Origin of the sequence: Maricaulis sp. MIT060901 (genome assembly GCF_047123815.1) — a bacterium.
GTDB lineage: Bacteria > Pseudomonadota > Alphaproteobacteria > Caulobacterales > Maricaulaceae > Maricaulis.
Window position 1 is genome coordinate 171,457 of record NZ_CP138920.1, and the last position, 450,891, is coordinate 622,347.

Here is a 450,891-nt window from a genome sequence, read left to right on the forward strand (position 1 = left end):
CGCCATGGCAGCGCGCTCCGGCCTCAAACTGGCCGGCCAGGAAACGCCACCGCGCCCGAAAAATCTCGGTGAGGGAGAAGTCTGATGTCGACCCTCATTGAAATCCTGCCATTTCTGATGTTCGCAGCGGCTTTCGCCGCCCTGCTGCGCGGTTATCCGGTCGCCTTCACCCTGGCCGGTGTCGCCCTGCTTTTTGCCCTCATTGGCATGGCGCTGGACGTGTTCGACCCGATCCACTTCCGCGCTTTCCCGCAGCGTATCTACGGCAATCTGATGGAGATGGACCGCCAGATCCTGGTTGCGGTGCCGCTTTTTGTCTTCATGGGCGTGATGCTGGAGAAATCCAAGGTCGCCGAGGAATTGCTCGAGGCCATGGGCGCGCTTTTCGGTACCATGCGCGGCGGCCTGGGGATTTCCGTCGTGGTGGTTGGCGCCCTGCTGGCCGCCTCGACCGGTATTGTTGGCGCCACGGTCGTGACCATGGGCCTTTTGTCCCTGCCGACCATGCTCAAGCGCGGTTATTCACCGGAACTCGCAGCCGGTTCGATCGCCGCATCCGGCACACTCGGACAGATCATTCCGCCCTCCATCGTGCTGGTTCTTCTGGGTGACCAGATCTCCAACGCCTACCAGGAAGCCCAGCGCGCCCAGGGCATTTTCTCACCGGATATTGTCTCGGTCGGAGACCTGTTTGCCGGCGCCCTCATCCCGGGCCTGCTGCTGGTGGGCTTCTATATCGGCTATCAGGTCTTTATTGCCATCACGCGACCGAACAGCGCCCCGGCCGCTCCGGCGGCGGAAGGCGGTACGGACTGGGGCAAGATCCTGCACGCGCTGCTGCCACCCCTGGGCCTGATCTTTGCCGTGCTTGGCTCCATTCTCGCCGGTCTGGCAACGCCCACCGAAGCGGCCGGTATCGGCGCGGTCGGCGCGACGTTCCTGGCTGGCGCACGCAATGCCGGTTCTGACAATAATCCGCGTCTGGGACAGCTGGTCTCTTTTGTAGGGTTGGCTGCCCTCGTGGGACTTTTCCTGCTCGTGGTCTTCGCCAATCTGGGTCAGGACCGCCGTCTCTTCGTGGCCGATCTCGGGGCCATGGGCAGCCTGTTCGCCTGGGGCCTTGTCGGTCTGACCGTGCTGGGTGCCGCACTCTCGCTCTGGCGTCTGAAAAAGTCCGGCGTGCTCGACGAGGTGATGAGTTCCACCGCCAATATCTCGGCCATGGTCTTTGTCATCCTGATCGGGGCCTCGCTCTTCTCGCTGATCTTCCGCGAGCTGGGCGGCGATGAAGTGGTGCAGCACGCGCTTGAAGCCGTTCCCGGCGGCAAGTGGGGCGCGCTGGCCATCGTCATGCTGGTCATGTTCCTCTTGGGCTTCTTCCTCGACTTTATCGAGATCACTTTCGTGGTCGTGCCGATCGTGGCGCCGATCCTGTTGATGATGGGCATTGATCCGGTCTGGCTGGGCGTGCTGATGGCCATGAACCTGCAGACCAGCTTCCTGACGCCGCCCTTCGGGTTTGCGCTTTTCTATCTCAGGGGCGTTGCACCACCGGAAGTCACCACCGCTGCCATCTATCGCGGCGCCATCCCCTTCGTGATCATCCAGCTGATCGGCATCCTTGCCGTCGCCCTGGTCCCGTGGCTGGCGACCGGTCTGCCGGAATGGCTGTATGGCTAGGAGCTTCCGCTGATGACCCCGCAACGCAAACTCGAGCTTGAACGGGGATTTGTTGCCGTGCTCGCCATCGTGATCTCGGCGATCTTCTTCTGGATGATCCGGGATTACCTGGCGGCGCTTTTCCTGGCCGCAGTGCTGACCATCTTCCTGCAGAAACCGCAGGACTGGCTCGCCGACAAGCTGGGCGGGCGCCAGGGCATTTCCGCCGGTCTTCTGGTCACCGGCTCCGTGCTCGCCTTTGTCATCCCGACCGCGATCATCATGGGTGTCGTTGCGGAGCAGGCCATCGAGGTCACCGGCCTCGTTACCCCATGGGTGCAGGAACAAGTGGCTGCGATCCGAGAGGAAGGCCTGGACGGTTTGCCGGAATGGCTGCCCTTCCGCGAAGAACTGATCCGCTATCAGGCCACCGTGGCTGCTCAGCTGGGCAGTCTGGCGGGAACCGTGGGCAATATCCTCGTCTCCAGCTTGCGCGCCGGCACCGGCGGAGTGCTAATCGCGACGCTGAATTTCTTCATCCTGATCTATGCCCTGTTCTTCTTCCTGCTGACCGGCCGCGAGACCGGGCGCAAGGCCATCACGCTTATCCCGATGACCAAGGCGGATCGCGATCTGCTGGCCGAACGCGCGCTCTCCACCATTAGGGCCACGGTCAAGGGCTCCTTCCTGATTGCGCTGGTCCAGGGCGGCCTGACCGGACTGGGCCTGTTTGTCGCCGGCGTGCCGGGGGCGATTTTCTGGGGGGCCATTGCCGCCCTGCTCTCCATCATCCCGATGGTCGGTCCGCCGCTGATCTGGGTGCCCTCGGCGATCTGGCTGTTTGCCACGGGCAATGTTGTGCCGGCGATAGGCCTCTCGATCTGGGGCGGGGTCGTGGTCTCGACCTCGGATAACATCCTGCGCCCTATCCTGGTGGGCAAGGATGCCAAGATGTCGGACCTGATGGTGTTGTTATCCACACTTGGCGGTCTCACCCTTTTCGGCGCTGTGGGGATAATCCTGGGCCCGGTCATCGCCGCCCTCTTCTCCTCCGTCTGGTTCATCTTCCGCGAGGCCTTTGAGGGCCTGCTCGAGGAAGACGACGAGGAGGACGAGGCATTTGAAGCCGAGCTTGCCGAAGCGTCTGATCCGCCCGACGAACCCACACTTGGCCTCTAGGTCTCAGACCTGTAACTCATTTCCGGCCAGCACGCTGTCGAACGCTTCTTTCGGCAACAGGCGAAAACTGGTGTCCGTCATCTCGCTTTCCAGTATCCGGTCACAGCGAAATGTCCGCGGCGCATCACGCAGGCCATCCATCGCGATGACATACCAGACAGGGTATTTGAGCAGCAGGTAATGCGGTTCGATCTCGCGTTTCGAGACGGCCCCGTCCTCACGCCGATAACGGATCGCGAGACGCTGCTGGTCGATAAATCCCTGGTGCACATGCCGCACAACCGTCTCCGGCGGTGAGGAGAAGCCGGACTGCACCTGGGTCGACGCGGTCACACCAATCAGGATGCGCGATTTCAGTCGCTCGATCCGGTGACGCTTCTCCGGCGAAAAGGATGCGATCAGCTGGCGTTTCACCGTGCCGAGATTGGCCAGGAAAAGCGGTGAGTTCATCCTCTCGGCGACCTCGATACTGATCAGCAGGTCCACCGCTTCGTGATAGGCCAGGTTCAGGCGCCCGACTCCCCAGTTCCGATCCAGGCGCACGCCGCCGCCGCGGCCTCTGTCTGCATCGATAGGCAGGCCCTGTTCGCGCATCAAATCCAGGTCACGCGCAATCGTCCGCTCGCTGACACCGTGCTGCGCGGCAAGTTCCTTCACCGTGCACAGGTATTCCTGTTTCAGCTGGGCGGTCAGCAATTCCAGACGGCGCAGTCGCTTGCTCACAGACAGGCTCCAACAAACAAATATGCCATTTTATGTCACATATTAGCCTAGGACACCAGAAGCGCTCACCGACGCGCTGGAAACGACAGGAAACCTCCCATGGACATGAATTATTTTGTTGTCGGCACCAATGATCTGGACGCGGCAAAAACCTTCTATGACGCGATGTTTGACAGCGGGACGCCGCCGCTGGTTATGACAACCGATCGCATGGTCTACTGGCAGCACAAAAGCTTTGCCTTCGCCATCGCCATTCCCTTCGACAAACAACCGGCCACCAACGGCAATGGCACAATGGTGGGCCTGAAACTGGGTTCTGCGGACGAGGTGCGCCGCCTTCACAAACTGGCCCAGGAACTGGGAGGGCGCTGCGACGGTGAACCCGGACCGCGAGGCCCGTTTTTCTCGGCCTATGTGCGGGATCTGGATAACAACAAGATTTGCCTGTTCGAATAGATCACAGAACCTTTCTTCCCCTTTTCAAGGGGAAGTGGGCCGGTGCGAAACAACGGGTCGAAGGGGTTTTGGGCCGCGAACGGGCGATACCGACCGCGCTCACGCCCCCTCCGACGGATTCGCCGCCACCTCTCCCCAAGCGGGGAGGAAAACCGTTATTTCAACAATAACTTGCACTTATCGATTTACACGCGCACTATGGATCATCCGTTCCGTATTGGAGGATGGATGTCCCAGGAAAAACCGTACAACACCCCGCCTCGCGCCTATCGCGACGAGGTGTTCATCAATTCGCCCGATGCCCGCCCGTTGCGCATCCTGGCGGAGTATCTCGAACCCAAACAGCGTTTCGCCAAACACGATATCCAGGACACGATCCTGTTTTTCGGGTCTGCGCGTTTTGTGGCCGAGGATGAGGCGCAGACTGCCCTCGAGTCGGCGAAACAATCCGGCGAGGGTCTGGAAGACGCCGAACGCAAGCTGCGCCAGTCGAAATACTATGAAGCTACGCGCGAGCTCGCGCACAAGCTGACCAGCTGGTCCAACAGCCTGGAAGACAAGAGCGGACGCCGTTTTGTCGTGTGTACGGGGGCTGGCCCCGGCATCATGGAAGCTGCCAACCGCGGTGCATCCGAGGCCCGTGGCGAGACCATCGGCCTGGGCATCTCCCTGCCCTTCGAGGAAGGCAATAATCCCTGGGTCAGTGCGCAGCTGAACTTCGAATTCCACTATTTCTTCACGCGGAAATTCTGGTTCCTCTATCCGGCCAAGGCGCTGGTATTGATGCCCGGCGGGTTCGGCACGATGGACGAGCTGTTTGAAACGCTCACCCTGTTACAGACCAAGAAAATGAGCAAACGCCTTCCGGTCGTGCTTTTTGGCACAGAATACTGGGACAAGGTGTTCAACCTGGATGCCATGGTCGAGTTCGGCACCATCAATGCCGAGGACAAGGATCTGCTTTATCGTACGGATGATGTCGACGAGGCGTTCAAATACATCACCGAACAACTCACTGAATGGGCTCTGCCACGCCCGGGCAGTCAGCTTTAACGCTGTGGCACGCTCGGATAGGGTCGCTTACCACCGGCGTGCTCCACCAGCATCTCGATGCGTTTCTCGATCGGTGGGTGCGTGGCAAACACGCCCATGAAACCGGCCTTCGGGTTTTCAATAAAGAGCTCCCTCACCTCGCTTGGCGCTTTTTCGATCTCGGCCTGGCCGGAGATTTTCTGAAGCGCCGAGATCATGGCGTCCGGGTTCTTCGTCAGCTCCACCGCCCCGGCATCAGCCATGTATTCCCGTCTTCGTGACAGGGAAAAGCGGATCAGGACGGCCAGCACCCAGGCCAGGGCGATCATGGCAAAGGCCGCCAGGATCAGCACGCCGCCACCGCGTCGCCCTCCGCGCATCCCACCGTGAAGCAATCCGCGAAACGCGATCTCCGCCGCAAACGAGATGATGCCGACAAAGATGATGGCGATGACCATCATGCGCACATCAGCGTGGCGGATATGGCTGAGCTCATGCGCCAGCACGGCCTCCAGCTCGGCCCGGTCGAGCCCGTTCATCAGGCCGCGGGTTACGGTGACGGTATACTGGTCTTCACGGATGCCGGACGCATAGGCATTCATCGCCTCGGTCTCGATAATCGCCAAACGCGGCATGCTCATCCCGCGTGAAACGCACAGGTTTTCCAGCAGATTATAGAGTTCCTTTTCCTCTTCGCGCCGGACAGTTCGCGCGCCTGTCGAGGCGTCGATCATGCTTTGGTGGAAGAACCAGGCGATGATGAACCAGATGCCGGCAATGCCAAGGGAAACAAGCCCGATCACCGGCAACTGCTCAAAGGCACCGGCCATCGCCGCGCCGGTTACATCACCCTTGACCGCATCATAGCCATCACCGGCGATGCCCATCCACACCAGTGTGATGGCAAAGCCGATCAGGACAAGCAGCACCGGGAATCCGGCCAGCAGGATCAACGAGCGCAGGTTATTGTTCCAGATATGTGTGCGAAGTCCGGCTGCCCCGAACACCATCGCACCTCGCCCCCTAGAACTTCACATTCGGGGCGCCGCGCTCGGCTTCGCCCACCTCGAAATAGTCTTTGGCGGAAAACCCGAACATGTTGGCGATCAGCACAGCCGGGAATTGCTCCACGGCGGTATTGAATTCCTGGACCGCATTGTTGAAGAACCGGCGCGCTGCGGCGATCTTGTTTTCAAGATCCGCCAGCTCGTTTTGCAGCGACAGAAAATTCTCGTTCGCCTTGAGATCCGGATAGCTTTCCGAAAGCGCGAAAAGCTGACGCAATGCACCGGAGAGCAGGTTTTCCGCCTCGGCCAGGTCCTTCAGAGAAGAGGCATCGATCGCCGTTTGACGCGCCTTGATGACGCCTTCCAGCGTACCTTTTTCGTGTTCGGCATACCCCTTCACCGTCTCGACGAGATTGGGCACCAGGTCGTGACGCTGTTTCAGCTGGACATCAATATCGCCCCAGGCCTGATTGCAGGTCTGTTTGAGAGCCACCAGCCGGTTGTAGATCATCACCAGGATGAGCGGGATGCCGACAAAAACGACCAGAAGGATGATCCAGGATTCCATTTAAAAACGCTCCAGTTAGGGGGACTTGATCCCTTTTATTCCGATTTCGCCTGCGAGGCGAGGAATTCCGATCCACGCGGGGCAAAACGCAGCGACCGCGGGAAACCGCGCGGTGCCATCTTGCCAGCCTGGGCACGCTTGGCCGTCCACAGCTCCCAGTCATCGAGGTTGAAACGACGCCCGGCGCCATCCAGCCAGCTCAATCCATCCTCGGCATTGAAGATAGTCGCATCTGCCAGTTCCGCGCCCTTGCCACCCAACAGGCGCACACCTTTGCCGCGAGACATCATCGGAATTTCATCGGCCTGGAAGACCAGGAGTTTCTTGTTCTCACCGACCAGGGCGCAGCGATCACCCATTGCCGGGATGCACAGGAGCGCCTCGTCACCATCAACCAGATTGAGGATCTGTTTGCCGCCCTTCTTGGCCGCCATACAGTCCTTCTCGGCGATGCGGAAACCGGTCCCGGCGCCTGAGGCGACCAGCAGCACCCGTTCCGGATCATACTTGAACAGACCAATCGGCGCGGCGTCCTCGGGCAGATCGACATGCAGGCGCACCGGCTCGCCATGACCACGACCGCCCGGCAGTTTGGACGCATCGAGCGTGTAGAACTTACCGTCCGTCGCGAACATCAAAAGCTTGTCGGTCGTCTCGCATTTCACTGCAAAGGCGGATTTGTCGCCCTCCTTGAACTTGAGACCGGTAACATCGGAGGAATGGCCTTTCAGCGCCCTCACCCAGCCCTTTTCCGACAAGACGGCGGTAATCGGTTCGCGCACCACGAAGGCCTCGATGGAGGCGGCATCCGCCACAGCCGGCGCTTCGCCGAAATGCGTACGACGGGCACCCAGCTCGGTCTCCGGCCCGTAATACGCCTCGACCTCGGCGATCTCGCCATCGACCTTTTCCCATTGCAGGGTTTCCGAGCCGATGAGGTCTTTCAGGGACTTGCGCTCTCCGCGAAGTTTCTTGTCCTCCTCGCGGATTTCCAGCTCTTCCAGCTTGCGCAGGGCCCGCAGGCGCATGTTCAGGATCGCTTCGGTCTGACGCTCGGTCAGCTTGAAGGTCTCCATCAATGTCTCTTTGGGCTTGTCCTCGAAGCGGATGATGCGGATGACCTCATCCAGATCCGCGTAGACAATCAGATAGCCCGCCAGGACTTCCAGGCGGTCTTCCACCTTGGCCAGGCGTGTGCGCGCTCGGCGCACAACGACTTCGCGGCGGTGATCCACCCAGATGCGCAGCGTTTCCTTTAGCGGCATGACCCGCGGCGTTCCGGTCGGATCCAGGACGTTGAGGTTCAGCGAGATCCGGTTTTCCAGATCCGTCAGCTTGAACAGGCTCTCCATCATCATGTCCGGATCAACCAGCTTGGATTTCGGCTCGATGACAAGGCGAATATCCTCGGTGGACTCGTCAAGAATGTCGTCCACCAGCGGCAGTTTCTTGGCGTCCATGAGCTGCGCGATACGTTCGACCAGCTTGGACTTCTGCACCAGGTACGGGATCTCGGTGACAATCACGCGCCACATGCCGCGACCGAGATCCTCCTTCTCCCACTTGGCCCGTGTGCGGAAACCGCCGCGGCCGGTTTCATAGGCCTCGCGGATGCTCTCCGGGCTTTCGACACAGATACCGCCGGTCGGGAAATCAGGTCCCTTGACGTGAGTCAGCAACGTATCGGTGGTGACCTCCGGATCAGCGATCAAGGCACGGGCCGCCCCACAGATCTCGGCGGCATTGTGCGGAGGGATGGACGTTGCCATGCCCACTGCAATCCCGGTGGACCCATTGGCCAGCAAGTTCGGAAAAGCGCCCGGCAGCACGATCGGCTCGCTCTCGGAACCATCATACGTGTCCTCGAAATCGACCGTGCCGTTCTCGATATCCTGCAGCAGAAGTTCAGCCGCCTTGGTCAGGCGCGCTTCGGTGTAACGCATGGCGGCTGCATTATCGCCGTCGATATTGCCGAAATTGCCCTGCCCCTCGACCAGCGGGTAGCGCGCCGCGAAGTCCTGGCTGAGACGCACCAGTGCGTCATAGACCGACTGATCACCGTGGGGGTGGTATTTACCGATCACGTCACCGACGACACGGGCCGATTTCTTGAAGGCTGCATCCGGGTTCAGCTTGAGCTCGCGCATGGCGTAAAGCAGGCGGCGGTGAACCGGTTTCAGACCATCTCGCGCATCGGGAAGCGCCCGCTGGGTGATCGTCGACAGCGCATAGGCCAGATAGCGTTTCGAGAGCGCTTCATCGAACGCTTCCTCGATAATATGACCACCTTGGGGATCGAAATTCTCGCCCATGACCTGCACCTTTTTGATTCGCACCGGTCAGTATAGGTGATTTGCCTGTCCACACAGGCCTGGAGCGCAGGATTTGCCGGGGAAAACCCGGCTACAACCGCGCCACCCGTTCCAGCTCGTTGACCAAACGCTCGCGGGCATCCGGCAATTGTTTATCGACCGGCCACAGAACACGGCGTTCGAGGAAATATCCGGTCAGGTCCAGTCCCTTGGCGATATCACCCTCACCGATCTGGCCCGTGCCACGCATAAAGGCCGGGAGCTCCAGCAGTTTGGCGACATAGGGCGCAGCTTCCTCCGCACAGACCGCACGGCCGGTGCGCGGGCTGATATGGGTGAGTTCTTCGGTTTCGCCTGTCACCGCGCATTTTTCCCAGTCCAGGCCATACCCCAGATCGGACAGCAGCCCCGCCTCCCAGCGCACATAGAGCGCCGGCCAGATATCGATATCCTCCAGCGCGGACAGGAAGACGCGGAAACCATGATAAACCGCTTCATGGGTCTCGCGTTCCGGCAAGGCAAGGATGGCCATGGCACAGGCGGAGTTGAGCGCCGCCAGCGAGGTCCGGTCATCCATGACGATACCCGCGCCCAGCTCGTCCGGCTCGATCTGGAACTGGCCGAGATGTTCAGCAAGCCGCGCGCGCCAGTGCAGGCGCACCTGATTACCCGGTTGAAGAACCGGCCGCAGTGTGCGCGATCGCGCGCCCTTCACCAGGCCGGCATGCCGCCCGTGCTCCAGTGTCAGCGCCTCGATGATGGCGCTGGTTTCACCGTGCGGGCGCACGGAGAGAATGATGCCTGAATCAGTCCAGTCCATGGCGATGTTCTAGGTGAGTCTCGTCACCGAGGCGAACGGCCTAGACGTCGAAGTCCAGTCCAACATCAGAATAGTGCCCGCGGCGGTTCATCCATTTCGGATCTACCTTCACATTGAGGAAGAGATGCACCTTGCAGCCCAGTACTTCCTCCAGCTCCTTGCGGGAGGCCTCGCCGATGGTTTTGAGCGCAGATCCGCCCTTGCCGATAACGATCGGCTTCTGGCTGTCGCGCTCGATGATGATGGACTGCTCCACCCGGATCGAGCCATCGCGCAGGCGTTTCCACACTTCAGTGTCGACCATGGAAGCGTAGGGCAATTCCTCGTGCAGGCGCAGATAGACTTTCTCGCGCGTGATCTCCGCCGCCAGGATGCGTGACGGCAAGTCCGCGACCTGATCTTCCGGATAATGCCAGACTCCTTCCGGCATCAGGCCGGACAGATGGGTTTTCAGCGTATCAACGCCATATCCCCGTTTGGCCGAGACCATGAAGACATCACTGTAACAACCTGTCTCGAAAAGGTTTTGCGAGATTGCGAGCAGGCGATCGCGTTCCAACAGGTCGATCTTGTTGAGCGCCAGGATCGCCTTGCCGCCCGTGCGTTTGAGCCCTTCGGTGACGCGCTCATCGTCCTCGATCATCTTGCTGTCACCCGACTTGCTCTCGCCGCGCGCCATGCGGTCGCGCGCGCTGGCATCAACGACGTGGATCACCGCGTCCGCATCGGCAACGCCGGCCCACGCCGCATTGACCATGGCCTTGTCCAGGCGGCGCTTGGGCGCGAACACGCCGGGTGTATCCACCAGCACGATCTGGCTGGGACCATCAATCGCCACACCGCGCACGGCAAAGCGCGTGGTCTGGACCTTGTGCGTCACAATGGTGACCTTCTCACCGACCAGTGCGTTTACCAGCGTCGACTTGCCGGCATTGGGGGAACCGATAACGGCGACAAAACCGCAGCGGAGTGGAGTATCAGCGGACATGCACGCCCTCCCGGGCCAATAGATTGGTTGCGGCTTCACGCTCAGCCGCCTGTTTTGACTTGCCTTCGCCGGTTTCCGGATCAAGCGGCGCGACCATGACCTCAACCGTGAAAATCGGTCGGTGGTCCGGGCCGGAGCGTTCTCTCAGATCATAACGCGGCTGGGTATAACCCTTCTTGGCCGCCCATTCCTGCAGCGCAGACTTGGCGTCCTTGGGCTTGTGTTTGAGATCCTCGATCTTGGATCCCCAGTGCTGGTCGTAAAAGGCCTGTACCGCCGGGCGACCGCCATCGAGATAAATCGCCGCGATCAGCGACTCGCAGGCATCGCCGAGGATCGAGGTCTTGTCGCGCCCCCCGCCCTTTTCTTCCGAGCGACCGATTTTCAGCGCAGATCCGATATCCACCTCACGGGCGACATCGGCGCAGGTTTCCTTGCGCACCAGCGAGTTGAGACGCGGCGCCAGCGCGCCTTCGTCAGCCCCCTCAAAGGCATTGAACAGGGCTTCCGCCGTCATCAGTCCCAGAACACGATCGCCAAGGAATTCCAGGCGTTCGTAATTGCGGTGGGTCTTGCGGCCTTCGCCGAAGCTGGAATGAGTCAGCGCGCGCTCCAGCAACTCCCGGCTCTGGAAGCTGTAGCCAATGCGCTTTTCAAGATCCGCGATCGGGTCAGACATCGGGCGCATTCTCCGGCACGGCTTCCAGCACCACAAAGGCCTGGGCCCAGGGGTGGTCATCCGTGATGGTGATATGGATGCGGTGCTTCATACCTGCTGGCGTCAGCGCTTGAGCTCGTTCCAGCGCCCGCCCCTTCAGCTCCAGTGTCGGCTTGCCCGACGGCAGGTTCACCACACCGATTTCCTTCCAGGACACACCACGCGCAATGCCCGTGCCCAGCGCCTTGGCGCCCGCCTCCTTGGCTGCGAAACGCTTGGCATAACTCTCCGCCCGGCGACGCCGCCGTTCGGACTTGGCCTGTTCAATCTCGGTAAAACAGCGCTGCACAAACCGGTCCCCAAACCGGTCCAGCGATCCCTGTATGCGCTCGATATTGCACAGATCAGAGCCGAGACCGATGATCACGTGTCCACCGCGCTTTCCTTGCGTGCCTCGACCATCAGGCCGCGCATAGTGGTGACCGCTTCGCGCAGGCCGCGGAAGATGGCTTCACCGATCAGGAAGTGACCGATATTGAGCTCGATGATCTCCGGAATAGCCGCGACCGGTTTGACAGTGTCATAGGTCAGACCGTGACCGGCATGGACTTCCAGCCCTCGCTTGTGAGCCTCTACAGCACCGGCCCGGATCAGTTCCAGGTGACGTTTGACCTCGGCCTCATCGCCCGCCAGCGCCGCCTCGCAATAGGCCCCGGTGTGCAGTTCAACAACGGCAGCTCCCATGGCTTCGGCGACGGCAATCTGGACCGGGTCGGGTTCGATGAACAGCGAGACGCGAATACCGGAATCGGCCAGCTGACGCACATAGGGCGCGATGTGATTATGGCCCGCAGCCACATCCAGCCCGCCTTCAGTCGTGCGCTCCTCGCGCTTTTCCGGCACCAGGCAGACCGCGTGCGGCTTGTGCCGCAGGGCGATCTCGAGCATTTCCTCGGTCGTCGCCATTTCAAGGTTCAGCGGCAGCTCGATCTCGGCCATCAGCCGGTCGATATCCCCATCCGTGATGTGACGACGGTCCTCGCGCAGGTGTGCGGTAATGCCGTCGGCACCACTTTCGGCCGCCTGGCGCGCTGCACGAACCGGGTCCGGGTGCGCACCTCCGCGGGCATTGCGGATGGTTGCCACGTGATCGATATTGACGCCCAGGCGTAAGGTCATTTCAGGCCACGGCTCCCGGGTTTGATGGCCGGAATGGCTTCCAGCTCCGGCGGCAGATTGTCCGGCTCGTAAGCGGGTACTTTATACTGGGTCAGTGAAATCAGCGGCACGCCGACATCGGCTTCACCGGCAGAACGATCAACCAGGCAGCCTTCGGCAATGACCGTGGCGCCCGTGGCGTTGATCGCCTCGATGCATTCGCGGGAACTCAGACCCGTGGAGACGATATCCTCGACCACCAGGACCTTGTCATCACTGGAAAGTTCAAAGCCGCGACGCAGGGTGAACTCGCCGCCCTCGCGCTCCACGTACAGCGCCTTGAGGCCCATATGGCGTGCGGTCTCATACCCTGGGATCAGGCCGCCCACTGCGGGAGAGACGATCACGGTCGGCTGTTCGGTGAGCTCGGCCTTGAGCTTTTCCGCCAGCGCCTTGCACAGACGTTCGGTGCGCTCCGGTTCGGCAAAGACCTTGGCCTTTTGCAGGAAAACCGGGCTGCGCAGGCCCGATGACAGGATGAAATGACCTTCCAGCAGCGCGCCCGCCTCGCGGAACTCGTGCAATACTTCCTCGCGTGTCATTCCTCGTCCCACTCCTCTGTTTCGCCGCGCATGCGTTCAGCCGACACGACAATCTCGTTCATTTTCAGGGCAGCCAGCAGATTGGCCAGGTGCCGGGCGTCATACACCTCGACATCAAACAGCATCTCAAAGAAATCTGGTGCGCGGTGCAGCGTACGCACATTGGCGATATTGCCGCGGTTCTCGCCCACGGTCTGGGCCACCCGCGCCAGCGCGCCCGGCTCATTGTGAAGCACCGCCTGGATACGCGCCATGGAGACGGCGTTTTCTTCCGCCTCCGCGGTCCAGGCCAGGTCCAGCCACTCATCCATCTTGTCTTCGTCGTAACGCGCCAGCGTCTCGCAATCGATGGTGTGGATCTCGACCCCGCGCTCCGGCCTGAGCAGTCCGATGATACGATCTCCCGGCAGCGGCGAGCAGCATTCGCCGAAATGCAGCGTCACGCCCGGTGTCAGGCCCCGCCCGCGCACATAGAGCCGCGCCTTGTCATCATCGATCAGCTCGCGATCGGTGACATCCTCGCGCTCGTCCAGGCGTCCCGGGAAAGCGGCATTGAGCAAGTCCGCCGAGGTAATGCGACCGCGGCCCAGCGTCTCGTAGAGCTCCTCCACATCCTTCAGCTCCAGCCGTGCAATGGCGTCCTGGAGGTCCCGCTCGATCAGCGTACGGCCCTCGCGGCGGAAGGCGTGATCGGCCATGATCCGGCCAATGCGCGAAAACTCGTCGCGCTCGGACTCGCGGATGAGGCGGCGGATGGCGGCGCGCGCCTTGCCGGTAATCGCCAGATTTTCCCAGCCGGCCGGGGGCTGACGCACCCCGCCCTTGACGATCGAGACCACGTCCCCATTGCGCAATTGCGTGCGCAGCGGACGTTCCCGGCCATTGATCTTGGCAGCAACGGTCGTGTGTCCCAGCTCGGTGTGGACCGCATAGGCAAAGTCCAGCGGCGTCGCACCGGTTGGCAGCGAGATGAGATCGCCCTTGGGCGTGAAGCAATAGACCTGGTCGGCAAACATCTCGAGCTTGGCATGCTCGAGAAACTCGTCCGGATCGCCGCCCTGGTTGAGGATTTCCACGAAGGGACGCAGGCGTTCCAGAGGGTCGCCACCGGCCGCCTGGGCCGCGTCCAGATCATACTTGTAGGTCTCGTTCTTGTAGCGCCAGTGTGCGGCGACACCGCTCTCGGCCACCGACTCCATTTCCTCGGTGCGGATCTGCAGCTCAATGCGTACGCTGTTCGGACCGATCACCGTGGTGTGCAGGGAGCGATAATTATTCGGCTTGGGCACCGAGATGAAATCGCGGAAGCGTTCCGGCACACAGCGCCAAGTCTGGTGAATCACGCCCATCGCCCGGTAACAGTCATCGGGATGCGGCACGATCAGCCGGAAGGCATAAATGTCGGCGATCTCGTCAAAGGTCAGCCCCTTGCGGTCCAGCTTGCGCCAGATCGAATAGGCCCGTTTCTGACGCCCGAAAATCCGCGCATCAATGCCGTAACTCATTAACAGCTCAGTGATCGCCTGGGAGACCGCAGCCACTTCCTCGGTATGCTGGTCGCGCACCAGTTTGAGACGCCGGGTGATGGATTCATACGCCGCCGGATTGACGTGTTTGAAGGCCAGGTCTTCCAGCTCGACACAGACGCGATTGATACCGATCCGGCGCGCCAGCGGAGCGTAGATTTCCAGCGTCTCCAGCGCGATACGCTCACGCTTTTCCGCCCGCCCGATGGCGTCCAGCGTCTTCATGTTGTGCAGGCGGTCGCACAGCTTGACGATCAGAACGCGCACATCGTCGGAGATCGCGACGACCAGTTTTTGCAGGTTCTCCGCCTGTTTGGTGCGTTTGGAGCGCAGCTCCATCTGGCCCAGCTTGGTAACGCCGGCGACCAGGTTGGCCACTTCCTCGCCGAACAGCTCGATCAGCTGTTCATGTGTGGCTGGCGTATCCTCGACCGTGTCGTGCAGCAGGCCCGTGCACACGGTTGCTACATCCATGCGCAGATCGGCAAGGATCATCGCCACTGCGGCGACATGAGCAAAATAGGGTTCGCCGGACTGGCGTCGCTGTGGCCGGTGCGCCTCTTCCGCAAAGTCATACGCTTTACGCACGTAGTCGCCGTCGACCTGCGGAAAATAGTTCCGGATACGGTCAACCAGCTCGTCCGCGCTGGGAATGGCGGGCGGCGGCGATGCCAGTTCGTTTGACGTCGCGCCCGAACTCAACGGAGCTTAAAGGCGGCCGTCAGGCGCGCCGTCCCGGTCAGCCTGGAGGGCTTTGAGCATTTCCGTCTCGTCCAGCTCGATGGCCGGCGCCGGCAGAGCTTCCATTTCAGCAGCCGGGGTCGGCGCTTCCGTGGTCTCTTCGTCGTCTTCCAACGGCAGGACGCGCTGCAGGCCGGTGACCAGGCTGTCTTTCAGCATGTCCATATCCAGCGTTTCGTCAGCGATTTCACGCAGGGCAACGACAGGGTTCTTGTCATTGTCGCGATCAATAGTCAGGGCGGAACCTGCGGAAATATTGCGAGCGCGATGCGCCGCCATCAGGACCAGACGGAAACGGTTCGGGATTTTTTCGATGCAGTCTTCGACAGTAACGCGAGCCATGCGCGCGATCTCCTTAAGCCAACGCTGAAGCTTGGAACCGCGTTACCTATCCCTGACGGCCTGCAATAGCAAGAGCGTGCGGACACGAATTCATCAGAGATTACAGCGCGACTTCCAGCCTGGATGTCGCAGCTACATCGCCCGCATCAAGTGCAGCAACCAGATCGTTAATATGACGCCCCCTGACGGGATCAATCCAGTCCGGCGCGATTTCAGCCAGTGGCAACAGGACGAAGGCGCGCTCATGCGCTCGCGGGTGCGGCAGGTCCAGTCGTTCATCCGAGCGTTCCAGGCCGCGAAAATCGATGATGTCCAGATCCACCGTACGCGAGGCCCAGCGCTTTTCACGCACGCGCCCGAAGACATTTTCGATGCCTTGCATGATGTTGAGCAGGCGCTCCGGAGACAGGTCCGTATCCAGCTCGATAACGCTGTTGGTATAGGCAGGGTCGATGGGATCCGGCCAGGCGGGGCTCGTCCAGAAAGACGATCGCGCGACAACCGGTCCAGCGAGCTTGTGCAGTTCGTTTGCGGCGGCCTCAAGCGTCTGCGCAGGCGTGGATCCCTCGCGGGCTAGATTGGCGCCCAGCCCGATATATACTCCGTTCGATTTCATATTTCGCTTTTCTATTTCAGCCATTTCCCAACCAGGCATTTTCCAGATGACATTCTACCCCGATGAACGCATCGGCCTTTTCATCGACGGCGCCAATCTGCACTCCACGACACGCGCCCTCAAATTCGATATCGATTTCAGCCGGCTCCGCAGCCATTTCGAGAAACAGGGCCGTCTGATCCGGGCGAATTACTACACCGCCCTCATCGATCAGGATGACTACAACCCTTTGCAGCCCCTCGTCGACTGGCTGGACTATAATGGCTACAGCCTCGTCACCAAGCCGGCCAAGGAATTCACCGACGACCAGGGCCGCAAGCGCATCAAGGGTGACATGGATATCGAGATCGCCATCGACATACTCGAGGCGGCTGACTATCTTGATCACATCATCCTGTTTACCGGCGACGGGGATTTCTGCCGGGCTGTGAAAGCGGCACAGGCACGAGGCGTTCGGGTAACGGTCGTCTCTTCGCTGAAAACCCGTCCGCCCATGATCGCGGACGAATTACGGCGCACCGCTGACACTTTCATCGAATTGCTCGATCTTGATCCCATGATCACCCGTGAGGCCTGAGCCATGACCAAACTCGCCGAAGCTCCGCTCGATTGCGATCTCTGCCCTCGCCTGGTCGAGTTCCGAGAGAAAAACGCCGAACTCTATCCGGACTGGTTCAATGCGCCGGTTCCTTCCTTTGGCGGCGAGGATGCACGTTTTCTCGTGGTTGGCCTGGCGCCAGGTCTGCGCGGCGCCAATCGCACAGGCCGCCCCTTCACCGGAGACTGGGCGGGCGATCTTCTTTACAAGACGGCCGGAAAGTTTGGTTTCACGACCGGAGAATACGCTTCACACGCCGATGACGGCCTGGCGCTGGTCGATGCGATGATCACCAATGCCGTGCGCTGCGTGCCGCCGGAAAACAAGCCGGTCGGCGCGGAAGCCAATGCCTGCCGCCCCTTCCTGACCCAGAGGTTTGCGCAATTACCCAACCTCAAAGCCGTGCTGGTGCTGGGCAAGATCGCCCATGACAACACGCTTCGGGCGCTGGGTCACAAGGTCTCCTCGGTGAAATTCGAACATGCCGGATCCGCCGACATTGCAGGGCCAAACGGAACGCTGCGCCTGTTCTCCAGCTATCACTGTTCGCGATACAATACGAACACAGGTCGGCTGACCGAGGAGATGTTCGACGCGGTTTTCAAACAGGTCCGCGATTATCTCGACGCCCTGCCCGCCGACTGATCGATCAGCGCGTCAAAAACCTTCGCCGCCGCCTCGAACTTGTCGCGACAACCTGGATTGCAAAAACCGACGACCCGGCCGCGATAGCGGGTCGGGCTGTCATCGCTGACCGGTTTGCCCGACCAGGGGCAGGTTGTGTTGATAACCTCCTTGATTTCACTGGCAGACATCATTTTCTCCACACCTTAACCAACAATATCGCTAGATATCGCGGGTTGTTTTTGGCACAAACGCCAACATGCCCACGTTTTCTGCCACACACACCTCTGAGCTCCGCCAGGAGCCTCGTCGCATCGCCTTTATCACCTATGACGGTGTGAAGATGCTCGACATTACGGGGCCCTTGCAGGTGTTTGCAGATGCCAATGAGATCCTGGGTTTTGAAGCCTACACGACGACGCTGGCTTCGCTTTATGGCGGCCCCGTGGAAACCGACACCGGTGTGGCCCTGAATACACGTCGTCTGGCTGGCGTCGGCCTGGACGATGCCGGCACGCTGATCGCCTGCGGCGGCAAGGGCGTGCATGATTCCTGTCGTGACAACCGTCTGGTCGGCGCCATCCGCCTGGCAGCCCAGAAATGCGGACGTGTGGGCGCGACCTGTACCGGCGCTTTCCTGCTGGGCGCATCGGATCTTCTGGATGGTCGCCGCAGCGTCACTCACTGGAAGGATTGTGATCGGCTAGCCGAGGCCTATCCGCAGACCCAGGTCGACCCGGATCCGATTTTCATCGAGGACCGCGGCGTGTGGACTTCGGCCGGCGTCACGGCCGGTATCGATCTGGCCCTGGCCATGATCGAGCGGGATCATTCCCGCGACGTCGCCATGGAACTGGCGCGTCATCTGCTGGTCTATGTCAAACGCCCGGGAGGCCAGTCCCAGTTTTCCGAGGCACTGCAGCAACAGACCCGCACAGCCAGCGGCCGTTTCGGCGCCCTGCACCTTTGGATGAAGGATAATCTGGTCGCAGATCTGCGCGTTGAGGAACTGGCCAAGCGTGTCGGCATGAGCCCGCGCAATTTTGCCCGCATCTATGCCGATGACACCGGCCAGACACCGGCCCGCGCCGTGGAAATGATGCGGATCGAAGCGGCCCGCATCGCCCTGGAAGATCCCGAGCTGACGGTGAAACAGGTCTCTGTCCAGTGTGGCTTTGGCAGCGATGAACGCATGCGCCGCAGCTTCATCCGCCAGCTGGGCGTCTCACCACAGGCTTACCGGAACTCGTTTGCACTGAGTCAGTAGGCGCCCCTACCCCAAATTCTTCATCAGGCGGGCTTTCTGCTTGTTCCAGTCGCGATCCTTGATGGTCTGGCGCTTGTCGACGGTTTTCTTGCCGCGGGCGAGGCCGATAAGGATCTTGGCCATGCCGCGATCATTGAAGAAGAGGCGCTGCGCAATGATGGTGCGGCCTTCCTTGGCCACAGCGCCCTGCAGCTTGGCGATCTCCCGGCGTTTCAGCAGGAGTTTGCGGTGACGCCGCGGATCGTGATTGAACCGGTTGGCCGGGCCATAGGTCGGGATATCGGAATTGATCAGCCAGATCTCGTCATTTTCCGGACTTACATAGCTCTCGGCGATGTTTGCACGACCTTCGCGCAGGGACTTCACTTCCGAGCCTGTCAGAACCAGGCCGGCTTCGAATGTCTCTTCAATCTCGTAGTCGAAATTGGCACGGCGATTGATCGCTACCGCGCCGTCCTGTCGTTTGCTCATGCTTGATCCAGCAAGCCGGCAATCACCAGCGCCTCACGGACGGCGGCGTTGGAGGCTTCATTGGGTTCGGTCAGCGGCAGGCGCAGCTCGGAATTCATCACACCCAGAACGGACATGGCGTATTTTGTCGGGCCCGGGCTGGACGAGGTGAACAGCGCGTAGTGAAGCGGCAAGAGCTTGTCATTGATCTCGCGCGCCGTGCCCCAGTCACCCTTCAGGGTCGCGTCCTGGAACTGCGCGCACAGGGCTGGAGCGACGTTCGAAGTCACAGAAATCGCGCCTACACCGCCCGTGGCATTGAAACCCAGCGCCGTCGGATCATCACCGGAGAGCTGCACAAAATCATGGCCGATCAACCGGCGGTGGGCAGAAACCCGGCCCATATCGCCCGTGGCATCCTTGATACCGACGACTTGACCCAGCTCCGCGATGCGCGCGACGGTGTCTGCATCAATGTCGACTACCGTCCTGCCTGGAACATTATAAACAATGATCGGCAGGTCGACGGCGTCATTGATCGCCTTGAAGTGCTGATAGAGCCCCTCGGCATTGGGCTTGTTGTAATACGGCGCCACGACCAGCCCTGCATCAGCACCCAACTCCTTGGCGCGCTTTTGATTCTGGATGGCAACGGCAGTCGAGTTGGAACCGGTGCCGGCGATCACGGGAATGTGTCCGCCCGCCGTTTCGATTACAATTTCGACAACCCGCATGTGTTCCTCAAAGGTCAGCGTGGCGGATTCACCGGTGGTTCCGCATGGCACAAGGCCATGCGTTCCGGCTGCAATTTGACGTTCCGTCAACGCAACTACTTGATCTTCATCGACGGCACCGTTCTTGAATGGTGTGACCAGCGCGGTGATGGAGCCCTTGAACATGTCTCAATCTCGACTTCTGTTTGGTAAGCGGCGGACCATATCGACGCTTGAGCACTTGGCCAAGCGTTCTCGAACAGGCTGGACAGTCGGCGCGATTTGCGGTGAAGTTCGTTTACCCCAAAACCCAGGAAGCGTATTGCGAAACATGATCGCTCGTTGTGTACCCGCGCTGCTCGCATTTGCGGTGATCGCGCCCGTAGAGGCCCAGATCCCGACCCCGCGCATGCGACCGGAACCCGTGAATTTCTCCCAGCATCTTTCAGACGCCGATTTTGGCCTGTTCAGGCAAGGTCTTGATGCCGCCGAAGACGACGACTGGTCGCTCGTGCGTGATGTGCGCGACCAGCTCACCGATCCGGCCAGCCGTAATATCATGTTGTGGCTGATCGCGCTCAATGATCCACGCGCCACTTTCCTCGAACTGGACCTCGCGCTCGGCGAACTGCAGGACTGGCCACGCGACAGCTTCATCCGCACCGAAGCCGAATCCAAGATTTCAGCTTCAGGCCTGTCTGCGCCCTTCATCGTCAGCTGGTTTGAGGACAATGCCCCGATCTCCGGCCGCGGCCGTGTGGCCTTTGCCGAGGCGCTGATCGAAATGAGCCGTGTTGATGAGGGCGAGAGCCTGCTGCGCGAGACCTGGCGCGGTGGTCGCCTGCCGCTGCCGGAACAGCGCCGCGTCTATCAGACCCATCGCGACCGTTTCACCGAGGACGACCACCTTGCCCGTGTCGACTATCTGATCTGGTCAGGGCAGCGTACCGCCGCCCGTCGCGTCGTGCCTCTGCTGCAGGGTGGTGAGCGTAATGTGGCGGAAGCCCGCCTTCGCCTAGCCGGTCGCCAGAGTGGTGTGGACCGGGCCGTACAGCGCGTCCCCACCAGCATGATGAATGATCCAGGCCTGGTCTTTGAACGCGCCCGCTGGCGCCGCCGGTCCGGTCTGCGCGACAGTGTCCTGCCCCTGTTGCTGCAATTGCCGGACGAACACACCGACACCAATGCACTGGACCTGATGTGGACCGAGCGCAAGCTGATGATCCTGACGCTCATCCGCGACGAGGACTATCAGACCGCCTACGAATTGGCCCGTGCCCACGGCATGGAACGCGGTGCCGATTTTGCCGATGCGGAATTCCTCGCGGGCTGGCTGGCCCTGGTGCACCTGGACGACGCACAGGCCGCAATGGCGCACTTCACCACGCTGCGCAACAATGTCTCCACCACCGTGTCGGTCTCCCGCGCCGCCTACTGGATGGCCCGCGCTGCAGACGCACTCGGAGATCCAAACCTCGCGGCCCAGTATTATGCCGAGGCTGGTACACACTCGACCGCCTACTACGGTCAGCTGGCAATCGCCCAGATCTCCGGCGATGAAGCGGTGCTGGCGTTCGAAGCCGATCCGGAACCGTCCGATGAGACACGTGTACGGTTCGAAAATCGCTCCATGATCCAGGCGATGCGTCGCCTTGGCGAACAGGGTGAGGATTATTACTACCGGCTGTTCAGCTATCGCGCTGATGATCTGCTGACCGATCCTGAAGAAGCTGTTTTGTTGGCGGCTTTGGCGAATGAGTATCTTTATGTCCGCCAGTCGGTGCGCGCTGCCAAAGCCGCCCGTCAGCGCGGGATTGTGCTACCGCAGAGCGCCTATCCAACCATTGATCTGCCAAGCGAAACTTCGGGCGACCAGCCCAATCCGGAAGTCGTGCACTCCGTCATCCGCCAGGAAACCGAGTTCTCGCAACACGCTGTCAGTGGCGCCGGTGCCCGCGGCATGATGCAGATGATGCCCGCCACGGCCCGCCAGACTGCCCGCTCAATCGGCGAAGGATATCGCCGCAACTGGCTGACCGATGATCTGGAATACAATCTGACCCTGGGCATGCACCACCTCAACGAGGTACTCGAGGATTATGACGGTTCCTATGTCATGGCCCTCGCCGCCTACAATGCTGGCGGACATCGTGTGCGCCGCTGGGTTGAGGATTATGGCGACCCACGTGATCCCGATGTCGATCCGATCGACTGGGTGGAAAGCATTCCCTTCTCCGAAACCCGCAATTATGTGATGCGCGTGATCGAGAACATGCAGGTCTACCGGACCCGTCTTGCTGATGACACGGCCACGCCGCTGATGATCGAGCACGATCTGAGAGCCGGCACACCTGAGTAACAAGAAAGCCCCCGGACTTCCGGGGGCTTTTTCGTTATGCCATCAATCCGTACCGGTCAGCCGGACTTCTTCCATCGTTTCCATGTCCAGCCGGATAAGGTCATACCCATTACCCTCATTGCGGCCGAACACCATGAAACGTCCGTCCGGCGAAATAGCCGGCGAGCTGTCGATATTCACGCGCACGCCCCGCGAGACCGTTTCGCCTCCGGCCAGGTCGCGCCGGTGCAGGATATAGTTGGGCCCGTCCTGGACACCCCAGTAGAGCTGCTGCCCATCCGGGGAAAGTGTCGCTGAAACATCATCGCCGGCACCATGGGTCAGCCGGTGTACCGATTGCTCGGACACATCATACATCATCACATCGAGACTGCCGCCCTCGCCATTATCGCGGGTGAACAGGAAACGTGTCTCCGACACCCAGCGCGACCACATCCCGCCCTCAATGATCAGGCGCGTTGAACCGCTTGCCGGGTCGTAGGCCAGGATGTCGGACTGGAACTCCTCTGGTCGCGGTTTTGGGCGTAGACGATTTCACCGCTGTCAGAGATTGCGCCGCCCAGATTGAACACGCTGGTATCGCTGAGCAATTCCACATCACCGCCCGTACGGCCGACGTGATAGACCGACCAGCGCCGGTCCCGGGTGGAGATAAAGACGATGTCCTGGCTGCCATGCCCGACACCGGGCCAGCGATCCATGTAACGACTGTCGGTGATCTGCCGCAGGATGTTTCCATCCAGGTCCATTTCATAGATACCGCCACGCTCGCCATCGTGACGATGGAACAGCAGCGTGCCTTCCGGCGTGAAAACCGCACCGTTTTCCAGCTCCGCCTGGCTCTCTTGCGTCGTGAACACGAACACTCCGGCAAGTGCAAGCACACCGGCTGCCGCGCCCAGCAATCGGGATTTGAGGGTCATATTTGGTCCTTCTCGTCAAACTCTGCGCGAGAAGTAACCGGGCCGTGGCCCGGCGACACCGGACGCCGGGACGAACAGCCTGTTTTCAAGGATGAGTACGGCTTGAGGCGCTAAACCCGTTCCAGGGCCCGGGCAAACATCGCCGGGTCGACATTCCCACCGGAGAGGACCGCACAGGCTGTGCGCCCCTTTACATCAGCCTTGCCGGAAAGAATCGAGGCGAGTGCCACGGCACCGCCCGGTTCGACCACGACCTTGAGATGACGCCAGGCAAAGGCCATTGCGTCGAGCACTTCTTCATCCGTCACAGCGTAGCCGCCGGACAGCTGTCGCTTGTTCAACGACCACGTCAGCTTGCCATGGGTCGGGGTTATGACTGCGTCGCAGATGGATCCGGTAAGCTTCTTGTTGACGACATGCTCACCCGTCTCGAAAGTCAGCTTCATATCGTCGAAATCAACGGGTTCCGCGGCCCAGACCTCGGTCTCGGAATTCATTGACTTGGCAGCCAGGCCAACACCCGCAATCAAGCCACCGCCTCCGGCACAACACACGATCTTGTCGATCTCCTGACCGAAACCACGCGCCTGGGACATCAATTCACGGCCAAGCGTGCCCTGGCCAGCGATGATGTACTTGTTCTCGAAAGGCGGAACGAGCGTCCGGCCCTCATCATCGGCAATCCGGGCGGCGATCTCCTCCCGGATTTCGGTGGCACGATCGTAAAACACCACGCTGCCACCCCAGAAATGCACACCCTCGACTTTTGCTTTGGGCGCGTCGTTGGGCATGATGATGGTCGCATTGGAGCCCATCAGACGGGCTGCAGCGGAAACCCCCTGGGCATGATTTCCGGAGGAATATGCCACCACGCCCCGCTTGAGTTCCGCCTCACCCAGGCGAGAGATACGGTTATAGGCGCCGCGGAATTTGAAACTTCCGGTGCGCTGGAGGCATTCAGGCTTTACGAAAACCCGACCGCCCACACGTTCATCCAGGACATCGCTGCGCAATAAGGGCGTTTCAACCGCCACGCCTTTTACACGGTCCGCTGCATCCTCGATATCGGCAAACGCGGGAACATCATTCTGATCAAAAGCCATACTGCACTCCACTCGAATCTGCCCCGGCGCACTGGCAGAAATGCTTAAGCAATATATTCTCCTTGCGCAAAGGGATTGCGCCGCGGGCGCGGAAGGCCTTTGATACAGAAAAGAGTAAAACGTCCAACCGGTTGTTCGAAGGGGAGATTGAGAACGATGCGCGCACACATGATGGATTGTCCGCTGATGATTTCGGACATTCTTGTCCACGCCGCCAAATGCCATGGCGATACCGAAATTGTTACGCGTCTGCCGGAAAGCGGCGAAACCCACCGCCAAGGTTATGCTGCCACCCATGAAAGAACCAAACAGCTGGCCAATGCGCTGCTGACTGATCTGGGCATCCAGGACGGTGATGTCGTCTCGACGATCGCCTGGAACTCCCATCGCCATTTCGAGCTCTATTACGCCATCTCCGGCGTCGGCGCCGTAGTGCACACGGTCAATCCGCGCCTCGACCCGAAACAGCTTATCTGGATGCTGGCGCACGCTGAATCCAAGGCCGTCTTCTTCGACATCCAGTTCGCCCCGCTGATCGACGGCATTGCCGCGCATTGCCCGGGCGTGAAGAACTGGATCTTGATGACCGACAGCGCTCACAAGGGTGCGGTCAAGACAGAATGCCTGACCTATGAAGAACTGATCGGCGCCCATTCCAGTGACTACACCTGGCCGGTCTTCGACGAGAACAAGGCCGCTGGCCTGTGTTACACCTCGGGCACGACGGGTGACCCCAAGGGAGCACTCTACTCCCACCGTTCGAACGTCCTCCACGCGCTGACTACCTCGGCGGCAGACGTGATCGGTGTCGGTGCACGTGGCACGCTGTTGCCGGTCGTACCGATGTTCCACGTCAATGCCTGGGGCATTCCCTACGCCGCGCCAATGAACGGTGCCAAGCTGGTTATGCCGGGTCCGCTGCTGGACGGGCCAAACCTGCACAAGATGATCGAGGAAGAAAAAGTCAATTACGTCGCCGGCGTACCCACGGTCTGGCTCGGACTTCTCAACCATCTCGAGCAGAACAATTTGCGTATCGACGGTGTCGAGCGCGTACTCATCGGCGGCTCTGCCCTGCCCGAAGCCCTGCTGCGGGCCTATGAGGACAAGTATGGCGTCACCATGCAGCAAGGCTGGGGCATGACCGAGATGAGCCCGCTGGGCACGGTCAACGCCGCGCTTCCCAAGCATGACGGCCTGAGCCGCGAGGAAGAGATCAAGATCAAGCTGAAACAGGGGCGGCTCGTCTTTGGTGTCGGCATGCGTATTGTTGACGATGAAGGCAAGGAACTGCCTTGGGACGGCCAGTCCTCCGGTCACGTCCAGGTCCGTGGTCCATGGATCGTTTCGTCCTATTTCAAGGGTGCGGGCGCCGAGGCCTTTACCGATGATGGCTGGTTCAAAACCGGTGATGTGGCACATCTCGATGGCGATGGTTTCATGACCATCACCGACCGCTCCAAGGACGTTATCAAGACCGGGGGCGAATGGATCTCCTCCATTGACCTGGAAAACGCCGCCATGGGCCATCCGGACGTGGAGATGGCGGCCGCCGTCGGCATGCCGCACCCTAAATGGCAGGAACGCCCCTTGCTGGTCGTCCAGGCCAAGGAAGGCGCTCCCAGGGACGCGGACAGCATCATCGAGTATCTGCGCGGAGAAGTTCCGAAATGGTGGTTGCCCGATGCGGTCGAGTTTATCGACGCTATGCCGATCGGCGCGACCGGCAAGATGCTCAAGACCAAGCTGCGCGAGATTTACGCGGATTACGACTTTCCGACAGTAGATGCGTAACACGTGCTGATATCAAACGAGAAAGCCCCGGTCGGACCGGGGCTTTTTTGTAGGTGTCAGCTGTCGGTCAACCAGGCCAGGGCGGCCTCTTCACTCGAAAAGGCCCGGATGTCGAACCCCACCGCCTTGAGAACCCGGGTAACTCCCATCCAGGCATCATCGGGCTGATCAACATCGCGCAGCATGGCAATGCGCTCGAGCACGCCAACAACATCCGCGCCAAACTCCGCAAGGTCCACCAATTGGTTCTCTGAGAAAGAACCATTGGCATGACGCGCCTCGACCAGGACACGCAACACCCCGCAAGTTTGCGCAAGATGAGCGACTTCCCTCATCCGGTTCTTAATGTCCTCGATCTCGCTGACATAGGATTCCACGACATGGATATAGTCGCCACGTAAAACCGAGAAGCCTTCTACGCTGACTGAGGGTTCCGACATTCCGGATATCCATTCGAATCTGTTCGTGCAAATTCTAGCAAAATCTCGGTCGAGCGCGGAATAATCTGATCCGGCGGAATTTGGGGGGACAAACGCATGCACGTTCCCCTATCCGTCCCCCTTGCGAGCGCCGGGGTCGACTCGTATCTTCATATCGTAATTCGATAAGACCTGAACGGGTCGCTCAGAGGAAGAAATGGAAATCTATTACATGGGAGCTGAAGCTGCGATTGTTGGACTGATCCTCGGATTTTTGCCGACGCTTATCGCCCTGCTGCGCGGACACGACAATACGTTCGCCATCTTCCTGACCAATCTGCTTCTGGGCTGGACCGGCATCGGTTGGATCATTGCCCTGATCTGGTCTTTCACAGCCATCCGCAGACGCGTGCGGACATAGTCGACGATCTTACCCCTCCCCAAGTCGACACATAAAAACAAGAATACGCGTCTCCTTCCCCAAGAGAAACGCCCGGGTATCCTCACACCCGGGCGTTTTGCTGTTATCCTGCCACTTAAGACCGGAGGACAGGATGAGCACCGGCACCAAACCAAGCCCGCTGGACAGCATGATCGCCAACATGCCGGAGAAGACCGGCAAGAGCCTGGAGGAATGGGTCGGGCTGCTTGGGCCTGTCGGGACACGCAAACATGGCGAGTTGATGAAAGTGCTCAAAGGCGATCACGGGCTCAGCCATGGTTATGCCAATCTGGTCGCGCACACGGCCCGTGACAGCATGCCCTCGAACGACAAGCCGGACGATCCGGTCGCAACGCAATATGCCGGCAAGGAAGCACTGAAACCGGTCTACGACGCGCTCATTGCTGCCGTCAGCGCCTTTGGCGGCGATGTCGAGATCGCGCCCAAGAAAGCCTATGTCAGCCTGCGCCGGGCCAAACAGTTCGCCCTGATCCAGCCCACGACCAAGTCCCGCGTGGATGTCGGTATCAAGCTCAAGGATGTCGAGCCTGGCGACCGGCTGGAAGCCTCGGGCAGTTTCAATTCCATGGTGACACATCGCGTTCGCACGGCGAATGTGCATGACATCGACGACGAGCTGAAAGCCTGGCTGAAGACAGCCTATGACTCGGCGGGCTAGCTTTAGGACGCCTTGCGGTTGTGCGTATCCGGCGTGCCCTGAGCATCCGATTTTGCATGAGCGACACCTTCCAGCGTCCCGCGTAATTCCTCGACATTGATCGGCTTTCCAAGCGCGCCATCCATACCGCACTCCAGGTATTGCGCGACCTGTTCGCGCATCAGATTGGCCGTGAGCGCATGGATCGGAACCGGTTTCGCATCCGAATTGCTTTCCAGTTGCCTGATAGCCCGTGTCGCCTCGAGGCCGCTCATTTCCGGCATCATCACATCCATCAGGATTACATCGAAGGATTCCTCGCGGAACATCTCAACAGCTTCGCGACCATTCTCGGCAAAGGCTGGCTCCACTCCCATGGGTTTGAGCAAGGCGCCCAGCACAATGCGGTTGGTCGCATTGTCCTCGGCCGCCAGAACGCGAAGCGAGGCGAGAGAGACCTGCTGCCCACTCTCCGACGTATCATCGCCGGCCAGCGCAGGGGCCTCGGTAGCTTGGAGAGCCAGTTCGACCCGGAAAACAGAACCGCGGCCATTCTCGCTTCGAACCGAGATCTCCCCCCCCATTTTCTCGACGAGGTTTTTGCAGATTGCCAATCCCAGCCCGGTACCGCCGAACTTGCGGGCCGTGGTAACCTCGCCTTGCTGAAAAGGTTTGAACAGGCGGGCCTGAACCTCCTCCGACATGCCGATCCCGCTGTCCTCGACCTCGAAAACCAATGGTGTCATGCCATCATCGCGCACTTCACCAAACTCGACTCGTAATTCGACACCGCCGAACTGAGTAAATTTGATCGCGTTGAAAACCAGGTTAGACAGGATTTGGCGCAGGCGAGTTTCGTCACCCATGAACCAGCCCCGGGCCGGAGATGAGACATAGTGGAGGCCTTTTTCAACGGCTTTCACGTGAAAAAGACCGGATGCTCCCTTTATCAGCGCGGCCAGATCAAAGGCGCGATTCTCCAGCTCGAGCTCACCCGCCTCGACCTTGGAGTAGTCGAGAACGTCGTTGAGAATGGTTAGCAAACCTTGTCCACTGTCGATAACGATGCTCAGCGCTTCGCGCTGTTCCGGTGCCAGTTCCGTGCCCGCAAGGAAATCGGCCATGCCCAGCACGCCATTGAGCGGCGTACGGATTTCATGGCTGACAGTGGCCAAAAACTGGGTCTTTGCCTCGTTGGCCGCTTCGGCCTGCCGAGATTTGGCCTTGAGCTCTTTCGAGATGCGCTGGGCATCCTCGAGCAATTGCTGATGTATCACACTGATCAGATGAGTATCCAGGGTGCTGTCTGTCGGTGCAAAGTCACTAAAGACAAGCATCTGTCCGCCGACCTTGCCATCAGCAGTGGGGATATGCCCTACGAGCAGGTGCAGGAGGCCATCCTGGACCTTGACCAGCCCGCGCAGACGTAGATCCGAATTGAAAAGCGATTTCAGTATGATGGACTGCTTGCAGCCAATCAGTTCGGCCACATCGTGTATGCGCGGCCGTTCGAACTTGAAAGCATCCAGAAACTTTCTCCCGACCAAACCCTCTCCGAGATGGCGCACAAGCGACGGCCCCGCAGCCTCGATCAGCCCTTCAGGTGTTACAGCCAAGCGAGCTGGATACAACTCATCTAACAGCTCCTTGTTCAATTCAAGCGCCATGATCCACCTCAGGCTACCTTGGCGGCTCGTCGATCAACTGTGAATGCAACATGATCTTCTCGGACGTCAAAACTGACGTCGCCCTCATCGTCAAAGCGTTCTAGAAGGCCTTCAAGAAGGCCCTTCACGAACATTTCCAGCCCGCTGCGCGAAGAGCGATATTCAACTTCCAGCCGCTGCGCATCGCTATGCACCACGATGAAAGACGGCATGTCCGCGTCCGGCATGGTCGACTTGATACTGGTATGCATGCGATCAAGATTGTTGAGCAGGCTTTCCAAGTCGTTGCCGGCCATCTCCATGACCGATCGGTAACTGGTAGAGGCTGCGAACTCGATCCAGTACCTGCCAAACGCGGCCAGCAGGTCCCCGATCGGCATCCCGGTGACGCCCTGTATGGCACCGATCAGGGCAAAGGTCACATCATCGGTGTAGGTCTGAGCACTGATGAAATGCTCTTCATCCAGACCAGATTTCTCAAGAATTACCGACCATGTCTCTGCATCCGCGACCGTGTGAACCATTTCGCGCGCGGCCTGGTGGATCATCCCATACATCTACACCCCCCTCATTGGATGACAAAAGGTTTCACGAAGATACAAACTAGCTGTTAACGGCGTCAGATCCAGCTTGAGATGTCGTCGAGCGATTTCTTGATCAGGGCGTGCTCTGGCACGGTCGCATCAGCAGTCGGATATCCGGCGACGATCAGCATGTAGGCCTTTTCGTCACCGGGGCGTTCGCAGACCTCGTTGAGAAAGCGCATCGGATTGGGCGTATGCGTCAGCGTCACTAGACCCGCCTGGTGCAGGGCTGCCAGCATGAAACCACACGCGATGCCGACACTCTCGTTGATGTAGTAGTTCTTGCGCTTTTCCTCGACCGTCACGCCACCGCGTTTCTGGGCAAAGATGGCAATGATCACCGGCGCATGTTCCAGGAAGGGTTTGTCCGCATCGGTTCCCAGCGGCGTCAGGGCGTCCAGCCATTCATCGCCGGCCTTGCCGGCATAAAAGGCCCGCTCCTCCTCCTCGGCGGCTTCGCGCAAAGCCTTGCGCTTGCCAGGATCCTCGATGACGGAGAAATGCCAGGGCTGGTGGTTGGCGCCCGACGGCGCAGACCCCGCCGCCTTGATGGCTTCCTCGACAATACGGCGATCAACCGGCCGCTCGTCAAAATCACGCACCGTGCGGCGACGCTTGAGGTCTTCGGTAAACGTCGTCACCCGGGAGAGCATCTCCTCGGCCGGGTATTCAACATAGTTTTCAAGCGGAACGCGTTTTTCAGAACTCATATCAGCCCCAGTCCAGCACGACCTTACCGGACTTGCCGGAACGCATGGCGTCGAACCCCTTCTGGAACTCGTCGGCGGCATAGTGGTGGGTGATGATGCGGGATACATCCAGACCGCTCTCCAGCATGGCGATCATCTTGTACCAGGTCTCGAACATCTCTCGGCCATAGATGCCTTCAAGACGAATGGCCTTGAGCACCAGCTTGCCGAAATCAACCGGGATCGGCTTGGAGGGCAGGCCGAGCATGGCGATCTTGCCGCCCATGATCATCTTGTCGAGCATGGTGTCGAAAGCCTGTGGCGCGCCGGACATTTCCAGGCCGACATCGAAACCCTCGGTCATTTTCAGCTCGTGCATGACATCGCTAAGATCTTCCTTGGAGACGTCCACGGTGCGGATATTCGGGGCGACCTGGCCAGCCAGGTGCAGGCGATGGGTATTGATGTCTGTCAGCACGACATGACGCGCGCCGACATGGCGTGCAATTGCGGCCGCCATGATACCGATCGGACCGGCACCAGTGATCAGCACATCCTCGCCGATCAGATCAAACTTCAGCGCGGTGTGAACGGCATTGCCCAGCGGATCGAGAATGGACCCAAGCTCGTCCGTTACCGCGTCCGGCAGTGGCACGACATTGAAGGCCGGCAGGCAGAGATATTCAGCAAAAGCGCCCGGCGCGTTGACGCCGATACCTCGGGTTTCCGGGTCCAGATGGAAACGCCCTGCCCGCACGGCACGCGACGCATCGCCCACGACATGCCCTTCGCCCGAGACACGCTGGCCGATTTTGACTCGGGTGACATTGCCGCCGATATCGACGATCTCACCGGCATATTCATGACCGACGACCATGGGAGTGGGAACGTTTTTCGCCGCCCAGTCATCCCAGTTATAGATGTGGATGTCGGTTCCGCAGATCGCCGTCTTGCGGATCTTGATCAGGACATCATCCGGGCCGATCTGCGGCTCGGGAACATCCTCCATCCACATACCTTCTTCAGGCTTCGCCTTCACCAGCGCTTTCATCATCGCCCTCCGCGGATTCGTCTTTGGCGCGAAGATACATCACCGCAGCGACAGGGAAAGTCAGCATGAAGGGCACAAGCAGTTGATTGGCCCAGTTGAACACAGCCGGATCCGCTCCGCTGGACCAGCTCGCTGCGACGCCAAAGGCCGCCAGGATCGGAAACGCCGCCAGCAGCTTGCGTCCGGCCAGCGCCATGATCGCCCCGAAGACTGCTGCGTAAAGGGCGATCGCGCCCCATTTGATCCAGGTTAGCAATCCCAGGTCCGCCAACGCCTCGCCAACCACATGTTCGCGATGTTGCTGCCCGGCAGAATAGACATCATCTGGATTAACATGCGGGCCGGACCCCATGCTTTGCGAATCCAGCGTCAGGCACAACTCCTGCCCGGCGGGTGCTCCCGCCAATTGTTCGCACACGACAGGCTCCATACCCGCCAGAACCCGATTTGCGGCGTCGTTTTCGGCCCAGTCCGCTCCGATCGTGAACGCGGCCAGGCCAAGTCCCAACCACGCTGCCCGTGATCCTCGTACACCCAGCGCAAGGAAAAACGCCATTGCCATGCCGCCATAGGCCAGCGGGAACCAGGTATCGATCGCCTGCAGCCGCATCAGATGCTGGCGCAGGGCCGCGCCTTCAGCGCCGGTTATGAAATGGAGGTCGTTGAGAGACGTCGCAAAATACAACGCGAAGATCGGCCGCTGGAAGCCATTGAGGTCCGTATCCGGCTGAAGCGGGCCGGGCTGCCCCATGAGCCCCGCAAATCCCAGCGTCACTACGGCCAGGATGATGGTCAGGTAAAATGCCTTGCGCGCCACGGTTTTCCTCCCCCTGCAAAATCAGCTGAAGGCTTCCACAGAGGTGACAATCTGGCAAGCGCGCCGCGAGGATAGACGTCAACTTATCCCTACCCTGCCAGACGCAAGCATAATGCGCTGACTGATCCTTGCTCGCGGTGCACAGCGGACAGGTTCAGGGTGGCGCTGACGGGGTAGATCAAACCTGTCTTAATTGGCTTCACCGGGTTGCGTACGGTCCGTCGGGACACCCGCATTCCCCACCAATGCATATCATCACACCGTCCTTGCGGACCGTCGCAATGCCCACACACCCTGCCTCAACAAAAAGAGCGGCTCCGATCGGAACCGCTCCCACAGACGTGCGTGGCCGGATCTACTGGGCGACGTGTCGCGTCGCTTCCAGGATCGGCAGGCCCGCCTCGGTCGGGATATAGATCACATCCTGGCCGTTCTCGCCCAGCGACTGGATCCACAGATAACGCAGATAGCCTTCCGGACCGCCAAGCCCCTCGGCTACGATGGCGTTGGCTTCCGCCACACCATGTGCGCGGGCAATCTCGGCCTGGGCATTGAGCTCCTCGGCTTCCAGCCGGGCCTGGGCCTCGAGCACGGCAATGCGGCGGTTCTGTTCGGCGCGAACCAGCTCGGCCCGGCCGGCCAGTTCCTGCTGCCAGACGCCGTATTGCGGCAATCCCCACAGCGCACCGCCCAGCAAGGCAATGCCCGTCACTCCCAAAGTCACTATCGAACCGATTTTCATACAGCTCTCCTGTCAACGCGAAGGAGATTACCTTCGCAATGACAACAGCTTAACCTGACATCGAACACGAAAAAGAGGGATTGGATACGCCCCAATCCGGGGTATCCAATCCCTCCGTCACGAGCACCCAGTGGGTTACTGGCCTAGCCCTCGTTGTGGGACACAGGCGGGAAGATGCGGGCGAGCGGGCCTTCGCTCGGGAATGGTGCCAGCAGGATGGACCGGACCGGGTTCCAGGCCGCCCCCAGGACGACGACAATGCCGCCCAGGACCAGCATGGTCACGGCGATCGTGGCGCCCTCACCCATTCCGGATTCATTGACGATGACGCTGATCGAGACGCCGGCCGTCAGCAGTCCGGAGACGATCAGGGCACGGCGATTGATCAGCAGCGAGATGATGGCGAAGATACCGATCACCGTCAGCGCCGTCGCAGCGACCGTTGTCGAGGAGACATTGTCCTCGCTCATCGCCGAGAAGATGAAGATCTGCTGCGGGTTCATGACTTCAACCATGTCCAGCGAGAAACCGGCCTGGGTCACGGTGAGAACCGCAAACAGCATGGCCGGAGCCGCAAAGAAGTGCAGCCAGAAAGCCGTACCGGACAGACGCGTCCGACGCTGCGGATCGCGGGCATCAAACAGGATGCCGGCGACCAGCAGGGTCGTCGCAGCCAGCAGCAAGAGGCCCGGCAGGTAGAGAATGGCGTAGTACGGTAAGACCGCGACAATCACCATCGCCGCCGTGAAAACCAGTCCTGCGCCAACCAGGCCACCGGTAAACGGCAGGCGGAAGGCCAGGTAATAGGCCACCATCGGCAAGAGGCCGATCATGGCGTAGACAATCGGGGCAAAACGCACGACCGGGTTGAGGTTTTCAATGACGGCGCTGACCGCGGCAAAGCTGAACTGGTCACCACTGATCTGGAACTCCCCGCCCTCCTGCATCAGCTGGGCAATGCCCACGCCATTGATCAGGTAGTCGGTATAAAGCCAGCCGAGCACACCACTGGTCGTGATGCCGAATGTCGCGGCCAGGACGATGCCGGGCAGGATGCGGCGCTGACGTCCGACCAGCAGCGCGGACAAGAGCCAGGCGACCAGGGCGACGCCCGCAAACAGGCCAAGGCGCGCATAGACCAGGTTCTGGCCCTCGCCGAAATCATAGGTGTCGAGCACCTGGGCAATGCCCATATTCATGCCGACGAGCAAAATCACGACACCGATGGTCGTGAATATGTCGTGGAAATTATTGAGGAATGGCAGCATTTCGTCCTGTGGACGGGCATTGCTGGTGGTTGTCGTGCTCATTATCGCTTCTCCCCCCTGTTGATCGGGATAACCCTGTGATGCCCCCCGGCATGGATTTGGATGCAAAAACATCCGGCACGCGAGTTTACCGGGCGAAATCTAGCGGGAGTCCGGGGTTTGGGCAGCGGGAACGATAAGGGCAGTGTCCCGTGTCTAGGCGAGCGCCAGGCGTTTGACGGTCAGCTCGCCGATAGCAAGCGAGGATGTGAGGCCGGGGCTTTCAATGCCGAACATCGCGACCAGTCCGGGAAGGCCATGCTGGTCCGTGCCCTCGATGCGGAAGTCGCACTGGGACTGGTCCGGGCCGTGGATCTTGGGGCGAATGCCCGCATAATCCGGCACCAGTGCATCGTCCGGCAGGTCCGGCCAGAAGCGGCGAATAGTGTCGTAGAACGAGGCTGCGCGCGCAGGATCAACCTCGTAATCCAGGGTATCGACATAATCCAGATCGGGCCCGAAACGGGCCTGCCCACCCAGGTCGCGACGGTAGTGCGTGCCCAGCGCTCCGGGTATCGGCAACGGGTAAATCAGCCGCTCGAACGGGGCCTTGCCCGCCAAGGAAAAATAGACGCCTTTTCCAAGATGGCGTTGGGGAATTTTTTCGGCGGGATAGGTATCGACACGTGCCGCCGCAGCCTGCGCACCCAGCCCGGCCGCCAGGACGAGATAGCGCGTGGTCAATTCAGTGGCCGCCTCTCCCGCAGTGCGAACAACAAATCCTCCACCATCAAGGGGCGTTGCCCCGGCAAAGGGCGTGTTGAGGGCGATCGCACCGCCATGAAGCGTAATCTCGCCGCCCAGCATCAGCATCAGGGCATGGCTGTCGACGAGACCACTGGAGGGCGAGAGGATAGCGGCGGTTGCTTTGAGGTGGGGCTCGAGGGACCGCGCCTCGTCCCCGCTCAGGCGCTGCAGGTCATCGACGCCATTGGCCAGCCCTTGAGCCAGGATGGCATCCAGCCGCGGCTCTTCCTCCGTCGTCGTGGCGACGACCAGCTTGCCACAGCGGCTGTAGGGTACCTGGTGCTTGTCACAGAACGCATAGAGCATCTGTTTGCCGGCAACACACAGCTTCGCCTTCAGCGATCTGGCTGGATAGTAGATACCGGCATGGATGACTTCGGAATTCCGGGACGACACGCCCTGCCCGATCCCGGCTTCCTGCTCGATGATGATGGTTTCCAGGCCGCGGCGGGAAGTTGCATACCCGGTTGCCAGGCCCGCGATACCGGCGCCGATGATGACAACGTCAGTATCGAAGCTCATGACCGCAAATCCTTCTAGATCACACCCAGATCCTTGCCCACTTTGGTAAAGGCTGCAACTGCACGGTCGATCATCTCCGGGGTGTGAGCAGCAGACATCTGCGTGCGGATACGCGCCTGGCCCTTGGGCACAACCGGATAGAAGAAGCCGATCACATAGACGCCCTCCTCCATCAGCTTGCTCGCCATCTGCTGGGACAGGGCGGCATCGCCCAGCATCACCGGAATGATCGGGTGTTCGCCCGGCAGCAGGTCAAAACCGGCGGCGCTCATGCCGGCACGGAAACGCTTGGCATTGTCGAACAGGCGAGCACGCAGATCATCACCCTCATTGACCATGTCCAGCGCCTTGAGCGATGCGCCGACAATGGACGGGGCCAGCGAGTTGGAGAAGAGATAAGGCCGCGAACGCTGGCGCAGCATGTCGATGACTTCCTTGCGCCCGGCCGTGAAACCACCCATCGCGCCACCCAGCGCCTTGCCCAGCGTGCCGGTGACGATATCGATCTTGCCAAACACACCGCAATGTTCCGGCGTGCCGCGGCCTTTCGCGCCCATGAAACCGTGGGCGTGACAATCATCGACCATGGTCAGCGCGTCGTACTTTTCTGCCAGCGCGACGATCTCGGGAAGCTTGGCGATATAGCCATCCATCGAGAACACACCATCGGTGACGATCAGGATGTGACGGCAGCCGTCGGCACGCGCCTGTTTGAGCTGGTCTTCCAGCGCATTCATGTCGGAATTGGCATAACGATAGCGCTTGGCCTTGCACAGGCGCACACCGTCAATGATGGACGCATGGTTCAGCGCGTCGGAAATGATCGCGTCTTCCGGTCCCAGCAGCGGTTCGAACACGCCGCCATTGGCGTCGAAAGCCGCGGCATAGAGGATCGCATCCTCGCAGCCGGTGAACTCAGCGATCTCGGCTTCGAGCTGTTTGTGAATGTCCTGGGTGCCACAGATAAAACGCACTGACGCCACGCCGAAACCATGTGTATCCAGCGTCGCCTTGGCCGCTTCGATCAGTTCCGGGCGATTGGCGAGGCCCAGATAGTTGTTGGCGCAAAAATTGATGACATGGCTGTCTTCGCCATCCTGGTTCACATCAATCTCGGAGAACTGTTCCGAGGTAATGATGCGCTCGCGCTTGTAGAGACCATCGGCCTCGATCTGCTTGAGTTCACCGCTGAGGAAATCATAAAAGCCAGACGACATTGCGCGCTCCAAATCAGATGCTTGCCGCCTATCTAATTCGACGCGCGAGGATTGTCATCCCGCTTGACTTTACCGGGCAGTCAGGCCGCTATCTCACCTCGTCGCCTCGCTTCCGGACCGCCCATGCTCAAACCCTTTCGTGCTGTCGTCTTCGATATGGACGGCACCCTCCTGGACACGGAAAATCTCTACCTCATCGCCATGAGACAGGCGGCAAGCGAGTTCGGCCACGAAATGACCGATGCCCTGCACCGCTCCCAGGTCGGTGTGCCCAACGCCCAGTGCCGCGATATCATGCTGGACGCGCTGGGCACGGACTTCCCCTTCGACGCCTACAACACCCGAATGCACACCATTCTCGACGCACACATGACCGATGCTGTGCCGGTCAAACCCGGTGTCTACGAGATGATGGATGCGCTGGACGCGCGCGGCATCGCCGCAGCCGTGGCCACCTCGACCAGCCGCCCGGCCGCGCCTGAGCGTCTGGAGCGCGTTGGCTTGCTGGACCGGCTGCAAACCCTGGTGACCCGCTGTGATGTCAGCGAAGGCAAACCGCATCCCGAACCGTTTCTGTTGGCCGCCAGCCAGCTCGGTGTGCATCCGCGCGATTGCCTCGCCCTGGAAGACAGTTTCACCGGCGTCCGCGCCGCCCACGCTTCGGGCATGCAAACCGTGATGATCCCGGACCTGATTGAGCCGGTCGCCGAGATTGCGGCGCTGTGCCAGGCGGTGATGGCAGATCTGCACGCGGTGAGAGAGGCAGCGTTTGGCGCTGAGTGATCCTCCCCACCGGGGAGGTGGCTGCGCCGTAGCCTTGGCGAAGGCGGATACGGAGGGGCCGGAGGACGAAGTCCGAAGGTCAGCTCGCTATGGCTCGCCCCCTTCGCCTCCACTGCGTTGCGGCACTTCCCCGGAGGGCAAGAGTAGAGGCCTTGAATGTCCTGCCAGCCAGTCCGCCGTATGGGGTTCCGCGCGTCAAGGGCCCGCAGGGCCGCGCGCGGTTTCACCCTTGACGCGCGGAACCCCATACGGCCCGATCTCGGCATGAGATTTAAGGATGGTTGGGGGAACGCCCCGCTTATCCGCTCACCTTGTCATCCCGGACCACAGCGTTCCGAGGGACAAGCTGCGCCAAAAATCAGTTACGAAATACTATTAAAACTCACCAACACTTTTGAATTGCATGCGCACCCGCTGTCCGAACGGGAAGAGTTTCCCTGCACCGATTTGCACCTCCACTCCTTCCGGAACCACTTCGAAATTCAGATCTCCAAGATCCAGCCCTCCGTCAGGCTCCGCGCTCATTTCGGCGGTAAGTGCCAAAACGAACCGTTCAACTGACGTGAAAACAATCTCGGTCTCCGAATACTGAACGTCTTCATTCGGCTTGCGACAATCTACGAGCAAAAGACAACGGTGGGGTTCGAAGCGTACTCCTAAAACAACGCTATCTTCCCACAAATATTCCGAACGATAGTCGGCGATGTCCTGCTCAAGCATCCGCCCCCTCCACGCTCGGCAGATCCAGCCCCTGCTCGCGCGCACAATCCTTCGCGATCTCATAGCCTGCATCGGCATGGCGCATTACACCTGTGCCCGGATCATTCCACAGCACACGGCCAACACGCTCCGCCGCCTCGTCGGTGCCGTCGGCCATGACGACCTGGCCGGAGTGGATGGAATAGCCCATGCCGACGCCGCCGCCATGGTGCAGCGAAACCCAGGTCGCGCCGGAGGCTGTATTGAGCAGGGCGTTGAGTAGAGGCCAGTCGGCGACGGCGTCGGAGCCGTCCATCATGGATTCGGTTTCACGGTTGGGACTGGCCACGGAGCCACTGTCCAGGTGATCGCGGCCGATGACGACGGGCGCTGACAGTTCACCGTTCTTGACCATCTCGTTGAAGGCCAGGCCCAGCTTGTGGCGCTCGCCCAGACCAACCCAGCAAATACGCGCCGGCAGGCCCTGGAAATGGATACGCTCCTTGGCCATGTCGAGCCAGCGGTGCAGGTGCGGATTGTCCGGGATCAGCTCCTTCACCTTGGCGTCGGTCTTGTAGATATCCTCCGGGTCACCGGACAGCGCGGCCCAGCGGAAGGGACCAATGCCCCGGCAGAAGAGCGGGCGGATATAGGCGGGTACAAAGCCCGGGAAATCAAACGCGTCCTCGACGCCCTCATCCTGGGCCATCTGGCGAATATTGTTTCCGTAATCGAGCGTCGGGATGCCCTGTTTCCAGAAATCGAGCATGGCACGCACATGGAGCGCCATGGATTTCTTGGCAGCAACCGATACCGCGTCGGGATCACTTTCGCGCTTGGCTTCCCATTCCGCCAGCGTCCAGCCCAGCGGCAGATAGCCATTGACCGGGTCATGGGCCGAGGTCTGGTCGGTGACCATGTCCGGGCGCTCGCCGCGCTTGACCAGTTCCGGGAACACCTCAGCTGCATTGCCCAGCAGACCGACCGAGATCGCCTCACCCTTGGCACAGGCGTCCTTGATCATGGCCAGAGCCTCGTCGAGATCACTGGCCTGCTTGTCCAGATATCCTGTGCGCAGACGCATCTCGATCCGGCTCGGCTGGCATTCCACGGCCAGCATGCACGCGCCCGCCATCGTCGCCGCGAGCGGCTGCGCCCCGCCCATGCCGCCGAGGCCACCGGTCAGGATCCACTTGCCGGTCAGATCGCCATTGTAATGCTGACGCCCGGCCTCCACGAAGGTCTCGTAGGTTCCCTGCACAATGCCTTGAGAGCCGATATAGATCCACGATCCCGCCGTCATCTGGCCGTACATCATCAGGCCTTTCTGATCGAGCTCGCGGAAATGCTCCCAGGTCGCCCAGTTCGGCACCAGGTTGGAATTGGCCAGCAGTACGCGCGGCGCATCCTTGTGGGTGCGGAACACGCCGACCGGCTTGCCGGACTGGACCAGCAGGGTCTCGTCTTCCTTGAGGCGCTTCAGCGTGGAGACGATGCGATCGAAACTCTCCCAGTCGCGCGCGGCACGGCCGATACCGCCGTAGACAACCAGCTCTTCCGGCTTTTCCGCGACATCCGGGTCGAGATTGTTCATCAGCATGCGCAACGGCGCTTCCGCAGCCCAGTTGAGGGCGTCCAGCTCAGGGCCGGTCTTGGCGCGAATGACACGGGCATTGTCGATACGGGTATGGCTCATGACTTGTCTCCGGCATGAAGGCGGGCCGCCGCGTCAAGCGCGGCCTTGATGATGGATTTCAGGACGGGGCACAGGCGCTCGGCCTTGTCCGCGTCGAATGTGTAGGGCGCGCCCTCGGCCATGTAGGCGATCTGGGCGATCTCCATTTGCAGGGCATGCACATTGTGTTTTGGCTGGCCATAATGGCGGGTGATCCAGCCGCCCTTGAAACGACCATTGGATATCGTCTCGTAGGCGCCGGCTTCCGCCATGGCGGCCTCGGCGGCGGCCTGGATGTCCGGCGCGCAGGACTGGCCTGTATTTGTCCCCAGATTGAGATCCGGCAACCGCCCGTCAAACAGGCGCGGCACCACGCTGGCGATGGAATGGGCATCCCACAGAACGGCATAACCATGCACCGCGCGAACATGATCAATGAGATCGAACAGGACTTCGTGATATGGCGCATGGAAATCCTGGCGCCGCTGCTCAATCTCGGCATCCTCCGGTGCCTGCCCCTCAAGATAGAGCGGCTCGCCATCAAAGAATTCGGTGGGCACAAGGCCGGTCGTGACCTGTCCCGGATAAAGCGACTGACCCGATGGATCACGATTGAGGTCCACAACATACCGCGAATAGTTCGCGCGGATCACCGAGGCGTTCAGGTCATCCAGAAAATCGTAGAGCTCCGGGATATGCCAGTCAGTATCAGGGAGCGCCCTCGCCCGCTCCGTCAGGCGCGCTTCTAGGCCCGGCGAAACGGCCAGACCCGAATGCGGCATCGAGACCACGAGCGGTCCCGTTCCAACGCTGAGCTGGTAGACATCCATTATGCCACGCCCGGCAGATCCAGATCCGCCACCAGCTCGCCCGAGGCGATCAGCGCAGAGGACGCATTGATATCATTGGCGAAATAGCGGTCATCACTATAGGCCGGTACATCCTGGCGAAGGCGGGATTTGGCGGTCTCCAGCTTGGCCGATGATTTCAGCGGTGCGTGGAAATCCGCGCCCTGCGCGCCGCACAACAGCTCCACCGCCACCACATCACGCAGGTTCTGCGTCATCTGCAGCAGGCGATAGGCACCGTGCGTCGCCATGGAGACATGGTCTTCCTGGTTGGCACTGGTCGGGATCGAGTCGACGGAGGCCGGATAGGCTTTCTGCTTGTTTTCGCTGACCAGGGCTGCCGCCGTGACATGCGCGATCATGAAACCGGAATTGATGCCCGGATTGGGCGTCAGGAAAGCCGGCAGGCCGGAGACCGCCGGGTCTGTCAGCAGCGCCACGCGACGTTCGGAGATAGAGCCGATTTCACACACCGCCATGGCGATCTGGTCGGCGGCGAACGCCACCGGTTCGGCGTGGAAATTGCCGCCGGAAATCGCGTCGCCCTCTTTTGAGAAGACGAGCGGATTGTCCGTGACGGCATTAGCTTCGGTCTGAAGGGTTTCACCGGCCTGGCGAAGAATACCCAGCACCGCCCCCATGACCTGGGGCTGGCAGCGCAGGCAGTACGGATCCTGGATTTTCTCACAGCCGGTATGGCTGTCGAGGATCTGCGACCCCTCGAGCAGGCCGCGCAAGGCCGCAGCCGCATCGATCTGGCCCTGATGACCGCGCAGCGCATGGATACGCTCATCGAACGGTGCGATCGAGCCCTTGGCCGCGTCGACCGAGAGAGCACCGGACAGCAGCGTGTTCCGGTAGGCGTTCTCGGCTTCAAACAGACCTGCCAGCGCCAGTGCCGTTGAACACTGCGTGCCGTTGAGCAAGGCCAGGCCCTCTTTTGGTCCCAGCTGAACCGGTTCGAGACCGGCCTTGGCCAATGCCTCGGCAGCAGGCAATCGTTCGCCCTTGCAGAAAGCCTCACCGGAACCAATCAGCGCGGCGGACATATGGGCCAGCGGCGCAAGGTCGCCGGATGCACCAACCGAACCGCGCGCCGGAACAACCGGCAGGACATCCGCCTTCAGCATGGCTTCCAGCGCCTTGACCGTCGACCAGCGAATGCCCGAAGCACCACGCGACAGGCTGGAAATCTTCAGACTCATCAACAGGCGTGTGACATCGCGGCCCAGCGGTTCGCCTACTCCGGCGGCGTGGGAGAGGACGAGGCGTTCCTGCAGGACGGCCAGCTCATCATCGGCGATACGCGTCTGGGCGAGTTTGCCGAAACCGGTATTGAGACCATAGACCGCGCGACCGGAGGCGATAAGGTCTTCCACCGTCTTCGCCGACGCATCGACACCCTGTTTGGCAAAATCCGACAGCGCGACACCGCCACCGCGATAGATCTCGCGCCAGTCTGCCAGCGCCATCTGGCCCGGTTGGATAAGAACCGCCATTACACCCACTCTCCTTCAAGGATGCGACCATGCAGCGGTCGCCGTCCGATCCATTGCACCAGCTCTGCCGGGCGTTCGATGTCCCATACAGCCAGATCCGCGATCTTGCCGGTTTCAATGGTGCCCAGCTTGTCCTGCAGCCCCAGGGCCCGGGCCGCTTCCCGCGTCATGCCGGCCACAGCCTCCTCGACCGTGAAGCCGAACAGCGTGCAGGCCATGTTGGCCGCCGTCAGCAGCGAGACCATGGGCGAAGAGCCCGGATTGCTGTCGGTGGACACCGCCATGGGAATGCCCAGCTCGCGCATGCGCGCCACCGGCGGTTTCTGTGTCTCACTGATCGAGTAGAAAGCGCCGGGCAGGATAACGGCAACGGTTCCGGCGTTCGCCATCGCCTGCAGCCCCTCCTCGCTCGTGTATTCAACGTGATCAGCCGAGAGGCCGCCGAACTCTGCCACAAGGCGTGCGCCGCCTGTGTCGGACAGCTGGTCCGCATGAAGTTTGACCGGCAGGCCTGCGGCCTTGGCTGCGATGAACAGCCGACGGGTTTCCTCCGGCGAAAAGGCAATGCCCTCGCAATAAGCATCCACCGCATCGGCCAGCCCCTCCTGGGCGGCCTGGCGCACCAGCGGAATACAGACCTCGTCGATATAGGCGCCAGACCGACCCTGGTATTCCCGGGGGATTGAATGCGCGGCCAGAAGCGTCGGCGAAACCCGCATGCCCGAAGCGATCCCCGCCCCACGCGCAGCCTTCAGCATGGTCAGCTCGCTGTCGATGGTCAGGCCATAGCCCGACTTGATCTCGACCGTGCCGACGCCCTCCTCGGCCAGCGCTTCCAGACGGCGCAGGGCCGCGGCAGCGAGCTGGGCGGAATTCGCCTGGCGGGTGGCTTCCACTGTTTTCGCGATGCCGCCTCCGGATTTGGCGATCTCGGCATAACTCTCACCGGCGAGGCGGCGCTCGTATTCATCCGATCGATCACCCGCAAACACCAGGTGGGTGTGGCAATCAATCAGCGCCGGTGTGACCCAGCGCCCTTCCAGAGAGTGTGCGTTTTCAAACGCCGTGGGCGCATCACGTCGCTCGCCCACCCAGGAGATCGTATTGCCGGAGATAGCGATGGCACCGTCCTCGATAACGCCATAGGGCGTATCACCGGGAACCATGCTAGCGATGCGGGCGTCTGTAATGAGTGTATCGATGCGCATACGGTTTCAGCGTGTTGGGGGTTCGCAAATCTTTATTTGTCTATACAATTAATCAAGGCTCGAGATTCTTGTCCAGAGGCAGAACTGAAACATGACCGGATTCTTCTTCAACGAAGCCCTGCTTCCTGGCGGCTGGGCGCGCAATGTGCGTGTGACCATGGACAAAAGCGGCCGTATCGAACGTTGCGAGATCGACACCTCCGCCCACGCAGGCGATATCCGGCACACCAACGCCCTGCCCGGCATGGCCAATCTGCACAGCCATGCCTTCCAGCGCGGCATGGCCGGACTTGCGGAACGGCGCGGCACGTCCGATGACAGTTTCTGGACCTGGCGCGAGGTAATGTACGCCTTTAACGACCACCTCACCCCGGATGATGTCGAGGCGATCGCGGCGCTGGTTTATTGCGAGATGCTGGAGAGCGGGTTCACCAGCGTGGGCGAGTTTCACTATCTGCACCATGACCGCGATGGATCACCCTTTGCCGATCTAGCGGAAATGGCCGGCCGGATCTGTGCGGCGGCCGAAACAACGGGCATCGCGCTGACCCTGTTGCCGGTGTTTTACCGCTGGGCCGGGTTTGGCGATCAGCCCGCCCATGAGGGCCAGCGTCGCTTCTTCAATGATCCGGATCGTTACGCCCGTCTGAGCGATGCCAGCCTTGCCCACACCAGCAAGCTTCGCCATGGACGCCTGGGCGTCGCGCCACACAGCCTGCGCGCCGCCAATCTTGAGGATTTGCCCTGGCTGGCGGGCTTGCGTCCGGATGATCCGGTCCACATCCATATTGCCGAACAGCTCAGGGAAGTCGCTGAGTGCGAGGCCGCTCACGGCAAACGTCCTGTCCAGTTGCTGGCCGAGAGCGTGGAACTCGATCCGCGCTGGTGTCTTGTCCACGCCACGCATATCGACGCCGCTGAAACCCGCGACCTTGCCCGCTCCGGCGCGATTGCAGGCCTGTGCCCGCTGACCGAGGCCAATCTGGGCGACGGTGTTTTCCCTGCACCGGATTATCGCGCTCAGGCGGGACAATGGGGCATTGGCTCGGACAGTCATATCCGCATCGATCTGGCGGAAGAGTTGCGCCTTTTGGAATGCGGTCAACGCCTGACCTTGCGTCAGCGCAATGTGCTGGCCGAACCGGACCAGCATGTCGGCCGCGCGCTCTACCAGTCCTGCGCCACCGGCGGCGCCCAGGCGCTGGGCCAGCCCACCGGCCGGATCGAAATCGGCGCGCGTGCAGATTTTGTCGTGCTGGACAGCAAGGCACCGGTGCTTACCGGGCGGTCATCTGACACGCTGCTGGACAGCTGGCTGTTCAGCGGGGATGGACGTCAGGTCGAGACAGTCTATGTCGGTGGGGAGCGTGTTGTTGAAGCCGGGTCTTGCCTGGCTAGGGACATGATTTCCGGGCGTTATTGCGACCGCCTGACCCAGCTGATGCAGAGGATTAATGCGTGAACCGGCAGGACTGGCAGAGTGAAATCGGCCTGGATGGCGCAGGACCGGTCTATGAACAGATCAAGCGTGCGCTGACTGAACGGATCCGCTCTGGCGGCTGGCAGACCGGCGATCGCATTCCCGGCGAGGAAGAGCTTGCCGAACATTTCAATTCCGCCCGCATGACGGTCCACCGCGCCCTGCGGGAATTGACCGATACCGGTCTTCTCATCCGCAAGCGCCGCGCCGGCACTTTCGTGGCACCGCCGCCGGCGCCCGCTGCGATGCTGGAAATCGTGGACATGTCCAAACTCATCCCGGCGCGGGGCCAGGACTATGCCTTCGAGATGATCGACAGTGCCGTCGTCGAAGCGAGTGAGGAATTGCGGCAGCGTTTCGATCTGCCTGACGGCGGGATGCTGCGACGGCTGATCTGTCTGCACCGCGCAGACGCTATCCCGCTGGAGCTGGAAGAACGCTGGATCAATCTCGCCGTGCTGCCCGACGCCCGGGACGCAGATTTCAGCCAGACCCCGCCAGGCGCCTGGCTGTTGCAACAAGCCCCGTGGACCCAGGCCGAGCACACTATTTCGGCCCGCAATGCCAGCGCCGCAACCGCCGATCGTCTCGATATCGATGCCGGAGATGCTTGCCTCGTGCTGGAACGCCGCACTTTCCTGGATCAGCAGGTGGTCACCTTCGCCCGCCTGACCCACCCGGGCAGCCGGCACGCCCTGACCGAACGTTTTACACCGGGCTGAGTTTCGCCCGGCCCTTCGGGCCGCACCCTATCCGCCCGCTTCGCGGCCACCTTTCCCATCAAGGGAAAGGAAGATTAGTGCCTACCTTCTCGTCTTCCGTGGGGATGACCGAGCCCGGGACAAGCCGGGTGATGACGATAGAGAAGACCGGGAGGTGAAACGCCCCACCCCGTCAAATTCTCCCGCATGCCTTCAGTCTCTGTTAGGGCAATCTCAAGGCCGCGCTCGCACTTACATTACCGCGAATTGCTCGCACTTACATTACCGCGAATTAAAGATGAGTCCCGGTTAGCGCCCTCCCCAGCTAACGTCGACTCATCTAGGAGCGCCCCCATTATGCGCACACTGATTATCTATACCGCCGTTGCAGGCGCTCTGTTTCTGGTTCCGGGCAATCAGGACGGTCATGCACTGACCGCTACCGAGACCCGTACCGACTACCAGGTCGCATGTGTGGACACCTTGCCGGAGCTGGCTGAGACGGCTGCCCCGGAAGGTGAAACCGAGATCCTTTACTGCAGCTAGGCTGGCCTATTTGTTCTGGGCCCGGATGGCGTGGCGCTTGCGCAGCACCGCAACGACATCATCCAGGCTGAGATCACGGGATTCCAGCAGCACCATCAGGTGGAAAATCAGATCCGCCGCCTCTCCTGCCAGTTCCGACTTGCCTTCGGATACGGCAGCCATGGCGACCTCGACGCCTTCCTCACCCACTTTCTGAGCCGGTTTCTTGGGCGCCTTGGCCAGCAAAGCCCCGACATAGCTGTCCTTGGGCTTTTCCTTGCGGCGTTTCTTGATGATCGCACGCAAATGCGCCAGGAAGCCCAGACCCGGTGCCGGGTCATCACCGAAACAGGTCACCGTACCCGTGTGACAAGCCGGTCCCTTGGGTTTGACCTCGACCAGCAGCGCGTCACCATCACAATCCGGGGCCATCTGGACCAGTTTGAACGTGTTTCCGGAGGTCTCGCCCTTTTTCCAGATACGTTGTTTGGTACGGCTGTAAAAATGCACCTTGCTGGTTTCCAGGGTCAGTTCGACCGCCTCTGCGTTCATGTAACCCAGCATGAGAACCTGGCGCGTGGCCACGTCCTGGATGATCGCCGGGATCAGGCCATCGACCTTTTCCCAGTTGAGATTTTCAGCGTTGATCATGGCCGAATGCCCAATCCTTCATCAATCAAATAGGACTTCAGATTTCCTATATTAATCAGCCCCTTGTGAAAGACGCTGGCAGCCAGCGCGCCATCCACATTGGCCTGATTGAATACAGTTTTGAAGTGTTCTTTTCGGCCAGCCCCACCCGATGCAATCAGCGGTGTGGAACACAGCGCCCGCGCCTCGGCCAGCTGGTCGATATCATAACCATCGCGCACACCATCCTGGTCCATGCAGTTGAGCACGATTTCGCCGGCGCCCCGGTCGACCACTTCGGTGATCCAGTCGAGCGTTTTGCGATTGGCCTCCTGCGTCTTGTCAGGGTCGCCGGTGAACTGATGCACACGCCAGGCGCCGTCAATCTCACGACTGTCGATACCCACCACCACGCATTGCGAGCCGAACTCCGCGGCCAACTTGTCGACCAGGGACGGGTTCTGGAGCGCAGGCGTGTTGATCGAGATCTTGTCCGCGCCTGCAAACAGGCGTGCCCGCGCATCATCGACAGACTTGATACCGCCAGCGACGCAAAACGGAATGTCGATCACACGTGCAACCGCACTGACCCAGGCCGGCTCGACCGTCTCGCCACGCGTCGAAGCCGCAATGTCATAAAAGACCAGCTCGTCGGCCCCCTCTTGCGCATAACGCCGGGCCAGCTCGACGATATCCCCGACGATCTCGTGATTGCGGAATTTCACGCCCTTGACGACCTGGCCGTCCTTGACGTCGAGACAGGGAATTATACGGCGCGCAAGCACGACAGGGCCTCCTCGACGCTGAACCGGCCCTCATAGATCGCCCGGCCGGTAATCGCTCCGGCTGCACCCGCATCCCGCGCCGCTTCCAGATCGGACAGCGAGGACACGCCACCGGAGGCCTGCCAACTCACGTTTGGATATGTGCGCGCGAGGTATTGATAGAGCTCGATATTGGGTCCGGAAAGATCACCATCCCGCCCGATATCGGTCACCAGGGCGTGCTGCAGATCTGCGCCATCATAGGCCTTGATCACATCATCAAGGGTCACGGTGAGGACATCCGTCCAGCCCTTGATGGCCGGGCGATAGGCACCCCCGACATATTGCACGTCAAAGGCCAGCGTCAGGCGGTCCGATCCGAAACGGTCCAGCCAGGGCAAAACCTGTTCCGGCGCCGAAATGGCGAGCGATCCGATCACCACCCGCGAGACGCCCGCTTCAAAAAAGGCCTCGATATCCTCGCTGCCCCGCACCCCGCCACCGGACTGCACCTTGAGGCCGGTCGCCGCGATATCGCGGATCACAGACGTCTGGCGACGGGCGCCGTCTCGAGCCCCGGCCAGGTCCACGACATGGATCCATTCCGCGCCCTCGGCCTTGAGCTGTTTGGCGACCTCGACAGGATCAGTTGCGTATTCAGTGACCGCGTCGAACTTGCCGTGCATCAGGCGCACCACACGGTCTTCCAGTAGATCAATGGCAGGATAGAGGATCATCGGACCAGCTCCGCAAAATTCGTGAGAATGCGCGCGCCCGCCTCGCCCGACCGTTCCGGGTGAAACTGGCAGCCATAGACATGGCGCGATTTGACGATGGCGGTGATATCCGCGCCATACTCGGCTCGCGCCAGGGTGAAGGTGGAAGTCGGCACATAAAACCCGTGCACAAAATACATGTAGGCGCCATTCTCGACACCTGAGAGCAGGACGTTTTCCGGCTCGACAATGTCCAGCGAATTCCAGCCCATATGCGGCCAGACCAGGCCTTCGCTCGATGGCAGGCGCTCGACATGACCGGGGATAAGCCCCAGACAGGCAACATCGCTCTCGCTGGAGTATTCAAACAATAATTGCATCCCCAGACAGATGCCCAGCAAGGGACGTTCGTCGCGTCGCAAGGCAGCCGCCCAGCCAGAGGCTTCCAGCTGGTTCATCGCAGGCGCTGCGGCGCCTACGCCAGGCAGGATCAAACGACCACAGGCACCGGCCTGTCCCGGCGTCACCGCGACACGATAGTCGATCCCGGCCCGTTCGAGCGCGAACCGCACCGAGGCCAGATTGGCGCAACCGGTATCAATCAGCCCCACCGTCATGCCAGGTGCTCCTTGGTCGAAGGCAGGCGGTCTCCCTCGACACGCACAGCCTGGCGCAAGGCACGACCAAAGGCCTTGAAACAGCCTTCGATCATGTGGTGGGCATTATCTCCCTCGACCTTCACATGCACGGCCGCCTTGAGACTTTCGGCGATGGAGCGAAACGCGTGCGCGGTCATCTCGACTGGGAATTCGCCGACACGATCGCCCAGGATCTCACCCTCGAATTTGGCATAGGGGCGCCCAGAAAGGTCAATCCAGACCCCTGCCCGCGTTTCATCCATCGGCAGCTCAAACCCGAAACGGGCTATGCCGCGCTTGTCGCCCAGGGCTTCCGCCAACGCCTCACCAAAGGTCAGGCAGACATCTTCGATTGTGTGATGCGCGTCGATCTCCAGATCGCCTTCCACATCAATGGATAGCGAAATACCGGCATGACGTGCGATCTGGTCCAGCATGTGATCGAAATAACCGACACCGGTGTCGATGCGATTTGGGCCGTCGCGATCGAGATTGATCGACAGGGCAATATCCGTCTCCGCAGTCTTGCGGCGACGCGCAGCGGCACGCGGCCCCCTCTGCCCGGTCGCGGTCTCTTCCGAGGCCGTTTCGCGGCGCTTGGCCATCGCGATGCGGTGGGCGTCGAGGCCTTCGAGTGCGGCCAGGCGTTCCACGGTCGGTGCCAGATTACGAGCGCCTGCCTTGCTGGCGCGCAGGATCGTCGTGGTCTTCTGGAATGCTTCCACGGTTACGCCGCCATAGGCGCGCGCGGATCCACCGGTTGGCAGTGTGTGGTTGGGGCCCGCAGCATAGTCACCTGCTGCTTCCGGTGCCCAGCGCCCCACAAAGATTGATCCGGCGTGGCGAACCTTGTCGGCCAGTGTCTCAGGATTGGCTGTCTGGATAATCAGGTGTTCGGCCGCATAGAGATTGGCGGCCTCGGCCATATCACCCTCATCGGGGCAGACCAGGCAGAGTGAGTTCTCCAGCGCAGCTCGTGCAATGTCAGCACGGGGCAGTGTGTCGAGTTGTGTTTCCACTTCCGCCATCACGGCCCGGGCCGTCGCCTCGGCATCTGCCAGCAGCACGACCTGGGCATTGGCATCGTGTTCAGCCTGGCTGAGCAGATCACTGGCCACAAAACCTGCATCCGCCGAGGTGTCCGCAGCCACCATCACCTCGCTGGGCCCGGCTGGCAGGTCCACAGCGGGACCGCCGGGCAAAGCAGTGACATAGGCCTTGGCCGCAGCCACATAGGCATTGCCTGGCCCAAAGATCTTGTCCGCCCGCGGGATATCGGCAACGCCGAACGCCAAGGCAGCAATGGCTTGGGCGCCTCCGACGGCATAGACCTCGTCTATGCCGATCAGTTTCGCAGCCGCGAGCAGAGCAGCATTGACGCCGTCACTGCCGTTTGGCGGCGCGACGACGGCGATGCGTGGCACGCCGGCCAGCTGGGCCGGAATGGCGAGCATGATCAGGCTGGACACCAGGGGTGCACTGCCGGCGGGCACATAGAGCGCCGCAACGTCGACCGGCGTCGCGCGACGCGAGGCTTTCACGCCCGACCAGGTCTCGACTTCATAGGCGGAATAGCCCTGTTTCACATGGAAACGACGCACGGCATCAGCGGCTGCCTTGATCGCTTCCTGGTCCGCCGGATCCATGGCCTCCAGCGCTGCGTCAAAAGCCGCCTCAGGCACGCGGAACTGTTCAGGCGCATGCCCGTCCAGTCGCGCTGCATAGGCGCGCAGCGCGGGCTCGCCCTGCGCGCGGATGGCATCAACAATATCGCGCGCGGCTCCGGCTGCCGCACCGGTTTCTTCCGGTCGGGCGAGAGCGGCAACGCGCTGATCCTGATCAAGGTCTGCCCAGTTGAGAGTTTTCATCTCGCGCCCCTAGGCCAGCATTTTTTCGATCGGAAGCACGAGGATGGCGCGCGCGCCTTCCGCTTCCAGGGCTTCCAGCGTCTCCCAGAAAACGCGCTCGCGACAAACCGCGTGCAGTGCGACGACATCGTCCCGGCCTGCGATCTGGGCGACGGTCGGCGCGTCAGACCCCGGCAACAGGGCCTTGATCGCATCGAGACGGTCCGTCGGCGCATTGAGCATGATGTATTTGGTCTGGGCGGAAGCGATCACGCCCTGGGCGCGCCGCATCAGGATGCTGGCAATCCTGTCGGCCTCATCAGACCGGGCTTCCTTGCGGCGCACGAGCACCGCTTCACTGACAAGCACGGTCTCAAAGGCTGCAAGGCCATTGGCTTCCAGGGTCGCACCGGAAGACACGAGGTCACAGATCGCATCAGCGATATTGAGACGCGGCGCGACTTCGACAGAACCGTGCATTTCCACGATCTCCGCCTTCACACCATTGCGCTCGAGATATTCCGCCGTGATCGCCGGATAAGATGTCGCGATCGCCTTGCCATCCAGATCGGCGACTGTGGTAATCCCGCCGTCCTTGGGCGCGGCCAGTTTCAGTGTGCATTTGGAAAAGCCCAGGCGCAGCGCGATCTCAAGCTCCTTGCCGCGACGGCTTCCCAGCTGCTCCTCGCGAAACACGTTCTCGCCGACAATGCCGTAATCACACGCTCCTGATGCCACGAAATTCGGGATGTCATCATCCCGCACGAGCATCAGATCAACCGGCATGTTCTCCGCGCTCTGATGCAACTTGTCGCGACCATAGGCAAAACGAAGTCCGCAATTCTTCAGCAGATCCATTCCACCTTCGGCGAGGCGGCCCTTGGACTGTACGGCAATACGCAAACGGGTCACGATTTCGATCCTTTCAAGCGATCCAGCACAAGCCGGTATCCCTGATGATTTTCCTGGCTCAAAAAGCGCGAAACACGGGTCACTGTTGTTGTGCTCGCACCGGTGATTTCACTGATCTCGCGATAGGAATTCCCGCCCTCATCCAGCAGGCCGGCTACACGCCAGCGCTCGGTAAGGGTTTTCATTTCGCCCGGCGTAAGCAGGTCGGTCAGGAAACGTTCCATCTCCGCTTGCGACTTCACGCTCAACAGCGCCTGGCTAAGAGGTTTGAGATCGGTCATGTCCGCCTCGTCATTGATCAGTGGACGTCGATATAGCGTGTTAGCGCGCTAACACAATAGCGCGTCACAGCTGACTAACACAAGGCCTAACCGACTTCATTTACTCGGGGGCATAGATTATATACAGCTTTCTGAAGCTACAGATTTTTGCAGGTTGCTATGGAATATGCCGAGATGAAACCGATCGCCGACGACGTCGCCGATCTGATGAAGACCCTGGCTCACCCGTCCCGCTTGCTGGCGCTGTGCGCGATGATGGAGAAAGAGTGCTCCGTCGGAGAGCTGGCGGACAATCTCGGCATGCGGGCCCAGGCCATGTCGCAGCAGCTCGCAATCCTGAGGAACAAGGGCCTGGTCACAACCCGGCGCGATGGGCAGACGATCTATTATGCACTGGCCAGCGAGGGCATCCGCTCGGTGATGGATGCCCTCTATACCGCCTATTGCGAGCCCGCTAGGAACTAGGCAGGTCGAAATCCCAGCGCCAGGAAAAAACGCGCGGCCGGGCAGAATCCGGTAAAGGCCGCTTGCAACAGCATGAAGCTGACCGCACCGCCGAGCAAAAGCCAGATGGGCCCAAAGGCCAGCGACAGCCCCATTGAAACGAGAACCATCAGCGATCCCAACGCCATCACGGATTGCGGCACGCTCATGCCCTTTTTCTCTTCCAGATCGGACCGGGTTTCCTTGCCTTCCGCAATCCATTTGAGGATCCCGCCCTCAAGATGCCCGGCCACCTCTACGCCCGCCTCCTGGCACATACGCAGGGCCCGGCCGGAACGGCCACCAGACTTGCAATGCAGGACCGTCTTCTTCTTACCCGAATGCGGCAGGGTTCGCGGATTGAAGTCTGACAGCGGGCACAGCATGGCTCCCGGTATCCGTTCTGCGTGAAACTCTTGTGGCTCGCGCACGTCCACGAGAATGATTTCGCCGGCTGCAAGCGCCATCGCAACCGCTCCTACACTCCAATTCACAGTCTTTTCCATCAGGTCACTCCCTAAATCGCCGATTCTTCGATACCCATTGGGCAAGTTCGTGCAGCAATATGTACGTATTTGCATAATTATGCAAGTGCGATATAGTGCAATCAACGATTCAGAATGCCTGCCAGGAGTTTGGCCATGTCAGCAAAACCGGAAATCAAAGCCTTCTTCGATCCGGACACCTATACGATCAGCTATGTAGTGTTGGATCCGGCGACACAGGCAGCTGCGATCATTGATTCCGTTCTAAATTACGACCCGGCGTCCGGTCGCACCCAGACCCGCTCTGCCGACGAGATCATCCGTTTTGTCGAAGACAATTCCCTGACCGTCGAGTGGATCCTGGAAACTCATGTCCACGCGGATCACCTCTCCGCGGCGCCCTATCTTCACGAGCGTCTGGGCGGAACGATCGGGATTGGCGAACACGTCAAGCACGTCCAGGGCGTTTTCGGCGACCTTTTCAATGCAGAAACCAGCTTCCAGCGCGATGGTTCGCAGTTCGGCAAGCTGTTCACGGATGGCGAGACCTTCAAGATCGGCTCAATCGAGGCCGAGGCCATCTGGACACCGGGTCACACGCCCGCCTGCATGGTTTATCACGTTGGTGATGCCGCGTTTGTTGGCGATACGCTGTTCATGCCCGATTTCGGAACGGCCCGTTGCGACTTCCCAGGCGGCGATGCTCACACGCTGTGGCAGTCGATCCAGAAAATCTTTGCCCTGCCCGACGAGACCCGACTGTTCATGTGCCATGACTACAAGGCGCCTGGCCGCGACTTCTATGCCTGGGAAACCACGGTCGGTGACGAAAAAGCGAAGAACATCCACGTCAAGCAAGGCACGGACGAACAGGCCTTCATCAAAATGCGCACTGAGCGCGATGCCAAACTGTCCATGCCGACGCTGATCCTGCCGTCTGTCCAGGTCAATATGTGCGCCGGCCACCTGCCCGAAGCCGAGGACAACGGCACGCGCTACCTCAAGATTCCCCTGAACGCGGTGTAGCCCATGGGAGCGCTGGAGAGGGTTTTCCCGGGCCTTCGCTGGTTCAAGGAGTATGACAGCAAGACCTTTGCCGATGATGCACTCGCCAGTGTCATCACAGCGATCCTGCTGATCCCGCAAAGCCTGGCCTATGCGCTTCTGGCAGGCCTGCCGCCTCAGGCAGGTCTCTATGCGTCGACGACGCCGCTGATCGCCTATGCCCTCTTCGGCTCAAGCCGTGTGCTGGCAGTCGGACCGGTCGCCGTAGTGTCACTCATGACCGCCGCTGCTATCGGCAATCTCGGCCTGACCGACCCGGCCGAGCAGATGGCTGCCGCCGGTGCTCTGGCCCTGCTCTCCGCGGCCTTTCTCATTCTTTTTGGCGTGCTCAAGCTGGGCGGAGTTGCGAACTTCCTGTCCAAACCGGTTATCGGCGCCTTCATCACCGCCTCGACCATCCTCATCATCGCCAGCCAGCTGCGCCACATTCTGGGGGTCGATGCCGAGGGCGCAACCCTGCCGGAATTCGCGGTCTCGATGTTTGAAAACGCCTCGACGGTCAACATGGTTGCTGTCGGCATGGGGGTTGGAAGCCTGCTCTTCCTCATTCTCGCACGCACCATGTTCAAACGCATCTTCATGCGCATGGGCCTGGGCGAGACGCTGGCTGATGCAATCATGCGCGCCGCGCCCGCCATCCTGGTGATCGCTGCCACTCTGACCGCTGCGAGCTTTGCGCTTAGCGAACGCACCGGCCTGTCGATCGTCGGGGAATTGCCGACCGGAATGCCGCCTTTCGCTCTGCCGCTGGTTGATCTGCAGACCTGGCGCGCACTGATCGGGCCCGCAGCCCTGATATCGCTGATCGGGTTTGTTGAAAGTGTCTCGGTGGGGCAGTCACTAGCTGCGCGGCGCCGCGAGAGCGTCAATCCGGACCGCGAGCTCTTCGGTCTGGGCGCTGCCAATGTCGCGGCCTCCCTGACCGGCGGTTATCCAGTCACCGGCGGGTTTGCACGCTCCGTGGTCAATGAACAGGCCGGCGCCCAAACGCCTCTGGCCGGTGTCATGACGGCCGTCATCATCATGATTGTCGCTGTGTTTTTCACCCCGCTCTTCCACCACCTGCCCAAGGCGACATTGGCGGCGACCATTCTGGTTGCTATCTGGAAACTGGCGGATTTCAAAGGCGCCTGGGAAGCGTGGAAATATTCGCAATCAGACGGGTCGGCGGCCTTTCTGACCCTTTTCGGCGTTCTTTTCCTGGGGGTAGAGATCGGACTGACACTGGGTGTTGTCGTCTCGGTCGGACTTGTCCTGCAGCGAACCATGCGGCCACACTGGACCCGGTTGGGCCAGGTTCCAGGCACGCATCATTTTCGCAATCCGCACCGGCACAATGTAATCATGTCACCGCACGTCTATGCCCTGCGGATCGATAGCGCGCTTTATTTTGCCAATGCCCGTTTTCTGGAGGACCTGGTTGCGGAGGTCACAGTTGACCATCCCGACATCACTGATGTTGTCCTTGTCTTCCCCGCAGTGAACTTCGTTGATGCCAGCGCCCTGGGCAGCCTGCGCACGATCAACAGTCGCCTGGACGATGCCAAGGTCACGCTGCACCTGTCCGAGGTGAAGGGGCCGGTCAGCGATAAGCTCGGTGAAGAGGGCTTCTTCGAGCAGCTGACGGGTGAGGTCTTCCTGTCGCAATACGCGGCCATGCGAACGCTGGACGAAAAGACCACGCTGCGCGCAGAAGGCGTCTCTGGCGAGTGATCACGAATTTTCGGGATTGGTCCCATTTCAGCCAGACCGAATTACGTCTAAGATTCGCGTCTGGGCCGCGCCATTGGAGCGGCCTTGTCTTGCCCTTCCGCGGTATTTTCAGCGAGCACAGCGAATATCATGACGCATCACGATCCGAACGAGATTTTTCCGATTCCTGCCGGTTTCGCCGAACAGGCACATATGAATGCCGAAGACTATGCGAGGGCCTATCGCCGCTCACTTGAAGAGCCGGAAGCCTTCTGGCGGGAAACAGCCAAACGGATCGACTGGATAAAGCCTTTCACCCAGATCGACGATGTGTCCTGGGACAAAGACGACCTGCATATTCGCTGGTTTGCCGATGGCACGCTGAACGCCTCGGCCAATTGCATCGATCGGCACCTCCCCGCGAAGAAGGACGAAACAGCGATCATCTGGGAAGGCGATGATCCCGAGGTTGATTGCACAATTACCTATGGCGAGCTGTATGAGCATGTCTGCCGCTTCGCCAACGGCCTCAAATCCATCGGGGTAAAAAAGGGCGATCGTGTCACGCTCTACATGCCGATGATCCCGGAAGCGGCGTTTGCGATGCTGGCATGCGCGCGCATCGGCGCTGTGCATTCAGTCGTTTTTGGCGGCTTTTCGCCGGACGCGCTGGCCGGCCGCATCACCGATTGCGAAAGCGAGTATGTGATCACGGCGGATGAAGGCATTCGCGGCGCCAAGCCGATCCCGCTGAAAGCCAATGTCGACAAGGCGGTAGAGATCGCCGGCGGCGTTCAGAAGGTTGTCGTCGTCAAGCGCACGGGCGCCGATGTCGGCTGGGTTGAGGGACGTGATGTCGCCTATGAAAGCCTGGTCACCGCACAGGCTGCTGACTGTCCTCCGGAAGAGATGAACGCGGAAGATCCGCTCTTCATTCTCTACACCTCAGGCTCTACGGGAAAACCCAAGGGCGTCATGCACACCACAGGCGGTTACATGGTCTGGGCGTCAATGACGCACGAGCTCGTCTTCGACTACAAGCCGGGCGAGGTCTACTGGTGCACCGCTGATGTCGGCTGGGTGACAGGGCACAGCTATATCGTCTACGGCCCCCTGGCCAATGGTGCCATCACACTGATGTTCGAGGGCGTTCCCAATTATCCGGGACCGGACCGTTTCTGGCAGGTCGTCGACAAACACCAGGTCAATATTTTCTACACTGCTCCCACGGCCATCCGCGCTCTGATGCGCGAGGGTGATGAGCCAGTGAAGAAACACTCGCGGGCCTCGTTGCGCCTGCTGGGCTCGGTCGGCGAACCGATAAATCCGGAAGCCTGGACCTGGTATCACCGCGTCGTGGGTGACAGCCGCTGCCCCATCGTCGACACCTGGTGGCAGACAGAGACGGGCGGCGTCATGATTACACCTCTTGCGGGCGCCATGGACCTGAAACCGGGGTCGGCGACCAAGCCTATGCCGGGGGTGACGCCGGCTCTCATGGACGGTGATGGCAAGCTTATCGAGGATGACGGTGCAATCCAGGGCAGCCTGGTCCTCACCCGATCATGGCCAGGCCAGATGCGTACTGTCTATGGAGATCACCAGCGTTTCATCGACACCTATTTCTCGACCTATCCTGGCTATTATTTCGCCGGTGATGGTGCCCGGCGCGATGCGGACGGGTACTGGTGGATCACGGGGCGCGTGGATGACGTGCTCAATGTTTCCGGCCATCGCCTGGGCACCGCTGAGATCGAAAGCGCGCTGGTCGCTCATGACGATGTCGCCGAAGCAGCGGTGGTTGGCTATCCGCATGAGATCAAGGGCCAGGGCATTTATTGTTTCGTCACACTCAACCAGGGCCGCGACCCAGCTGATGAAGACGTCGCCGCGCTGAAAAAATGGGTGCGACAGGAGATTGGTCCAGTTGCAACGCCAGACCTGATCCAGTTCGCCCCTGGCCTGCCCAAGACCCGGTCCGGCAAGATCATGCGGCGCATCCTGCGCAAGATTGCAGAGAACGAGTTCTCCAATCTCGGTGACACATCAACGCTGGCGGACCCGGGCGTCGTCGTCGACCTGGTTGAAAACCGCCTCAACCGCTGATCAGGCACACTTAGCCCTCGAAACGGCGGCGAGAACCGGCTATAGATTTTGCCATCCAGACGGGATGGAGTTGTCTCTTGCGTATTCGTGTTCTTGCCGCCGCTTCCTGTGCCCTTGCCGTGTCTGCCTGTGCGACCACAGCCACGTCTCCGGCTTGCCGCGCTCCGGCGCCGCATGAAATGCAGGCCTTCATGGCCGTCATCAGCCACAATTCCGGTCTCCTGGCCCAGCAATTGGCACCTGGCGCCGTCGCTGACGCATTCGCAGCAAGCGACCCGCAACTCACCAGCCATATCTGGGGGTCCCAGGGCGTGACACGTGGCAGTGTTGTCGGCGTGCTCTCCCGCCCACCCCTGTGTGTGATTGATGACCCTCGCAGCCAGGCCAGCGACGCCGAACGCCAGATCCTGGTCTATCCGCAAAACGAGTACCAAAGCCTGCGTCCGGCCGAAGGTACGCCGCTGGAACTGGCCCCGGCCTTTCCGTACGGCGTTGAACGTGCGGATTATATCACCTGCCGTTTCAGCCAGACCGCCAGCGGATGGAAACTCGCGGATGCCTGTGGTTTCCGCGGCTACACCCCCGTTGTCACGGGATAAGCTCACACCTCGTCCACCTCAGGGTGCAAGCCTGATCGCTTGCCAACCGGTTTGTGCGATTGCGCTGAATAATCTCATTCGAATCGAATGGGAGCTGCTAAACACTTGCTTGTATTAGTGATTTAGCAGTAGTGCGTATGTCCGATTCATCCGGCTCCCCCCAGCCCAAAAACGTCGTTCGCGAATCCCTGTCCGGTGAACTCAACCGAACGCTTCTGGTCGCGCGTATCGACGCCCTCGTTGACCGTCTGGGTCAAGGCGATTGTTTCCTGATTGACCTGTGTGCGTGTGATTTCGCCCTGTCGCCAGGCGAATTCATGGCCGTCATCGACACCTGGTTTGAACGTCTGGGCACAACCGCCCCGACGGCGCTGGTCTTTCATCCGGAAAACCATCGCGACCAGGCCATGCTGTTCGAGACCAAGGGTTTCCTGCTCGGCTCGCGCCTCAAGACTTTCACACGCGAAAAAGAAGCAGCATCCTGGCTCGCAGAACGCTGCTCCCTCTCCTCCCCGGGATAACTCCGGGTTTAGTCTTCGAACTCGGTCAATTGCATCGGCTTTTTCAGATCCGCAGTCAGCAGGTCATAAGCCGGCAGGGTCAGGAACTCGGCGAAATCCTCGTCCAGAACCAGCGTGCTGAGGATGTCGGCAGCCTGATCGATCCGCGTCAGCAATTCGTCCATGCCGGAGACTTCTGACTTGATGGCCTCCCGAATGCGCAGGATCTCTGCCTCCAACACCCCGGCCGTGATCGTGCGGCCTTGCGCCGTGGTGCAGGCGTATTTGCGCCATTGCCACAGCTGGGCACGGGCGATCTCTGCGGTCGCGGCATCCTCCATGAGATTGCGGATTGGAACTGCACCGCGGCCACCCAGCCAGGCTGCAACATAGCGGATGGCCACGTCGACATTTTCCTCGACCCCGGCGTCGGTGATCTGCCCTTCCGGCGCCTCCAACAGGGCCTTGGTCGTCACCGGCAGCGCAAACTCATCCTCGAAATCGAGCTGGTTGGGACCTTTCATGCGTGCGTCGAAGACTTCCCGGGCGATCGGAACCAGGTCCGGATGCGCCACCCAGGTGCCGTCATGACCATTGCTCACCTCACGCTGCTTGTCCTGGCGAACTTTCTCACGCGCGGCCTCGTTGGCATCCTCGTCATTCTTCACCGGAATGAAGGCCGACATGCCACCCATGGCGTGGGCGCCGCGCCGGTGGCAGACCTCGATCACACGCTTGGAATAGGCTTCCATGAAGGGCACCGACATAGTCACCGCCCCGCGATCCGGCAGAATACATTCCGGGTTGTTACGCAGGCGCTTGATATAGCTGAAAATATAGTCCCAGCGACCGCAATTCAGCCCGACCACATGCTCCTTGAGTTCATAGAGGATCTCGTCCAGCTCGAATGTCGCCGGAATAGTCTCAATCAGGACCGTCGCGCGGATCGTCCCGCGTTCCAGGCCCAGCTCATCCTCGGCGTGCTGGAAGACCAGGCTCCACAGGCGCGCCTCGTAACGGCTCTCCAGCTTGGGCAGGTAGAAATACGGCCCGGTTCCACGTTTCTTGAGGGCTTCATGGTTGTGGAAGAGATAGAGGCCGAAATCGAAGAGAGATCCGGACAGGGCCTGACCATTGACCAGCACATGACGCTCATCGAGGTGCCAACCGCGCGGTCGCACGATCAAGACAGCCGCGTCGTCATTGATGCTGTATTGTTTTCCGGATCTCTCATCCGTGAAATCAATCTCGCGACGGTTCGCATCGCGCAGATTGATTTGTCCCTCAATCAGATTGGTCCACAACGGCGCCGTGGCGTCTTCGAAATCGGCCATGAAACACTTGGCGCCGGAATTGAGGGCGTTGGCGACCATCTTGCGGTCGACCGGACCGGTGATCTCGACCCGCCGGTCAAGCAGGTCCGCCGGTGCCGGCCGCACCTTCCACTCGCTGGCACGAATATCAGCCGTTTCATGCGGGAAGAGCAGCATGGCGCCCTGGTCCAGTTCAGCCTGGCGTTCCTTGCGATAACGCAGCAGTGACTGGCGACGTTTTTCAAACCGGCGGTGCAGCCCCGCCAGAAAACTCAGTGCCTCATGGGTCAGGATATCTCGATAGCCCGGCTCCAGATGTCCAAGAATTTCCACGCCTGTTGGTGAGATATGGGTCATGTCGAGTTCTCCTGCTGTGGGGCCAGGCGCCGGGGGACAAGGAAGAGCGAGAGCCCCCCGGCCGGACCTGCGGCCCGTGTCCTGGTTATTCTGCTGCGAACTGGGCGGTTTCCGTGGACGCGCTCATCGCGGTCGTCGAGGACTTGCCGCCGGAAATAGCCAGCGAGACCTTGTCGAAATAGCCGGTACCAACTTCGCGCTGGTGGCGCGTCGCGGTGTAGCCATCGACCTCGGAAGCGAACTCGGCCTGTTGCAGTTCCGAATAGGCGCCCATGCCACGGTCCTTGTACCCGCGGGCAAGCTCGAACATACCGTGATTGAGGCTGTGGAAACCCGCCAGGGTCACGAACTGGAATTTGTAGCCCATCGCGCCCAGCTCACGCTGGTAGGTTTCGATAGTGGCCTTGTCCAGATTGGCTTCCCAGTTGAAGGACGGCGAGCAATTGTACGCCATCATCTTGCCCGGATATTCCTTCTGGATCGCCTCGGCAAAGCGGCGCGCTTCGTCCAGGTTAGGCTTGGAAGTTTCCCACCACAACAGGTCAGCGACCTTGGCATAGGCCAGTCCGCGCTTGATGCAGTGCTCGACACCCATGCCTTCTTTCAGGCGGAAGAAGCCTTCCGGCGTGCGCCCAGCGTCGAAATCAATGAATTCATGATCACGCTCGTCGATGTCGGAATTGATCAGGGTTGCGCTTTCGGCGTCGGTACGAGCAACCGTAATCGTGGGAACGGCCATCACATCAGCAGCCAGGCGTGCAGCGGCCAGATTGCGCTCGTGCTGGCTGGTCGGGATGAGAACCTTGCCACCCAGATGACCACATTTCTTCTCGGCTGCCACCTGGTCTTCGAAGTGAACGCCTGCAGCGCCCGCCTCGATGAAGGCTTTCATAATCTCGAAACAGTTCAGCTGGCCGCCAAAACCGGCTTCGGCATCGGCAACGATCGGTGCGAACCAGTCCCGAGAGGCCTGGCCGTTCTCCGAGACCTCGATCTGGTCCGCACGCTGGAGTGCACGGTTGATCTTCTTGGCCAGTTCCGGGGCAGAATTCGCCGGGTAGAGCGACTGGTCCGGATACATTGTGCCAGCAGTATTGGCATCAGCCGCAACCTGCCAGCCGGAGAGATAGATGGCTTTCAGCCCGGCGCGAACCTGCTGCATGGCCTGATTGCCGGACAGAGCACCAAGCGCATTGACGAAATCTTCCGTCTTCAGCAATTCCCACAACTTGTTGGCGCCACGTTCGGCGAGGGTCTGCTGGATCACGACGGAGCCGCGCAGCTTGAAAACATCTTCCGGCGTGTAGGGACGCTCGATACCGTCAAAACGGTCATCGGCAGCGTTCGGGACGAGGTCTTTGAAAGTTGTCATTGGTCTTCCCCGTAATTGACAAATATCCTGCCCCCGAAACTGTCAAACAGATTATACCCTGTCGATATGTCCTTTCTTAGAAAGCGGATACAGTGTAATGTCTTTGACATTGTATATATGTCGTTTTGTAAATTTATTGACAGAGGCCGGTGAGATGGACGAGCAGAAACCGCTGGAAAAACTCTTCGCCGGGGCCCGCCTCAGACGGTTGCGTCGGGAGCGCGGACTGAGCCAGGCCGATGCGGCGCAGGCGCTGGGCGTTTCCGCCAGCTATCTCAACTTACTTGAACGCAATCAGCGTCCCGTCACGGCGCGCGTCCTTCTGGCTCTTGCTGACAGTTTTGATGTCGATGTTCGCGCCTTTGCCAATGAGGCCGATCATCAGCTGCTCGCAGATCTCAAGGAAGCCGCTTCGGACCCGGTCCTGTCCGGACTGGCGCTGGACCGGATGGAACTCAACGAGCTGGCAGACAGCCACCCCCGCGCAGCCGAGGCGCTGGCCAAGCTCTTCCACGCCTATCGCGAAACAACCGCGGCAACTGAGGACCTCGCCTCGCGCATGTCCGGCCCGGCCGGCAGTGCCGGCGGTCCGGGCGTAGTCCTGGAGGCCGTGCGCGACGCCCTGGATGCGCGCCAGAACCACTTCCCGGAACTGGAGGATGCTGCCGCCCAGGTGATTGAGCGCGCAGGACTGCGCTCACGTGACAAGGCTGCCGACCTCTCCCGCTTCCTGCAGGCACAGCACGGCTTTACCGTCCGCGTTCTGGAAGAGGACCTTATGGCGGGCGCGCGCCGCCGCCTCGACTTTCATGGCCGTCGCCTGCTGCTTTCCGAAGCGCTCGATCCGTCTTCGCGGACCTTTCACATCGCTGCGGTCACGGCATCTCTGGAATTCGGCGAGTTATTGGAAAAACTGGCCGAGACAGCGATGGGAGAGAACGCCGAAGCCCGCCGCCTGCTGAGGGTCGGCCTGGGCAATTACCTGGCCGGTGCGATCCTGGCGCCCTATTCCCAATTCCTGAAGCTGGCCGAGGAAAGCCGCTACGACCTGGTGCGCCTGCAACGCCGTTTCGAGCTGAGCTTTGAACAGGTCTGCCATCGCCTGACGACATTGCAACGCAATGGCGAGCGAGGCCTGCCCTTCTTCATGATACGCGTTGACCAGGCCGGTAATGTCTCCAAACGTTTTGGCGGCGGAATCATGCCTTTTGTGCGCTCCGGAGGTGGGTGTCCGAAATGGAATCTCTACGAGGCGCTGCATTCGCCTGGCCAGGTCCTGGCGCAGTCCTTCGAGCTTACGGACGGCCGGCGCCACCTGTCCCTGGCCCGTGGCCAGTTTTCATCCTCGCCACACAGGCAAAGCCCGGTCGTTCACGCCATCGCCCTGGGCTGTGACTGGCAATATGCCGAGAATATTGTGCATGCAGATGCCATTCGCGAACTTGCCCCGGCGCCGATAGGCATCGCTTGCCGTCTGTGTGAGCGCGAGGGCTGCGCACAGCGCGCCTTTCCGCCGCTTAACCGCAAGCTGGAAATGAACCCGCATACGCTTGGCGCCTCGCCCTATGGATTTGGATCGGAGTAAAACCGACTAACGCTTTGGTAAATCGAATACCGTATGGTTGCCATTGAAGACTTATTGTCCGGGGGGGGGCACCATGCGGATCGGGCCACGCGCCATAATACCGACAGTGCTAGCTATCGCTGTTTTCTCGACGGTCAGCATCGCCGTGCTGACCGGTCAGGTGACCAATAGCGTTCGCAGCTCGGTCGAGGACAATCTCGCCACACCGATCGAACGCCTGGAATTGCTGTCGCGCATTCGGGACGATCTGGGGTATGGCGGCGCGATCCATGAGTTCAAGAATTTCGTCCTGCGCGGCGATTTCGAACGCCTGCCAATCATCCGTGAAGAATACGCCGACGCCCTTCTGGCGATCGAAGAATTCCGACAGCTGTCTGAAAACGCGACCGAAGATCTTGCGCTCGACAATCTCGCCGCGACCCTTCGCCACTACCAGCGCAATCTCGAGCTCGCTGCGAGCCTGCATCAACAGGGCCTGCTGCCGACCGAGATCGATCGGCGGGTCCGCATCAATGACAGCGCCGCGATCGAAGCGGTGCACCAACTGGAGACCAGCGTCCGAGACAGCATGCTTCGGGCCGATGACCGCACCCAGGCGGCGGTCAATAACCTCTCCCGCGGCGGTTTGATTATCGGGCTCCTGGCGATATTCAATCTCGCGACACTCGCCCTGGTCATCGTCTTGTCCAATCGCCAGGCCAAGGCGCTTGAGCGCGCATCGGAAGCCAAAACACGTTTTCTGGCCAATATGAGCCATGAGCTGCGCACGCCGATGACCGGCGTGATCGGCCTCGTGAACATGCTTCGCAGCACCCGCCTGGACAAGGAACAGAGTAAGCTGGTCGACACGCTGGACTGTTCCGGCTCGTCGATGATCCAGATCATCAATGACATTCTGGACGTCACCAAGATCGAGAGCGGCAAGCTGGAGATTGACCCTGCCCCTACCAGCCTGGCCAAACTCTGCCGCAAAGTCGAGGCGCTTTACAGCTCTGCTGCCCTGGCCAAGGGACTGGAACTGAATGTCGAAATCGATCCGGACCTGACCGGCAATTTCTGGGTCGACGAGATGCGGCTTAACCAGGTCATCGGCAATCTCGTTTCCAACGCTATCAAGTTCACGGCCAGCGGTCATGTCAAACTGGTTGCCAGTCTCGCCAATGATGAACTGCACTTTGCCGTCCAAGATACCGGCATCGGCATCGACGAGGATGCCCAGGCCCGCATTTTCGATCGCTTTTCGCAGGCAGATACGTCAACAACACGCAAATTCGGTGGCACCGGTCTGGGGCTGACGATTTCGCGCGAAATCGCTGAACTGATGCGGGGCCGGCTGACCGTGACGTCCCAGCTGGGAACGGGGACCGAATTCGCCCTTCACATCCCTGCCCGCTCGGCGCCCTCACAGGGCGAAACGAAGGATGAGCCGCAGGAAATCAATATCAGCTCTCGCCTGCGGGTACTGGTCGTTGATGATGTCGCCACAAATCGCTTGGTGCTCGCGAGCATGCTGGCCAAACATGACTGTTCGATCACCGAGCACGATAATGGCGCAAACGCCCTGGACGCCGTACAGACCGAACCCTTCGACCTCGTCCTGTCAGACATACACATGCCGGAACTGGACGGCATCGAACTGGTCGCCGCCATCCGCAGATGGGAAACCAACGAGGGCCGTGCGCGCATGCCGGTCTATGCCATCACTGCCGATGCGTTTCGCGAGCAGCATGATGCCTATCTCGCTGCCGGAATGGATGGCGTGATTTCCAAACCCTTCAAGGCCGAGGAAATCGAAGCCACCCTCGCCCGCGTCAGCGAGCGTCTGGATCAGCCCGCTGCAACCAGGAAAGCCAGCGCGGCATGAACAAAAAGGGCGCCGGTGGGCGCCCTTGAAATCGTTCGAGACTATTCTGTTCTGATTGTTCTTATTCGGCCTGACCGGCGACCGCATGCACATAGGCCATGCGCACATCCTGGTGATTGACCTTGTCCAGGTCCTTGGCGATTTCCTCGTCCTGCTTGGCCAGCAGATCGAGATCCTGGTCGGCATAGTGCATGACGCCCATATCGGTGTACGCTTTCTGGATCTTGTCGCCCCACAGGCCGATATCCTTGACCACCGGAACGATGCGCTGGAACAGGAGCGTGCGGAAGAGCTTGTTCATTTCCGAGTTTTCCGCCCACTCGATACATTCCGCGACAGGCAAGTCGAGGGTCTCGTAGACCTCGCGAGCCTGGAAACGATCGCGCATGTGATAACAGGCCTCAACGAGGAATTCCTCGCGTTCGTCACGCTCTTTCTGGGTCAACTCGGGATAATAATCGCGTAGCGTCAGACGGCCGAAGGCGACGTGTCGCGCCTCGTCTTCCATGACATAGGCATTGACCATCTTGGCGAGCGGGTTCTGGGCCAGATCCCGGATCGTGCCGAACGCTGCCAGAGCCAGGCCTTCGATGACAACCTGCATGGCCAGATAGGTGAAATCCCAGCGGCTGTCGCGCAGGGCATCATCCACCAGCGAGGCCAGGGGCTGGGTCATCGGGTAGGCCACACCGAACTTTTGCATCAAACCCTTGTAGGCTTCCACGTGACGAGCCTCGTCCATGACTTGGGTCGAGGCATAGAATTTGGCGTCGAGATCCGGAACCTGCTGGACGATTTTCGAGGCGCAGATCAGCGCGGCCTGCTCGCCCTGCATGAATTGTGAGATATTCCACGACTGGGCGTGGCGACGGAATTGAATGCGGTCTTTTTCCGACATCTTTTCCCAGATCGGTGAGCCCTTCAGGGCAATACCTTCATCGGGCAATTGCATCGGGTTTTCTTCATCCAGGTCCAGGCTCCAGTCGATGCGGTTGACCGCATCCCACTGCATGTCCTTGCCCTTCTGGTAGAGGTGCATGAGCGTCGTGCGCCCGTCGTCGTATTCGAAGTCGAAAGTTGCGTCGAATTGCTGCGGGACCGACCAATGCTTGTCGATATCCGGCATCGGATAGAGTTCTCTAAGAGAGCCCATGGCACGTTTCCTCCCCAGGAGCGACCAGACCAAGATCATTAGTGAACATTGTTCACAAAGCTAAGGTGTGTCAATTCACCACCAAAAGCAAGGCCCGTTCCTCGATTTTTTGAACGACGTTATCGAGGCGTGAGCCGGGCACCATCAGTCACGGAATCGCTAGCATACAACACCACCGCCTCACCCTGGCTCAAAGCGCTCAGTATTTCAGCGTATTGGTCGTTGAGATGACCGAGCTCGACCTGACGCAGGCGCGCACGCCCTTACTCCGCCGGACCGCCCTGGCGACGGCGCGCTTCCCATCGCTCCAGGATTTCCCTGGAGGTCGACCGCGAACCGTCCGGAGACCAGCCCGGAGGCGCTAGAAGGAACATCATCGCATCACGCCAATTGCCTGCCTTGCGCATGTCGTCCGCAATGGCCAGCCATTCATGAAAGGCGATACGCAGCGGGTTGTAGGTGCCCAGATTCTTGACGACACCATAGCGGATATCCTCATCATCAAGTTCGGGTTGGAAAGTACCGAACATCTTGTCCCAGATGATGAAAATACCCGCATAATTGCGGTCGAGATAACGTGGATTGATGCCGTGGTGAACACGATGGTGGGACGGTGTATTCATCACCGCCTCGAACCAGTCCGGGCATTTCTTGATCGCCTCGGTATGGATCCAGAACTGATAGACCAGATTGATACCGCCCACGATGCCGACCATCACCGGGTGAAAGCCGATGAGCACCATGACAGATCCGAGCCATAACCATTTCAGCGTGAACAGCCCGGTCCAGGGCTGACGCAGGGCAGTCGTCAGATTGTAGTGCTGCGACGAGTGATGAATCACATGCTCGGCCCAGAACCAGCGCACGGTATGCGCCCAGCGATGGGACCAGTAATAGAAGAAATCATCCAGCACCAGCGCGATCGGCCACACCCACCAGGCAAAGGGAATATCGAGCAGGCGGAAATCATAGACAAAGATCAGCCAGGCTCCGATGAGCCCCCCATAGAGGATGGATGACACTGTGCTGCCCAACCCCATCAACAGGCTGGCTGCGCTGTCCCGGGACTCGAAACGCGCGCCTCCGGTACGCTTGGCAAAGATCATCTCGGCGACGATCAGGAGAACAAAAAAGGGAATGGCCCAGTCGATCGGCTTGAAGCTCGCGGCAAAAGCGGGAACGTCCATCATCTAGCCTTGCATGCTGTTGAGACGGTCCGCCCAGTGGCGTGCCGTCGAGGTGTCGGAAATGGCGAGCTCCACCGGAGCGAAGGTGAAATCATTGAGCTCAAGATGGATGTCGCGGCCCTCGCCCATCTTGGCAGCGCGGACCGATCCCGGATCGAGATAGCGGATGACGACATCACTGCCCGCGACCACAAGCAGGCCGATACGGCCGGAGCCTTTTTCCTCGACAAGCGCTGTCCTGTTGTCATCCGCGAGAATGCCTGGCCCGGCCATGAACCCGATCTGGTCCGTATCGAGCCGGCGAGTCGCATCGTCCAGGCTGGAAATTGTGGCCGCCTCGAACAGGCCAAGCTGGCGGTTGACCAGGACCATGGCGGCGATACCCAGCAGCGATCCGAGGAAGATGAGCAATTCGAGCATTCCCGTCTCCATAAAGGAATATCGGGTCAAGCTAACCAGCCTGCGCTGCAAAGCAAAGCCCTTATTTGAACACTGTTCACTCTTTCAGGCTTCAAAGTGGCTTGAGACAGCCGATCACCGCAAACAAAAGCGGCGCCGGGTTTCCCCGGCGCCGCCTCAATCCTGTCAACAAGCGTGAGCCTGTTGGTTCGCCTTCCTTAGAAGCGCGAACGCAGGGTCAGGCCGTAAGTACGCGGCTGGTTCGGATAAGCCGAGAAGGATCCGGACTGCAGCGTGGTCGGGAAGCCAGACGTGTAATACTCGTCCTCATTGAGGTTACGAGCCCACAGCAGCGCTTCCAGGCCATTGTTGAAGTTCACACCAACAGAAGCATTGATGGTGCTGACCTGACGCGTGATGTTTTCCGGCAGGTTGTCCAGCAGACGAACCTCGGATTCATACTGCCAATCGGCGCGGAACATCAGCTCACCGAAGGACACGTCACGAGCATACTGGACACCGAAGGAGCCAGCGAACGACGGGATACCAGCGACATCGCTACCGCTGAGATCACCGGTGCCGTCCTGAACGCCATCAGCCAGATCTTCCGGGCTGCCGGAAACAACCGGAGCGCCCTGGAAGTCATCATACTGCGCATCCATCCAGATACCGGACAGGTTGATGGTCAGACCATCAAATGCCGGCGGGTAGAGAACGCTGTCGAATTCCAGACCGGTAGCGGACTGCTCACCGGCGTTGATGACGGCGAAGCCGGCACCCTGGAAGACAGACGACTGGAAGTCAGTGACGGTCTGGTCGAAATAGGCAACGTCAAGAGAACCGAAGTCGAAACGGGTCTTGAAACCAATCTCGAAAGTCTCGGTAACTTCCGGACGGGCGAAACGCTGGTTACCAGCGACGCCGAGCGCTTCAGCCGTGGTGACCACGGTCGGAGCACCAAGAGCGTTGTCGGAAGCCAGTTCACCCGATGCACGCAGAGCAGCAATGTCCGCAGATGCCGGACGGGTATCCGGCGTCAGGTTCCAGGACGAGGCCTTAAAGCCACGAGAGAACGAAGCGTAGACATTGGTGCGGTCGGTCGCATCGAATGCGAGACGAACCGTATACGGCCAATCTGAGTCAGACGTACGTCCGTCCTCGACAGAGTTCGGGAACGGGGTCAGCGCGCCCAGCGGCTGCAGACCGGCCGCGAACAGGCCGAGAAGCGGGTTGGTAATCGGAGCACCGCTGCCTGGGAAGGCCGTGGATGCGCCCGTTGCCAGAGCCTGGAGCTGTGCGAAGACAGCCGGGTTGGCCAGGGCAAATGCACCAATCTGAAGCGGATCGGTCGGGTCCGTGCCTGTGAACAGCGGGTTCGCGCCAATGAGACCAGCCAGGATGAGCGGCTCACCGATAGCGACCAGGTTCAGGTCAGAGAACGGGTTGGTGCGAGTGACGTTGAGGAAGTCAACTTCCTTGTCAGACTGGAAGTAAGCCAGACCACCGGTCAGGACCAAACGGTCGGTGAGGTTGAAATCAACTTGACCAAAAATCTGGAATTGCTCGTCGCTCTGCTCTGCGGTGAAAGCAGTACCGTTACCGGATGCGAAGAATGTTCCCGGCGCGAAGCCCGAAGCGACTTCAATACCGGTGATCGCGCTGGTGGACGGATCCGGTACGAATACACCCGGAGCGACCTGTATAACACCCGACGCGGTCAGGATATCGACGTAGTCGCGGGTATCCGCGCCGTATTGACGGGAGTCTTCAACCGTCATGTCTTCCGTGGAGAAGTAGGCACCCAGCAGGAAGAAGCCACGATCACCCAATTCGCCGGTCAGGCGGAATTCCTGGCTGAACGTATCGACGTCAAGGCCACGAACGTTGGAGCTAAGCAGCTCGAGCGTCGTGAAATCGCCTTCATAGTCGATATAGTCTTCATAACCACGGAACGAGGTAATTGAGCTCAGCGTCATCGTGTCGCCGAAGCTCCAGTCCGCCTGGGCGGAGATACCGGAGTTCTCGATCGTGTTCTGGTTTTCGAAATCCGTCGCGATCTCGTAGGTGAAGCCGGAGCCGGACGTCTGACCGCCCAGAAGATCGCGAATCACACCACCGGCGGCGCCATCAACGACGCGGTCGGTACCACAGCAGTTTTCGTCGATTTCATCGTAATCAGCGATCAGGCGGAGGCTGAACTCATCGTTCGGCACCCACAGCAGCTGGCCACGCAGCGCCCAGCGATCACGGTTGTTGAAATCGCCACCCGTGCCGGTGTTCGTGAAGTAACCGTCACGCTGGTTCATGCTCCCGCTTAAAGAGAACGCAACCGTGTCCGAGATCGGACCCGTAACGGAACCGCGGGTGATGATGGAATTGTAGTTGCCGAGCGTGATTTCGGCCTGACCGCCGAAATCGAACTGCGGCTCTTCGGTGATGATGCTGACAACACCAGCAGTCGCATTCTTGCCGAACAGGGTCGACTGCGGGCCACGCAGGACCTCGACACGCTCGATACCCATGAGGTCAGACAGCGCCGTACCGGCACGACTGCGGAAGACACCATCGATATAGACAGCAACCGACGGCTCGATACCCGGGTTGTTCGCGCCATTACCCTGGCCACGAATGATGAAAGTCGCGTTGGAGCTGCGCTCGAGCTGACTTACGCGCAGAGACGGAACGACCGATTGCAGGTCGATGGCGTCAACGATTTGCGCATTCTCAAGGGTCTCAGCCTGAACGACGGAAACCGCGATCGGAACCTCTTGCAGAGTCTGCTCACGTTTCTGCGACGTGACTGTAATCGTCTCTACCTGTGCAAGGGCGCCAGTAGTGCCTACAAGGCCACAAAGAATAGCGGTCGTGCCCAAAGCGGCCGCTTTCGAGAACATTTTCATTGGAATTTTCTCCCCTCAGTAACGCGGTTTCTAGCCAACCATTTCCGCGTGAACTATCTGACATATGAACATCATAGGACGACGCTGTCAGCTCGTTTTTGCGCTTGGAGCAAAAAAGATGCCTTGATGATGCACACTTGCCGCACTCCGCCTGGAGAGCGGCAGATTTTGAGCCAAGTCTTTTCTCTGCGAAGAACTCTGTTAGGCTGCGTAGTGAACAGCGTTCATTTAGACGCGCCTGGGGAGAAAAATGAAAAATATAATCATTGGCTTAGGAGCCATTGCGGGCATCGCAGCAGTGTCTGCTGGCGGTTGGTATTACAGGCCCTGGTCGGACTATTCTCCGGCGGAAATCCAGGCCGCAACAAGCGTCGACCGACTGGCACACACTTTTCGCAATATGGGCGATATTTTCCCGTACAGGACAATCGAAACGGGAAACAATCCCGTCGAAACGCCCCGAAATGTATCAAATGAGAGCGTTTCATTCCGGTTCAATGGACAGGACAAGCTGATCGATGAGTGGCTGGCCGAATCCGACAGTACCGGCCTGATGGTGCTGCGCGACGGAGTTGTCGTCCATGAACAGTATTTGCTCGGCTCTACAGCCGAGACACACCACACGTCCTGGTCGGTCGGAAAAAGCTATGTCGCGACCCTGATCGCCATGGCGATGCACCAGGGCCTGATCGACAATCTCGACCAGACTGCCGACGAATTCGCCCTGCAATATGCCGGCACTCCGTTTGGCGCGACCTCCCTGCGTCATCTGCTGATGATGTCTGCCGGTGTCGATTTCAACGAGGACTACAACGCGGAAGGCTCCGACATCCGCCGCCTTTTCCTGGGCGCCAATATTTATGGCCAGAACATCGACACGCTGGTCGGCGAAGTTGAGCGCAATCGCGCGCCTGGCGAAGACCTGCACTATGTCAGCGCCAATACCCAGGTGCTCTCGGCTGTCGTTCGCGCGGTTTACGACCAGCCCCTTGCCCAGGCCGTACAGGAACAGATCTGGGGCCCGATCGGCATGACCCGCCCAGCTTACTGGAACCAGAATGTGCCCGGTGATCGCGGCATGGCGATTGGCTATTGCTGCCTCAACTCCTCGCTGGAAGACTATGCCCGCTTCGGCCAGTTCTACCTGCAGGGCGGTAATTGGGAGGGCAACCAGCTAGTGCCGGAAGACTGGGTCGTCAGCGCCACGCGCCCGAATGCAGACTTCCAGGAACCCGGCCCGAACGGTGTCTACGCCCATCGCGGCTACGGCCTGCATTTCTGGGTGCCGGAAGGTTATGACGGCGAGTACTTCATGGCGGGTGTCTACGGCCAATATGTCTGGGTTGATGAACGCCGCGGCATTGTCATCGCCCGCACCGCTGCAGACCCGACCTGGACCTCGCGCACCGAGGAATCCCTGATCGCCATGCGCGCCCTGGCCGCACACTATGGTGGCCCGGTGGAAACTGGCGTGGAAGCCATGGAGGCCGGAGATGAGTGAGACTGAATACGATTATATCATCTGCGGCGCCGGTTCGGCGGGCTGTACGGTTGCGGAACGCCTTTCGCGCGACCCGGACGTCAGCGTCTGTGTCCTAGAGGCCGGCGGTTCTGACGACAGCCCAATAATCAAGACACCCATGCTGCTCCAGTTTGCGGTCACGGGTGAGGAGTTCAACTGGGGCTACTGGACCGAACCGCAAAAACATCTCTACGACCGCAAGCTTCACTGGCCTCGCGGCAAGACGCTCGGCGGGTCATCCTCGATCAACGCGATGCACTACATGCGTGGTGCGAAAGAGAATTTCGACGAGTGGGAACAGACTTATGGAGCGGAAGGCTGGGGCTGGAACAATGCCCTGCCCGCCTTCAAGGAAGTCCAGGACCAGCAGCGCGGCGCTTCTGACCTGCACGGCGCAGGCGGCCCGCTGTCTGTGGAAGACATCACCCCGCTTAACCCGCTGACCGAGGCCTTCTTCAAGGCCGGCGACCAGCTGCAATACAAGCGCAATAGCGATTTCAACGGACCAGACCAGGAAGGTTTCGGCCCCTACCAGGTCACCCAGCGCGACGGCAAGCGCTGCAGCGCTGCGGACGCTTTCTTGCGCCCGGCCCTGGATCGCGCCAACTGTTCGGTCTCCATCAAGACCATGGTCCGCCGGATCATCATCGAGAATGGCCGGGCCACCGGTGTCGAGGTCGAGATTGATGGCACGCGCACCGAGCTGAAGGCACGCAAGGAGGTCATCCTGTCCGGTGGTGCCATCAACTCCCCGCAAACGCTCCTGCTGTCTGGCATCGGTCCGGCGGATGAGTTGCGGGAGGCCGGCGTTTCCGTCGAACATGACCTGCCCGGGGTCGGCAAGAACCTGCAGGACCACCTCGATGTCACCGCGCAGATCTGGACAAAGTCGTCGATCTCGATCGGCAATTCCCTTCGCTCCATCCCCCAACATATCTACATGATGGGTCGCATGATGCTGATGGGCGACGGTCCGGCCTATGTGAATCCGGTCCAGGGCGGAGCCTTCATCAAATCGGCCTATGCGGAGGATATTCCGGACCTGCAGCTCGTCTTTATCCCGGCGATTTCCAATCCGCACGGAATCGAGAAGGCCTGGGGCCATGGTGTGACCCTGCACGTCTGCCAGCTCTATCCGCGCAGCCGCGGCGACATTCGGCTGAAATCCACAGATCCCAACGACCACCCGCTCATCCAGCCGAATTATCTGGAAGACGAATTCGATGCCGATGTGCTGACGGATGGTCTCGCCAAGGTTCGGGAAATCCTGCGTGCACCAGCCTTTGATTTCGATCGCAAGGAAGAACGATATCCCGGCGCCGATGTCACGACCCGGGCGGAATTGATGGATGATGTTCGAAAACGTGCCGAGACGCTCTATCATCCTACCTCGACCTGCGCGATGGGCTCGGGCGACCTCTCGGTCGTCGACAGCCGTTGCCGCGTCAAGGGAATTGACGGCCTGCGTGTGATTGATGCCTCGGTCATGCCGCGCCTGGTGGGCGGCAATACCAACGCGCCTACAATCATGATCGCGACCCGTGCTGCGGCAATGATCGCGGAAGACCACGACTGAGGAGACCGCCATGAGTGACGCAGAATCCAAACAGATCGAGCGGATGAAATCCAGTCTGGCCGATCAGAAATCGGCTTTCCGGGCGGACCGGCAGCGCTCCCTCGCCGAGCGCAAGGCGGATCTGGCCAAGATCGCCAAACTGTGCCGCGACAACGTCGATGCCATTTGCGAGGCCATCAACAAGGACTTCTCTTGCCGGGCGCGCGAAGAGAGTATTTTCGGCGAGATCGTCTTCGTCATTAATGACGCGGAACACACGGCGAAACACCTGAAAACATGGATGAAACCCAAACGCGTCTCGGTTCCCATGAACCTGATGCCTGGCAAGGCGTATATTCGCCGGGACCCCGTCGGTGTGGCCGGCATTGTCGCGCCGTGGAATTATCCCTTCCAGCTCGCCATGGCGCCGCTCGTTGCGGCGCTCGGTGCGGGCTGTCGGGCGATGATCAAACCGTCCGAATACACGCCGGCAACAGCCGAGCTGATGAAATCCCTCATCGGTCAGTATTTCGACGAGGACCAGGTCGCTGTCATTACCGGCGGTCCTGCGGTGGGCCAGGCCTTCACCCAGCTGAAGTTCGACCATCTTTTCTATACCGGTTCGACTCAGGTCGGACGCCTGGTCGCCAAGGCAGCGGCGGAAAACCTGGTCCCGGTCACGCTGGAGCTGGGCGGCAAGTCCCCGGCGATCGTCACCGCGAATTACCCATTCGAATCTGCAGCAAAATCAATTGGCTGGGGAAAGCTTTTCAACTCCGGTCAGACCTGTGTCGCGCCGGATTACGTGCTCGCCCCCAAGGGGCGCGAGAAAGAGATCGCCAAAGCAATCATCGAGGTTGCCCAGGCCCAGTTCGAGGATGCCGGCAATGACGGTTCCTACTCGGCCATCGTCTCGGACCGGCACTACGCTCGCCTCAACACCATGATCGAGGAAGCCCGGGCCGCGGGCGCCGCTATCCTCCAGCCGGAACACGATGCAGAGGCCGCCAAGGCCGCGCGCAAGATCCCGCCGACGGTTGTGCTCAACCTGCCGGCCGACTCGAAACTGCTCGAGGAAGAGATCTTCGGTCCGATCCTGCCCGTGCTCGGCTATGAGGATCTGGACACAGCCACCGATTACATCAGTGATCGCGACCATCCGCTGGCGCTCTATGTCTACACAACGGACAAGGCCGAGGCTGAGCGCGTGCTTGACCGGACACTGTCCGGCGGTGTCGGCGTGAACATCAACCTGCTGCACCTATCCATCCCGGATCTGCCTTTCGGTGGTATCGGCGCGTCTGGCCAAGGGGCCTATCATGGCGAGACCGGGTTCGAAGTGTTCAGCCACAACCGTTCGGTCTTCCACACCGGCAAGTGGCACCCCTCACGCATGCTCGCCCCGCCCTATGGCAAGCTGATCGAGGGCCTGGCCAAAAAACAGCTGAAATAGGCTCGGCCACCAGAACAAGTGAAAGCCGCCGGTCCCGTCCGGCGGCTTTTCTTTTGGCTTTTGCGCAAAGCCCGCTAATGCTCGTCCAGAACTTCAAGAGACAAGGACAAGACCATGAGTGGACCCCTTTCCGGCCGACGCGCCCTGATCACCGGATCCAGCCATGGCGTTGGCCGCTCGGCCGCCTTCCTGTTTGCCGAACAGGGCGCCGAGGTCATCCTCCACGGCAATCAGAACATGGCCGACGCCGATGCGGCTGTTCGCGAAATCGGGCCGCGGGCCCTAGGGGCCGTCCAGGCCGACCTGATGATGCCCGGCGCAGCCCGTGACCTCTATGATGCTGCGCTGCACATGGCCGGAGGACGTATCGATATTGTCGTCAACAATGCCGGCATTCACTGGGACACGCCGCTGGACAGTTCCGACGAGACCTGGGAAGCCAACTGGGCCGGCATCCTGCAGGTCAATCTGATGGCCGTCGCCGATATCTGCCGCGCGGCCATTCCGGAGATGAAGGAAAGCGGCGGTGGCGAGATCATCAACATCGCCAGCCGGGCCGGATATCGCGGCGAGGACAAGGACCACATGGCCTATGCCGCCTCCAAGGGCGCGGTCCTGTCGCTGACCAAGACGATTGCACGGCAATGGGGCCAGTTCGGAATTCACGCCTATGCGCTCGCGCCGGGCTGGATCAACACCCGCATGGCACCGCAAAATGCTGCAGGAATTGCTGCAGCAAGTTCGGAAATCCCCATCGGTCGCATGGCCGAGCCGGAGGAAATTGCCGCCATGTGCGCTTTCCTCGGCTCGGGAGCCTGCGCCAGCGCCACAGGCTCCTGCATCGACATCAATGGTGCGAGCTACGTGCGCTGATCACTCTTCCCGGGTCAACAAGGCCTGCGCCAGCCCCGGCACATGCTGCGCGCCCTGCGGGATCGTCAGCGTGCTGCCATCCAGGGCATCGCCAAAGGGCTCGGTCCGGCCGCCGAGACAGGCGGCAAAGAAATTCTCGGTGATCGCCATGGCCGCGCGGTTATTGGCCACGATGCGATTGCCATGCCCCTCGCCCTCAAACAGCAGATAGGTGACCGGCTGGCCATTGCCGACCATGGCCGAGACAATCTGTTCGGACTCGGCCCGCGGCACGCGACTGTCCTCGGCCCCCTGACCGATCAGCAACGGAGCGGATATCCGGTGCGCCTCATAGAGCGGGGAATGGGCCCGGCTGAGGGCCTGCCCCTCTTGCGTCGTCGGATCGGCCACGCGGCGGCGGTACTCCGCCAGGAAGGCTGTCCAGTATTCCGGCAGGGAATCGTAGAGGGTCGTCAGGTCCGTACTCGCGGCCCCCGCCGCCCCGCAAGCGAATTCGTCCGGTGTGTTCGACAGTGTTCTAAGGACCATATAACCCCCAAAGGATGCGCCCCAGATACCGATCCGGTCCTGTTAGGCGATGCCAGCCTCGACAGCCCAGCGGGAGGCGTCGATGACGTCGTTCTGGATGACGCCGCCCCATTCCCGATCACCCGCATTGAGCCAGGCCTTGCCGTAACCGGTCGAGCCCCGGAAGTTCGGTGACAGCACCGCATATCCCCGATCGGCCAGCGATCGCTGCCACGGATCGAAGGCCTCATGCGACTGGTCCCAGGGGCCACCATGCGGCATGACGATCATCGGAACCGGCGTGTCAGGCCTGCCATCGCCATCCCTGTCGGAACCATGCGGCAGAGTCAGCCAGGCGATCATTTCCTGTCCGTCCCGGGTGGTGATGCGTTCGGCCTGTTTGGCGGTGAACTCATATCCGGCAAGATCCGGATAGATATCTATCAGATGGCTGATCTCGCCGGACGCGCGAACCACACGGATATAGGCGGACGGCGCCGAGCCTGTGACGTAGAGTGTGAACGCCTCTCCATCCGCGCTCCAGGCCTCGAAATCAACCCGGCCGTCCAGCTCGCCAAGACGTTCAAACAGCGCCTCGTCAGAGGCCTCGACCGCTTCCCAGACCTTGCCAGCGTAATCATGCGCATAGGCCAGCGGGTGACCGGTGTGCGGATCGGTGATGACTTCGACGATGTCAGCCCGATCATTACTTGTAAGGGCGCGGCTCGCGCCTGTCTCAAGGTTCATGGCCACCAGCGCGCTGGTATTGCGGCCGGTCGTATCTAGCAGATAGATCTCGTCGGCTTCTGCAGACACGGACAGAAGCTCGAACCCGCGGGTGTCTTCGTAGGCAATCTCGGCCAGCGCGCGCGGTTCGGCCTCCAGCGCATCCAGACGGAAATCCCCGGTGTCGGGATACACGCGAACACCGATGCGCGGCACGAGGTCCGTACCAACCAGGAAGTTCGCATACCCCGCCTCGTTCAACAGAATACGCGACCGCTCTCCGGTGAGAATATTCACCTTGAAAAGATCCGAGTGCGCTGGGTCGCGCTCGTTGGACGAGATCACGACATGATCGCGATCCTGCACCGACGCCGCCAGAACGCTGGCCCGTTCGCCTTCACCCGGCGTCAGATCGACCAGACCTCCGCTGCGCGGAAACCCGCCAGCGCTCATCGCCTGAGTTGTCACCGATGATCAGGATCACATCGGGATTGGCGCTCCAGATGAATTGCGGAACCGAGGCACCAGCAGGCGTGACCGGGCGAGCGCCCCTGTTACCGTCGCGGGAAGCCATCCAGATGGCCGGTACGCCCTGATGTTCAGCCGACCAGGCGTAACGCCTTCCATCGGCCGACAACGCCGCATCGTAACGCGTATTGTCCGAAAAGAGCGCCGCCCTCGGGATGAGCTCATCCTGGGCTTGGACATCGGAATCAAGGCCACAAGCCACCAGTCCGGTCGCGAGAAGCACCGGAATAATTCCGCCTCGATTAAGGGGCATTTGTCTCTCCTAGGGATCGCGACCGAAGATCATACGGTTGGCAATCAACCGCAGGTCTGCGCGTAGCTGTTCAAGGTCCAGCGCCGTGCGCTCAGCCGGCTTATCCGGCGCCACAACGATCTGGTCCTTGCTGATTGAAATCACGTATTCCACCGCACGGCGGATCCGACCTGCTCTGGAGCCGCGCTCATCGTCCGGGCAAGCCGCCAGCAGATAGTCGACGACACGCTGTTTGTGATCGCGAACCTCGGCCAGGACCTCGTGGGTCGGAGCTCCACCCGTCAGCCAGTGACGGATAATGAAACTGCGCAAGACACCCGCATTCCGGGAGTGCAAATCGACAAAGGCGTCCACAAACGCGCCGATCCGCTCGGACAGCCCTGTTTCGCCCTGCGCGTCGAGCTTCTCTACCAACATTTTATCCCGCCGCGCCTGGTATCGGGCGTGCACGGCGTCCATCAGCTGTTCGCGATTGGCAAAGCGGCCGTAAAGCCCGCCGACCGACACGCCCGCAGCCTCGGCAATGCCAGGCATGGACAACTCGCCGTACGGGTCAGCGTTCAGCAAACGCTCCAAAGCGTCGAGAATGCTCTCCTGGGTCCGCAGACTGCGCGCCTGCCTCGGTGTCATGATCATATCCATGCCAGCAAAATGCCGAATTCGAATTCGGATTCGAATTAGAAATGCGTCAGATTGCTAGCGGGCTTGAACGAACGTCGCTGATGGGTCGCGTCAGTCTTCGTCGTCAAGCTTGTCCGCTTCACGGTCCATTCGACCGGACTGGAACTCGCCGAACACCACGACCAGGACAAGAACCATGCTGGCAACGGATTTTGCGGTCGTGTCCGTTTCAATGCCAAACACCTCAACCAGGCGAAAGCCGAGGGCCGAGGCCAGGACGGCTCCTGCTCCCACCATGGCTGCCCGGGTCCGGATCAACGACCGCTCGCGCGCCGCAGCAGATTGCGAGTTGCGACGAGCGACCCGGAAGATCACTGCCCCGGCAAGCGGCAGGAAGACCAGCGACAAAACTGCCCTGCTCCAGCTGGCGGGTTCAAGCACCAACAGGGTCACAGACAGCAGCGCGACGCCCAGAGCGACCAGCAGAACGATGGGGGAAAAGAGCCTCATGATTATTCCGCTGCCACAACAGCTGGTTGCCCGGCCCGATAGAGGCGCCCAGGCTTGGCGCCGGTGAGCCGCCCCTCCTCCATGACGACATCACCGGCGACAATCGTCGCCGTGTAACCGCGCGCGCCCTGCAACAGGCGCTGACCACCGGCCGGCAGGTCCTGTTCCATGTGCGGCGGTTCCATCTGCAGGCGGTCAAGGTCGATGATATTGATGTCCGCCTTGAGACCTTCCCGGAGATAGCCACGGTCGGACATGCCCAGGTAATCGGCCTGCGCCCCGGTCAGCATGCGGATCACGGTTGGAAGATCGAGCTTGCGCCCTCGCGAGCGGTCCCGCGTCCAGTGTGTGATCATATAGGTCGGCATGGAAGCATCGCAGACCGTGCCCACATGCGCGCCGCCATCAGACAGGCCGTAGAGCGCCTGCGGGTGCTCCATCATCTTGAGCACATTGTCGTAATTGAGCTCAGTATAGTTATAGAGCGGCAGGTAGATCAGCTCCTTGCCATCCCGTTCCAGCAGGGTGTCGTAGATGATCTCCATCAACGGCTTGCCTTCGGCACGCGCCCGCGCGGCCAACGAATTCTCCGCTGGCTGCTCGTAATCCGGAGGGTTGCCGATCTGGAAGAACTTCTCGGCCACCATCTCGATATGCTCCATGAGAAGGTCAGCGAGCGGCGGGATGGACGAGCCGGGGCCGGAGAGCTTGTCGGTCTTCTCAGAGAGGACTTTCGCCTTGAACGCCGAGTCTTTCATTTTCGCCACGCGTTCGGCCAGGGGCAAATCCGCAATGCTCTTGTAGGTCGGATAACCCATGAAGGGATGGAAAGTGCAGTTGAAGCCGAGGAAAACGCCGATCGCACGCGGCGCGACCTGCATGCGCGCATCCACACCCTCGTCCTTGAGCTTTTCCGACCGGCTGATCAGTTTGAGCCATTGATCCGGCGCGAAATCACGCTGCATGAGAGAAAAGGAAAACGGTCGCCCGGAAGCCTTGGCGTAATCGGCGACGATGGACCATTCCTCATCAAAATCCGCCTCACCACGTTCGAGATTGAAATCGGAAACCGCCTGTACGACACCAAAATCCAGCCCTTCGAAGGCCCGGGCTATCCCGGTGAGTTCATCACGCGTGGCTTCCGAGGACGGCGTCCAGTCACCATCGGCGGTCTTGTGGACGTCAGAACGGCCCGTAGCAAACCCGATAGCGCCTGCCTGCAGCGCTTCCCGGGTCAAACGGCGCATTTCCTCGATGTCCTCACCCGTCGCATGTTCGGAAAAGACAGCGCGGTCGCCCATCACATAAACCCGCAGCGGGTCGTGCGGCATCATGGCGGCGATATCGATCGTGCGCGGCATCTTGTCGAGCGCATCGAGATAGTCCGGGAAACTCTCCCAATCCCAGGTCAGCCCCTCATGCAGCGCCGTGCCGGGGATGTCCTCGACACCTTCCATCAGCTTGATCAGCTTGTCGTGGTCGGCCTCGCGCACAGGGGCAAATCCAACACCGCAATTGCCCATCACCGCCGTAGTCACACCGTGGTCGATAGAGGGCCGAAGCTCCTCATCCCAGCTCGCCTGACCGTCATAATGCGTGTGGATATCGACAAAGCCCGGTGTAACGATCTTGCCGGCAGCGTCGATCTCCCGCGTCGCTTGGCCACTCACATCACCGATCTGGACAATCCTGCCGTCCTTGATGGCGATGTCAGCTTCACAGGGCTCGGTGCCAGTGCCGTCGAACAGCTTGCCGCCGCGAATAACCAGATCGAACATGAATGCCTCCCGTCAAATTCACGATATCCGCGTGTTCTTGGTCAGCTGGTCGTAACCGCGGAAAAGCCCGACCAGCACAAATCCTGCCGTAATGTGCCACACGCCCCAAAGCGCGGTTACGGCAACGGCACCGCCTACACCACCAAATTGCGACAACAGGAGCAAGAGCCCCAGCCCGGCATTCTGTATCCCAACCTCGAAGGTCAGCGAACGCACCTTGGGCCCCGCCAGCCTCATCGCCACAGCGGCGAGAGCCCCGGCAGCAAAGGCGACTGCATTATGCGTCATGACCAGCGGAATGAGATTGTGGTCCGGTGAAAACAGGACATCGCGATTGGTATAGCCACCGACCAGGATCAGCCCGACCAGGATGGAAAAGGCAACCGGCGTCAGATAGCGCTTCATCACTGCCGCCAAATCCGTTTTCCAGTGCGCCAGCGACATGCCGCACACCAGTGGCAGGGCAAGCAGGCCCGCGGTCTGCACCAGGAAGATCGTCGGGTCGACATCAAGCGTATCGACCAGGGCGGAGGTGGGGCCGTATTGATTCGCCCAGAACAGGATTGAGACCGGGGTAACCAGCGCGGCAGAGACGCTGGAAATGGCGGTCAGGGAGACTGAATAGGCGGTATCACCGCGCGAAAAGAGTGTCAGCGCGTTGGAAACATTTCCGCCCGGACAACTGGCGACGACGATCATGCCGAGCGCGACGCCGGGCGCCGGGTTGAGCATCATGATCAGCCCGAGCGTCAGGAGCGGCAAGCCAAGGACCTGGGCCGCCACGCCGCCGGCAACCGCCCCGGGCTCTTTCTTCAAGTCGATGAAATCCTGAAACTTTAGACCGAGCGCCACGGTGAACATCATCACCATGAGGCTGACGGACATGATCAGCTGGAATGTGGGGCTCAGCTCAACCGTGAGCGTGTCTACCCCTAAGCCATCAAGCAAGTCCTCTCCCCCGGAAACCAACCGTAAACTTTGTCGATATTTTTATCGTTTCTCTCACCGTCACATCTGGTATCGGCATAAGATCATTTTTGGGTCGCATTAATTTCACAACCCTGTATCTTTACTGCACGTGACGGACCAACCTGCAAGCTGTTTGTCACCTCACTTTCGTGCGGGGAAGGGAGTGCTCGGGTAGGCTGCTTTTAGGAGCGGCTTGATTCGAACTTTTTGGAGGAGCGGCGTATCAACGCCTTAGTCTTTGGGGACTATTGGTATGGGACGGAAACGTTTCGATGAAATGCCTTGCGCTATCGCGCAAACACTCAATCAAGTCGGCGATTGGTGGACACTGTTGATCGTAAGAGACGCTATGAAAGGTGCCCGTCGTTTCAGTGATTTCCACGAAAGTACCGGCATTGCGAAGAACATTCTCACGGACCGGCTCAACAAGCTGGTCGAAAACGGGATCATGACCCGCGAGGAAGTCGGCGTTCGTGGCCAGCGTCAGGAATACGTCCTGACCGACCGTGGTGAAGCGCTGTTCCCGATCCTGATCGCCATGCAGCAGTGGGGCGACCGCTGGATCTACGGAAATGAATCCCTGCCCTGCGTTCTTTATGACAAGCGCAACGGCCAGGAACTTTCCCCGGTCGCAGTTGCCAATGAGAGCGGCGACGAAGTGACCCATCACTTCCTCGGCATGCGCGACTGCGGACAGGATGAGATGCTGGAAACCGACTAGTCCGGTCTCACATCAACTCCAAACAAGGCCGGGCGAGTTTCGCACCGGCCTTTTCTTTCGCCTGAGAGGCGACACCGGACCCTCCATATATTGTTTCACGCGAGTAAGCTCGCTAACATAAACGCGGCGCACACGCAGCGTGGATGCCTATCCGTTCGGGCTGCGGCAATTTGAAATCCATCTTTCAACTCGCCATGCGACAAAGGGGAGACCACACATGATTTTGACAACACTCGCGATGAGCACAGCCCTGCTGCAGGCAGATGCCAGCGCCCTGCTCGAAAATGCCCTGCAGGTTTCCAGCTCCCAGGGCAGCTATGTCACCTATTTCAACCCGGACGGCACCTATACGACCAATGTCGGCATTTCAGGCACCTGGGAGATCCGGGGCGCTGAAATCTGCGTGGTCCGTTCGACCGGCGAAAGCGGCTGCGCGCCGCTACAGGACGGTGTCAGCCTCGGCGACAGCTGGGAAGGCACCAATGCCGCGACCGGCGAGACCGTGACCTATACGATCGTGGCCCGCGACAGCTAGCCTTCGCGTCAGGAACAAACTAAAGCCACCGGTTTCTGCCGGTGGCTTTTTCTGTGGGCGCAGCTTGCGTTCCAAGGTTGCTTTCCTGAGCCGAGCCGGATCGCGTGCTTCAATGACCGTGGTGCAGCCCCTGATATCTCAAGATAGGCCGTCACCACGCCTGGTCGGCGGCGGCTGCCGCCGCCGCCCGATCCCGCATTATTCGCCGAAGGAGCCGGCCGGCCCCGGGAAGACAACGGGCGTTTCCGAACCATCATGCGCCACGGCTGACACACCGAAATAATAGTTGTCGATCACAACATTCTCGAGCGTGAACTCGTCGGTCCGCCCGACAAAACGGCTGTGTGTCCATTGCGGCGCATCTGTCAGACGCCAGTGCACGCGGTAACCTGCGAGGTTCTCGGCGGCGCGGCCGTCTGCCAGGGTCCATCGGATATGGGTGGACGGTTGAACCGCCCCCGCGATCTCGACATTCGCCGGGATGGGCGGGGCGCCCGCAATCTGCGCCATTACAGCGACATTGAGCGAGGTCAGCTTGGCAGCGAAATCGAAATCCACCCCGTCGATCGTATCACCGTAAACGCGACCATCCTCGGTCCGCAAATCCTGGTGCTGGCGATCATAATGCTCATTCGTTTCCATGATACGCACGCCCGGCATGCCCGCCTCGTTGAACGGGCGGTGATGGCCACCGCGGCGGAAACGATCGAGGCGATAGACCATCATCACATCCAGATTGGGAATGTACTGATCCGCTGTCCGGTCAACCATGCGTGCGAGATTGCGCGATGGGCTGTCCACCTCACCGCCGGTGAAGCGGCGCAGACGCGCTTCTTCCGGTGTTTCAGTGGCGCGCGTTCCTTCAGAAAAGACGCGGGCCGTGGTGTTATTGGTGACGCCATTGATACCGGTGATATTGCCGATCATGTCATTGTTCAGCACGGCCTTGATGCGCCAGCCATTATCCAGCGCGTGACTGGCGACAATGCCGCCGCCAAAGAGGCCCTGCTCCTCGCCAGACAGCCCGGCATAGGCGATCGTACCGGCGAACTGGTGCTGTGAAAGTACCCGCGCAGCCTCGATGACGCCGGCCATGCCAGAAGCATTGTCATTGGCGCCCGGACTGTTCGATGTGCCGTCCAGCGGATCGGTGACACGACTGTCGATATCACCGGACATCACCACCATGCGATCCGGATCCAACGAACCGCGCTGGATGGCGATCACATTGACGATCTCGGTCGGCTCGGGAATACGCGGCTGGCCAAAGGTCGTGCCGGACACATACATGACCTCCAGACACCCGCCACAATCCGCAGAAATCCGCTCGAACTCGTCGAAGATCCAGCGGCGGGCCGCACCGATCCCGCGCGTGTCGCTCTCGGTTTCTGACAGGGTGTGACGCGTGCCAAACTCCGCCAGTGTCCGGATATCGGCTTCAATCCGGTCAGCTGAGACCGCGGCCACATAATCATGCACGGCCAGCACTTCCGATGGCGGTGCGTGCTGCGCTGACACCGGCGATGCCAGCAATGCCAGGCCGGACAATAGACTGATGGACTTGATCATTTCTTGCTCCCCAAACTCTTCCCATCAGGATAGTGCGGCAAGAGCCTGTGGCAACTCACGAAGGCGCAAACAAAAAATCGCCGCCCCTGTCGAGGAGCGGCGATTGAATTCATCATTGAACACTCAGTCCAGCTCAGGGCTTCAGAACGACCTTGCCAATCGCGCGACGCTCGGAAAGCTCGGAAAATGCGGCGAGGAACTCATCGAGGGAATACTGCGCGGCGACATGGGGCTTGATCTGACCCTTTTCAAAGAAATCAAACAGCTCCGACATGTTCTGATAGTGCCCCTTTGGGTCACGCATCGCCCACGCCCCCCAGAAGACACCGACCGCGGACGCGCCCTTGAGGAGCGGCAAATTCAGCGGGAGCTTCGGGATTGGACCCGAGGCAAATCCGATCACCAGATGACGGCCCTCCCAGCCAATCGCGCGGAAGGCCGCTTCGGCCAGCTCTCCGCCGACCGGGTCGTAGATCACGTCCACACCTTGCCCGCCGGTCAGCTCCTTGGCCCGCGCCTTCAGGTCTTCGGTGGTGTAATTGATGCCTTCATCGGCGCCGTGCTCGCGGGCGACAGCCAGCTTCTCGTCGGTCGAAGCCGCCGCGATGACCTTCGCACCCATCGCCTTGGCCAGTTCAACCGTCGCCAGGCCGACACCACCAGCCGCGCCCAGCACAAGCACGGTCTCGCCCGGCTGAAGTTTCGCGCGCTGTTTCAAGGCGTAATAAGACGTCGCGTAAACCACCGTCAGGCCGGCCGCCTCTTCGAACGACATGCTGTCCGGGATTTTGACAAAGGTTCCGGCTGGCGAGGCCACCTTGGACGCAAAGGCGCCGGTCAGGCCGTTGAAACAGACCCGGTCGCCGACGGCAAAACCGTCAAGCCCGTCGCCCAGCTCGGAGATCACGCCCGCGCCCTCACCGCCCGGCACGAAGGGCAGTGGCGGTTTGAACTGGTAATCTCCGCGGACGCACAGCAGGTCGGGAAAGTTCAGACCGGCCGCCTTGACGTCAATCAGGGCGTGGTTTTCCGGTACCGCCGGATCGTCAATCTCTTCAACCTTCAGATTAGATTCCGGTCCGAATTCACGGCAGTAAAGCGCTTTCATGTCCGCCCCCCCTATACGACTTCGAACAGGCCGGCAGCACCCATGCCGCCACCGACGCACATGGTCACCACGACGTATTTCACGCCCCGGCGCTTGCCTTCGATCAGCGCGTGGCCGACCAGGCGTGCGCCCGACATGCCATAGGGGTGGCCCACGGAAATCGCGCCGCCGTTTACATTGAGGTTTTCATTGGGAATGCCCAGCGTGTCGCGACAATGCAGAACCTGCACGGCAAACGCCTCATTGAGCTCCCACAGGCCGATATCATCCATCGTCAGGCCATTGGCCTTGAGCAGTTTCGGAACGGCATGAATAGGGCCGATACCCATCTCGTCCGGGTCCAGACCGGCAGCGGCCATGCCGCGATAGATGCCAAGCGGTTCCAGCCCGCGGCGCTCGGCTTCCCGCGCCTCCATCAAGACGGACGCGGATGCGCCGTCTGAAAGCTGGGACGCATTGCCGGCCGTGATGAAACGGCCTTCCTTGATCACCTGGCCATCCTTGAACACCGGGTTGAGACCGGCGAGGTTTTCAGCCGATGTTCCCGGGCGATTGCCTTCATCCTTCTCCAGCGTCACCTCGACATCGGAAACTTCCTTGGTCTCCTTGTTGAAGAATTTCATGACGGACGGCAGCGGGACAATCTCGTCGTCGAACTTGCCAGCCTGCTGTGCCGCATGCGTACGATCCTGCGACTGGGCCGCGTATTCGTCCTGCGCCTCGCGGGAAACGCCATAGCGGTCCGCCACGATCTCTGCGGTTTCCAGCATGGACATGTAGAGGGCCGGCTGATGTTCCAGCGTCCACTCGTCCGCGGCGCGGAAATTGTTCATCTTGTCGTTCTGGACCAGGGAGATGCTCTCCAGCCCGCCGCCGACCGTAACGGTCATGCCATCGGAGATGATCTGCTTGGCCGCCGTCGCGATCGCCATCATGCCGGACGCGCATTGCCGATCCATCGACATGCCGGAAACAGAGGTTGGCAGGCCCGCACGGATGGCACAGTTGCGCCCCGGATTGCGGCCGGTCGAGCCCTGCTGCATCGCACAGCCCATAATCACATCATCAATCTCGGCCGGATCCACGCCGGCACGTTCGACCGCATGTTTGATGGCATGTCCGCCCAGGGCCGGACCGGAGGTGTCGTTGAATGCGCCCCGATAGGCCTTACCGATCGGTGTCCGCGCCGTTGATACAATCACTGCCTCACGCATAGCTCTCTCCTCTAACCCTTGCTTCTGTAATTGACGATTTGCTGTGTGGTCGCCATCAGGCGCCCATCCCGGCTCCACATCCGGGCGTGTTGATCAAAAAATCCGCTGCCGCCGCGTGCACCTGTCGCCTCGACCAACATGTAGTCGGTGCCGACCGCGGCATAATCCTCAGCGGTGGCGTGCAGATAGACCGTCATCGAGACCGTCGCGATCATGTCAGGCTTGTTGGTGATGTAGAACAGGCGCGGCGTCGGCGTATCGGCCAGTGCAACCAGGCTGACGGCATCCAGCGGGCGGTCCGGGTCCAGCCGCACCCAAGCGGTCGAGCGCGTGTCCTTGCTGCCCTGGAATGGCGGATTGCCGGCTCCGCGCATTTCCACCGTCTTGGTCCATTCCATAGGAAGGGGGAAACGGTCACAGTCTTCCGGCGGCGGCGCGTCCGGGCGCTCACCCTCCTGCCAGCTCACGGTTTCACGCGGTTTAGCCAGAATGCCCATCGCCTTGTTGGCGGGTGTCTCGGCCCCATCTGCGGTCAGTGTGGCCGTCCAGAACTGGGTATTGCGCCCGGCCCGATCACATCGGGCGTCCAGTGTTATCGGCCCCTCATTGATACCCAACAGGAAGTCCGTCGTCAGCGAGACGAGTTGCAGGTCCGGCGTCCCCGCCTCGATAATGCTCTTGGCCAAAATCGCCGCAGACCAGCCCCCATAGGGGCCGATCATGTTGCGAAACCCGGGATGCGCCGCGCCAGAGAAGGTGGCTGCCCCCTCTTCTTGCGTGCGCGCCTCTAGCTGGGTGGCCTCGTCAAAGAGATGCATGAGTCAGCCTAGCTTTACGCCCAGCGCCGCCGCAGCCTTGCCCAGGAATTTGATGCCCTGTTCGCCGCCCCGCTGGAATTCCTTCTGGGCGCTGGTATCGAGGATGGCGTCGAAATTTGCCGCAATGTCTTCCGGCGTCTGGCGCTCTGGCGGCAGGTAGATGCCATCGGTCTCGTAAATTTTAGAGGCGGCATATCCACCTGCCCCCGCTGCGAGCACAACTCGGGACGGCGCATCTTCACTCACCAGATAACCAAGCCCGGCCGAAACGGCTTCCGGTGTGAGCATTTCCAGCGCTTGCTGCGGCATCAGGTTTTCTGTCATTCGCGTCGCCGCGACCGGCGCCAGTGCATTGACCCGGATATTGTATTTCGCCCCTTCCAGATGCAGCACGTTCATGAAGCCGACCAACCCCATCTTGGCCGCACCGTAATTGGACTGACCGAAATTGCCGTAAATGCCTGAAGAAGACGATGTCATGGCGATGCGGCCATAACCGGCCTCGCGCATCAGCTCCCAGACCGCCTTGGTGCACACCATCGAGCCCATCAGGTGAACGTCAACGACAGCCTGAAAATCCTCGACGCTCATCTTGGCAAAACTTTTGTCACGCAGAATGCCGGCATTGTTGACCAGAATGTCGACCTTGCCCCATTCGCGCACCGTCTGCTGGACCATGTCCTCGACTTCATCCGCCCGGGTGACATTGGCGCGGTGGGACAGAGCCTCGCCGCCGGCATCGCGGATTTCCTGGGCGACATCCTCTGCTGCGGAACCGGAACCTGTACCGTCTACGGACCCGCCCAGATCATTGACCATGACCCTGGCACCGCGAGAAGCGAGCAGTTTGGCGTGAGAACGGCCCAGGCCGTGGCCTGCTCCGGTGATGATGGCAACACGGCCATCAAATCGAATATCGTTCATGGGGAGGAACTTTCTGTATTCAGGAGACGATCTGAAGGGTCAGCCACTGGGCGATCAGCGCCGGCTTATCCTGGCCTTCGATTTCTACGGTCACGCCGTAGGTCAGCATCCACTGGCCCGGCTGCCGCTCAACCGCATTATCCAGAACGAAGCGGCCGCGCACCTTGCTGCCCGAACGGACGGGTTGAAGGAAACGGACTTTCTCGAAGCCGTAATTGATGCCCATGGCGATGCCTTCGAGCGAGAAGCCCAGATCCATGGCCATCGGCGACAAGAGAGACAGCGACAGGAATCCGTGCGCAATGGTGCCACCAAAGGGCGTTTCCGCCTTGGCGCGCTCGGGGTCGATATGGATGAATTGCGGATCTTCAGTGACATCGGCAAACACATCGATGCGCTGTTGGTCAACTTCGATCCAGCGGGAGACGCCAATCTCCTTGCCGATCATGCCTTTGACGTCACTCGGTGAAACCGTGGTCATTCTGCTGATACTCCTTCCGGCAACAACATCTTGCGAAGGCCCGGCTTGTCGACCTTGCCAGTACCGCCACGCGGTAGCGGAGCGTCAAGACGCCAGTATTTCTCTGGTCGCTTGAAGGCCGCCAGATGGGGTTCGATAAAGGCCGTGATCTCTTCATCTGAGAGCTCCGCACCCTCACGCAGCAGGATCGCGGCCCCGACGCACTCGCCCAGGCGCTCGTCCGGAATTCCGATAACACCGGCCTCGATGATATCCGGATGCGCCACCAGGGCTCCTTCGACCTCCAGGCAGCTGACGTTTTCGCCACCGCGCAGGATCATGTCCTTGATGCGGTCAACGATGAAAAGGAAACCCTCTTCGTCTATCACGCCCACATCGCCGGTCCGGAACCAGCCGTCCTCGGTCAGGACATCCGCCGTCGCTTCAGGCTGGTTAAGGTAGCCGCGGAACAGGATCGGTCCCTTGATCCACACCTCACCGGGCTCATTGGGATCAGCGGTCGAGCCGTCCTCGCGCACGGTCTTGATGTCGATCACCGCAGGAACCGCGCGACCGCAACTGCCGGGACGGCCCTGATAGTCATTGGTACCGTTATAGGCACCGATCGCATTGGTTTCGGTCAGGCCATAACCCGTCGACGACCAGGCATGCGGGAATTGCTCATTGAGTTTGTCCACATGGGCAGTCGGGCGCTTTGCGCCGCCAACACCCATATCCATGAGGCTTTCCAGCTCGCGGCCCTGGCGCGCGGCCTCCAACGTGATCTCGTGCGACATGGTCGGAACACCGACCACATTAGTGATCTTTTCCTCGTCAATGAGGTCCACGGCATCCTCGGGATCCCATTTGCGCATCAGCACCATTTTGCGGCCGGAGATAAAGGACATCATCATGACGGCATGGGATCCCGTGCAGTGGAAAAACGGCACTGCTACGAGCACCGCCGGGTTGTCGCCGAAGAAATCCTCATCGCCGTTGACGGCCTTCAGCGCCGCACCGATCAGCCCGTAGGACATAAGCGCATTCACCGCACCGCGGTGCGTCAGGACAGCGCCCTTGGGTGATCCGGTCGAGCCGGACGTGTAGAAAATCGCAAAATCACTGTCGGTATCGATCGTCAGTTCCGGCGGCGGCTTGCCCGCACCGTCCTCTATAAGCGCTTCAAGGTGATCCGCGACACCCTCGACCTCGCCGCGCCCGGCGATGATGGTCAGACCCAGTCTGTCCACATGGGGCTGAATGCGCTCGGCCTGGCGGAAACCGGCGATGACCAGCTTGGCGCCTGAGTCCTCAAGTCCAAACCCCATCTCCTCTGACGTCCACCAGCCATTCATCGGCACGACCACACCGCCCGCGGCAAGGATGCCGAAAAAGGCTGCAATCCATTCCGGTGAATTGCGCATCGCCAGGGCCACACGTGTTCCCGGCGTTACCCCGTGACGCGAAATGAGGCCGTTAGCGATGGCGACCGCCTTGCCGATCAGCTCGCCATAGGTCCAGCGCTGGTCCTCGAAGACCACCGCTTCGCGCTCGGCATGTTCCAGGGCAGCAACCAGCAGGAAACGCAGATCAGCCGGGGCATCGACATAGGCGCGCTGCTTGACGCCGCGGATATCGACCTCGCCCAGCTTGAACATCGGCTCGTTCTGCAGAATGTGCATCACGACCGGCTCGAGTTCGGCCCGGGTGGGAGCGGGTTTGCGTTCGGCCATCTAGCCCTCCAGAGCCTCGTTGACGTAGCGTTTGAGTTCCTTGCGCCCGATGACCATGCGGTGTACGGCGTCCGGGCCGTCTGCGAAGCGAAGCGTGCGCAGAGCCATCCACATGCCGGCCAGCGGCGTGTCCTGGGACACACCGGTCCCGCCGTGCATCTGCATGGCCTCGTCGACCGTCTCCAGTGCGACACGCGGCGCAATGACCTTGATCTGGGAAATCCATGGTGCAGCGGCGCGCGGATCACCCTGGTCCATCATCCAGGCAGCCTTCAGACAGAGCAGGCGGGCCTGTTCGATCGCCATGCGGCGTTCTGCAATGATGTCGACATTGGCGCCCAGCTTGGCCAGCGGCTTGCCGAACGCTTCGCGGGTGACAGAGCGGCGACAGAGCATCTCCAGCGCCCGCTCGGACTGGCCGATGGCACGCATGCAGTGGTGGATGCGGCCCGGCCCGAGACGACCCTGGGAAATCTCGAAACCCTTGCCCCGCCCCAGGATGATGGCGTCCTTGGGGATGCGCACATTGGTGAAACGGATATGCATGTGGCCGTGCGGCGCGTCATCCTGGCCAAACACCATCATGGGACGCAGGATCTCGATACCAGGCGTTGATGCGTCGACGAGGAATTGCGAGTGCTGGCCGTGCCGCGGCGCGTCATCGCCCTCGGTCTTCGCCATCAGGACATAGACGGCACAGCGCGGATCGCCGGCGCCGGACGCCCAGTATTTCTCGCCGTTGAGCACCCATTCCTCGCCATCGAGCACCGCTGAAAACGAGATGTTGGTTGCGTCCGAGGAGGCCACATCCGGTTCGGTCATCAGATAGGCCGAACGGATCTTGCCCTCGAGCAGACCATCCAGCCATTTCGCCTTCTGCTCTGCCGTACAATAGCGCTCGATCACTTCCATATTGCCGGTGTCCGGCGCGGCGCAGTTGAAGATTTCAGGAGCCAGGAAAGACCAGCCCATCTCCTCCGCCAGATAAGCGTATTCAACGGTGGACAGGCCATAACCACGGTCACTGTCGGTCAGCCAGAAATTCCACAGGCCGCGCTCGCGCGCCTTGGCCTTGAGGTTTTCACGGATCTCGTTCTGACGGTCGGTAAACTGGAAGCGGTCACCGCCCGGGGCCTTGCCGACCTCGTGATGGTATTCCTCTTCGAGTGGCATGATTTCGTCGCGCACCATGGCACGGACCTGATCGATCAGCGGTTTGACGCGCTCGGAAACTCCAAGATCCATCTCTCTCCCCTTTGTCTCTCGCTTTTTGTGTTGATTACAGCCTAGACGGGTCTGCCGCGTGAGCCCACCATCATACGGCGAAATTTGCGCATGCCCCCCAGCCAGCGATCGCGCTGGGTCGCTCGCAGGGCTTCATATTCGGCGACCTGCGGGTGCGGCAGGGCCAGGAAGCGCTTATCCTCGATAGCCTTGAGCGTCTCAGCAGCGACATCCTCCGGCTCGACTATGCCGTCGGCGCCGGCAATTCCGCCATCCTCGCTGCCCCCCAGCATGTCCGTGCGGACGGCCTGGGGGCAAACGCAGACGACTTGCAGACCTTCATCGCCATGCGCGATTGACAGGCTCTCTGCAAACGAGACCGCCGCGTGTTTGGTTGCCGTATAGGAGGAGGCACCGATCTGGCCCAGCAGGCCCGCTGCGGAGGCCACGAGGATAAAGACACCCGCGCCCTTCTCCTTCATGCCCGGCCAGACCTGGCGGGCACCGTGAACAGCGCCCATCACATTAACCTCGAAACTGTCGCGCCAAGCCTGGTCAGACGCACCGGCCGCATCCCAACTGGGTTCGTCCGTGCGCAGGATACCCGCATTGGACACGTAGACATCGATGGTGCCGAGCGCGGCTTCAGTCTGTTTGACGAATTCCGCGATCTGCATCTCGTGGGTGACGTCGACGCGCATGCCAAAGCCGTCATAGGCCTTGGCCGCCTCTTCGGCACCCTGGAGATCGGCGATGGCGATTTTTGCTCCCGCTTTGTGGAAGGCATCGGCCATGGCACGACCGATCCCCCTTGCTCCACCTGTGACCGCAACAACCTTGCCGGAATAGTCCATTCGGGCCTCCCTCGCCTGAGCGATCTAGTAGTTCCGCATCCTCGCGAACTTGTCGGTGTGATAATTGGCATCGCCGAACAGGGCTTCAGCCACGCGAACACGCTTGATGAAGAAGCCGATATCGTACTCATCCGTCATGCCGATACCGCCATGCATCTGGATGGATTCCTGGGCGGCGAGCTGGGCAACCTGGCCCATTTTCGACTTGGCTGCAGAGACCATCATCGCTGCGTGATCCGGCGCCATGTCCAGCGTCTGAAGTGTTTTCAGAACGATCGACTTGCCCAGTTCGATTTCCGAATAGAGGTGCGCCGCCCGATGCTGTAGACCTTGATAGGTGCCGATAATCTGGCCGAACTGCTTGCGCTCCTTCAGATATTCCACCGTCTGGTACAGACATTCCTGGGCTGAGCCGGACATCTCCGCGGACAAACCCGCGCGGCCGGCATCGAGAATGCTCTCCAGCGGCTTGTAGCCGCCATCAACTTCGCCCAGCAGCGCGTCAGCATCCAGCTCAACACCATCCATCTCGATACGCGCGGAATTACGACTGTCGACCATGGATGTGCGCTCGATCTTCAGACCGGCCGCGTCCTGCGGCACCAGGAACAGCGACACGCCCTCTTCCTCTGCATCTCCGCCAGCGGTACGCGCAGAGACAATCAGCATGTCCGCGATATGACCTTCCGCCACGAAGCTCTTGGCACCCGTCAGTTTGAAACCATTGCCGGACCGTTCCGCCTTGGTCGTTACATTGACCGGATTGTGTTTGCGGCCCTCGTCAACAGCGACGGCGGTGATGGCCTCTCCCGCAGCGATACGCGGCAACCATTCGCCTTTCTGGGCGTCAGAACCGAAACGAGACAGCGCCGTCGCGCCCATTATAGCCGTCGAGAGATAAGGAGACGCCGTCAGCGTGCGCCCCATTTCCTCTGCGATCACACCGGCAGCGACATGGCCCATGGCAACGCCGCCATGTTCCTCGGGCACCAGCACGCTGGTCCAGCCCATCTCCGCCATCGCCTTCCATGTCGAGCGATCGAAACCGTCTGCACTTTCCTCATCGCGCAACCTGCGCAGCTGGCTCACCGGAGCGCTATCAGCCAGGAATCCCTTGGCCGCATCTTTCAGCATGCCGGCTTCTTCGCTTAGGACCATTGCCATGATCAAATCCTCCCAGAGCGCGGCTTAAGCCGTCGGCAAGTTCAAGATGCGTTTTGAAATAATGTTGAGCTGGACCTCGGAGGTGCCGCCCTCGATGGAGTTCGCCTTGGTCCTCAGCCAATGGCTCGCCACATCACGCTCGGCGCCCCACGCCAGGCCGTCGCTGCCGGAACTGTCCATCATCAGTTCGAAACGGCGCTTGTTGAGCTCCGTTCCGTAGTATTTGAGCATGGAGGAATTGGCGCCCACGCCCTGGCCGGACTTGGCCTCGTCGGTCACACGTTCCATCGTTGCGAGGAAAGCGAGACCATCGATCTCGGCGCGCGCCACATCGGTACGCAGGATAGGGTCTGCCAGCATGCCGCGATCATCCAGGCCGATCTGCTGTGCTGCGATATCGCCCATCGGACGCATGCCACCGGAGCCCTGCCCCATGCCACCGATCATCTCGCGCTCATGCGTGAGCAGGTATTTGGCAATGGTCCAGCCCTTGTTCTTCTCGCCAACAAGATTGTGTTTCTCGCAGCGCGCATCATCAAAGAAGGTCTCACAGAAAGGCGATTTGCCGGAGATCAGCTTGATCGGCTTGGTGGTCACGCCAGCCTGACTCATATCAATCAGGACGAAGCTGATGCCTTCGTGTTTCTTGGCGTCGAAATCCGTGCGCACCAGCACAAAGATCCAGTCGCTTTCATCCGCATAGGACGTCCAGATCTTCTGGCCATTGACCAGGTAGTGATCGCCCTGGTCCTCGCACTTGGTCATCAGCGAGGCGAGATCGGAACCGGCATTGGGTTCGGAATAGCCCTGGGCCCAGCGGATCTCGCCACGGGCGATCTTGGGCAGATGCTCCAATTTCTGCTCTTCGTTGCCGAATTTGAGCAAGGCCGGCCCAAGCATCCAGATACCGAAAGAGTTGAGCGGTGAGCGCGCCTTTATGGCCTTCATTTCGGCCTTGAGGGTCTTCGCCTCTTCCTTTGACAGGCCAGCACCACCGTATTCGACCGGCCATTCGGGCACGGTCCAGCCTTTTTCGGCCATGCGCTGAAGCCAGACCCTCTGGGCTTCGCTCTTGAACTCCCAGCGTTTTCCGCCCCAGCAGATATCGCCTTCCGAGCCTAGCGGCTGGCGCATTTCCTCAGGACAATTGGCTTCCAGCCACGCACGGGTTTCCGCGCGGAAGGTTTCCAGGTCAGACATGTCTCTCCCCTTATCGGCCGTGATCGGCACAGTGACGTTTACGCACACGTCAACTCGTTACGTGGAGCTCTCCCGGCTCCAACTGGCGTCCCGTAAACCGGGATCAGTTGAATTGAGGCGCGATTTCGAGGTTTTTGGCAAGCCCCAGACGTCGAAGAACCAGCAAAAATGTGCCGTTGTAATCTACGACGCGGTTCCAGAAGCCTTTTTTGGGCAGGTGCAGGGCGCTGCGCGGGTGTTCGTGGTGATGGTCATGCAGGGCTTCACCACCGGTCAGCAGTGCTAGCAGATAATCCACCCAGAGCGGCGTCTTGAGGTGGCCATAGACGTTCACTCCCAGCACGGTCGCATGGAACTGGATGGCACGACCAATGATCACACAGGCGTGCAGCAGAGCGGTCAGGATCAGCGAACCTCCGGACAGGGCAACAATGGCGTAGATCACGCCAGGCACCAGGAAATGCATGACCAGCGACAGGGTGATGTGAAAACGGTCACCGAACAGAACGACCTTGTTTTCCTTCAGCCACATCGGCATCGGACGCTCAAGGTCCTTCTCGTCACGGAACAGGATCCAGCCGACCCAGGCCCAGGTCTTGCTCTCGAACGGATTGTGTGGATCGCCCGGCTTGTCGGCAAAACGGTGATGCTGGGAGTGATAATTCACCCAGTCACGCAAGGAACCCTGCATGGCCAGGATGCAGTTGAACATGACAACGACCTGGGCCGGCCATTTGATTTCCCCTGCCCGGTGCTGCCAGATCCGGTGCAGCGGCCCGATCCCCATATTGCACAGGAATATGGTGAAAGCCGTTACACCAATAGCGACAGGCGCATACCACCAGTGCAGGGTCAGCCCCTCGAGAGCAAGGCCCAAAACGACCATGGTGATCAGCAGCGCCAGACCCAGCGCCGGGTAGATAAAGGCCGAGAAAGCGCTCGCCCAGTTAAGCGTCTGCCACGATTTGACGATTGCCTCGGAGCGGGCAACCACGCGAGAGGATGTATTCATTGGACGGAACTTTCTGACTTTGAATCGACCGGTCGTGTTTTCTGACTGGAAGATTTGACCCGCTTTGAGCTCGCGTCAATGAGCATGTTGAGCAGAGCGCATTTTGAAACGGAAAAGCTTACCGCCCTCTGCGGCCTGAGCGCCCTGTCCAAACAAAACTGGCGCCCAAATCTGCGCATCGAGCAATTTTTCAGAGAAAAAATCACGATTTATCGTTTCTCGGGATGGACCATCAAAACGCATTACGGTTTCGTAACCATACACTTTTGATTTGATTCACGGCTGGGGAGGCGTTGATGAGAAGTGGAATGATCGCGTTTGGAGCGATGGTTGTCGCCGTTGGCGGCGTCGCCATGTGTCCGTCCAATGTGCGCGCCGAACTGGCAGAGCGCACAAATGTTCCAGAGCACTACGTGCTCGAGGCCGAGCGCCAGATCGAAGTATTTGTCGCGTGGCTTCGTGCGGATGGCGAAAAACCGTCCGATGTCGATGAAATGACCGAACGCGCGCTCGGCTAGTTTTCAGCAGAACCGGGCATCAAGTCATCGAGACGAGTCTGGATCATGGCACGCGCCGGATCATTCTCGTCCATCGATGCGATCAGTTCCCGCCACAAGGTAATTGCCGCATCGCGCTCGCCAGCCTGTAATACAGCCTCGGCAATGAAAAAGCGTGACCGGACATCCGTCGGATCGAGCTCGAGCGCACGCTGGAACGCCTCGCGCGCCGACGGCGTGAAATTACCACCTTCACCGAACAAATAGGCTTCGCCGAGTGAGGCGAACAACGGCGCCGAGTCCGGCACGAGGCTGATCGCGTTATTAAACGCTATTGCCGCCTCGCCATATCGTCCCATCGCCATGTAAGCCTGCCCCAGACCGGCCCAGCCGGCAGGGTTCTCTGGATTTGCGATGAGGTCTGCAGCCAGAGCATCCACTTCATTCAGGAAGGTCTGTTGTTCGGCCGTCAGCTGGGGCTGCGGCGGCACCTCCCGCCCGATCAGTTGTGGGCTGCCGATCGCCATATAGATCCCGACAGCGCCGGCAACGGTCAGCGTACAGAACGCGATGGCCGCCCGGCGCAGCGCGTCGTTCGGGCTCCCCTCTGCCTCGACCTGCTCGCTCGCGCGCAAGAGCCGGCGCTTGATTTCGGTCTCGGCTCGACGCGCTTCTTCTTCAACAATAAGGCCGAGTTCGCGATCACGCTGGAGCTCTGCCAGTTGACCATTGAAGACGCCCAGGCCATCAGAAAAGCGCACTTCGCGGGTGGTGATAAAGGGCACGACAAGCGCCAGTGCGACACCACTGGCCAAGAGGGCGATGAACAACCAGATCATTCCAACCCCTCCTCTTTCATCAAGGCATCGGCCTTGGCTTGGTCCGTCTTTGAGAGGGTTTCACCAGGCTTGTCCTGAGCGCGTACATAGCGGAAGGCCAGAAGCACGCCACCGATGACAAAGATGAAGGGCATGCCCCACAGCAAAAGCGTGTTGGCCTGAAGCGGCGGACGCATCAGGACATAATCGCCATAACGTTCCTGCATATAACCGAGGACCGCGCGATCATCATCGCCGGCGAGGAGGCGCTCGCGAACAACTAGGCGCATGTCGACGGCCAGAGGCGCATCGGAGGAGCCTATGGACTGGCTTTGACAGACGACGCATCGCAGCTGGTCGTAAAGCGACATGGCGCGTTGTTCGAGTGCAGGGTCATCCATGATCTCGTCTGGCCCCGGCGCCGCAGCGACCAGTAAAAATGATGATATGGCAATCAGAAGCGGTTTCATGAGCGTTTAAGTGCCTCCACCATGGGCAGGAGTGTCTCCTGCCAGACCTCTTCCGTGATCACACCAACATGGCGATAGCGCACACGCCCCTCGCGGTCGATGACAAAGGTCTCCGGTGCGCCGGTCACGCCAAAATCAATAGCCGTGCGTCCGGACTGGTCATCGCCAATGCGCACAAACGGATTGCCGTGACGCTCAAGCCAGGCCGCCCCGGCCCCCGGCTCATCCTTCCAGTCAATTGCGTAGATCGGCACCTCGCCCGACCGCGCGATCTGCATCAGCATCGGATGTTCGATCAGACAAGGGGGACACCAGGATCCGAAAAAGTTGAGCAGCACGACCTCGCCTTCCAGGTCTGCATGGCTCAGCCCCTGGTCGAAGCCCCGGATAGGCTCGAGCTCGAAGACGGGAACGGGTTCATCGATCAGCTGAGACGGGATCGCGCTGGGATCCTGGCGAAGCCCCATCCAGAAATAGACAGCCATGCCCGCAAAGGCGATCAGCGGGATGAAGGCAAAGAAACGGTTCATGTGGCCTGGCCTTTCGATGACTTGCACGCGGACAGGCTGCGTCGACCGCGGTCGAGAATGGCCAGCAACCCGCCCAGGGACAGGATGACAGAACCGATCCACAACCAGACGGCCAGCGGATAAAGATAGACATGGACCGGCCAGCCACGCCCCTCAACCGGATCACCGATGGTGACATAGACATCGCCGGCAAGGTTGGCGTCGATACCACTCTCGGTCGTGTACATGCCTCGCACCGGATAGAAACGCCGCGAAGCGATGATCTCGTGCTCGCTGCCACCGGCGCGCGTCACGTCGAAACGCCCAACGGCAGCATTGAAATTATCCTCGTCCAGGCGGACCACATCCACCAGGGTGATTGTGTGGCCACCCAGGGTGATTGCCTGTCCCGGTTCAAGGAAAGCGCGCGTTTCCTGTTTCCAGACCGAAACACCGGTGATGGCGATAATCAGCACCGCCAGTCCCAGATGCGAGACCAGCATGCCCCAGATGCCCAGCGGCAGACTGGCGGCGCGGCGCATGCTGGCCGCGAAATCCGTCTCGAACAGCTTTGTGCGTGACCGCAGGTCGGACAGCACTCCTGCCCCGACCCAGATACCCAGCCCCACGCCAAGTGCACTTGTCACAGGCTGAGCATTGGCCATCCAGGCCGCGATGACACCAGCTGTCAGGGCGGCAATGACCGCGGGCGAAAGCGTCTTGAGCAATTGTCCCAGCTTCGCTCGCTTCCACGCCATCAGCCCGCTGATCGGAACCGCCAGGAAGAGCAGCCCCATGAGCGGGTTGAAGGTCGCGTTGTAGAACGGCGCACCAATCGTCAGCGTCTCGTCGCTCACCGTCGTGATGAAGAGCGGATAGAAAGTGCCGTAGAACACCAGGCCGATCGCGGCGGCGAAGAAGATATTGTTGACCAGCAGGCTGCTTTCGCGACTGACCATGGCAAATGTACCGGTCGGGCGGAGTGTATTCGCGCGGAAGCCGAACAGGGTCAGCGCGCCGCCGATCAGGCCGAGCAGGATCGCCAGAATGAAGACGCCGCGCTCCGGATCCACGGCAAAGGCGTGCACCGATGTCAACACACCGGAGCGGACCAGGAAGGTCCCAGCCAGACTCAGCGAGAATGTGAACAGCGCCAGCAATATGGTCCAGGCTTTCAGCGTGTCGCGCTTCTCCATCACCCGCAGGGAGTGGATGAAGGCGGTGCCCGCCAGCCACGGCAGGAGCGAGGCGTTCTCGACCGGGTCCCAGGCCCACCAACCGCCCCAGCCCAGCTCGTAATAGGCCCAGCTCGCGCCCAGCGCGATACCGATGGTGAGGAAGGTCCAGGCCGTCAGCGCCCAGGGCCGCACGATCCGCGCCCAGCGCGCATCCGCGCGCCCCTCAATCAAGGCTGCGACGGCAAAGGCAAAGGTGATCGAGAAGCCGACATAACCCGCGTACAGCATGGGCGGATGGGAGGCGAGCCCGGGGTCCTGGAGCAAGGGGTTCAGATCCCGACCATCAACCGGCGATGGCCAGAGGCGTGCGAACGGGTTTGACGTGAAGAGCAAAAAGGCCGCAAACAGCGCTGTGATCGCGCTTTGTACGGCGAAGGTGAGTGTGATCAGGCGCGGGGCCACAGCCTTGCTGGCCCAGGCCAGGGCCGCAGTATAACCCGTGAGCATAACCACCCAGAGCAACATCGAGCCCTCGTGATTACCCCAGACGCCGGTGATCTTGTAGATGAACGGCTTGTCCGTGTGCGAATTCTCGGCCACCACCAGCGCGCTGAAGTCCGACACCGCAAACAACCAGGTAAGCGCTGCGAAAGCGCCGAGCGTCAGGACAAACTGCACAATGGCGCCCATGCGAGCGAAACCAAAGACTGCCGGGTCCTTGAAGTACAGGCCCGCAGCGGAGAGTCCCGCCTGAAGTACAGCGACACACAGGACGAGGATAAGGAGGAACTGGCCGAGCTCTGCAATCATACGCCGGACTTGTTACGATCCGGCGCCAAGGTCAAGCGGTCGGCTTGTCGCACATGCGCGCTAGGCAGCGCTTTGCATCATCGCCTTGAGGAAATCGCGGGTCTGGTCACGCAGGGCATCCGCCTGTTCTGTCAGCTCGCCGGAGACGTTCACAACTTCGCAAGCATGATCCCGCGTCGAGCTGACAGCCTGTAGAACTTCGGCATTGGCACTAGAAACCTGACGCGCATTCTCGGCCGTATGACCGGTGGTACGAGTGATTTCCTGCGTCGCAGCCGATTGTTCCTCAACCGCCGCACTAATGGAGATCGAAGCGGCTTCCACAGCGTCGATGGAAGTGGTCACGTTCTGGATGCTGTCGACAGCACTGGCGACCACATCCGGCATGGAATTGATCTGCGCATTGATGTCGGTCGTTGCGCGCGCCGTCTGTTCGGCCAGCTGTTTAACCTCGGTGGCGACAACAGCGAACCCCTTGCCGGCCTCACCGGCCCGTGCCGCCTCGATCGTAGCGTTAAGGGCAAGCAGATTGGTCTGTTCAGCGATGTCATCGATGAGCCGTGTCACTTCACCGATGCGCGAGGCAGTGTCAGAAAGATCCTGGATGGTGGTCGAAGCGACTTTGGCGGTCTCCGCCGCGTCTCCGCCTATCCGGGCCGCTTCAGCAGACTTGTGCGAAATCTCACGAATGGCGGCGGTAAGTTGCTCGGAGGCATCAGCCACATTCTGCGCCGTCGCCGACACCTCCTGCGCGGCGGAAGCCACCAGCGAGGAGCGATCCATTGATTCGGAGGACTGGCTTTCCAACCCGTTGGCGGCTGTTCCCAGCACGCCAGCTGATTGAGACAAAACCGTTGCGATCGAACCGATGGAATTCTCGAACGCATCGGCCTTGGCCTTGTGCTCGCTCTCGCGAACAGCCTTCTCCCGCTCGGCGATGTTGGAGACCACCAGATCGATATCAAGCATGACAACATCGACAACCTCCTGCTCGCCGACAGCAGGCGCGCAGGCAACAATGATGAAAAGTGCCGGGATCAGAAGGCCCTGCATCAATTGCTTCAGCCTTTGTTCCATGGCGTACCCCTCATGCAACCAGCCCCTAGTCGGGACCACCGGTTTGATTGAGCAAACACCGAACTGACCTGAGGTGCAAACCCGGGGTGAAAAATGGTCATTTGTTGGGGCGTATGACGTGTATAGTAGGCTCACACCGTGAAAACTGCGCCCCGCAACATGCGGGTTAGCGCAAACCGCACACAAGACTTGTTTTCGAAACCCAAGACTCCGATACCTGTCGGCAAAATGCGATCGGCCGCATTTGGGAAAAGGACGAAGTAGACGCCATGAACGAGATGAGCCCGCTCAAAGCCAAGGACGCACCGGATCTGTCATCCTTTGACTGGGAAGACCCGTTTTTCCTTGATGATCAGCTGACAGAAGACGAGCGCATGGTCCGTGATGCGGCCCGTGCCTATGCACAGGACAAGCTGCAACCGCGTGTGATCGACGCCTATCGCGACGAGGTAACAGATCCCGCGATTTTCACCGAAATGGGCGAGCTCGGCCTGCTGGGCTGCACTGTACCGGAAGAATATGGCGGTGCCGGGCTGGGTTATGTGGCGTACGGTCTGGTCGCTCGCGAAGTCGAGCGCGTGGACAGTGGCTATCGCTCCATGATGTCCGTGCAGTCCTCCCTGGTCATGTATCCGATCTATGCCTACGGCACCGAGGAACAGCGCAAGAAATACTTGCCGAAACTCGCCAGCGGCGAATGGATCGGCTGTTTCGGCCTGACCGAACCGGATGCCGGCTCCGACCCGGCCGGCATGAAAACACGCGCGGTCAAGACCGAGGGCGGTTATCGCCTGACCGGTTCGAAAATGTGGATCTCCAATTCTCCGATCGCTGACGTCTTTGTCGTCTGGGCCAAGTCCGAGGCGCATGACGGAAAGATCCGCGGCTTTATCCTCGACAAGGGCATGAAAGGCCTGTCCGCACCGAAAATTGGCGGCAAGCTCTCGCTGCGTGCCTCTATCACCGGTGAAATCGTCATGGACAATGTCGAAGTCGGTGAAGACGCGCTGCTGCCGAATGTCTCCGGTCTCAAGGGCCCGTTCGGCTGTCTCAACCGCGCGCGCTACGGCATTTCCTGGGGCGCCATGGGCGCCGCGGAATTCTGCTGGCATGCGGCACGCCAGTACGGCCTGGACCGCCACCAATTCGGCAAGCCGCTGGCACAGACACAATTGTTCCAGAAGAAGCTGGCTGACATGCAAACCGAGATCACGCTGGGCCTGCAAGGCTCGCTGCGCGTGGGTCGCCTGATGGACGAGGCCAAGGCTGCGCCGGAGATGATCTCCATCATGAAGCGCAACAATTGCGGCAAGGCCCTCGACATCGCTCGCATGTCCCGCGACATGCACGGCGGCAACGGCATCTCCGAGGAATTCCAGATCATGCGCCACATGGTCAATCTGGAGACGGTCAATACCTATGAAGGCGCGCATGACGTACACGCCCTCATCCTCGGCCGCGCCCAGACCGGCCTGCAGGCCTTTTTCTAGGGCCCGCAAAATCTTTGAAGAAAGGCGCTCCCCGGGGCGCCTTTTTTGTTGGTTGCTGCAGAAGATGCTGATTAAGCCGCAGCTTGTACTTGAAGCCGCAGGCCGAGCCATTTAAACCCGGAGGTGGACAGGTGGCCGAGTGGCTGAAGGCGCTCCCTGCTAAGGGAGTAGGCGGTGTCCCCGTCTCGTGGGTTCGAATCCCATCCTGTCCGCCACTTTTTTTCGTGAAATTAGACGTGTTTCTGCCGCGGAAACGCATTGTGACGGCACGATAAGCGGTCAGTTTACCGCATCGCAACATCGTTTTCCGCCCTCCCGTCAGACCTGTCTCAGCTGAGCATTTTCGATTTTGCGGCGCAGCAAAACGAAGTGAACTCTTGACGAAGCACGTAAATATTAAAACTTCCGGGGAGGGTGTAGAGCGGACACAAATGTTCACTCAAACACTGTTGGCGTAACAAAATTCGCCTTCGGGTAATGTGTACTCTCGGGTTCTCGGAATTTTTCCGGGACAGGTTTTCGCAACTACGATCTGTACATACCGGGTTTTCGCAACTACGATCTGTACATACCGGGTTTTCGCAACCACGGTTTGGACATACCGGGAAAGCAAAAAAGGAGAACAGATCATGCTGGATCCTTCCGATTATGTAGGTGTTTCTTTCTGGATTATTTCAGCGGCAATGTTGGCCGCTACCTATTTCTTCTATGTCGAGCGCGATCGAGCGGTGGGCAAGTGGAAAACTTCGCTCACTGTCGCAGCCATGGTCACGGGCATCGCCGCTTTGCACTACTTCTACATGCGCGGCGTGTGGGCGGAAACAGGCGAGAGCCCGACAGTGTTCCGCTATGTCGATTGGCTCCTCACCGTCCCTCTGCAGATCGTTGAGTTCTATTTGATCCTCGCTGCGATCGCGGTCGTCAGGTCGACCTTGTTCTGGAAACTCTTAGTCGCCTCGGTGGTGATGCTGATTGGTGGCTATCTCGGTGAAACCGGCGCCATGAACGTGTGGGCGGGCTTTATCATCGGCATGCTGGGATGGGTCTACATCATCTATGAAATCTTCGTAGGGGAAGCCAGCCAGATCAATGCATCCAGTGGCACTGCGGCCAGCAAGAAAGCGTTCGGGGCACTGCGTCTGATCGTGACCGTCGGGTGGTCAATCTATCCCATCGGGTTCGTGGTCGGCTATGTTGGCGCAGGTGACGCCGGCACACTCAACCTTGTTTACAACCTCGCCGACTTTGTGAACAAGATAGCCTTTGGTGTCGTCATCTGGGCTGCGGCAACGAGCGACGAACACAAAGCCTGATTGTTGCGCTTTCAAAACCGCCGGGGCCTTCCCCGGCGGTTTTTTTTCTCTGGACCCAACAACCGTTCAACGATCCAGTCGGATAGCGGCGCGAAGTGGACGAAATTGCGGTCTCCATCCAGAGTGTGCGACGTCCCAATCCGACATCAATACAGCGTCGACTTCATTGTGGTTCGCGACGGATATTGATCCGCCCCTGCAGCCGCACAACTCCGCGCGCAGGCCCGACCCAGGCTAGACGCGCGCATCAATTGCGGTTCAACCTGCACCGAAAACCATTTTGGAAATTGACAATGCGCCTGAGGATCAACGCCCGCCCCAGCTTTGCCATGCCCGGTCTTGTCACCAGCCTGCTCATCCTCGCCAGTACACTCCTTGACGCTCCCGCGACGGCCAGCATGACCACCATTCAGGAAACGCCGCCGGAGACGTCCGCCATGACCCGCAGAGTGCCCGCCCAGACCGACCTCGAGGCGATCGCCTTGCCTGGCGCCGTGGATATCACACGGTCGACCGAAATATGGTCGGACTTCGGTGAAGAGCGCTGGATTCGAAATGTCAATCGGCCGACACTCCTGCCGATGCGACCCGCCCCGGATCTTGACAATGGCATCAGCCTGCTCGTGATACCCGGCGGTGGCTTCCAGTTCGTCTCCATCGACAATGAAGGCTATCGCATTGCGGAAAATCTGGTCGCGCGCGGCTATACGGTTTTCATCCTCAAATACCGCACCATGACGACGCCGGAAGACGAAGCCGCCTTCTCGGACCATATGCGCGCCCTGTTTTCGGGTCAGCTGCCGTTCGAGAGCTTCGATCGAACCTCCGGGGAGACGGTCGCGATATCCGATGCAGTGGCAGCCTGGCAGCTGATGCACGACCACGCGGACGAATGGAGGCTGGATCCTGAACGGACCGGCATCGTTGGCTTCTCGGCAGGCGCCATAACGGCGCTCGGGCTGGCGCGGCAGGCAACAGACCCGGCTCCGGCTTTCCTGGGTTACCTCTACGGGCCGATGACGGACATGGCGCTGCCCGAAACATTACCGCCCCTCTTCAGCGCCTTGGCCGCGGACGACACGCTTTTTGCCGGACAGGGCTTTCAGCTCGTAGAGGACTGGCAGGAACGTGGCGGTGAAGTCGAGTTTCACTATTACGCGGCCGGAGGCCATGGTTTTGGCAGCTATCAGCGCGGCACTCCGGCAGACGGGTGGCTTGACCAGTTTGATAGCTGGCTGCGCACGCGCTGAACGCCAGCGGCTGCGGGGAATCTCGCCTATTCGGCCGCGACAGCCTTGACCGCTACCTGGCTCGGACGCGCCTTGCCCAGCCCGTAAAGCGCCACTTCCAGGCTTGATACGCCATGCACCAGCGTATTGGGCGCGATGCTTTGCTTGCCGGTCCAGGCAATGTCAGGGAAGCGCTCCAGGATTTTCCGGAAAGCGGTCTGCAATTGCATGAGCGCAATCTTCTGGCCGAGGCATTTGTGGGGGCCATGGCCGAAGGCGACATGCCGGTCAAAATTCTCACGGTCGAGGTCGAACATATCCGGATTGGCAAACGTATCCGGATCGCGATTGGCCGCCGGGTACCAGAGGATGACCTTTTCATCCTTGGCGATGCGCTGTCCGTTCAGCTCGGTGTCCTCAAGGGCCGTCCGGCGCATGTGCTGAACCGGCGAGATCATGCGGATCGCCTCGTGGGACATGCGCGGGATAAGATCCGGCTCGGCCAGAACCCGGGCACGTTGTTCCGGGAATTGCGTCAGCAGGCGGATGGTGCCGGAGAGCGAGTTCCGTGTCGTGTCATTGCCAGCAAAGATGATCAGCAACCAGGACCCGTCCAGGTATTCCTGCGGCAAGGGCTTGCCGGCCATGCGGGTATTGGCGATCGCGGTCATCAGGTCCTGGCGCGGGTTTTCCCGGCGGTCGGCCATGACGCGCTCGCCATAGTCAAACATCTGGTTGACATAGTGGAAGAATTTGAGCGGGAACCAGGGGCGGCGCGTCAACAGCGGCCAGGGGCTGACGAAATACTGGTTGGCCAGCTCGAGATAATGCATCCACTTGATGATCTTGGGACGGTCCACCTCGTCCACGCCGAGCATTTCGCACAGAGTGAACAGGGGCAGTTCCTGCGAGAACAGGCTGACAAAGTCGACCACGGGGCCCTGTCGCTCCATGTCATCGAGCAGCTGGTCCACTTTCGCCTCGACCCGCTGGGACAGCTCAGCGACGAAACGGGGAATGAAATAGTCCTTCTGCTGGATCCGCATTTCCATGTGGTGCGGCTGGTCCAGATTGATGATCGAGTTGAAGGCGGCGGGAATGAGTTTTTTCGGCTTCCACTCGCGGCGCGGCATGACAAACATGTTGATGCTGCCGCGCTCGGAGGAGAACACATCAGAGGCCAGCTCCACGGTCTTGATGTCTTCGTAACGGGTTACCGACCAGAAGCCCGCGCGCTTGGCGTCGGCCTTTGACCACATGACCGGCGCGGTCTCGCGCATCTGCCTGAAAAATTCGTGCGGATGTCCGGACGTCCAGGCATTTGGATCCCACAACTCGAATCCGGACAGGCTGGGATAGACCGCTTCATGGGTGGGAGCGAGTTGGGCCCGGTCTTCCAGGATGACATCACTGACCAGCTGCATGGCCGCCTCCGACTAGTTAATGAACGCCGTTCACTTAACCAAGGTGGAGCCGTTGGCCCGGTCTGACAAGTGCCAATTCGCGGTGGACCGCAAATTTATTGAGCGGGGCTCGCGTCCGAACTGATCAGGATGAGCTCGGTCTGTCGTCCATCGAGAAAACGCACGGACTAGCCATCGAAGAAGGCGTCTTCCTCGGTCCGAAAGTCGACGATCTGGCCGTCCCATTCAGGCACCTCGCCAAATGTCGTCAGCTCGATCGACCAGGCGGTGTCCGCATACAGGGGATATTCGCTGCGCGGATCACCGTTCTGGTTGTCCCAGAACCCAATGGCCGTGCCTGCACCATGGCCATGCAGCCCGATCGGGTGGCTGTAGATCGAAGGATTGATTCCCTCCGCGATGGCCTGGGCACGGGCCCGGGCCAGGATCTCGTTGCCGGTCAGGCCGACCTGCATGTGCTCGCGCAGTATGTCCTGAACGCGATTAGACGCCGCCAGGCCGTCGACCAGCCCCTGGGGTGCGGCTGTCTCCCCCTCCCGAAGCACATAAGCTAGGTGCTGGGTGTCGGTGTTGAGCCGGAGATAGGTAATGCCAAAGTCGGTCCACAGCAGATCGCCTGGCTGGATTACGGTATCGCCGTACAGCATGCCGTCCTGACCAGCGCGCTGGATGCCGACCGACGGGTGGAACCAGGGCTGGATTCCCAGGCGTGACAACTCCTCGCGATACCACCAGACCACATCATCGGCGGTGGTCACGCCCGGCTCGATGACCGCCGTGGAAAAGGCCCGCGACATGATCCAGTGCGCGGTGCGGACGATGTCCGGATAAATCGCCATCTCGCGCGGTGTTCGGGTCTCCAGCCACCGGACGGCCAGGGTTTCACCGGAGGTGATGCGGTCGTGGAAACGCTCCGGCAGGGCGGCCATCATCAGCCGGTACTGGCTCAGCGTCATGCCATCGCCAAAGGCGGACAGGTCAGAGTAATTGATGGCGATGCTGGCCGGGTCGCGCGCGGCGATAATATCTGCGACCGCCCGCCATTGATCCGGCTGCTCCGCCGGGTCCCAGGATGGCTCGAACAGGCCCGCCAGCCCATAACGTGACACGGTCAGGCGCTCGATCGGCTGTCCCTCACCCGGATCAAAGAAGATCAGGATTGTGCGCCGGCGCGCGGCCATGCTGCGGGCGTCCAGCATGCTCTCGATGACCGGTTCTTCGAAATACTCCCGCGCCATCAACAACCACATCGAGACATTATTCTCGCGCATGATTTGCGGAATCACCAGATCAAGCCGCTCGGCGATTATCCCGTCAATCAACGGCACCTGTTCGCGCAAGGGCAGGATTTCGGGCGCTTCAGGGAGACCCGCCTCAACCTCCTCGAACTGTGCCGCGGACGTCGCCGCCAGAGTTGCAAACAGGGACAAGGCCGTCCCGACAAACACGGCGAGCCAGGCGCCTGAGCGGATCATGAACATGCCATTTGCTTAACGCAGCTTGCAGACGGAGTCGATGAACTGGGAAAACGTTGCCTGCCTATTTTTTTGGTTCAGCTCCTTGCTCGCCTGCTTCTGGTGGCCATGATAACCGTGCGCTCTGCCCCATCGAGCTTGATACCGGACACGAGGCCCTGCGATGACAAAACCCACTGGAGCGACCGCTTCGCCAGCCATAAACGCGGCCGGCAAGGCGAAGACCTCGAAGAACGCGAAACGGATTGTCGTATTCGCCGATGAATTCAACGCCCCGTCTCTGGACCGTGAAACCTGGAATGTCTGCGGGCCCGGCTTCTGGGTGAACGACGAACTGCAAGCCTATATCGACGATCCTGAAACCATCCGGATCCTGCCAGATGGCACAATCGAGGGCGCCACGGGCGGCGTGCTCGAATTGCGCGCCTTGTACCGCCCGGACGGTTTCGTGACACCCGCCGGCCGGACCGCCCATTTCGTCTCCGGTCGGATCAATTCACAGGACAAGTTCGAGATCACCCATGGCCGCGTAGAGGCCCGGATGCGACTGCCGGATCTTGAAGGCGTCTGGCCCGCCTTCTGGATGCTCGGCAATGGCGAATGGCCGGAGACCGGCGAGATCGACATCATGGAATATGTGGGAGAGCCGGACTGGGTCGGTGTGGCGCTGCATGGCCCGGGATACTCCGGCGATACCCCGATCGTGAACAAGTATTTTTTCCCAGCCGGTGAAGACGTGACCTCCTGGCATGTCTACGCCGTTGAATGGACAAGCAATTCAGTCGAGTTTCTCGTGGATGACCGCCTTGTCTACCGCGCCACAAGAACGATGGTCGAAGCGTATGGCGAATGGCGGTTCGATACCCCCAAACACCTGATCCTCAACCTCGCGATCGGCGGCGTCTATCCGGCCAAGACAAACGGCATTAAGAGCCCGCTTTACGGTTTGCCGCAATCATCCGCCGATCATATCGCCGAACATGGCACGGCAATACAGATCGACTGGGTACGGGTGACGCAAGCAGATGAGACGGTCAAATAGCCAACTCGCGCCTGTCTGCTCAACAACCATTCAGGGCGAGCGGCATGGATACGCTCCGTTTGCTCCCTCAATACTCGTACGGCTCCGTGCCATCGAGTTCCAGCGTGTAGGCGGTGCTGCCGAGGCTGGAATGGGTCTGGTCTGATGTCAGAAGGCCGGTCACCCAGATGGGTTCCCACAGGCGTTCCATGCGGACCGGGGTGTCGGAGAGCACATAGACGATCTGGTTGGGCGGTGGCGGGGGCATGTGCACGCAGGCGCCAACATAGGGAACCAGCAGGAATTCGGTGATATTGCCAGCGATCTGGGCGTCCAGCGGAAGGATGAAACCGGGCAGACGCACCGTCTCCCCGATCAGCTCCTCGACCACGTTGAACGTGCCGATCTGGGTACTGGGTGCACCGAAATGGTCGACGCTCGTATTGGCCTGGGAGAGCGCATAAAGGCGCGCGATCTCTTCCATCTCGCCTTGCGGAAGCAGGTCGTCCCAGTTGATGATACGCGGTCCACGGACACTGCTCTCCGTGTCCTGGCCTCGTGCGTCCTCGGCCCCTTCGTTCTGAGCCAGGGCCGGAGTGTGGGCAAGCGGTGTCAGCGCAAGTGCGCCAGCAAAAAACGACGAGACGGGACAGGGACATTTCCGGGGCCTTTCCTTGCGGTCGGACTAGCGCCCCACACGCACGGAAGGACGCGAGGGACTGAGTTCGAAACCCTGCTGCACGCTCGGCGACAGGACAACCAGCTCAACTTCCTCCAGACCGGCAAAACGGTCAAACAGACCTTGCAGATCCACGCTCATCCGGTCATCACGTTCGCATGAGCCTGTGACAGTGATGTGCAGGCTGCCGTGGCCGTGATCGCTCTCCTGCTCGATCTCAGCGGTTTCAAGCGTGCAATTGGCGCGCCCCAGATCAATCCAGTTCGATGCAGCTGCCAGGGCGGAATTCACCTCGGCGATATGGGCGCGTTCCGCATCATTGCGGGGCTCGCGTTCAAATCCGTAGACATTGTCCATCGGCGTCTCGAACTCGATGAAGAGGCCGCCCTCGCCGTCCAGGGCAAGCGCGAGTTCCGCGTGACCATGCACATGGGCATGCCCCTGCGAGAGAGCGATGAGGCTGGCGGCGCCGACAATAAAACCAATCATTCTGAAATCCTGTTGTTCAAGACCCTTGAAGCACGTCGAAATGTTATCATATAACACCTCCACCACAAGCCTGCGGGCCAGCTATACCTAACTCGGGAGTCCCTCATGCGCTCAAGCGATGCAGCCGGTATCGGCCTTTCTGCCCTCTGCCTCGTTCACTGCCTCGGCCTCCCGGTACTTATCGCTATTAGTCCCGCGCTCGTATGGATGGAAGATGAACGCGTGCACATCCTGCTAGCGATTAGTGCCTTTGCGGTCACCGTCATCGCGGCCAGCGGCTGGCCGGGTGTGACGCGCAAACCGCTGATGTACCTCGCGGCGCTAAGCGGGTTGGCCCTGTTGTTTGCCGGCGCCCTGGTCGAAATGAGCGAAGTGCAGGAGCGTGTCATCACAACGATCGGCGCAGTCTTCCTGGCCTCCGCGCATCTCAATTCCTGGATGCGCACACGTGCGCGCCATGCCGAGCACTAGGGCCTTGCGACCTAGCGTTTGAAAATCTTGCGGAAACTGTTGAACCAGTCGAGCCGGGCCTGAAGCCAGAGCCGGTGCAAGTCACTCGTGCCGACGCCCGGAGCGGGCGGTATCGGTGTGGGAATTCTTTCCGAGATCGAGGCAAAAAGCGTTTCCCGGTCCGCATCCTCCAGCATGCCGACGAACTGCATTCGCGTGCGCAGCGGGTCGTATCCCATATCGATCGCACGATCGACATCCATCAACCAGGACCGCATCAGATCCCGGCCATGATCCGTAAGCGAGAATTCCCGGCGGGGGCGCTTGGTCTCGCTGACATCCTTTGAAGACAGAATGCCCCGGCCTTCCAGGCGTTTGACCAACGGATAAACCGCCCCTGCACTACCCGACCAGAAGGAGGAAGGAGAGCCCCGGAAGACTTCCTTGATCTCGTAGGCGGTCAACGGGCCGTCACGATGAAGCAGCGCCAGCACCATGCCTTCCATTTCGGTCGGCTGGTCGGATGAGCTGGAAGCGGGCATCAGACCTCGTAGGGCTCGTGATTGATGAGCTGGAGTGTATAGGCCGCATTGCCCAGCTCGTTCATGTGACGATCGGCCAACAACACGCCCGTTACCCAGACCGGGTCCCACATGCGCTCGACCACGATCGGCTCGTCCAGGGTGACATAGACAATCTGGTTGGGCGGCGGCGGCGGGGTGTGAACACAGGCGCCAAAATATGGAACCAACAGAAACTCGCTGATCTCGCCACCTTCCTGGAAGTCCAGCGGCAGGATAAAGCCCGGCATGCGGATGGTCTCGCCGATCAGCTCATTCTCGACATTGAACGTGCCGATCTGCGTCATCTGCCCACCGAAATGGTCGATACCGGAATCAAGCCCCGTGCGTTCGAACAATTCCTGGATCAGCTCCATCTCGCCTTCCGGCAGAAGATCGTCCCAGTTGATGGTCAAAACACCTTCGGGCGCGTCAGGCACCGGATAGCGTTCCGTCGTCTGTGCTTCGGCGACAGCGGTCTCGGCGACTTCCGTCTCGGCCGTCTCGGTTTCGCCGCTACAGGCCGCAAGGCCAATTCCCAGACCGGCAATCAGGATCCAGTTCCGCATTGTCTTCCTCACAACTTCACCGTCAGGCCATCGGCCAGGGCATTCTTCAAGGCACGCCGCGCAGGCAAGATGCCCATCATTGCGCCGGATGTGATGACCACCACACCGGTCAGCATGTCCGTCAGGCTCAGGCCTCCGGAAGCCAAAATAAGACCGTAACGGGATTGGACCACCCCTGCTATCAGAACAAACAGGAGATTGATCAGCACGATCCCGGCGATCGCTCCGGCAGCAGCGATTGCCGTTGCCTCGCTGACCAGCAACACAAAGACGTGTCCGGGTCGGGCGCCCACAGCGCGCAGGATCGCCATCTCGCGGCGGCGTTCATTCAGGCTGGCAGACAGGCTGGTCGCGATGGAAATCAGGCCAACCAGGATCACGAAGGCCGAGATTGCTCCGAACGCCGCTTCGCCTGCACCGACAACTTCCCACAATTGCATCAGGGCCACTCCGGGAATGATGGCGCTCAGCGCTTCGTCCGGATAGGTATTGACCTGGCGCTGAAGGCGCAGCACCAGCGTGGGCTGTTCCATGCCGATAAAAACCGCGGTGATCTGTTCCGGTTCGTAGGCATGTTCCTCGTCATGCCCGTCTTCCTCGACGACATCATCGTGGATGCGCTCGATAGCTTCGAGGGTGACGTGGACACTGCGGTCCACCGGCGTGCCGGTCGGCCTCAGAATGCCTGTCACAAGCATTGGATGTTCGTCATGGTCGGCAAAACTCACCTCGCCTATACCGTGGGAGAGCGAGATTTCCGTACCAATCTCGTAGCCCAGATCGCTGGCAACCTGGGCACCGATGACGACTCCCTTCTCATTCGCTCCAAAAGCCTCGCCGGCCCGGAATGCCAGCGGCAGGTCGCGGCCATAACGATAGCGCTCGAAATAGTCGTTGTTTGTACCCACGACCCGATAGCCGCGATGACTGTCCCCCAGCGAGATGGGCACCGCCCATTCCACTCCAGGGGCTCCGGCGATACGCTCGTAGCTCTCCCAGCTCATGGCGCCCGTTGGATCACCGATGCGGAAGACGGAGTAGAGCAGAAGATTGATCGAGCCGGAGCGCGCGCCAACGATCAGGTCGGTTCCTGAAATTGTCGTCGAGAAACTGGTGCGCGCGCCCGTTCGGATCTTGTCGACCGCCAGGAAGAGCGTGACGCTCATGGCGATGGCCAGCACAGTCAGGCCGACCGTGAAAAGGCGATTTCCGAGGCTTTTCAGGGCGAGATTGAAAATGGCGCCATTCATGCCGACACCCTCCCGGCCGTATTGATTTCCGACAGGTCGACACGACGGTCGAAGAACGCGCCCAGCGCCTGGTCATGACTGACGAAAAGCAGGGCAGAATTGGCCGCCTCGCACTCCTTCTGGAGCAGCTGGATGAAATTGTCGCGGCTGTCGGCATCCAGCGCCGAGGTTGGTTCGTCCGCGATGATCAGACCCGGCGAGCCGATCAGGGCTCGCGCAGCCGCTACACGTTGTTGCTGTCCAACACTGAGCTCGGTCGACGGGCGCGAGACCACATCCCCGTCCAGCCCCAGCGCCATCAAGAGCCGCCGGCCTTCATCGCCAAGCGAACCATTGGCCATGGCAAGCTTGCGGCGTTGCGGAGAGAAACGACAAGGCAGGAGAACGTTTTCGAGCGGGGTCAGATATGGCACCAGATTGAACAGCTGGAAGATCACACCGAGATTGTCCGCCCGGAAGGCATCGCGGCGCGCCGGGCTGAGGGCGCCCATGTCCTGGTCAAGGATGCAGATATCGCCCGCGCTGGCGGGCGCTATTCCTGCAATCACCGACAGCAGCGAACTCTTGCCGCTGCCGCTCGGCCCGACAAGAAAGAGCCGCTCGCCGGCCGCGAGCTCAAAACGCTCCACGCGCAACAGGGTCTGTCGCGGCTTCCAGCCGAATTCGAGCTGGTCAATCTCGATAGCAAACGCTCTGGTCAAGCAAACCTCCCCAGGATGGTTGTTACACTATAACGACCATCCTCTCCTTCAACTCTCAAAGCTGTAACCTGTGTGTGAGCCGGCTTCAGCTTGCGTTCAGCTCAGGTTTCAATTGATAGGCCTTACGCGCATTGCTAGCGTTCAGCAGATCCAGGGGGGAGCCAGCATGAAGTCTTGCGTGAACCGGTATGGAAGCAGTCTGGCAGCCCTGCTGTTGTTGGCACCAGCGCTGTCGGCACAGGACGAGCCCGCCGAGCCCATCGCCACCGCGGACGATCAGCCCGCCGCCGAAGAAGAGCGGGTTCTGGAAAGCCGTGATGATCTTACGCCCCAGGAGTTGGCGATTATCGAGGCCTTCGAAGCGGTGGGCCCACTTGATATGCCCTACCTCCTGCCCTGTAATGGCGGCACACACGGACAGCCGCTAAACGCGATCTTCACACGTGAAGACGAGACTCGGATCGAGATCCTCGACCCTTGCGGCCTCCGCTTCACCGACCTCAGCGGCCTCTGGGACAATTTCGGACGCCAGTCCATCGTTACCCATGACCAGCGCACCGGTGATTTCGCCATCCGCATGATGCACATCACCAATGAGGACGACTGGTACAGCACCTGGGGCTATCAGTTCGGGGATTACCACTACCGCGGCCGTATCGGTCTGGACGCCGACGCCATCGATATCAGTGCCATCAGCCGCTTCCCGGTGAGAACGCGCCAAAACTGTCCCGAACAGTTCGAACGGTCCGTGCCGTCCAACCGGATTTATCTGGGATATTCAATGGATGGCCGTCCGCAGCTGATTTCGATCCGCACCCGTTATTCGCTGGAATCTGATTGTTCGATCACTTTCCTGGAAACCGTCGACGATTACTTCATCAAGCTTGAGTTCGAGGGAGATCGCTGATGTCGGAGATCCTGCAACGTCCCGCGGTTCGTTACGGCCTGATCGGCGCCGGTGCGACCCTGGCCCTGATCGTGCTCTTCCTGCTGACGCGTTCTGAACCGGACCAGCGCCCCGACCTGCTGGAACTCGTCCGCGCAGCAGAGGCGGAGTACAGCTATCCCGGGCTTAGTGTCGAAGAGACGGTCGCCACTCTGGGCGACGCGGAAAACCTGATCGCCTTTGTTCGTGCTGACGTCATGCTGGCAGATTATTCCGGACACATGCTGAGCGCAGGTGATGTCCTCATCCAGCGCGGGGCCAACGCGGCCGACAAGGCCGTGCTTCTCTCTGACCTCCTGACCGCTGCCGGCTTCGAGACCCGGCTCAGACGTGCGGACTGGCCTTCAGCCGTTCCGGTTTACGGAACACCCCGTTCCGATCGCCGCGAAAGCCTCAGCGCCATCTATGCCTATCTCGAACTCGACGAGGAAGCGGAACGCGCAATCAATGCACGCGAAGAAGTCGATCGCATGGCAGCAATCCGCGAGGAAGTTGAAGCCGCAACCAGCCTTCTCGCAAACTACTGGTCGGCCGCGAGCACGCCGCCCGACACGCTGAGCTCTCAGGACTGGGTCTGGGTGGAGTATCGCCAGACGGGAGACTGGCAGGTCGCAGACCCTGTCTTTCCGTCCCTGTCTCGCCCCGCTGATGCAGCCGCGTATCGAGCGACAATCCCCGCGCCAATCCGTGTCCGTCTTGATCTGGTCGATACAGGCGGCGCCCGCTCTTCCGTCCTGGATGCCGAGATCGCGTCAGGCCAGGAGGGTGTGCTGCGCTTCGTGCCCAGCAGTGGCCTGTCGCGTTTCCTCGATGCCGCGCCGGGCGAGGTTTCAGCTGATGCCTGGATACCGGTTCTAAGCGCAGGTAGCGAACCTCTGGCCGGCAGTGCCTTCACCACCGACGGTTTTGCCCTGCCCTCGAATGCCGGTGCGGCACTCGAGACGGAAAGCCAGCCCTTCGCGGCTCCGGAGATCAGCTCGGCCGAACTGGTGGATGTCGATGTTTCCCAATACCCCCGCGTGACCGTCTCCGTGCGTACGGATGCCGCGGCGGATGCGCGCTGGCAGGCTGCTCATCTGTCCCTCGGGGTCAACGACGACGCCATTGCGCCGCAAATCCTCCGCCGACCGACCAGCCTGCGCCCCTTCGCGCTGGTAACCGATGTCTCACCGTCCATGATCGAGGATGGCAATATCTACAAGGCTGGGCTATTGGGCCGGGCGCTGATCGAGCGGATGGGCACGGACCGGAGTTTCTCGGCGACCTCTTTTGCCGGTGATGTCTTCACCCCACGACGCATGACCAATGTGATCCGCATTCCCAACGCCGTGCAGGACTTCAACCAGACCCTGGACATTCGCGGCGGTGGCGGTGCCATGGTCGAGGCCATCTCCAGTGCAGCGGGCACGTTCTGGCAACAGGGCGATATATTTGTGATGACCGATGGGCGTGATGAGAGCCTGGATAGTCGAGAGGCCTTGCTCGCGGCAGTCAATCGTTTCCCGGGTCGCGTCATCGGTATCGTCCCAGCCGACCAGATCCGCGTCTGGCAGGGAATTTTCGACCAGATCATCGAACTGCCGACAGAAGCCGATATCGAGGTGACGGCTGATGCACTCTACCGCATGCTTGGCACACCGCTGGAGGTGAGCTTCATCGCTCCCGCTGCTGAAGCCGGAGAAAACCAGACGCTGGGCCTCGCCTTTCCGGACAGCGAGATCACGCTTGCGGGTGAGTACATCATCCCCGAGACCTTCGATGCGTCATCTGCCCGCCTGGAAATCAGCCTCTTTCGCGACGACGAACAGATCGGGGATACGCGCCAGCTGCTGCAGCTGGGTCAGGCCCAGACGGGTAGCGCGCTTATGGGCGTGCATTCGCTCTGGGTCAGTCCCGGACGCTACGCTCCCGAAGCGCCGCTTAGACGCTATTTCCACGAAACCCGTCTTGACCTGGAGGCTTCACTGGAACCGGGCAACCAGCCCAGCGAACCGATGACAGGGCCGTCTCACATGACCATGTCGACAGCCGCCAGCATCACCGGACGCCTGGACCGCCTGTTCGAACAGCGTGTCGCGCGGGACGAACCGCTGGCAATCCTGCGGGGGTCTACTCCAGAGGTCACTGAGGATGGCAGCGCCTATCTCGTCCTGGGGCTTGATATCATCTCTGACGGCAATGCCCGTTTCGCCGATGGCAGCCTAGACCCACAGCTGGGTCTCGCACTGGCCGCGATTGAAGGCGCAGCACTCGAAGCGTCCAGCGTCAATGTGGCTCTGCTCTCCGAGAGTGATCCGGTCGAAATTACACCGCGCACGCCGATCCCGGAGGACTGGCCTCGCCCTGCCCAGATCGCCGCGGGAGATACAAATGCCCTCTTCCTAGCCAGCGCAGACGGCCAACAAAGCTGGATCATCGACAACAGCGGACATCTCACCGCGCGGATCTTCCCCTCTGGCGCAAAGGGCGCCCGCGCCCGTCGCGCCATCGCAGAGTTCTCCGAACTTCGCTCCAACCTGCAATACATGGCCACAGTGGCCAGCGGCATCGGCTCGCCCTCCGGGGTCAGCGGTGCCCAGCTCGGGGCGATTGCCGGCATTCTGGATATCAATTTGCGCATGTGGTGTTACGCCACAGTGATGCTCGGCTTTATGAATGACGAACTGGCAACCGGAGAGCGCGAATACAACTGGGAACGCCAGGCCAGTGAAGGCTGCGAGATCGACCCCACCAACCTGCAGGGTGAATATATCGGAGCAGCCTTCGCGGGATATGTCACCGGCAGTGCAGGTGATCGCTATACCGACGCTGTCAAAAATGCAGCTGGCGGCAGCCTGCCGTGGATCGTGGAAGCCGGCGTCAATTCAGGCGCTGGCGGCCTGATCAACCTGACGGGTGTTGGCGGTGGCATACATTCCGGGATCCGTGAAATCTATTCGCGCTAGGCTTGCAAGCCGATCTAACGCCCCTGTGAACGCGGCCTTGCTAATCTTTCACTTGGCGTGCACCCGCATAAACGCATTATAAGCCCGCTCACTTTTCGTGTTCGGGGATATGTCTACATGAAACACACTACCAGCGTGCGGAACTGGGTCCGCGCAGCGTGCCTGATGCTTCCAATCAGTCTTTGTGCACCGGCCTTTGCTCAGAGCGATGCTGCCGAGGACGCCTATTGGGCGCATGAACGCAGCGATTTGCGCGCCGATGAGAATGTCCGCTTTGGACGCCTTGAAAACGGGATGGGCTTCGCCATCCTGCGCAATGAAACCCCGCCGGGGACAGCCAGCGTGCGGATGGCGATCAATGTTGGCGCCCTGAGCGAAACCGACCCGCAACAGGGCCTGGCGCATTTCATCGAGCACATGGCGTTCAACGGAACCACGAATGTGCCCGAGGGCGAGATGGTACACCTGCTCGAACGCTATGGCCTGGCCTTTGGTGCAGACACCAATGCCAGCACCAGTGAAACGTTCGTCAATTACCGGCTCGACATGCCCAATGTCGACGCCGAGACGCTTGATGCCGTGATGTTCCTGATGCGTGAAACCGCTTCGGAAATCCTCATGCAGACCGGCGCGATTGATCGTGAGCGTGGCGTTATCATGGGCGAGATGCGTTCGCGCGATACGCCGCTGATGCAATTCTGGACTGAACAGGCCCATTTCCACTATCCCGGTTCGGTCATGGCCGAGCGCAATGTGATCGGCACACCGGAAACCATCCAGAACGTGCCGCGTTCGGAATTCGTGGATTATTACACGCGATACTACACGCCGGAACGCGCCATCCTGGTGGTCGTCGGTGACGTTGATCCGGAAGATATCGAAAACCGCATCCGCAACGGTTTCCCGCTGGATATCGATGGCATCGATGTCGACCAGGTTGAGGGTTTTTCCACCTGGGAACGCACCGACATCCCGACACCGCTGCCCAGCTATGACAGCGATCGTGATTATTCGCAGCCGGACTTCGAGTATTTCCACCACCCCGAGGCCCTGACGCTGATCACGGTTGATGCCATCTCCGAACAGGAAGCCGCACCCGACAGCCGCAATGCTCGCATCCAGAGCATGCTGCGAAACCTGGGCAGTTCTATCCTGAGCCGTCGTTTCCAGGTACTGGTCAATTCCGGCAATGCGCCAATTTCCCAGGCCAGTGTCTTCTCCAGCGAGCCCTACGACGCCTATCGCCGCGGTACTGTCTTCGCCGTGGGAACTCCAGCGGGCTGGCGCGATGCCGTCGGCCTTCTGGAAAACGAGATCCGCCGCGCGGTTGAACACGGCTTCACGCAGGCAGAGCTGGACGAGCAGCTTGCCAACATGCGCACGAATATGCGCGAGGCCGCTGAAGAGGCTGGCACTCGGGAGAGCGCCAACCTGTCTGACGGCATCTGGTTCAGCTGGCTCGCCGATAATGTCTTCACCCATCCATCTGACAGCTATGCCCTCTTCCAGATGCTCGAGTCGGCAATCACGGTTGAGGCGGTCGAGGCTGCCTTCCGCGAATACTGGACCAGCGGTGCACCGCTGGTCATGGTCGGCTCGCGAGAGGAAATCGCTGACGGTGAAGACGAGGTCCGTCGCGTCTGGGACGCCGCGTCGCAGATTGCTGTCGAGGCACCTGAAGAGGTGGAAACCGCCGAGTGGGCCTATACCGACTTCGGAACTCCGGGTCGCATCGTCGCCCAATCCCATGATGCCGAGCTGGATGTGCACCAGTACACGTTCGACAATGGAGTCCGTCTGAACGTCAAACAGACCGAATTCGCCGACAATGAAGTGCGGGTTCGTATTGATTTCGGCGCTGGCAATCTTGGCGAACAACCGGCTCCGGCCTCGGGCGCCATGGCCTTCTCCGCGTTGAGCGGCGGCGGTCTAGAAGCGCACACGCCGGACGAGATCACGCGTATCTTCGCCGGTCGTTCCGTGTCACAGGGCGGCTTCACCTCCAATAGCGCATTCGCTTTCAATGGCGCGACCACGCCCACCGATTTCGAAGCGCAAATGGAGCTGTATGCCGCATATTTCACGGCACCGGGCTGGCGTTCCCAGGGCCTGGACCAGTTCAAGGCGATCTCCGGCGAGATCCGCCGCCTGCAAATGGCCCAGACATTTGGTGCCTTCAACACGGTGATCTCTCGCATGCTGCGCGATGGCGATCAGCGTTTCGGCTTCCCGACCGAGGACGAGGTGGAGAATTTCACCGTTGATCACGCGCGTGCCTTCCTGGAACCGGCCCTGCAGGACGGTCCGGTGGAGGTCACGATCGTCGGAGACATAGACCCGGCCGAAGCCGTACGGGTCGCCGCCCGCACGCTGGGTGCGCTGCCGCAACGACGTCAAAATGCGCGCATCGTCGAGGGGGCCGACCAGCTGACCTTCCCGGCGCCGACACCGGAAGCGGAGATCGTTCGTTTTGCCGGTCAGGAATACCAGGGCATGGCCAATGTCTTCTGGCCGACAAATGATGGTCGCGACACGCATTATCTGCGCACGCTCCACCTTCTGCGTTCTATCCTGCGCCTGCGCGCCACGGACCTCTTCCGTGAACAGGAGGCGGCGACCTATTCTGCTGCCGTGAACCACAGCGCGGGAACGACGTACGAAGACTACGGCTATCTCTGGCTTGGCCTTGATGTCACTGCCGACCAGGTCACGCGCATGTTCGCCATCGCTGACCAGCTCGCCGCCGACATGGCGTCCGGCAACATCACCGAGGACGAGCTCCTGCGGGCCCGCACGCCGATCATCGAAGGCCTCGATGAACAGCGTCGGGACAATCAGTACTGGCTTGGCGGACTGGCGCGTAGTCAGCGTGATCCGGAACGCATGGACCGGCTGCGCGATGTGGCCGGCCAGTTCGAGGCCGTCACCCTGGATGAAATCCGGGCGCTGGCCACCGAGGTGTTCGATCCTGACGCCGCTGTACGCTATGCGCTGTACTCGCAGGATGCCGATCTGGACAATCTCCGCTCAGGCCCCGAGGACGAATAATCCTCACCTGAGTGACGACTGACCATGACAGGGCCGCAGCTCCAGCTGCGGCCCTGATTTGTTTCGACCTGCGGCCATTTGGCCTGCGCCGACGGCTTCAGTCTTGCCCGGCCGGGGTTTATAGGACGGGCGAAAGGTGAACTCCCATGTCCTCATACCTCGTAGCCGCGCTCTACCATTTTGCCCCCCTGGCCGCCGATGCCGACACCCAGTCGAAGATCAAGGCAGTTTGCGAGGAAAACGGGATTTGCGGCACGCTGCTTCTGGCCAGCGAGGGTATCAACGGCACCATCGCCGGAACGCCGGAGGGCATCGCCAATGTGCTTGCCTATCTCCGCGCCATCCCGGGCTTTGCCGCGCTGGAACACAAGGAAAGCCAGGCCAGTGAACAGCCCTTCCTGCGCCTCAAGGTTCGCCTGAAAAAAGAAATAGTGACGATGGGTATTCCGGGCGTTGATCCGAATGCGTTGGTCGGGACCTATGTCGATCCGGAAGACTGGAATGACCTCATCAGCGCGGACGACGTCGTCACAATCGACACCCGTAACGACTATGAAATCCGCATCGGTCAGTTCAAGGGCGCAATCAATCCCGAGACCGTCACATTCCGTGAGTTTCCGGATTGGTTCCGCAAGTTCAAACAGGGCCGACCGAATGCGCGTGTGGCCATGTACTGTACCGGCGGCATTCGCTGCGAGAAATCAACCTCCTTCGTCAAACAGGAAGGCATTGACGAGGTCTATCACCTCAAGGGCGGCATCCTGAAATACCTGGAAGTCGTGCCGGAAAAGGAAAGCCTGTGGGAAGGCGAGTGTTTTGTCTTTGACCGACGTGTCGCCGTCAAACACGGGCTGGAAGAAGGCAGCTATACGCTGTGCCATGCCTGTCGCGAACCTCTGGGCCCGGAAGACCTGAAATCTGAGTATTTCGTCCCGGGCACCTCCTGCCCCTATTGCCATGACAAACGCTCGGCAGCGGACCAGGCACGCTATGCGGAGCGTGAACGCCAGGAGCAGCTCGCCGCCGATCGCGGTGAAACCCATCTTGGCAGCGTCGGTGGCAATGCCCGGGACTGACGTGCGATGACACTGCCCATTCTCTATTCCTTCCGGCGCTGTCCGTATGCCATGCGGGCCCGGCTGGCCCTGGATGTGGCCGGGATCGAGCTGGAACACCGCGAGATCCTGCTCAAGGACAAACCGCCTGAAATGCTGGAGGCATCCCCGAAAGGCACTGTACCTGTCCTTGTCCTTCCGGATGGCCATGTCGTCGATGAAAGCCTGGATGTGATGCTGTGGGCACTGGGTCAAAACGATCCCGAGAACTGGTTAGACGAGCTCGATACGGCACGTCCGCTGATCGAAGCCAATGACGGCCCGTTCAAACACGCGCTGGACCGCTACAAATATCCAAACCGCTACGAGAATGTGGATCCGGCCGAACAGCGCGAGATCGGTGTGAGCATCCTGCTCGAACTGGAGCACCGCCTGGCAAAACAGGAACAGCTTTGCGGAGACATACCGGGCATCGCGGATGCCGCGATCTGTCCCTTTGTGCGCCAGTATGCCCATACAGACCGGGACTGGTTTGCCACCACTCCGCTCCCACATGTGCGCCGGTGGCTCGACGGGCATCTGGAGAGCGAACTTTTCGCCCGCATCATGCGCAAACACGAGGTTTGGCGCGTGTCTTCCTGACGCAGAATTGCATGCCGGGTTTGCATGAATTTTCGAGGACTTTCGAAACAAGTTGAGCGTCGGCCCACCAAGCCATTGATATCAAATAAACAATGCCTAACAACGAACATCGGGTTATGTCATATAACTGATGCAATCATCCCACACTCACACCTTAACTGTGACCGGTATCAAGTATTGCGTTGTCACCGACCTGTAATATCCGTTATCGGAGCGCCGTCGATGACAGGATCCACATCTTGGGGATCGGTTCCTGTCTAACGCTATCGGTTGATCGGGATGACCCTCAAAATGAAAACCACGAAACTCGCGCAGAAATCTCTGCTGTGGGCAGGCGCCAGCGTTGCCGCGCTGACCCTTGCTGCCACGCCGTCCTTCGCCCAGGACAATGGCGCTGCCACGCTGGATGTAATCACCGTGACGACGAACCGTCGCGAAGAGAATATCCAGGACGTTGCAAACTCCGTTACCGCTCAGTCCGGCGAGGATCTGGCCCCTTACACCGAGGGTGGTGCCGACATCTTGACGCTGGCAGCTCGCATTCCGTCTGTATATGCGGAAAGCTCTAACGGCCGTGTCGCTCCGCGCTTCTACATCCGCGGCCTCGGCAATACGGACTTCGACCTGGCAGCTTCGCAGCCGGTTTCCATCATCATGGACGACATCGTCCAGGAAAACGTGATCCTCAAGAGCTTCCCGCTCTTTGACGTCCAGCAGGTTGAAATCGCACGCGGCCCGCAGGGCACGCTGTTCGGTCGCAACACCACGGCGGGTACCATCAAGTTCGACAGTGTTCGTCCGTCCCAGGAAACCGATGGTTTCATGAGCCTCACCCTGGGTTCGCTCGGTACGGTCAATCTGGAAAGCGCCATTGGCGGCGCGCTGATCGAGGACGTGCTGTCTGCACGTATCTCGCTTCTCTCCCAGAACCGTGATGACTGGATCGATAACGCCTTCACCGGTGAGAATGACGCCATGGGCGGCCACAATGAGTGGGCCGGCCGTGCACAGCTTCTCTACACGCCGAATGACAGTTTCGACGCCCTGTTCAACGTTCACGCACGTTCCCTGACGGGTACGGCTGCGATCTTCCGCGCCAATATCCTGACGCCGGGCTCGAACGATCTGAACGCCAATTTTGATCGTGGTGAAGTCTACTACGACAGCACGTTCAACAACCCTCAGAATTATGATTCCTGGGGTACCAGCGCGAACATGAACTTCTACCTCGATGGGGGCATGACCTTCACCTCCATCACCGGCTACGAAAACGCTGAAGGCCGCAGCCTCGGCGATATCGATGGCGGCAACCTGGTCAACGGCCCGGGTTTCATCCCCTTCCCGTCCGAGACGCAGGATGGTCTGGACGATCTGGACCAGTTCACCCAGGAATTCCGCCTGGCGTCTTCTGACGAGCTGGACACGACCTGGCAGATCGGCGCCTATTATTTCGACGGCGCTTTCGACATCACCACGCTCGGCCCGAATGGCGGCTTCCCGCCGCCGACCACCGTACGTCACGAGAACGAGCTGTGGGCTGTCTTCGGCCAGGTCTCTCACCAGGTTAATGAGCGCCTGAACCTGTCCGGTGGCGTTCGCTACACCAGCGACGAGAAGTCCTTGGAAGTCATCCAGGCCGTATGGCCGGCCGGCGGTCCTTACAGCGTCTCTGATGAAGAGGTGAGCTGGGACCTGTCTGCATATTATGACTACAGCGACGAAACGGCCTTCTTTGCCCGTGTGGCTCGCGGCTTCCGCGGCCCGTCAATCCAGGGCCGTGACGTTGCCTTCTTCGGTACGCCGTCGATCGCAGACAGCGAAACGTCCATCTCCTACGAGGCCGGCATCAAGTCCGAGCCGATGGGTGGCCGTGCGCGTATCAATGCGACCGCGTTCTACTACACCGTTTCCGACCTGCAGCTGTCTGCTGTCGGTGGCGGCGGCAACCTCGTCCAGCTGGTCAATGCTGACGAAGGTGTTGGCTATGGATTCGAAGTCGACAGTGAATTCCTGGTCAGCGAAAACCTGCTGATCACGGCCGGCTTCTCATGGAACGAGACCGAGCTGCAGGACGACACCCTGGAAGTTGGCGTCTGTGCCCAGTGTACGGTCACCGACCCGGACGCGGACAATGACGGCTTCGCCGAAGTTGACGGCAACCCGTTCCCGCAGGCTCCGGACTACATCGTCAGCCTGACGGCTCGCTATTCCATCCCGGCTGATAATGGCGGTGAATGGTTCGTCTACACCGACTGGTTCTACCAGGGTCGCACCAACCTCTTCCTCTACGAATCCGAGGAGTTCTACTCCGAGGGCAATTTCGAGGGTGGCCTGCGCGTCGGCTATGCCGGCAGCCTACCGAATGGTCGTGCGTTTGAAGCTGCTGTCTTCAGCCGCAACATCACCGGCGAGGAAAACCTCGTTGGCGGCATCGACTTCAACAACAACACCGGTTTCGTGAATGAGCCGAGTGTCTGGGGTGTGTCCTTCCGCGCGGACTTCAACTAGTCCACCCGACAGACCTGAAAAAAGAACCCCGGAGCGCTTGCTCCGGGGTTTTTCTTTGACCTACCGGGACAGCGGGGAATACCCCTCGCCCTCCAGCGCCAGATCAAGTGTGCGCCATTCCTCTGCCGCAAACAGGACCGCCTGATCGTCATAATGCGCCGACATGCGGTCCAGCGTAGCAGAGCCGTACTGATGGATGGCCCGCGAACGCAGCTCGCCATCAGGCATCCACTCGATGAAATTGATGTAGGTATCACCCGCGACCGCGCGCAACTGCCCGTTCTCATCAAGATTGGCAGATCCACCGTATATGGCTCGGAGTATGTCCGGGCCGCCGCCCAGGGGCAGATTCACGTCGCCGCGGATCATTCGATTGACTTCACCCCAGCTTGGATCAAGCCGTCCGTAGTGGGACATCAATTCGTCCGCCGCTTCTCGCAGGGCATCCGCCGGGGCCATGTCCCAGGGGTCTTCGTGGTGACGGTTGTGAATGGTCCGAACGGCCGTCAGTACACCCAGAGCCGCTGCCCGGCTGTCGATCTCGGTCGACATATCCCAGCTGGCCAACACAGCCTGAGCTGAAAGCAGATCGTCATCGCCGGTGAAATCCATGGCCAGGATCTCGCGCACAAGCCGCCCGACCGCGGAAGTCTCCGAGTAGACCTTGTCGAACTTGATGTCCTCCAGACGCGCCGCTGTCAGTGCGCGCTCATTGCGCATCAGCGTGAGGCCACGATGCGCACGGTTGGTCATGCGCGGCTCGATCCCGAAGGTCGGCGAAAACGCCGCCGCATCCAGATTGTCGTTCACGGCGGTTGCATCAAACGGAGTCTGGTTTGCTGACAACAACCATCCCGAAGCGGGGTTGTGATAGAGCGGCAAGGCCGAGAGCGGGTGATAGTCCTGCCAGATTAATTCCGACCGGTCGCCCGGCAGGTAATCGCGCCAGTTCCAGCCCTCTTCACGCACCGGCATGGCCGCGTTGTAGACATAGGCAATCTCGCCGGTGCGATCAGCATAGACCGTATTGAGCGAGGAGATCGCATTCATCTCCATCGCCTCATACCAGGCGTCCCAGTTCTCGGCCCGGTTCATGCGATACCATTGCTCAACCTGGCGGATCTCATCCATGCCCGAATAGCGGATGGCATAGTCGCCGTGTTCAGTGCGGATGACCGGGCCGTGCTCGGACCACCACATGTCACGCTCAACGGTCCAGCGGATTGAACCCCAGATGCGCACATTGAGGCGCGCCGTGCCATGTTCCAGCTCGCGCCATTCCCCATCCAGCAGGTAACGATCACCCTCGGTTTCGAGCACATAGACATCCGCCAGGTCCGGCAGGTTCACCGTATGCGCCCAGCCCAGATCGGCGCTGTGCCCATGCAGGATCAACGGCGCGCCGGGAAATGTCCCGCCAACCATGTCCCAGCCCTCGCCCGAACGCACGCGCGCCTCATACCAGGCAACCGGCCCCTCGAAAGGCTGGTGGGAATTGATGACCAGGCGTGTTGCACCGTCCGCGGAAAATTCCGGCGCGATGGCAAAGGCGTTGGAACCGAATGGCAATCGCGCCTCGTCCAGCCACTGGAAAGCGCTTTGCGTCGATCGCATGGAAATCGCGCGCTGGCGTTCCTCGGCAAACAGCTCCGTCAGCGTATCATCCAGCCCGTACATGAAGGGCGTGCGCAGGACAAAGCCAGCGACCACGTCTTCCGGTGTAACCGGCAGGACATCATTCCAGACGCGGGTGGGATGCTGCGCAGCATAAAGGTTCAGACCTGCAGCATAACCTTCGAGCAAGCCTTTGACGTTGCTGGAGATATCCTGCTCATAGCGCGCCGCGACGAGCTCACGGATCCGCAGCAATTGAACGACATAATCCGTCGGAGCCGCGTCTGCACCCTGATAACGCGCCAGCTCACCACGTGCAGCAACCAGCGTCGTCTGGATTGTCGCCCAGTCGTCCTCGGCGTGGGCATAAGCGAGGCCAAAGGCTGCGGCCGCATCAGTGTCGCCCGTAATGTGCGGAACTCCATATTCATCACGAAGGACTTCCGCCGAAGCAAAGGGCTCGGCCGCGGCTACGGCTTCCTGCCGCGACATTCCCGGACCGGAGCCCAGGGTGAAGCTGGCCAGCAGCGCGAAAACCGCGATCAGAATGGCAAGTGAAATGAAGACCGACCGATTGATATTGAACACACGTCCCTCCCCGGCATGTGATTGTGCCGCAGAGCATAAGCCGGTCCGCGCCAGAAAAAAGGGGCGCTGAACCAGCGCCCCTCAAATTCCGGATTATCAAACCCCTATTCCCAGTAATAGGCGTCGCGGGCCTCGTCGCCGGTGATGACCTCGTTGAGCGTCGTAGCATCATAGAGCCGGCCATTGAGCATCACATAGGCGATGTCGTCAGTGTTGGAGATATCGTCCAGCGGGTTGGAACGCATGATGACGAAATCCGCCAGCTTGCCTTCCTCAACCGTACCGATGTCATCGATAAAGCCGAGATGGACAGCCGGAGCCACGGTCGCCGTGCGCAGCACCTCGACCGGCGTCATGCCACCGCGGGAAAACGACCACATCTCCCAGTGGGCAGCGAGACCCTGCTGCTGGCCGTGGGCACCGATGGAGACCAGAACACCGCGCTGGGCCAGCTCCCGCGAGGTCGCGGCCGCATTGGCGTCAGCGAAGTTATCTTCCGGAGCCGTCGTGCGACGAATGGACCCCGGACGCAGGATATGCGGCGGCACGTGTTCCGACAGGATCGGGTGTTCCCACACATTCATCGCCTGGCGCCAGTACGGGTCACCAGCCAGACCGCCATAGGTCACCGCCAGGGTCGGCGTCAGCGCAACCTGGGTGCCGGCATACATCTCGATGACATCATCATAGATCGCAGAGACCGGCAGGTTGTGCTCGATCGAGGTATTGCCGTCGGCCACCATGGACATGTCCATGTGATAGTTCGAACCACCTTCCGAGACGACGATCATGTCAGCCAGCATGGACGCATAGGTCACCTGCTGACGCTGGTCACGGCGCGGCTGGTTGTAGTTCTTGATGCCGTGGGCACCCTGGGCGTCCAGTCGGAAAACATGCTCCTGGGCGTCTTCACGATCATTGATCTCGGCATGGAAACCCGGAGCCCGGGCGCCATAGACGATCTCGCCGGTCGAATAGGTCCGCGGCTGCAGCTGGATTCCGGCACGCTGATATTCACTTGCCGGGAAAATGGTACTGGCCGAGCTGGACGGATCGAAAATTGTCGTCACACCCAGCGCAAGATGCGCCATGGTCGACCAGTTCTGCTGCGGGATAATGCCGTCAGAAGCCTGCGGGCCATGCGCGTGGGCATCGATGAAGCCCGGCGTGATGGTGTGGCCGGTAACATCAGCCACGGTCGCGCCTGCAGGAACATCGACACTGTCACGCGGACCAACGGCAACGATACGGTTGCCGTCGATCAGGATGACACCATCCTCGATCACACCGCCATCATCTTCGGCCATGGTAATGATGCGTGCGCCCACGAGGGCGGTCATGCCTTCCGGAACAGCCGTCTCGACCGTCATGGAGAGCGACACACCCTCACCCGGCTGGCGTACTTCATAGCCCTCGCCATCCTCGGCATTCGGGTTCGGGCGGATCTCGGCGATCGTGGCCGAGAACAGCTCGGCGCCCATCGTCCAGTTGATCTGATTGCCATTATCCGACCAGTTGATATCGGTCGCGCCATTCGAGGACAGTTCGACAACCGGCAGTGAACCGGAGGATTTGGACACCGAGATATTCTGCGGCCCGACCGGCATCGGCATGACAAAGGCGTCGTAGTTTTCGCGGAAGGCCAGGTGACGACCATCTGGAGCGACGTGGAATTCGCCTGTCATCCCGCCATTGGCGTGGACGCGCTCGTCATAGCCATTGAGATCAACGGAGTAGAGCTCCAGCGACGGCGTCCGGCGGGTCATGAAGACCCGGTCATTCGCGGCACCGAAATGGGGGGTGGAACCGCTGTCGGCAATCTCCCGCATGTCGCCACCAGACGCGGAAACCGCGAAAATACCCGTGGTTTCGGACCAGGCGCGCGAGGTCAGGAATCCACCGCCATCCTTTTCAAAGACAACCGTCTCGCCATCTGGCGAGAACCGCGGGCGACGATAGGTGCCCGGCTCATTGGTCAGCGTACGCTCGCTGCGGCCATTGGCGGCCACGGTGCGCACGGAACCCAGGTCCTGGTCATCCCAGGTCACAAATACCAGGCGGCGGCCATCACGGCTCCAGGACGGGAACAGCTCACGGCGATCAGACCGGTCACGGGTCAGCCGACGCGGCTCACCGCCATCGGTATCCATGATGTAGAGCTTGCCGAGGCTTTCGAACACGACCTGCTCGCCATTGGGCGAGACGGACGTGAAGCGCGGCATCTGCGTCTGGAAACTCTCGGGAGCCACTTCGACCGACGGGCGCGGCGGATCAATGATCTCGCGCGTGTCATTGATGGCGAACGGGATATTGGTGACCTCACCCGTATTCACGTCCACCCGGTGGATGCCACCGCCAGCCCAGAACACAACCGAGCCGCTGTCCGGCGTCCAGTCCATGTTCGGATACATGCCCATCACGCCCCAGGTCTCCTGGTTGTCGCGATCGAGATTGTCGTGCAGCTGGCGGACCTCGCCGGAGCGAAGATCCTTCATGTAGAGGCCGGTCTGCATGCCGTCACGGCGTACAAAGGCGATATACCGTCCATCCGGGGACGGCGACGGGCGCACGGCACCACCGACACCGTCTACGACCGTATCAACCTCACCGGTCTCCAGGTCGTAACGGCGGATATTGAACAGATCACCGTTGGAATCATCGGCATAGGTGAAGGTACTGCCGGAGCCGACAGCGCGCGTGAAATACACATAACGGCCATCCGGCGAGAATATCGGCTCGCCCTGTTCCTTCTGGAAGGCCTCGCTCGGACGCTCGACAAGCTGGACACCGTTGCCGCCCAGCACATGGTACATCCAGATTTCTCCCGTACCTGCGGAACGCGAGGTCGTGAAGTGTTTGCGGGCGGCAATATACCGGCCGTCGGGCGACCAGGTCGGGTTATTCAGCAGACGAAAACTCTCGCTGGTGATCTGGCGACGATTTTCACCGTCCGCATCCATCACCCAGATATTGTCACCACCACCGGCATCGGAGGTAAAGGCAATCTGCGAACCATCAGGAGAGAAACGCGGCTGGATCTCCCAGGCGAGGCCCGAGGCAATATTGGTTGCCGCACCGCCCGTCATCGGGACCGTGTAAATGTCACCCAAAAGGTCAAACACGATGGTCTGGCCATCCGGAGAGACATCCAGGCTCATCCAGGTGCCTTCAGTGACATTGATCGGGATTTCGCGTGTTTCCATCGGCGGATTGGTGACATCCCAACCCGTTTCTTCCTCGTCCTGGAAAGCGAAAGCAGGCGCACCCGCCAGCATCGTGGTGGCGGTCAGGGCCGCAATAAGGCGTTTCATCTTGTTCCCCTCAACAGATTTGTTGCGCACAAACTAGTGCGCTCTGCGAGGTTCGCAAAACTAACGGATCTGTAAGATTAGTCGCAGTCGCGTCAATGAGCGCCGCCCATACGGCCCAGCTTCACACCATAATCCACTGCCAGCCGGTAATCCGGGTCATCATCACTGTCGACCATGAGCTGGCCGGCCTTGGACAGGAGGCGGTGACAATCGCGGCTGAGATGCCGTAATTCCAGGCGTTTTCCGGCTGCATCATATTTCAGCGCCAGATCCTCGATGGCCTGCAGGGCGGATTGATCGACCACGCGGCTGTCGGCAAAGTCGACGATGATGTGTTCAGGATCGCCCTTGATGTCGAAAATCTCCATGAAAGACGTGGCGGAACCAAAGAAAAGCGGACCGTCGATCTGGTAGATCTTCTCTCCTGTATCGCCTTGCGACTCACGCGCATGGATGTGCGACGCCGCCTTCCAGGCATAAACCAGAGCGGAAACGATCACACCCACGACCACCGCAATCGCCAGGTCGGCATACACAGTCACGCCCGTCACCAGAATGATGACAAAAGCATCGGACCGCGGAATGCGGCGCATGATGCGCAGGCTTTGCCAGGCAAAGGTTCCGATGACGACCATGAACATGACGCCCACCAATGCGGCCAGCGGGATTTGCTCGATCAGCGAGGACGCAAACAGGATGAAGACCAACAGGAAGAGCGCAGCTGCAACTCCCGCGATACGGAGGCGACCACCGGATTTCACATTGATCATTGACTGGCCGATCATCGCGCAACCGCCCATGCCACCAAAGAAACCGGTGATGATGTTGGCAGCGCCCTGAGCCAAACACTCCTGCGACGCACCGCCCTTGCGGCCGGTGATCTCGCCCACGAGGTTCAGGGTCAGCAAGCTCTCGATCAGACCAATCGCCGCCAGGATGACCGCATAGGGGAAGATAATTTCAAGAGTCTCGAAGTTCAGGGGCACGCTCGGAATATGAAAAGCCGGCAGTTCACCCTGGATCGAGGCCAGGTCACCAACCGTGGGAACATTCAGACCAAACGCGATGACGATGCCTGCAGTGACAACAATCCCCATCAGCGGCGCCGGGATCAGCTTGGTGAGTTTTGGTGTACCCCAGATAACCAGCATGGTCAGACCTGTCAGGCCTAGCATCAGCATTAGTTCGGGCATCGGAAGCCACTCGCCACCCAGGGCGCCATGACCACCACCGCCATGATCGGAACCGGGAACCTGGAAAAGCTTGAGCTGGGCCAGGCCAATGACGATCGCCAGCCCGTTCACAAATCCCAGCATGACCGGATGGGGCACCATGCGAATGAACTTGCCCAGCCGGAAAATGCCCGCACCGACCTGCAAAATGCCCATCAGGACCACAGTCGCAAACAGGTATTCAACGCCATGCGTAGCCACTAGGTGGACCATGACGACGGCCAGCGCGCCTGTAGCGCCAGAGATCATGCCTCTGCGACCACCGAACAAAGCTGTGACAAGGCCCACGATGAAGGCTGCATACAGACCAACCAGCGGCTCCACACCGGCTACAAAGGCAAAGGCCACGGCTTCCGGCACTAGGGCCAGGGCAACCGTCAGGCCCGCCAGGACCTCGATGCGCAGCTGACCCACGGTCAGTTCCGGCAGTTCACCGCGATTGCGTACGGATGCGGACAGGCGTTCAGCGAACGCAGCGAGCGTGTTTCGGATCATGGTTTCAGCCGGTTCTTGTCTGGATTGGTCCCGCACCTACGCCTTCACGCCGCTTTAGTCCAGCCATTGTGCAGCGCAGCAGCCATGCAAACACGCCGTCGCGACACGCAAACACAATTTTAACCATGCCTTTCAACGAAATCTTCGGGCTGAGGAGCCATGTTGGCGAAAAATCGCGAGGATTTTGTGGTGGACTACTCAGCGAATTCCAACCGGACGCCCTCGGGCCCGGCCAATGATACCGGTGAAGACATCGTACGTGCCCAGCACGATGCGGCAAAGATCGCGCGCTCGCAGATCCGTGCGCAGGCGCGCGCTCCGCGGCACCGCGTCAATCGCAAGGCGTTGGGCCGCACCCTGCAATCCATCGACATTTTCGCCGGAGCCCTGCTTGCCGTTGTCGGCGTCATCGCGATCAGTGGCGGCCAGCCCGGTGCGGTTCCTGCCGGCGAACTCTTCCCGATTGTCGGATTCGCCGCCCTCCTGCCGCTGATGTTGTCGACACTGGGCCTTTACCGCATCGAACCGCGCCATGCGATAATCTGGCGTGTCACACGCGCCATAATCGCCACCGCCTCGGTCGGCGCCACCATGCTGATCGCGGGTTTCGGGACGGCGCCTGACAGTATTGGCATTCTCGCGATTTATTGCGTCGTCGCTGTCTCTGCGATGACCCTGCTGCACATGGTCTATGCCGGCTTTATCGGACATTGGGCCAAGGCCGGTCGTCTGGCGCGCAACATCATCCTGGTGGGCGCGACGCCGAATGCGCGCAAGCTGATCATGGCCAACCAGGGCTCGGGCACCATCAATGTGGTGGGCTATTTCGATGACCGCAAATCACGTGCGCCGACCCAGCTGGCCGGCACGCCGTATCTGGGCACCACGGACGACCTGTTCAACTGGTCTGTACTTCCAGATGTCGACCGCGTCGTCCTGACTGTCACACCCAAGGCCGAAGAGCGGGTCAAGCACCTGCTGGAGAAGCTGCGCGCGCTGCCCCAGCAAGTCATCCTGCTGCTCGACATCAATGGATTCAATCCGGAGACGACCAGCCTGGACGACATCGTCGGTGTGCACACCGCGCGCATGTCCGGCGAAGAGGAAAATCTCGGCCGGGTTTTCGCCAAGCGAGTGCAGGATATTGTCTTTGCCAGCCTGATGACCGTAGCCGCCCTGCCCGTCATGGCCCTCATTGCTCTGCTGGTGAAACTCGACAGTCGTGGCCCCGCGCTCTTCGTGCAGAAACGCGAAGGGTTCAATGGCCGTCCGATCAATGTCTACAAGTTCCGCACCATGCGCCACGACCCGAATGCACAATCGAAAAAGCTGCGCCAGGTCGAACTGAATGATCCGCGCGTGACCCGCCTGGGCGGTTTCCTGCGCAAGACCAGCCTGGACGAGCTGCCACAACTGTTCAACGTACTGGCAGGCTCCATGTCCCTCGTCGGCCCGCGCCCACACGCCTATGGCATGCGCACGGGTGGTACAGCTACCGCCAACCTGGTCGCCGAGTATGCACACCGCCACCGCGTGAAGCCGGGCATTACCGGCTGGGCGCAGATCAATGGATCCCGTGGACCGCTGCACACGCCGGAAGCCGCACGGGAGCGCATCAAGTGGGACGTCGATTACATCGCGCGGTCCGGTTTCTGGTTCGACCTGTGGATCATGATCAAGACTGTACCGGCCCTTCTCGGCGACAGGATCAATATCCGCTAGCGGCGCAGGCCGGCATCCGGACGCAGACGATTATAGCGCCAGCTCCGGCGAAGGCTTCGGAACAGGGCGTCATCAGCACCGCCGGCCTGGACGGTGAAGCGGTTTTCCCGGCGTTCATAGATTTCCCAGCCGCTGGTCCAGCGAAATACCGCCCAGCCGGCACCTGCCCGCTCCAGGTCACGCACCCGCTCGGTCAGATAGCGGTCGCCGCCCGGTGCCCAGCGATGCAATCCAAACTCTCCCATGCACCAGCGCGGATGGGATGGTGGTTCAAAACGCCCCTCTCCGGGTTCGTAAGGCCGCCCATCTCCCATGGCCTGGTGGGTAAAATCGCGAGGCGCGTAATCGTGCACACACAGGACGGCTGGATCGTCGGCTGACAGGTCCAGATTGGCCTCGAAAGCCGAATTCGCATAACCGTCCGGACTAATCAGGACAGGGGTGTCCGGGTCTGTGTCGCGGACCGCGATGGACAGCCGGCGCGCGAGTTGCGACCAGTCTGCCGGCGTGCGGGCAACCTGTCTTCGCAACTCCGCAGCGTCCCATATCTCCAGATCATGGCCGTTCGGGCCCACAGCGACCTGGTTCGCGTTGGGTTCGACCATCAACAGATAACCGGCCACATTCTCCACATTACGGAAATGGCGCGCAGTCTCCCGCCACATCGCCTCCCAGGCATCATGATAGGCGAAATCGGTCCAGACCCGCTCATTGATCATGTCAGTAGGAAACCAGCTTCCTGCGTCATCCCGGTGGAAGGTAAATGCACTGCGGCCCGGCCCTGTCCTGAAGCCGATAATGACATACAGCCCCCATCGCCTGGCGCGAGTGACAAGGTCATCCAGATTGGCCAGCGCGTCGGGATCGAGTTCGAACGGTTCGTTCTCGGTGAAAATGCCGGGATGGGAGAGCACGAGAAGATTGCCACCCGCCGCGGATAACTGCTGGAGGGCGGCATTGCTGACCGGCGTCCCGAACGGACCCGGACCCAGGAATTCCGGTCCGTCAATCTCCGGATAGACCCGGCGCTGGGTGATCACGGCTCCACGCAGATGCGGTCCGGTGGCGTTGTTCCACAACCCATGTTTGGAAAAAGCCTTCGCCCGGCCCGTTCCGGGGCGCAGGACCGGCAGCAGGCTAGCCGCCAGAACATGTCGTCGATTCAATTCCATAGCGCCTTGAAAACATGATCCGCTTAACAGCAAATGTAGTCGCATTCGCGCCCGGATGAAATTCGTTCCATCCTGACACCCACAATACCTCTCGCGCGGCATTGTTTTTGCAACTTCCCTCCTGAGGCGAGTGGAGCGTGCCATGCTTGGACGACATCTTCTGGGATACATGCCGGTACAGGTAGCCCAGGCCATTGTGGGGTTTGGATCGGTCGCGGTCTTCACCCGACTGATGGATGCCGAGGCCTATGGTGTCTACGCTCTCACACTCGCCACTCTGACACTGACCCATATTGCGACATTTACCTGGCTGGAAGCCGCAGTAGCGCGTTTCCATGCACGCGCGGACGCCCGCAAGCGCCTGCGTGACCACCTGGCAACCGCCTATGGCATCTACATCCTTCTGGCCGTGGGCGGTGGTGCACTGATTTTCGGGGCTATCCATCTTGCACCGCTGGACAATTCGCTGAAGGCCGTCTTCAGCTTCGCCGCCGTCTCGATGATCACGAGAGCCGCTCTGCAAATCGGTCTGGAAACCCATCGGGCGGGCGGCGGTGTCGCGCGATATTCCGCGCTGGAGGCGAGCTATCTGATGCTGGGCTTCATGATCGGTGTCGGACTGCTGGCACTGACGGACCTGGGTCCGGCCAGTATCTTCATCGGCACCGCCGTTGCCGCACTGGTGGCCCTGGTCTTTGACCTGCCGGTCATGTTGCGCCGGGCCCGCGGTGGGCGCGCCCAGCCTGCACGCGCGAAGACCTATGCACGTTATGGCTCTGCCGTCTCGCTCTCGCTCGTGTTCGAGCAATTGCTTTCCGTTGGCGATCGTTTTCTGCTGGCTGCCTTCCTCGGTTCGGGGGCCGTGGGCATGTACGCTGCTGGTTATGGTCTTGCAGACCGCCTGCTCGATATCATCTTCATCTGGTTCGGAGCAGCCGTCTGGCCAATGACGTTGAAGGCCTTTGAGACCCAGGGTGCGGACGTCGCCCGCAAACTCGCCGGTCAGGCCGCCAGCCTGATGGCGCTGATCAGCTTTCCTGCCGCCGCTGGCCTGGCCCTTGTCGCCGAGCCGCTGACAACGCTCATTGTCGGCGAAAGCCTCCGGTCGCAAGCCGCCGTGATCCTGCCGTGGATCGCATTGTCCGGATTGCTCAACGGCATGATGACCTATTATTTCCACGAGGCTTTCACGATCCGCCGTCGCAGCGGCTTCATGGCGGCATTGATGGCCGGTGCAGCCGCGCTGAACCTTGGTCTCAACCTCCTCTTCATCCCGGCCTTCGGCATTGTTGGCGCCGCCTATGCGACCGTTCTCGCCTATCTGATCTCGCTGGTCATCTGCGCCATTGTCGGGCGCAAGCTCTTCCCTCTGCCCCTGCCCTGGGGCGACTGGGTGAAGGCAGCGACGGCGACCATGGTCATGGCCTCCGGCGTCTTCATCGTGCCGGATTTTGAGACTGCCTGGATTGCCCTCATCAGCAAGGCCCTGGCCGGGGCCGTCGTCTACGCAGCCGCCGCCTACGCCTTCAACATCGCCGACTGTCGCATCTGGCTGTCTGACATCAACAAACTCAATCTGCGCACCGAGACCCAATCATGAGCAAGACGGTTTCCTATACCGAACTGGCCAACGCCGCTTCCGAACACGACCAGAAGGTCCGGTTGAGCATCGCGATCCCGTTCTACAATGATGATCCGGGTGACCTCGTGCGCGCGCTCAATCCGCTGATCGGTGCGGACAAGTCGATCGAGATCCTGTTGTTTGATGATTGCAGCTCGCAGACCCATCTCAACGCACTGACCGGCCGGACAATCCGTGCCCTCACCGCACCTGCGCGCCTGATCAGTGCGCGGGAAAATGTCGGCCGCGCCCATGGTCGCAATATCCTGGCACGCGAAGCACGGGGCGAGTGGATCCTCTATCTCGATGCCGACATGGCCCCCACCGATGATGCTTTCCTGGCAACCTATCTGGAAGCCATGGAAACAAGCGGGCTGGACGCGATTTTCGGCGGTTACATAACCCGGACCCAGCACGCAGACCAGAACCTCGCCCTACACGCCGCGCTGGCCAGCGCCAGTGATCACTGTGACGCCGCCGCCCGCGAAAAAGTCGGCGCGACCGCCTTCTGCTCATCCAATCTCCTGGCCCGTCGTGAACTGATGCTGGATGTGCCCTTCGACACCGGATTTGTCGGCTGGGGCTGGGAAGATGTGGACTGGGCTGTCGCCGCCTCCCGCCAGCACAAGCTAGGACATATCGACAATCCTGCGCAGCATGACGGCCTGCAACCGGTCGAGGTCCTGCTCGACAAGTTCCGCGCAGGCGCAACAAACTATGCCCGCATGCTGGAGAAACACCCGGACCTGAGAAACCTGCCGGGAGCCAAGGCCGCGCGGGCGATCCGACGTGTGCCGTTCAGCCGCTCACTGCGTCCGGTCTGGGCCAATCTGGCTCGCAATCACCAAGCGCCCATGCGGCTGCGCACACTCGGTCTTAAACTGTGGCGTGCGAGTTGGACGGCGGAGGTCATCTGATGAACTCACCCTATGTTCCCGGCGGCTGGCAGTCGCGTTTCACGCGACAGATCTCGCGCTTTCTGGCGCGCGATGAAATCGAGCTCGATCTCGATCACGCCATCGTCTCTGTCAGCTTTGATGATTTCCCGAAATCCGCCGTGACGGCGGGCGCTGAGGCGCTGGAAGCTCGCGGCTGGACCGGGACGTATTACGCCTCTGCCGGCTATGTCGGGCAGACAACGCATCACGGCGAGATGTTTGATGCCGACGACCTGCACCGGCTGGAATCCGCCGGGCATGAGATCGCCTGTCACACCTGGGAACATCTGGACTGCGCCAAGTCGAGCCCGGAAGAGGTCATCACCAGCCTGGAGCACAATGAACGCGCCCTGCGCGAACTGGGGCTAAAACAACCGCTGAGCTCCTTTGCCTATCCCTATGGCGAGACTGCACCGGGCATCAAGACGGCACTGGCCTCGCGTTTCCAGACCCTGCGTGGTGTACGCCCGGGTGTCATGCGTGGCCGCGCGGATCGCAATCTTCTTCCCGCTGTCGGCATTGATGGTGGCGAAGCCGGTATCCAGCGTGCGGTGGACGCCGCTGAAGCCCTCGCCCAGCACCCTGGCTGGCTGGTGTTCTACGCCCATGATGTCCAGGCCAATCCGACCGAATGGGGTTGTACGCCGGAGGATTTCGAACGCGTCCTGGACGCGATCGATCGCAGCGGCGCCCAGGTCCTCAACGTTCGGGACGCCTATGCAGCAATCACGAGGAGCGCGGCATGAGCACGGCGATCATTATCCCGACCTTTCGACGCCCGGACGGCTTGATGGCCGCACTGGAAAGCGCTCTCGCCCAGTCACGCCCGGCAGACGAGATCATTGTCGTCGACAACTCGCCGGAAGGCGGAGCCCGCGAGGCTATCGAGGCACTCGGCGCCGCGACTGTCCGTTATGTGCACGAGGCCGAGCCGGGTGTCGCCAATGCCCGCAACACGGCACTGGCGGCTACGGATTGCCGGTACATTGCGTTTCTGGACGATGATGAAATCGCACAGCCCAACTGGCTGGAGGCGCTCAAGGTCACTGCGGAACGACTGGACGCGCAGGTCGTGTTCGGCCCCCTTCAGGCCCAGGCACCCAGAGCCAGCGGCCTCCGCCTGCACCTGCTCAACCGGCTGTACTCCCGCGAAGGCGCTGCGAGCGATGAACTTCTCGGCAAACCCTTTGGCTGCGGCAATTCCCTTGTGGACCGGGCGGCCTTCGACCTTCCCCAGACGCCCTTTCCGCGTCATCTCAACGAGACCGGGGGCGAAGACGACATGTTTTTTGCCATGCTCGAACAACAAGGCGCGCGTTTCGCCTGGTCTGCAGGCGCGGGCGCGATCGAATGCGTGGATCCCTCGCGGGCCAACTGGCGCTACCTGCTTTCGCGCAGCTTTTCATTCGGACAGGGGCCGAGCCAGCATTGTGCGAACAAGGCCCGGCCGGATTGGGCTGGCGTCGCGAAATGGATGCTTGTCGGGCTGGCGCAGTTCGCCATCTTTGCGCCACTCGCCGTAGTGACCAGCCTGTTCAGCCCGCGCCTGTCTGCCGGCTTTATCGACAAATCCGCCCAGGCCGCGGGCAAAATCTTCTGGCAGGACCGGTTTGCGCCGCGCTTTTACGGCAGCTCCGCCCTGGGCTAGCGGGCCCGCCGGTCTGCCAGCTTGGCGGCCACAAAGACGAACAGCGTCCAGCTCAGCGCGTTCTGCTGCAGGAAATTGCTCTCGGAAATACTCACGAGGCCCAGCATCGCGATCCACGGCAGGGCGAAATAGACTTCCTGCCCGTGAAACAGGCGTGACAGGCCCCGTCCCAGCGCGCGGAAATACACCATCGCCAACAGGACCACGCCTGGCAGACCGATCGCTAGGGCGGTTTCCAGCCAGCCATTATGCGCCGTGGGCACGTCCCAGGCTGTTTCCTGGTGAACCCAGAACACCGGCCCGCTCTCGGCCACCCAGTAGGCGCGATAGCCATACCCCGTCCATGGTGCGGCGCGGATCTGGTCGACCAGCACGACCCAGATATCTGTCCGGCCCGTCAGAGTGGCATCCCGGCCGAGCAGTTCCAGCGCCTCGATCGGTGCGATCAGGAGCGCCATGCCGGCCAGTACCGCACCAGTCAGTGACAAACACAGCGTCATGGCCGCAAATCCGAACCCCTGGCGGCACAGGCCAATACCGGCAATCCCGCCCACGCCCAGTAGCCAGGCCAGCAACGCTGTCTTGGATGTCGAGAGCAGGACGAGCGCCGTGCACAAGACGGCCATGAACCGCCACAACCAGCGACGTTCCGGATTGATCTGGGCAGCGGCAAATCCGCTGACCGAGCCCCAGGCCATCATGGCGCCCAGCGAGTTTTTCTCCCACCAGATACCCTTCCAGGCCCCGACATGCACGGCGTGATCGACGCCGATAGAGGGAACCGCCAGGGCAAATATGACGCTGAGTATCGCCAGGATGAAAAAGCTCGTCGCGATGATCAGAATGGCGTCACGCCAGCTCCAGCGCGCCGCGAACCAGAAGCCGAAGAGGCTGGTCATGATCAGGGCGAAGGAACGCCTGAGCGTCACGTCCGGTGCCAGCGACCAGAGCACAGAGACCATGGTCAGCATGACCAGCCCGACCAGGAGGGGGCTGGATGCGATGACGCGGAAGGTCGCGCCCGGGCGTGCGGCAATCATCACCAGCGTCACGGCATAAAACGGCAGCCACATCAGGCGCAGGAGGGCAGAGCCTTCCGGATCGGCGGAATCGGCAAAAACCGGCCCGATCAACCCCTGAGAGAACATGAAGATGAACAGGATGCACAGACCGGCTTCCGCCGCGCGGGCAAAGCCGATCGCGGGAGCATCAGTGAAACGCTGGAGAAAGGGTGGATGTTCGATCGCAACCCGGCTCATGCAGCGCTCCGATAGGCTCCTGCCCGGTTGACGACGACACCGGCGACAACGCCGCCCGCCGCCTCGATGGCGTCACGGCGGGCGTGCAGGCCATCAAAATTGTCCGCACGCGCATCCACGACAAGGATGACCCCGTCCATGTCTGCGACCAGGTTCATGGGCGCGCGGGACTGGCCCGGTGCGTCGATAACAGCAAGATCGATGGACTGGCGCACAGCGGACCAATAATCCGGCGCTCCCCGCAGGGCCGCCTGCAGTCGGGTCCCGTCACGGCGTTCCACCTTGGACACGACCAGCTTGTCGACCGAGGATGGCCGCCCCACCAGTCGCGCATTGCCATCCAGCACCCAGGGGGTCTCACGGCCCAGCGAAAGGTCGAACACGTCCGCTCTGACCCGGCAGGCTTCGGCTTGCGCATTCGCCTTGAAGTCCAGGTCAAACAGCCAGACGCCGCGCGTGGATCGCACGGCGCTAAGGCGCGAAATTTCTCGGGCCACAGTCGAGGCCCCGGCCCCGCGGCTGGTTCCCATGACCATCAATACACGCCCCAGACCGGAAGGCCGGCTGATGGGCTCAAGCTGATCAATCAGCGCACTCATGTCGGACGACAGGTTCACGACCGCTACTCACCTGGAGAATCGTTTCAGATTCCAATCTGCCTCTGGCGTGGTTAACGCGGCGCTTACGCGGAGCGGTCCGGGATGCGCGCGAGCACCGGCAATCCCACCAGCGCCTCACCGAGCGGGTCCGGGCGTGCTGGGGCCCCGACCGGCTGTACGGGCTGAGGCTCGCGGTAGCGCGGCGCCGCGGCCTGGTTCACCGCCTGCGTCGGCGCGTGTCGCTGGGCGGGACGCCGGGCTGCGATATAGGCCCGCCAATATCCCTTGATCAGGCCGAGGAAGACCGCCACGCCGGCGGCAAAGACAAAGGCGGCCATCAGGGCGAGCTTCTTCATGGACGAGCCACGCAGTGGCGGTGTCGCACGATCAAATACCCGCACCGCATCAGCAGCACCCGGGCCGAGCGAACGGCGAGCGGCGGCAACAGCTTCCTGCGCGGCAAAACCAGCAGCGGTTTCCTCGGCAGCGGTGACGTCCTGAGCAAGGCGTGTGTATTCCGGTTCCAGGCCGCGCAGGCGGCTGACATCGCCCTGGGCTTCGCCCAGCTGGCGCTCAAAGACAGCAACCCGATTGGCTTCCTGGTTGGCATTGGCGCGGCGGGTAGCCAGTTCAGTTTCCAGCGCCTGGCGCACCGGGTTCACGCCCGTTCGACGCTGGCCCAGACCTTCCGCACCACCGGCATCCAACAGACTTTGAATGGCAGAGATCTCGCGTTCAATGGCTACAACCGGCGGCGCGCCGGGCTGGTAACGCGACAGCAATTGCTCGCGCTCGACACGGCGGTCCAGCAACAGGGTGGACGCGCCGTTTTCAACATAAAGCTCGATATTGGCCGGGATATTGTTGAGGCGGTTTTCCAGTGCCTGCGCCCCTGCCCGCGCCGCATCCCGATCCGCAGACGCCGTGCGCACCCGGTCCTGCAGGGTGGTGACGCTGGTTTCAGCCGCGCTCTTGTCAGAGACAAAATTGGCCAGCGAATGGGTGGACAGGAAAGCGTCGAGCGCGCTCTGCGCCTCGGCCACAGCCTGGTCGGCCTGTTGGCGGCGTTCGGTGACGGTCTCGATACCGGCCTCGACCAGGATTTCCTGGCGGTAGGCCAGATAGGAATCCACGACCGCGTTGAGGATCAGCGCCGCCTGGTCCGCATTGCCGGCCTCGTAACTGGCGACCAGCGCAGAGGAATACGGCTCGCGTGAAATCGTCAGGCTGGAACCGAGCGCACGAAGTGCCGCACCATCGGCATTGCCGGAGACCGGTTCGCCCAGAATGGTTTCAGGGCCCAGAGCCGCCAGGGTCTGGCGCCGCACAGCACCGGAACCGAGCAATTCGCTTTCCGACTGCATGATCTGGTCGAGCATGAAAGCTCCGCCCGCACCGGCGGCCGCCGGGGTCGGATCATTTTCCAGCAGGACGAGGAGCCGCGACTGCGCTTCGAAACTCGGCTTGATCAGGGTCAGCGAGGCGGCCACACCAATGGCGAAAAGCACTGCAAAAACAACGACAATGAAGCCACGCTCGGACCAGGCGAGTGCAATGATATCGAACAGGTCGAGGCCGTCACTGCGGGCACTGCCACGCAATGGCTCATCCCCGCCGCGAGGGGCGTTGGAATAAGGGTCTCGACTCATATGCTTATAAAGCGTCTCAGCCGCTTAATTTTTTCTTATCCAAAACAGGTGGAAATGGACGCAAGTTCAGTGGATCCGAGGATATTCTATGCGTGCCTCTCGTTTCGGCCTCGCAATTGCCGTTTCAATCGGCCTGGCAGCCTGCGCCAGCTCGGGTTCACTCGCCCCCCAAACGGACCCGGCCTGGTCAGGCCGCCAGTTCGCGAGCTGGCAGGAGACCGATCCCGCCTATCGCTTTTTCCCCGGTGACAGCATTGACGTGGTTGTGCATTCCGCATCCGAGCTGAACCGCACCGTTGCCATCGGGCCGGACGGGCGTGTGCCCCTGCCCCTGATCGGCAATGTCATGGTGGCCAATCGCACCGATTTCGAGATCGCCAATGTGATCGCCGACGCCTATGCGCAAAACGTGCTGGTCAATCCGATCGTGGAAGTGCGCCGCGCGGCCCTCGGCCCGCAAAACATCATTGTCGGCGGAGAGGTCAACACCCCCGGCCTGGTCGAGATGACCGGCCCGGTCGGCGCGCTTGAAGCCGTCATGCGGGCCGGCGGTTTCCGCAACACGGCCGCGCGCGGCGATGTCGTCGTCCTGCGCCGCCAGCCCGGCGGCGCGCTGATGATGCGCACCGTCAATCTCCACGACGCCCTGGACGGCCGACCGGGCGCTGACCGCGTCCAGCTGCGCCGCCACGACATCATTTTCGTGCCCCGCTCCACCGTGGCCGAAATCAATGTTTTTGTTGAACAATATGTGTCGGGAATTTTGCCGCTCGACCAGGCGTTTTCCTACGCGATTGCGGACGCGATTACGAATAATTGATGGGTTTAGTTTGGGCTTTTGGATAGCCGGGTGATAGTCCCGTTACCTAACACTCTATTCCGGTCTCCCAAGGCCAAGCGTGTGGGCTATCCACGTCGATATCGATACTAGATAGAATGGCGCTTAATCTAAGATCTACATCGACTTGATTTGCCGCAGAGCTCGTACCAAGGCTGACTCCTGGGTATTGCGCGGACGAGCTTTTCCGTTTCGACCAATTGAGTTCAGCGAACCTGATCAAGTCAACACGTTCTGATTGGGGTTTGGTCCCATCTAGTATTGCGAAGTAGGTGTTATACGACCGAGCAACTTCGCTACCCTCTGCGAGCAAACCCCTCAGCCGGTCCGGCTCATCGCAGATCCGACCTTCACCAAGCAGTCTGCAAATCAATACGCTATCAACAAAATCCCAATGAATGGGTGTCTCGGTGCGAAGCAGTTCTGTGGGAATGCTCGCATATTCCTTCGCTGCGATAAGCAAAAAGTGCGATTCATTCACCACCTCGCCCTGCGGTTTTCTTCCCCCGGGAAGGTCAGACAAGTTCAGGCCAATGCGTTGCGCCTCAGTTATCGCCTCAAGCGCGTCCTGATAACCGCCGTTCACTCTCCAGTTGGCGACTAACAGCTGGAGCCAGGCCGCCAGCTCGTCCTCCAACATCAAAATCTGCTGAGAAACATCGCCACGACCACGCGCGGCAGCCTGCGCAGCGCGAGCGAGTGAAATTTCATTGGGCAGCCGTTCAAGTCGGCGATTTCGAAGTTCATCCGGACTGATAGGCTTTACGTGCGATTTCGCTTTCGACCGTTTTGTTCCCCAGTTGAACATTCCATTCCCAACGAAATTTTGCCCAAAAACAAGGGACACACCAACTAGCGCATGCCCCGACAGCTACCCTCTTTCCCAGAGCTACTCTTCGACCTGATACCCGAAAGCACAGAACATAAGAAAATCAAGGAGGAAAATTGCACTCGCCAATCCAAACCCAATGACGACCAAAATCCAAACCTGAAGCAAAAGAGGAAAAACCGTCAGTGAGAGGATCGAAACACCGCACATAGACACCCAGTTTGAAAGGAAACTGCGCCGCTTCTTAACGACCAATTGGTCGCCAACCTGGTGCTTGCCAGGCGAAGCGACATACAACGCGATCAAATCACTGGTTCTCATCTGAATAGATCCTGTAGTGCACACCTGGAAAAAACAGGGACACCATCAAGTCCCCGTCCAGCTGCAATGACGCGGCGAACTTCAAGCAGCCACAGAACACCAGAGCACACCTCTCAGCCCCAAGCCACTAGCTACAGCTGTATATCAATTTCTCACAATTTCCAGATCCGTCTCTCCACCAAACGGCACATCCCTCGCCACCCTGGGCGCGGAACGGAGACTTTGCGGGCTCTGGTGACCCGTCAGGCAAGGCTGTCTGCTCGCGCGGACGAGAGACAAGAGCCTCTCCGCGGCATGACACCTGATCGCGACTTAAGCTGGTCACACACAGGTCGAAGAGACCTGCGCACACAGCTATCGCGGCATATTCCTGGTATTTTTCAGTGTCCGGGCCCGGCAGGCCTCCCCGACCTGCCGGATATTCGGACAGAGTGGTGTGATCCGCCCTAGTGGCGGGTCGAGAGCCACTCGCGCGCAGCCTTCTGCGCATTGGCGATGTCCATATTGGTCATCTGATCTGAAATTTCCTGGCGATAGTATTTCGCCGGCTCGGAACCCATCAGTGCGGCCAGATTGAACCACTTGTGAGCTTCGATGTAATCGATCTCGCCACCTTGTCCCGTGGAATACAGAATTCCCAGCTTGCAGAGATCTTCGCCCGTCGGATCCGTGGAAACGGCTTCGTGGGCCTGTGCGGTTTCAACATCAGTGAACGCCATTGCGTCTTCCCCTGTACTACTCGGCAAACACGGCCCTTTTGGGTCCTCTGTTTGCGCCACCATCCTGTCCGAATGCCCTTCGAACGAGTTGGACTTTGAGCAAAGAGAATTGCATTAAGGTTAAGAGGACAAAGAAATATTCCGCCTTAAACCTTTAAATCCGTTAGCTTTTCTTTCCCAAGAATAAACGACTGAGATACGCATCCACCAGGCGCACCCGCCCGGCATTGCGCACCAGGGGCTCTGTAGAAAGGCGCACGAAGGTCAGCAGGAGGATGATCAATCCGGCCAGCAGGGACAGGGCCAGACCACGCAAATCCGCCTGGTCCGCCTCGCCTCTTTCCTCCACCACATCGAGCACGGAATACATCTCCTGGCCGAGGCGCGACTGCATGGCCAGAACGGCCGGTCCGACCGCATCGAGCAGAACCGACAAACGCCCGATATCTTCAATTTGATAGATACCGCTTACCATGCGTGTGGTGACCCGCGCGGTGTGATCGAGCCGGATATCGGCCAGTTCCGCCAGCGCACTGCCCAGGGCAGCCAGATCGGAGCGCTGTCCGGTATGGATGCGATTGATGCGGTCTTCTTCGCGGCGCGGGGCGGCAAAGGCCAGGTCCGGCCGGAAACCGGCATCTCTCAGGCTGGCGACCAGCGCCGCCTGGGGCAGATGCGTTTCGAACAGCGCGCGCAATTCCTGCTCCAGGCTGACCGGCAAACGTCCGGCGACATAACCCGCGCGCAGGATGGACGCCCCTGCCCGCGCAGCGCCGGTATCGCGCCCCAGATCCACCATGCCCGCTTCCAGGGCGGAAAGTGACAACAGGAACGGGTCAAACTGACCACGCGGAATGATGCTGGCCGTACACGGTTCGGCAAAGGCCTCCTGCGCCATGGGGGCCAGACACAGCTGGATCACCAGATGGCGCACACCGGAATAGAGGCGTGTATCGCTGCGATAATGGGTCACCAGTCCGGACAGGGTCGACAGCTCGAGCTGGCCCTGCTGGCTGGCACGGAAAAAATCATCGATCGGCGCGGCCGAGATTTCCCAGACCAGGCGCGAGCGTTCGTATCGGTCCAGGATATTGGCCGGGGCAAAGATGACCGCGGCCGGTTCCAGCCCGCGAATCTCGGCCTGCTGTAATTGTGCGTCGATGACGCCATCGAGGCGGCGCTCGCGCTCCTGCGGCGGCAAGGCCCGCAATTCCGCGTCCAGCTCGGCCGGGTCGCGGCCGGCGGCCAGCAGGCGCAGCGCCAGGGCTTCCTCGCCCAGCCAGTACGGACCCGCCTGGGCCCAGCCGGCAAACCGGTCCAGGTCCGGACGCCGACGGATATCGCCATTGATGGCGTCGGCCAGCTCCTCCACCCAGACGTCATAGGCATCATCACCGGGCGCACGGGAGGCGGCAAAGGCCGCCTCGATCCGCGCTCTGAGATCTGCCGGTGCTGATGCGACCACTCTCAGCCCGCCCATATCGTCCAGAATGCGCGCAGCAAACCAGACTGAGGCCCCGATTGCAGCCAGCAGCAGCGCCGTCTGGAAGCCCTTGAACAGGAGTCTCCAGATCAGCCACATCACCATGCCAAAGGGCGACGCTTCCCAGAAGCGCCCGCGGTCATTGACGTATTCCTCGATACGAGCGAGCCGGCGTGATTCCGCCTCGGTCAGCCCGGCGCGACGGAAGGTCTCCGCGCGGCCGGAGCGATCCTCGCCCTTTGCGCTATTGTCGCTGGTGGCGTCCGACGCCATTCAAAACCCCCATTTCCCCCTGGGGCGGAGATTTGAATACTCGCGCGGACGATGCAAGCGCGTTAGCCCCACAGGCGAAGTTTTATCCCCGGCTGTGACACACACGCCCGCCAACTGTGCCTGCGACGTTACAGCGCTTGGCAGTTCGCCGCGAAAGACCTAAGCAGGGCACACACAAAAAGACGAGACCTGATCCATGACCGCTACCGACAGCCTGACCCGCTTTCCGCCCGTATCCATGTCCCTGCAGAAAACCGATCCGGAAGCCTTCGCGAAGGAGCTGGGCAAGAGTTTTCGGGAATACGGGTTTGCCGCCATTTCGGACCATGGCCTGGACCAGGACCTGATCGATCGCGCCTATGAGGTTGCCGCGAAATTCTTTGCCCTGCCCGAAGAGACCAAGATGAAGTATTTCATCGAGAACGGCGGCGGCGCGCGCGGTTACACGCCCTTTGGCAAGGAAATCGCCAAGGATGCGCAGCATGTCGACCTCAAGGAGTTCTGGCATGTCGGTCGCGACCTGCCCGCCGGTCACCCCTATGAAAAAGACATGGCGCCGAATGTGATGCCCGAAGAGATCGCGGAATGGGAAGAGGTCATCCACAAGCTCTATTCCGCCTTTGACGCGCTGGGCGGTGATGTCCTGCGCGCCATCGCCACAGATCTGGGCCTGGAAGAGGATTTCTTTGCCGACACGGTTCGCGACGGCAATTCGGTCATGCGCCTGCTGCACTACCCGCCGGTCCAGGGCGATACGGGTGGATCCATCCGCGCCGAGGCCCATGGCGATATCAATACCATCACCCTGCTGCTGGGCGCCGACGAGCCGGGCCTGCAGGTGATGACACGCGAAGGCGAGTGGGTCGACATGAACCCGCCGGCCGGCTGTCTGGCCGTAAATATGGGCGACATGCTGTCCCGCTCGACCAATGGCATCCTGCCCTCGACCCAGCACCGCGTGATCAATCCCAAGGGCGCGCGCACCGAGCACTCGCGTTATTCCATGCCCTTCTTCCTGCACTATCGCCCGGACTATCTCATCGAGACCCTGCCCGGCTGCGAGCGCGAAGGCGTTGAACCAGCCGAGCCGATCACGGCGCACGAATTCCTGTTCCAGCGCCTGAAAGAAATCGGTTTGATGTAGGTCGGGGGCGCTTGGATGCGCCTTCCCTCGCCCATCACGCGTAAAGTTGCCTGATCATCACCCCAACACTTCCGTCATCACCCGGCTTGTCCGGGTGACCTCAGCTCGCCTGTCGACAGGATAGTCGAGGTCCCCCGGATGTCCGCTACGCGGCCACCATGGGATGACGGGGATTGGGAAGGGGCGAAGTTCCGAAACCGGCCGTATAGCGAGGCGATAGGGTGCGGCCTAAAGGCCCCAACGAAAAAAAAGGCACGTGCCCCATGCACGTGCCTCCTTGAGTGGGCATTTCTGAAATACCGGCAGCGGGATTGGTTCACCCCCCCGTCTGCACGCGAAACTATCTCTGGGTTGTATTACTCGTTCGCTAACACGGACGTTACAACACCCTCATGAATAACGATATTCAGGAATGGCGCTCATACGATTTTGACGAATGTGCGCTGTTTCTCTCTCACGACGGCAGCAAGTTCTTGAGCAAGGACACCACCGGAACAGCCAGCACCGTGAACACGCCGCCGGACACACTCCCGGCCGTGATCACAAGAGCACTCTGCCAGATCGGCAAAACTGCATCCGGTTGAGCCGCCAGGATCGCCAGAAGCATGAAGGCGGTCGCCAGTCCTGCGGTGATCATGCCGGAGATGGCAATGCGCAAGCCTGACACACCATTGAAGGCCGCTACACCGATGCCCGCGAAAAACACGATCCCGAAAAAGGTATAAGCGCCCGAATAGACCCGCGCGAACAGCGCCGCTTCCTCACCGCCCCAATACCCTGCGCCAGCAGCCAGAAGCCCCGCCAATGGCAGGATGATCAGCCATTGGCGGACAGACGCTCCCGGACGCTGCATATCAGAGCCCCAGCTTGTCCTTGAGGATCTGGTTCACCGCTTGCGGATTGGCCTTGCCCTGCATGGCTTTCATCACCTGGCCGACAAACCAGCCCATGGCTTTCGGCTTCTCCTTGACGGAGGCCGCCTGGTCCGGATTGTCCGCGATGAGCTGGTCGATGACCGCTTCGATGGCGCCGGTATCAGTGACCTGTTTCAGGCCGCGATCCTCGACGATCTGCGCCGGGTCACCGCCTTCAGACCACAGGATCTCGAACACGTCCTTGGCGATCTTGCCGGAGATCGTGCCGTCCTTAATCAGGGCCACCAGACCGCCGAGCTGTTTGGCAGAGACCGGGCTGTCATTGATGCCCATGCCTTCCTTGTTCAGGCGCCCGAAAAGCTCGTTATTGACCCAGTTGGACGCCAGCTTCGCATCGCGGCCCTCGGCCACTGTCTCGAAATAATCGGCGCGGTCCTTGTCGGCGGCCAGCACGCTGGCATCATATTCCGACAGGCCCAGCTCGGACTTGAAACGCTCGCGCTTCTGGTCCGGCAATTCCGGCAGGTTCGCGCGGATCTGGTCGACCCAGTCCTGCTGGAGTTCCAGCGGCAGGAGGTCGGGATCCGGGAAATAGCGATAGTCATGCGCTTCTTCCTTGGAACGCATGGACCGCGTCACACCGGTATTGGCGTCGAACAGGCGTGTTTCCTGGTCGATCGTGCCGCCCTCCTCGATGATATCGATCTGGCGCTTGGCCTCGTATTCAATCGCCTGGCGGATAAAGCGCAGGGAGTTGACGTTCTTGATCTCGCAGCGCGTGCCGAGATGAGAGAAATCACCGGTTTCGCGGAATTTCTCGTACTGGCCGGGCTTGCACACCGAGACATTGACGTCGGCGCGCAGCTGGCCCTTCTCCATGTCGCCGCCACACGTGCCGAGATAACGCACGATGGTGCGCATCTTGGAAACATAGGCGGACGCTTCCTCGGGCGAGCGAATATGCGGACGGGAGACGATCTCCATCAGCGCCACGCCGGACCGGTTGAGATCTACATAGGTGTGGCTCGGGTCCAGGTCGTGGATCGACTTGCCGGCGTCCTGCTCCAGGTGCAGACGCTCAATGCCGACCTTGAAGCGCGAGCCGTCATCACGCTCACACTCGATCTCGCCCTCACCCACGATCGGATACTGGAACTGGGAGATCTGGTAGCCCTGCGGCAGATCCGGGTAGAAATAATTCTTGCGGTCAAAACGGGACCAGAGATTGATCTCGGCATTGAGACCGAGGCCCGTGCGCACAGCCTGTTCAACCACATGCTGGTTGATCACCGGCAGCATGCCCGGCATGGCCGCATCGACCAGGGAGACCTGGGTATTGGGTGCCGCGCCAAAGGCCGTCGCCGCACCGGAGAAGAGCTTGGCATTGGAGACGACCTGGGCGTGGATCTCCAGCCCCATAACGATCTCCCAGTCACCGGTTGCGCCAGCAATGGTATAGGTATTGCTCATCTCTCGTCTTCCTCGTCGTCATCCCATGTGGGACGTTCATCTTCGGGGACAGCCTGCGCGGCCGTCAGAATTCGTCCGGCTGCCGTTACGGTCAGGCCGAAAAGTACAAAACCGGCACCCGGCACCATCAGCACGATGGTCCAGATCACCTTGGGTTCCAGCACCACGATGTCGCGATAGACCAGCGCCCCGGCGAGCAGCAAGAGTGCCCCGACCAGAAAGCTGGGTCGCGCCAGTTTGAGCGCGCTTGGAGGGTTTGGGGTCGGGTTTTGGGTCGGGTTTTTCTGGTCCATCAGCCCACCTTCTCCACGACGGCGCCCTGCGGCGGTTCCTTGTGATAGATCTCGATGGCCTCGAAGCTCACGCGGTCACCATCGCGGGTCCATTTGGCGCGCATGACTTCCTTCTTCCAGTCGAGCCGGAAGAATTGCCGCGCGATATTGATCAGCGCCTCGCGTTGAGGCTGGATATCGAGCACCTTGGCCAGGGCGAGAAGATTGTCCGAGGCGAACACGCCGCCCAGGCTCCAGTCCTGCCCGGCCTTGCCCTGGACCACCAAGGCTTCGTCACCCACCGGCACCCAGAAGACACCATCCTCGTCCAGCTTGCCCTGGCGGCGGAACGGCGTGCCCGCGCCACTGACAAAACCCAGGGATTGCAGGTGAAACAGGGATTTCAACTGCCCCAGATCGCTTTCATCGACCGGAATGAAATCACTGGAGATGATCAGCGAGGCGTATTTGTTGATCAGCCCCAGCTCGCGCTGCCCCAGCTTGGAGAGGGTCGCCAGCAGGCTCGTCGAGATCGCACCCGGATGAAGGATTTCCTGTGCCAGGCAAGCCGCCCAGACACGGCGCATCACCGGATCGACCGTACGTTCGGCCCGCGCGGCAAAGGTCAGCAACCAGCCTTCCTCGACCTGTCCTTCAGAGGCGTCGCGGGCATCCGCGCCGGTCAGCAGCTGGTCAGCGGCCATGGCCGCAATGATCTCGCGATTGGACTGGGTCAGCACCGCTTCAGACAGCATGCGCGACGATGCCCGTCCCAGCACGGCCTGGTCGGCCTCGACGACCTTGAGCACCTCGACACCGAGCTTTTCGTCAACCTTTTCGCCGGAGGCAAACTGCGCGAGGACGACCGCCGTCTCCTCGATCTCGGACGACCACGGCACACCAATGGTCCGGCCAATCGCCTTCGCCGCCCGTTCCTTCACAGGATCGGGCAGGTCCAGCAGGCCTTGCCAGTTTATGGAATGCGCCTGTTCGGCCATCGACCTACCACCACTTCTCCGGTTTGGCGTTGAAGCCGGCCGCATCCTCGATGGCGTGGCCGACCTTGAACATGGTTTCCTCGTCCAGGGCGCGGGTAATGATCTGCAGCCCCAGCGGCAGGCCATCCTTGTCCGTGCCCGCCGGAACCGACATCGCCGGTACACCGGCCAGGTTTGCGGTCACCGTGAAGACGTCATTGAGATACATCGCGATCGGATCATCGGACTTGGAGCCCAGCGCAAAGGCCGCAGACGGTGCCGAGGGCGTCAGGATGGCATCGACGGTCTGGAAGGCCTTGTCAAAATCCTCGAGGATGCGGGTGCGCACTTTCTGGGCGCGCAGGTAATACGCGTCATAATATCCGGCCGACAGCACATAGGTGCCGATCATGATGCGGCGCTGGACCTCGTGACCGAAACCGGCCGCGCGGGTGTTTTCATAGACGGCCGTCAGGTCTTCACCCTCTTCACGCAGGCCGTAACGCATGCCGTCATAACGTGCGAGATTGGACGACGCTTCGGCCGGCGCCACGATGTAATAGGCCGGCAGAGCGTATTTCGTGTGCGGCAGGGTGATGTCGACAATCTCGCAGCCAGCAGCCTTGAGCCACTCGATACCCTGTTGCCAGGCCTTCTCGATCTCTTCCGGCATGCCATCGACGCGATATTCCTTGGGAACACCGATCTTGAGACCCTTCACGGACTGGCCACAGGCCGCAACGAAGTTCGGAACGTCGTTCGGCAGCGAGGTGGAATCCTTGGGATCATGCCCGGACATGGCCTGCAGCATGATCGCGCTGTCCTTGACCGTCTTGGCGAACGGACCCGGGTGATCCAGCGAGGACGCAAAGGCAATCGTGCCCCAGCGCGACGTCCGCCCATAGGTCGCCTTGACGCCAACCGTACCGGTGAAGGCCGCCGGCTGACGGATGGAACCGCCGGTATCCGTGCCGGTGGCGCCGAAACAGAGATCTGCTGCGACAGCGGCCGCAGAACCGCCGGAAGACCCGCCCGGGGTCAGCATCTCACCATTGGCACCCGTCCAGGGATTGTTGACCGGGCCGGTATTGGCCGTCTCGTTGGAGGAGCCCATGGCGAACTCGTCCATAGAGGTCTTGCACAGGAAGACACCGCCATTGCCCCACAGGGTGGATGTCACAGTAGACTCATAGGTCGGCTTGAAATCCTTGAGGATGTTCGAGGAGGCCGTCGTGGAGACGCCTTCAACCGCGAACAGGTCCTTGATGGCGATCGGCGCACCTTCAATCAGACCGCCCTCACCCTTGGCCAGCTTCTCGTCGGACGCCGCCGCCATGGCCAGCGTCTTGTCCTCGTCAAACGCCGTGAAGGCATTCAGCGCCGGTTGTGCGGCCTGTGCGGCTGCCAGGGCGTCTTTGGCCAACTCGGTCGCCGAGACCTCCTTGGCCTTCAGCTTGGTCGTCACCTCATCGAGGGAAAGTTTGAGAAGATCACTCATTGTTCTCTTTTCTCTGAAATTACGTCGTAAGGACCAGAATGAAGTTCTGGCTCAAACCAGCGACGTGGGGTGTCTAGAGCCGCGTCGAGCGCGGCGAGAGTTCGAGTAGGAAACGGGTTTAAACCCCACTTCTTTTCAAACTCGATGATTCCATCTTTCTCCAACGACAAAAATGCCCGGCGAATTGCCACCGCCAGCTCTTCGCTGGAACAGAACGCGTTGAAGATCACTTCGCTTTCGGCGGTACGGGTTGTTTGATACCTCCCCTCTCCATCAATGGAGAAGAAGCTATCGCCCGGAAACTCCTCCACGACGACGTGGGAATAGTATCCAAGTCCCTTGCGAAACAAGCTGTTGATAGTCCAACGCCATTCCGTCGGCTCACCGTTAAGAGAGAACTGGCAGAGCGCTTGACCGCCACCACTGGCTGCGCTCACACCAGCTAACGCTATATCGTGAAAGGAATTTTCAATATCTGAAAAACTCTCGATACGAAGCCGTTCGTCGCCAATGCGCAGGTTCAGGTCGGACCATCCGTGGTCCATGTTCGAAAACTCTAGATGGATCCCGAGCGATACCGTCGGAGACCGAAGCTGATCGCTCATGAGAAAAGCTCCTCACTAGCAATCGATTTTTCGTAAAACACATTGTCTTCGGTGGCGCGGTACTCACCGAAGGCGTCGCAGGGCGCAAAGCCGTGACTGGTGTAGAGCGCGATCGCTGCGTCGGAGCGCGATCCGGTTTCCAGCACCAGTTTGGAATAGCCCTCGGCACGGGCCCAGTTCTCGACACGGGAGAGGATAGCGCGACTGGCACCACTACGCCGGGCGGCGGGACGCGTGAAAAAGCGTTTCAGCTCCACACGATCCTTGTCCAGTGGCACACCGGCCCCACAGCCCAGCACCTTATCGCCCGAACGCGCAATCAGGAAACACGCGCCGTTCGATGCCAGCGTTTCCGCAGGCATGTGATGGCAGTGCTCCGGCGGGTAGATGTCAAGCATCGTCGCATTGAGCTCGTCAATCAGCGCCCTGGCGTCTGGCGAGGTCGGGTCCTCGCGGCATATGTCGATCCGGGCCGTCACGGCCTATTCGACAGATTTCGGCACGACAAAGAAGCCCTCATCGGACTTCGGCGCATTGGCAAGCACACGCTCGCGTCGATCACCATCAGTGACGTTATCCACGCGTTGCGGCAGTGGGAATTTGACCGGCGTGGTCATGGCTTCGACGCCCTCCACGTCAACCTCATTGAGTTGCTCGATCCAGTTCAGGATCCCGTTCAGTTCACCCGTCAGGGCATCCAGCCGGTCTTCAGGCTCGGCAATGCGCGCCAGCCGCGCAATGCGGCGTACGTCGTCAGCGGTCACGGACATTGGAAATCACTCCGGATAGTCGAAGCGGAGTGAGTAGCAAGGCGATTTCGCTGGTGCAAGAAAGAGGCGCGGCTCAGCGGGTATTTGCCTGCGAAATGCTGGTCTTTTGTGCATTTTCGCCCGACCGGGCGGCAACCATTCACAAGGCGGGTTTGCAAGCGCCCGGCTTGCGTGCCCGACAAATCGGCGTAGACAGACGCCATGCCCATTCTCGAACTCGCAGAATTGCCCGAGGGCGCCCTGATCGCCCTGGACCCGGGAACCAAGACAATCGGTGTTGCTGCCTGTGGTGCCTCGCGCGGTATTCCCATGGCGGTGGAAACCATCAAGCGCACCAAGTTTCGCCAGGACGCCGACCGGGTCTTCCAGCTCTATGACGAACGCGAGGCCGAGGCGATTGTTATCGGACTGCCTGTAAACATGGACGGATCGGAAGGCCCGCGCGCCCAGTCCGCCCGCGCCATGGCGCGCAATCTCTGCCAGATCCGCGACGTGCCGGTCGCCTTCCAGGACGAACGCCTCTCAACCTTCGAGGCGCAGGAAAAACTCATCTCCGCCGGCGTCCGCCGCGACAAGCGCAAGGACATCATCGATGCTCACGCGGCGGCGAACATCCTTCAAAGCGCGCTCGACAGACTGGAGATGCTCGGCGAATGAGTTCGATCGCGACTGCCCTGCTGCCCGTATTCGGTGTGATCTTTGTCGGCTGGCTCCTGCGCCGCTCGGGCTTGTTGCCCGACAGCAGCTGGGGGCCGATCTCCCGCCTCGCCTATCTCGGCCTCTCTCCCGCCATCCTGTTCACATCCATCGCCAGAGCCGATCTCAGCTCCATCCAGCTGGGCCCGTTCATGCTGGCAGCCGTGGGGGGCTTTCTGGGCATGGCGGCCATTACACTGGCCATCCGCCCCCTGCTCAATATCCCCGGCCCGACCTATACCAGCCTGTTCCAGGCGACCTGCCGCTGGAACGGCCTCTTAATCCTGGCTATTGCCATCGCGATGTTCGGCACCGAGGGTGAAGTCCTGGTCGCGCTGATCATGGCGGCCTCTATCCCGCTGGTGAACATGGAGTGCGTCGCCGCGCTGTCGGTCTGGGGCGATGGCGCCAAGCCGGACTGGCGCTCGGTCATCTATCGCATCCTCACCAACCCGCTGATTCTCGGATCCGGCGCCGGTGGGCTGGTCAATGTGCTCGACATACCAATTCCCGAACCAGCCTGGGACACGATCCACCTGATGGGCCAGGCCGCCCTGCCACTGATCCTGCTGGCCGTCGGGGCCGGGCTCAATTTCACGGCGATGAAAGCGCGTCCGCGCCTGCTCGGCCTGTCGGTTTTCCTGAAACTGATGATCGCGCCGCTCGTCTTCTATGGACTTGGCCTTGCGCTGGGCGTTGAAGGGGTTGCCCTGACCGTGCTCCTGCTGACCGGTGCCTCGCCCGGTGCAGCCTCCGCCTATGTGCTGGCCAAGCAGATGGGCGGCGACGCGCACTACTCCGCCGGCGACATCACAGCGTCCGCCCTGTTCTGCTTCATCACCATCCCGTTCTGGCTCTGGCTGTTGGGCTAGTCGCCCAGGCAATAGCGCTCGCCTTCATCCGCCAATCCGAAGCCGGCATCCAGCACCTGCTGACGCTCGGGGCTGTCGGGAAAGCGCACCGGATTGGTGTGGTTAAAATGGATGAAGCGCACCTTGGCCTTCTCCGTCGCCGGCAGATCGGCAAACCGCGCCATTGAGTGTGTGATGAACGGATGCGGGAAACCACTCATATCGCGCCCGGGAATTTCCCCATTGGCGAAAAACGTCGCGTCCAGATAGGCCACATCGACCGAGGCGATCATGTCCTCGATGCGTGTGCCCTCTTCATCCCATTCCTCCCAGCTGTCGATATCGGGCAGGAACAGGGCGGAACGATCCGGTCCGTCGATGCTGAACCCGACCACTTCGGTATATTCCTGGCGATGCGGCACTAGGAAGGGGGTCACCGTCAATCCGGCTACGTCAGCGCCCTCACCTTCACGCAGATCCTGCAAGGCGATATTGCCGTACCGAACCAGCTGTTCCCAGGGCCCGCTGGTCGACAGGTATTGCGCCATTTGCGGCATCGCGAAAACGGGAACACCCTGGGCGCCCATGCTCTCGAAACCCAGGAACATCAGGCCCGTGTAATGGCCCATATGGCCATGCGTCAGGAAGATTCCATCCAGACCGGGCCGCGCCTCTGTCATCATCACCTGGTCCAGCCGATAAAGCTGTTCCCGCAGGTCGGGCGTGGCTTCGAACAGTAGGCGCTGGCCTGTGTCGTGATTGATCACCCCCAGCGAAGTCGCCAGTCGCCTCAGCTCGGGATTGCTCCAGGCCGGGTCAGCGGAATTGCCAAATTGCGGAGCGCCACCATCCTGGGCGACGCCCAGCACCACGAGTTCAGTCGTGCAGGTTAGCACTGCAGGTTCAGCAGCTATGAGCGCGAGCGATAGTGCGACAGACAACATGCCGGGAAGGTGCGCCGCTCACTGCGAACGGTCAAGCCGAAGCGCGGTGGCGCGAACTGATCAACCCACCCCCACCACCTCACTGCGGCGTTCCATCCAGGCGATGTCACGCCATTTTCCCTTCATCGGGCCAAAACCCATTTTGCCGATACGTTTGCGATAGCCCAGCAGTTCGAACCCACAGGCCTCGTGAAGACGGATGGAGGCTTCATTTTCCCGCAGAATACCCGCGACCAGCGTCCACAGCCCTTCCGCTTCCGATGCCTCGACCAGGGCTGTCAGCAATACCTTGCCGATCCCCTGACCGCGCGCTGCCGCGGCGACATAGATCGTCAACTCGGCCACACCGCCATAGACACAGCGCGAGGACATCGGGCTGAGCACGGCCCAGCCAAGCACGTCCCCGCTCTCACCCTCCGCAACCAGTCGGGGTCTGGCCAGCTTGCCGGCGTCAAACTTCGCCCAGTCGGAGGGATCACGTTCAAAAGTGGCGTGGCCTGTATCAATGCCTTCCTGATAGATCTGAAGGACGGCGTCCGCGTCAGCGCTCGTCATCGGGCGTATGGTTGGCATGTCGCTACCCCTTTTTAAATCCTCGCCAAAAGATGTGGCCGCTCTTGCCTCCCAGCGCAACGTTCCCTATACCGCCGCAAACATTTTTGGGCCTTTGTGACTTGGGAGGCAGGATGACCCGCGCGGCATTCTCCTATGATTTCCCGCACCGCCACCTGGTTTCGGTGGCTGACCTCAACCCCGTTGATATTTCCCTGATCTTTGAACGTGCCGAACACTGGCGCACGATCAACAGGACGCCGGACAAGTCTTCCGACGCCCTCAAGGGACTGACGGTGCTGAACCTGTTTTTCGAGGCATCGACGCGGACCCAGGGCAGTTTCGAGATGGCCGCCAAACGGCTTGGGGCCGATGTGGTCAATTTCGCCATCGCCCACTCCTCTGCCTCCAAGGGCGAGAGCCTCTCTGACACGGCGCGCACACTGGCCGCCATGCAGCCGGACATCATGGTCGTTCGCCACTCCGCAACCGGCGCCCCGCAATTCCTGGCCGAGCGCACCGGACTTTCAGTGATCAATGCCGGTGATGGCATGCACCAGCACCCCACCCAGGGCCTGCTCGATGTCTTCACCATGAGCCGTCACTGGGGTTCGGTCGGCGGGCGCCGTATCCTGATCATCGGCGATATCCTGCACAGCCGCGTTGCCCGCTCGAATATCGGTCTCTTGTCCATGCTGGGCGCGGATATCCGCGTCTGTGCCCCGCCCACGCTCTTGCCGACTGATATTGATCAGTGGGGCGTGGATGTCTTCCACGAGCTGGAAGACGCCGTCACCGATTGTGATGCCATCATGGCCCTGCGCCAGCAAAAGGAACGCATGTCCGGTGGGTTCATCCCGTCCGGCCGTGAATTTTTCCATCTCTTCGGACTCAGCCACGAGACCATCACAAGCGCCAAGCCCGACGTGCTGATCATGCATCCCGGCCCGATGAACCGCGGGGTCGAGATCCACACCAAGCTCGCCGACGATCCCGATCGTTCGGTGATCATGGAACAAGTGGAAAACGGTGTCGCCGTTCGCATGGCTGTGCTGGAGCTGATCGGTGCCAATATCCGCAGGGAGGCCGCGGCATGAGTTCGAGTTTCGCGATCACCAATGCGCGTCTGGTCGACCCGGCCAGCGAGTATGACGGCCCGGGCGGCGTGCTTGTCGAAAACGGGCTGATCGCCCAGATCGGCGAAGAGCTGGATCTCAATTCTGCCGACGAGGTCATCGATGCGGGCGGAAAGATCCTGGCGCCAGCGTTAATAGATCTGCGCGCGTCCAAGGAGCCCGCGCTCACCCCGGATGGTGAAAACCAGGCCAGCCTTGCCGTAGGCGCCGCTGCGGGCGGTTTCGGAACCGTGGTTCTGGCCCCCAATGATCACTCGCCGCTGCAGACCGCAGGCGGTTTCGCCGGCATGACACGCAGCCTCGGCCAGCATGGGGTCCGTGTCCTTTCCGCAGCAGCAGCCACCCAGGATCTTAAGGGCGAGAACATGGCGGAGATTGGCCTGATGGCGAAAGCCGGTGCGGCCTATGTCTCCAATGGCGACCATACCATCGCCGACAGCCGTGTCCTGCGCCGGGTGCTGAGCTATGCCAGCCAGTTTGACCTGTGGCTCGCCCTGCGCGCGGCCGAACCGGGCCTCAGCTGTGGTGCTGTTGCGACCGAAAGTGACTGGTCTGCGCGTTTCGGCCTGCCGTCGGAACCGACCATGGCCGAGCGTATCGCCATCGACCGGGCCGCCTCGATCGCCGCCCTTTCCGGTGGCAAGTTGATGGTGGACCGCGTCTCGACCGCAGACGGCCTGGCCGCTATCCATGATGCCCGCAAGCGCGATATCGAAATCGCCGCGACTTGTGCCATCGCCCATCTGACGCTCAACGAGGTAGACGCCGGAGCGCTCGACAGCGCTTTCCGGATTGATCCACCCCTGCGTCTGGAAGATGATCGCCGCGCCCTGGTCGCTGCCATCGCCGATGGCGAGATTGATGCCATCGTCTCCGACCACCGCCCCACCCCGTTCGACGACAAGGGCGAACCCTTTGCGCTTGCCATTCCGGGCACGCTCGCCCTGGAAACGCTGCTGGCCTCGCTGCTGGCGCTTGTTCATGACGAGGAGCTCAGCCTGGCCGAGGCCCTGCGCCCGCTGACCGTCGGCCCTGCCGACCTGCTGGGCCTGCCCCAGGGGCGCTTGAGCACCGGTGCTCCGGCGGACCTGGTTCTGATCGATGGCGACAAGCCATGGGTCTGTAATCCCGATGATTTCTTGTCTCCGCGCGGGAATAGCGCCTGGGCCGGGCGTCGTTTTATGGGTGTCGTGACACAAACTTTCGTCGACGGACAGTCGATTTACAACTATAACGGGTGACGTTATGGACCTGCTTATTCCAGCCATTGCAGCCATTGGCGGCTATCTCCTGGGCTCCATCCCGTTCGGGCTTGTCCTGACCCGGTTGGGCGGCCTCGGCGATATCCGCGAGATCGGTTCCGGCAATATCGGTGCGACCAATGTCCTGCGCACTGGGCGCAAGGATCTCGCCGCCGCGACACTGATACTCGATGCCGGCAAGGCGGGCATTGCCGCCGCGATTTTCGGCTATGTCTTCGACCCGACAGCCGGCCTGATCGCCGGTGGATTTGCCTTTGCAGGTCATTGCTATCCGGTATGGCTGGGCTTCAAGGGCGGCAAGGGTGTCGCCACCTTTGTCGGTACCATGCTGGTCGTCTACTGGCCGCTTGGCCTGGTGGTGATCGGAACCTGGCTCGCCATGGCGGCCCTGTTCCGGATTTCCTCGCTGTCCGCCCTGATCGCTGCGCTTGCGGCGCCGATTACAGCCTATGCGATCGGACGCTCAGACGTTGCCATAATGGCAGGCCTTCTGACGGTCCTGATCTACTGGCTGCACCGCGCCAATATCGAACGCATCCTCAAGGGCGAGGAACCGCGCATTGGCGACAAGAAAAAATCCGAACAAACAGACAAGGACGGGGCGGAAACGGAGGAAAATTGAGCCAGACCAAGCTCGACCACCATAACCGCCTTGCCGCGCTCCGACTCGCCCGGACGCCGCGCCTGGGACCTGTCACCTATCTCAAACTGCTCAACCGCTACACCAGCCCGAGCGCCGCACTCGAAGCTTTGCCTGAACTTGTGCGCGCCAAGCGACTCAAGGGCTTTGACATTCCCGGCGAAGGCCAGGCTCTCTCTGAACTGGAATACCTCGCCGAGACCGGTGTCACACTCTTCCTGCTGGGCGATGCCGCCTATCCGCACGCCCTCTCCCTGATCCCCGATCCGCCGATAGCGCTGGTCGCGCATGGCCGCACCGAGCTGCTCGCACGCCTGGCCTGCGGCATGGTCGGATCGCGCAATGCCTCAGCTGCCGGCCGCCGCCTGGCCCGGGACCTCGCGCGGGAGCTTAGCGAGAACGATATCTGCGTCATCTCCGGCCTCGCCCGGGGCATAGATGGCGCAGCGCACGAGGGCGCCCTGCCTGCCGGTACAATTGCCGCGGTTGCCGGCGGAGTGGACATTATCTACCCGCCTGAACACCGCAAACTGCACGAGCAGATCGCAGATGAAGGCCTGATCGTCTCGGAAATGCCTATGGGAACTCGTCCGGTCGCCCGCGATTTTCCGCGGCGAAACCGCATCATTTCGGGCTTGTCGCTGGGCACGCTGGTGATAGAAGCCGCGCTGCAATCAGGCTCGCTGATCACAGCACGACTTGCCGGGGAACAGGGGCGCGAGGTCATGGCCCTCCCAGGTTCGCCGCTTGACCCGCGCGCCCGTGGCACCAATCGCCTCTTGCGAGACGGAGCCCATCTCGTCGAAACCGCCGAGGATGTGCTGGCCATCCTGCACGGCTCCAGCCTGCGTCCGAGCTGTGTGCGCGAAGCGGACACTACGGAGCTCTTCCCGCTGGATCAGGATTTTCCGGACGAGAACGCCCGAGGGACTGAGGCCCACAAAACCGTCTCTGTCGCGGCAGCCTCCAGCCTGGCTACAGCGAAAGATGACCGCTCGATCTCCGATCAGCCGGACTCGGCCGGTCCAGCCGCCCTGGAAGACCTGCTCTCCTTTACCCCGATCTCGATTGATGAACTGGCTCGGCAGTCCGACCAGCCTCTGGGCCGGATACAGGCCGATTTGCTCGAACTGGAACTCGAGGGGCGTGTCGCCATGACGGCCGGCGGGCTGGTGCAGAAGACGGACGCGTCCTAACGGGCGTCTATGCCTTCCATCTCGACCATTTGAGCGGCCACCTCGATGAGACTACAGGATCGGTCCAGCCCCGCGTGATAGGCGCGCTCGCTGATCCGACGCAGATCCTCAGCCAGGTCAATGGTCTCTGCCCGGGCCGTGATGGCCGGCGGAAGCTTCTGCCCGAAGAGATCTGTACCCAGGGCGGCTCTACGCTGAAAGATACGCGAAAGGCTCATATTCCCCTCCACCAATCATTGAGAGGAAATTACTATTTTAACGTGCATTTCGCAAGCTGCACTCGCGCGCTATCGATTGCGCAGGAATTCCATAACGATTTCCTTGGCTTCCTGAACCTGCCTTGCCAACGCGGGCGAGCCTTCGCCCGTATCGGGGTGCAGTTTCTTCATTAGGCGACGATGCGCTGCGACGACATCATCCTCGTTTGCACTGCGGTCCAGTCCGAGAGTTTCAAACGCCTCATCAAGCGACATGCGAACACGACCAGGAGATGAAGTCCTGCGCTGCTCCTGGCCGCCAGCGCCCCGGCGCGAACCGCGCAGAGCCTGCGTCAGCATACCCAATCCCATCAAACCTATCGGCCCGCCAAGAACGGGAGCTCCACGCAGGCTAAGCAATACACCGGCCGTTACGGCCCCACCCGCGAGCAGGTAACGCACCATTTTCGCCGCCTTCTCCGTCTTCATTCGGGAGAACCACCAGGCAGCGCCCAGAAAACCCAGAAAAGCGAGCAGGCCGAAAGATAATGCTGTCATGTCAGAACGGGATGTTTTGCCCTTCCAGGCCGGCGAGTTTGAGCACGATCAGCAGATCCCGCAATTCCTGGCGCGCGGCGACATGGCTCATGGTGAACTGAACCGTTGAACCATTCTCGGTCAGGTCCAGCAGGGTCAGCCCCAACGGAAACAGTTCGCGATAGATCACACGCTCGGCAAAACCGGGCGCCAGGCGGAAGCCGATGCGTTGGGAGAGCATTTTCAGCCCTTCACCGACACGGCGCTTGTTGCGGGCATCCAGCATGGCCATGCGATTGCGCATGACGACCCAGTCGATGGAGGATTTCTCAAGCGCAGCCTTGCGCTTGCGGCATTCCCAGACCATCTCGCTGTAAACGCTTGGCTTGCCCACCTGGTAGGTGTCCGGATCGATCTCCGCCAACAGGTCGAAATCGACAAAACTGTCATTGACCGGCGTGATGATCGTGTCAGCCGATGAATGGGCCAGACGTGAATAGTGCGTGTCCGCACCCGGCGCATCGATGATAATGAAATCATTGTGCGTCTTGAGATCAGACAGGAGATCGGAGAAACGCTCCAGCTCCTCGGCCTCGGCGATATCGAGATCACGGGCAGAGCTGGGGCTCAACAGGACTTCGGCGGGTTGCGGCAGCTCGACATTGCGACGGCGCGACCACTCACGGCGGTTGGCCAGATAACGTCCGAACGTGCGTTGGCGCAGATCCAGGTCAATTGCGCCGACACTCTTGCCCATGCGCAGAAGCGCGATAGCAAGATGCATGGCCACGGTGGACTTGCCCGCACCGCCCTTCTCGTTTCCGACGACGATCACGTGGGCGGCAGCGACACCGTCACGTACGCGACCAATAGGTCGGGATGGCAATTTGAAATTCGAATGCACCGTCATGTCCGAAACACTACTTCTCCCGGCTCTCGATCAATACCGCGCGATACACATCTGGCTGTGATTTCGGGGTTGCCGGAAAGACTATTCGGCCAGCGTCCGGCCCGAAAAGTCAACGGGCATGCAATAGATGTCATGATCCCGCAAACTCGCGCACAGCGCCGCAGCATCGCGCCGTGTATCAAACGGCCCCGCCTTCAGGCGCAGAAATTCTCCTCGCCCCTCGATATTGCGTCGCTCAAGCCGCGCTTCAAGAGCGGCCAGCTCGGTATGGGCCTCAGCCAGCTCACGCCAGCCCGATATGGCGTTGTCTTCGATCCGGTAGGATGCCAGATGAACGCCGTGACGCAGGCTCGGCGCATTCATGATATCGACCGGTGGTGTCGGCGGCGCGACATCCTCGACTTCCGCCGGAACAGGATCCGGTGGAAACAACACGGCGGCGAGCGCCTGCAGTTCAGCATCAACCCCAGCCAGGCGATCCGGATCAAAACGGGCCAGGTGGGCAAGCTCGACCGAAGTGCGTTCAGCGAGAGCGGCGGACTGTGTCGGCGCGACGGTGGGCTGGAGCGTGATCTGGTTCGCATCCGTCGTCGTCATGCATCCGCCGACGAGGAGCAAACTGGCTGTAACTGCAATTCTTTTCATGTGACGGCTTCTAGACCGAGTCGTTCGGCTTGCCTCCCTCATCGCTTATGAGTAAGCCGTCCCAATCCGTTTTACGAGACCACAATGCTCACTCAGCAAATTCCACACGCCACCACCCTCTCCGCTCTGCGCACCCGTATCAAATCCTGGCGCCAGGACGGACAGACTGTGGGCTTTGTCCCGACCATGGGCGCGCTGCATGACGGTCATCTCTCGCTGGTCCGCCTGGCCAAGGCCCATTGCGACAAGGTCGTTGCCAGCGTCTTCGTCAATCCGGCTCAGTTCGCCGAAGGTGAGGATTTTGACGCCTATCCACGCGCGGTCATCGACGACTCCGCGAAGCTGGCGCTGGAAAAATGCGACCTGGTCTACCTGCCGGAACGCGAGGCGATGTATCCGGACGGCTTTGCCAGCGAGATTATCGTCAAGGGCGCCGCTGAAGGCCTGGAAAGCGACAGCCGCCCCCACTTTTTCAATGGTGTGGCGACCGTGGTATGCAAACTCTTCAACCAGGTCAGGCCCGACGTCGCCGTGTTCGGTGAGAAGGATTATCAACAGCTGCAGGTCATCCGGCAGATGGTGCGCGATCTCGATCTCGGCATCGACATTATTCCCGGCGAGATCGTGCGTGAAAAGGACGGCCTGGCCATGTCCTCGCGCAATGCCTACCTGTCCGAGGAAAACCGCGCCCGTGCAGCAGAGCTGAACAAGATCATCTTTGCCCTCGCAGCGGAACTGCGCCAGGGAGAGCCGCTGAATGCTGCCCTGGAAACAGCACGTGCCAGCGCAGAAAATGCTTTCGACGCAGTTGATTACCTGGATGTCCGAAATGCGAAAACCCTGGCCAGGTTCGATGGCGACACGCTCGACGGACCGGCACGGGTCCTGGCTACGGTGCGCCTGGGCGAAACACGCCTGCTGGACAATTGCGCAGTCTAGCCTTTCTCCTGCCCGAATTGACGCTAATCTGACCTCTGCGACACCATCGGGGACCGAGACATGCTGCGTATTATCCTAGCCGCCTCCCTGCTTGCAGGATTGGGCTCTGCGGCGCCGGCCCAGAACCGTCCGAGCATTTTGCGCCCGGAAGTCGTGGCGCAATACCCGCATGACACCGCTGCCTATACCCAAGGCCTTTTCATCTCCGACAACCAGCTTTTCGAGAGCACCGGCCAGGTTGGCGAATCCAATCTGCGACGCGTGGAGCTGGAGACTGGCGCCGTACTCGACCAGCGCGACCTGCCCGGACGTGTCTTCGGCGAAGGCAGCACACGCATAGGCAATGAGATCTTTGTCCTCACCTGGCGCGCCCAGCAGGGTTTCATCTATGACGCCAATACGCTCGAACAGACCGATCGCTTCACCTATCCCGGGGAAGGCTGGGGACTGACGACGGATGGCCAGCAGCTGATCATGAGCGACGGCACCGCCCAGCTGCGTTTCATGGATCCGCAAACGCTGGAACTCACTCGCGAGCTGGATGTAACACTCAATGGCCGCCCGGTTCGTCGCCTGAACGAGCTGGAATGGGTCGAGGGTGAGATCTGGGCCAATGTCTGGCTGACCAATCACATCGTGCGCATCAACCCGGAGGGTGGCAGCGTCACGGGTATTATCGATGTGCGCGATCTGGTGCCCCAGACCCTGCGCAATGATCGCGACGCCGTGCCCAACGGCATCGCCTACAATCCGGAAACGGGACAGATTTTCCTGACAGGCAAGCTCTGGCCAGTGCTTTACGAAGTCCGCCTGCCCGACGAAAGCTGATTACCAGGCGCCCAGTTCCATCAGCTTGGCACGCAGATCATCCGGCAGGCCTTCACCGCCCTCGCCCGGCCCCGACAGATCGCGCGGCGCGTCTTCCGGCTTGAGATAACGCCAGCCCTGAAACGGTCGCTTCGGAGACGGAGAAGTCCGGATTACCTCGGGAGCCATGATGATCGCACAGCGCTTGATGCCGTCCTCACCCTGGACATGTTCCAGCGAGATGATCTCTGACCGGCACTGGATCGAGCCATTGATCACCCAGTAGAGGGACCCACCGCTTTCGATCTCGGGCTTTTTGGTGGGGAACATGCGCGTGACATGCACGATGACTTCCGGCTCGCCGGCTGCGCGACGACGTTCGCATTCCTCATTGCGCCAGCGCTCGAGCTGCTCGATGGAGCTGACCCCGACGCAGAGTTTGACCAGATGCATGACCATGCAATGGATCTAGGACACAACAGGGCCAGCGTCAAAGCCGACCCTGCTGATCAGGCGTGGATTACTGCGCGAGGTACTCGATGTCGGAAAATTCGATCTCGACCGCCTGTTCCATGGTCTGAAAAGCGGCGCTGGCCTCGAATTGCTGGACGGAGCGCGTCATCACCGGGGCCGGCAGGCCATCGATCTGAGTGTAGATCTGGCGGATCTCGAACGCATTGATGCGAACCGCGAAATTCGGCTTGAAACTGTCTTCCGCAAAGATCCGGACCTCGTGCACGCGGGCCGGGTCATCACTGATCGTCAGCACGCCGGTCAGATGCTCGGAAAAATCCATGTCATTGGCTGCGATGATCGGAGTGAAGGCAAAATGGCTCAATCCGCCAGCGGCCTCGATCAGGCTCATCGTTCCCGGTTCATAGTCGAAATCGGTCGTACTGAAAAACAGGCCGGAACCTTCGTCCTCGTCCTCGCTGGGATCGATGACATCTTCCCAGATCGCGCGAAGATTTTCGTCCAGCGCGTCTTCGGCCGGCGATATCAGCGTCCATTGCTGTCCTTGCGCCTGCGCGCCGTCAAAATCGCCGACAAGCTGTCCCTCGCCCGTCGAGATCGACATGCGGAAACGCCAGTTGTCACGATGCCCGTCATCGACGCTCGCGCTCAGCGCTTCAACGACCGGTGACGGCAGATCGGGATCCTCGAGGGTGGCTGCTGCTCCGAAAACGAGCAGACTCAGGGCTGTGGTCACAAACATACACGCTCTCCATTTCCCCGGCCCGAGGGGTTTATAGACACAAGCAGGACGTGCGTCTTGCGCAAAATCACGCAGCGTCGCGATCAACGAACCCGCTACGGCTGTCCAGATCAATATCGAATGTGGTTTCACTTTTGGGCATGGGCTTCTTGCCATCGCCGAAGAGCTTCAGCTTCACCTTGTAGGCCAAATTGATCAGTCCCTTGAAGGCGGCTCCCGGTCCCGTCGTGGCCGTCGATGTCGGCGTATAGCCGAACTGTCGGCGCAGGACCCCGTTTGCGAACAGGATGGAATTGAGCTTGCGCGATTGCGGCGTCGAGATCTCGAACGGCACCGAGACATTCAGCCCGCTTTGGTTTTCGATCCGGTGGGGGCCGTGCAGCGGCCAGTTCGCGGCCATACCCGGCTGCAGGTCGATGGTGAACGCATCCGCATCCCAGGCCGGGTCAAAGGGGATATCCTCAGTCTGATCATGATGCAGCACTGCCTCGACATCGTCGCGGTTGAGATAGGGCATTTGCGGCGGATAGGTGCGGAAACGCTTAACACCGCGCATGTGCCACAACATGGTTTCCGAGACATCGGAGTGACAAAAGACCTGCGCCGTGGGCGAGGATATCAGGATACCGGCCTCGGCCGAGAGCGGTTTGAACCCCGGATCGGCCTTGCGCATGTCTTCCAGCATCGCTTCATAGATCGGGCGATACTCCGGGTCACGGTCCATGGCATGGCGCAAATTGATCCACAGCTTGCCATTGCGAACGGCTTCGATCAGCTCTTCGCCGGACAGTTTTCCAGGATCACCGGCGCGCCAGCTGTCCCGATCGGTGGCATCATCGCCCATCGTACAAAAATCGCACAGATCGCGCGGATGGCGATCGATCAGCGCAGCCAGGGCTACATCGGAAAAAGCGTGATGTTCGTGATAGTTATGCTGAACCACGACCGGTGTTTTGCGGAAATCCCGCCTGGCTTCCGGCGACCACTGGCTTGAAAAGCGTAGCATGTGAGTGTCGCGCATTGATCCGCTCCCTGCTTGTTCGCCCTTCAAGCAGCAAGGAGTGTGCCGAATTCAACGCGCGCGGGAATCAGGCTTAACTTTCGTCGAAGCAGGTCGTTGTATTATGCCTAGATTAAGTTGGCTCATCATTGCGAAATTGTCGAACACCGTAATACGAACGGACATTTATCCATCTGACAACGCCCCCCCCAGGAAGGCCATAAACTCATGAGACTGTTCGCAACAGTTATAGCCTGCCTCTATCTGCTCTACGGACTGGCCTGGGGAGTATTGGTAACGGGAGCTCTGGCTGGCATGCTCCACACAACGATTTTCGGCATCGATCTGGCCGGCTTTATCCGCAATGTTCCCCTTGTCAGCATTCTTGTCTTTTATCTCACGCTCAGCCTGTTGATCATCGCGGTCGTGCGCATCCTGCAATGGAAACGGGGCATGACCTACCTGTTTGGCCTTGCCCTTGGCTGCCACCTGCTGGTCTGGTTGAGCATATCATCGCAGGCCATTTACTCGGGCCAACTCGGCCCATACGTGTTCGTCGCAGCCTTTTGTGCCTTGTATGCGCTTTGGATTAGCGAGAACAAGATGACATCGCGCTAGGCGTCAGCGGTTTCTTCCTGCATGGCGACCAGAACATCGCCGTCGGCAACCTGATCTCCTGTCGCGACCGCAACTTCACCGATCACACCGTCACGCGGCGCCGGCAGGGAATGCTCCATCTTCATCGCTTCAAGCACCACCAGAGCCTGGCCCTTGGTCACGGCATCTCCGGTTTTGACGTTGAGCGCGAGCACCTTGCCCGGCATCGGCGCCTTGATCACGCCGCCGGCGTCAGCTGCATCTGCGGCCGCTTCGGGGTGCGGGAAGGCGTAGAGTTCGGAGTGGCCGCAGGCCGAAACCAGATAGCCCTGTTCAAGGAAATCCACCTCGGCGCTGACCCATCCGTCATTCACTGTCGCCCGGAAAAGATATCCCTCGTCACCGCCACTACCGTCGAGATCGTGCAGCTCCAGCGTATGGTCTCCCACGGTGACGCTCATATCCTCGTCATCAAGTGAGAGCACGACCGTGATGGCATCATCGCCCACTTCAAACCGATCGCCCAGACGCGGGGTCGCGTTCAAACGCCAGCCATCTGCCACCGCAAACGGATCTGCATAATCACTGCCATCGCCATTTTCGAGCATGGAGGTCAGGGCCGCAAAACCGGCCGCGACCAGATCGACAGCCGGCGGGACCAGATCGGTCTCCCGTTCGCCGATAAAGCCCGTGGTGAGCTTCTCGTCGAGAAAGTCCGGATGCAGCACACAATTGCGCAGGAAACCGCCATTGGTCTTCACCGGCCAGACGGCCAGCTCATCCAGCGCGTCCGCCATCAGATGTGCCGCAGACGTACGATTATGATCATGCACAATGACCTTGGCGATCATCGGGTCGTAGTGAAGCGAGACCTCGCCTCCCTCCTCGACGCCTGTATCGACACGCACACCACCGCCTTCTTCCGGCAGGCGCAGAATGTTCAGCGGGCCAGTGGACGGCAAGAAACCCGACTGAGGGTCCTCGGCGTAAAGCCGCGCTTCCATGGCATGGCCCTGCAGGCTGATCTCGTTCTGCTCGGGCACGCTGCCACCGGAGGCAACATGCAGCTGAAGCTCGACGAGGTCGAGGCCGGTGACCTCCTCGGTGACCGGATGCTCCACCTGAAGACGCGTGTTCATCTCCATGAAATAGAAGCCGTCTTCGCGAAGCGGCCCCGAGCCGTCCACGATGAACTCAACCGTGCCCGCACCGACATAGTTCACGGCTTTCGCCGCATTGATGGCTGCGGAACACATGGCCGCGCGAACCGCTGGCGTCATGCCTGGCGCGGGCGCTTCCTCAATCACTTTCTGATGGCGACGCTGCAGGGAGCAGTCGCGCTCATAGAGGTGAATGACCCGGCCGCGGCTGTCGCCGAAGACCTGGACCTCGATATGGCGTGGGTTGGTGATGAATTTCTCGATCAGGACACGGTCGTCACCGAAACTCTTCGAGGCCTCACGCTGGCAGCTTTCCAACGAGGAAAAGAAATCCTCGGCGTCATCGACCTTGCGCATGCCCTTGCCGCCACCGCCGGCTACGGCCTTGATCAGAACCGGATAACCGATCTTGTCAGCAGCCGACCTGAGCACTTCCGGATCCTGGTTTTCTTCGTGATAACCTGGCGTTACCGGAACCATCGCCTTTTCCATCAGAGCTTTCGCCTGATCCTTCAGCCCCATGGCCCGGATAGCCTCAGCAGACGGACCGACAAAGATGATGTCATTGGCCGCACAGGACTCGGCAAACTCGGCATTCTCGGACAGGAAGCCGTAACCCGGGTGGATCGCCTCGGCACCGGTCTGTTTCGCAACCTCGATAATCTTGTCCGCCAGCAGATAGCTTTCCGATGCCGCGGCGGGTCCAATCAGAACCGCCTCGTCCGCCTCACGCACATGCGGAGCGTCAGCATCGGCCTCGGAATAGACAGCAATACAGCGAATGCCCAAACGCTGGGCGGTTCTCATGACACGGCGGGCGATCTCGCCCCGATTGGCAATAAGCAGCGAATTGATCATGGAGAATCTCGGTCTGAAGACGGGTTTGAGCCGTTGTATTGCACAGCCGCGACGAGGACGAAACTGATGATCATCAGAAGATACCACGAACCAAGCTTGCTCAGGGACACCATTTGCCAGGCATGTTCTTGCCCGGGATAGGACCAGGCGCGGGCAAATGTGCCGATATTCTCGGCAAACCAGATGAACAACGCGACCAGGACAAAGCCGATCACCAACGGCATAGGCCGGTGCGCGGCATCCGGCCTGAACCAGACCACACAGCGCCCGTAGATCAGCACCGTTGCAATGAAAAGTCCCATCCGGATATCGGGCAGATAATGGTGCGCGAAGAAATTGATATAGACCGCCAGCGCCAGCACGCCCTGCAGCCAGAGTGGCGGGAAGCGGTCGAACCGGAACTCGAATATCCGCCACACACGCGCCAGATAGGATCCGACCGCGGCGTACATGAAACCGGAAAACAGCGGCACGCCGGCGATTCGCAGGAAACTCTCTTCCGGATAGACCCAGCTACCCGCATAGGTCTTGAAGATCTCCATCGCCGTGCCGACCACGTGAAAGACAGCGATGACCCTCGCTTCCTCCCAACTCTCCAACTTGCTGGCAATCAGCCCGATCTGGATCATCAGCGCGGCGAGCGTCAGAAAATCATAGCGGGGAAGCGGAGCGTCCGGCGGGTACCAGAGAAAGGTCACCAGCAGCAGCGCCAGCATCAATCCGCCGAAGAGGCAGGCCCAGGCCTGTTTGATGCCAAAGGCGAGAAACTCGAACAGGCCCTGCGTCCACGGCCCTTTCACAAAGGCCTGGCGAAACGCCTCGCGACGCTCATGCAGAATTGCGCGTGGATCGAACCCGGCCAGCAGCGCCCTACTCCGCCCATTCGGCGCTGACAACGCCGCTCGGCTCCTGTCTGCGCGCCTTGCGAAGTCGGGTCATCGAGCCGTGATTGCACGCCTCCATCGACTGTTCGTCGAGCCAGTCATTCACCAGCTGGATAAACTCTCCGTGTCCGCTTGCAGCAACTTCGATGGACGCCGACCGTTTTTCACCACCGCCCTTGGGCATGGCGACTATTCCGGATCTGTAGAGCGAGCGCTCCATTACTCCGCCCAGTTGGCCTTGCGGCGCTCCAGGAAAGCGGCCAGGCCTTCCTTGCCCTCGTCGGAAGATCGGCGATGCGCGATCGCCTTGGCGGTGTGCATCATCAGGCCGTGGTCGATCTCGCGACCGGCGACATCATCCACCAGTTTTTTCGCATCAGCCACGGCGCCCGGCGCGGCCCCGAAGGCCAGCTTGGCGAGATGTTCCTCCATCTGGCTCATCTCCTCCATGCTCTCGACCGTGTACTGGGCGAGGCCGATCTTCTCGGCAAAGCGGCCGTCAAACCGCTCGCCGGAGGTAAACAAGGCCCGTGCCCATTTCGGACCGATGGCGCGGACGACATAGGGAGAAATCGTGGCGGGTGTCAGACCGAGACGAACCTCGGAAAAGGAGATCTTGGTGTCCTTCATGACCACGCCAACATCACAGGCCGCCAGCAAGCCTGCGCCACCGCCCATGGCCGCGCCCTGCACGAGGGCGATGGTCATCTGCGGCAGGTCATAGAGGCGCTTGAGCATGGTCGCCAGGCCCATCGCATCCTCGATATTGTCGGTTTCGGTGTAATGCGCCGCTGTTTTCATCCAGTCCAGATCAGCGCCGGCGGAGAAACTCGGGCCATTGCCCCGCAGGAAGACCACCCGCGCCTCGTCAGTATTGGCGCGCAGCGTCTCGAAGATATCAGACAGGCGCTCGATCACCTCGGCATTGAAAGCATTGTGCTTGTCCGGCCGGTTGAGCGTGATGACAGCAACACCGGCGGGGGAAACATCGAGCAGAACGGGGGCGTCCGACATGAGCCAATTCCTTCTATGCGCTAGGGAAACTCTCTCCTAGTTAAAGCCGCTCGCGGCGCGCGCCAAGAGTTCGATTACCGCAGCGGGCAGAAAAAAGGCCGCCGGCAAACGCCAGCGGCCCGAAGTCATCGGTAATTGTGTCAAAGCAAGTGACCGGGACTTAGTCGCCGCGGAAGAAGATGCCTTTGACAATCGACAGCACGATGATGGACAGGAAATAACCTGCCGCCAGCGCGCCGAGATAAAGAAGATAGTCAGTTTGCGTGAACTGAGCGCCGAAAGCGGCAAAATCGAAATCAGCAGCGCTCTCACCGCCACGCACGATCGGCATGACATTGTCCACGATCACGTGGATGATCACACCCACCACCGTAAAGATGAGAATGGCACCGAACTCGCGCATCAAAAGCGCGAGGACGAGCGCGATCACGCCCAGCTGAATACCGAGTGGCATCCAGTTCACGACCGATCCATCACCGGCGTGAGCTACAAGCCCCGGCATGAAGAAGTCTAGTACGGGCTGTAGATAGCCCATGATTTGATCCATAAATTCCATGTCGCGGTCCCCTCCCGCCTGTCGAAGCTGAACGCATCTTACCCCAAGACGCGCTCCTAGAGTTAACGATTGATTGAAAATTCCCTTCAGAAAAGCGAGTTCTCCTCTCAGGGGAATTTTCTCAGCCTTTGATCACAACCCTTTTCACAGCGAAGAGAATTCCCACTGCAATCAGGTATCCTACAAACAACAGTCCCACATACCGCCAGAACCAGGGCTCAAGCACTTCGGGAATACGGAAAGAACCGATCTCCGCGAGTACTGGAACCAGGGCATCCAGCCCGATGTGTGCAAGCACTGCCGTCAACGCGACGACAAAGAGCCGGGACCAGTTCGATAGCGCCAAGGCTGCTATAACGGCGATGACCAGACCCTGAACGGCGTTGACCTCGGCGAAACCTTCCCGCGCAAACGTCAAAACGTCTTGTACAAACTCTGGCATCCACTCCCCCTGAACCCGCCAAACTCGCTGGGCGTCGGGGAAAGTATTAACCAAAGTTAAGACTTTGTCACGCGGCAACAGGGCGAGGATTGGCGCACGCCATCAACGCCGTGAAAAGATTGGGTGGACACGCAACTATTGCGCGATTTCCAGCATGACTTCGTTGCGACGGAAGGGTGTCGGCACCCAGGGGGGATCATAACGTGCATAGACGGCCTCGCCACGCGTCTGATAGCCCTGCTCGGACAGCCAGTTTCGCAGCTCCGCCTCATAGGCCATGAAACGCCCCTCGCGGGCACCACCGTTAAATCGGACGATGGCCATCCTGCGTGCTGGCTGCTCGCGAATTTCCACATTGGGGTTATTCGGACGCGGTAGTGTTTCCATTGAATACTCGGCTGGCATCACAAAACCGACCCGCCAGCTGTCACCCTCACGCCCCTGAACCACGGGCGTGGTCATGGCGATCTCCTCGGAGCGCTGCTGCACCACCGGCGTAGTCATCGCGATCTCACCCGATCCGCCCTGCGGCGCGGTATTATTGCCGAAAATGAAATCCGCCAGAGGCCGGAAACCCGCATTGCCGGCGCGCGACATCTGCGTCGACCCCACTTCAACCTCGGCCATCAGCATGGCGTCATAGTCGCGAATCTCGAACGCTCCGGCGCGCAGAACGACTGTGTGGGCGGGTTCATCCTCCGCCATGGCGGCAGTGGACAGGCTGAAAAAAGCCAGGAATGCGAAAAGACGGGTCATGAAAAGCTCCAGGTTGCATGTCCCGTATACGCTGCGCTGGCCCAGCTGGATTAGAATCTAGTCGTACGGAGAAACGGGCTGGTCAGACATAACGTGCGGAAAATGCTCAGCGTCCATCTCGTCACTGCGCAACGTAAATGTGACTCGCCGCACTAGCTGGCTGTCCGGCCGATACGCCACCTCGTCCAATTTCGCATCCGGCGAAATGGTAATCGCATCAAAATGCTCATGGTCCCAGCTCTCATCGAGCCTGGACAATTCGCTCAGCAACAAGTCTCGACCAGCCGCATTGAAATGGACGAGCAACTCGTCCACTCCACCGTCTTCGCCCGGCTGGATCTCGATGGTGATGCGCGGCCTGCTCATGCCCTACATCCGGAACACGCCGAACTTGGTCTTCTCGATCGGTGCGTTCAGCGACGCCGACAGGCTGAGCCCCAGCACACGGCGGGTGTCGGCCGGGGCGATGATGCCGTCATCCCACAGGCGGGCCGTGGAATAATAGGGATTGCCCTCGGCTTCATAGGCTTGACGGATCGGCTCCTTGAAGCTCGCCTCTTCCTCGGCGGACCAGTCCTCGCCGCGATGCTCCATGGCGTCACGCTTGACGGTGGCCAGGACAGAGGCTGCCTGCTCGCCGCCCATCACAGAGATCCGGGCATTGGGCCACATGAACAGGAAACGCGGCGAATAGGCCCGGCCACACATGCCGTAATTGCCCGCGCCATAGGAGCCGCCAATAATGACGGTGAATTTCGGTCCGGCATAGGTCGATACCGCCGTCACCAGCTTGGCACCGTCCTTGGCAATACCGCCGGCCTCGTATTTCGAGCCGACCATGAAACCGGTGATATTCTGCAGGAAGACCAGCGGGATACCGCGCTGGGCGCACAACTCGATGAAGTGCGCACCCTTCTGGGCGCTCTCCGAGAAGAGGATGCCGTTATTGGCGATAATGCCGATCGGCATGCCGTAAAGGCGCGCAAAACCGGTGACCAGCGTCTCGCCATAGAGTTTCTTGAACTCGTCGAATTCGGAATTGTCGACGATGCGGGCGATCACTTCGCGCACATCATAGGGCGCGCGGAGATCGGCCGGGATCACCCCGCCCAGCTCGCTCGGATCGTATTTCGGTTCAATGCTGGCCGTGACGTCCAGATCGACGTTTTTCAACGTGTTGAGATTGGCCACGATGCGACGCGCCATGTGCAGGGCGTGCTCGTCATTGGCGGCGTAATGGTCGGCCACGCCGGACGTGCGCGCATGCACGTCGGCACCGCCCAGATCCTCAGCCGAGATGATCTCGCCCGTGGCCGCCTTCACCAGCGGCGGGCCGCCCAGGAAGATGGTGCCCTGCTTGCGCACGATAATGGTCTCGTCGGACATGGCCGGCACATAGGCACCGCCAGCCGTACACGAGCCCATGACCACCGCGATCTGCGGAATACCCTGCGCGGACATGTTGGCCTGATTGTAGAAGATGCGACCGAAATGCTCGCGATCCGGGAAAACGTCCGCCTGGTGCGGCAGGTTCGCGCCGCCACTATCGACCAGATACACACAGGGCAGACGGTTCTGCATGGCGATTTCCTGCGCCCGCAGATGCTTCTTCACCGTCATCGGGTAATAGGCACCGCCCTTGATGGTCGGGTCATTGCAGACGACCATGACTTCACGGCCGGAGACACGACCGATACCCGCGATCATGCCCGCACCGTGGACATTGCCCTCATACATTCCATTGGCCGCCAGGGCCCCGATTTCCATGAAGGCCGAACCCGGATCAAGCAGGCGCTCGACACGTTCACGCGGCAACAGCTTGCCGCGCGACAGGTGTTTCTCGCGAGAGCGCTCCGATCCGCCCAGGGCGGCCTCGGCCGTCTTGCTCTGGAGTTCGCTCAGAAGCGCATCCATCGCGGCCTGGTTGGCGTTGAAGCTCTCGGAATTCGTATCGATCGCGGAAACAAGCTGGGTCATGGAAAACCTAGAAGTGGCGGGTGGTTGGGGCGCTGCTTAACCCGGCAAGGCGACAAAAAGCAATCTTGGATGCATCCAAATCCAAAGGATCACGCATCACATCGTAAACACGGGAGATAAACATGATCCGACAAACAGCGCTCCTTCTGCTCTACTTTGCCCTTGGTACAGGCGCAGTTTTCGCCGAAGCCACACGGGAAACGCCCGAGGTCATGGTGGTCGGCACCTTCCATTTTACCGGCGGTGGTCATGACATGATCAACCCGCAGGTGGACAACTTCCTGTCGGATCGGCGCCAGGTCGAGATCGCTGATGTCAACGATCGGCTCGCTGTTTTCCGTCCGACCAAAATCCTCGTGGAATGGCCCGCCGATGAGGAAGCCGAGCTGAACTCGATCTATCAGAATTTTCTCGCCGGCGAGCACAGCCTGTCGGTCAATGAGCGCCAGCAGATCGGCATGCGGCTCGCGGCCCGCTTCGGCCACGAACAGCTCTACGCAGTCGATCACAGACGAGGCATGGATTTCAACGCGATGATGGCCGCCGCCCAGGAGGCAGGCCAGCACGAGTTGATCGAAGAATTCACCGCCTTCACGGATCCGATTTCGGACCGCATGAACGCGCTCTCAACGCCGGAGAACACGGTTCTGGAGCGCATGATCCACAACAACACGCAGGAGATTCGCGACTTTCACCATCTTTATCTCCTGCTGGCCCAGATGGGATCGCTGGAAAATCCGGCCGGTGCCGAGGAAATGTCGGGGTGGTGGGGCCGCAATCTGCAGATCTACGCCAATATCGCCCGCATCGCAGAACCAGGCGACCGCATTCTTGTGATCTATGGATCGGGTCACAAATTCCTGCTCGACCAGTTCATTGCAGATGCGCCCAATCTCGTCTGGATCGACGCGCTCGATTATCTGAGCGAGTGATCCGCGACAGGGTGAATAAAGTATTCCGCGCCTCCCACACCCCAGCCGTGCGCGGAACGGACCGGCGCTTAGTCCTTGTGACACAAGGCGCCGGTCCCCTTCTCCCCAGCTCTGTGGAAACCAGAGCTTTGATTCGATATTCCTCGCGCTAGAATTGAAAAAGCCGCCGAGATGGGAACAATTGCCATTACCGCTTTAACGACTGATTCAGAGCTGACGCTCAGGCTTTTCGCTAGAGGGGAGCGCCCACGGGGACTGGGCCAGTTGGGAGGTGTTTATGCGTAAGAGTATATCTCTGGCCACACTTGCCATTTTGGCATTTTCGGCGTCGCCGGCACTCGCGCAATCAAGCGATTCGCTCGCCTGGCAGACCGGCCTGAGCATCGAGGAAAACGACGAGACTGTCCGCTGGCGTTTCTCCACCGAACAGATCGACCTGTCCGGCACTACGGTTTTTGGTGATTTCAGTGACAGCGCAGAAGTCTCCGCGCTGACCGGCGAAATCGAGATCCACCCGTTTGGCGATGAATTCTATCTCTCTGCTGGCGCCCGGCAGAGTTTCGACACGGACGCACCGGACTGGGCGGTCTCTGAAAGCGAATTTGATTACGACCTGATCCCGCTGGCACAACTCTCGGAAATCGAAGGCTCCAACCGCCTCGCCGAGCTGACTCGCTATTTCGGTGCCGGCGTGACCGTGCGCACCATCAATGCCTGGGACCTGACCCTGGAGGGCGGTGCCTATTTCGGCGACAGCCGTGCCGACCAGATGGAAATCTTTGACCCGGAAACCGGCGAGACCCGCGTGTTGCTGGACGATCTCGACCGCGTTGACCGCGAAGCCGTCGGCGACACCCACGCGCGCTCGGTCCGCCCGGTCGGACATTTCGTGCTGCGGCGGCGGTTTTAGGCCAGATCGCCGTCATTCCGAACTTGCTCCAGCGGATGAGCGCCTTACGGTGCTACAAACTCCAGCGAGAGCCCGTCCACCGTGTCCACCCACCTCCATCTTTGTTTCACCCGCGATGATGAAGCGGTGGCAGAAAGGCTGAAAAGTCTTCTGAGCCAAGCCGGCTACCTGGTCAGCGCGCCACAAGACACCGCATCAATCTGTCTTTTCCTGTGGAGTGAGGCAGCTCTTGAAGATCCGGATTTCCAGTTCCAGACTCGCCATCATCCGCTTTATCTCGATCTCGAAGTAGACGCGGTCGGGCACCGGATATCGCAAGCCCGTTCAACGGCCACTCCCCAATCATTGCACTCGCAGACAAGCGTTGGCGCAGGTCCGCTTCACCAATTGCTCTTCGAAGAACGACCGATCGATCTCTCATCACCAGAACTGGTCGATGAACCGGCCCTGATTGGCCATCTGACTGCCAGGTTGAAACTCATCGAAAACCTGATCGCCGTCGTCCCCGACTTGCAATCCCGCCTTCGCCAGCGCTCCTGGAGATCGTCACTTGTTGAAGAGGAGAAGGTCCGGGCCGTTGCTGCACAGCAAGCAGGACAAGAGCTCAAAGAGGCGCTGAAGCTGTCACCCTCCGTCGGCAATCTCGCAAGACGAGCCAACGTACTGTTGATACAGACACTTCAATCACCAACCACCAGTCCGACTGGGTTGGTTGACCTCGAGTTGTCGCTTGCCAACTGGACAAAAAACGCCCAGATCTGGCAGCGACTGGGGCAAGAATTCAACACGGCACGCGAACTAGGGCCGGCGGCGCTTTTGAGCCACCTTGAGAGCCTGGCCGACGCCACGTCACCGCCCAAAGACCTGCTCCTGACGCGTCGCCAGTGGAGCGCCCTACGCACCGGGCTGACGAACGGTTTGAAACGTGCTCAGGCACCTGAGAGCTGTCGGCGGCTGCCCGCGCCCGAGTTTTCTCAGGCGACGGCTCTGATATCGGATAATCCTGCAGAGCGCGCGAATGCCGCGATGCGAATGAACATCACACGCGTCGAAGATCATATCCGGCAGAGAGAAATTCTCGAAATCGCGTCCGAGGCGGGTAGCTCCCAGGCAAGCCGGGCCCTGGTCAGGATTTACCGTGGAGAAGAAGCGTCCCTCCGCCCCAGCTCGAGCGGGCAAAACCTGTCCTTCGCGCAGGGCCTCCTCTCCATGTTCGGGCTGTCCAAACGCTTCCATCCCGCCATGGCGGTGAATGCGGAGAAAGCGGATTTTTATCTCGAGCGAGCTCACACACAGGGAGATTATGATGCATCCATCGAGCTCGCCTGGGCCTGCCTGGATGGGCCGGCAGATGGCACAGACGGCCAGCGGGCCGTCACGATCATCACTGACCTCGAAAACAAGAAAGTCAGCCTTGGCATTGATGCTGAGGTGTTTGCCGAAGCCTTCTGGACAGGCGAGTTTGGAGTTGAAGACAAAGCACTGGCCACGGCCATTCGTTTGCGGGCCGTCAGAAGCGGTGAGTTTCATGAGACATCAGCCATCGCCCTAGGCGATTGTTATCGCGACGGCTCGGGCGGGTTGAAGAAAGATAAGAGGAAGGCGGCAAACTTCTACCGGAAAGCGGGCTCGAGCACAGACGATTTCGACATTATCGACCTCTGCCAGAAAAGATTGTCAGAGATCGGCGGGTAGCGCCCCCAACAGTATTTAGAACGAGCGGGCTTGTCTCACTTCCCTTCCCCCTTCTCCCATCTCGCGAACCGGCCTAATGTTGGCGTGCAATCAATTGCTTCGCGGGATTCATGCCTCTGAACCTCTCATTCCTGCCCTTCCTCAATCGTGTCGAGAAGACTGCGCTGGACGCGGTCGAGCACGAGGTTGAATGGTTCTGCCTGCCGGCCGGGCAGATGCTGTTTCGCGAGGGCGATGACGCGGACGCCTTCTATCTGGTGCGTTCGGGCGCTCTGGCGGCCTTCAGAAACGGTGCGTTGGGACGACCGGACCTGATCGGCTATATCCGCGCCGGTGAGCCCGTGGGTGAAATGTCCCTGCTGGACGAGACCCCGCACAGTGCCAGCGTCTACGCCCTGCGCGACAGTGAGCTTGTGCGCCTGCCCAAGGCCAGTTTCGAACGCCTGACCCGCAAACATGCCAGTCTGATGCGCGAGCTTGCCCGCATGATGCTGGCGCGGCTGCGCGGTTCGGACCGCTCGACCGGATCAGAGCCCAAGGTTTTCGCGATGGTTTCGACCTCGCCGACGATTGATCTGGAGTATCGCGCCAATGAATTACGCGACGCGCTGAGACGACTGGGGCTGAGCTGTTTCATCGGTGACGAGGATTGTTCCGACTGGAGCGGTCAAAAGCTCGACGCCATCGAGGCGGAACACGACATCGTGCTTCTGACCGCCAGACTGGCCAACCAGACCTGGGCGCGCCGCGCCATGGGCCGGGCCGACCGGATGTGGGTGTTTGCAAGGGCAGATGCACGGCCTTCGAGCCCGCTCCTGCCCGATGACCCCTCGCCCGCAGCCAAGCTGAAACTGCTCGATGTGGTTCTGCTGCACCTGGGCGGCATCCGACAGGCAGCTCGCCCGCAGGAATGGATCGAGGCCGCCGAGGCAGCGCGCCTCTTCCACTGGCGCCAGGATCACGCCCGCGCTGACGCAGACCGGCTGGCCCGTACGATTGCCGGAAAATCTGTCGGCCTGATCGTGTCCGGCGGCGGCGCCCGTGCCTATGCGCACATCGGTGTCATTCGGGCCCTGCGTGAAGCTGGCATGCCGATCGATTTTGTCGGTGGCGCTTCTATGGGCGCCATAATCGCGGCAGGTGTCGGCCTGGAGTGGAGCGACACCGAGCTGGAAGAACGCGTGCGCGAAGCCTTTGTCGACAGCCATCCGCTCGATGACTGGGCCTTGCCTGTTGTCTCTCTGGTCAAAGGCGAGAAGGTCGATGCCCGGCTGAAACATCATTTCGGGGATGTTGAGATCGCCGATCTCAAACGTCCCTTCTTCTGCCTGTCCTCGAACCTGGCCAATGGGCGCCCCTATGTGCACCGGGAAGGACGTTTGCGTGACGCGCTGCGCGCTTCCATCGCCATTCCTGGCCTGCTGCCGCCGGTCGTGCACGATGGCCAGATCCTGGTGGATGGTGCCGTGTTCACCAATTTCCCGGCCCAGCAGATGCGCGCCTTCCATCGCGGCGCCGTCGTGGGCGCTGATGTCACCCGTGCCCAGGGCCTCAACCCGGCCGATTTCATCGATCCACCGAGCTTCCTCGGCTGGGTCAAGGATAATGGCCTGAAATCCCCGCCCCCGATCGCCTCATTGCTGATGCGGGCGGCCACAGTGGGCGTTGCCGATCACCGGGATGTCGGGCGCAGCGCCGCGGATCTGCTCATCCTGCCGGAGACCCGTGTGGATATGCGCGACTGGGACCGCTACGAGGAATCGGTCGAGGCCGGTTACGAGGCCGCCCAGGGCATGCTGGCGGGCATCTCCGAGAGCATGCGCCGCAAACTCCACCTGCCACTTCCGATGATGTAGGCGCTAGTATGCCGGTTCCTGCAGCCGTGTGCGCAGGACAAGTGCCCGCCGGGCCGTATGGTCCATCTGACAACCGGCGTGAATGACCTGGGCGATGGTTCCGCCCTCAAAAACAGCCGCCTCGGCCCGGCAATCTGCATCACGGAATTCGATCCAGGCGCGCTGGGCATCACGCAGGCCTTCGGCCACAGACGTGCCCTCATAACGCTGGCGCAGGCCGATATAGCTGGCATTGAGCACAACATCCCAGGCATCACGCTCCTCGATCGAACAACGCACCATGCCCTGCGTGGTCTCGCCATCGGGTCGAAGCGTCATGCAGGCCCGGGAGTATTCGCCGATACAGGTCTGCTGTTCAGCCGGCCCTGCATCCGTGGTGCGGTTGAGGCAGACCTCCAGCGTGTCCTGGGCAGACAGGATATCCATCTGGCCCGCTGTCGACGGTTTTTGCGCAGAGGCACAGGCGGCGACAAGCGTCAGACCGGCCATGGCGGTGATGGATTGGCGGAACATGTCATTCTCCCGAACTGGACAGGCTCAAGGATAGCCAAGCCCGGAACACCCGTCATCAGACGATTGTCGAATTTTGAGAGCCCCGCCCCAAAAGAAAAGGCCCGGAAAACCGGGCCTTGTCACGTGGAAATCTGGTCCTGGTCAGGCGGTTTCGCCAAACAGTTCGCGGCCGATCAGCCAGCGGCGGATTTCCGACGTGCCGGCGCCGATCTCGTAGAGTTTGGCGTCCCGCAGCAGGCGGCCGGTCGGATATTCATTGATATAGCCATTGCCGCCCAGCAGCTGGATCGCGTCCAGCGCCATTTGCGTTGCATTTTCAGCGGCATAAAGAATGGCGCCTGCAGCGTCCTTGCGGGTGGTCTCGCCGCGGTCACACGCCTGGGCGACGGCATAGACATAGGCGCGCGTGGCGTTCATGCGCACATACATGTCAGCGACCTTGCCCTGGACCAGCTGAAACTCGCCAATGGATTTGCCGAATTGCTGACGCTCGCGAATGTACGGCATGACGATGTCCATGCAGGACTGCATGATGCCGACCGGGCCGGAGGAGAGGACCGCGCGCTCGTAATCGAGGCCGGACATCAGGACTTTCACGCCCTCATTGAGCGGGCCCATGATGTTTTCTTCCGGCACTTCGCAATCTTCAAACACCAGCTCACCGGTTTCCGAACCGCGCATGCCCAGCTTGTCGAGTTTCTGGGCGACAGAGAAGCCCTTGAAATCCTTCTCGATCAGGAAGGCCGTGATGCCACGGGAATGGGCGTCCATATCCGTCTTGGCATAAACCACCAGCGTATCCGCAGCCGGCGCGTTGGTGATCCACATTTTCGAGCCGTTGAGCACATAGCGATCGCCGCGCTTTTCCGCCTTCAGACGCATGCCGACAACATCGGAACCGGCGCCCGGCTCGGACATGGCCAGCGCACCGACATGCTCACCGGACATCAGCTTGGGCAGGTATTTCGCCTTTTGCTCGAGTGTCGCCCAGCGACGGATCTGATTCACGCAGAGATTGGAATGCGCACCATAGGACAGACCAACCGAGGCCGAAGCCCGGCTGATTTCTTCCATGGCGATCACATGTTCCAGATATCCAAGGCCCGAGCCGCCGTCTTCTTCCGACACGGTAATGCCCAGAAGGCCGAGCTCACCCATTTTCTGCCAGAGGTCCGGCGGGAAGACATCGCTCTCGTCGATTTCGGCCGCACGCGGCGCGATTTCGTCGGCTGCAAAGGAACGAACGGTGTCGCGGATCATGTCCGCAGTCTCACCGAGGTTGAAGTCGAGGGAGGGATATTGGTTCGGTATCATGCCGCGCGATGTATCACGCGCGCAGCACGGGTCAAGCGACAAGAAAGCTGCTGGAGGAAAGAGTTGCCGCGTTAGCGCTAAATCGGAGCTTTTTCTTTCCGCTTCTCCATCCAGATGGAAAGGAGCTGCCAGAGTGCCATGACAGAAAAGAAGCTACCGGCGATCAGTGCCCATGCGCCCGAGGTCAGCTCCCGCGCGCCCCAGACCCGATCCCATTCCATATAGGTGAAGAGACCGCCGTAAACAGACAGGGCCAGACCCGCCAGCAGAACCAGGATGAACCAGCCCGCACTGCGATCCTTATGCGGCTCGATCGTCCGGGTATCGGTGTAGAGATCATCCTCGCCCGCCAGGTCGGACGGGGAGAAATCATCCTCCAGCGCCTCGATCTCGCCGGTATCAACAAGCTCATCCTCGACGTGCACGGCTTCCCGGGTGAGGCTGGCATCCGCGCCGACCTCGCCCACGGCACCGGAGGCCGTTGCAGCCTCGAAAGCCGGATGTGGCGGCGGTGCGTCCTGGCCAGCGACCGCGATCGCCTGCTCCACGACATCATGCACCTGTGCGACGATTGTGTCCTGCTCGTCCGCAGCATCCTCCACAGAAGCCTCGTCGGCAGCCTGGGCTTCCGTAACCGACGGAGCGTCCTCGACAGCCAGCTCTTCAGAGACGTTTGCCTCTTCCGCGGCAACGTCCTCGACCATCTCCGCCAGAGGCACTTCGGCCTCAGCGGCTTCGCTTTCCTCGGCTTCATCTGCGACCGGGTCGCCCGTTTCGACAACAGCAGCGAGCTCAGCCTCGCCAGTCTCCTCGGCGATGGCTTCAGCAGCGGGTTCTTCAGCTTCAGCCTCGACCGGCGCGGCGTCGTCCTCGCTCATCACCTCGGCGAGGCGGGCAAATTCAGCTTCAACAGCCGGGTCCGCGTCTGCGACGTCATCGTCCCGTGCAACATCGGCAGCAATAACCTCAGCTTCGGAGGCGTCAGCGGCGTCTTCATCGAAATGTGCCGCGAGTTCGCCAGCAATGACAAAGCCCAGCGTCGTGCCTGCCGGCAGGCTTTCATCATACATCTGCACACTGGCTCGACCACGATGTTCCTCGCGGGGTTCGACCTGTGCGGCAGCGATTTCCTGCGACATGCGCGCGATCACCTGGGCCGCCGCCGGGTCAGATGCCGTTCCGCTGTCCGCCCGCTCGGACAGATCAGCCGGCACGTCGTAGGCGTGCACCGCTTCATCAACCGGGTTGGTATCAACCGCGGACTGGACATCGCTCAGCGGGATGCTGGTGTCGGACGATGGTGCGTCAGAAGCCGGTTCCACTTCGGGAGCGTCCTCGACCTGCGCCTGCTGTTCAGTCGTCGCCGGTGAGCGGGTCTCGCTTGGAGGCACGTGACGCACCGGCCCTTCCGGCATCAGCGCCGCGAGCGGCGAGCTGTGATAGCCATCAAAGACAGAGCGCGGCTGGTGACGGGGCGCAGTACGGACAGAAACCTCGTCGGCACGGTTGTAATTTTCCGGCGTCGCAGGCGCTTGCGGTTCAGCCGTATCGACGACTTCATCCTCGTCACTGACCTGTGCAACAGTATCCGGCGTTTCAGCCTGCGCCGTCTCGGCGGCAGCGTCATCCGGTGTGTCCACGGACTGCTCGTCTTGAACAGCGGTATCAGCTTCGGCCACAGCTTCGTCAGCGACCTCAGCGACATCGACGTCAGCGGCTTCCGCCCTGAGATCATCTGCGGCGCCCGCTGGTGTCGGCTCTGCGCGCTCCTGCACGAGATCGATGGAAGCGACGATTTCCTCAGCTGGCTCAGCTGTCGCGTCCGGTGTCACTTCCGGCCTTGCCTCCGGCGCAGGCGCCGCCGTCAACTCACGCGCCTCAGGCACCTGGACAGGCGGTGCGGGCGGTGTGTCCTCCACAGGTGCCTGCAAGGCCTCGAGCGGCATTTCACCAACAGCGACCAGAATACGGGAGATCTCGTCCTCGGCAGCGCGGCGTGCAGCCAGGTCACGCGCAGAGGGCGGCGGCGGTGTGTCGGCGGGCGCAGGTGCAGCTGCAGCCTCCGCCAGGGCCGGTTCGACCGGCGTGTCTGCGGCGATGTCCTCGGGATGCTCGACCTTGATGACCAGCTCGACCGTGGACTGTTCGCGTTCCTCGCCGCGCCTGGAAGCAGGCGGCGCAAAGGCCGTCATGAAGAGCGCGTTCTCAGCCTCACGGCGATCGGGGTGATTGTCGCCATAGATCGCCAGCGCCTCGCCGGCCGCCATGGCCCGACCTTCGAACAGATAACGCGCGACGTCAGAGCGTTTGAACGCATCGCCGCCGATATCGTGCACAAATGAGACGAGCGCGTCGCGCTGCGGCATTTTCAGCGGCGTGTTGACGACATCATCAATGGCGGTTTCCGCGTTGAGCACATCATAGATGAGCAGCAGGTCGGCCTCTTCCGGCGTGACTGTCGTGCCAGGCTTGGCGGCCGCCTTGTGACCGTAGCCGACAACCCAGTGACCATCATCACCAATAATCGCGGTTCCGTTGAACGGTTCGAAGCGCTTGATCAGGGCGCGCGCGGCGGCGGAAGATTTCAGTTGCGGTTTCATCTTGTTCAATTCTGACACGGCACACAGGGGTCCTACCCCCTATTGCAAGTCCGAAGCCGCCTTGAGGTTCAGCCTTCGCCTTGCAGGTAAACATCGGTGACATCAAGCGCGGTGAAGGGCGCAAAAAACCCGCCACCACTACCGCCACCGACAATATAAATTCCGTCATTCAGGGTTGCTGCGGCCGCGTTCGTGCGCGGCGATGGCAGACCCTCAGCGCTTTCCCAGCCGCTCTCGCCGGGCGTCCAGACCAGGTGTTCATCCAGCGTGGTATTGCCCTCGCCGCCCTGTCCACCAAAGACGTGGACACGCTCGCCATCATAGGCAATCGCGACACCAGAGCGCGGCGCTGGCAAGGCCGGTCCCTCGCGCCATTCCCCCGTCGCCGGGTTGAAGAAGTCAGAGCGCGCGGTCGGTGCGCCGGCGTAAAACCCGCCGACAATCAGGATCTCGTCATCAATCGCGACCGCAGCAGCAGCAGCCCGGGTCACGCCTTCGGGCACCTCGCCGTTCTCCCACTCCCGGCTCTCCGGATCGAACACGTAAAACTCGCCATCATCACGGCTGCCGCCGATGGCGTAGAGCAAGCCGCCGACCTCGGTCAGGGTGAAGTCCGCCTTGGCAGCGGGCATGGCCGCCTCGCTCTGCCAGACGGCATGTTCCGGCGACCAGGACCACATCGCAGCGCTGGGTCCGACACCCATTTCGCCCGCGGCATAACCGCCAGCGGCATAGATACGGCCATCCGCGACCGACATGCCGAAACGTTCCAGCCCGCGCGGCAGCGATTGCTCCGGCATCCAGCGGTCGATCTCGGTGTCATAGGATTCAAACTCGGCGCGCGGGTCGGTCAGACCCGCACCGCCAGCGGCATAAAGCCGGCCATCCAGCACGACCACGGACAGGCCCGCCCGGGGCGCATCGAGACGCGCAGCGGCTTGCCATTCCCCGTCAGCATGGGCTGCAGGACCAGTCACCGCCAACAAACACGCAAGCGAAAGCACTCTGTGTCGCACTGTTTTCACCACCCTTAGCTCCCCAGCTGGAGGGATTTCATCACAGAAGCAGGAGGCTCGCCAACCCCAGGAATGCAAGAAATCCCACCACATCGGTCACCGTGGTCACAAATACAGAGGAGGCAACGGCCGGGTCTGCACCGGCGCGCACAAGCCCCAGGGGAATCAGAATGCCGGACAACCCCGCACAGGCGAGATTGAGCACCATGGCCAGCGCGATCACGCCGGCTAGCTGCAAGTCCTGGAACCAGAGCATGGTCACCAAGCCCATCACGACGGCGAAAATAAGACCGTTGAGCGTGCCCGTGGCCAGCTCCCGCCAGATCACCCGCAGCGAGTTGGCCGCCGTCAGATCGCGCTCGGCGATGGCTCGAACGGCGACGGCGAGCGATTGCGTGCCGGCATTGCCGCCCATGGAGGCCACGATCGGCATCAGCACGGCCAGGGCGACATAGGCATCGATGGCGCCCTGGAACATCGCGATCACGCCGGAAGCCAGGATGGCCGTGGCCAGATTGACCAGCAGCCAGGGCGCGCGCGAGCGCACGGACTGGACGACCGTGTCGGACAGGCCCGCATCATTCACACCGGCCAGGGCCAGCATGTCTTCCTTGTTCTCTTCCTGGATGACATCGACGATATCATCCAGCGTCAGCATGCCGGTCAGCCGCCCGGCCCCGTCCACCACCGGCGTCGAGACCAGGTGGTATTTGTGGAAGACATAGGCGACCTCTTCCTGGTCGGTTTCCGGCGCGACGAGAATGCGCGGCTTTTCCATGATCTCGGTGAGTTGAAGGTCACGCGGCGCGCCCAGCAGGCGACAGACCGGGATCTCGCCCACGGGGCGAAAACCGGCATCGACCACAAACAGGTCAAAGAACTTGTCCGGCATCTCGCCGCGACTGTCGCGCATATGGTCCAGCGCATGGCCCACCGTCCAGAAGTCCGGTGCCGCCACAAATTCGCGCTGCATCAGGCGACCGGCGGTCTCCTCGTCAAAGGCCAGGCTCTGTTCGACGGCCTCGCGATCCGCATCCGGCACTTCGGCCAGGACGGCTTCACGCACCTCCTCGTCGAGCTCTTCAAGAACCTCGGTGGCGTCATCACTGTCCAGATCGGAGATCGCGGCGGCCAGGTGAGAGGCATCAAGATGCTCCATCACCGCTTCGCGCGTATCCGGCTCCAGCTCGGCCAGCACATCACCGGTAAGGATATCCGGCGTCAGCTCGGCCAGCGCCTCCTGCTTGGACGAGGAGAGCTGTTCAATAACGTCAGCGATATCGGCTTCGTGCAGCGGCGTCAGCAGGCGGCGAACGAGGTCCGCATCGCCAGTCAGGATCGCCTCGACCAGTTCGGCGACAAATTCCGGATCGGTATTCACACGGCCGGACGTATCGGCAAGGAGTTCGTCTTCAAAAGCGGCTGCGCTCATGCGGCTCTCCTTGCGGTCTCGATATGACGGGTTTCAGTGATGTTGCGCGCAGCCTAGGCGGTGGCGCGATTCGTGGCGAGTGGGAGAATGGGGGGTGAGGGAGAAAACTCAGCGGGTTGGGCGTGGGGCGGAAAGAAATGGGACCGTCACGCTTTTTCCGATTTTTCTGCGCTGTCGATCAGCAGCAGGGCGCGAGTTTGCGGCCCGAAAGATGTGTACTTCCAAATTCCTCGGCGCGTCTTCGATTCTTCACACCACCATTGACGAGTACTCCCGTCTTACCTACTCCGAGCAGGTGCCTACAGAGGAAAATATGATGCACATCAACGTCCTGATCGCCGTGGCCATTGGTGGGCTTGGTGGCTTCCTGCTCCTCTACATAGCCAGCATGGCCGACCATGATCCGGATGAGCCCGGAGCTTTCTCAATAATCTGGCAAAGCCTGAAGGGCTTTCATCAACGCCAAGCACGGGCGAGCCGCGCAGTACTCATTTTAGGCGGCCTCAATATCGCTCTGGAGATCGCCGGCCTTTGGCTGGGCTCAGGCGTCACGACCGGCACTGCAATCGGCCTTCAATTCTGCACGATAGTCATCGGACACCGTCTTTTTCTGACAGATGGCCCACTGACCGGAGATGAGCACACGCCCATTACGTCCATCTTCCTCAGGGTGTTCGCATACTTTCTTCTGTCGTTACTGTTCTTTATCGTCACCCTAGGCGTCTATTGGGTCGCGTTCCAAACCACACAAAATTTGGCCCTAAGCGTGGGCCTCGCGACGGTGACCGGAGTTCTGCTTACCTTGCCCCTCGCGGCAGCCTGCCTGATCTTCCCCGCAGCGATACTTGGCGATTTGTCCTGGCTCGTGACGGCTTGGAAACGCTCAACTCCCGTGAAGTACTCGCTGACCGGCGCATTGTGGATTGTCGGGCTGATCTCTCTCGCACTCGGCATCGCGCTATATCAGGTTTTCCAAGACTGGCGCGACACCATCCTCACCATCCCGCTGGTCGTCATGCACGCACTGATCAGCATCGGCTGTGTGTCCCAAGCCTATCTCTACTCAACGCAACTCAGGCAAACAAATACCGGGCGAGACAAAGCTCGTTAGTAAGAAACAGGGTAACGGAACAACTCGAGGGTATCCACAAAAGAACCCCAAACACACCCACCCCGCCCAGTGCGTTCGCTACGAACACACCGGCATCCGGTTTCTTCAATTCATTTTCTTGAGAAAATGGTGCGGTCGAGAAGACTCGAACTTCCACGGGTTTTACCCCACAGCTAGCTCCTGTCTGGTGTTTCAGGACTTTAGCACCTGGAAAAACGGCTCAGATCACGCTCTCCAAGCACTCTGTGTACCAAATTGTGTACCCGGTTGGTCAAGCGGTCGCGGGAACGGGCACCACACTTTTTTACAGGTTGACGGCCGGGCTCAGGCCACGAGCATCACACACACGTCGGGGAAGATTTCGAAATTTGGGGCTCATTTCAGCCACCACAAAATAACTAAGGCGAGTCGATCGAAATGCCGTCCGCGAACAAACGCGGACGGCATTTTTCAACTTACCATTCAGGCCGACGCGACGGCGCTTCACGCTCGTCTACGACGGCTTCACTTGACCTACGGACGAGCTGCCCGACCGCGACGTCTCCTTCAATCAGCGATATTACCGCCCGCTGATCTTCAACACGAACCACTTCGGTCTCAGCGGTGACGATCTGAACTGCGCCGAAGCTACGCCCTGATGAGTCCCGCATTTCGTCGCCCTCGCGTACGACTTCGAAACGATCACCGATCTGAACACCCCAATCATGCCCTTGATTGATATAAAACTCTCTAGCACTGAGTGCCCCGATCACTTCAGCCGGGAACAGCGTGGTGCCGATTTCGCGAACGATCTCCATTCCGAGGGCATTCTCAAACTCAGCTTGGCCGCGAAGATCATCAGAGCGAAACTCAACTAGCGAGCTTTGAGAAATCACGCCACGCCGTACATCGAGCAACTCAAACCTCGCGATGGCTGCACCAATCAATTGGCTTTCTGTCCTTCCGAGCGCGCGCACCTGCCGCGTTTCCTGTTCGAAAGAAAGCTCATCAAACGTCCCCACCAACAAATAGTCCGCGCCTGTGATCTGCGAGTAGTCCACATCGCCGCTCAGCACGTCTTGGAGTGAAAGTTCATCGAGAGTTGCGGGAAGGTTATTCCTATCTGCAACCACGACCCCAGGCATCGCAACCAACTGTCGCTCAACACTGTCCTTTATCGCTGGAATACGTAGGCGGAGGCGGTCGGAAACTTGTGCGCCGGGTGCGACAGCCAACTGGCCAAGGGCAAGCACTACAGAACCATCGTCGGACTGCTGTTCGTCTCCGCCACCGGATGCATTCAAAGTAACCCGGTAATCTCCCGAGGAAGAAAGCGGAAAATCTGCCGTCAGCGTAGCAAAGTTTCGGTCTACGGCTGCCACCTGAGCACTCCCGACGACCTCGGCATGTCGCCCAATCTCAATTCCCTGGTCGATCACAGCGCCACCGATCCGCTCGATCAACACCTCATCTCCGACTACGAGTCCTGAGTTTGCTCCCCTAGAGATGGTCAGCGGGTCGAGCGACAAGATATTGATCGGATAAACGACGTCTCGAACAAAATCAGCAGCGAACGAGGCTGGGACACTCCAGTCTGGGGCTCCATCTGACATCCGCAACACCCCGTTGAAACTGGTCGCACCAATCAAGGTTCCTTGTTCTGTGTCGACAAGCCTCAGTCGCAGTCTAATGCTTAAGGATGTTCCTGATATCGACCGTTGCGAACCTGGAATACGAGCTCGTTGCGTTCGCTCATCCTGCTGAAGCGACCCCAACAGGACATATCGTGCGCCGACAGACTGGCCACGGTCAGAGATCGCCTCAAAAACATCCGCCTGGGCGGCACCTAGACCGATGACGGCGAATGTAGCGGCGGAACCGAGTGACATGTCCTCCAGACCATCCAGCTCAGCGATTGCAGCATCAACTGAGCTTGAATAACGGCTTTCCTGCTCCCTCGAAAAATTTTGCTCCTCAACAACGCGACGGAACGCCTGCCGTTCCACAAGCTCGAAACGCCGATCTTGACTAAACTGCACAGCGATTTGATCCGCCAACTCCGCCGGAAGACCATTGGATGCTCTGAAAAACCCTCCAGGCTCAAATTGGTGATCCGCTTGCGAAGCAATAAGCAACGTTGGGCGCCCGCCTGAGGTTTGAGCCAGAGATGGAGCGGTCGAAAAAGAGACGAGCAATACGAGAAGATAGTGAACGACGGCCTTCATCGTTAATTCCAGTCAGCCAGCACACCATCTACGTCGCTTTGACTGGGAGCCTCTAGATCATTGGCCCGCATATATTCGCGCGTAGCGCTGTAGATGTTGCGGGCGAGATTTAGATTTCCCGGCACGGCTTGAGTGGCAGCTCTAGCCAATCGGATAACGCGGCGATTGCGGACCGCCCCGATGCCTCCTCGCAGTGCCCCGAAACCACCACCCCGCAACGAGTTTCCGGTATCCTGCGCGAACTCCGCACCTTGATCGATGGCGATAGCATTGTAGGCGACGCCCAATCCGGAAAACAATGTCGCTCTCGACATATGCTGTGCCGCTTCTTCATTGGCCTCGATCTGCATGGTCGCAATATCAAGATCGGAATGTTCACCAATCGCGTTTTGAGTCGCCTCAAACGCGTCATTGTCGTAATCCCCAACCAAGGCTTGGCTCGAAAGACGCAACTGCTCAGCTAACTCACGATTTCCTGTTGCAGCGTAGATCTCGCTTAATGACCGTGCCAAAGACATCGTTCCACGGCCGAGCGTTACATCGAATTCCGTGTTACCGAAAAGCGCTGGGTCGATGAAATCCGGCAAAGCACCGGATTGGACCAGTTGGTTCCATGTAGCTTGGCTCTGAGCCAAAGCGCTAGAGCTCGCTCCTCCCAACCCAAGAGCGGCAATCGAAGCGAAAGTGAATTCACGGCGGTTCATTTTTATCTCCCTCAAATTTTCTAATCGGCGGCACGGACGATGGCGCCGACTTCAAAATGCGACGCGTCCCCATCTACAATTCGCGCCACGCTAAAACGGTTTTCGACACGTGAAATAACGATGGTCCCAACCAAAAGCTCCACACTCGCGCCCATAGGTTCGTTTGTCAGCGGGTCCACTAGCTGCCGGCCCTGCGCATAGACATCAAATCGGTCACCGGTGTTGAGGCCTTCGCCGCCACGGTTCAGGTAAACCTCTCCAGCGGAAATATCTGCAATCATGATTGGGAAGACCGAGTTTACGATTTCAGACACGAGATCGTTCGCGACCTCTGAAGCAAGCCGATCAACGACGACTCTCGCTGGACCGCCCGTGCGACCTGTAACTGCCTCTATCTCTGCAACGTAATTGCTTGAGCTGTTCGCTATGAAAACCAACTCGCCGGTCTCGGAGTTCACGACCCTAACGGATGCCTCAATCCCTACCCGATCGGTCCGATCGTAGGTTCCCGGAAACGCATCCAATTCTCTGAAACTCGCACCAAAGCGGAAAGACGTGATATAAGGCACAGCCACGTAACCGGCCGCCGCTATTCGCCCTGCACGCGCGTCGCTGGTATTGGAAAACGAACTTGCCTCCAAATCCTGCTCTCGAAGTATTGCGTCGAGGTTTTCCTGATCCCGTTCAAGCACTCGGAAACGGCGCGTATCTCGAACCGCGGAAAGAAGCTCACTGTGCAGAACACCATCGACGTCGAACCGGTTCACCTGGGCAATATCGGCATCAACTCGCACCGGCGCGATCACCATGGACGGCCGATTATCCGACTGGCTCGCTTCAGCGGGCCCCAGGAAAACACCAAGAACAAATGCGATGAAAAGCGCCTTGTATGCCATATCAGTAACCGATCTCGAATTCTTGTTGGCCGAAATAATCCGCATAGAAGCTCTCGAGATAATCGAAGGCCTCGTAAAAACGGTCGATCATTTCATCAGGGTTGAGATCGGCCGGTGCGGTGAAATTAACAACTGTTGCCGTTTCAGAACTCGCGTCGAAATCCGTCTCAACATCATCGACGCCTTCCATGGCGTTGAGAGCATCCCTGAGGTACCTCAAGAATTCTCGACTATCGCGATCTCGGCGATTTACCCCAACGGCTCTCACAGAAAACGCGTCGCGGCCCAACTCTGCGAGATTGGAAGCCTCTGAGATAGAATTGCGGCGGTCAGCATAAGTTGCGACTTCAGCATTAACCGTCGCTGCAATCTCGACTGCACCACGCGAAGAGAGTTGCTCAACAAGCATGGCCTCATTTGCCGACGCATTGCTACCTGTCACAGAGGCAGTGACGACTATCGGCTCAACGGCCAATGTCTCGCCGCCTTCGAGGTCCAGCAACCTAAATCGGATCGTCAACGAACCGCTCGACCGTCCAAGGTAACGATCGAACTCGAAGACCGAAAAACTTGCCTCGTAAATCGCAAGACTGAAGTTCGCACTCTCGTTTCGGATCGCCTCTCGCGAAGTCGCGCCGAACAGAATACGGTGATTATATATCGCAAACTCGCCTGTTAGCTGATCCACGACAAAGCTGGCACGCGGATCGTCGCTCTCGGCCGCCGAAGCAACAAAAGTATATGCTTGTCCGCCCAGAACCGCAGCGAGGTCATTGCGAAGCGCGGAAGAATTGAATTGCCCGGCGATCTCACAAAGAAAACGCGCATCTTCTGGCAAGCAACGCTCCGCGGTGTCCAGAGAAAAATATCGGTTGCGAAACTCCAGGTTCGAACGTTCGAAGTCTCGTCTAAACCTATCGCCAACCTGCCCGCTCGCTTCATCACTCGCTACTAATTCCAGACGTGAACGAAAGCCTTCGAAATAGGCTTCATTCAGGGCTTCGACCTCCGTTTCGCCGTAAGCGACTCCAACAACCTGATCCTGGGCCCAGGACGCTGCTGCCGACTGACTGCCCAGAAGTGCCGCAAACAACGCGATAACGCCAATTTTCTTGATCATCTAATTTCCTCGGAGGTAAGAACCATGCGATCGACAAGTTCGGCGCTCAACGCCAACACCGCATCCCGATAACCTTTCCGCCACATGCCGCGGAGTGGCGGGTCTTCAACGCCCACAAGCGACACGAACGCTCCTGCGCCACGCGCCGACACAACTCGCTCGTCTTCTGGCAATGATCGAGGGCGGGACATCTCATCGTTCGCACCAACGACGCGAACCTGCACTTCACTTGCCGCATACCGCTGGCGCCCAAGAGTGTTCTCAGTCCCATCAAGAGTGGCAGATCGTGATATTTCCGCCCTGATCAGCATTCCACGCTGATCCGCAGCCGCCCCGACGCTCATTTCTTGGCGCCCTCCAATTTCCGCATCCAGAAACTGCGAGACATTGGCGATAGACCAATTAGTAGACGGTGGCACGATCGCAATTTGCCCCGCACCACTTTCGGCGAGAGCCTCCATGACGGCCGCATGGAGCAGATAAGCCAGCTCACTGGCTAGCGCTTGACGTTCGCTTCCATCCAGGCCGAGCTCATTTTCAAGATAGTCGGTGCTTGATGGGGAATAAGAAACTGGAGCAACTTCAAAAATTCGGGTGGCACGGCGCCTCTCTATGCGCGTATCCCGTGCGGCAGAAACACCGAGTTGTGCGATCGCCACCTCAAGCGTGTCCATGTAGAAATCGGCAATTTGCTGCGCATCCGGTTCTTGACGCAGCAAACCGCCGCTCGGGTAAAGACGCCCCAAAACGATCGGGATCGTGTGCACGGTTTCTAGCCTCGCCTCAGAGGAAAATGCCGCGCGCGAAACGAAAAAATCGACCACCATTGTTAGGTAAACACGGACAGCAAAACCTCTCTGTCCGTCGAGTAACTGCACCGGTACCAAGTCATGTTCGAAACGACTGATGAGTATCGCATACCCGTCCGACTGCAGCTGCGCCTCCAAAAGCGAAAGCCCGCTGCTTACCTGCAAGTTCGACGACACCACGTTTGTGTAAACAGGGGTAAGCTCTGTGCCGACTGGCGGAGCACCGACCAATTCCACGTGACGGCGGACAATCGTCTCCACGTTAGGGTTAGAGAGCAGCTCAACGGGCGCAAAAACACCCAACAAATCCTGGCTCGCCCCTCGTCCACCGAAAGCCGTTACCACCAGCACTAAGATGAGGATAAAAGAACGCATCTAACCCGAACGTCGCCTAACGAAACGCAATGATACAACGCATACCCCAAATGGCCAGAATATCTACATTCAACCATAACGTTATCCACAGCCGGACATTCCGGAAACGAATTTGGGTGCTCAGTTGGTAAATGCGGTGGCGGTTACGGGTGCCACACTTTTTACAGGTTGGATGCGGCCTCTGGGCGGCGAGCGTTGCACACACATCGGGGACGATTTCGAAAATTCGGGATCATTTCATTTCCGACGAACCCGCCGAGCGCACAAACCTGCTCTGAAAGGTACGCGAACAGATCATTCCATCACCCATGAAGCGCTTTCTTCGCAGCCGACCGCGCCATCAAGCCAAGCTTCGACCTATTATGGTCACGCTCACCCAACCAGTTCGGCAAATGAGCTCCCTGCGACGCAAAATGCTCAACATGCACGAAAGTGACCCCAGCAATTCGATAAGCAACAGAACTCATTTGATCTGCGGACGCGCGGAGCGCTCTTTCAAGGAGCTTCCGAGACGCGGACACATAATTTAGACGCGTCCCGAGACCGAACATCACGACAAGTTTAACGCTTCGCGGCAACCCAACCAAATGTTGTTGCGCGCAATTGCTAGTTATTGTCTCGCCAAACTCGGAGGCAACAAATTTGTCCAGCATCCCGCCACCGGTGCCTTGCCAACAATTCAAACGCTCATCAAAACGCTCAACTGTACACCGGACAAGCGATCCAAAGTGAAATCTGCCGCGCGGATCACTAATAAGTTGGTCTACCATTGCCCGATAATTCATACCGTGAGGTCGTTCAACGACTCCGAGATGCTCCAAGATCTTCCCGACATTGGTTCGCCCCCCCTTGAAGGCGATCTCATCATGCGCCTCATTTACGAGCGCACCAGCTTGTGTCGGCCCTTTAGAAAAACCTAGGACTAACACTTCTGGCTCCTCGGCGCCCCAAGCGAGTGGGTTGAGTTTTATACGCCACCCACCGTTTGTCGCCGTCAAAGTAGATGAGTCGAATTCTCTGCCATCACTTTCGGGAAAGCACCGTGCACATCGTACACGGCCGTGGGCGGGCAAACATGTCATATCGCCTCCTCTGTTCCTTTGTTTTAAGTTCACCAGAAGTGTGGAATTCGGCTATTTTCTATACGCCAAGGTGACGATTTCGCCCTCCGCGGACACGACCATGTATGCATTTCGAAGTTGGCTCATTTCTTTAAGTCGCCAAGCCCCGAAAAATCGCTCCAGCTCGCGCCACGCGCGCTTGTCAAAAGAGAAACTAGTACACCCTTGCTGCTTCCGATCTGGCGCCTCGTTTCCGAATTCGAGAAGCAACCATCGAGCGATTTCAGGCAGGTTTCTGTCAACAGACCGCTTTTCAGCGTGCCGTGTCAGCGGGGCGGTTATAGGCTTCATCGCGCCATCACCTCCAGCTCAGCCATTCGCATGCGCTTCCATGACTGCCCGGAAACGATACCCCACTTGCCGCTCTCAGCATTCGGTCGCCGCCATCTCGGAGTTTCCATTTCGGACAGCTCCTTCAAGGCGTCTCTAAAGGTTCCAATAACCTTCTCATCGCCTTTTGGACCAACATGGAAGGACTTCTGTTCGCCACGCCCTCGAGCAAGGCCTGGGTGAAACACAGTTCCATCACTCGCGACAGGCACGAACACATAATCAGCGTGCGTCTCAAGCTCATCAAATGCGTGATACTCGATATCACGCCCCCAGTTAGCACTCAGCGGATAGAGCTGAGATACCTGCTTCCAAAGTGACCATTTGTAATCACGATCATTGAGCCAGCGATCGACACCATCTTTGGCAATTGCCCCACTTTTCGAGACAGAAGGCGCCCCTTCGCTTTGGGCGTAGATCGCATTCTGCAGCCGCTTGACCGATACTCCCGACAAAATTGCCAGCTCCTGCACCGTAAGAGGCTGCCCATCATCAAGTTTGAGGCGCGCCAAAGCCAATTGACGCAGATTTGGAAGGTAGAAGAGGCTCGAAGCACCGTCAGCGCCGTGCGAAACTAATTTTTCGAGGCGTTCAATCTTATCACATACTCTTATGACCCATGCAGCTGGGTTAGCACTGTCGTCGAAACGCGCTTTCAAATGCCGCACTTCAATATGGTTCTGATTGTCTGCATGAATGTCCCAGATCGGCAGGATGCCGAAATTGGCGAAAGCATTCAGATCATGCAGCTCATCAAGAAACGGAGGGCACGAGCTGGCGTCCCATCCGTCGATGCTGCGCCAAACCTCACGCCAATCTGGATCCGGTGAAACCGCGCCCAAATTCAGTTCGGACCAATCCGGTCGCGTACCCTTCCGGATCACCTCTTTCAGAAGCGACATAGTCATCGCCGCCTCATCACCAATAAACACAAGATCAAGAAGTTCGCCGATTACGGCGAACGATTGCACCACCTCGTCCTGTTCGTAGAAGCCATACTCTTCTCGAAACTCTTCAAGACGCTCTTCAAATTCATCTCTGAGGGTAACCACGATTTCTCCGGGCATTTCATATTTCTGATTTGCCCTTTTTATTGCAGCAATTCGCGGGTGTAAAGTGTGGGCATATCATTTTTCTGTATTGCCCATGCTAATTTTTCGCTAGCAGAGCCAAGTCGCTCCGTCTCAACCATCATGGCTATTCCCAGTGGGTGCATTGACTACAGAAACTCGCGGTGGATGGGCCAAGCGGTATATCCCCCATCCCTGCTGCTGCCAGATTATGCGCCAAGTCCGCTCTTCGGTTTCCAAAGGTTCCGGGAAAAAGAAACGCTCCCGCAGCCATTGCGCGGCAGCCTCCCAGGGCTCTATGCCCAATCGCCACGCGACCACATTACAGACAGGGTAGTAAGCAGACTTGCCCCGGAAGCACTCAGCGGGTGCGGGCGCGGGTCCATTCCCTCTGGAGCGCCAATTCGCGAGCACCTGCAAGTTAACACCGATAAGTTCTGCTAATTCACGACTGGACACGACATCCCATGGAACACGCTCTTCAATAGAGCGGGGTGCGGAAGCGATGGGGAACAAGGGGCTTGTCTCAGAGCTCACTGTCTCAGCTCCAAAATATTTCTAAAAAACTATAATCAGAATATATAGATAAGTAGTGGGGTGTGACAGAAAGAACTGAGACCGTCACACCCCATTCGTGCTAACGCGCCATTTCTTCGCGTACCTGCTGCTGGTCTGCTGCAGCCCATTTTTCATGGTTGCGAATTGCCCAAAGACGCGGACGCGAATTATCGTCCAAACGCACCTGCGAGGGCAAAGGCACGTGTTCAAGCGAGCGCAAAGCGCTAGTTACCGCAGGGACAGAAGGCCGCTTATCGAAAATATCCTCACGTACCATTGAGCGGATGGTGCTGATCGAGACCAGATCTTTCGCAAATGGCCCCTCTGCCGTGGCGATCAGTTCCTCCAGGCGGCTTTCAAGCGGCGCGCGGGTATCTGCGATCATTTCCACCTTTGCCTCGGTCATTGGCGGGTCTGCATCTGGATTGAACGTAGTCAGATCGCGCTGAAGCAAGAAATGCTTGAAAGCGCAGAGTTGGTCTCCATCGATCTCATCAAACAGCGCATCATAGTAATCGGCGGACTGCTTCTTCATCGGCGAACGCACCACGAAGAAACGTCGATCATCTGCTGAGACACGCGTCGGGGCATGTTCATTAGAGAAAGCGAGCATCCCGCGCGGGGTGGACGTGATGTAGCTCTGGATATGCTTCTCTTCCACCGAATGAACATCTTCGGTAATCCAAGGCTTCACATCATTGTAAAATTTAAGACGGTTATCCGCCATCAACTCCTCGAATACAAGCACCTGGCGGTTACCCCAGCGCGCTTTGAAACGATCCTCAGCTTCCGATGGACCGACCATGAGCGTGTTCTCATTGCCTACCAGGCGAGAAACAAGTCGACCGATCGCGGACTTGCCGATGCCCTGCCCTCCGATGATCAGAAGGACGTGTTTGATCTTGACCGCAGGGTGCTGAACAAGATGGGCGAGATAGTCGAGAACGTGTTCACGCTCGGCGACATCCGGAACAAGGTTTTCGAGGTGCTTCGCGATCATTCCAAACTCGCCAGGGACGGCATCTACGCCAGTATCACGCCAGACGTTGAGAACGTTGTTGCCCTCGAGATTGAAAATCCCCGGGGGATCTCCGGGACGGTAAACCAAGCGCTCCACCTTGCCGGCGGACTTGGCCTTGAGGAAATTCGTGGCCATGCGGCCGCTCTTCGAAAGATGGCTGAACTTGTGCTCAAATGCCTTCTCGGAATAACGCTCACCCGTCACGACGTTCACAAACATCGGTGGATGCACAACCGCCGCATAATCAGCGAATACCTCGATAGCGTCAGCCGGCAGATGTGGCAGGGCGTATGGGCTATTCACAGTAAACTGCATGGCGCACCCGCGACATGCGTCGCCGCCGGTCATTTCTCCGATGCGACGACACGTTGGCGGCTTGAGCTTGAAGCGCGCTTCTTCGAACTTTCGATCGGCATCGGCCGGGTCGTATCCGGGATAAGCCGCGCTAATCTTGCTGAAGGTCCGGCGACCGTCAGCCACGCGGGAAAGAAGCTGCGCAAGAGCCAACCACTGGTCATAAGAATGGCTAGCAGCTTCGTTGATCAAGGCATTCGCAGCCTTGCATCCCCGCAGGATCGGCTGAAGCGCAACGTCTTGTGGATCGCCCGAGTCTGGCGCGTTGTCGTTCGCCAACTGATCGGAGAGATCGGGCTCCATCGGTTCGGTCTGGTTACCCATGCTCAAGAGGGTTTCAATGAAGAAGCGATTAGACATCGATGATCTCCACTGATTTGGCAGGAATAGTCTTGTGATTGAGCGTGCCCGGCATGCGCGTTACTCGGGCCAGGTCATCAGTCACATCGAATTTCCATCCACGACGCTTGAAAGCCGACTCTCGAAGGATGCGGTGGAAGGTTTTCACCTGGTTCGCATAATCGAGGCGCTCCGCCTCACGCTCAAAAATCAGCGGCTCGGGGTGCAGCCAGTCAAGGTAAAGACCATTGCCCGATGAGCGGATCTGGGTGGGACGATCAATCTCGGCTTCAGATAGCCAGTCGAGAACTTCATCCAGGCTCTTCGGCAACGCCTCCTGCTTGTGAACCGCAGGGTCGTCCGAATACAGGTCTGCATCAAACATGACGCCGACCGATGCCCCGACATCCGCCGCGGTGCCGCGACCGGACTGAGGGCGATGCTTCAAGAGCGTCCAGCTGTGATAAACATCGCGAGATTTCGCGAGTTCCAGCATGCGCTCTTCAGCGTTTTCGAATTCCGCGACCGAAAAGAACTCGGTCACATTTGGGGACTTCGTCCAGACGGCGATAAACATGTCGTCGGGGACGTGTTGGTAGAGATTGGGGAGGTATGAAGGCAACGCCTTCTCCTTTCGTTTTCAGAGCCACACCCAGTTGGTGCAGGCACAGAAAACACCGTCTCCTCACTGTCACTGAAACAGATTTAGTCACTGTCAAAGCGTCAGAAACTCTGACTACTCTGACTGTCTTGTTGCTTTACTCGCCAGTGCCCCGAAAGAGCCAGCTCTATTCCGGGCTTTATAACTTGAGGTCCCCTTAGGCGCCCATCCACCGTTATTTCTAGCGGTTTCAGAGATCGTCTCATAAAAGTCTTCCTTCGATGGAAAACCGCCATCCCGTGCAAGATCTTTTGCGATCTGTAACAACTCCGGCCAATTCTTATTTGGGCGCGGGCCTCGCGAAGTGTGGACCGGCTTTCTATTCGCTGGCAACTCGCCCTCAATGAGCTCAATGATCTCAGCTGTCACAAAAGACACGTCGACATACCAATCGTCGCGGCCCTCCGGAAGGTTTCGCGAGACAGTCTCAAAGGTCAGCTTGCTTTCATTCCAGTCCCAATCACCAGCGCGCAAATCTGCCGGGTGAATAACGGCCTCATCACCTTCGATCTCCTGAGGGTCTTCAAACCCATACAGACCAGTCACCCCTATGCGCATCTTGCGGCCCACAACCGTCACGTCACCAGCTACCGCCAGCTCCAGAATTTGTACTTTAAAGTCCCCTTGGAAGTGCTCACTGATCAACGTCTCAAGTGTTTTTGCGATTGACAACTTAGAAGGGTAATCGAGAATTCTCATTTCATCTTAGGCCATCTAAAAAACGGGATGAGAACTCGGGATCGGTCCTCATGAAATAGTGAAACAACCGCGCCTGAAGATATCGCTCATGACAGCTCCAGAGCTTTGCCGGCTAGCCGAAATCAGAGCCCGCCCTCTCCCGTAAATCAACGACTTGGGACACCATAAATGAGAGAAGATCACACATTCCGCCACCATCGCATTATAGCGGATGATAGTTCGGGCAAGGCAATCGCCCAGATCTATCTTGGCAAGAGGCGTGTTGGTGAACGGCTCGAAGCAGAGACACTGGAAGGCGTCATCAGCGCCGCCAAACGATGGGTCAGCGATCGCTTATCAGAGCAGCGAGCTCGGCAACGAGAACCGAATATCGGCACGCGCGAAAGATATGCTGAATTCTTGTCGACACAGTCCGTTTCCGATCATGAACGAACGATGCTCCAGGAGCACGCCCGCAAGGGCGTCATGACAGCTGAGCAAATCGCCCATGCGGCGCGGTGGGAAAGTTTCTCATCCGCGAACACGCAATATGGAAAGCTGGGCCGGCGGATAGCCGAGTTTGTCGGCCTTGACCCGAGAACGCGCGATAATGGCACCCCCATCTGGACAACCGCGCTCGCCGGCGATTTAGGTCGAGGGGGTGACCCGAACACCAGCCATTTCGAATGGCAGATGCATGATGAGCTAGCTGAAGCACTCGTCGATGCAGGCTTTCTTGAGACGCGGCCTTCTTGGCTTGACGACAAATCGCTCCTAGCTATCGACGCATCAGCCACGGGCTTAAGCCCTAGAACTCGTCTCAAACTTACAGGCGGGAATATTCGAAACGCCCATATTTACCTAAAGGACCATCTCCTCCTTTTTCCGCCGGACAGCATCGGCGGCTCCAACAAAACGAAAGCAGCTGAAAAGAAGCTGATCTTAGATTTCGAACATGGTGAGTCGGTAGAAACGGACATCGACGGAGCGGATAAGAAGATCTTTCGCGATCGGGGTGCGGTCCGCCGCTTCTTCGAAACTGCACTTGCTCGACCGGGCGACGAAGTGGAGATAGAGAATACTGCTCCTTATCGGTTCTCAATCAGGCTCATCCCTCAGCGGCAACCGGATCCCATTACAGATGAGGCTCTGCGCGAGCGCCTGGAAAGCGACAATCCTCGCGTTTGGCTGACCTCATTCGATGGTTTTACGCCTGAAACCTGGGGCTGCGTTGGCTTCTCAAAGGAAGGCCGCTTGGACACATTCCTGGCTGAAAGCGGCCCCGATCCGATAATGGTGGTCTACGGATCCAAAACACGCCGAACCCCCGAAAGCATGCGGGGTAAGGTGCTCGGAATGTATGTCCTGAGTGATCAGCGCGGAGAAGCGGAGGAGTTCGTGGATCCGGTCTTGCTTCGACGGGCGCGAGCTGAAGCAGAGAACAAAGACGGTTGGGCGTTTTCGGTAAGGGCCACTAGAGCTTGGTCAATTCCAATCGAGCAGGCTCCCGATATTTCTGATTTCGCTGACCAAACGTGGTCTCCTGTTTTGGGAAAGTCGATCGGCTCGCAAGGCGTGGCACTGAAGCGCGCTGAAGTTCTCAAGTTATTAAATCTGGAAATGGAAGAGCGCCAAGTCTATCGCGGCCCTAGTATCGATCCCCTGCCAATCGAGCCTCTGAGTGACTATCTACGGCCGACGAAGGCCGGGCCATTGCCCAAGAGGGGGTGGACGGTTGAACCTCCTAACGGCGAGAAGCATCTCTATGTGCTGAAGCTAGCAGGCGACCCAGGTGCTTTTCTCAATGGGCGTTTTCGTGTGCGAGGGGACAGCGCGATTTACAAAGTCGGAATGTCCAGACATCCATCCAAGCGCCAAACAGACATCAATCGAAACTACCCCGCGGGTGTTTATCGTTGGGACCTGCTGCTCTCGACCCACGGAGAGGGCTTTATTGCCAGAGACGCGGCAATGCACACCGTTGTTGGTGAGGACGCAATGAAAGACTTCCTGGAACTCAAAGCCGAAAGCCTCGGAGGAGAGTTTTTCCTAGCGAACGAGAAGCTGATCCGAGAAGCGTGGGCCTTGGGCAAGAAAATGGCAGGATTTGGAGGAGACGACGAACAACCTGAATAATGTCGCAGCAATGCAGTTGGACTGATCGGGCCTACCGCACCGCGAGCTGGTTCAGCGGGCACGCACGGCCCCGCTCATCGCTCGCTCACCTTGTCGCATATCATCGACAAGGACTGCCTTGAAAACCTTCGAAACAAAGCGCCACCCAAGATGAAAACGCAGACATCGAAATACAAAGGCGTCTTCTTCGACACAGAGCGCGGCTGGTCAGCCCGCATTACTGTGAACGGCCGCAAGGTTGTAAGACGTGGGTTCAGTACCGAGATTGAAGCCGTCGAGGCACGGAAACTTCTCTCGGAAGACCCCACCTTAACGATCGAGGCGCTTAGGGAGCTGATCTCCCAGGCGCTAGAAGCCCGAGGCATTGACCCCACCCAGGAGCCGAACAGATGGCTCAACAAGACGGAGCGGAATATCGCTGCCGGTGAGGGTTACGGTTCCGGAGATCGCCCTCGCCCCGAAGGCTGGATGTCGCTGCGAGACGCGAAAAAGGCTAACCTCGCACGGTGACGCTGAACTCTTCCGCGGTCACGCCGCCGAAGCCGTTCGTCCCCCGCACAGTACCTGAAACCTCGTATCGGCATTCGCCGACCAGGACCGCTGTTTCGTTTTCGAAGCGGGCGGAGCTGGGATCGCGCATCTCGGAACGCACTTCCTCGCGCGCGTTGTAGAAGGCGGTGTGCTCGGAGCAGTCTCTCCCTGGCATGAGCATGGCGATCGTAAAGATCGACACGCCGATCGTTGGGAGGATCAAGTAGCGGCGGCGGAATGGCGGGGGAGTTTTTTCGGTCATGCCGGCGAGATAATCGCGGACCCAGCTACACGTCAAGAGAGCCAAACCATCAAGAACTCCTTTTGGTTACGCACTCCAAATTGGAAAGCCGCCTGCTGAAATCTCCGAAATTTACAAACGACGCACCAACCGCGCTCTCTTGTGCGCCTCCTACTCGACCGCTGCGCCTGGAAAGGTCTGACCGAAAGCCACGAATAGAGCTTTCGACATCAACTCCAACGGCACCTGCCGCGCGCCATAACGCTCAGTCACTGTCGTCTTGGCGTGTCCTAGTACCGCGCGTTGGACATCGAACGGAGCGCCGCTAAGACGCATGGCTTCCTGCACCGTGTGGCGAAAGGAGTACGCAGTCAGCTCTCTACGCTTGGGAACACCTGCCGACCTGATCGCCTTGTTCAGCCTGGCGGATAATCGACCGGTCTCATGACAAGCGCTGGGGAACAACGCCTCCCCATCAGCTCTCTCGATAGCCTGTTTTGCTGCAGTGACAGCGTCACTCACCAAGGGCAATAGCCTCGACGAACCCGGTGTCTTCAGCCCCCGGAAGGCGTTGGGCCTGATGAAGATATGTGGCAGCTCGTGATCGAGGCGCACATCCGCAACAGCCAGCCCCCCGATTTCAAGCGGCCTTGCGCCTGTGGCTCTCAAAAAGCGGATGATCAAACCGCTGGTCCGATCGCCCCATGGGGTCAGCAGCCACGAATTGATCAACGCGAGTTGGTCACGCGTGAATGGCTCTCGATAACCAACGGGCCCAGTGCGAACGCGATGCCTGGAGAACGGATTGGCGATATCAAGTTCATATTGATCTATCACCGCCGTGCAGAAGGCCGAGACGGAACAAAGACGGCGCTTGATTGTCGAACTGCCCTGCCCGCGTTCCTGACCCAACCAACTAATCCAGTCGCGCACCTTCCGGCGCTGGATTTCATCGACCCGAAGATCACCCATGAAGGCAATGAACTGATCAAGTGCCATCTGCTCGGGTTTATCCAGGACCTCAAGGCTGCGCAGACGCGCATAAACCTCAGCAGCTTGCGAGAGAGTGGGCACAGCTTCGGCTGCGCATTCAGGATAGAGCGCCTCCCAGGCAGCCTGCAGGAAACCCTGCGCTGGGGCAGCTCCTCTCCCAAGACCTGCAATCGCTCGATCGGTTGCATCCGTGAGGACGCGCAGCTCCATCAGCAATGAGGCATCATCGCGTGCTGAGGGGCCGAGACGGTGTTTCCACTCGTGGCACCCGGCGCGGGCGCGGAAGCGCTCTGGCACGCGCCTACGAAAGAAGTAGGCGCCGTTCTTTTGGAAGAGGTAAGGCAGTTTGGTGTTCATCGCTCAATCCCGTGTACCGTTTTGTGTACCGAGAGAGCTGATCTGAAATCCGATTTCCCTGTGATGCCTCAGACATCTGCCAGGAAAATGGTGCGGTCGAGAAGACTCGAACTTCCACGGGTTTTACCCCACAGCGACCTCAACGCTGCGCGTCTACCAATTCCGCCACGACCGCCCGTGTTGGAGGCGCGGGGAATAACAACTACGGCGCGGCTTGTGAAGAGGAAAATGCGGTAGTTTATGCAGCTGCAAAGAATTCGTTGGCATCTGCAGGCCCTGTAATGGACACAGCGATGCGGTCGCCCTGGATGACAACCTCGCCCCGGGCGATGGGATGATTATTGGCCAGGATCCAGACTTCCTCTTCCTCACCTGAGTCGAGGGGGATGACTGCGCCACGGCCCATGCGCAGAAATTGCTGGATCGGCATCTTGGACCGGCCCAACAGGACAGCAATTTCCACTTCCACAGCACTGATCTGACTCACACATCACTCCCGGACTTGCCCTGACGGATAATCATCACGATGTTTGCGCGATACGGTTTCACGAGAGTTAAGACAACGCGATATGACATTACCTGCCGTGAATTGGGCCATTTCCACTGAAAAAGTCCCCTATGAGGCCGCTGTGGCCTTCATGGAGGACAGGGCTGCCGCGATCGCGCGTGGCGAGGCAGAGGAGCTTGTCTGGCTCCTCGAACATGATCCGCTCTACACGGCCGGCACCAGTTCCAAGCCGGAGGACCTGCTGACGCCGGACCGATTCCCGGTTTACGAGACCGGTCGCGGGGGTGAATACACCTATCACGGGCCGGGCCAGCGTGTGGCCTATGTGATGCTGGACCTGACGCGCCGCGACAAGGATGTGCGCAAGTTTATCCAGAACCTGGAACACTGGCTGATCGGCACAGCCGCCGCCTTTGGCATCGAGGCTGGTCCGCGTGAGGGCCGGGTCGGTGTCTGGGTCGACCGGGGTCAGGGCCGCGAGGACAAGATCGCCGCCATTGGCGTGCGCCTGCGCCGCTGGGTGAGCTTCCACGGCATCGCCTTCAACGTCGCACCCGATCTGACGCATTTCGGCGGAATCACGCCCTGCGGCATCTCAAATCCGCTTTACGGCGTCACCAGCCTGGATGATCTGGGCCTGAAAACAACGATGGAGGACTTTGATACAGCCCTCCATCTGAGTTTTGTCGATATTTTCGGAGCGGCCCGCCGGGTCGAAGCCCCCGATCTGAGCCCCTATGAGGACGTTGCCTGATCTCTGGGCCTAGTCCTTGGGCTTTTCGTCGACAATGCTGTCATCGCCAGCACTGTCGTCCGACGGTGTGTCCTCTGTCGCGGCGTCTTCTGCCGGCGCAGCGTCCTCGGAAGGCTCTGCAGGTGCTTCTTCTGCGACCTCGACCGCCTCGGCGTCAACCGGTTCAGCAAGCGGTTCTGGCTCGGACGGCGCAGCCATCGGCTCCGGGTTGAGCATGGAGGGTGTGTCCTCCGAAACAGTCGGCAAGGCGCCACCGAGACGCTTCATCTGGGAGAACCAGATGGCAAACACCGCAAGAACAATCCAGAAACCGAGGAAGGATGACATCTCGCCAACACTCGCAGCCGCAGCCTGCATGGTCGCGTCCTCCTCTGCCCAGGCCGTAAAGCTCTGAACAAATTGCGGGTCTTCCATGGCCTGCACGAAGTCGGGATTGGTCAGGGCATCTTCCAGCGGCCCGTCGGGATCGACATCGACACCGCGCTCGGCAGCGAACACGACCATTCCCTGCATGGCAAAGGTGAAGATGCTGATGATCCAGCCGATGAACTTTGCAACGACCGCCAGGCCGACCGGAAGAAAGGCCATGCCCATTCCGCGCTCGCTGTGGCGCAGCCGGTTGATGTGAAGCGAAAGCACGAAGAACCAGACGGCCACCATTCCAAGTCCATCGGACAGGAACGGCACGCCTGACGACATGCGCGCAAAATCAATGACGGCCAGAACCAGCAAACCCAGAAGGAATGCAGTCGTCGACGCGCGATAGACGGGAAGGAAAAGTACTCCAGGATTCATCGCTCAGCCCCCTTAGCGAACAAAGTTGAGAGCTTTGTCCGCCAAGACCCCGGGCACGTCAACGAAGAAGCTGTGCTTGACGGCAGAATCCCGGTTTCACGCTCACTTAGATGCTGCGGCCGGCGGCAATGAAGAAAAACAGTCCCGGACAAACTCCGCGGCCGAGAGCTAGCCGCCCGCACCGGGCAGGATCCGTGGGGTGTCATTGCGATTGATGATGAGCGCCTTGAAACCCAATGCCTCCTCCATGTTCGCCAACTCTGACCAGACATGGGCGGTTTCAGGCCGCTGGCTAGTTGGCCAATCGCGCCAATCAATCGCCTTGAGCGGTTGCAGACGCCTCGATAACCGGTGCCGGACCGTAGGCGTTCTCGCCGCTGTCACCGGCCGCCAGACCGACCCAGAGCGTGTAGACAAGCCAGATCAGGTTATCCAGCCCGACAATGCCCAGCACACCACCACCGGCGGAGATGACCGCCCAGGGGCTCACATCGCCCTCATTGAGGATGAGGGTCAAGACGGCACCACCAATGATAAGGAAGGCGAAGGCCCACAGGATCATGCTGACGACCCAGGGCAGAAGATGCCAGATCGCGGACCGCCCGGCATCATGCAGGCGCTTGCCGTAAACGGTGATTCCGACCCAGATCATCATCAGCCAGATCAGTCCGCCCAGCAGCGGAATGGCGTGCAGGAGGATGTTGGCGATGACGATGATCGCTACGCCCTTCCAGAAATCGCCCTGGCCGATGCGGCCGTTCGGGTTGAACAGGATATTCTGCCAGTCCATCGCCTCACCCTCCCCCGGTGATATTGATGTGCTCGGTTTATTCGAACTCGATCATCAGCTCGTCGGCCGCGACCGAAGCGCCGGCCTCGACATTGATGGTCTTGATGACACCGTCCTTTTCGGCGCGGATTACATTTTCCATCTTCATAGCCTCGACCACCAGCAGGGCTTCTCCCGCCTTTACTTCCTGGCCCGTCTCCACGTCGACAGAAACAATCAGCCCCGGCATCGGGCTGATGACCAGCTTGGCGGTGTCGGCCTTCTCCTTGACCGGCAAGAGGGCGTGCAGTTCGGCCGCGCGCGGCGTACAGACAACAGCGGTCGCGGCATAACCGCGGTGGCGCAGGGAAAAGCCTTCGGTACGCGTGGATGCCTCCAGCGAGAAATCAGTACCGTCCAGGCTGGCCTGGAACAGGCAGGCGCCGGGCGTCCAGTCCGTTGTCAGCGTCTGGCGCTCCTGGGTCAGGCCCGGAGACCAGATCTGGGCCTCGCCCTCACCTGTCATGGTGATTTCAACCGGCACACGGCGCTCATCCATCAACACGATCCATTCGCGTGTTTCCGGATACTCCGGATCAGCGACACGGCCGGACGTCTGGCCGGCGCGGCGGATCAGCATTTCATGCATATAGGCCGCAGCACTGGCCATGTAGATCAGCTGTTCATCGCGCGGACGGGTGCCGTGGAAACCTTCCGGGAAGTGCTCCGGGATATAGCCGGTGTGAATGCGGCCGGTACGGAAATCCGCCTCGTCCAGCACGGCCGACAGGAAGGGTGCGTTGGACTGCAGGCCTTCCACGTGCAGGCGATCCATGGCCGCTGCCAGCGTATCGATCGCGTCCTCACGGGTTTTTCCATAGCCGATCACCTTGGCGATCATCGGATCATAGAAGAGGGAGATCTCGTCGCCTTCGCGCACACCGCTGTCGATGCGCAGCTCACCCTTGCCCAGCGGGCCTTCGGCCGGCTCGATAAAACGCTTGAGACGACCAATTGACGGCAGGAAGCCGCGATACGGGTCCTCGGCATAAAGACGTGCCTCGACAGCCCAGCCATCAATGCCGACATCACGCTGGGAGATCGAAAGCTTCTCGCCAGCTGCCGACAGGATCATCTGTTCGACCAGGTCGAGCCCACAGATCAGCTCGGTGACCGGATGTTCCACCTGCAGGCGGGTATTCATTTCCAGGAAGTAGAAATTGCGGTTCTTGTCGACGATGAACTCGACCGTACCGGCACTGTCATAGTCCACCGCTTCAGACAGCGAGACCGCCTGCGCGCCCATGGCTTCGCGGGTCTTCTTGTCGAGGAAGGGCGACGGGGCCTCCTCGAGGACTTTCTGGTTGCGGCGCTGCACGGAACATTCGCGCTCGTTGAGATAGACCACATTGCCGTGCTTGTCGCCGAGCACCTGGATCTCGATATGGCGCGGTTCCTCGATGAATTTCTCGATCAGGATGCGGTCATCGCCAAAGGAGGTCTTGGCCTCGTTGCGCGCAGCGGTGAAGCCTTCGCGCGCCTCGGTTTCATTGTGGGCGATGCGCATGCCCTTGCCGCCACCACCGGCGGAGGCTTTCAGCATCACCGGATAGCCAATGGCATTGGCGGCGGCGACAGCCGTCTCGGCATCGCTGATCTCGCCATCCGCGCCGGGGATCGTCGAGACGCCGGCCTTGGCGGCAAGTTGTTTGGAGCGGATCTTGTCACCCATCGCGTCGATGGCGTTCACATTCGGACCGATCCAGGCCACGCCGATCTCTTCCAGCGCCTTGGGGAAGGCCGCATTCTCGGACAGGAAGCCAAATCCTGGATGCACAGCGTCAGCGCCGGTCTGCTTGATGGCATCGAGAATCGCATCCATGCGCAGATAGCTTTCACCGGGAGCCGGAGGCCCGATGAAAACCGCCTCATCCGCCATTTCAACCGCCAGGCTGTCGGCATCCGCCTCGGAGTAGACGGCCACGGTGGCAATGCCCAGCTTGCGGCACGTCTTGATGACACGAACAGCGATCTCGCCGCGATTGGCGATGAGGATTTTCTTGAACATGGAGACCCCAAACTGAAACAGGCGAATGCCCGGGTTCAGATGGGGTTTAGCGTGGCTTGGGCATCAGCATCAAGCGTGGAAATGCGGCAGGCTTAATCATCCTCACCCAGATGGTCGAGCCAGTCGGTTTCCGTCGAGCGCAGGCGGGCGATCACCGACACCAGGAAAGCCGTCGACCAACCGATCAGGAGGAAGCCGTTGAACCCCTCAATCGCGCTCACCAGGCGCCATTGGCTGTCGATGATCACATCGCCATAACCCAGTGTCGTGAAGGTCGAGGTTGAGAAATAGAGCGCTGTCTCGAAATCCTCGAACGCGCCAACCAACACATAGACACCGGCATAGGCCCAGATCTCCACCGCGTGGATCAGGAAGAGGCCGAGTACGACCAGCAGGATGAAAATCATCTGGCGCAGCGGGCTGGTATGCGGGCGCAGTTTGGGCGAGCGCTTGCGCATGACTTCCGTCAAAAACACCAGGCCGACCATGTGAATGGCGACAGTGGTGACAGCCATAAGACTTGAAACAAACAGCGCTGCGATCATTCTAGGCCCCTGGGGCAAGCTTTGGTCAGATCTGACGACTGCCGCACTTGCCCCGGCAAAGCAAGCGCCAGCGCGTCGCAGGCCGCACGTTCGGGGAAGATCATGAGCAAACCCATCTACCGCGTTTCATCCATCTCCCGGCCGCTGGACGCGCGCTACGGGTCGAACCGTGCAGTGCTGATGCTGCTCCCGCTGATCCTGATCGCCACAGCCGGCTGGCGCATGTCGACAGGCGAGTCGCTCATGGCGGCCGGCTTCACCGGGCTCGGTGCTATGTTCGCCGCCTTCCTGATCTGGGCCCTGGGCCGGGAGCTGGATCCGGACCGCAATCCCGGGGCCTTCATCGCCATGGCAGCGGTCGTCCCGCTGGTCTGGCTGGGCAATGACCTGTCCCTGTGGACGCTGGCCTTCGTGTTGATGGCTGTACGCGTCGTCAATCGCACCGTGGGCAATCCGGTTAAGCTCGGTGACATGGCGGTCGTCCTTATCCTCGCCGGCCTTGCGATCTTCCGCGACGGATATTCCGAGATGGGCTATGTGGCCGGTCTGGCCCTGGCGCTGGATGCGTTTCTCGATCGCAAGCGTACCCTCAACCTGGTGGGGGCGATGATCGCCGTGGCGTTTTCCATGTGGAACCTGATCGAGCTGGAGGGCGATCTTCGCGCGCTCCTGCTCTCTGCCGTCGAGGTCATGCCGCAAATGATGCTCTATGCTGCGCTGGGAATTCTGGCGCTGGGTGTTGTTCACGCCCTGCTGCTGGGGCGGATCAACAGTGTCGGTGATGCGACCGAAGAACCCCTCTCCGGCCTGCGTGTTCGTGGAGGCATTCTGATCGCGGCCCTGGCTGGACTGGCTGTGCTAACCGAGGGCGAAGCGGGCCTGATGGCCGGCCTCGGTCTCTATGCGGCAATCGCCGGTGTTGTGCTGGGTCGGTTCTGGCCCGGAAAGGCCTAGTCGTCGCTGTCGTCGGCAGAGCCAACCAGGATCACGTCTTCAGACTGGAAGGCCGTGAAACCGGTCGCATTGATCCAGCCATACCGACAGGTACCGGAATAGTTGCGTGCGCGCCCCGGCTGCGGCTCGACACCGCAACTGTCCAGGCTTGGCCCATAAATCACGCCGATCCATTGCGCGGACAAATCATTTGAATAAGCCGTCTGGCAGCCATAAGCGAGCTCACCGGAACGTACCGTGTCGACCGGCGCGTAATCCTCACCCGGACCGCTGAAGACTGGCAGGATTCCAAAACCGCGATCATCACCACGCGAAACGCGCTGTTCGACCCGACCGGTCACACAGGCCTCGCCCGCCTCACCGCCGATACGAACAGGCACATCCTGAGCCGCGAACAGGCCATTGGCCGCCCTGTCCTGCGCAGACGCCATCGGCGCAATTGCCAAGGCAATCGCTGCGGCGCTCAACAATGTACGCGTCGATAACTTCACCGAACCAACCTTTCGTCCCGGAAAGGCCCCTTTATTCTTGCCACGCCCAGATAGTCATTTGGGCGCGTGCCTGCAAGACTGGTACAGCTCTCGCGCCCCGGCTAGCGGGATCAGTGAAGCGTTTATACCGGTTCTGCGTGGCCGAAGTGTGACCACCGTCACGCTTCATTCGGTTTTTCGGCGGGCCTTGCGCACCTGCCGCCAGGCCCGCAAGCGCTCACCGATTGCAGCCTCGCGCCCGCGCTCCAAAGGCTCATAAAAAACAGGACGTTCATCCATCTCATCCGGGAAATAGTCCTGCCCCGAAACACCGCCTTCGGCGTCGTGGTCGTACTCATAACCAGCGCCGTAACCCTGCTCCTTCATCAATTGCGTTGGTGCATTGAGGATATGCGCTGGAGGCATAAGCGAACCGGTCTGTTTCGCGGCCCGACGGGCTCGTTTGTAGGCGACATAGACCGCATTCGACTTGGGCGCCGTGGCCAGGTGCACAACGGCATGCGCCAGCGCCAGCTCGCCCTCAGGCGAACCCAGACGCTCATAGGTGCGCGCAGCCTCATTGGCGATCATCAGCCCAGTCGGGTCAGCCAGGCCGATATCTTCAGACGCCATGCGCACCAGGCGCCGGGCCAGGAACAGCGGGTCCTCCCCGCCTTCCAGCATGCGGGCAAACCAATAGAGCGCCGCATCGGGATCGCTGCCGCGAACCGACTTGTGCAGGGCGGAGATGAGATTGTAGTGCTCGTCACGATCCTTGTCATAGGCAGGCGCGCGCTTGTTGAGATGAACAGCCAGTGCCTGTCCGTCGAGCGGCTCACTGATCTCCAGCGAGATCAGTTCCTCGACAAGATTGAGCAGATAGCGCCCATCCCCGTCCGCCATGCCGCGCAGGGCCGTCCGGGCACCGTCTGTCAGTGGCAAGCTTGAACCGGTCTCTGTCTCGGCCCGCCGGAGCAGGTCTTCCAGCGCGGCATCATCAAGCGCCTTGAGCACAAGAACCTGGCAGCGCGAAAGCAGGGCTGAATTGAGCTCGAAGGACGGGTTTTCCGTCGTTGCCCCGACCAGGGTGACGGTCCCCTCCTCCACCACCGGCAGGAAGCCATCCTGCTGGGCACGGTTGAAACGATGGATCTCGTCCACAAACAAAAGCGTGCCGCGCCCGGACTGGCGCCGCGCCCGGGCCCGTTCAAACACTTTCTTGAGATCGGCAACGCCGGAAAACACCGCCGACAGCGGTTCGAATTCCAGTCCGCTATCCTCGGCCAGCAGCCTGGCGATGGTGGTTTTGCCCACACCGGGCGGTCCCCAAAGGATCAGCGAGGCCAGCCGCCCCTGTCGCCGCATGCGCGCGATCGGACCATCGCCCTGCAACAGGTGATCCTGGCCGATGACCTCGTCAAGATTTGCGGGGCGCAGTCTTTCCGCGAGCGGCTGGGGTGCAGCGGCTTCCAGACCGGCGGCTTCGAACAGATTGGACATGGCAGCCAAGCTAGGCTGATGCGTCGCGCCTGCCTAGCGGGGAGTCATCTTGCCGGAGTACCGAGCGTCATTGGCAACACCCGTGGCGAAATGCTCGCCCGCGGCGCCTGCTTCGTTGCCCGGACGAGCAAAAGCTGGTTTGGGGTGTGAGTAGCTATGAGTTTAGGCGTCCGCGGCACACCTCGCGTGGTGCGTAGTATGTGACCCTAAAGCAATTCTACAGGGAGATTAGAGATTAGGTATTTGATGCCCATACTGAGCCTTTTTTGTCTCATTGTGCTAGTTGCTCAAAAGCTATTATTCGATCTCTATAGCCCGTGGACTGTCGGGATAAGCAGCCCAATTTTCATATTCACGCTGGCATATTCCAGCAAAGCTGATGAAACCGACCGGTAGAATCTCATCGCTGACCAAAAAACTGGGACAGAATTTTTTCGCGTTCCACTGCTCCCCCAATTTTAGCCGTGCCCCGGGAAAAAACAGCGCCGCACGATCTGATTGGATTCCAGACCGACGGTTCGCTTGGCGTCCTGTTAGCTGAGATCGCTCGGTCGAGCCGGTTGATATCCGTCGAGATATCGAGTGCCGTCAGAACAGCCTGATATCCGCCTCGATGCGCTGGCCGCGGCGCATGACCGCGATCGGCCAGGTCTCCTGGCCGTCCAGGCGCGCCAGCATGTCCTCGAAATCATCAAGCGTGACAATGCGCCGGCCATCGATCTCCACGACACGGTCGCCCGGACGGAAGCCGTAATTGGCCGCCAGGGAACGCCGTCGGATATTGGACACGATCAGGCCTTCCTCGAAGGAATCAAGGCCCACACTTTCATTGAACGCCGGCGAGAGCTCGAGCAGCGAGCTGCCAACAAAGGGATTGGCGCCTTCCGGCACGAAAGGCTGCGGATCGGCAATACCTGGCGCCGGCAGGACCGGGACATCCAGGGAAATCTCGCGACCATCGCGCAGGACGGTGAAGCGCGCATCATCGCCGGTTGCGTGCGTGGCCAGGCGGAAACGTGTGCCACTGTCATTATTGACCTCGTGGCCATCCACAGCGAGCACGATATCGCCCTGGCGCAGACCGGCATCATCTGCTGCCGCATCCGGGTAGATCTCGTTGATCAGGGCACCACGCGGACGATCCAGGCCAAAAGCCTGGGCCAGGTCGCTGGTGACCGGCTGCAGGCGCGCGCCCAGCCAGGGGCGGATCAGCTCGCCCTCGCTCAGCGCCGTATCGACGACACGGCTCACCAGATCGACAGGAATGGCAAAACCGATTCCGTTTGATCCGCCGGAACGGGAGAAGATCATCGTGTTAACGCCGATCAGCTCGCCATCCATATTCACCAGTGCACCGCCGGAATTGCCCGGATTGATCGCGGCATCGGTCTGGATGAAGGAAGCGAAATCGCTCTCGCCCACATCGGTGCGGGCAAGCGCCGAGATGATGCCGCTGGTCACCGTCTGGCCGACACCAAACGGGTTGCCAATGGCCAGGACCAGATCACCCACCTCCCCGTCTCCGCCGGTATCAAACGGCAGGACCGGAAGCGGCTCGTCGGTCTCGACTTTCAGGATCGCCAGATCAGAGGCCTCGTCCGTCAACAGGATTTGTGCCTCGAACTCGCGCCGGTCGGCCAGCACCACACGCAACTCGTCCGCGCCCTGCACGACATGGTTATTCGTGACGATCACACCGGACGCATCGACAATCACGCCGGAGCCGAGGGAGTTCTGCTCGCGCTCGCGGGTACGTCGGGAAAAGAAGGAGACCCGCTGTTGCACCGTGCGGCTGGTATAGACATTGACCACAGCAGGCGCGGCCTCGCGCACGATGGGCGCAAAGGACAGCTGCATCTGGGCCTGGCTCTCCGGAACGACACGGTCGGCGGCAAAGGGAAGTTCCTGCGCCAGGACGGATCCGGAAACAGCGAGCGATGCGAGAAGAGCGAGAGATTTTATCATGAGGTTCATATAGGCACACTTTCGGACATGAAAAAGGCGGCTCGCAAATGCTAAGCCGCCTTCTCCTGAACCTGTAATGACAAGTGTCTTACTCGTCGTTCATGTCGCCTTCGGCCTCGACGCGAGCGCGGTCAGCAGCGCCCTTGGCTGCCGGATCGCGGTCAACCAGCTCGATGACAGCCATCGGAGCATTGTCGCCGTGACGGAAGCCAGCCTTGAGGACGCGGGTGTAACCACCAGCGCGCTCGGTGTAGCGGCCGCCCAGCGTGTCGAACAGCTTCTTGACCTGTTCTTCATTGCGAACTTTGGACATGGCCAGACGACGACCGTGCAGGTCGCCACGCTTGGCCAGCGTGATCAGCTTGTCCATGAACGGAGCCAGCTCCTTGGCTTTCGGGAGCGTGGTTACGATTTGCTCGTGCTCGATCAGCGACGCAGCCATATTGGCCAGCATGGCCTTACGGTGCGAGGTCGTACGGTTGAGCTTGCGGTGTGCGATGCCGTGACGCATGGCTTAATCTCCTCAGGTCCGGTTCAGGCGCCTCTCGGCGGCTGCCTAGACGTGATCCTCAAAACGTTTGGCGAGATCCTCGATGTTCTCCGGCGGCCAGTTCGGCGCTTCCATACCCAGGTGCAGACCCATCTGGGCGAGAACTTCCTTGATCTCATTAAGCGACTTGCGGCCGAAGTTCGGGGTACGGAGCATTTCCGCCTCGGACTTCTGGATCAGGTCGCCGATGTAAACAATATTGTCATTCTTCAGGCAGTTCGCCGAACGAACAGACAGCTCCAGCTCGTCGACCTTGCGCAGCAGCGCCGGGTTGAAATCGAGCTCCGGCTTGTCGTCTTCCGCCGGGCGGCTTTCGACAGCCTCCTCAAAGTTGATGAAGATCTGGAACTGGTCCTGCAGGATGCGCGCAGCAAAAGCGACAGCGTCTTCCGGCGAGACCGTACCATCCGTCTCAACTTCGAGATTCAGTTTGTCATAGTCCAGAACCTGGCCCTCACGGGTGTTCTCGACATTGTAGGACACGCGCTTGACCGGGCTGTACAGGCTGTCAACGCCGATCAGGCCGATCGGAGCGTCTTCCGGACGATTGCGGTCGGACGGAACATAGCCCTTGCCGGTGTTGACGGTGAATTCCATGCGGATTTCAGCGCCTTCATCCAGCGTGCAGAGAACGAGGTCCTTGTTGACGATCTCGACGTCAGCCGTTTCCTCGATGTCACCCGCAGTCACGATGCCCGGACCAGTCTTGGTCAGGACAACGCGCTTGGGTCCCTCGCCATGCATGCGCAGGGCAATCTGCTTGATGTTCAGGATGATGTCAGTGACGTCCTCGCGAACACCGTCGATCGAGGAGAACTCGTGCACCACACCATCGATGTGTACATTCGTGACAGCTGCGCCCTGCAGGGAGGACAGCAGCACACGACGCAGAGCATTGCCCAGTGTCATGCCAAAACCACGCTCCAGCGGTTCGGCGACAATCTTGGCCTGACGCTCCGGATCATGACCCGGTTTGATCTCCGGCTTCATCGGACGAATGAGTTCTTGCCAGTTCTTTTCGATCACGTTCTTACTGCCCCTTCATCAGCCGGCGGCGGTGCGCCGGCGCGTACATACAGGCGAAAACCAAATGCGTTGTCTTAAACGCGACGACGCTTCGGCGGACGGCAACCATTGTGCGGAATGGGCGTCACGTCCTGGATGGTGGTGATGGTAAAACCAACAGCTTGCAGAGCGCGCAGCGCCGACTCACGGCCCGAACCCGGACCGGAAACCTTGACTTCCAGCGTCTTCATGCCGTGCTCGAGAGCCTTCTTGCCCGCATCCTCGGCAGCCATCTGCGCAGCATAAGGCGTGGACTTGCGGGAGCCCTTGAAGCCCATGTGACCAGCGGAGGACCAGGAAATTGCATTACCCTGGGCGTCGGTGATGGTCACCATGGTGTTGTTGAAGCTGGAATTCACGTGGGCAACACCCGACGTGATATTCTTGCGCTCGCGGCGTTTAACGCGGCCGGTATCTTTAGCCATGGTTCAGGCCCTATTTCTTCTTGCCGGCAATCGGCTTGGCCGGACCTTTACGGGTGCGCGCATTGGTGTGCGTGCGCTGACCGCGAACCGGCAGGCCACGACGGTGGCGCAGGCCGCGGTAGTTACCGAGGTCCATGAGACGTTTGATGTTCACAGCGACTTCGCGGCGAAGATCACCTTCCACGGTGTGATCGCGGTCGATCACTTCGCGGATCTGCAGGATCTCTGCGTCGGTCAGGTCACTTACACGGCGCTCCGGGGTGATGGACACCTGTTCACAGATGTCCTTCGCCTTGGCCGGGCCAATGCCGTGGATATAGCTAAGCGCGATCATTACACGCTTGTTCGTCGGAATGTTGACGCCGGCAATACGGGCCACGATCCATCTCCTAATTCAGAACACCATTCAGGGACGAAACATTGGGCCACCTCCCGGTTGCCTCAAATGTTCGCCCGCTTTTGCGAAGGGCGCTATCTACAGTCTGTGTTGCGCCCCCGTCAATGGGGTTACAACACGCTTTGTTCACTTCTCGTCCAATGCAGCTGCAATTGATGCAGCTACAGCGTCCATTGACCCCATTCCGTCGACCTCTTTCAGCTTGCCCTGGTTGGCAAAGAAAGGGATCAGCGGTGCGGTCTGGCCGTAATAGACCTTGAGACGGTTACGGATGACTTCTTCAGTGTCATCCGGACGTCCCTCTTCCTCGGCCCGCTTGACCAGGCGCTGGACGAGCGCTTCGTCAACAACCTTCAGCTCGACAACCGAGTCGACCTGAGTGCCACGATCCGCGAGCAGCTGGTCCAGGGCTTCCGCCTGGGCCACCGTCCGCGGGAAACCATCGAAGATGGCTCCGCCGGCCGCTTCCGCTTCGGGAAGACGTTCGGCAATCAGTTCAATAACAATCTCGTCGGACACCAGCTCGCCGGCATCGATGATCGCAGCAATTCGCTTGCCGAGATCAGAGCCTGCTGCCTTGGCAGCGCGCAGCATGTCACCGGTGGACAGCTGCACCCAGCCGCGCTCTGCAACGAGACGCTTGGCCTGGGTACCCTTGCCGCAACCCGGAGGTCCGAAAAGAATGATGTTCATCGCTTGCGCCCCCGCAGCTTCGACTTTTTGATCAGGCCTTCATACTGGTGAGCCAGCAGATGCGACTGAATCTGGGAGATCGTGTCCATGGTCACCGAGACGACAATCAGGATCGACGTACCGCCCAGGGCAGTGTTCGGCGAAATCATCATCGGAACCACACAGATCAGCGTCAGATAGAGCGCGCCAATCAGAGTCAGACGGGACAGGACATAGTCCAGGTATTCCGCCGTACGCTTGCCCGGACGGATGCCTGGCAGGAAACCACCGTATTTGCGGAGGTTGTCAGCCGTGTCTTCCGGGTTAAACACCACGGAGGTGTAGAAGAAACAGAAAAAGATGATCATTGCCGCATACACAATCAGGAAGGTCGGAGACCCGGCCTGAAGATAGGCAATGATATTGGCCAGTGGGCCACTTGCGGCCTGCGTGTTGAAGCTCGCCATCGTCTGCGGCATGAACAGCAGGGAAGAGGCGAAGATCGGCGGAATAACGCCGGCCGTGTTGAGCTTCAGCGGCAGGAAGGAGCTCTCACCGCCCATCATGCGGTTGCCCTGTTGGCGCTTGGGATACTGGACCAGAAGGCGACGCTGGGAACGCTCGACGAAAACCACCAGGGTCAGGCCAGCGAGAACCAGGGCGACACCGCCGAGGAATACACCACCGGACAGGGTCCCGCTCTCAGCGGCCGCAAAGGCGCCACCGATCAGGCTTGGCACCGCAGCGATAATCCCTGCGAAAATGATCAGCGAAACACCATTGCCGATACCCCGAGCGGTGATCTGTTCACCCAGCCACAGCAGCAGCATCGTACCGCCAACAAGTGTCGTCACCGTGGAGACCAAGAAGAACAGACCCGGATTGACCGCGAGCGCCTGACCCGTGTTCGGATCAATCGAGTTCATTCCCACGGCGATCGCCAGCGCCTGGCCTGTGGCCAGAAGGACAGTCAGGTAACGCGTATACTGGTTGATTTGCTTGCGGCCGGCTTCACCGCCCTCCTTCTTGAGCTTTTCAAGGGAAGGAATGGTGGCGGACATCAGCTGCATGATGATCGACGCCGAGATATACGGCATCACGTTCAGGGCAAAGATTGCCATACGCTCGACGGCGCCGCCGCCAAGCATGTTGAACATGGACAGAATTCCCTGGGAATTCTGGTCGAACATTGCCGCGTAACGGGTCGGGTCGATACCCGGAACCGGAACATAGGTACCCACACGATACAGGATCAGGATCCCGATCGTGAACAGGATACGCTGTTGCAGCTCCTTCGCTTTCGCGAAGGAGCCGAAATTCATGTTCGCAGCAAGCTGTTGTGCAGCTGAAGCCATTTAGTCGTCCTCAAGCGGTCGGCGGATGCCGATTAGGCCTCTGCGTCTTTCGCAGCAGGCAGATTCACTTTGCCGCCTGCTTTCTCGACTGCCTCAACGGCAGGCTTGGAAGCACCGGCTACGGTGATCTCTACTTTGGCCTTCAGTTCGCCTTTCGCAAGGAGGCGGATGCCATCGAGCTCACGACGGACCAGACCGGCCGCGATGAGAGCTTCGGCATCAATTGCCTTCTTGGCGTCGAGCTTGCCTTCGTCGATCGCTTTCTGCAGGCGACCGAGATTGATCTCGGCCCACTGCTTGCGGTTCGGCTTGTTGAAGCCACGCTTGGGAAGACGCATGTGAAGCGGCATCTGGCCGCCCTCGAAGCCCTTGATGGCTACGCCAGAGCGGGATTTCTGACCCTTCACACCACGGCCACCGGTCTTGCCCTTGCCCGAGCCGATACCACGGCCGATACGGGTGCGGAGCTTGGCGGCGCCGTCGTTGTCGCGCAATTCATTGAGACGCATATCGTTCTCCATTCGAACGAGTGGTTTCCCCAACGGGGACCTACTCCTCGATAATTTCCACCATGTGGCTGACTTTGCGGATCATGCCGCGGACAGCCGGGGTGTCTTCCAGTTCACGAACGCGGCCGATCTTGTTGAGACCAAGACCAACCAGCGTAGCGCGCTGATCTTCGGGGCGGCGAATCGGGCTGCCCGTCTGACGGATTTTGATGGTTTTGTTAGCCATGATCGCGGTCCTTACGATTCAATCGCTTCCGGCGAAGACGCACCGTCGCTACGGCGGTTCACCAGATCACCGACCTTCAGGCCACGCTTCGCAGCGACGGAACGCGGCGAATTCTGGCGCTTCAGGGCGTCGAAGGTTGCACGGATCATGTTGTACGGGTTGGACGTGCCCAGGGATTTGGCAACAACGTCGCCAACGCCGAGGGTTTCCAGAACCGCACGCATCGGACCACCGGCGATAACGCCGGTTCCCGGAGGTGCAGCACGCAGTACAACCTTGCCCGCACCGTGACGGCCACGGCCATCATGGTGAAGCGTACGGCCTTCGCGCAGCGGAACACGGATCATGTTCTTCTTAGCTTCGTCCGTCGCCTTGCGGATCGCTTCCGGAACCTCGCGGGCCTTGCCCTGGCCGAAGCCAACGCGGCCCTTCTGGTCACCTACGACAACCAGAGCGGCAAACTGGAAGTTACGACCACCTTTAACGGTCTTCGCAACGCGGTTGATGTGTACGAGCTTGTCGACGAGTTCGTCTTCGCGCTCTTCCTGACGGTCTTTGTTACGACCCCGGCCGCGTCCGCGGCCACGTTCCTGCTCTCTTTGTTGAGCCATGGTGTCCGCTCCCTTAGAAGTCCAGGCCGCCCTCGCGGGCCGCCTCTGCGAGCGCTTTCACACGCCCGTGGTAGATGTAGCCGCCGCGGTCAAAGACGACAGTCTTGACGCCTTCCTTGGCAGCACGCTCTGCGATCAGCTTGCCAACAAATGCAGCAGCCGCAACGTCGCAACCCTTGGAGTGCTCCTTGCGAGCAACTTCTTCCATGGAAGAAGCAGATGCGATCGTCTTGCCAGCGACATCGTCGATGATCTGGACAGAGATGTTCTTCGAAGAACGGAAGACCGAGAGGCGCGGACGGCCATTGGCCAGTTTCCGAAGCCGGATCCGGTTGCGCTGTGCGCGACGGACGGATTTTTCGCGTTGAGTTTTCATCGCTCGCCCTACTTCTTCTTGCCTTCTTTGCGGCGAATGTATTCGCCGACATATTTGATACCTTTGCCCTTGTACGGCTCCGGCGGACGGAAACGACGGATCTCGGCGGCAACCTGACCAACTTTTTGCTTGTCAGCACCTGCAACTTTCACCTCGGTCGGCTTGCCACAGGAAATCGTGACGCCAGCCGGCGGGGTGTAGACAACGTCGTGCGAGAGACCGAGCGACAGCTTCAGGGACGTGCCCTGCATCTGAGCGCGGTAACCAACGCCGACCAGTTCAAGATCTTTTTCGTAACCAGCGGTGACGCCCTGGACGAGGTTCGCGATCAGCGCGCGTTGCATGCCCCACATGGCGCGGGCGCGCTTGCTTTCGTCGCGCGGCTGAACCTGGATACCTTCATCGCCCTGGGAGACGGTGACGTCTTCGACAAAGTCCATGGACAGTTCGCCCTTGGGACCTTTGACCGTCAGGCTCGTCTCGGACAGTGTCGCGGTGACACCAGCCGGAACGGCTACGGGGAGTTTACCAATACGTGACATCGATTGTCTCCCTTAGCTGACGTGGCAAAGGATCTCGCCGCCCACATTGGCCTCGCGAGCATTGGAATCCGACATCACGCCCTTCGGCGTGGAGAGGATGGCAATACCCAGACCATTCTGGACGAGCGGCAGATCCTTGACGCCCGAATAAACACGGCGGCCAGGCTTCGAGATACGCTTGATCTCGGAGATTACGGAATCGCCTTCGAAATACTTGAGCTCGATTTCGAACTCTTTCATGCCGCTGGCATGCTCTACTTCCGCATAGTCACGGATGTAGCCTTCGCTCTTGAGCACGTCGAGGACGCGACGGCGAAGGGCCGATGCCGGCGTGGACACGTTGCGCTTGTTGCGCATCAGTGCGTTACGGATGCGGGTCAGCATATCGCCGAGAGGATCATTCACAGACATATCGGATCTCCTCTCTTACCAGCTCGACTTGACCATGCCCGGGACCATGCCCTGGCTAGCCAATTGGCGCAGCGCGATACGCGACATGCGCAGCTTGCGATAGAAACCGCGCGGGCGACCGGTGATTTCACAACGGTTGCGTACACGGGTGACTGCCGAATTACGCGGCAGTGCTGCCAGTTTCAGCTGAGCAGCAAAACGCTCGTCAACCGGCAGTTCCTGGTCACGCGCGATCGCTTTGAGCTGCTCACGCTTGGCAGCATAACGCTGGGCCAGGCGCTCGCGCTTGCGATTGCGTTCAACTGAGGCTTTTTTCGCCATTTAAGTTCTCCTGCGTGCGGAGCCGGTATGGCTCTGCTCTCCTGCTGCGTTAGTTCGAAAACGGGAAATCGAACTCGGCCAGCAGGGCCTTCGCTTCTTCATCATTAGTCGCGGTGGTGCACACCACGATATCCATGCCCCGGATCTTCTCGACCTTGTCGTAGTCGATCTCAGGGAAAACGATGTGCTCTTTCAAGCCCATCGCGTAATTTCCGCGGCCGTCGAACGATTTGCCGTTCAAACCACGGAAGTCACGCACGCGCGGTAGCGCGATTGTGATCAGTCGGTCCAGGAATTCATACATACGATCCTGGCGCAGGGTCACCTTGGCACCGATGACCTGCTCCTCGCGGAGCTTGAAACCGGCGATGGATTTCTTGGCAACCGTCTTGACCGGCTTCTGGCCGGCGATTGCCTCGAGATCCTCAAGGGCACCCTTGATTTTCTTGGAGTCCTGAGCGGCTTCGCCGACACCCATGTTGATCACGATCTTTTCGATACGCGGGATCTGCATCGGATTGGCGTAGCTGAACTTGTCCTTCATCGTGTCGCGAATTTCCTCGCGATACTTGGTGCGAAGGCGCGGGGTGTACGTATCAGACATCGATAACCTCGCCCGAAGATTTGGCGAAACGGACTTTCTTGCCGTCGTCATTGGTCTTGAAGCCGACACGGGTCGCTTCGCCGGTTTTCGGATCTGCAATCGCGACGTTGGAAACGTGGATTGCGGCTTCTTTTTCCTTGATGCCACCCGGATCCTGTTGCGTCGGGCGCGTGTGGCGCTTGACGACATTGATCCCGGAAACAACGACCTTGTCGTCTTCCGGCAGCACGTTGAGAACCTCACCGGTCTTGCCTTTATCGCGGCCGGCGAGAACGACGACTTTGTCGCCCTTCTTGATCTTGGCAGCCATTACAGCACCTCCGGAGCCAGGGAGACGATCTTCATGTGGTTCTTGCCGCGAAGCTCGCGCGGAACCGGCCCGAAGATACGTGTACCAACTGGTTCATTGTTGTTGTTGATGATGACCGCTGCGTTGGAGTCAAAGCGGATGACGGAACCGTCAGCACGCTTGATGTCCTTGGCCACGCGAACGACAACGGCCTTGCGGACGTCACCCTTCTTCACGCGACCGCGCGGAATGGCTTCCTTGACGGAGACGACAATAATGTCACCCACATGGGCGTAACGACGCTTGGCGCCGCCCAGCACCTTGATGCACTGCACACGGCGGGCGCCGGAATTGTCGGCTACGTCCAGATTGGTTTGCATCTGGATCATGGCTGATCCTCCTTAAGAGCAGATCGGCCCGGGCTTATGCCTGGGACACGATCTCCCACCGCTTGAGTTTCGACTTCGGTGCACATTCCTGGATCTGGACTTTATCGCCCACCTTATGTGCCTGATTTTCATCATGCGCGTGATAGCGCTTGGAGCGACGAACCGTCTTGCGAAGCAGCGGGTGCAGGAACGTACGTTCCACACGAACTACAACGGTTTTGGCGCCTTTATCGCTGACCACAGTGCCTTGCAGAATACGTCTTGGCATCGGTTAGCTTCCTTGCGATTGCTGCGCTTTGCGAGAGACCTGCTCGGTGCGGATACGCGCGATATCGCGGCGGATCTTGCCGAAGCGGGCCGTATCTTCCATCAGGCCACGGGCCTGCTGGAAGCGCAGATTAAACTGTTCTTTCTTGAGCTCGAGGACCTTGTCCTGGAGCTCGTCATCAGAGAGGGCCCGAACGTCGGAACCTTTGAGTTCTTCGGCCTTTTTAGCCATTGTCGACGCTCCTTATTCGCCCAGTCGGGTGACGATCTTGCACTTGATCGGCAGCTTGGCAGCACCGAGGGAGAGCGCTTCACGCGCGACATCCTCAGGCACACCGTCGATCTCGAACATGATCCGGCCCGGCTTGACCTTGCAGGCCCAGTATTCAACTGAACCCTTACCTTTACCCATCCGGACTTCGGTCGGCTTGTTGGTGACCGGCACGTCCGGGAAGATACGGATCCACACACGACCGGCACGTTTCATGTGACGGGTGATCGCACGACGAGTCGCCTCGATCTGGCGTGCGGTTACGCGTTCCGGCTGAAGCGCCTTGAGGCCATAGGAGCCAAAGTTCAGGGAGTAACCACCCTTCGCTGCTCCTTTGATACGGCCCTTGTGCGCCTTACGGAATTTTGTGCGTTTCGGTTGCAGCATTGCTCCAATTCCTTACGCGGCTTGGCGACCCGAACGGGCGCGCTGCTCACCCGACTCCTGGAGACGACGCTCCTGAGCCATTGGGTCATGTTCCATGATCTCGCCTTTGTAGATCCAGACCTTGATACCGATGATACCCATCGCGGTCTTGGCTTCGGCGGTTCCATAATCGATATCCGCGCGCAGCGTGTGCAGCGGCACGGAGCCTTCCTGGTACTGCTCGGAGCGTGCAATCTCTGCGCCACCGAGGCGGCCACCACAGAGGATCTTGCAGCCCTTGGCGCCCATGCGCATGGCAGACTGGAGCGAACGCTTCATCGCTCGGCGGAAAGCCACACGGCGTTCCAGCTGCTGAGCGATTGATTCCGCAACCAGATTGGCGTCGACTTCCGGCTTGCGAACCTCAACGAGGTTCAGGAAGACTTCGCCGTCGACCATGCGGGAAAGTTCACGGCGAAGGACTTCGATGTCGGAGCCCTTCTTGCCGATCACGACGCCCGGACGAGCAGTGTGGATCGTAACGCGACACTTCTTGTGCGGACGCTCGATCACGATCTTTGATACGCTGGCGTTCTTGAGACGCTTCTTCAGCATTTCACGAATCTTGAGATCTTCGTGCAGCAGTTTCGCGTACTCACCCGCGCCGGCATACCAGCGGGATTCCCAAGTGCGGTTGACGCCGAGGCGCAGACCGATCGGATTTACCTTCTGTCCCATCAGGCAGCCTCCTCAACTTCACGAACCACAATTGTGAGCTCGGAAAACGGCTTCAGGATTTTCGCTCCACGGCCGCGGGCACGGGCACGGAAACGCTTCATAACCAGGTTTTTGCCGACATAGGCTTCAGCAACGACAAGGCTGTCGATGTCGAGGCCGTGATTATTCTCGGCATTGGCGATAGCGGACTCGAGCACTTTCTTGACGTCCTTGGAGATACGCTTGCGCGAGAATTCCAGGTCGTTGAGCGCCTTCTCGACCTTCTTGCCACGGATCAGGGCGGCAACCAGGTTGAGTTTCTGCGGGCTGATACGGATCATCCGCAGCTTGGCACGTGCTTCATTGTCAGCGACGCGACGAGGGTTAGCAGTCTGTCCCATCGCTTATCTCCGCTTCGCTTTTTTGTCCGCCGCGTGACCGTAATAGGTCCGGGTTGGAGCAAATTCGCCGAGCTTGTGACCGACCATGTCTTCAGTAACCAGAACCGGAACGAACTTGTTCCCGTTGTGGACCTGGAAGGTCAGACCGACAAATTGCGGCAGAATGGTTGAACGGCGCGACCAGGTCTTGATCGCTTGCTTACGTCCGCCTTCGTGCGACTTTTCCGCTTTTTTCAGCAGATAACCGTCGACGAACGGACCTTTCCATACAGAACGAGGCATCGTCGTCTCCTTATCGCTTCTTGCGCTCGTGGCGCGAGCGGATGATGAACTTATCCGTAGACTTGTTCTTGCGCGTCTTGGCACCCTTGGTCGGCTTGCCCCACGGGGTCACCGGGTGACGACCACCAGAGGTACGGCCTTCACCACCACCATGCGGGTGATCAACCGGGTTCATGACCACACCACGAACAGACGGGCGACGACCGAGGTGACGGTTGCGGCCTGCCTTGCCGAGGTTGACGTTGAGGTGGTCCGGGTTGGACACGGCACCAACGGTCGCCATGCACTTGTCGGACACCATGCGCAGTTCACCAGAAGCGAGACGGATCTGAGCGTAGCCACCGTCACGACCGACCAGCTGGACATAAGCACCAGCGGAACGGGCGATCTGACCACCCTTCTCCGGCTTCAGCTCGACATTGTGAATGATCGTGCCGACCGGGATGGCCTTCAGCGGCATGGCGTTGCCCGGCTTCACGTCAGCTTTTGCCGACGCGATGACCGTGTCACCTTCAGCCAGGCGCTGCGGCGCTAGGATGTAGGCGAGCTCGCCGTCTTCATACTTGATCAGCGCGATGAATGCGGTCCGGTTCGGATCGTATTCCAGACGCTCGACCGTAGCCGGAACGTCCCACTTGCGACGCTTGAAATCGACCAGGCGGTACAGGTTCTTCGCACCACCACCGCGACGGCGGGAGGTGATACGACCGGTGTTGTTACGACCACCAGACTTGGACTTGCCTTCAACGAGGGTCTTTTCCGGACGACCCTTATGCAGCGCGGAGCGGTCAACAAGGACCAGCGCGCGACGGCCCGGAGACGTCGGTTTGAAAGTCTTCAAAGCCATCTTAGAAGTCTCCCGTCAGATCAAGCGACTTGCCGTCAGCAAAGGTGACGATCGCTTTTTTCTGGTCGTTGCGCTTGCCGAGCATGCCACGGAAACGCTTGACCTTGCCGTGGATCTTGATCGTGTTAACCGCAACAACGGTTTTCTTTTCCTTGGCGTAGATCGCCTCTACCGCTTCCTTGATCTGCGTCTTGGTCGCAGTCACAGGAACGTAGAACGCGTTCTTGCCCTCTTCCAGCAGCGTGGACTTCTCGGTGAAGACCGGCGCCAGGATTACATCGTAATGACGTGCAGCAACTGACATCTTACGCCTCCTTAGCGCTCAGGCGTGCATGGATCTTCTCCACGGCAGCCTTGGTCAGCACCAGCGTGTCACGGCGCAGAACGTCATAGACGTTCAGGCCCTGGGCCGGCAGGACGTCGACGCACGGAATATTGCGTGCAGCCAAAGCGAAATTCTCATCCACCGTCTCGCCGGAGATGACCAGAGCGTTCTGGACACCCAGGTTCTCGAAGGAAGAACGCAGGTCCTTTGTCTTCGGAGCCTTCAGAGCGGCGTCATCGATGATGATCAGGTTGGAAGAGCCAGCCTTGGAAGAGAGCGCGTGACGCAGGGCCAGAGCGCGAACCTTTTTCGGCAGGTCATGGGCATGGGAGCGAACACGCGGACCGTGAGCGCGACCACCACCAACGAAGATCGGCGCGGAACGAGCGCCGTGACGCGCGCCGCCGCCGCCCTTCTGGCGACCAAACTTCTTCTTCGTCCGAGCGATCTCGGAGCGACCCTTGGTTTTGTGCGTGCCCTGCTGGCGAGCAGCAAGCTGCCACTTCACACAGCGCTGGAGCAGGTCTGCGCGGATCTCCTCGATGCCGAACACAGCATCATCGAGATCGATCGCACCGGCATCCTTGGCCGCGAGGGTTTTTACCTCGAGCTTCATGCTTCAGTTCCTTCTTCGCCGTCAGCCTTCGCGTCAGCAGCCGGAGCTTCCGGAGCTGCATCGGCCTGGGCCGGAGCTTCTTCCTGGACCGGAGCATTGAGCTCGTCGAGCGTACGGAACGCGCCCGGCAGCGGCAGATCGTCTGCTTTCACGCCTTTGACAGCGTCACGCAGCTCAACCCAGCCACCGGCGGAACCCGGTACTGCACCCTTGAGCCATACGAGACCGCGATCGGCGTCAACGCGAACAACTTCGATGTTCTGCGTGGTCACGCGCGCGGCACCCATGTGGCCGGCCATTTTCTTGCCTTTGAAGACCTTGCCCGGATCCTGGCACTGACCCGTGGAACCATGCGAACGGTGTGAGATAGACACACCGTGCGAGGCCCGCAGACCGCCAAAATTGTGGCGCTTCATGGCGCCGGCAAAACCTTTACCGATAGAGATGCCAGCGACATCTACTTTCTGGCCGGGAACGAAGTGATCAGCTGTCAGCTCAGCGCCAACTTCGATCATCGCGTCATCATTGACGCGGAATTCCACCAACTTGCGCTTCGGCGCGACATTCGCTTTCGCGAAGTGACCGCGCTGTGCCTTGTTGGTCCGCTTAGCTTTCGCCTCACCAGCACCGAGCTGGAGGGCGGTATAACCGTCGCGATCGGCCGTCTTGTGAGAGACGACTTGGCAGTTGTCCAGATGCAGGACGGTGACCGGTACGTGAGCTCCTTCATCGGAGAACACGCGAGTCATGCCCAGCTTCTTGGCAATTACACCCGTGCGCATGGTTTACGCTCCTAGTTTAATCTCGACGTCGACACCTGCAGACAGATCGAGCTTCATAAGAGCATCAACCGTTTGCGGGGTCGGGTCGACAATGTCGAGAAGACGCTTGTGAGTCCGGATTTCGAACTGCTCACGCGACTTCTTGTCGATGTGCGGGGACCGCAGCACCGTGAATTTCTCAATACGCGTCGGCAGCGGGATCGGGCCGCGAACATTCGCCCCCGTACGCTTGGCTGTCGAAACGATCTCGCGCGTGGAATTATCCAGCACACGGTGATCAAACGCCTTGAGACGAATTCGGATGTTTTGACGTTCCATCAAACCAATCCCGTTGTCTAAAGTTTCAAAAAGAGCAAGGCCGGAGCTGCCCGAAGGCAACCCCGACCTGGATTACTAAAATTACTCGACGATCTTGGAGACGACGCCGGCGCCGACCGTGCGGCCACCTTCGCGGATCGCGAAGCGCAGGCCCTGGTCCATGGCGATCGGCGTGATCAGCTCGACGTTCATTTCAACGTTGTCGCCCGGCATAACCATCTCGGTGCCAGCGTTCAGCGTTACAACACCCGTCACGTCCGTCGTACGGAAGTAGAACTGCGGACGGTAGTTGGTGAAGAACGGCGTGTGACGGCCACCCTCTTCCTTCGTCAGGATGTAGGCTTCAGCAACGAACTTCGCGTGCGGCGTGATGGAGCCCGGCTTGGCCAGGACCTGGCCACGCTCAACACCGTCACGGTCGATGCCGCGCAGCAGGATACCGACATTGTCGCCTGCTTCACCGCGATCGAGCAGCTTGCGGAACATCTCAACGCCCGTACACGTCGTCTTCTGGGTGTCGCGGATACCGATGATATCGATTTCCTCGCCAACCGTGACAACACCGCGCTCGATACGGCCGGTCACAACCGTACCACGACCGGAGATCGAGAAAACGTCCTCGATCGGCATCAGGAAGGACTGGTCAACCGGACGGTCCGGCGTCGGGATGTAGTCGTCAACAGCAGCCATCAGCTCAAGGATCTTGTCCTTACCGATGTTTGCGTCACGGCCTTCAACAGCGGCCAGAGCAGAACCGGCCACGATCGGAATATCGTCGCCCGGGAACTCGTAGGAAGACAGAAGCTCGCGAACTTCCATTTCAACCAGCTCGAGCAGCTCTTCGTCGTCAACCTGGTCAACCTTGTTCAGGAACACGACCAGAGCCGGAACGCCAACCTGGCGCGCCAGAAGGATGTGCTCACGCGTCTGCGGCATCGGGCCGTCAGCAGCGTTAACAACCAGGATAGCGCCGTCCATCTGGGCCGCACCGGTGATCATGTTCTTCACGTAGTCGGCGTGGCCCGGGCAATCAACGTGAGCGTAGTGACGGTTTTCCGTCTCATACTCAACGTGCGCCGTGGAAATCGTGATACCACGAGCCTTCTCTTCCGGCGCGCTGTCGATCTCATCATAGCCCTTCGCTTCACCACCGGAAGCTTCAGCCAGAACCATCGTGATAGCAGCCGTCAGCGTGGTCTTGCCGTGGTCAACGTGACCAATCGTACCAATGTTCGCGTGCGGCTTTGTGCGCTCAAACTTTTCTTTAGCCATCGATCTCTCTCCGAAATCTCAATCTGCGTTGTTTCCGTTCGAAGAAGCCGCTTATGCGGACTTCTCGATGATTTCCTGTTCAACCGCTTTCGGCACAGCCTCATAGTGGTCGAACTGCATGGTGAACTGGGCGCGACCCTGAGTGGCCGAGCGCAGGTTGTTCACGTAGCCAAACATGTTGGCGAGCGGGACCATTGCGTTAACAACCGTAGCGTTGCCACGCATCTCCTGGCCCGCGATCTGGCCGCGGCGGGAGTTCAGGTCACCGATAACACCACCGGTGTACTCGTCCGGCGTCACGACCTCGACCTTCATGATCGGCTCGAGAAGCTTCGGAGCACATTCGTGCTTTGCTTCGCGGAACGCTGCACGGGCAGCGATCTCGAAAGCGAGCACGGAGGAGTCAACATCGTGGTAGGCACCGTCAACGAGCGTCGCCTTGACGTCGATGACCGGGAAGCCTGCGAGCAGACCGTTGTCCATGACAGACTTGAGGCCCTTCTCGACACCCGGGATGTATTCTTTCGGCACGTTACCGCCGACGATCTTGGATTCGAACTCGAAACCGGCACCGGCTTCATTCGGCTCGAACTCGATCTTGACGCGCGCGAACTGACCGGAACCACCGGACTGTTTCTTGTGCGTGTAATCGACAAGACCAGCCTGGCTGAGGCTCTCGCGGTAGGCCACCTGCGGCGCACCAATGTTCGCTTCAACGTTGAATTCACGCTTCATGCGATCAACCAGGATGTCGAGGTGAAGCTCGCCCATTCCTGCGATGATCGTCTGACCGGACTCTTCGTCAGACTTCGTGCGGAAGGACGGGTCCTCGGCAGCCAGACGCTGCAGGGCGATACCCAGCTTCTCCTGGTCGGCTTTCGACTTCGGCTCGATGGCCAGTTCGATAACCGGATCCGGGAATTCCATGCGCTCGAGGATAACCGGCTTGAGGGAGTCAGACAGGGTGTCACCCGTCGTGGTGTCCTTCAGGCCTGCAATCGCGACGATGTCGCCGGCATAACATTCCTTGATGTCTTCACGGGAGTTGGAGTGCATCAGCAGCATACGACCGATACGCTCTTTTTTGTCCTTGACCGTGTTGAGCAGGGACGTACCCGTTTCCAGGTGACCGGAATACATGCGCGCGAACGTCAGGGAACCGACAAACGGGTCGTTCATGATCTTGAACGCCAGCAGAGAGGTCGGCTCGTCATCGGAAGCCGGACGCGTGGTCTCTTCTTCCGTCTTGACGTCGATGCCCTTGATGGCCGGAATCTCGACCGGGCTCGGCAGGAAGTCGACAACTGCGTCGAGCAGCGGCTGGACACCCTTGTTCTTGAACGCCGTACCACACAGGATCGGAACGAAGGACAGGTTGATCGTACCCTGGCGGATGAGAGCCTTCAGCTTGTCTTCGGACGGCTCTTCCCCCTCCAGATAAGCTTCCATGGCCGCTTCGTCCTGCTCAACAGCGGTCTCGACCAGCTGTTCGCGGTACTCAGCAGCCTTGTCGGCAAGCTCAGCGCGGATTTCGCGCTCTTCCCAGGTCGCACCCAGGTTTTCGCCTTGCCAGACAAGCTCTTTCATCTTGATCAGGTCGATCAGACCTTCAAACTCGGACTCGGAACCGATGGGCAGCTGGACCGGAAGCGGGGTGGAACCCAGGCGATCCGTGACCATGCCGACGCAGTTGTAGAAGTCAGCGCCGAGCTTATCCATCTTGTTGACGAAGATCATGCGCGGAACTTCGTACTTGTCCGCCTGACGCCAGACCGTCTCGGTCTGCGGCTCTACACCGGCATTGGCGTCGAGACAGCAAACAGCACCGTCGAGGACACGCAGGGAGCGCTCAACCTCAATGGTGAAGTCCACGTGGCCCGGGGTGTCGATGATGTTCAGACGCTTGCCGTTCCAGAAACAGGTCGTTGCAGCAGAGGTAATCGTGATGCCACGCTCCTGCTCCTGCTCCATCCAGTCCATGGTGGCTGCACCATCGTGCACTTCACCGATCTTGTGGGACTTACCGGTGTAGTAGAGGATCCGTTCGGTGGTCGTCGTCTTGCCAGCATCGATGTGCGCCATGATGCCGAAGTTACGATAATCCTCAATCTTATATTCGCGGGCCATTGTCAGGGTCCTTGATACGAGCTTGGTCGTTTACCAGCGATAGTGAGCAAAGGCGCGGTTCGCCTCTGCCATACGGTGCGTGTCTTCGCGCTTCTTGACGGCCGTGCCACGGTTGGCAGCAGCATCCATCAATTCGCCAGCGAGACGCTCACGCATCGTGTTCTCATTGCGACCACGGGCAGCAGCCGTGAGCCAGCGAATGGCCAGGGCTTTCTTGCGGTCTTGGCGCACCTCAACCGGAACCTGGTAGGTCGCACCACCAACACGGCGGGAGCGAACCTCGACTTCCGGAGAAACATTGCCGAGGGCATCATGGAAAACGCTGACAGGCTCGCGCTTGAGCTTGCCTTCAACGATGTCCAGCGCACCGTAGACGATACGCTCTGCAACGGACTTCTTACCGTCCAGCATGATGTAGTTCATGAATTTCGTGAGATCGCGGTCACCGAACTTCGGGTCCGGGTGGATCTCACGTTTCTCTGCGCGATGGCGACGTGACATTTCCGTCTCCCTTACTTCGGACGCTTGGCGCCGTACTTCGAACGACGCTGCTTACGATCTTTGACACCCTGGGTGTCGAGCACGCCACGAAGGATGTGATAGCGAACACCCGGAAGGTCCTTCACACGACCGCCGCGGATCAACACGACAGAGTGTTCCTGAAGGTTGTGCCCCTCACCCGGGATGTAGCTAACGACTTCGTGGCCGTTGGTCAGGCGTACTTTCGCGACCTTCCGGAGAGCCGAGTTCGGCTTTTTCGGCGTCGTCGTGTATACGCGCGTGCAAACACCGCGGCGCTGCGGGCAGGCCTCAAGGGCCGGCACTTTGTTGCGCTTCGGCTTGTCTTTTCGCGGCTTGCGAATGAGCTGGTTGATTGTCGGCATCCCGCTCTAATCCGTTTCTATCTCAATAGCGACACCCATCAGCGCGGCAAGGCACTGCTGGGTGCAAGTAACGGCCCCGCCGTTCGAGCGTAATGCCCGCGCGTCGGAACCAAGGGTTTTTCCGTTACGGTGAGCGTCGTTTAATCCAATGGATTACGGCCCGCCCTTAAAACGAGCGCGGAAACTACGCACGCGACTCGCATCCGTCAAGCACCGCTACAGACTTTTTCTCCAGCCCCTATGGTTAAGCGGTGCACACACAAAAAAAGGCCGCCAGATAACTGGCGGCCTTTCCTTGTCTATCAGGCGATTAACGCCTTATTCCGGGCTCGCTTCAGAGGCTGCTTCAGCAGCGGCAGCTTCTGCGATTTCCGCCGGAAGCCCCTCTTCCTCGATCGCCTGCTCGCGCTCTGCGAGCATTACGTCGTCACGATCATCTGCAAGTTTCTGGTACTGACGCATCATGGCACCCGTACCGGCAGGAATCAGTCGTCCGACGATGACGTTCTCTTTCAGGCCTTCCAGCGTGTCTTCCTTACCCTGGACAGAGGCCTCGGTAAGAACGCGCGTGGTTTCCTGGAAGGACGCCGCGGAGATGAAGGAACGCGTCTGCAGCGAAGCCTTGGTGATACCCAGCAGAACCGGGTCGCCAGCGGCCATACGCTTGCCTTCGGCTTCCAGACGCTCATTGGCTTCGATGTACTCGATCTTGTCGACCTGCTCACCGGCAAGGAAGGTACTCTCGCCCGGATCACGGATTTCGACCTTCTGCAACATCTGACGAACAATCGTCTCGATGTGCTTGTCGTTGATCGGAACACCCTGCAGTCGGTAAACTTCCTGGATCTCGTCGATCAGGTAATTCGCCAGTGCCGGAACGCCCAGGATCGCCAGGATGTCGTGCGGCGCCGGGTGACCGTCAAGCAGGTATTCGCCCTTCTGGATGATGTCGTTTTCCTGAACCGTCAGGTGCTTGCCCTTCGGAACCAGGTATTCGACACGACCCTCTTCCGGATTCTCCTCCGGAACGATGGCGATGCGACGCTTGTTCTTGTAGTCGCGACCAAACTCGACACGGCCGGTGATCTCGGCGATCACAGCGTGGTCCTTCGGACGGCGGGCTTCGAACAGTTCGGCAACACGCGGCAGACCACCGGTGATGTCACGCGTCTTGGCACCTTCCGTCGGGATACGTGCAATCACGTCACCCGGGCGGATCTCGTCGCCATCGCTGACGGAAAGAATGGCGCCAACGGCCAGCATATAGCTCGCGGTAGAACCGGACGACAGCGTGATCAGCTCACCATTCTCGTCCTGGATAACCAGGGCCGGCTGAATGGAGGACGACTTGGTGCCGGAACGCCAGTCGATGATCACCTTGGAGGCGATACCGGTGGCTTCGTCCGTTTCCTCTTTCACGGAAACGCCGTCGGTGATGTCGACAAAGCGAACCTTGCCGCCAACTTCCGAAACGATCGGAGCGGTATACGGGTCCCACTCGGCGAGGCGCTGACCGCGCTCTGCCTTGTCGCCCTCTTTCACGCGCAGCTTGGTACCATAACCCAGCTTGTGCGCTTCACGCTCCTTGCCCTCGCCGTCAACGACACAGACCTGCATGTTACGGCTCATGACGATCAGATCGCCATCAGCATTGGTCACGGTCGACGGGTTGGTGAAGGCGATCTTACCCTCATTGGTGGCTTCCACGAAGGATTGCTCGGAGACCTGCGCCGTACCACCGATGTGGAAGGTACGCATGGTCAGCTGGGTGCCCGGCTCACCAATGGACTGCGCTGCGATGACACCGACGGCCTCACCGATATTGACGCGCGTACCACGCGCCAGATCACGACCGTAACAGGTCGCACAGACACCGACGCGGGTTTCACAGGTCAGCGGCGAACGCGCGCGGACGCTGATCACGCCAGCCGCTTCGATTTCCGCAGCCAGGTCCTCGTCGACATAGGAGTCGGCACCACAAATGGTCTCGCCCGTCGCCGGGTTCTTGACCTCTTCTGCGGTGGTCCGGCCCAGCAGGCGCTGTTCCAGAGAGACGATGACTTCACCACCATCCACAACGGCATCGATCTCGATGGACTCGGACGTGCCGCAATCCTCTTCGGTGATGATGCAGTCCTGGGCCACGTCGACGAGACGACGTGTCAGGTAACCGGAGTTCGCGGTCTTCAGGGCGGTATCCGCCAGACCCTTACGCGCACCGTGGGTGGAGTTGAAGTATTCGAGGACGGTCAGGCCTTCCTTGAAGTTCGAGACAATCGGCGTCTCGATGATCTCGCCAGACGGCTTGGCCATCAGGCCACGCATACCTGCCAGCTGCTTCATCTGGTTCTTGGAACCACGAGCGCCGGAGTGAGCCATCATGTAGACCGAGTTGACCTCGGAGATACGGCCGTCTTCACCGACCGTCGTCTTCGCGATCTCGTCCATCATGGCGTCAGCGACATTGTCCGTACACTTCGCCCAGGCGTCGACCACCTTGTTGTACTTCTCACCCTTGGTGATCAGACCATCAACATATTGTTGCTCGTATTCGGAAACGAGCTGGCGGGTTTCACCCACCAGGTCCGCCTTGGCGTCCGGAATGAGCATGTCATCCTTGCCGAAGGAAATGCCGGCCTTGGCAGCTTCCTTGAAGCCCAGACCCATGATCTGGTCACAGAAGATGACCGTCGCCTTCTGGCCGCAGTGACGATAGACATTGTCGATCAGCGCACCGATCGCCTTCTTCGTCAGAAGCTCACCAACCATTTCCGGCTGGATCTTCTCGTGACGCGGCAGGAGATCGATGATCATCTTGCGACCCGGTGTCGTCTCGATGACCTTGGTGACCTGGTTGCCTTCGGAATCGATGCCTTCCCAGCGAGCCTTGATCTTGGCGTGCAGGGTCACAGCGTCGGTTTCCAGGGCGGCTTCCATTTCCGCACGGCTGCCAAAGGCCATGCCCTCGCCCGGCTCGTTCTCTTTCTCGATGGAAAGATAGTAGAGGCCCAGAACGATATCCTGGGACGGGACGATGATCGGCTTGCCGTTGGCCGGGGACAGGATGTTGTTCGTCGACATCATCAGCGTCCGCGCTTCCAGCTGGGCTTCCAGCGAGAGCGGGACGTGAACAGCCATCTGGTCACCGTCAAAGTCAGCGTTGAACGCTGCACAGACGAGCGGGTGAAGCTGGATGGCCTTGCCTTCGATCAGTTTCGGCTCGAATGCCTGGATGCCAAGACGGTGCAGTGTCGGCGCACGGTTCAGCATGACCGGGTGTTCGCGGATGACCTCGTCGAGCACATCCCAGACTTCCGGACGCTCTTTCTCGACCAGTTTCTTGGACTGTTTGACGGTGCCGGACAGGCCCTTTGCGTCAAGGCGAGCATAAATGAACGGCTTGAACAGCTCGAGCGCCATCTTCTTCGGCAGGCCGCACTCGTGCAGCTTGAGATCCGGACCAACCACGATGACCGAACGGCCGGAATAGTCGACGCGCTTGCCGAGCAGGTTCTGACGGAAACGACCCTGCTTGCCCTTGAGCATGTCGGAGAGCGACTTCAGCGGGCGCTTGTTGGCACCGGTGATGACGCGGCCGCGACGGCCATTGTCGAACAGGGCGTCGACGGATTCCTGGAGCATCCGCTTCTCGTTGCGGATGATGATATCCGGCGCGCGCAGCTCGATGAGGCGCTTGAGGCGGTTGTTACGGTTGATCACACGACGATAGAGATCATTGAGGTCAGACGTCGCGAAACGGCCGCCATCCAGCGGAACCAGCGGGCGCAGTTCCGGCGGAATGACCGGGATGACCGTCAGGATCATCCATTCCGGCTTGTTGCCGGAAGAGATGAAGTTCTCGAGCAGCTTGAGACGCTTGGCGTACTTCTTCAGCTTCAGCTCGGAACCGGTTTCCTTCATGTCTTCACGGATCTTGGCGCACTCGGCTTCCATATCCATGTTGATCAGGATTTCGCGGACAGCTTCAGCACCAATGCCGGCGGTGAAGGCGTCTTCGCCATACTCGTCCTGCGCGTCCATGTATTCTTCTTCGGAAAGAAGCTGGAACGGCTGCAGCGGGGTCAGGCCCGGCTCGATGACAACATAGTTCTCGAAGTAGAGAACACGTTCGACGTCCTTGAGCGCCATGTCGAGGATCATGGCGATCCGAGAAGGCAGGGATTTCAGGAACCAGATGTGAGCAACCGGAGCGGCCAGCTCGATGTGGCCCATGCGCTCGCGACGAACGCGCGCGAGGGTCACTTCAACGCCGCACTTCTCGCAGACGATGCCCTTGTACTTGATACGCTTGTACTTACCGCACAGACATTCGTAGTCCTTCACAGGACCGAAGATGCGGGCACAGAACAGACCATCACGTTCCGGCTTGAACGTCCGGTAGTTGATGGTTTCCGGCTTCTTCACTTCACCGAAGGACCAGGAGAGGATTTTCTCCGGGCTGGCGAGTGCGATGCGGATCCGGTCGAAAGACGGGCCTTCGGCAGCCGGATTAAAGATGTTCATGACGTCGTTGTTCATGTCATCACTCCCATAAGGGGTTTGCGGGACGGCGAACCGCCCCGCGAAATTGATTGCCTTAGCCGTTCTTCAGTTCGACGTTGAGGCCGAGCGAACGCATTTCCTTGACGAGAACGTTGAAGCTCTCCGGAACACCGGCTTCGAAGGTATCGTCGCCACGGACGATAGCCTCGTAGACCTTGGTCCGGCCAGCCACGTCGTCCGATTTCACCGTCAGCATTTCCTGCAGCGTGTACGCCGCACCGTATGCTTCGAGTGCCCAGACCTCCATCTCACCAAAGCGCTGGCCACCGAACTGTGCCTTACCGCCCAGCGGCTGCTGGGTGACGAGGGAGTACGGTCCAATCGAGCGAGCGTGGATCTTGTCGTCCACCAGGTGGTGCAGCTTGAGCAGGTGCTTGACGCCGACCGTGACCTTGCGGCGGAACGGCTCACCTGTCTGACCATCATAGAGTGTCGACTGACCGGAACGGTCAAAGCCTGCCAGTTCCAGCATGTCAGCCACGTCCGGCTCACGCGCACCGTCAAAGACCGGCGTTGCGATCGGAACACCGTTTTTCAGGTTCTGGCCCAGCTCGGCCAGTTCCGCTTCGGTATCCGGAAGCTCGGCATCCTCACCATAGGCACGCTTCAGCTCGGTCGTCAGCGTCTGGACATTGCCATCACGCTTGTAGGCCTCGTAGGCCTCGCCGATCTGGGCGCCCAGGCCCTTACAGGCCCAACCCAGGTGGGTCTCCAGGATCTGACCAACATTCATTCGCGAGGGAACGCCCAGCGGGTTCAGAACGATATCGACAGCTTCACCATTGGCCAGGAACGGCATGTCCTCGATCGGGTTGATCTTGGAAATGACACCCTTGTTGCCGTGGCGACCGGCCATCTTGTCACCCGGCTGAAGCTTGCGCTTCACGGCAACAAAGACCTTGACCATCTTCATCACGCCCGGAGGCATTTCGTCGCCGCGCTGCAGCTTGTCGACCTTGTCCTCGAAACGACGGTCCAGGCGCGCCTTGGAGTCTTCGTACTGCTTCTGCAGTGCTTCGACCTGGCCCATGGCCTTCTCGTCGTCCAGACCGATGCGCCACCACTGGCTGCGCGGGGTCTCGTCGAGGGCGTCAACAGTGACCTCACCCTTGGCAAAGCCGCGCGGTCCGGAGACAGCCGTCTTGCCCAGCAGCAGATCGCCGAGACGCTGGTAGATATTGCGTTCCAGGATGACCAGCTCGTCATCACGGTCCTTGCCGAGGCGTTCGATTTCCTCACGCTCGATCGAGATCGCGCGCTCGTCCTTGTCGACGCCATGGCGGTTGAAGACACGAACCTCAACGACCGTACCGGTGGCACCGGACGGCATGCGCAGAGAGGTGTCACGAACGTCGGACGCCTTCTCACCGAAGATGGCGCGCAGAAGCTTTTCTTCCGGCGTCATCGGGCTTTCGCCCTTCGGCGTCACCTTGCCGACCAGGATATCGCCAGCAGCAACTTCGGCGCCGACGGCAACAATGCCGGCCTCGTCGAGATTGCGCAGGGCTTCCTCACCGACATTCGGGATGTCGCGAGTGATTTCTTCCGGACCCAGCTTGGTGTCACGCGCTGCGATCTCGAATTCCTCGAGGTGGATCGAGGTAAAGACATCGTCGCGCACGATACGCTCGGAGATGAGGATGGAGTCCTCGAAATTGTAGCCGTTCCAGGGCATGAAGGCGACGACCACGTTACGGCCGAGCGCCAGATCACCCAGATCCGTGGACGGGCCATCAGCAATGATGTCACCACCACGCACCGCATCACCCACACGTACGATCGGACGCTGGTTGATACAGGTGGACTGGTTGGAACGCTGGAATTTCGACAGGCGGTAGATGTCGACGCCGGACTGGGCCGCTTCGAGATCTTCCGTGGCGCGGATAACAATACGCGTCGCGTCGACCTGCTCGACCACACCGGCACGCTTGGCCGCAATGGCCGCACCGGAGTCGCGGGCAACAACAGCTTCCATGCCGGTACCGACGAGAGGCGCTTCCGCCTTCACCAGCGGCACGGCCTGGCGTTGCATGTTCGATCCCATCAGAGCGCGGTTGGCGTCATCGTTCTCGAGGAACGGGATCAGCGCCGCAGCAACGGAGACGACCTGTTTCGGCGAGACGTCGATGAAATCGACTTCATCGCGCGAGGTCAGGGTCACATCACGGACCGGACCGACACGACAGTTGACGAACTCATTGTCCAGACCGCCATCGGTATTCACGTGGGCGTTGGCCTGGGCGATGGAATAACGCGCTTCCTGCATGGCGGAGAGATACTGGATATCTTCCGTCAGCTTGCCGTCCTCGACCTTGCGGTACGGGCTTTCGATAAAGCCGTACTTGTTCACACGAGCGAAGGTGGACAGGGAGTTGATCAGACCGATGTTCGGGCCTTCCGGCGTTTCAATCGGACAGATACGACCATAGTGCGTCGGGTGTACGTCGCGGACCTCGAAGCCTGCACGCTCACGCGTCAGACCACCCGGCCCAAGCGCGGACAGGCGGCGCTTGTGGGTGACTTCCGACAGCGGGTTCGTCTGGTCCATGAACTGCGACAGCTGCGAGGAGCCGAAGAATTCGCGGACGGCAGCGGCAGCCGGCTTGGCGTTGACCAGGTCGTGCGGCATGACGGTCTCGATATCAACCGAGCTCATGCGCTCCTTGATCGCACGTTCCATGCGCAGAAGACCGATGCGGTACTGGTTTTCCATCAGCTCGCCAACGGAACGAACACGACGGTTGCCCAGGTTATCGATGTCATCGATATCACCGCGGCCGTCACGCAGGTCGACCAGGGTCTTCAGGACAGACAGGATGTCATCCTTGCGCAGGGTGCGCATGTCATCCGGAGCGTCCAGGTCGAGACGCATGTTCATCTTCACACGGCCAACAGCAGAGAGGTCATAACGCTCGCTGTCAAAGAACAGGCCCTGGAACATCGCTTCGGCGGTTTCCGGGGTCGGCGGCTCACCCGGGCGCATGACACGATAGATGTCGACGAGCGCCTGCTCGCGGCTCTCATTCTTGTCCACGGACAGGGTCGTGCGAACATAGGGACCAACACCGGTGGCCGGATCGATATCCAGGATACCGATTTCCTTGGTGCCTGCGTCCTTCAGCTCGACCAACAGCTCTTCGGTGATCTCGTCGCCGGCTTCGGCAAAGATCTCGCCGGTTTCCATGTTGACCATGTCTTCCGACAGGTAGGCACCGATCAGCTGGTCGTCGCCAACCAGCAGGTTGGCCAGGCCTTCATCGGCCAGCTTGTTGGCAGCACGGGCAGACATTTTCTTGCCGGCTTCGGCAACAACATCACCCGTCTTGGCGTCCACCAGGTCGCGCTGCGGTTTCACACCGCGCCAGCGTTCCTTCACGAACGGTACGCTCCAGCCCTTCTTGGTCAGCTTGTATTCAACAGCCGTGTAGAAGGTGGAGAGGATCTCTTCCTTGTCGAGGCCCAGCGCATACAGCAGGGTCGTCGCCGGCAGTTTGCGGCGACGGTCGAGGCGCATGTGGACCACGTCCTTGGCGTCAAACTCGAAGTCGAGCCAGGAACCGCGATACGGGATGATGCGCGCTGCGAACAGGTATTTGCCGGAGGAGTGCGTCTTGCCACGGTCATGGTCGAAGAACACGCCCGGAGAACGGTGCATCTGGGAAACGATGACACGCTCGGTACCGTTGACGATGAAGGTACCCTTGTCCGTCATGAGCGGGATATCGCCCATATAGACGTCCTGCTCCTTGATGTCCTTGACCGAACGGGCGCCGGTTTCTTCGTCCACATCGAAAACGATCAGACGCATCTTCACCTTCAGAGGCGCAGCATAGGTCATGTCCCGCTGCTGACACTCCTCGGTGTCAAATTTCGGAGGCTCGAACTCGTAGGATACGAAGTCGAGAACCGCACGCTCAGCGAAGTCCTTGATCGGGAACACCGATTTAAAGACAGCCTGCAGACCCGTATCGGTCCGCTCGCTGGAATGCATGTCCTTCATCAGGAAGTGTTCATACGAACTCTTCTGGACTTCGATCAGGTTCGGCATCGCGACCGTTTCCGGAATGCGACCGAAAGATTTGCGAATGCGCTTTTTGCCGGTGAACGACAGACCCATGTCGGCTCCCTTCGCAGATAGCACTGCATAGATGCGGAGAGGATGCTCCGCGCCCCTCGCCCCTAGATCCAGACGGACGCCTGGACCGGTTAAACGAAACGCCCCGGGACGGGTTGGCATTTCGCAGTCATTCCAAGACGGGCTAACGGACGCGCAGGAAACCCCACGCGCCCGCAGCACATCTCAATCACGCCGTAGCGCGATTACTTAAGCTCGACAGAAGCACCTGCAGCTTCGAGCTTAGCTTTGATCTCTTCAGCCTCAGCCTTGGCTGCGCCTTCTTTGACGGCCTTCGGAGCGCCTTCAACCATTTCCTTGGCTTCTTTCAGGCCAAGACCGGTGATTGCGCGGACTTCCTTAATCACGTTGATTTTCTTGTCGCCAGCAGCGGTCAGAACAACGTCAAATTCGTCCTTCTCAGCAGCAGCTTCGCCACCGCCGTCGCCGGCCGGGCCAGCAGCAACTGCAACAGCAGCAGCGGCCTTGATGCCTTTTTCTTCGAGAAGGTCGTTGAGTTCCTTGGCTTCCATGATGGTGAGGGCCAGGAGTTCGTCACAGAGTTTAGCTACATCAGCCATTTCTATAGTTCCTTAAAGTCGTAGTCGTGTCAGTTCGATAGCGGAGAATGACGTTAGGCTTCGGCCTTCTCGCCGATGACCTCGATGGCGCCAGCCAGGCCCTGACCCGGAGCAGCGATACGCTGACCGATCTGGGACGCCTGCCCAAGCAGACGTGCGGCAATGGTACCAATGAGTTCTTCGCGAGACGGCATCTTGGAGAGCGCCACGATACCGTTGGCATCGAAGATTTCCTCTTCCATGAAACCACCCAGGATGACGAACTTGTCGTTATCCTTGGCGTAGTCGACAGCTGCCTTCGGCGCTGCAACAAAGTCTTCCGAGTAAGCGATGGCCACCGGACCCTTGAAAAGGTCAGAGGCGCCCTCACCCGGCTTGCCCTTGAGTGCAATCTTAGCGAGGCGGTTGCGAACAACCTTGAACGTGCCACCGAGCTCACGGAGCTTGGCGCGCAGTTCCGTCATTTCCGCAACGGTCATGCCCGAATAATGAGCCATGACCACGGATCCGCTCTCGCCAAAGATGCCATTCAGCTCTTCAACGGAAGCTTCTTTTTGATTGCGATCCATTTGCGGACTCCCTGCAAGGCTCACCCACCATGGGTGAGCCGGTGAAACACCACACTGATGAAACCTGCAGATCTCATCGGTGCGATGGATCCTGTCCCAGGGCTCGAACCAGCACGACCTTGGCAACCAAGGTCACATTGATCTCGCTCTGTCTCACACAGGGCCTTCTGTGATTAAGACCGGCCAAGCCGGTCCCCTGTGATCTCGGACAGGTTGGTCTGCCAAGACGCAAAACGCGCGCCCAAACAGGCCGACCAGCCCGGCTGGATATAGCCAGCCGGGCTGAAACTCAATAGCTTAAGCAGAAATTGCGTCAGCCATGTCAATCTTGACGCCCGGGCCCATCGTGGAGCTGAGCGAAATACGCTTTACGTACGCGCCTTTAGCACCCGACGGCTTGGCCTTGACGATCGCGTCAACCAGAGCACGGACATTCTCGGCAATTGCAGCTTCGGTGAAGCTAGCCTTGCCAATACCGGCGTGAACGATTCCCGCCTTCTCGACGCGGAACTCGACAGCACCGCCCTTGGAATCATTGACCGCCTTGGTCACATCCATGGTCACCGTACCTACTTTCGGGTTCGGCATCATGCCGCGCGGGCCAAGCACCTTACCCAGACGGCCGACGATCGGCATCATGTCCGGGGTCGCGATGACCTTGTCGAAATCGATATTGCCAGCCTGGACCTGTTCCATCAGATCCTCGGCGCCAACAACGTCCGCGCCGGCAGCCGTGGCTTCCTCAGCCTTCGGGCCACGAGCGAAGACAGCAACACGAACCGTACGGCCGGTGCCGTTCGGCAGGTTGCACACGCCGCGGACCATTTGGTCAGCGTGGCGCGGGTCAACACCCAGATTCATGGACAGCTCGATGGTTTCATCGAACTTGGCCGTGGCATTGGACTTCACCAGGGCAGACGCCTGGTCGATCGTGTAAACAGCGTCGCGATCTACGGTTTCGCGAGCAGCAGCGGTGCGCTTTCCGAGTTTAGCCATGATCTTACTCCGTCACTTCCAGACCCATGGAACGAGCGGAACCGGCGATGATTTTGGTCGCCTGGTCGAGATCGTTCGCATTGAGGTCCTTGAATTTCGCTTCAGCGATCTCGCGGCACTGGGCCGTCGTGACCGAACCGGCAACTGCAGAACCAGGGGTTTGGGAACCCTTCTGGACCTTGGCAGCCTTCTTCAGATAGAAGCTGGCCGGCGGCGTCGCGATGACGAAGGTAAAGGACTTGTCGTTGAAGACGGTGATGGTCGTCGGGATCGGCATCCCTTTTTCCATCTCTTGCGTCTTCGCGTTGAACGCCTTGCAGAATTCCATGATGTTCACACCGCGCTGACCCAGTGCAGGGCCGATCGGCGGGGACGGGTTGGCAGCGCCAGCAGGCACTTGCAGCTTGATATAGCCGTCAATCTTCTTGGCCATGTTCCCACTCCATTAACAAGGCACGCCCATCGTGCCTCTGAGGGTTTGCGGTACGGCCCGGCATGGTCTTGGCACCGGCACCTCCCGCAGAGTTACGCCTAGGCCGTCTTTTCGACCTGGGCGTATTCCAGCTCGACCGGGGTTGCCCGGCCGAAAATATTGATTGCCACTTTCAGACGGCCATCGATGTCGTCGACTTCCTCGACAACACCGGTGAAGCTCTGGAAGTGACCGTCGATGACATTGACCGTCTCGCCAACTTCGTAGCTGACCGTCGGACGCGGACGCTCGGCGTCCTCTTCCATCTGGCCGAGGATGCGTTTGACTTCATTCTCGGAAACCGGGATCGGCTTTTTACCCGAGCCCAGGAAGCCCGTCACTTTCGGCGTCGACGTCACCAGGTGATAGGCCTGGTCGGTCATGTCCATCTTCACCAGGACATAGCCCGGGAAATACTTGCGCTCTGCATTGACCTTGCGGCCCTTGCGAACTTCGACGACCTCTTCGGTCGGAACGAGGACTTCTTCAAACTTGTCCTCAAGCCCCTGGATCGCCGCTTCGGCGCGGATCGCCTCTGCCACCTTCTTCTCGAAGTTGGAATAGGCGTGCACGATGTACCACTTGGCAGCCATACAGCGCCTCCTTAACCGAGCGAGAGCAGGAATTGGATAATCAGCTGGAGCAGGCTGTCCACGCCCCAGAAGAAGAGCATTGCGATAATGGTCAGGATGACGACCATGACCGTAGAGACCCAGGTTTCACCCCAGGTGGTCCAGGTCACCTTGCGCGCTTCCTGACGGACCTGCGCGAGATATTGAAACGGGTTGGCCCGCTTCTTTTTCTGTGCGCTGTCCTCAGCTGCCATCTTCTTATCCTTAGAATTCTGCGCCATACGCTCTCAGATGGGACCACAGGCCCCGCATTTCAATTATCCGCCGGATTTTCGTCGCCTGGCAGGGGCGGAGGGACTCGAACCCCCGACCCTCGGTTTTGGAGACCGATGCTCTACCAACTGAGCTACACCCCTGTACACAGGCGCGAAAAATTATGACGGCGTCGCCGCCGCCATCTCCGAAGCGCTGCTAACTACACGCAGTCCGACCGTTTGAAAACAGGAAATTGCAATTTCAATCCAGCGAATTTCAGTTGCCCTGTCAGGCCGCTCCGGAAGCAAACGGGGCCTCCGGTAATCCGGAAGCCCCGCAAACAGTTTTCCGTCCGATGACGGAGGTCGATTACTCGACGATCTTGGAGACGACGCCAGCGCCGACCGTGCGGCCACCTTCGCGGATTGCGAAGCGCAGACCCTGGTCCATGGCGATCGGCGTGATCAGCTCAACGTTCATTTCAACGTTGTCGCCCGGCATAACCATCTCGGTGCCAGCGTTCAGCGTTACAACACCCGTCACGTCCGTCGTACGGAAGTAGAACTGCGGACGGTAGTTGGTGAAGAACGGCGTGTGACGGCCACCCTCTTCCTTCGTCAGGATGTAGGCTTCAGCAACGAACTTCGCGTGCGGCGTGATGGAGCCCGGCTTGGCCAGGACCTGGCCACGCTCAACACCGTCACGGTCGATGCCGCGCAGCAGGATACCGACATTGTCGCCCGCTTCACCGCGATCGAGCAGCTTGCGGAACATCTCTACGCCCGTACACGTCGTCTTCTGGGTGTCGCGGATACCGATGATCTCGATTTCCTCGCCAACCGTGACAACACCGCGCTCGATACGGCCGGTCACAACCGTACCACGACCGGAGATCGAGAAGACGTCCTCGATCGGCATCAGGAAGGACTGGTCAACCGGACGATCCGGCGTCGGGATGTAGTCGTCAACAGCAGCCATCAGCTCGAGGATCTTGTCCTTGCCGATGTTTGCGTCACGGCCTTCAACAGCGGCCAGAGCAGAACCGGCCACGATCGGAATATCGTCGCCCGGGAACTCGTAAGAAGACAGAAGCTCGCGAACTTCCATTTCAACCAGCTCGAGCAGCTCTTCGTCGTCAACCTGGTCAACCTTGTTCAGGAACACGACCAGAGCCGGAACGCCAACCTGGCGCGCCAGAAGGATGTGCTCACGCGTCTGCGGCATCGGGCCGTCAGCAGCGTTAACAACCAGGATAGCGCCGTCCATCTGGGCAGCACCGGTGATCATGTTCTTCACGTAGTCGGCGTGGCCCGGGCAATCAACGTGAGCGTAGTGACGGTTTTCCGTCTCGTACTCAACGTGCGCCGTGGAAATCGTGATACCACGTGCCTTCTCTTCCGGCGCGCTGTCGATCTCGTCATAGCCCTTGGCTTCACCACCGGAAGCCTCAGCCAGAACCATCGTGATAGCAGCCGTCAGCGTGGTCTTGCCGTGGTCAACGTGACCAATCGTACCAATGTTCGCGTGCGGCTTTGTGCGCTCAAACTTTTCCTTCGCCATCGATCTTTACCTCATTAGATGCCGATCTGGAGACGAATGGCCGATCGACTAGAGTGGATATGACATGGATGCGTAGCATCCGGTTATGGTGCGGCCTGATACACAAGGATTGCCCTGCTAGGCAAGTCCGAATGCAGCCGAAGTCTCAGTCGCTTGAAAGAAAGATTGGAGCGGGTAGTCGGGATCGAACCGGCATCCTCAGCTTGGAAGGCTGCTGCACTACCATTGTGCTATACCCGCGCCATCTGAGTTGTTTAGCCGCTTCGTTTCCGGGCGTCGAGGGGGTAAGTGCGCACTGTTGCAGTTGTTTAAGCAGGTGTTGAAGGCGGTCGCAGCGCGAGGTCTAGCGCAGCGCTTTTGTCCCTGCGCAAGCCGTGTGACGGCATTTCACGTTTATCCTCCCTCGGGGAGGTGTCCCGAAGGGACGGAGGGACCGGAGGGCGAAGCCCGGAGGTTTAGTGCTCACTAGCGTTCGCACCCCCTTCGACCTCGCCTTCGCCAAGGCTACGGCGAGCCCACTTCCCCGCGAGCGGGGAAGATATCCACAGCGCTCAAACCTCGGGCATACTCTCCGGTGATCCATGTCGTGGGAGGCGAGAGCTCAGTCTTTTCGGGCGTGGATGTGCGGGGAGCGTCTGCCGACCCTTGAGGGTCAATTCTGGTATGGCAGACAGCAGACCCGTGTGCGGGAGGCCCTTAACCCCTGCTTTTGAATATACATCCGGTTTCACCGGCCTTCCGCATGCCTCTCACTCCAGATCGCGAGATCGTGGAGATTTTGGTGTTTGCCCCTCATCGCCCTTCTTCGCCAAGGCTGCGAAGGGCACTTCTCCCCCGAGGGAGAAGGATGAGAACAAGACGTCACCCGACGCCAAAGGCGTCGCCCCATCGGAGGCGTGAGCAAAGCGAACTGCCGTGAGATAAGAAAACAGCGACCTCACCACAGGCGCTTATTGGCGAACGCTCTGCCGGAACCAGACTTTAGATATCGCTCGAACGCGAGCGCGCGGTCGCGAGACTCGAAGCCAAGCACCATCACCACTCGTCACGGCGCTGCAAAACGCGTGGCTTTAGATTTGCCGGCATTGTGCTCGGCGAGTCTTCGCCCGACATCGTTTGTGAAACCGATATATCGATGAGATGGCATTACATCGCTACGCAAAAGATAGACGTAGTACATTCGCGCCTCCCACGGAGGCACCTTACAGCGCATGATAAAAGCTGACCGTGACGACTGTCACGCAACCCGCCTGCTCCTTGCGGCTTCGGCGGGCATCTCTTCGCCCATTCTATTGAGTGTGGCTCGCCAGCCGGAGCCCAGAGGGCGAAGGATGGTGGAGGGGGTTGGATTCGAACCAACGTACGCTCTCGCGGCCAGATTTACAGTCTGGTGCCTTTAACCACTCGACCACCCCTCCACAGGGTGTGTGAAACACGACTTAGCCGGGTCTCACCGGACCTGCAACAAAGGGTCTCAGTAATTGCTGCGACATGTTATGGAGCCGCCCAATCAAGACACCGCCCTGAAACAGGAGCGCGGACTATAGTGACGAAGCCAACAGACCGCAACACTCGCAAACGCACGGATTACACACGACGCTCCAAGCCTTCTGGCGCAAGCCAATCGGGCTGGATCTGGGGGCGTCACGCCGTGCTTGCGGCCATCGAAAATCCGCGTCGGGAGATTCTCGACCTGCGGGTGACACTCAATGCTGCACGTGATCTGCCGGAAGGTACGCCGCACACGCTGGCCAAGCCGGACGAGATTGATCGCCAGCTGCCCGACAGTGCCGTGCACCAGGGATTCGCGGCCGAGGCCCGAGCGCTCGATCCCGAGCCGATCAATGCCGTGCTCGATCCGACTCACGGAACGGTCCTCGTGCTCGACCAGGTCACCGACCCGCACAATGTCGGCGCCATCATGCGCTCCGCCGCCGCTTTCGGCATCCGCGCCATGGTCATGCAGGACCGCAAGTCCCCGCCCCTGTTTGGCACGGTGTGTAAAAGCGCGGTGGGTGCAGCGGAGCGTGTACCGCATATCCGCGTGACCAATATCGCCGATACCCTGCTGGACATGCGCAAGAAGGGTCGTTTTGTCGTCGGTCTGGCGGGTGAAGGCGAACAATCCCTTGCCGAGGCGCTGGCCGGTCCGGATGGACAGGGGCACGGCGCTGGCCTGGTGATTGTCATGGGCTCGGAAGACAAAGGCCTCCGCCCACGAGTGGCAGAGGCCTGTGATGTTCTCGCGCGGATCCCGATGAGCGACACAATCGAGAGCCTGAATGTCTCCAACGCCGCTGCGATCACGCTTTACGAGGCGGCGAAGTGGCGGCCGGTCAGGAACCGGCCAGCCGACGTGGCCTAACGGGAATTCCCGGTGCGCAGCACGGTCCGACCGTGACGGCGCCAGTTGATCGATCCCTCGATCTCGTTGATCTCGACATCGCCAGAACCGTTTTCATTGACGGTGACATTGGTGGCCGTGCCGCCAAAATCGATATCGCCGGAACCGTTGATGCGGGCTTCGAACGGCTGCGCCTGGCCACCGCGTACGCGGATATCACCGGAGCCGGAAATCCCGGCATTGAAGGCACCGTTCATGCTGTCAGCAACAATGTCGCCGGAGCCGGAAATACGGATACTCAGGGACTGAACGTCACCCAGTTCAACATCGCCAGAACCGGAAATACCGATCTCGACATCGCCATCAACACTGCCGGCTTCGACATCACCGGAACCTGAAATACCGATATCCATCATGCCGCCGACAGTGCCCATGAAGACATCGCCGGAACCTGAAATGCCGATATCCGCCGTACCGCCGACATTTTGCAGGCGCACATCACCGGAACCGGAAATACCGATATCCGCGTCGCCAGCAACATTGCCCGCTTCGAAACGGCCACACTTGGACATGCCGATATCCATGGACGCCATATCTTCCGCCGTACCGACAAACAGGCTGCGCTCGATTTCCAGTGCCAGATCGACCGGCGCGGTAATCGTCAGCATCGGGTATTCATCGAGCGACTCGCGACTCTCGCCCTGCTCCCAGACCTGGTAGCGGTTATTGCGGCTGTTACAGCGCATGCGGCGCATGTTCAGACCGCCGTCGACGATAACGGTCTCGCCGCTTTGATTGACACTCGGCGTGTCGACATGACCACCGGAATTGGTAACAGCGACAGAGATGTCGGAACCGCCGGTGCGGATCTCGATCCGGCCAGCAAAATTGGTGATGCGCAAGGCGTCGGCACCGGCATAACGGCTGCCGTCCTGCAAGGCCGTGGCGGAGCTGGTCGTCGCCGCATTGGCAAGACCGGCGATACCGGCAATCACAAGCGCGGAGGTCGCGATGAGCGTGGTTTTGGTCGGCATGATTATTCCCTCGAAAATGTTCCTGTTGTCCCCTAGATGCGCGAAACGCCTCTTCCGGATGCAAAATAATCACATCGAGACGCACAAAATGCTGACCGCAACATGACGGTCACTTAATGCGCCGGGCGAATTCGGCTTCATAGAGAGATTGGCCCGGCGGGCGTCCCGCCAGGCCAACAGGCCTTAGCCGGGCCAGAACTGGTAGACGGCGGTGGCTATGATCGTGCCCAGTGCATAACCAAACACGCCCACCAGGACACCAGGCGTGACCAGGTCCTTCCAACCTTTTGCCGCAGCCAGCGCCGGGGCCGTCGTCGCCCCGAGAATGGCAGCGTTGGAGGCGGTGATCAGCTCCGGCAGGGAGAGCTTGAAAATGGCGCCGAGACCAAAGGTCACAATGCCATGCACCGCGAGCAGGATGGCAATGATCAGAAGCAGCAGAGGCGCTTCGCTGATAACTGCCTGCAGGTCCGCGCCCGCAGCAATCGCAGCGAAGAACACAAAGCTCAGCGCAATACCCAGCTCGTAACCGCCATGCATCTTCGCCATGCGTTTCGGGAACAGGGTCGCCGGGATCAGGGCGAGGACAGTGATGATCGCGTAACGCCAATTGCCCCAGCTGTCAGAGACAGTCTCGCGCAGATAACCGGTAATCCAGTCACCAAGCGCAACCACGATCAGCGCGAAAGTGATGGAATAGGTCAGCGTGGCAGCCGTCGGCTTGCCTTCTTTCTCCACGACGACATCGCCTTCGCTGTGGTCACGTTTGACGAACTTGTTGGCGATCCAGGTGATACCCGGCATAACCGCCAGAAAGCCCAGGAAGAGACCGGAATAAAGATTGTCCACGGCGGTAGCGGCAGACACAAAGGCCGGGTTGTTCTCGCGCAGGCCCGTCAGATCAACCAACGCTGCATAGTTCACCGAGCCGCCGATGTAGGTCGCGGTGAAAGTACCGGCGGCTGCCGCCTGGTTTTCACCAATATTGACCAGAGAGAAGGCCACGATCGCGCCGGCGACCGTGCCGACCGCCGCTAGCAGAAAGGCCAGCGTCATGCGCGTCGTCTCGAAGAAGATCTTCTTGAGATCCGCCTTCATCAGGAAGAGCGGGATCAGGATCGGAACGAAATAGGTGAAAACGAAGCTGTAACCGGCAGAGCTTTGCGGGATCAGCCCGATATTCGACGCCAGGATCGCGAACAGGATGGCCCAGACCGCACCGGTCAGCAGCGCACCGATCCGCGTTTTCTCCATGAGGAAGCCTGCTGCCGCAATGACAAACAGGGCAGCAACGCTGGCAACAGCGTTATCAGCTGGGATGAGAGACATGAAACAACTCCTCTGGGCCGCTATGCCGGTTCGGCATGGCTGGCGTCGATCTCACTGGCTTTGATGAAGGCGGGACGTGCGGTCAGGCGCTCGACATAGGACACGAACAACGGGTCCTTCTCCATCATGTTGAAATTCATAAGAAAGCCCATGGTCGCCCCAAGAGCGACATCAGCTGCGCTGAAGCGGTCATTGACCAGGTAGGACTTGCCTTCAAGCCCCTGGTGCAGGGTTTCGAGAACACGTTCCCAATTGCCCCAGCCGAGCGCACCAGCGGGCGCGTCCCGACCGGTGGCCTTGTCAAAACTGGCCGGTTCCATGACGGCAGAGCCAAAGAACATCCAGCGCATCAGGCTGGCCCGCCCCGCCTCACCGAGCGCCGGCGCCAGACCGGCATCCGGATGGGCATCGGCCAGGTAGAGACAGATCGCGGCAGTCTCCGTAATCAGCTCGTCACCGATCTGCAGGGCAGGAACCTTGCGCATGGGTGAGACCGCGGCAAAGGCCTCGCTCTCGATCTCGTTGCGCACATTGACCGGCACCAGCTTGTACGTCGCGCCGACCTCTTCCAGCATCCACAGCGCCGTGCGACAGCGCGTTTGCGGGCAGTAATACAGCTTGTATTCGCTCATGCTCAGCCCTCCCCGGCAACAAAGGCGTCGACCTCGATCTCGATGAGATATTCCGGTCCGATAAAGCGCGAGACCTCGACCATCGTTGTCGCCGGCTCATTGTCCTTAAAACGGCGGCCATGCACGGCACCAAAGGCATCGGACATGGAGATATCTGTCACGAACATGCGGGTGCGCATGATATCGGTGAATTTCGCTCCGACCTGTTCCAGCGCGGCTTCGATAATGTCGAAACAGCGTTCGGCCTGTCCGGCCGGATCACCGACAGCATGCGGATTGCCTTCCGCATCCACCGAAACAGTCCCGGTGACCCAGACATGATCGCCGCGACGAATGGCGCGGCAATACCCGACATCCTTTTCCCAGCGGGCACCGGAGAAGGCGCGTCTAGTTTCCACCCGCCGCTCCATCGACCGGCGCGAGCAGGTCCAGCGTCACCGCCGTCATTGCCTCGGTCGCCTGGGTGATCGTCGTCATCGGATCATCCGGGGCAAATTCCGGTGTGTGATTGGACGGGCGGGACATGCCGCGTGCATCGTAATCCTCCAGCCGGGCCTGCGTCGTGCCGCCGACCCAGAACATGAAGGTAGGAACCTCGTGTTCGGTACGGTGGTACTGGGAATAATCCTCACCGCCCATGATCGGCGGAACCTCGCGCACATGGTCGCTGCCAAATCGCGACCGCATTACCGAAACAGCCCGCGCCGCCAGCACCGGGTCATTGAACAGGGACGGCGTATAGGTCTCCTCGATCTCGACGCGCGGATACTCGTCCGGCTCGAGCCCGTAGGAGGCCGCCTGCGAGGCGGCGATGCGCTGGATGCCTTCCAGCAATTGCGCGCGCACATCATCGGAATAGGAGCGCACGGTCAGCTGCAGATGCGCCTCCGGACCGATAATGTTGTGCTTGGTTCCGGCATGGAAGGCGCCCACCGTGACCACGCCCGGTTCCAGCGGGTTGAGCTCGCGGGACACCAGTCCCTGCAGCGCCACAACAATCTGCGAGGCGAGATAGATCGGGTCTTTCGTGGTGTGTGGATAGGCCCCATGACCGCCGCGCCCCTGCACATAGATGTCGACCGAGTCGACATTCGCCATCGCATAACCCGGGTGATAGGTGATGTCGCCGACGGCCGTGGAGGCAAATGTGTGGAAGGACAGATTGTAGTCCGGCAGCGGGAACCGCTCGTAGAGCCCGTCATCCAGCATCGCCACGGCGCCCAGCCCCAGCTCCTCTGCCGGCTGGGCAATCAGGACCAGCGTGCCGGACCATTCATCCGTGCGTTCGGACAACTGGCGCGCGGCGCCGATCAGCGCTGCCATGTGTGTGTCATGGGCACAGGCGTGCATGACCGGGAATTCATTGCCGATCCGGTCCTGGCCGACCACGGTCGAGGCATAGGATACATCCGTGTTCTCCTGCATCGGCAGCGCGTCCATATCCGCCCGCAGGGTTACGGTTGCCCCCTCGCCATTGCGCAATACACCGACGACGCCGGTGCGGCCGACACCTTCAGTGACCTCGAACCCCAGCGCCCGCATTTCCTCGGCCATGCGCGCCGCCGTCTCGATCTCCATGAAGGAGAGTTCCGGATTGGCGTGGAAATGCTCGTAGAGCGGACCGATATGGGTGGTGTAATCGGCGCGGATCGCCTCGCGCAGGGCGTCATCGCCCGGTGCGCTGACGGTTTCAGCCAGACCATCCATCGGGACGTCACCCGACACGGCGGCTTCCTCGGTTTGCGCGGCGTTATCCGCAGGCGAACAGGCGGCCAGCGCTAGGACGGCGACAGCACTCAGCAGGCGCAGCTTCATGGTGATCCCTCGATTTCCCTTCCCTTGATCGCGCGATATTCGACCGTTCCGGCCAAGCGGGTCAATCAAAACCGCAAAGGGGGGACGCAGATGGCGCACAATCCCCTTGCCGCGCTTGCCCAGGCTGGCAGCATTGGCCACCTAGTACAGGTGCTCACATGTCTTCTCCCCTCCCCCTTGAAATAAAGGGACTTTCACGGCGCTTTGGCGCGGTGCAAGCGCTACGTGACGTCACGCTGAATGTGCCAGAAGGCAGTATCTACGCTTTCCTTGGCCCGAACGGTGCGGGCAAAACCACCGCGATCCGCTGCATGCTGGGCCTGATCCAGGCGAATGGCGGCGAGGTTCGAATCGCCGGTCACGATCTGCGCAGGAAACGCACCAAGGCCCTCGCCAGTGTCGGTGCGGTAGTGGAAACGCCCGCCCTCTTCCCCAATCTGACCGGTCGCGAAAACCTCGCCTTGACCGCGCGTGTGCTCGGTCACGAAAAGGCCGAGATTGATCGCGTTCTGGACGTCACCGAGATGAGCCATGCTGCGGAGCGCCGTGTCGGCCAGTACTCGCTCGGCATGCGCCAGCGTGTAGGTATCGCCCGCGCCCTTCTGGGCCGCCCACGCCTGCTGGTCCTGGATGAACCCTCCAACGGCCTCGACCCGGCCGGCATTCGCGACATGCGCAGCCTGATCAAGGCGCTGCCGGAGCGCGAGAACACCACCGTCTTCATGTCCAGTCACTTGCTGTCAGAAGTCGAGCAAACCGCAACCCACGTCTCGCTGATGCGAGCCGGTTCGACACTCTTCTCAGGCTCGCTGGACGAGCTGGCTGCCTTGCAGCCAACCACCATCCGCCTCAAGGCCGATCCCGCCTCCGGTGCCGAGCAGATCGCCAGCAATGCCGGTTTCTCGACCGCAAAAGAAGACGACACGCTTGTGCTCACCCGTGACGAGGACATCACGTTGGACACGATCGCCGAACTCAACCGCACGCTCATCGCCGCTGACATTGCCGTCCACGAACTGCGCCTGGCCAAATCCGGCCTCGAGGAAATTTTCCTCAAGATGGCGCATGACGAGACCCCTGCCAAAAAAGGAGAGGTGCAATGATATCGCTCCTGCGCGCGGAAGCGCTGAAACTGCGCCGTTCCCTTGTTCTGTTGGTCGCCGCCACCCCGCCCCTGATGGTCTTCGCGCTCGGCTTCCTGGTAACGATATCCGACAACGGTCCCGACAATTGGCAAATCCAGATCATGAGCGGATCAGCCATCTGGGGATTTTTCCTGTTGCCAATGAGCGCCATCGGCCTCACCGCCCTGCAGGCCCAGCTGGAACACGCCCCCAATACCTGGTCACACACGCTCGCTCTGCCCCGTCCCAAATGGCAGGTTTTCCTGGCCAAGGCGATCTGGGCCCAGCTCATTCTCGCCATTGTCAGCGTGCTGGTGATGCTGGCCAGCATCTCGAGCACCATGCTTGGCCTGCCCTTCTCGGAACACGGCGCCATGACAGATGACATCAACTGGAGCCAGGCCGTCTCACTCTACAGCCGCATGTATGTCGCGGCGCTTTTCGTAACGGCCCTGCAATGGCTAATCGCGACCCGTTTTCGAAGTTTCGCGGTCGCTGTCTCGGTCGGTATCGGCGGCACGTTTGTGGCCGTCGCGGCAACCAGCTCGAAATGGGGGCTCTACTTCCCCTGGCTGATGCCGGTGAACATCCTTGCCAGTGAGCCGGAAAGCGCCAACCTGGCCATGACCTACGGCCTGACCGGCGGTGTTGTGGTCTACCTGATCGGCATTATCTGGCTGGCGCGCCGCGACTGGGGCTAGTCCCCGCTCGCACGCCGAACCGGTGCCGGCATCCGACAGGCCTCGATGACCGGCGGCGGGGTGTTGATGAACCATTCGTGGGTGCGATTCCGGGAGGCGTCCTTGGCATTGAAAAACGCTTCGCCGCGCGTATCCATGACCTCGAAACGAGGCTGTTCGTCCACCGGAAGGTCCGCTGCGACGCGCATCGACACTATGGGGTCCCGCCCGGCAGGGTCAGCAATCACGCCGGAGTTCACTGCCGCATCACCACGGCGGATGGCCTGGATGTGATCCATCCCCTCCAGCACACGGCCAAACACGGTCGTATTGCGATCGAGATAACGCGGGGCGTGTCCGATCACGATGAAGAATTCCACATCTGCGCTGTCGGCATCATTGTCGCGGGCCATGGCCATCGTGCCCAGGCAATGCAGCATCCAGGTCTGATCACCGTCACGGCCAACCGCGAACCCATCCACATGCCCGACTTCCGGCGCATAGAGGTCGCGATCCTGCATCGCGGTGAAGGTTACGCTGTCAGACGCCACAGCTAGCTCTGCGGCAAGCGCCGGGTATTGCGGCAGGACTTCGGAATTTTCCTCCTCGCCCCGGCCGCCCTGAACGACAAAGCCATCAATGACGCGATAGAATTCGCGACCATCGTAAAATCCGTCCCGCGCCGCCTGGCGCATGCGCGCAGCGTGATTGGGTGCAAACTGGTCAGCCAGCTCCACATAGACCACACCCGTGCGGGTCTCGATCACCAGGACATCCTCCGGGTCAACCGCACGCCAATCAGGGATATCCGTGAAATCCAGTCCGCCAATCACGCCGCCATCCATCGCAGGCGCATCACTGCAACCTGCTCCACATTCCGGTTCATCCGGCGCCTGGCAAGCCGCGACACCCAGGGCCAGTGAGGCCAATAAAAAGCGCATGATCTCGTCCCCCGCTTGCCCTCCGACTCTATCCAGCGCGGCAACCGACGCAATCCCCTCGACCAGAGGACAAGCTGAACGCAGGATGAAGGCAAGGGTCTGACAGCGTTCAGCCTGGGTGTTAGATGGTGTGTCTCGAACTTCAGAGAGGGAATTGAGATGAGTCTCGTGCGTTTCTTGGTCGGCGGTCTTGCCCTGGTGGCGGCCCAGTCCACTCCAGCCTTGGCACAGGAAGTCGTGCTGTATGACGGCCAGAATTATCAAGGTCGCAGCCTTCGCCTGTCCGGCGATGCGCCCAATTTAAATGATCTCGGTTACAACGACCGCGCCAGCTCCATCCGAATCATTTCCGGCACCTGGGAATTCTGCAAACACGCGCGTTATCGCGGCGATTGTTTTGTCGCCAGCGCGGACCAGGCCAGCATCTATGGCCTGGATAACCGTATTTCATCGGCGCGCCTGATCAGCGCCGGGCGCGGGCACAGAGGCAGGCCTCGCGATCGTGATTCTGGCTGGGATGACCGGCGCGATGATCGCTGGGATGACCGCGGCGACCGTCGCCGGGATCGCCGGCGCGGCCGCTCCGAGATCACGCTGTATTCCGGCCCCAATTTTACCGGTCAGTCGATTACGCTCGGCAGCACCGCCGACAATCTTCACAATTACCGTTTCAATGACCGTGCACGCTCGATCCGCGTCGAAGGCCGTGGTGGTTGGGTCGTTTGCCAGCATGCCCATTTCGAAGGCGCCTGCATGCAGGTCAATGATGATATTGCCTATCTACAAGGCGGCATGGCCGGTGTGATCTCCTCGGCGCGTCCAGACAGCAATTCCAATCGCCGCGGCACGCGCCCTCGTGAAGGTGTCTGGCTGTATGATGGTAGAGAATTCGTTGGCCGCCGATTCGAAACGGTCAACGACGTCCCCAATATCAATGACCTCGGCTTCAATGACCTCGCGGACAGCATCGTGGTCGCGCGTGGTGAAACCTGGGAAATCTGCGAACATGCGCGCTATCGCGGTCGCTGTGAAATTGTCGACAGCGAAAGCATTTCCGACCTGGCGCGTTACGGCTTCCAGAACCGGATTTCCTCTCTGAGACGGGTGGACGGATACAGTCGCTGGTAAGGCGAGCTTCGTTCCGCAAGGGCGGCCCCGCGGGGCCTCCCTTTTCACTTACCCATTCTGTGCAGACCGCTCGTCCACAAACAGCCAGGTCTCGGCCTCCTGACGAGTTGCAAAGATACTGTATTCGCCCAGCGGCCGCTCATCAGACCGGTGGATAAAGTGCTCTATGGCCAGCTTGTTCAGCGGATCCGGGCAGACAAATACAGTCTGCTCAATACCGTCTTCTCCGAACAGGGCGGCACGGTCCCGGACAAGCCGGGCCTGCATCCTGTCCATCGCTTCGGCATCCATGTCGGAGACATCCACCCCTCGGCTGTAGACGATCATCAAATAGCGGCAGGCGCGCGCAACCTCGCCGATCTCGATCAAGGCCGCGAAATGATCTCTGAATTCCTCAGCCGTCTGCCGGCCGGGGAAATAGGTCCAGATCATCAAGGATCTGGATTCATCGATTTCAAGCCCGATTGCCATCTGCTGCCCTTACCGCTGCATGAATAAAAATATTCATACCAAAAGCGGAGGGCGCATGGAAGGCTTCGATGTCAGCTATTCTGCACCGCCAAAGCGTTCCGACCAGGCCTCGACATCGGTGTCCTCGATCTTCTTGAACAGGACTTCCGGAGGCTCGACAGCCTGGCCCAGCGGCAGCGCGGTCAGCATCTCGCACACATCGCACGCGGGCCAGGTCCGCTCGTCGTCTGCCACGCCCAGCGCGTCGAGAATCGTCTTCGCCGCGTCGGGGATGATCGGCTGGGCGATTTTCGCCATCACCGTCATGTAGTTCAGCGCCGTACGCACGCCGATCGCCGCTGCGCTCGGATCCGCCTTGAACTTGGTCCACGGCTCGGCACGGGTCAGGTATTCATTGCCCAGCGCCCAGATCGCCCGGACCTCGCCGGCAGCCTTGCGGAACTCCATCGCCTCGAAATGGGTGGCAGCATCCTTCAGGCGCGCCTCCAGCTCCGAAGCCAGCCAGTCCTCGTCTGCCCCCCATTCACCGCCTTCCGGCACGACACCGTCAAAGCGGGACTTGTTGAAACGCAGGATACGATTGACGTAATTACCCAGCACATTGGCCAAGTCGGTATTGATCAGGCTCTGGAAATGTTCCCAGGTAAAGGCGCTGTCGGAGCCTTCCGGCGCGTTCGCCGTCAGATACCAGCGCCAGTAATCGCCCGGCAACAGGTCCAGCGCCTGGTCCATGAAGACACCGCGCTTTTCCGAGGTCGAGAACTTGCCGCCATACCAGGTCAGCCAGTTGAACGCCTTGAGCCTGTCCACCGTTTTCCACGGCTCTTCGGACCCGAGGATCGTGGCCGGGAAGGACACCGTGTGGAAGGCGACATTGTCCTTGCCCATGAACTGGACATAGGTGACGTCCTGCGCCCCCTTGTCGGTCCGCCACCAGCTTTCCCAGTCATTGCCGGTCGCATCGGCCCATTCCCGTGTCGCGCCGACATAACCGATCGGGGCATCAAACCAGACATAGAAGACCTTGGTCTCGAAGCCCTCGCGCGGCGTGCCGTCCTTGGCGACAGGCACACCCCACTTCAGATCCCGCGTGATGGACCGGTCGCGCAGGCCTTCATCCAGCCATTTATAGGCAATCGACTTGGCCAGGGAGGGCCAGCCATCCGAGGCATCGACCCAGGCACGGATCTTGTCTTCCATCTTGGTCTGCAAGAGGTGCAGATGCGCCGTTTCGCGTACTTCGAGATTCTTCGACCCGGAAATCTTGGAGTAAGGCTCCTTGAGATCCGTCGGTTCGAGCAGGCGTCCGCAATTATCGCACTGGTCACCGCGGGCGCGCTCGAACCCACAATGCGGGCACGTGCCCTCAACGTAACGATCCGGCAGGAAACGGTCATCATCGATCGAGAAGACCTGGTGCTCGACGCGCTCCTCGATCAGGCCCTTTTCCTCCAGCACCGCCGCGAAATGCTGGGTCAATTCGATATTCGGCGTGTTCGACGTACGACCGAAATAGTCATAGCTCAGCCCGTAGCCCTCACCGGCGGCACGCTGGATATCGTGCTGTTCGTCGCAATAGGTGCGCACATCCTTGTCCTCGGACGCCGCGGCCAGCTCGGCCGGCGTTCCGTGTTCATCGGTGGCGCAGATATAGAGCACATCATGCCCGGACAGGCGCTGGAAGCGCGCATAGACATCCGCCGGCAACATCGATCCGGCCAGATTGCCAAGGTGTTTCACACCGTTGATGTACGGCAGGGCGCTGGTGATCAGGATACGGGCCATTTGCGGATCTTCTTCTCGGGCGAATATGTTCATGCTTACTCACCTGTGACGCGAGTCGTCACAAGGGACAGGACAGACCGGCACTCTTAGCCGTCTGCGCATGGGGAGGAAACACCTAATGCCACGCCTTTTCGGACTCAATATCATCGCGAGCCTGGTCGCCGGCCTCGCATTCTGGATGCTGGGTTATCTCTGGTACGGGAATCTGTTCCTGGATCCGTGGACAGCAATGCAGAATTTCACCCCCGAACAGGAAGCCTATGGCGAGGCCAATATGGGCATGCTCATGGGGCTGGGTTTTCTGATCGCGCTCATTTCCTCGGGCTTTATCGGCTTTGTCCTGCGCAAGATCGGCGCGACCGAGCTTGTCGACACGATCAAGATGTCGCTGGTCCTGTGTTTCGGCTTTGTCGCCCTGACCCAGCTTTATGACGTGGTCTACGCCCTGGAACCGATGCATCTCTTCTTCATCGATGCCGGCTACCAGGTCATCGGCTTCCCGCTGATGGCGGCGATCCACACGCTGATGGCCAATGTGATGGTCAAGGACTGAGCCACAAAAACCGGCGCTGGCAGACGCGACGACAGCGCCAACCGCAGCAAACGCTTGTGCACAGGCGCGGAGGCGACTATCAGTCCCCTCCGCGCCCAACAGCGCAACCCAGAGTGCCGGCTTAGCTCAGCTGGTAGAGCATCTGATTTGTAATCAGAGGGTCGGGGGTTCGAGTCCCTCAGCCGGCACCACCTGTTTCCCTGTTCCCGCTCCGCTCGACCCGAGCCCAGCATCACATTCAGTGTTGGGGTCGATGCTCACATGGAACGCGCTCAGGGCTGTGGGGTTGGAGTGTGGTCGGGCTGCCCGCGGCATTTGTTCCCTGTTCCCGCACCGCTCGACCCGAGCCTGTGGCCGCTTTCGGCGTTGGGGTCGATGCTCACATGGAACGCTCTGAGGGCTGTGGGGGCGAGGATGACTGGACTGGCACGCTGGAAGCCAAATCAGGCCGCAATCTGCACCCGAAACCACGCGGACGGCCACTCAATCAAGTGACAGATTGATCAGGAAAAATGCGTCTGTCCTGGTTTATTCGTGGAGTAATCGGTGCGTGTCCCCGTTTCTTCCCAATTTTCCCATTCGATAGGATCAGGCCTCCGCGATAAATTCTTGGATACTAAAGCTCAGTGTCTCATCGAAAATCGATACACAGTAGTGGTCCCAGAACTTTCCCGGATCTAAAACTCGATAGAGCTGAAATCCAAGATCTGGAGCAAATACATAGAGCGCGCGATCTTGCCCCAAGAACACCATGTAATCTTGATGCTGTACGTATGCCCCCACCAGAAAGTCGTCATCCAAGAAATTGAACTTTCGCCCCCGCCAACCAAAATCAGTTCGCAAGTCCGAGATATCAAGCCACGCTGCGTACGCCTCTGGCAAACCCGGAAAGGCGCGGACATTATCAACTATGTTGCATTTCCTAATGCCCTCGAAAGGCTTATAATACGGTGAGATCTCACTAGGAAAACCACCAACTGCACGCTGCAAGCGTCTATTGGTTCTATTTCCTTTTGAATGCAGCCTGCCATAGTAGCGGCTGCCGAAAATGTCGAATTGTGCGATCAAAATTTCCGGCTTATACGAAACAAATTGCACGCCAACATCGGGGTTAACGTATCGCTCTTCATCTTTTCTCTTGCAAACCACTATTGAGCAGTTTTGAGCGTTTGCCTTGATGCAATCATATGTAAGCGGGAAGCCTTGTTCCCATTCATAGAACACGTCAATAAACCGTGAGCTGGCATTCTCCCGCCAGTATTCTGGGAACAAACCGTTGTACTCGTCCATACACTCTGAAATGTCGGAGTATTGCGCGATATTTTCCAGCGACCTGTACATGTTCTACTCGTCTAACTCGTCCAAATAGGCTTCGATCTGGTGATTTCTCGCAGACCGGCTATCCATTGGGACCGTCGACCTGGGTCGAGGCGCTGGAGAGGAAATCCGCCATCCGGCTGCGGCCCGGCAAGCCCGGACGGCCAAGATTGAACGCGGAAGAGTAATCGGTACGTGTCCCCATTTTTCCCGCTTATTCCATGAGGTCGATCTGATACAGTTTCTCGAGAAGATCATAACGCACACGACATTGAAAAGGTTGAGAAAACCTGGTCTCGACGTCAACTCTCAGTTCTAATACCTCTGAGTAGTTGTAAAACGAGTATTGGACCATCGCGCCTACGAATTCGGTTTCGATGTAAAAACCCTCAAAACGTTGAGGCTCCTCCATCCTCTCCGAGAACCGGTTGAAGCATTCTGCGATGTCAGTGATCGACTCTGCGGGAAGACGCACAGTCGTTCGGCTTGCTTCTGTCAGATAGAACTGAGCCAAACGGTCCAGATGGGCTCGGTCAGAAACTGCCGAATCCACCGACACATCAACCTGAGCGGCCAACATCAGACCTACAAAGATCGTAAGAGGCAAAGGTTTCTCCATTGGCAGGGACTGAAAAACAGGGACGCACACAGTTTATTCCCTGTCCAGTCACGGGCGTCCATGTGCGCGGGAGCGTAGCGGTGAAAAAGCCGGAATACACCCCCAGCATCGCCTGTCCAGCCAGGGCGCGCGCACAAGCCGGCTGGCGTACGGGCTGCGCGACAATTGTCTGCCCCCGCTTATCCCCCGAGTCCCCCTACTCCACCGCCACGTCCGCCTCATACCCCCACCACACGCTCGCCGGCCCGGCGACCGGCACAGCTCTATCGGCTAACCCGCGAAATCGAGGAAGACTTCGCCTTCCCCGGCCTCATCCACACCAAGCCTGCCCTGCTCTAGCCCCTGCCGGACCAGTTCACGGTGCGTGCACCGTTGGGGTGAACCGGTCCGGGTCGGCTTCCGCGGGGAAGGTCTAGCGACAACGCTGGCCGCGTCCGGCCGGGTCTGTGCGGTAATTGGTGGCCTGGGTGTCGCTATCCGTGCAGCTGCCCCGGCTGCCGCCGCGACCGCGACCGGGCGCGTCACCCGGGTCCAGATCCGTCGTTCCGCCCTGTTGCTGGGTTGGCTGGGGCGCACGCGGCGCATTCGGGCCACGGCCATGGCCGGCCCGATCCGCCCAGCGCCCGCCATCGCGGTCCGTATAGCCTGTCCGGGGCTGGCCGGTCGTGGCGCAGCCCGTGACCAGGGCGCCAGCGCCCGTCAGGGCAACGCCGCCCGTCACCTGGCCCAGGAAGGAGCGACGGGAGATATCTGTTTTCCGGGCCATGTCAGCCTCCTGTTACCGTCCAGCGAACACCGCGACCCGCACCGACATTGAAGCGCTGATAGGCTTCGCCCGTGCCGGACATCTGGCCATTGGGACCACCTGCACCGACATCCCAGCAACCGGAGGACACGGTGAAACGATAGGAGCGTCCCGGCGGGACGACGACGCCGGCCGGCAGCCGGTTGAGGCCATAACTCATCGCGCTGCAGCGCGAGATGAGGATCTGGGTGATGGCGATATTGGAGCGATTGACGACCTCGATCACACCGGTTGGTGTGCCCGGCTCGACCAGCGGACCGCCGGTCAGGGTCGCACAGGCGGTCATCGACCAGGCCAGCGCGCCAATAATCGCCGATCTAACTAGTGTGTTCATGTCTGCACTCTCCCTGTCTGGATGGCGGCACCTCACGGGAAGCAACCGCACGTTTTCCTCTGGATTTCGGCAAGTTAAGCCAGTCTAATCCCCCATAACCATCCCCTGTTCCGGGGACGTTCAAGCGCGCTCTAGCGCGCTAGCTTGGGGGTAAAGGGAATAATCATGACACCGGTGACCTCGCATATCGGCGATACGCCTTCGCCCATTTCCCCGAGCGCGCGTCTCGGCGGTGTGATGACGGTTCTGCTCAGCCTGACCGTGCTTGCCTTTTTTCTCGCCCTCGCGCCCTTTGACAGCGAACAGAGCTGGCGCTCCCCCTTTGCCTTGCCCGCCATTTTCTGGATCCCCATGACCACCGGTTTCGGCTCCTTCCTGATCGCGGGCTGGGTCTGGTCCCTGCGACCGGCCGATCTGGCCACCCGACTGTTCGCGCTGAGCGGTGTCGCCACGCTCGCATTCACTTTCGCGCCGGCCATTACCTATTCAACCCGACTGGAGCTGCCCGAGACGGTCTCCCTCGCACTGTCCCTGACCAACTCCATAGGTGCGTCCGCCTTTGGCATCGCCATGATCGCGCTCTGCCTTGTCTATCCGGCGCGATTGCCGGGGCTGAGGATCTGGATGACGCTGAATGTCGGTGTTTTCGGCCTGGCCACTCTCGGCGCCCTTCTGGAAATCCTGCCGCGCGCGTTCGGTGTGCATCTGATCACGTCGGTGGAGATGGTCTGCATTGTCATCGCAGTCGTCGGCCAGCTGCTGCATTCACGCCGGGACCCCACCCAGCGTGCCATCGCCTTGTGGCTCGGACTGGCCATCCTGTTTGGCGCGGGCGGTTTCATTGTCACCACGGCAGCGCCCTCCGTGTTCAACGGTGCGCCACTGATCCCGGCCGTCTATTCCTTCGGCTTCTTCCTGCTGATCTATATCGGCATCGCTGCGGGATTGCGCCGTTTCCGCCTGTTCGAGCTGGGAGAATGGGCCTATCGCGTCTTCTTCTATGTGGTGGGCAGCGCCCTGCTGGTGCTGGTCGACATCACCCTGGTCATCCTGCTGCCCATCGGTCCGGGCATGGCCTTTGGTGCGGCGCTGATCATCGTGGCGCTGGTCTATCTGCCCTTGCGCGACGTGTTTGCCCGCATGCTGTTGCCACGACCCGACCTGTCCGATGACCAGGTCTTCCAGTCCATCGTCGATGTCGCCCTGGAACCGGACACCGTCCGCCGGACCCGGCTCTGGCAGGGCCTGATGCAACGCCTGTTCAAACCCATCGAGGTGGAGGCCTGCAGTTTCAGCGGCACCGAAGCGGTCACCGGCATTGATGGCGTTGAGCTCTACATACCCGCGATCAGCCAGTTGCCCGCCATTCGCTTGCGTTACCCCTGGAACGGGCGCGGCCTGTTCGGTCCGCCTCACCAGCGCACCGCTGCCCGCCTGGCGCAATTGCTGAGCCATGTGGAGGCGGGCCGCCAGGCTTATGACCGCGGCGTGGCGTCCGAGCGCCAGCGCATCGCCCGCGACATGCACGACAATATCGGTGCGCAATTGCTCAGCGCCCTGCACAGTTCCGACCAGGGCCGCAAGGACATGATGATCCGCGAATCCCTGTCTGACCTGCGCGACATCATCAATGACAATTCCGCCTCCGATCTCTCGCTTGAAGAAGTGCTGTCCGATCTGCGGGCGGAGACGGCGGAACGCTGTGCAGCTCAGGATCTCGAGCTGGGCTGGACGCTGTCCGGCACGGACAATATCGCCCTTGCCCCGGCCGCATCTCACGCACTTCGCTCGGTGATCCGGGAGATTGTGTCCAATACGATCAAACACGCCGCTGCGAGCATGCTGGACATCTCGATCGCCACTGCGAGCGACCGCCTCGAGTTCACCTGCCGCGACAATGGACAGGGGTTTGATCCGGCGACGATCACCCCGGGCAACGGGCTGGACAACCTGGAAAACCGCATTTCCGCCCTGGGCGGCGAACTGACGACTACGCCCTCCACAGACGGCGTTGAAACCCGTGGCAGCTTTCCCCTTCAAACACCGGAGCAGACATCATGACCCGCGTTCTTGTTGTTGAAGACGTCAAGGAAACCCGGCTCTGGCTGAGCGATATCGCCGGCCGGGCCTTCTCTGAGCCGCAGATCACCGAGGCCGGCTCCATGCGCGCAGGGCTCGCTGCTGTGAACAGTAAGGATTTCGACCTGGCGCTGATCGATCTCGGCCTGCCGGACGGGTCGGGGCTGGAGGTTCTGCGCAATCTGAAACTGGTGTGCTCGGAGGCGATCTGCATCGTCACCACGGTGATGGGTGATGACGCCCACATCGTCGCCGCCCTGTCCGCAGGTGCGGATGGCTACCTCCTCAAGGACACGCCGGAGGATCTGTTTGAACGGCAGCTGAAACAGCTCGCAGATGGCACGCCAGCGCTCTCGCCCTCGATTGCGCGGCGCATCATGGAACATTTCCGTTTCACCGGCCCGGCCGCCAGCCCGGAAGACGAGCTGTCACCGCGTGAGCGAGAGGTACTGGGCCTGATCGGGCGCGGATTGAGAAATGCCGATGTTGCGAAGGACCTGGAACTGGCAGAGAGCACGGTCGCGAGCCATATCAAGTCGATCTATCGCAAGCTGGGCATATCCTCCCGCGCGGAAGCGGCGTGGCATGCGGCCCGGATGGGGCTTTCAACCACGCCGTGACTTTCACTGCGCTAACGGCGCAGTCGCACACCCAGGCTGAACGCCCGTTCCTCGCCGGGGAAATAGCGCTCTGACCCAAAGGCGAAATCCGCACGTTCGGCATAACGCGTATCGAACAGGTTTCGCACGGCCGCAAACACCTCGACGCCCTCGGCCAGATCCGCCTGTGCCCGCAGATTGACCAGGTCATGGCCCTCATAAACATGCGTATTGGCGGCGTTCATTGCGTATTCGCCGACATGACGCCATTCCAGCTGTGTGGCCACACGCTCGCTGACCTGCCAGTTCAGCCCGGCGGTCCACATCCATTCCGGCGCAGTGTCGATCAGGTCACCGGCGCGGATCGCCTCGCTGGCATTGCCCACAGGCCGGTCGAAATCATATTCATGCCGCGCCCAACTGCCTGCCAGTTGCGCAGAGACGCGCTCGCCCAGCGGCAGGAAAAGCGCCAGTTCCACGCCATGATGTGCCGTCTTGCCATCAGTCACATTGATGCCGTCGGCATCGCGGAAAAACACATTGCGTTTCTGCATGAGAAAGCCGGTGAGATCGACATATCCGCCACCGGCCAGATCCCGGCGATATCCCGCTTCCAGACTGTCCAGCGTCTCCGGCTCGATCGCGTCAATCACCTGGCCCGCCTGCAGCCGGTAGAGCTCGGCTGTTTGCGGAGCCCGGGCCCCGCGCGCCAGACGCGCGGAAAACTGATGATCACCCTCGCTCCAGATCGCTCCGATACTCGGTGTCAGCACGTCGAAACTGTCCTCGCGGTCCGCAAGACGCTGGAACCGCCCGGTCACGCCAGTGGCGGTTTGATTGTCATAGTCGAACCGGGTCGCCTCCCAGCGCAGGCCGGCAAACACGGCAAGCTGCTCAGACAGCGTCCAGCGGCGCTGGGCATAAAGCGCCAGCACATCGGCATCGACCTCATAGTCATAATGCGTGCCCTGGACGAAAGAGAAAATGGTCGGCCGTTCCTGCACCTCGCTCAGCGCCCCCGCCGTGCGCTCGACATCAAGACCAAGCGTCAGTCGTCCGCCCGCCGCATCATCACGGCTCAGCGAGGCCTGCAGGCCCAGACTGTCATGCCCGCTCTCCTCCAGAGCTTCGGAGGGCACGAAATGCATCAGGAAATCCATGCGGTTGGCGCGCAGGTACGGCGTCAGTCTCCAGGACCAGTCAGCGTCCAGATCGCCGGTCAGGAAGAGCGCCGAACGAACCGCCCAGGCATCACGATAGGCCTCCGGATCGGCATTGCTGCGTGCCAGGGCCAGATCCTCATACGCCAGCGGCCCGCGAACAAAACCCGCTGTTTCCTGGTTGAGCGACACCGCCGCGGTGCGCCAGGACCAGCTCACCTCGCCCCATTGCCCGTCAAACCGAGCGAAACCTTCAACCCGATCAAGCCCGGCATCATCGCGCCAGCCATCTTCATGCTGGCCCGCGAGCCCGATCACGGCATTCTCACCCCATCCGGAAACAAGACGGCCGCGATAGCGGCCGAACGAGCCAAGTTCGGCCTCCAACTCACCGCGCTCTCCCGTCCGCGGGGTCAGCGTATTGACCAGGCCATGCAGCGCGTTCGACCCGTAAAGCGCTGGTCCCGGACCGCGAACAAGTTCAACGCCACCGGCCAGCTGGTTCAGGTTCTCGAACAACCCGTTCACATTGCCAAATCCCGCTGCCCGCAAGGCGATACCATCCTCCAGATAGAGGAAAGATCCAGCGCCTGCTCCACCCGTCAGAACCGGCGAGCGGATCGCGGTGAGATGTTCCGCGCCATTGCCGCGATGCAGGTTGACGCCCGGCAGCTGATTGATGATCTCGGCCACATGCTGGGCCCCGGTGAGTGCCAGCTGATCGCTATCAATGCGGCTGATCGCGAGACTGGTCCGCTCCTCGCCCGCACGATCGCCGGTGACGTAGATGATCTCGGAACCGGACTCGGCCGGTACAGCCTGGATGGCCAATGCCAGAAGGGAAATCACGCTTTTACTCCTGCCCTCTTGTTCGGGGCAGACTTAGGCCATTCACCGCCGGACGCAAGCCGCCTGCATGCGAGAACGCGGAAAAGTGTTGTCCGGGCCTGTTGCGCACACGGATCCATCAAACAGCACGGGGAACGGCCTGCATCGAGCGACTGAAAGCGCGCTTGCCGCCGATGAGTGAGCACGGAAGAATATTGCATCAATGGAGCCCGCCCGTGATCAGATACCCAGCGTCCCTCGCCCCCGGCAGGCGCATCGCCCTTACCGCCTTTTCAGACGGTGTTCGCGAGAGCGCCCATGCGCGTCTCGACCTGGTGATCCGGCAATTGAAACAGCGCGGCTTCGAGATCGTGGAAGGCGCCTGCCTGCGCGCGAGTGCGGGCCATGTCAGCGCCCCCGTCAGCGAACGTGCGGCCGAGTTCATGCGTTTTGCGCTGGATGACACCATCGCCGTCATCGCGCCGCCCTGGGGCGGGGAGCTGGCGATGGAATTGCTGCCGCTGCTGGACTATGACGCACTGGCCAGAGCCCGACCGAAATGGGTGTTCGGCTTTTCCGATGTCAGCACGCTCACGGCCAAACTGACGGCGCGGTGCGGCTGGGCGACGGTGCACAGCGCCAATCTGATGGATCTCGTGGACAGCCAGACAGACTCGCTGACCGCACGTACGCTGGACTGGCTCGCCCTGCCCGCCGGAGCCCGGTTCACACAGGACGCATCCAGCCATTTCCAGAAGGGTTTCCCGGCCATCGAGACGGATCCGCATGCCGCGCTGGAACCGACCCATGCCACACGCTGGCAATACCTGCCGACCGCCGCGTCTAGTGACAATGGCAAGATCAGCATCGAGGGGCGCCTTCTGGGCGGATGCCTGGACACGCTGGCCCATCTCCTCGGACAGGACGGCATCGACCCGGCGGGCTTTGCCCGAACGCATGGCGATCTGCCCTGCCTTCTCTATCTGGAGAATGTCGAGCTCACCCCGACCCAGCTGGCTCGCACGCTGATGGGATTGAAACATCGCGGCGTGTTTACGGACATCGCCGGCCTTCTGATGGGCCGCAATGCCGGCCCGGCGAAGGATCATGCCGGTTTCAGCGATCTTGATGCGCTGAATACCGCCCTTGCCGACGCGCCCTTCCCGGTGCTCTTCGATCTGGATATCGGCCACCGCCCGCCCAATCTGACGCTGATCAATGGCGCGCGGGCCCGGGTGTGGCTGGACGGGGAAACGGGGGGAGTGGAACAGGTGCTGGACTAACACTCCACGATCACACCCGGTCTGTGAGAAAAATGGTACCGCCTTCCCGGTTCGAACGGGAGACCTCTAGATCCACAAATACGGCCTACCTAAATAAAAACAATAACATAAGTTGAAACCAAGGCGCTTAACGGTCGTTATAAGCCCTTGATTTGGAAACCGGCGCCAAAACAAGTGGAAACCAACTCTCCACACGGCGCCCCGGTTTTAGCCGGGTTTCCCGGCTCTACACGTCGAGGACAGTGTCTGTGGTGACGTGTCTCTGTCACCCCGCTAGCGACAGTAATAGATGGGTGATCGATAATTTCGAGGTAACCTTGCGAGATCTCTCGCTGCTCGCTGGCGGTACAATGAGGCCGGGGCAGAACGCTCAGGTCACCGTGGAGGTGCCCGGATCGAGCTGACAGGGAATTTCTTGATCGTTTTGACTGAGTTTACTACTGGAACGCAGGTAGATATGGGAGTTGAGTATGAGGTACTCTGTGAGATGTAGGACGCTTCTTTTACCTCTAATCGTAGCAGTGGTTGGTGGTTGCTCCATTCAAAAATCGGATGAGGCTTCATCTCGGTTCTATAGAATTCATACTGGGATTAACTCGGAGTTGCCTCCGGAAGCATATCGAGCGTGGCGCGGGAGTTTGTATCGCGGCCAAGCTAGTTGCGGGGGCGATTCCGCGTCGATGGTTGGGACGCACGAATTCTTGTTGTTGGAATGGCCCTGTGAGCAACCATTGGAAGTCGCAGGTATCCTTCCGGATAGCGCTGTGATCGAGCAGCTGAGCGAACAGCAGTATGTCGATGAGTATTGTGCGCTCGGGACTCTTCGCACGAGACGAGGGTCAGAAGAGTTTTATGTCGATTGTGGCGTAGAACTTGAATAGTCCAGAGATGTTTGGGCGATGTTTTAAACAGCGGGCATTGATCAAAATTCGTGTGGAAGCGGGAGGTGAACGCGCAGAATCCTGTGAGCGTACCGGTGTCTACAAATCACCAACCGATCGGGCGCCCTCTGTGTCTCTGGTGATGTTAAAATCAGTTTCTACCAAACCTCGCTCACTCTCCCCCCTAGCAAGCCAATATCTGACTACGACCGGCGACAGTTGCGCAAAGCTCGTGAGATTCGAGCGGCCCGAAAATCAACTAGGGCGAAGGCAATATAACGCTAGACACCTAGTCTAGTGCTCTAACACACTTAAAACACTGAAATTATTGGAAAAAAATGCTAAAACTGCGCGGTTTCCAAAACATTTGGAAACCGTTTTCAATTCCGGCGCACTTCGCTCGCGAAGCAAAACCCACAAATTACTGATTTAATTTAGAAAAATGGTACCGCCTCCCCGGCTCGAACGGGGGACCTCTAGATCCACAATCTAGCGCTCTAACCAACTGAGCTAAGGCGGCACGCTGTACTCACGGGAATGCTTTGCCGTGAGGCGCGGGAAACTAGCCTTCCCGCCCCCCTCTGGCAACACCCCAGTCAGGCGATTTGCACATGCTTGTGCAGGTGCCTGGAAACAGGGGTCTAGGTATAGCCACGCGCGGTCATATGGGAGCGCATGGCGGCGATGCGGTTCTCGTCGGACGGGTGGGTCGACATGAATTCCGCGGTACTGCCCCGGTGCAGAGTCGACATGGCGACCCAGAAGTCGATGGCCTGGCGCGGATCATAGGATGAGCGGGCCATGTAATCGACGCCGAGACGGTCGGCCTCGTATTCGTGCTGGCGGCTATAGGGCAGGATCACGCCCAGCGTGACACCCATGCCGAGCGCGGCGCCGATATCATCGGAATACTCGACCGTATTCTGGTTGGCCCCGAGGGCCGAGGTCAGCAGCGATACGCCAACCTGGGCGGCGATCTGCTGGCTGGCACGCTCGGCAGAGTGGCGGCCGGCGACATGGCCAACCTCGTGGCCCATCACGGTGGCGAGATGATCATCGGTCTCCATCAGGTCGAGAATACCCTTGTAGAAACCGACCTTGCCATTGGGCAGGACCCAGGCATTGACCGTATCGCTGTCGAACACGACAAATTCCCAGTCCAGATGACCCTGGCCAGACGCATCGACGACACGCTGGCCAACACGGTTGAGACGGCGGGTATATCCCGGATCGCGAAGCACACGTTCACGGCCAAGACTATCACGCCAGGCCTGGTCAGAGAGCTGGGCCAACTGGCCGTCGGAGACCAGCATCAGCTGGGAGCGACCCAGCGACGCATTATCCGCGCAACCGGATACAAACGGCACGATGGAGCCGGCGGCGAGGCCCATAATGACTTCGCGACGCTGCATCAGGCTCGTTTTATTGAATGACGACATGCACCTTCCCCCTTCGATTGTGCGGCTGCCTCTGGTCGATTAACTTAAACATGTCCTCACCGTTCGCCAAGAAACGGTCACGTGACAGCGTTAGTTTTCGTGCTCGCCATACGGGAATCCCAATCATGTCTCGCATTATTCGTTATGCCCTCCTCGGTCTTGTCGGCCTGGTCATCATCGCGCTGGCCCTGCCATTCCTGATTCCCGTGAACTCCTATCGCGAGCGAATTGCCGAGGAAGCCTCCCGCACCCTGCACCGGGATGTGGTCCTGGCCGGCGATCTGAGCCTTCAGATCCTGCCCAGCCTGCAAATCACTGCGCGCGATGTGAGCCTGGCCAATGCGGACGGGTTCGGCGAGACACCGATGGCGGAAATGGCGGAAATGCGCGTGGGCGTGAAACTCATCCCGCTCCTGTCCTCCGACGTACAGATCACCGAATTTGTGCTGATCGACCCGGTGATCCGGCTGCAGCAGAACCGCTCCGGCAATAACTGGACCTTCCGTTCGCCCGACGCGCCGACGACGGAGATGGCGAGTTCCGGCGAGGGTTTTGTGCGCCGCCCGGGCGCCCTGCCCTTCGAAGCGTCTTTTGGCGATGTGCGCATCGAGAATGCCAGCATCCATTTCGAGGACGGCCAGCAACAACGCGACATTACCGGCCTTACCCTGCAAGTGTCCCTGCCCTCACTGGACGAGGAAGCCGCGATTTCCGGTCAGCTGACAGCCGATGGCGAACGGCTGAGCTTTGACGGCGCCGTGGGCTCGATCCGCGGCGTGTTCGAGGGCGCGGAAACACAAGTCACCATGGAATTCGGCGGCAATCTGGTCTCGGCCAGTTTTGATGGCCGCCTGGCGGCGTCGGAAGCGTTTGAGCTGGATGGCGAGATCGACGCCAACATCCCGTCCCTGCGTAACCTGGCTACCTTTGCCGGCGCGGAATTGCCACCGGGTGATCGCCTGCAGGCGTTCGCGGCGCAGGGGTCAATCGATGTTGCGCCGGGCAATGTCCGCCTCGTCGCGTCCAATATCCGTTTCGACGACATCAGCGGCTCCGGGCGCCTGAACATCGCCACCTCCGGCGCGCGCCCGAACATCACCGGTGCGCTGGACCTGCCCAATCTGGATGTGACACCCTATCTGCCCGAACAGACCTCCGGCAGTGACGCCGAGAATTCCAATGCCGGTATCCCGCCCTGGAGCGAGGACGAGATCGATCTGGCCGGGCTCAACCTGGTGGATGCCGACCTGGATCTGAATGTCGGCCTGTTCGAATATGGCGATATAGATATCGAGAATGTCCGCCTCGACGTGACCCTGGATCGTGGCCGCATGGTCGCCAATCTCTCGGATTTCCAGCTTTATGACGGTACGGGTTCCGTCCGGGTCGTGGCCAATAATCGCACCGCGACACCGTCCTACAGCGTCAACGCCCAGCTCTCCGACCTCAACGCCCTGCCCTTCCTGCAGGCGGCGGCCGGGTTTGAACGCCTGACAGGAACAGGCGGCATCGCGCTGGACCTGCAAGCCTCCGGTGCCAGCCAGGCGGCGATCATGCGCTCGCTGGCCGGTAACGGGAATTTCGGCTTCGAGGATGGCGCGATTGTCGGCATCAACCTGGCCGAGACGATCCGCAATGTGAACAGCTTCTTTGGCGCCCAATCCTCTCCGCAGGAGGCGGAAACCAGCAGTGATGACAGCGAACAGGTCGAGGCTGGGGATCAGACCCAGACCGACTTTTCCTCGCTCTCGGGCAGTTTCACGATCAATGGCGGCCGCGCTGACAATACCGACTTCGCCATGCTCAGCCCGCTGCTGCGTGTGGGGGGCTCCGGCTTTGTCGATCTGCCCTCGCAATCGCTGGATTATCGCATGCGCCCGCGCCTTGTCGCCTCGATCGAAGGCCAGGGCGGCGCGGCTGACCTGCGCGGTGTCGAGATCCCGGTGCGTATTCGCGGCGGTTTCAACGATATCAGCATCGGTGTCGACACCTCCGCTGTGGGCCAGGCGCTGATCTCCGGCGCGCTCAGCAGCGCTCTGGGCGGCAATAGCGACGCGACCCGCCCGGAAGATGTGTTGCGCGACAGCCTGCTTGACGCCATCGGCCTGGGCGGCAATGACGCCCAACAACAAGATGGCGAAGAAGAACAGCCGGAGGCCGATCCCGCCCAGCAATTGCTCCAGGGCCTGTTCAACCGGGGACGCCGTGACGAGGACGAGAGCGGCGACGACAATAACTGAGGCGAATTGGCGCAAGTCACAGCAAGCGACTTGGGTCCGGGCAGATTCGGCGCTATAACTAGTTTCACTTGAAACTAGTTAGGCGGAGACGTCCCATGCCTGTCCACGATCCCGTTGTTGCCGAACAAACACCGGCAGAAGACATGACGATCGACCAGAAATGGGAACGTTATTCCACGGAAGAACACGCGATCTGGACGACGCTCTACAAGCGCCAGATGGAAGTGCTCAAGGGCCGTGCCGCGGACGAGCACTTCAGTGGGCTGGAACTGCTGAACCTCAATGAGGGTGGCATTCCCGATTTCCGCCGCGTCAACGAGAAGCTGGAAAAACTCACCGGCTGGACGGTCGTCACCGTGCCGGGCCTCATTGGCGAGAAGGAGTTCTACGACCATCTCGCCAATCGCCGCTTTGTCTCCGGCCGTTTCATTCGCGATGGCGACAAGCTGGACTATCTGCCCGAGCCGGACATTTTCCACGATGTCTTCGGACACGTGCCGCTGCTAACCCAACCAGTCTTTGCCGACTATATGCAGGCCTATGGCAAGGGCGGGCTGCGTTCGCTGGAGTTCAACACCATCACCAATATGGCGCGCCTTTACTGGTACACCGTCGAATTCGGCCTCATCAACACGCCGGAAGGTCGCCGCATATATGGCGCTGGCATCGTCTCGTCCAAGGCCGAGTCGATCTTCAGCCTGGAAGCCAAGTCGCCGAACCGCATGCATTTCGACCTGGAGCGCGTCATGCGCACCGATTACCGGTATGATGACTTCCAGCAAACCTATTTCGTCATCGACAGCTATGACGAGCTGATGGAAGCCACCTACCAGGACTTCGCCCCGCTCTATGAACGCCTGCCCGACCTCTCGGAATACAAGCCGTCAGACGTGGCAGAGGGCGACAAGGTCTATTCCCGAGGCTCCCAGGAGTACGCCATGAATGGCGGCCTGGTCGGTCACGCCGAAGCGGTCTGAGACCGCACCGGCATCTGCCCTACTCCCTCCGCCTTGCCACAAGCGAATACTGGCCTGGCTGCCAGGTTTCTCCGTCGTCATAGGAGAGCTCGGAGCGCATGCTCCAACCGTGCGCGGTGATGTCGGAATAGGTCTCGCGATTGAGGAATTCCTGGCCCTGGCGGTTGGTCTCCTTGATGGTGACCACCATGTTTGCGCCGTCACGCGCCGAGGTCATCCTGCGCGCCTGGCCACCATTCATCGTATAGACGTTATAACCCTGCCAGCCACCGTCGACAGCGTTGTAGTAACGCAGCTCGATGCCCTTGGTGTAGGGGCCGCGCCATTCCTGGACCAGCGCGACACCATCGGCCAGCCAGCTGTTCTGCCACTCGGCCTGATAGACATTGCCATTGGCCAGAGTGACCTCGACATCCCACTCACCAATGACAAATTCGAACTGGTCGCGGACCTCCTGCGGGAGAACGAAGCTGTTATTGCTCTGGGCCAGGGCACCGGTGTGAAGTGCGCTGGAAACAAGGCATGCCGCCAAGGCTCACTGGCCGAGTCGTTTCTGAGGAGACATCATTTCCTACCTTTCCCCGAAAAACAGGGAAGATAGACAAGCCGATCGTCAGAAAGCGAGTTAAATAAAGCTCAGAATTGGAAACTTCTGGTCAGGACACCAGAATAGACAGCTTGCCATCCGGATCGGATTTGAGGCTCACACCGGCCAACCCCTCCACCGCACCAACCAGCTTGTCGCGCGTTACCGGCTTGACGATGTAAAAGAGAGCGCCGAGATCGCGGCAACGTAGCTCCATTTCCGGGTTCCTCGTGCCGGAATAGACACCAACCGCACCGCCATTGAGATAGGGCTGGCAGGCCTCGATCAGGCGCAGCGCCGCATCATCGGCCAGGCTGAGATCGGTGAGCAGAAGGACCGGATTGTTACTACGCTCCTGGAGGTGTTCCAGCGCGAGGTCAGCCTTGGTGAAGGCCGAGAATTCAAACAATACGCCAGCGTCCTTCAAATCCTCGTGGAAAAGAAGGTGTTCATCCGGATCATCGTCGACCAGTACAATATCGACTGAAATTCCCAAGTCCTCGCAGCCCCAAAACTTCGTGCGGCGAAGACTATGACGCGATTCGTGCGACTTCAATCTCAAACAAGGAGGGGATCAGGAGCGCTGGAAGTCGTAAAAATCCGAACCCAGTTCAAGAATAGAGGTCAGCTCGTCTAGCGCCCGCTGGCTTTCGCCAAGCAATTGCGGATCTGCAAGGTCTGCAGGTGCCAACCGGTCCCGGTAATGTCGCTCGGCCCAGTCGACCAGTCGGTCATAAAGATCGTCCGTCAACCAGACCGCTGGATTGACGGCTTGTCGCTCAGCCTCGTTCAACACGACACGCAACCGCAAGCACGCAGGTCCACCGCCATTGCGCATGGACTCGCGAACGCCGGCAAATTGCACGGCACCAATGGCCGAATTGCCCGCGACGAGGCGCTCGCAATAGGCTGCGGTCGCCTTGTTTTCACGTGTCTCCTCCGGCGCGAGCAAGACCAGACGCTCCTCTCCTGGCACCTGCAGCAATTGGGAATTGAACAGGTAGGAAGAAACCGCGTCCTCCAGCGAAACTTCGTCTGCGGGTACCTCGATCAGGTCAAGATCAAAACGCCCCCGCGCGGCGCGCTGGAGATCCTCTTCCAATTGCCGGCGGTCCTCGAAGGCCTGCTCATGGAAAAACAGCGTGTTGAGCGTCCCGACGCAAACGACATCATTGTGGAAAGCGCCTGCATCGATGGCTTCACGGGATTGTTGCGCCAACACGGTACGGCGACCGTCCAGACCATGTCCGCGCCGGATCGCCTCGCAGGCCTGGCGCGTCTGGCGCGCGGGAAACTTGCCGTCATCGGCGACGAGGCCGTCGCGGCCCCAGACAAGCAATTCCACACCGGGCTCACCATGATTGCGCGCAAGACGCACATGATTGGCGGCGCCCTCGTCAGCGAACAGGGCGTGACCGGGCAACGGGACATGGACCTTGAAACGTTCGCGGTCGGAGAAAACCCGCTCCAGCGCACTCTGGGTCTGAGGGCCCTCGATCGCGCGGTGCGCTGTGGTGTGCAGATTGGCCGGCGTGAAATGCACCCGGCCGTCGCCGGTGTCGGCGGACGGCGAGACCGTCGCCGCATTGGCAGCCCACATCGAGGAAGCCGAGGACAGTATCTTCAGATAGTAAGGCTCTTCCCAGGTCACCTTGGCGAGAATTTCGCTGTCCCGACCGCCATAGCCAATCGCCCTGAGGGCGGGGATGAAGGGCCGTTCCTGGGGCGGCAAGACCCCTTGAGGAATGCCCAGGCGCGCCAGTTCGCGCATTTTCGCCAGGCCTTCCAGCACGGCGTTTCTGGGCGAGGACACACTGCCCTCATTGCGCGCACTGGCCAAATTGCCCGGCGAGAGCCCCCCATAATTATGGGTGGGCCCTACCAGACCATCAAAATTGGCTTCCAGCGCGTCGCTCACGATTAGTCGATCCCCTTGATCGCCATGCGCTCCGGTTCGCGCGCAGCCTGTGTGGCGACCGGGTAGGCACAATAGTCAGCAGCGTAGTAAGCGCTCGGACGCAGATTGCCCGACTGGCCTGGCCCGCCGAACGGCATGTTCGAAGCCGCACCACAGGTCGGACGGTTCCAGTTGACGATGCCGGCACGGCTCTCGACCCAGAAACGCTCCCAAAGGCTCTCATCATCGGAGACAAGGCCAGAGGACAGGCCATAGGCCGTGTCATTGGCCGCAGCGATGGCGTCATCAAAACTGGAGACGCGAATGACCTGGATGACGGGACCAAAGATCTCCTCGTCCTCCACCTGCACTCCCGTGACATCGATAATGCCCGGGCGGATAAAGGCCTCACCGAGATCCATCGGCTCAGCTGCGCGGATCGCGGTGGCACCGGCTTCCAGCAGCTCGTCCTGCGCCTTGAGCACATTGCGAGCGGCCTGGGCGGACACGAGCGGGCCGATGAAGGGCTGGTCCGCGTCATCCCACTTGCCGATCGTCAGGCGACCGGCAAAGTCGGCGATATGATCAACCACGGCCTGACCGAACTCATTGTCCGGAATGATCAGGCGACGGGCGCAGGAACAGCGTTGCCCAGCGGTGATGTAGGAAGAATTGACGGCGATGCGCGCCGCAGCTTCCGCATCCTTGGCACCCCAGACAACAAGCGGGTTATTGCCGCCCATTTCCAGTGCCAGCTGGACACCGGTGCGACCGGCAAATTTCTCGTGGATGAACTTGCCCGTACCCCAGGAGCCGGTGAACAGGACACCATCAAGCTCGGCATTGTCCAGCGAGGCTGCACCGGTTTCACGTGCGCCCTGGACCAGGTTGAGAACGCCAGCCGGCAAACCGGCAGCTTCCCAGGCCTTGACCATGAATTCTCCGACAGCCGGCGTGACCTCGGATGGTTTGAAGACGATCGTATTGCCAGCCAGCAAAGCCGGGATGATATGACCATTGGGCAGGTGCCCCGGGAAGTTGTACGGCCCGAGCACGAACATCACGCCCAGCGGCTTGTGCGCCATGGCGGCATATCCAAACGCCGTGTCGTTGGAAAACTCGCCTGTACGTTCCTTGTAGGCTGCCTTGGAAATATCGACCTTGCCGATCATGGCACCGACTTCGGTGACGCTTTCCCAGCGCGGCTTGCCGGTCTCCCTCGCAATCAGGTCGCCAAGCTCTTCCTTGTGCGCGTCCAGATAGGCCTTGTAGGCATCGACCATGGCGACACGTTCCGGATAGAGGCGACGTCCCCATTCCGGAAAGGCTGCGCGGGCCGCCGTAAAGGCTGCATCAACATCGGCCGGGGCCGCGGAGCGCCCCTCCCAGACCAGGGTGTCGTCTGCGGGACAATGGGACTGAAACAGTTCGCCAGCGCCTTCGCGCCACTCGCCGTTGATAAAGAGCATGATTTTATCCTTGCTTGCGCCAGAAACGGGCGCGGTCGCCGTCAGTCAGGTTGAGCGCTTCCATGACGTCGTGAGACAGACCAATCACGTCGCCATCCACCACGACATGTGCCTGGCAGGTGCGGAAGTCGTCGAAACGATCGGTAGAGACAATGCCCGGCACACCGCCAGCCGTGGTGGCCGCTCGGACAGTGACTTCCCGGCTTTCATTCAGGGTGCGGATATTCTCGGTCCAGGCCGAGACCAGCGGACCGCCGTCGAAAATGTCGATATAGCGATCATAGTGGAAGCCTTCCCACTCCAACAACCTGCGCGCACCACCACCATCGCGGTGGGTCTGGCCGATGACGTCACGCGCGCTTTTCGGCAGCAGGTCGACATAGAGAAGGTGTTGCGGCCCCAGATCCAGGATGAACTGGTTGTCCGTGGCCGCGCTGAGCGCATCGGCCTCGTCGAAATCCATGCGGAAAAAGGGTCGGGAGACGTGGTCGAAGAAGGGTGAGGATCCATCCGCCTCGACGACGCCGCGCAGCTCCGCGACGACTTTCTCGCCAAACCGGGGCCGGCCAGCGGCGATCAACAGGTAGCGAGACTGGGCGACCAGGCGCCCTGCCCCTGAGCCGCGCCCGGCCTCCGAGACAAACAGGGTGCCGACCTCGGTCGCGCCGGCAAAGTCATTGACCAGCAGGAGTGCATCCATGTCGAAACGGCGGTCCGCCTCACTGGAGTGTTGGGCAAGCGTGATGATCTTGAAATCCCAATAGGGTTTGGACACGCCGATCATCGCCTTGACCGCGGAACAGCCAACGATCTGGCCACTCTCGGTGTCCTCCAGCATCAGCTGATAGACATCCTCGGTCTGCTCCGTGCCAGGCAGACCGAAGGCCTTTTCCGACTTGATCAGTTTTTCTTCCAGCGCTTCCGGCGGCAGAGCCAGGCTCGTGAAACCGGTACCGGCCTCAGCAGCCAGCTTGATCAGCGCATCGATGTCGGAGCGTTTGCCCGCGCGTACGATCAGCATGTCTTCCCCTGTGTCAGGCCTGGCTTGTTTTCGCCAGTGCTCTTGCTTGTTTGGCGTCGAACTCGCCGCGCGCGAATTTCATCAGCATAACGGCTGACAGTTTCGCCCGTTCGGCAAAGCTCGACAGTTTGACGATCTCGCGATCGGAATGGATATCGGCACCGCGCACGCCCAGCGTATCCACATTGGGACAGCCTGCAGCCCACAGATTATTGCCTTCACAGACACCGCCCGTGTCCTGCCAGCGAATGTTCAGGCCCAGCGCGCCGCCAGCGGCCTTGGTCCATTCGAACATCTTGGCATTCGCTGGGGACATCGGCTTGGGCGGGCGTGTGAACCCCCCATGCAGCTCGGCTTCGATACCATCGCGCACGCGGATCTCGTGGAGCAGGCGTTCAAGCTCGGCCTCGACCCAGATGCGGTCGTTTTCCTCGCCAACACGGATGTTGAACCGGGCCACGGCATTGTCCGGCACGACATTGGGCGGGCCACCGCCATCAATCTTGGCCATGTTGAACGTCACGCCCTCACGGCGGCCATTGAGCTCGTCCAGGCCCAGCCCGAACTGACAGGCTGCGACCAGCGCATTTCGACCCAGATGGTGCTCACGGCCAGCGTGAGCCGCCTTGCCGGAAACCTTCAGCGACCAGTTGCCGGATCCCTTGCGAGCGCCCGCCAGCGAACCATCAGCCAGGGCCGGCTCATAGGTCATGCCGATATCGGCACCCGTGGCCAGGTCCGCCAGGATCGGTGCAGAACCCAGCGACCCGATCTCCTCGTCTGGTGAGATCAGCACATCCACGCCGATCTCGTCCTTCCAGGGGCTGCGCTCGAGTGCCAGAAGTCCGTGCAGCATCACCAGGATGCCGCCCTTCATGTCGGCGACGCCGGGTCCGTTGAGCGTGTCGTCATCCCAGTAGGTACAGGTCTGGAAATGACTGTCCTTGGGGAAAACCGTATCGTGGTGTCCCGTCATGACAATGCGGATCGGCGCCTGGGGGCGGATGCGGCAATGGAAGGACGGGGTGTATTCCTGCTCGACCACCTGGCCATCTGGCAGCACGGCCTTGGAAGGCGGGAGTTCAACGGCGGAGATCTCTCCACCCAGCTCGGCAAACGCTTCGCCCAGCTTGCCTCGCATCAGTTCAAGGCCCTCCGGGTTCTTGCTGCCGGAATTGATCGACGCCCAGTCCTTGACGGTCTCGATCATGTGGTCTGCGCGGCTGTCGATCCAATCGAGGACCGCGCGCTCTTCTGCATTGAGTTCGACGTTTTTCAGCATCTAGCTGTGATAGCCGTTTAAACGCGGACGTCTACCCCCGCGGCCGCCAAGCCGCGGGGATTAACTGCATAAGACTACGCGTGCTCGAGGGCCTGTTTGAGATCGGCGATCAGATCATCCGGATTCTCGATACCGACAGAGATACGGACCAGGCCGTCTGAGAAGCCCTGGCGACGGCGCAGCTCAGGGTCAACACCCCGGTGAGTCGTCGAGCCCGGGTGACAGATCAGCGTCTCGGTTCCGCCGAGGCTGACAGCCAGCTTCATCACCTGGAGAGCGTTGAGCATGCGGAACGCCGCCGCTTCGTCAGCCAGGTCGAAAGCAAAGGTGGAACCGGCAAAGTCGCACTGTTCGGCATAGACCCGTGCCTCGCGGCTGCCCTCTTCCTGGAAGCCCAGATAGCGGACACGATCGACCTTGGGATGCTCGCGCAGGAATTCCGCAACCTTGCGAGCACCGGCAGCCGCCGCTTCCATGCGGATTTTCACGGTTTCCAGGGAACGCAGCAGCATCCAGCAGGTGTGAGCATCCAGATTGGTGCCCAGATAACCACGCAGACCACGCACCTTGGCCATGGCTTCCGACTCACCAAGGGCAGCACCGGCAATCAGGTCACTGTGACCGCCGACATATTTGGTGAGGGAATAGACCAGAACATCAGCACCCAGCGTCAGCGGGGACTTGTTGACCGGCCCAAGGAACGTGTTGTCGACCACGATTTTGGGGCGTGTGCCCTGGGCTTCACCGATCATGTCGGCGACGCGGCCCAATGCGCCAAGATCGACCAGGTCATTGGTCGGGTTGGTTGGCGTCTCGCAATATATGACCGAAACCTCGCCCAAACTCATGGCTTCGTCGGCGGCTGCGCGGATCGCGTCTTCCTCGGCGCCAGAATCAAAGTCGACGGACTTGATGCCGTAATTCGGCAGGAACTTACGGATCAGACTTTCCGTACCACCATAAAGCGGTGTGGATTGCAGGATCACGGAACCGGCATGCGCCAGTGCCATCAGCGTGGTGGAGATCGCGGCCATGCCCGAAGAGAAGACACAGGCATCATCGGCACCATCAAAGATGGCGAGACGGTCCTCCAGGACTTCCATGTTCGGGTTATTGAAACGCGAATACATCAGACCCGCGGCATCCGGATCACCTTCCTCGGCCTGGCCCAGGGTGACACGGAAGAAGGCTGCGCCCTCCTCAGCCGTCGCAAAGGCAAAGGTCGAGGTCAGGAAGACCGGCGGCTTGATCGACATCTCGGAGAGCTTCGGATCAAATCCATAGCTCATCATCTGGGTTTCAGGGGACAGGACGTGCCCGGCAACGTCCTTCTTGCGGTATGGTTTGTCCGGCTTGCTCACAGCCTCTCCTCCAGGTTCTGTCGGCCTTCTGAAAAGACCGTGGAGAGGATTTGAACCGCTCAAATCCAGCGGTCAAGGCCATACTCAGCAGCGCGAAAAATGTAACTTGATCGACCCGAAAACCGGTCGATTTGAGCACGTTTATTCCAAAAAAGAACGGCCCGGCGAAATGCCGAGCCGTTCCCTTGAATTCGCGTTCGACGATTAGTCGAGCGTGATAACCACTTCCGTACGACGGTTCAGCGGCTCACGAACGCCATCAGCCGTCGGACGTGCGTTCTGGGTCTCACCATTAGCTTCCATCGAGATGGTGCTTGCAGCGATGCCGAGACGAACCAGCTCGTCACGTACCGCAGAAGCGCGGCGCTCGGAGAGGCGTACGTTGTAGGATGCAGCGCCAGAACGGTCGGTATAACCCGCAACGTTCACACGAACCACATCACAATTAGCAGCTTCGTTCGCAGCCTGAGCGATGATCGAACGCGCCTGAGCGGTCAGGTCAGAGCGATCCCACTCGAAGTAGACACGGAAGTCCACATCTTCACACTCCGGCGGCGGAGGCGGCGGAGGCGGCGGCGGCGGCGGAGGCGGCGGAGGCGGCGGCGGCGGCGGCGGCGGAGGCGGCGGCGGCGGAGCTGCGAAAGAATAACGCAGACCGAACCAAGCCTCGTGACCGGACATGGAGTCAACACTGACGCCCGGCTCGAAGTCGGTGCCAGCTACGGAGAAGTAGCGGTACTCGGTGTCGAGGGTCAGGCGATCGGTCAGATCCCAACCGATACCAGCCAGGACCTGCCACGTGAATGCAGTGTCGCTGTCGCGTGCAATCACATAGTCAGATGCCACCGGGATCGGCGGCGTCGTGCCAGCGGTGAAACCAGCAAGGTAGCCGGAAACGTCCGTCAGACCGATACCGATACCAACGTACGGATGGTAAAGACCTTCCGGATTGAAGTCGAAAATGGCGTTCGCCATTGCCGACCACATCTGGAAATCAGACGTGCTGCTCTCGAACGAGCCAATAGCACCCGTGTCATTGTAACGGTGAGCCAGCTCAGCCTCGAAACGCAGGCCGTCAGCCCACGAATAACCAAGAGCTGCTGCTTCACGCAGATCGCTTCTACCATTGATTACGCCATTGAGGCTGCCAGAGACGTCGGTGTCGCCCGGGCCGCCATAACCGACAGCACCGCGGACATACCAGCCTTCGTCAGCGAACGCAGGAGCCGCTGCGAGGATGGCTCCGACGGCGGCCGCCGTGAAAAGCCGTGTTTTCATCATTCCCCCTCCGGAGGCTCTGCCTCCTTGGTGTGACTGACCAAATTCGATCCATATCGAATTACGCAGAATCGTCCCCTGCGGACAATTCCTAAAAATTCACTACATCAAATACCGGGTTGAGGCCATAGCTCATCGCGTCAAAACACGTATTTGGTGCAAAAAAATCGGTCCGTTGCTCCAGAGTGACACTTACACACGCTGACCACCGCCAGAGCTTTGATGTTTAAGTGTATTTGTTCCGCAAGACCTATTCGAGCGCTATCGCGAGATTTTCCTGCAACTCCACCAGTTCGGATCGGGTCGGCTGATAGCCGTCCAACGCCGCCTGATACGCCGTGACCAGACGCGTGTCGCGCCCGTAAAGATCGTTGAGATACCGCACATCGCCGTTCTCGTCCCCGACAACTGTCCAATAGGCGATATGAACACGAATGCGTTCGTCGAGCCAGACGACGGTGGGCGTATTGCCCTGCACTACCTGGGAAATACGCTCCTCATCATAGCCATCCTGTCCAGCCAATATCCAGCGCGCAAGCTCCAGCGGATCATCCACGCGAATACACCCGGCGGAGAAATCCCGACGGGTCCGCACAAACTGGTCCCGCTCGGTCGTGTCATGGATGTAGACATTGTGGCGATTGGGGAAGATGAACTTGACCTCTCCCATGGGATTGGTCGGACCAGGGGCTTGCGACAGACGATAGGGCCAGGATCGCCCCCATTGCGACCAGTCTATTTCCCAAGGTTGTATCGCGCTGCCCGCGGAATCGAAAATGCGAAACCCGTAATAGTCGACGACATTCGGATTGCGACGAATCGAACGGAAGCGCGAGCGAGCAGACCCGGTTGGCACGCCCCACCAGGGATTGAAGACCAGGTATTCCATTTCGTCGGAGAATTCCGGCGTTGAACTGGCCGTGCGCCCAACCATTACCTCATGCGTACGCACGAGTTCGCCGTCTTCCCACGCCTCCAGACGATAGTCGGCGATATTCACCCAGATATGCTTGCGTCCCAGATCGCGCTCGCGCCAACGCCGCTGTTCCAGATTGGCGCGCAGTTGCGACAGGCGATCAAGAGGACTGATATTGAGTTGGCGCAGCGTATTGCGATCCATTCGGCCGCTCGGCGCCAGATTGACCCGTCCCTGGAAACGCCGAACAGCGGTCTCCAGTCGTGGCCCGTAGGGGGCACCATCCTCCCAGTCGGACCGATAAAGGCCTTCCGCTGCCAGGCGCGCGCGCAATTGCTCGACACGCGGCCCCGTCGCCCCGGGCTCCAGTGCCCCGCCCTCGAACTCGATTTCCGGCCAGATCGGCTGCAGCGCCATTATGCGCAACATTTCCCGACGCAGGATTTCATAATCTCGGACCCGCGGCGCAAACCCATCCAGGGCCGCGGCGACATCTCCGTTGGCCAGGGCCTCACTCAGAGCGGCAATAATCGTGTTGCGCTCCTCGTTGGAAAGGTCACGAACAGCATGTGTTTCTTGGTCGATCAGCCCGAAACGCAACCAACCGCCATATTGCAGGAATGCGTGCTGCGCCAACGCCTGTCGGCTCTCCAGCGCTTCCTGCGGATTGGCGATACGAAAAGCGAGGTGGTCCAGCGAGGGCAGGCCGTGACTGGGGGCCTCGAACAGCGTTGTGACGATCGAATCAAGATCGGCCGCATCCCACAGCTCGAGCGCGGGCTGAGGCAGAAGCGGCACTTCGGGCTCGGCTTCTTCGACGACACCGTCGGATTGAAGCACACCAATGGAATCAGGATCTTCCTCTGGGTCCTGCGCAAAAGCGCCCGCACCCAGAGCGATGGAAAGCGCTATCCCCAGCAAATGCTTCACCACACGACTCCGTACAAGTAACCGGGAGATTAACCACTCCGGCCAGTCAGGTGAAGCGGTTTTCACTCACAAGTTGAGATAGTTTATTCTTTCGGCGCAGGTTCTTGATTATCCGAACGTTCCCGCTCTTCCTCATCCTGCGCCATCAACTCGGCAAACTCGTCAGCGCGGCTCTTGGCGCGGGCGATGTAAGTCGGGTTGGAAAATACGTCTAGCTCTGCATCCCAGACTTCCATCAGGTGGCGCAGCCCCGCGGTGTCATGCTCGTCAAACGCCCTCGCCTTGCGATCGGCATCATCTTCACTGTGCCCGAGCTCAATCAGCGCGGATTTGGCCATTGCCACTGAGGAGCCGAACATCTCGCGAAAGGCGGTATCCGCCCCGGCTGCACACAGGCGATAGACATGATCGCGATCTGCCGCGCGTGCCAGGATGCGAACCTGCGGATAACGACGGCGCACAAAGTCAACCAGTTCAACCGCGCGATCACGGCCGTCAATCGCGACGATGAAGAGTTTTGCATTGGCGATACCGGCTGCAACCAGCATGTCCGGACGCACCGCGTCACCGTAATAGACATCAATTCCGAACTTGCGTAGCGAATCGATGTGCTCGGCGGAAGAATCAAGGACGACGGGCCGATGGCCGGTCATCACCAGCATGCGCTGCACGATCTGCCCAAACCGGCCCATGCCGGCGATAATCACACTCCCCGTCTCCTCGATTTTGTCATGTGAGCGATCCGTCCCCTCACCCAGACGCACCCGGGGCGCGACAAGGTGTTCATAGGACAAGAGCAGAGCCGGGGTCGCCAGCATGGACAACGCAACAACCAGTGAGGTGAAGGACGCGATCTCTGCTGGCAGGACGTGGGAGCTGACGGCGAAAGTCAGCAGGACAAAGGCGAACTCGCCAGCCTGGGCCAGCGACATGGAAAACAGCCAGCGCTCCCGCTTGCGCAGCCCGAAACCGGTCCCCAGCAGCCACAAGACTATGCCCTTGAGCAGTATGAGCGCCACCGCGCCTGAAACAATCTGCACGGGCTGGGCTGCCAGCAAATCAAAATCAATCCCGGCTCCAACCGTGATGAAGAACACGCCGAGCAGCAGCCCCTTGAACGAGGCAAGGTCACTTTCCAGCTCGTGCCGGTATTCACTGTCAGCCAGGACCACGCCGGCCAGGAAAGTCCCGAGCGCGGGTGACAGGCCTACATAGCTCATCAACATGGCGATGAGGATGACGAGCAAGAGCGCGGAGCCCAGAAAAAGTTCTCGCAGGCCGGTTCGGGCGATGATCCGAAAGGCCGGACGCGTCAGATAACGACCAACCAGAATGACCACGGCCACCGCAGACAATGTCAGTACGGCCTGTGCCCAGGCGGGATAGTCCGCAATCAGGCTGGCGGTTGCATGACCACTGCCTGACGCGCTTTCCCCGGCACCGCCAATGGCCAGGAAAGGCAGGAGCGCCAGGATCGGGATAACCGCGATGTCCTGGAACAGGAGTACGCCAAAGGCCGACTGCCCGCCCTTACTGCGAAGCCACTTCTTCTCGCCAAGCGTCTGCAGGACAATTGCTGTCGAGGAGAGCGCCAGGATCAGGCCCAGTGCCGACGCGGTGGCGACCGGTTGCCCAAACAGGTAGAGACCGCCGGCGATTACGCTGGCTGTCACCAGAACCTGTGCCCCGCCCAGACCGAACAGGCGCGAACGCATCGACCAGAGCAGACCCGGCTGCAATTCCAGCCCGATCAGGAACAGCATCATTACAACGCCAAACTCGGCGAAATGCTGCACGGTCTCATGATCCGACCCGACCTGTTCCAGCAGCGGAGCAATGAGAATGCCCGCAACCAAATAGCCCAGCACAGAGCCCAGCCCCAGCCGGTGTGCCAGCGGCACGGCGACCGCGCCGGCGCCCAGATAGATGGCGGCCTGTAGCAGGAATTCATTCATCGATTTGCGGACCTGTCCTTATGCAAACCCGTGTAGCCCCATTCGCCCTGCCAGCGCCACAGCCAGAAAGCGCCCGGGCCAATTGGTCGCATCGTGTTGCCCGGCGAAGCTGAAATACCCTTAAATAAAGAGAGACTATTATGGGACGTGAAATTTCCAGCCAGGAAGTCTTGTGTGAGGATACTTTCCAGCACCGGCTGCGCTCTGAAACGAGCCTCGTGATGCAATGGTTCCGGGAAGGCGCCTTCAACCCCGCCTCACCCGCCTTCAGCGGCCTGGAGCTTGAGGCCTGGCTGATTGACGTCGATGGCTTTCCCGCCGAACGAAATCTGGAATTCCTCGAACGGCTGAATGATCCGGCCATGGTGCCAGAGCTGGCCGCGTTCAATTTCGAGTTCAACTCCGAACCGCGCGCCCTCTCCTGTCGCTGTTTCAGCGACTTTGAGGATGAGCTCAACACGCATTGGAAACAGGCCAGGACGACCGCGCAGGAGATCGGACTGCGCCCGATGATGATCGGCATCCCGCCCACCCTTCGCGAAGGCCATCTCTCACTCGACACCATCACCCCGTCGGAGCGCTACCGCCTGCTCAATGAACGTCTTTTCCAGCTGCGCGGCGGCAAACCGCTTTGCGTCGATATCGAAGGGCGTGACCAGCTCTCGCTCATACAGGACCACCTGATGACCGAGGCCGCCTGTACATCGCTGCAGGTTCACCTGATGACCTCAGAGGAGAACGCGGTCCGTAACTACAACGCAATGCAGGTCGCCTCCGCAGCGATCGTGGCCGTATCCGCGAACTCGCCATTCCTCTACGGCCGCCGTCTGTGGGAGGAGACGCGCATCCCTGCGTTTGAATCCGCGGTGAACCTGCCAGGACCGCGCGGCGTGGATGGTCGACATGCCAGCCGGGTGACGTTTGGCGAGCGTTATCTCAGGTCATCCCTGATGGAATTGTTCATCGAGAATCTGGACACCTACATCCCCTTCCTGCCGATGGTTTCGCAAAGCGAGCGCGAGGAGCTGGTCCATCTCAAGCTCCAGCACGGCACGATCTGGCGCTGGAACCGGCCAATTTTTCACGCCTCGCCAGGCGAGGCTCCACACCTGCGTATCGAAAACCGGGTCATGGCGGCGGGTCCAACGGTTGTCGATGTCGTCGCAAACACCGCCTTTGCCATCGGTCTGACCTTGCACCTGGCACAGGAAGACGGACTGGAGGAACGCCTGCCTTTCGAGCTGGCCTGACGGAATCTCTATGCCTGCGCCAAGCGTGGTCTCGGCGCTTCGGTCGTCTGGCTGGACGGGCAGGTGCACGATATCCAGAGCCTGATCTGCAACGCGCTGGCCGACCTTGCTGAACAGGCACTGATCGATGCCGGGATCAGCGCGCTGGATGCGAGCCACTATATGGGCATCATCCGGGCCCGAGCCCGCAATGGCCAGACTGGCGCAGCCTGGCAGCGTGCCCACGCCAACTGCCATGGCAATGATCATCAGATGATGGTTCAAGGCTATCTGGACCGCCAGGAAGAAGGCCAACCGGTTTATCGATGGACACACTAGATCTCACGCTCGATGAGCGTCACGACCTGCCCGCTGAACTCTTGCGTATCAATGCGCGTGAGAGCCGCAAGCTGTTTCCCGATCCCTGCCTGGTCGAGCTGAAGGGGCGGTCGGAAGAAACCGTGTTCGTATCTGTTCTCCTGCACGGCAATGAGACAACTGGATTTAGCGTGTTGCAACGCCTGGCCCGCTGGATGCGTAACCACCCCCTGCCCCGCACCCTGCTCATCTTCATAGCCAATGTGCGCGCTGCAGAGGCCGGTTTGCGCCATATTGCGGGCCAGCCGGACTACAACCGGATCTGGAATGGCGGAGACAGCCTGGAACACGCGCTGGCGGAGCGGGTGCTCGACAAGCTCTCCGGCCGCAGGCTTTCTGCCGCCATCGACATCCACAACAATACCGGCCGCAATCCGCTTTATGGCTGTATCAACAGTCTGGCACCGGACTTCCTGCACCTGGCCTCGATGTTCAGCCCGACCGTTGTCTATTTCCGCAATCCGGCGAGCGTGATTTCAATGGCGCTGTCACGCCTGTGCCCCGCCGTCACCGTTGAGGCAGGACGACCGGGCGAACCGGCCGGTGTCGAGCGCGCCTTTGATCTTGTGCACGATACCCTGCATCTCAGCACCTTTCGACAATCGGGCCGGGACTGCGATCTGACCGTCTATCACACCGTGGGCCGGATGGAGATCGAACCGGGGTGGCGCATCGGCTTCACGCCATCCTCGGACGCCCAGCTTCTCTTTCCCTCCGGAATGGATGAGTGGAATTTCTCGCCCAGACAGGCTGGTACGCACTGGGCGCGGGTGTCACAGCCCGGCATGCCGCTACGCGTGTTCAATGCAGCGCGCCAGGATATTACCGAACACTTTTTCGAACGTCAGGCGGACGGTCTGATCCTGGTGCGCGACGCAACACCGTCCATGATCACGCTCGACACAACCATCATCCATGACGATTGTTTCGGCTATCTCATGGAAGCGGTTGATCTGGACAATCAGCAGGTTATGGCCGCCGAAATCTGATCCGCATCGCTCGGGTTCCAGCCCGTCAGTTCCTCGGCCACCACGCAGCGCTGGCGATCATCCAGACGCTCGTCCTGTGCCAGGCCCTCGAGAATTCCGGCAAGGCTCTCCTCGCCCACCATCATCTGCTGGCCACCTTCCAACGGCGTGTCGAACCGCATCAGCGCCCCGCCCGCCTGCCAGCGATCCCAGTCACTGCCCGGAACACCCTCATGGGCAAACCGGCCCCAGTGCGCGCCCATGGCCGCCGCAATGGCCTCGCGGCCCTCGGCATTGCCATCGGTGAACAACAGGCCGTCCAGCGCGCCATAGAATTCGAAATGGTTGAAGACGAAGGGGATCTCCATCGAGTGCGCCGCACCGAACAATTGCCCGCTATCCGTGACCAGGAAGGAACCACCATCATTCCAGTCAAAACGATAGGCCCAGACATCCTCATGTCCGCTGGCCCGCAGGCGATTGGCCAGTTCGTCCACGGCCAGCGCTCGCCAGAAACGGCTGGGATATTCCGCTACGGCCTCATAGGCGCCCGCATCGCGCGGCCATAGCAGCATGCCGAAACGGCGCACCAGGTCCGGGTCCAGCGCCTTGTAGAGCTTCATTTCCTCCAGATTGGTGCCGGTAATCACCGGCAGGTCATTGAAACCACCCGGCGTCGAGGCCGCGGCCAGGATGCCGCCCTCGCCCAGCACGACACCATCCTCGATCATGCGCGGCATGTCGGTGACGCCCTCATCCTCATAGGCCGCAAACAGGCTCTCCAGCCCGATCGCGCGGATATCCGCCGCGCTGGCCTCGGCGCCCACCAGTCCGGCGATGGTCGGAACCGCACCATGCTGCTCCCAGTCAGAACCGTTTTCTGCCACGTCCAGCGACCGCGACCACACGATACCGCTCTGTATGATACCGCCTTGGAAGAGACCACGCGCCCGCGGGCTGGCCATCAGCCCGGCCACATTGTGCCCGCCTGCACTTTCGCCGAATATCGTCACCCGGTCGGCATCACCGCCGAACGCCCCGGCATTCGCCTGCACCCATTCCAGCGCCGCGATCATGTCCAGCAGGGCAAAGCTGGCCGCGGCATCAACCTCTGTCTCGGCATCAGCGCGCAAGGTCGGGTGCGCCATCCAGCCCAGCGGGCCGAGGCGATACTGGATAGCGATCACCACCACATCCTGGTCAAGCGCCAGCTGGGAGCCGTTATAGGCGCCTGAACGACCCCACACATTGCCGCCACCATGAATCCACACCATGACCGGCAGGTTTTCGGCATTGGGCGGCGCATAGATGTCCAGGGTCAGGCAATCTTCGCTACCCACGATCAGGCCCGACTCCAGGCCTTCCGCCTCATCCAGGCCATTGGTCAGCTGGGGACATCGCTCGCCATGGTTCAGAGCCTCGAACAGGCCCTCAAACCCGCCAGCCGGTCGCGGCGCGCGCCAGCGCAGATCCCCAACCGGCGGTGCGGCATAGGGAATGGCGAGCCAGGCCTCGGCACCCTGTTCGGTCGCAAAGCCGATCACCTCACCCTGGGCGATGCTCCGCCGCGTGTCTTCGAGAGCCTGCGGTGGCTCAGCGGCGCGCTCGCCGCTGCAGGCCGCCAACAGAGCTCCGCACAGCATGGCGAGCACAGATGATTTGCGAACTGGTGACATGATCCTCTCCCCTTTGCGAAGGAGATTAGGGGCAAACGCCGGTGAGGCAAGCTCAGAGGATTGGCGACGCGACAGAGAAAGGTCAATTCGACCACAGATCCACGATATATGCGGATAATTTAGCCACAAATCCGCGCTGACAGGAAGTATTGTCGCATCATTGGAGGATTTCATGTTGCTCGAATTGCCCCGCTTCTCGACACCGATACTACACCAGCTGCGCGATGCATCAGCCGGCCTCAATGCCCGCATCGGTCTTGCCGGCCCCGCGGGCCTGCCCGCGCTCGGCGGGATCCGGGTCCTGCCCTATACCAGCGATGAAGCGGCAGACGAGGATGCGCGTCGCCTGTCAGAGGGCATGGCGCGCAAGGCTGCGGTTCTGGACCTGCCTTATGCCGGAGGAAAGACCGTGGTTCGCGGTGATCCGGGCAATATCAAGACGGATGCCTTCTGGGCAGCACTTGGAGCGGGTATCAACACGCTGGAGGGACGTTACGTCGGCGGCGAGGACGTCAATATGTCCGTCAGTGATGTCGAGGCGCTGCGACAGCACACACCCTATGCCGTGGGCACGTCGCAGGGCTGCGGTAATCCGGCTCCGTTTACCGCGCGCGGTGTCTTCAATGCCATGAAGGCCGCGATCGAATACCGGTTCGGCGCGCAGGGTTTCACCGGCATCAAGGTCCTGATCCAGGGCGCCGGCTCCGTGGGTCATGAACTCGCGCGGCTCGTTCATGCAGCGGGCGGAGAGCTGGCTGTTTGCGAAATACAGCCCTGGCGCGCGGCCAGGCTGGCCCAGCTATTTGGTGCCGAAATCGTCTCGCCGAAAAGCCTGTTCGATCGCCGCATCGATGTTTTCGCCCCATGTGCACTGGGATCCGTAATCCAGGGCAATAACCTTGCCCGCCTGGATATCGGCGTGATTTGCGGGGCCGCGAACAACCAGCTGGAAAGCCCGGCTCTCGCCGATCTCCTGCATCGCATGGGCATTGTCTATGTGCCGGACTATCTCGCCAATGGCGGCGGCCTGATTGCCGGTGCCGAGGAATACGAGGCGGACCGCGAAGGGCGCGTCTTCGACCCCATCAGGGTCGATGCGAAACTGGAAAGCATAGCCGAGCTCAGCGCGAGCTATCTGAAACGATCCGCAGCCGAATCACGTTCCCCCGCCGCGGTCTGCGAAGACGTCATAGCAGAGCGTTTGAACCGTCCGGCCTAGTCGGTTGGCAGTGGCAGGCTGCTGCGGGTTTTCGGTTCGTCCAGGACGACGTGCGTCGTCACCTCGGTCACGCCGGGCAGGTTGACCAGATCCGCCATCATGAAATCGCGATAATCCTTGATGTCTCGCGCGTGCACACGAAGCATGTAATCGGCGCCACCGGTCACCAGGCAACACTCGGTAATCGCATCATTCTTGGCCACGGCCGCGAGGAACTCATCCACGGTCTCCCGGCGGTGCTTGCCAAGACGGATCATGACCCAGGCGCAGAAATTCAGTCCCAGGCTCGCCGGATCCAGGACCGCCGCGTAATGCTCGATCAGCCCGTCATCCTCCAGCATTTTCACCCGCCGCTGGGTCGGCGTCTTTGACAGTCCCACACGTTCAGCCAGATCAACGATCGACATACGCCCGTCCCGCTGCAGGTGGCGGAGAATGGAACGATCATACTGGTCGAGTTTGCGCATTGTATTTCCGTCGCTTGCAAGATGTGCAGGGTTCACGAGCGCGGGACACAAATCAAGCATACCGGCTGAACCCGGCTGAGTGTGCGCAAGGGGAATCACACTCGCGCCGAACGCGAAGGCCCAACCCGCAACTCCCGCGATACGGGAGCAGGGAGAACCACTTCCTGTTCGATCAAATATCTGAATTTAAGAGAAAATGGTGAGCCGACAGGGATTCGAACCCTGGACCGTCTGATTAAAAGTCAGATGCTCTACCAGCTGAGCTATCGGCTCCCGTCCCGAAGGAGCGCGGAACATATGCGCGAGATTCCGCGGGGTCAATCCGCGATTGCTGCGATATTTCAGCATTTTTGATGATCTTTCGTCACATTCTTCAGTAAGATGCTTCTCATGAGGGGAATGAATTTCATTTTTGCGTGTGTTATTGCGGCGTTAGCGGCAAGTGCATGCTCGTCGACCCGCCAGCGTGCTGGCGAGGCATCGGACTTTGCACAAACGGAAACCCGGGTTGCGCTGGAAGATGCCGCCGGACTGCCACGGCGGCGCCCCGGCGCCGTCATGGTTGATGAAGGCGATGACACCGTGCCCACGCCCTATGGCGGTGAAGGCTCGCGCCGTCGCTGTTCGACGGTGGCGCGCGACATCGCCCGCCTGACGGTGGTGCTTGGCCCCGATATCGAGGAAGTCCAGCGCCGCGAAGCTGAAGACAATCCGGAAGATGAAGGCTGGGTCTCGCGCGGCGCCCGTGCGGCCTCCCGAGCGCCCGGCGCTGCGGCCAGTGGCGCACGCAGCCTCTATCGCTCCACCATTGTCGGTCTCAATCCGGTTCGCCCGGTCGTGCGTTTCATTGGGGGTGCCGGCCGCATTGAACGCGAAGCCGACCAGCAACGCGACTACGCCCAGCGCCGCCGCGGCTATCTGCGCGGCCTCTATGACGGATTCGGCTGCCCGCCTGCACAGATGCGTCGGGCGTTCGAAGCCTATGGGCTCGTGGAGGAAGAGGATTAAGGCTGCGCCGCGCGCTGCGCCTGCCCCTCTTGCCAGCGTTCGTTGAACTGTTTGCGGAAGGCCGCGAATTCGCCCGTCTTGATCGCTTCGCGCATGCGCCGCGTCAGGTCCTGGAAGTAGGCGATATTGTGCCAGCTCAGGAGCATGGCGGAAAGATACTCGCCAGACCGGAAGAGGTGATTGAGATAGGCCTTTGAATAATCGCGGCTGGCCGGACAGTTGAGCTCGGGCATCAGCGGGCTGTCATCATCGACGAATTCGGCGCGCTTGATATTGATCGGGCCCCAGTCGGACCAGGCCTGGCCATGACGACCGGAACGGGTCGGCAGAACGCAGTCAAACATATCGACGCCGCGGGCCACGGATTCGACCAGGTCGATCGGCTTGCCCACGCCCATCAGGTAACGCGGGCGCTCGCTTGGCAGGTGCGGTGTGGTGTAGTCGAGGACTTCACACATCACTTCAAACCCCTCGCCTACCGCGAGTCCGCCAATGGCATATCCGTCATACCCGGTTTCGATGGACCGCTCCGCGCTTTCGCGGCGAAGGTTCTCGAACACCGATCCCTGGACAATGCCGAACAGCGCCTGGGTGTCCCGTGTGCCAAAGGCCTGTTTGGAGCGCGCGCCCCAGCGCAGGGAGAGCTCCATGGAGGCACGAGCCTCCTCTTCCGAACAACCAAACGGCGTGCACTCGTCCAGCTGCATGGAAATGTCAGCGCCCAAGAGGTCAGCCTGGATCTCGATCGAGCGTTCCGGGGTCAGATTGTATTCCGACCCGTCGATATGGGAGCGGAACTTCACCCCCTCCTCGGTCATCTTTCGGAGCTTGGAGAGCGACCAGACCTGGAAACCGCCACTATCGGTCAGCATCGGGCCCTGCCAGGTGGAGAATTTGTGCAGGCCGCCAAGGCTCTTCACCCGCTCGGCACCCGGGCGCAGCATGAGGTGATAGGTATTGCCCAGGATGATGTCGGCGCCGGTGCCCTTCACCTGGTCCATATAGAGCGCCTTGACCGTGCCTGCCGTGCCCACAGGCATGAAGGCCGGCGTCTGGATATCGCCGCGCGAGGTGGAAAGCGTGCCACAGCGCGCCGCGCCGTCGGTTGCATGGATCGTATAGGGAAAGGCGCTCATGTCTGTCGCTCCAGCAGGCACGCATCGCCGTAGGAATAGAAACGATATTCCTCGGCGATGGCGTGGGCATAGGCCTTCTGCATCACATCCAGCCCACTCATCGCACTGACCAGCATGAAGAGCGTGGACTTGGGCAGATGAAAATTGGTCATCAGGGCGTCGGCGATGCGGAATTCATAACCTGGCGTGATGAAGATATTGGTGTCGCGACTGGTTGCCTCGACCTTGCCCGGCCCAGACGCCAGGCTTTCAAGCGTGCGCAGAGCCGTGGTGCCGACAGGGATGACCCGGCGACCATCCGCCTTGGCCTGGTTGATCTGTTGAGCAGCGGCCTTTGAAATCGTGCACCATTCCGAGTGCATGTCATGATCATCGGTGTCATCCACCTTGACCGGCAGGAAAGTGCCGGCCCCCACATGCAGGGTCACATGGACCACCTCCACGCCGCGATCCCTGAGCGTCTGCAACAGGCCCTCGGTAAAGTGCAGGCCAGCCGTCGGCGCAGCAACCGATCCCTCTTCCCGCGCGAACAGGGTCTGGTAGTCTTCATTGTCCTGCTCGTCGACACCACGCTTGCGCGCGATATATGGCGGCAGCGGCGGCGCGCCGGTTGCGGCAATCGCCTCGTCCAGCAAGGCCCCGGACTGATCGAACCGCAACAGCGTGTCTCCACCGTCCGACTTGGCCTCGACCACAGCCGACAGCTCGCCAAAGCGGACCGTATCGCCTTCCCGGATGCGTTTGGCGGGGCGAATGAAGGCGCGCCAGGCATCAGCGGCCTCGCGCTTGTGCAGATTGACTTCAAGCGTCACATCCCCGCCGCCGCCATGCGCGCGGGCGGGGCGAATGCCTTCCAGCGCGGCCGGAATGACCCTGGTGTCGTTGATGACCATCAGGTCCCCGGGTTGCAGCAGGTCCGGCAGGTCGCGCACGCCCTTGTCGGCCAACGCGCCGCCGGCCGCGACGTGCAACAGGCGTGCAGCATCACGGGGACGCGCCGGACGAAGCGCGATACGCTCCTCGGGCAGTTCAAAGTCGAAGTCAGTTACTTTCATGCCGCACCGTCTATCTTTCGCCATTCTTGTCGGCAACACGCAAGCGGCGATTTCTCTGCACATGGAGCGTTGAATGAACTGGATCCGCTCGGGTCTGTTACTGGCAAGCAGCGGGTTGATCCTGCTGACAGCCGCCTGTCTTGCGGGGGTATTTGGCGCGCCCACCGACACATTCAACCATCTCTGGCCTGTCTGGATGGCTGGCGCGATCGGCCTGCTGGTCGCGACCCTGGCCCTGCGCACCCTCGCCCTCGCGGCCGCCACCAGTATCTGCATCACCCTGCTCGCGGCGATCGCCGTCGACACACGCGATATTCCGGTTATCGAAACCGGGCGAGATATCCGAATTGTGAGTCATAATCTGTGGGGTTCAACCCGCGCCGCGCGCGGGCTGGTCGAGGTGGTCGAGGCCAGCGATCCGGACATCATCGCGCTGCAGGAAGCCTATAACCACCAGAACCCCATGCTGGAGGCTCTGGAAGGCGAATACCCTTATTTCATCCGTTGCCGCTGGGAATCGACGCGCATCTACAGCCGCCTGCCGCTGAGCGGCAGTGGCTGTCTGCGGCCGAACCATCGCCCGGGTGAGCCCTATCTGGATCTGCCCTCGAGCGCCTGGGCCGAAGTTGAGCTGGCCGATGGCACTCGCTTCATGCTGGGATCAATTCACCTCACATGGCCGGAACCTCTCTCCCACCAGGGCGAGCAGATCGACGCCATTGCCCAGGAGCTGGGCCGGGTCGAGCGGCCGGATCTCGTTCTGGTCGGAGATTTCAACGCCGCCTCGCCCGCCCATGCTCTGCGCAGGATGGAGATGGACTGGCAGCTGACGCGCCTGACACGCCACCAGGCCAGCTGGCCGGCACCCTTGCCGATTGTCGGGATTGATCACGCCTTCGCCGGCGAGAACTGGGCCCGGGTTGAGATCGAGGTTGGACCCGCAACCGGCTCCGACCACCGTCCCCTGATCATCGATCTCGCCCGTATCGAGTCTGACTAGCCGTGTGACCAGTCGTCCGGGCTATCGCTGTCATTGGGTGACAGGCCGAGCTCCTCGCCCACATGGCTGACACCCAGCCCCAGCACGGTGCGGTTGGCATATGCAAAATAGGCAGTGACCTGGTTGATCTCCAGGACCTCTCCGTCGTCAAAGCCCGCCGCGCGCATGCGCTCGATAACTTCACCACTCAGCGCAGAGGGCTGCCGGGTCAGTTCACGCGCGTATTCCAGCCCGGCCAGATCACGACCGTCGAAAGCGGACGCCAGGTCATCGCTCTCCAGCGCCGAGCGGATCTCAGCAGCGCGAGCATCATCACCCAACAAACGTTTCAGGCCTGCAAAATGGTGTTCGACACAATAGGCGCATTTGTTGAGCATGCTGACATAGGTGCCGATCGTTTCCAGATAGGCCTTGTCCAGCGTATTGCCGAAATGATGCAGCGTCGCCTTGTAGAGGGCCATATGGCCTTCCAGCGTGTGCGGGCGCAGGCTGTGCGACGCCAGGATATTGTCGATCTGACCATCCGGACCGGCCACCCGGTCATAGATAGACTTGAGGCGGCCAGTGGCCGCCTCTCGTGAAACTGTCTTGATCCAGCTCAAAGCCCTATGCCTCGATGACGGTGGCCTTGATGATCTTGCCCGGCTCGGCCGGCGGCTCGCCCTTCGGCAGCGCGTCGACGTGTTCCATGCCGGATTCAACCTGGCCCCAGACGGTGTACTGGTTGTTGAGGTACGGAACTTCGTCCAGGCAGATGAAGAACTGGCTGGACGCGGAGTTCGGATCCGCAGCGCGGGCCATGGACATGGTGCCACGCACATGCGGCTCGGCATTGAACTCGGCCGGGATATTCGTACCGGATCCACCCATGCCATTGCCGTTCGGGCAACCGCCCTGGGCGACAAAACCGTCGATGACGCGGTGGAAGGTCAGGCCGTCGTAGAAGCCATCCTTGACCAGTTTGGTGATCTGCTCGACATGCTTCGGCGCCAGGTCCGGGCGCAGTCCGATCACAACATCACCGCCATCAAGGGTGAATACGATTTTTTCGTCAGCCATTCGTCTTAGTCCTGAATTCGAGTGGGAATATCAATCGCGCAGACATCCGGCAGTGCTCCGGAGGTGTCACGCAGAGTTTCGAGATAGGCCGCGAAGGACGGGTGGTCCGTGTCGACAACCTGAACATTGGTACGCTCTGCCTCGGGCAGTTCAGCCTCCACCCGCATGGATCGGATGAGGTCCGGGGTGAAACCCGGATCCTGCTGATACGTGCCCACGGCGATATTGTTGACAGCATCCTGTCCGTAACGCACCCGACCCCAGACCGTGTAGGAGGCGTTGAGGTGCTCGGCATCGCCGCGCGTGATGTAGAACTGGCTGCCAGCCGAGTTCGGGTCATTGGTCCGCGCCATGGCAGCGGCGCCCTGGCAGTGCAGCAGCCAGCTGGCGACCTGGCCTGTGGCCGTGATCATGGACTGGGCAATCGGCTGGGTACCGGCCGGGAAGGAATTCCAGAAACCGGCCTTGCCCACCTGCGGAATGGACGGGCTGACCTGGCGGTCCATCAGCTCGGAAATCTCCAGCTCCGCACCACGCTGCACCGTGAACTCGGCCTGCAGGCCCGGCAGATCGGCACGGTGGTTGGCATTGGCGCGGGATCCACCGCCCTGCGCCATGAACCCGTCAATCACGCGGTGCCAGACCAGGAAGTCGTAAAAACGCTCGCGCGCAAGCGACTTCATGCGATCGACATGGGCCGGCGCAAACTCCGGGGCCAGTTCCACAACGATCCGACCGTGATCAGTTTCAATGTAGAGCGTATTTTCCGGGTCCAGGTCGCGCCAGGCGTCTTCCGGAAAATCATAGGCAGTAACCGCCTCTTCCTGGACGGAGGTCGCCACTGCTGTGGTTGCAGCCGACGCCGCAGCACTCTCGGTGCTTGCCTCGGTTTCAGTTTCCGCTTCGCGGGCACAGGCCGTGGCGGTCAGGGCCAGTGCGAGGGCAGTCGACAGGGATAAACGCATGATCACGCAAAACGCTCCTTGAGACGGCTTTCAATCCGCGGCGGGACAAAAGCCGATACATCACCGCCCAGGGCGGCTATTTCCTTGACCAGACGGGAGGCGATGGCCTGGTGACGTGGATCGGCCATCAAGAACACGGTCTCGATCTCGTCATTCAGCTGCTGGTTCATCGCAACCATCTGGAACTCATATTCAAAATCAGATACAGCTCGCAATCCACGCATGATGGACTGGGCGCCGACCTGCTCAGCAAAATGCATCAGAAGGCCATCAAACGGGCGCACCTCGATCTCGGCATTCTCTGCCAGGTGCGCGACTTCCTGTTCGACGATCTGCACGCGTTCCTCGAGGGAGAAAAGCGGTCGCTTGGCCTCGTTGATCGCCACGCCGATGATCAGCTTGTCGACCAGTTTCACGGCCCGCCCGATAATATCGAGATGACCATTCGTCAGCGGGTCGAACGTGCCCGGATAAAGCGCGGTGCGCGACATGGCGAGACAATCCTTCTTGCCGACATCACCAGCCGGGTCCATCCCCGGCGGCAACATCGTTTGCTCGTGCCGTATCTCTTGCAGATGCAGGTAGGAAGATCAATCTCTTGATACTTTTGCGACTGCCGCCTAGGCATGATGTGACGCTCATACTTGAGCGGGCTCGGGGCAGGACAATTCATGAATTTCGCGCAGGAACAGAACCAGGCGGTTGCCGCCCTGAAACGGGGAGATCGTGCCACCTGCCTGACCGCTCTCTCCCGGCTGGCCGATGCTCCTGACACCGCCGCCATCGCCTTTGCGCCCCTGGCCCGTCTCGCGGATGCCATCGGCGCCTGCGGACATGCGCGCCGTTTTGCACTCCGGGTTCTGGACCAGAGCTCCGGACAGGAGCCCGAACTGCTCGGGCTTCTGGACATTCTTGTTCGCAATGGCGGCATGAGCGAAGCACGTGAACGCGCGCACTCCGCGCTCGAACGCCTTCCGCAAAGCCTCGGCCTCAATCATTTCTGCGGTGTGATCGCCAGCCAGCTCGGCGAGACCGAGGCAGCGCGCGAGCATTTCGACCGTGTTCTCAGCCAGGCCCCGCTCGCAGCACCGGCCTGGGTCAGCTTCGCCAACCTGCCAGGAACCGGTTCAGAACGGGAGATCGAGGCGCTCAAACAGGCATTGAGCCAGGCCGTCCGCACGCCGCCCGAAAACCAGGCGGCCATGCAATCCGCGCTCGGCTTTTGGCAACACCGCGCTGACGATCGATCCGCGTTTGACTATTGGGACCGGGCGGCGGCCCTGATGCGCTCCGTACGCCCATACGACCGATCCCGGGAAGAAGCTGCAGTTGATGCCCTTATTGCTAGTACGCCGCGCGCCGAAATGGGCTGGAAACCTAGCACGCAGACATCCACCCGCCCTATCCTGGTGACCAGCCTGCCACGCTCCGGCTCGACCCTGGTGGAACAGATCCTGTGTTCGCACAGCTCCGTCACAGACGGCGCGGAGCTCAACCTGTTCAAACACGCGCTGATGCCGATTGGCGGTGGCGTCCAGCCTGCGCTTGCCGAACGCTTCAACGCCGCTCACCCTGACCCGTGGAGCATGGTCGGCGGGTTTTACCTGGACATGCTGGACGGCCGCTTTGGACCGGAAGGGCGGATCGTCGACAAGACGCTGAATTTCTCGCGTTTCCTGCCCTGGCTGGAGGCCAGCCTGCCCGAGGCCCCGCTGATCTGGATGCGCCGCAATCCGGAAGCCGCCGCGCTGTCCTGTTACCGGACCTGGTTCCCGCAAGGGCTCAACTGGTCCTGGTCGCTTGAGGACATCGCGCATCAATTCCGGCTTGAAGACCGGCTATATGAGCACTGGTCGACACTTTACCCGGATCGCATACTGAGCGTTCAGTACGAGGACCTTGTCGCCGATGCCGACAGCTGGATCGCGCGTATCGCGGAACATTGCGGCCTGGCGCCGGAACCGCAAATGTCACGTTTCCACGAGACCCGCCGCGCAGTCCTGACCGCTTCCGTCGACCAGGTTCGGCAGCCGCTCTATGACAAGGCGGTTGCAGGCTGGAAACAGTATGAAGTGCAGATGCGCCCCTTCAGCGAGGCCTATCGCCCGGCCTAGTGGCTGCGGCGCAGGGCCAGCCAGCTGGCGGCCAGGAAAATCAGCCCGCCGCTCATCTTGTTGACCAGACGCTGGAACCGCGCCTTGCGCAGGTAACGCGACAGTCCTCCGCCCATAACGGCATAGGCGCTGTCCAGCACCAGGGCGACCAAAAGGAATACGCCGGCGAGCGTGAAAAGCTGAGGTGTTGTTGCGCGTGTCGGATCAACAAAGACCGGCAGGAAAGCGGCGTGAAAAACCATCGTCTTGGGATTGGCCAGGGCAGTGGCTGCTCCGTGCATGAAAAGCTGGCCGTCCAGGGGTTTGGCTTCACCTGATGGCGGGGCTGTCCAGATCTTGAACGCCATCCAGACCAGATAGGCGACACCGGCCCATTTCAGGACCGTGAACGCCCACCCCCAGATCGAGAGCAGAACACCGAGTCCCACAACAACGAGCGCGATCTGGGCTGCCTGGGCCAGCGTCGTTCCGGCGACAACCAGCAGCGCGCTGCGCGTCCCGTGCGCTGCCCCGGTGGCGAGGATCACCGCGACATTGGGACCGGGCATGATGATCAGGGCCACGCTCGCTGCGATGAACGAGAGTAGCGTGGCCCCTTCAATCATTCTTCGCCGCCGTCAGAGCTGCCGGCTTCCGGGGTTTCGCCCTCGGAACCGCCCTCGACGCCTGCGCCATCTTCGACATCCGCGCCTTCATCATCACCGGCATCCTCGATGCGGACGACGGCCGCGACCTGTTCCTCGCCATTCAGGCGGATCAGGCGGACACCGCGGGTCGAACGTCCGGCGATACGCACCCCGTCGATCGGGAAGCGGATCAGCTGGCCACCATCGGTGACGGCCATGATCTGATCGGCGTCCTCGACCGGGAAGCTGGCCGACAGCATGGCACCGCGGGACAGGTCCTGCGCAGCGACACCCTGATTGCCCCGTCCCATGACACGGTAGTCATAGGCCGATGAACGCTTGCCCATGCCGTCGGCGCCAACCGTCAGCAGGAATTGCTCGGCCGCGCCCAGTTCGGCGATGCGTTCCGGCGTCAGAGCCGCCTCATCACCGTCCTCGGCCGGTTCCGTTGTCGGCAGATCCGCCTCGTCATCGCCCAGCGCACGGCGCATGGCGGTGGCGTGTTTCATGTAGGCGCGAGCCTCGGCCGGCGTGACGTCCACATGGCGCAGGATGGCCATGGAGATCAGATTGTCATCAGCCCCCATGCGGATCCCGCGAACGCCGATCGAGTTACGGCCGGCAAAGACACGCACATCGGTGACCGGGAAGCGGATGGCGCGACCGCGGTCAGAGACCAGGAAGACATCATCCTGTTCGGTGCAGAGGCGGACATCGATAATGCGCTCCTCCTCACCTTCCAGCTTCATGGCGATCTTGCCGTTGCGGTTGACCTGGACGAAGTCGGACAGCTTGTTGCGACGTACCGTGCCGGACTTGGTCGCAAACATGACGTTGAGATCGGCCCAGGTGCTCTCATCCTCCGGCAGCGCCATGATCGAGGTGATGGTCTCACCCTGGTCCAGCGGCAGAAGGTTCACCAGCGCCTTGCCCTTGGTGTTCGGCGCGCCGAGCGGCAGGCGCCAGGTCTTGGTCTTGTAGACCATGCCCTTGTTGGAGAAGAACAGAAGCGGTGCGTGGGTCGAGGCCACGAACAGGGTCGAGATGAAATCCTCGTCCTTGGTCGCCATGCCGGCGCGGCCCTTGCCGCCACGACGCTGGGCCCGATAGTCGGACAGCGCCGTACGCTTGGCGTAACCGCCATGCGTGACCGTAACGACCATTTCCTCGCGCGGGATGAGATCCTCGTCCTCGAAGTCGAGGCCACCATCCATGAACTCGGAGCGGCGCGGCGTCGCGTAATTCTCGCGCACTTCCAGCATTTCCGAGCGGATGATGTCGAGCACACGAGCGCGCGAACGCAGGATGTCGAGCAGGTCCTCGATCTCCTCGGCCAGCGTCTTGGCTTCATTGCCCAGCTCGTCGCGACCCAGACCGGTCAGGCGGTTGAGGCGCAGCTCGAGAATAGCGCGGGCCTGTTCCTCGGTGAGGCGCAGCGTGCCGTTCGAGGTCAGCATGGAGCGCGGATCCGCCACCAGCTCGACCAGCGGCGCGACATCGGCGGCCGGCCACTCACGGGCCATCAACTGCTCGCGTGCTTCCGTCGGGTTCGGCGCATTGCGGATCAGGGCGATGACCTCGTCGATATTGGCGACAGCCAGGGCCAGGCCAATGATGACGTGTGCACGGTCGCGGGCCTTGTTCAGTTCGAACTTGGCACGGCGGGCAACAACTTCCTCGCGGAAGCGCAGGAAGACCTTGATGATCTCACGCGCGCCCAGCAATTGCGGGCGACCATCGACCAGCGACAGCATGTTGGCGCCGAAACTCGTCTGCATGGAGGACCAGCGGAAGAGCTGGTTCAGGACGACATCGCCATTGGCATCACGCTTGAGCTCGATGACGACGCGGATGCCGGAATGGTCACTCTCGTCGCGCAGGTCGGCAATGCCCTCGATCTTCTTGTCGCGGACCAGTTCCGCGATCTTCTCGATCATCGTCGCCTTGTTCACTTGATAGGGAATTTCCGTGACGATAATGGCCTGGCGACCGCTGCGGACCTCTTCGAAATCGGTCTTGGCGCGCATGACGATGGAGCCACGGCCGGTCTGGATGGCGCTGCGCGCACCGGCGCGGCCGAGGATCAGGCCACCGGTCGGGAAGTCAGGTCCCGGCAGGATGTCGAGAAATTCCTCTTCCGACAGGTCCGGATTGTCCAACAGGGCCAGCGAGGCGTCGATCACCTCACCCGGGTTGTGCGGCGGGATATTCGTCGCCATGCCTACGGCGATACCATTGGCACCATTGACTAGAAGGTTCGGGAAACGGGCCGGCAGGACTGTCGGTTCCTGGCGCTCGGCGGAGTAGTTCTCGACGAAATCTACCGTGTCCTTGTCGATATCGGCCAGCAGCGACTGCGCGACCTTTTCCATCCGGCTCTCGGTGTAACGATAGGCGGCCGGCGGGTCACCATCGATGGAACCGAAATTGCCCTGGCCGTCGATCAACGGCACGCGCATGGACCAGTCCTGCGCCAGGCGCACCAGCGCGTCATAGACGGCCTGGTCACCGTGCGGGTGATAACGACCCATGACGTCACCGACGGCGGTCGCACACTTGCGATAGGCCTTTTCGTGCGTCTGACCGTTCTCGTGCATCGTGTAGAGGATCCGGCGGTGAACCGGCTTGAGACCGTCACGCGAATCCGGAATGGCGCGGCTGACGATCACGCTCATGGCGTAATCGAGATAGGAGCGGCGCATCTCCTCTTCGATGGCGATATTGCCTACACCTTCCGGAAGGCCAGAATCAGATGCTGTCAGGTCGTCGTCGTGATCGCTCAAAGCGGGTCTCTTTCATTGATGCCGAACGAGCCGGAAAGGCCTGTCCTACAAGGAATTCGCCGCCCAGCTCTCGCGCTCGCGTGCGCGCGCGTGAATCAGGCGGTCGGTTTCTACCCAAGTCTTAACAATTGGCGTGATTCCAAGCAAATGCGCGCTGCCGTTCAAGCCTGACCAATTCGTGAGACACGACAGGCCGATTCTCCGCTAGGCTGGGTTCAAAGTGGAGGAGCGGATGAACCTGTTTTCCAGACGGACTTTCATGCTCGGCACGGCCGGCACTGTGGCGACGATGGCGAGTGGCACTGGTCATGCCCGGCAGACAGGGGCATGGGCCAATTGGCCTTCGCTTCCGATCGTCGCCCAAGAGATCTATCCCACGAGCCTGAACGGCCGGATCTTTGTCGCGGGGGGCTTCACACGAACCGCTAGCGGGTTCGCCATCAGTCGCAATGGCTATGTTCTGGGAATGCAGGCGGACGACTGCTCAGACGTTGATACCGACACATGCAGCCCGACCTGGCAATCTTTGTCCCCGCTTCCGGAGCCACGGCACCACCCGAACCTCGTAGGGCACGACGAATTTGTCTACGCGTTCGGCGGGTTTCGGGCCAACGTAGATGGTGCCTGGAATATGATCGCGAATACAACGCGTCTAAGCCCGGAGACGCTCGGATGGACGGAAATGTCCCCCATGCCCCTGCCCTATGGCGAGACCGTCGCCATGAGCCTGGGCGATCACATCCATGTCGCCACCGGTCGTCAGCCCAATGGCTCGGCCAATGCGAACTGGAATGATCATGGCGATCGCGGCATGCATTATGTCTATGACCCGGCGTCCGACAGCTGGGACACCGCTGCTCCCAATCCGAACCCGCGCAATTCCGCCGCTGGCGGCGTCATTGACGGGCGTTTGCATGTGGTCGGGGGGCGTGTGGTCAATGACGGCAATCGCGCTCACCACGAGGCCTATGATCCGATTGAGGACCGCTGGCACGAACTTGCGCCCCTGCCCCAGGGCCAGGCCGGGCTGTGCGCGGCGGTGCTCAACGGCAAGCTCTATGCGATGGGCGGAGAGTATTTCGCCAATGGCGGCGGTGTGTACCCCGAGTGCTGGATCTATGACCCGGTCTCTGACAGCTGGGAGGCTGGTCCGGACATGCTGACCCCGCGCCACGGTCTGGGCGCGGTGACGATTGGAGATGGTATCGTCGTCATTGGCGGGGCAACACAGGCCGGAGGCAATGGCACCTCCGACCTCGTTGAAGTGCTTTATCCCGACAGGATCTAGCTGCGCGCGTAGCGCATGAACTCGCTGCGCGTCACCCAAGCATCGGAATTGGCATCCATTTCGTTGAAAATCCCCTGAACGCTGGTCGCGGCCGATGACTGTGCACTCTCCAGCGACTGGGCCAGCAGGCGTTCAAAGTCGATCGACAACACCTCCTCCTGGATCAAGGCACTGTTTTCGATCATCGCGGCCTGGACCGTATCGGTGATCTCCTTGACCATTTCCTGGCTCAGTTCACCCTGCGCAGTAAGCCCGGCAAGCTCATACATGGCTGTCAGATCGAAACGATTATCGCCATCCGCGTCGATCTGGGCGAAGGCCGCCTCGGGATCACGGCGATCACCGATCGCGGACTGGGTCGGCAGGAAAGCGCTGGCAGCCAGGCTGGCTGAGAGGACAGCAACGAGAGAAAAGCTCATGACGGGTTCCTTGTTTGGCATGGTCAATCTTGGCCAAACCCGCCGGCGTGGTTTCACGGGATATGCCTCGACAAAATCGCGAATGACTTCGCTGGCTGTCAGCCCCTTGTCCTTGCAGGCTTGCATGAACTCCTGCTTGGCCTGGTGGCCGAGACGGATTTCGAGGCTTTCCGAGCGTTTTTCTCGTCGTGTCATATCCGGTGTCACCGCACGCTAATTCTCACCAGTGGGCAGGACCGTCATCAAGACTTCCCGCGCCACCGGACCAGATAAACAAAATAGCCGTCCCGAAGCAGTAAAAAACCTGTCCGGACACTGAATTGCCTGTAATGACAGGCGAGTTGAGGCGCCCCGTCACGAAATTATGCGTTTGCCTTGGGCGCCAACAGCTCTAGAAGGACTGCACTTGGGCGATCAATCGAGGAAATTCATGTCTGTCCGTACACTCAAGACGGCCCTGATTCTGGGTCTGAGCAGCATGCTTGCCGCCTGTGCGAGCGTGGAAACGCCAGTGGCGGAAGCACCGGGAGAAGATCCCATTGTCCTGATGATCGGCCTGGACGGGCTGCGTTACGACGCCATCGACCGTTTCGAGGCGCCAAACCTGCGGGCCCTGGCAGCCCGCGGCACTCGCCCGCAGAGCATGTATCCGGTCATGCCGTCCAAGACCTTCGTGAATTTCTACTCCATCGCCACCGGGCTTTATCCGGAAAACCACGGTATGCTGGCCAATGCGCCCTATGACCGCGAAGCCGACACCATGTTCTCCAATCGCAATGGCGATGCCCAGAACCCGTTCTGGTGGGCTGGCGAGCCGATCTGGCAGACGGCGGAAAACCAGGGCCTGCGGGCGCATGTGATGTTCTGGCTGGGTTCCGAGGTCGAGGGCCAGCGTCCGACGGTCTGGCACCCGTATGAACACGAGAAACCCTATGAGGACCGTGTCGAGGAAGTGCTCGCCTGGTTCGACGCGCCCGCTGACGGCCAGCCGGATTTCGCCGCGGTCTATTTCGACCATGTCGACAGCATCATCCACCGCTCCGGCCCCTTCACCGAGGAAGAAGGCCAAGCGGTTGCGCGTGTGGACGGGCTGGTCGGCGATCTGGTCGCCGGACTGGAAGCCCGCGGCCTGATGGAACGCACGACGATCATCGTGCTCTCTGACCACGGCATGGCTCCGACCTCGACCGAACGTGTTGTCATGCTCGACGCGCTGGCCGATCTGGACGGTCTCTACATGCCGGACTTCCTGGGCCGTTTTGGCGCCGGGCTGGAACCCTATGTCTATGCCTGGGGCGAGGACGAGGTTGTCGAGCGGGCCTATCACGCGCTGAACGGCGCCCATGACAACATCTCGGTCTATCGGCCCGAGGACATGCCGGATCACTATCATATCGACCACCCGACACGTGCGCCGGACCTGTTGATCGTCGGCGATCCCGGCTGGCATCTCAGCCTCTCCAGCGCCAATCTGGAAAACCCCTACCTCGCGGGTCTGCGCGGCAATCACGGCTTTGACAATTATTCCGAGGAAATGGGCGCAACCTTCATCGGCGCCGGCCCGATCTTCCCGCCCGGCACGCGTCCGGACAGCTTCGAGAACGTCAATGTCTATGGCCTGATCGCCTGCGCCCTGGGAATCGAACCTGCCGAGACAAATGGCGATCCGGCAGAGGTGGAGCGCATTTCCGGCGGACGCTGTCCGGCAGAGTAAGCCGGCGCGCTAGAAAATCGGCTTGGTGATCATCAGGGCAAAGATCCCGATCAGCGCCGTGAAAGCCGGCCAGCCGAGCCAGAACCAGTAGCGCATCAGTTTGTGAGTGGCGTCAGGAATGGCGCCGCCCTCGCCCGCCTCGGCGAGCTGGTTGCGCACGCGCAGCTGGATCCACACGACCGGCAGCCAGCAGATCCCGATCAGGACATAAAGCGCATAACTGGCCAGCAGCCAGGGCTCGAACAGGCTGTATCCCGCGCTCATCGCCAGCAATACGCCGGAGATGGGCTGGACGATGACGGCGGTTGTGGTGAAAAGGAAATCGGCCGTGACGGTGAAGCGCGCGGCGAAATAGAACTCGTTGAGCTTGCCCGAACGCCAGCCGGTCAGCATGAAATAGGCGATCACCGCCCCGCCCCCGAACAGGACGCCGGAAGAAAGGATGTGGACTAGGCGCAGGAGCGGATAGAGCTCGTTCATCTTTCATCCTCGGTCGCCGCGATCATCAGCGCCATGCCAATCAGCGGCACGGATTTGAGCGCCGGCCCCAGCGCGCCGGACCACAGGCCGGGCAGGCTTATCGTGATGGCGGTCAGATAGGCGATCGTCATCGCCGCCATGAGCTAGGCTGCCGTGCGCACATGGCGTTTGAGCAGCATGGCTGCGCCGACAATCATGTCAAAGATGGAACCACCCCACAGCACGAGCTGCTGCATCTCCGGCGAGAACCCGCCGCGTCCCAGGATGAACAGGGCTTCTGATCGCGCGATGGTGAGCGAGAGAATGCCCGTGACCAGCCAGAAGGCAGCGAGCAGGACACGCGCCAGCGGTCGGGCAAAACCCAACCGGGCGAACCAGCGATCCTGCGCTCCTGCGCTCCCGCGGGAGAGGCGTTGAGGAAATCCGTGAAGCCCCGCGGTTTGGCGCCGGTCGCTTCCAGCCAGGGCTGCGGATCGCCTTCGACGTCGAAATCAAGCTGTTTGAGCGAATTGGTGCGCATGGCCGTCTTGATACCCAGCCAGCCCAGCATGTCGCCGAACAGGAAGGCCGGACGCGCCATCCAACGCGGCACTTTCACCAGGCGTGTCTCGCCAAAGCCCAGCCAGCGACGATAAGCGACCAGGATATCGGCCAGGTTGATCCGCTCCGGTCCGGACAGGTCCCAGCGCACACCGGCGGGCGAACCCGGGCGGCAGCACTGTTCCACCGCATCAACAACATCATCCACCGCGATCGGTCGGAAGACCTGCTCCCCGCCCACGATCGGTGTGATCCAGGGCAGGCCGGCCAGGGCGCGGATGAGGCTGGTGCCCCCATAACTGTTGCGGCCAACGACCAGGGAGGGCCGCAAAACGACGCTGTCCAGAGCGTCCCCTTGTCCGGCATCGAGCACGAGCTGTTCGCCCGCCTCCTTGTCTGCTGCATAGGTCGAACCGGAGGCCGACACGGCACCCACGGCCGAGATATGGACGAAACGGGCGACGCCTGTTTTCTGACAGGCCTCAATCAATTCGGTGAGCCCGTCGACATGCACGGCGCGGGAGTTTTCATTCAGCCCGTTCTGGAGCACGCCGACACAATTGATCACCGCATTCACACCCTCGAGCCGGCCTGTCCAGTCGGCCGTCTTGTCGGTGGTGAAGTCACACGGGATCCAGTCCAGCGCGGGCAAGCGTGTCCGGGCCGACCGCCAGGAGCGTGCCGCGGCGATCACCTCATGACCGCGCGCCTGGAGGGCTGTTGCGATGTGGGAGCCGATAAAGCCCGCTGCGCCGGCGACGAGAAGTTTCATTCAAAAGCTCCGCCGCCGGATCATGATCAGGGTTGAGCGTTCGCCTGGGCTCTCGCGCTCTGAACAATCAGCAGATTTCCCTCGATATTGCGGCGCACGGTATCCTGCAACGAGGACCAGGTTGCCTCGACCTTCAGCCATTCATTGCCCGCCATCGGGGAATTGTTCACCGCCGCATAATAGGCGGCCTGCCCGAAGGAACAGGCCCACCAGGGTGAAGCCTGGCTGGAAAAGGCTTCGCCGGAATTGAGCAGACGTTCCAGTGCCGGCTCGGCCAGGTCGAGCCTTTCCGACAACAGGGTCACAATGCCCTCACCGGCATATTGCGAGGCCATGTCGACCACTTCCATCGACGTGCTGTCGACACAGCGCATGGCGTCATAAACAGACCGGGCACGCCCGAGGAAATAAGCCTCCAGCGCCCGCTCCGGATTGCTTGCAGCCTCGCGGCGGGCCACCTCAAACAGGAAAACCGGCGGATTCAGATCGCGACGCTCCCAGAGTTGCTGGGAGATGGCCTCGGCTTGCGCTTCATCTGCACTGCGCACGGCCGACAGGGTCGCCAGGACATCGCCCCATGCCGCATCACCGACTACAAACTCACCTCTCACCCCTTCATGTTCGATCACATAGATCGACGGGGTACGCAGATTGGGGTCTTCCTGGGCCAGGGCCGGTCCGGCGAGGCCCAGGATGGAAAAGCCAGTGGTCAGAAAGGCAGTGGTCAGAAATGCACGCATGTCATGCTCCGATTTAGCCATCTGCCAGGAAGCTTGCGGCACAAGACGGCGAATTCATGTCCTAGAACGGGATTTCATCATCCAGATCTGCGTTCCGGAAGTCCTCTTTCGGGCCATCCATGGCCGCGGGAGCACTTCTGGACGGTGCCGATTCAAAACTGCTGCCACCTTCATTGCGGCCGTCGAGCATTTGCAGCTCGCCGCGGAATTTCTGCAGCACGACCTCGGTGGAGTATTTTTCCTGACCGTTCTGGTCGGTCCATTTGCGGGTCTGCAACTGGCCTTCGACATAGACCTTGGAGCCCTTGCGCAGATAGTTCTCGCAGACCTTCACCAGGTTCTCGTTGAAGATGACCACACGGTGCCATTCCGTCTTCTCGCGCTTCTCGCCGGTCTGGCGGTCACGCCAGCTCTCGGACGTCGCTATGGACAGATTGCAGACCGCATCGCCGGAATTCATGCGACGGACTTCCGGGTCACGGCCCAGATTACCTACCAGAATTACCTTGTTCACACCCGCCATCGCCCTGGTCTCCATTCTCGGCCAGCTTCTCGCCCGCCATTTGTTCACATTCTGTTCCGCGCGTCAAACACGCGATTCTTGCAGCGGAGTGTGGACGGCGAAAAGACGGGATGTCCAGAGCGCAGCGCTGTGCTTCCACAGGCGTGTACAGGTGGTCGTACCCTTCAAACCTTTGTCGCTTCAGCGCGGAGGTCAGCTGCTCGCTGCGCTCGCCCCCAAGGCCAAGCGTGCGGACTATCGCCTCCAAAATCCAATTGGCTCAGAACTGCAGCCAAGCGCAGATCAATTTCCACCTTGACCACAGCCTGACCAATTCCGAAATTCGGTCCAGGATACTCGGCGGTCGACCTCGCTCTGTTCTCCCAATTACTCTCCGCCCGAACCAAAATCGCTTCACGACCCTCAGTTGGTTTTTCGCGCTCAAGTAATTCAAAGTACGACCGATACGTGCGCGCGATTTCTCCGCGCCCCTCGAGAAGCGATTTTGCCTTTTCCGTAGCAGCTGCGGGGACGGGCTTTCCCAATATATTTGCGATCAAAACACCATCAACAACATCCCATGGATAGACGGTCGCGAACGTTGGAAATATTTGAGGAATCAGCTCTGCTCTGCCCGCCGCGATCAAGAGGAGATGAAGTGAATTGATGGATTCTCCCTCCACAATTCTTCCGCCCGGAAGCTGGGATAGTTCGAGTGCAACCTCCTGCAGGCGAAGCAGGGCGTGCAGCGCATCCTCATACTCACCTTGCACCCTCCAGTTTGTCACGACGAGCTGCACCCACGCACCTATCTCGGACTCCAACATCCGAACCTGGTGAACAACATTCCCGCGCTCGCACGCCTGCGCTCGAGCAATGGCGGTTTGTTCTGCATCCGCTCGAAAATCCCGCAGGCTCCGCTCACGGTACGTTTCCTCGTCGCACTCAACTGGTTTGACAGTCTTCTTTTTGCCCCAGTTGAACATCTCAGGCTCCGTTATGTTCGAGGTGGCTGGTAGGCGCACCAACAGTCCGCGACAAGACAGACACTCACACAATTGTGTTCTTGTCTAGCGACACCCAGAAACGCAGCTCGGGCCTGGATCGGCCGCTCGATCCGCGAGCTCGACCATCCTCCCCCTCGGGGAGGTGGATCCGCCGTATCCTTGGCGAAGGCGGAGACGGAGGGGCCGGAGGGCGAAGCCCGTAGGTCAGCTCGCTCCGCTCGCCCCCCTTCGCCTCCGCTTTGCTCCGGCACTTCCCCGGAGGGGAAGATAATCGGAACACCACTGGATACCAGGGGCTCGCATCTCTGTCCCTCGCCCGGGCGTGCCATTCTCGTCGTCAAGAATGTTCGCTGAGCCATCAAGCGAACCGCGTGTCCCCATTAATCAGTCGACAGCTAATTGCCCCAGGGAATCGTTATCTCACCGGCGTTCGGATGCTTTGAAGCGCCCTCCAGGTCCTTGGCCCAATTGAACAGGATCCCTTCTCTCCAAAGGGCGCGGCGCAATCCGTCTCGATCTGCTTCGCGAGTGTCCCACACCCACATGTCCCGGCTCATCTGCCGCAAGTGACCGCGGTGTTCCCCTGCACTGATCCAGGTTTCCAGCGACATTCCTTCAATTGGCCGTTTCAGGTGTTGTCGGTTCAGATAGTTTTGGAGATAGACGCTTCGCATCTGACCGTGTTTCCAAACCGCCTCCCTCCGCGCGTGGTTCCAAAATGATATATTGAGATGTTCGGAGTCACTGTCCTCACTGCTTCCATCCCAATTGCCTTGCACCCTGCCTAAAGCATACGTAACGACTCCAGCAGATCTGGCTCTCTCATATTCGAACCCATAGCCTGCCGGCACACTCCCCACCAACAATTCGACAAGGTCCGCCATGGCGCTTTCGTTTTGACGCCACAGCGCGCTCTCAGCAACAAGATTGGCGACACCGTTCTCCAGCGAAACCATGAGGTACATCCGGAAATCGAAAACGGGATGACGGCCCTCCCTCGTCAAACCGACAAGCTGAAAGCTACCGACACCTTCATCGAGGCTCGCGATCTTTCCCTTTGACCGGGTAAAAGAGACCAATTTCCCGGAGAATCCCGGGGCCGCAAGCGCGCATTTATCGATTTGCACACCAGCTTGTTCGAATAGCTCAATCGCCTTTTTGAGCCATGAAATTGTATCAGTCACGCCTTCGTTCAGTCCGTAGATAACGAAGCCGGTGCAACTCTCATCCATACCGTTCTCTCGGGTGCAAAACCGGAACACAGCGCCTGTTCCAACGCACAAGCAGGGACACACACTCTTCAGCCGCTGTCCAGCCGGTTTCCCCACCAGGCACCAGCCAACTGACCTCCCGAAACCCACTACCAGGTCGGCCGCTCGATCCGCGAGCTCGACCATCCTCCCCCTCGGGGAGGTGGATCCGCCGTAGCCTTGGCGAAGGCGGAGACGGAGGGGCCGGAGGGCGCAGCCCGGAGGAATAGCTCGCTATCGCTCCCCCCCTTCGCCTCCGCTTCGCTCCGGCACTTCTAGGGAGGAGAAGATAGGGGAAGCGGGCGCACACACCCGCGCAATGATGCGTCACGGCTGAGACGAATGGTTGCCGCGGTGTTCCTGCTGCCTACGTTGTGTCGGGAGGAGGCAGACCCGGCGCTGGACGCGCGCGCTTCTGTTCTCTAAATGTTCACAGACGTTTTCGACTCATTTGGGCAGGGTTTCCCGACATGGCGCTAGACAGGATCCGCGTGCAGGGCGCACGCGAGCACAATCTCAAAAACGTCTCGGTGGATCTGCCGCGCGACAGCCTGATCGTGTTCACGGGCCTGTCCGGCTCGGGCAAGTCCTCGCTCGCCTTCGACACCATCTATGCCGAGGGTCAGCGGCGGTATGTCGAGAGTCTGTCCGCCTATGCGCGCCAGTTCCTGGAGCTGATGGCCAAGCCGGACATGGACTCCATCGAGGGCCTCTCCCCGGCGATCTCGATCGAACAGAAGACGACCTCGAAAAACCCGCGCTCCACGGTGGGTACGGTGACCGAGATCTATGACTATATGCGCCTGTTGTTTGCGCGTGTGGGCACGCCCTACTCGCCAGCGACCGGACTGCCGATCGAGAGCCAGACCGTTAGCCAGATGGTCGACCGGCTGATGGAGCTGGGTGATGGCGCGCGGCTCTACCTGCTGGCCCCGGTCGTCCGCGGTCGCAAGGGCGAATACCGCAAGGAATTTGCCGAATGGCTGAAGACCGGCTTCCAGCGGGTCAAGGTGGATGGCGAGTTCTACACGCTGGAAGACGCGCCCGAGCTCGACAAGAAGTTCAAGCACGATATCGACGTCGTCGTGGACCGCGTGGTCATCAAGGAGGGGCTGGAAAGCCGCCTTGCCGACAGCCTGGAAACCGCCCTGCGCCTGACCGATGGCATCGCCGTCGCCGAGTTTGCCGATCGCAAGGACGAAAAAGGCAATCCGGAACGCATCATCTTTTCCGAGCGGTTTGCCTGCCCGGTCTCCGGGTTCACCATTCCGGAAATCGAGCCGCGCCTGTTCTCGTTCAACAACCCGTTTGGCGCCTGTCCGACTTGTGACGGCCTCGGCCAGTCGCTGAAATTCGACCAGGACCTGGTTGTTCCCGATCGCGACAAATCCCTCAATGACGGCGCCATCGCGCCGTGGAGCCGGGCCACCTCCAAGCTCTACATGCAGACCCTGCAGGCCCTCGCCCAGCATGCCGGCGGCGACATGTTCACGCCCTGGCGCGACCTGCCGGAAAGTTTCCGCAAGCTGGTCCTCTTCGGCACCAAGGAGGATGTCACCTTCATCTATGAGGACGGGCTGCGTAAGTTCGAGACCAAAAAACCCTTCGAAGGCGTCATTCCCAATCTGGAGCGCCGCTGGCGCGAGACCGACAGCAGCTGGGTGCGCGAAGACCTGGCGCGTTTCCAGTCCTCCCAGCCATGCGAGACCTGTGGCGGTCGGCGCCTCAAGCCGGAAGCCCTGGCGGTGAAGATTGACGGCAAGGACATCTCCCAGACGTCGGAAATGTCGATCCGCAATGCGCGCGACTGGTTCGGCGAGATCGAGGATACGCTCTCGCCGAAGAACCGGCAGATCGCCGAACGCATTCTCAAGGAAATCCGCGAGCGTTTGAAATTCCTGGTCGATGTGGGTCTGGATTATCTGACACTGGATCGCGCCTCGGGCACCCTCTCCGGCGGTGAAAGCCAGCGCATCCGTCTGGCCAGCCAGATCGGTTCGGGTCTGACCGGCGTGCTTTACGTGCTCGACGAGCCGTCCATCGGTCTGCACCAGCGCGACAATACCCGCCTGCTGGACAGTCTCCAGGGCCTGCGTGATCTGGGCAATACGGTCATCATCGTCGAGCATGACGAGGAAGCCATCCTGACGGCCGACTATGTCGTCGATCTCGGCCCCGCTGCCGGTGTGCATGGTGGTGAGGTCATCGCTGCGGGTACGCCGGCGGAAGTCCAGGCCAATCCGAACAGCCTGACGGGCCAGTATCTGTCCGGCGCACGCCAGATCGAGGTGCCGGCCAAACGCCGCACGATAGACAAGAAGAAACAGGTCAGCGTCGTCGGCGCGACGGGCAATAATCTCAAGGACGTGACGGCCGACTTCCCTCTGAAGGTCCTGACCTGTGTGACCGGTGTGTCCGGCGGCGGCAAGTCGACCCTGACCATCGAGACCTTCTACAAGGCGGCCGCGCGCCGTCTGGCCAAGGCCCAGCAGGTCCCCGCTCCGCACGACCGCATTGAAGGTCTGGATGCGCTGGACAAGGTCATCGACATTGACCAGAGCCCGATCGGCCGCACGCCGCGTTCCAACCCGGCGACCTATACCGGTGCGTTCACGCCGATCCGTGAGTGGTTTGCGCAATTGCCTGAAGCCAAGACGCGCGGTTACAAGCCCGGCCGTTTCTCCTTCAACGTCAAGGGCGGCCGCTGTGAGGCCTGCCAGGGTGATGGTGTGGTGAAGATCGAGATGCACTTTCTGCCGGACGTCTATGTCCCGTGCGATGTGTGTCACGGCAAGCGCTTCAACCGCGAGACGCTGGAGATCCAGTTCAAGGGCAAGTCGATCGCCGATGTGCTCGACATGACGGTCGAGGAAGCCGCCGACTTCTTCAAGGCGGTCCCGGCCGTGCGCGACAAGATGGAAACGCTCAAGCGTGTCGGTCTTGGCTATGTGAAGGTCGGCCAGCCTGCGACCCAGCTGTCGGGCGGTGAGGCCCAGCGCGTGAAACTCTCCAAGGAACTGTCCAAACGCGCGACGGGCAAGACGCTCTACATTCTCGACGAACCCACAACGGGCCTGCATTTCGAGGATGTGCGCAAACTGCTCGAAGTCCTGCACGAGCTGGTCGATGCCGGCAACACGGTCGTGGTGATCGAGCACAATCTCGATGTCATCAAGACAGCCGACTGGCTGATTGATTTGGGCCCCGAGGGCGGTGATGGCGGCGGCATGATCGTCGCGGCCGGCACGCCGGAGGATGTGGCCAAGGTCGAGGCGAGCTGGACCGGACGCTATCTGAAACCGTTGCTGGAACGGGATGCCGAGCGTGAATCGAAACGGGCCGGCTAGGACACGCTACCGCTCGCCTGTGCTTCTTCCGCCTTAGCCGCCACGGCCGCTGTTGGGCCCAACATGGCGATCAGGATGACGATATAGGCTGGTGCGGCGATATAGAGCCCATCACCGTAGGGATTGGCCATCAAGGCCAGCTGATCGTCAGAGAGCCCGGTGCCGCCCGCGCCCATCTCGAAACTCGCCATCATCATGTCGCCAACCAGGAAAAACTGGATGATGGTGCTCAAGACAAAGAGCACGAGATGCGCGCCCAACAGGGCCCAGCCCTGCCCCTTGCTGGCTTTCCAGCCGCCCAGTGTGAGGCGTTTTTCCTTGATACTCAGCGGATAGCTGACCGAGACGCGCCCCGTCACATAGATCAGCCCGACCAGGGCCGGAATGAAGAGTGAAGTGGTCCCGGTCACCGCCACGAACAGGTCGACAATCCCGCCCGCTCCATTGCTCACCCCCTCAATGAAGAGGTCGATGAAGAGGCCGATGATCAAACCGATCAGCCCCAGGATGAGCAGATAGCCTGCCGAGATCGCGAGAACGAGCAGGGTGACGCCGACAGTGACGCCGAGAACGCGCAGCTCATCCGCGCCGATCTGGAACGGCAGCCAGATCTTGGATTTCTCGCGCACGAGAAAGCGGTAAGCCCCACTATAGGCGATCATGGCGATCCCGATACCGGCCAGTATCGGGATGATGAGCGCAGACAGAAAAGGCATCCACTCGCCCTGCGACAGAGCGGCCGTTGCGTCCATATAGGACCGCATCCAGGCCAGCCCGCCCGGGCTCTGCACCCAAGTGTAGTAGGCGATCATCGCGGCACTCGCGATGACGATCAGAATGACGGCGTGGACCGGACGCCGGACCAGCGCGCGGAAGCCATGGGTCAGCATCTCCCAGAAAGGCACTGTCTCGTTCACAACTCACCCCCAGATATTTGCCGCGAGACTGTCATCAAACCGCTGCCAAGAGCAAGTTGAATCTCGGCTCCAAAACACCACTTTAAGTTAAACTTACACAGACTTGCGTGAATTCTATTCATCGCAATACTGGGCGCGAGAATCTGATTTCCGGGGGAATTCATGTTTGATTTTTTGGTAGGCGCCGGCTTGGCCCTGTTGGTCCAGCCGAGCGTGTCAGACGGCGCGATTATCAGCTGTCAGGCCTCCGCCGCGATCATCGATTCAACGGCCGAGGAGACGCTTTGCCATAGCGCGAAGCTGATCGATGGCGAGCTCAGATTCGATGGTCAAGGTTATGACGATTTCGAGCTCGGAACCGCGCCGCGCGTGACCGGCCTGCCAGGACAAGGTGGTGAAACCTTCTGGGCAATGTCCCATGCGGACCGCTACATCATCGGCAGCAGTTCGGACGGTTATTCACGTGCCGCCATGGTGCATTGGACGGAATGGGCCCGTGAAGGGACCCATTCGAATTATGACTGGCGCCGTGAGGAAATTTCCTGCGGCAGATACGGACCGCAGCATGTGTTTGGCTTCTCCCACAATGGCCGGTTCGCCGTCATTGGCTATTCCTCCGAGGGCCAGAACACGCTTTGCCGACTCGATTTCGAGACGATGACGCAATACCAGATCCAACTACGGCAAAGAGCGGAGCCCGTACGCCTCCAGGATATCCAGCTCACCGTGGCCTATGACGGCCTGATGGTGGCGACGACGCCGGATGGTGAAGAAATCCTGCGCGACCGCCCCGAGCCACCCGCGATTAATTGCGGTCGCTATGGCGAGGCCATCGGTCTTCTCGGCATCACCAGCCAGCTCTGCGGCATCAGCGTGGGCGAATATTATCTCAGGATGGATGGCCGCACCATCGCCCCCTCTCCCTATCACCCCGGGCTTGGTCTCAGGGAGCGGCCTGAAATATGGGTCGTGCGCCAGGGGGATTATGCGCTCGTCGGCGTGCGCACCGGCCGACGAATGTTTGATATCATGATGATGGTCAGCAAATCCGGTTCGCGCCGTTTAGCGCCTGTTTATTGCGGCCCGAACCCGGTCATCTCAGTCTCCGGCTTTGAAGAACGGGATAGTCGCTTCCTCGATATTGTCGGCCAAGGATGGGAGAATACGAGATTTTCCTGCCGTCTGGATTTCCAGGAATGGGTCCAGACTATTGAGGTCGACAATAGCGAAGAGGGCCATTGAGGCGCCCTTGCGCGGCTGCGCCTGGTAAGAGCAATCACAGCGCTCGACCGAGCGCGCTTCGAGCTCATCCAACTGGCGTAGCCAAGGCGTGGACATGTCATCGCTTCTGAGCGCCAGAACGGCCGCCAGGCTCTGCGCGGTCAGCCGTGAAGGCAGGCGCAGCTATGCCAGTAATGATGGAGACCGTGATCAGTCCCCTGCGAGGCAGTCAACAGAATCAACGCAGAAAGGACAGCCGACATGAAAGGTCTCCCGTTGAAATATGTCTAGGCATACGTCAGCAACACCGGATCCGATCACTGACCGCTCTGCTATTCTCCGGGGATATCCTGCGCCACTGCCGCCTCCACACCGAAATTCGCGGCGCGACCGAACAACAGCACAATCACACAGCCCGTCGCGAACACCGCCGCCGTGACCACGCTGGCTTCCGGACCGAAGGGGCCACCGGTGATCCACCAGGGCACGTCATTGGTGGACGCCAGGTCGACGATCAGAGGCTGTTCCACGATATGCCCGCCGGAGACTTCCAGCCCGAACCCGACGCCCAGCAACCAGTTCCATGAGGCATGGAACCCACACACGCCCCAGATCGAACCTTCCTTGAGCGCATAGAGCGCCAGGAACAGGCCCACGAGCACGATGTTTGTCACCCCCAGATAGAGCACATGGCCTGGCGGAATGTTGAACCCGTGCAACAGGCCGAACAGGACCGAGGTGATCAGAATGGCCCAGAAAGCACCGTGGCGCGATGAGATCACACTCATCAGCCAGCCTCGGAAGAGAATTTCCTCGGTCGAGCCCTGGATGATGAAACCCAGCAGGATTACGCCGATCGGGACAAGAGCTGCGACGGCCAGCGCCCCGCTGCCTTCGACCTCATATCCGCCCATATAGGCGATAATGCCAACCACGCCGGCCAGGAAACCAAGTCCGACCACATACCCGCGCAGGAAACGCCCGAGAAACTTGCCGTTCAGGCCTATCGCGCCAATCCCGCGACGTTCGAAGATGAAAACCCAGAGCAGGCAGACAAGGGTGACAAGTCCGAAACCGACGACGAGCTGATAGGCCATATTGCCCCAGCTATACTCAGCCATCAGCGCGTCCCAGCCGAAGAACGATGACAGCACGGCGGACAGCAGGAAACCACCGACCAGGAAAACGGCCAGCAGAACGATACCCGCAATCGTCCAGGTACGACGGTGTTTGGCACGCCTTGGCGCGAAGAGTTCCCGTCCAGCCATACTCACCCCACAACTCGAGACCGCGGGAGATTATCCGGGAATCCGCACCAGCGCCAGATGCCTATACAAAAAGCCCCGCGACCGGCGCGGGGCTTTCCTGGCTTGTTTGAAAGGCCTAGCCTTCGCTCGGACTGGCGCCCATCGGATGGTCCTTTCCCAGCACGGGGGCATCGCCCTCCTCGCCAGCGCCATCGGCCCGGTGACGAACCACATTATAGGCGGCCACCGAATGCCACATGCCCTCGAACATGATCTGCATGATGTAGAAGAGCGCGATACCGCCGACAAACAGGCTTGCCGTTACCGGTTGGAACACCGTTTCACGCAGCATGGTCATGACGTCCTCGAAGCTCGGATCGACATTTGTGTCGGCGAACTCCGACAGCGGTTCAGCAACAGCAAGCATGCCACCGATAAACGGAAGTGCCGCGCCCGCTGACAGGATCGAGGAGAGGATCATGATCAAGATGCCCACGACCGCATAGGTCAGCAGCATTGGGAAGAAGACACCATTGGTCGCTTCCCAGCTTTCGAAGAAGCGGAACTTGCGATCATGGATCGTCAGCGCCGGTGCGCAGGACAGTTTGATCGTGAGATAGAGCGCGCCAATCAGGACGCCCAGCAGGCCAATATACATAACCAGGCCAAACCCGACGGCGCCCACGACGTGGGCATCTCCTGAAAGGGCGACCAACCCGCCACCGGTCACACCCAGGGTGACGAGGATCGTGACGATGCCGAAATAGGCGGCCATCAGCACCACAATATACATGATGTTGACGCCCAGCAGGCGGAACTCGTCACCACCGAAGCGGAAGGGAACAACCGGCGCGACTTCACGGCGCACCAGAAAGCGCAGCCAGGCGCCCTGGAACATCAGGCTGGCAACAATGCCGACCAGACCGGCAAGAAATCCGCCGGAGTAGACGCCAAACAATGATTGCAGGATCGCAAAGGCGGCTTCGTCATCATCGATACGGCCTGACTCAACGTCCAGCACCAGCTCGATAAGTTCCGAGTAGAACGGCCAGATGAAATAGAAAACAGCCGCGATCGCCACCGCGCCGAAGATCAATTGCCACAGCGCGATCCACATCGCGCCCGCCGGGTTCTGCCCGAAGCGTTTGAAGAAGTAGAAGATACCGTCGCCGATATCGAAAGATTTGCCAGCCATGCTCAACCCCTGTCGCAAGCGTGCCCAATAGTGCCACCAGCGTGCCGCATCAGGGAAAAACCGCTAGGGGGATACGCCCGGAACGTGTCCCGTCAGGCGTTTTGGTCCTGGTTCTCGGTACGATTGCGATAGATGTAGGCGTAGAGGCCGGCGAACAGCGGCAGGTTCACCGCAGCAAACAATCCCAGCCAGCGCTCGTATTCCTGGATACGCAACACACCGGGATGCTCCGGCGCCTCGGCGGAGAGCAGCGGGGCGTCTTCCAGGATCCGAGTTTGCAGCAGCATGGACACCAGCTCGTAAAGGCCAATCTCCAGCAGGACTAGCGGAACCGCAGCCAGGATGAGTGCCAGTGCGATGCGCCAGGCCTGTCCATTCGACAGAGGCCAGACGCTCAAGACGAGAAGCTTGCCATTCGCAATTGTCGCCGGATACGCCAGCACCAGGCGTGCCGTCAGCCAGGCCATCATGAAACCGCCCAGCGCTCCCGTCACCACGACCACGCCCCAATCGGCAATTGTCATGTAGCCGGTCGCCTGCCCAAGATCGAAACCGGATGCCTCCGGATCAATTCCGGCCCGCTCCAGAGCCCCGGAGGCGATCAGGGAGAAAAAGACGGCCCAGAACATGAAGACCATGACAAAGACGAGGATCGTCAGGGCCAGCACGAGGACGGACACCAGAAACAGCCGCCATTCATCCTGGCCGACCTTGAGCCCGAACCGGCCGGAATAATCGCCTTTCACCGCCATGCGCAGCATTGATGCCGAGAGGGCCAGCGAAGCGATCAGTGTGAACACGGACAGCGCCAGCGAGAGCGACATCCAGGCGACACTCTCGGTCGCTGTCGCTTCCAGATTCGCCAGCAGGAACAACTGAGCCACATACAACAGCGTATACGGCGCTGCCGCGATCAGGGCGCGCTGCCAGTGGGAGATCAGGAAAGCATAGGCCGCTGCGACCGAGCGCAGGATGGGAACGGGCGTCGTAGTCATGTCACCTCTCTTAGTGCCTCCATAAATAGCGACTACCGTTCCAAGGCAAGACGGGGCGTCAGTATGGCGCAGGCAGTGGATGAGCTCCTGAACTGAAAAATGAACTGGGCTCGCACACCCGACCGAACCACAGGCACGCCCCCTCGAGAGCGGCTTCATAACACCAATTGTGACATTCCACGTTGTCTCACGCGAGAGAAACTGGCCAGCCCCTACCGTCCGGCGCGGTTACTGTCCGCCGCAGCTTGCCGGATTGGGACATGGGTTAGAGGCCGTTTCACCGCGATATCCGCGCTGCAGGGTTTCGCCAAACCCACGCAGACAGGATTGGTCGCCGCGCGACAACTGTGCGCCATCACGCCAATCCGGTCGCTGCAGCAGGCAGGAACCAGCCGCGTCACCATTCATCGCAGTACCGCCGGCTGCCATCGCCTCCCCGTCGGCGAACATGATCAATTCTACAAGTCCCGGACGGACAACCACCTGATCATCAAATCGCGCAGCAGCATACTCACGCCCCCGTACTGCCGTCAGTGCAGCGTCACTGAACACGCCCTGTGGCTGCTCGAAAACGATGTTGAGATTTTGTGGCTGCCCGGCACGGTCGACATCGAATTGCACCACCACAACGCCGCCCTGGTCGCCGGCACCCGCCGGAAAACTCACGCCAGGAGCGGTCTCAAGCTGCACGTCCTCATAACCGGGCTGTTCGACGAGATCTCTACGCTCCAGCCGGTTCGCCGCCGCATCATAATGAGCGTTCAGCTCGGCATCGATGTCCGCATAGGGTTGTTCACCAAGTTCATCGCCTGAGCTGGCCGCCAGAAATCCGGCGATCGCAGCATAGGACCAGGCGTTCCACAACGTGCTGTCAGAAGCCTCCGCAACCGTCAGCAAAGCCAGGGACATATGATAATGATCCTGCGCCAGCGCCCAGTTTCCAGCCGCGTATTCAGCTTCGCCGAGACTGTAGAACAGTAAACCGTAACGGCCATCGAGATCGCGTTGATCCGCTCGGAAAGCCGCGATTGCGTTCCGCGCGGCGTCACCGGCTGCGGCAACATTTCCGCGCCCTCGCAGGATCCGGGCCCGGAGATAATGCATGTCTGCAGCAATCGGACGGTCCTGTTCGCTAATTCGCGGTCGTTCGGCGAGCGCGCTCAAAGCTGCATCCGCGTGCGAAAGTGCGCTTTCGCTCTGGCCAAAAGCGTCTGCAGCACTGGCAACGAGGCTCCAGCGCCAGGCCCGATCCGAGGCGGAAGCCCCGGTTTCCGAAGCGATCCGGGCCGCAGTCCGCAGCACGTCGAAAGCGATACCGTGGTCACCGTTCTCACTGGCGAGATATCCGTAAATTTCCGCCAGCAAACCCTGTGTGGCCCGATCGACGCCACTTGCGATGGCCGCATTGTAAGCCTCGCCGGCCGCGGCCTGCGCCCCGCGCAGATCTCCCGCCTCCTGGGCAGCTTGATAGCGCAGATACGGCTCTGCAACAGCAGGAGGCAAACCTTGGGACAGGCTGGTTTGAGACAACAGAAGGAAACTGGCCAAGACCAGCCCAAGAAAGGAAATTTTGCGCATTGCCCGCTCCCTAATCATACTCGACCGAACATGCGAAACGCTCGATCGCGGCACCTTCTCGAAAAAAACGAGGCAGGCACCCGCCCCCGTCAGGGCAAAATGATAGCGCAATCATTTCACAACCGGCAAGTCCGGAAAGGCCGTGGACATAGCCTGTCAGGCTGCTCGGTGACCGTTACAGTTGCGTCCTGCTCCCTCACTGAAACAGCAACAAGCGTGCCCTCGAACAGCGGCAAACGCCCCCAAGGCAGGACGGGGCGCCAGTATGGTCCAGGTTGGGGGCTAGTTCGCGAGCTCGAAGTTGAATTGGGTTTCAACACCCCGGCGAACGACCGGCTCGCCATCGAGCGTGGCAGGCTCATAGGTCCAGTTCGAGATCGCGTCGATGGCCGCTTCGTCAAACACCCCGCTTGGAATCGAGAAGATCACACGATGATTGATCGTTCGTCCGCGCTCATCGACGTCAAAGCGAACGGCCAGGAAACCTTCATACCCATTCTGGGAGGCATAGTTGGGGTATTGCGGCGGCCGACGGTTAAGGGCCTGCGCATCAATTGCGCCGTCGCGTGGGCGGAAGTCTTCCCCGTCTTCTTCCGGGGTCGGCAGGTGGAACGGATACGCTTCCAATAACCCTGCCATTTCAGCGTCAAACAGCTCCGCCGCGGCCTGGTAACGTCGATTCTCGCTGTTATCGCTTATTTCTCGCAGCGCTCGTCTACGCGCGTAGCCGGAGAGGACACGAGCTGTCTCCTGTTCAGCTTCCGCCGCGTCTATCTGGACAAACACATCTCGTGCCAGGCGCAGTTTCACCGCCGCCGGCATATAGTTATTGCCGGCCAGCTCATTCAAACCGGCATAAAAATAGGCCATTGCTGTCGCCCGATCGATCGCGCGCTCCTCGCTCTCGATCAAGGCAAGCGCCCGCTCAGCAGCCTCCCCGGCTTGCCGGCGTCGTCCGTTGTCACCGGCCAGGCGCGCCGCAAGCACATGGGCCTGGATGGCGTATTCACTAGCACCGACTGGAAGCGTTCCCGCACGAGCGTACGCGTTGCTGGCGTTTCGCGAACATCGGAACGCATCCCGGTGATCTCCCAAGCGATAGGCCGCGATCGCCGCGTTTTGCCAGCGATAACCAGACATGACGTGATCGTCGTCGGAATTCTCCGCCGCAATCCGCCATGCTTCATAGGCGCGATCAAAATCACCGATAGCTCGCGCGTAGAAGCCTACATTCTCGGCAAGGGTCCCGAGCGTGGCGTCATCAATCCGGGCCTCGCGGGCTGCATCGAAAACGGCCTCGGCTGCCTGCAGGGTGATTGCAGCATCACCACCTTGCTCTGCCTGCTGATAAACAACATAGAGCTGCGCCACATGATCAGGTAGCGGCTCTTGCGCATAGGTCGCCGAGATACCAAACGCGCCGATCAATGCACTCAGACTGATGATGGTGTTACGCATATCGCCCCCGAAAATCGCGTTTCCAGCATGATCCACAACGCCCCTCGATTTGCAACCCAGCACACGGTTTCTCCACCACACATCTTTTCATTGCAACCCGCCACCGCCTCCAAAACTTGACTTGTTCGCACGGCGGATCGATATGCCGCGCATGACTGAGACAGCGATCAAACCCGTACATGTCGTCGGTGGCGGCATGGCCGGATCCGAGGCAGCCTGGCAGCTGGCAAGCGCCGGCGTGCCCGTCATCCTGCACGAAATGCGCGGCGTGGTGGAAACCGACGCTCACAATACGGACGGCCTGGCAGAGCTGGTCTGTTCCAATTCCTTCCGGTCAGATGATCACGAGACCAATGCGGTGGGTGTCCTGCACCAGGAGATGCGCCTGCTCGACTCCATCATCATGTCCGAGGGCGATGCCAATCGCCTGCCGGCCGGCGGCGCGCTCGCTGTTGATCGTGATGCATTCTCCCAGGCCGTGACAGCGCGCCTGGAAGCCCATCCGCTGGTCACCATTGTGCGCGAGGAAATCCCCGCCCTGCCGCCCGAAGACTGGGACAGCGCGATCATCGCGACCGGCCCCCTCACCTCCGAAAGCCTGTCTGCGTCCATCCTCCAGGAAACCGGTGAAGGCGAACTGGCCTTCTTTGATGCCATCGCACCAGTCATCCACCGCGACAGCATCAACATGGACAAGGCCTGGTTTCAGTCGCGCTACGACAAGGGCGAGACCGAGGCTGACCGCACCGCCTATCTGAACTGCCCGATGGATGAGGAACAGTACAACGCCTTCATCGATGCCCTGATCGAAGCGCCCAAGACCGAGTTCAAGGAGTGGGAAGACACGCCGTATTTCGACGGCTGCCTGCCCATCGAGGTGATGGCTGAGCGCGGCCGGGAAACCCTGCGCCATGGTCCGATGAAACCGGTCGGCCTGACCAATCCGCACCAACCGGAGATAAAGGCCCATGCCATCGTGCAATTGCGCCAGGACAATGCCCTGGGCACGCTGTTCAACATGGTCGGCTTCCAGACCAAGATGAAATACGGCGCCCAGACCGAGGTCTTTCGCATGATCCCGGGTCTGGAAGATGCGCAGTTTGCGCGCCTGGGCGGCATTCACCGCAACACATTCATGAATTCGCCACGCCTGCTGGACAAGCAATTGCGGTTGAAGTCAAAGCCGCGCCTGCGTTTTGCCGGCCAGCTGATCGGCGTCGAAGGTTATGTTGAAAGTGCAGCCATGGGCCTGATGGCCGGCAGGTTCGCCGCCGCTGAACGTCTCGGGGAGACCGTGACGCCGCCGCCGGAAACCACCGCCATGGGCGCCCTGATCGAGCATGTCACCGGCGGCCACCTGGACACCGGCAAGGGCAGTTTCCAACCGATGAATGTCAATTTCGGGCTGTTTCCACAGATGGTTGCGCCCTCTCGCGACGAAGATGGCAATCGTTTGCGCGGAAAGGCCAAGGGCGTTGCGCGCAAGAAGCTGATGGCCAAGCGAGCGCTGGAGGACATTGTCGGGTGGCGCGACGGAACATGAATTTCTCCTGTCCCTGATATTGCCTTTTGGAAAGATTAGCGCTCTCCTGCGGGTGACCAACAAGTAATCCGGGGGGAGATGTTGTGATTTATCGCCTGATCAGCGCTTTCGCTAGCCTTTTTGCCCTGTGCGGTGCCGCACTGGCACAGCCGCCTGTGGAGCAGTTTGCCCAGTTGCCTGACATGCAACTGGCAACGCTCTCTCCAAGCGGAGAGAAGCTGGCCTATTTCACCAATTATCGAGGCATCCGGGCTCTGGCCGTTAGCAATCTGGAGACCGGTGAAGCCCAGGTTGCGGACATGTCAAACGTTGACCCGCGTTTCCTGCGCTGGGCCGATGACCGCGTTCTTCTGGTCTCTGCCAGCGTGAACGAAGAGATCCCGGGAATTCGTGGCAGTGTCGACATCTCTTCCAGCTTCTCGATCGATACAGATCGTGGCATGCGCGCGCGTCAGCTGCTGCGCGACAATGACGACCTGGCCTTCAATTTCGGCCTCGGCCGTATCATCGGTGTCGACCCCGAATCCGGTGATGTCCTGATCCCGGCCTACAGCGACGATCGCAGCTACGATCTCTACGCCGCTGATCCGCTCAGCCGTCGTGCGCGCCGCATCGCCCGCGGCCGCAATACGACCCAGGACTGGATCCTCAACGCCAACGGCGAGCCCGTCGCGCGTAACGACATGTCCGAACAGCGTGAAGAACAGGTCCTTGCCGTCAGACGCGGCGACGAGTGGGAAACCGTCAGCCAGACTGAGGATGTCAATCGCCCGGCCTTCAGCGCGGTCGGCCTGCTCCCGGATGGCAATATCGCGATCACGACCACATTCCGCGGCGATGAGGACTCTCAACGCCGAAGCCTCTACGCCATGTCCATGCAGACAGGTGGCATCACCGATACGCTCTTCTCGCACGAGACCTACGACCTGGGAGGTGTTCTGGTAGATCCCTACACCAACGTCGTCAGCGGCGTGACCTATGATGACGAGTTTACCCGTCACATCTGGTTCGATGAGGAATTGGGCAATTGGCAGGCCAGCCTTGAGGCTGCCTTCCCGGGTATGATCGTGCGGATCACGAGCTGGACCCGTGACCGCACAAAGATGACCCTGCAGGTGGAAGGCCCGCGCCAGGCGCCGATGGTCTACCTGTTTGATGCGGAAAACCTGGGCGTATCCCTCGCCGGATCCCAGTATGGCGTGCTGGGAGCAACCCCACTGCCGGAGCGCATGCATATCCATTATCCGGCCCGTGATGGCGAGCAGATCCCGGCCTACATGACACTACCGGAAGGCGAAGGCCCCTTCCCGACTGTGATCCTGCCGCACGGTGGCCCGGCCGCCCGCGATATTGGCGGTTACGACTATCTCGCCCACTTCTTCGCCAGCCGCGGCTATGCCGTGCTGCAGCCGAACTTCCGGGGCTCCTCCGGTTACGGCTATCGCTGGCAAGCTGCCGGTCATGGCGGCTGGGGCACGGGTATCATGCAGCACGATGTCACCGACGGGCTGGAGGCGATGGTTGATGCCGGCTATTCCGACCCGGAACGCGTCTGCATCGTCGGGTGGAGTTATGGCGGCTACGCAGCACTTGCCGGTGCGGCCTTCACACCGGATCTCTATCAGTGTGCGGTGGCCATTGCCCCGGCCACAGACCTGCCCGAGATGGTCAATTTTGTTCGCGACCGCTCCGGACGCAATCACTGGAGTTATGAATTCTGGCGTGAATTCATGGACGGTGATGCCAACGCGGAAGGCAATGCAACACTGATCGCCGTCTCGCCCTCGCGCAATGCGGAGAACATCAACATTCCCGTTCTGCTGATCCACGGTGAAGCGGACAATGTCGTTCCGATCCGCCAGAGCGAGGTCATGGAGCGTGCGCTGGAACGGGCCAATGTGAATGTGGAATTCATCGCGCTGGAAGACGGCGACCACTCACTGACCAACCAGGCCATGCGAGAACGCCTGCTGACCGAGATGGAGAGCTTCCTGGCGACACATCTGAACGACTAAATCGCCACGCACACACAAGAAAGGGCGCGTCCGGTCTCCGGACGCGCCCTTTTTCTTTTACCAACGGGAGCTGAAGCTACCAGCTCAGATCTTCACCGCTGACGTGGAAGAACCGGCCATTCATCGCCGCATTGCCATAGGCGCGTGCGATCAGGTCGAGCTGTCCCGAGACCGATTCCTCGACCGTCAGCAGGCCACCGGCTCCGCCCATATCTGTACGGACCCATCCCGGGTGCATGACAAGGGTGACGATACCGCGGTCACGCAGATCGATACTGAGCGACTTGCCGATCGCGTTGAGCGCCGCCTTGGACGCGCGATAGCCATAGGCACCACCGCTGTCATTATCGGCGATGGAACCCATGCGGCTCGATTGGAGGGCGATGACCTTCATCTCGGACTTGGCGACCTGATCCGCAAAAGCCTCCACCAGCGCAAGCGGTGCGAGCGCATTGACGCGCATTTCCTCGATGAAATGCTCGCATCCGGCCGTGCCGAAACTGCGTGTTTCACCAGACATCATGCCGGCATTGGCGAAGAGCAGATCGATCGGACCGGTGACATTCTCGGCCAGCTTGACCGCCGCAGAAACATCGCTGGCGTCATAGGCGAACAGGTTGAGACGTCCATCGCCCTGGTCGAGCGCCTTGAGTTCAGTGGCTGCGGACGGGTCGCGGACAGCAGCAGAGATCACCCAGCCGCGTTCCAGCAGCTGCCGGCAATGCTCCAGGCCAAGTCCACGATTGGCGCCGGTAATCAAAGCGTGCGGCATGAAAATCTCTCCTGTATCGAATCTGTCACGAAAGTTAGTCAAAAACGTCGCGCTGTCAGCCTTGAAATATGAGTTTTCCAAATGCTGTCCAGCTAGCGCCCGGTCAGGGCGAGCCAGTTCAGCCTCAGCTGACGGCCAAGCAAGGCGGGCTCAGGAGCCATCTCGTAGGGATTGGCCGGCAGACGTTTGAGATAGGACGGCACCAGGCGCACATACCCCAACGCCGGAACGGCCTCGGTGGGGATCGGGCCCAGCACGTTGAAGGCATCAAGCGCGCCCTGACAGGCCGCGCGAACGGGTTCGACGAGACGGGCCGCCTTGTCCTCGCCCAGACCCTGGGCCAACATGGCAGCACTCCCGCCCTCGCTCACCAGCTCATCGCCAGCTACCGGTGCTCGCCCGATACTCGCGCGATGGGCAAAAGCCCTCAGCAGACCGCACAGCCCCCACGCCCGGCCGCCCTGACGCGCCCAGTCATCCGGCAGATCACATTCGCTGACCTGCAGAGCCGAACGCATCAGCGCGCCTGCGGTCTGGTCGACATAGGCGACCAGCTCACCCAGATCGGCGTACGGGCGCGCGGAAACATCATCGAAGCGGGCAGAAACCAGGCCCAGAAGCGCCTCGCGCTGGATGCGGTCGGTCAACCCAGCCAATGCCTCCGGCACCGCATGGCGGCGCACTTTGGGCTCATCGAGATAGAGATCCTCGACCGCATCACGCCACCAGGTCAGTTTCATCTCGCCGATCAGGCTTTCCGACGTCGCTTCGGCAATGCGCGCGACTTCCTGGTTGAAGGCATACAGCGCGAACAACCGCTCACGGATGTCTTCGGGCGCAAAGAGCGCGGATAACCGACGGTCCGGGTCGGATTTTTGTAACAGCGTGTTGAAATCTTCAGCCGACATGTGTGCTCCTGCTGGACAGAACCTTGTTACACCCCATATGCACACCAGCAATGTTTCGCAGCACACCGCTGCGGCTTTCTTCGCATATCAGTCCCCACGCTTGAAACGAGGTCCTTCATGGCTTTCACCCTTCCCGATCTGCCGTACGCCAAAGACGCCCTGGCGCCGCACATTTCCGCCGAGACGCTGGATTTCCACCATGGCAAGCATCACAACGCCTATGTCGGCAAGCTCAACGGCCTGATCGACGGTTCTGAGCTGGCAGATAAATCCCTGGAAGACATCATCAAGGCCTCTGCCGGTGATGCTGCCCAGGCGGGTGTCTTCAACAATGCTGCCCAGATCTGGAACCACACCTTTTACTGGCATTCCATGGCGCCGAATGGCGGCGGCACCCCGAGCGGTGAGCTGGCCGAGCTTATCGACCGTGATTTCGGTTCCCTGGACGCTTTCAAGACGGCTTTCGCTGACGCCGGTGCGACACAGTTCGGGTCCGGCTGGGCGTGGCTGGTTCTGGCCAATGGCAAGCTGGAAGTGCGCAAGACACTGAACGCGGAAACGCCGCTGACCGAAGACGGTGTCACCCCGCTGCTGACCATGGATGTGTGGGAACACGCCTACTACATCGATTTCCGCAATGCCCGCCCGAGCTATATCGACACTTTCCTCGACAAGCTGATCAACTGGGACTTCGCCGCCCAGAACCTGCAGGCCGCCCTCGCCGACGCAGCATAAGGCAACAAGCCGCTCGCCAAGAGCGGCTGGCCGCCCTACTCTCCCCCTCGGTCGATAAAAATATCCCGAGGGGGAATTCATGTTTGCTCGTACAGTCGTGACAGCCGCCGCGCTGGCGCTGTCTTCTGTGTCACCCGTCTTCGCGCTGCAACCCCAGCTGTCCGAGGATGGTTTCAATCCCGCCGCACTTGCCGCGCTGGATGCCCAGCTGGATGCGCTGGCGGCCCAGGGGCACCGCCCGGGCTATGCCGCGATCATTGCCCGGGGCGAGGAAATCATATTCACGTCCGAGGCGGGTTATTCCGATCTGGAAAATGCGACCCCCTTCACCATCGACACACCGGTCCGCATTGCCTCGATGACCAAGCCGGTCACAGTGCTGGCAGCAATGATGCTGGTCGAGAGGGGCGAGCTTGGACTGGACGACCCGGTCAGCGACTACATCCCGTCCTTTGCCGACATGCAGGTCGCCCTTTCCCCCATGGCCAATGCCGACGGACAGATTGAAACCCGTCCGGCCGGCACGGTGATGACCGTCCGCCATCTGATGACCCATACCGCGGGTCTGGGCTACCTGTTCGAAGCCGAAAGTGATCTGGGCCGGCTCTATCTCGAGAACTCGCTCTATGCCGGCGAAGGCAATCTTGAAGCGCGTATGGAGCAGCTGGCGGGCCTGGTACTCTATTCGGACCCGGGAGAGCGCTGGTTCTATTCCTACTCGAATGACGTGCTCGGGCGCGTCGTCGAAGTGGCGTCCGAGACCCCTTTCGAGGACTTCATGGAAGAGCGGATCTTCGAGCCGCTCGGCATGCACTCCACGGGATTCTTCTTTGAGGATACGGATCTGAGCGAAGAGGACATGTCCCCGCTCTACATCCACACCGAGACCGGTGAGATGGTCGAGTTTGAACAGGGCAATCCGGACTGGGCGTCCGGCGGCGGTGGCCTGGTCTCCACGGGCACCGATTACATCCGCTTTGCCATGATGCTGGCCAATGGCGGCGCGCTGGGTGAAGTCCGCCTGATCCAGCCGGAAACCCTGATGCAGATGGGCAGCCCGCAAGTCACGACCGAACAGCTGGGCGGCGGCTGGGGCGCCGCGTCCTACGGCTTCGGCCTCGCAGTCGTGCTTCCTCCGCAGGAGGGTCAGGAACCGCAAGGTGTGCCCGGCGACATCTCCTGGGGCGGCATGTTCGATACCGACTTCTTTGCCAGCCCGGCGACCAGCGTGTCTGCGGTCCTGATGACCCAGATCCAGCCGAGCCCGCACCGTCCGGAGCCGCGCTCCTCGGACGTCTTCCGACCGATGGTCTATGGCTCGATGGTGTTTGAGGAATAGATCACATACAAAAAAGGCCCGCCAACCGGCGGGCCTTCTTCGTTATGTGGGCCGTCGGATCAGCCAAACAGGGTCTGGGCCATCGACATGGCGATCAGCATCGGGAAGCTGAGCAGCGTATTGGTGCGCGAGAACAGCATTGCGGTGCGCGCGGCGGCCGGTTTGGCATCTGCGTCTGCCTCGACAATGCCCAGGGCGATCTTCTGGTTGGGCCAGATCACGAACCAGACATTGAAGGCCATGATCAGCGCCATCCACATGCCGATACCGATGAAGGAATATTGCGGCGTGTAGGCGTCAGCCAGCAGACCAAGGCTCAGCACTTCAACAAGGTAACCGCGCAGGGCAGCGACAATGAGACCGGTCAGGACAGTCGCAGCGGCCCCCCAGCGGAACCAGAACAGGGCGGCCGGTGCGATCACCTTGCCGATCGCCGGTTTCTGCTCGTCCGGGATATTGGGCATGTTGGGGATCTGGACGAAGTTGAAATACCACAACAGGCCGATCCACATGATGCCGGCAACCACATGGGTCCAGCGTGCGATGGCCTCGTAGTTCAGCGCGGTCCCGCCCGCAAGCACATAGCCGACATAATACAGTATCGCGAGCGCCAGCGAGACATGCACCGTCGTGCGAAGATTGGTCAGAATAGCGGCCATGAAATTCCCCTCCCCGAGAATCAACCGATTGCAAGAGGAGGGGAAATTACAACAATTCGCGTGAAACGCTAATCGCCTAGAATTTCACGACGTCGACGTCTTCTTCCGTGGAGCGATTCACATTGGTGAAGAGCAGCAACGGAGCAGCGACGAAGATCGAGGAATAGGTACCGATCAGGACACCCCAGATCATCGCGGCGGAGAAGCCCTGCAGCGTGGCTCCACCGATCAGGTAGAGGGCCAGCAGCGCCAGCAGCGTGGTCACGGATGTCAGAATGGTCCGCGACAGCGTGTCATTGATCGACAGGTTGAGAACCTCCTCGACCGACAACTTCTTGTATGAGCGCAGATTCTCGCGGATCCGGTCATAGACGACGACGGTATCGTTCATCGAGTAACCGACAATCGTCAAAATGGCTGCGACCGTGGCAAGGTCGAACGTCATCTGGGTGATCGAGAAGAACCCGATCGTGGCGATGACGTCGTGTGTCAGGGCCACGATGGCGCCAACCGAATACTGCCACTCGAAGCGGAACCAGATATAGATCAGCATGAAGAAGAGCGCGACCACGATCGCGGTGACACCCTTGACCACCAGCTCGCCGGAAACGGCGCCACCAACGGTCGCTGTACCCAGGATCTGGGCATCTTCAATGCCAGCTTCCAGGCCAGCACGAAGATCCAGAACTGCCTGGTTCTGGGCCTCTTCACCTTCAAGCCCCTCACCTTCCTGGAGCGGCATGGTCACCAGTACGGAGCGACGCTCACCGGCGGCGGCAACCGACGCCTGGATCTTGGACTCGCCCAGCCCGAGACTGTCGGCCACAGCACGGATGTCCTCGACCGGCAGGGCAGTTTCAACGTCCGCCTGAACACCACCGCGGAAATCGATACCGAAATTGATCCCCATCACACCGAATGCAGCCAGTGACCCGATCATCAGGAAAATCGAAACGCCCAACGCCACCATACGGTTGCGAATAAAGGGAATGGTCGTTCCGGACGGCAGGAATTTAACAAGAGCAAAAGACATGTCGTGACCCTCCCTTAAACCGGCAGTTTCTGCGGCTTGGTTGCACGCAACCAGACAACCGCAAGCAGGCGGGAGAAAACAAAGGCCGTGAAGACCGAGGTGATAATACCGATGCCCAGGGTAACCGCGAAACCGCGGACCGGGCCGGCACCGAGCATGAACAGAACGCCTGCGGCGATCAGCGTCGTGATATTGGCATCAAGAATGGCCGCCAGGGCCCGTTGATAGCCCGTCTCGATCGACTTGGCCGGTTTAGAGTTCGGCTTACGCGATTCCTCTCGGATGCGCTCATAGATCAGGACGTTGGCGTCAACCGCCATACCAATGGTCAGAATGATGCCGGCGATACCCGGCAGGGTCAGCGTTGCCCCAAGTCCGGACAACCCGCCCAGGATCAACACCACATTGACCAGCAGGGCCAGCGTGGAGAAGAGGCCAAGAATGCCATAGGCCGCGACCATGAAGACAATCACGAGGCCAAAACCGATCATCACGGCCAGGCGGCCGCTCTCGATCTGGTCCGCACCGAGGCTCGGCGTCACATTGCGCTGCTCGACCGGTGTCAGCGACGCCGGAAGTGCACCGGCGTTCAACAGGATCACAAGGTTCGTAGCCGACTCGTAGGTGTAACCGCCACCGATCACACCGGAACCGGACAGGATCGGCTCATTGATGCGCGGCGAGGAGATCACCTCACCATCCAGTACAATAGCAAACCGGCGACCGCGATTTTGCTGGGTCAACTCACCGAAAACCAGTGAACCCTGCGTATCGAGGCGGAAGCCGACAACCGGGCCGACATAGTTGGGGTGGGTGGTGACACTGGCATTGGCAAGATTATCGCCGGTCAGCGTTGCGCGGCTGTGAACAACCACAAAACCACCGCCGTCACTGGAGGCGACCGGGAAAACCGCGCGCCCCGGGGGAACCCGGGCCTGCCCGTCGATACCCGGATCGATGGTTTCATCCACCAGGTGGAAACTCATGGACGCAGAAGCGCCAACCAGTTCAATGATCGCACGCGGGTCATCGGCACCGGGGACCTGAACCAGCACCCGGCTGTCGCCCTGACGAACGATGGTCGGGTCTGTCGTACCCATGCCGTCCAGGCGACGGCGGATAACTTCAATCGACTGCTGAACCGTACGGCTCTCGATGGCAGCGTATTGCTCGTCCGTGATCCGTGCGCGCACCACATTCGGCTCGTCGGCTCCACCGCTGACCACCTCAAGGGTCTGGTCGATAGAAAAGGCGCCCGGCTGCTGGTCGACCGGTTCGGACAGATCCTGCATGCGTTGCAGAGCGGTGTCGCGATCCTCGGCCTGGACCGTCATGGCCACGACCTCATCGCCGATCACGGCTACAGAACGGTAGATGCGGCGTCCATCGACACGTAGCGCCTGCTCGACATCGGAACGCAATGCCTCGAGCTGCTGATCGCGGACTTCAGCCATATTGACCTGGAAGACGATGTGGGAACCGCCCTGCAGATCGAGACCGAGATTAACCGAACTGCTTGGAATATAGCGCCAGACGCCCTGGGCTTCGTATTCGCCCGCATCATTCAGCTGATACCGTTGTTCATACGGCACGACATTGGGCACGGAAAACAGGACGCCCAAAAGGACGACCAGCAAAATCGTGATGAGTTTCGAAGGCCCGAAGTGCATCATGGCGGACTATCCAATATTCTGGGAAATCAGGACTTTTCGGCGTCGTTCGCAGCAGCCGGAGCGGTGCGATTGCGGACGTCGAGAACGGTCGACTTGACCACCTTGACCTTGACGCCTTCGCCAACATCAAGGGTGACTTCGCCCTCAGCAACCTTGGTCACCTTGCCGATCATACCGCCCTGCGTCACGACCTCATCACCCTTCTTCAGGCTTTCCAGCAAAGCCTGGTGCTCTTTCTGGCGCTTCTGCTGCGGACGGATCATGAAGAAGTAGAGGACCGCAATCATCAGGCCGAACATGATGATTGTTTGCGTCATTTCCGGTGTCATTTGAGCGTAAGCTCCCGCTATTGTCTGCTGCCGGACAGAATCCGGCCCAAAAGAAGTTGGCCGGGACTATATCGGTGTCCCGGACACTTGCAACAAGGCCAAGCGGTTATTGATTTTCGTTCATCAGCGTCACGGCGCTTTTTGGCATCAGCGCAGATGCGCCATCGGGTCTTCCGGATTCACGCCGCGGCGGATCTCGAAATGAAGCTGCGGACTGTCCACTGTGCCGGTTGAACCGGCGCGCGCGATCACCTGGCCACGCTCGACCTGGTCACTCTCGCGCACCAGCAACTGGCTGTTATGCGCATAGGCAGTAACATAGCCATTGGAGTGACGGATCAGCACCAGCTGACCATAACCATCCAGCTCACCACCCGCGTAAACGACCTGGCCGGCTGCAGACGCCCGCACCTCGGCACCGTGGCGAACCTCGATATTGATACCGTCATTGCGACCGCCCTCAGACGTGCGGCCGAAGCTGGAAATCACCCGGCCACGGATCGGCCAGTCAAAGCGCGGGGCATTGGCGGCCGGCTCGGACCGTTCAACACGGGCGTTGCGGGTATTGCGTGAGGTATTGCTGGTGGAACGCGTGCTGGACGCAGAGACATTGCTGGCACGGGCACCAATCGGCAAACGGATCTGTTGACCGACTTCCAGCTCGTAGGGTGCACCGATGCCATTGTGGCTGGCCAGTTGCTGGAAGGGAATATTGTAGCGAAGGCCAATACGGTAAAGGTTCTCGCCCCGCTGTACGACATGCACAGGCGGGCGCGGCATATCCAGGCGCTGGCCAACCCGCAGCGTATAGGGGCGGTTCAGGCCATTGGCCTCGGCCAACTCGCGCATGGGGACACCGCAATGCTCGGCCACCTCGGACAATGTATCGCCCCCGCGCACCTCATAGCCATTGCGACAATCGCGGCGCACCACGGCACCGGACGCCGTCGTATAGGGCGAGGCATTGCGATACTGGACCCGTGCCGGCTCACGAATGCTGGTCGCCGCACAAGCCGACAGGCTGGCGCTCAGCGCAGCAAAAAGGCTTATGACAACGGGCAGACGCATGGGTTCGGACGGATCTCCGGATGAACAGTTACAGCCCATCAAGCCAGAGAAGTTTTAACCAGCGGTTATCCATAGGCAGGAAAGCGCGTTGTGATTCGAATATTGAATCACCGGCTACACCCTGGCTCACATCGCCTTGGCGACGCCCTTTACCAGCGGCACGAAACGCACCGTCATCAGATCCGTCTCAGTAATCTGACCGTCCTGTTTGTCGTAACGCACAAGGATCTGCTCCTTGTCACGATCCACAGGCGCGACGGCGATGCCACCATCCTTGAGCTGTTCCAGGATCCTGTCCGGGCGTTTGGGCGCCGAGGCGGTCAGGATGATGCGATCAAATGGCGCCTGTTCCGGCCAGCCCAGCGAGCCGTCACCGATGCGTGTGACGATATTGTTGATGCCCTGCCCGTGGAACCGTTCCTCGGCGATCTTTGAGAGGGTGCGATAGCGCTCGACCGAATAGACACGCCTTGCCAGCTTGGAGAGAATGGCGGCCTGGTAGCCCGACCCGGTCCCGATCTCGAGCACCTTGTCGCGGTCGCCGATCTTCAGGGCCTGGGTCATCAGACCGACGATCAGCGGTTGGGAGATCGTCTGGCCACAGTCAATCGGCAGCGGCCGGTCATCAAAGGCCTGGTCGGAGAAACGTTCCGGAACGAAAACCTCGCGCGGTGTCCGCTCCATCGCCGCCAGAACAGCCATATCCGTTACCCCGCCACCGCGCAGCGACATCACCAGCTGGATCATCCGGGGATCAGGAAACGACATCGACCAGCCTTCTCAGCGTCAGGATTTGGGCGGCACGCCACCCAGCATGCTCTTCAGATTGCCGAGAGTCTCGCCGTGTGTCAGGTCCATGTGAAGCGGCGTGACCGAGATCTTGCCGTCATAGATGGCTTTCAGATCGACACCCTCCGGCGGGTTGGACAGCTTGCCGTGGAAATCCAGCCAGTAATAGTCGACCCCGCGCGGGTCCGTGCGTTTCTTGGCATGCAATATGTGCTGGTCGCGCTGACCCTGACGGGTCACCTCGACCTCGGTGACATCATCCGGCGGGCAATCCGGGAAATTGACGTTGATCAGCACGTGTTCCGGCCATTTCAGGTCGAACAGGCGGCGCAGGATGGGCGCGGCATAGGTCTCGGCGGTTTCCCAGTGGATCGTTGAATCGATCTTGAATCCATAGGCCTGGCTCAACGCCACGGACGGAATGCCCAGCTGCATGCCCTGCATGGCACCGGCCACCGTACCGGAGAACGTCACATCCTCCGCGATGTTCTGACCACGATTGACGCCCGACAGGACCAGGTCCGGCTGGCGATCCGGGATCAGGTCCTGGATGCCCATCAGCACACAATCCGTCGGCGTACCGGTGACCGAGAAACGCCGTTCATCCCACTGACGTACCCGCAAGGGCTGGTGCAAGGTCAGCGAACGCCCGGCCCCGGACTGCTCCTCGTGCGGCGCCACGATCCAGATATCATCGGACAGCTCGCGGGCGATCTTCTCCAGCGATTTCAGGCCATGGGCACGGATACCATCATCATTGGTCAAAAGGATGCGGGGATTGTCAGGGATCATGGCGGCCTCGTCGGTTGTCCGGGACTGGTTCTAGACCAATTTGTCCGCATGGCCATCGCATCGTCTGCGGAAAACTTGTTGGCTCTCCGGCTTGTGATATCATGATACATCATGATGGAACTCACGAGGTCAGCATGACAGTCCAGCGAGAGAAGTTTGCAACCCAGCTCGATAGCGCCTTACTGGCGGAGTTGCGCGACCTTGCAAAGGCCGAGGGTCGACAGATCCAGACGCTTGTCGAAGAAGCCGTTGCCTCGATGCTCGAAAAGAAGCGTGCGGGATCCAAGCGCGAGCGCGCCATGGCCTTGCATGAAAAGTCGATGGCCAAATACGACGCACTTTACAAAAAGCTGGCCGAGTGATGCGGGACTATCTCGAGGTCGAACTGGTCCTCGAAATCCACGCGGCCCAGATCGCTCGGTTTGGAGGCGCCAGGGGATTGCGTGACCCGGGTCAGCTCGAAGCCGCGCTACACCGCCCGCAGACCGGATATTATCGCGACATCATCGAGGAGGCCGCCGCACTCTGGGAAAGCCTGTCCCAGAACAACCCGTTTGTTGACGGAAACAAGCGCACCGCATTCGCCGCCATGGACATTTTTCTGGGGCTCAACGGCTATGAACTGACTGCCGATGTGGAGACAGCAATCACCTTCATTCTCGACCTCTACGAAACCGGCACATTCAGCTTCGAGAAACTTGAGCCCTGGCTGCGCGAACACGTGGTTTTGCCGGCCGAATAAGCTGTCTGCTCCTTAACTTGCTGCCTTCCCCAAGTCTGCGCCCATACTGGCGACAAAGGGAGAAGATCATGACTATCCAGCGGTTCCCCGGTTCAGTTCCGGGGCGGTCCCGCATCGTCGTTCATAACGGCCTCGTCTACACCGTGGCCACGGCCGCCTCGGACAGCGAGGACATCGCCGAACAGACCCGGCTGTGTCTGGCCTATCTGGACAAACATCTGCACGAAGCGGGCACCGATCGCTCCGGGCTCCTGCAGGCCACCGTCTACCTCTCCGACATGAGCCACAAGCCGGGCTTCGACGCAATCTGGAGAGACTGGATCGGCGGCCGGGAGAACTGGCCTCAACGGGCCTGTGTGGGCGCGCAACTGGCAGGGTCTGACCTGGTGGAGATCGTGGCTGTGGCGGCGGTGGCGGATTAGCGACGTGCGCCGTTCCCGTAGTCGGATCAGAACGGAAGTCCGAGATTTCCTAGAACGGTAGAAAAGCGCCCAAAACGATCAGGACAGCTCCTGCCCAGACGAGATTGATGGCCGGTCCGGTTGCCCCCCTGGCCGTGTTCAAGAATTCCCGCTCTTCTTCTGTAAACTCATCCAGCTTCCAACGTCCCATTTGCAGCGGGTGAAAATAGCGAACTCTCCCGCTACCAATATCGACTCCGTGCTCGGGAAACTGGCTCCTCAACAACTTTTCGTACCAGAGAGAAACGATCAGATAATAGGTGCAACCCAGAGCAAGCACGCCCCACCCAGCAATCGTAACCATCAGGAGCTTCCCTCATACTCACCCGGCGCCCCACGCCACAGGCAGATCGAGCGCGGCATCCCGGCAAGCACACCCACGCCGATCGCGCCCCAGACTGCCCAGACAGCCTCGATTGGCCAGACCTGCAAGGCGGCATAGCCGGCAACGGCAAACAGGAAGAATTCGACCAAGAGGCGGATCGGGCCCGGGGTCGGGATGATGACATGTTTCTTGTCGCCCCGCGTGGAGAAAACCGCCGGCAAAGCCACGAGGCAGACGAGCGCGATCGCGGCGCCCGGCCAGCCATAGACTGCAAACACGGCCCACGGTCCGGCAATCCAGGCGACAAGTTCGAGAATGAAGCGGGTCAGGGAGGAGACGATATTGTCCCGGTTATCCAGCCCTGTCACCATGATCAGGCCTCGATCATCTCCAGCCCGCCCATATAGGGGCGCAGGGCTTCGGGGATGGTGATCGAGCCGTCTTCGTTCTGATGGTTTTCCATCACCGCCAGCATGGCCCGGCCGACAGCAACGCCGGAGCCGTTGAGCGTGTGCAGGAAGGCCGGACGTTTCTCGCCCTCCTTGCGGTAACGCGCATTCATGCGGCGCGCCTGGAAGTCACCGCAGTTCGAACAGGACGAAATCTCGCGATAGGTGTCCTGGCTCGGCAGCCAGACCTCAAGGTCGTAGGTGCGCTTGGCGGAGAAGCCCATATCGCCCGTGCACAGCAGCATGACGCGATACGGCAGATCCAGCAGCTGCAAGATCTTTTCCGCACAGCCGGTCATGCGATCGAGCTCTGCCTCGCTCTCTTCCGGCGCGACGATGGAGACCATCTCGACCTTCTGGAACTGGTGCATGCGGATCATGCCGCGCGTATCCCGGCCAGCCGAACCGGCCTCGGCGCGGAAACACGGCGTGAAGGCCGTCATGCGCATCGGCAGAGCGGTCTCGTCATGGATGGTGTCGCGCGCCAGATTGGTCAGCGGCACTTCTGCGGTCGGGATCAGCCAACGATCATCCGTCGTACGGAAGAGATCCTCGGCGAACTTGGGCAATTGCCCCGTGCCGAACATGGCCTCGTCGCGCACCAGGAAAGGCGGGCTGACCTCGGTATAGTTGTGCTGGGTCGTGTGCACATCGAGCATGAATTGCGCGAGCGCGCGTTCCAGACGGGCCAGCGGGCCTTTCAGGGCGACAAAACGCGAACCGGACAGTTCGGCCGCCTTTTCGAAATCCATCTGGCCCAGGCCCTCACCGAGATCGACGTGATCGCGCGGCTTGAAATCATAGGATTTCGGCTCGCCCCAGCGGCGCACTTCGGCGTTGTCCGCCTCGTCCGCGCCTTGCGGCACACCGTCTTCCGGCAAGTTTGGCAGGGCTGCCAGGTGTTGATTGAGGGCTTCGCCGAAATGGCGCGCCTCCTCGCTGGCTTCTTCCAGCACCGTTTTCAGGCGATCGACCTCGCCACGCAGACGATTGAACTCGTCCTCATCGCCCTGGGCTTTTGCCCGACCGATCTGTTTGGACAGGGTGTTGCGCTCGGTCTCGGCTTCCTGCTGGCGCGTCTTGGCCTCGCGCACCTTCTTGTCCAGATCGATCAGGCGACCGGACTGGGCCTCAAGCGAGCGTTTCGCCAGGCCAGCATCGAATTGGGCAGGTTCTTCACGGATCAGCTTGATATCATGCATGGGTTCAGGTCCGGACGGAGGAAAATAGTGACGCGGCTATAACCCTGCCCGGCGGGCAGGTAAACCGATCAGCTGTCGGATGAGGATTCTTCTTCGCCCTCGAGCTTTGGTTCCATGAGTTTCATGGCCCCGATCGAGAGGAAGTAGAGAGCCAGCAATGCACCACCGAGCAGGATCTGCGAGATCGGGTCCGGCGGCGTGGCAAAGGCAGCAAACAGCGCAATGCCGACAACAGCGAAACGCCAGCCATTGAGCATGGTCGTGGAACGCACGATCCCCGCCTTGGCCAGCAGCATCATCAGGATCGGCATCTGGAAGGAGATCCCGAACACCAGCATCAGCGTGGTGATCAGGTTCATGTAATCCGAGACGTTCAGCAGGAGCTCGATGGAGAGCCCTGTATCCGCGCCTACCTGTTCCTGGCCCAGCGAGAAACGCATGACCATCGGCAGGACGATGAAATAGACAAAGGCGACGCCCAGACCGAACAGGATCGGCGACAGCACCAGGAAGGGCGCAAAGGCACCCTTCTCATTCTTGTAGAGACCGGGGGAGACAAACTCGTAGATCTGCCAGGCGATGATCGGGAAGATCACCATGATGGCACCGACCAGGGAGAGTTTGAGGCGGACGAAGAAAAACTCCAGCGGTGCGAAGAAATTCGCCGTCAGATCCAGTTCGTCCACAGGCACGCCACGGGTCGCCGAAGCGGCTTCCTGATAGGGCAGCAGCAAGAGCTCGTACAGCGTGGTCGAGAAGGTGAAACAGCCGACGAACCCGACCACCAGAAACGCGATGACCAGCAACAGGCGCTGGCGCAGCTCCACGAGATGCTCCATCAACGGCGCGCGGCTGGCCTCGACCTCGTCCTCTTCGATATGGGACATGGCTATTCTTCGTCTTCCGGAGCGATTTGCGGCTTGGGTGCCGGCTTGTTCACAGGCTTGGACATTGGCTTGCGCGGATGCGCCGGCGGAAACGGGTCCGCCTTGGCCATTTTCAGCTTGCGGATCTCGTCATTCTGGGCTTCCAGCGCGACCTGGTCGATCTCGCCCTTGATCTCTTCGATCGGATTGGCGTTTTTCAGGGCCTCGATTTCCTTGCGCAGCTCGTCGAGCTCGGTCTGGCGACCGATTTCGTCGAAACTTGCCTGGAATTCCTTGGCCATGCCACGCGCCTGCGCGACCATGCGACCCACACGCCGCATGAGAACAGGAAGCTGCTGAGGGCCGACCACGACAAGGGCGAGGACCAGCACCACCAGCATTTCCGGCATGCCGATGCCGGGGCTCATGGCTTAGCTCCCGGTTTTTTCGTCGTCGCGGCTTTCGTCGCGAATGGCAGAGGTGTCTTCGGCGTCGTTTGCCGTTTCGTCCTCATCATCCTTCAGACCCTTGCGGAAACTGGTGATGCCCTTGGCGAAATCACCCATGACCGCAGCGATCTTTCCGCGCCCGCCGAACAGGACGGCAGCGAGAAGAACAACAAGCAGGATTTGCCACATACCCGGAGCCATAAAGCCCTCCGTCTAAACCATTTGAAACAGGTCTAAAGCAGTTGTGGCGCGGCGTCCAACCCCTCAATCAGGGTGTTTCGGTTTCCGGGGTCTCATCCTCGGCCATGAAGTCTATGTGGAAGGCGTGGGCCTCCTCTTCATCCATCGGGTCTTCCAGCAGGGATTCCTCGATATGGCGCTCCGGGTCCGGCACGGTGAAGTCCGGTGGCACGCGCGGATCCAGCAGGCCGGCGGCCTTTAGGTCGGTCTGGCCCGGCAGGTCGCCAATCGTCTTGAGCCCGAAATACTCTAGAAAAAGCGGCGTGGTGCCATAGGTCACCGGGCGCCCGGGCGAGCGACGGCGGCCACGCGGGCGCACCCAGCGCAGCTCGAACAACAGATCCAGCGTACCCTTGGACACCGCGACACCACGGATCTCCTCGATCTCGGCCCGCGTCACGGGCTGGTGATAGGCGATAATCGACAAGGTCTCGAGCGCAGCCTGGGAGAGTTTGCGCGGCTCCTGACGCACCTCGTTGAGCACTTCAGCGAGGTCCGGCGCGGTCTCGAAACGCCAGCGTCCGCCAACTTCAATCAGCCGCACGCCCCGCTCGGCATAGTCTTCCTGCAGCATTTTCAGCAGGGACGGGATATTCGCTTCCAGTGGCAGACGGCCGATCAGCGTCTCCTCGTCCAGCGGCTCGGCCGCCGCAAAGAGAAGCGCTTCCAGGATGCGCATGTATTTGCGCTCGGTGTCGACTGCGAGGCGCAGGCCCAGCGTCTGGGCGACATCTTCTTCCGTCTCGACCGGGCCCTGATGAGCGGCCTGGGCCTTCAGAGCCTCGATGGCCTGGGAAATCGGGTCTTCCGGGGCGCCCTGCTCGTCGTCACTCATCTTTTCCCTCATCCCGCTTCTCGCTCCGGACAAAGAGCGGTGCGTAGGCCTCGCGTTGTCTGAGACGCGCGCGGCCTTCTTTTGTGATCTCCAGAGCAGCAAGCATCGAACTGGCTCGCACGGACCGCCGCGGCGGCGGGTCCTCGCCCAGCTCCTGCTCCTCCGGCAGAAGGCTATCCAAATCCTGCCAATCACGCACTTGCGGGATCAGCCCCTCCAGCCTGCCTCTTGCAGTTTCCAGGCCATACACCTTGGGCACGTATGGCCGATAAGTGGATCGCGCCTGGAGCGAACGACGATGGGCGTAGGCTTTCAAAAGATCATACAGCTCAGCCTCATAGACGACCGAACGGGTGGACCGCACACCTTCCGGCATGCCGCGCATCATCACATCGCGTTGCGCAATGGGACGGGCATACAGCGCCTCGCCGGCGGCTCGCATCGCCTCGAGACGGCGCAGGCGAAACGCCAGGGCCGCTGCCATCACCTCGGCCGGAGCCTCCTCGTCATCCTTCTTGGGCTTGGGCAGAAGCAGCTTGGATTTGAGGAACGCCAGCCAGGCCGCCATCACCAGATAGTCCGCGGCCAGATCCAGGCGCAGCCGGCGGGCCTCGGCCATGAAGGCGAGATATTGCTCGGCAAGTTCAAGAATGGAGATTTTGGCGAGGTCGATCTTCTTCTTGCGCGCGAGCGCCAGCAACAGGTGTAACGGACCTTCAAATCCGTCCACATCCACGACAAGAGAATCTGTCTCGGCCTCTTCTGCCGCCTCAAAGCGGAGGTCTTCCTCGAAGTCGTCGCTCACATCCTGCTCATGCGGAAACCAGGTCCAGCAGGCTATTCAGCCGTGATTCGCCCTCACGCGCGTCAAAACTCTCGATTTCCTCGCGCACGGCCTCGGCCGCCTGTGCGCGTTCCAGCGCCTTGCCAGCAAATTCAGGCGCCGCCTCGGCCACGCCGCGCATCTCGCCAGGATCACCATTACAGTGCAGCAGAAGATCACAGCCGGCCTCGATTGAGGCCTCGCCACGCTCGCGGAACGTGCCGGTCAGCGCTTTCATCGACAGGTCATCCGTCATCAACAGGCCGTCAAAGCCGATCTCCTCGCGGATAACCTGGTTGACCAGCACATCAGAGGTCGTTGCCGGACGCTCCGGATCGATATCGCGATAGACGATGTGGGCCGTCATCGCCATGACGGCATCATTGAGTGCCTTGAAGGGCGCAAAATCGGTTTCAGAGAGCAGCTCGTGCTCTTCCTCGACCACGGGCAGTTCGAGATGACTGTCCGCATCGGCTCGGCCATGACCGGGGATATGCTTGATGATCGGCGCGACGCCACCCGCCTGGACGCCCTCGATCGCAGCCCGGCCGAGATGGATGATCGGCTCCGGCGTTTCGCCAAAGGCCCGGTCACCGATAATGGCATCTGCGCCCGGAATTCGCAGATCGAGACAGGGCACACAGTCCACATCAATACCGACCGCGCGCATCTCCTCCGCCATCAGGCGGTGGTTCAGCCAGACGGCCTCGATGGCCGCTTCCGGTTCGCGCCTGAACAGGTTGGCATAGACTTCCGCTGCCACCATTTCGCGCCAGTTCGGCGGGCGCAGGCGGCGCACGCGACCGCCTTCCTGGTCGACAAGGATCGGTGCATCTCGCCCCACACAATCGCGCAGGCTCATGGTCAGGCGAGCGAGCTGTTTCGGCGTGTCGATATTGCGCGCAAAGACGATGAACCCCCAGGGGTCGGCATCGCGGAAAAAATCGTGTTCGTCCTTGGAGAGCTCGGTTCCGCCGAGCCCGTAAATCATGGCGCGGGCGGTCATCGACGCGCCACCAGACAGTCCTGTCCACGCCCCTGCAGGGTTGAGCAGAAGCTCACCGCGTCATCGCGCGTGGAGAACGCAGCAATGCGCAGGCGGTGATAGGTGCCGCGTTCGGCAATCTCGACAGAGGCGATATCCGGGCCGAGGCCGCTGGAAATGTCCGAGAAACGTCCCTGGAAAGCGAGCCAGGCCGCTTCGGCGTCCGCGACGGAGCGGAAGGAGGCGATCTGTACGACCCAGTCACCCGCAGGTGTCGCAGCCGGAATGACCGGCTCGGGATCGGGATCCGGCTGTCGGGTTTCCGGCTGGCGGGTCTGAGGCTCCGGCTCGCGGGTCTCAGGCTCGGGATCCGGTTGACGCTGTGGGCGGTCCGGAGCCTGGCGCGGCGTTACATCCGTGGTCGGTTCCTCCAGCGGAGTTTCCTCGATCTGCTGGCTGGTATCGGGCTGGGCAGCTTCCGTGGCATAGGCATCAACGGTCTCGATGCGCAGTGACGGCCGCGTGTCTTCCAGCGGCTCCTCTGCTGCCGGACGCGGCGAGACATCCTCGTCGCCATCATTGTCACCGGTCAGGCGATTATAGACATCCAGATTGGTGTCCGGCGTCTGTTCGCCGCCCGGATCAGCTGGGCGTTCGCGATAGGGCTCGACCTCGGCCAGCAGCCGCGGCGCTTCGTCACGCTCGCGCACACCCTGGTTGAAGGCGCTCCAGACGACACCGACAAACAGGACAAGAACCGCGATCGCCGTTGTCAACAATAAGGTTCCGCGCCGGTTTTCTTCCTCGCGGGCATCAAAGGTCTCAAATTCATCCGCCGGCGGCGCATAAGCGCCAATTCGGGAGTCGTCGTCGTCCGTCATACTTGTCTGGCCTGTTCAGTGCTTTCGCGAATCGGAAAGGATGCTCCAAGATAGCATTTGAAATCTGGCATGCCCGTCTCTCGCGCTGACTAAAAATATCCCTGCACGGTAAACAAACGGCGATGCTCTTCCATCGCAAACCGGTCGGTCATCGCCGCGATGTGGTCACAGATGCCCCGGGCCGCCGCTTCCTCGCCCTGTCCCTCGAACTGCGCCTGGACTTCCGTTGGCAACACTCCCGGGTCTGACAGGTAGAGATCGAACAGATCACGCGTTACGCGACCAGCCTGGCTCATCATGCGATTTACCTTGTAGTGCGTGTACATGTGGGCAAATAAATGGCGACGCAGCACGGCCAGCGTTTCCATCATGTCTTCGGAGAAGGTCACGACCGGCTCGGACAGCCGACGCAGGTCATCAGCACTGTCCGGCTTGTGCACGGCGAGACGGCGGCGCGTTTCCTCCAGCACATCGCCGACCATGATGCCGATCAGCTCGCGCACCACTTCATGGGTCTTCACGGTCTTGTTGATATCGGGCCAACGCTGTTCGACCCGGTCGAATATCCCGCCGATCAGCGGGATCTCTCGCAGCGGCTCCACCTCCAGAATTCCGGAGCGGATACCGTCATCAATATCGTGATTATTGTACGCGATATCGTCGGAAAGCGCAGCGATCTGGGCCTCAAGCCCCGCATGCGTATCCAGCTCCAATTCCTGCCAGTGTGCGTAATCGGTGAACGCCCAGGCCAGATCCTCGACCTCGCGTCCGGGGCCGATCAGAGGGCCATTATGCTTGACGATTCCCTCCAGGCTCTCCCAGGTCAGGTTGAGCCCGTCGAACTCCGGATAACGCACTTCCAGCTTGGTGATCACACGTAGCGTCTGGGCGTTGTGATCAAAGCCACCAAACGCCTTCATGCGATCGGCCAGCACACGCTCGCCTTCATGCCCGAAGGGCGGATGGCCCAGATCGTGTGCCAGGGCGAGCGCCTCGGCAAGGTCTTCATCCGCACCCAGCGCCCGCGCCAGGGTTCTGGCAATCTGCGCGACTTCCAGCGAGTGGGTTAGACGCGTGCGGTACTGATCACCTTCATGCGCCACAAAAACCTGGGTCTTTTCCTTTAGCCGGCGAAAGGCTGCGGAATGGATGATGCGGTCGCGATCGCGCTGGAATGCATTGCGCATGGCACTGTCAGCCTGACCAAAAAATCGCCCGCGAGATTGCGAGGGATGGGAGGCATAGGGCGCACGAGACCGGTCGGTTGCCGCAATTGTCATCAGATGGGGGCCTTCCTAAAGGCATCAGAGAGGTCCATATACCTATAGACACACGATCGGAAATAGCCAGTTTTCAAAACGATGAGCCTCAGCGTTACCCTCTCTGCCTCGGCAGCTAAACAGATCAACACCATCATGGCGGCCCAAGCGGACGCGCAATTTCTGCGCGTCGGCGTGGTCGGCGGCGGCTGCTCCGGCTTTTCCTATACGTTCGACCTGGCCAATGAGAAAGCCGGTGACGACCTGGTCATCGAGCTTGACGGCGCCAGCGTGCTGATCGACGAAGCCTCCCTGCCCTTCCTGGAAGGCTCGGAAATCGACTATGTCGACGAGCTGATCGGCGCAGCCTTCAAGATCAACAATCCCAACGCCACTGCGGCCTGTGGCTGTGGAACGAGTTTTTCCGTCTGATTTCACTCGACGGTTGAATCGCTCTGGTCCAAACTCCTGAAAAACCTCGGGAGGATGCCATGAGTTATGTCGACGGGTTTGTCATTCCGGTCGGAACTGCGAACAAGGAAGATTACGTCAAGGTCGCCAATGACATGGCCGAACTCTTCATCAAGCATGGCGCCAGCACGGTCCGTGAATGCTGGGGCGTGGATGTCCCACCGGGTGAAACCACATCCTTTCCGGCAGCTGTAAAGCTCAAGGACGGGGAAACGGTCGTCTTCTCCTGGGTGGAATGGCCCTCCAAGGAGGCGCGCGACAAGGCCATGCCAGCGCTTTCCGACGAAATGCAGTCCGGCATGACACCCGATAACATGCCCTTTGACGGCCAGCGCCTTATCTTTGGAAGCTTCGAAACCATCGTCCTTCGCCAGAGCTGAGCCTGATGACCACTGACACCTCCCTTTCCGCCGTGATGCGTCGTCGCATCTCGACCCGCGCCTTTCTGGACACCCCCGTCAGCGAAACCGAGATCCGGGATCTGCTCGACACGGCCCGCTGGGCGGCGTCCGGCGGCAATCTCCAGCCCTGGCATGTGCACGTGGTTGCCGGTGAAGCCCGCCAGCGTGTCATCGACGCTGTCCGGGCACGTCTGGAGGCCGCGCCGTTCGAGGATGAAAACGAGTTTGGCGCCTATCCCAACAAGCTCTGGGAACCCTATCGCACCCGCCGCTTCGAGCTGGGTGAGCAGATGTATGACACGATTGGTATCCCTCGAGAGGACAAGGCCGGACGCCTCAATCACCTGTTGTCGAATTTCGAGTTCTTCGGGGCCCCGGTCGGCATCTTCTTCAGCCTCGACAAGGAGATGAACCCCAATCAGTGGGGCCATCTGGGCATGTTCATCATGGCCTTCATGCTGGCCGCCGAAGAGAAGGGCCTGGCGACCTGCGCCCAGGAAGCCTGGATGACCCGCCACAAAACCATCGCCACCACCCTGAGCCTGGCCGATGACCAGCGCATCTGGTGCGGCCTGGCTTTAGGCCACGCCGATCCGGAAGCGCCGGTGAATTCACTGCGTTCCGAACGGGTTCCCGTCGATGAGTTCGCGGTGTTTGAAGGATTTTAACGCTTCCCCCCACGAACGTCACCACAATCAATCAAGTATTGCTGATATTCCGCGTCCCGGATCTGTGGGTTCACAACGAAAAGATACCAAAGCAGTGGCGCGAGAACGACCAAGTCAAAAGCAATTCGCGGCTTTTGCTTGATCGTGAGTGTAGCCGCCACGACCAGAACAACCACGGCCAGCGGCATCCAAAGCAGCTGCAGCCCCCAGAGGCCGCCAGCGACCTCGGAAGGCACGTCCAGCAACGCCATTGGGTTAAGCAATACGAACGAGAGGATCACGAACCAGGCCAGAGCCAGCAGCCAGGCAAGCAGTTGGAGCAGATTCAGCATTCCGGTATCCGTTTCAACAGCACGAGATCCATCTACATCCCCCGCTTTCCTCGCGCGACGAACGCCATACACTGAGGCCAACAGCCGCTCGAGATTCTCCCATGACCCTGACCGTCGCTTCCTGGAACGTCAATTCCGTAAAGGCCCGCCTGCCCAACGTGCTGGACTGGCTGCGCGAGGCCAAGCCGGATGTGGTCTGCCTTCAGGAAATCAAGACGGTGGACGAGGGTTTCCCGCGCATGGAGATCGAGGATCTGGGCTATAATGTCGAGACCCACGGCCAGAAATCCTACAATGGCGTGGCCATCCTCTCGCGTTACCCGATCGAGGAATGCACCTCGCGCCTGCCCGGCGATGATGAGGATGAGCAGGCCCGCTATATCGAAGCCGTGATCTCGGCGGAGAGCGGTCCGGTGCGTGTCGCCTCGATCTACCTGCCTAATGGCAATCCGGCGCCCGGCCCCAAATACGACTACAAGCTGGCCTGGATGGAACGTCTCTACGCCCACGCCAAGGGCCTTTTGGAGCTGGAAGAACCGTTGATCATGGCTGGTGATTACAACTGTATTCCGCGCGACAGCGATTGCTGGGACATGGCGGTTTGGGCCGATGACGCGCTCGCCCTGCCGGCCACACGTGCCGCCTTCAAGAAGCTCCGCTGGCTCGGTCTGACCGAAGCCTTTGAACAGCTCGACGGGCGGGGTCATCAATACACGTTCTACGACTATCAGGGCGGCGCCTGGCAGAAAGGCAATGGCATCCGCATCGACCATCTCCTGTGTTCGCCGCAAGCTTCCGACGCCCTCGAAAAGATCGACATCCACCGCAAGACGCGCGGTGAGCCGAAAGCCTCCGACCACATTCCGATTGTGGGCACCTTCGCGCTTTAGGCCAAACACGCGCACTCCCCCTCAACGAGCAAAATTCACACTGGGTTCACGCAGGAAGTGTGTTAATGTCGCTTTAACGAACCAAGGGGACAGGAGATCCATGCGCCTGCTACTCGTTTCTGCCTGCACGTTTGCCTTTTCTGGCGGCGCTGCACTGGCCCAGGACCAGCAACAACCGGCCAACGCGATGGAAGAGGAATTGTCCGAGCGTGGCGTGAACTATGCCCGTGATGATTCGACCCAGGATCGCGCCCGCAACTATGCGCGCGACGCCCAGCGCATCGCCCAGCGCCGCGAGAGTGAGGGCGAGGATGAAGACGCACCGCTTCCGCTCGGTGAGGCAGTGATTGTCGACAATTCCCGCCGTTCCGGTCCGGATAACTGATCATGCGTTTCCTGCTCGTTTGTCTTTCCCTTGTTGCCGCGTTGGCGATTGCCCCGACAGCGCAGGCGGAGAGCAACAGCGAGCCGGTCGATGCCTTCTCCCTTCGCGAGATGGCGGATTTCTCAAAACAGATCGAACAGGAGCTCGCTTCCCGCGGGGCCTATGTCGCCATGGTCTTTCGCACCGGGCGCCAGCGTTCACAATTGCCAGGCGAAATCCGCTACACGCACGGCGCCTTCTGGGTCTATGCGCCTGTCCCGACTCTGGGCGGCGGCACTCAGTATGGTTATGCGGTCTATAATCTCTATCACGAGATCGATCCGGTAACATTGTCCGGTCTTTACCAGGACTGGCCGCTCGATTTCACGCGCGGGGACTCCGTTGGTCAGGTCGGTGTGATCATCCCGAATCGCGAGATGCAACGTCGCATTCTGGACGTCATCGCCTCTCCCTATTTTGAGGCCCTGCACCACCCCGAATACTCGCTCCTGTCCAATCCGGCCGACGAGCGTTTCCAGAACTGTACCGAATTCATGCTGGACGTGGTCTCTTCGGCCATCTGGCAGACCGCAAGCCGCGAGCAGATCAAGGTCAATATTGACGCCTATTTCCGCCCGACCCGTGTCCAGCTGAACGTGTTCCAGCGCTTCCTGGCACCGCTAACGGACGCGCGCCTGCGTTTCGACGACCAGCGCGATGGCATTCGCACGGCGACCTTCGCCTCCCTGGCCGATTTCATGCTGGCATTTGACCTGGCAGACGAGGACCAGATCTTCGAGATTGATGCGCACTATTCCCGCGCCGAGGATATGGTCTATCGCGGCGGCGAGGCAGCAGCCACAGCAGTGGACTAAGCCTCTCTTAGCCATCCTCTTTCCCGCGCGACCTCCACACGCGAGCGCGCGACCGGGACACGCTGCCCGTCCGCAAGCACGAGTTTCCAGTCCCGCCCGTCCTTGAGCGCAGAGACAACAGCGCGATCCGCCACCCACCAGGACCTGTGACACCGGGTGCCGAGTGCCGCACCACCGTCACCGATATACTTGCCTAGCCGTCCGCGCACGAAACGCCGGCGCGTATCGGTGACAATCTCCAGATAGTGGTCCTGGGCCTGGACGTAGAGCACACCTGACAAATCGGACCGCTCGTCAGGCTGCGGATTCGCTTCCGCATGGGTCTGCGTCGCGACCTCGGGCTCAAGATAGAGTTCCTCCCAGGCCAGGCGCAGAAAGAGCACAAAGCCGGCCACCGTGACCACAGGCGGAGCGAGGAAGACTATGAACTCCATCCACGGGTCAGGCTCCTTGGGCAGGATGGGTGTGCGTTTAAGCGCTTCCAGCTCCATCGCCATGATCGGGATGCTGAGCAGGGTGGCGCAGACCAGACCGGTAATCTCACCGGACCGGGTTCGTGGCAGGAAACGCGCGAGCTGCCAGTCGATGAGAACCGGCTGCACCACCATCAGCCCGGCCACCAGCCACCACAGACCCAGCCGGTGCCAGAGGGGCAGTTTCCCCGTCGAGAACGCATCAGAAAACGCGTAATTCAGCCCCATGAAGAGGATCAGCCCACCCAGGAGCCGCCAGTTATGGTGCCAGGGCGCGCGATAGCGCGCGGACGGACTGTGACCACTCACGACAGGTTCGGACATTTGGCGACACTCCGCTGGTTCGACATCAGATTTTGCGCAATTCGATTGGCTCATCAAGCGCTTGCAGATCGCGGCGCCAAACGAAACCTGAAAGGACCATCCTCGTGAAACTGACCAAACTCCTCCCCCTCGCCTTCCTTGCCATCAGCCACATCGCCCCTGCCGATGCGCAGGAGCGCCGTGAGATCCCTGACTACCGCGAAACCGGGTTCGAGCAGAACGCCGCACTCAGCGCCGAGCTGGACGATTTCCTCGCGGCCTATACCGCCGCCTGGGGCGCACAGGATACCGACAGCTTCATCGCGCTACACCACGAAGACACGGAGTGGATCAATGCCTATGCCCGCATGTTCCAGTCGAGCGACAGCCTGGCCGTTTTCCTGGAAGAGCGCCTGTTCCCAGCCTTCTCTGCCCAGGTTTCCCGCACCGAGGTCGCCAATATGCGCCGTGTATCCACGCGCCTGATCGGCGATGACGTCGCCGTCCTGCACCTCTACACAGACGGCAATCGCGGCCAGTCCCGCAATGCGGGCGAGACCGCCCGCCGGACGCACTTCCACCTGGTGCTCAGCCGCTCGGACGGCATGTGGAAGGTCGAGCACACGGCCATCATGGATGCGCGCAACTGACGCAAAGGACGTTTCGCGGTGAATCGAAATTTCCCCCTTGTTTGAATTTGATTCACCGCCAGCCTTCTGATCCGGGCTCACATGGTTAAACCACGTGAACAAGGAGGCGGACATGAAACGGTCTCTCTCAACACTCTGCATCAGCACCCTTGCGGGTGTTCTGGTCCTCACACCGGGTGCCTTTGCCACCCAATCCGGGACACCCGCTGCCCGCGCCTCGGGCGAGAGCGCCGGAGCCTCTGTCGAGGTCACGGCGACACTCGCCTCGGCAGCGGTCGTCATTGCCCCCAGCGCTGCCGTCATCGTGATGAGCACCGGCGCAACCCTGGTCACCGGCGACCCGGCCTTCATCGAGGAAGGCGCGGAGTACGCCGAGGACATGCTGGCCTGGGGATTTGGCATGGAACCGCTCGACGTCAGTGATGAAGTTGTCGTCGCCCCGCCGCCGGACGTGCCTTACGAGGCTCAACGTCATGACAACGACTAAACTGCTCGCGGCCACTGCTCTGGCCATTGTCCTGGGAGAGGCGGAAGCCGGTTCCGGGGCGACACCGATCTCGCCCTTCCCGGCCGAGGACAGCGCAGACTTTGCCAAACAGATCGAGCGGGAACTTGCCGGCCAGGGCGCGCGTATCGCCCTGGTCTTCCGGACCGGCCGCGCACGCGAGGACCTGCCCGACGGCATTCGCTACCCCCATGGCGCCTTCTGGATATATTCGGAGATGCAGACAGAAACCGGCGAACGTATTCGCGGTTATTCCGTGCACAATCTCTATCACGGCGAGGAAAACCGTCGCCGCTCGCACCTCGCCCAGGACTGGCTGCTCAATTTCACCCAGGGCGATGTGATCGGCGAGGTCGGTATCATCGTGCCCTCACCGGAGATGCAGCGCCGCCTGCTCGGCCTGTTTGCCAGCGGCGACATCAATACCCTGCACCAGCCGGACTATTCGCTGATCTCCAGCCCGCACGATCTGCGCTTCCAGAACTGTAATGAGTTCATGCTGGATCTGCTGGCAGCAGCGGCGTGGGAGACGACGGACCGAGACACGCTGAAAACCAATCTGTCAGCCTGGTACGAGCCCGCGCGCGTCCAGACCAGCCTGCTGGAGCGCATGTTCGGCCCATCCGTCGACGAGCGCGTCCGGCTCGACGATCACCGCGGCCCCATCCGCACCGCAACCTTCGCCTCGATGGGCGAATTCATGACCGAGTTCAACCTGGCCAGCGCCGTCTATGAGCTGGAAGCGGATTTCCTGACGGAAACGGAGGACGGGGGGAGCTGAGCGCTCCCTACTCCACCCGAACGCCCGGTTCGCCGGCTTGCATGCGACCGATGACGGTGGCGGCGCTGTGGCCTGCCGCGTGGAAACAGGCGAGCACGTCGTCCACCGCGTCCGCGCTGCACGAGACCATCAGGCCGCCGGAGGTTTGCGGGTCGCACCAGAGGATTTCGTCCAGGTCCGACCAGCCGGCGGGTATGGTGACCTTGTCGCCGACAGCCGCCCAGTTGCGACCGGACGCGCCCGTCTTGATCCCGGCCTCGGCCAGGCGGCGCGCTTCGGCAAATACCGGAACCTTGGCGCGTTCAACAATACCGGTCAGGCCCGCGCCCTCACACATCTCGGAGAGATGGCCCAGCAGGCCGAAGCCGGTGACATCGGTGATGGCATGGACGCCGTCCAGCTGGCTCAACGCCGCACCGGGCGTGTTGAGCAGAGTCGTGGAAGCGACCATGGCGTCATAGGCGTCCGGCGAGAGCTCGCCGCGTTTCAGCGCCGCACTGAACACCCCGATACCGATGGACTTGCCCAGCACCAGCACATCGCCCGCCTTGGCGCCGGCATTGGTCTTCAGCCGATCGGGATGGGCCGTGCCCAGGGCAACCAGGCCATAAATGGGCTCGGCAGCATCAATCGAGTGTCCGCCCGCAACGGGGGCACCTGCAGCCTCCGCGACAGAGCGTCCGCCCGCCAGGATGGCCCGCACCATCTCGCGCGGCAGCTTGTTGACCGGCATGCCGACAATGGCGAGGCAGAAGATCGGCGTCGCGCCCATGGCGTAGACATCCGACAGCGCATTGGTCGCGGCGATCTTTCCGAAGACTTCCGGGTCATCGACAATGGGGGTGAAAAAGTCGGTGGTGGCCACCAGAACCGTTTCATCATTGATGCGCCAGACCGCCGCGTCATCCCGCGTGGCCGCATCCACCAGCAGTTCCGACGGCATTGGCATGGCCGGTGCACCGCCGAGAATATCGCTCAGCACAGCCGGATCGAGCTTGCAGCCACAGCCGCCACCATGGGCCAGAGCGCTGAGGCGAACCGCTTGAGTGTCATCCATGATCCACAAACCCTTGTCTGATCGGCTAATGTTGTTTCAGGAGACATAATCGCCGATGCAAGCCTTCGCCACCACAAAAGACCTCTCCAGCGACGCGCTGGCGCAGTATGACGCTATTATCGATGTGCGTTCGCCCGGCGAGTTTGCCGAGGATCACCTGCCCGGCGCCATCAACCTGCCTGTGCTGGACGATGAGGAGCGCGCGCGCGTCGGCACGCACTACAAGCAGGTCTCGGTGTTCGAGGCGCGCCGCATGGGCGCTGCCCTCACCTCGCGCAATATTGCCCGGCATATCGAGACCGAACTTGCCGACAAGCCCAAGACCTTCCGGCCGCTCATCTATTGCTGGCGCGGGGGCATGCGGTCGTCCTCCATGGCGACTGTGCTTTCGGCGATCGGTTGGAAGGTGACGCTCGTCCATGGGGGGTATCGCCGCTGGCGCGACCAGGTACGCGAAGCGCTGGAAGCTGAGCAAACACACAAGATCACACTGATTGACGGCCAGACCGGAACGGCCAAGACCCGCCTTTTGCACGTGCTGGCCGAGCGCGGTGAACAGGTCATCGACCTGGAAGGCCTCGCGCATCATCGCGGTTCGATCTTCGGCGATTTCGCCGGTGAGGACCAACCCAGTCAGAAAGCCTTCGAAACCCGGCTCTGGACCCGGCTCCGCGATCTCAACCCGGCCCGCCCGACCTATATCGAGGCGGAAAGCAAGCTGGTCGGTCGCAGGCGCGTGCCGGTCGGATTGTGGAATGCCATGCAGGCGGCAGATCGCCTTGTCATCAAGGCTCCTGTTGAAGAGCGCGCCCGCTATCTCATGCGCGCCTATCCCGACCTTGCCGCCAATACGGACAAGCTGGTCCAGGCCATTAAAGGCCTTAGACAGTTCCAGTCAGGCGAGACAATCACGGAATGGCTCACCATGGCCGAGGCCGGTGATTTCCATCCGCTCGCCATCGCCCTGGTGGAGGCCCATTACGACCCGGCCTACGACCGGGCTCGACGGCGTGACGGTGCCGAGTGGGCTGAGCGTGTGTTGGACACGGCATCGCTGGATGATGCTGCGCTCAGCGATCTCGCGGATCAAATCTGCGAGCGAGAGACGGTCTAGACTTCCGGATTGCGATCCAGCATCGCCTTGACGTCGTCGCTGTCGACACTGCTCTCGACCAGCATTTTTACCAGGCTGGTGACCAGGTTCAGCTCATCGATGATCGACTTGATGCGGCCCTGGTCTGCCAGCGGTTTCCACATGGAGCCAACTTCGAAGAGATTGCCGGTTTCCGCCGCGATCAACAGCTCGCCCTTGCCGCTGTCCTGGTCGAACATGGCCCGCACACGCTTGCCTTTCAGGGCCTTTTCCAGGTCGAGCAGGCGTTCCATGAAGCTGGGTGTCAGCATGTAGCGCGCCAGCACCTGGTCATTGCCATAGACCTCGAAAGCTTTTTCGAATCTGGGATCAACGAGACCGATACGCTCCAGCTTGGTGGACCCGAAGGACCGCGACAGCTTTTGCAGGGAGTTCAGCCAGCCCTGGTCACGCGTGATGACGGTCACCCCTTCCACCTTGCGCGGGAAAGTGATGCGCATCAGCACACCGCGAAAAACCGTGACGTAGTAGGTCGAATTCTTGGAGCGGCGCCGCTGTTCGAGATGCGCCTCGTAGAGCTCGAAATCACAACCATCCATCTCACCGGAGAAATGGTCCTCGAAATGCTTGCGGTTGAAGACGGGCAGCAAATCATACTGGCGGAATGTGGAGAACCGCGCCGGCGAGTACGGCCGCACGGAATAGGCCATGCCGCATGCCTCGGCGATGGCCGTGTTGAGCTCCAGCTTCACGCGCTTGCGCAGCTTGTCCACCTTGCTGTTGCCCGCCACGATGGCGAACAGGGCAAACACCAGAAAAACAAGGAAAAAGCCGAAGTTATCGTCATTCATGGAACCGACGACAACCAGCCCAACAACCACGATCGCAATAGCCACAAACAACCAGATCCAGAAGGATCCGGTCGCCTGCTTGCGCTCCTTCTCCAGCCCTTCCAGCCAGGGCTGGAGGCGTTCCTGCCAGAGTTCCTGAAACTTTGCGTCCACGTCTACGCCGTCTCCAGACGTCCCAGGGCCTCGGAGACCTTGGTTTTCTGGGCGGTGTAGTCGGCCAGCTTGGCTTTCTCGCCGGCGACGACCTCTTCCGGGGCGTTGGCGACGAATTTGGCGTTTCCGAGCTTTTTCTCCAGGCGCATGATCTCGCCATCGAGCTTTTTCAGCTCCTTGGCCAGGCGATCACGTTCGGCGTCCAGATCGATCACCCCGTCCAGCGGCAGGGCGATGACCGTTTCGCCGACCACCGTCTGCGCCGAGGCCGGCGGGACGCTGTCAGAAGCCGAGATCTCCTCGAGGCGGGCCATGCGGGCCAGCAGCGGACGATTGCGCTCGACACGGTCGAGAATGTCTTGCGACGCGCCCACCAGAACCGCGTTGAGCGGCTTGCCCGGCGCGATATTCATCTCGGCCTTGAGGCTGCGGATATTGGTGATGACGTCGATGAGCCAGCTCATCTCGGCCTCCGCATCCGCATCAGCCAGACCGTCCAGCTGCGGCCAGACGGCCACGATCAGCTGGGTGTCACGCTTGGCGGTTTCCGTCCACAGCGCCTCGGTCACGAACGGCATGAAGGGGTGCAGGATCTTCAGCGCGATATCGAGCACATAGGCGGTCGTCGCCTGGGTCTCGGCCTTGGCCGCTGCATCCTCACCGCCAAACAGCGGCTTGGCGAATTCCAGGTGCCAGTCACAGAAGATGTTCCAGACGAAACGATAGGCTGCAGCCGCCGCCTCGTTGAACCGGTATTCGTCCAGGCCCTTGTTGACCGCAGCAACGGTCGACTGGGCTTCGGCCAGGATCCATTTATTGACGGTCTGGGTGACGGAAGACGGGTCGAAACCGGCCGGCACCGCACACTCATTCATCTCGCAGAAACGCGCCGCATTCCACAGCTTCGTGCCGAAATTGCGATAACCTTCAACGCGTTGCGTGGACATACGGATGTCCCGCCCCTGCCCGGCCTGGGCCGCCAGGGTGAAACGCACAGCATCAGCGCCGTATTCATCGACCAGTTCCAGCGGGTCAATCACATTGCCCTTGGACTTGGACATTTTCTGGCCCTTCTCGTCGCGGACCAGGGCGTGGATATAGACATCCTTGAACGGCACCTGCGGCTTGCCGTCTTCGTCCTTCATGAAGTGCAGCCCCTGCATCATCATCCGGGCGACCCAGAAGAAGATGATGTCGAAGGCCGTGATCAAGACGGTGTTGGGGTAGAAGCGGTTGACTTCAGGCGTCTGCTCCGGCCAGCCCAGGGTCGAGAACGGCCACAGGGCGGAGGAGAACCAGGTATCGAGGACGTCAGTATCGCGCTCAGACAACACGCAAAAACCAACACCTTCTTCACCTCGCCAATTACAATTGACATCAATCTGGAAGAACTCGTCACGGAGCCCACCGCCCAGACGATAGCCAAAGTTTCCATCAGCCCGGTCATCTTCTCCGGTGATTTCAGCGAAACAACGAGAAGTGTCGATGCTAATATTCTGACCGAGCGGGTCTTTTGAGTAATAGTCCGCCAATTGTTGGTGAAGGTCATCACGGCTTGTCGCTGCGAATTCCACACGCTCATCCGGATTTGTCTTCCAGCTATCCCAATCATGACTGGCACCTTCCTCCTCAGACTCAAGGAGGTAGGCGAGCCGTTTTGGACCCGACCAAACGGGAATCCGATGCCCCCACCACAGCTGACGCGAAACACACCAGGGCTGGATGTTGCGCATCCATTCAAAATACGTCTTTTCCCAGTTTTTCGGGTGGAAGGTCGTGCGGCCATCCTCGACGGCGGCGATGGCTTCCTTGGCCAGCTCACCGGCATTGGCGAACCACTGGTCCGTCAGCATCGGCTCGATAACGACATTGGACCGGTCACCGAAAGGCTGTTGGATTTTCTTGTTTTCCACCAGCGGGATGGGCTGAGGTGCTTCCTCATCCCCATCCTTGGCTTCCGGCGTCACCATGACAGCGAGACCTTCCGCCGTGATATCGGCAATGATTTTCTCGCGCGCCTCGAACCGGTCGAGACCGCGATAGTCTTCCGGCACCAGGTTGATCGCATCAACCTCGGCCTCGGACGGCAGGTCTGCGCCCCTGGCAATCGCCTGGGCCTTGGTCGCACACTCGTCATAGGACGGCCCATCGGCGCGCATGGTGGCCTGGGTGTCCATCAGGCGATAGAGCGGGATGTTGTTGCGCTTGGCGACTTCATAGTCGTTGAAATCATGGGCGCCGGTGATCTTGACCGCACCGGAACCAAATTCCGGGTCCGGGTACTCGTCCGTGATGATCGGGATCAGGCGGCGATGCTCCTTGGGGCCCACCGGGATTTCGCACAGCTCACCGACGATCGGCGCATAACGCTCATCATCAGGGTGAACGGCAACCGCGCCGTCGCCGAGCATGGTTTCCGGGCGGGTCGTGGCGATGGAGATATAGTCGCGCTCTTCGGTGAGCGTGACATTCCCGTCCTCGTCCTTTTCCACATAGGTATAGGTCTTGCCGCCAGCGAGCGGGTATTTGAAGTGCCACATATGGCCGTCGACTTCGATATTCTCGACCTCGAGGTCGGAAATCGCCGTCTCGAATTTGGGATCCCAGTTCACCAGGCGCTTGCCGCGATACATCAGGCCCTGCTTGTAGAGCTCGACGAAGACTTTCAGCACCGCCTCGGAGAGGCCCTCATCCAGGGTGAAACGCTCGCGCGACCAGTCACAGCTGGCACCCAGGCGGCGCAGCTGTTGCAGGATCATGCCGCCGGATTCTTCCTTCCACTCCCAGACACGTTCCACGAATTTCTCGCGGCCCATATCGCGGCGGGACGGTTCCTGGTTGGCGGCCAGCTGGCGTTCAACCACCATCTGGGTGGCAATGCCCGCATGATCGGTGCCCGGCTGCCACAGCACGCTGTCGCCCAGCATGCGCTTGTAGCGGCTCAGCACGTCCTGGAGTGTGTTGTTCAGCGCGTGACCAATGTGCAGGCGGCCTGTCACATTGGGCGGCGGGATGACGATACAGAACGGCTTGGCGTTCGGGTCATCCTTGGGCTGGAAGGCTCCGGACTGCTCCCACGCATCATAGATACGGGTTTCGGCTTGGGCTGGGTTGAATGTCTTTTCCATCATGATCCGCGCATGAATAAAGGGCACCGACGGTCTCGTCGATGCCCTTAGATGATTTCAGTGTTCGACGAAAGAGTTAGCGACGGCGTGCCACGCGGTCGATCTCGGCCTGTACCTTTTCATCCACAATGCTCGGCAGGTTGGCATCGAGCCATTCCTTGAGCATCGGACGAAGCAGAGCGCGGACGACACCTTCCAGTGTACGGCCCTCTTCTTCGGAAATACGGATGCTGTCAGCCAGCGTGTGGAAGGAGCCCATCGCCGCTGCAGCAGCGCCATCAGACATGATGCCATCAGCTACTTCGGCCTCGACCGCGTCGAAATCGACCACCGGCTCCGGCTCGGCCACGACTTCCGGCTCTTCCTCTTCGCGATCGACGATCATCAGATCATCGTCCATCGTCATGGGATCCGTGCCTGCATCCGGCTCGTCGACCATGTCGGTCAGCTCGAGCACGTCCTCCGCCTCGGGCCCCGGCTCTTCCTCAGCAGCGGGCGCCTCGTCAAACATCGAATCGATGTCGTCCTGGGAGTTGGATTCTTCTTCCGCCGGGGCAGCTTCTGCTTCGGCAGCAGGAGCCTCGTCCTCGTCCTCGTTTATGATCCGGCGGATCGAGGAGAGGATTTCTTCCATTGACGGTTCGTTTTCAGCAGCATCAGCCATGTGTGCGGATCCTTTGTCCGGCAATTCTCGTCTAACGCGAATAAACCGGGGCGGACGGCGGATGTCCACCCCCACGTTTCGCCTTCAAGGCTAATTCCAGGGCGTTAAGTCAAAGTTATTGAAGCGCGAGCGGGAGTTTTCCACAGCTGCAGGATCATACAGCTCAACACCCAGTCCCAGACTGTCTGCCGATAGCAGGCCCATGGCCTGAAGCAGACGATAACCGGCGACATAGCTGTCACGCTCGGCCGTCACCAGGGTCAGGCGGCTTTCCAGCAATTCCTGTTCGGCATCCAGTACGTCCAGCGTCGTTCGAAGGCCGACATAGGCCTCCTGCTCCACACCATCCAGCGCAATCTCGTTGGCCAGAACGGCCTGACGGCTGGAATCGATGACAGCAAGAGATGCAACGTAACCCGTCCAGGCATTTGTCACACCTTCAGTCACCTGGCGGCGGGCTTCATTGACCTGGAAACGGGCCTGTTCTTCCGATGCCACGGCCGCGCGCACACGTGAGCGGTTGAGACCACCGGTGAAGATCGGCATGGACACGGTACCCGTGATCGACGTGCTGTCGCGCTCATCACCGGAGAAACTGCTGTCACGTGCCGCAGATGCAGACGCTCGCAGGGACACTTCCGGACGCATCGCGCCGCGTGCGACCTGGATGCCGTGGCGGGCCGCTTCCTCGCCATACTGGGCCGCGCGCAATTGCGGGCTGTTGTCAAAGGCGGCAGAGGCTGCGTCGGCAAGATTGTCCGGCAGTGACGGCAGGGCCGGCGGCTGTTCCAGCGTTGCAGCCGGCTCGCCAGTCACACGCTCATAGGCCGCGCGGCTGACGGACAGCTGCGACTGGGCACCGGCCAGCTGGGCCTGAGCACCGGACAGGCGCGCCTCGGCCTGGGCCACGTCGGTGCGGGTGATCTCACCCACTTCAAACCGGTCCTGGGCGGCCTGCAGGTGCTGGGCCAGGACGTCGACATTGTTGCGGCGGATTGACACGACTTCCATGTCACGGCGGACATCCATGAACGCAGTAACGGCATCCACCAGGACGCCCTGCTCTACCGCACGCAGGCTTTCACGACCGGCCATGACCTGGGCACTGGCCTGGTTGATCTGACCAGACGTGCGGCCTCCACGATAGATCGATTGTGTCGCCGTAATGGAGTAGTTCTTCGGCGTGGAATCTGTTTCCGACTGCGAGACGACTTGCTGGTTACCGAGAACAAATGTGCTGCGGCTCTCCGTGCTGTTGCGCGAGATCGAGGCGTCGGCGGACACGGAAGGCAGTCGCGCCGAGCGCGCCTGGACCCAGCTTTCATCGGTCGCGCGAAGACGTGCGCGCTCGGCCTGCAGGGTCGGGTTGGTATTGTAGGCGTGGGCCAGGGCTTCTTCCAGGGACTGGGCCTGGGCGTTTGCGGCAACAGCCAGCAGCGAAACTCCGGCGGTCAGGGCCGCAACCCAACGAGACATGCGAACCATACTTCTGTCCTCTTTCCGGCAACAGACTCAGCAATTGTCTGCACCCATCATAACGTGACCCGCGCCAGAAACCAGCGCGAGCCTGTCGCCCATATAGGGTACCAAATAGCAGAAGTGAACAGCGTTCACTCTTTTATTTTGGTAATTCTTCTAACGCGCGCTTGAACGTAGGGCTCGACGGCGTTCCGTCGCGCCCCCAGCTGCTTTTTTAGAGCGAAAAGCTCTCAGCGCGCTCGAAACCTGGAATAGTTGAGGTGGATGCGTCGAAGACAACCTTCTCGCCGATGCCCGAAGCAGAGCGCGTGAAAATCGTCGCCTTGCCCACCGGGCCCTTGCGCACGACAACGGCCAGACGGCCACCATCAGCAAGCTGGTCGAGCCAGGCCTGCGGGACGTCTTCAACGGCACCGTTGACGAAGATCACATTGTACGGACCCTGGTCGGCCTCGCCGGCCTTGGGGTCACCGGAGATGACGACAGCGTTGTCGGCACCACACTCGGACAGCAGGTCGCTGGCGCGAGACTGGCCGTCCTCATCATCATCGAGGCCGACAACGGTTTCCGCGAGCTTGGCCAGGATGGCGGTGGAATAACCACGACCACAGGCAATATCCAGCACCATCTCATCGCCCCGGATGTCAGCAGCCTGGATCAGCTTGGACATGTCGCGCGGACGCATCATGCGGCGCGCCTCGCTTGTGGCGACCTCACCGTCCGCATAGGCAGAAGCCAGCTTGGAGCGCGGCGTGAAGACGTGACGCGGCACCGTCTCGAAAGCGCCGAGCAAACGGCGGTCGGTGATATCGGACGGGCGGATCTGGCAATCCACCATCTGCTGTCGGGCCAGGTCGAAGTCGCTCACGGAGATCTCCTCAGCGAATGGGAAGGCAAGTTGCGCGTGATATATCCTGTGCCGCGCCTTGCGGGCAAGCATCACGCTGCGCGACAGGCCAAAACAACGCAGGCGCGGCGAATATCAGTAGAAAATGTCGTGGCCGATTGCCCCACCCGTCCGGGTTGGTTATAGATCGCGCCTCGCATTTTCGGCACCGTGGCGGAGTGGCTACGCAGCGGATTGCAAATCCGTGGACCCCGGTTCGATTCCGGGCGGTGCCTCCACCCTTCGCGCTTCGCGCGTCGGGTGGCGAGCCACCCCAAGCGTGAATACGAGCGAAGCGCGTGCGCGAAGAGGTGCCCTTCGAAGCCTTGGCGTAGAAGGGCTGCCGCTCCCCTAGAACTCCACCCGCTTTCCCTTGTGGTCGAAAAGCTTTCCCGTGTCGGTCGGCGCAAGACTATCCAACACGTCCAGTATCTCCTCAGCGGCAACTTCGGGCGTGCGCACATCCAGCCCGGATTTGGAGAACGGCTCCGACAGGCGACTCGCCACTGTTCCCGGATGGATGGCAACACAGATCGCCTCGGGGTTCTTGCGCGCCAGCTCGATCGAGCAGGTCCGCACCATCTGGTTCAATGCCGCCTTGGATGCGCGATAGCTGTGCCACCCGCCCAGCCGATTGTCTGAAATCGACCCGACCCGGGCGGACAAGGTGGCGAAAACCGCGCGCGAATCACGCTGCAGCAGGGGCAGGAAATGCTTCATCAACAAGGCCGGTCCAACCGTGTTGAGCTGGTAATCCAGCAGCATGTGTTCGGCGTCCAGCGCACGCCAGCTGCGCTCGGGCATATACCCGTCGCCGTGCAGGAAACCGGTGGCATCAAACACCAGTTCTACCGGCTGGCCGACCTCGCGAACATGGTCGGCGACGGCTTTGATGCTGGCCTCGTCTGTCAGGTCCAGCGCGGGCGTCGTTGTGCGTGCCACGCGCAACACCGTATCGTCCTGCTCTTCCAGCCGGTCGGCGATTGCCGCGCCAATCGCCCCGCTCGCCCCGATGACTATTTTCGTCAAGATCATGCTCCGCTGACAGGTCCAACCCGGTACACCAGACGTAGATCATGCAGGTACAGCGAAAAGGGCAGGCATGACCGATCTCGTTCTCATTCTGGGTGATCAGCTGACGCCCCAGATCTCCAGCCTGTCACAGGCCAGCCCCGAGACGGCCCACATCGTCATGGCCGAGGTGACGGATGAGGCGTCCTATGTTCGCCACCACAAACGCAAGCTGGCCTTCACGTTTTCTGCCATGCGCCATTTCCGCGACGCGCTGCGCGCCGCGGGCTGGAACGTCACCTATTTCACGCTGGACGCTGGTCTAGCGAGCCTTCGCGAGGCCGTTGCCCGCACCCTGCAGGACGGTGCCTACAAGCGTGTTCTGGTGACCGAGGCGGGGGAATGGCGCCTGCACCAGGAGATGCGCACCTGGGCCGACACGCTGGGCCTGCCGGTGCTTGTCGCGGAGGACGGGCGCTTCCTTGCCTCCCATGACGACTTCGCGCGCTGGGCGGAGGGCCGCAAACAGCTGCGCATGGAGTATTTCTATCGCGAGATGCGCAAGCGCACAGGCCTGCTCATGGATGGTGACAAGCCTGCCGGCGGTCAGTGGAATTTCGACAAGGACAATCGCAAGCCCGCCGAAGCCAGCCTGTTCATGCCACCGCGCCATGCAACACCCGTGGATGCGGTGACGCAGGAGGTGCTCGACCTCGTCGCAGACCAGTTCGCGGAGCATCCCGGCAGCCTCGACAGGTTCGATTTGCCGGTCACCCGCGCCGAGGCCGAACAATCGCGTGATCATTTCATGCAACACGCCCTGCCGGGTTTCGGGGATTACCAGGACGCCATGCTGGCCGCAGAGCCCCTGCTCTATCACTCCAACCTGTCGACAGCGCTCAATGCCGGCCTGCTCGATCCGCTCGATCTGTGCCAGCGAGCAGAGCGCGAGTATCGCGACGGTCGTGCCCCGCTCAATGCCGTCGAAGGCTTCATCCGCCAGATCCTCGGCTGGCGAGAGTATGTGCGCGGGATCTATTGGCGCGAAGGCCCGGATTATGTTCGCCGCAACGCGCTGGATGCCCGCCGCCCCCTGCCCGACTTCTACTGGACGGGCGAGACGGATATGACCTGCCTGTCCAAGGCCATCGGACAGACCCTGGAACTGGGTTACGCGCATCACATCCAGCGGCTGATGGTGACCGGCCTGTTCGCGATGCTGGCGGACGTCGACCCCTTCCAAGTGCACGAGTGGTACCTGGCCGTCTACACCGATGCCTATGAGTGGGTGGAGGCGCCCAATGTGATCGGCATGAGCCAGTTTGCCGATGGCGGGCTGTTGGGCTCGAAACCCTATGCGGCCAGCGGTGCCTATATCGATCGCATGTCGGATTACTGCTCTGGCTGCAAATACGATGTGAAACAGAAAACCGGGCCGACGGCGTGCCCCTTCAATGCGCTCTACTGGGACTTCCTCGCGCGTCACGACGCGACACTGCGCGGCAATCCGCGGCTTGGGCCCGTCTATCGCAACTGGGACCGCATGGACGCTGACCGCCAGTCCGCCTTGCGCCGCAGTGCCGAGGCGTTTCTCGCCTCGCTCTAGCGCGCGCGGCGACAGCGCTCCGAGCAGTATTTCACCTCGTCCCAGACCTTTTCCCATTTCTTGCGCCACTCGAAAGGCCGCTGGCAGACCGCGCAGGTCTTGGTTGGCTTGGGTTGGCGGGCGGAATGACGGGCGGAATGACGGGCCATCTCAAAGCCCCAGCGTCAGTTGATTGGACGGTTTGCCGCCGGATCGTGCCGGCGAACGTCGGCGGCCGGACCGGCTGGCGTGCTTGCGTACGATGCTGGCCGCCTCATCGCGAAAGCCCGGCGCCTTGCGTGCCGCGTGGATCCGCTCACGCGCGGCCCGTGCCGCCGCAGCGACATCGACAATCGGCGCAGGATAAGCGCCCGGGGCTGCAGCAGCGCGCGTGGACCACTTCCAGGGCTCATGCAGGAAACCGTCAGGTATATCGGCCAGCTCCGGGCACCATTGCCGGATGAAGACACCGTCTGGGTCCTGGTCACGTCCCTGTTTGACCGGGTTATAGATGCGGATCGTGTTGATCCCCGTCGTACCGGACTGCATCTGGATCTGGGACCAGTGAATGCCAGGCTCATAGTCCAGGAACATGCGCGCCAAGTGCTGTCCCGACGACTGCCAAGGCTGCCAGAGATGATAACTGGCGAAGGAAACGAGCATGGCCCGCATGCGAAAATTCAGCCAGCCCGTGCGGTTGAGCGAACGCATACAGGCGTCGACAAAGGGAATACCGGTCTGCCCCTCGCGCCAGGCCGCCATGCGCGCTTCATCGACCGCGTCGCGCTCGAGTCCTGAAAGCCCCGGGTGCAGGTTGTCAAATTCGATCGAGGGCTGGTCTTCCAGCTTCTGCATGAAATGGTCGCGCCATTGCAGCCGGGACCGGAAACTCTGCAACGAGCCGCGCCAATGGCGTCCCACCGCGCCAGCGGGGACATCCGCTCGGCGATCTTGCAGACGGTGGTAAACCTCGCGGACGCTCATCACCCCAAGGGCCAGATAGGGTGAAAGCCGTGAACACGCTGCTGCACCGTCCAGCGGACTCGACATGGCCGAACGGTAGAACTCACCGCGTTCAAGCAGGAAACCTTCAAGCACGCGCTCGGCGGCATGGCGACCTCCGGCCTGCCCGGCCCGCTCGGGCTGCAAACCCAGCTCTTGCGGCTCAGGCACCCTGTCATGCCGGACATCCGGCGCTGGCTGCAGGACCGGACGGTCGGCGACCGGCGCAGCGACATGGCGTTGCCAGTTGCCGGCCCAGCCATCGCGCGACGGCAGCCGCCGGATTACGCCGCCCTGGCTCAGCTCGTTCCACTCGACCGACAAATTACGCAAGGCCTGCGCCACGGCGAGATCGCGTCGATAGGTCCAGGCATTGCCGGTTTCCTCGTGAGACCACAGCGTGCAGTCGGGAAACTGGCGAGTGAGATCTGCGAGGATATCGACGGCATCACCGACGCGAATACAGAGCAGGCTGCCCAGCGCCTGCAAATCCGCATTCAGCCCCTCGAGGCATTGCTGGAGGAAATCATACTGACGACCAGAGACATCTTCCTGGCGCCAGAATTCCGGCTCGACGATATAAAGCGGCAGGACAGGCCCAGCCGCAGACGCCTCGCGCAGGGCGAGGTGATCGCTGACCCGCAGGTCGCGCTTGAACCAGAGAATTTGAACAGGACCAGAGCTCGCCATACTGCATGAGTTAGCGCGCCCGGGATCAGGATCTAGCCTTCCGCTTCAGCAGCAGAGGACTTGGCGGTAACACCAGCCCGCTCGAGCTCCGGTCCGAGCTTGCCCATCAGGAACATGCCGAACATCTTGTAGTCCGCGATCAGCGACCACAGCGGATAGGTAAAGGTCGCCGGCTTGTTGTGCTCGACAAAGGCATGGCTGACCCAGGCGAAGAAATAACCCGAAACCGGAACAGCCAGCAGCAATAACCAGGTCTGGCTGATCAGCGCCCCCAGCAGGACCGCGATCGCCAGAGTCGAACCGACATAATGCCAGGCGCGAGTCGCCGGGTCGGAGTGTTCACGCAGGTAAAAGGGCCAGAACTCGCCGAATGTATTGTATTCTCTCATTTCAAACCTCCCCGATTCGCCGTTCGGATCAGTATGGCATAGTGATTCGCGGTCAATAAAGCGCCGGGTGGTGGTAAATACCGACTCTTCAGAGTCCGCTGTATTTTGATGATTCCATTAGGGATTCATCAAGGACAATAAACCAATTCCCCAATTCTACCCATTGAATTAACCCTCCATTAAGAGATTCGGCCCGATGTTTTACCCGTCTTCCCGTGAAGACACCCCACCATCCACCCAATGCCTTTTCGGGAGCCTCCGTGGCTCCCGATTTTTTTTGCAGCAAACGGGTGCGATTACCGCTTTTGGGTGCTTGCGCTTTTGCCCAACGCTCTGATAAAAGCCCGGTCTCGCTTGTGAGAACGGTATTCCCCTGTAGCTCAGTTGGTAGAGCAGGTGACTGTTAATCACCGGGTCGGCGGTTCGAGCCCGTCCGGGGGAGCCATTCTCAAGCGAGGTTTCCAGAACAAGACGCCAGACACGCCGCTGACAGTGATTACATCAGCGCGGGCAATCAGTGCGCCTTGCGCCGCGCCCCAGGACCAAACTGCGAGATCTCCATGAAACTTTCCACGCTTGTTGCCCTTCCCCTCTCCTGCCTGGCCCTGGTGGCCTGTGGCCAGTCCACTGAGGCGCCTGGGGAAACAGGAGAAGCGGTACGAGCCGATTCGCAAACCAGTGCCTTTGCGCCCATCGTTGACAGCTGGGCGGAGCGGACGCGGTTCAGCGGCAATGTCCTGGTCGTGCGGGAGAATGAGCAGATTTTCGAAACCTCGTTCGGTTTGGCCAACCGCGAGGCGAATATCCCTGTCGATGCCGACACATCCTTTGTTGTCGCCTCGCTGACCAAGACCTTCACAACCGTGCTCACCCTGCAAGCGGTCGAGGCGGGGCGACTGGAGCTTGATGCGAGCTTGGCCTCTGTCCTGCCGGAGTTCGTGGCGCCCTGGGCCAACACTGTCACGGTGCGCCAGATGCTGCAGAACCGCAGCGGCCTGCCGCACTATATCGACCTGCCGGGCTGGTTCGAGCCGGGCGGGAAACTGCCTTATACCCGCGAGCACCTGCTGGACACGCTCGCCAGCATGCCGCTGCGCTTTGAACCCGGCACGGAGTATTATTACTCGAACGCCAATTTCTATCTGCTCGGCCTGATCCTCGACCGGGTCGGCGACCAGCCCTATGAGCAGCAATTGATCAGCCAGTTGCTTGAACCTGCAGGCCTCACGGCCACCGGCCAGATTTACCAACAGGACGAGAGGCTTCGCCTGGCAGGCAACTACATGCCCGACGAAGACGGTGGCTATTTCCAGGTCGAGATAGAAAACCCGGCGGTCTTCCGAGCTACGGGCAGCCTGCATGCAACAGCCACCGACCTACTGGCCTGGGGGCAGGCCATGATGCGAGGTGATTTCCTCAGCCAGGAGAGCCAGGCTGTCATGCTCGACCCAGACCAGCCCATGACCTGGATCCTGACCGAGGTTCCGACACTCGATGACAGCGAGATGATCGCGGTCCGCACCTATAACGGACGCATTGCCGGCCATGTTTCGATGCTCACCCTGTTGCCGCAATCGCAGGAAATCGTCATCGTGATCTCCAATAATGGCGTGGATTACGGCGAGCTGGCAGGTCTGAGCGTGGAAATCGCCCAACACCTTCACGCCGGAGCGAACTGACGCGCGCGCTGGCAGGCTTCAACGTAGGCAAACCGGGTCATCATGCCCTCCATTCGCCTAATTGCCCTGACCGTCCAGTCCTTTGCCCTTGCAACCTGTGCCAGCGTGCAAGAGCGGCTGGACGATAGGCGATCTCCGAGCACCTAGTCCTGTCGTGGAAAATCGAGGTTGCGGACGCGATTTCGGTCGACGGTGAGGCCGGTTGACAGGCCGCGCCCATCCCGCACCACCCGGATTCTATAGTCATTCCAGGTCAGGTAATCGCGTCCCACAAGCTGCAGCGTTCTGGGTCGATCATTCTTGACCATGACATACTCACCGTCCGCCGTGTGTTGAAGAATGATCTCCGTTTCCGTTTCGGCATTGAAATAACGTCCTTCGATGCTGGCGGGATAGGTCTCTTCATCGGGAGTTGGCGGGACTTGCTGTGCGAATTGCGGGCTCTGGCTGGGCGCATAGAGCGCGAACCCTCGCCGCCCCTCGGCAGACTGTGTCAGCGTGAGCCGGAGATTCGGATTTGTCTCGTAGTGATAAAGATTGTCAGCTTCGGGGATCAACCTGACCGGCTCGCGCCATTCGATTTCCCGGAACAGATCTCCATCGCGTGAAACCAGCCGGACAAATGTCCCGCTGTCCAGTTCGTACAGTCCGAGAAAGCCATCTAGGGAGCCGATATCGCTGATCACGTCAGGACCAGCGGGATAGGTCGCTGCATCGGTGAAGACATTGTCAAAGGCAAGATTGGCTGTGCGCACGGCCAGCGCGACCGCGCTGATATTGCGATTATTGCTTACAACCACGATCGACGCCTGAAAATCGGGAAACCGCAAGACATGGGTATTGTAACTGCCCGTTGCCCCCTCATGGAAGACGGTCCGGGCGCCGCGGTAAAAACCAAACTCCAATCCGTAACCATAGGCCGGGTTGGACAATCCCTCGATCGGGCGCTGGCTCATCTCGATCAGGTCATCAGGCAGGCTTCTGTCTGCACCCCAGATCTGGGTTTCCCAGCGCAGCAGATCCGGTAGCGAGGCATACATGAAGCCGTCGCCTTGGGTATTGGCGATATCCGCATCCTCCAGCCAGCCGGAGCCATAATTGCCATAGGCTCGCGCCAGCCGCGGAATGACAACGCCATAACGCCGCCGAATACTGGAATCCCCCAGTCCGCGCTCGGAGAGGAAGCGGGTTGCGTAGACGTGAAACGGTTCATCGACAACCGCAGAGACAAGTTCGGCCAGCAGGATATAATTGGAATTGCTGTACCGATAATCCGTGCCCGGCTCAAAATTGAGCGCGACCTGACGGTTGAGTAATGTCAGCGCTGTGCGATTGTCGAAATCGGTTTCATACCAGGTGGCATTGGTAATGAAGTAGAGGTCATAGACGTCACGAATTCCGCTGGTGTGATTGATCAACTGACCCACCGAGATTGGCGGATCAATCCCCTCCATCACACCGGGTAGATAGGTCCTGAAGTCCTGCGACAGGTCTACGCGACCGGATTGCGCGAGCTCCAGCACCATCAGCGCCGTGTATTGCTTGGCGACCGACGCAATATTAAAGCGCGTGCTTGCGTCGATCGGTGTCGGCGTATCGAGATTGGCCAAGCCTGCGTAATGGCTGAAGACGACATCACCACCCAGCACAATGCCGACACCGGCGCCAGGCTGGCCGGGCTCGACCATTTCCTCGACTAGCCTGCTTATGGCCTGGACGGCATCGTCCTGGAGTGCTGGCGCAGCTTGAGCTGCGCTGTTTCCCGGTACAAGCCAAACGGCCACGCTTGCGATGATACACCGCAAATTGATCCAGTTTCCCACGATTTCCCCGCTTCAACTGCAAAAGCGTCTGCCCGGTGAGACGCGAAAACTGCACTCCTGCGTCAAATATAGCCCAAAATGTTGATGCACAAGGGTTTTGGGCCGAGAAAATCAAAGCAAGCGGGAGGCCGAAATGCCTATTGCGCGGACTGTTGGAGGCTGGAGGAGGGATCGGACACTTCACCCGCCTCGCTCTGGCGCGCCCACATTTCGGCATAAATGCCACCGAGCTCCAACAACGCGTTATGCGTGCCCGTCTCGGCAATGCCGCCATCCTTCATGACCACGATGCGGTCTGCATTGGCGATGGTGGAAAGGCGATGGGCGACAGCGATGGTTGTGCGGCCACGAGCGGCTTCGGTCAGGGCAGCCTGAACCTCTTTTTCCGTCTGGCTGTCGAGCGCTGATGTCGCTTCATCCAGGACCAGCACCGCCGGCTCCTTGAGAATGGCCCTGGCGACGCCTACCCGCTGTTTCTCACCGCCGGAGAGTTTCAGCCCGCGTTCGCCGACCTTGGTGTCGAGCCCGTCTTGCAGATCGCGCACAAAATCACCCAGCTGGGCGCGTTCGATCGCTTCCCAGATTTCGTCCTCGCTGGCTTCCGGACGGCCGTAGAGCACATTGGCGCGCAGCGTGTCGTTGAACAGGACGACGTCCTGGGGAACCAGGCCCAGCGCCGAACGCAGGCTCTCCTGGCTGACATCGCGCAGATCCTGGCCGTCAATCGAGACCGCACCACCGGCCGGATCGTAGAAACGGAACAGCAGTTTCAGCATCGTCGACTTGCCGGCGCCTGAGGGCCCGCACAGGCCGACAAAACTGCCCGGGGGCACATCCAGGCTGACCTGGTCTACCGAGCGCTCACGACCCTCATGGGCGAAGCTGACCGCATCAAACCGCACCGCGCCGCCTTTCAGCGCCAGGTCTGACGCGTCAGGCTTGTCATCAACATCGGGTTTGATCGCCAGCGTGTCGAACAGGCGCTCCATGTCGACTGCACCCTGTTTGATCTCGCGATAGGCCCAGCCCAGAATGTTCAGCGGCTGGTAGATATTCATCAGGATCAGCGTCACCGCCGCCACATCGCCAGGCTGCAACACGCCATTCCAGGCCTTCCAGCCTGCCGTTAGCGCCATGGCCAGCAGGCCGGCATTCATGATGAAGGCCTGGGCGCCATTGAGAAGCGCCAGCGAGGACTGCGAACGCACCGCGGCTCCGGCATAGCGCTGCAGCGCATTGTCGTATAGGTCGGTCTCGCGACGCTCGGCGGCGAAGGCCTTCACAGTCTCGAAATTGATCAGGCTGTCGACCGCGCGAGCATTGGCCTCGTTGTCGGCGTCATTCATCTTGCGGCGGATCTTCACGCGCCACTCGGTCACCGTCCAGGTCAGGCCCATATAGATCACCACCGTCGCCACCGCGATGGCAGCAAACTCCCAGCCGTAATTGAGGCTCAGCACGCCCGCAGCCAATACCAGCTCGAACAGGGTGGGCGCGATATTGAAGACCAGGAAGCGCATCAGGAAATCAACCGCACGCGCCCCGCGATCAATGATCCGGTTCAGCGCGCCGGTGCGCTTCGTCTGGTGATAGGACAGTGACAGCCGCTGCACATGTCCAAAGGTGCGCACCTGGGTCAGGCGCTGCGCATCCTGGCTGACTGGAGCGAACATGGCATCGCGCAGCTGCGGCATGCCCACCGACAGGAAACGCGCTCCGGCATAGACCAGGAAGGCGATAACAAACAGCGAGCTCGCATCTGCGACGCTGACACCCTCTCCGCGCTCGGTGATCAGGTTGATGCCGTCACCGAAATAGACCGGCGCCGCTACTGCGAACAGTTTCGCCACCACGGTCAGCGCCAGGGCAATCACCATGCGCAGACGCCATTTTTTCATCTCCGGCGAGGCCAGCAGCCCGAACAGCCGCGCCATCGCCATGCCCAGACTGCCCGTCGGGGCAGCCTTGGTCTCGTCTTCACTATCAGGAACAGAAGGTTTCATCGCGCCCAGAGATAGGGCGGGATGGCGTCCAGCGCTAGGGGGGCGGTGTTCAGCCGCCCTGGCCGTCTTCCGTATCAGGCGCGGTAAACACCTGGCCAGGATAGATCAGGTTGGGGTCGCGGATCTGGTCACGATTGGCTTCGTAGATGACGGTGTACTGGACACCTTCGCCATAGAGACGACGCGCCAGGCGCCAGAGGGAATTGCCCGGCTGGACGACAACACTGTCCGGACCGAGATTGATATCTTCCGGCGCGACACGCTCGAAGGGCAGTGCGATGACAGCGGAGACAAGGCCTTCCGGCGTGACCTGGTCGATCTGGAGATCATAAATGCCCGGTGCCAGCAAGGCTCCGGCCTGCAGCGTCCAGCGACCGTCACTGCCGACTTCGCCCTCGCCCACCATAGCGCCATTGGCGAAGATGCGCACTGACGTGCCGGTTTCCGCACGACCGGAGAAGATCACCGCTCCGGTCTCGTCATAATCGATGGTTTCCAGCACCAGGGCACCCATATCGGCATCGGCGCAGGACGGGCATTGCCAGACACGACTGGCTTCACCCGGACGGCCGACAATGACCAGCGGGGTCGGGCCCGGAACTTCCGGAATTGAGACGACGACAACCTGTTCGGATCGCAGTTCCTGGCCATTGGTCGTCCGCATGAGGAGACCCAGCTGGATAGCACCGGATGGCAGGGGTTCATCCACGATGATGACCCATTCGCCGCGCTCATTGACCGGCATCTCAGTGGTCCGACGACCATCATGCTGGAAGCTGATCGGCGCGTCATCGGCAAGGACCTGGATGATAGCGCCCGGCTCACCACGCCCCGCCATGACGGCAGAACCTCTCGGATCGACACGCACAATGTCGAATACCGGCGGCGCCAGCGGCAGACCTGTCTCAACTTCGGACACAACCTCGGCGGTGTCTCCGGAGACGTCTTCGGATACAGGAGCGCGATCCTCGGCATCATCGGCGGAGGGGCGATACATGATGAAAGCCAGCGCAGACACGACTGCCAGCACTGCCAAGACTGCGGCGATAATGAACGACCGCGTGGCGGTCATGTTCGGCCTCCTAATTTTTCCGTCGGAATACGCGGGAACTGCAATCGGATCGGAATTTTTCCGATGCAAGCCTCGCGCCGACGTCTATCGGCGAATACCATCCCCTCAGAAGAATGCAAACATGGACGGTGCTTAGATGGCAAAAGTAAGGTCGATTGGTGTCTTTTGCGGTTCACGACTTGGCGAGCGAGCCAGTTACGAAATCGCCGCGGAGGCTGTAGGCCAGGCCATCGCCAAGGCCGGGGCCAGGCTGGTCTATGGTGGCGGTGATGTAGGCCTGATGGGGGTATCCGCTTCCAGCGCAGCAGCGCTGGGTGGTGACGTGCTGGGCATTATCCCAGGATTTCTCATCGCCCGTGAAGGTCATCTTGACGGTGTCGAAGTGCGCATCGTGGAAACCATGTCCGAGCGCAAGAGCCAGCTGATCGCCGAATCGGATGCCTACCTGATCATGCCTGGCGGAACCGGTACGCTGGAGGAAGTCTTCGATGTCGTCTCGCGCCAGCAACTCGGCCTGCACGACAAGCCGATCGCCTTCCTGGACATTGACGGGTTCTGGCAGCCCCTGATCGAGCTGATCAACCATACGGTCACCGAGGGATTCTCGCCGCAGACGATTGCCGACCACATGGTGCTGGAAGCCGACCCGGCAAAGGCCATCGACTTCCTGCTCGACAATATGCAGGAGGAGCAGGACGCCTAGTCCGGCTCCCCTTTCGGATCAAAAACATCCTCGATCTTGAGATCGAAAGCCTCGGCCAGGGCAAAGGCCAGGGTCAGTGATGGATCGTGTTTGGACGTTTCCACCGCGTTGATGGCCTGGCGGGAGACGCCGACACGTTCTCCCAGCTCGGCCTGGCTCCAGCGGCGCTCTGCACGAAGAACTCGCAAGCGATTCCTCATGAGTAACGCCACTTCAGGACACAGGCCATCAGGCCGTAAGTTCCTATGAGCGCTGGGAATATCCAGATTGTCGGAATGGCCGGCAGGTCCAGCGAGGCCTCCAGGAATCCCCAGGCGAAAGTCCCGAAACCCACCAACAGGGAGGCGATCAGCATCGCCTCCGCAATGACACGTTTCTGGAACTCATCGATCGCTCGGTAGAAAGTCAGTACCGCATAGAGCCCGAACAGGGCCGGCACCACCGGCGACACGGCTAGAATGCCAGTGACAACAGGTCCGTAATCACCGGAACGCAGAATATAGACCGAGCCGAACAGGATCAGCATATAGCCCACCATCGAGCCGCCGAACTGGATAAAATAGCGCTTCACATGAGGCTGCATCATCATCTCCCCAGAACTAGTCATCGAGCTCGCCACGCAGAAACTCCACGAAACGCTCGGGCTGGTCGAACATTATGAAGTGCCGTGAGTCGGTGATCATGTGCACCTCGGCATCGCGCGCAGTCGCGTACTGACCCTCATAGATGCCGCGCAGCTGGTCCTGTGTCACCGGCGCCCCCGGCGCCCAGGCCACAAGCACATCAATCTCTGCATCGACATCGCCAAGCACAGGCGAGAAATCCGTGCCGGCCACCTCACCCATGGCGCGAGCCACCGCGGACTGGTCAGCGCGCTCCATGTAGGACATCACGCGGGCCTGGCCGTCCTCGGTGATCGACTGGATCATCAGGCCCTGGCGGCTCATCGACAGGTATTGATCGCGTGACATGGAAGCCATCTGGGCTGCCATGCCCTGGCCAAATCCTGCCGCCTGCTCCGGCGTGATCGCCGGATTGAACAGGCGCGCATAGAATGGCGCGCTATCAACGACGATGACCTGGTCCACGGCCTGTGGACGAACAGCCGCGAGCTGCAGGGCGATCTGCGCGCCCATGGAATGCCCGACCAGGGTCAGCCCCTCGATCTGATGGGAGTCCACATAGGCGGCCAGGTCCTCGACCAGAGGGGCGATGAAGGCCCCCTCGCCCGACGGAGCGAGATCCCCGAAACCGGCTGCGGTGATCACATGGGCGTCGATCTCGCTGCCAAGGGCGTCCACCGTTTCGGTCCAGACCTCACCCGGCGAGGCCAGGCCCGGAATGAACATCACGTCCTGAGCGTGGCTGTCGCCGGCACGCTCTGCGGTGAAATGAGTCTGGGCTTCTGCCTCGGGCGAGAAAACCAGGGCACAGGCCGCAACGCCGGCGGCCAGATAAAACGGCAGGCTCATCCGATCACTCCCGTCGCTACGAAAATCGCAATGAAAACGGCGATGACAACGCCGAAACTCATACCTTCTTTTTTGCACATGTCTGCACTCCATGACTTAATGTAATGCAAACCTGACACTTGACGGCACAAATGTCAACACAACCTGACACATTGTCATTTATACGAGTCAATATGTCGACCTCTCGCGACCTGGACAGGCCGCGAGCAGGTTCAATAATATGATTGAATTACGGAGATTTAGGCCGCTTCGCCCTTGAGACGGGCGAGCACCTTGTCGCGGCCGATCAGCGGCAGCAGGACCGCCATTTCCGGGCCCCGCGGCTGGCCGGTCAGTGCGTGGCGCAGCGGCATGAACAGGCCCTTGCCCTTGCGACCGGTTGCTTCCTTGAGTGCGCCTGTCCATTCACCCCAGCTGGCTTCCGTCAGCTCGCCGGCCGGCAAAGCGTCAGCAGCAGCAGCGATGAAATCGGCATCCTCGCCCTCGATCACCGGGGTGACCGGGCCGTTGACCAGCGCTGCCCAGTCCTTGGCATCGCGAAGGCGTTCCAGGTTCGGACGCACGGCGGCCCAGACGGCCTCGCCAGCATCTGCCCCCATATCCGCCAGACGCTCCTGAACCACGGCATAGCCGGTCTCGTGCAGGATCTTGGCATTGAGACGGGCCAGCTCTTCCGGATCAAAGCGCGCCGGTGAACGGGTCAACCGGTCCAGCGAGAAACCGTCGAGCAGGTCCTCCAGGGCCATGAAGGGCTCGACCGGATCGGAGGTCCCGATACGCCCCAGCAGCGAGTTGACGGCCATGGCCTCGAAACCCTCTTCCTCACGCAGGTCCTGCATGGAAAGCGAACCGAGGCGCTTGGACAGCTTGCCACCATCAGCGCCCACTAGCAGGGCCTGGTGACCAAAGCTCGGCGCCTTGCCACCCAGTGCCTCGAAGATCTCGATCTGGGCGCCGGAATTGGTGGTGTGGTCCTCGCCGCGGATGATGTGCGTGATTTCAGCGTCGATATCATCGCAGACCGACGGCAGGGTGTAGAGATAGCTGCCATCCTCACGGATCAGGATCGGGTCGGACAGGGAAGAGGTCTCGATGGTCACGTCACCGCGCACCAGATCTGTCCAGCTGACCGGATTGCCGGACAGTTTGAAACGCCAGTGCGGCTTGCGGCCTTCCGCTTCCAGCGCGGCCTTTTCAGCGTCGGTCAGTTTCAGCGCAGCGCGGTCATAGACCGGCGGACGGCCATTGGCCATTTGCAGACGACGCTTGCGGTCCAGCTCTTCACCGGTCTCGTAACAGGCATAGAGCAGGCCCTTGGCCTTGAGGTCCTCAGCAGCAGCGTTGTAGCGGTCAAACCGCTCGGACTGCTTGAACGTCTCGTCCCACGTCATGCCCAGCCAAGTCAGATCGGTACGGATACCGTCCTCATACTCCTGGGTGGAGCGTTCCAGGTCCGTATCATCGATCCGCAGCACAAATGTGCCACCGGCCTTGCGCGCGAACAGATAGTTGAACAGCGCAGTGCGGACATTGCCGACATGAAGCTTGCCGGTCGGGCTGGGAGCAAAACGGACTTTGGTCATGGGATCAGGCCTGTGAAATCAAGAGGCCGTGGATTACTCCGCAAGCGCCTGAAGGGCAAGCGGCGGGGTTAGTTGGGCTTCCCCGCGAGCCACCAGTAAGTGAGCCCTCCCACAGCGCCAGCGGCAGCGAAGAGGAAGAACAGGCCTTCCCCGCCATTCTGCAAGGGCTGCATGATGACGCTGATCAGTCCACCGCCCATCAGCGCTCCGAGCACCAGGTCGGCAAATCCGCGCTTCACGCCTACCAGCTTTGCGATCCAGACCAGGACGGGCCAGACCAGAACCGTATAAAGCGCGACGAAGAAACCGATGAACAGGGCATAGAGGAACATGCCGCCGAGAAAACTCAACACCTCCTGCCAGCCGGTATTCGCATTGATCGCCATCACTCCGATCGGGATGATGATCGCCAGACCGGCCGCGTAACAGGCACCAAACCAGGCGGCGAGCGCGCGGAAAAACTTTTCGAGTTCCAGATCGTCTCCCGGCTCGGTGGTGACAACCAGGGCACGCGTCATGACAGCCTCCATTTAGTAATTTCTGTCATGACAGAAATTACTAAATTCGCGGGATTTGACGATGTGGCGGGGTGACGCATCGTTGGTTCAGATGGGTTTGACCGGGACGTCCGGGCGGCCGGCAAGGGACCAATAGCTCAGGCCGGCCAGCAGGCCGATCGTCGCAAACACTGCATAGGCTTGCCATTGCGACAGGTAACCTTCGGACACATTGGCTTGGGCGTTGTGCACTAAAAAGGCGCCTAGCGCAGCTCCGGCAATACCATCTCCCCAGCCGCGGGGCAGACGCAGAAGGCGCAACAGCATGACGATTACAAAACTCGGCACCGCCAGAATGAAGGCCGCGACAACACCGGATATGATCACGGCGACAGGCAAACCCATCAAGACTGTGAGCGCTTCGTCCGACGACACCCCCTCTCCGATGATCGAGAGGGTATACATGACGCTGATCAGTAACAGGGTGGCGACCAGGCAGGCCCCCGCCCACGCCAAGACTGGTCGGATAACGGTATGGAACATGTCCCCTCCTTTGACTCGTGCGTCAGGAGAACATGCCGAGCACATTTCACCCATCCCCGATTTGGGGGATCAGGTACTGGCCCGGAAACGATTGGTGATCGGGTAACGGCGGTCACGGCCGAAATTCTTGTGACCGATCTTCACCCCCGGCGGCGCCTGTCGGCGCTTGTACTCTGCGCGATAAAGCAGGTTCTCCACCCGGCGGACCGTTTCGGCGTCATGGCCCTCAGCAATCAGTTCGTCCGCACCACGCTCCTCCTCGATCAGGGCAAAGAGGATGGCGTCCAGAACATCATATTCCGGCAGGCTGTCCTGGTCGGTCTGGTCTTCACGTAGCTCGGCGCTGGGCGGTTTGGTGATGATCCGTTCGGGAATGACCTCGCCGACAGGGCCCAAGCCCGGAGAGGTCTCGCAGGCATTGCGCCAGCGGCACAGGGCAAAGACTTCCGTCTTGTAGACATCCTTCAGGGCGTTATAGCCGCCATTCATGTCGCCATAGAGCGTCGCGTATCCGACCGCCATCTCCGACTTGTTGCCGGTCGACAGGACCATCGGACCGAACTTGTTCGACAGCGCCATCAGGATGACCCCGCGTGAGCGCGATTGCAGGTTTTCCTCGGTCTCGTTGGGCTCGGTGCCCTGGAAGGAAGGTGCCAGTACGGTGTTGAAACTTTCGATCGTCGGTTCGACATCGATGATGTCATAACGCACGCCCAGACGCTCGGCGCAGGCCTTGGCGTCCTCCAGGCTCTCCTTGGATGTGTATTTCGACGGCATCATCACCGCCCACACCCGGTCCGCCCCCAGCGCGTCAGCAGCGATAGCGCAGCTGATGGCACTATCCACTCCGCCCGACATGCCCAGGACGACGCCCGGAAAACGGTTCTTGTCGACATAGTCGGCAAGCGCCTTGACCATGGCCTTCCAGTCCGCTTCCAGACCGGAAACGGCCGGTTCGCGGCGGGCGCCAGCAGCGGCCCAGCCATTGCCGGTGCGGATCCAGTCGAACGTGTCGAGGCATTCCTCGAACGCGGGCAGGCGCTGGATTTCCTCGCCCTTGCTGTCGCGCACGAAACTGGCGCCGTCAAAGACAAGCTCGTCCTGGCCACCGACCTGGTTGACGAAGATCAGACCCTTCTCGCCCTGCCAGCGATCATACCAGCGCGAGAACGCGTCCCAGCGCTCGGTCTCGATTGAGCGACGCCAGGGGGATCCGTTGATGGAGATGAAAAAGTCGGCGCCCTGCTCGATCAGCGCGTCCGGTACGGTCTCCAGCCAGATATCCTCACAAATCGGCAGGCCGATGCGGAGACCGCGCCACTTGACAATTTTCGGGATCGGCCCCGCATCAAAGACACGCTTCTCGTCGAATACAGCGTAATTGGGCAATTCATGTTTGAAGCGCAGGGCATGCAGATGCCCGTCGTCCAGCAGGGCTACCGCATTGTGCAGCTTGCTGCCCTGTTTCCACGGCAGGCCGATCAGCACGGCCGGGCCGTCGCGGGTCTCCCGCGCCAGTTCCTCCATGGCATCGGCGCAGGCTTTCACCGCAGCCGGCTTCAGGACGAGATCCTCGGGTGGGTAACCCATCAGGAACATTTCAGGGAAGACGACCAGGTCCGCCTGGCGCGCCCGCGACTCGGCATGGGCCGCACGGGCCTTGGCCAGATTGCCAGCGATATCCCCGACGACCGGGTTCAGCTGGGCAGAGACAATCTTCAAACGATCAGCCATGCCCGCGACTTAGACCCGCGGGAGGCCGGGCGCAAGAGGTCAGGACCCGTATTCGCGCTCGCCATCAATGGCGCGTGCTGCATCGAGCGCCCTCAGGCCCGCAATACCCGGAACGGCGACCGGAGCGCCCTCGAGCACGGAGGCGATGAATGCATTGACATTCGCGCCCAGTGAATCCTTCGCGGTCTCGGTTTCCGCGAAGTTCGCATTGAGCGCGTAGGAGGTCGTGTTCTCGAAGGTCTTGGCTATGAAATCGATGTTGAGAGACCCGTTTTCATACGCGACCTGCATCTTCCGGTCTCGCTCGTGGTGGATGCGGCTGGAGATCAGCTCGGCGACGCAGCCATTGTCGAATGTGATGACGGCCTCGGCGATGTCCGGTGAGCCGAAACGACCTTCATCGACCTTGCCAACGACAGATTTGATCGGCGCCCCGGCCAGGGCGATGACCAGGTCCAGGTCATGAACCATCAGGTCCAGAGTGACCGACACATCTAGATTACGGTCGGAGGGTGGCCCCATGCGGCGCGCGACGATACGCGTGGGGACTTCGGGAACTTCCAGCAACCCCATGGCATGGAAGACAAACCGTTCCTGGTGACCAACCTGCAACACACACCCGTGCGAAGAGGCAAGATTGATCAGCTCGCGCGCTTCCTCGACAGAGGATGCAACCGGCTTTTCAACCAGGACATGCTTCCCAAAGGCCAGCGCTGCAGCCGCAGCGGCAAAATGGTGGACGGCCGGGCTGGCCACGGTGACCACATCAACCTCCGCCAGCAGGTGTTCGAGCGTGTCGAACGGCTTGGCACCGTGTTTGTCCGCCAGCGCGCGCGCCTTGTTCACGTCGGGATCAAAAACGCCCACCAGCTCGGTCCGGTCATGGGCGGCATATTTGGAGGCGTGAAAGCCTCCGAACACCCCGGCGCCAACAACCCCTGCCTTCAGACTTTTGATTTCCATGACGTCTTCCACTCGGACAAAACTCTCTGCAGGGTGAATAAAGCCCCCTGTGGATCAATCAAGATTAACGCGCATCACCTCTTGTTTCTCAGAATTGCTGGATGCGGATATTGCTCCCTTGCGTGTCGAGGATCGGCGGATAAGTTGTTCGCGGGGAGAACAGACATGGCCGAATCTGAGCCTGGCTCGCAAGCAAACCAAACCACAAACAAGAGCCGCGCCGCAGGTTCCCAGGATGCGCTTGACTCGATCTCCGTAGCTGCATTCGAAGTGGATGGCCGGATTTTCCGGACGCTTTGGCACTCATTCACCCAACCCAATGCAATTGCCCGGGCGGCGCTGGAAGCCGATTACCAGGCTTATCTATCGCCCGTCCGCGTCTTTGTTGCGCTGTTCAGCTTCCAGTTCGCCATCGCCGCCCTGTTCGGTGTGCCGCTGGAAAGCTCGCTTGAGTCCCTGACGGTCTACGTAGACCCTTCCTCAGTCACTGCCTGGCTTCAGACGGGACACCGCACAGACCTCACCGCTGCTGATATCGATCCGGCGCTCGCTGACTGGTCGGCGGTGATGTTATGGCCGATCACGATCGTCAGTTCGCTGCCCTACCTGGTCTTGCTCAAGCTCTACCGCAGATCGCTGAGCTGGTGGGGGCATGTGCTTCTGTATCTGGTCCCGGTGAATGGCAGTTTCGTTATCCTGCTGGTGTTTCTTCCGCTCTACCCGCTGGTGCCCCACGAGGACCTGCGCATGGTGCTCTTTGCCCTGTCGACACTGCTCGGCATGATCTTGTATTTCGTGCTGGCAGCGCGCGTCATAGCCAGGTTCTATGCCCGCACAGCGACGGGCGTTGCGCTGCGCATAGCCGGCCTGCTCGCAGTCTTCCCAATCACAATAACCATAACAATCCTCTTGCAGTACTTCCTCACCGCAGCCCTCCTCCAATACGAGTTCGGCCTGCGGATCGATGAATTGCTTCTCACTGAATTCACAAATGGAGTTGGTCAATGAAAACCCGTGAAATCCATCTCAATGCCTATCTGAAAGGCGAACCAAAACCGGAGAATTACTCGGTCGCGGAAACCGAGCTCGCAGAGCCCGGCGAAGGTGAGGTCCAGGTCAAGAATCTCTACATCTCTGTCGATCCGTACATGCGCGGGCGCATGAGCGGGATCAAAACCTATATCGAGCCCTTCCAGATCGGTGCGGTCATGGAAGGCGGCGCGGTCGGCGAAGTCACAGCCTCGAATTTCGACGGCCTCAAGCCCGGCGATCACGTCATGTCCATGTTTGGTTGGCGCGAGGGCTATACCAAGCCGGGCAAGGGGTTGATGAAGATCGACACTTCCATCCTGCCGCCCCAGGCCTATCTGGGCATCGCGGGGCTAACAGGCATGACGGCCTATGTCGGCCTCAAGCGCATGATCGACCTGAAGCCGGGTGAAACGCTGTGGATGTCCGCGGGTGCGGGCGCTGTCGGTTCTGCCGGCATTCAGTTTTCCAAAGCGATGGGTGCCACCGTGATCGCCACGGCGCGCGGCCAGGAAAAGGTGGACTATCTCAAATCCATCGGCGCGGACCACGCAATCGATTACTCGGCGACCGACAATCTCGCCGCCTCGCTCCGCGAAGTCGCTCCGGCAGGTGTGGATGCCTATTTCGAGAATGTCGGGGGCACCCATTTCACAGCTGCTCTGGAAGTGCTCAAACAGCATGGTCGCATGGCCGCCTGCGGCATGATCCAGCGTTACAATGACGCCGAGCCTGCCTCCATCACGGACAATCTGACCTATATCGTCGGCAAGTCGCTTAATATCCGCGGCTTCATTGTCTCTGATCACATGGACATGCAGGGCGAGTTCGTCAAAGACCTCACCGAATGGATGATGGCCGGCAAGATCAATCCGGCTGAAACCATCATGGACGGTATCGAAAAGGCACCGGAAGCCTTCACCGGCCTCTTCTCCGGCGCCAACAAAGGCAAGATGCTGGTGAAAATCTAGACTTCAAGTCCCGGCGTCGGATCGACGCCGGGGCTTCTTCCTAGTCCAGCGTCGCCAGATCAATCACAAAACGGTATTTCACATCGCTCTTGAGCATGCGCTCATAGGCCGTGTTGATCTCGTCCATGCGGATCATCTCGATATCGGAATGAATGCCGTGTTCGGCACAGAAATCGAGCATTTCCTGGGTCTCCCGGATGCCCCCGATCAGCGAACCGGCCAGCGAGCGGCGTTTCATGATCAGCGGGCCCATGCCCGGTGCGGGGTGGGCTTCATCAGGCAGGCCGACCATGACCATCACACCATCCAGGTTGAGGGCCATCAGATAGGGATCCAGCTTGTGCGGCGCGGCGACCGTGTTGAGAATGAAGTCCAGCTCTCCCCTCACCGCTTTCATCTGCTCGCGATCCTTCGAGATCACCACGCGGCTGGCGCCCAGCGTCCTGGCGTCCTCGGCCTTTCCCGGCGAAGTGGTGAACAGCGTCACCTCTGCCCCCATGGCGGCGGCCAGTTTGACAGCCATGTGGCCCAGCCCGCCCAGGCCGACAACGCCCACCTTGTCACCGGCCTTCACCCCCCAGTGGCGCAGCGGTGACCAGGTGGTGATCCCGGCACACAGTAGTGGTGCTGCGGCGGCCGGATCCAGCTTGTCGGAGATGGAGAGAACAAATTCCTCGCGCACAACGATGTGTTTGGAATAACCACCGAACGTGTAACCGCCCCCCGGCAGGGAGCCGTTATAGGTGCCCGTCATGCCGGTCTCACAGTATTGCTCCAGCCCCGCATCGCAGGAGGAACAGGACTGACAGCTATCGACCATGCAGCCGACGCCAACGCGCTGTCCGGGCTGGAACTTGCTGACGCGTTCGCCCACAGCAACAACACGCCCTACGATTTCATGACCGGGCACACAGGGGTATTTCGTGCCACCCCAGTCATCGCGCGCCGTGTGCAGGTCGGAATGACAGACACCGCAAAACTCGATGTCGATCGCGACTTCATTGGCTGCCGGCGCGTGGCGATGGATGTGGGTTTTTGCAAGGTCCGCGTCGGCGGACTGCGCGGCGTAGGCTGCGACGTCTGACATGATATTCCCCTCTCGTTGCGTGCACAGCTTATCTGGGTCGATCGCAGCGGGGAACAAGCTCGCGCCTACAGATCAGATCGCGTACCCACGGGCGTGTCGATTTCCAGCGGAATATCGACCCAGAACTGGGCCCCGCCCTGCGGCGTATTGAAGACTCCCACATCGCCTCCCAGAAGACGGGCAAACGCCTTGCACACGGACAGGCCCAACCCGCTTCCGCCAAAGCGCCGCGTCGGGGAGCCATCACCCTGGCGAAAGCGCTCGAAGATCTCCGCCTGGTCGCCTTCGGGTACACCCTTGCCATTGTCTATGACGGATATTCGCACTGCATCTTCACGCTCCGGCGAGGGAGAAAGGTCAATACGCATCACGCGCTGCGGCGCGAATTTGTGCGCGTTGGAAACGAAATTGGCGATGATCTGCAAAAGCTTGCTGCGATCGGTCTTTAGTTCGAGATGGCTGACCGGCAGTGTTTCGACACCGACACTCGGCACCGGCACGTCCGCGGCAGGCGGCAGTCCCAGTTGCGCGCCCTCACGCACCGCATCCAGCAGGTTGAAGCGTTCGACCTTCAGCGTGATCGATCCATCCTCGAGCGAAGCGAGGTCGAGCATTGTCGCCACCGTGTTCAGCAACCACCGACCGGAGCTGTCTATCACCCCAAGCCAGCGCTCCAGCGCTTCGGGACTGTGGTCATGTTGCAGGATGGAAATCCCGCCCAGAATCCCGTTCAGGGGCGTCCGGAGTTCATGGGAGGTATTGGCCAGGAATTGGGTCTTGAGCCGGTTGGCAGCCTCTGCCTCCGCTTTCGCACGTTCTGCTTCAGCAAGAGCTTCCACCAGGCGCTCATTGGAGCGCTCAAGCGCTCGGGCAATCTTCTCGCGCTCAAACAACTCCATCGACAGACCGACAAAATCGCCCAGGGATGCAACAAAGGCGCATTCTTCCTCGCTCCATTCCCGCGCCAGCCCGACATGTTCGCAACACACAACGCCGCGCAGCCCTTTTCGATCGGAAATCTGGGTGTCCAGCATAGAGGTGATGCCAAGCACATCGAGATAGCCGACGGCGAACTCGCAGGTCCTCGGATCAGTGACCGCGTCATCAGCATTGACCACGCGCGAGCAGCGGAAAGCTTCGAAATAGGCAGGATAGTCGCTGGCCTTCAACGTGGCGCCCGAGCTGATTTCGCTGGTGTTCTGATCATAAAGACACAGACAGCCCAGTTCGACATGTTGATTGTCCAGAATCCAGATGCTGGCCCGCGCCGCCCCGACTGAAGTGCTGAGGCTTCGCACCACTTCCTCCAGCAAGCGGTCAATGCCGGGGTTCTCCTCCAGGCGAAAACGCGTAAGCCGGTCCAGCTCCCTGTTGAAGTGAGCAGATTGCCTGGCTTGCCCGTTTTTCGAACGCTCTACAATGTCCGCCATGGATACCTCCGAGCATCAGGCGACATAGGTCTTGACCAACTCCGCGATTTCTTCCGGATCGTAGGGCCGCTGCTTGACACCGGCGACCCCCTGTTCGGTCATGCGGTCAACAAGCGGCTGGTTCATGGCCGCCGTCACCACAAGGACCCGGTTGAGAAGCTCAGCCTGGGTGGCGGCGAGATCGGTCACGACCTCCTCACCACCAATAATGGGCATCATGACATCGAGCAGGACCAGATCGTAAACGCCAGTCCGGATGGCGTCGGCTGCACCGACCCCGCTCGTCAGCTCGTCAATCTCGTGCTGGTCCTGCAGCGCCCACCGAAACAATTCCCGATTCACTGCGTCATCATCCACAACGAGAATCTTTGCCATCTGCCCTCAACCTGTCGGTTCAAAACAAAGTATGGCGCGTTGGCGGAATATTTCAATTCGAAGGGTGTGGCGAACGACAAAGACGTCCCAGCGTCCAGCCGCCCGCGATCGCCCCTGCGACCGGCGCGTACAAGTCCCCCGCTCCCGCATACACAGCCAGCAGATAACCGATGAGTGCGGCGATCAGAGCCAGTGGCAGCATGCGAATCGGGCGAATCATGTTGCGCTCTCCAACGGCGTCTCAGCGTGAAACATACTGTAAAACACCCGCAAAATCGGGGCCGAGGGCCAAAAAACAGGGTTTTTCCCGGAAAATTACAGCAAATCCGGCCCGATTCGCCTGTTATTGCTTGCAAAGCACCTCCGAACTTGGCCTTCATGAAGCGTGTTAGAACCAAGTGGCTCTCTATCGGGCACGATGACCGTACCGATTGAACCACGACAATTTGGGGGGAACCCTATGAACAAGTCTGATCTTGCTAAAGCCGTTGCCGACAAAACCGGCCTGTCCCGCGCTCAAGCTGGCGAAGCTGTCGATGCTGCCATCGAAGCTATCGTTGGTTCTGTAAAGGCAAACGACAGCGTTCAGCTGGCTGGCTTCGGTACGTTCCATGCGAAGCACCGCGAAGCTCGCGAAGTTCGCAACCCGCGCACCGGCGAGAAAATGATGTCCAAGGCACGCACGCAGGCGGCTTTCCGCCCGGCAGCGGCCCTGAAAGACATCTGATCCCCTCAGGGTTAGAAAAACCCCGCCAGGAGAGATCCTGGCGGGGTTTTTTATTGCCGGCTGTCAGAACGCCACTCAGGCGGCATTGGCAGCGGAATTGTTCTTGCGCACCCGCTTGAGCGATTCAGCAATGCGGAAGGACATGTCGAGCGCCTGATCGGCATTGAGGCGCGGATCACAATGCGTGTGATAGCGCGAGGCCAGATCAGCCTCGGTCACCGTCTTGGCACCACCAACACACTCGGTCACATCGCGACCGGTCATCTCGAAATGCACACCGCCGGGATAGGCGCCTTCCGCGTAGAGCACGTCCATGAAGCCCTCGAGCTCGTTGAGGACCTTGTCAAACTCACGTGTTTTATAGCCATTGCCCGTTTTCACGGTATTGCCGTGCATCGGATCGGACGACCAGACAACCTTCTTGCCTTCCTGGGTCACCGCACGCGCCAGCGCCGGCAACGTCTCGCGCACATTATTGGCCCCCTGGCGAACGATCAGGACCAGACGTCCGGCCTCGTTTTTGGGATTGAGCGTGTCGATCAGCTGCAGCAGATCATCCGGCTGCATGGTCGGACCACATTTCACACCGATCGGATTGGCGATGCCCTGCGCGTATTCAACATGAGCGCCATCAAGCTGGCGGGTCCGTTCACCGATCCAGATCATGTGAGCCGAAGTCGCATACCACTGGTTGGTATTCGGGTCGCGACGCGTCAGGGCCTCCTCGAAGGGAAGGTGCAACGCCTCGTGGCTGGTGAAGAAGTCGACACTCTCCAGCGACGGTGCACTGTCGCGGCCAACACCACAGGCCTTCATGAAGGCCAGCGCTTCGGAAATGCGCGACGCGGTCTCCGCATAACGTTCTGCCGCGGGGCTGTCCTTGACGAAATCCTGGGTCCACTGATGCACATTGTGCAGATCCGCATAACCGCCCGACGCAAACGCGCGCAAAAGGTTCAGCGTGGAGGCTGACTGGTCATAGGCCCGGATCAAACGATGTGGGTCCGGCTCCCGGCTTTCCGGCGTGAAAGCGGCGTCATTGACACTGTCACCGCGATAACTTGGCAGTGAAACACCATCGCGAGTCTCGGTATCGGACGAGCGCGGCTTGGCGAACTGGCCCGCAATCCGTCCCACTTTGACCACTGGCTTGGAAGCCGCAAATGTCAGGACAACCGCCATCTGCAGGAGAACGCGGAATGTGTCGCGAACCCCTTCGGTGGAGAATTCCTTGAAACTCTCGGCACAATCACCGCCCTGCAGCAGGAAGGCATTGCCCGCGGTCACATCCGCCAGCTGTTTGCGCAAACGACGCGCCTCGCCTGCAAACACAAGGGCCGGCCGTGCGGCCAGCTCGGCCATCACAGCATCAACAGCCGCCTGATCCGTGTAGGTCGGCATTTGCATCACCGGCTTTTCGCGCCAGGACCGGGGGGACCAATTCATCTCTGTCGCCTTCTCACTTACTCGTCTGGCGACCACTTCTCGCTCATGGTCACCAATTCCTCTGCGCTGGTGGGATGCACAGCGCATGCCGCATCATATTGTGATTTCGTCAAACCTGCTTTGACGGCAATCCCGGCGAGCTGGATCATCTCCGGCGCGTCAGGACCGACAATATGCACACCCAAAACGCGTTCTGTCTCCCCGTCGACGACAAGTTTCATCAGCATTCTGCTGCCAACGTCACTCAGCGTGTACTTCATCGGGCGGAAGCTTGTTTTATAGATGTCCACTTTCGCGACAGATTTTCGCGCCTCTTCCTCGGTCATGCCCACCGAGCCGACAGGCGGCTGGGTGAAGACGGCCGAGGCGATATCGGAATGGTCATAGGCTGTCGGCGTGTCATTGAAGACCGTCGCCGCAAAGGCCGCACCCTCACGAATGGCGACCGGCGTCAGGTTGACCCGGTTAGTGACGTCGCCCACGGCGTAGATGTGGTCCGCTGTAGTCTTGGAATAGGCGTCAACCTTGATCGCACCCTTCCCGTCCAGCTCGACACCGGCCTTGTCCAGGCCCAGCCCGTGCGTATAGGGCGTGCGGCCGACCGCATACATCACGAGATCCGTATCAATCGTGTCGCTGTTTTTCAGATGCACCCGCTTAGAGCCATCAGCGAGCGCCTCGATTTTCGTGAACACGGTCTCCGTGACAATCTTGACGCCCGAGGCCTCGATTTCCTTGTGCACATGCGTGCGCACATCCGCATCGAAGCCGCGCAGAACCTCATCACCGCGATAGACCTGCACCACATCTGAGCCCATGCCGTTGAAGATCTGGGCGAACTCACAGGCGATATAGCCACCGCCGGCGATCACCACACGCTTGGGCAATTCAGGCAGATAGAAGGCCTCGTTCGAGGTGATGCCGAGATCATGCCCCGGAATATCGTCCGGCACGAAAGGCGTTCCACCCACCGCGATCAGGATCTTGGCCGCAGTGACCGTACGGTCCTGATTGACGAGGCGGATCGTGTTCGGACCTTCCAGCACAGCGCGGTCATCAATGGCTTCAACACCACTGCCGGCCAGCAGGCGGCCATAAATGCCTTCGAGACGCTCGATCTCCTTGTCCTTGGCGGCGATAAGCCTTTCCCAGCTGAACTCGTTCTCGCCCACATCCCAGCCAAAACTCTCGGCCAGCTGGAAGGTCTTTGCGAACTCGGACGCGTAGACCAGCAGTTTCTTGGGAACACAGCCACGGATCACACAGGTTCCGCCATAACGGTGTTCCTCGGCGATCGCGATCTTGCCGGCGCCGTACTTGGCGGCCATGCGCGACGCGCGCACACCGCCAGAACCGGCACCGATGACAAAGAGGTCGTAGTCAAAATCAGGCATTGGAAGACTTTCCCGGTTTTACTGGAAGATCGCCTGGACGCGGCCAAGATTGGCGTTCACCGCCTCGGTCCCAAGACGTTCACCGATGACGCTGGCCTCGCTCGTAATGCCCGGCAATTCCTGCAACACCTTTTGCCCAAGCGGTGTCGAGTTGAATGCCTGCAGCTCCTCGAGCTCCGCAAGGGTGAAGCGTGATGCATAGAGCCCTGCGCTTTCCTCGATCATGTCGTCATAGGTCGACATCATGATTTCCATCATCAAATCCATGGCCTCATCAAGCTGAGCGTCTGTCGCACCAGGAATACTGACTTGGAAACTGTTACGGATGAGCGGCATGGTCGTCTCGAGGGCGGTGCGGTACATGTCCTCAGAGGTGCTTTGCAAAACGATCTCGCGAGCGATGACGAGACGATCGGACGCGTCATCTGCCTGGACACGGGGCACAAAGGCGATGAACGCAAAAGCAATCCCAATAATCAGGTTTCTCATAGCTTCCCCTTAGAGCTCCATCACGCGCGCCTGATTGTCTTCGCCGACAATCACCACGCGGGCCAAATTCAGAAACAGGCCGTGCTCGACGACCCCTGGAATGCGCTTGAGTTCCCGATCCACTGCCTCGGCATCCGGGATTTCCTCGCAAGCACAATCGAGAATGTAGTTACCGCCATCGGTTATGAAAGGCTCCAGCCCGTCGCCCTTGCGGCGCAGCTGCACGTCGGGGTGTTTCACGCCGGCCTTGCGCAGACCGTCAAAGATCTGCTTGGCACCGATGGAGAAACCGAACGGGTCGACCTCCACCGGCAGCGGGAATTTCCCCAGCGTGGACACGAGTTTGCCTTCGTCCACGACGACCACCATGAGGTCCGAGGCCTGGGCGATGATCTTCTCTCGCAGGTGTCGTCCACCGCCGCCCTTGATGAGCTGGAAACGGCCATCCACCTCGTCGGCACCGTCAATGGTCACCGCAATGTGATCGACATGATCGACATCAGCGAGCTCGATACCGAGCTCCCGCGCCAGAGCGGCAGTCTGATCCGAGGTCGGCACGCCCTTGACGCGCAACCCGTCCTTGACCCGCTCGGCGAGCAGTTTGACAAAAATCTCGGCCGTCGAGCCGGAGCCCAGGCCAATCGTCATTCCGTCTTCGACATAATCCAGCGCTGCTGCTGCGGCGTGGGTCTTCTGGCGATCGCTCATGCGTCCACCCCTCCCAGGAGTATGTATTTCAACTCGGTGAACTCCTCGACACCCCACTTGCCGCCCTCGCGGCCGATGCCGGATTCCTTGACCCCGCCGAACGGCGTGGAGGCTGCACCAACCATGGGCGCATTGACTCCGATCATGCCGTACTCCAGCGCCTCGGTCAGGCGGTGAATGCGATTGACGTCATTGGTATAGATATAGGCGGCCAGGCCATAGGGCGTGTCATTGGCCAGGCGCACGATCTCATCCTCGCTCTCGGCCCGGTAGACCGAGGCCACGGGGCCGAAAATCTCGAAACAGGCAAGGTCCATATCCGTGGAACCGCCCTCGATCAGGGTCGGCGCGTAAAACGCTCCGCCCAGCTCGTCCACCAGCGGCTTGCCACCAGCCAGGATATTCGCGCCGCTCTCACGGGCGTTCTTCACCAGGGCATCAACACGTTCGACCGCTTCCATATGGATCAGCGGACCCACATCCGTGTCGCCCTCGAAACCATCACCCGGGGTCAGCGCCTCAACCCGCTTTTGCAATGCCTCGACCAGCGCATCGGCAATGCCCGGCTGGGCGATAATGCGGTTGGCAGACACACAGGTCTGTCCGGACACGCGGTATTTGGAGGCGACGATACCGTCGGCGGCCTTGTCGACATCCGCATCGTCCATGACGATGAAGGGCGCATTGCCGCCCAGTTCCAGGGCGACACGTTTCACACCGTCGGCCGCCTGGCGCATCAACAGCTTGCCGACCGGCGTCGAGCCGGTGAAGCCGATCATGCGAACCTCGTCCGAACCGGTCAGCACCGGGCCGATGGCCTGGGCATCACCGCAGACCACGTTGAAGACACCGTCGGGAATGCCGGCGCGCTTGGCCAGCTCGGCCAGGGCCAGCGCCGAGAGCGGTGTCTCGGGAGCCGGCTTGATGACCATCGTACAGCCCGCCGCCAGCGCCGGAGCGCACTTGCGAGTGATCATGGCGTTGGGGAAGTTCCACGGCGTGATACAGGCCACCACACCGATCGGCTGGCGGATGGTCCAGCCACGCGAGCCCGGGAAAGGCGGTGTCATGGTCTCGCCATGCACACGCTTGCCCTCTTCCGCGGACCAGTCGATGAAACCGGCGCCATAAACGATCTCGCCCTGGGCCTCGCGATAGGTCTTGCCCATCTCAGCCGTGATGATTGTCGCCAGATCCGCCGTATTTTGCAGGATCAGCTCGCGCCATTTCATCAACAAGGCTGCGCGTTCGAAGGGAGAAACCTTCTTCCAGCTTTCAAAAGCCCGGGCCGCTGCAGCGACCGCCGACCGTGCGCCTGCGTCTCCGACATCGGCAACATCGGCCAGTTTCTGGCCGGTCGCCGGATTGCTCACTTCAAACTGGGCATCGGCTGAAACCCACTCGCCATCAATGAAGGACGCAGATTGCAGCAGTGTCGGGTCCTGAAGACGCTCGATCAGATTCATCAGGCTTTTTCTCCTTTGTTCTTGCGCGCCAGCTTTGCCTTGCGATAGCGCTCCGCCCAGCCATCCTTGTGCACCTGCTCGGCCCGGGCGACAGCCAGGGCATTGTCCGGCACGTCATTGGTGACGACACCGCCAGACCCTGTATAGGCGCCCTCGCCCACCTTGACCGGCGCGACCAGCGAGGTGTTGGAACCGATAAAGGCCCCGGCGCCGATCTCGGTCAGGTGCTTGTCGTATCCGTCATAGTTACAGGTGATCGTGCCAGCTCCGATATTGGCGCCCTCGCCAATGTGCGCATCGCCGATATAGGAAAGGTGGGAGACTTTCGCACCGTCAGCCAGCTGCGCCTTCTTCACCTCGACAAAATTGCCGATCTTGGCGTTGGGACCAATGTCCGCCCCCGGACGCAATCGCGCATAGGGGCCAACAGACGCGCCGTTACGCACGGTGGTGCCTTCCAGATGGGAGAATGCCTTCACGGTCGCATCTTCCTCGATCTTCACACCCGGTGCGAAGACGACATGCGGCTCAACCACGACATCACGCTCGATCTCGGTGTCATGGGAGAAGAAGACCGTTTCCGGCGCGACCAGGGTCACGCCTGCCCTCATCATCTCCTCGCGCTTGCGAGTCTGGAAGGCCGCCTCGGCCTCAGCCAGATCCACACGCGAGTTAACGCCCAGCACCTCGTCGGCATCCGCACGGACAGCAACAGCTCGCAAACCGCGGCCACGGGCCAGGCCGACAACATCGGTGAGGTAGTATTCGCCATTGGCATTGTCGTTGGTGACTTCGCCGAGCAGTTCGAACATCAAGTCGGCCCGCGCAGCCATCACGCCGGAGTTCACCAGGCGAACAGCGCGTTCTTCTTCATTGGCGTCCTTGTATTCGACGATCCGGTCCAGATTGCCGTCAGCATCCTCGATCAAACGGCCATAGGCGGCCGGATCTTCCGGTTCGAAACCGAGCACCGCGACCGCAGCACCTTCTGCTAGGGCGTCAAACACCCGCTCAACCGTTTCCGCACGGATCAACGGAGTGTCGGCGTAGAGCACAATGAGATCGCCATCAAAACCGTCAAAGGCCCCCTCGGCGGCCTGGACAGCGTGCCCCGTCCCCTGCGGCGGGTCCTGGAGGGCGGTTTCCGCGCCCAGCGCATCGCCCGCATCACGTACAGCCGGCGAGTGAGCCCCGTAGACAACCACTCGCTTGGACGCACCGGCGTCATCGGCCAGCTGGGCTGCCCAGTCGAGCATCGGCCGACCGCCGACAGAGTGAAGCACTTTTACCGTTTTAGATTTCATGCGGGTTCCCTGACCCGCAGCCAAAATCACCGCCGCGCGCGCACGTGACATGCCATTCCACCCTTTCAAGTGAATCGATACTGGACCTATATGCCAGCGCTATAACCCATAGAGACCGGATGTGTCAGCATATCCGGCGGGCTGAGAAGAAACTTGTTTCAGGGATTGCACAGATGACACTGTACAAAGACGTTTTCGCCAATGCCTCGATCGCGTTCGATCTTGATGGCACGCTGGTGGATACAGCGCCGGATCTGGTCCGCGCGCTCAATGCTGTCATCCTGCCCCGCGGCCTGCAGCCGGTTCTGGTATCCGATGTTCGTGAAATGGTGGGCCGGGGCGCCAAGGCGATGATCCGCCGCGCCCATGATCGCCAGGATGTCGCACTGACAGAGACCGAGGTGGACGCGCTGTTTCCAGCTTTTATCGAAAGCTATCAGAGCAATGTCGCCGCCGACAGCATTCCCTTCCCGAATGTGCGCGAGACGCTGGATCGCCTGGCCGAGGCCGGCGCGCGCCTGTCGGTCTGCACCAATAAACCCTCGGTCTTGGCGGACCTGCTGCTGCGGGAATTGGAGCTGGACGGCTATTTCGAACGCGTGATCGGACCGGAACGAACGCGGGCGAAGAAACCGGCAGCGGATCATGTTCATGATGCGCTCGGGGCGGGTCACCACCGCGCCGCCATGGTCGGCGACAGCGCCCCGGACGTGGATGCCGCGAAGGCCGCCGGCGTCCCGTCTATCATCCTGAGCTATGGTTATAGTGAAAAACCGGCCGGCTCGCTGGGAGCCGACCGGTTAATTCATGAATTCTCAGATGTGCCTGAGACGCTCGCCGAGATCTGGCGAACGGTGTCGGACTAATCCGACTTACGCCGTACGGCGCTCGCGACCCATGTCATTGGCCGGGCGAGTCGGCATGCCGTTGACCAGGTTCGAACGTACATCGGTACGTGCGGAACGCATGGCCGGCATGAAGCCTGCGTCGACCAGGTCGACACTGACATCATAACCGCGCTCTGCCCAATAGGCTTCAATGCGGGACTTCAAGCGACGTGCGCCTTCCGGCGTGCACAGATCGTTACTCATGAACAAAACCTCCTACGCGACCGAGCTTCCCTCGGTCGGGAATGACGTCCAATCAAATTGATAATTACGGGGCCCACGCCCTGGGTAATCCCGAATGTGCGCAGGCTGATATATGCCGGAGCGGTTTATGACGAGACCATGAAGGTGTGTCAAGTTGTCACACCAAGGGCGAAATGCAGTAGAGATTCAACTTTCGCCTGCATTGCCCTCAAAAGCTCCCGATCACCCAGAACCCCATTTCTGCGTGCAATCCCGTCAGGGGAGACATTTCGGGATCGTGCGATCAGCACTATCCAGCCCGCCTCAATCCCTAACGAAATCTCGACTTTTTCCGTTAATCCACAGGTAGGGTGCCCCGGGACGGTTTGCCGCAGCGAGAACCTGCCCAATCCAGTTGCGAGGCGTTCGCAAAAATGCGAGACATGCTTCAACTCGAAATCCGATGGATAAGTTATGAAAAATACCCTCACGCTTTTTGCCGCCACGCTTGTACTCGCCGCGTGTAATCCGGCACCACAAACGTCTGATTCCGCCAGCGCAGAATCGGAAAGCCGTGTCGTCAATGTCTACTCGGCGCGCCACTACAGCAGTGACGCTGTCGTCTATGCGGCCTTCACGGAAGCGACGGGTATCGAGATCAACCTGATCGAGGCCCGTGGTGACCAGCTGATCGAACGTATCCGCGCCGATGGTGAACGCAGCCCGGCCGACGTCATCGTCACCGTCGATGCCGCCCGCCTGCATCGCGCTGAAGAGGCCGGCCTGTTTGCCCAGAGCGATTACAGCGAATTTGCCGACCGCTTGCCGGACCACCTGATCCACCCGCAGGGCTATTGGGTCGGTGTTGCGCAGCGTTCGCGTATCATCGCCTATTCCAATGAGCGTGTTCAGGACGGTGAGATCACAACCTATGCCGACCTGGCGGATGAGCGCTGGAATGGCCGCATCTGTGTGCGCAGCTCCGGCAGCGTCTATAACCAGTCCCTGCTCGCCTCCATCGTCGCTCACGAAGGTGAGGAAGCCGCCGAGGCCTGGGCCCAGGCCATCGTCAACAACATGGCCCGCGCTCCGCAGGGCGGTGACCGCGACCAGCTCCGCGCCATTGCCGCGGGCGAATGCGATGTCGCCATCACGAACCACTATTATTTCGCGATGATGGCCAATTCCAACGAGCCGGCCGACCAGGCCGTCGTCGAGCAGACGACGCTCTTCTTCCCGAACCAGGATACCACCGGTGCGCACATGAACGTCTCCGGCGCCGGTATCGCCCTGAACGCCCCGCACCCGGACGAGGCCCGCGAATTCATCGCCTTCCTCGTGTCTGACGAGGCTCAGCGAATCTTTGCCGAGATGACCAATGAGGTCCCCGCCGTTCCGACCGCACAGTGGGACAACGCCACGCTCTCCGCGATGATGCCCTTTACCCAGGATGACCTGGAAATCGCTGAACTCGGTGCCAATAACGCCATCGCCCAGCGTATCTTCGACCGCGTCGGCTGGCAGTGATCGGCACCAGCCAAACCCAGTCTTCCGGGACGGCGATGAACATCATCGCCGTCCTTGCTGCTTTTATATGCGGGCTTCCCATCCTGGCCGTCGCAGCCATCGCGCTGGGCGGCGGATCCACCGACTATTTGCGTCATCTCGCGGAAACCCGCCTGCCCACCTATCTCTTTCACTCCGCCTATGTCGGTCTGGTGGCCTCGGTGACAGCAGCCGCCATCGGCACCGGCCTCGCCTGGCTGACCGCACGCTGCGAGTTTCCCGGCCGGAAATTCTTCACCTGGGCGCTGATCCTGCCGCTCGCCGTGCCGGCCTATGTAGCCGCCTATGCGTGGCTCGACATCTCCCAGGCCGGCGGACCGCTGGATCGCATGAGCTGGGGGCTCTTCCCGACCATCCGCGGCACCTGGGGCTCGGGACTGATGTTCGCCCTCGTCCTTTACCCCTATGTCTATCTGCTCGCCCGCAATGCCTTCACGGGCCAGTCAGCGGATGCCTATGACGCCGCCCGCACGCTGGGCGCGTCCGCCTTCGGAGCGTTCTGGCGCACCTCCCTGCCCATGGCCCGGCCGGCCATTGCCGCGGGCATGGCGCTGGTGATCATGGAAGCGCTGGCGGATTATGGAACGGTTTCCCATCTGGGATCGCCCACCCTGTCGATCGGCCTCATCCGAGCCTGGTCGGGCGCCGGCTCCCTGCTCGATGCCGCTCGCCTGTCGCTGATCCTGGTTGTCTTCGCGCTGGTGATTTTCGCACTGGAGCGACATGGCCGCCGGCGCATGCAGGTCCAGACCAGTTCGGGCAAACAGCGTCCCGCCCGCCGATTCCTGCTCAGCCCGCTGCAGGCGGGACTGGCAAGCCTGGCCGCCTTCATGGCGCTCTTCCTGTCGATGATCCTGCCGCTGGGCCGTCTCGCCTGGCGAGCCCTGCGCGAACCCGTTGCCAATGGCCTGGCCCAAGCTTCCTTCAACAGCCTCACGGTCGCTGGCAGCGCCGCCGTCATCGCCACACTTGTTGGCCTGACCACCGCCTACGCCCTGCGTCGCAAATCGGTTCTGGGAACCGCAGCGGCGCGACTGGCCGGTGTCGGTTATGCTGTGCCCGGAGCCGTCGCAGCTGTGGGTGTGATCGCCCTGCTCTCTGGTATCCAGCGCTGGCTGGACCCGACCTGGGAAAGCCTGACCGGCAGTGTCTTCCCGATCCTGCTGACGGGCACGGCCGCCGCCCTCGTCCTCGCCTATCTCAGCCGGTTTGTCGCAGCGGCCATCAGCCCGTGCGAGACCGCGCTGGCCCGCGTGACCAGGTCGCTGGACGGTGCGGCCAAGACGCTGGGCGCCAACACACGCCGCCGCCTGCTGGCCGTGCACCTGCCGCTGATCGCGCCGGGTGTCGCCTCGGCCCTGATCCTGAGCTTCGTCGAGATTCTCAAGGAATTGCCGGCGACGATGATCCTGCGCCCGTTCAATTTCAACACGCTGGCCATCATCGCGCACCAATACGCCTCGGATGAGCGCTTGGGCGAAGCCGCAGCGCCGGCACTGCTGATCCCGCTCATCGCCACCCTTCCCATGATTTTCGTGGCGCGATATCTCTCTTCGTCTGGGGAGAACGGGGCCAGGCCATGAGCCGTGTCGAAACACTGAGTATCCGCGGCGCGCGCCGGGCCTTCACGAAGGACCACGCAGCGCTTGAAAGCGCGTCGCTGGAGCTGCATGCCGGCGAGATCACGGCCCTGTTGGGGGCGTCCGGCAGCGGCAAGTCGACCCTGTTGAGAGCCGTCGCCGGCCTGGAACAGCTTGATGCCGGCGAGATCACCGCCGATGGCGTCACCTGGACCGGGCAGAAAACCTTCCTCGCGCCGGAACAGCGCCGGGTCGGGCTGGTCTTCCAGGACTATGCCCTCTTCCCGCACATGACCGCGGTCGAGAATGTCGCCTTTGGCCTGACCGGCGCGGATCGCAAGACCCGTGCGCTGGAGCAGCTGCGGGCTGTCGAGCTGGAGCACAAGGCCAGCCAGTATCCACACGAACTCTCCGGCGGCGAACAACAACGCGTGGCCCTTGCCCGAGCCCTGGCACCAAGGCCCGGTGTCGTCCTGCTGGACGAACCTTTCTCTGGCCTCGACCGTCGCCTGCGCGGCGATGTACGCCAGCGGACGATGGAAGTGCTGCGCGAAGCGGGAACGGCGGTGCTGTTTGTCACTCACGATGCCGAGGAGGCGCTTGAGAGCGCGGATCAGCTGGCGTTGATGGATGCCGGTCGGATTATCCAACACGGCGCCCCCCAGGACGTGTGGTTCAACCCGGTCAGCGAAACGGCAGCGCGGCTGGTGGGGGATGTACAAACCTGCAAGGCGAGTGTCCGCAACGGCGAGGTCGTGCTGCCGATCGGAACCGTGAAGACATCGCTTGCGGAGGCGACCCCGGTCACAGCCCTGGTACGCCCGCAAGGTCTCGCCCTGGAACCCGAAGGTGAATTGACGGTCACCCGCGTGACCTATTCCGGGCCGATATGCGACATCGACTTGCGCGCAACGGATGGGTCCGACTGGACGCTCCAGGTTCCGGCGACCGACACGATCAACATCGGCGACAGGGTCGGTGCGAGAATAAACCCCGCCTATGTCACACTGCTTGAAACATGAAAAAGGCCCGCTCGATCGAGCGGGCCTTTCTAATTCAAATGGATGCAGCGGCTTACGCCGGTTCCATCGTCTTGGAGGACCGCTTGTCCTCGATGCGATTGCGCGCGATCTCGTCGGCGATGATGTTGGACGGACGGCCCTCGTTTTCAGACTGGTCGAGGATCTCGCCCAGCGTGTTCTCGAGACCAACCAGCTTGCCCTGGACCCAGGCCGGGTCGAAATCGCCCTGGATCTCGCCCATCACATTGATGATGCCGCCAGCGTTGAGGACGTAATCCGGCGCGTAGATCTTGCCGCGCTTGAGAATTTCAGCGCCCATCTCGCGGGTGGCCAGCTGGTTGTTGGCTGCTCCGGCGATGATTTTAGCCTTTATGCGGTCAATCGTGTCCGGATTGACGATGGCGCCCAGCGCACATGGTGCAAACACGTCGACGTCCTGGTCATAGATCTCGTCGAGACCGACGATCTTGGCGCCGTACTTGGCTTCCAGTTCTTTCAGGCCCGGCTCGTTGATATCGGTGATGATCAACTCGGCACCGGCTTCGGCCAGGTGACCGGAGAGATAGGCACCGACGTGACCGGCAGCGCCCTGGATGGCAACACGAACGCCGGACAGGTCGGACTTGCCCAGACCGCGCTCGATGCAGACCTTCATGCCGCGGAACACACCTTCGGCCGTGATTGGCGACGGGTCACCAGACGCGGCCTTGCCCTCGGGCAGACCAACAACGTGCTTGGTGGACTGGCGAACGGCCATCATGTCGTCCGGGCTGACACCCACGTCCTCGGCAGTGATGTACTGACCGCCCAGGCTTTCGACCGCGCGACCAAAGGCCTCGAACAGTTCCTGGCGGTTGAATTCGCCTTCCGGCTTCATGATTACGGACTTGCCGCCACCGATCGGAAGATCGGCCATGATGTTCTTGTAGCTCATGCCCTGGGACAGACGCAGAACGTCCTCCAGTGCTTCCGCGGAGCTGGGATAGGACCACATCCGGCAACCACCACACGCCGGTCCGGAGACCGTGGAGTGAACGCCGATGATGGCCTGGAGACCCGTGACCTTGTCGGTCGCGAAAAGAATTTTCTCGTGGTTGTCGTAAGACGGGTGTTCGAAAACACTCATGACGCGCAAACCCTTTCTGTGCGAGAACAGCATCGCTGCAAATTCGCGCGTGGCATACCCTTTCACGAGAGCTGCGGCAAGCGCGCGAAAACACTAAAAATCATGGTGCCGATAACATCTCAGCGATGCGGCACCGCAGCATCGGGAGAATTTTTTCCCCGAACCAGGGATTCTTCTTCAACCACGCATTATTACGCCAGGACGGGTGCGGAAGCGGCAGATATCGAGGAAAATATTGCGCCGCACTCTTAACTGTATCTGTGAGCGTTTTTTGCGCCTGCGAACGCAGATAAAACTTCTGTGCATATTGTCCGACGAGCAGGGTCAGCCCGACCTGCGGCATGAACGCGTGCACTTTTTCCTGCCAGAGCGGCGCGCATTCCTTGCGTGGTGGTAGATCGCCGCCCTTGGCGTCCAGGCCTGGAAAACAGAAACCCATCGGCACAATGGCGATGCGGCTTTCATCATAGAAGGTCGCCTCATCCACCTGCATCCATTCGCGCAGGCGATCACCCGACGGGTCGGTGAAGGGCTTGCCGGAAGCATGCACGCGCGTACCCGGCGCCTGGCCGACAATGGCTATGCGTGCTGTCGATGACGCCCGGATCACCGGGCGCGGCGTGTGCGGCATGCTCTCTTCGCAGACCCGGCAGGCGCGGATCTCCGCGAGCAGATCGTCGAGCGGCTCAAACACGGCCCAGACGATAAACGCCCTTGAACGTGTCGGCATCCGGCACCGGCTTGCCCTTGCGCAGGATGGCGATCTCCCCCGCCTTGTGCAGGCGCACCGCGGCCTGGCGAACATGGCCGAAACGCTTGGTGTGATTGTCCGGATCCACCAGTTTGGCAACATCAGCCGGAGAGACGCTGCGCCCTTCCTTCACCTCGGCCACCAGCTTGCGAATGGCATCCTCGAAAGGATCATTCAGGTTCTCTTCGCTCATCTCGCTCATCGTCCGCTCCTAGCTGGTGGGGATGGAATAGGTCGCCGTGGCGTGAGCCACCATGTCGTCTGAGCCCTCGGTGTAGATCTCACAGTCCGTCACCGCCAGTCGTTTGCCCAGTTTGAGCAGTCGCGTCCGGCCGATCAGCACACCCGGCTCGGGCTTGCGCATGAAATTGATATTGAGATTGGTCGTCACCGCCAGCGCCTTGGGACCGACATGCCCCAGCACCACCGCATAGGCGCAGACATCTGCCATGGCGAACATGGTCGGACCGGACACGGTTCCCCCGGGACGCAAATGACGCTCATTGGTGGCAAAGCGCACCTCGGTCTCGCCGGGCTGCATCTGGGTGACCACAAACCGCCCACGCCCGGCCGTATCCTGCTGGAAGGCCTGGTCGAGAAAGGCGGTAACCTCCTCGGCATTCATCACAACTGTCAGGCTCACTTCAATCCTCCAACAGAGACATCCAGTCGCGCGCTCCGTGCAGAATGCGCAGCAATTCCAGACTGTCCCTCCTCGCCGTGTAGACGATCAGATAGTTACCCGCCGGCTGGATGCGCACCGTCCGTTTCGGCAGGGCGACCACCCTGCCCATATCCGGGAACGTCGCCAAGCCCTGAATTTTCCGCTCGATATCCTCCAGAACCGTGCGAGCAGCGCGAGGTGAATCGGCAGCAATATGGCGATAGATGGATATCAGATCACGACGCACAACCGGGCGTCGCACCACTTTGAGCACCCCGGCTTCGCGCGAGCCGGGGTTCATGCCTTGCGCTCAGCCTCGGCGATAATGTCGTCCAGACTTTCCAGCGGCTCCGGTTCGCCACTCTCATAGGCCTGCTGGACCAGGTCCTGCAGGCCGCCCAGCGCTGCGACCTGTCGCTCCTCGTGCGCCTCAAGCAGGCGAAGTCCGGCCCGGACGACCTCGGAGACGCCATGATAGCGACCGGAGCTGATCATCCGCTCGACAAAAGCCTGCTGATGTTCGGTCATTGAAATGCTTGGATTTCTCGACATTACTGTCTCCCTGACCCCGACAATGTAGCATTATTGGCTACACACTCCAAGGCTGGACCATGAGACGCGATCACCGCCCATACTGGATGCACCGACTGTGGGAGCAGTTCGAGAACTGGTGGACCGGTCATTTCACCCGGCCGCATTTCGAAACGCTTGGCCGCAAACCCAAGCTGGTGCGTCCGTGGCATATCGAGGTGTTCGGGCCGAACATTCATGCTGGTCACCAGCTGCACCTCGCCGCCAGCGCCGCAGATCCGATCCGTTTCACCGTCTGGTCACCGCAGGACCAGGCCGGCACGATCGAGATCGGGGATTATGTCTTCATGGCGGGCGGTACGCGTATTCTCGCAGCCGGCCGGGTCGAGATCGGCGACAGCTGTCTCATCGCGCGCGAGGCAACGATTACCGATTGCGACTGGCATGGGCTCTATGACCGTGTCGATCCCAACCCGCCATTCAAGCCCGTGAAGATCGGCAACAATGTCTGGATCGGCGACGGTGCCTTCATTGGCAAGGGCGTGACCATCGGCGATCACGCTGTCATCGGCGCCCGCGCCGTCATCACCAAGGATGTGGAACCCTATGCCGTCATGGCTGGCAATCCGGCCAAACTGGTCAAACGCCTGGACGCGGATAAACCCATGAAAACCCGCGCCGACCTTCTCGGCGAGCTGGAGACGCTGGACCGCTTCATGGAAAATTCCTATCGCGACGCGATGAAGGGCAATTCCACCTGGGGCTGGCTGCGGTCCAAGCTGTTTCCCCGCCGCGGCGACTGATTGGCCCTTGCCAATTGCGCGAACAGGTCAGATGTAGTGAGCATGAGCACGCCCATCAAAACACCCTGTGTCAAAGTCTGTTTCGTCGACCCGAAACAGGGCGTCTGCGTCGGCTGTTTCCGCACCATGGAAGAGCTGGGAAAGTGGACACGCTACAGCGATGCGGAACGTGACGGCATCATGCAGGATCTACCCCGCCGCCGCGATGCCTATGGCGCACGCGAAAACCCGGCTGGTTAAACAGTGATGAGCTTCGAGTGATGGATCGGTTTATCAGTCGCGCAGCCCTTCCCCTGCTGGGCACGGCCCTCACCCTTCTGGCCCTGCGTCTGGTCAGCTGGCCCCTCTGGGATGATATGAACACGCTGGTGCGCATGATTTACGCGCTGACCATCCTGGCGGTTCTGTTCGCAGCGGTGATGTTTGCGGGACACTCACCACACGGCTATCCGCGGCGCAATCAGGTATTGTGGAGTGGAGTTGTCGCCGGTTTCATAGGCATGGCCCTCTTCAACAATGAGTTTCGCGAATGGGAACTCGACCGCATGTGGGCCCCGACCCGCACTGACCAGCGCGCTGCCATGGATGAGCGCGAAGACACCATCACCCTCCAGCGCCAGCGTGACGGCCATTATTATCTGGATGCCTGGGCGGGCCAGGCCCGGGTGGACTTCCTCGTTGATACAGGCGCGACGGGTGTGGCGATCAGCTATGAAGATGCCCGCCGTATGGGGATCCGCGTTGAAGCGCTCAGCTTCGACCTGCCAATGTCGACTGCAGACGGCATCGCCTATGGCGCCGGCGTGGTGATCCCCGAACTGATCATTCGCGGGCACAGTTTCGAATATGTGCGCGCGGTCGTCATGCGCAATGGCGAGAGGTCCCTTTTGGGCATGAGCGTGTTGTCGGAATTCTCGTCAGTGGAAATATCCGGGGACCGGCTGACCCTGCGCCGCTAACCGCCCAGCACGGCCTCGCGCACCAGCATCACCCCGACAATCGCCAGGCCCAGTGCGAAGAAGCGCTTGAGGTTCTTTTCCGGCAGGGAATGCGCGAGTTTCGCCCCCAGCGGTGCCACGAAAAATGCGGATCCCGCGAGGAGGGCAAAACCGGGCATGTTCACATAGCCCAGCGAGAACGGGACTTCATTCGCCCCCCATCCATTGATGATGAAGCCCAAAGCTCCGGGGATACCGATCGCCACGCCAAAACCGGCAGCCGTTGCCACGGCGCGGTGGATGGTCTTCCCGCACAGCGTCATCAGGGTCACGCCCATGACACCGCCGCCGATGCCCATCAGGGCCGAGAGCACACCGATCGTATTGCCCAGAACAATGCGCGGCAGACCTCCGGGCATCTCCTCGGCCAGTTTCCAGCTGGGGCGACCAAAGAAAAACTGTAACGACAACAGGAGGGCCATCCCGCCAAACAGTCCGGTCAGGCCACGGCTTGGGATGTAGTCCGCCACGACCGTGCCGATCAGCGTACCGATGACGATGAATGGCACCCATTGTTTCAGCACGGCGAAATCCACCGCGCCCTTCTTGGCGTGGGCACTGACACTGCGCAGGGAGGTGGCGATGATGACAGCCAGCGACGTACCGACAGCAACATGCATCACCCGGTCGCCTTCATATCCCAGCGCACCAAAGACGTAATACATGGCGGGGACCATGACGATACCGCCGCCGATTCCAAACAGGCCGGCAATCAGCCCGGCCAGGGCGCCGGTCGCCGCCAGCGCCAGGATCAACACGTAATACTCTTCCATCAAGCCGCCTCGTCGCGCGGGGTGACGGCCGCCTTGGCTTCTTCGATCACATCAATACTGGCACCGTGGCGCCCGCCCTTTTCCGACAGGATACGCCGCCAGTTGCGACCGCCCGGCTGGGCATGGAAAAGACCGAGAATATGCCGGGTGATGGAATGCAGCTGCACACCCTCGGACATGCGCCGCTCGATATAGGGCAAATAGGCGTCAATCGCCTCGATCCGGGTCTTCACCGGATCCGTCGCGCCAAACACCTTGCTGTCCGCCTCCGCCAGCACCCAGGGGGTGTAATAGGCTGCTCGGCCAAGCATGAACCCGTCCAGCTCCGCGCTTTCGGCCAGACCATGATCAAGCCCCTCAAGCCCGCCATTGAGGATGACTTCCAGCTCCGGACGCTCGCGCTTGAGACGCCGGACCAGCTCATAGTCCAGCGGCGGAATGGTGCGGTTTTCCTTGGGGCTCAGCCCTTTCAGCCACGCCTTGCGCGCATGCACGGTAAAGCTTTTAACCCCGGCTGCCGCGACAGTCTCGACAAAGTCGAACAGCGCGGTTTCCGGATCCTGATCGTCAACTCCGATGCGGCTTTTGACCGTGACCGGAACATCGACCACGTCCTGCATGGCCTTTACACAATCGGCCACCAGCTCCGGCTCCTGCATCAGACAGGCCCCGAAACGTCCCGCCTGGACCCGGTCCGAGGGACAGCCAACATTGAGATTGATCTCGACATAGCCATAAGCCACCGCGATTTTCGCGGCCTTGGCCAGATTGGCTGGGTCCGATCCACCCAGTTGCAGCGCGACAGGCTGCTCTGTCGGGTCGAAACCTATCAGGTAATCGCGATTGCCATGGATCACCGCCATGTCGACGGCCATTTCAGTGTACAGCAAGGTATTGCGTGTCAGCACCCGGTGAAACGCCCGGCAATGCCGGTCGGTCCAGTCCATCATCGGGGCGACGCTCAGGCGGCGATCAATTTTATCGACAACACTCATATGCGCCACTTAGCCTGTCCGGCGGCGAAGTCCAAATAGGGGCCTGCAATCAATCTGTTCAAATTTGTCCTAATCCGTTCAGCGGATTTCAAACTCTCTTTGCTCAGATGTGGGTTCGGGAGGATGTCATGGCAAAAGCAATATTCCACAAACACCAGCGCGTTTTCGTTCAGCCGGTCGGGACCTGGGCGCTTGTCGAGCACGTAAAACCGCAATGGGTGAAGGATGTCGAGGAACCCGTTCGGGTCTTCTATGACTGCGGGCTTGGCCGTGACTTCACAGCGGAGGAGCTTTCGGCCGAACATTCCGAAATCGTCGAGACGGGCCATTGGCGGCTGCTGCGCGCCAAGAACAAGTGGCAGAGCGACGAGGAATGCGCGCGCCATCCGCACCCGGGCACGTTTCCGGTTATTGTGACGGACAGCATGGACTGGGGTGGTTGGCGTGTTCCTGCGGCGGAATATGACCGTGACCCAACCAAGGTGGAAGCCCAGGCGCGACTGATCGTGCACGCCCCCCAGCTTCTCGCCATCGCCGAAGACCTGTCGCAGCTGACGGAGCAGGAAACCGATCTTCCCGCCGAATGGGCAGAATTGGTCAAGAAAACCCGTGAAGTCATCCGTAATATTAGTTCAACGCCAGCAAAAGCGCAGAGAACCAACGCTGCGAAAGCAGCATAAAGAATTTCCGGAAACTTAAGTCCACAATAACACTTTCTGTCCTCTACTGAGGCTTGGAAAATGGTATTGGGCAAGCCATGTCTTTGATTGAACAACGCAACAGGTTCCTTTCCTTTGCGTTTGCATCGGCCGATGTGCTGATCGAAACAGATCTCAGCGGAACGACGGAATACGCCTCCGGTGCGACGGCCACGCTTGGCGAGCCGCCCATCGAGGACACGAGCTGCCATCTGGCTGACCGTTTCGACCGCACCTCCCGCCCTATTATCATGGCCCTGTTGAAAAGCGTGCGCCCCGGTCGTCGTGTCGGCCCTGTCCGGGTCACCCTGAATGGTCGTGAAGCCAAGCTGGGCGGCTGGACGCTGGGCGATGATCACAAGATCCGCTGGACCGTGTCCTTTGAGGCCCTGACGGCACCGGAGGAAGTTGAACCGCAGGCGTTCGAACGATCAGCGGGCGACGCTATCGCCTCGGCCCGCAGCGCCGGCACGGCGTTGTCCATGTCAGTCATGCGCATTGAAGGCATCGAGGATATCGATCGCCAAATCGGCCCTGCCGCTGCCACCCAGGTCCACGACGCGATCAGTGCCGCCTGCGGGCTGGCCGTTGGCGAGTTGGGCGTGGCCAAACATGTCGACAATAGCCGCACCGCCCTGATCCATGAGACGTCTGCCGATCTGGCGGAACTGAAGAAAGAGGTCGAGGCCGTTCTCGCCGACAACAAGCTCAGCGACGGCAAGGTCAAGATCGACACGGTGCCGGATGCGCCGGACCTCGAGCCGGAAATCGCCGTCCAGGCCTTTATCCATGCCGTGAACCAGGCCGCCGATACCGATGCGGCTCTGGATATTCGCAGCCTCAAGGATGCGGCGGCCGAGATGATGGAATCGACGACACAGCGCATGAAGGAATTGCGCACGACGATCGCGGGACGGGTTATCGAGCCGCATGCCCAGCCCATCGTCGACCTGAAGACCGGCGAGATCCATCACTACGAATTGCTCCTGCGCCTGCCCGGCGGCAAACCGATCCAGGAGGCGGTGGGTTTCGCCGAGAGCACAGGTCTGATCTACGAGATCGACTTCGCCATGACCGAGATAGCCGCGACCTTCCTGCGCGATGATTTCGACCGCCCGTCCCTGGCCGTGAACCTGTCGGGCAAGTCCATCGCCAACACGACCTGGTCCAAGCGCTTCCTGAAAATGCTGGCGGATATCAAGATCGACCGGAAACGCCTGAGCTTCGAACTCACCGAGACCGCGACGATCAAGAATATCAAGGCGGCCAACGCCGTCATCCAGAAGATCCGCGAGCGTGGCCACCATGTCTGCCTGGATGATTTCGGCGCCGGCGCAGCAGGTTTCCATTACCTGCGCGATTTCCCCGCCGACATTGTCAAGATTGACGGCTCCTACGTGAAACGCGCGGGCCGTACCGAACGCGACGCGACCATTCTCAAGGGCATGGTGGACCTGTGCCAGCAGCTGGGCACCGAGACCGTTGCCGAGATGATCGAGAACGAGAGCATGGCCAAGCGCATGAAGTCCTTCGGCATCACTTATGGACAGGGTTACTATTTCGGTAAGCCTATCCCGCTAAAAACGCTCACAGACCCAAGGAATCGCGCCACAAAGGCGGCGTAGAAGAAGAGGCAGAGTGTTATGGCCGTCGATATGAGCCGCGTGAAAGTGCTGATTGTCGATGACAATGGCTACATGCTGACCATTCTTCGGACGATCCTGCATGGCTTTGGGATCAAGCAGATTCTCGAATCCAAGGACCCGGCAGACGCGTTCGATATGGTGCGCTCCGACAGTGTCGACATCATTATCACCGACTATCAGATGGAAATCCTGGACGGTCTGGATTTCGTGCGTCTGGTTCGCACCGCCGATGACAGCCCCAATCCGCTGATTCCCATCATCATGCTCAGCGCCTACTCGGAAAAATCCCGGGTCGAAGGCGCGCGTGATGCCGGTGTTACCGAATTCTGCTGCAAGCCGATCACCGCCAAGGAAATGTTTGCGAAAATCGCTGCAGTCATCAACGAACCGCGTCCCTTCATCCGCAACAAGACCTATTTTGGCCCGGATCGCCGGCGCCTGCCGACTGAGGAATCCAACTACAAGGGTTCCGAACGCCGCAAAGGCCTTAAAAAAGTCGCCGGTGGAGACGAAGATGACGGTATGGATGTCTCGCCCTCGGGCGATGACGCAACCTCCGCGGCTTGATCGCGGCACGGCTTAGCCGTGGATAGTGCGCACGTGCCTGTCGACATCGACGCGCGACGCACCTTAGTTTGACGAGAATGGCACAGAATGCGTCGCATACGCGTGAGGCGGGCAGGTCCCGCGCCAGTGCCGGTGAGCTTTCACCGGACAAGAATCGTGCGCGCGGCTCAGGCGTCGGCTGGATCGTCCTGGCCATTGCGATTTTCACTATTGGATATGGCGGCATCTTTGCCGTCAAGATTCAGCAGGAGCGTGCCTCGCTGGTCTCCGAGGCCGAGCGTTCGCAAGCCAATGCGGCTGGTTACCTGGCCGAACGTGTCTCCGCCCGGCTGAGCGAGGTCCGTTATGCGTTGGCCGTTGCCTCTAGTGATTTTGGCGCCCTGCCTGACACCGATATCGAACGTGTCGCACAAACCCGGCTGACGGCCCTGATGCAGTCCGAACTGCTCGACGGGATCGGCCTGCTTCTGCCCGATGGCCGCACCTTTGTGGCGGGCGAGACGGTCACACCAAACGCCATGCGCGAACTGACCGGCCTGGCGCTCAACTCGGAGGAAGCGGTCGTCTCCAGCCTGTCTGATGACGGGCTCGCCGTTTTTGCCCTGACCCAGCCGGTTGCCCTGGCAGACGGTACCGTCGGTGCACTGACAGCACGCATCCCGGCCATCAACGCCTTGCCCGACTGGGGCACCAACAGGGTGGTCGCCCTCGCCAATAATGACGGCGAGATGCTGGCGCTTCGTCCGGTGATGAACGGCGTCTCGGCCGGCACGCCGCTGGCTGAGCGTTTCGGACTTACCCGCGGTTATGTCGCCGATCTGGCCGGTGGCGGTGGCGGCGCAACATCGGATGCGAGTTTTGGCGGCGAGGATGTGACCTTTGCCGTGGCTCCGGTCGGGGGCACGCCTTTCCAGGTCTATGCGCTGAGCGCCACCCGTATCAATCAAAGCGCCTGGATGCGAACCATCTCCTTTTACGGGCTGATGTTTGTTGCGCCGATCATCGTTGCACTGGGCCTTGTCGCCCTGGTCTTCATGCAAATGGGCCGCTTGCGCTCCACCCGTGCCCAGCTGGCGGACAGCGAACAGCGTTTCCGTTTCGCCATCGAGGGCGCGCGCTGTGGTGTCTGGGACTGGAACCCGGACGCGGACACGGTCTATGTCACCGATAGCTTGGCGCGCATGCTCGGACTTAAAGCTGCAATCGAGTGCTCAGGCCAGGACTTCCTGCGCCTGTTCAGCCGCCCGGACCGTGACCGCCTGCGCGCGGCCATGCGGTCCGCACCCAAGGGCACGGAAGTTGATCTGGAAGTTCTGGCCTCGGTCGCTCCGGTTTATCTGCAGATCCGCGGTCGCCTGCTCTCTGCCGCTCCGGACGGCGAGGCGCGCATCGTCGGTGTGGCCATCGACGTTACCGAGCGCAAGGGCGCCCAGGCGCGGGTTGCTGCTGCGGAGAGCCGTTTGCGCGCAGCGCTGGAATCCATGTCGGAGAGCTTTGTGCTGTGGGATTCCCGCCGCCGCCTCGTCCTGTGGAACCGCAAGTTCCGCGACTTCTTTGACCTCGGAGACGGTCATCTCAAGCCGGGGCTGTCCTATGCCATGGTCGAAAAGACTGCGGCGCGGGCGATCAAGACTGTGCATGGCGAAACAGATGGCGTGGATGCCTACGAGATCGAACTGGCCGATGGCCGCTGGCTGCATTACTCGGAACGCCCGACCGCCGATGGCGGCCTGGTCAGTTTTGGCGCGGACATTACCGATCTGAAGCGCCACGAAGCGGCACTGACGGAGAACGAGTCCCAGCTGCGCCGCTCAGTTGATGACCTGGAAACCAGCCGGACGCATATCTCCGATCTCGCCAAGAAATACGAGGTCGAGAAGATCCGCGCCGAGGAAGCCAACCGCTCCAAGAGCGAGTTCCTGGCCAATATGAGCCACGAGCTACGCACGCCGCTCAACGCCATCAACGGCTTCTCGGAAATCATGTTGCGCGAGATGTTCGGCCCGCTCGGGGACGAGCGTTACAAGGGATACACCAAGGATATCCTTGACAGTGGCCAGCATCTGCTTGAACTGATCAACGACATTCTCGACATGTCCAAGATCGAAGCCGGCAAGATGACCCTTCAGACCGAGCCGACCGATGCCGCCGAGCTGGTCGAGCAATGCCTGCGCATCGTGCGCGGCCGTGCGGAGGAGAAACAGCTTCAGCTGCACGCTGATGTCACCGATTTGCCTGAGATCGAACTGGACCCGCGCGCCTTCAAACAGGTGATGATCAACCTGGTCTCCAACGCGGTGAAATTCACCCCGGAAGGCGGCCGGGTGACCATTCGCGGCTTCCTGTCCGGGCCGGGCGTAGCCTTCCAGGTCTCCGATACCGGTATCGGCATCGCCCAGGAAGACCTGCCGCGTCTGGGACGTCCGTTCGAACAGATCGAGAGCCAGCACGCCAAGAGTTATCAGGGTTCCGGCCTGGGCCTCGCCCTGTCCAAATCGCTCATCGATCTGCACGGCGGCTCGCTGGCGATTGATTCCAAGCTGGGTGAAGGCACCACGGTCAGCTTTGTCCTGCCGATCACCCAAGCTCAACTCATCGACCCGGAGGCCGCATTGGCAGGAGATCTGGATGATGAGGGTTTCCTGGGCGAAGACATCGAGTTCGTCGATGGTGAACCGCCCCGGGCGGCCGAATAATCAGGATCTAATCCCTGTCGCCGCGACGACGCTCCGGAGGTGGTCCGCGGCGATCAAAACGTGGCGGCCCCCGGCGTTCGCTTTGGGGCGGGCCCCGACGAGCCGAGCGTAGCACCTCTTCTCGAACATCGGGATCGAGCTCGGAGGCTATTTCGACAATCGCACGTTCGATATGAGCCTCAATGGCTGCCCGTGTCTCACGGCGACGTTCCAGCGCCGCCTGAACAGCGGCAGCGTCAAACGGTTCCTCGAGCAGGACTTCAGCGGCATCGATACGAGCCTCACGCGCCTCGCGCATCAGCGCGCGCATGTCACCCATCTCGGTTTCCATGCGTTCACGCAGGGAGGCCCGCTGTTCTTCCGGCAGGGCTTCGATGAAACCGCGCAGATCGAAACTTCCCGGCCCGCCCACACCGCGCAATTGCAACCGCGCTTCTCGCTCGGTCGGCACGTCCGGTGCGACTTCTCGCTGGAGAACAAATCCGATCAGTGCGCCATTGGCCAGGACAGAGACCAGGAGCGCAATGATCCAGGGTGTGGCAGACCTCACGTATCCTCTCCCAGCCAGTCGACCCAGTCTTCGCCGAGACTGTCATAGGCGTCAGCATAGATGGCTTCGACATCCTGTTCAGCCGGAGCAACATAACCGCCCGCAAAGCCGATGCTCACACCGACCACCAGGGCGATGCCCGCTGCGATCGGCGCCCGCCATCCCCATTGCGCGACCGGCTCCGGCACTGCGCGCAGGATGCGGTGCTGCAACAATTCGCTCGGTTCGGGATCAGGCATGGCCAGCAAAGCATCCAGCTCGGCTTCGATATCCACCTCGGCCAGCAATTCGGGATGCAGGTCTAGGAAAGCCTCGACAGCCTCGCGCTCCGCGTCCGGCCAGCGTGCCGGATTGGCGCCATAGGCGTGGAGGATTTCAAGCACCCTGTCCTGGGTCATCGGTCCAACTCCTCATGTGCCTGAGCCTCGCCCTCGTAGGAGCTGATGAGGTCTCCGGCGTCTTCCATCAACAGTGCTTTCAACTTGCGCCGTCCACGGGCCAGCAGGGATTCGAGTGCTTCCACACTTACAGACATGATCTCTGCCGCCCTGATATTACTCAATTCCTGAAAGTGAACGAGCTCCATGGCCATTCTCTGACGCTCTGGAAGCCTGTTCACGGCGTCCAGCACCCGGTTCGCGCTTTCATCGCGTACCATGGCTGTTTCCTGGCTGATACCCTGGTCGGCCCGTTCAGGCACTTCATCAGTCAGCACTTCGCGGCGCTTGCGCAGCCGGTCGTAACACAGATTGATGGCAATCCTGCTGATCCAGGTCGACACCTGTGCCCGCCCCTTCTCGAAGCGGCCCGCTGCCTTCCAGACCCGGATAAACGTTTCCTGGGCCACGTCCTCGGCTTCCAGGGGATCACTCAGCATGCGCTGGGCCAGGCCGAGGATCTTGGGCAGCATGCGATCCATCAACACCCGCGCAGCATCACGGTCTCCGCGGCCGACGCGCTCGATGAGCTCCTCGTCGGCCACAGGACGATCTGACGTGATAACGCGGAAGGCCGAACGGCCCTTGAGGCTCATGTCTGCTGTTACCCTTCCGCGCCCGTCCAACATCAAAGACGTATCAGTCACGCCACCAGAAACGACGATTTTCACGACGTTCCGCGGCTGCGTCCAGCTCTTCCGGCGTGATCGAGCCATTCTCGTCCGAATCCAGACGTTCAAACCAGCGATGCTCGACGTTCATGAACTCCTCGCGGGAGACCCGCCCGTCTTCATTTGTATCGGCCCGGCGACCGCGACGACGCGGACGTTCGCGGCCCTCAGAACCTTCACGCTCGCGCATTTCACGCAGGCGCCGGTTCATCGGGGACATGTCGGAATCATCGAGATAACCGTCGGCATTGCGGTCCATCCAGTCGAACATCTCCGACTGCAATTCCGCGACTTCCTCGCGGGTGATGGTGTTGTCGCCATTGGCATCGGATGCACGCAGCAACATGATCGTGCGGGCAGGACCGCCACCGCGCATACCGTCCTGACCTTGGCCGCCACGCGGGCCGCGCTGGGCCTCGGCGATGGCACCGGAGATCATCACCGCGGAACTACACAGCAAAATGACCATTTTCGAGCGTTTCATTGACTTTCTTCCTTGTCAGTTTGACCTCGCATGTCAGTTCAACGCAGGGTCGCCGGAATTCCGTCGCTTGATATCAGATTTCTCGCACATGTCGGTTGAACAGCGTCCGCACATGCCCACACCTCTCGGCCAGATCCTCCTCCAGCTCGGCCAAAGTCTGGTGGCCTGCAGTACGAGCAAGGCCCGCCTGGCAAGCACGACTGGCCCGTTCCGGGGTGAAACCGCTGCCGTGGGTCGTGCGCAGGACCTGCAACATGCCCAGTTGTCGTGTCAGCGTCTCGATCAGGAAACGCGCATCATCAACGGCCAGTATGCCGGCATGCCCCAGCGCCGCGATTGCGGCCGTCGTGGACTGGCGCACGCCGCCCAGCTGTCGCGCATGCGCCAGCTGCAGGGTCTGGGCGATGAACTCGATGTCCTGGATGCCACCGGCCCGTGCCTTGACGTCCCAGACCGATTGCGCCGGCTTGGCCTCCTGCAGGCGTACGCGCATGTCCGCAGCATCGTTCAGCACGGTCTCGACATCGCGCTCACGCAGTAGGATGCCCTCGATGGTCTCGTCAATCCGCGTGCAAAGGCCCGCATCACCGGCCACGGTGCGGGCCCGTGTCAGCGCCATCAACTCCCAGGTCCAGGCTTCACGGGTGTAATACGGGTCGAACCGCGAGAACTGCACGGCCACGGGCCCGGACTTGCCCGAAGGACGCAGTTGCATGTCGATCTCGTAGAGTTCGCCCTCTTCGGTCGGCACCGAGAGCGCGCTGACCAGACGCTGGGTAAACCGCGAGAACCAGGTCTGAGTCATCTCGTCGCCGTCATAGATGAGCGTGATGTCGAGGTCGCTGTCGGCCGCCAGCTCCCGCCCGCCCAGCTTGCCCATGCCCAGCACGGCAAACCGCCCCGGCATCTCGCCGTATTTGCGTTCGGTCTCGATCCGGGCTGCGTCCGCAAGCACCTCGATGGCCGCTTCCGCGAGGTCGGAATAGGCCGCTCCGGCCGTCTGGCCCTCGATACTGCCGCGCAGGATCTGGCTGCCGATGCGAAACTTCTGTTCGCGAAGGACACGTCGCGACGTGTTCAGCGCCACCTCGTAAGGCGTGTCCAGCGTGATCTCCCGGCGCAACATGTCCAGCGCCGCACCGGGTGGGTCCTGATCCAGCGGGATGGAGAAACGCTGATCCAGCATGGTGTCGAGAAGGTTGGGCCGTCGCGCCAGATCCGTCGCCATTTTCGGCGCCATGGTGATGATACCGATGAGATCACCGGCCAGCTCGTGCTCGTTCATCAACAGCGAGAGCGGCTGCACCCCCATCGGCAGGTTCTCGAAGAAGGACGCAAAGCGCGCGAACGCATCATCGGCCTCACCGGTCTCGGCGATCATGTCGACAAGCTTTGGTGCCAGCTTGGCAAACAGGGAACGCGCCCGTGTCGAGCGCACGGCCCTGGCCCGGCCTGCGCCCCAGGCATTGAGCTGTCGCCAGGTCAGTTCGGGGCGTTTGAAACCCAGCTCCGTCAGCGTGGCCAACGTATCGGGCTCCGGCTCGACACCGGTCAGAACCAGGCTGCCGGCGCGGGATGACAGCGGAATATCCGCTTCGAACTGGTCGGAGAAATAGCCATGCACGCGGCGCAGGACAGCCTCGACGGCCCGGTCGAATTCCGCCAGCTCGCCAAACCCGGCCATATGGGCCACCTGCAGCCGGTCTTCATCGCGGATGGGCAGGAGCTGGGTCGGCTCGTCCTGGCGCATCTGGATTCGGTGTTCCCAGCTCCGCAGCAAACGATAGTCCTGGCTTAGCGCCACAGCGGTCCCGGATTCGATCGCCAGCTCGTCCGCCAGCCGGTCCAGCGCCGCCAGCGTGCCGGGCACCCGGACCGCCTTGTTGCGCCCGCCAAAGACCAGCTGGTGAATTTGTGCAAAGAACTCGATTTCCCGGATACCGCCCCGGCCGAGCTTGAGATCATGTCCTGCAGGCTGGATCTCGGCACGCCGCCCCACGGTCTGGATCTGCGTTGCCAGGCTGCGGATATCGTCAATGGCCGCATAATCCAGCGCGCGTCGCCAGATGAAGGGCTGGAGGAAATTGAGGAAAGTCTCTGCCGCTGGCCGGTCACCGGCACATGGACGCGCCTTGATCCAGGCCGCGCGTTCCCAGGTCTGGCCCATCGTCTCGTAATAGTTCAGCGCTGCATCGGTGGAGATGGCAACCGGGGTCGCCCCGGGGTCCGGTCGCAGACGCAGATCGGTGCGGAAGACATAGCCATCGGCCGTGATGTCATTGAGACTTTTGACAATCGCCTGGACCAGGCGCGGCAGACGTTTGCGCGGTTCCTGGCTTGCCGGCAGCGCCAGCTGTTCGCCATCGTAGAAGACAACCAGGTCAATATCGGAGGAATAGTTGAGCTCGCGCGTACCCATCTTGCCCAGCGCCAGGATCACCAGCCCAGGCAGCGGGTTATCCGGGTCCTTGACCGGCAGGCAGTGGTCCTGTTCGGCTGCAAGGCGCGTATGAGCGTGCAGGGCTGTGTGGACAGCCGCGTCGGCGAAATCGGTGACGGCACCGGTAACCGTCTCAACATCTGCGGCCCCGCCGAGATCGGCCAGTCCAACCACGAGGTGCATGCCCGCCTTGGCCTGGCGCAGGCGCTGATCGAGTTCAGCGACGTCGCTGGCTTCTGCCGCGATGCGTGGGAGTTCGGCGAGCTGATTGGCTAGAATGTCGGAGAGTGGCAGGCGGGCGGCTTGCGCCAGTACATCCGGGAATCGCTGGGCGAGCCGGCTGAGATGGGGCGCACAGCTGAAAACACTGGTCAGGAACGCGTCGTGCGGCGCCAGCTCGGCCTGGAGTTCACGCTCAAGCTCACCCAGGCAATAGCGTCCCTGCTCCAGGTCCGGTGTCGGCAGGGGGTGGCATTGGGAGAGGAGATCAGCTGGCGTCGTCATGACGCCAAACTGAACCCTTCGGGGTGAGTCTTAAACCCCCTCGTCCCGTTCTTCCGGTGCCAGCGGGAAACACATGGCGGCCCGCAGGCCCGGCCCGTGATCGCCTTCGGCATGTCCGGGACCTTCGCCCAGTTCGAAGCGGCCATTGTGCACATCGACAATCGCCTGCACGAGCGACAGCCCGAGGCCAGAACCGGGCAGGGTCCGTGAATTGTCCAGGCGCACAAAACGCTGGGTCACCCGCTCACGATCCTCGGTCGGAATACCCGGGCCTGTATCGGTGACTGAAAACTCGGCACAGCCTTCCGAATTCTGGCGCAGACGCAGGGTCACGGCGCCACCGGACGGTGTGTATTTCACAGCGTTGCCCAGGAGATTATCCAGCCCCTGCAACAACAGGCCGCGATCGGCGAAGACTTCCATGCCCCGCTCGACTTCCAGCGAGAATTCCAGGCCCTCATCCTCACACACATATTCATAAGTCTCGGCCAGGTCCTCGGCCACGACAGCAGGATCCATGCGTCCGATCGTCTTGCGGCTTTCGCCGGACTCCAGGCGCGAGAGCGAGAGGATGGAGTTGAAAATGCCCAACAACTCATCGGTATCGGTAACGGCGCGTTCCAGCGTTTGCTCGCGGGCAACCAGATCGCCTTCCTCACGCAGCGCCTCGTCCAGGCGGTTGCGCATGCGTGTGAGTGGGGTTCTCAGGTCGTGGGCGATACTGTCACCGGTATGACGCATGCGGTGCATCAGCGCCTCGACCCGGTCGAGCATGTTGTTGAAATTCTCGGACAGCTCGTCCAGCTCGTCGCCGGTATTGTTGCGCGGCGCCCGTCGGGTCAGGTCACCGGCCCGGACATTCCGCGCCACGTTGTTGATCGCGTCCAGTCGGGCGACAAACCGCCTCGAGATGAAGATGCCACCGGCGACCCCCAGCGCCAGGGCCAGGGCAGAGGCCGCAAAAATGGTGTTGAGCATCCTGCCGACTAGCGAATTCTCCTCGTCGACATCCAGTCCCACAAACAGCTGATATCCGCTGGGCAGTTCGACCAGGCGGCCACGCGCGGCACGCGTATCCTTCTCGTCGTCCTCGGCCGTCGCCCCCGCCACGACCGGGCGGCGATAGGTGAATTGCAGGCGCCCCTCATTGTCCGGAACAGTCTCGGGAAGATCGGACAGATTGCCCGACAGGCTGCGCCCGGACGGGTGCACCAGCAGATAAAGATAATCCGCCCCACCCCCGACAGTGCGCTGCAGAATGTAGCGGTTGATCGAGCGGATGCCGCCAGCCTGGAAACGTGCCTCGAGCGCCGTCACCTCTTCATTGATGGAGGCGTCGGCCCGACGCAGCATCATTCCCGCCGATGCCACATAGACAAAGGCGAGAATGACGAAGCTGGACAGGGCGAACAGCGCCGCCGACAGCATGGTCTGTCGGAAGGCTGTTGTCCGCAGGAATGCGGGACTGCGCGCACTCACCCCGGTTTACGCCTGCAGGCGGTAGCCGGCGCCGCGAACCGTGTGCAACAGCGAACGCGGGAACGGCTTGTCGATTTTCGAGCGCAGGCGGGAGATGTGCACGTCGATGACATTGGTCTGGGGGTCGAAGTGATAATCCCAGACTTTTTCCAGCAGCATGGTGCGGGTCACGACCTGGCCGGAATGCTTCATGAGAAACTCCAGCAGGCGGAATTCGCGCGGCTGAAGCAGGATTTCCTCCTCGCCGCGATTGACCGTGCGAGCCAGCAGATCCATTTCCAGATCACCGACAACCAGCTTGGTGCGCACGGTTTCCGGGTCCCGGCGACGGGCCAGGGCCTCGACGCGGGCCAGAAGTTCGGCAAAGGCGTAGGGCTTGACCAGATAGTCATCGCCACCGGCCTTGAGACCTTCAACGCGGTCATCCACCTCGCCCAGGGCGGAGAGGATAAGAACCGGCGTGTGGTCATCGTCCTGACGCAGGGTTTCCACCATCGTCAGGCCATCCATGCGCGGCATCATGCGGTCAACGACCAGCACGTCATATTCAGCGGCGCGAGCCATTTCCAGGCCTTCCGAGCCGTCGACCGCGTGATCGGCCACATGACCGGATTCACGCATGCCCTTGCGGATATAACTCGCCGCTTCGCGGTCATCTTCTACAATCAGAATACGCATGTTGTGTCCCTCTGTTCTTGTACTTATTCGTCGTCGAGCTGGAGAGCGGAATAGCGTTGCCCGCCACGCCCTTCGACCAGGAGGAGGATGGCTGAACGGCCATCGGTGCGGGCTTCCTCGACGACATTGCCCAGGGTTTCAGTATCGGTCATCGCCTGACCGCCGGCTTCCAGAATGACATCACCGCGGGCAAAGCCCTTTTCAGCAGCTTCACTGCCCGGATCGACCTCTTCAACAACCAGGCCGGTCTGGTCCGCGGACAGGCCGCGCATCTCGCGCAGCTCGTCGGTCAGCGGTGCCAGGCTCATGCCGAAATAGCGGCTGACCTCGACCGTCTCGTCTTCCGTGCTCGGCATCTCGTTCAGATCATTTTCGCTGGGGCGATCGCCCAGGCGCACACGCAGCGTCTGTTCCTCACCATCACGCAGGATGGTGAAACGGACACGCTCACCGGCCGCGATATCCGCGATACGGCGGGTCAGATCGCGGGAGCTTTCCACGTCATTTCCGTTGACGGCCAGGATGACATCCTCACGCTGGAAACCACCCTCGTCAGCAGGACCGCCCGCCACGATGGAGCTGACGATGGCACCGGTACGGCCCTCGATGCCCATCGCGGACGCGATATCCTCGGTAACGTTCTGAATCTGAACGCCAAGCCAGCCGCGCGATACACGGCCGCCTTCACGCAGCTGGTCAATGATGCGCGAGGCAACATCAGACGGAATGGCAAAGCCGATACCGACATTGCCGCCAGTCGGAGAAAAGATCTGGGAGTTCACACCCACGACATTACCGGCGAGATCAAAGGTCGGACCGCCGGAATTACCGCGGTTGATCGGCGCGTCGATCTGCATGAAGTCGTTATAGGTGGAATTGCCGATCTCGCGCCCGGTCGCAGAGATGATACCGGCCGTTGCCGTACCGCCCAGGCCGAACGGATTGCCGACAGCCACGACCCAGTCGCCCACGCGATATTGCGGATTGCGATCCAGCGTCACATAGGGAAATTCAATGTCCTCATCGACCTTCAGCAAGGCCAGGTCGGTCTGCGGGTCCAGTCCGATCACACGTGCGGAATAGGTCTCTCCGTCGGACGTGCCGATCTCGATCTCGGTCGCGCCGGCAACGACGTGGTTATTGGTCACGACCAGGCCATCGGCAGAGATGAAGAAGCCCGATCCCAGCGAACGACGCGGCTGCGGATTGGGCTGGCGTGGCGCCTGGCCACCAAACTGGCGCTCCAGCCACTCACGGAATTGCGGAGGCATTTCCTCGCCTTCCGAGCCCTCAAGCTGGATATCTTCCGGCGAGGCGCTGGCCTGGATGGTCACAACGGACGGGCTGACACTTTCGATCAGGTCTGCAAACGACATCGGCGCGCCGGCCGGAACCGCCGCAGAGAAACGCGGCTGGGACTGTTGGGCATGGGCGGCGGCACCGGTATGGTCAATGACCATGCCTGCTGCAGCCATGCTCAGCACAGCCAGGGAAACACCACCAAGAATTCCAAGACGTTTTACAGACTTCATGAGAAAGAAAGACCCTTCTTTTTCGAACATGGACGTATCATTGCCAGCCGCGAGTTATCCGTTGGCTGTCCCTTACATTACAACTACATTACAAACCGTAATTTTCCGGTAAGCCGGGATCAGGCCAGTTTCGTGCGCACAACGACCGAGCTGTGCAGGCTTTTGTGCACAGGGCATTTGTCGGCGATTTCCAGCAAGCGACCATGCTGTTCCGCGTTCAGATTCCCCTTCACGCGGATCGTGCGCTCGAAGATATCCACCTTGACGTCCCGACCCTCGACACAGGTTTCGCAATCTTCCGCATGATCCTTGGCGTGGATGACTTCAACGAGAATGTCATCGATCGGCCAGCCCTTGCGGTCTGCATACATGCGCAGCGTCATTGAAGTGCAGGTTCCCAGCGAGGCGCTAAGCAATTCATAGGGCGTGGGACCGTTACCCGTTCCACCGACCGCGGGCGGTTCACCCGCCAGCGAGACATGACCATTGGCCACGACCCAGTTTTCGTATTTTCCGGCGCCGGTCTCTGAAACCACGACGGTATTCGGCTTCGCCCGAGGCGGCGCGCGACGTGCGGGGGCTGCGAGATATTTGCCGGCCCAGCTGGCGATCATGTCGGCGGCGAAGACGGCGTCCTCTTCCCGGCTCAACAGATGATCCGCACCGTCCAGGCTGACAAAGCTCTTGGGATGCTTGGCTGCCAGGAAGAGACGCGAGGCATTGTCGATCCCGACCGTGGCGTCCACCGGAGAGTGCGCGATCAGCAAGGGTCGGCGCAGACTGGCGAGCGCGTTTTCAAGCGTATGCCCCTGGATGTCCTCCAGCAAATGCTTGCGAATGGTGAAGGGACGCCCGCCAAGCGAGACCTCGGCCACGCCTTCGCGCTCGATCTCCTCGACCCGATCGATGAACTGGTGTTTGACGTGCTCCGCGTCTGATGGCGCGCCCAGCGTCGCGATGGCTTTCACGGACGGCAAGGCACTGGCCGCCGCGATCACCGCAGCACCACCCAGGCTGTGACCGATCAACAGGCTTGGCGCCTCGTATTCGTTCTCCAGGAAACGTGCTGCCGCGACGAGATCATCAATATTCGAAGAGAAATTCGTATTCGCGAAATCACCTTCCGAATGCCCAAGCCCGGTGAAGTCAAAACGCAAGACAGCATAGCCATGCCCTGCGAGTTGCCGCGCGATGCGGTTGGCGGCGAAAATGTCTTTCGAACAGGAAAAGCAATGCGCGAAGATCGCATAACCCAGCGGCGTGCCGGCCGGCCATTCCATACGGGCGGCAAGGGCATCACCTTGTGATCCGGTAAACTCCACGCGAACAGTACTGGCCATGCCAAGCTCCCTGATTGTCTACCAGAGAGCTAGTATCGCGCAGTCAGATCACAACTCAACTCGGCTGACAAAATCGTCAGTAGCCGCCCTCTTGCGCGCTGTCTTCAGCTTCGCCCTCACCCTGCCAGACACCGCTTTCCTGCAGGGCTTCAGCGACCTCCGGCGGCATATAGGTCTCGTCGTGCTTGGCCAGCACGGTCTCGGCAGTAAACACGGTCGGCGTCAGGAAGGCGCCTTCAACCACAACGCCCTGCCCCTCGCGGAACAGGTCCGGCAGGATGCCTTCATACTGGATCAGCACGTCATTGACGTTGTCAGTCACGCTGAAGGAGACCAGATCACCATCGCCCGGGTCGATGGAACCGGCCACCACCAGGCCGCCGACCCGGATGCGTTCGCCGATCTCCACGCCTTCCTCGGCGATCTCGGTCGGGGAGTAGAAATACACCAGAGCATCCTTCATCGCGAACATGGCGAGCGCTATGGCTCCGGCCAGAACAACTCCGGCAACAGCGATAGTGGCGAGGCGGCGATTACGATGACGCATGTTCGTCTCCGGCGAACTTGAAGATCAGGGACAGGTTATTGGCGGGCATGTTGACCCGGCGCTCAAGGGTTAGGCCTCCAGAGGCCATTTCCGCAAGCACGACATCCAGGTCGCGCACCCCCCATTCCGGATTGCGCGATTGCAGGGAACGGTCGAAATCCAGATTGGACGGGGCGGTGGCCTCGCCTTCCTTGTAGGGGCCGTACAGGAAAACCACCCCGTGGCCACTCAACAGCCGACGCGCCTGGGCAGCGATCTGCTGGCACACGCCCCAGGGCGAGATGTGGATGACATTCATGCAGACCAGCGCATCAAAAGGGCCCAGGCCGGCCGCCCAGTCAGGCTGGAGCAGGTTGAGATCCTTCGAGGGCATGATCTGATCCGGCGCGTCCAGGGCCCATGCATCCTGGCTGGCCCGGGAGATGACATCGGGATCACTGGGCTGCCAGAGAAGATCACTGCGACAGGAGACAGCTTCCAGCGCGTGCTGACCTGTGCCGGAGCCAATTTCCAGCACCCGGGCGCCGGACGGCAGGGTCTCGGCCAGCAGTTTCGCGATCACGCCCTTGTTGCGCTCGGCACTGGGCGAGCTCAGGCGATCACCGATCTGCGCGCGCTTTTCCAGCGCGGTGGGCGTGTCAGACGTGTCCATAGGGAGGCAATTAGACAGCCTGCCCGGTCTCGGCAAGCGGCCTTATCGCCGCATCATGCGGCAGCGGCAGAGTTTCCGCGGCGTCGCAGTGTCGCAGCCTCGGCCGTGGCATCGGCAGCTTCGAGCAGCCGGGCGGTAATCATCAGGCCTTCCTGCGCCACATTGCGGTTCTGACCCTCGCTGGAAGCGACCAGGTCGACCAGCAATTCACCGGCGTCTTGCAGGCGTTTGACCGACGCATCAGCGATGCGTTTCTGGGTGCTCGCAACAGCGGCGGCGTTGGCATGCTCGCGAGCCTTGGCGAGGAAATAGATAAGACCTTCGGCGCGATCGACCGAGGCTTCCGGCGGCAATTGTGCCGGGATAATTCGGCCACTCTTGCCACGGCGCGGCTCCGGCAGTCCGGAATCCAGCGCCAGCGGCACTTTCTCGAATACTTTCTCTGTATTGGTCGAGGCTTCGGCACGCAGGCTGAACAGGGCCTGCCCCCAGCGACCAGCCTTGCGGATGCCGAACTCCTGGGTCATGCCCGTGGAATAGGAGACAAAGCGGTCATAACGCTCATAGGTCTTTTTCGCCTCGTCCAGATCAGCTGGCGGCGATTTTAGCTTCGCGGCAAAGAAACCGGTATCAGCAAGCACGGCATCGCCCACAGCAGCCAGCTCGGTCTTGGAGACGACCAGATCATCGCCCCGCTTGCCGATCCGCTCGATGACGCGGAAGATCTCCCAGGGCTGTTCCAGCCGCCCCATGGTCAGCAGCAGCATCCAGACAGCTCCGTCCGGCGCTTCTTCCATCAGCTGTTCGTGCATCTGGGTGATGCGGGTTACCAGGTCTTCATCGAGGTCATAGACCCGTGCCGGCACGCGGTTCATGCAGTCATCAATCGGCTTGGCATTGCGCAGCAGGACCACGGCGTCGCGCAGCATGTCAGCGCTGTCGCCGCCGCCAAAACGCTTGGCCAGTGCCGTCATGTCCTTGGGAACACGCTCGGCTTTCTGGATACCCTCGTTCAGGGCCTCGCCCAGCTGGGCACGGAATTCATACCAGATCTCGTCGGTGGGCGGCTTCTTGCACTTCTTCGCCGTCTCGATGGTCTGTTTGGCCAGGTGACGTCCCAGCCAGCCCCAAAGCTTGCTGACCTGGTCCGGGCTGAAACGGGCACGTGACGGCTGCACGCTGTCCGGATCCCCGATCAGGGGTTTGAGCGGCGCCAGAAGATAGGCCTTGGCGAGAGCGCCCGCGGGTTCCTGGATGGCGTCCTGCAATTCCTTGAAGACACCGATCAGCCGGTTTGACGCCTCGTCCTGCCCCGCAGACGCCTGCGCGGAAGCCACCAGTGCAGAGCGCATATGCACAGGCATGCTGCGCCAGAGCGCTTCCAGCTTTGCTTTCTGGTTAGGCGTTAAACGGGTCATGTATAAGTCAAACCACTGCGATACAGACCACAGTCTTGCCCAAGTACAGTTAATTTAGCTTTATCGAGAAGTTGCCGGAAGTTTTACACTTGCCAGAAGACCGCCCATTTCCGAGCGGGAAAACTCAACCTCGCCCTCATAGGCCTTGGCCAGATCGGTCACGATCGACAGGCCCAGGCCGGAGCCCGGCGCTTTCTCGTCCAGGCGTACGCCGCGCTTGAGCGCCGTCTGTGCCTGTTCATCTGTCAGGCCCGGACCGTCATCCTCGATACGGATTTCCAGCTCCCGGTCGCCCGTGCGTACAGAGCTGACGCGAACCTGTGAACTGGCCCACTTGCAGGCATTGTCCATCAGATTGCCGATCATTTCCTCCAGATCCTGGCGTTCGCCGCGGAAGATCAGACCCGGCTCGATCTCGGCGCTGACAGCGATACCCTGGCGTGAATAGATTTTCTCCAGCGTCCGTGCGAGATCGGACAGCACGCCGCCGGTTTCGGTACGCGCGCCCACGGCCTTGGCGTGAGCCGCCGCCCTCGCCCGGCGCAGATGGTGGTCGACCTGTTTGGACATGATCTCTGTCTGCTTGCCCACCAGTTCGGCGAAATCACCATCCTGGCTGCGCGCCTCATTGGTGAGCACGGCCACAGGGGTTTTCAGGGCATGCGCCAGATTGCCGACATGCGTGCGTGATCGCTCCACCAGCTCGCGGGAATGATCCAGCGTCGCATTGAGCTCGTCGGCCAGCGGCTGCAGCTCGTCGGGGAATTCCCCGTCCACACGTTCGGCATCACCATGGCGCACTTCCGCCACCGTCCGGCCCATGCGCAGGACCGGTTCCAGACCGATCCGGACCTGCAGGAACACGCCCGCCGCGATGGCCGTGGCAAAACCCAGGAACATCAGCCCGGAAGTGATGGCAAAATTGCGCACTTCCCGGTCCGCCGGACTGCGATCCTCCGCCGCCAGCATGAGAGACAGGTTTGTGCGGTTCTGCAGACGCACGGCCTGGGCAACGATACGAAGCGGCTCGCGGTCCGGTCCCTTGGTCTCGCTGGTCAGGATAGCACCGGGCTGGGCCATGGCGCGCTCGATCAGCTCGTAGGGCGCGGCCAGCTGCTCGTCCCACATCGAGCGCGAGACGATGAGGATACGTGTATTGCCGTCCTCGGCCACATCCAGGACTTCCCAGTAACGGCCGGAAAAGACACGTGCGTATTCAGGATCAGAGGGGCGCCTGGCCAAAACGACATCGCCAGCCGGATCGGTTTCCGCAGCGGCTACCAGCGCGCCGACGACACTGGTCAGGCGGCCATCAAGTGTGCGGATAACGGAGCGCTGGTAGAGCGTGGTCAGCGCAATGGCGCCGACCAGCAACAGGACAAAGGCCCAGGCCGCTGCGCCTGCGAACAGGCGGAATGCGAGCGACCTGGGTAACCTCACGAGACCGGTCGAGCCACCGGATCAACCAGGCGGTATCCCAGACCGCGCACGGTCTCGATACGGTCAGGCCCGATCTTCTTGCGAAGGCGGCCGACAAATACCTCGATCGTATTGCTGTCACGATCAAAGTCCTGGTCGTAGATATGTTCCACCAGCTCGGTGCGAGAAATCACGCGGTCCTGGTGATGGGCGAGATAGCTGAGCATGCGGAATTCGTGCGAGGTCACCTTGACCGGCGCGCCTTCGATGAAGACGCGGGCACCGCGTGTATCAATGCTCAGATCACCGCATTCAATCGTCGAGGACGTGTGCCCTGCGGCACGACGGGTCAGCGCCCGCAAGCGCGCCAGCAATTCCTCGGTGTGGAAAGGTTTGGTGAGATAATCATCAGCGCCCGCATCAAATCCGGCGACCTTTTCGCTCCACCGATCGCGGGCTGTCAGGATGAGAACCGGGAAGTCCCGGCCCTCGGAACGCCAGCGTTCCAGCACCGTCACGCCGTCCAGCTTGGGCAGGCCCAGATCGAGGACAACAACATCGTAAGGCTCTGTATCGCCCAGGAAATGCCCGTCTTCGCCATCCACGGCGCTGTCCACGGCATAACCGCTGTCTTCCAGCGCTCGGCCGAGCTGGCGGTTCAGGTCCGGATCATCTTCAACGACTAATGCGCGCATGATTCCCTCTCAGCGTTCGAACAGTATAGCGCCAGTACGCGCATCCGCCACAACATCGATCCGGCGACCATCCTCGGTCAGGATCTTGACGATGTAGCGCGGATTGGAACCACCCTCGAGCTCGGCGTCGAGGACGCTGGCTCGCGGATAGCGCTGTCGCACCTGGCTGATGACTCGAATGGCGGGGACGACATCGCCCTGCCGACGCGCATCCCGCGCCTCACCCGCCGTATAGCGGTCACGCGACTGGAACACTTTCGCTTCGAAAGGTTCCGCGATGACAGCTCCCGGTGCGAGCAGAGCGGTGGTTACGCCTAATGTGACTACGAGTTTCTTCAACATGCGACACACACTGCAGGACTGCCGCTGAACGCGGCCTGAACGATATGCTAACACTTTTTCACGCTCAGGACTTCAATCCCTTGCGCGGATCATGCCCGTCAGCGGGGCTCCAGGCTTCCAGGAACTCCTGCAAGGCCTGGTCACGCTCCGGCAGGGAAATCATCAAACGGATGATCTGGTCGCCGCGCGCACCCTTGGCACTTGCAAACCCCTTGCCACGCAAACGCAGCAGACCGCCACTGTTGGAACCGGGCGGAATACGCACATCCACATCACCATCGATCGTGGGTATGCGCACCTTGGCGCCCATCGCCGCTTCTTTCAGTGTGATGGGCAGATCCAGCATCACATTATCGCCCTCGCGGGAGAAATACTTGTGTTCGCGGATGCGGATCTCGACCAACGCATCGCCCTGGGCACCACCAGTGGCAGATGGGTGTCCCTGGCCGCGCAGGCGCAGCACCTGTCCCTCGCTGGCACCCGGCGGAACAGCCACGTCCACGGACCGGCCACCGGGCAGGACAACGCGGTGTTTGCCGCCCTCGGCCGCCTGCATGAAATCCAACACCAGGCTCTGGCGAAGATCTTCTCCCTTGCGGCGCGGCTGATGACTCTGCTGGGCACCGGCTGCACCGAAATCGGTAAACAGGTCGGAGAAGATATCGCCGATATCGTCAAACCCGCGCCCGCTCTGGCGCCCCTGGCGGAAATTGAACGGGCTGCGTTGATGGCGCCCGCCCCCCATGCCGCCCATGCCTCCGGACGCATATTGTGAGCCCAGGCCCGCGCGCGCAGCCGCATCGTATTCGGCGCGCTTGTCTGAATCAGACAGCAGGTTGAAGGCCGCGGAGACATTCTTGAACCGCTCTTCGGCGGCCTTGTCACCCGGATTGGCATCCGGATGCAGCTCCTTCGCAAGCTTGCGGTAAGCCTTGCGAATCTCCTCCTGGGAGGCGGTCTTGGAAACACCGAGTGTCTTGTAGGGATCGTCCATGCAGAGCGGTCCGGTTGCGCGTTACTTTCCCCATGCATGTAAGGGGCTTTGGGGCGGATCGCAAAGCCTGCTCACAGCATCACTTCCAGCCGGGCCGGATGGCCTGCGCCCGCCCGGTCGGAAATCTGCGCGACTTCGATGACACAAACCTCATCGCCGCCGGCAGAAGAGCTGAGGATTTCCAGCGCCGGCAAGGTGAGCTGCGGTGTGTCGGTCTGCGTGGCCCAGTCACCATACCCGTCCCGTCGCAGGCTGACACGATAGGCTTCGGTCACCTCCCCAAGCGGCAGGGGGTGAATATCCCAGCGGTCACCATCCACACGGGTTCGCCGACGCCAGCGCAGCACGCCCGCTTCCAGCCGCAAATGCACCGGCGCAAACGGTTTGAGCCCGCCGTGTTGAGGCAGGACATTCGCCATCGTCGCATCCGCCTCGCCAGCGCCCGTCAGACGCGCCTGCACACTTACCTGCCGCCCGATCTCACTGTCCCTCGGCGCCAGCGTGCCGACAGCATCATCGAGAAGCACACAGATAGCGCCCGTCTCAGCTGTGCCCTCGGCAAAACTGCCATGCAGGCCCCGCAACAGGCGGCTCAGGCGATAACGTCGAGGCGCGATCATCTCGGCGCGGGCAAATTGCAGGATTTCCCAACGCCCGTCCGATTGCTGGACCGCCAGCCTGTTGGCGCCATTGAGCACGGCCCGGTCTGTATGGCTGGCCAGCTCGCCACGCACCAGATCCAGCTCCATCACTGCCGCCTCGTCCCAGCGCCCCAGCGGCCCGGGCGCAAGCGGAGTGGTCAGCACGCCCATCACCGCATGCCGAGGCAATTGCAGGCGAGCCGTCCAGCCCGCAGACGCACTGCCGGTCGAGATCAAAAGCGGCGCCTGGCCCTGGCGTGTGGCGGCAGCCACCCAGAGCCCCGCCTCCGCCAGGTCCATCACGGCGAGCACCGGTCGGCTGGGGCTCGCAGGTCCTGTTCCGCTCGCGCTGCGGGAGGCCCTGTATTCAGCCTGGCCAGTCTTCACAGGCCGGACCAGTTGCGCGCGCAGCTCGGCCTGGCGATCCAGCGCACTGACCTGCCAGCGCTCTTCATCGACAAGCAGGACATCGCCCGGTTCAACCGCCAGCGCCTGTGGCGGCAGGACGATGCGTCGGCTTTCCAGCTGCATGTTCGCCATGCCCAGCCGGTCCTGCGCCAGGGCGCGTGCCAGGCCTTCATCCAGCAACAACCGTCCGGTGAGGGCCAGTCGGCGGTGACCGCCAGCCTCCCCGTCCGCCCAGACCCAGCCGGGCTGATAGGCCTTGCCGTCATCGACAAAGGACAGGCTGACATCGCCAAAACGCGCATCACTGGTGGCCGGGCTCAATTGCAGATCTGCTTCGCCCGCCAGATAGGCCGGATCTTCCAGCGTGATCTCGCCCGCCCCGAGCCCGGACGATACAAAGGCCAGCCGGTCCACCCGAGGCCAGGCTTCGATGCCCAGCAGCGACAGCAAGGGTTCAAGGCCAGCCCGTGCTGCCGTCAGCCCGTGCATCGCATAACCGGACACCATGCCCAGTGCAGCGCTCGTATCGACCTCGGAAAGCCCTGCCTGCGCACAGATCTCGGTGATGACCTGACCGACCGGTACAGCCCCAACACGCCCGTTGAGCCAGTGCCCGCGCTGCCAGTTCTCATTGTCGGACCAGATGTCCCCGCGGGAGGGAAATTCCGGGAAGGGCCGCGCATCCCAGGCCCAGACATGCACCCAGTCCGGCATCACCATGGGGCCGGCATAGACCGGCGACACCGGATTCCCGGCCCCGCCCTCACCCCAGTGGGACAACAGCGCCATCAAGGCGCGGCGCTGCAACAGGTCATCGCGCGCACCACTGGAGAAATGCGGCAAGGCACTCTCGGAACTCTTGGGATCAAAAAACACATTGGGCTGGTTGCTGCCCTTGTCGACCGCAGGAAAGCCGACCTCGGTCAGCCAGACAGGCTTGCCCTTCGGGACCCAGTCCGTTGGCACAGCGGAACGCAAACCGTCCGGGCGATCATGATGGGCATTCTCCCACCAGCCTCGCAGATCCTTGATGCGCCAGATCCAGTCCTCGCCATGCGCCAGATCCTGAATCGGCGTGCGGACCTGGGCCGCGCGATCAGTCTCGCACGCGTAATACCAGTCATACCCCTCACCGCTGCTCAGCCCCGCCGCCAGATAATCCGGATCGTGAATGCGCTCTGCCAGGGCGCTGTCGAGATGCCCGGGCGTGTCACGCCAGTCCGTCATCGGCGCGTACCAGTCGATGGCAACAGCATCGATCTCGGCGCAGGCCCAGAGCGGGTCGAGATGGAAGATCCGCTCGCCGCCCTCACCCCACACACCGGCATATTCGCTCCAGTCCGCAGCATAGGAGAGGCGGCAATCCGGGCCGAGCAATTGGCGCGCTTCAACCGCCAGCGCGACCAGTTCTGAAACAGCGGGAAAGACACCGGCTTCGCTCGAGGTCGTCAGCGCGACCATTTCCGATCCGATGAGAAACCCGTCCACACCGCCAGCCGCCTTGGCCAGCGCCGCACAGTGCAGGATGAAACGCCGGAAGCGCCAATCCGCGGGACCCGCATAACTGACTGCGTCCGAAGTCGTGGTGAAATCCGCCGCGCTGGCTGTGCCGAAAAACTCGGCGATCTGACCGGCAACAGCCGGCCCTGTCTGCGCCGTGATCCGTCCGCGCCAGGGAAAGGCCGCCTGCTCTGCCCCGCCATGCGGGTCGGGCAGGCTATTGCCCGCCGGGATATCCATTAGGATGAAGGGATAGATCGTGACGGCAAAACCGCGCGCCCTGAGTTCACCGATCAGGGCGATCACTCCGGCATCGTCCGGCGTGCCACCGTAAACCGGCCGGCCTTCCAGCGTACCGACAAGCCAGGCAGAACCGCGATCCTCGCCCGCCACCGACCACTCAACGGGACGCGTCTGCTTGTCCCGGGTTTCGACCCCGGGCCGGATCTCGCATTCCCCGCAGCGCAGATCCGTACCGAACCAGCTCAGCACCAGCTGCACCGAACGGCAGGCCGGAAGATCGCGCTGCAGCTGGTCCAGCGCGCTCAATACATCCGCCTCACCGCTCCAGGAGTGCCGATTTTCGGCCAGCTCATCGCCCGGTCTCAGCACACGTTTCACCGGCTGGGTCGTCAGGGAAAACTCGCCACTGCCCGGGATCAGGTTGACGCCGCGCACCAGGTTTTCCAGCGCGCCCGTCTCACCCTGGCGAAAAACCTCGAAGGAAAAATTGGGAATGCGATGACCGAAGGGCTGCAGCGCCAGATCCTCCAGCACGACATAGGCCGTATCGCGGAAAGCGGGCGCGTCGGCGCCCTCGATCGTCTCGATCAGCGGGTCAGCCTCTTGCGCGGGCGTGCCGGTATAAAGCCGCATGTTGAGCGTCGAGACGTCGAGCGGTTCGCCATTGGCCCAGATCCGGCCGATGCCAGAAATGACGCCCTCGCAAAGTCCGACGGCCAGGCTGATGGAATAGGTATACTGGCTCGACCCTCCCCCGCCCTTGCCACCGCTGGAGTGTTCGTGCTCGCGATAGTTCGACGCCCAGATCACCTCACCAGCCAGGCGATAACGCCCCCAGATCCGCGCCATGGGCGAACCGGAGACCGAGGTCTGGATATCCAGACTGTCAATCCGCGGCCCGTCCGGCGCTCCCGGCGCAAGCGCGTGATGCACGGCGGCCTGGGCCAGGCGTGGCAGGACATGCCGGGCCGTCTCGGCACCGACCCTGAGCAGCATTTCTCCCATCTCAATCCTCCAGATCCGGAAAGCTGAAAGCCGCGACCCAGCGGGCCTGCCACCAGGGGGTCAGCGCGGTCTCGGCAACGGCGCGTCCCCAATAGGCGTGGATGATGCGGCCGGGTGCAGACAGGATGGAGCAGTGTTTGGCTGGCCCCTCCCGGCGCGGCCGGAAGAGCAGGACATCGCCGGGCGCTGCTGTTTCGAGACATCTTTCCTGGAAGTATTGCCGGGCCGCGTCGAGCAGGGTTTCCTGCCCGCTCCGCTCGGCCCAGTCGGGGGTATAGGCGGGCAATGGCTGAGGCTCCGCGCCCACCTGCTCGCGCCAGATGCCGCGGACGAGCCCGAGGCAATCACAACCCGCCCCACAGCAACTGGCCTGGTGGCGATAGGGCGTTCCGATCCAGCGACGGGCGCTGGCGATGATATCCGCGCGCCTCATCCGCCCAGCCCCCGTGATCCGCCATCACGCGCGTTCTCATTGGCGGGGCTGGCGATCAGCACGTCATTGCCGACGAGATAGGGAAAACCACGGAAGTTGGATGTGTTGGAAAACCGGTCGCGACAGGTCGCGAAAGCCCGGTCACAGCCCAGAGGGTAGTTCGCGTGCATAGCTTCGACACCACAACGCACATCTCCCAGGCTGGCATCACAGCTGCGCGCGAACACGCGGCCGATCTGGCGCTCCAGCCTGTGTTCCCGTCCCAGCAGCTCGACTTCGCAGCCCTGGTTGAAAATCGCGACTGCCCCGAACCACCAGGCCTGGACGCGGACATTCTGGTCCGGCGCAGACCAGTCGGCACGCAACAGCTCGACCTGTGTCTCGTCCCACACTCCGGCCCGTAATTCGCCCAGCGTGATGCGATCATCCTCCAGCACCAGGCTCAGCCCGGCCTGGTCGGGGGCCAGACCTGTTTCCGTTTCAGCATCGGGAGACGCCATGCGGGCCATGGGCAGAAAACCGAGCCCGTCGATCTCCAGCGCCTGGTCATGGTCACAAAAGCCCAGTTTGAAACCGTCCGGCCGCGTCAGGCGCCAGCACCAGCACAGCGTGGATGTCCCGGCTTCCAGCTGGGCACTGATGGATGGGGGAATTGTCAGCATGTCAGCTCCTCACCTCGACCAGCGGGATTGACGGCACCTGGCCGGCGCGGACATGGTCAAGAGCGATGTCCAGCTGGTCGGTGTCGAAACGCACGGCACAGTCAAAACGGAACCCAGCCGTGATGGCCTGCCCGGCTGCGGGCGGGCTGGCAAAGTCGATCTCGCCGGTCAGCGTGTCGACCTGTGGCGAGACGGGACTGCCATCCAGGGCGACGAGAACCGAACCCGCCACGGGCCTGGTGATCACGCGCGTCCAGCTTTCCCTGCCGCTGGCATAGCGCTTGGTCAGCCGGAAACGGGTCGTGCTGCCATCCCCTGTTCCCACAGGCTGGTCCAGCGCTGAAGGCGTCTGTGAGGGGCGGCAGGACTGGTAATCCAGCGGATCACGGAAACGGAAGGTGTGCAATCGTCCGCGCCGCGCTTCGAAAAAATCGATCAGGGCGGCGATATCGTCCAGCGTCTGGACGGCGAGGCCGATATCCCAGCGCCGCTGGCTGTCGGCCCAGGGCGTGTTGCGCTGTTCACGGCCGGAGGCCAGGCGGGTGATGTCGGTGCGGCGCTGCGGGCCGCCAACCGCGCCCAGGCTGATCGCAAACGGCAGGCTGATGTCATGGAAATCACTCACAGGTATCGGCTCCCTTTCTGGACAGCGCGGGCGATCTGGCGGGCGAGACGCGTGGCACTGGGTGGATTGCCGGCCTCAATGGCAGGCATGGCGAGATTGACGGTGATGCCCGGTTCCAGTGGCTGGACCTGCGCGCCCATGCCCGGCATGAGGATTTCCGGACCACGCTCGCCCACCAGATATGCCCCTCCCGCTGCGACCGGCCCGCCCTCGGCGCGGGCGCCAGTGACTGCCGGTGGCGATGGGGCAAGGGCGCCCAGCGCCGGTTGGACAACAAACCGGTCGACGGCCAGACGGGCGAGATCGGCGAGGATGGACTGGGTCATGCGGGAAAAATCCAGCTCGCCCGAACGGGCCGCAGCCGCGAGCGAACGCTCAATGCCCTGGCCGGCCCGTTCAAACGCGGCCTCGATCGTGACGGCAGCTTCGCTGGCCGGGCCATCAGCGAGGTCCTGCAAACGGGTCGCGGCGGTTTCAGCCTTGCGGTTCATGTCGGTCTCCGGATGTGTGGTTTTCGATCAGCGTGTTGAGTTCCGCGCGGGAAAGCGGTCGGCGGGCCGCGTCCGGTTCGGTCAGGGCGCGCCATTCGCGCAGGCTCAGCGCCCAGAACTCTGCCGGTGTCAGGCCCAGCCGGGCTGCCAGCGCCAGGGCGGCGGTCCAGTGGGATCCGCTCACACCAGATCCTCCAGCGCCTGTTCGATCGCATCCTGGATTTCAGGGATCGCCGCAAGATTATTCGCAAGCGAAGCTCTTTCACCAGACAAGATTTCGAACAGGGTTTCCAGACGCTCCTGCGGGGACTGATCTGTTGGCAGGGCCTGCAAGCGCGCCAGCCCGGCCATGGTCAGGCAGAGCAGATAGCTGCGTCCGCCCAGTTCCAGCGAGACCTCGCCGCGTGCCGGATTGGCCATCATGTTGCTGTAAAAGCGAGTTCGCCGGCAGAGGCGAGGCTGATCGACCAGCTCGCCTCGCCGTCGAAACGCCCGGAATAATCCAGCGCCGCGACGAGGAATTTCCCGGCCATCACCCCGGCCCCCGCCAGGACGAGCTGCCAGTCCGCAGCCTGCTGGTCAAAAAAGAGCTGGCGCAGGCGGATGGCGGCGGCGTCATCAACAAACACCCCGGCCCCGGAGATCGTGCAGGTTTTCAGCCCCACGCCTTCCAGCAGCTCGCGCCAGCCCCCGGCACTGTCGGCATGGGTGACGTCAACGGTGCGGGCATTGAGCGACAGGGTGCGCGTGCGCAACCCGGCCACCGGGGCAAAGGCCTGCGGCTCGGCGCCATCGCCCAGTTTCAAAAGCAGGTCCCGGCCTGCAGCAATACTCATGATGTTGGCTCCTCGATCTGCCCCATGACAGCGCGCAGGCGGATCAGTCCGCGACGCACGCCGAGGCGGTTGGTGTTGAAGGTGTCGGTGAAAACAGGGACCAGGCTGATGACACACCAGGGCGCCGCCACATTGATGGTCAGCTGGCGCAGGAGGGTGCGCAGCTGACCGGTCAGCGCCGGGGCATCACCCTCCTGTTCCCAGACCATGAGGTCCTGGCGCAGCTCGATCAGATCGACCCCGTCGGCAGATTTGTCAGAGGTCTGTGCCCTGCCCCAGCTAAGATGAGGAAAGGCCAGGTGACGGCTTGGCCGGTCGGCCAGGCGCAGGGGATCACCGAAGAGGGCCTGCGCTTCCGGCGAAGCGGCCAGCGCAGTGCTGATGGCCTCGCGGATGATCTGGCTGGCCGCGCTCACAGGCCCGCCCTCCGCCAGGGGGCCAGCAACAGCGAAACGGGCGACGGCAAGGCTACGCCTTCAGGCTCGCGGGATGGCGTCAGCAAGAGATGTTCAGCCAGCCCGGCGACGGCTTCACACAGATCCGGCGGGACAGCAGAGGCCTCAACGCCAAAGCCGGCCCTGTAACGAATTTCCAGCCCGTTGGCAGGACTGCCAATTGTGGGGAAACTGCCCGCTGGTCGGGTCACCAGCCAGGCAGATCGGACATCCCGCACCAGCTCATAGGCGCTGGCCGCCCAGATCTCTGACGTGCCATCCGCCGCGGTGATGCTGACGCTCTCAACCTCGATGACCGGGCCAAGGCCCAGCCGGAACCGCGTGCCAAACGCGCTTAACCGCCCACCCTCGTGCCAGCTGTCGTGGCGCTCAATCCAGCGCTGTTCGATCAGCGCCAGGCCGCATTCGGCCTCGACGCGTCGGCGGCTTGCCGATATGACCGCCTGTATTCGGTCGTCCTGGTCGGTGTGGGTGAATCGCAAACGCGCCTTCATCCCGGCCAGCGTGACCGGCTCCAGCGCCGGCGGCTCTGCGAGTTCGAGGGACATGGGTTTTCCTGTCGGGGTTGGGAATGACGAACAATGCCATCAACGCCCTCATCGCCTGGACACTGGCGATCGGCATTTGTGCATTGGTCACCCTTGCGAGCGGCTATGGATTTCTGAGCCTGTTCAGCGCGATAGCCGAATTTGCTGAATCAGAACCGGAAGTTTTCTGGGCGATTTGGAGCGTTTTGGGCCTGATCGGGGCGTTTTTCGCCCTCAGACCGCTTGAGAACTTCATCCGTCATCTCGGCTACGGGCTTAAGTCCGTTGAAGAAACGACAAAACTCTCGAACGGCGATGCGATCAGCGATGAAGCAGAAAATGCCCTCGCCGATCGCCTCCGCGACGAGCTTGGCAAAGACTAGGCCGCGCTGAATTTGAGCAGTTTGATGGCGTCGAAATCCTGCACGCCACCGGCCACACGCTTGGTGGTATAGAAGAGCACATAGGGTTTGGCGCTGAACGGGTCGCGCAGCACTTCCACGCCCTGGCGGTCGATGATCAGATAGCCCTTGCGGAAATCACCAAAGGCAATCGCGCTCGCATTGGCACCGATATCGGGCATGTCTTCCGCCTCGCTGACCGGATAGCCCAGGAGGGTGGACGTGCCGGCCTCGCTGAGACCGGGCTGCCAGAGATAATTGCCATCCGCGTCCTTGAAGCGGCGCACGGCGGAGACCGTGCGGCGGTTCATCAGGAAACGCCCGCTGGCCCGATAGGCATTCTTCGGCGCATAGATGAGATCGATCAGCGCATCGCCGGGATCGGTGGCGGCGAAACCGCCCTCCACCCCCGTCGCCACATAACCCAGCTCACCCCAGGCCTGCCCCCCCTCGACATTGCTTGTATAGCTGAGGAAACCGCGCGGTTTGTTGACCCCGTCACCGGAGATGAAGGCAGCGCTTTCCTGGGCGGCAAAGACATCGCGGATCTCATCCGCCAGCCATTGGTCGATATCGACCATGGCATCATCCAGCAATTGCTGGGTCGCGGCGGGCATGGCGTAGAGCTCGGCGGCCGGAAAATCGAGCAGGTCGAGATCCGGTGAAGTGGTTTCCGGGCGGGCGGCCGTCTCGGTGACCCAGCCCGATGCAGCCCCGCCTCGCGAGACCGGCTTGCGGAAGACCGCGGCAGAGGAAGACCGTACGCTGGCGATGGCGCGCAGCGGCGAAGCCTCGGCCAGCTGGCGGTCGATCAGGGCCTCGGTCTCCTGCGGCACAACATATCCGCCCTCACCCGCCGTACCGGCATTAAGCGATTTGGCCTCCTGAAAGGCCGCCACATCGCCCTGGCGCACATAGCGCTGCCAGCCGGGATTGTTGAGCTTGTCGGTGCCACTGACCGCCGGGCGTTGTTGGTCCAGAAGCAGACGATCCAGCGCGGTTTTCTGCTGGTCCAGCGCCGCATCGATGCGCGTGACCTTGTCCTCGAGCAGGATATCGGCGCTGGCGCGTTTCTCGATCTCGCCGAGACGCTGGTCATTGGCGGACTTGAACGCCTCGAAGGCGGTCATCACCTCGGCCAGGGCGGCACGGGTTTCGGTGGAGACAGGGGTCATTTTCACTTCCTTGGTCATGGAGAATTCCTGTGGGGTTCAAGCAGCCCGGCGGTGGCTGGCGGCCAGGGAAAGCCGGGCCTGGGGCAGCATCGGAAAGGTGACGATCGAGACTTCCCAGAGCTCGATCGCCTCGAGAAAACGCCCGCGCGACGGGCGCGGACGGGAGGAACGGGTGCGAAATCCGATGGACAGGCCATTGAGCGCACCGCGCCGGACAAGCGCCTGCACGGAGCGGGACTGTTCGCTGGCATCCAGGATCTCGCCCTCGACCCACAGCCCTTTCCTGTCCTGGCGTATGATCTGCCAGCGTCCGACCGGCTCGGTTGGCTCGTGCTGGTAGAGCATGGGGACGTTGCGCCCGGCTGTACGCCCGCCAGCTAGCCCGTCAGCAAAGGCGCCTGGCAGGACGATATCGCCGCTCAGATCTTCCAGGTTGAACAGGCTGGCATAGCCTTCAATTGCCAGAGACGACATCAATCATCCTCCATGCGCTGTTCGATACGATTGAGGCTCTGGCGGACCAGGCGCATCTCGGTTTCAACCCCGGCCAGTCGCTCGGCAAAGGGCGAGGCGCGCACGCTGGCGCGTTCAAGGTGATTGAGACGTTCGCCCACACGCCCGGCCCAGATCAGGGCGCCGGAAGTCTGCACCAGGATGGCGATCAGCACGCCCAGCGTGATCTGGCGTTGCAGGTGCCAGCGTGGATTATCCGTCATCGCCACCTCCGCGGTGAGCGGCCGTGACCTGTGTGGCCCTGCCCAGCCAGGGACGCAGCCAGACGGTCAGCGCAGCGGCTGTCTTGTCGACCAGCGGGTCGATGGTCTGGCTCCAGAAGGCCTGGTTCGCCTCGACATAGTTCGCATACGTATTATCGCCAGGAAGTCCAAGCAGAAGCGGTGGCACACCCAGGGCCAGGGCGATCTCGCGCGCCGCCTCGCGCCGGGCCTGGACAAAATCCATATCCGCCGGCGTCAGCGACATGGGTTTCCAGTCCAGCCCGCCTTCCAGCAACATGGGACGGCCTGCATTCTCGGGGCCGGAATGGGTCTCGCCCAGCTCGGACTTGAGCCGCTCATACTGTTCCACACTCAACCGGCCATCGGCATTGTCGACCACCAGCGCACCGGAGGGGCGCGCGGCATTGTCCAAGAGAGACTTAGCCCAGCGTCCGCCCGCATTGTGCAGGTCCAGCGCCGCCGCTGCTGCCTGCAGCGGGGAATAGCCATAGGCATCATCCGCCGGCGAAAAGAGCCGCATGTGAAACAACGCGCTGCGCTGGGTCACGGGATCGCGCTCGAAGACACGCTTGTGTTCCCCGGCGCGGTATTCATAGAGCTGCGGCCAGCCGCGCACGCCCGGCACTGCCCGCACCCGGTCGGGGCGCAGCACATACATTTCGCGCGGATGCCCCTCCAGCGTGGACAGTTCGACATAGGCGTTTCCAGCCAGGATGAGATGGCCGTAAAAACTCTCCCAGAATTCCGGACCGGACTGGTCTGGATTGGGGCCAGCCAGCAATTGCGCGGCAGGCCCGGGCGACGCGAGGGTCCGGCTGGCGGCGGCCTCGGCAATGAGGCGTACACAGCGATGCACGATGGCATTCCGCTCATAACCGGTCCGCACCAGGCCCTGCACATCGCGCACGATGCGGTTCACGGCCGTATTGCGGGCCAGTTCATACAGTGCGCGCGGCACACCACTCTTGCTCTCCCGCCCCAGCAGGCGGTCGATCCATCCGGGCATAAGCCCCTCCCTTGAAATTGAAATGTCTAGAGACGCCGCAGGCGCGGCATGGCCGGACTGGCCAGCAATAAGGCACTGATCGCCCAGACCAGCGCATCCACCCGGTCGGGGCTGGACGCCGTGCTGCCCGGCGCGCCAAAGGCACACATCTGGTCTTCCAGGGCGCTGAACCGCCCGGCATGAAAAACCCGTCCCGCGCTGTAGAGCGCAGCAACCGGCTCGGCCCGGGTCCGCTTGCCCCGGGTGGCGTGCACGCGCCTGACGGGAACGTTCGGGTCAATCGTGGCTATGATTTCGGACACCATCTCACCACCCTGATTGCTCTCGGCAACCACGGCATCGGCCTGGTGCGCGTGCCAGGCCGCCACCACGCGCTCGGCCCAGTCTGCAGGCGCTGCAGGACCGAAACTCTCATCCGCCAGCACAAAGGCCCGCCGCGCATGCCCCTCGCCCACAGCGCCGGCCACGACGATGCCGCACTCGTCGGAGCGGGCATGCGAGGTCACCGGCGGGTCGACGGCCACGATCAGGCGATCAAGATCCGGCGGCGGAGCGACGAAGGCCGCTTCCACCTCGCTGCGTTTCCACAGCGCTCCGGGCGGATCATCGATCAGCAAGCCTTCCAGTTCCTGGCGCCCCAGAACACTGCCGCCGTAAGCGGCCTGCATGGCCGTCACAAACCCCGGCGCGAGATGATCGGCATTGGCCGAGGTCGGCTGATGCGTCACGCGCACACCGGACTGTTTCATTAGGGCCTTCAGCGCCGCGATGGGCCGCGGTGTCGTGGTGATGACGATGCGCGGATCACTGCCCAGACGCACCCCCATGCGCAGCGTATCCAGCGCCATCTGTGGATCCGGCCAGGCCGCAAATTCGTCGATCCAGGCGAGCTCGAATTGCGGCCCACGCAACCCGTCCGGGTCTGTGGCGGAAAAGGCAAAGGCCTCTGCGCCATTGGGCCAGACCAGGCGATGGCGGCTGCTCTCGTAAACCGGCCTCTCATCGGGCGGGCCGATGGAACGCAGGCCGGAGACCCCTTCGATCATCACTTCGCGCACATCAGAGAAGGTCGGCCCCACCAGCGCCACCCGGCGTGCACCCTCGAGAATGCGGCCGCGGACCCATTCAGCCCCCGCCCGGGTCTTGCCCGCTCCGCGGCCGCCCAGGAACAGCCAGGTGTGCCACGCCCCGCCCGGGGGGATCTGGTTCTCGTGCGGGCTCCAGCCCAGCTCCAGCATGCGGCGGGCGGACCGGGTCGCATCCTCTTCCCTTTTCAAGGCGAGCAGCTCGGCGGAAGACCAGGGCACGCTCAATATATTTTCGCCGAACTTCACGGCGCAGGGCCTGATGGTCTCCAGGATCTGTTGTATCGTCTTGGGTGTTGTCACTCATCGTCTCTCGACTTTGTTGTTCAGCCTCGATGGCCTTGGCCATGGCGGTAATGCCGGCAGCCAGGCGCGCAGCTTCGGCGGGCGATCCCAGCATGAGTTCGGCATCTGCCCGCGCCACCAGGCGCTGCAGGGCCACTTCACGCAGGGCGCGCAATTGATCCTCGTCCAGGGCGGCCAGGCGGCGCATGCAGCGGGCCGTCCAGTTCTTTGAACGGCCAGCCTCCCGGGCCACGGCCTCAAGCGAGGCACCGCCCTGGTATTTGCGGAAAAAGGGGAACCAGTCCGCATTGTCGCGGAAGCGTCTGTCGGTTTTTCTGGGCATAGCGATTTATACCCCGCGGCTGCATGCCCGGGATTGTTTCGCAGATGAAATTGAAAAACGTCACATTCTCAGTGACCTGCCCCCGTGTCGCAACGGGATTGGCCCCGCACTATCCTCAGGCAGCAGAGCCCAGGTCCAGCTTGCGGCCGGTGACGGAGAGTTTGGAAATCTCGGCCATGGCGCGGGACGCATTGACGAACTGGAGCTCCATGCCCTTGTTCACAACGGTATCGTGCAGGACCATCAACAGGCCCAGCGTGGTGACATCGGCGCGCCCGAGCTTTTTTCAGATCGAGACGCACACGTTCGGCATCGCTTTTCTCGATCATCTCGATGAGGGATTTGAAGCTCTGGTGCTCCTTGAAGGCCAGCTGACCTTCCAGTTCGATCACCAAGGCATCTCCGTCACGCCGCGTCGTCTGGCGCAGCTCGGTCGTCTTCGCTGTATTTGTCGACATGCCCGTGTCTTACCCTGCACTGGCGCCGCAAGATCCGCCCCCCAAAGGCGATATCTGTCTCACGCTCGTGAACTGGAGACGGAGAAATATCCCATTTGTCTCCAATTTTATACAATATCCAGCTTGTTTAGTTAAAATTCGGTGCACCGATATAGTATAATATAAGTATGCTCTTTGTTCGCCGATAGCAGCAACAAGCATTGCACCAACTATACTGAGCATCCCTCGGCCAGACCTTTCGTTTCGCGAGAACAACTCGCTTGCATCCGCCCGATGCCTCTGGATGATAGCGACTGGGATGGGGGAAATTCATGTTGGCGTTTTGGGTTCTGCTGGCCGCGCACGCCATGTCGTCGGCTAACCAGCTGAGCGATCTGCCTGAAGTTGAGATTCGTGAGGAAATCGTCGGGGATTTCGATAATGACGGTACGCAGGATATCGTCCGGCTGACTATGGACGATGAGGGCTGGGTCCGGATCACGGCAGAGCTTTCATCCGCCGGCCTTGTCGAAATCCATTCAGACCACCGATCGAGTGGCAGCGGGCTTGGCATTGAGACGAGCGAAGACGGGCTGATCCGCTATCACTACAGCAGCAATGTCGCCAGCCGCGGAAACTGGGCCAATGCTGATACGCTCGAGCATCGCGGTGACGCCTTCTATATCGTCCATCGCACGACAAGCTGGCGTGATGGCAATAACCCGTCCAACCGGGGCGAGTGCGACTTCGACCTGCGGACCGGCGAAGGCGTTCGCAACGGCGTTGAAGTCAGCGCAGATATCGAACCGAGGCGATGGAGCCCATCGACCGCTTCAGGAGATCTCGTCAGCGCGGCGTGCCGCGAATTCGTGCAGGACGATGTCGTGCTGTCAGGCGGTTTCGACGGAGACGGCAGTGATGACCGTGTCACGCTGGACGGTGGAAGCTTTGCGGCAAGCCTGACAATTGAGACGAGCAGGAATGATCCCCAACGCTATTCACCCATATTCATCGGGTCTGGGCACGAGATGGCGCTGACGTCGCACGGCTCGATCCAGGTGAGCTGGTGGCATTCGTTCGGGCCTGTCAACCACGCTCCGATGACAGCGACGATCGCCTATCGCGATGGTGCATTCCGCGTGGCCGGTCTGACCCGCGAGGCGATGCAGGTCGGATATCCGGTGACGGTTATCCCGCGCTGTGATGTAAACTTCCTGACCGGGCGGGGCGAAATGGGTGGTGAAAGCTTCACCACCGATCTGCCGGCCATTACCCTGGAAGAGATGGCTGCTCACGCCCTTGAAACCGGTGAACTGGCCAATTACCCGCCGCAATGCGGTGGACCCGCGGAAGACTGAGCCCGGGCGCGCCGGCGCCTAGTCCTCATCGCCTTCGCCGGGCCATTCCACGATGTGTTTGTCCCACTCGATCTCGCCGGAGAAACTCTCCTCCGAGCGCACCTGGTTGATAACCGACATGCCGGCCTTGTGCGTGCTGTCCGGATCGCCGGTGACCAGCGGATGCCAGTCGTAAAGATCCTTGCCCTCGGCCAGCAGGCGATAGGCACAGGTCTTCGGGATCCAGGGCAATTCGTGCACGCTGGTCGGGGTCAGCACAACGCAATCGGGGACCACGGTCTTGCGCAGCTCGTACTGCTTGCAGCGGCAGGTCGTCGGGTTGAACAATTTGCAGCTGACATCGGTTTCCAGACGCAGGCCCGTATCCTCGTCTTCCAGCTTGATCAGACAGCATTTTCCGCAGCCATCACAAAGAGATTCCCATTCATCACGGGTCATCTCTGATAGAGTTTTCATCTTCCAGAAAGGCAAGGACATGGATATCGCCTGAATTTGGCCCTTTTCTCGGGGCCTTAGGTCACACACACGAAATATGTGGGGACGTATAACATGATCATGGAGCCGTTTCGCGCGGATCACATGATGGAAAGGCAGCGCCGCGAGCGCCGCAACCGCCTGATCGCAGGCGGGGTGACGGCATTTGTGCTGCTGTTCGGCGTCCTTTTCTCCGGCGGGCTCTGGCACTGGGCCTTCCATGACCTGCCTGATGCACCGGCCTCGGCCTCCGAATTGTGGATCACCCGGCGGGAGCCGTCTGTCACCCTGCAGGACATGAACGGTGACGTGCTCGCCGTGCGCGGACCGCTCTATGCGCGGGCTGTGGGCCTGGACACCCTGCCTGAACATGTGCCCCAGGCCTTCCTCGCCATCGAGGACCAGCGCTTTTACGAACATGACGGGGTCGACCGTCGCGGCGTGATGCGCGCCCTGTGGCGCAACTTCCGGGCCGGACGCAGCGTCCAGGGCGGTTCGACCATCACCATGCAGCTGGTGAAGAACCTGATCCTGTCGCCGGAACGCCGCCTGCGCCGCAAGCTGCAGGAGATCCGCCTGGCCATGGCGCTGGAGCGCAATCTCACCAAGACCGAGATCCTGGAGCTTTATCTCAACCGCATCTATCTCGGCGCCCGTGCCTTTGGCGTCGAAGCTGCCAGCCAGCGCTATTTCGGCAAGTCCGCGACCGAGCTTACCCTGCAAGAAGCCGCCCTGCTGGCCGCCCTGCCCAAAGCGCCCTCGCGGCTCGACCCGACCGTCAATCTGGAAGCTGCCCAGGCCCGCGCAGCAACAGTCCTCGACGCCATGCTGGATGCCGGTTTTATCGACCAGGCGGCGCATGATGACGCGATCGCCAATCCGGCGGTTCCGGTCGAGCCTGATGTCGATCCGCAGGCCGGTGTGACCTGGGGGCATGTGTTTGACTATGCCGTGGTGGAAGCGGAGCGACTTTTAGGGCCGGAAAACATTCCCGACCTGGTCATCCGCACGACCATTGATCCGGACCTGACCCTGGCGGCCCACCGGGCTGCAGACGGCGTGCTGGGCAATGATGGTTCAGGTCAGGGCGCCAGCGAGGCGGCCATCGTATTGCTTGCCCAGGACGGGGCGATCCGCGCCTTTCATGGTGGCCGCGACTATCTGGACAGCCAGTTCAACCGCGCCCTCCAGGCCCAGCGCCAGCCGGGCTCGGCCTTCAAGCCCATCGTCTTTATCGCCGCGCTGGAAGCGGGATATGCCCCCTCCACCGCAGTGTGGGACGAACCGGTCGATCTGGAAGGCTGGACGCCACAGAATTTCTCCGGAAACTATCGCGGCCTGGTCACCCTGCAGGAAGCGCTCAAACGCTCCATCAACACGGTCGCCGCCCAGATCGGCGACGAGCTGGGAATCGAGCGTATCGTCGAAGTCGGCCATCGCCTGGGCATCCGCTCCAACCTGCCCGCCCTGCCCTCGATCGCGCTGGGTGCAGCAGAAGCCAATCTGCTGGAACTGACCGCGGCCTATTCCGTGTTCCCGCGCAATGGCCAACGCTTCGATCCGTACTTCGTGACCTCGATCTCCAATTCCCGCGGCGACGTCTTGTACGAACACACCGAGCGTGAAGGCGAACAGGTCGTCACCCGCGATGTCGCCCAGCACATGTCGACCATGTTGCAGGATGTGGTGCTGACCGGGACCGGCCGCCGCGCGGCCCTGCCGGACCGTTCCGTGGGCGGCAAGACCGGCACCAGCCAGTCCTTCCGCGATGCCTGGTTTATCGGTTTCACCGAGGATTACACGGCCGGTGTCTGGGTCGGCAATGATGACGACAGCCCGATGCAGAATGTCACCGGTGGCGGCCTGCCGGCCCAGATCTGGCAGGCCTTCATGACGGATGTGCACGCGAACCTTCCGCCACGCGATCTCAGCGCTTCTGCACCGCGTACACGCTCGGAACGGGAAGAGCGCCTGGCGGCCTTCTATTCCGAGCTGTCAGGGGCTTTCGAGGCGTTGCTGGAACCCTCCTCCGAGGACGCGTCCAACGAGCGCTGAAGCATGCCGCCCAGCTGGCGGATTTCCGCCCGCAATTCCGAGATCTCGCGATGCAGTTCAGCCCGGTCAGCCTGGGCTTCCTCGTCGCGCGCATCCT

General features: G+C 60.6%; 453 protein-coding genes, 10 tRNA genes and 4 pseudogenes (2 of these 467 cut by a window edge). 133 read left to right on the plus strand and 334 right to left on the minus strand.

All coding sequences use genetic code 11. The annotated features are described in order from the left end of the window. The 3 genes in view from SIC17_RS00855 to SIC17_RS00865 are tightly spaced (at most 12 nt apart) and all read left to right on the plus strand, a layout consistent with a single transcriptional unit that may run on beyond the window. On the plus strand, nt 1–85 hold the final stretch of the coding sequence (locus SIC17_RS00855; RefSeq protein ID WP_412546102.1) for a TRAP transporter small permease subunit. Its footprint begins 698 nt before the window's first position; only the last 85 of its 783 coding nucleotides appear in the window; its start codon lies beyond the left edge, outside the window; its stop codon occupies nt 83–85. After that, entirely contained in the window at nt 85–1,680 is a 1,596-nt protein-coding gene (locus SIC17_RS00860; protein ID WP_412546103.1) for a TRAP transporter large permease, read from the plus strand. The genes SIC17_RS00855 and SIC17_RS00860 overlap by 1 nt, the downstream gene beginning before the upstream one ends. A gap of 12 nt (nt 1,681–1,692) precedes the next feature. Beyond that, nucleotides 1,693–2,838, plus strand: coding sequence for an AI-2E family transporter (locus tag SIC17_RS00865; RefSeq protein WP_412546104.1), 1,146 nt, complete (start codon nt 1,693–1,695; stop codon nt 2,836–2,838). A 3-nt stretch (nt 2,839–2,841) separates the two neighbouring features. On the opposite strand, the gene SIC17_RS00870 is transcribed toward SIC17_RS00865, so the two are convergent. Beyond that, the gene (locus tag SIC17_RS00870; RefSeq protein ID WP_412546105.1) at nt 2,842–3,561 is read right to left on the minus strand and encodes a helix-turn-helix transcriptional regulator; all 720 of its coding nucleotides are present in this window, start codon (nt 3,559–3,561) and stop codon (nt 2,842–2,844) included. Nucleotides 3,562–3,660: 99 nt separating this feature from the next. Here SIC17_RS00870 and SIC17_RS00875 point away from each other — a divergent pair, with 99 nt between their 5' ends. Both SIC17_RS00875 and SIC17_RS00880 read left to right on the plus strand, forming a co-directional pair. Continuing rightward, nucleotides 3,661–4,017, plus strand: a complete 357-nt coding sequence (locus SIC17_RS00875; RefSeq protein ID WP_291895561.1) for a VOC family protein — start codon at nt 3,661–3,663, stop codon at nt 4,015–4,017. Nucleotides 4,018–4,245: 228 nt separating this feature from the next. Next, nucleotides 4,246–5,070, plus strand: a complete 825-nt coding sequence (locus SIC17_RS00880; RefSeq protein WP_412546106.1) for an LOG family protein — start codon at nt 4,246–4,248, stop codon at nt 5,068–5,070. Here SIC17_RS00880 and SIC17_RS00885 read toward each other — a convergent pair. The 12 genes from SIC17_RS00885 to folK form a co-directional block, all read right to left on the minus strand. Continuing rightward, a complete protein-coding gene (locus SIC17_RS00885) occupies nt 5,067–6,059 on the minus strand; it encodes a M48 family metallopeptidase (protein WP_412546107.1) in 993 nt (330 codons plus the stop codon). The two genes, SIC17_RS00880 and SIC17_RS00885, sit on opposite strands and share 4 nt — an antisense overlap. Nucleotides 6,060–6,072: 13 nt before the next feature. Further along, nucleotides 6,073–6,624, minus strand: coding sequence for a LemA family protein (locus tag SIC17_RS00890; protein ID WP_291895565.1), 552 nt, complete (start codon nt 6,622–6,624; stop codon nt 6,073–6,075). Nucleotides 6,625–6,659: 35 nt separating this feature from the next. Further along, nucleotides 6,660–8,936, minus strand: coding sequence for a DNA topoisomerase IV subunit A (parC, locus tag SIC17_RS00895; RefSeq protein ID WP_412546942.1), 2,277 nt, complete (start codon nt 8,934–8,936; stop codon nt 6,660–6,662). A 91-nt stretch (nt 8,937–9,027) separates the two neighbouring features. Then, complete coding sequence (gene recO / locus SIC17_RS00900) at nt 9,028–9,756, minus strand: DNA repair protein RecO (RefSeq protein WP_412546108.1); 729 nt, start codon at nt 9,754–9,756, stop codon at nt 9,028–9,030. 40 nt (nt 9,757–9,796) lie between these two features. Next, nucleotides 9,797–10,744: a GTPase Era gene (gene era, locus SIC17_RS00905; RefSeq protein WP_291895570.1), complete on the minus strand. Its 948-nt coding sequence runs from the start codon at nt 10,742–10,744 to the stop codon at nt 9,797–9,799. After that, the gene (rnc, locus tag SIC17_RS00910) at nt 10,734–11,423 is read right to left on the minus strand and encodes a ribonuclease III (RefSeq protein ID WP_291895571.1); all 690 of its coding nucleotides are present in this window, start codon (nt 11,421–11,423) and stop codon (nt 10,734–10,736) included. The genes era and rnc overlap by 11 nt, the downstream gene beginning before the upstream one ends. Beyond that, nucleotides 11,416–11,829 carry a holo-ACP synthase gene (acpS, locus tag SIC17_RS00915; RefSeq protein ID WP_291895572.1) on the minus strand — a complete coding sequence of 138 codons (414 nt, stop codon included), beginning with the start codon at nt 11,827–11,829 and terminating at the stop codon, nt 11,416–11,418. Before acpS ends, rnc begins: the two co-directional genes overlap by 8 nt. Continuing rightward, entirely contained in the window at nt 11,826–12,581 is a 756-nt protein-coding gene (locus SIC17_RS00920; protein ID WP_291895573.1) for a pyridoxine 5'-phosphate synthase, read from the minus strand. The genes acpS and SIC17_RS00920 overlap by 4 nt, the downstream gene beginning before the upstream one ends. Next, nucleotides 12,578–13,162, minus strand: a complete 585-nt coding sequence (gene pyrE / locus SIC17_RS00925; RefSeq protein WP_291895574.1) for an orotate phosphoribosyltransferase — start codon at nt 13,160–13,162, stop codon at nt 12,578–12,580. Before pyrE ends, SIC17_RS00920 begins: the two co-directional genes overlap by 4 nt. Continuing rightward, on the minus strand, nt 13,159–15,390 hold the full coding sequence (locus tag SIC17_RS00930; RefSeq protein ID WP_412546109.1) for a RelA/SpoT family protein: 2,232 nt from the start codon (nt 15,388–15,390) through the stop codon (nt 13,159–13,161). Before SIC17_RS00930 ends, pyrE begins: the two co-directional genes overlap by 4 nt. Nucleotides 15,391–15,396: 6 nt before the next feature. Next, nucleotides 15,397–15,771, minus strand: coding sequence for a DNA-directed RNA polymerase subunit omega (rpoZ, locus tag SIC17_RS00935; RefSeq protein WP_412546110.1), 375 nt, complete (start codon nt 15,769–15,771; stop codon nt 15,397–15,399). 100 nt (nt 15,772–15,871) lie between these two features. After that, nucleotides 15,872–16,387, minus strand: coding sequence for a 2-amino-4-hydroxy-6-hydroxymethyldihydropteridine diphosphokinase (folK, locus tag SIC17_RS00940; protein ID WP_291895579.1), 516 nt, complete (start codon nt 16,385–16,387; stop codon nt 15,872–15,874). A 46-nt stretch (nt 16,388–16,433) separates the two neighbouring features. Here folK and SIC17_RS00945 point away from each other — a divergent pair, with 46 nt between their 5' ends. Both SIC17_RS00945 and SIC17_RS00950 read left to right on the plus strand, forming a co-directional pair. Continuing rightward, nucleotides 16,434–16,964 carry an NYN domain-containing protein gene (locus tag SIC17_RS00945; RefSeq protein WP_291895581.1) on the plus strand — a complete coding sequence of 177 codons (531 nt, stop codon included), beginning with the start codon at nt 16,434–16,436 and terminating at the stop codon, nt 16,962–16,964. Nucleotides 16,965–16,967: 3 nt separating this feature from the next. Further along, nucleotides 16,968–17,630 carry a uracil-DNA glycosylase gene (locus SIC17_RS00950; RefSeq protein ID WP_291895583.1) on the plus strand — a complete coding sequence of 221 codons (663 nt, stop codon included), beginning with the start codon at nt 16,968–16,970 and terminating at the stop codon, nt 17,628–17,630. On the opposite strand, the gene SIC17_RS00955 is transcribed toward SIC17_RS00950, so the two are convergent. Next, nucleotides 17,603–17,800: a glutathione S-transferase gene (locus tag SIC17_RS00955; protein WP_291895584.1), complete on the minus strand. Its 198-nt coding sequence runs from the start codon at nt 17,798–17,800 to the stop codon at nt 17,603–17,605. The genes SIC17_RS00950 and SIC17_RS00955 overlap by 28 nt on opposite strands. A gap of 68 nt (nt 17,801–17,868) precedes the next feature. On the opposite strand from SIC17_RS00955, the gene SIC17_RS00960 reads away from it, so the two are divergent. After that, nucleotides 17,869–18,876: a GlxA family transcriptional regulator gene (locus tag SIC17_RS00960; protein ID WP_412546111.1), complete on the plus strand. Its 1,008-nt coding sequence runs from the start codon at nt 17,869–17,871 to the stop codon at nt 18,874–18,876. 6 nt (nt 18,877–18,882) lie between these two features. On the opposite strand, the gene smpB is transcribed toward SIC17_RS00960, so the two are convergent. Together smpB and dapA are read right to left on the minus strand one after the other, a co-directional pair. Beyond that, nucleotides 18,883–19,347, minus strand: a complete 465-nt coding sequence (gene smpB, locus SIC17_RS00965; protein ID WP_412546112.1) for an SsrA-binding protein SmpB — start codon at nt 19,345–19,347, stop codon at nt 18,883–18,885. Beyond that, the gene (dapA, locus tag SIC17_RS00970) at nt 19,344–20,225 is read right to left on the minus strand and encodes a 4-hydroxy-tetrahydrodipicolinate synthase (protein WP_412546113.1); all 882 of its coding nucleotides are present in this window, start codon (nt 20,223–20,225) and stop codon (nt 19,344–19,346) included. The genes smpB and dapA overlap by 4 nt, the downstream gene beginning before the upstream one ends. 145 nt (nt 20,226–20,370) lie before the next feature. Here dapA and SIC17_RS00975 point away from each other — a divergent pair, with 145 nt between their 5' ends. After that, complete coding sequence (locus tag SIC17_RS00975; protein WP_412546114.1) at nt 20,371–22,398, plus strand: transglycosylase SLT domain-containing protein; 2,028 nt, start codon at nt 20,371–20,373, stop codon at nt 22,396–22,398. A 42-nt stretch (nt 22,399–22,440) separates the two neighbouring features. Here the strand turns inward: SIC17_RS00975 and SIC17_RS00980 are convergent, their stop codons facing one another. The 3 genes from SIC17_RS00980 to SIC17_RS00990 all read right to left on the minus strand — a co-directional run bounded on the left by SIC17_RS00980 (nt 22,441) and on the right by SIC17_RS00990 (nt 24,424). Beyond that, the gene (locus SIC17_RS00980) at nt 22,441–22,818 is read right to left on the minus strand and encodes a TolB family protein (protein ID WP_412546115.1); all 378 of its coding nucleotides are present in this window, start codon (nt 22,816–22,818) and stop codon (nt 22,441–22,443) included. Nucleotides 22,819–22,847: 29 nt separating this feature from the next. Then, complete coding sequence (locus SIC17_RS00985; protein WP_412546116.1) at nt 22,848–23,321, minus strand: TolB family protein; 474 nt, start codon at nt 23,319–23,321, stop codon at nt 22,848–22,850. 110 nt (nt 23,322–23,431) lie between these two features. Then, a complete protein-coding gene (locus SIC17_RS00990; protein ID WP_291895595.1) occupies nt 23,432–24,424 on the minus strand; it encodes a threonine/serine dehydratase in 993 nt (330 codons plus the stop codon). A 156-nt stretch (nt 24,425–24,580) separates the two neighbouring features. On the opposite strand from SIC17_RS00990, the gene SIC17_RS00995 reads away from it, so the two are divergent. Continuing rightward, nucleotides 24,581–26,218, plus strand: a complete 1,638-nt coding sequence (locus SIC17_RS00995) for a long-chain-fatty-acid--CoA ligase (protein ID WP_291895597.1) — start codon at nt 24,581–24,583, stop codon at nt 26,216–26,218. A gap of 56 nt (nt 26,219–26,274) precedes the next feature. On the opposite strand, the gene SIC17_RS01000 is transcribed toward SIC17_RS00995, so the two are convergent. Continuing rightward, nucleotides 26,275–26,658: an STAS/SEC14 domain-containing protein gene (locus tag SIC17_RS01000; protein WP_291895599.1), complete on the minus strand. Its 384-nt coding sequence runs from the start codon at nt 26,656–26,658 to the stop codon at nt 26,275–26,277. Nucleotides 26,659–26,869: 211 nt separating this feature from the next. On the opposite strand from SIC17_RS01000, the gene SIC17_RS01005 reads away from it, so the two are divergent. Next, the gene (locus SIC17_RS01005; RefSeq protein ID WP_412546117.1) at nt 26,870–27,058 is read left to right on the plus strand and encodes a superinfection immunity protein; all 189 of its coding nucleotides are present in this window, start codon (nt 26,870–26,872) and stop codon (nt 27,056–27,058) included. Between the two features lie 133 nt (nt 27,059–27,191). Continuing rightward, the gene (locus SIC17_RS01010) at nt 27,192–27,758 is read left to right on the plus strand and encodes a DUF4287 domain-containing protein (RefSeq protein WP_291895603.1); all 567 of its coding nucleotides are present in this window, start codon (nt 27,192–27,194) and stop codon (nt 27,756–27,758) included. A gap of 2 nt (nt 27,759–27,760) precedes the next feature. On the opposite strand, the gene SIC17_RS01015 is transcribed toward SIC17_RS01010, so the two are convergent. The 9 genes from SIC17_RS01015 to kbl all read right to left on the minus strand — a co-directional run bounded on the left by SIC17_RS01015 (nt 27,761) and on the right by kbl (nt 37,080). After that, nucleotides 27,761–29,353 (minus strand): ATP-binding protein, encoded by a 1,593-nt coding sequence (locus SIC17_RS01015; RefSeq protein ID WP_412546118.1) that lies wholly within the window; start codon nt 29,351–29,353, stop codon nt 27,761–27,763. A 59-nt stretch (nt 29,354–29,412) separates the two neighbouring features. After that, nucleotides 29,413–29,961, minus strand: coding sequence for a heme NO-binding domain-containing protein (locus tag SIC17_RS01020; RefSeq protein WP_412546119.1), 549 nt, complete (start codon nt 29,959–29,961; stop codon nt 29,413–29,415). A gap of 62 nt (nt 29,962–30,023) precedes the next feature. Further along, a complete protein-coding gene (locus SIC17_RS01025) occupies nt 30,024–30,698 on the minus strand; it encodes a nitroreductase family protein (RefSeq protein WP_412546120.1) in 675 nt (224 codons plus the stop codon). Between the two features lies 1 nt (nt 30,699). Next, nucleotides 30,700–31,728, minus strand: a complete 1,029-nt coding sequence (gene tdh, locus SIC17_RS01030; RefSeq protein WP_291895611.1) for an L-threonine 3-dehydrogenase — start codon at nt 31,726–31,728, stop codon at nt 30,700–30,702. After that, on the minus strand, nt 31,700–32,545 hold the full coding sequence (locus tag SIC17_RS01035; protein ID WP_412546121.1) for a hypothetical protein: 846 nt from the start codon (nt 32,543–32,545) through the stop codon (nt 31,700–31,702). Before SIC17_RS01035 ends, tdh begins: the two co-directional genes overlap by 29 nt. 355 nt (nt 32,546–32,900) lie before the next feature. Continuing rightward, nucleotides 32,901–33,287: a membrane protease subunit gene (locus tag SIC17_RS01040; RefSeq protein ID WP_412546122.1), complete on the minus strand. Its 387-nt coding sequence runs from the start codon at nt 33,285–33,287 to the stop codon at nt 32,901–32,903. A gap of 143 nt (nt 33,288–33,430) precedes the next feature. Further along, nucleotides 33,431–34,597 carry a hypothetical protein gene (locus tag SIC17_RS01045; RefSeq protein WP_412546123.1) on the minus strand — a complete coding sequence of 389 codons (1,167 nt, stop codon included), beginning with the start codon at nt 34,595–34,597 and terminating at the stop codon, nt 33,431–33,433. Nucleotides 34,598–34,750: 153 nt separating this feature from the next. Then, nucleotides 34,751–35,863 carry an NAD(P)/FAD-dependent oxidoreductase gene (locus SIC17_RS01050; protein ID WP_412546124.1) on the minus strand — a complete coding sequence of 371 codons (1,113 nt, stop codon included), beginning with the start codon at nt 35,861–35,863 and terminating at the stop codon, nt 34,751–34,753. Nucleotides 35,864–35,877: 14 nt separating this feature from the next. Then, nucleotides 35,878–37,080 carry a glycine C-acetyltransferase gene (gene kbl / locus SIC17_RS01055; protein ID WP_412546125.1) on the minus strand — a complete coding sequence of 401 codons (1,203 nt, stop codon included), beginning with the start codon at nt 37,078–37,080 and terminating at the stop codon, nt 35,878–35,880. A gap of 123 nt (nt 37,081–37,203) precedes the next feature. On the opposite strand from kbl, the gene SIC17_RS01060 reads away from it, so the two are divergent. Next, on the plus strand, nt 37,204–37,863 hold the full coding sequence (locus SIC17_RS01060) for an HAD family hydrolase (protein WP_412546126.1): 660 nt from the start codon (nt 37,204–37,206) through the stop codon (nt 37,861–37,863). Between the two features lie 375 nt (nt 37,864–38,238). On the opposite strand, the gene SIC17_RS01065 is transcribed toward SIC17_RS01060, so the two are convergent. The 5 genes from SIC17_RS01065 to hutI are packed head-to-tail and all read right to left on the minus strand — an operon-like array spanning nt 38,239 to nt 43,792. After that, a complete protein-coding gene (locus tag SIC17_RS01065) occupies nt 38,239–38,583 on the minus strand; it encodes a hypothetical protein (RefSeq protein ID WP_412546127.1) in 345 nt (114 codons plus the stop codon). Next, nucleotides 38,576–40,258: a urocanate hydratase gene (hutU, locus tag SIC17_RS01070; protein ID WP_412546128.1), complete on the minus strand. Its 1,683-nt coding sequence runs from the start codon at nt 40,256–40,258 to the stop codon at nt 38,576–38,578. The genes SIC17_RS01065 and hutU overlap by 8 nt, the downstream gene beginning before the upstream one ends. Beyond that, nucleotides 40,255–41,067 (minus strand): N-formylglutamate deformylase, encoded by an 813-nt coding sequence (hutG, locus tag SIC17_RS01075; protein WP_412546129.1) that lies wholly within the window; start codon nt 41,065–41,067, stop codon nt 40,255–40,257. Before hutG ends, hutU begins: the two co-directional genes overlap by 4 nt. Continuing rightward, nucleotides 41,067–42,584: a histidine ammonia-lyase gene (gene hutH / locus SIC17_RS01080; protein ID WP_412546130.1), complete on the minus strand. Its 1,518-nt coding sequence runs from the start codon at nt 42,582–42,584 to the stop codon at nt 41,067–41,069. The genes hutG and hutH overlap by 1 nt, the downstream gene beginning before the upstream one ends. Further along, nucleotides 42,584–43,792: an imidazolonepropionase gene (gene hutI / locus SIC17_RS01085; protein WP_412546131.1), complete on the minus strand. Its 1,209-nt coding sequence runs from the start codon at nt 43,790–43,792 to the stop codon at nt 42,584–42,586. The genes hutH and hutI overlap by 1 nt, the downstream gene beginning before the upstream one ends. 91 nt (nt 43,793–43,883) lie before the next feature. Here hutI and SIC17_RS01090 point away from each other — a divergent pair, with 91 nt between their 5' ends. The 3 genes from SIC17_RS01090 to SIC17_RS01100 all read left to right on the plus strand — a co-directional run bounded on the left by SIC17_RS01090 (nt 43,884) and on the right by SIC17_RS01100 (nt 46,519). Further along, nucleotides 43,884–45,254, plus strand: coding sequence for a formimidoylglutamate deiminase (locus SIC17_RS01090; protein WP_412546132.1), 1,371 nt, complete (start codon nt 43,884–43,886; stop codon nt 45,252–45,254). Beyond that, on the plus strand, nt 45,251–45,994 hold the full coding sequence (gene hutC / locus SIC17_RS01095; RefSeq protein ID WP_291895649.1) for a histidine utilization repressor: 744 nt from the start codon (nt 45,251–45,253) through the stop codon (nt 45,992–45,994). The genes SIC17_RS01090 and hutC overlap by 4 nt, the downstream gene beginning before the upstream one ends. A 336-nt stretch (nt 45,995–46,330) precedes the next feature. Continuing rightward, entirely contained in the window at nt 46,331–46,519 is a 189-nt protein-coding gene (locus tag SIC17_RS01100) for a hypothetical protein (RefSeq protein ID WP_412546133.1), read from the plus strand. Between the two features lie 6 nt (nt 46,520–46,525). Here the strand turns inward: SIC17_RS01100 and hisIE are convergent, their stop codons facing one another. Genes hisIE through SIC17_RS01135 form a run of 7 tightly spaced genes read right to left on the minus strand, consistent with a single transcriptional unit; the run spans nt 46,526 to nt 52,286 of the window. Continuing rightward, nucleotides 46,526–47,149, minus strand: a complete 624-nt coding sequence (hisIE, locus tag SIC17_RS01105; protein WP_291895653.1) for a bifunctional phosphoribosyl-AMP cyclohydrolase/phosphoribosyl-ATP diphosphatase HisIE — start codon at nt 47,147–47,149, stop codon at nt 46,526–46,528. Beyond that, nucleotides 47,146–47,913, minus strand: a complete 768-nt coding sequence (gene hisF, locus SIC17_RS01110; RefSeq protein WP_412546134.1) for an imidazole glycerol phosphate synthase subunit HisF — start codon at nt 47,911–47,913, stop codon at nt 47,146–47,148. Before hisF ends, hisIE begins: the two co-directional genes overlap by 4 nt. Next, the gene (locus tag SIC17_RS01115; RefSeq protein WP_412546135.1) at nt 47,895–48,629 is read right to left on the minus strand and encodes a 1-(5-phosphoribosyl)-5-[(5-phosphoribosylamino)methylideneamino] imidazole-4-carboxamide isomerase; all 735 of its coding nucleotides are present in this window, start codon (nt 48,627–48,629) and stop codon (nt 47,895–47,897) included. Before SIC17_RS01115 ends, hisF begins: the two co-directional genes overlap by 19 nt. Beyond that, nucleotides 48,626–49,225, minus strand: a complete 600-nt coding sequence (gene hisH, locus SIC17_RS01120) for an imidazole glycerol phosphate synthase subunit HisH (RefSeq protein ID WP_291895661.1) — start codon at nt 49,223–49,225, stop codon at nt 48,626–48,628. Before hisH ends, SIC17_RS01115 begins: the two co-directional genes overlap by 4 nt. Continuing rightward, nucleotides 49,222–51,114, minus strand: a complete 1,893-nt coding sequence (gene hisD, locus SIC17_RS01125) for a histidinol dehydrogenase (RefSeq protein WP_412546136.1) — start codon at nt 51,112–51,114, stop codon at nt 49,222–49,224. The genes hisH and hisD overlap by 4 nt, the downstream gene beginning before the upstream one ends. A gap of 9 nt (nt 51,115–51,123) precedes the next feature. Next, the gene (gene hisG, locus SIC17_RS01130) at nt 51,124–52,008 is read right to left on the minus strand and encodes an ATP phosphoribosyltransferase (protein WP_366940123.1); all 885 of its coding nucleotides are present in this window, start codon (nt 52,006–52,008) and stop codon (nt 51,124–51,126) included. After that, nucleotides 52,002–52,286, minus strand: coding sequence for a YerC/YecD family TrpR-related protein (locus SIC17_RS01135; RefSeq protein ID WP_291895668.1), 285 nt, complete (start codon nt 52,284–52,286; stop codon nt 52,002–52,004). Before SIC17_RS01135 ends, hisG begins: the two co-directional genes overlap by 7 nt. A 174-nt stretch (nt 52,287–52,460) precedes the next feature. Here SIC17_RS01135 and SIC17_RS01140 point away from each other — a divergent pair, with 174 nt between their 5' ends. Continuing rightward, nucleotides 52,461–52,751, plus strand: coding sequence for an ArsR/SmtB family transcription factor (locus SIC17_RS01140; RefSeq protein WP_291895670.1), 291 nt, complete (start codon nt 52,461–52,463; stop codon nt 52,749–52,751). Here the strand turns inward: SIC17_RS01140 and SIC17_RS01145 are convergent. After that, the gene (locus SIC17_RS01145; RefSeq protein ID WP_412546137.1) at nt 52,748–53,275 is read right to left on the minus strand and encodes a rhodanese-like domain-containing protein; all 528 of its coding nucleotides are present in this window, start codon (nt 53,273–53,275) and stop codon (nt 52,748–52,750) included. The two genes, SIC17_RS01140 and SIC17_RS01145, sit on opposite strands and share 4 nt — an antisense overlap. 135 nt (nt 53,276–53,410) lie before the next feature. On the opposite strand from SIC17_RS01145, the gene SIC17_RS01150 reads away from it, so the two are divergent. From SIC17_RS01150 to SIC17_RS01170, 5 genes are all read left to right on the plus strand, one after another. Next, nucleotides 53,411–54,280: an MBL fold metallo-hydrolase gene (locus SIC17_RS01150; RefSeq protein WP_412546138.1), complete on the plus strand. Its 870-nt coding sequence runs from the start codon at nt 53,411–53,413 to the stop codon at nt 54,278–54,280. 3 nt (nt 54,281–54,283) lie between these two features. After that, complete coding sequence (locus tag SIC17_RS01155; RefSeq protein WP_412546139.1) at nt 54,284–56,032, plus strand: SulP family inorganic anion transporter; 1,749 nt, start codon at nt 54,284–54,286, stop codon at nt 56,030–56,032. Between the two features lie 129 nt (nt 56,033–56,161). Further along, on the plus strand, nt 56,162–58,117 hold the full coding sequence (gene acs, locus SIC17_RS01160) for an acetate--CoA ligase (protein WP_412546140.1): 1,956 nt from the start codon (nt 56,162–56,164) through the stop codon (nt 58,115–58,117). 77 nt (nt 58,118–58,194) lie between these two features. Then, on the plus strand, nt 58,195–58,716 hold the full coding sequence (locus SIC17_RS01165) for a hypothetical protein (RefSeq protein WP_412546141.1): 522 nt from the start codon (nt 58,195–58,197) through the stop codon (nt 58,714–58,716). Between the two features lie 137 nt (nt 58,717–58,853). Next, a complete protein-coding gene (locus SIC17_RS01170; protein ID WP_291895684.1) occupies nt 58,854–59,237 on the plus strand; it encodes a hypothetical protein in 384 nt (127 codons plus the stop codon). Nucleotides 59,238–59,245: 8 nt separating this feature from the next. Here the strand turns inward: SIC17_RS01170 and aceB are convergent, their stop codons facing one another. Continuing rightward, the gene (gene aceB / locus SIC17_RS01175) at nt 59,246–60,886 is read right to left on the minus strand and encodes a malate synthase A (RefSeq protein ID WP_291895685.1); all 1,641 of its coding nucleotides are present in this window, start codon (nt 60,884–60,886) and stop codon (nt 59,246–59,248) included. 85 nt (nt 60,887–60,971) lie between these two features. After that, entirely contained in the window at nt 60,972–62,258 is a 1,287-nt protein-coding gene (gene aceA, locus SIC17_RS01180) for an isocitrate lyase (protein ID WP_412546142.1), read from the minus strand. 154 nt (nt 62,259–62,412) lie between these two features. On the opposite strand from aceA, the gene SIC17_RS01185 reads away from it, so the two are divergent. Together SIC17_RS01185 and SIC17_RS01190 are read left to right on the plus strand one after the other, a co-directional pair. Continuing rightward, nucleotides 62,413–63,843 (plus strand): helix-turn-helix domain-containing protein, encoded by a 1,431-nt coding sequence (locus tag SIC17_RS01185; RefSeq protein WP_412546143.1) that lies wholly within the window; start codon nt 62,413–62,415, stop codon nt 63,841–63,843. A gap of 73 nt (nt 63,844–63,916) precedes the next feature. Beyond that, nucleotides 63,917–65,707, plus strand: a complete 1,791-nt coding sequence (locus SIC17_RS01190) for an ATP-binding protein (RefSeq protein ID WP_412546144.1) — start codon at nt 63,917–63,919, stop codon at nt 65,705–65,707. 61 nt (nt 65,708–65,768) lie between these two features. Here the strand turns inward: SIC17_RS01190 and SIC17_RS01195 are convergent, their stop codons facing one another. The 4 genes from SIC17_RS01195 to SIC17_RS01210 all read right to left on the minus strand — a co-directional run bounded on the left by SIC17_RS01195 (nt 65,769) and on the right by SIC17_RS01210 (nt 71,346). After that, nucleotides 65,769–66,860, minus strand: coding sequence for a ferritin-like domain-containing protein (locus SIC17_RS01195; RefSeq protein WP_291895689.1), 1,092 nt, complete (start codon nt 66,858–66,860; stop codon nt 65,769–65,771). A gap of 263 nt (nt 66,861–67,123) precedes the next feature. After that, entirely contained in the window at nt 67,124–68,050 is a 927-nt protein-coding gene (locus SIC17_RS01200) for a sterol desaturase family protein (RefSeq protein ID WP_412546145.1), read from the minus strand. Continuing rightward, complete coding sequence (locus SIC17_RS01205; protein WP_412546146.1) at nt 68,051–68,467, minus strand: hypothetical protein; 417 nt, start codon at nt 68,465–68,467, stop codon at nt 68,051–68,053. Between the two features lie 197 nt (nt 68,468–68,664). After that, entirely contained in the window at nt 68,665–71,346 is a 2,682-nt protein-coding gene (locus SIC17_RS01210) for a TonB-dependent receptor (RefSeq protein WP_412546147.1), read from the minus strand. Between the two features lie 250 nt (nt 71,347–71,596). Between SIC17_RS01210 and SIC17_RS01215 the strand changes: the two genes are divergently transcribed. The 4 genes from SIC17_RS01215 to SIC17_RS01230 all read left to right on the plus strand — a co-directional run bounded on the left by SIC17_RS01215 (nt 71,597) and on the right by SIC17_RS01230 (nt 76,749). Continuing rightward, nucleotides 71,597–72,847, plus strand: a complete 1,251-nt coding sequence (locus tag SIC17_RS01215) for a serine hydrolase domain-containing protein (RefSeq protein ID WP_412546148.1) — start codon at nt 71,597–71,599, stop codon at nt 72,845–72,847. Further along, nucleotides 72,840–74,444 (plus strand): GMC family oxidoreductase, encoded by a 1,605-nt coding sequence (locus SIC17_RS01220; protein WP_412546149.1) that lies wholly within the window; start codon nt 72,840–72,842, stop codon nt 74,442–74,444. Before SIC17_RS01215 ends, SIC17_RS01220 begins: the two co-directional genes overlap by 8 nt. Before the next feature lie 10 nt (nt 74,445–74,454). Next, complete coding sequence (locus SIC17_RS01225; RefSeq protein ID WP_412546150.1) at nt 74,455–75,876, plus strand: coniferyl aldehyde dehydrogenase; 1,422 nt, start codon at nt 74,455–74,457, stop codon at nt 75,874–75,876. A gap of 114 nt (nt 75,877–75,990) precedes the next feature. Further along, nucleotides 75,991–76,749 carry an SDR family NAD(P)-dependent oxidoreductase gene (locus tag SIC17_RS01230; protein ID WP_412546151.1) on the plus strand — a complete coding sequence of 253 codons (759 nt, stop codon included), beginning with the start codon at nt 75,991–75,993 and terminating at the stop codon, nt 76,747–76,749. Here SIC17_RS01230 and SIC17_RS01235 read toward each other — a convergent pair. The 6 genes and pseudogenes from SIC17_RS01235 to SIC17_RS01260 form a co-directional block, all read right to left on the minus strand. After that, nucleotides 76,750–78,435 (minus strand): annotated as a pseudogene (locus SIC17_RS01235) (alpha/beta hydrolase family protein). Further along, a complete protein-coding gene (locus SIC17_RS01240) occupies nt 78,380–78,763 on the minus strand; it encodes a hypothetical protein (RefSeq protein ID WP_412546152.1) in 384 nt (127 codons plus the stop codon). Before SIC17_RS01240 ends, SIC17_RS01235 begins: the two are co-directional and overlap by 56 nt. Nucleotides 78,764–78,772: 9 nt before the next feature. Further along, complete coding sequence (locus SIC17_RS01245) at nt 78,773–79,393, minus strand: TetR/AcrR family transcriptional regulator (protein ID WP_291895706.1); 621 nt, start codon at nt 79,391–79,393, stop codon at nt 78,773–78,775. A gap of 102 nt (nt 79,394–79,495) precedes the next feature. Continuing rightward, nucleotides 79,496–79,894, minus strand: coding sequence for a hypothetical protein (locus SIC17_RS01250; RefSeq protein ID WP_291895709.1), 399 nt, complete (start codon nt 79,892–79,894; stop codon nt 79,496–79,498). Between the two features lie 2 nt (nt 79,895–79,896). After that, complete coding sequence (locus tag SIC17_RS01255; protein ID WP_412546153.1) at nt 79,897–81,672, minus strand: N-acyl-D-amino-acid deacylase family protein; 1,776 nt, start codon at nt 81,670–81,672, stop codon at nt 79,897–79,899. An 18-nt stretch (nt 81,673–81,690) separates the two neighbouring features. Next, nucleotides 81,691–82,620, minus strand: a complete 930-nt coding sequence (locus tag SIC17_RS01260) for a bile acid:sodium symporter family protein (protein ID WP_412546154.1) — start codon at nt 82,618–82,620, stop codon at nt 81,691–81,693. Nucleotides 82,621–82,990: 370 nt separating this feature from the next. Between SIC17_RS01260 and SIC17_RS01265 the strand changes: the two genes are divergently transcribed. Continuing rightward, the gene (locus SIC17_RS01265) at nt 82,991–83,362 is read left to right on the plus strand and encodes a winged helix-turn-helix transcriptional regulator (RefSeq protein WP_412546155.1); all 372 of its coding nucleotides are present in this window, start codon (nt 82,991–82,993) and stop codon (nt 83,360–83,362) included. A gap of 217 nt (nt 83,363–83,579) precedes the next feature. Then, entirely contained in the window at nt 83,580–83,897 is a 318-nt protein-coding gene (locus SIC17_RS01270; protein WP_291895715.1) for a hypothetical protein, read from the plus strand. Nucleotides 83,898–84,095: 198 nt separating this feature from the next. On the opposite strand, the gene SIC17_RS01275 is transcribed toward SIC17_RS01270, so the two are convergent. The 12 genes from SIC17_RS01275 to SIC17_RS01330 form a co-directional block, all read right to left on the minus strand. Further along, the gene (locus SIC17_RS01275; protein WP_412546156.1) at nt 84,096–85,466 is read right to left on the minus strand and encodes a M28 family metallopeptidase; all 1,371 of its coding nucleotides are present in this window, start codon (nt 85,464–85,466) and stop codon (nt 84,096–84,098) included. 133 nt (nt 85,467–85,599) lie between these two features. Beyond that, entirely contained in the window at nt 85,600–86,574 is a 975-nt protein-coding gene (locus SIC17_RS01280; RefSeq protein ID WP_412546157.1) for an NADPH:quinone oxidoreductase family protein, read from the minus strand. Between the two features lie 11 nt (nt 86,575–86,585). Continuing rightward, nucleotides 86,586–87,788 (minus strand): acetyl-CoA C-acyltransferase, encoded by a 1,203-nt coding sequence (locus tag SIC17_RS01285; protein WP_412546158.1) that lies wholly within the window; start codon nt 87,786–87,788, stop codon nt 86,586–86,588. Nucleotides 87,789–87,799: 11 nt separating this feature from the next. Next, on the minus strand, nt 87,800–88,606 hold the full coding sequence (locus SIC17_RS01290; RefSeq protein ID WP_291895723.1) for an acyl-CoA thioesterase: 807 nt from the start codon (nt 88,604–88,606) through the stop codon (nt 87,800–87,802). A 3-nt stretch (nt 88,607–88,609) separates the two neighbouring features. Continuing rightward, nucleotides 88,610–89,530 (minus strand): SDR family NAD(P)-dependent oxidoreductase, encoded by a 921-nt coding sequence (locus SIC17_RS01295; protein WP_412546159.1) that lies wholly within the window; start codon nt 89,528–89,530, stop codon nt 88,610–88,612. Between the two features lie 19 nt (nt 89,531–89,549). Next, on the minus strand, nt 89,550–90,011 hold the full coding sequence (locus SIC17_RS01300; protein ID WP_291900260.1) for a MaoC family dehydratase: 462 nt from the start codon (nt 90,009–90,011) through the stop codon (nt 89,550–89,552). Continuing rightward, complete coding sequence (locus SIC17_RS01305) at nt 90,008–91,723, minus strand: class I adenylate-forming enzyme family protein (RefSeq protein WP_291895729.1); 1,716 nt, start codon at nt 91,721–91,723, stop codon at nt 90,008–90,010. The genes SIC17_RS01300 and SIC17_RS01305 overlap by 4 nt, the downstream gene beginning before the upstream one ends. Then, nucleotides 91,724–92,968 (minus strand): acyl-CoA dehydrogenase family protein, encoded by a 1,245-nt coding sequence (locus SIC17_RS01310; protein ID WP_412546160.1) that lies wholly within the window; start codon nt 92,966–92,968, stop codon nt 91,724–91,726. It abuts the gene before it with no gap. A gap of 41 nt (nt 92,969–93,009) precedes the next feature. After that, nucleotides 93,010–93,801 carry an SDR family oxidoreductase gene (locus tag SIC17_RS01315; protein WP_291895734.1) on the minus strand — a complete coding sequence of 264 codons (792 nt, stop codon included), beginning with the start codon at nt 93,799–93,801 and terminating at the stop codon, nt 93,010–93,012. Between the two features lie 24 nt (nt 93,802–93,825). Further along, nucleotides 93,826–94,965 carry an acyl-CoA dehydrogenase family protein gene (locus SIC17_RS01320; protein WP_291895737.1) on the minus strand — a complete coding sequence of 380 codons (1,140 nt, stop codon included), beginning with the start codon at nt 94,963–94,965 and terminating at the stop codon, nt 93,826–93,828. Between the two features lie 24 nt (nt 94,966–94,989). Continuing rightward, nucleotides 94,990–96,165 carry an acyl-CoA dehydrogenase family protein gene (locus SIC17_RS01325; protein WP_412546161.1) on the minus strand — a complete coding sequence of 392 codons (1,176 nt, stop codon included), beginning with the start codon at nt 96,163–96,165 and terminating at the stop codon, nt 94,990–94,992. A gap of 103 nt (nt 96,166–96,268) precedes the next feature. Then, complete coding sequence (locus SIC17_RS01330; RefSeq protein WP_412546162.1) at nt 96,269–97,177, minus strand: acyl-CoA desaturase; 909 nt, start codon at nt 97,175–97,177, stop codon at nt 96,269–96,271. Nucleotides 97,178–97,255: 78 nt separating this feature from the next. On the opposite strand from SIC17_RS01330, the gene SIC17_RS01335 reads away from it, so the two are divergent. After that, nucleotides 97,256–97,447: a hypothetical protein gene (locus SIC17_RS01335; RefSeq protein WP_412546163.1), complete on the plus strand. Its 192-nt coding sequence runs from the start codon at nt 97,256–97,258 to the stop codon at nt 97,445–97,447. Between the two features lie 26 nt (nt 97,448–97,473). Beyond that, nucleotides 97,474–97,695, plus strand: a complete 222-nt coding sequence (locus tag SIC17_RS01340; protein ID WP_412546164.1) for a hypothetical protein — start codon at nt 97,474–97,476, stop codon at nt 97,693–97,695. Here SIC17_RS01340 and ccmI read toward each other — a convergent pair. From ccmI to SIC17_RS01365, 5 genes are read right to left on the minus strand one after another with little or no spacing between them, the layout of a single operon-like run. Continuing rightward, on the minus strand, nt 97,692–98,513 hold the full coding sequence (gene ccmI / locus SIC17_RS01345) for a c-type cytochrome biogenesis protein CcmI (RefSeq protein WP_412546165.1): 822 nt from the start codon (nt 98,511–98,513) through the stop codon (nt 97,692–97,694). The genes SIC17_RS01340 and ccmI overlap by 4 nt on opposite strands. Beyond that, complete coding sequence (locus SIC17_RS01350; RefSeq protein WP_412546166.1) at nt 98,510–98,962, minus strand: cytochrome c-type biogenesis protein; 453 nt, start codon at nt 98,960–98,962, stop codon at nt 98,510–98,512. Before SIC17_RS01350 ends, ccmI begins: the two co-directional genes overlap by 4 nt. Beyond that, the gene (locus SIC17_RS01355) at nt 98,959–99,492 is read right to left on the minus strand and encodes a DsbE family thiol:disulfide interchange protein (protein WP_291895749.1); all 534 of its coding nucleotides are present in this window, start codon (nt 99,490–99,492) and stop codon (nt 98,959–98,961) included. Before SIC17_RS01355 ends, SIC17_RS01350 begins: the two co-directional genes overlap by 4 nt. Beyond that, nucleotides 99,489–101,459, minus strand: a complete 1,971-nt coding sequence (locus SIC17_RS01360) for a heme lyase CcmF/NrfE family subunit (RefSeq protein WP_412546167.1) — start codon at nt 101,457–101,459, stop codon at nt 99,489–99,491. The genes SIC17_RS01355 and SIC17_RS01360 overlap by 4 nt, the downstream gene beginning before the upstream one ends. Nucleotides 101,460–101,519: 60 nt before the next feature. After that, the gene (locus SIC17_RS01365) at nt 101,520–102,536 is read right to left on the minus strand and encodes a methyl-accepting chemotaxis protein (protein WP_412546168.1); all 1,017 of its coding nucleotides are present in this window, start codon (nt 102,534–102,536) and stop codon (nt 101,520–101,522) included. Nucleotides 102,537–102,805: 269 nt separating this feature from the next. Between SIC17_RS01365 and SIC17_RS01370 the strand changes: the two genes are divergently transcribed. From SIC17_RS01370 to SIC17_RS01385, 4 genes are all read left to right on the plus strand, one after another. Continuing rightward, the gene (locus tag SIC17_RS01370; RefSeq protein WP_412546169.1) at nt 102,806–104,026 is read left to right on the plus strand and encodes an acyl-CoA dehydrogenase; all 1,221 of its coding nucleotides are present in this window, start codon (nt 102,806–102,808) and stop codon (nt 104,024–104,026) included. A 125-nt stretch (nt 104,027–104,151) separates the two neighbouring features. Beyond that, nucleotides 104,152–104,241, plus strand: a tRNA-OTHER gene (locus tag SIC17_RS01375). Between the two features lie 414 nt (nt 104,242–104,655). After that, entirely contained in the window at nt 104,656–105,339 is a 684-nt protein-coding gene (locus SIC17_RS01380) for a bacteriorhodopsin-like (RefSeq protein WP_291895753.1), read from the plus strand. 293 nt (nt 105,340–105,632) lie between these two features. Beyond that, nucleotides 105,633–106,589, plus strand: coding sequence for an alpha/beta hydrolase (locus SIC17_RS01385; RefSeq protein WP_412546170.1), 957 nt, complete (start codon nt 105,633–105,635; stop codon nt 106,587–106,589). A 26-nt stretch (nt 106,590–106,615) separates the two neighbouring features. Here the strand turns inward: SIC17_RS01385 and SIC17_RS01390 are convergent, their stop codons facing one another. Both SIC17_RS01390 and SIC17_RS01395 read right to left on the minus strand, forming a co-directional pair. Continuing rightward, on the minus strand, nt 106,616–107,992 hold the full coding sequence (locus SIC17_RS01390; RefSeq protein ID WP_412546171.1) for a cytochrome P450: 1,377 nt from the start codon (nt 107,990–107,992) through the stop codon (nt 106,616–106,618). 167 nt (nt 107,993–108,159) lie between these two features. Further along, nucleotides 108,160–109,473: a M24 family metallopeptidase gene (locus SIC17_RS01395; protein WP_412546172.1), complete on the minus strand. Its 1,314-nt coding sequence runs from the start codon at nt 109,471–109,473 to the stop codon at nt 108,160–108,162. 157 nt (nt 109,474–109,630) lie between these two features. On the opposite strand from SIC17_RS01395, the gene SIC17_RS01400 reads away from it, so the two are divergent. Then, nucleotides 109,631–110,509 carry a family 16 glycosylhydrolase gene (locus tag SIC17_RS01400; protein WP_412546173.1) on the plus strand — a complete coding sequence of 293 codons (879 nt, stop codon included), beginning with the start codon at nt 109,631–109,633 and terminating at the stop codon, nt 110,507–110,509. A gap of 67 nt (nt 110,510–110,576) precedes the next feature. Here SIC17_RS01400 and SIC17_RS01405 read toward each other — a convergent pair whose 3' ends face one another. Both SIC17_RS01405 and SIC17_RS01410 read right to left on the minus strand, forming a co-directional pair. Further along, nucleotides 110,577–110,972: a DUF3299 domain-containing protein gene (locus SIC17_RS01405; RefSeq protein WP_412546174.1), complete on the minus strand. Its 396-nt coding sequence runs from the start codon at nt 110,970–110,972 to the stop codon at nt 110,577–110,579. A 201-nt stretch (nt 110,973–111,173) separates the two neighbouring features. Then, nucleotides 111,174–111,656 carry a ZrgA family zinc uptake protein gene (locus SIC17_RS01410; RefSeq protein WP_412546175.1) on the minus strand — a complete coding sequence of 161 codons (483 nt, stop codon included), beginning with the start codon at nt 111,654–111,656 and terminating at the stop codon, nt 111,174–111,176. Between the two features lie 105 nt (nt 111,657–111,761). Between SIC17_RS01410 and SIC17_RS01415 the strand changes: the two genes are divergently transcribed. Further along, nucleotides 111,762–112,127 carry a MerC domain-containing protein gene (locus tag SIC17_RS01415; protein ID WP_412546176.1) on the plus strand — a complete coding sequence of 122 codons (366 nt, stop codon included), beginning with the start codon at nt 111,762–111,764 and terminating at the stop codon, nt 112,125–112,127. Between the two features lie 11 nt (nt 112,128–112,138). Here SIC17_RS01415 and SIC17_RS01420 read toward each other — a convergent pair whose 3' ends face one another. The 4 genes from SIC17_RS01420 to SIC17_RS01435 are packed head-to-tail and all read right to left on the minus strand — an operon-like array spanning nt 112,139 to nt 115,186. Beyond that, the gene (locus SIC17_RS01420; RefSeq protein ID WP_412546177.1) at nt 112,139–112,648 is read right to left on the minus strand and encodes a PadR family transcriptional regulator; all 510 of its coding nucleotides are present in this window, start codon (nt 112,646–112,648) and stop codon (nt 112,139–112,141) included. Then, entirely contained in the window at nt 112,648–113,235 is a 588-nt protein-coding gene (locus SIC17_RS01425) for a DUF3299 domain-containing protein (protein ID WP_412546178.1), read from the minus strand. The genes SIC17_RS01420 and SIC17_RS01425 overlap by 1 nt, the downstream gene beginning before the upstream one ends. Before the next feature lie 8 nt (nt 113,236–113,243). Continuing rightward, nucleotides 113,244–114,485 (minus strand): ABC transporter permease, encoded by a 1,242-nt coding sequence (locus SIC17_RS01430; protein WP_412546179.1) that lies wholly within the window; start codon nt 114,483–114,485, stop codon nt 113,244–113,246. Beyond that, on the minus strand, nt 114,482–115,186 hold the full coding sequence (locus SIC17_RS01435; RefSeq protein WP_291895776.1) for an ATP-binding cassette domain-containing protein: 705 nt from the start codon (nt 115,184–115,186) through the stop codon (nt 114,482–114,484). Before SIC17_RS01435 ends, SIC17_RS01430 begins: the two co-directional genes overlap by 4 nt. Before the next feature lie 166 nt (nt 115,187–115,352). Here SIC17_RS01435 and SIC17_RS01440 point away from each other — a divergent pair, with 166 nt between their 5' ends. The 6 genes from SIC17_RS01440 (at nt 115,353) to SIC17_RS01465 (ending at nt 126,330) form a co-directional block, all read left to right on the plus strand. Next, complete coding sequence (locus SIC17_RS01440; RefSeq protein WP_412546180.1) at nt 115,353–116,093, plus strand: hypothetical protein; 741 nt, start codon at nt 115,353–115,355, stop codon at nt 116,091–116,093. After that, nucleotides 116,093–119,077 carry a hypothetical protein gene (locus tag SIC17_RS01445; RefSeq protein WP_412546181.1) on the plus strand — a complete coding sequence of 995 codons (2,985 nt, stop codon included), beginning with the start codon at nt 116,093–116,095 and terminating at the stop codon, nt 119,075–119,077. The genes SIC17_RS01440 and SIC17_RS01445 overlap by 1 nt, the downstream gene beginning before the upstream one ends. Nucleotides 119,078–119,194: 117 nt before the next feature. Further along, entirely contained in the window at nt 119,195–122,125 is a 2,931-nt protein-coding gene (locus SIC17_RS01450) for a M16 family metallopeptidase (protein ID WP_412546182.1), read from the plus strand. A 146-nt stretch (nt 122,126–122,271) separates the two neighbouring features. Further along, the gene (locus SIC17_RS01455) at nt 122,272–123,201 is read left to right on the plus strand and encodes a rhodanese-related sulfurtransferase (RefSeq protein ID WP_291895784.1); all 930 of its coding nucleotides are present in this window, start codon (nt 122,272–122,274) and stop codon (nt 123,199–123,201) included. A gap of 6 nt (nt 123,202–123,207) precedes the next feature. Continuing rightward, nucleotides 123,208–123,822, plus strand: coding sequence for a glutathione S-transferase (locus SIC17_RS01460; protein ID WP_412546183.1), 615 nt, complete (start codon nt 123,208–123,210; stop codon nt 123,820–123,822). A gap of 291 nt (nt 123,823–124,113) precedes the next feature. Then, complete coding sequence (locus SIC17_RS01465; RefSeq protein WP_412546184.1) at nt 124,114–126,330, plus strand: TonB-dependent receptor; 2,217 nt, start codon at nt 124,114–124,116, stop codon at nt 126,328–126,330. A 60-nt stretch (nt 126,331–126,390) separates the two neighbouring features. On the opposite strand, the gene SIC17_RS01470 is transcribed toward SIC17_RS01465, so the two are convergent. From SIC17_RS01470 to SIC17_RS01480, 3 genes are all read right to left on the minus strand, one after another. Continuing rightward, nucleotides 126,391–128,532: a penicillin acylase family protein gene (locus SIC17_RS01470; protein ID WP_412546185.1), complete on the minus strand. Its 2,142-nt coding sequence runs from the start codon at nt 128,530–128,532 to the stop codon at nt 126,391–126,393. A gap of 104 nt (nt 128,533–128,636) precedes the next feature. After that, nucleotides 128,637–131,843 (minus strand): amidohydrolase family protein, encoded by a 3,207-nt coding sequence (locus SIC17_RS01475; protein ID WP_412546186.1) that lies wholly within the window; start codon nt 131,841–131,843, stop codon nt 128,637–128,639. 92 nt (nt 131,844–131,935) lie between these two features. Then, a complete protein-coding gene (locus tag SIC17_RS01480; protein ID WP_291895796.1) occupies nt 131,936–133,570 on the minus strand; it encodes a SulP family inorganic anion transporter in 1,635 nt (544 codons plus the stop codon). Between the two features lie 159 nt (nt 133,571–133,729). Between SIC17_RS01480 and SIC17_RS01485 the strand changes: the two genes are divergently transcribed. Then, nucleotides 133,730–135,292: an exopolysaccharide biosynthesis polyprenyl glycosylphosphotransferase gene (locus tag SIC17_RS01485; RefSeq protein ID WP_412546187.1), complete on the plus strand. Its 1,563-nt coding sequence runs from the start codon at nt 133,730–133,732 to the stop codon at nt 135,290–135,292. Here SIC17_RS01485 and SIC17_RS01490 read toward each other — a convergent pair. Further along, nucleotides 135,289–136,458 carry a glycoside hydrolase family 5 protein gene (locus SIC17_RS01490; protein ID WP_412546188.1) on the minus strand — a complete coding sequence of 390 codons (1,170 nt, stop codon included), beginning with the start codon at nt 136,456–136,458 and terminating at the stop codon, nt 135,289–135,291. The genes SIC17_RS01485 and SIC17_RS01490 overlap by 4 nt on opposite strands. 148 nt (nt 136,459–136,606) lie before the next feature. Between SIC17_RS01490 and SIC17_RS01495 the strand changes: the two genes are divergently transcribed. From SIC17_RS01495 to SIC17_RS01510, 4 genes are read left to right on the plus strand one after another with little or no spacing between them, the layout of a single operon-like run. Then, nucleotides 136,607–138,064, plus strand: a complete 1,458-nt coding sequence (locus tag SIC17_RS01495) for a polysaccharide biosynthesis C-terminal domain-containing protein (protein ID WP_412546189.1) — start codon at nt 136,607–136,609, stop codon at nt 138,062–138,064. Then, nucleotides 138,061–139,002: a glycosyltransferase family 2 protein gene (locus SIC17_RS01500; RefSeq protein WP_291895805.1), complete on the plus strand. Its 942-nt coding sequence runs from the start codon at nt 138,061–138,063 to the stop codon at nt 139,000–139,002. Before SIC17_RS01495 ends, SIC17_RS01500 begins: the two co-directional genes overlap by 4 nt. Then, the gene (locus SIC17_RS01505; protein ID WP_291895806.1) at nt 139,002–139,769 is read left to right on the plus strand and encodes a polysaccharide deacetylase family protein; all 768 of its coding nucleotides are present in this window, start codon (nt 139,002–139,004) and stop codon (nt 139,767–139,769) included. Before SIC17_RS01500 ends, SIC17_RS01505 begins: the two co-directional genes overlap by 1 nt. After that, nucleotides 139,766–140,671, plus strand: coding sequence for a glycosyltransferase family 2 protein (locus SIC17_RS01510; protein ID WP_291895807.1), 906 nt, complete (start codon nt 139,766–139,768; stop codon nt 140,669–140,671). The genes SIC17_RS01505 and SIC17_RS01510 overlap by 4 nt, the downstream gene beginning before the upstream one ends. Here the strand turns inward: SIC17_RS01510 and SIC17_RS01515 are convergent. The 3 genes from SIC17_RS01515 to SIC17_RS01525 form a co-directional block, all read right to left on the minus strand. After that, a complete protein-coding gene (locus SIC17_RS01515; protein WP_412546190.1) occupies nt 140,668–141,930 on the minus strand; it encodes an O-antigen ligase family protein in 1,263 nt (420 codons plus the stop codon). The two genes, SIC17_RS01510 and SIC17_RS01515, sit on opposite strands and share 4 nt — an antisense overlap. Further along, complete coding sequence (locus tag SIC17_RS01520; RefSeq protein ID WP_412546191.1) at nt 141,927–142,529, minus strand: hypothetical protein; 603 nt, start codon at nt 142,527–142,529, stop codon at nt 141,927–141,929. Before SIC17_RS01520 ends, SIC17_RS01515 begins: the two co-directional genes overlap by 4 nt. An 83-nt stretch (nt 142,530–142,612) precedes the next feature. Then, on the minus strand, nt 142,613–144,178 hold the full coding sequence (locus SIC17_RS01525) for a GumC family protein (protein ID WP_412546192.1): 1,566 nt from the start codon (nt 144,176–144,178) through the stop codon (nt 142,613–142,615). A gap of 88 nt (nt 144,179–144,266) precedes the next feature. Between SIC17_RS01525 and SIC17_RS01530 the strand changes: the two genes are divergently transcribed. Continuing rightward, nucleotides 144,267–144,998, plus strand: coding sequence for a polysaccharide biosynthesis/export family protein (locus SIC17_RS01530; protein ID WP_291895811.1), 732 nt, complete (start codon nt 144,267–144,269; stop codon nt 144,996–144,998). Nucleotides 144,999–145,044: 46 nt separating this feature from the next. On the opposite strand, the gene SIC17_RS01535 is transcribed toward SIC17_RS01530, so the two are convergent. From SIC17_RS01535 to SIC17_RS01550, 4 genes are all read right to left on the minus strand, one after another. After that, complete coding sequence (locus SIC17_RS01535; protein ID WP_412546193.1) at nt 145,045–145,824, minus strand: hypothetical protein; 780 nt, start codon at nt 145,822–145,824, stop codon at nt 145,045–145,047. A gap of 81 nt (nt 145,825–145,905) precedes the next feature. Next, nucleotides 145,906–146,166 (minus strand): hypothetical protein, encoded by a 261-nt coding sequence (locus SIC17_RS01540; protein WP_412546194.1) that lies wholly within the window; start codon nt 146,164–146,166, stop codon nt 145,906–145,908. A 446-nt stretch (nt 146,167–146,612) separates the two neighbouring features. Further along, a complete protein-coding gene (locus tag SIC17_RS01545; protein WP_291900178.1) occupies nt 146,613–146,885 on the minus strand; it encodes a hypothetical protein in 273 nt (90 codons plus the stop codon). Between the two features lie 163 nt (nt 146,886–147,048). After that, nucleotides 147,049–148,641 carry a hypothetical protein gene (locus SIC17_RS01550; RefSeq protein WP_412546195.1) on the minus strand — a complete coding sequence of 531 codons (1,593 nt, stop codon included), beginning with the start codon at nt 148,639–148,641 and terminating at the stop codon, nt 147,049–147,051. 196 nt (nt 148,642–148,837) lie between these two features. On the opposite strand from SIC17_RS01550, the gene SIC17_RS01555 reads away from it, so the two are divergent. Beyond that, entirely contained in the window at nt 148,838–149,785 is a 948-nt protein-coding gene (locus tag SIC17_RS01555; RefSeq protein ID WP_412546196.1) for an isopenicillin N synthase family dioxygenase, read from the plus strand. A 454-nt stretch (nt 149,786–150,239) separates the two neighbouring features. Here the strand turns inward: SIC17_RS01555 and SIC17_RS01560 are convergent, their stop codons facing one another. Genes SIC17_RS01560 through gatC form a run of 8 tightly spaced genes read right to left on the minus strand, consistent with a single transcriptional unit; the run spans nt 150,240 to nt 156,252 of the window. After that, nucleotides 150,240–150,638 (minus strand): hypothetical protein, encoded by a 399-nt coding sequence (locus tag SIC17_RS01560; protein ID WP_412546197.1) that lies wholly within the window; start codon nt 150,636–150,638, stop codon nt 150,240–150,242. Between the two features lies 1 nt (nt 150,639). Further along, a complete protein-coding gene (gatB, locus tag SIC17_RS01565; protein ID WP_412546198.1) occupies nt 150,640–152,130 on the minus strand; it encodes an Asp-tRNA(Asn)/Glu-tRNA(Gln) amidotransferase subunit GatB in 1,491 nt (496 codons plus the stop codon). Then, entirely contained in the window at nt 152,127–152,423 is a 297-nt protein-coding gene (locus SIC17_RS01570) for a hypothetical protein (protein WP_291895818.1), read from the minus strand. Before SIC17_RS01570 ends, gatB begins: the two co-directional genes overlap by 4 nt. Further along, a complete protein-coding gene (locus SIC17_RS01575) occupies nt 152,423–153,400 on the minus strand; it encodes a DUF2806 domain-containing protein (protein ID WP_291895819.1) in 978 nt (325 codons plus the stop codon). The genes SIC17_RS01570 and SIC17_RS01575 overlap by 1 nt, the downstream gene beginning before the upstream one ends. A gap of 4 nt (nt 153,401–153,404) precedes the next feature. Next, the gene (gene gatA, locus SIC17_RS01580; RefSeq protein WP_291895820.1) at nt 153,405–154,877 is read right to left on the minus strand and encodes an Asp-tRNA(Asn)/Glu-tRNA(Gln) amidotransferase subunit GatA; all 1,473 of its coding nucleotides are present in this window, start codon (nt 154,875–154,877) and stop codon (nt 153,405–153,407) included. Continuing rightward, nucleotides 154,874–155,482 carry a hypothetical protein gene (locus SIC17_RS01585; protein ID WP_412546199.1) on the minus strand — a complete coding sequence of 203 codons (609 nt, stop codon included), beginning with the start codon at nt 155,480–155,482 and terminating at the stop codon, nt 154,874–154,876. The genes gatA and SIC17_RS01585 overlap by 4 nt, the downstream gene beginning before the upstream one ends. Next, nucleotides 155,479–155,961 (minus strand): GNAT family N-acetyltransferase, encoded by a 483-nt coding sequence (locus SIC17_RS01590; protein WP_412546200.1) that lies wholly within the window; start codon nt 155,959–155,961, stop codon nt 155,479–155,481. Before SIC17_RS01590 ends, SIC17_RS01585 begins: the two co-directional genes overlap by 4 nt. A gap of 3 nt (nt 155,962–155,964) precedes the next feature. Then, nucleotides 155,965–156,252, minus strand: a complete 288-nt coding sequence (gene gatC, locus SIC17_RS01595) for an Asp-tRNA(Asn)/Glu-tRNA(Gln) amidotransferase subunit GatC (RefSeq protein WP_412546201.1) — start codon at nt 156,250–156,252, stop codon at nt 155,965–155,967. Nucleotides 156,253–156,453: 201 nt separating this feature from the next. On the opposite strand from gatC, the gene ruvX reads away from it, so the two are divergent. After that, entirely contained in the window at nt 156,454–156,909 is a 456-nt protein-coding gene (ruvX, locus tag SIC17_RS01600) for a Holliday junction resolvase RuvX (RefSeq protein ID WP_291895824.1), read from the plus strand. Next, nucleotides 156,906–157,820, plus strand: a complete 915-nt coding sequence (locus tag SIC17_RS01605) for an AEC family transporter (protein WP_412546202.1) — start codon at nt 156,906–156,908, stop codon at nt 157,818–157,820. Before ruvX ends, SIC17_RS01605 begins: the two co-directional genes overlap by 4 nt. Here SIC17_RS01605 and SIC17_RS01610 read toward each other — a convergent pair. Together SIC17_RS01610 and SIC17_RS01615 are read right to left on the minus strand one after the other, a co-directional pair. Then, nucleotides 157,817–158,743 (minus strand): MBL fold metallo-hydrolase, encoded by a 927-nt coding sequence (locus SIC17_RS01610; protein WP_412546203.1) that lies wholly within the window; start codon nt 158,741–158,743, stop codon nt 157,817–157,819. The two genes, SIC17_RS01605 and SIC17_RS01610, sit on opposite strands and share 4 nt — an antisense overlap. Nucleotides 158,744–158,803: 60 nt before the next feature. After that, nucleotides 158,804–159,316 carry an N-acetyltransferase family protein gene (locus tag SIC17_RS01615; protein WP_412546204.1) on the minus strand — a complete coding sequence of 171 codons (513 nt, stop codon included), beginning with the start codon at nt 159,314–159,316 and terminating at the stop codon, nt 158,804–158,806. 113 nt (nt 159,317–159,429) lie between these two features. Here SIC17_RS01615 and SIC17_RS01620 point away from each other — a divergent pair, with 113 nt between their 5' ends. The 4 genes from SIC17_RS01620 to dprA are packed head-to-tail and all read left to right on the plus strand — an operon-like array spanning nt 159,430 to nt 163,529. Beyond that, entirely contained in the window at nt 159,430–160,392 is a 963-nt protein-coding gene (locus tag SIC17_RS01620) for an aspartate carbamoyltransferase catalytic subunit (protein WP_412546205.1), read from the plus strand. Then, nucleotides 160,389–161,672 (plus strand): dihydroorotase, encoded by a 1,284-nt coding sequence (locus SIC17_RS01625; RefSeq protein WP_412546206.1) that lies wholly within the window; start codon nt 160,389–160,391, stop codon nt 161,670–161,672. Before SIC17_RS01620 ends, SIC17_RS01625 begins: the two co-directional genes overlap by 4 nt. Nucleotides 161,673–161,676: 4 nt before the next feature. Further along, nucleotides 161,677–162,315 (plus strand): glycerol-3-phosphate 1-O-acyltransferase PlsY, encoded by a 639-nt coding sequence (gene plsY / locus SIC17_RS01630; RefSeq protein ID WP_412546207.1) that lies wholly within the window; start codon nt 161,677–161,679, stop codon nt 162,313–162,315. Then, complete coding sequence (dprA, locus tag SIC17_RS01635) at nt 162,312–163,529, plus strand: DNA-processing protein DprA (protein WP_412546208.1); 1,218 nt, start codon at nt 162,312–162,314, stop codon at nt 163,527–163,529. The genes plsY and dprA overlap by 4 nt, the downstream gene beginning before the upstream one ends. Here the strand turns inward: dprA and SIC17_RS01640 are convergent. From SIC17_RS01640 to SIC17_RS01655, 4 genes are all read right to left on the minus strand, one after another. After that, nucleotides 163,526–163,747: a hypothetical protein gene (locus SIC17_RS01640; protein ID WP_291895842.1), complete on the minus strand. Its 222-nt coding sequence runs from the start codon at nt 163,745–163,747 to the stop codon at nt 163,526–163,528. The genes dprA and SIC17_RS01640 overlap by 4 nt on opposite strands. A gap of 69 nt (nt 163,748–163,816) precedes the next feature. After that, a complete protein-coding gene (locus SIC17_RS01645; RefSeq protein WP_412546209.1) occupies nt 163,817–164,284 on the minus strand; it encodes a J domain-containing protein in 468 nt (155 codons plus the stop codon). A gap of 1 nt (nt 164,285) precedes the next feature. Then, on the minus strand, nt 164,286–165,173 hold the full coding sequence (locus tag SIC17_RS01650) for a division plane positioning ATPase MipZ (protein ID WP_412546210.1): 888 nt from the start codon (nt 165,171–165,173) through the stop codon (nt 164,286–164,288). An 81-nt stretch (nt 165,174–165,254) separates the two neighbouring features. Then, nucleotides 165,255–165,770, minus strand: a complete 516-nt coding sequence (locus tag SIC17_RS01655; RefSeq protein ID WP_412546211.1) for an SPOR domain-containing protein — start codon at nt 165,768–165,770, stop codon at nt 165,255–165,257. A gap of 132 nt (nt 165,771–165,902) precedes the next feature. On the opposite strand from SIC17_RS01655, the gene panC reads away from it, so the two are divergent. After that, nucleotides 165,903–166,757, plus strand: a complete 855-nt coding sequence (gene panC / locus SIC17_RS01660; protein ID WP_291895848.1) for a pantoate--beta-alanine ligase — start codon at nt 165,903–165,905, stop codon at nt 166,755–166,757. A 60-nt stretch (nt 166,758–166,817) separates the two neighbouring features. After that, nucleotides 166,818–167,585, plus strand: coding sequence for a glutaminyl-peptide cyclotransferase (locus SIC17_RS01665; RefSeq protein WP_291895850.1), 768 nt, complete (start codon nt 166,818–166,820; stop codon nt 167,583–167,585). Here SIC17_RS01665 and SIC17_RS01670 read toward each other — a convergent pair whose 3' ends face one another. From SIC17_RS01670 to SIC17_RS01680, 3 genes are all read right to left on the minus strand, one after another. Next, a complete protein-coding gene (locus SIC17_RS01670; RefSeq protein WP_412546212.1) occupies nt 167,586–168,023 on the minus strand; it encodes a DUF1489 family protein in 438 nt (145 codons plus the stop codon). Between the two features lie 61 nt (nt 168,024–168,084). Further along, nucleotides 168,085–168,780: a hypothetical protein gene (locus tag SIC17_RS01675; protein WP_412546213.1), complete on the minus strand. Its 696-nt coding sequence runs from the start codon at nt 168,778–168,780 to the stop codon at nt 168,085–168,087. A 67-nt stretch (nt 168,781–168,847) separates the two neighbouring features. Continuing rightward, nucleotides 168,848–169,801 carry a hypothetical protein gene (locus SIC17_RS01680; RefSeq protein WP_291895857.1) on the minus strand — a complete coding sequence of 318 codons (954 nt, stop codon included), beginning with the start codon at nt 169,799–169,801 and terminating at the stop codon, nt 168,848–168,850. Nucleotides 169,802–170,008: 207 nt separating this feature from the next. Between SIC17_RS01680 and SIC17_RS01685 the strand changes: the two genes are divergently transcribed. Continuing rightward, nucleotides 170,009–170,398: a hypothetical protein gene (locus SIC17_RS01685; RefSeq protein WP_291895860.1), complete on the plus strand. Its 390-nt coding sequence runs from the start codon at nt 170,009–170,011 to the stop codon at nt 170,396–170,398. Here the strand turns inward: SIC17_RS01685 and SIC17_RS01690 are convergent. From SIC17_RS01690 to SIC17_RS01730, 9 genes are all read right to left on the minus strand, one after another. Then, on the minus strand, nt 170,395–172,395 hold the full coding sequence (locus SIC17_RS01690; RefSeq protein WP_412546214.1) for an acetyl/propionyl/methylcrotonyl-CoA carboxylase subunit alpha: 2,001 nt from the start codon (nt 172,393–172,395) through the stop codon (nt 170,395–170,397). The two genes, SIC17_RS01685 and SIC17_RS01690, sit on opposite strands and share 4 nt — an antisense overlap. Further along, entirely contained in the window at nt 172,392–173,231 is an 840-nt protein-coding gene (locus SIC17_RS01695) for a DUF817 domain-containing protein (protein ID WP_412546943.1), read from the minus strand. The genes SIC17_RS01690 and SIC17_RS01695 overlap by 4 nt, the downstream gene beginning before the upstream one ends. Nucleotides 173,232–173,265: 34 nt before the next feature. Further along, nucleotides 173,266–173,499, minus strand: a complete 234-nt coding sequence (locus SIC17_RS01700) for a hypothetical protein (protein ID WP_300866669.1) — start codon at nt 173,497–173,499, stop codon at nt 173,266–173,268. Further along, entirely contained in the window at nt 173,499–174,293 is a 795-nt protein-coding gene (locus tag SIC17_RS01705; RefSeq protein WP_412546215.1) for an enoyl-CoA hydratase-related protein, read from the minus strand. Before SIC17_RS01705 ends, SIC17_RS01700 begins: the two co-directional genes overlap by 1 nt. A 160-nt stretch (nt 174,294–174,453) precedes the next feature. Then, nucleotides 174,454–174,849, minus strand: coding sequence for a hypothetical protein (locus SIC17_RS01710; RefSeq protein ID WP_291895865.1), 396 nt, complete (start codon nt 174,847–174,849; stop codon nt 174,454–174,456). 121 nt (nt 174,850–174,970) lie between these two features. Continuing rightward, nucleotides 174,971–175,291: a hypothetical protein gene (locus SIC17_RS01715; RefSeq protein ID WP_412546216.1), complete on the minus strand. Its 321-nt coding sequence runs from the start codon at nt 175,289–175,291 to the stop codon at nt 174,971–174,973. A gap of 135 nt (nt 175,292–175,426) precedes the next feature. Next, nucleotides 175,427–176,047 carry an SOUL family heme-binding protein gene (locus tag SIC17_RS01720; protein WP_291895870.1) on the minus strand — a complete coding sequence of 207 codons (621 nt, stop codon included), beginning with the start codon at nt 176,045–176,047 and terminating at the stop codon, nt 175,427–175,429. Between the two features lie 57 nt (nt 176,048–176,104). Then, nucleotides 176,105–176,413: a hypothetical protein gene (locus SIC17_RS01725; protein ID WP_291895872.1), complete on the minus strand. Its 309-nt coding sequence runs from the start codon at nt 176,411–176,413 to the stop codon at nt 176,105–176,107. A gap of 3 nt (nt 176,414–176,416) precedes the next feature. Next, nucleotides 176,417–178,024 (minus strand): carboxyl transferase domain-containing protein, encoded by a 1,608-nt coding sequence (locus SIC17_RS01730; RefSeq protein ID WP_412546217.1) that lies wholly within the window; start codon nt 178,022–178,024, stop codon nt 176,417–176,419. A gap of 122 nt (nt 178,025–178,146) precedes the next feature. Here SIC17_RS01730 and SIC17_RS01735 point away from each other — a divergent pair, with 122 nt between their 5' ends. The 4 genes from SIC17_RS01735 (at nt 178,147) to SIC17_RS01750 (ending at nt 183,417) form a co-directional block, all read left to right on the plus strand. Beyond that, nucleotides 178,147–178,956 (plus strand): DUF5694 domain-containing protein, encoded by an 810-nt coding sequence (locus SIC17_RS01735; protein WP_412546218.1) that lies wholly within the window; start codon nt 178,147–178,149, stop codon nt 178,954–178,956. A 277-nt stretch (nt 178,957–179,233) separates the two neighbouring features. Continuing rightward, complete coding sequence (locus SIC17_RS01740) at nt 179,234–179,866, plus strand: hypothetical protein (RefSeq protein WP_412546219.1); 633 nt, start codon at nt 179,234–179,236, stop codon at nt 179,864–179,866. 81 nt (nt 179,867–179,947) lie between these two features. Further along, on the plus strand, nt 179,948–181,561 hold the full coding sequence (locus tag SIC17_RS01745; RefSeq protein ID WP_412546220.1) for a hypothetical protein: 1,614 nt from the start codon (nt 179,948–179,950) through the stop codon (nt 181,559–181,561). Between the two features lie 110 nt (nt 181,562–181,671). Next, nucleotides 181,672–183,417 carry a patatin-like phospholipase family protein gene (locus SIC17_RS01750; protein WP_412546221.1) on the plus strand — a complete coding sequence of 582 codons (1,746 nt, stop codon included), beginning with the start codon at nt 181,672–181,674 and terminating at the stop codon, nt 183,415–183,417. A gap of 3 nt (nt 183,418–183,420) precedes the next feature. Here the strand turns inward: SIC17_RS01750 and SIC17_RS01755 are convergent, their stop codons facing one another. The 5 genes from SIC17_RS01755 to mgtE form a co-directional block, all read right to left on the minus strand. Continuing rightward, nucleotides 183,421–183,930, minus strand: coding sequence for a lysozyme inhibitor LprI family protein (locus tag SIC17_RS01755; protein ID WP_412546222.1), 510 nt, complete (start codon nt 183,928–183,930; stop codon nt 183,421–183,423). A 141-nt stretch (nt 183,931–184,071) separates the two neighbouring features. Beyond that, entirely contained in the window at nt 184,072–185,244 is a 1,173-nt protein-coding gene (locus tag SIC17_RS01760; RefSeq protein ID WP_412546223.1) for an isovaleryl-CoA dehydrogenase, read from the minus strand. Between the two features lie 77 nt (nt 185,245–185,321). After that, nucleotides 185,322–187,844: a glycoside hydrolase family protein gene (locus SIC17_RS01765; RefSeq protein ID WP_412546224.1), complete on the minus strand. Its 2,523-nt coding sequence runs from the start codon at nt 187,842–187,844 to the stop codon at nt 185,322–185,324. A gap of 68 nt (nt 187,845–187,912) precedes the next feature. Continuing rightward, nucleotides 187,913–188,821: a Kelch repeat-containing protein gene (locus SIC17_RS01770; protein WP_412546225.1), complete on the minus strand. Its 909-nt coding sequence runs from the start codon at nt 188,819–188,821 to the stop codon at nt 187,913–187,915. Between the two features lie 79 nt (nt 188,822–188,900). Next, nucleotides 188,901–190,292 (minus strand): magnesium transporter, encoded by a 1,392-nt coding sequence (mgtE, locus tag SIC17_RS01775; protein ID WP_412546226.1) that lies wholly within the window; start codon nt 190,290–190,292, stop codon nt 188,901–188,903. A gap of 211 nt (nt 190,293–190,503) precedes the next feature. On the opposite strand from mgtE, the gene SIC17_RS01780 reads away from it, so the two are divergent. Continuing rightward, a complete protein-coding gene (locus tag SIC17_RS01780; RefSeq protein WP_412546227.1) occupies nt 190,504–191,403 on the plus strand; it encodes a hypothetical protein in 900 nt (299 codons plus the stop codon). A 455-nt stretch (nt 191,404–191,858) separates the two neighbouring features. Here SIC17_RS01780 and SIC17_RS01785 read toward each other — a convergent pair whose 3' ends face one another. From SIC17_RS01785 to SIC17_RS01805, 5 genes are read right to left on the minus strand one after another with little or no spacing between them, the layout of a single operon-like run. Continuing rightward, nucleotides 191,859–193,607: a hypothetical protein gene (locus tag SIC17_RS01785; RefSeq protein WP_412546228.1), complete on the minus strand. Its 1,749-nt coding sequence runs from the start codon at nt 193,605–193,607 to the stop codon at nt 191,859–191,861. Nucleotides 193,608–193,609: 2 nt separating this feature from the next. Further along, nucleotides 193,610–194,311, minus strand: a complete 702-nt coding sequence (locus SIC17_RS01790) for a hypothetical protein (protein WP_412546229.1) — start codon at nt 194,309–194,311, stop codon at nt 193,610–193,612. Between the two features lie 20 nt (nt 194,312–194,331). Next, a complete protein-coding gene (locus tag SIC17_RS01795; protein ID WP_412546230.1) occupies nt 194,332–195,252 on the minus strand; it encodes a CsgG/HfaB family protein in 921 nt (306 codons plus the stop codon). Then, the gene (locus tag SIC17_RS01800) at nt 195,209–196,327 is read right to left on the minus strand and encodes a hypothetical protein (RefSeq protein ID WP_412546231.1); all 1,119 of its coding nucleotides are present in this window, start codon (nt 196,325–196,327) and stop codon (nt 195,209–195,211) included. The genes SIC17_RS01795 and SIC17_RS01800 overlap by 44 nt, the downstream gene beginning before the upstream one ends. Then, nucleotides 196,324–197,511, minus strand: a complete 1,188-nt coding sequence (locus SIC17_RS01805) for a hypothetical protein (protein WP_412546232.1) — start codon at nt 197,509–197,511, stop codon at nt 196,324–196,326. The genes SIC17_RS01800 and SIC17_RS01805 overlap by 4 nt, the downstream gene beginning before the upstream one ends. Before the next feature lie 587 nt (nt 197,512–198,098). Between SIC17_RS01805 and SIC17_RS01810 the strand changes: the two genes are divergently transcribed. Further along, on the plus strand, nt 198,099–198,431 hold the full coding sequence (locus tag SIC17_RS01810; protein ID WP_412546233.1) for a hypothetical protein: 333 nt from the start codon (nt 198,099–198,101) through the stop codon (nt 198,429–198,431). 488 nt (nt 198,432–198,919) lie between these two features. Here the strand turns inward: SIC17_RS01810 and SIC17_RS01815 are convergent, their stop codons facing one another. From SIC17_RS01815 to SIC17_RS01830, 4 genes are all read right to left on the minus strand, one after another. Beyond that, the gene (locus tag SIC17_RS01815; protein WP_412546234.1) at nt 198,920–200,029 is read right to left on the minus strand and encodes a hypothetical protein; all 1,110 of its coding nucleotides are present in this window, start codon (nt 200,027–200,029) and stop codon (nt 198,920–198,922) included. Nucleotides 200,030–200,669: 640 nt separating this feature from the next. Then, nucleotides 200,670–202,325: a primase-helicase family protein gene (locus SIC17_RS01820; protein ID WP_412546235.1), complete on the minus strand. Its 1,656-nt coding sequence runs from the start codon at nt 202,323–202,325 to the stop codon at nt 200,670–200,672. Beyond that, nucleotides 202,318–202,926: a hypothetical protein gene (locus SIC17_RS01825; protein ID WP_412546236.1), complete on the minus strand. Its 609-nt coding sequence runs from the start codon at nt 202,924–202,926 to the stop codon at nt 202,318–202,320. The genes SIC17_RS01820 and SIC17_RS01825 overlap by 8 nt, the downstream gene beginning before the upstream one ends. Before the next feature lie 114 nt (nt 202,927–203,040). Continuing rightward, nucleotides 203,041–203,664: a hypothetical protein gene (locus SIC17_RS01830; RefSeq protein WP_412546237.1), complete on the minus strand. Its 624-nt coding sequence runs from the start codon at nt 203,662–203,664 to the stop codon at nt 203,041–203,043. A 168-nt stretch (nt 203,665–203,832) separates the two neighbouring features. Here SIC17_RS01830 and SIC17_RS01835 point away from each other — a divergent pair, with 168 nt between their 5' ends. After that, nucleotides 203,833–205,779: a hypothetical protein gene (locus tag SIC17_RS01835; protein WP_412546238.1), complete on the plus strand. Its 1,947-nt coding sequence runs from the start codon at nt 203,833–203,835 to the stop codon at nt 205,777–205,779. A gap of 90 nt (nt 205,780–205,869) precedes the next feature. Then, the gene (locus tag SIC17_RS01840) at nt 205,870–206,289 is read left to right on the plus strand and encodes a hypothetical protein (RefSeq protein ID WP_412546239.1); all 420 of its coding nucleotides are present in this window, start codon (nt 205,870–205,872) and stop codon (nt 206,287–206,289) included. On the opposite strand, the gene SIC17_RS01845 is transcribed toward SIC17_RS01840, so the two are convergent. The 4 genes from SIC17_RS01845 to SIC17_RS01860 all read right to left on the minus strand — a co-directional run bounded on the left by SIC17_RS01845 (nt 206,273) and on the right by SIC17_RS01860 (nt 208,388). Beyond that, nucleotides 206,273–206,572 (minus strand): hypothetical protein, encoded by a 300-nt coding sequence (locus SIC17_RS01845; RefSeq protein ID WP_412546240.1) that lies wholly within the window; start codon nt 206,570–206,572, stop codon nt 206,273–206,275. The two genes, SIC17_RS01840 and SIC17_RS01845, sit on opposite strands and share 17 nt — an antisense overlap. 150 nt (nt 206,573–206,722) lie before the next feature. Further along, on the minus strand, nt 206,723–207,901 hold the full coding sequence (locus SIC17_RS01850) for a tyrosine-type recombinase/integrase (RefSeq protein WP_412546241.1): 1,179 nt from the start codon (nt 207,899–207,901) through the stop codon (nt 206,723–206,725). An 88-nt stretch (nt 207,902–207,989) separates the two neighbouring features. Continuing rightward, nucleotides 207,990–208,076, minus strand: a tRNA-Leu gene (locus SIC17_RS01855). Nucleotides 208,077–208,139: 63 nt separating this feature from the next. Then, on the minus strand, nt 208,140–208,388 hold the full coding sequence (locus SIC17_RS01860; RefSeq protein ID WP_291895895.1) for a FliM/FliN family flagellar motor switch protein: 249 nt from the start codon (nt 208,386–208,388) through the stop codon (nt 208,140–208,142). A gap of 82 nt (nt 208,389–208,470) precedes the next feature. On the opposite strand from SIC17_RS01860, the gene lipB reads away from it, so the two are divergent. Further along, nucleotides 208,471–209,163, plus strand: a complete 693-nt coding sequence (gene lipB, locus SIC17_RS01865) for a lipoyl(octanoyl) transferase LipB (RefSeq protein ID WP_412546242.1) — start codon at nt 208,471–208,473, stop codon at nt 209,161–209,163. Between the two features lie 9 nt (nt 209,164–209,172). Here the strand turns inward: lipB and SIC17_RS01870 are convergent, their stop codons facing one another. The 4 genes from SIC17_RS01870 to SIC17_RS01885 form a co-directional block, all read right to left on the minus strand. After that, entirely contained in the window at nt 209,173–209,958 is a 786-nt protein-coding gene (locus tag SIC17_RS01870; RefSeq protein WP_291895898.1) for a hypothetical protein, read from the minus strand. Between the two features lie 313 nt (nt 209,959–210,271). Next, nucleotides 210,272–210,748 (minus strand): DUF805 domain-containing protein, encoded by a 477-nt coding sequence (locus SIC17_RS01875; protein ID WP_291895899.1) that lies wholly within the window; start codon nt 210,746–210,748, stop codon nt 210,272–210,274. Nucleotides 210,749–210,785: 37 nt separating this feature from the next. Next, on the minus strand, nt 210,786–212,795 hold the full coding sequence (locus tag SIC17_RS01880; RefSeq protein WP_291895901.1) for an acetyl/propionyl/methylcrotonyl-CoA carboxylase subunit alpha: 2,010 nt from the start codon (nt 212,793–212,795) through the stop codon (nt 210,786–210,788). Between the two features lie 92 nt (nt 212,796–212,887). Further along, complete coding sequence (locus tag SIC17_RS01885) at nt 212,888–213,310, minus strand: potassium channel family protein (protein ID WP_412546243.1); 423 nt, start codon at nt 213,308–213,310, stop codon at nt 212,888–212,890. 132 nt (nt 213,311–213,442) lie between these two features. Here SIC17_RS01885 and SIC17_RS01890 point away from each other — a divergent pair, with 132 nt between their 5' ends. After that, entirely contained in the window at nt 213,443–214,294 is an 852-nt protein-coding gene (locus SIC17_RS01890; protein ID WP_412546244.1) for a hypothetical protein, read from the plus strand. Here the strand turns inward: SIC17_RS01890 and SIC17_RS01895 are convergent. From SIC17_RS01895 to SIC17_RS02125, 47 genes are all read right to left on the minus strand, one after another. Then, entirely contained in the window at nt 214,291–214,785 is a 495-nt protein-coding gene (locus tag SIC17_RS01895) for a hypothetical protein (RefSeq protein WP_291895907.1), read from the minus strand. The genes SIC17_RS01890 and SIC17_RS01895 overlap by 4 nt on opposite strands. A gap of 165 nt (nt 214,786–214,950) precedes the next feature. Next, nucleotides 214,951–216,264, minus strand: coding sequence for a replication-associated recombination protein A (locus SIC17_RS01900; RefSeq protein ID WP_291895909.1), 1,314 nt, complete (start codon nt 216,262–216,264; stop codon nt 214,951–214,953). Between the two features lie 588 nt (nt 216,265–216,852). Next, complete coding sequence (locus SIC17_RS01905; protein WP_412546245.1) at nt 216,853–218,229, minus strand: Do family serine endopeptidase; 1,377 nt, start codon at nt 218,227–218,229, stop codon at nt 216,853–216,855. An 88-nt stretch (nt 218,230–218,317) separates the two neighbouring features. Continuing rightward, nucleotides 218,318–218,740 carry a 50S ribosomal protein L17 gene (rplQ, locus tag SIC17_RS01910; protein ID WP_291895912.1) on the minus strand — a complete coding sequence of 141 codons (423 nt, stop codon included), beginning with the start codon at nt 218,738–218,740 and terminating at the stop codon, nt 218,318–218,320. A gap of 45 nt (nt 218,741–218,785) precedes the next feature. Next, nucleotides 218,786–219,805, minus strand: coding sequence for a DNA-directed RNA polymerase subunit alpha (locus tag SIC17_RS01915; protein ID WP_291895914.1), 1,020 nt, complete (start codon nt 219,803–219,805; stop codon nt 218,786–218,788). Nucleotides 219,806–219,879: 74 nt separating this feature from the next. Then, nucleotides 219,880–220,269, minus strand: a complete 390-nt coding sequence (gene rpsK, locus SIC17_RS01920; protein ID WP_291895916.1) for a 30S ribosomal protein S11 — start codon at nt 220,267–220,269, stop codon at nt 219,880–219,882. A gap of 10 nt (nt 220,270–220,279) precedes the next feature. Continuing rightward, entirely contained in the window at nt 220,280–220,648 is a 369-nt protein-coding gene (rpsM, locus tag SIC17_RS01925) for a 30S ribosomal protein S13 (RefSeq protein WP_291895918.1), read from the minus strand. 144 nt (nt 220,649–220,792) lie between these two features. Then, nucleotides 220,793–221,359 carry an adenylate kinase gene (locus SIC17_RS01930; protein ID WP_412546246.1) on the minus strand — a complete coding sequence of 189 codons (567 nt, stop codon included), beginning with the start codon at nt 221,357–221,359 and terminating at the stop codon, nt 220,793–220,795. Next, entirely contained in the window at nt 221,356–222,693 is a 1,338-nt protein-coding gene (gene secY, locus SIC17_RS01935; RefSeq protein WP_366940116.1) for a preprotein translocase subunit SecY, read from the minus strand. The genes SIC17_RS01930 and secY overlap by 4 nt, the downstream gene beginning before the upstream one ends. Before the next feature lie 32 nt (nt 222,694–222,725). Further along, nucleotides 222,726–223,202 (minus strand): 50S ribosomal protein L15, encoded by a 477-nt coding sequence (rplO, locus tag SIC17_RS01940; protein ID WP_291895923.1) that lies wholly within the window; start codon nt 223,200–223,202, stop codon nt 222,726–222,728. A 40-nt stretch (nt 223,203–223,242) separates the two neighbouring features. Further along, on the minus strand, nt 223,243–223,428 hold the full coding sequence (rpmD, locus tag SIC17_RS01945; protein WP_291895925.1) for a 50S ribosomal protein L30: 186 nt from the start codon (nt 223,426–223,428) through the stop codon (nt 223,243–223,245). Nucleotides 223,429–223,439: 11 nt separating this feature from the next. Continuing rightward, entirely contained in the window at nt 223,440–224,039 is a 600-nt protein-coding gene (gene rpsE, locus SIC17_RS01950) for a 30S ribosomal protein S5 (RefSeq protein WP_291895927.1), read from the minus strand. Between the two features lie 13 nt (nt 224,040–224,052). After that, the gene (gene rplR, locus SIC17_RS01955) at nt 224,053–224,415 is read right to left on the minus strand and encodes a 50S ribosomal protein L18 (RefSeq protein WP_291895929.1); all 363 of its coding nucleotides are present in this window, start codon (nt 224,413–224,415) and stop codon (nt 224,053–224,055) included. Between the two features lie 8 nt (nt 224,416–224,423). Further along, entirely contained in the window at nt 224,424–224,957 is a 534-nt protein-coding gene (gene rplF / locus SIC17_RS01960; RefSeq protein WP_291895931.1) for a 50S ribosomal protein L6, read from the minus strand. Between the two features lie 12 nt (nt 224,958–224,969). Next, nucleotides 224,970–225,368, minus strand: a complete 399-nt coding sequence (rpsH, locus tag SIC17_RS01965) for a 30S ribosomal protein S8 (RefSeq protein WP_291895933.1) — start codon at nt 225,366–225,368, stop codon at nt 224,970–224,972. 15 nt (nt 225,369–225,383) lie between these two features. Further along, the gene (rpsN, locus tag SIC17_RS01970) at nt 225,384–225,689 is read right to left on the minus strand and encodes a 30S ribosomal protein S14 (protein WP_412546247.1); all 306 of its coding nucleotides are present in this window, start codon (nt 225,687–225,689) and stop codon (nt 225,384–225,386) included. Nucleotides 225,690–225,738: 49 nt separating this feature from the next. Further along, nucleotides 225,739–226,293 carry a 50S ribosomal protein L5 gene (rplE, locus tag SIC17_RS01975; RefSeq protein ID WP_291895939.1) on the minus strand — a complete coding sequence of 185 codons (555 nt, stop codon included), beginning with the start codon at nt 226,291–226,293 and terminating at the stop codon, nt 225,739–225,741. Continuing rightward, on the minus strand, nt 226,286–226,603 hold the full coding sequence (gene rplX, locus SIC17_RS01980) for a 50S ribosomal protein L24 (protein ID WP_412546248.1): 318 nt from the start codon (nt 226,601–226,603) through the stop codon (nt 226,286–226,288). The genes rplE and rplX overlap by 8 nt, the downstream gene beginning before the upstream one ends. Next, nucleotides 226,603–226,971: a 50S ribosomal protein L14 gene (gene rplN / locus SIC17_RS01985; protein ID WP_291895944.1), complete on the minus strand. Its 369-nt coding sequence runs from the start codon at nt 226,969–226,971 to the stop codon at nt 226,603–226,605. The genes rplX and rplN overlap by 1 nt, the downstream gene beginning before the upstream one ends. 34 nt (nt 226,972–227,005) lie before the next feature. Further along, entirely contained in the window at nt 227,006–227,239 is a 234-nt protein-coding gene (rpsQ, locus tag SIC17_RS01990) for a 30S ribosomal protein S17 (RefSeq protein ID WP_291895947.1), read from the minus strand. A gap of 3 nt (nt 227,240–227,242) precedes the next feature. Continuing rightward, nucleotides 227,243–227,470 carry a 50S ribosomal protein L29 gene (rpmC, locus tag SIC17_RS01995; RefSeq protein WP_291895949.1) on the minus strand — a complete coding sequence of 76 codons (228 nt, stop codon included), beginning with the start codon at nt 227,468–227,470 and terminating at the stop codon, nt 227,243–227,245. 12 nt (nt 227,471–227,482) lie between these two features. Further along, a complete protein-coding gene (rplP, locus tag SIC17_RS02000) occupies nt 227,483–227,896 on the minus strand; it encodes a 50S ribosomal protein L16 (RefSeq protein WP_291895951.1) in 414 nt (137 codons plus the stop codon). A 12-nt stretch (nt 227,897–227,908) separates the two neighbouring features. Further along, complete coding sequence (gene rpsC, locus SIC17_RS02005; RefSeq protein ID WP_291895953.1) at nt 227,909–228,613, minus strand: 30S ribosomal protein S3; 705 nt, start codon at nt 228,611–228,613, stop codon at nt 227,909–227,911. Then, nucleotides 228,613–228,993: a 50S ribosomal protein L22 gene (gene rplV, locus SIC17_RS02010; RefSeq protein ID WP_291895955.1), complete on the minus strand. Its 381-nt coding sequence runs from the start codon at nt 228,991–228,993 to the stop codon at nt 228,613–228,615. Before rplV ends, rpsC begins: the two co-directional genes overlap by 1 nt. Nucleotides 228,994–228,996: 3 nt before the next feature. Beyond that, nucleotides 228,997–229,275 (minus strand): 30S ribosomal protein S19, encoded by a 279-nt coding sequence (gene rpsS / locus SIC17_RS02015; RefSeq protein WP_291895958.1) that lies wholly within the window; start codon nt 229,273–229,275, stop codon nt 228,997–228,999. A gap of 10 nt (nt 229,276–229,285) precedes the next feature. Continuing rightward, entirely contained in the window at nt 229,286–230,122 is an 837-nt protein-coding gene (gene rplB, locus SIC17_RS02020) for a 50S ribosomal protein L2 (RefSeq protein ID WP_291895960.1), read from the minus strand. A 1-nt stretch (nt 230,123) separates the two neighbouring features. Beyond that, nucleotides 230,124–230,426, minus strand: a complete 303-nt coding sequence (gene rplW, locus SIC17_RS02025; RefSeq protein ID WP_291895962.1) for a 50S ribosomal protein L23 — start codon at nt 230,424–230,426, stop codon at nt 230,124–230,126. Between the two features lies 1 nt (nt 230,427). Then, a complete protein-coding gene (gene rplD, locus SIC17_RS02030; protein ID WP_412546249.1) occupies nt 230,428–231,063 on the minus strand; it encodes a 50S ribosomal protein L4 in 636 nt (211 codons plus the stop codon). Then, a complete protein-coding gene (gene rplC, locus SIC17_RS02035; protein ID WP_412546250.1) occupies nt 231,060–231,845 on the minus strand; it encodes a 50S ribosomal protein L3 in 786 nt (261 codons plus the stop codon). The genes rplD and rplC overlap by 4 nt, the downstream gene beginning before the upstream one ends. 3 nt (nt 231,846–231,848) lie before the next feature. Next, entirely contained in the window at nt 231,849–232,163 is a 315-nt protein-coding gene (gene rpsJ / locus SIC17_RS02040; RefSeq protein ID WP_011643734.1) for a 30S ribosomal protein S10, read from the minus strand. An 81-nt stretch (nt 232,164–232,244) separates the two neighbouring features. Continuing rightward, on the minus strand, nt 232,245–233,435 hold the full coding sequence (tuf, locus tag SIC17_RS02045; RefSeq protein WP_412546251.1) for an elongation factor Tu: 1,191 nt from the start codon (nt 233,433–233,435) through the stop codon (nt 232,245–232,247). A 51-nt stretch (nt 233,436–233,486) separates the two neighbouring features. Continuing rightward, nucleotides 233,487–235,562 carry an elongation factor G gene (gene fusA / locus SIC17_RS02050; RefSeq protein ID WP_291896798.1) on the minus strand — a complete coding sequence of 692 codons (2,076 nt, stop codon included), beginning with the start codon at nt 235,560–235,562 and terminating at the stop codon, nt 233,487–233,489. A gap of 30 nt (nt 235,563–235,592) precedes the next feature. After that, a complete protein-coding gene (gene rpsG, locus SIC17_RS02055; RefSeq protein WP_291896801.1) occupies nt 235,593–236,063 on the minus strand; it encodes a 30S ribosomal protein S7 in 471 nt (156 codons plus the stop codon). An 11-nt stretch (nt 236,064–236,074) separates the two neighbouring features. Continuing rightward, the gene (rpsL, locus tag SIC17_RS02060; protein WP_291896803.1) at nt 236,075–236,446 is read right to left on the minus strand and encodes a 30S ribosomal protein S12; all 372 of its coding nucleotides are present in this window, start codon (nt 236,444–236,446) and stop codon (nt 236,075–236,077) included. Between the two features lie 318 nt (nt 236,447–236,764). Beyond that, a complete protein-coding gene (gene rpoC, locus SIC17_RS02065) occupies nt 236,765–240,985 on the minus strand; it encodes a DNA-directed RNA polymerase subunit beta' (RefSeq protein WP_412546252.1) in 4,221 nt (1,406 codons plus the stop codon). Nucleotides 240,986–241,043: 58 nt separating this feature from the next. Then, nucleotides 241,044–245,126 carry a DNA-directed RNA polymerase subunit beta gene (rpoB, locus tag SIC17_RS02070; protein ID WP_291896809.1) on the minus strand — a complete coding sequence of 1,361 codons (4,083 nt, stop codon included), beginning with the start codon at nt 245,124–245,126 and terminating at the stop codon, nt 241,044–241,046. A 203-nt stretch (nt 245,127–245,329) separates the two neighbouring features. Continuing rightward, on the minus strand, nt 245,330–245,704 hold the full coding sequence (gene rplL / locus SIC17_RS02075; protein WP_291896812.1) for a 50S ribosomal protein L7/L12: 375 nt from the start codon (nt 245,702–245,704) through the stop codon (nt 245,330–245,332). A gap of 53 nt (nt 245,705–245,757) precedes the next feature. After that, nucleotides 245,758–246,273: a 50S ribosomal protein L10 gene (rplJ, locus tag SIC17_RS02080; RefSeq protein ID WP_291896815.1), complete on the minus strand. Its 516-nt coding sequence runs from the start codon at nt 246,271–246,273 to the stop codon at nt 245,758–245,760. A gap of 297 nt (nt 246,274–246,570) precedes the next feature. Further along, entirely contained in the window at nt 246,571–247,269 is a 699-nt protein-coding gene (gene rplA / locus SIC17_RS02085) for a 50S ribosomal protein L1 (protein WP_412546253.1), read from the minus strand. A gap of 4 nt (nt 247,270–247,273) precedes the next feature. Further along, nucleotides 247,274–247,702, minus strand: coding sequence for a 50S ribosomal protein L11 (gene rplK / locus SIC17_RS02090; RefSeq protein ID WP_291896820.1), 429 nt, complete (start codon nt 247,700–247,702; stop codon nt 247,274–247,276). Nucleotides 247,703–247,800: 98 nt separating this feature from the next. Further along, a complete protein-coding gene (nusG, locus tag SIC17_RS02095) occupies nt 247,801–248,334 on the minus strand; it encodes a transcription termination/antitermination protein NusG (protein WP_291896822.1) in 534 nt (177 codons plus the stop codon). An 11-nt stretch (nt 248,335–248,345) separates the two neighbouring features. Continuing rightward, nucleotides 248,346–248,567, minus strand: coding sequence for a preprotein translocase subunit SecE (secE, locus tag SIC17_RS02100; RefSeq protein ID WP_291896825.1), 222 nt, complete (start codon nt 248,565–248,567; stop codon nt 248,346–248,348). A gap of 86 nt (nt 248,568–248,653) precedes the next feature. Further along, nucleotides 248,654–248,729: transfer RNA gene (locus SIC17_RS02105), tRNA-Trp, on the minus strand. 208 nt (nt 248,730–248,937) lie between these two features. Then, a complete protein-coding gene (gene tuf, locus SIC17_RS02110; RefSeq protein ID WP_293209981.1) occupies nt 248,938–250,128 on the minus strand; it encodes an elongation factor Tu in 1,191 nt (396 codons plus the stop codon). Nucleotides 250,129–250,294: 166 nt separating this feature from the next. Continuing rightward, nucleotides 250,295–250,368: transfer RNA gene (locus SIC17_RS02115), tRNA-Gly, on the minus strand. A gap of 805 nt (nt 250,369–251,173) precedes the next feature. Then, a complete protein-coding gene (locus tag SIC17_RS02120) occupies nt 251,174–251,341 on the minus strand; it encodes a GIY-YIG nuclease family protein (protein ID WP_366940080.1) in 168 nt (55 codons plus the stop codon). Nucleotides 251,342–251,460: 119 nt separating this feature from the next. Further along, nucleotides 251,461–251,546: transfer RNA gene (locus tag SIC17_RS02125), tRNA-Tyr, on the minus strand. A gap of 128 nt (nt 251,547–251,674) precedes the next feature. Here SIC17_RS02125 and SIC17_RS02130 point away from each other — a divergent pair. Continuing rightward, nucleotides 251,675–252,493 (plus strand): TrmH family RNA methyltransferase, encoded by an 819-nt coding sequence (locus SIC17_RS02130; protein WP_291893197.1) that lies wholly within the window; start codon nt 251,675–251,677, stop codon nt 252,491–252,493. On the opposite strand, the gene SIC17_RS02135 is transcribed toward SIC17_RS02130, so the two are convergent. Continuing rightward, on the minus strand, nt 252,490–252,729 hold the full coding sequence (locus SIC17_RS02135; protein ID WP_412546944.1) for a GIN domain-containing protein: 240 nt from the start codon (nt 252,727–252,729) through the stop codon (nt 252,490–252,492). The two genes, SIC17_RS02130 and SIC17_RS02135, sit on opposite strands and share 4 nt — an antisense overlap. On the opposite strand from SIC17_RS02135, the pseudogene SIC17_RS02140 reads away from it, so the two are divergent. Then, nucleotides 252,613–252,870 (plus strand): annotated as a pseudogene (locus SIC17_RS02140) (hypothetical protein); the annotation flags it as partial. The gene SIC17_RS02135 and the pseudogene SIC17_RS02140 sit on opposite strands and share 117 nt — an antisense overlap. On the opposite strand, the pseudogene SIC17_RS02145 reads toward SIC17_RS02140, so the two are convergent. From SIC17_RS02145 to SIC17_RS02165, 5 genes and pseudogenes are all read right to left on the minus strand, one after another. Beyond that, a pseudogene (locus tag SIC17_RS02145) lies at nt 252,751–253,506 on the minus strand (GIN domain-containing protein); the annotation flags it as partial. The pseudogenes SIC17_RS02140 and SIC17_RS02145 overlap by 120 nt on opposite strands. A 183-nt stretch (nt 253,507–253,689) precedes the next feature. Next, on the minus strand, nt 253,690–254,835 hold the full coding sequence (locus SIC17_RS02150; RefSeq protein WP_291893205.1) for a DUF819 domain-containing protein: 1,146 nt from the start codon (nt 254,833–254,835) through the stop codon (nt 253,690–253,692). A 20-nt stretch (nt 254,836–254,855) separates the two neighbouring features. After that, entirely contained in the window at nt 254,856–255,467 is a 612-nt protein-coding gene (locus SIC17_RS02155) for a glutathione S-transferase family protein (RefSeq protein WP_412546254.1), read from the minus strand. A 2-nt stretch (nt 255,468–255,469) separates the two neighbouring features. After that, nucleotides 255,470–255,865: a RidA family protein gene (locus SIC17_RS02160; protein WP_412546255.1), complete on the minus strand. Its 396-nt coding sequence runs from the start codon at nt 255,863–255,865 to the stop codon at nt 255,470–255,472. Next, complete coding sequence (locus SIC17_RS02165; protein WP_291893212.1) at nt 255,855–257,282, minus strand: amidohydrolase; 1,428 nt, start codon at nt 257,280–257,282, stop codon at nt 255,855–255,857. Before SIC17_RS02165 ends, SIC17_RS02160 begins: the two co-directional genes overlap by 11 nt. 212 nt (nt 257,283–257,494) lie before the next feature. Here SIC17_RS02165 and SIC17_RS02170 point away from each other — a divergent pair, with 212 nt between their 5' ends. Continuing rightward, on the plus strand, nt 257,495–258,385 hold the full coding sequence (locus SIC17_RS02170) for an ABC transporter ATP-binding protein (protein ID WP_412546256.1): 891 nt from the start codon (nt 257,495–257,497) through the stop codon (nt 258,383–258,385). After that, nucleotides 258,382–259,107, plus strand: coding sequence for an ABC transporter permease (locus tag SIC17_RS02175; RefSeq protein ID WP_412546257.1), 726 nt, complete (start codon nt 258,382–258,384; stop codon nt 259,105–259,107). The genes SIC17_RS02170 and SIC17_RS02175 overlap by 4 nt, the downstream gene beginning before the upstream one ends. Here SIC17_RS02175 and SIC17_RS02180 read toward each other — a convergent pair. Beyond that, the gene (locus SIC17_RS02180) at nt 259,104–260,027 is read right to left on the minus strand and encodes a peptidylprolyl isomerase (RefSeq protein ID WP_412546258.1); all 924 of its coding nucleotides are present in this window, start codon (nt 260,025–260,027) and stop codon (nt 259,104–259,106) included. The two genes, SIC17_RS02175 and SIC17_RS02180, sit on opposite strands and share 4 nt — an antisense overlap. 159 nt (nt 260,028–260,186) lie before the next feature. On the opposite strand from SIC17_RS02180, the gene SIC17_RS02185 reads away from it, so the two are divergent. Continuing rightward, nucleotides 260,187–261,155 carry a beta/gamma crystallin-related protein gene (locus SIC17_RS02185; protein ID WP_412546259.1) on the plus strand — a complete coding sequence of 323 codons (969 nt, stop codon included), beginning with the start codon at nt 260,187–260,189 and terminating at the stop codon, nt 261,153–261,155. A gap of 48 nt (nt 261,156–261,203) precedes the next feature. Here SIC17_RS02185 and SIC17_RS02190 read toward each other — a convergent pair whose 3' ends face one another. Further along, nucleotides 261,204–261,626, minus strand: coding sequence for a hypothetical protein (locus SIC17_RS02190; RefSeq protein ID WP_291893229.1), 423 nt, complete (start codon nt 261,624–261,626; stop codon nt 261,204–261,206). A 75-nt stretch (nt 261,627–261,701) separates the two neighbouring features. Next, entirely contained in the window at nt 261,702–263,411 is a 1,710-nt protein-coding gene (gene metG / locus SIC17_RS02195; RefSeq protein WP_412546945.1) for a methionine--tRNA ligase, read from the minus strand. A 118-nt stretch (nt 263,412–263,529) separates the two neighbouring features. Here metG and SIC17_RS02200 point away from each other — a divergent pair, with 118 nt between their 5' ends. Next, nucleotides 263,530–263,964, plus strand: coding sequence for a DUF1761 domain-containing protein (locus SIC17_RS02200; protein WP_291893235.1), 435 nt, complete (start codon nt 263,530–263,532; stop codon nt 263,962–263,964). 115 nt (nt 263,965–264,079) lie between these two features. Beyond that, a tRNA-Thr gene (locus SIC17_RS02205) sits at nt 264,080–264,155 on the plus strand. 397 nt (nt 264,156–264,552) lie between these two features. Here the strand turns inward: SIC17_RS02205 and SIC17_RS02210 are convergent. The 5 genes from SIC17_RS02210 to SIC17_RS02230 form a co-directional block, all read right to left on the minus strand. Next, nucleotides 264,553–265,305: a hypothetical protein gene (locus SIC17_RS02210; protein ID WP_412546260.1), complete on the minus strand. Its 753-nt coding sequence runs from the start codon at nt 265,303–265,305 to the stop codon at nt 264,553–264,555. A 58-nt stretch (nt 265,306–265,363) separates the two neighbouring features. Further along, nucleotides 265,364–265,486, minus strand: a complete 123-nt coding sequence (locus SIC17_RS02215) for a hypothetical protein (protein ID WP_412546261.1) — start codon at nt 265,484–265,486, stop codon at nt 265,364–265,366. Nucleotides 265,487–265,495: 9 nt separating this feature from the next. Continuing rightward, nucleotides 265,496–265,888, minus strand: coding sequence for a hypothetical protein (locus tag SIC17_RS02220; protein ID WP_412546262.1), 393 nt, complete (start codon nt 265,886–265,888; stop codon nt 265,496–265,498). 424 nt (nt 265,889–266,312) lie between these two features. Next, a complete protein-coding gene (locus SIC17_RS02225; RefSeq protein ID WP_291893264.1) occupies nt 266,313–266,666 on the minus strand; it encodes a hypothetical protein in 354 nt (117 codons plus the stop codon). 1 nt (nt 266,667) lies between these two features. Continuing rightward, nucleotides 266,668–267,039 carry a hypothetical protein gene (locus tag SIC17_RS02230; RefSeq protein ID WP_412546263.1) on the minus strand — a complete coding sequence of 124 codons (372 nt, stop codon included), beginning with the start codon at nt 267,037–267,039 and terminating at the stop codon, nt 266,668–266,670. 165 nt (nt 267,040–267,204) lie between these two features. On the opposite strand from SIC17_RS02230, the gene SIC17_RS02235 reads away from it, so the two are divergent. Together SIC17_RS02235 and SIC17_RS02240 are read left to right on the plus strand one after the other, a co-directional pair. Continuing rightward, on the plus strand, nt 267,205–269,100 hold the full coding sequence (locus SIC17_RS02235; RefSeq protein WP_412546264.1) for an ATP-binding protein: 1,896 nt from the start codon (nt 267,205–267,207) through the stop codon (nt 269,098–269,100). After that, nucleotides 269,097–269,738: a LuxR C-terminal-related transcriptional regulator gene (locus SIC17_RS02240; RefSeq protein ID WP_291893272.1), complete on the plus strand. Its 642-nt coding sequence runs from the start codon at nt 269,097–269,099 to the stop codon at nt 269,736–269,738. The genes SIC17_RS02235 and SIC17_RS02240 overlap by 4 nt, the downstream gene beginning before the upstream one ends. A gap of 11 nt (nt 269,739–269,749) precedes the next feature. On the opposite strand, the gene SIC17_RS02245 is transcribed toward SIC17_RS02240, so the two are convergent. Continuing rightward, nucleotides 269,750–271,726 (minus strand): TonB-dependent receptor, encoded by a 1,977-nt coding sequence (locus tag SIC17_RS02245; protein ID WP_291893273.1) that lies wholly within the window; start codon nt 271,724–271,726, stop codon nt 269,750–269,752. 215 nt (nt 271,727–271,941) lie between these two features. Here SIC17_RS02245 and SIC17_RS02250 point away from each other — a divergent pair, with 215 nt between their 5' ends. Further along, the gene (locus tag SIC17_RS02250; protein WP_412546265.1) at nt 271,942–272,988 is read left to right on the plus strand and encodes a S66 peptidase family protein; all 1,047 of its coding nucleotides are present in this window, start codon (nt 271,942–271,944) and stop codon (nt 272,986–272,988) included. Between the two features lie 1,324 nt (nt 272,989–274,312). Here the strand turns inward: SIC17_RS02250 and SIC17_RS02255 are convergent. Next, nucleotides 274,313–274,389 (minus strand) — tRNA-His (locus SIC17_RS02255). A gap of 121 nt (nt 274,390–274,510) precedes the next feature. After that, nucleotides 274,511–275,308: a M48 family metallopeptidase gene (locus tag SIC17_RS02260; protein WP_412546266.1), complete on the minus strand. Its 798-nt coding sequence runs from the start codon at nt 275,306–275,308 to the stop codon at nt 274,511–274,513. Nucleotides 275,309–275,433: 125 nt separating this feature from the next. Here SIC17_RS02260 and SIC17_RS02265 point away from each other — a divergent pair, with 125 nt between their 5' ends. Together SIC17_RS02265 and phhA are read left to right on the plus strand one after the other, a co-directional pair. Then, nucleotides 275,434–277,548 (plus strand): AsmA family protein, encoded by a 2,115-nt coding sequence (locus tag SIC17_RS02265; RefSeq protein ID WP_412546267.1) that lies wholly within the window; start codon nt 275,434–275,436, stop codon nt 277,546–277,548. Between the two features lie 95 nt (nt 277,549–277,643). Continuing rightward, nucleotides 277,644–278,525 (plus strand): phenylalanine 4-monooxygenase, encoded by an 882-nt coding sequence (gene phhA, locus SIC17_RS02270; RefSeq protein WP_291893278.1) that lies wholly within the window; start codon nt 277,644–277,646, stop codon nt 278,523–278,525. 19 nt (nt 278,526–278,544) lie between these two features. Here phhA and SIC17_RS02275 read toward each other — a convergent pair whose 3' ends face one another. The 10 genes from SIC17_RS02275 to SIC17_RS02320 all read right to left on the minus strand — a co-directional run bounded on the left by SIC17_RS02275 (nt 278,545) and on the right by SIC17_RS02320 (nt 291,220). Beyond that, a complete protein-coding gene (locus SIC17_RS02275) occupies nt 278,545–279,057 on the minus strand; it encodes a hypothetical protein (RefSeq protein WP_412546268.1) in 513 nt (170 codons plus the stop codon). A 124-nt stretch (nt 279,058–279,181) separates the two neighbouring features. Beyond that, a complete protein-coding gene (locus tag SIC17_RS02280) occupies nt 279,182–279,607 on the minus strand; it encodes a response regulator (RefSeq protein ID WP_291893282.1) in 426 nt (141 codons plus the stop codon). 78 nt (nt 279,608–279,685) lie between these two features. Continuing rightward, nucleotides 279,686–281,029, minus strand: coding sequence for an N-succinylarginine dihydrolase (gene astB, locus SIC17_RS02285; protein WP_291893284.1), 1,344 nt, complete (start codon nt 281,027–281,029; stop codon nt 279,686–279,688). 2 nt (nt 281,030–281,031) lie between these two features. Next, nucleotides 281,032–282,477 (minus strand): succinylglutamate-semialdehyde dehydrogenase, encoded by a 1,446-nt coding sequence (gene astD / locus SIC17_RS02290; RefSeq protein WP_291893286.1) that lies wholly within the window; start codon nt 282,475–282,477, stop codon nt 281,032–281,034. A 4-nt stretch (nt 282,478–282,481) separates the two neighbouring features. Next, nucleotides 282,482–283,498, minus strand: coding sequence for an arginine N-succinyltransferase (locus SIC17_RS02295; protein ID WP_291893289.1), 1,017 nt, complete (start codon nt 283,496–283,498; stop codon nt 282,482–282,484). A gap of 13 nt (nt 283,499–283,511) precedes the next feature. Next, the gene (locus tag SIC17_RS02300; RefSeq protein ID WP_412546269.1) at nt 283,512–284,780 is read right to left on the minus strand and encodes a hydrolase; all 1,269 of its coding nucleotides are present in this window, start codon (nt 284,778–284,780) and stop codon (nt 283,512–283,514) included. 74 nt (nt 284,781–284,854) lie between these two features. Then, entirely contained in the window at nt 284,855–286,141 is a 1,287-nt protein-coding gene (locus SIC17_RS02305; protein WP_412546270.1) for a cystathionine gamma-synthase family protein, read from the minus strand. Between the two features lie 204 nt (nt 286,142–286,345). Next, a complete protein-coding gene (locus SIC17_RS02310) occupies nt 286,346–287,419 on the minus strand; it encodes an OmpA family protein (protein WP_412546271.1) in 1,074 nt (357 codons plus the stop codon). A gap of 250 nt (nt 287,420–287,669) precedes the next feature. Next, a complete protein-coding gene (locus SIC17_RS02315; RefSeq protein WP_412546272.1) occupies nt 287,670–289,265 on the minus strand; it encodes a L,D-transpeptidase family protein in 1,596 nt (531 codons plus the stop codon). Nucleotides 289,266–289,348: 83 nt separating this feature from the next. Then, on the minus strand, nt 289,349–291,220 hold the full coding sequence (locus SIC17_RS02320; protein WP_412546273.1) for a cation:proton antiporter: 1,872 nt from the start codon (nt 291,218–291,220) through the stop codon (nt 289,349–289,351). A 140-nt stretch (nt 291,221–291,360) separates the two neighbouring features. On the opposite strand from SIC17_RS02320, the gene SIC17_RS02325 reads away from it, so the two are divergent. From SIC17_RS02325 to SIC17_RS02335, 3 genes are all read left to right on the plus strand, one after another. Further along, the gene (locus tag SIC17_RS02325; protein ID WP_412546274.1) at nt 291,361–292,470 is read left to right on the plus strand and encodes a glutamate-cysteine ligase family protein; all 1,110 of its coding nucleotides are present in this window, start codon (nt 291,361–291,363) and stop codon (nt 292,468–292,470) included. Nucleotides 292,471–292,533: 63 nt separating this feature from the next. Further along, complete coding sequence (locus SIC17_RS02330; protein WP_412546275.1) at nt 292,534–292,788, plus strand: hypothetical protein; 255 nt, start codon at nt 292,534–292,536, stop codon at nt 292,786–292,788. Beyond that, on the plus strand, nt 292,776–293,816 hold the full coding sequence (locus tag SIC17_RS02335) for a M14 family metallopeptidase (RefSeq protein WP_412546276.1): 1,041 nt from the start codon (nt 292,776–292,778) through the stop codon (nt 293,814–293,816). Before SIC17_RS02330 ends, SIC17_RS02335 begins: the two co-directional genes overlap by 13 nt. Here SIC17_RS02335 and SIC17_RS02340 read toward each other — a convergent pair. After that, nucleotides 293,789–295,471, minus strand: coding sequence for a carboxylesterase/lipase family protein (locus SIC17_RS02340; RefSeq protein WP_412546277.1), 1,683 nt, complete (start codon nt 295,469–295,471; stop codon nt 293,789–293,791). The genes SIC17_RS02335 and SIC17_RS02340 overlap by 28 nt on opposite strands. 172 nt (nt 295,472–295,643) lie before the next feature. On the opposite strand from SIC17_RS02340, the gene SIC17_RS02345 reads away from it, so the two are divergent. Continuing rightward, nucleotides 295,644–296,690, plus strand: a complete 1,047-nt coding sequence (locus SIC17_RS02345; protein WP_291893308.1) for a Glu/Leu/Phe/Val dehydrogenase family protein — start codon at nt 295,644–295,646, stop codon at nt 296,688–296,690. Here the strand turns inward: SIC17_RS02345 and SIC17_RS02350 are convergent. Beyond that, nucleotides 296,687–297,157, minus strand: a complete 471-nt coding sequence (locus SIC17_RS02350; RefSeq protein ID WP_412546278.1) for an Lrp/AsnC family transcriptional regulator — start codon at nt 297,155–297,157, stop codon at nt 296,687–296,689. The two genes, SIC17_RS02345 and SIC17_RS02350, sit on opposite strands and share 4 nt — an antisense overlap. Before the next feature lie 197 nt (nt 297,158–297,354). Next, a tRNA-Lys gene (locus tag SIC17_RS02355) sits at nt 297,355–297,430 on the minus strand. Nucleotides 297,431–297,556: 126 nt separating this feature from the next. Here SIC17_RS02355 and SIC17_RS02360 point away from each other — a divergent pair. Continuing rightward, nucleotides 297,557–298,165 carry a hypothetical protein gene (locus SIC17_RS02360; protein ID WP_291893312.1) on the plus strand — a complete coding sequence of 203 codons (609 nt, stop codon included), beginning with the start codon at nt 297,557–297,559 and terminating at the stop codon, nt 298,163–298,165. On the opposite strand, the gene tgt is transcribed toward SIC17_RS02360, so the two are convergent. Next, nucleotides 298,162–299,301 carry a tRNA guanosine(34) transglycosylase Tgt gene (gene tgt / locus SIC17_RS02365; RefSeq protein ID WP_412546279.1) on the minus strand — a complete coding sequence of 380 codons (1,140 nt, stop codon included), beginning with the start codon at nt 299,299–299,301 and terminating at the stop codon, nt 298,162–298,164. The genes SIC17_RS02360 and tgt overlap by 4 nt on opposite strands. Further along, nucleotides 299,298–300,356 (minus strand): tRNA preQ1(34) S-adenosylmethionine ribosyltransferase-isomerase QueA, encoded by a 1,059-nt coding sequence (gene queA, locus SIC17_RS02370; RefSeq protein ID WP_412546280.1) that lies wholly within the window; start codon nt 300,354–300,356, stop codon nt 299,298–299,300. The genes tgt and queA overlap by 4 nt, the downstream gene beginning before the upstream one ends. 73 nt (nt 300,357–300,429) lie before the next feature. Here queA and SIC17_RS02375 point away from each other — a divergent pair, with 73 nt between their 5' ends. Continuing rightward, a complete protein-coding gene (locus SIC17_RS02375) occupies nt 300,430–301,356 on the plus strand; it encodes an endonuclease/exonuclease/phosphatase family protein (RefSeq protein ID WP_291893318.1) in 927 nt (308 codons plus the stop codon). On the opposite strand, the gene SIC17_RS02380 is transcribed toward SIC17_RS02375, so the two are convergent. The 4 genes from SIC17_RS02380 to coaD are packed head-to-tail and all read right to left on the minus strand — an operon-like array spanning nt 301,353 to nt 303,871. Further along, nucleotides 301,353–301,958, minus strand: coding sequence for a carboxymuconolactone decarboxylase family protein (locus SIC17_RS02380; protein WP_291893319.1), 606 nt, complete (start codon nt 301,956–301,958; stop codon nt 301,353–301,355). The two genes, SIC17_RS02375 and SIC17_RS02380, sit on opposite strands and share 4 nt — an antisense overlap. Before the next feature lie 4 nt (nt 301,959–301,962). Next, nucleotides 301,963–302,415, minus strand: a complete 453-nt coding sequence (locus SIC17_RS02385; RefSeq protein WP_291893321.1) for a peptidylprolyl isomerase — start codon at nt 302,413–302,415, stop codon at nt 301,963–301,965. A 5-nt stretch (nt 302,416–302,420) separates the two neighbouring features. Next, nucleotides 302,421–303,380 carry a peptidylprolyl isomerase gene (locus SIC17_RS02390; protein ID WP_412546281.1) on the minus strand — a complete coding sequence of 320 codons (960 nt, stop codon included), beginning with the start codon at nt 303,378–303,380 and terminating at the stop codon, nt 302,421–302,423. 2 nt (nt 303,381–303,382) lie between these two features. After that, nucleotides 303,383–303,871 (minus strand): pantetheine-phosphate adenylyltransferase, encoded by a 489-nt coding sequence (gene coaD, locus SIC17_RS02395; protein WP_366940083.1) that lies wholly within the window; start codon nt 303,869–303,871, stop codon nt 303,383–303,385. Nucleotides 303,872–304,051: 180 nt separating this feature from the next. Here coaD and SIC17_RS02400 point away from each other — a divergent pair, with 180 nt between their 5' ends. Continuing rightward, the gene (locus tag SIC17_RS02400) at nt 304,052–305,494 is read left to right on the plus strand and encodes a tetratricopeptide repeat-containing sulfotransferase family protein (RefSeq protein WP_412546282.1); all 1,443 of its coding nucleotides are present in this window, start codon (nt 304,052–304,054) and stop codon (nt 305,492–305,494) included. Here SIC17_RS02400 and SIC17_RS02405 read toward each other — a convergent pair. Both SIC17_RS02405 and gyrA read right to left on the minus strand, forming a co-directional pair. Further along, a complete protein-coding gene (locus tag SIC17_RS02405; protein ID WP_291893328.1) occupies nt 305,491–306,099 on the minus strand; it encodes a LysE family translocator in 609 nt (202 codons plus the stop codon). The two genes, SIC17_RS02400 and SIC17_RS02405, sit on opposite strands and share 4 nt — an antisense overlap. Next, nucleotides 306,096–308,903 carry a DNA gyrase subunit A gene (gyrA, locus tag SIC17_RS02410; RefSeq protein ID WP_412546283.1) on the minus strand — a complete coding sequence of 936 codons (2,808 nt, stop codon included), beginning with the start codon at nt 308,901–308,903 and terminating at the stop codon, nt 306,096–306,098. The genes SIC17_RS02405 and gyrA overlap by 4 nt, the downstream gene beginning before the upstream one ends. A gap of 232 nt (nt 308,904–309,135) precedes the next feature. On the opposite strand from gyrA, the gene SIC17_RS02415 reads away from it, so the two are divergent. After that, nucleotides 309,136–310,191, plus strand: coding sequence for a Kelch repeat-containing protein (locus tag SIC17_RS02415; protein ID WP_291893333.1), 1,056 nt, complete (start codon nt 309,136–309,138; stop codon nt 310,189–310,191). On the opposite strand, the gene SIC17_RS02420 is transcribed toward SIC17_RS02415, so the two are convergent. Then, nucleotides 310,188–310,805, minus strand: coding sequence for a hypothetical protein (locus SIC17_RS02420; protein ID WP_291893335.1), 618 nt, complete (start codon nt 310,803–310,805; stop codon nt 310,188–310,190). The genes SIC17_RS02415 and SIC17_RS02420 overlap by 4 nt on opposite strands. A gap of 235 nt (nt 310,806–311,040) precedes the next feature. Here SIC17_RS02420 and SIC17_RS02425 point away from each other — a divergent pair, with 235 nt between their 5' ends. Further along, nucleotides 311,041–312,324: an ectonucleotide pyrophosphatase/phosphodiesterase gene (locus SIC17_RS02425; RefSeq protein ID WP_412546284.1), complete on the plus strand. Its 1,284-nt coding sequence runs from the start codon at nt 311,041–311,043 to the stop codon at nt 312,322–312,324. Nucleotides 312,325–312,333: 9 nt separating this feature from the next. Here the strand turns inward: SIC17_RS02425 and SIC17_RS02430 are convergent, their stop codons facing one another. The 8 genes and pseudogenes from SIC17_RS02430 to SIC17_RS02465 all read right to left on the minus strand — a co-directional run bounded on the left by SIC17_RS02430 (nt 312,334) and on the right by SIC17_RS02465 (nt 317,597). Then, nucleotides 312,334–312,804: a DUF2269 family protein gene (locus SIC17_RS02430; RefSeq protein ID WP_412546285.1), complete on the minus strand. Its 471-nt coding sequence runs from the start codon at nt 312,802–312,804 to the stop codon at nt 312,334–312,336. Next, on the minus strand, nt 312,801–312,944 hold the full coding sequence (locus SIC17_RS02435; protein ID WP_412546286.1) for a hypothetical protein: 144 nt from the start codon (nt 312,942–312,944) through the stop codon (nt 312,801–312,803). Before SIC17_RS02435 ends, SIC17_RS02430 begins: the two co-directional genes overlap by 4 nt. Nucleotides 312,945–312,947: 3 nt before the next feature. Next, complete coding sequence (locus tag SIC17_RS02440; protein WP_412546287.1) at nt 312,948–313,169, minus strand: DoxX-like family protein; 222 nt, start codon at nt 313,167–313,169, stop codon at nt 312,948–312,950. Between the two features lie 419 nt (nt 313,170–313,588). Then, a pseudogene (locus SIC17_RS02445) lies at nt 313,589–314,116 on the minus strand (NAD-dependent epimerase/dehydratase family protein); the annotation flags it as partial. 26 nt (nt 314,117–314,142) lie between these two features. Next, nucleotides 314,143–314,856: a hypothetical protein gene (locus SIC17_RS02450; RefSeq protein ID WP_412546288.1), complete on the minus strand. Its 714-nt coding sequence runs from the start codon at nt 314,854–314,856 to the stop codon at nt 314,143–314,145. 61 nt (nt 314,857–314,917) lie between these two features. Further along, nucleotides 314,918–315,379, minus strand: a complete 462-nt coding sequence (gene ssb / locus SIC17_RS02455) for a single-stranded DNA-binding protein (protein WP_412546946.1) — start codon at nt 315,377–315,379, stop codon at nt 314,918–314,920. Between the two features lie 164 nt (nt 315,380–315,543). Then, complete coding sequence (locus tag SIC17_RS02460) at nt 315,544–316,344, minus strand: hypothetical protein (protein WP_412546289.1); 801 nt, start codon at nt 316,342–316,344, stop codon at nt 315,544–315,546. Nucleotides 316,345–316,760: 416 nt separating this feature from the next. Beyond that, the gene (locus tag SIC17_RS02465) at nt 316,761–317,597 is read right to left on the minus strand and encodes a hypothetical protein (protein WP_291893349.1); all 837 of its coding nucleotides are present in this window, start codon (nt 317,595–317,597) and stop codon (nt 316,761–316,763) included. Between the two features lie 488 nt (nt 317,598–318,085). Between SIC17_RS02465 and uvrA the strand changes: the two genes are divergently transcribed. Then, complete coding sequence (gene uvrA / locus SIC17_RS02470) at nt 318,086–320,962, plus strand: excinuclease ABC subunit UvrA (RefSeq protein ID WP_412546290.1); 2,877 nt, start codon at nt 318,086–318,088, stop codon at nt 320,960–320,962. Here uvrA and SIC17_RS02475 read toward each other — a convergent pair. Further along, a complete protein-coding gene (locus SIC17_RS02475) occupies nt 320,959–321,879 on the minus strand; it encodes a hypothetical protein (RefSeq protein ID WP_412546291.1) in 921 nt (306 codons plus the stop codon). The two genes, uvrA and SIC17_RS02475, sit on opposite strands and share 4 nt — an antisense overlap. Nucleotides 321,880–322,092: 213 nt before the next feature. Here SIC17_RS02475 and SIC17_RS02480 point away from each other — a divergent pair, with 213 nt between their 5' ends. Further along, the gene (locus SIC17_RS02480) at nt 322,093–323,121 is read left to right on the plus strand and encodes a hypothetical protein (protein WP_412546292.1); all 1,029 of its coding nucleotides are present in this window, start codon (nt 322,093–322,095) and stop codon (nt 323,119–323,121) included. A gap of 311 nt (nt 323,122–323,432) precedes the next feature. On the opposite strand, the gene SIC17_RS02485 is transcribed toward SIC17_RS02480, so the two are convergent. The 5 genes from SIC17_RS02485 to SIC17_RS02505 all read right to left on the minus strand — a co-directional run bounded on the left by SIC17_RS02485 (nt 323,433) and on the right by SIC17_RS02505 (nt 329,573). Further along, on the minus strand, nt 323,433–324,368 hold the full coding sequence (locus SIC17_RS02485) for a CPBP family intramembrane glutamic endopeptidase (protein ID WP_412546293.1): 936 nt from the start codon (nt 324,366–324,368) through the stop codon (nt 323,433–323,435). A gap of 115 nt (nt 324,369–324,483) precedes the next feature. Further along, complete coding sequence (locus tag SIC17_RS02490) at nt 324,484–325,542, minus strand: hypothetical protein (protein WP_412546294.1); 1,059 nt, start codon at nt 325,540–325,542, stop codon at nt 324,484–324,486. A gap of 92 nt (nt 325,543–325,634) precedes the next feature. Next, a complete protein-coding gene (locus tag SIC17_RS02495) occupies nt 325,635–326,537 on the minus strand; it encodes a hypothetical protein (protein WP_412546295.1) in 903 nt (300 codons plus the stop codon). A gap of 228 nt (nt 326,538–326,765) precedes the next feature. Further along, complete coding sequence (locus SIC17_RS02500) at nt 326,766–328,115, minus strand: energy transducer TonB (protein ID WP_412546296.1); 1,350 nt, start codon at nt 328,113–328,115, stop codon at nt 326,766–326,768. Between the two features lie 282 nt (nt 328,116–328,397). Next, the gene (locus tag SIC17_RS02505) at nt 328,398–329,573 is read right to left on the minus strand and encodes an energy transducer TonB (protein ID WP_291893363.1); all 1,176 of its coding nucleotides are present in this window, start codon (nt 329,571–329,573) and stop codon (nt 328,398–328,400) included. Between the two features lie 142 nt (nt 329,574–329,715). Between SIC17_RS02505 and trmFO the strand changes: the two genes are divergently transcribed. Continuing rightward, a complete protein-coding gene (gene trmFO, locus SIC17_RS02510) occupies nt 329,716–331,116 on the plus strand; it encodes a methylenetetrahydrofolate--tRNA-(uracil(54)-C(5))-methyltransferase (FADH(2)-oxidizing) TrmFO (RefSeq protein WP_412546297.1) in 1,401 nt (466 codons plus the stop codon). 83 nt (nt 331,117–331,199) lie between these two features. Next, nucleotides 331,200–333,131, plus strand: coding sequence for an alpha/beta hydrolase family protein (locus tag SIC17_RS02515; RefSeq protein WP_412546298.1), 1,932 nt, complete (start codon nt 331,200–331,202; stop codon nt 333,129–333,131). A 76-nt stretch (nt 333,132–333,207) separates the two neighbouring features. Here the strand turns inward: SIC17_RS02515 and SIC17_RS02520 are convergent, their stop codons facing one another. Beyond that, on the minus strand, nt 333,208–333,903 hold the full coding sequence (locus SIC17_RS02520; RefSeq protein ID WP_412546299.1) for an SDR family oxidoreductase: 696 nt from the start codon (nt 333,901–333,903) through the stop codon (nt 333,208–333,210). Nucleotides 333,904–333,995: 92 nt separating this feature from the next. Continuing rightward, the gene (locus SIC17_RS02525) at nt 333,996–334,811 is read right to left on the minus strand and encodes a squalene/phytoene synthase family protein (protein WP_412546300.1); all 816 of its coding nucleotides are present in this window, start codon (nt 334,809–334,811) and stop codon (nt 333,996–333,998) included. A gap of 117 nt (nt 334,812–334,928) precedes the next feature. On the opposite strand from SIC17_RS02525, the gene SIC17_RS02530 reads away from it, so the two are divergent. Both SIC17_RS02530 and SIC17_RS02535 read left to right on the plus strand, forming a co-directional pair. After that, the gene (locus tag SIC17_RS02530) at nt 334,929–335,546 is read left to right on the plus strand and encodes a superoxide dismutase (protein ID WP_291893371.1); all 618 of its coding nucleotides are present in this window, start codon (nt 334,929–334,931) and stop codon (nt 335,544–335,546) included. A gap of 79 nt (nt 335,547–335,625) precedes the next feature. Then, on the plus strand, nt 335,626–336,885 hold the full coding sequence (locus SIC17_RS02535; protein WP_412546301.1) for a serine hydrolase domain-containing protein: 1,260 nt from the start codon (nt 335,626–335,628) through the stop codon (nt 336,883–336,885). A gap of 59 nt (nt 336,886–336,944) precedes the next feature. Here the strand turns inward: SIC17_RS02535 and SIC17_RS02540 are convergent, their stop codons facing one another. From SIC17_RS02540 to surE, 7 genes are all read right to left on the minus strand, one after another. Next, nucleotides 336,945–337,544, minus strand: coding sequence for a urate hydroxylase PuuD (locus SIC17_RS02540; RefSeq protein ID WP_412546302.1), 600 nt, complete (start codon nt 337,542–337,544; stop codon nt 336,945–336,947). A gap of 76 nt (nt 337,545–337,620) precedes the next feature. Continuing rightward, complete coding sequence (secF, locus tag SIC17_RS02545; protein WP_291893377.1) at nt 337,621–338,577, minus strand: protein translocase subunit SecF; 957 nt, start codon at nt 338,575–338,577, stop codon at nt 337,621–337,623. A gap of 14 nt (nt 338,578–338,591) precedes the next feature. Beyond that, complete coding sequence (gene secD / locus SIC17_RS02550; protein ID WP_291893379.1) at nt 338,592–340,250, minus strand: protein translocase subunit SecD; 1,659 nt, start codon at nt 340,248–340,250, stop codon at nt 338,592–338,594. Nucleotides 340,251–340,276: 26 nt separating this feature from the next. Further along, nucleotides 340,277–340,567, minus strand: a complete 291-nt coding sequence (gene yajC / locus SIC17_RS02555) for a preprotein translocase subunit YajC (RefSeq protein WP_291893381.1) — start codon at nt 340,565–340,567, stop codon at nt 340,277–340,279. A 159-nt stretch (nt 340,568–340,726) separates the two neighbouring features. Beyond that, nucleotides 340,727–341,647 (minus strand): M23 family metallopeptidase, encoded by a 921-nt coding sequence (locus SIC17_RS02560; protein ID WP_291893383.1) that lies wholly within the window; start codon nt 341,645–341,647, stop codon nt 340,727–340,729. A gap of 126 nt (nt 341,648–341,773) precedes the next feature. Next, on the minus strand, nt 341,774–342,415 hold the full coding sequence (locus tag SIC17_RS02565; protein WP_291893385.1) for a protein-L-isoaspartate(D-aspartate) O-methyltransferase: 642 nt from the start codon (nt 342,413–342,415) through the stop codon (nt 341,774–341,776). Nucleotides 342,416–342,433: 18 nt separating this feature from the next. Then, nucleotides 342,434–343,228, minus strand: coding sequence for a 5'/3'-nucleotidase SurE (gene surE, locus SIC17_RS02570; protein ID WP_412546303.1), 795 nt, complete (start codon nt 343,226–343,228; stop codon nt 342,434–342,436). 134 nt (nt 343,229–343,362) lie between these two features. On the opposite strand from surE, the gene SIC17_RS02575 reads away from it, so the two are divergent. From SIC17_RS02575 to SIC17_RS02585, 3 genes are all read left to right on the plus strand, one after another. Continuing rightward, complete coding sequence (locus SIC17_RS02575) at nt 343,363–343,590, plus strand: hypothetical protein (RefSeq protein WP_412546304.1); 228 nt, start codon at nt 343,363–343,365, stop codon at nt 343,588–343,590. Next, entirely contained in the window at nt 343,590–343,970 is a 381-nt protein-coding gene (locus SIC17_RS02580) for a type II toxin-antitoxin system death-on-curing family toxin (RefSeq protein ID WP_291893388.1), read from the plus strand. Before SIC17_RS02575 ends, SIC17_RS02580 begins: the two co-directional genes overlap by 1 nt. A gap of 68 nt (nt 343,971–344,038) precedes the next feature. Continuing rightward, nucleotides 344,039–344,392: a RidA family protein gene (locus SIC17_RS02585; protein WP_412546305.1), complete on the plus strand. Its 354-nt coding sequence runs from the start codon at nt 344,039–344,041 to the stop codon at nt 344,390–344,392. A 49-nt stretch (nt 344,393–344,441) separates the two neighbouring features. On the opposite strand, the gene SIC17_RS02590 is transcribed toward SIC17_RS02585, so the two are convergent. The 11 genes from SIC17_RS02590 to SIC17_RS02640 all read right to left on the minus strand — a co-directional run bounded on the left by SIC17_RS02590 (nt 344,442) and on the right by SIC17_RS02640 (nt 352,766). Further along, a complete protein-coding gene (locus SIC17_RS02590) occupies nt 344,442–344,735 on the minus strand; it encodes a hypothetical protein (RefSeq protein WP_412546306.1) in 294 nt (97 codons plus the stop codon). Then, nucleotides 344,735–345,127 carry a hypothetical protein gene (locus tag SIC17_RS02595; RefSeq protein ID WP_412546307.1) on the minus strand — a complete coding sequence of 131 codons (393 nt, stop codon included), beginning with the start codon at nt 345,125–345,127 and terminating at the stop codon, nt 344,735–344,737. The genes SIC17_RS02590 and SIC17_RS02595 overlap by 1 nt, the downstream gene beginning before the upstream one ends. A 2-nt stretch (nt 345,128–345,129) precedes the next feature. Beyond that, the gene (serS, locus tag SIC17_RS02600; protein ID WP_412546308.1) at nt 345,130–346,407 is read right to left on the minus strand and encodes a serine--tRNA ligase; all 1,278 of its coding nucleotides are present in this window, start codon (nt 346,405–346,407) and stop codon (nt 345,130–345,132) included. Nucleotides 346,408–346,475: 68 nt separating this feature from the next. Next, nucleotides 346,476–347,294, minus strand: a complete 819-nt coding sequence (tatC, locus tag SIC17_RS02605; RefSeq protein WP_412546309.1) for a twin-arginine translocase subunit TatC — start codon at nt 347,292–347,294, stop codon at nt 346,476–346,478. Nucleotides 347,295–347,296: 2 nt separating this feature from the next. Beyond that, the gene (gene tatB, locus SIC17_RS02610) at nt 347,297–347,701 is read right to left on the minus strand and encodes a Sec-independent protein translocase protein TatB (RefSeq protein ID WP_291893397.1); all 405 of its coding nucleotides are present in this window, start codon (nt 347,699–347,701) and stop codon (nt 347,297–347,299) included. 3 nt (nt 347,702–347,704) lie between these two features. Continuing rightward, nucleotides 347,705–347,923: a twin-arginine translocase TatA/TatE family subunit gene (locus SIC17_RS02615; RefSeq protein ID WP_291893398.1), complete on the minus strand. Its 219-nt coding sequence runs from the start codon at nt 347,921–347,923 to the stop codon at nt 347,705–347,707. Between the two features lie 67 nt (nt 347,924–347,990). Next, entirely contained in the window at nt 347,991–348,797 is an 807-nt protein-coding gene (gene scpB, locus SIC17_RS02620) for an SMC-Scp complex subunit ScpB (RefSeq protein WP_412546310.1), read from the minus strand. Then, nucleotides 348,790–349,602 carry a segregation and condensation protein A gene (locus tag SIC17_RS02625; protein WP_291893402.1) on the minus strand — a complete coding sequence of 271 codons (813 nt, stop codon included), beginning with the start codon at nt 349,600–349,602 and terminating at the stop codon, nt 348,790–348,792. The genes scpB and SIC17_RS02625 overlap by 8 nt, the downstream gene beginning before the upstream one ends. A 7-nt stretch (nt 349,603–349,609) precedes the next feature. Next, complete coding sequence (gene nagZ / locus SIC17_RS02630; protein ID WP_412546311.1) at nt 349,610–350,626, minus strand: beta-N-acetylhexosaminidase; 1,017 nt, start codon at nt 350,624–350,626, stop codon at nt 349,610–349,612. Then, on the minus strand, nt 350,623–351,486 hold the full coding sequence (locus SIC17_RS02635; RefSeq protein WP_412546312.1) for an SPOR domain-containing protein: 864 nt from the start codon (nt 351,484–351,486) through the stop codon (nt 350,623–350,625). The genes nagZ and SIC17_RS02635 overlap by 4 nt, the downstream gene beginning before the upstream one ends. A gap of 89 nt (nt 351,487–351,575) precedes the next feature. Further along, nucleotides 351,576–352,766: a deoxyguanosinetriphosphate triphosphohydrolase gene (locus SIC17_RS02640; protein WP_291893406.1), complete on the minus strand. Its 1,191-nt coding sequence runs from the start codon at nt 352,764–352,766 to the stop codon at nt 351,576–351,578. 81 nt (nt 352,767–352,847) lie between these two features. Here SIC17_RS02640 and SIC17_RS02645 point away from each other — a divergent pair, with 81 nt between their 5' ends. Genes SIC17_RS02645 through SIC17_RS02655 form a run of 3 tightly spaced genes read left to right on the plus strand, consistent with a single transcriptional unit; the run spans nt 352,848 to nt 354,285 of the window. Continuing rightward, on the plus strand, nt 352,848–353,177 hold the full coding sequence (locus SIC17_RS02645; protein ID WP_291893408.1) for a HesB/IscA family protein: 330 nt from the start codon (nt 352,848–352,850) through the stop codon (nt 353,175–353,177). A gap of 59 nt (nt 353,178–353,236) precedes the next feature. Then, nucleotides 353,237–353,596 (plus strand): DUF1428 domain-containing protein, encoded by a 360-nt coding sequence (locus SIC17_RS02650; RefSeq protein WP_412546313.1) that lies wholly within the window; start codon nt 353,237–353,239, stop codon nt 353,594–353,596. A gap of 5 nt (nt 353,597–353,601) precedes the next feature. Continuing rightward, the gene (locus SIC17_RS02655) at nt 353,602–354,285 is read left to right on the plus strand and encodes a nitroreductase (protein WP_412546314.1); all 684 of its coding nucleotides are present in this window, start codon (nt 353,602–353,604) and stop codon (nt 354,283–354,285) included. Here SIC17_RS02655 and SIC17_RS02660 read toward each other — a convergent pair. Next, nucleotides 354,282–354,617: a hypothetical protein gene (locus tag SIC17_RS02660; RefSeq protein ID WP_291893413.1), complete on the minus strand. Its 336-nt coding sequence runs from the start codon at nt 354,615–354,617 to the stop codon at nt 354,282–354,284. The genes SIC17_RS02655 and SIC17_RS02660 overlap by 4 nt on opposite strands. Before the next feature lie 101 nt (nt 354,618–354,718). Here SIC17_RS02660 and SIC17_RS02665 point away from each other — a divergent pair, with 101 nt between their 5' ends. From SIC17_RS02665 to SIC17_RS02675, 3 genes are all read left to right on the plus strand, one after another. After that, complete coding sequence (locus tag SIC17_RS02665) at nt 354,719–355,507, plus strand: exodeoxyribonuclease III (protein WP_412546315.1); 789 nt, start codon at nt 354,719–354,721, stop codon at nt 355,505–355,507. A gap of 100 nt (nt 355,508–355,607) precedes the next feature. Continuing rightward, nucleotides 355,608–355,892: a hypothetical protein gene (locus tag SIC17_RS02670; protein ID WP_291893418.1), complete on the plus strand. Its 285-nt coding sequence runs from the start codon at nt 355,608–355,610 to the stop codon at nt 355,890–355,892. A 2-nt stretch (nt 355,893–355,894) separates the two neighbouring features. Next, the gene (locus SIC17_RS02675; protein ID WP_412546316.1) at nt 355,895–356,746 is read left to right on the plus strand and encodes a DUF2145 domain-containing protein; all 852 of its coding nucleotides are present in this window, start codon (nt 355,895–355,897) and stop codon (nt 356,744–356,746) included. Here SIC17_RS02675 and SIC17_RS02680 read toward each other — a convergent pair. Next, the gene (locus SIC17_RS02680; RefSeq protein WP_412546317.1) at nt 356,743–357,543 is read right to left on the minus strand and encodes a LytTR family DNA-binding domain-containing protein; all 801 of its coding nucleotides are present in this window, start codon (nt 357,541–357,543) and stop codon (nt 356,743–356,745) included. The two genes, SIC17_RS02675 and SIC17_RS02680, sit on opposite strands and share 4 nt — an antisense overlap. 104 nt (nt 357,544–357,647) lie before the next feature. Here SIC17_RS02680 and SIC17_RS02685 point away from each other — a divergent pair, with 104 nt between their 5' ends. From SIC17_RS02685 to SIC17_RS02695, 3 genes are all read left to right on the plus strand, one after another. Continuing rightward, nucleotides 357,648–358,172 carry a DUF4440 domain-containing protein gene (locus SIC17_RS02685; protein WP_412546318.1) on the plus strand — a complete coding sequence of 175 codons (525 nt, stop codon included), beginning with the start codon at nt 357,648–357,650 and terminating at the stop codon, nt 358,170–358,172. Nucleotides 358,173–358,284: 112 nt separating this feature from the next. Next, a complete protein-coding gene (locus tag SIC17_RS02690) occupies nt 358,285–358,659 on the plus strand; it encodes a hypothetical protein (protein WP_412546319.1) in 375 nt (124 codons plus the stop codon). Next, a complete protein-coding gene (locus SIC17_RS02695; protein WP_412546320.1) occupies nt 358,646–359,458 on the plus strand; it encodes a DUF2145 domain-containing protein in 813 nt (270 codons plus the stop codon). Before SIC17_RS02690 ends, SIC17_RS02695 begins: the two co-directional genes overlap by 14 nt. A 7-nt stretch (nt 359,459–359,465) precedes the next feature. On the opposite strand, the gene selD is transcribed toward SIC17_RS02695, so the two are convergent. Then, the gene (gene selD, locus SIC17_RS02700) at nt 359,466–360,515 is read right to left on the minus strand and encodes a selenide, water dikinase SelD (RefSeq protein ID WP_412546321.1); all 1,050 of its coding nucleotides are present in this window, start codon (nt 360,513–360,515) and stop codon (nt 359,466–359,468) included. A gap of 55 nt (nt 360,516–360,570) precedes the next feature. On the opposite strand from selD, the gene mnmH reads away from it, so the two are divergent. Next, on the plus strand, nt 360,571–361,629 hold the full coding sequence (gene mnmH, locus SIC17_RS02705) for a tRNA 2-selenouridine(34) synthase MnmH (protein ID WP_412546322.1): 1,059 nt from the start codon (nt 360,571–360,573) through the stop codon (nt 361,627–361,629). On the opposite strand, the gene SIC17_RS02710 is transcribed toward mnmH, so the two are convergent. The 5 genes from SIC17_RS02710 to SIC17_RS02730 form a co-directional block, all read right to left on the minus strand. After that, nucleotides 361,626–362,612, minus strand: a complete 987-nt coding sequence (locus tag SIC17_RS02710) for a DUF3137 domain-containing protein (RefSeq protein ID WP_412546323.1) — start codon at nt 362,610–362,612, stop codon at nt 361,626–361,628. The genes mnmH and SIC17_RS02710 overlap by 4 nt on opposite strands. 2 nt (nt 362,613–362,614) lie before the next feature. Then, nucleotides 362,615–365,743: a valine--tRNA ligase gene (locus SIC17_RS02715; RefSeq protein ID WP_412546324.1), complete on the minus strand. Its 3,129-nt coding sequence runs from the start codon at nt 365,741–365,743 to the stop codon at nt 362,615–362,617. 73 nt (nt 365,744–365,816) lie between these two features. After that, entirely contained in the window at nt 365,817–366,404 is a 588-nt protein-coding gene (locus SIC17_RS02720; RefSeq protein ID WP_291893437.1) for a DUF2497 domain-containing protein, read from the minus strand. 90 nt (nt 366,405–366,494) lie between these two features. Beyond that, on the minus strand, nt 366,495–367,880 hold the full coding sequence (locus SIC17_RS02725; RefSeq protein ID WP_412546325.1) for a TolC family outer membrane protein: 1,386 nt from the start codon (nt 367,878–367,880) through the stop codon (nt 366,495–366,497). A 217-nt stretch (nt 367,881–368,097) separates the two neighbouring features. Next, on the minus strand, nt 368,098–368,751 hold the full coding sequence (locus SIC17_RS02730; RefSeq protein WP_412546326.1) for a protein-L-isoaspartate O-methyltransferase family protein: 654 nt from the start codon (nt 368,749–368,751) through the stop codon (nt 368,098–368,100). Between the two features lie 183 nt (nt 368,752–368,934). Here SIC17_RS02730 and SIC17_RS02735 point away from each other — a divergent pair. Continuing rightward, a tRNA-Cys gene (locus tag SIC17_RS02735) sits at nt 368,935–369,008 on the plus strand. Between the two features lie 112 nt (nt 369,009–369,120). Here the strand turns inward: SIC17_RS02735 and SIC17_RS02740 are convergent. Beyond that, a complete protein-coding gene (locus SIC17_RS02740) occupies nt 369,121–369,804 on the minus strand; it encodes an SDR family NAD(P)-dependent oxidoreductase (RefSeq protein WP_412546327.1) in 684 nt (227 codons plus the stop codon). A 67-nt stretch (nt 369,805–369,871) separates the two neighbouring features. Between SIC17_RS02740 and SIC17_RS02745 the strand changes: the two genes are divergently transcribed. Beyond that, the gene (locus SIC17_RS02745) at nt 369,872–371,386 is read left to right on the plus strand and encodes a cryptochrome/photolyase family protein (RefSeq protein WP_291893447.1); all 1,515 of its coding nucleotides are present in this window, start codon (nt 369,872–369,874) and stop codon (nt 371,384–371,386) included. Here the strand turns inward: SIC17_RS02745 and SIC17_RS02750 are convergent. Genes SIC17_RS02750 through SIC17_RS02760 form a run of 3 tightly spaced genes read right to left on the minus strand, consistent with a single transcriptional unit; the run spans nt 371,383 to nt 373,446 of the window. Next, complete coding sequence (locus tag SIC17_RS02750; RefSeq protein ID WP_412546328.1) at nt 371,383–371,535, minus strand: DUF2256 domain-containing protein; 153 nt, start codon at nt 371,533–371,535, stop codon at nt 371,383–371,385. The genes SIC17_RS02745 and SIC17_RS02750 overlap by 4 nt on opposite strands. A 1-nt stretch (nt 371,536) precedes the next feature. After that, the gene (locus SIC17_RS02755; protein ID WP_412546329.1) at nt 371,537–373,057 is read right to left on the minus strand and encodes an FAD-binding domain-containing protein; all 1,521 of its coding nucleotides are present in this window, start codon (nt 373,055–373,057) and stop codon (nt 371,537–371,539) included. A 32-nt stretch (nt 373,058–373,089) separates the two neighbouring features. Continuing rightward, complete coding sequence (locus SIC17_RS02760) at nt 373,090–373,446, minus strand: DUF962 domain-containing protein (protein ID WP_291893453.1); 357 nt, start codon at nt 373,444–373,446, stop codon at nt 373,090–373,092. A gap of 369 nt (nt 373,447–373,815) precedes the next feature. Here SIC17_RS02760 and SIC17_RS02765 point away from each other — a divergent pair. Then, a tRNA-Asn gene (locus SIC17_RS02765) sits at nt 373,816–373,891 on the plus strand. A 115-nt stretch (nt 373,892–374,006) separates the two neighbouring features. Next, complete coding sequence (locus SIC17_RS02770) at nt 374,007–375,125, plus strand: serine hydrolase domain-containing protein (protein ID WP_291893455.1); 1,119 nt, start codon at nt 374,007–374,009, stop codon at nt 375,123–375,125. 143 nt (nt 375,126–375,268) lie between these two features. Here SIC17_RS02770 and SIC17_RS02775 read toward each other — a convergent pair whose 3' ends face one another. From SIC17_RS02775 to SIC17_RS02785, 3 genes are all read right to left on the minus strand, one after another. Then, nucleotides 375,269–376,909, minus strand: a complete 1,641-nt coding sequence (locus SIC17_RS02775) for a serine hydrolase domain-containing protein (RefSeq protein ID WP_412546330.1) — start codon at nt 376,907–376,909, stop codon at nt 375,269–375,271. A gap of 176 nt (nt 376,910–377,085) precedes the next feature. Beyond that, on the minus strand, nt 377,086–378,951 hold the full coding sequence (locus tag SIC17_RS02780) for an ABCB family ABC transporter ATP-binding protein/permease (RefSeq protein ID WP_412546331.1): 1,866 nt from the start codon (nt 378,949–378,951) through the stop codon (nt 377,086–377,088). A gap of 49 nt (nt 378,952–379,000) precedes the next feature. Continuing rightward, nucleotides 379,001–380,023, minus strand: a complete 1,023-nt coding sequence (locus tag SIC17_RS02785; RefSeq protein ID WP_291893460.1) for a LysM peptidoglycan-binding domain-containing protein — start codon at nt 380,021–380,023, stop codon at nt 379,001–379,003. 136 nt (nt 380,024–380,159) lie between these two features. Here SIC17_RS02785 and SIC17_RS02790 point away from each other — a divergent pair, with 136 nt between their 5' ends. Next, nucleotides 380,160–380,726, plus strand: coding sequence for a TIGR00730 family Rossman fold protein (locus tag SIC17_RS02790; RefSeq protein WP_291893462.1), 567 nt, complete (start codon nt 380,160–380,162; stop codon nt 380,724–380,726). Here the strand turns inward: SIC17_RS02790 and SIC17_RS02795 are convergent. The 8 genes from SIC17_RS02795 to SIC17_RS02830 form a co-directional block, all read right to left on the minus strand. After that, complete coding sequence (locus SIC17_RS02795; protein ID WP_291893464.1) at nt 380,723–380,926, minus strand: helix-turn-helix transcriptional regulator; 204 nt, start codon at nt 380,924–380,926, stop codon at nt 380,723–380,725. The two genes, SIC17_RS02790 and SIC17_RS02795, sit on opposite strands and share 4 nt — an antisense overlap. Continuing rightward, entirely contained in the window at nt 380,923–381,333 is a 411-nt protein-coding gene (locus SIC17_RS02800; RefSeq protein ID WP_291893466.1) for a hypothetical protein, read from the minus strand. Before SIC17_RS02800 ends, SIC17_RS02795 begins: the two co-directional genes overlap by 4 nt. Next, nucleotides 381,326–382,198: an alpha/beta fold hydrolase gene (locus SIC17_RS02805; protein WP_291893468.1), complete on the minus strand. Its 873-nt coding sequence runs from the start codon at nt 382,196–382,198 to the stop codon at nt 381,326–381,328. The genes SIC17_RS02800 and SIC17_RS02805 overlap by 8 nt, the downstream gene beginning before the upstream one ends. A gap of 239 nt (nt 382,199–382,437) precedes the next feature. Then, nucleotides 382,438–383,781, minus strand: coding sequence for a glutamate--tRNA ligase (gltX, locus tag SIC17_RS02810; protein ID WP_412546332.1), 1,344 nt, complete (start codon nt 383,779–383,781; stop codon nt 382,438–382,440). Nucleotides 383,782–383,849: 68 nt separating this feature from the next. Then, nucleotides 383,850–384,299: a hypothetical protein gene (locus SIC17_RS02815; RefSeq protein ID WP_291893471.1), complete on the minus strand. Its 450-nt coding sequence runs from the start codon at nt 384,297–384,299 to the stop codon at nt 383,850–383,852. Between the two features lie 87 nt (nt 384,300–384,386). Continuing rightward, entirely contained in the window at nt 384,387–384,821 is a 435-nt protein-coding gene (locus tag SIC17_RS02820; RefSeq protein WP_291893473.1) for a hypothetical protein, read from the minus strand. Between the two features lie 69 nt (nt 384,822–384,890). Further along, on the minus strand, nt 384,891–386,555 hold the full coding sequence (locus tag SIC17_RS02825; RefSeq protein ID WP_291893475.1) for an NAD+ synthase: 1,665 nt from the start codon (nt 386,553–386,555) through the stop codon (nt 384,891–384,893). 39 nt (nt 386,556–386,594) lie between these two features. Next, complete coding sequence (locus SIC17_RS02830) at nt 386,595–387,518, minus strand: Gfo/Idh/MocA family protein (protein ID WP_291893477.1); 924 nt, start codon at nt 387,516–387,518, stop codon at nt 386,595–386,597. A 165-nt stretch (nt 387,519–387,683) separates the two neighbouring features. Here SIC17_RS02830 and SIC17_RS02835 point away from each other — a divergent pair, with 165 nt between their 5' ends. Together SIC17_RS02835 and SIC17_RS02840 are read left to right on the plus strand one after the other, a co-directional pair. After that, entirely contained in the window at nt 387,684–388,526 is an 843-nt protein-coding gene (locus tag SIC17_RS02835) for a DUF3667 domain-containing protein (RefSeq protein ID WP_412546333.1), read from the plus strand. After that, the gene (locus SIC17_RS02840; protein WP_412546334.1) at nt 388,523–389,518 is read left to right on the plus strand and encodes an NADP-dependent oxidoreductase; all 996 of its coding nucleotides are present in this window, start codon (nt 388,523–388,525) and stop codon (nt 389,516–389,518) included. The genes SIC17_RS02835 and SIC17_RS02840 overlap by 4 nt, the downstream gene beginning before the upstream one ends. Nucleotides 389,519–389,558: 40 nt before the next feature. Here SIC17_RS02840 and SIC17_RS02845 read toward each other — a convergent pair whose 3' ends face one another. From SIC17_RS02845 to SIC17_RS02860, 4 genes are all read right to left on the minus strand, one after another. Continuing rightward, nucleotides 389,559–390,605, minus strand: coding sequence for an NAD(P)-dependent alcohol dehydrogenase (locus SIC17_RS02845; RefSeq protein ID WP_412546335.1), 1,047 nt, complete (start codon nt 390,603–390,605; stop codon nt 389,559–389,561). Nucleotides 390,606–390,670: 65 nt separating this feature from the next. Beyond that, the gene (locus SIC17_RS02850; protein WP_412546336.1) at nt 390,671–392,035 is read right to left on the minus strand and encodes an ATP-binding protein; all 1,365 of its coding nucleotides are present in this window, start codon (nt 392,033–392,035) and stop codon (nt 390,671–390,673) included. Between the two features lie 15 nt (nt 392,036–392,050). After that, the gene (locus SIC17_RS02855; RefSeq protein WP_412546337.1) at nt 392,051–392,410 is read right to left on the minus strand and encodes a two-component system response regulator; all 360 of its coding nucleotides are present in this window, start codon (nt 392,408–392,410) and stop codon (nt 392,051–392,053) included. Between the two features lie 52 nt (nt 392,411–392,462). Further along, a complete protein-coding gene (locus tag SIC17_RS02860; protein WP_291893490.1) occupies nt 392,463–392,630 on the minus strand; it encodes a hypothetical protein in 168 nt (55 codons plus the stop codon). Nucleotides 392,631–392,870: 240 nt separating this feature from the next. On the opposite strand from SIC17_RS02860, the gene SIC17_RS02865 reads away from it, so the two are divergent. Further along, nucleotides 392,871–393,137, plus strand: a complete 267-nt coding sequence (locus SIC17_RS02865; RefSeq protein ID WP_291893492.1) for an HU family DNA-binding protein — start codon at nt 392,871–392,873, stop codon at nt 393,135–393,137. 75 nt (nt 393,138–393,212) lie between these two features. Here the strand turns inward: SIC17_RS02865 and SIC17_RS02870 are convergent, their stop codons facing one another. From SIC17_RS02870 to glmU, 6 genes are read right to left on the minus strand one after another with little or no spacing between them, the layout of a single operon-like run. Then, nucleotides 393,213–394,583, minus strand: coding sequence for a class II 3-deoxy-7-phosphoheptulonate synthase (locus tag SIC17_RS02870; RefSeq protein ID WP_291893494.1), 1,371 nt, complete (start codon nt 394,581–394,583; stop codon nt 393,213–393,215). A gap of 17 nt (nt 394,584–394,600) precedes the next feature. Beyond that, entirely contained in the window at nt 394,601–395,977 is a 1,377-nt protein-coding gene (gor, locus tag SIC17_RS02875; RefSeq protein ID WP_412546338.1) for a glutathione-disulfide reductase, read from the minus strand. Between the two features lie 18 nt (nt 395,978–395,995). Further along, nucleotides 395,996–396,466 (minus strand): DUF2059 domain-containing protein, encoded by a 471-nt coding sequence (locus SIC17_RS02880; RefSeq protein WP_412546339.1) that lies wholly within the window; start codon nt 396,464–396,466, stop codon nt 395,996–395,998. A 9-nt stretch (nt 396,467–396,475) separates the two neighbouring features. Then, the gene (gene rpiA / locus SIC17_RS02885; protein WP_291893500.1) at nt 396,476–397,174 is read right to left on the minus strand and encodes a ribose-5-phosphate isomerase RpiA; all 699 of its coding nucleotides are present in this window, start codon (nt 397,172–397,174) and stop codon (nt 396,476–396,478) included. Next, nucleotides 397,171–398,640: an NAD-dependent succinate-semialdehyde dehydrogenase gene (locus tag SIC17_RS02890; protein WP_412546340.1), complete on the minus strand. Its 1,470-nt coding sequence runs from the start codon at nt 398,638–398,640 to the stop codon at nt 397,171–397,173. The genes rpiA and SIC17_RS02890 overlap by 4 nt, the downstream gene beginning before the upstream one ends. Further along, nucleotides 398,640–399,995: a bifunctional UDP-N-acetylglucosamine diphosphorylase/glucosamine-1-phosphate N-acetyltransferase GlmU gene (glmU, locus tag SIC17_RS02895; RefSeq protein WP_412546341.1), complete on the minus strand. Its 1,356-nt coding sequence runs from the start codon at nt 399,993–399,995 to the stop codon at nt 398,640–398,642. Before glmU ends, SIC17_RS02890 begins: the two co-directional genes overlap by 1 nt. Nucleotides 399,996–400,117: 122 nt before the next feature. Between glmU and SIC17_RS02900 the strand changes: the two genes are divergently transcribed. Beyond that, nucleotides 400,118–400,810: an HAD-IA family hydrolase gene (locus tag SIC17_RS02900; RefSeq protein ID WP_412546342.1), complete on the plus strand. Its 693-nt coding sequence runs from the start codon at nt 400,118–400,120 to the stop codon at nt 400,808–400,810. A gap of 6 nt (nt 400,811–400,816) precedes the next feature. On the opposite strand, the gene SIC17_RS02905 is transcribed toward SIC17_RS02900, so the two are convergent. Further along, a complete protein-coding gene (locus tag SIC17_RS02905; protein ID WP_291893508.1) occupies nt 400,817–401,035 on the minus strand; it encodes a phosphoglycolate phosphatase in 219 nt (72 codons plus the stop codon). A 453-nt stretch (nt 401,036–401,488) separates the two neighbouring features. Between SIC17_RS02905 and SIC17_RS02910 the strand changes: the two genes are divergently transcribed. Genes SIC17_RS02910 through SIC17_RS02920 form a run of 3 tightly spaced genes read left to right on the plus strand, consistent with a single transcriptional unit; the run spans nt 401,489 to nt 405,182 of the window. Next, a complete protein-coding gene (locus tag SIC17_RS02910) occupies nt 401,489–402,541 on the plus strand; it encodes an extracellular solute-binding protein (RefSeq protein WP_412546343.1) in 1,053 nt (350 codons plus the stop codon). A 35-nt stretch (nt 402,542–402,576) separates the two neighbouring features. Further along, nucleotides 402,577–404,163: an ABC transporter permease gene (locus tag SIC17_RS02915; protein WP_412546344.1), complete on the plus strand. Its 1,587-nt coding sequence runs from the start codon at nt 402,577–402,579 to the stop codon at nt 404,161–404,163. Next, nucleotides 404,160–405,182, plus strand: a complete 1,023-nt coding sequence (locus SIC17_RS02920) for an ABC transporter ATP-binding protein (protein WP_412546345.1) — start codon at nt 404,160–404,162, stop codon at nt 405,180–405,182. The genes SIC17_RS02915 and SIC17_RS02920 overlap by 4 nt, the downstream gene beginning before the upstream one ends. Before the next feature lie 52 nt (nt 405,183–405,234). Here SIC17_RS02920 and SIC17_RS02925 read toward each other — a convergent pair whose 3' ends face one another. The 6 genes from SIC17_RS02925 to SIC17_RS02950 all read right to left on the minus strand — a co-directional run bounded on the left by SIC17_RS02925 (nt 405,235) and on the right by SIC17_RS02950 (nt 408,275). Then, a complete protein-coding gene (locus SIC17_RS02925) occupies nt 405,235–406,308 on the minus strand; it encodes a Leu/Phe/Val dehydrogenase (protein WP_412546346.1) in 1,074 nt (357 codons plus the stop codon). Between the two features lie 100 nt (nt 406,309–406,408). After that, entirely contained in the window at nt 406,409–407,038 is a 630-nt protein-coding gene (locus tag SIC17_RS02930) for a uracil-DNA glycosylase family protein (protein WP_412546347.1), read from the minus strand. Then, entirely contained in the window at nt 406,995–407,261 is a 267-nt protein-coding gene (locus SIC17_RS02935) for a DUF3253 domain-containing protein (protein ID WP_412546348.1), read from the minus strand. Before SIC17_RS02935 ends, SIC17_RS02930 begins: the two co-directional genes overlap by 44 nt. A 9-nt stretch (nt 407,262–407,270) precedes the next feature. Then, nucleotides 407,271–407,702: a PaaI family thioesterase gene (locus SIC17_RS02940; protein ID WP_291893522.1), complete on the minus strand. Its 432-nt coding sequence runs from the start codon at nt 407,700–407,702 to the stop codon at nt 407,271–407,273. A gap of 1 nt (nt 407,703) precedes the next feature. Next, nucleotides 407,704–408,024: a type II toxin-antitoxin system RelE/ParE family toxin gene (locus tag SIC17_RS02945; protein ID WP_412546349.1), complete on the minus strand. Its 321-nt coding sequence runs from the start codon at nt 408,022–408,024 to the stop codon at nt 407,704–407,706. Continuing rightward, nucleotides 408,021–408,275, minus strand: coding sequence for a type II toxin-antitoxin system ParD family antitoxin (locus SIC17_RS02950; RefSeq protein WP_291893527.1), 255 nt, complete (start codon nt 408,273–408,275; stop codon nt 408,021–408,023). Before SIC17_RS02950 ends, SIC17_RS02945 begins: the two co-directional genes overlap by 4 nt. Before the next feature lie 59 nt (nt 408,276–408,334). Between SIC17_RS02950 and SIC17_RS02955 the strand changes: the two genes are divergently transcribed. From SIC17_RS02955 to SIC17_RS02965, 3 genes are read left to right on the plus strand one after another with little or no spacing between them, the layout of a single operon-like run. Next, nucleotides 408,335–409,057, plus strand: coding sequence for an acyltransferase (locus tag SIC17_RS02955; RefSeq protein WP_412546350.1), 723 nt, complete (start codon nt 408,335–408,337; stop codon nt 409,055–409,057). Nucleotides 409,058–409,099: 42 nt separating this feature from the next. Continuing rightward, on the plus strand, nt 409,100–409,297 hold the full coding sequence (locus tag SIC17_RS02960; RefSeq protein ID WP_291893531.1) for a DUF1289 domain-containing protein: 198 nt from the start codon (nt 409,100–409,102) through the stop codon (nt 409,295–409,297). A gap of 20 nt (nt 409,298–409,317) precedes the next feature. Next, the gene (locus tag SIC17_RS02965; RefSeq protein ID WP_412546351.1) at nt 409,318–410,016 is read left to right on the plus strand and encodes a TIGR02281 family clan AA aspartic protease; all 699 of its coding nucleotides are present in this window, start codon (nt 409,318–409,320) and stop codon (nt 410,014–410,016) included. Here the strand turns inward: SIC17_RS02965 and SIC17_RS02970 are convergent. Together SIC17_RS02970 and dusA are read right to left on the minus strand one after the other, a co-directional pair. Continuing rightward, nucleotides 410,013–410,828 (minus strand): sulfite exporter TauE/SafE family protein, encoded by an 816-nt coding sequence (locus SIC17_RS02970; RefSeq protein WP_291893534.1) that lies wholly within the window; start codon nt 410,826–410,828, stop codon nt 410,013–410,015. The two genes, SIC17_RS02965 and SIC17_RS02970, sit on opposite strands and share 4 nt — an antisense overlap. After that, entirely contained in the window at nt 410,828–411,823 is a 996-nt protein-coding gene (gene dusA / locus SIC17_RS02975; protein WP_412546352.1) for a tRNA dihydrouridine(20/20a) synthase DusA, read from the minus strand. The genes SIC17_RS02970 and dusA overlap by 1 nt, the downstream gene beginning before the upstream one ends. 128 nt (nt 411,824–411,951) lie before the next feature. Here dusA and SIC17_RS02980 point away from each other — a divergent pair, with 128 nt between their 5' ends. From SIC17_RS02980 to SIC17_RS02995, 4 genes are all read left to right on the plus strand, one after another. Continuing rightward, on the plus strand, nt 411,952–412,503 hold the full coding sequence (locus tag SIC17_RS02980) for a hypothetical protein (RefSeq protein ID WP_291893539.1): 552 nt from the start codon (nt 411,952–411,954) through the stop codon (nt 412,501–412,503). Between the two features lie 77 nt (nt 412,504–412,580). Then, on the plus strand, nt 412,581–414,146 hold the full coding sequence (locus tag SIC17_RS02985; RefSeq protein WP_412546353.1) for an EAL domain-containing protein: 1,566 nt from the start codon (nt 412,581–412,583) through the stop codon (nt 414,144–414,146). A gap of 18 nt (nt 414,147–414,164) precedes the next feature. Beyond that, complete coding sequence (locus SIC17_RS02990) at nt 414,165–414,734, plus strand: response regulator (protein WP_291893545.1); 570 nt, start codon at nt 414,165–414,167, stop codon at nt 414,732–414,734. Nucleotides 414,735–414,811: 77 nt separating this feature from the next. Then, nucleotides 414,812–417,430, plus strand: a complete 2,619-nt coding sequence (locus tag SIC17_RS02995) for an ATP-binding protein (protein WP_291893547.1) — start codon at nt 414,812–414,814, stop codon at nt 417,428–417,430. A gap of 7 nt (nt 417,431–417,437) precedes the next feature. Here SIC17_RS02995 and SIC17_RS03000 read toward each other — a convergent pair whose 3' ends face one another. The 26 genes from SIC17_RS03000 to SIC17_RS03125 form a co-directional block, all read right to left on the minus strand. After that, the gene (locus tag SIC17_RS03000) at nt 417,438–417,980 is read right to left on the minus strand and encodes a periplasmic heavy metal sensor (protein WP_412546354.1); all 543 of its coding nucleotides are present in this window, start codon (nt 417,978–417,980) and stop codon (nt 417,438–417,440) included. Further along, on the minus strand, nt 417,977–418,378 hold the full coding sequence (locus tag SIC17_RS03005; RefSeq protein ID WP_412546355.1) for an anti-sigma factor family protein: 402 nt from the start codon (nt 418,376–418,378) through the stop codon (nt 417,977–417,979). The genes SIC17_RS03000 and SIC17_RS03005 overlap by 4 nt, the downstream gene beginning before the upstream one ends. Then, nucleotides 418,375–419,088 (minus strand): RNA polymerase sigma factor, encoded by a 714-nt coding sequence (locus tag SIC17_RS03010; RefSeq protein WP_412546356.1) that lies wholly within the window; start codon nt 419,086–419,088, stop codon nt 418,375–418,377. Before SIC17_RS03010 ends, SIC17_RS03005 begins: the two co-directional genes overlap by 4 nt. Further along, on the minus strand, nt 419,057–419,572 hold the full coding sequence (locus SIC17_RS03015; protein ID WP_412546357.1) for a hypothetical protein: 516 nt from the start codon (nt 419,570–419,572) through the stop codon (nt 419,057–419,059). Before SIC17_RS03015 ends, SIC17_RS03010 begins: the two co-directional genes overlap by 32 nt. Nucleotides 419,573–419,645: 73 nt before the next feature. Beyond that, nucleotides 419,646–422,516, minus strand: coding sequence for a bifunctional [glutamine synthetase] adenylyltransferase/[glutamine synthetase]-adenylyl-L-tyrosine phosphorylase (locus SIC17_RS03020; RefSeq protein ID WP_412546358.1), 2,871 nt, complete (start codon nt 422,514–422,516; stop codon nt 419,646–419,648). A gap of 30 nt (nt 422,517–422,546) precedes the next feature. After that, entirely contained in the window at nt 422,547–423,995 is a 1,449-nt protein-coding gene (locus SIC17_RS03025; protein ID WP_412546359.1) for a sensor histidine kinase, read from the minus strand. A gap of 6 nt (nt 423,996–424,001) precedes the next feature. Further along, entirely contained in the window at nt 424,002–424,673 is a 672-nt protein-coding gene (locus SIC17_RS03030; RefSeq protein ID WP_291893565.1) for a response regulator transcription factor, read from the minus strand. A 23-nt stretch (nt 424,674–424,696) separates the two neighbouring features. Next, nucleotides 424,697–426,205, minus strand: coding sequence for a Do family serine endopeptidase (locus SIC17_RS03035; RefSeq protein ID WP_412546360.1), 1,509 nt, complete (start codon nt 426,203–426,205; stop codon nt 424,697–424,699). 119 nt (nt 426,206–426,324) lie between these two features. Then, nucleotides 426,325–427,545, minus strand: a complete 1,221-nt coding sequence (locus SIC17_RS03040; protein WP_291893571.1) for a bifunctional alpha/beta hydrolase/OsmC family protein — start codon at nt 427,543–427,545, stop codon at nt 426,325–426,327. A gap of 76 nt (nt 427,546–427,621) precedes the next feature. After that, nucleotides 427,622–428,092 carry a cytochrome c maturation protein CcmE gene (gene ccmE, locus SIC17_RS03045; protein WP_412546361.1) on the minus strand — a complete coding sequence of 157 codons (471 nt, stop codon included), beginning with the start codon at nt 428,090–428,092 and terminating at the stop codon, nt 427,622–427,624. Continuing rightward, on the minus strand, nt 428,079–428,744 hold the full coding sequence (locus SIC17_RS03050) for a DUF938 domain-containing protein (RefSeq protein ID WP_412546362.1): 666 nt from the start codon (nt 428,742–428,744) through the stop codon (nt 428,079–428,081). The genes ccmE and SIC17_RS03050 overlap by 14 nt, the downstream gene beginning before the upstream one ends. Before the next feature lie 53 nt (nt 428,745–428,797). Beyond that, complete coding sequence (locus tag SIC17_RS03055) at nt 428,798–430,162, minus strand: hypothetical protein (protein WP_291893580.1); 1,365 nt, start codon at nt 430,160–430,162, stop codon at nt 428,798–428,800. 60 nt (nt 430,163–430,222) lie between these two features. Next, nucleotides 430,223–431,602, minus strand: coding sequence for a sensor histidine kinase (locus SIC17_RS03060; RefSeq protein WP_291893583.1), 1,380 nt, complete (start codon nt 431,600–431,602; stop codon nt 430,223–430,225). Next, a complete protein-coding gene (locus SIC17_RS03065) occupies nt 431,599–432,276 on the minus strand; it encodes a response regulator transcription factor (RefSeq protein WP_291893586.1) in 678 nt (225 codons plus the stop codon). Before SIC17_RS03065 ends, SIC17_RS03060 begins: the two co-directional genes overlap by 4 nt. Nucleotides 432,277–432,285: 9 nt before the next feature. Continuing rightward, nucleotides 432,286–432,618 (minus strand): PepSY domain-containing protein, encoded by a 333-nt coding sequence (locus tag SIC17_RS03070; RefSeq protein ID WP_291893589.1) that lies wholly within the window; start codon nt 432,616–432,618, stop codon nt 432,286–432,288. A gap of 64 nt (nt 432,619–432,682) precedes the next feature. Next, entirely contained in the window at nt 432,683–433,612 is a 930-nt protein-coding gene (locus SIC17_RS03075; protein WP_412546363.1) for a DnaJ C-terminal domain-containing protein, read from the minus strand. Nucleotides 433,613–433,683: 71 nt separating this feature from the next. After that, entirely contained in the window at nt 433,684–437,409 is a 3,726-nt protein-coding gene (locus SIC17_RS03080; protein ID WP_412546364.1) for a glycoside hydrolase TIM-barrel-like domain-containing protein, read from the minus strand. A gap of 1 nt (nt 437,410) precedes the next feature. After that, nucleotides 437,411–437,842, minus strand: coding sequence for an NlpC/P60 family protein (locus tag SIC17_RS03085; RefSeq protein ID WP_412546365.1), 432 nt, complete (start codon nt 437,840–437,842; stop codon nt 437,411–437,413). Then, nucleotides 437,839–438,504: a DUF2163 domain-containing protein gene (locus tag SIC17_RS03090; protein WP_291893599.1), complete on the minus strand. Its 666-nt coding sequence runs from the start codon at nt 438,502–438,504 to the stop codon at nt 437,839–437,841. The genes SIC17_RS03085 and SIC17_RS03090 overlap by 4 nt, the downstream gene beginning before the upstream one ends. 1 nt (nt 438,505) lies before the next feature. Then, nucleotides 438,506–439,129 carry a DUF2460 domain-containing protein gene (locus SIC17_RS03095; protein WP_291893602.1) on the minus strand — a complete coding sequence of 208 codons (624 nt, stop codon included), beginning with the start codon at nt 439,127–439,129 and terminating at the stop codon, nt 438,506–438,508. Then, entirely contained in the window at nt 439,126–439,620 is a 495-nt protein-coding gene (locus SIC17_RS03100; protein ID WP_291893604.1) for a phage tail tape measure C-terminal domain-containing protein, read from the minus strand. The genes SIC17_RS03095 and SIC17_RS03100 overlap by 4 nt, the downstream gene beginning before the upstream one ends. Beyond that, a complete protein-coding gene (locus SIC17_RS03105) occupies nt 439,604–439,804 on the minus strand; it encodes a phage tail assembly chaperone (protein ID WP_291893607.1) in 201 nt (66 codons plus the stop codon). Before SIC17_RS03105 ends, SIC17_RS03100 begins: the two co-directional genes overlap by 17 nt. Next, a complete protein-coding gene (locus tag SIC17_RS03110) occupies nt 439,801–440,043 on the minus strand; it encodes a hypothetical protein (RefSeq protein ID WP_412546366.1) in 243 nt (80 codons plus the stop codon). The genes SIC17_RS03105 and SIC17_RS03110 overlap by 4 nt, the downstream gene beginning before the upstream one ends. Further along, nucleotides 440,040–440,456 (minus strand): phage major tail protein, TP901-1 family, encoded by a 417-nt coding sequence (locus SIC17_RS03115; RefSeq protein WP_291893612.1) that lies wholly within the window; start codon nt 440,454–440,456, stop codon nt 440,040–440,042. The genes SIC17_RS03110 and SIC17_RS03115 overlap by 4 nt, the downstream gene beginning before the upstream one ends. Then, nucleotides 440,453–440,872 (minus strand): DUF3168 domain-containing protein, encoded by a 420-nt coding sequence (locus SIC17_RS03120; protein WP_291893615.1) that lies wholly within the window; start codon nt 440,870–440,872, stop codon nt 440,453–440,455. The genes SIC17_RS03115 and SIC17_RS03120 overlap by 4 nt, the downstream gene beginning before the upstream one ends. Beyond that, nucleotides 440,869–441,459, minus strand: coding sequence for a hypothetical protein (locus tag SIC17_RS03125; protein WP_412546367.1), 591 nt, complete (start codon nt 441,457–441,459; stop codon nt 440,869–440,871). Before SIC17_RS03125 ends, SIC17_RS03120 begins: the two co-directional genes overlap by 4 nt. 23 nt (nt 441,460–441,482) lie before the next feature. Here SIC17_RS03125 and SIC17_RS03130 point away from each other — a divergent pair, with 23 nt between their 5' ends. Then, on the plus strand, nt 441,483–441,821 hold the full coding sequence (locus SIC17_RS03130; protein WP_291893623.1) for a hypothetical protein: 339 nt from the start codon (nt 441,483–441,485) through the stop codon (nt 441,819–441,821). Here the strand turns inward: SIC17_RS03130 and SIC17_RS03135 are convergent. The 5 genes from SIC17_RS03135 to SIC17_RS03155 are packed head-to-tail and all read right to left on the minus strand — an operon-like array spanning nt 441,818 to nt 445,995. Next, entirely contained in the window at nt 441,818–443,032 is a 1,215-nt protein-coding gene (locus SIC17_RS03135) for a phage major capsid protein (protein ID WP_412546368.1), read from the minus strand. The genes SIC17_RS03130 and SIC17_RS03135 overlap by 4 nt on opposite strands. A gap of 18 nt (nt 443,033–443,050) precedes the next feature. Continuing rightward, entirely contained in the window at nt 443,051–443,488 is a 438-nt protein-coding gene (locus SIC17_RS03140; protein WP_412546369.1) for an HK97 family phage prohead protease, read from the minus strand. Next, nucleotides 443,488–443,730 carry a hypothetical protein gene (locus tag SIC17_RS03145; protein WP_291893632.1) on the minus strand — a complete coding sequence of 81 codons (243 nt, stop codon included), beginning with the start codon at nt 443,728–443,730 and terminating at the stop codon, nt 443,488–443,490. Before SIC17_RS03145 ends, SIC17_RS03140 begins: the two co-directional genes overlap by 1 nt. After that, on the minus strand, nt 443,720–444,757 hold the full coding sequence (locus SIC17_RS03150; RefSeq protein ID WP_412546370.1) for a phage portal protein: 1,038 nt from the start codon (nt 444,755–444,757) through the stop codon (nt 443,720–443,722). Before SIC17_RS03150 ends, SIC17_RS03145 begins: the two co-directional genes overlap by 11 nt. 26 nt (nt 444,758–444,783) lie before the next feature. After that, nucleotides 444,784–445,995, minus strand: a complete 1,212-nt coding sequence (locus tag SIC17_RS03155; RefSeq protein ID WP_412546947.1) for a DNA-packaging protein — start codon at nt 445,993–445,995, stop codon at nt 444,784–444,786. A 136-nt stretch (nt 445,996–446,131) separates the two neighbouring features. Between SIC17_RS03155 and SIC17_RS03160 the strand changes: the two genes are divergently transcribed. Next, on the plus strand, nt 446,132–446,359 hold the full coding sequence (locus SIC17_RS03160) for a hypothetical protein (protein WP_412546371.1): 228 nt from the start codon (nt 446,132–446,134) through the stop codon (nt 446,357–446,359). Between the two features lie 226 nt (nt 446,360–446,585). Here the strand turns inward: SIC17_RS03160 and SIC17_RS03165 are convergent, their stop codons facing one another. Further along, nucleotides 446,586–446,714, minus strand: coding sequence for a hypothetical protein (locus SIC17_RS03165; RefSeq protein WP_412546372.1), 129 nt, complete (start codon nt 446,712–446,714; stop codon nt 446,586–446,588). A 525-nt stretch (nt 446,715–447,239) separates the two neighbouring features. Between SIC17_RS03165 and SIC17_RS03170 the strand changes: the two genes are divergently transcribed. After that, a complete protein-coding gene (locus tag SIC17_RS03170) occupies nt 447,240–448,265 on the plus strand; it encodes a hypothetical protein (protein ID WP_412546373.1) in 1,026 nt (341 codons plus the stop codon). An 18-nt stretch (nt 448,266–448,283) separates the two neighbouring features. Here SIC17_RS03170 and SIC17_RS03175 read toward each other — a convergent pair whose 3' ends face one another. After that, on the minus strand, nt 448,284–448,721 hold the full coding sequence (locus SIC17_RS03175) for a YcgN family cysteine cluster protein (RefSeq protein ID WP_412546374.1): 438 nt from the start codon (nt 448,719–448,721) through the stop codon (nt 448,284–448,286). A 123-nt stretch (nt 448,722–448,844) separates the two neighbouring features. On the opposite strand from SIC17_RS03175, the gene SIC17_RS03180 reads away from it, so the two are divergent. Further along, the gene (locus SIC17_RS03180) at nt 448,845–450,794 is read left to right on the plus strand and encodes a transglycosylase domain-containing protein (RefSeq protein WP_412546375.1); all 1,950 of its coding nucleotides are present in this window, start codon (nt 448,845–448,847) and stop codon (nt 450,792–450,794) included. On the opposite strand, the gene SIC17_RS03185 is transcribed toward SIC17_RS03180, so the two are convergent. Beyond that, nucleotides 450,722–450,891 carry the 3' end of an ion transporter gene (locus SIC17_RS03185; RefSeq protein WP_291893655.1) on the minus strand. The gene runs 706 nt beyond the window's last position, so the window shows 170 of its 876 coding nt (coding positions 707–876); its start codon lies beyond the right edge, outside the window; the stop codon is at nt 450,722–450,724. The genes SIC17_RS03180 and SIC17_RS03185 overlap by 73 nt on opposite strands.

What these genes read in the sequence shown, in the direction of transcription:
- SIC17_RS00860 (WP_412546103.1), top strand. Translation starts at nt 85, where the DNA reads ATGTCGACCCTCATTGAAATCCTGCCATTTCTGATGTTCGCAGCGGCT.
- SIC17_RS00865 (WP_412546104.1), top strand. Translation starts at nt 1,693, where the DNA reads ATGACCCCGCAACGCAAACTCGAGCTTGAACGGGGATTTGTTGCCGTG.
- SIC17_RS00875 (WP_291895561.1), top strand. Translation starts at nt 3,661, where the DNA reads ATGGACATGAATTATTTTGTTGTCGGCACCAATGATCTGGACGCGGCA.
- SIC17_RS00880 (WP_412546106.1), top strand. Translation starts at nt 4,246, where the DNA reads ATGTCCCAGGAAAAACCGTACAACACCCCGCCTCGCGCCTATCGCGAC.
- SIC17_RS00885 (WP_412546107.1), bottom strand. Translation starts at nt 6,059, where the DNA reads ATGGTGTTCGGGGCAGCCGGACTTCGCACACATATCTGGAACAATAAC.
- SIC17_RS00890 (WP_291895565.1), bottom strand. Translation starts at nt 6,624, where the DNA reads ATGGAATCCTGGATCATCCTTCTGGTCGTTTTTGTCGGCATCCCGCTC.
- parC (WP_412546942.1), bottom strand. Translation starts at nt 8,936, where the DNA reads ATGGGCGAGAATTTCGATCCCCAAGGTGGTCATATTATCGAGGAAGCG.
- recO (WP_412546108.1), bottom strand. Translation starts at nt 9,756, where the DNA reads ATGGACTGGACTGATTCAGGCATCATTCTCTCCGTGCGCCCGCACGGT.
- era (WP_291895570.1), bottom strand. Translation starts at nt 10,744, where the DNA reads ATGTCCGCTGATACTCCACTCCGCTGCGGTTTTGTCGCCGTTATCGGT.
- rnc (WP_291895571.1), bottom strand. Translation starts at nt 11,423, where the DNA reads ATGTCTGACCCGATCGCGGATCTTGAAAAGCGCATTGGCTACAGCTTC.
- SIC17_RS00920 (WP_291895573.1), bottom strand. Translation starts at nt 12,581, where the DNA reads ATGACCTTACGCCTGGGCGTCAATATCGATCACGTGGCAACCATCCGC.
- pyrE (WP_291895574.1), bottom strand. Translation starts at nt 13,162, where the DNA reads ATGACACGCGAGGAAGTATTGCACGAGTTCCGCGAGGCGGGCGCGCTG.
- rpoZ (WP_412546110.1), bottom strand. Translation starts at nt 15,771, where the DNA reads ATGGCTCGCGTTACTGTCGAAGACTGCATCGAAAAAATCCCGAACCGT.
- folK (WP_291895579.1), bottom strand. Translation starts at nt 16,387, where the DNA reads ATGAAATCGAACGGAGTATATATCGGGCTGGGCGCCAATCTAGCCCGC.
- SIC17_RS00945 (WP_291895581.1), top strand. Translation starts at nt 16,434, where the DNA reads ATGACATTCTACCCCGATGAACGCATCGGCCTTTTCATCGACGGCGCC.
- SIC17_RS00950 (WP_291895583.1), top strand. Translation starts at nt 16,968, where the DNA reads ATGACCAAACTCGCCGAAGCTCCGCTCGATTGCGATCTCTGCCCTCGC.
- SIC17_RS00955 (WP_291895584.1), bottom strand. Translation starts at nt 17,800, where the DNA reads ATGTCTGCCAGTGAAATCAAGGAGGTTATCAACACAACCTGCCCCTGG.
- SIC17_RS00960 (WP_412546111.1), top strand. Translation starts at nt 17,869, where the DNA reads ATGCCCACGTTTTCTGCCACACACACCTCTGAGCTCCGCCAGGAGCCT.
- smpB (WP_412546112.1), bottom strand. Translation starts at nt 19,347, where the DNA reads ATGAGCAAACGACAGGACGGCGCGGTAGCGATCAATCGCCGTGCCAAT.
- dapA (WP_412546113.1), bottom strand. Translation starts at nt 20,225, where the DNA reads ATGTTCAAGGGCTCCATCACCGCGCTGGTCACACCATTCAAGAACGGT.
- SIC17_RS00975 (WP_412546114.1), top strand. Translation starts at nt 20,371, where the DNA reads ATGATCGCTCGTTGTGTACCCGCGCTGCTCGCATTTGCGGTGATCGCG.
- SIC17_RS00985 (WP_412546116.1), bottom strand. Translation starts at nt 23,321, where the DNA reads ATGACCCTCAAATCCCGATTGCTGGGCGCGGCAGCCGGTGTGCTTGCA.
- SIC17_RS00990 (WP_291895595.1), bottom strand. Translation starts at nt 24,424, where the DNA reads ATGGCTTTTGATCAGAATGATGTTCCCGCGTTTGCCGATATCGAGGAT.
- SIC17_RS00995 (WP_291895597.1), top strand. Translation starts at nt 24,581, where the DNA reads ATGCGCGCACACATGATGGATTGTCCGCTGATGATTTCGGACATTCTT.
- SIC17_RS01000 (WP_291895599.1), bottom strand. Translation starts at nt 26,658, where the DNA reads ATGTCGGAACCCTCAGTCAGCGTAGAAGGCTTCTCGGTTTTACGTGGC.
- SIC17_RS01005 (WP_412546117.1), top strand. Translation starts at nt 26,870, where the DNA reads ATGGGAGCTGAAGCTGCGATTGTTGGACTGATCCTCGGATTTTTGCCG.
- SIC17_RS01010 (WP_291895603.1), top strand. Translation starts at nt 27,192, where the DNA reads ATGAGCACCGGCACCAAACCAAGCCCGCTGGACAGCATGATCGCCAAC.
- SIC17_RS01020 (WP_412546119.1), bottom strand. Translation starts at nt 29,961, where the DNA reads ATGTATGGGATGATCCACCAGGCCGCGCGCGAAATGGTTCACACGGTC.
- SIC17_RS01025 (WP_412546120.1), bottom strand. Translation starts at nt 30,698, where the DNA reads ATGAGTTCTGAAAAACGCGTTCCGCTTGAAAACTATGTTGAATACCCG.
- tdh (WP_291895611.1), bottom strand. Translation starts at nt 31,728, where the DNA reads ATGAAAGCGCTGGTGAAGGCGAAGCCTGAAGAAGGTATGTGGATGGAG.
- SIC17_RS01040 (WP_412546122.1), bottom strand. Translation starts at nt 33,287, where the DNA reads ATGAAAATCGGTTCGATAGTGACTTTGGGAGTGACGGGCATTGCCTTG.
- SIC17_RS01045 (WP_412546123.1), bottom strand. Translation starts at nt 34,597, where the DNA reads ATGAGCACGACAACCACCAGCAATGCCCGTCCACAGGACGAAATGCTG.
- SIC17_RS01050 (WP_412546124.1), bottom strand. Translation starts at nt 35,863, where the DNA reads ATGAGCTTCGATACTGACGTTGTCATCATCGGCGCCGGTATCGCGGGC.
- kbl (WP_412546125.1), bottom strand. Translation starts at nt 37,080, where the DNA reads ATGTCGTCTGGCTTTTATGATTTCCTCAGCGGTGAACTCAAGCAGATC.
- SIC17_RS01060 (WP_412546126.1), top strand. Translation starts at nt 37,204, where the DNA reads ATGCTCAAACCCTTTCGTGCTGTCGTCTTCGATATGGACGGCACCCTC.
- SIC17_RS01065 (WP_412546127.1), bottom strand. Translation starts at nt 38,583, where the DNA reads ATGCTTGAGCAGGACATCGCCGACTATCGTTCGGAATATTTGTGGGAA.
- hutU (WP_412546128.1), bottom strand. Translation starts at nt 40,258, where the DNA reads ATGAGCCATACCCGTATCGACAATGCCCGTGTCATTCGCGCCAAGACC.
- hutG (WP_412546129.1), bottom strand. Translation starts at nt 41,067, where the DNA reads ATGGATGTCTACCAGCTCAGCGTTGGAACGGGACCGCTCGTGGTCTCG.
- hutH (WP_412546130.1), bottom strand. Translation starts at nt 42,584, where the DNA reads ATGGCGGTTCTTATCCAACCGGGCCAGATGGCGCTGGCAGACTGGCGC.
- hutI (WP_412546131.1), bottom strand. Translation starts at nt 43,792, where the DNA reads ATGCGCATCGATACACTCATTACAGACGCCCGCATCGCTAGCATGGTT.
- SIC17_RS01090 (WP_412546132.1), top strand. Translation starts at nt 43,884, where the DNA reads ATGACCGGATTCTTCTTCAACGAAGCCCTGCTTCCTGGCGGCTGGGCG.
- SIC17_RS01100 (WP_412546133.1), top strand. Translation starts at nt 46,331, where the DNA reads ATGCGCACACTGATTATCTATACCGCCGTTGCAGGCGCTCTGTTTCTG.
- hisIE (WP_291895653.1), bottom strand. Translation starts at nt 47,149, where the DNA reads ATGATCAACGCTGAAAATCTCAACTGGGAAAAGGTCGATGGCCTGATC.
- SIC17_RS01115 (WP_412546135.1), bottom strand. Translation starts at nt 48,629, where the DNA reads ATGATCCTCTATCCTGCCATTGATCTACTGGAAGACCGTGTGGTGCGC.
- hisH (WP_291895661.1), bottom strand. Translation starts at nt 49,225, where the DNA reads ATGACGGTGGGGCTGATTGATACCGGTTGCGCCAATCTGGCCTCGGTG.
- hisD (WP_412546136.1), bottom strand. Translation starts at nt 51,114, where the DNA reads ATGAAAACTCTCAACTGGGCAGACCTTGATCAGGATCAGCGCGTTGCC.
- SIC17_RS01135 (WP_291895668.1), bottom strand. Translation starts at nt 52,286, where the DNA reads ATGACCGATCTCAAACCTCTTAGCCAGGCGCTGTTGAGCGTGAAGTCG.
- SIC17_RS01140 (WP_291895670.1), top strand. Translation starts at nt 52,461, where the DNA reads ATGAAACCGATCGCCGACGACGTCGCCGATCTGATGAAGACCCTGGCT.
- SIC17_RS01145 (WP_412546137.1), bottom strand. Translation starts at nt 53,275, where the DNA reads ATGGAAAAGACTGTGAATTGGAGTGTAGGAGCGGTTGCGATGGCGCTT.
- SIC17_RS01150 (WP_412546138.1), top strand. Translation starts at nt 53,411, where the DNA reads ATGTCAGCAAAACCGGAAATCAAAGCCTTCTTCGATCCGGACACCTAT.
- SIC17_RS01155 (WP_412546139.1), top strand. Translation starts at nt 54,284, where the DNA reads ATGGGAGCGCTGGAGAGGGTTTTCCCGGGCCTTCGCTGGTTCAAGGAG.
- acs (WP_412546140.1), top strand. Translation starts at nt 56,162, where the DNA reads ATGACGCATCACGATCCGAACGAGATTTTTCCGATTCCTGCCGGTTTC.
- SIC17_RS01170 (WP_291895684.1), top strand. Translation starts at nt 58,854, where the DNA reads ATGTCCGATTCATCCGGCTCCCCCCAGCCCAAAAACGTCGTTCGCGAA.
- aceB (WP_291895685.1), bottom strand. Translation starts at nt 60,886, where the DNA reads ATGACCCATATCTCACCAACAGGCGTGGAAATTCTTGGACATCTGGAG.
- aceA (WP_412546142.1), bottom strand. Translation starts at nt 62,258, where the DNA reads ATGACAACTTTCAAAGACCTCGTCCCGAACGCTGCCGATGACCGTTTT.
- SIC17_RS01185 (WP_412546143.1), top strand. Translation starts at nt 62,413, where the DNA reads ATGGACGAGCAGAAACCGCTGGAAAAACTCTTCGCCGGGGCCCGCCTC.
- SIC17_RS01190 (WP_412546144.1), top strand. Translation starts at nt 63,917, where the DNA reads ATGCGGATCGGGCCACGCGCCATAATACCGACAGTGCTAGCTATCGCT.
- SIC17_RS01195 (WP_291895689.1), bottom strand. Translation starts at nt 66,860, where the DNA reads ATGGGCTCTCTTAGAGAACTCTATCCGATGCCGGATATCGACAAGCAT.
- SIC17_RS01200 (WP_412546145.1), bottom strand. Translation starts at nt 68,050, where the DNA reads ATGATGGACGTTCCCGCTTTTGCCGCGAGCTTCAAGCCGATCGACTGG.
- SIC17_RS01205 (WP_412546146.1), bottom strand. Translation starts at nt 68,467, where the DNA reads ATGCTCGAATTGCTCATCTTCCTCGGATCGCTGCTGGGTATCGCCGCC.
- SIC17_RS01210 (WP_412546147.1), bottom strand. Translation starts at nt 71,346, where the DNA reads ATGAAAATGTTCTCGAAAGCGGCCGCTTTGGGCACGACCGCTATTCTT.
- SIC17_RS01215 (WP_412546148.1), top strand. Translation starts at nt 71,597, where the DNA reads ATGAAAAATATAATCATTGGCTTAGGAGCCATTGCGGGCATCGCAGCA.
- SIC17_RS01220 (WP_412546149.1), top strand. Translation starts at nt 72,840, where the DNA reads ATGAGTGAGACTGAATACGATTATATCATCTGCGGCGCCGGTTCGGCG.
- SIC17_RS01225 (WP_412546150.1), top strand. Translation starts at nt 74,455, where the DNA reads ATGAGTGACGCAGAATCCAAACAGATCGAGCGGATGAAATCCAGTCTG.
- SIC17_RS01230 (WP_412546151.1), top strand. Translation starts at nt 75,991, where the DNA reads ATGAGTGGACCCCTTTCCGGCCGACGCGCCCTGATCACCGGATCCAGC.
- SIC17_RS01240 (WP_412546152.1), bottom strand. Translation starts at nt 78,763, where the DNA reads ATGCCCCTTAATCGAGGCGGAATTATTCCGGTGCTTCTCGCGACCGGA.
- SIC17_RS01245 (WP_291895706.1), bottom strand. Translation starts at nt 79,393, where the DNA reads ATGACACCGAGGCAGGCGCGCAGTCTGCGGACCCAGGAGAGCATTCTC.
- SIC17_RS01250 (WP_291895709.1), bottom strand. Translation starts at nt 79,894, where the DNA reads ATGAGGCTCTTTTCCCCCATCGTTCTGCTGGTCGCTCTGGGCGTCGCG.
- SIC17_RS01255 (WP_412546153.1), bottom strand. Translation starts at nt 81,672, where the DNA reads ATGTTCGATCTGGTTATTCGCGGCGGCAAGCTGTTCGACGGCACTGGC.
- SIC17_RS01265 (WP_412546155.1), top strand. Translation starts at nt 82,991, where the DNA reads ATGAAAGGTGCCCGTCGTTTCAGTGATTTCCACGAAAGTACCGGCATT.
- SIC17_RS01270 (WP_291895715.1), top strand. Translation starts at nt 83,580, where the DNA reads ATGATTTTGACAACACTCGCGATGAGCACAGCCCTGCTGCAGGCAGAT.
- SIC17_RS01275 (WP_412546156.1), bottom strand. Translation starts at nt 85,466, where the DNA reads ATGATCAAGTCCATCAGTCTATTGTCCGGCCTGGCATTGCTGGCATCG.
- SIC17_RS01280 (WP_412546157.1), bottom strand. Translation starts at nt 86,574, where the DNA reads ATGAAAGCGCTTTACTGCCGTGAATTCGGACCGGAATCTAATCTGAAG.
- SIC17_RS01285 (WP_412546158.1), bottom strand. Translation starts at nt 87,788, where the DNA reads ATGCGTGAGGCAGTGATTGTATCAACGGCGCGGACACCGATCGGTAAG.
- SIC17_RS01290 (WP_291895723.1), bottom strand. Translation starts at nt 88,606, where the DNA reads ATGCATCTCTTTGACGAGGCCACCCAGCTAGAGGCGCGCACGCAAGAA.
- SIC17_RS01295 (WP_412546159.1), bottom strand. Translation starts at nt 89,530, where the DNA reads ATGAACGATATTCGATTTGATGGCCGTGTTGCCATCATCACCGGAGCA.
- SIC17_RS01300 (WP_291900260.1), bottom strand. Translation starts at nt 90,011, where the DNA reads ATGACCACGGTTTCACCGAGTGACGTCAAAGGCATGATCGGCAAGGAG.
- SIC17_RS01305 (WP_291895729.1), bottom strand. Translation starts at nt 91,723, where the DNA reads ATGGCCGAACGCAAACCCGCTCCCACCCGGGCCGAACTCGAGCCGGTC.
- SIC17_RS01310 (WP_412546160.1), bottom strand. Translation starts at nt 92,968, where the DNA reads ATGGATCTTGGAGTTTCCGAGCGCGTCAAACCGCTGATCGATCAGGTC.
- SIC17_RS01315 (WP_291895734.1), bottom strand. Translation starts at nt 93,801, where the DNA reads ATGGACTATTCCGGCAAGGTTGTTGCGGTCACAGGTGGAGCAAGGGGG.
- SIC17_RS01320 (WP_291895737.1), bottom strand. Translation starts at nt 94,965, where the DNA reads ATGGCAATGGTCCTAAGCGAAGAAGCCGGCATGCTGAAAGATGCGGCC.
- SIC17_RS01325 (WP_412546161.1), bottom strand. Translation starts at nt 96,165, where the DNA reads ATGTCTGACCTGGAAACCTTCCGCGCGGAAACCCGTGCGTGGCTGGAA.
- SIC17_RS01330 (WP_412546162.1), bottom strand. Translation starts at nt 97,177, where the DNA reads ATGAATACATCCTCTCGCGTGGTTGCCCGCTCCGAGGCAATCGTCAAA.
- SIC17_RS01335 (WP_412546163.1), top strand. Translation starts at nt 97,256, where the DNA reads ATGAGCATGTTGAGCAGAGCGCATTTTGAAACGGAAAAGCTTACCGCC.
- SIC17_RS01340 (WP_412546164.1), top strand. Translation starts at nt 97,474, where the DNA reads ATGAGAAGTGGAATGATCGCGTTTGGAGCGATGGTTGTCGCCGTTGGC.
- ccmI (WP_412546165.1), bottom strand. Translation starts at nt 98,513, where the DNA reads ATGATCTGGTTGTTCATCGCCCTCTTGGCCAGTGGTGTCGCACTGGCG.
- SIC17_RS01350 (WP_412546166.1), bottom strand. Translation starts at nt 98,962, where the DNA reads ATGAAACCGCTTCTGATTGCCATATCATCATTTTTACTGGTCGCTGCG.
- SIC17_RS01355 (WP_291895749.1), bottom strand. Translation starts at nt 99,492, where the DNA reads ATGAACCGTTTCTTTGCCTTCATCCCGCTGATCGCCTTTGCGGGCATG.
- SIC17_RS01360 (WP_412546167.1), bottom strand. Translation starts at nt 101,459, where the DNA reads ATGATTGCAGAGCTCGGCCAGTTCCTCCTTATCCTCGTCCTGTGTGTC.
- SIC17_RS01365 (WP_412546168.1), bottom strand. Translation starts at nt 102,536, where the DNA reads ATGGAACAAAGGCTGAAGCAATTGATGCAGGGCCTTCTGATCCCGGCA.
- SIC17_RS01370 (WP_412546169.1), top strand. Translation starts at nt 102,806, where the DNA reads ATGAACGAGATGAGCCCGCTCAAAGCCAAGGACGCACCGGATCTGTCA.
- SIC17_RS01380 (WP_291895753.1), top strand. Translation starts at nt 104,656, where the DNA reads ATGCTGGATCCTTCCGATTATGTAGGTGTTTCTTTCTGGATTATTTCA.
- SIC17_RS01385 (WP_412546170.1), top strand. Translation starts at nt 105,633, where the DNA reads ATGCGCCTGAGGATCAACGCCCGCCCCAGCTTTGCCATGCCCGGTCTT.
- SIC17_RS01390 (WP_412546171.1), bottom strand. Translation starts at nt 107,992, where the DNA reads ATGCAGCTGGTCAGTGATGTCATCCTGGAAGACCGGGCCCAACTCGCT.
- SIC17_RS01395 (WP_412546172.1), bottom strand. Translation starts at nt 109,473, where the DNA reads ATGTTCATGATCCGCTCAGGCGCCTGGCTCGCCGTGTTTGTCGGGACG.
- SIC17_RS01400 (WP_412546173.1), top strand. Translation starts at nt 109,631, where the DNA reads ATGACAAAACCCACTGGAGCGACCGCTTCGCCAGCCATAAACGCGGCC.
- SIC17_RS01405 (WP_412546174.1), bottom strand. Translation starts at nt 110,972, where the DNA reads ATGGAAGAGATCGCGCGCCTTTATGCGCTCTCCCAGGCCAATACGAGC.
- SIC17_RS01410 (WP_412546175.1), bottom strand. Translation starts at nt 111,656, where the DNA reads ATGATTGGTTTTATTGTCGGCGCCGCCAGCCTCATCGCTCTCTCGCAG.
- SIC17_RS01415 (WP_412546176.1), top strand. Translation starts at nt 111,762, where the DNA reads ATGCGCTCAAGCGATGCAGCCGGTATCGGCCTTTCTGCCCTCTGCCTC.
- SIC17_RS01420 (WP_412546177.1), bottom strand. Translation starts at nt 112,648, where the DNA reads ATGCCCGCTTCCAGCTCATCCGACCAGCCGACCGAAATGGAAGGCATG.
- SIC17_RS01425 (WP_412546178.1), bottom strand. Translation starts at nt 113,235, where the DNA reads ATGCGGAACTGGATCCTGATTGCCGGTCTGGGAATTGGCCTTGCGGCC.
- SIC17_RS01430 (WP_412546179.1), bottom strand. Translation starts at nt 114,485, where the DNA reads ATGAATGGCGCCATTTTCAATCTCGCCCTGAAAAGCCTCGGAAATCGC.
- SIC17_RS01440 (WP_412546180.1), top strand. Translation starts at nt 115,353, where the DNA reads ATGAAGTCTTGCGTGAACCGGTATGGAAGCAGTCTGGCAGCCCTGCTG.
- SIC17_RS01445 (WP_412546181.1), top strand. Translation starts at nt 116,093, where the DNA reads ATGTCGGAGATCCTGCAACGTCCCGCGGTTCGTTACGGCCTGATCGGC.
- SIC17_RS01450 (WP_412546182.1), top strand. Translation starts at nt 119,195, where the DNA reads ATGAAACACACTACCAGCGTGCGGAACTGGGTCCGCGCAGCGTGCCTG.
- SIC17_RS01455 (WP_291895784.1), top strand. Translation starts at nt 122,272, where the DNA reads ATGTCCTCATACCTCGTAGCCGCGCTCTACCATTTTGCCCCCCTGGCC.
- SIC17_RS01460 (WP_412546183.1), top strand. Translation starts at nt 123,208, where the DNA reads ATGACACTGCCCATTCTCTATTCCTTCCGGCGCTGTCCGTATGCCATG.
- SIC17_RS01465 (WP_412546184.1), top strand. Translation starts at nt 124,114, where the DNA reads ATGAAAACCACGAAACTCGCGCAGAAATCTCTGCTGTGGGCAGGCGCC.
- SIC17_RS01475 (WP_412546186.1), bottom strand. Translation starts at nt 131,843, where the DNA reads ATGAAACGCCTTATTGCGGCCCTGACCGCCACCACGATGCTGGCGGGT.
- SIC17_RS01480 (WP_291895796.1), bottom strand. Translation starts at nt 133,570, where the DNA reads ATGATCCGAAACACGCTCGCTGCGTTCGCTGAACGCCTGTCCGCATCC.
- SIC17_RS01485 (WP_412546187.1), top strand. Translation starts at nt 133,730, where the DNA reads ATGTTGGCGAAAAATCGCGAGGATTTTGTGGTGGACTACTCAGCGAAT.
- SIC17_RS01495 (WP_412546189.1), top strand. Translation starts at nt 136,607, where the DNA reads ATGCTTGGACGACATCTTCTGGGATACATGCCGGTACAGGTAGCCCAG.
- SIC17_RS01500 (WP_291895805.1), top strand. Translation starts at nt 138,061, where the DNA reads ATGAGCAAGACGGTTTCCTATACCGAACTGGCCAACGCCGCTTCCGAA.
- SIC17_RS01505 (WP_291895806.1), top strand. Translation starts at nt 139,002, where the DNA reads ATGAACTCACCCTATGTTCCCGGCGGCTGGCAGTCGCGTTTCACGCGA.
- SIC17_RS01510 (WP_291895807.1), top strand. Translation starts at nt 139,766, where the DNA reads ATGAGCACGGCGATCATTATCCCGACCTTTCGACGCCCGGACGGCTTG.
- SIC17_RS01515 (WP_412546190.1), bottom strand. Translation starts at nt 141,930, where the DNA reads ATGAGCCGGGTTGCGATCGAACATCCACCCTTTCTCCAGCGTTTCACT.
- SIC17_RS01520 (WP_412546191.1), bottom strand. Translation starts at nt 142,529, where the DNA reads ATGAGTGCGCTGATTGATCAGCTTGAGCCCATCAGCCGGCCTTCCGGT.
- SIC17_RS01525 (WP_412546192.1), bottom strand. Translation starts at nt 144,178, where the DNA reads ATGAGTCGAGACCCTTATTCCAACGCCCCTCGCGGCGGGGATGAGCCA.
- SIC17_RS01530 (WP_291895811.1), top strand. Translation starts at nt 144,267, where the DNA reads ATGCGTGCCTCTCGTTTCGGCCTCGCAATTGCCGTTTCAATCGGCCTG.
- SIC17_RS01535 (WP_412546193.1), bottom strand. Translation starts at nt 145,824, where the DNA reads ATGTTCAACTGGGGAACAAAACGGTCGAAAGCGAAATCGCACGTAAAG.
- SIC17_RS01540 (WP_412546194.1), bottom strand. Translation starts at nt 146,166, where the DNA reads ATGAGAACCAGTGATTTGATCGCGTTGTATGTCGCTTCGCCTGGCAAG.
- SIC17_RS01545 (WP_291900178.1), bottom strand. Translation starts at nt 146,885, where the DNA reads ATGGCGTTCACTGATGTTGAAACCGCACAGGCCCACGAAGCCGTTTCC.
- SIC17_RS01550 (WP_412546195.1), bottom strand. Translation starts at nt 148,641, where the DNA reads ATGGCGTCGGACGCCACCAGCGACAATAGCGCAAAGGGCGAGGATCGC.
- SIC17_RS01555 (WP_412546196.1), top strand. Translation starts at nt 148,838, where the DNA reads ATGACCGCTACCGACAGCCTGACCCGCTTTCCGCCCGTATCCATGTCC.
- SIC17_RS01560 (WP_412546197.1), bottom strand. Translation starts at nt 150,638, where the DNA reads ATGCAGCGTCCGGGAGCGTCTGTCCGCCAATGGCTGATCATCCTGCCA.
- gatB (WP_412546198.1), bottom strand. Translation starts at nt 152,130, where the DNA reads ATGAGCAATACCTATACCATTGCTGGCGCAACCGGTGACTGGGAGATC.
- SIC17_RS01570 (WP_291895818.1), bottom strand. Translation starts at nt 152,423, where the DNA reads ATGGACCAGAAAAACCCGACCCAAAACCCGACCCCAAACCCTCCAAGC.
- SIC17_RS01575 (WP_291895819.1), bottom strand. Translation starts at nt 153,400, where the DNA reads ATGGCCGAACAGGCGCATTCCATAAACTGGCAAGGCCTGCTGGACCTG.
- gatA (WP_291895820.1), bottom strand. Translation starts at nt 154,877, where the DNA reads ATGAGTGATCTTCTCAAACTTTCCCTCGATGAGGTGACGACCAAGCTG.
- SIC17_RS01585 (WP_412546199.1), bottom strand. Translation starts at nt 155,482, where the DNA reads ATGAGCGATCAGCTTCGGTCTCCGACGGTATCGCTCGGGATCCATCTA.
- gatC (WP_412546201.1), bottom strand. Translation starts at nt 156,252, where the DNA reads ATGTCCGTGACCGCTGACGACGTACGCCGCATTGCGCGGCTGGCGCGC.
- ruvX (WP_291895824.1), top strand. Translation starts at nt 156,454, where the DNA reads ATGCCCATTCTCGAACTCGCAGAATTGCCCGAGGGCGCCCTGATCGCC.
- SIC17_RS01605 (WP_412546202.1), top strand. Translation starts at nt 156,906, where the DNA reads ATGAGTTCGATCGCGACTGCCCTGCTGCCCGTATTCGGTGTGATCTTT.
- SIC17_RS01610 (WP_412546203.1), bottom strand. Translation starts at nt 158,743, where the DNA reads ATGTTGTCTGTCGCACTATCGCTCGCGCTCATAGCTGCTGAACCTGCA.
- SIC17_RS01615 (WP_412546204.1), bottom strand. Translation starts at nt 159,316, where the DNA reads ATGCCAACCATACGCCCGATGACGAGCGCTGACGCGGACGCCGTCCTT.
- SIC17_RS01620 (WP_412546205.1), top strand. Translation starts at nt 159,430, where the DNA reads ATGACCCGCGCGGCATTCTCCTATGATTTCCCGCACCGCCACCTGGTT.
- SIC17_RS01625 (WP_412546206.1), top strand. Translation starts at nt 160,389, where the DNA reads ATGAGTTCGAGTTTCGCGATCACCAATGCGCGTCTGGTCGACCCGGCC.
- plsY (WP_412546207.1), top strand. Translation starts at nt 161,677, where the DNA reads ATGGACCTGCTTATTCCAGCCATTGCAGCCATTGGCGGCTATCTCCTG.
- SIC17_RS01640 (WP_291895842.1), bottom strand. Translation starts at nt 163,747, where the DNA reads ATGAGCCTTTCGCGTATCTTTCAGCGTAGAGCCGCCCTGGGTACAGAT.
- SIC17_RS01645 (WP_412546209.1), bottom strand. Translation starts at nt 164,284, where the DNA reads ATGACAGCATTATCTTTCGGCCTGCTCGCTTTTCTGGGTTTTCTGGGC.
- SIC17_RS01650 (WP_412546210.1), bottom strand. Translation starts at nt 165,173, where the DNA reads ATGACGGTGCATTCGAATTTCAAATTGCCATCCCGACCTATTGGTCGC.
- SIC17_RS01655 (WP_412546211.1), bottom strand. Translation starts at nt 165,770, where the DNA reads ATGACGACGACGGATGCGAACCAGATCACGCTCCAGCCCACCGTCGCG.
- panC (WP_291895848.1), top strand. Translation starts at nt 165,903, where the DNA reads ATGCTCACTCAGCAAATTCCACACGCCACCACCCTCTCCGCTCTGCGC.
- SIC17_RS01665 (WP_291895850.1), top strand. Translation starts at nt 166,818, where the DNA reads ATGCTGCGTATTATCCTAGCCGCCTCCCTGCTTGCAGGATTGGGCTCT.
- SIC17_RS01670 (WP_412546212.1), bottom strand. Translation starts at nt 168,023, where the DNA reads ATGGTCATGCATCTGGTCAAACTCTGCGTCGGGGTCAGCTCCATCGAG.
- SIC17_RS01675 (WP_412546213.1), bottom strand. Translation starts at nt 168,780, where the DNA reads ATGTTTGTGACCACAGCCCTGAGTCTGCTCGTTTTCGGAGCAGCAGCC.
- SIC17_RS01680 (WP_291895857.1), bottom strand. Translation starts at nt 169,801, where the DNA reads ATGCGCGACACTCACATGCTACGCTTTTCAAGCCAGTGGTCGCCGGAA.
- SIC17_RS01685 (WP_291895860.1), top strand. Translation starts at nt 170,009, where the DNA reads ATGAGACTGTTCGCAACAGTTATAGCCTGCCTCTATCTGCTCTACGGA.
- SIC17_RS01690 (WP_412546214.1), bottom strand. Translation starts at nt 172,395, where the DNA reads ATGATCAATTCGCTGCTTATTGCCAATCGGGGCGAGATCGCCCGCCGT.
- SIC17_RS01700 (WP_300866669.1), bottom strand. Translation starts at nt 173,499, where the DNA reads ATGGAGCGCTCGCTCTACAGATCCGGAATAGTCGCCATGCCCAAGGGC.
- SIC17_RS01705 (WP_412546215.1), bottom strand. Translation starts at nt 174,293, where the DNA reads ATGTCGGACGCCCCCGTTCTGCTCGATGTTTCCCCCGCCGGTGTTGCT.
- SIC17_RS01710 (WP_291895865.1), bottom strand. Translation starts at nt 174,849, where the DNA reads ATGGAATTTATGGATCAAATCATGGGCTATCTACAGCCCGTACTAGAC.
- SIC17_RS01715 (WP_412546216.1), bottom strand. Translation starts at nt 175,291, where the DNA reads ATGCCAGAGTTTGTACAAGACGTTTTGACGTTTGCGCGGGAAGGTTTC.
- SIC17_RS01720 (WP_291895870.1), bottom strand. Translation starts at nt 176,047, where the DNA reads ATGACCCGTCTTTTCGCATTCCTGGCTTTTTTCAGCCTGTCCACTGCC.
- SIC17_RS01725 (WP_291895872.1), bottom strand. Translation starts at nt 176,413, where the DNA reads ATGAGCAGGCCGCGCATCACCATCGAGATCCAGCCGGGCGAAGACGGT.
- SIC17_RS01730 (WP_412546217.1), bottom strand. Translation starts at nt 178,024, where the DNA reads ATGACCCAGCTTGTTTCCGCGATCGATACGAATTCCGAGAGCTTCAAC.
- SIC17_RS01735 (WP_412546218.1), top strand. Translation starts at nt 178,147, where the DNA reads ATGATCCGACAAACAGCGCTCCTTCTGCTCTACTTTGCCCTTGGTACA.
- SIC17_RS01740 (WP_412546219.1), top strand. Translation starts at nt 179,234, where the DNA reads ATGCGTAAGAGTATATCTCTGGCCACACTTGCCATTTTGGCATTTTCG.
- SIC17_RS01750 (WP_412546221.1), top strand. Translation starts at nt 181,672, where the DNA reads ATGCCTCTGAACCTCTCATTCCTGCCCTTCCTCAATCGTGTCGAGAAG.
- SIC17_RS01755 (WP_412546222.1), bottom strand. Translation starts at nt 183,930, where the DNA reads ATGTTCCGCCAATCCATCACCGCCATGGCCGGTCTGACGCTTGTCGCC.
- SIC17_RS01760 (WP_412546223.1), bottom strand. Translation starts at nt 185,244, where the DNA reads ATGATACCGAACCAATATCCCTCCCTCGACTTCAACCTCGGTGAGACT.
- SIC17_RS01765 (WP_412546224.1), bottom strand. Translation starts at nt 187,844, where the DNA reads ATGAAACCGCAACTGAAATCTTCCGCCGCCGCGCGCGCCCTGATCAAG.
- mgtE (WP_412546226.1), bottom strand. Translation starts at nt 190,292, where the DNA reads ATGAGCGCAGCCGCTTTTGAAGACGAACTCCTTGCCGATACGTCCGGC.
- SIC17_RS01780 (WP_412546227.1), top strand. Translation starts at nt 190,504, where the DNA reads ATGTGTACTTCCAAATTCCTCGGCGCGTCTTCGATTCTTCACACCACC.
- SIC17_RS01785 (WP_412546228.1), bottom strand. Translation starts at nt 193,607, where the DNA reads ATGAAGGCCGTCGTTCACTATCTTCTCGTATTGCTCGTCTCTTTTTCG.
- SIC17_RS01790 (WP_412546229.1), bottom strand. Translation starts at nt 194,311, where the DNA reads ATGAACCGCCGTGAATTCACTTTCGCTTCGATTGCCGCTCTTGGGTTG.
- SIC17_RS01795 (WP_412546230.1), bottom strand. Translation starts at nt 195,252, where the DNA reads ATGCGGATTATTTCGGCCAACAAGAATTCGAGATCGGTTACTGATATG.
- SIC17_RS01800 (WP_412546231.1), bottom strand. Translation starts at nt 196,327, where the DNA reads ATGATCAAGAAAATTGGCGTTATCGCGTTGTTTGCGGCACTTCTGGGC.
- SIC17_RS01805 (WP_412546232.1), bottom strand. Translation starts at nt 197,511, where the DNA reads ATGCGTTCTTTTATCCTCATCTTAGTGCTGGTGGTAACGGCTTTCGGT.
- SIC17_RS01810 (WP_412546233.1), top strand. Translation starts at nt 198,099, where the DNA reads ATGTTGTTGCGCGCAATTGCTAGTTATTGTCTCGCCAAACTCGGAGGC.
- SIC17_RS01815 (WP_412546234.1), bottom strand. Translation starts at nt 200,029, where the DNA reads ATGCCCGGAGAAATCGTGGTTACCCTCAGAGATGAATTTGAAGAGCGT.
- SIC17_RS01820 (WP_412546235.1), bottom strand. Translation starts at nt 202,325, where the DNA reads ATGTCTAATCGCTTCTTCATTGAAACCCTCTTGAGCATGGGTAACCAG.
- SIC17_RS01830 (WP_412546237.1), bottom strand. Translation starts at nt 203,664, where the DNA reads ATGAGAATTCTCGATTACCCTTCTAAGTTGTCAATCGCAAAAACACTT.
- SIC17_RS01835 (WP_412546238.1), top strand. Translation starts at nt 203,833, where the DNA reads ATGAGAGAAGATCACACATTCCGCCACCATCGCATTATAGCGGATGAT.
- SIC17_RS01845 (WP_412546240.1), bottom strand. Translation starts at nt 206,572, where the DNA reads ATGACCGAAAAAACTCCCCCGCCATTCCGCCGCCGCTACTTGATCCTC.
- SIC17_RS01850 (WP_412546241.1), bottom strand. Translation starts at nt 207,901, where the DNA reads ATGAACACCAAACTGCCTTACCTCTTCCAAAAGAACGGCGCCTACTTC.
- lipB (WP_412546242.1), top strand. Translation starts at nt 208,471, where the DNA reads ATGACATTACCTGCCGTGAATTGGGCCATTTCCACTGAAAAAGTCCCC.
- SIC17_RS01870 (WP_291895898.1), bottom strand. Translation starts at nt 209,958, where the DNA reads ATGAATCCTGGAGTACTTTTCCTTCCCGTCTATCGCGCGTCGACGACT.
- SIC17_RS01875 (WP_291895899.1), bottom strand. Translation starts at nt 210,748, where the DNA reads ATGGACTGGCAGAATATCCTGTTCAACCCGAACGGCCGCATCGGCCAG.
- SIC17_RS01880 (WP_291895901.1), bottom strand. Translation starts at nt 212,795, where the DNA reads ATGTTCAAGAAAATCCTCATCGCCAATCGCGGCGAGATCGCTGTTCGT.
- SIC17_RS01885 (WP_412546243.1), bottom strand. Translation starts at nt 213,310, where the DNA reads ATGGCTGTCACCACTGTCGCCATTCACATGGTCGGCCTGGTGTTTTTG.
- SIC17_RS01890 (WP_412546244.1), top strand. Translation starts at nt 213,443, where the DNA reads ATGAGCAAACCCATCTACCGCGTTTCATCCATCTCCCGGCCGCTGGAC.
- SIC17_RS01900 (WP_291895909.1), bottom strand. Translation starts at nt 216,264, where the DNA reads ATGTCCAATCTGTTCGAAGCCGCCGGTCTGGAAGCCGCTGCACCCCAG.
- SIC17_RS01905 (WP_412546245.1), bottom strand. Translation starts at nt 218,229, where the DNA reads ATGATAAAATCTCTCGCTCTTCTCGCATCGCTCGCTGTTTCCGGATCC.
- rplQ (WP_291895912.1), bottom strand. Translation starts at nt 218,740, where the DNA reads ATGCGTCACGGCATCGCACACCGCAAGCTCAACCGTACGACCTCGCAC.
- rpsK (WP_291895916.1), bottom strand. Translation starts at nt 220,269, where the DNA reads ATGGCTAAAGATACCGGCCGCGTTAAACGCCGCGAGCGCAAGAATATC.
- SIC17_RS01930 (WP_412546246.1), bottom strand. Translation starts at nt 221,359, where the DNA reads ATGAACATCATTCTTTTCGGACCTCCGGGTTGCGGCAAGGGTACCCAG.
- secY (WP_366940116.1), bottom strand. Translation starts at nt 222,693, where the DNA reads ATGGCTTCAGCTGCACAACAGCTTGCTGCGAACATGAATTTCGGCTCC.
- rplO (WP_291895923.1), bottom strand. Translation starts at nt 223,202, where the DNA reads ATGCGTCTCAATGAATTGCGCGACAACGACGGCGCCGCCAAGCTCCGC.
- rpmD (WP_291895925.1), bottom strand. Translation starts at nt 223,428, where the DNA reads ATGGCTAACAAAACCATCAAAATCCGTCAGACGGGCAGCCCGATTCGC.
- rpsE (WP_291895927.1), bottom strand. Translation starts at nt 224,039, where the DNA reads ATGGCTCAACAAAGAGAGCAGGAACGTGGCCGCGGACGCGGCCGGGGT.
- rplR (WP_291895929.1), bottom strand. Translation starts at nt 224,415, where the DNA reads ATGAAAACTCAACGCGAAAAATCCGTCCGTCGCGCACAGCGCAACCGG.
- rplF (WP_291895931.1), bottom strand. Translation starts at nt 224,957, where the DNA reads ATGTCACGTATTGGTAAACTCCCCGTAGCCGTTCCGGCTGGTGTCACC.
- rpsH (WP_291895933.1), bottom strand. Translation starts at nt 225,368, where the DNA reads ATGTCTGTGAATGATCCTCTCGGCGATATGCTGACCCGCATCCGTAAC.
- rpsN (WP_412546247.1), bottom strand. Translation starts at nt 225,689, where the DNA reads ATGGCGAAAAAAGCCTCAGTTGAACGCAATCGCAAGCGCGAGCGCCTG.
- rplE (WP_291895939.1), bottom strand. Translation starts at nt 226,293, where the DNA reads ATGTCTGATACGTACACCCCGCGCCTTCGCACCAAGTATCGCGAGGAA.
- rplX (WP_412546248.1), bottom strand. Translation starts at nt 226,603, where the DNA reads ATGGCTGCCAAGATCAAGAAGGGCGACAAAGTCGTCGTTCTCGCCGGC.
- rplN (WP_291895944.1), bottom strand. Translation starts at nt 226,971, where the DNA reads ATGATCCAGATGCAAACCAATCTGGACGTAGCCGACAATTCCGGCGCC.
- rpsQ (WP_291895947.1), bottom strand. Translation starts at nt 227,239, where the DNA reads ATGCCAAGACGTATTCTGCAAGGCACTGTGGTCAGCGATAAAGGCGCC.
- rpmC (WP_291895949.1), bottom strand. Translation starts at nt 227,470, where the DNA reads ATGGCTAAAAAGGCCGAAGAACTCAAAGGTTCCGACGTTCGGGCCCTC.
- rplP (WP_291895951.1), bottom strand. Translation starts at nt 227,896, where the DNA reads ATGCTGCAACCGAAACGCACAAAATTCCGTAAGGCGCACAAGGGCCGT.
- rpsC (WP_291895953.1), bottom strand. Translation starts at nt 228,613, where the DNA reads ATGGGACAGAAGGTAAATCCGATCGGTCTGCGCCTCGGCGTCAACCGC.
- rplV (WP_291895955.1), bottom strand. Translation starts at nt 228,993, where the DNA reads ATGGGACAGACTGCTAACCCTCGTCGCGTCGCTGACAATGAAGCACGT.
- rpsS (WP_291895958.1), bottom strand. Translation starts at nt 229,275, where the DNA reads ATGCCTCGTTCTGTATGGAAAGGTCCGTTCGTCGACGGTTATCTGCTG.
- rplB (WP_291895960.1), bottom strand. Translation starts at nt 230,122, where the DNA reads ATGGCTTTGAAGACTTTCAAACCGACGTCTCCGGGCCGTCGCGCGCTG.
- rplW (WP_291895962.1), bottom strand. Translation starts at nt 230,426, where the DNA reads ATGTCAGTTGCTGCACGTCATTACGATGTAATCCTGGCGCCGGTCTTC.
- rplD (WP_412546249.1), bottom strand. Translation starts at nt 231,063, where the DNA reads ATGAAGCTCGAGGTAAAAACCCTCGCGGCCAAGGATGCCGGTGCGATC.
- rplC (WP_412546250.1), bottom strand. Translation starts at nt 231,845, where the DNA reads ATGCGCACGGGTGTAATTGCCAAGAAGCTGGGCATGACTCGCGTGTTC.
- rpsJ (WP_011643734.1), bottom strand. Translation starts at nt 232,163, where the DNA reads ATGGAACGTCAAAACATCCGAATTCGTCTCAAGGCGTTTGATCACCGT.
- tuf (WP_412546251.1), bottom strand. Translation starts at nt 233,435, where the DNA reads ATGGCTAAAGAAAAGTTTGAGCGCACAAAGCCGCACGCGAACATTGGT.
- fusA (WP_291896798.1), bottom strand. Translation starts at nt 235,562, where the DNA reads ATGGCCCGCGAATATAAGATTGAGGATTATCGTAACTTCGGCATCATG.
- rpsG (WP_291896801.1), bottom strand. Translation starts at nt 236,063, where the DNA reads ATGTCACGTCGCCATCGCGCAGAGAAACGTGAGATCCACCCGGACCCG.
- rpsL (WP_291896803.1), bottom strand. Translation starts at nt 236,446, where the DNA reads ATGCCGACAATCAACCAGCTCATTCGCAAGCCGCGAAAAGACAAGCCG.
- rpoC (WP_412546252.1), bottom strand. Translation starts at nt 240,985, where the DNA reads ATGAACAACGACGTCATGAACATCTTTAATCCGGCTGCCGAAGGCCCG.
- rpoB (WP_291896809.1), bottom strand. Translation starts at nt 245,126, where the DNA reads ATGGGTCTGTCGTTCACCGGCAAAAAGCGCATTCGCAAATCTTTCGGT.
- rplL (WP_291896812.1), bottom strand. Translation starts at nt 245,704, where the DNA reads ATGGCTGATGTAGCTAAACTCTGTGACGAACTCCTGGCCCTCACCATC.
- rplJ (WP_291896815.1), bottom strand. Translation starts at nt 246,273, where the DNA reads ATGGATCGCAATCAAAAAGAAGCTTCCGTTGAAGAGCTGAATGGCATC.
- rplA (WP_412546253.1), bottom strand. Translation starts at nt 247,269, where the DNA reads ATGGCTAAACTCGGAAAGCGCACCGCTGCTGCTCGCGAAACCGTAGAT.
- rplK (WP_291896820.1), bottom strand. Translation starts at nt 247,702, where the DNA reads ATGGCCAAGAAGATTGACGGCTATATCAAGCTGCAAGTGCCTGCTGGC.
- nusG (WP_291896822.1), bottom strand. Translation starts at nt 248,334, where the DNA reads ATGGCTGCCAAGTGGTACATCGTGCACGCCTATTCCAACTTCGAGAAG.
- secE (WP_291896825.1), bottom strand. Translation starts at nt 248,567, where the DNA reads ATGGCAGCTGAGGACAGCGCACAGAAAAAGAAGCGGGCCAACCCGTTT.
- tuf (WP_293209981.1), bottom strand. Translation starts at nt 250,128, where the DNA reads ATGGCGAAGGAAAAGTTTGAGCGCACAAAGCCGCACGCGAACATTGGT.
- SIC17_RS02120 (WP_366940080.1), bottom strand. Translation starts at nt 251,341, where the DNA reads ATGCGCTGTAAGGTGCCTCCGTGGGAGGCGCGAATGTACTACGTCTAT.
- SIC17_RS02135 (WP_412546944.1), bottom strand. Translation starts at nt 252,729, where the DNA reads ATGAACGGTGCCTTCAATGCCGGGATTTCCGGCTCCGGTGATATCCGC.
- SIC17_RS02150 (WP_291893205.1), bottom strand. Translation starts at nt 254,835, where the DNA reads ATGTCTCTCATCCCAGCTGATAACGCTGTTGCCAGCGTTGCTGCCCTG.
- SIC17_RS02155 (WP_412546254.1), bottom strand. Translation starts at nt 255,467, where the DNA reads ATGAGCGAATACAAGCTGTATTACTGCCCGCAAACGCGCTGTCGCACG.
- SIC17_RS02165 (WP_291893212.1), bottom strand. Translation starts at nt 257,282, where the DNA reads ATGAAGCTGCGCCTGCTGAGTGCTGTCGCCGTCCTAGCGCTGGCCGCC.
- SIC17_RS02175 (WP_412546257.1), top strand. Translation starts at nt 258,382, where the DNA reads ATGATATCGCTCCTGCGCGCGGAAGCGCTGAAACTGCGCCGTTCCCTT.
- SIC17_RS02180 (WP_412546258.1), bottom strand. Translation starts at nt 260,027, where the DNA reads ATGCGCTTTTTATTGGCCTCACTGGCCCTGGGTGTCGCGGCTTGCCAG.
- SIC17_RS02185 (WP_412546259.1), top strand. Translation starts at nt 260,187, where the DNA reads ATGAGTCTCGTGCGTTTCTTGGTCGGCGGTCTTGCCCTGGTGGCGGCC.
- SIC17_RS02190 (WP_291893229.1), bottom strand. Translation starts at nt 261,626, where the DNA reads ATGGCAATCGGGCTTGAAATCGATGAATCCAGATCCTTGATGATCTGG.
- metG (WP_412546945.1), bottom strand. Translation starts at nt 263,411, where the DNA reads ATGGCCCGTATCCTGATCACCAGCGCCCTGCCGTACATCAACGGTGTG.
- SIC17_RS02200 (WP_291893235.1), top strand. Translation starts at nt 263,530, where the DNA reads ATGCCACGCCTTTTCGGACTCAATATCATCGCGAGCCTGGTCGCCGGC.
- SIC17_RS02210 (WP_412546260.1), bottom strand. Translation starts at nt 265,305, where the DNA reads ATGTACAGGTCGCTGGAAAATATCGCGCAATACTCCGACATTTCAGAG.
- SIC17_RS02215 (WP_412546261.1), bottom strand. Translation starts at nt 265,486, where the DNA reads ATGGGGACACGTACCGATTACTCTTCCGCGTTCAATCTTGGCCGTCCG.
- SIC17_RS02225 (WP_291893264.1), bottom strand. Translation starts at nt 266,666, where the DNA reads ATGGCCCGGAAAACAGATATCTCCCGTCGCTCCTTCCTGGGCCAGGTG.
- SIC17_RS02230 (WP_412546263.1), bottom strand. Translation starts at nt 267,039, where the DNA reads ATGAACACACTAGTTAGATCGGCGATTATTGGCGCGCTGGCCTGGTCG.
- SIC17_RS02235 (WP_412546264.1), top strand. Translation starts at nt 267,205, where the DNA reads ATGACACCGGTGACCTCGCATATCGGCGATACGCCTTCGCCCATTTCC.
- SIC17_RS02240 (WP_291893272.1), top strand. Translation starts at nt 269,097, where the DNA reads ATGACCCGCGTTCTTGTTGTTGAAGACGTCAAGGAAACCCGGCTCTGG.
- SIC17_RS02260 (WP_412546266.1), bottom strand. Translation starts at nt 275,308, where the DNA reads ATGTCGTCATTCAATAAAACGAGCCTGATGCAGCGTCGCGAAGTCATT.
- SIC17_RS02265 (WP_412546267.1), top strand. Translation starts at nt 275,434, where the DNA reads ATGTCTCGCATTATTCGTTATGCCCTCCTCGGTCTTGTCGGCCTGGTC.
- phhA (WP_291893278.1), top strand. Translation starts at nt 277,644, where the DNA reads ATGCCTGTCCACGATCCCGTTGTTGCCGAACAAACACCGGCAGAAGAC.
- astD (WP_291893286.1), bottom strand. Translation starts at nt 282,477, where the DNA reads ATGCTCTTTATCAACGGCGAGTGGCGCGAAGGCGCTGGCGAACTGTTT.
- SIC17_RS02295 (WP_291893289.1), bottom strand. Translation starts at nt 283,498, where the DNA reads ATGCTGATCGTACGCGCGGGCAAACGCTCCGACATCGATGCGCTGATC.
- SIC17_RS02300 (WP_412546269.1), bottom strand. Translation starts at nt 284,780, where the DNA reads ATGCTGAAAAACGTCGAACTCAATGCAGAAGAGCGCGCGGTCCTCGAT.
- SIC17_RS02310 (WP_412546271.1), bottom strand. Translation starts at nt 287,419, where the DNA reads ATGAAAACACGGCTTTTCACGGCGGCCGCCGTCGGAGCCATCCTCGCA.
- SIC17_RS02320 (WP_412546273.1), bottom strand. Translation starts at nt 291,220, where the DNA reads ATGAATGAATTCCTGCTACAGGCCGCCATCTATCTGGGCGCCGGCGCG.
- SIC17_RS02325 (WP_412546274.1), top strand. Translation starts at nt 291,361, where the DNA reads ATGGGACGTGAAATTTCCAGCCAGGAAGTCTTGTGTGAGGATACTTTC.
- SIC17_RS02335 (WP_412546276.1), top strand. Translation starts at nt 292,776, where the DNA reads ATGGACACACTAGATCTCACGCTCGATGAGCGTCACGACCTGCCCGCT.
- SIC17_RS02340 (WP_412546277.1), bottom strand. Translation starts at nt 295,471, where the DNA reads ATGTCACCAGTTCGCAAATCATCTGTGCTCGCCATGCTGTGCGGAGCT.
- SIC17_RS02345 (WP_291893308.1), top strand. Translation starts at nt 295,644, where the DNA reads ATGTTGCTCGAATTGCCCCGCTTCTCGACACCGATACTACACCAGCTG.
- SIC17_RS02350 (WP_412546278.1), bottom strand. Translation starts at nt 297,157, where the DNA reads ATGCGCAAACTCGACCAGTATGATCGTTCCATTCTCCGCCACCTGCAG.
- SIC17_RS02360 (WP_291893312.1), top strand. Translation starts at nt 297,557, where the DNA reads ATGAATTTCATTTTTGCGTGTGTTATTGCGGCGTTAGCGGCAAGTGCA.
- tgt (WP_412546279.1), bottom strand. Translation starts at nt 299,301, where the DNA reads ATGAGCGCCTTTCCCTATACGATCCATGCAACCGACGGCGCGGCGCGC.
- queA (WP_412546280.1), bottom strand. Translation starts at nt 300,356, where the DNA reads ATGAAAGTAACTGACTTCGACTTTGAACTGCCCGAGGAGCGTATCGCG.
- SIC17_RS02375 (WP_291893318.1), top strand. Translation starts at nt 300,430, where the DNA reads ATGAACTGGATCCGCTCGGGTCTGTTACTGGCAAGCAGCGGGTTGATC.
- SIC17_RS02385 (WP_291893321.1), bottom strand. Translation starts at nt 302,415, where the DNA reads ATGGCTGACGAAAAAATCGTATTCACCCTTGATGGCGGTGATGTTGTG.
- SIC17_RS02390 (WP_412546281.1), bottom strand. Translation starts at nt 303,380, where the DNA reads ATGCGTTTATCCCTGTCGACTGCCCTCGCACTGGCCCTGACCGCCACG.
- coaD (WP_366940083.1), bottom strand. Translation starts at nt 303,871, where the DNA reads ATGTCGCGCACCGCGCTTTATCCGGGCACGTTCGACCCGCTGACGAAT.
- SIC17_RS02400 (WP_412546282.1), top strand. Translation starts at nt 304,052, where the DNA reads ATGAATTTCGCGCAGGAACAGAACCAGGCGGTTGCCGCCCTGAAACGG.
- SIC17_RS02405 (WP_291893328.1), bottom strand. Translation starts at nt 306,099, where the DNA reads ATGATTGAAGGGGCCACGCTACTCTCGTTCATCGCAGCGAGCGTGGCC.
- SIC17_RS02415 (WP_291893333.1), top strand. Translation starts at nt 309,136, where the DNA reads ATGAACCTGTTTTCCAGACGGACTTTCATGCTCGGCACGGCCGGCACT.
- SIC17_RS02420 (WP_291893335.1), bottom strand. Translation starts at nt 310,805, where the DNA reads ATGACACGACGAGAAAAACGCTCGGAAAGCCTCGAAATCCGTCTCGGC.
- SIC17_RS02425 (WP_412546284.1), top strand. Translation starts at nt 311,041, where the DNA reads ATGTCTGTCCGTACACTCAAGACGGCCCTGATTCTGGGTCTGAGCAGC.
- SIC17_RS02430 (WP_412546285.1), bottom strand. Translation starts at nt 312,804, where the DNA reads ATGAACGAGCTCTATCCGCTCCTGCGCCTAGTCCACATCCTTTCTTCC.
- SIC17_RS02435 (WP_412546286.1), bottom strand. Translation starts at nt 312,944, where the DNA reads ATGGCGGCGATGACGATCGCCTATCTGACCGCCATCACGATAAGCCTG.
- SIC17_RS02450 (WP_412546288.1), bottom strand. Translation starts at nt 314,856, where the DNA reads ATGCGTGCATTTCTGACCACTGCCTTTCTGACCACTGGCTTTTCCATC.
- ssb (WP_412546946.1), bottom strand. Translation starts at nt 315,379, where the DNA reads ATGGCGGGTGTGAACAAGGTAATTCTGGTAGGTAATCTGGGCCGTGAC.
- SIC17_RS02460 (WP_412546289.1), bottom strand. Translation starts at nt 316,344, where the DNA reads ATGTTCAACTGGGGCAAAAAGAAGACTGTCAAACCAGTTGAGTGCGAC.
- SIC17_RS02465 (WP_291893349.1), bottom strand. Translation starts at nt 317,597, where the DNA reads ATGGATGAGAGTTGCACCGGCTTCGTTATCTACGGACTGAACGAAGGC.
- uvrA (WP_412546290.1), top strand. Translation starts at nt 318,086, where the DNA reads ATGGCGCTAGACAGGATCCGCGTGCAGGGCGCACGCGAGCACAATCTC.
- SIC17_RS02485 (WP_412546293.1), bottom strand. Translation starts at nt 324,368, where the DNA reads ATGGCTGGACGGGAACTCTTCGCGCCAAGGCGTGCCAAACACCGTCGT.
- SIC17_RS02490 (WP_412546294.1), bottom strand. Translation starts at nt 325,542, where the DNA reads ATGGCTGGCAAATCTTTCGATATCGGCGACGGTATCTTCTACTTCTTC.
- SIC17_RS02495 (WP_412546295.1), bottom strand. Translation starts at nt 326,537, where the DNA reads ATGACTACGACGCCCGTTCCCATCCTGCGCTCGGTCGCAGCGGCCTAT.
- SIC17_RS02500 (WP_412546296.1), bottom strand. Translation starts at nt 328,115, where the DNA reads ATGCGCAAAATTTCCTTTCTTGGGCTGGTCTTGGCCAGTTTCCTTCTG.
- SIC17_RS02505 (WP_291893363.1), bottom strand. Translation starts at nt 329,573, where the DNA reads ATGCGTAACACCATCATCAGTCTGAGTGCATTGATCGGCGCGTTTGGT.
- trmFO (WP_412546297.1), top strand. Translation starts at nt 329,716, where the DNA reads ATGCCGCGCATGACTGAGACAGCGATCAAACCCGTACATGTCGTCGGT.
- SIC17_RS02520 (WP_412546299.1), bottom strand. Translation starts at nt 333,903, where the DNA reads ATGCCGCACGCTTTGATTACCGGCGCCAATCGTGGACTTGGCCTGGAG.
- SIC17_RS02525 (WP_412546300.1), bottom strand. Translation starts at nt 334,811, where the DNA reads ATGTCGGCTGAAGATTTCAACACGCTGTTACAAAAATCCGACCCGGAC.
- SIC17_RS02530 (WP_291893371.1), top strand. Translation starts at nt 334,929, where the DNA reads ATGGCTTTCACCCTTCCCGATCTGCCGTACGCCAAAGACGCCCTGGCG.
- SIC17_RS02535 (WP_412546301.1), top strand. Translation starts at nt 335,626, where the DNA reads ATGTTTGCTCGTACAGTCGTGACAGCCGCCGCGCTGGCGCTGTCTTCT.
- SIC17_RS02540 (WP_412546302.1), bottom strand. Translation starts at nt 337,544, where the DNA reads ATGGCCGCTATTCTGACCAATCTTCGCACGACGGTGCATGTCTCGCTG.
- secF (WP_291893377.1), bottom strand. Translation starts at nt 338,577, where the DNA reads ATGTCTTTTGCTCTTGTTAAATTCCTGCCGTCCGGAACGACCATTCCC.
- secD (WP_291893379.1), bottom strand. Translation starts at nt 340,250, where the DNA reads ATGATGCACTTCGGGCCTTCGAAACTCATCACGATTTTGCTGGTCGTC.
- yajC (WP_291893381.1), bottom strand. Translation starts at nt 340,567, where the DNA reads ATGACGCAAACAATCATCATGTTCGGCCTGATGATTGCGGTCCTCTAC.
- SIC17_RS02560 (WP_291893383.1), bottom strand. Translation starts at nt 341,647, where the DNA reads ATGCGTCTGCCCGTTGTCATAAGCCTTTTTGCTGCGCTGAGCGCCAGC.
- SIC17_RS02565 (WP_291893385.1), bottom strand. Translation starts at nt 342,415, where the DNA reads ATGTCGTTTCCTGATCCCCGGATGATCCAGCTGGTGATGTCGCTGCGC.
- surE (WP_412546303.1), bottom strand. Translation starts at nt 343,228, where the DNA reads ATGATCCCTGACAATCCCCGCATCCTTTTGACCAATGATGATGGTATC.
- SIC17_RS02575 (WP_412546304.1), top strand. Translation starts at nt 343,363, where the DNA reads ATGACAGTCCAGCGAGAGAAGTTTGCAACCCAGCTCGATAGCGCCTTA.
- SIC17_RS02580 (WP_291893388.1), top strand. Translation starts at nt 343,590, where the DNA reads ATGCGGGACTATCTCGAGGTCGAACTGGTCCTCGAAATCCACGCGGCC.
- SIC17_RS02585 (WP_412546305.1), top strand. Translation starts at nt 344,039, where the DNA reads ATGACTATCCAGCGGTTCCCCGGTTCAGTTCCGGGGCGGTCCCGCATC.
- SIC17_RS02590 (WP_412546306.1), bottom strand. Translation starts at nt 344,735, where the DNA reads ATGGTTACGATTGCTGGGTGGGGCGTGCTTGCTCTGGGTTGCACCTAT.
- SIC17_RS02595 (WP_412546307.1), bottom strand. Translation starts at nt 345,127, where the DNA reads ATGGTGACAGGGCTGGATAACCGGGACAATATCGTCTCCTCCCTGACC.
- serS (WP_412546308.1), bottom strand. Translation starts at nt 346,407, where the DNA reads ATGCATGATATCAAGCTGATCCGTGAAGAACCTGCCCAATTCGATGCT.
- tatC (WP_412546309.1), bottom strand. Translation starts at nt 347,294, where the DNA reads ATGTCCCATATCGAAGAGGACGAGGTCGAGGCCAGCCGCGCGCCGTTG.
- tatB (WP_291893397.1), bottom strand. Translation starts at nt 347,701, where the DNA reads ATGAGCCCCGGCATCGGCATGCCGGAAATGCTGGTGGTGCTGGTCCTC.
- SIC17_RS02615 (WP_291893398.1), bottom strand. Translation starts at nt 347,923, where the DNA reads ATGGCTCCGGGTATGTGGCAAATCCTGCTTGTTGTTCTTCTCGCTGCC.
- scpB (WP_412546310.1), bottom strand. Translation starts at nt 348,797, where the DNA reads ATGAGTGACGACGAGCAGGGCGCCCCGGAAGACCCGATTTCCCAGGCC.
- nagZ (WP_412546311.1), bottom strand. Translation starts at nt 350,626, where the DNA reads ATGACCGCCCGCGCCATGATTTACGGGCTCGGCGGAACCGAGCTCTCC.
- SIC17_RS02635 (WP_412546312.1), bottom strand. Translation starts at nt 351,486, where the DNA reads ATGACGGACGACGACGACTCCCGAATTGGCGCTTATGCGCCGCCGGCG.
- SIC17_RS02640 (WP_291893406.1), bottom strand. Translation starts at nt 352,766, where the DNA reads ATGACAATTGCGGCAACCGACCGGTCTCGTGCGCCCTATGCCTCCCAT.
- SIC17_RS02645 (WP_291893408.1), top strand. Translation starts at nt 352,848, where the DNA reads ATGAGCCTCAGCGTTACCCTCTCTGCCTCGGCAGCTAAACAGATCAAC.
- SIC17_RS02650 (WP_412546313.1), top strand. Translation starts at nt 353,237, where the DNA reads ATGAGTTATGTCGACGGGTTTGTCATTCCGGTCGGAACTGCGAACAAG.
- SIC17_RS02655 (WP_412546314.1), top strand. Translation starts at nt 353,602, where the DNA reads ATGACCACTGACACCTCCCTTTCCGCCGTGATGCGTCGTCGCATCTCG.
- SIC17_RS02660 (WP_291893413.1), bottom strand. Translation starts at nt 354,617, where the DNA reads ATGCTGAATCTGCTCCAACTGCTTGCCTGGCTGCTGGCTCTGGCCTGG.
- SIC17_RS02665 (WP_412546315.1), top strand. Translation starts at nt 354,719, where the DNA reads ATGACCCTGACCGTCGCTTCCTGGAACGTCAATTCCGTAAAGGCCCGC.
- SIC17_RS02670 (WP_291893418.1), top strand. Translation starts at nt 355,608, where the DNA reads ATGCGCCTGCTACTCGTTTCTGCCTGCACGTTTGCCTTTTCTGGCGGC.
- SIC17_RS02675 (WP_412546316.1), top strand. Translation starts at nt 355,895, where the DNA reads ATGCGTTTCCTGCTCGTTTGTCTTTCCCTTGTTGCCGCGTTGGCGATT.
- SIC17_RS02680 (WP_412546317.1), bottom strand. Translation starts at nt 357,543, where the DNA reads ATGTCCGAACCTGTCGTGAGTGGTCACAGTCCGTCCGCGCGCTATCGC.
- SIC17_RS02690 (WP_412546319.1), top strand. Translation starts at nt 358,285, where the DNA reads ATGAAACGGTCTCTCTCAACACTCTGCATCAGCACCCTTGCGGGTGTT.
- SIC17_RS02695 (WP_412546320.1), top strand. Translation starts at nt 358,646, where the DNA reads ATGACAACGACTAAACTGCTCGCGGCCACTGCTCTGGCCATTGTCCTG.
- selD (WP_412546321.1), bottom strand. Translation starts at nt 360,515, where the DNA reads ATGGATGACACTCAAGCGGTTCGCCTCAGCGCTCTGGCCCATGGTGGC.
- mnmH (WP_412546322.1), top strand. Translation starts at nt 360,571, where the DNA reads ATGCAAGCCTTCGCCACCACAAAAGACCTCTCCAGCGACGCGCTGGCG.
- SIC17_RS02715 (WP_412546324.1), bottom strand. Translation starts at nt 365,743, where the DNA reads ATGATGGAAAAGACATTCAACCCAGCCCAAGCCGAAACCCGTATCTAT.
- SIC17_RS02720 (WP_291893437.1), bottom strand. Translation starts at nt 366,404, where the DNA reads ATGGCTGATGCTGCTGAAAACGAACCGTCAATGGAAGAAATCCTCTCC.
- SIC17_RS02725 (WP_412546325.1), bottom strand. Translation starts at nt 367,880, where the DNA reads ATGTCTCGTTGGGTTGCGGCCCTGACCGCCGGAGTTTCGCTGCTGGCT.
- SIC17_RS02740 (WP_412546327.1), bottom strand. Translation starts at nt 369,804, where the DNA reads ATGATCTTGACGAAAATAGTCATCGGGGCGAGCGGGGCGATTGGCGCG.
- SIC17_RS02745 (WP_291893447.1), top strand. Translation starts at nt 369,872, where the DNA reads ATGACCGATCTCGTTCTCATTCTGGGTGATCAGCTGACGCCCCAGATC.
- SIC17_RS02750 (WP_412546328.1), bottom strand. Translation starts at nt 371,535, where the DNA reads ATGGCCCGTCATTCCGCCCGTCATTCCGCCCGCCAACCCAAGCCAACC.
- SIC17_RS02755 (WP_412546329.1), bottom strand. Translation starts at nt 373,057, where the DNA reads ATGGCGAGCTCTGGTCCTGTTCAAATTCTCTGGTTCAAGCGCGACCTG.
- SIC17_RS02760 (WP_291893453.1), bottom strand. Translation starts at nt 373,446, where the DNA reads ATGAGAGAATACAATACATTCGGCGAGTTCTGGCCCTTTTACCTGCGT.
- SIC17_RS02770 (WP_291893455.1), top strand. Translation starts at nt 374,007, where the DNA reads ATGAAACTTTCCACGCTTGTTGCCCTTCCCCTCTCCTGCCTGGCCCTG.
- SIC17_RS02780 (WP_412546331.1), bottom strand. Translation starts at nt 378,951, where the DNA reads ATGAAACCTTCTGTTCCTGATAGTGAAGACGAGACCAAGGCTGCCCCG.
- SIC17_RS02785 (WP_291893460.1), bottom strand. Translation starts at nt 380,023, where the DNA reads ATGACCGCCACGCGGTCGTTCATTATCGCCGCAGTCTTGGCAGTGCTG.
- SIC17_RS02790 (WP_291893462.1), top strand. Translation starts at nt 380,160, where the DNA reads ATGGCAAAAGTAAGGTCGATTGGTGTCTTTTGCGGTTCACGACTTGGC.
- SIC17_RS02795 (WP_291893464.1), bottom strand. Translation starts at nt 380,926, where the DNA reads ATGAGGAATCGCTTGCGAGTTCTTCGTGCAGAGCGCCGCTGGAGCCAG.
- SIC17_RS02800 (WP_291893466.1), bottom strand. Translation starts at nt 381,333, where the DNA reads ATGACTAGTTCTGGGGAGATGATGATGCAGCCTCATGTGAAGCGCTAT.
- SIC17_RS02805 (WP_291893468.1), bottom strand. Translation starts at nt 382,198, where the DNA reads ATGAGCCTGCCGTTTTATCTGGCCGCCGGCGTTGCGGCCTGTGCCCTG.
- gltX (WP_412546332.1), bottom strand. Translation starts at nt 383,781, where the DNA reads ATGACCAAAGTCCGTTTTGCTCCCAGCCCGACCGGCAAGCTTCATGTC.
- SIC17_RS02815 (WP_291893471.1), bottom strand. Translation starts at nt 384,299, where the DNA reads ATGACGCGTGCCCTGGTTGTCACCACCGAGCCGGGAGACGATCTGGAA.
- SIC17_RS02820 (WP_291893473.1), bottom strand. Translation starts at nt 384,821, where the DNA reads ATGTTCCATACCGTTATCCGACCAGTCTTGGCGTGGGCGGGGGCCTGC.
- SIC17_RS02825 (WP_291893475.1), bottom strand. Translation starts at nt 386,555, where the DNA reads ATGGCTGATCGTTTGAAGATTGTCTCTGCCCAGCTGAACCCGGTCGTC.
- SIC17_RS02830 (WP_291893477.1), bottom strand. Translation starts at nt 387,518, where the DNA reads ATGGAAATCAAAAGTCTGAAGGCAGGGGTTGTTGGCGCCGGGGTGTTC.
- SIC17_RS02835 (WP_412546333.1), top strand. Translation starts at nt 387,684, where the DNA reads ATGGCCGAATCTGAGCCTGGCTCGCAAGCAAACCAAACCACAAACAAG.
- SIC17_RS02840 (WP_412546334.1), top strand. Translation starts at nt 388,523, where the DNA reads ATGAAAACCCGTGAAATCCATCTCAATGCCTATCTGAAAGGCGAACCA.
- SIC17_RS02845 (WP_412546335.1), bottom strand. Translation starts at nt 390,605, where the DNA reads ATGTCAGACGTCGCAGCCTACGCCGCGCAGTCCGCCGACGCGGACCTT.
- SIC17_RS02850 (WP_412546336.1), bottom strand. Translation starts at nt 392,035, where the DNA reads ATGGCGGACATTGTAGAGCGTTCGAAAAACGGGCAAGCCAGGCAATCT.
- SIC17_RS02855 (WP_412546337.1), bottom strand. Translation starts at nt 392,410, where the DNA reads ATGGCAAAGATTCTCGTTGTGGATGATGACGCAGTGAATCGGGAATTG.
- SIC17_RS02860 (WP_291893490.1), bottom strand. Translation starts at nt 392,630, where the DNA reads ATGATTCGCCCGATTCGCATGCTGCCACTGGCTCTGATCGCCGCACTC.
- SIC17_RS02865 (WP_291893492.1), top strand. Translation starts at nt 392,871, where the DNA reads ATGAACAAGTCTGATCTTGCTAAAGCCGTTGCCGACAAAACCGGCCTG.
- SIC17_RS02870 (WP_291893494.1), bottom strand. Translation starts at nt 394,583, where the DNA reads ATGAATTGGTCCCCCCGGTCCTGGCGCGAAAAGCCGGTGATGCAAATG.
- gor (WP_412546338.1), bottom strand. Translation starts at nt 395,977, where the DNA reads ATGCCTGATTTTGACTACGACCTCTTTGTCATCGGTGCCGGTTCTGGC.
- SIC17_RS02880 (WP_412546339.1), bottom strand. Translation starts at nt 396,466, where the DNA reads ATGAGAAACCTGATTATTGGGATTGCTTTTGCGTTCATCGCCTTTGTG.
- rpiA (WP_291893500.1), bottom strand. Translation starts at nt 397,174, where the DNA reads ATGAGCGATCGCCAGAAGACCCACGCCGCAGCAGCAGCGCTGGATTAT.
- SIC17_RS02890 (WP_412546340.1), bottom strand. Translation starts at nt 398,640, where the DNA reads ATGAATCTGATCGAGCGTCTTCAGGACCCGACACTGCTGCAATCTGCG.
- glmU (WP_412546341.1), bottom strand. Translation starts at nt 399,995, where the DNA reads ATGTCACGTGCGCGCGCGGCGGTGATTTTGGCTGCGGGTCAGGGAACC.
- SIC17_RS02900 (WP_412546342.1), top strand. Translation starts at nt 400,118, where the DNA reads ATGACACTGTACAAAGACGTTTTCGCCAATGCCTCGATCGCGTTCGAT.
- SIC17_RS02905 (WP_291893508.1), bottom strand. Translation starts at nt 401,035, where the DNA reads ATGAGTAACGATCTGTGCACGCCGGAAGGCGCACGTCGCTTGAAGTCC.
- SIC17_RS02910 (WP_412546343.1), top strand. Translation starts at nt 401,489, where the DNA reads ATGAAAAATACCCTCACGCTTTTTGCCGCCACGCTTGTACTCGCCGCG.
- SIC17_RS02915 (WP_412546344.1), top strand. Translation starts at nt 402,577, where the DNA reads ATGAACATCATCGCCGTCCTTGCTGCTTTTATATGCGGGCTTCCCATC.
- SIC17_RS02920 (WP_412546345.1), top strand. Translation starts at nt 404,160, where the DNA reads ATGAGCCGTGTCGAAACACTGAGTATCCGCGGCGCGCGCCGGGCCTTC.
- SIC17_RS02925 (WP_412546346.1), bottom strand. Translation starts at nt 406,308, where the DNA reads ATGAGTGTTTTCGAACACCCGTCTTACGACAACCACGAGAAAATTCTT.
- SIC17_RS02930 (WP_412546347.1), bottom strand. Translation starts at nt 407,038, where the DNA reads ATGCCGACACGTTCAAGGGCGTTTATCGTCTGGGCCGTGTTTGAGCCG.
- SIC17_RS02935 (WP_412546348.1), bottom strand. Translation starts at nt 407,261, where the DNA reads ATGAGCGAGATGAGCGAAGAGAACCTGAATGATCCTTTCGAGGATGCC.
- SIC17_RS02945 (WP_412546349.1), bottom strand. Translation starts at nt 408,024, where the DNA reads ATGAACCCCGGCTCGCGCGAAGCCGGGGTGCTCAAAGTGGTGCGACGC.
- SIC17_RS02950 (WP_291893527.1), bottom strand. Translation starts at nt 408,275, where the DNA reads ATGTCGAGAAATCCAAGCATTTCAATGACCGAACATCAGCAGGCTTTT.
- SIC17_RS02955 (WP_412546350.1), top strand. Translation starts at nt 408,335, where the DNA reads ATGAGACGCGATCACCGCCCATACTGGATGCACCGACTGTGGGAGCAG.
- SIC17_RS02960 (WP_291893531.1), top strand. Translation starts at nt 409,100, where the DNA reads ATGAGCACGCCCATCAAAACACCCTGTGTCAAAGTCTGTTTCGTCGAC.
- SIC17_RS02965 (WP_412546351.1), top strand. Translation starts at nt 409,318, where the DNA reads ATGGATCGGTTTATCAGTCGCGCAGCCCTTCCCCTGCTGGGCACGGCC.
- SIC17_RS02970 (WP_291893534.1), bottom strand. Translation starts at nt 410,828, where the DNA reads ATGGAAGAGTATTACGTGTTGATCCTGGCGCTGGCGGCGACCGGCGCC.
- dusA (WP_412546352.1), bottom strand. Translation starts at nt 411,823, where the DNA reads ATGAGTGTTGTCGATAAAATTGATCGCCGCCTGAGCGTCGCCCCGATG.
- SIC17_RS02980 (WP_291893539.1), top strand. Translation starts at nt 411,952, where the DNA reads ATGGCAAAAGCAATATTCCACAAACACCAGCGCGTTTTCGTTCAGCCG.
- SIC17_RS02985 (WP_412546353.1), top strand. Translation starts at nt 412,581, where the DNA reads ATGTCTTTGATTGAACAACGCAACAGGTTCCTTTCCTTTGCGTTTGCA.
- SIC17_RS02990 (WP_291893545.1), top strand. Translation starts at nt 414,165, where the DNA reads ATGGCCGTCGATATGAGCCGCGTGAAAGTGCTGATTGTCGATGACAAT.
- SIC17_RS02995 (WP_291893547.1), top strand. Translation starts at nt 414,812, where the DNA reads ATGGCACAGAATGCGTCGCATACGCGTGAGGCGGGCAGGTCCCGCGCC.
- SIC17_RS03005 (WP_412546355.1), bottom strand. Translation starts at nt 418,378, where the DNA reads ATGACCCAGGACAGGGTGCTTGAAATCCTCCACGCCTATGGCGCCAAT.
- SIC17_RS03015 (WP_412546357.1), bottom strand. Translation starts at nt 419,572, where the DNA reads ATGAAACGCTCGAAAATGGTCATTTTGCTGTGTAGTTCCGCGGTGATG.
- SIC17_RS03020 (WP_412546358.1), bottom strand. Translation starts at nt 422,516, where the DNA reads ATGACGACGCCAGCTGATCTCCTCTCCCAATGCCACCCCCTGCCGACA.
- SIC17_RS03030 (WP_291893565.1), bottom strand. Translation starts at nt 424,673, where the DNA reads ATGCGTATTCTGATTGTAGAAGATGACCGCGAAGCGGCGAGTTATATC.
- SIC17_RS03035 (WP_412546360.1), bottom strand. Translation starts at nt 426,205, where the DNA reads ATGAAGTCTGTAAAACGTCTTGGAATTCTTGGTGGTGTTTCCCTGGCT.
- SIC17_RS03040 (WP_291893571.1), bottom strand. Translation starts at nt 427,545, where the DNA reads ATGGCCAGTACTGTTCGCGTGGAGTTTACCGGATCACAAGGTGATGCC.
- ccmE (WP_412546361.1), bottom strand. Translation starts at nt 428,092, where the DNA reads ATGCGTCATCGTAATCGCCGCCTCGCCACTATCGCTGTTGCCGGAGTT.
- SIC17_RS03050 (WP_412546362.1), bottom strand. Translation starts at nt 428,744, where the DNA reads ATGGACACGTCTGACACGCCCACCGCGCTGGAAAAGCGCGCGCAGATC.
- SIC17_RS03055 (WP_291893580.1), bottom strand. Translation starts at nt 430,162, where the DNA reads ATGACCCGTTTAACGCCTAACCAGAAAGCAAAGCTGGAAGCGCTCTGG.
- SIC17_RS03065 (WP_291893586.1), bottom strand. Translation starts at nt 432,276, where the DNA reads ATGCGCGCATTAGTCGTTGAAGATGATCCGGACCTGAACCGCCAGCTC.
- SIC17_RS03070 (WP_291893589.1), bottom strand. Translation starts at nt 432,618, where the DNA reads ATGTTGAAGAAACTCGTAGTCACATTAGGCGTAACCACCGCTCTGCTC.
- SIC17_RS03075 (WP_412546363.1), bottom strand. Translation starts at nt 433,612, where the DNA reads ATGGACGATCCCTACAAGACACTCGGTGTTTCCAAGACCGCCTCCCAG.
- SIC17_RS03080 (WP_412546364.1), bottom strand. Translation starts at nt 437,409, where the DNA reads ATGGGAGAAATGCTGCTCAGGGTCGGTGCCGAGACGGCCCGGCATGTC.
- SIC17_RS03085 (WP_412546365.1), bottom strand. Translation starts at nt 437,842, where the DNA reads ATGAGGCGCGCGGATATCATCGCCAGCGCCCGTCGCTGGATCGGAACG.
- SIC17_RS03090 (WP_291893599.1), bottom strand. Translation starts at nt 438,504, where the DNA reads ATGCTGACAATTCCCCCATCCATCAGTGCCCAGCTGGAAGCCGGGACA.
- SIC17_RS03100 (WP_291893604.1), bottom strand. Translation starts at nt 439,620, where the DNA reads ATGAACCGCAAGGCTGAAACCGCCGCGACCCGTTTGCAGGACCTCGCT.
- SIC17_RS03110 (WP_412546366.1), bottom strand. Translation starts at nt 440,043, where the DNA reads ATGATGGCCAATCCGGCACGCGGCGAGGTCTCGCTGGAACTGGGCGGA.
- SIC17_RS03115 (WP_291893612.1), bottom strand. Translation starts at nt 440,456, where the DNA reads ATGAGTATTGCTGCAGGCCGGGACCTGCTTTTGAAACTGGGCGATGGC.
- SIC17_RS03125 (WP_412546367.1), bottom strand. Translation starts at nt 441,459, where the DNA reads ATGTCCCTCGAACTCGCAGAGCCGCCGGCGCTGGAGCCGGTCACGCTG.
- SIC17_RS03130 (WP_291893623.1), top strand. Translation starts at nt 441,483, where the DNA reads ATGACGAACAATGCCATCAACGCCCTCATCGCCTGGACACTGGCGATC.
- SIC17_RS03135 (WP_412546368.1), bottom strand. Translation starts at nt 443,032, where the DNA reads ATGACCAAGGAAGTGAAAATGACCCCTGTCTCCACCGAAACCCGTGCC.
- SIC17_RS03140 (WP_412546369.1), bottom strand. Translation starts at nt 443,488, where the DNA reads ATGTCGTCTCTGGCAATTGAAGGCTATGCCAGCCTGTTCAACCTGGAA.
- SIC17_RS03145 (WP_291893632.1), bottom strand. Translation starts at nt 443,730, where the DNA reads ATGACGGATAATCCACGCTGGCACCTGCAACGCCAGATCACGCTGGGC.
- SIC17_RS03150 (WP_412546370.1), bottom strand. Translation starts at nt 444,757, where the DNA reads ATGCCCGGATGGATCGACCGCCTGCTGGGGCGGGAGAGCAAGAGTGGT.
- SIC17_RS03155 (WP_412546947.1), bottom strand. Translation starts at nt 445,995, where the DNA reads ATGCTGGAGCTGGGCTGGAGCCCGCACGAGAACCAGATCCCCCCGGGC.
- SIC17_RS03165 (WP_412546372.1), bottom strand. Translation starts at nt 446,714, where the DNA reads ATGGTCCTGCACGATACCGTTGTGAACAAGGGCATGGAGCTCCAGTTC.
- SIC17_RS03170 (WP_412546373.1), top strand. Translation starts at nt 447,240, where the DNA reads ATGTTGGCGTTTTGGGTTCTGCTGGCCGCGCACGCCATGTCGTCGGCT.
- SIC17_RS03175 (WP_412546374.1), bottom strand. Translation starts at nt 448,721, where the DNA reads ATGAAAACTCTATCAGAGATGACCCGTGATGAATGGGAATCTCTTTGT.
- SIC17_RS03180 (WP_412546375.1), top strand. Translation starts at nt 448,845, where the DNA reads ATGATGGAAAGGCAGCGCCGCGAGCGCCGCAACCGCCTGATCGCAGGC.